Source organism: Endozoicomonas sp. SCSIO W0465 (assembly GCF_023716865.1).
Classification (GTDB): domain Bacteria; phylum Pseudomonadota; class Gammaproteobacteria; order Pseudomonadales; family Endozoicomonadaceae; genus Endozoicomonas.
In genome coordinates this window covers 1,769,742-2,231,114 of sequence record NZ_CP092417.1, presented here as the reverse complement: position 1 = coordinate 2,231,114, position 461,373 = coordinate 1,769,742, and the positions used below count along the sequence as shown (strand labels likewise).

At 48.8% G+C, this 461,373-nt stretch carries 416 protein-coding genes, 6 tRNA genes and 12 pseudogenes (2 of these 434 running past the window's edge); 195 read left to right on the top strand and 239 right to left on the bottom strand.

The genetic code is table 11. The annotated features are described in order from the left end of the window. The 3 genes from tdh to MJO57_RS09675 all read right to left on the bottom strand — a co-directional run. On the bottom strand, positions 1-910 hold the 5' portion of the coding sequence (gene tdh / locus MJO57_RS09685) for an L-threonine 3-dehydrogenase (RefSeq protein ID WP_252026998.1). The gene continues 116 nt to the left of window position 1, outside the view; 910 of the gene's 1,026 nt are visible here — the first part of the coding sequence; it begins with the start codon at positions 908-910; the stop codon falls past the left edge of the window. A gap of 70 nt (positions 911-980) precedes the next feature. Then, a complete protein-coding gene (locus tag MJO57_RS09680; RefSeq protein WP_252024902.1) occupies positions 981-2,189 on the bottom strand; it encodes a glycine C-acetyltransferase in 1,209 nt (402 codons plus the stop codon). A 504-nt stretch (positions 2,190-2,693) separates the two neighbouring features. Next, entirely contained in the window at positions 2,694-3,590 is an 897-nt protein-coding gene (locus MJO57_RS09675) for a transposase (RefSeq protein WP_252024890.1), read from the bottom strand. Positions 3,591-3,843: 253 nt separating this feature from the next. Between MJO57_RS09675 and MJO57_RS33205 the strand changes: the two are divergent. From MJO57_RS33205 to MJO57_RS09660, 4 genes and pseudogenes are all read left to right on the top strand, one after another. Further along, positions 3,844-4,056 (top strand): annotated as a pseudogene (locus MJO57_RS33205) (RING finger domain-containing protein); the annotation flags it as partial. Positions 4,057-4,077: 21 nt separating this feature from the next. After that, a complete protein-coding gene (locus tag MJO57_RS09670) occupies positions 4,078-5,982 on the top strand; it encodes an ankyrin repeat domain-containing protein (protein WP_252024888.1) in 1,905 nt (634 codons plus the stop codon). 95 nt (positions 5,983-6,077) lie between these two features. Further along, positions 6,078-6,722 (top strand): hypothetical protein, encoded by a 645-nt coding sequence (locus MJO57_RS09665; RefSeq protein ID WP_252024887.1) that lies wholly within the window; start codon positions 6,078-6,080, stop codon positions 6,720-6,722. Continuing rightward, on the top strand, positions 6,676-7,002 hold the full coding sequence (locus MJO57_RS09660) for a transposase (protein ID WP_252024885.1): 327 nt from the start codon (positions 6,676-6,678) through the stop codon (positions 7,000-7,002). Before MJO57_RS09665 ends, MJO57_RS09660 begins: the two co-directional genes overlap by 47 nt. 90 nt (positions 7,003-7,092) lie before the next feature. On the opposite strand, the gene MJO57_RS09655 is transcribed toward MJO57_RS09660, so the two are convergent. The 4 genes from MJO57_RS09655 to MJO57_RS09640 all read right to left on the bottom strand — a co-directional run bounded on the left by MJO57_RS09655 (position 7,093) and on the right by MJO57_RS09640 (position 11,285). After that, positions 7,093-8,133, bottom strand: coding sequence for an IS1595 family transposase (locus MJO57_RS09655; protein ID WP_252017335.1), 1,041 nt, complete (start codon positions 8,131-8,133; stop codon positions 7,093-7,095). Positions 8,134-8,518: 385 nt separating this feature from the next. After that, positions 8,519-9,301: a hypothetical protein gene (locus tag MJO57_RS09650; protein ID WP_252024882.1), complete on the bottom strand. Its 783-nt coding sequence runs from the start codon at positions 9,299-9,301 to the stop codon at positions 8,519-8,521. Positions 9,302-9,520: 219 nt separating this feature from the next. After that, on the bottom strand, positions 9,521-10,531 hold the full coding sequence (locus MJO57_RS09645; RefSeq protein ID WP_252024880.1) for a nucleoid-associated protein: 1,011 nt from the start codon (positions 10,529-10,531) through the stop codon (positions 9,521-9,523). A 115-nt stretch (positions 10,532-10,646) separates the two neighbouring features. Further along, positions 10,647-11,285 carry a TetR/AcrR family transcriptional regulator gene (locus MJO57_RS09640; protein WP_252024878.1) on the bottom strand — a complete coding sequence of 213 codons (639 nt, stop codon included), beginning with the start codon at positions 11,283-11,285 and terminating at the stop codon, positions 10,647-10,649. Between the two features lie 131 nt (positions 11,286-11,416). Here MJO57_RS09640 and MJO57_RS09635 point away from each other — a divergent pair, with 131 nt between their 5' ends. Then, positions 11,417-11,962 (top strand): thioredoxin family protein, encoded by a 546-nt coding sequence (locus MJO57_RS09635; RefSeq protein ID WP_252024876.1) that lies wholly within the window; start codon positions 11,417-11,419, stop codon positions 11,960-11,962. A 4-nt stretch (positions 11,963-11,966) separates the two neighbouring features. Here MJO57_RS09635 and MJO57_RS09630 read toward each other — a convergent pair whose 3' ends face one another. The 3 genes from MJO57_RS09630 to MJO57_RS09620 all read right to left on the bottom strand — a co-directional run bounded on the left by MJO57_RS09630 (position 11,967) and on the right by MJO57_RS09620 (position 14,611). Further along, on the bottom strand, positions 11,967-12,575 hold the full coding sequence (locus MJO57_RS09630; RefSeq protein ID WP_252024874.1) for a tRNA-uridine aminocarboxypropyltransferase: 609 nt from the start codon (positions 12,573-12,575) through the stop codon (positions 11,967-11,969). 137 nt (positions 12,576-12,712) lie between these two features. After that, a complete protein-coding gene (locus MJO57_RS09625) occupies positions 12,713-12,988 on the bottom strand; it encodes a DUF406 family protein (protein WP_252024872.1) in 276 nt (91 codons plus the stop codon). A 108-nt stretch (positions 12,989-13,096) separates the two neighbouring features. After that, positions 13,097-14,611: an IS66 family transposase gene (locus tag MJO57_RS09620; RefSeq protein ID WP_252017330.1), complete on the bottom strand. Its 1,515-nt coding sequence runs from the start codon at positions 14,609-14,611 to the stop codon at positions 13,097-13,099. Between MJO57_RS09620 and MJO57_RS09615 the strand changes: the two genes are divergently transcribed. Then, the gene (locus MJO57_RS09615; RefSeq protein WP_252024870.1) at positions 14,610-14,783 is read left to right on the top strand and encodes a hypothetical protein; all 174 of its coding nucleotides are present in this window, start codon (positions 14,610-14,612) and stop codon (positions 14,781-14,783) included. The two genes, MJO57_RS09620 and MJO57_RS09615, sit on opposite strands and share 2 nt — an antisense overlap. Here MJO57_RS09615 and MJO57_RS09610 read toward each other — a convergent pair. Both MJO57_RS09610 and MJO57_RS09605 read right to left on the bottom strand, forming a co-directional pair. Continuing rightward, positions 14,711-15,178: a YjiG family protein gene (locus MJO57_RS09610; protein WP_252024868.1), complete on the bottom strand. Its 468-nt coding sequence runs from the start codon at positions 15,176-15,178 to the stop codon at positions 14,711-14,713. The two genes, MJO57_RS09615 and MJO57_RS09610, sit on opposite strands and share 73 nt — an antisense overlap. A gap of 2 nt (positions 15,179-15,180) precedes the next feature. Beyond that, positions 15,181-15,879 (bottom strand): nucleoside recognition domain-containing protein, encoded by a 699-nt coding sequence (locus tag MJO57_RS09605; RefSeq protein WP_252024866.1) that lies wholly within the window; start codon positions 15,877-15,879, stop codon positions 15,181-15,183. Positions 15,880-16,321: 442 nt separating this feature from the next. Between MJO57_RS09605 and ppc the strand changes: the two genes are divergently transcribed. After that, a complete protein-coding gene (gene ppc, locus MJO57_RS09600) occupies positions 16,322-19,072 on the top strand; it encodes a phosphoenolpyruvate carboxylase (protein WP_252026997.1) in 2,751 nt (916 codons plus the stop codon). 184 nt (positions 19,073-19,256) lie between these two features. Continuing rightward, on the top strand, positions 19,257-22,481 hold the full coding sequence (locus MJO57_RS09595) for a lipopolysaccharide assembly protein LapB (RefSeq protein ID WP_252024864.1): 3,225 nt from the start codon (positions 19,257-19,259) through the stop codon (positions 22,479-22,481). 188 nt (positions 22,482-22,669) lie between these two features. Here the strand turns inward: MJO57_RS09595 and MJO57_RS09590 are convergent, their stop codons facing one another. Next, positions 22,670-25,891 carry a hypothetical protein gene (locus tag MJO57_RS09590; protein WP_252024862.1) on the bottom strand — a complete coding sequence of 1,074 codons (3,222 nt, stop codon included), beginning with the start codon at positions 25,889-25,891 and terminating at the stop codon, positions 22,670-22,672. Between the two features lie 107 nt (positions 25,892-25,998). Beyond that, positions 25,999-27,348, bottom strand: coding sequence for a hypothetical protein (locus tag MJO57_RS09585; RefSeq protein ID WP_252024860.1), 1,350 nt, complete (start codon positions 27,346-27,348; stop codon positions 25,999-26,001). 583 nt (positions 27,349-27,931) lie between these two features. On the opposite strand from MJO57_RS09585, the gene MJO57_RS09580 reads away from it, so the two are divergent. Next, entirely contained in the window at positions 27,932-28,972 is a 1,041-nt protein-coding gene (locus tag MJO57_RS09580; protein WP_252018759.1) for an IS1595 family transposase, read from the top strand. Positions 28,973-29,246: 274 nt separating this feature from the next. Beyond that, complete coding sequence (locus tag MJO57_RS09575; RefSeq protein ID WP_252024858.1) at positions 29,247-29,897, top strand: DUF6444 domain-containing protein; 651 nt, start codon at positions 29,247-29,249, stop codon at positions 29,895-29,897. 8 nt (positions 29,898-29,905) lie between these two features. On the opposite strand, the gene MJO57_RS09570 is transcribed toward MJO57_RS09575, so the two are convergent. Continuing rightward, positions 29,906-31,183 carry an IS4 family transposase gene (locus MJO57_RS09570; protein WP_256491761.1) on the bottom strand — a complete coding sequence of 426 codons (1,278 nt, stop codon included), beginning with the start codon at positions 31,181-31,183 and terminating at the stop codon, positions 29,906-29,908. A gap of 75 nt (positions 31,184-31,258) precedes the next feature. Here MJO57_RS09570 and MJO57_RS09565 point away from each other — a divergent pair, with 75 nt between their 5' ends. From MJO57_RS09565 to MJO57_RS09530, 8 genes are all read left to right on the top strand, one after another. Further along, positions 31,259-32,203 (top strand): IS66 family transposase, encoded by a 945-nt coding sequence (locus tag MJO57_RS09565; protein ID WP_252024856.1) that lies wholly within the window; start codon positions 31,259-31,261, stop codon positions 32,201-32,203. A gap of 123 nt (positions 32,204-32,326) precedes the next feature. After that, positions 32,327-33,775 (top strand): oligopeptide:H+ symporter, encoded by a 1,449-nt coding sequence (locus tag MJO57_RS09560; protein WP_252024854.1) that lies wholly within the window; start codon positions 32,327-32,329, stop codon positions 33,773-33,775. Between the two features lie 81 nt (positions 33,776-33,856). Beyond that, positions 33,857-34,090 (top strand): tautomerase family protein, encoded by a 234-nt coding sequence (locus MJO57_RS09555; protein ID WP_252024852.1) that lies wholly within the window; start codon positions 33,857-33,859, stop codon positions 34,088-34,090. A gap of 189 nt (positions 34,091-34,279) precedes the next feature. Then, positions 34,280-35,401, top strand: coding sequence for a beta-ketoacyl-ACP synthase III (locus tag MJO57_RS09550; protein ID WP_252026996.1), 1,122 nt, complete (start codon positions 34,280-34,282; stop codon positions 35,399-35,401). Positions 35,402-35,587: 186 nt separating this feature from the next. Beyond that, complete coding sequence (adk, locus tag MJO57_RS09545) at positions 35,588-36,238, top strand: adenylate kinase (RefSeq protein ID WP_252024850.1); 651 nt, start codon at positions 35,588-35,590, stop codon at positions 36,236-36,238. 172 nt (positions 36,239-36,410) lie between these two features. Next, positions 36,411-37,082, top strand: a complete 672-nt coding sequence (tsaB, locus tag MJO57_RS09540) for a tRNA (adenosine(37)-N6)-threonylcarbamoyltransferase complex dimerization subunit type 1 TsaB (RefSeq protein ID WP_252024848.1) — start codon at positions 36,411-36,413, stop codon at positions 37,080-37,082. A gap of 10 nt (positions 37,083-37,092) precedes the next feature. Next, positions 37,093-37,896 carry an undecaprenyl-diphosphate phosphatase gene (locus MJO57_RS09535; protein ID WP_252024846.1) on the top strand — a complete coding sequence of 268 codons (804 nt, stop codon included), beginning with the start codon at positions 37,093-37,095 and terminating at the stop codon, positions 37,894-37,896. Between the two features lie 271 nt (positions 37,897-38,167). Then, positions 38,168-40,741 (top strand): ZmpA/ZmpB/ZmpC family metallo-endopeptidase-related protein, encoded by a 2,574-nt coding sequence (locus tag MJO57_RS09530; protein ID WP_252024844.1) that lies wholly within the window; start codon positions 38,168-38,170, stop codon positions 40,739-40,741. A gap of 116 nt (positions 40,742-40,857) precedes the next feature. Here the strand turns inward: MJO57_RS09530 and MJO57_RS32705 are convergent, their stop codons facing one another. The 3 genes from MJO57_RS32705 to MJO57_RS09515 form a co-directional block, all read right to left on the bottom strand. Further along, the gene (locus MJO57_RS32705; protein ID WP_256493264.1) at positions 40,858-41,733 is read right to left on the bottom strand and encodes an SPRY domain-containing protein; all 876 of its coding nucleotides are present in this window, start codon (positions 41,731-41,733) and stop codon (positions 40,858-40,860) included. A gap of 125 nt (positions 41,734-41,858) precedes the next feature. Further along, positions 41,859-42,266: a hemerythrin domain-containing protein gene (locus tag MJO57_RS09520; protein WP_252024842.1), complete on the bottom strand. Its 408-nt coding sequence runs from the start codon at positions 42,264-42,266 to the stop codon at positions 41,859-41,861. A gap of 77 nt (positions 42,267-42,343) precedes the next feature. After that, complete coding sequence (locus tag MJO57_RS09515) at positions 42,344-43,678, bottom strand: uracil-xanthine permease family protein (protein WP_252024840.1); 1,335 nt, start codon at positions 43,676-43,678, stop codon at positions 42,344-42,346. 389 nt (positions 43,679-44,067) lie between these two features. On the opposite strand from MJO57_RS09515, the gene MJO57_RS09510 reads away from it, so the two are divergent. Together MJO57_RS09510 and MJO57_RS09505 are read left to right on the top strand one after the other, a co-directional pair. Further along, a complete protein-coding gene (locus MJO57_RS09510; protein ID WP_252024838.1) occupies positions 44,068-44,544 on the top strand; it encodes a hypothetical protein in 477 nt (158 codons plus the stop codon). Between the two features lie 264 nt (positions 44,545-44,808). Next, positions 44,809-46,035, top strand: a complete 1,227-nt coding sequence (locus MJO57_RS09505; RefSeq protein WP_252024836.1) for an FAD-binding oxidoreductase — start codon at positions 44,809-44,811, stop codon at positions 46,033-46,035. 351 nt (positions 46,036-46,386) lie between these two features. Here the strand turns inward: MJO57_RS09505 and MJO57_RS09500 are convergent, their stop codons facing one another. Further along, a complete protein-coding gene (locus MJO57_RS09500; RefSeq protein ID WP_252024834.1) occupies positions 46,387-47,529 on the bottom strand; it encodes a polyamine ABC transporter substrate-binding protein in 1,143 nt (380 codons plus the stop codon). Between the two features lie 349 nt (positions 47,530-47,878). Here MJO57_RS09500 and MJO57_RS09495 point away from each other — a divergent pair, with 349 nt between their 5' ends. Both MJO57_RS09495 and MJO57_RS09490 read left to right on the top strand, forming a co-directional pair. Then, positions 47,879-48,688, top strand: coding sequence for a class I SAM-dependent methyltransferase (locus tag MJO57_RS09495; protein WP_252024832.1), 810 nt, complete (start codon positions 47,879-47,881; stop codon positions 48,686-48,688). Positions 48,689-48,922: 234 nt separating this feature from the next. Then, positions 48,923-49,702, top strand: coding sequence for a hypothetical protein (locus tag MJO57_RS09490; protein WP_252024830.1), 780 nt, complete (start codon positions 48,923-48,925; stop codon positions 49,700-49,702). Positions 49,703-49,788: 86 nt separating this feature from the next. On the opposite strand, the gene plsB is transcribed toward MJO57_RS09490, so the two are convergent. After that, positions 49,789-52,284, bottom strand: a complete 2,496-nt coding sequence (gene plsB / locus MJO57_RS09485; protein ID WP_252024828.1) for a glycerol-3-phosphate 1-O-acyltransferase PlsB — start codon at positions 52,282-52,284, stop codon at positions 49,789-49,791. Positions 52,285-52,670: 386 nt separating this feature from the next. Here plsB and MJO57_RS09480 point away from each other — a divergent pair, with 386 nt between their 5' ends. Continuing rightward, positions 52,671-53,375, top strand: coding sequence for a YdcF family protein (locus tag MJO57_RS09480; protein WP_252026994.1), 705 nt, complete (start codon positions 52,671-52,673; stop codon positions 53,373-53,375). Between the two features lie 141 nt (positions 53,376-53,516). On the opposite strand, the gene lnt is transcribed toward MJO57_RS09480, so the two are convergent. The 5 genes and pseudogenes from lnt to miaB all read right to left on the bottom strand — a co-directional run bounded on the left by lnt (position 53,517) and on the right by miaB (position 59,835). Beyond that, on the bottom strand, positions 53,517-55,193 hold the full coding sequence (gene lnt, locus MJO57_RS09475; RefSeq protein WP_256493263.1) for an apolipoprotein N-acyltransferase: 1,677 nt from the start codon (positions 55,191-55,193) through the stop codon (positions 53,517-53,519). After that, positions 55,193-56,047 (bottom strand): HlyC/CorC family transporter, encoded by an 855-nt coding sequence (locus MJO57_RS09470; RefSeq protein WP_252024824.1) that lies wholly within the window; start codon positions 56,045-56,047, stop codon positions 55,193-55,195. The genes lnt and MJO57_RS09470 overlap by 1 nt, the downstream gene beginning before the upstream one ends. Positions 56,048-56,137: 90 nt before the next feature. After that, complete coding sequence (ybeY, locus tag MJO57_RS09465; protein ID WP_252024823.1) at positions 56,138-56,611, bottom strand: rRNA maturation RNase YbeY; 474 nt, start codon at positions 56,609-56,611, stop codon at positions 56,138-56,140. Positions 56,612-57,309: 698 nt separating this feature from the next. After that, positions 57,310-58,365 (bottom strand): annotated as a pseudogene (locus tag MJO57_RS09460) (PhoH family protein); the annotation flags it as partial. A 120-nt stretch (positions 58,366-58,485) separates the two neighbouring features. After that, on the bottom strand, positions 58,486-59,835 hold the full coding sequence (gene miaB, locus MJO57_RS09455) for a tRNA (N6-isopentenyl adenosine(37)-C2)-methylthiotransferase MiaB (protein ID WP_252024821.1): 1,350 nt from the start codon (positions 59,833-59,835) through the stop codon (positions 58,486-58,488). A 503-nt stretch (positions 59,836-60,338) separates the two neighbouring features. Between miaB and MJO57_RS09450 the strand changes: the two genes are divergently transcribed. Next, positions 60,339-60,665 carry a DUF1820 family protein gene (locus tag MJO57_RS09450; RefSeq protein ID WP_252024819.1) on the top strand — a complete coding sequence of 109 codons (327 nt, stop codon included), beginning with the start codon at positions 60,339-60,341 and terminating at the stop codon, positions 60,663-60,665. Positions 60,666-61,098: 433 nt separating this feature from the next. On the opposite strand, the gene MJO57_RS09445 is transcribed toward MJO57_RS09450, so the two are convergent. From MJO57_RS09445 to MJO57_RS09415, 7 genes are all read right to left on the bottom strand, one after another. Further along, a complete protein-coding gene (locus tag MJO57_RS09445) occupies positions 61,099-61,737 on the bottom strand; it encodes a hypothetical protein (RefSeq protein ID WP_252024817.1) in 639 nt (212 codons plus the stop codon). Positions 61,738-61,868: 131 nt separating this feature from the next. After that, complete coding sequence (hemL, locus tag MJO57_RS09440; RefSeq protein ID WP_252024815.1) at positions 61,869-63,164, bottom strand: glutamate-1-semialdehyde 2,1-aminomutase; 1,296 nt, start codon at positions 63,162-63,164, stop codon at positions 61,869-61,871. 80 nt (positions 63,165-63,244) lie between these two features. Beyond that, positions 63,245-63,889: a thiamine phosphate synthase gene (gene thiE, locus MJO57_RS09435; protein WP_252024813.1), complete on the bottom strand. Its 645-nt coding sequence runs from the start codon at positions 63,887-63,889 to the stop codon at positions 63,245-63,247. A 117-nt stretch (positions 63,890-64,006) separates the two neighbouring features. Beyond that, positions 64,007-65,320 carry a dicarboxylate/amino acid:cation symporter gene (locus tag MJO57_RS09430; protein WP_252024811.1) on the bottom strand — a complete coding sequence of 438 codons (1,314 nt, stop codon included), beginning with the start codon at positions 65,318-65,320 and terminating at the stop codon, positions 64,007-64,009. Positions 65,321-65,738: 418 nt separating this feature from the next. Next, positions 65,739-66,290, bottom strand: a complete 552-nt coding sequence (locus tag MJO57_RS09425; RefSeq protein ID WP_252024809.1) for a GNAT family N-acetyltransferase — start codon at positions 66,288-66,290, stop codon at positions 65,739-65,741. Between the two features lie 108 nt (positions 66,291-66,398). Further along, positions 66,399-66,965: a LysE/ArgO family amino acid transporter gene (locus MJO57_RS09420; protein ID WP_252024807.1), complete on the bottom strand. Its 567-nt coding sequence runs from the start codon at positions 66,963-66,965 to the stop codon at positions 66,399-66,401. Positions 66,966-67,147: 182 nt separating this feature from the next. After that, positions 67,148-68,188 (bottom strand): IS1595 family transposase, encoded by a 1,041-nt coding sequence (locus MJO57_RS09415; RefSeq protein ID WP_252017335.1) that lies wholly within the window; start codon positions 68,186-68,188, stop codon positions 67,148-67,150. 221 nt (positions 68,189-68,409) lie between these two features. Here MJO57_RS09415 and MJO57_RS09410 point away from each other — a divergent pair, with 221 nt between their 5' ends. The 3 genes from MJO57_RS09410 (at position 68,410) to MJO57_RS09400 (ending at position 71,419) form a co-directional block, all read left to right on the top strand. After that, positions 68,410-69,924 (top strand): IS66 family transposase, encoded by a 1,515-nt coding sequence (locus MJO57_RS09410; RefSeq protein ID WP_252017330.1) that lies wholly within the window; start codon positions 68,410-68,412, stop codon positions 69,922-69,924. Positions 69,925-69,994: 70 nt separating this feature from the next. Further along, positions 69,995-70,777: an SDR family NAD(P)-dependent oxidoreductase gene (locus MJO57_RS09405; RefSeq protein ID WP_252024806.1), complete on the top strand. Its 783-nt coding sequence runs from the start codon at positions 69,995-69,997 to the stop codon at positions 70,775-70,777. A gap of 147 nt (positions 70,778-70,924) precedes the next feature. Then, positions 70,925-71,419: a DUF2937 family protein gene (locus MJO57_RS09400; RefSeq protein ID WP_252024804.1), complete on the top strand. Its 495-nt coding sequence runs from the start codon at positions 70,925-70,927 to the stop codon at positions 71,417-71,419. Between the two features lie 201 nt (positions 71,420-71,620). Here the strand turns inward: MJO57_RS09400 and MJO57_RS09395 are convergent, their stop codons facing one another. Beyond that, positions 71,621-73,135 carry an IS66 family transposase gene (locus MJO57_RS09395; protein WP_252017330.1) on the bottom strand — a complete coding sequence of 505 codons (1,515 nt, stop codon included), beginning with the start codon at positions 73,133-73,135 and terminating at the stop codon, positions 71,621-71,623. Between MJO57_RS09395 and MJO57_RS09390 the strand changes: the two genes are divergently transcribed. Further along, positions 73,134-73,289: a hypothetical protein gene (locus MJO57_RS09390; protein WP_252024802.1), complete on the top strand. Its 156-nt coding sequence runs from the start codon at positions 73,134-73,136 to the stop codon at positions 73,287-73,289. The genes MJO57_RS09395 and MJO57_RS09390 overlap by 2 nt on opposite strands. On the opposite strand, the gene MJO57_RS09385 is transcribed toward MJO57_RS09390, so the two are convergent. Genes MJO57_RS09385 through MJO57_RS32700 form a run of 4 tightly spaced genes read right to left on the bottom strand, consistent with a single transcriptional unit; the run spans position 73,240 to position 76,635 of the window. Further along, positions 73,240-74,982 carry a hypothetical protein gene (locus MJO57_RS09385; protein ID WP_252024800.1) on the bottom strand — a complete coding sequence of 581 codons (1,743 nt, stop codon included), beginning with the start codon at positions 74,980-74,982 and terminating at the stop codon, positions 73,240-73,242. The genes MJO57_RS09390 and MJO57_RS09385 overlap by 50 nt on opposite strands. A gap of 48 nt (positions 74,983-75,030) precedes the next feature. Beyond that, positions 75,031-76,071, bottom strand: coding sequence for an IS1595 family transposase (locus MJO57_RS09380; protein WP_252017335.1), 1,041 nt, complete (start codon positions 76,069-76,071; stop codon positions 75,031-75,033). 23 nt (positions 76,072-76,094) lie between these two features. Next, complete coding sequence (locus tag MJO57_RS09375; RefSeq protein ID WP_252024798.1) at positions 76,095-76,559, bottom strand: hypothetical protein; 465 nt, start codon at positions 76,557-76,559, stop codon at positions 76,095-76,097. Next, the gene (locus MJO57_RS32700; protein ID WP_256493261.1) at positions 76,510-76,635 is read right to left on the bottom strand and encodes a hypothetical protein; all 126 of its coding nucleotides are present in this window, start codon (positions 76,633-76,635) and stop codon (positions 76,510-76,512) included. The genes MJO57_RS09375 and MJO57_RS32700 overlap by 50 nt, the downstream gene beginning before the upstream one ends. Here MJO57_RS32700 and MJO57_RS09370 point away from each other — a divergent pair. Continuing rightward, a complete protein-coding gene (locus MJO57_RS09370) occupies positions 76,634-78,148 on the top strand; it encodes an IS66 family transposase (protein ID WP_252017330.1) in 1,515 nt (504 codons plus the stop codon). The genes MJO57_RS32700 and MJO57_RS09370 overlap by 2 nt on opposite strands. A 398-nt stretch (positions 78,149-78,546) precedes the next feature. Beyond that, complete coding sequence (locus MJO57_RS09365; protein ID WP_252024796.1) at positions 78,547-78,945, top strand: hypothetical protein; 399 nt, start codon at positions 78,547-78,549, stop codon at positions 78,943-78,945. Positions 78,946-79,015: 70 nt separating this feature from the next. Here the strand turns inward: MJO57_RS09365 and MJO57_RS09360 are convergent, their stop codons facing one another. After that, on the bottom strand, positions 79,016-80,791 hold the full coding sequence (locus MJO57_RS09360) for a hypothetical protein (protein WP_252024794.1): 1,776 nt from the start codon (positions 80,789-80,791) through the stop codon (positions 79,016-79,018). Between the two features lie 773 nt (positions 80,792-81,564). Here MJO57_RS09360 and MJO57_RS09355 point away from each other — a divergent pair. Next, entirely contained in the window at positions 81,565-81,726 is a 162-nt protein-coding gene (locus tag MJO57_RS09355; protein ID WP_252024790.1) for a hypothetical protein, read from the top strand. A 158-nt stretch (positions 81,727-81,884) separates the two neighbouring features. Here MJO57_RS09355 and MJO57_RS09350 read toward each other — a convergent pair whose 3' ends face one another. After that, positions 81,885-83,498, bottom strand: coding sequence for a hypothetical protein (locus MJO57_RS09350; protein WP_252024792.1), 1,614 nt, complete (start codon positions 83,496-83,498; stop codon positions 81,885-81,887). A gap of 590 nt (positions 83,499-84,088) precedes the next feature. Here MJO57_RS09350 and MJO57_RS09345 point away from each other — a divergent pair. Further along, positions 84,089-84,250: a hypothetical protein gene (locus tag MJO57_RS09345; protein WP_252024790.1), complete on the top strand. Its 162-nt coding sequence runs from the start codon at positions 84,089-84,091 to the stop codon at positions 84,248-84,250. A 158-nt stretch (positions 84,251-84,408) separates the two neighbouring features. Here the strand turns inward: MJO57_RS09345 and MJO57_RS09340 are convergent, their stop codons facing one another. The 3 genes from MJO57_RS09340 to MJO57_RS09330 all read right to left on the bottom strand — a co-directional run bounded on the left by MJO57_RS09340 (position 84,409) and on the right by MJO57_RS09330 (position 87,866). Next, positions 84,409-85,989: a hypothetical protein gene (locus tag MJO57_RS09340; protein ID WP_252024788.1), complete on the bottom strand. Its 1,581-nt coding sequence runs from the start codon at positions 85,987-85,989 to the stop codon at positions 84,409-84,411. Between the two features lie 11 nt (positions 85,990-86,000). Next, the gene (locus tag MJO57_RS09335) at positions 86,001-87,434 is read right to left on the bottom strand and encodes a hypothetical protein (protein ID WP_252017872.1); all 1,434 of its coding nucleotides are present in this window, start codon (positions 87,432-87,434) and stop codon (positions 86,001-86,003) included. 69 nt (positions 87,435-87,503) lie between these two features. Then, on the bottom strand, positions 87,504-87,866 hold the full coding sequence (locus MJO57_RS09330) for a hypothetical protein (RefSeq protein WP_252024786.1): 363 nt from the start codon (positions 87,864-87,866) through the stop codon (positions 87,504-87,506). A gap of 121 nt (positions 87,867-87,987) precedes the next feature. Here MJO57_RS09330 and MJO57_RS09325 point away from each other — a divergent pair, with 121 nt between their 5' ends. From MJO57_RS09325 to MJO57_RS09305, 5 genes are all read left to right on the top strand, one after another. Further along, the gene (locus MJO57_RS09325; RefSeq protein WP_252018524.1) at positions 87,988-88,476 is read left to right on the top strand and encodes a transposase; all 489 of its coding nucleotides are present in this window, start codon (positions 87,988-87,990) and stop codon (positions 88,474-88,476) included. Next, complete coding sequence (locus MJO57_RS09320; protein ID WP_252026893.1) at positions 88,445-88,927, top strand: IS1595 family transposase; 483 nt, start codon at positions 88,445-88,447, stop codon at positions 88,925-88,927. The genes MJO57_RS09325 and MJO57_RS09320 overlap by 32 nt, the downstream gene beginning before the upstream one ends. Positions 88,928-89,433: 506 nt before the next feature. Continuing rightward, complete coding sequence (gene istA / locus MJO57_RS09315) at positions 89,434-90,987, top strand: IS21 family transposase (protein WP_252017310.1); 1,554 nt, start codon at positions 89,434-89,436, stop codon at positions 90,985-90,987. A gap of 12 nt (positions 90,988-90,999) precedes the next feature. Further along, on the top strand, positions 91,000-91,755 hold the full coding sequence (gene istB / locus MJO57_RS09310) for an IS21-like element helper ATPase IstB (protein ID WP_252017309.1): 756 nt from the start codon (positions 91,000-91,002) through the stop codon (positions 91,753-91,755). Positions 91,756-92,140: 385 nt separating this feature from the next. Further along, the gene (locus MJO57_RS09305; protein WP_252024784.1) at positions 92,141-92,560 is read left to right on the top strand and encodes a hypothetical protein; all 420 of its coding nucleotides are present in this window, start codon (positions 92,141-92,143) and stop codon (positions 92,558-92,560) included. Positions 92,561-92,566: 6 nt separating this feature from the next. Here MJO57_RS09305 and MJO57_RS09300 read toward each other — a convergent pair whose 3' ends face one another. Then, positions 92,567-94,762: a hypothetical protein gene (locus MJO57_RS09300; protein WP_252024782.1), complete on the bottom strand. Its 2,196-nt coding sequence runs from the start codon at positions 94,760-94,762 to the stop codon at positions 92,567-92,569. 491 nt (positions 94,763-95,253) lie between these two features. On the opposite strand from MJO57_RS09300, the gene MJO57_RS09295 reads away from it, so the two are divergent. Continuing rightward, on the top strand, positions 95,254-95,514 hold the full coding sequence (locus MJO57_RS09295) for a hypothetical protein (RefSeq protein ID WP_252024780.1): 261 nt from the start codon (positions 95,254-95,256) through the stop codon (positions 95,512-95,514). Position 95,515: 1 nt separating this feature from the next. On the opposite strand, the gene MJO57_RS09290 is transcribed toward MJO57_RS09295, so the two are convergent. From MJO57_RS09290 to MJO57_RS09280, 3 genes are all read right to left on the bottom strand, one after another. Then, the gene (locus tag MJO57_RS09290; protein ID WP_252024778.1) at positions 95,516-95,698 is read right to left on the bottom strand and encodes a hypothetical protein; all 183 of its coding nucleotides are present in this window, start codon (positions 95,696-95,698) and stop codon (positions 95,516-95,518) included. A 75-nt stretch (positions 95,699-95,773) separates the two neighbouring features. Beyond that, positions 95,774-97,507, bottom strand: coding sequence for a hypothetical protein (locus MJO57_RS09285; protein WP_252024776.1), 1,734 nt, complete (start codon positions 97,505-97,507; stop codon positions 95,774-95,776). Between the two features lie 910 nt (positions 97,508-98,417). Then, complete coding sequence (locus MJO57_RS09280; protein WP_252024774.1) at positions 98,418-100,943, bottom strand: hypothetical protein; 2,526 nt, start codon at positions 100,941-100,943, stop codon at positions 98,418-98,420. Between the two features lie 491 nt (positions 100,944-101,434). Here MJO57_RS09280 and MJO57_RS09275 point away from each other — a divergent pair, with 491 nt between their 5' ends. Further along, positions 101,435-101,695, top strand: coding sequence for a hypothetical protein (locus tag MJO57_RS09275; protein WP_252024772.1), 261 nt, complete (start codon positions 101,435-101,437; stop codon positions 101,693-101,695). Between the two features lies 1 nt (position 101,696). On the opposite strand, the gene MJO57_RS09270 is transcribed toward MJO57_RS09275, so the two are convergent. Beyond that, a complete protein-coding gene (locus MJO57_RS09270) occupies positions 101,697-101,879 on the bottom strand; it encodes a hypothetical protein (RefSeq protein ID WP_252024770.1) in 183 nt (60 codons plus the stop codon). Positions 101,880-102,074: 195 nt separating this feature from the next. Here MJO57_RS09270 and MJO57_RS09265 point away from each other — a divergent pair, with 195 nt between their 5' ends. Next, a complete protein-coding gene (locus MJO57_RS09265) occupies positions 102,075-103,031 on the top strand; it encodes an IS1595 family transposase (RefSeq protein ID WP_252017306.1) in 957 nt (318 codons plus the stop codon). A 251-nt stretch (positions 103,032-103,282) separates the two neighbouring features. On the opposite strand, the gene MJO57_RS09260 is transcribed toward MJO57_RS09265, so the two are convergent. Beyond that, the gene (locus MJO57_RS09260) at positions 103,283-104,437 is read right to left on the bottom strand and encodes a hypothetical protein (protein WP_252024768.1); all 1,155 of its coding nucleotides are present in this window, start codon (positions 104,435-104,437) and stop codon (positions 103,283-103,285) included. Positions 104,438-104,539: 102 nt separating this feature from the next. Here MJO57_RS09260 and MJO57_RS09255 point away from each other — a divergent pair, with 102 nt between their 5' ends. Beyond that, the gene (locus MJO57_RS09255) at positions 104,540-105,580 is read left to right on the top strand and encodes an IS1595 family transposase (RefSeq protein WP_252017335.1); all 1,041 of its coding nucleotides are present in this window, start codon (positions 104,540-104,542) and stop codon (positions 105,578-105,580) included. On the opposite strand, the gene MJO57_RS09250 is transcribed toward MJO57_RS09255, so the two are convergent. The 5 genes from MJO57_RS09250 to cbpA all read right to left on the bottom strand — a co-directional run bounded on the left by MJO57_RS09250 (position 105,577) and on the right by cbpA (position 111,127). Next, a complete protein-coding gene (locus MJO57_RS09250) occupies positions 105,577-106,350 on the bottom strand; it encodes a hypothetical protein (RefSeq protein WP_252024766.1) in 774 nt (257 codons plus the stop codon). The two genes, MJO57_RS09255 and MJO57_RS09250, sit on opposite strands and share 4 nt — an antisense overlap. Before the next feature lie 512 nt (positions 106,351-106,862). Then, entirely contained in the window at positions 106,863-107,045 is a 183-nt protein-coding gene (locus MJO57_RS09245) for a hypothetical protein (protein WP_252024764.1), read from the bottom strand. A gap of 75 nt (positions 107,046-107,120) precedes the next feature. After that, complete coding sequence (locus tag MJO57_RS09240) at positions 107,121-109,304, bottom strand: hypothetical protein (protein WP_252024762.1); 2,184 nt, start codon at positions 109,302-109,304, stop codon at positions 107,121-107,123. Positions 109,305-109,871: 567 nt separating this feature from the next. Continuing rightward, positions 109,872-110,177, bottom strand: a complete 306-nt coding sequence (locus MJO57_RS09235; RefSeq protein ID WP_252024760.1) for a chaperone modulator CbpM — start codon at positions 110,175-110,177, stop codon at positions 109,872-109,874. Continuing rightward, the gene (cbpA, locus tag MJO57_RS09230; RefSeq protein ID WP_252024758.1) at positions 110,174-111,127 is read right to left on the bottom strand and encodes a curved DNA-binding protein; all 954 of its coding nucleotides are present in this window, start codon (positions 111,125-111,127) and stop codon (positions 110,174-110,176) included. Before cbpA ends, MJO57_RS09235 begins: the two co-directional genes overlap by 4 nt. A 585-nt stretch (positions 111,128-111,712) precedes the next feature. Between cbpA and MJO57_RS09225 the strand changes: the two genes are divergently transcribed. Further along, the gene (locus MJO57_RS09225) at positions 111,713-112,774 is read left to right on the top strand and encodes a hypothetical protein (protein ID WP_252024756.1); all 1,062 of its coding nucleotides are present in this window, start codon (positions 111,713-111,715) and stop codon (positions 112,772-112,774) included. Positions 112,775-112,842: 68 nt separating this feature from the next. Here the strand turns inward: MJO57_RS09225 and radA are convergent, their stop codons facing one another. Further along, on the bottom strand, positions 112,843-114,216 hold the full coding sequence (radA, locus tag MJO57_RS09220) for a DNA repair protein RadA (protein WP_252024754.1): 1,374 nt from the start codon (positions 114,214-114,216) through the stop codon (positions 112,843-112,845). 83 nt (positions 114,217-114,299) lie between these two features. After that, entirely contained in the window at positions 114,300-115,028 is a 729-nt protein-coding gene (locus MJO57_RS09215) for a hypothetical protein (protein ID WP_252024752.1), read from the bottom strand. 121 nt (positions 115,029-115,149) lie between these two features. Here MJO57_RS09215 and MJO57_RS09210 point away from each other — a divergent pair, with 121 nt between their 5' ends. The 4 genes from MJO57_RS09210 (at position 115,150) to MJO57_RS09195 (ending at position 119,905) form a co-directional block, all read left to right on the top strand. Further along, on the top strand, positions 115,150-115,899 hold the full coding sequence (locus tag MJO57_RS09210; RefSeq protein WP_252024750.1) for a class I SAM-dependent methyltransferase: 750 nt from the start codon (positions 115,150-115,152) through the stop codon (positions 115,897-115,899). Between the two features lie 104 nt (positions 115,900-116,003). Next, positions 116,004-116,615 (top strand): Tat proofreading chaperone DmsD, encoded by a 612-nt coding sequence (dmsD, locus tag MJO57_RS09205; protein WP_252024748.1) that lies wholly within the window; start codon positions 116,004-116,006, stop codon positions 116,613-116,615. Between the two features lie 388 nt (positions 116,616-117,003). Continuing rightward, positions 117,004-118,574, top strand: a protein-coding gene (locus MJO57_RS09200; protein WP_252017319.1) for an IS3 family transposase whose coding sequence is annotated in 2 segments (ribosomal slippage) — positions 117,004-117,478 and positions 117,478-118,574 — 1,572 coding nt in all. Because the reading frame shifts where the segments join, the coding sequence is not laid out codon by codon here. A 35-nt stretch (positions 118,575-118,609) separates the two neighbouring features. Further along, positions 118,610-119,905, top strand: a complete 1,296-nt coding sequence (locus MJO57_RS09195; RefSeq protein WP_252024746.1) for a hypothetical protein — start codon at positions 118,610-118,612, stop codon at positions 119,903-119,905. On the opposite strand, the gene MJO57_RS09190 is transcribed toward MJO57_RS09195, so the two are convergent. Continuing rightward, positions 119,902-123,078 carry an FAD-binding and (Fe-S)-binding domain-containing protein gene (locus MJO57_RS09190; protein ID WP_252024744.1) on the bottom strand — a complete coding sequence of 1,059 codons (3,177 nt, stop codon included), beginning with the start codon at positions 123,076-123,078 and terminating at the stop codon, positions 119,902-119,904. The genes MJO57_RS09195 and MJO57_RS09190 overlap by 4 nt on opposite strands. Positions 123,079-123,288: 210 nt before the next feature. Here MJO57_RS09190 and MJO57_RS09185 point away from each other — a divergent pair, with 210 nt between their 5' ends. Further along, entirely contained in the window at positions 123,289-123,480 is a 192-nt protein-coding gene (locus MJO57_RS09185; protein WP_371924672.1) for a DUF6444 domain-containing protein, read from the top strand. On the opposite strand, the gene MJO57_RS09180 is transcribed toward MJO57_RS09185, so the two are convergent. Continuing rightward, on the bottom strand, positions 123,481-123,882 hold the full coding sequence (locus MJO57_RS09180) for a transposase (protein ID WP_252019942.1): 402 nt from the start codon (positions 123,880-123,882) through the stop codon (positions 123,481-123,483). On the opposite strand from MJO57_RS09180, the gene MJO57_RS09175 reads away from it, so the two are divergent. From MJO57_RS09175 to MJO57_RS09155, 5 genes are all read left to right on the top strand, one after another. After that, complete coding sequence (locus tag MJO57_RS09175) at positions 123,881-125,185, top strand: IS66 family transposase (RefSeq protein ID WP_252024742.1); 1,305 nt, start codon at positions 123,881-123,883, stop codon at positions 125,183-125,185. The genes MJO57_RS09180 and MJO57_RS09175 overlap by 2 nt on opposite strands. Continuing rightward, positions 125,182-126,696, top strand: coding sequence for an IS66 family transposase (locus MJO57_RS09170; RefSeq protein WP_252017330.1), 1,515 nt, complete (start codon positions 125,182-125,184; stop codon positions 126,694-126,696). The genes MJO57_RS09175 and MJO57_RS09170 overlap by 4 nt, the downstream gene beginning before the upstream one ends. Then, on the top strand, positions 126,686-126,919 hold the full coding sequence (locus MJO57_RS09165) for a hypothetical protein (protein WP_252024740.1): 234 nt from the start codon (positions 126,686-126,688) through the stop codon (positions 126,917-126,919). Before MJO57_RS09170 ends, MJO57_RS09165 begins: the two co-directional genes overlap by 11 nt. 128 nt (positions 126,920-127,047) lie before the next feature. After that, complete coding sequence (locus MJO57_RS09160) at positions 127,048-128,199, top strand: efflux RND transporter periplasmic adaptor subunit (protein WP_252024738.1); 1,152 nt, start codon at positions 127,048-127,050, stop codon at positions 128,197-128,199. A 12-nt stretch (positions 128,200-128,211) separates the two neighbouring features. Beyond that, a complete protein-coding gene (locus MJO57_RS09155; protein ID WP_252024736.1) occupies positions 128,212-131,268 on the top strand; it encodes an efflux RND transporter permease subunit in 3,057 nt (1,018 codons plus the stop codon). Here MJO57_RS09155 and MJO57_RS09150 read toward each other — a convergent pair. Continuing rightward, entirely contained in the window at positions 131,263-131,715 is a 453-nt protein-coding gene (locus MJO57_RS09150; protein ID WP_252024734.1) for an ImmA/IrrE family metallo-endopeptidase, read from the bottom strand. The genes MJO57_RS09155 and MJO57_RS09150 overlap by 6 nt on opposite strands. Positions 131,716-131,864: 149 nt before the next feature. Here MJO57_RS09150 and MJO57_RS09145 point away from each other — a divergent pair, with 149 nt between their 5' ends. From MJO57_RS09145 to ltrA, 3 genes are all read left to right on the top strand, one after another. Beyond that, positions 131,865-132,338, top strand: coding sequence for a secondary thiamine-phosphate synthase enzyme YjbQ (locus MJO57_RS09145; RefSeq protein ID WP_371924808.1), 474 nt, complete (start codon positions 131,865-131,867; stop codon positions 132,336-132,338). 160 nt (positions 132,339-132,498) lie between these two features. Further along, positions 132,499-132,744, top strand: coding sequence for a hypothetical protein (locus tag MJO57_RS09140; protein ID WP_252024732.1), 246 nt, complete (start codon positions 132,499-132,501; stop codon positions 132,742-132,744). Between the two features lie 844 nt (positions 132,745-133,588). Next, positions 133,589-134,983 carry a group II intron reverse transcriptase/maturase gene (ltrA, locus tag MJO57_RS09135; RefSeq protein WP_252024730.1) on the top strand — a complete coding sequence of 465 codons (1,395 nt, stop codon included), beginning with the start codon at positions 133,589-133,591 and terminating at the stop codon, positions 134,981-134,983. A 410-nt stretch (positions 134,984-135,393) separates the two neighbouring features. On the opposite strand, the gene selD is transcribed toward ltrA, so the two are convergent. Continuing rightward, complete coding sequence (gene selD, locus MJO57_RS09130) at positions 135,394-136,428, bottom strand: selenide, water dikinase SelD (RefSeq protein ID WP_252024728.1); 1,035 nt, start codon at positions 136,426-136,428, stop codon at positions 135,394-135,396. A 309-nt stretch (positions 136,429-136,737) separates the two neighbouring features. Here selD and MJO57_RS09125 point away from each other — a divergent pair, with 309 nt between their 5' ends. Continuing rightward, positions 136,738-137,223 carry a hypothetical protein gene (locus MJO57_RS09125; RefSeq protein WP_252024726.1) on the top strand — a complete coding sequence of 162 codons (486 nt, stop codon included), beginning with the start codon at positions 136,738-136,740 and terminating at the stop codon, positions 137,221-137,223. A 63-nt stretch (positions 137,224-137,286) separates the two neighbouring features. Here MJO57_RS09125 and MJO57_RS09120 read toward each other — a convergent pair whose 3' ends face one another. The 3 genes from MJO57_RS09120 to MJO57_RS09110 all read right to left on the bottom strand — a co-directional run bounded on the left by MJO57_RS09120 (position 137,287) and on the right by MJO57_RS09110 (position 140,750). Then, on the bottom strand, positions 137,287-137,784 hold the full coding sequence (locus MJO57_RS09120) for a DUF2878 domain-containing protein (RefSeq protein WP_252024724.1): 498 nt from the start codon (positions 137,782-137,784) through the stop codon (positions 137,287-137,289). Between the two features lie 45 nt (positions 137,785-137,829). Then, positions 137,830-139,152 carry an ankyrin repeat domain-containing protein gene (locus MJO57_RS09115; RefSeq protein WP_252024722.1) on the bottom strand — a complete coding sequence of 441 codons (1,323 nt, stop codon included), beginning with the start codon at positions 139,150-139,152 and terminating at the stop codon, positions 137,830-137,832. Between the two features lie 83 nt (positions 139,153-139,235). Next, positions 139,236-140,750, bottom strand: a complete 1,515-nt coding sequence (locus MJO57_RS09110) for an IS66 family transposase (protein WP_252024720.1) — start codon at positions 140,748-140,750, stop codon at positions 139,236-139,238. Here MJO57_RS09110 and MJO57_RS32695 point away from each other — a divergent pair. Then, entirely contained in the window at positions 140,749-140,871 is a 123-nt protein-coding gene (locus MJO57_RS32695) for a hypothetical protein (protein ID WP_256493260.1), read from the top strand. The genes MJO57_RS09110 and MJO57_RS32695 overlap by 2 nt on opposite strands. A gap of 21 nt (positions 140,872-140,892) precedes the next feature. Beyond that, positions 140,893-141,950: pseudogene (locus MJO57_RS09105) on the top strand (transposase). Positions 141,951-142,669: 719 nt separating this feature from the next. On the opposite strand, the gene ilvA reads toward MJO57_RS09105, so the two are convergent. Continuing rightward, the gene (gene ilvA, locus MJO57_RS09100) at positions 142,670-144,208 is read right to left on the bottom strand and encodes a threonine ammonia-lyase, biosynthetic (RefSeq protein WP_256493338.1); all 1,539 of its coding nucleotides are present in this window, start codon (positions 144,206-144,208) and stop codon (positions 142,670-142,672) included. An 808-nt stretch (positions 144,209-145,016) separates the two neighbouring features. Between ilvA and rpiA the strand changes: the two genes are divergently transcribed. From rpiA to MJO57_RS09085, 3 genes are all read left to right on the top strand, one after another. Then, entirely contained in the window at positions 145,017-145,691 is a 675-nt protein-coding gene (gene rpiA, locus MJO57_RS09095; RefSeq protein WP_252024715.1) for a ribose-5-phosphate isomerase RpiA, read from the top strand. Between the two features lie 246 nt (positions 145,692-145,937). After that, the gene (locus tag MJO57_RS09090; protein ID WP_252024713.1) at positions 145,938-147,050 is read left to right on the top strand and encodes a branched-chain amino acid ABC transporter substrate-binding protein; all 1,113 of its coding nucleotides are present in this window, start codon (positions 145,938-145,940) and stop codon (positions 147,048-147,050) included. An 815-nt stretch (positions 147,051-147,865) separates the two neighbouring features. Further along, positions 147,866-148,237, top strand: coding sequence for a YgiW/YdeI family stress tolerance OB fold protein (locus MJO57_RS09085; protein ID WP_252024711.1), 372 nt, complete (start codon positions 147,866-147,868; stop codon positions 148,235-148,237). Between the two features lie 41 nt (positions 148,238-148,278). Here MJO57_RS09085 and MJO57_RS09080 read toward each other — a convergent pair whose 3' ends face one another. After that, positions 148,279-148,590, bottom strand: a complete 312-nt coding sequence (locus tag MJO57_RS09080) for a PepSY domain-containing protein (protein WP_252024709.1) — start codon at positions 148,588-148,590, stop codon at positions 148,279-148,281. Positions 148,591-148,650: 60 nt separating this feature from the next. On the opposite strand from MJO57_RS09080, the gene MJO57_RS09075 reads away from it, so the two are divergent. From MJO57_RS09075 to MJO57_RS09065, 3 genes are all read left to right on the top strand, one after another. Continuing rightward, complete coding sequence (locus MJO57_RS09075; protein ID WP_252024707.1) at positions 148,651-148,968, top strand: PepSY domain-containing protein; 318 nt, start codon at positions 148,651-148,653, stop codon at positions 148,966-148,968. Next, on the top strand, positions 148,965-149,627 hold the full coding sequence (locus MJO57_RS09070; protein ID WP_252024705.1) for a response regulator transcription factor: 663 nt from the start codon (positions 148,965-148,967) through the stop codon (positions 149,625-149,627). Before MJO57_RS09075 ends, MJO57_RS09070 begins: the two co-directional genes overlap by 4 nt. Before the next feature lie 97 nt (positions 149,628-149,724). Continuing rightward, on the top strand, positions 149,725-150,936 hold the full coding sequence (locus MJO57_RS09065) for a sensor histidine kinase (RefSeq protein ID WP_252024703.1): 1,212 nt from the start codon (positions 149,725-149,727) through the stop codon (positions 150,934-150,936). A 20-nt stretch (positions 150,937-150,956) separates the two neighbouring features. Here the strand turns inward: MJO57_RS09065 and MJO57_RS09060 are convergent, their stop codons facing one another. The 22 genes and pseudogenes from MJO57_RS09060 to MJO57_RS08950 form a co-directional block, all read right to left on the bottom strand. After that, the gene (locus tag MJO57_RS09060) at positions 150,957-151,901 is read right to left on the bottom strand and encodes a flagellar motor protein MotB (RefSeq protein WP_252024701.1); all 945 of its coding nucleotides are present in this window, start codon (positions 151,899-151,901) and stop codon (positions 150,957-150,959) included. Then, a complete protein-coding gene (gene motA, locus MJO57_RS09055) occupies positions 151,901-152,770 on the bottom strand; it encodes a flagellar motor stator protein MotA (RefSeq protein ID WP_252024699.1) in 870 nt (289 codons plus the stop codon). The genes MJO57_RS09060 and motA overlap by 1 nt, the downstream gene beginning before the upstream one ends. A 50-nt stretch (positions 152,771-152,820) precedes the next feature. After that, positions 152,821-153,348 carry a flagellar basal body-associated protein FliL gene (gene fliL, locus MJO57_RS09050; protein ID WP_252024697.1) on the bottom strand — a complete coding sequence of 176 codons (528 nt, stop codon included), beginning with the start codon at positions 153,346-153,348 and terminating at the stop codon, positions 152,821-152,823. Positions 153,349-153,385: 37 nt separating this feature from the next. Next, the gene (locus MJO57_RS09045; RefSeq protein WP_252024695.1) at positions 153,386-154,594 is read right to left on the bottom strand and encodes a hypothetical protein; all 1,209 of its coding nucleotides are present in this window, start codon (positions 154,592-154,594) and stop codon (positions 153,386-153,388) included. A gap of 118 nt (positions 154,595-154,712) precedes the next feature. Beyond that, entirely contained in the window at positions 154,713-155,144 is a 432-nt protein-coding gene (fliS, locus tag MJO57_RS09040; protein ID WP_252024693.1) for a flagellar export chaperone FliS, read from the bottom strand. Positions 155,145-155,559: 415 nt separating this feature from the next. Beyond that, on the bottom strand, positions 155,560-156,519 hold the full coding sequence (locus tag MJO57_RS09035) for a transposase (protein WP_252020861.1): 960 nt from the start codon (positions 156,517-156,519) through the stop codon (positions 155,560-155,562). A 336-nt stretch (positions 156,520-156,855) separates the two neighbouring features. After that, complete coding sequence (gene fliD, locus MJO57_RS09030; RefSeq protein WP_252024691.1) at positions 156,856-158,208, bottom strand: flagellar filament capping protein FliD; 1,353 nt, start codon at positions 158,206-158,208, stop codon at positions 156,856-156,858. A 23-nt stretch (positions 158,209-158,231) separates the two neighbouring features. Then, on the bottom strand, positions 158,232-159,833 hold the full coding sequence (locus MJO57_RS09025; protein WP_252024689.1) for a flagellin: 1,602 nt from the start codon (positions 159,831-159,833) through the stop codon (positions 158,232-158,234). Positions 159,834-159,842: 9 nt separating this feature from the next. After that, positions 159,843-160,769, bottom strand: a complete 927-nt coding sequence (locus MJO57_RS09020) for a flagellin (RefSeq protein WP_252024687.1) — start codon at positions 160,767-160,769, stop codon at positions 159,843-159,845. Between the two features lie 1,089 nt (positions 160,770-161,858). Then, on the bottom strand, positions 161,859-163,286 hold the full coding sequence (locus tag MJO57_RS09015) for an IS4 family transposase (RefSeq protein WP_252017676.1): 1,428 nt from the start codon (positions 163,284-163,286) through the stop codon (positions 161,859-161,861). 81 nt (positions 163,287-163,367) lie between these two features. Continuing rightward, a pseudogene (locus tag MJO57_RS33200) lies at positions 163,368-164,376 on the bottom strand (reverse transcriptase domain-containing protein). Between the two features lie 698 nt (positions 164,377-165,074). Further along, a complete protein-coding gene (flgK, locus tag MJO57_RS09000) occupies positions 165,075-166,766 on the bottom strand; it encodes a flagellar hook-associated protein FlgK (RefSeq protein ID WP_252024681.1) in 1,692 nt (563 codons plus the stop codon). Further along, positions 166,763-167,074, bottom strand: a complete 312-nt coding sequence (locus MJO57_RS08995; protein WP_252024679.1) for a hypothetical protein — start codon at positions 167,072-167,074, stop codon at positions 166,763-166,765. Before MJO57_RS08995 ends, flgK begins: the two co-directional genes overlap by 4 nt. Before the next feature lie 13 nt (positions 167,075-167,087). Beyond that, complete coding sequence (locus tag MJO57_RS08990) at positions 167,088-167,798, bottom strand: flagellar basal body P-ring protein FlgI (protein ID WP_252024677.1); 711 nt, start codon at positions 167,796-167,798, stop codon at positions 167,088-167,090. Then, on the bottom strand, positions 167,716-168,369 hold the full coding sequence (locus MJO57_RS08985; protein ID WP_252024675.1) for a flagellar basal body P-ring protein FlgI: 654 nt from the start codon (positions 168,367-168,369) through the stop codon (positions 167,716-167,718). The genes MJO57_RS08990 and MJO57_RS08985 overlap by 83 nt, the downstream gene beginning before the upstream one ends. Then, positions 168,366-169,070: a flagellar basal body L-ring protein FlgH gene (gene flgH, locus MJO57_RS08980; RefSeq protein ID WP_252024673.1), complete on the bottom strand. Its 705-nt coding sequence runs from the start codon at positions 169,068-169,070 to the stop codon at positions 168,366-168,368. Before flgH ends, MJO57_RS08985 begins: the two co-directional genes overlap by 4 nt. 12 nt (positions 169,071-169,082) lie before the next feature. Then, positions 169,083-169,865, bottom strand: coding sequence for a flagellar basal-body rod protein FlgG (gene flgG / locus MJO57_RS08975; RefSeq protein ID WP_252024671.1), 783 nt, complete (start codon positions 169,863-169,865; stop codon positions 169,083-169,085). Between the two features lie 355 nt (positions 169,866-170,220). Then, the gene (locus MJO57_RS08970) at positions 170,221-170,943 is read right to left on the bottom strand and encodes a flagellar basal body rod C-terminal domain-containing protein (RefSeq protein ID WP_252024669.1); all 723 of its coding nucleotides are present in this window, start codon (positions 170,941-170,943) and stop codon (positions 170,221-170,223) included. A gap of 31 nt (positions 170,944-170,974) precedes the next feature. Beyond that, positions 170,975-172,180, bottom strand: a complete 1,206-nt coding sequence (locus MJO57_RS08965) for a flagellar hook protein FlgE (RefSeq protein WP_252024667.1) — start codon at positions 172,178-172,180, stop codon at positions 170,975-170,977. 32 nt (positions 172,181-172,212) lie between these two features. Beyond that, complete coding sequence (locus MJO57_RS08960; RefSeq protein WP_256493259.1) at positions 172,213-172,908, bottom strand: flagellar hook assembly protein FlgD; 696 nt, start codon at positions 172,906-172,908, stop codon at positions 172,213-172,215. A gap of 289 nt (positions 172,909-173,197) precedes the next feature. Next, on the bottom strand, positions 173,198-173,632 hold the full coding sequence (locus tag MJO57_RS08955; protein ID WP_252024663.1) for a flagellar basal body rod protein FlgC: 435 nt from the start codon (positions 173,630-173,632) through the stop codon (positions 173,198-173,200). A gap of 51 nt (positions 173,633-173,683) precedes the next feature. Next, positions 173,684-173,908 (bottom strand): hypothetical protein, encoded by a 225-nt coding sequence (locus MJO57_RS08950; protein ID WP_252024661.1) that lies wholly within the window; start codon positions 173,906-173,908, stop codon positions 173,684-173,686. Between the two features lie 315 nt (positions 173,909-174,223). Between MJO57_RS08950 and flgA the strand changes: the two genes are divergently transcribed. Together flgA and MJO57_RS08940 are read left to right on the top strand one after the other, a co-directional pair. Further along, positions 174,224-174,991, top strand: coding sequence for a flagellar basal body P-ring formation chaperone FlgA (gene flgA, locus MJO57_RS08945; protein ID WP_252024659.1), 768 nt, complete (start codon positions 174,224-174,226; stop codon positions 174,989-174,991). Further along, entirely contained in the window at positions 174,988-175,434 is a 447-nt protein-coding gene (locus MJO57_RS08940) for a hypothetical protein (RefSeq protein ID WP_252024657.1), read from the top strand. Before flgA ends, MJO57_RS08940 begins: the two co-directional genes overlap by 4 nt. Positions 175,435-175,604: 170 nt before the next feature. Here MJO57_RS08940 and MJO57_RS08935 read toward each other — a convergent pair whose 3' ends face one another. The 7 genes from MJO57_RS08935 to MJO57_RS08905 all read right to left on the bottom strand — a co-directional run bounded on the left by MJO57_RS08935 (position 175,605) and on the right by MJO57_RS08905 (position 182,661). Then, positions 175,605-175,964 (bottom strand): hypothetical protein, encoded by a 360-nt coding sequence (locus MJO57_RS08935; protein WP_252024655.1) that lies wholly within the window; start codon positions 175,962-175,964, stop codon positions 175,605-175,607. Continuing rightward, positions 175,951-177,246, bottom strand: coding sequence for a FliI/YscN family ATPase (locus MJO57_RS08930; RefSeq protein ID WP_252024653.1), 1,296 nt, complete (start codon positions 177,244-177,246; stop codon positions 175,951-175,953). Before MJO57_RS08930 ends, MJO57_RS08935 begins: the two co-directional genes overlap by 14 nt. A 107-nt stretch (positions 177,247-177,353) precedes the next feature. Beyond that, entirely contained in the window at positions 177,354-178,196 is an 843-nt protein-coding gene (locus tag MJO57_RS08925; RefSeq protein ID WP_252024651.1) for a FliH/SctL family protein, read from the bottom strand. 4 nt (positions 178,197-178,200) lie between these two features. After that, on the bottom strand, positions 178,201-179,241 hold the full coding sequence (locus MJO57_RS08920) for a flagellar motor switch protein FliG (RefSeq protein WP_252024649.1): 1,041 nt from the start codon (positions 179,239-179,241) through the stop codon (positions 178,201-178,203). Continuing rightward, positions 179,234-180,967 carry a flagellar basal-body MS-ring/collar protein FliF gene (gene fliF / locus MJO57_RS08915; RefSeq protein ID WP_252024647.1) on the bottom strand — a complete coding sequence of 578 codons (1,734 nt, stop codon included), beginning with the start codon at positions 180,965-180,967 and terminating at the stop codon, positions 179,234-179,236. Before fliF ends, MJO57_RS08920 begins: the two co-directional genes overlap by 8 nt. A gap of 75 nt (positions 180,968-181,042) precedes the next feature. Further along, the gene (locus MJO57_RS08910) at positions 181,043-181,378 is read right to left on the bottom strand and encodes a flagellar hook-basal body complex protein FliE (RefSeq protein ID WP_252024645.1); all 336 of its coding nucleotides are present in this window, start codon (positions 181,376-181,378) and stop codon (positions 181,043-181,045) included. Between the two features lie 200 nt (positions 181,379-181,578). Beyond that, a complete protein-coding gene (locus tag MJO57_RS08905) occupies positions 181,579-182,661 on the bottom strand; it encodes an OmpA family protein (RefSeq protein WP_252024643.1) in 1,083 nt (360 codons plus the stop codon). Between the two features lie 190 nt (positions 182,662-182,851). Here MJO57_RS08905 and MJO57_RS08900 point away from each other — a divergent pair, with 190 nt between their 5' ends. The 8 genes from MJO57_RS08900 (at position 182,852) to MJO57_RS08865 (ending at position 189,903) form a co-directional block, all read left to right on the top strand. Beyond that, on the top strand, positions 182,852-183,370 hold the full coding sequence (locus MJO57_RS08900) for a hypothetical protein (protein ID WP_252024641.1): 519 nt from the start codon (positions 182,852-182,854) through the stop codon (positions 183,368-183,370). Positions 183,371-183,524: 154 nt separating this feature from the next. After that, on the top strand, positions 183,525-183,986 hold the full coding sequence (locus tag MJO57_RS08895) for a FliM/FliN family flagellar motor switch protein (protein WP_252024639.1): 462 nt from the start codon (positions 183,525-183,527) through the stop codon (positions 183,984-183,986). Next, positions 183,983-184,705: a FliM/FliN family flagellar motor switch protein gene (locus tag MJO57_RS08890; RefSeq protein WP_252024637.1), complete on the top strand. Its 723-nt coding sequence runs from the start codon at positions 183,983-183,985 to the stop codon at positions 184,703-184,705. The genes MJO57_RS08895 and MJO57_RS08890 overlap by 4 nt, the downstream gene beginning before the upstream one ends. Next, the gene (fliP, locus tag MJO57_RS08885; protein WP_252024635.1) at positions 184,677-185,510 is read left to right on the top strand and encodes a flagellar type III secretion system pore protein FliP; all 834 of its coding nucleotides are present in this window, start codon (positions 184,677-184,679) and stop codon (positions 185,508-185,510) included. The genes MJO57_RS08890 and fliP overlap by 29 nt, the downstream gene beginning before the upstream one ends. Before the next feature lie 40 nt (positions 185,511-185,550). Next, positions 185,551-185,817, top strand: coding sequence for a flagellar biosynthetic protein FliQ (locus MJO57_RS08880; RefSeq protein ID WP_252024633.1), 267 nt, complete (start codon positions 185,551-185,553; stop codon positions 185,815-185,817). A 5-nt stretch (positions 185,818-185,822) separates the two neighbouring features. Beyond that, positions 185,823-186,596, top strand: a complete 774-nt coding sequence (gene fliR / locus MJO57_RS08875; protein WP_252024631.1) for a flagellar biosynthetic protein FliR — start codon at positions 185,823-185,825, stop codon at positions 186,594-186,596. A gap of 17 nt (positions 186,597-186,613) precedes the next feature. Further along, a complete protein-coding gene (locus tag MJO57_RS08870) occupies positions 186,614-187,786 on the top strand; it encodes a flagellar biosynthesis protein FlhB (protein WP_252024629.1) in 1,173 nt (390 codons plus the stop codon). Beyond that, on the top strand, positions 187,783-189,903 hold the full coding sequence (locus MJO57_RS08865) for a flagellar biosynthesis protein FlhA (RefSeq protein WP_252024626.1): 2,121 nt from the start codon (positions 187,783-187,785) through the stop codon (positions 189,901-189,903). The genes MJO57_RS08870 and MJO57_RS08865 overlap by 4 nt, the downstream gene beginning before the upstream one ends. A 142-nt stretch (positions 189,904-190,045) precedes the next feature. On the opposite strand, the gene MJO57_RS08860 is transcribed toward MJO57_RS08865, so the two are convergent. Continuing rightward, positions 190,046-190,429, bottom strand: coding sequence for a LysR substrate-binding domain-containing protein (locus tag MJO57_RS08860; protein WP_256493337.1), 384 nt, complete (start codon positions 190,427-190,429; stop codon positions 190,046-190,048). Positions 190,430-190,586: 157 nt separating this feature from the next. Between MJO57_RS08860 and MJO57_RS08855 the strand changes: the two genes are divergently transcribed. Continuing rightward, the gene (locus MJO57_RS08855; RefSeq protein ID WP_252017318.1) at positions 190,587-191,948 is read left to right on the top strand and encodes an ISNCY family transposase; all 1,362 of its coding nucleotides are present in this window, start codon (positions 190,587-190,589) and stop codon (positions 191,946-191,948) included. A gap of 137 nt (positions 191,949-192,085) precedes the next feature. On the opposite strand, the gene MJO57_RS08850 is transcribed toward MJO57_RS08855, so the two are convergent. Then, complete coding sequence (locus MJO57_RS08850) at positions 192,086-192,802, bottom strand: LysR family transcriptional regulator (protein WP_252024624.1); 717 nt, start codon at positions 192,800-192,802, stop codon at positions 192,086-192,088. 46 nt (positions 192,803-192,848) lie between these two features. Here MJO57_RS08850 and MJO57_RS08845 point away from each other — a divergent pair, with 46 nt between their 5' ends. The 4 genes from MJO57_RS08845 (at position 192,849) to MJO57_RS08830 (ending at position 196,596) form a co-directional block, all read left to right on the top strand. After that, positions 192,849-193,808 carry a DMT family transporter gene (locus tag MJO57_RS08845; protein ID WP_256493258.1) on the top strand — a complete coding sequence of 320 codons (960 nt, stop codon included), beginning with the start codon at positions 192,849-192,851 and terminating at the stop codon, positions 193,806-193,808. A 255-nt stretch (positions 193,809-194,063) separates the two neighbouring features. After that, positions 194,064-194,139: transfer RNA gene (locus MJO57_RS08840), tRNA-His, on the top strand. A 236-nt stretch (positions 194,140-194,375) separates the two neighbouring features. Continuing rightward, positions 194,376-195,080, top strand: a complete 705-nt coding sequence (locus MJO57_RS08835) for a glycerophosphoryl diester phosphodiesterase (protein WP_252024620.1) — start codon at positions 194,376-194,378, stop codon at positions 195,078-195,080. 211 nt (positions 195,081-195,291) lie between these two features. Beyond that, positions 195,292-196,596, top strand: a complete 1,305-nt coding sequence (locus MJO57_RS08830; protein WP_252024618.1) for a hypothetical protein — start codon at positions 195,292-195,294, stop codon at positions 196,594-196,596. A 76-nt stretch (positions 196,597-196,672) separates the two neighbouring features. Here MJO57_RS08830 and yjgA read toward each other — a convergent pair whose 3' ends face one another. Continuing rightward, positions 196,673-197,215, bottom strand: a complete 543-nt coding sequence (gene yjgA / locus MJO57_RS08825) for a ribosome biogenesis factor YjgA (protein ID WP_252024616.1) — start codon at positions 197,213-197,215, stop codon at positions 196,673-196,675. Between the two features lie 256 nt (positions 197,216-197,471). On the opposite strand from yjgA, the gene pmbA reads away from it, so the two are divergent. Further along, positions 197,472-198,833: a metalloprotease PmbA gene (gene pmbA, locus MJO57_RS08820; RefSeq protein ID WP_252024614.1), complete on the top strand. Its 1,362-nt coding sequence runs from the start codon at positions 197,472-197,474 to the stop codon at positions 198,831-198,833. A 99-nt stretch (positions 198,834-198,932) separates the two neighbouring features. Here the strand turns inward: pmbA and mgtE are convergent, their stop codons facing one another. From mgtE to rapZ, 3 genes are all read right to left on the bottom strand, one after another. After that, the gene (mgtE, locus tag MJO57_RS08815; protein ID WP_252024612.1) at positions 198,933-200,291 is read right to left on the bottom strand and encodes a magnesium transporter; all 1,359 of its coding nucleotides are present in this window, start codon (positions 200,289-200,291) and stop codon (positions 198,933-198,935) included. Between the two features lie 115 nt (positions 200,292-200,406). Continuing rightward, positions 200,407-200,676: an HPr family phosphocarrier protein gene (locus tag MJO57_RS08810; RefSeq protein WP_252024610.1), complete on the bottom strand. Its 270-nt coding sequence runs from the start codon at positions 200,674-200,676 to the stop codon at positions 200,407-200,409. Continuing rightward, positions 200,676-201,533, bottom strand: coding sequence for an RNase adapter RapZ (rapZ, locus tag MJO57_RS08805; RefSeq protein ID WP_252024608.1), 858 nt, complete (start codon positions 201,531-201,533; stop codon positions 200,676-200,678). The genes MJO57_RS08810 and rapZ overlap by 1 nt, the downstream gene beginning before the upstream one ends. Positions 201,534-202,046: 513 nt before the next feature. Between rapZ and MJO57_RS08800 the strand changes: the two genes are divergently transcribed. Beyond that, on the top strand, positions 202,047-203,060 hold the full coding sequence (locus tag MJO57_RS08800; RefSeq protein WP_252024606.1) for a hypothetical protein: 1,014 nt from the start codon (positions 202,047-202,049) through the stop codon (positions 203,058-203,060). A gap of 187 nt (positions 203,061-203,247) precedes the next feature. Here MJO57_RS08800 and MJO57_RS08795 read toward each other — a convergent pair whose 3' ends face one another. From MJO57_RS08795 to MJO57_RS08775, 5 genes are all read right to left on the bottom strand, one after another. After that, positions 203,248-203,694, bottom strand: a complete 447-nt coding sequence (locus MJO57_RS08795; protein WP_252024604.1) for a PTS sugar transporter subunit IIA — start codon at positions 203,692-203,694, stop codon at positions 203,248-203,250. A gap of 27 nt (positions 203,695-203,721) precedes the next feature. Next, positions 203,722-204,036 (bottom strand): ribosome hibernation-promoting factor, HPF/YfiA family, encoded by a 315-nt coding sequence (gene hpf, locus MJO57_RS08790; protein WP_252026991.1) that lies wholly within the window; start codon positions 204,034-204,036, stop codon positions 203,722-203,724. Positions 204,037-204,224: 188 nt separating this feature from the next. Further along, positions 204,225-205,688, bottom strand: a complete 1,464-nt coding sequence (locus tag MJO57_RS08785) for an RNA polymerase factor sigma-54 (RefSeq protein ID WP_252024602.1) — start codon at positions 205,686-205,688, stop codon at positions 204,225-204,227. Between the two features lie 457 nt (positions 205,689-206,145). Beyond that, positions 206,146-206,556, bottom strand: a complete 411-nt coding sequence (locus MJO57_RS08780; RefSeq protein ID WP_252024600.1) for a hypothetical protein — start codon at positions 206,554-206,556, stop codon at positions 206,146-206,148. Positions 206,557-206,732: 176 nt separating this feature from the next. After that, positions 206,733-207,746, bottom strand: a complete 1,014-nt coding sequence (locus tag MJO57_RS08775; RefSeq protein WP_252024598.1) for a hypothetical protein — start codon at positions 207,744-207,746, stop codon at positions 206,733-206,735. Between the two features lie 407 nt (positions 207,747-208,153). On the opposite strand from MJO57_RS08775, the gene MJO57_RS08770 reads away from it, so the two are divergent. Then, positions 208,154-209,155 (top strand): TIGR02452 family protein, encoded by a 1,002-nt coding sequence (locus MJO57_RS08770; protein WP_252024595.1) that lies wholly within the window; start codon positions 208,154-208,156, stop codon positions 209,153-209,155. 18 nt (positions 209,156-209,173) lie between these two features. On the opposite strand, the gene lptB is transcribed toward MJO57_RS08770, so the two are convergent. The 5 genes from lptB to MJO57_RS08745 form a co-directional block, all read right to left on the bottom strand. Beyond that, on the bottom strand, positions 209,174-209,899 hold the full coding sequence (lptB, locus tag MJO57_RS08765; RefSeq protein ID WP_252024593.1) for an LPS export ABC transporter ATP-binding protein: 726 nt from the start codon (positions 209,897-209,899) through the stop codon (positions 209,174-209,176). A 39-nt stretch (positions 209,900-209,938) separates the two neighbouring features. Further along, the gene (lptA, locus tag MJO57_RS08760; RefSeq protein ID WP_252024591.1) at positions 209,939-210,490 is read right to left on the bottom strand and encodes a lipopolysaccharide transport periplasmic protein LptA; all 552 of its coding nucleotides are present in this window, start codon (positions 210,488-210,490) and stop codon (positions 209,939-209,941) included. 52 nt (positions 210,491-210,542) lie between these two features. Continuing rightward, positions 210,543-211,127 carry an LPS export ABC transporter periplasmic protein LptC gene (gene lptC, locus MJO57_RS08755; RefSeq protein WP_252024589.1) on the bottom strand — a complete coding sequence of 195 codons (585 nt, stop codon included), beginning with the start codon at positions 211,125-211,127 and terminating at the stop codon, positions 210,543-210,545. A 113-nt stretch (positions 211,128-211,240) separates the two neighbouring features. Further along, a complete protein-coding gene (locus MJO57_RS08750; RefSeq protein ID WP_252026990.1) occupies positions 211,241-212,215 on the bottom strand; it encodes a KpsF/GutQ family sugar-phosphate isomerase in 975 nt (324 codons plus the stop codon). A 148-nt stretch (positions 212,216-212,363) separates the two neighbouring features. Beyond that, positions 212,364-213,317, bottom strand: coding sequence for a calcium/sodium antiporter (locus MJO57_RS08745; protein ID WP_252024587.1), 954 nt, complete (start codon positions 213,315-213,317; stop codon positions 212,364-212,366). A 240-nt stretch (positions 213,318-213,557) separates the two neighbouring features. Between MJO57_RS08745 and MJO57_RS08740 the strand changes: the two genes are divergently transcribed. The 5 genes from MJO57_RS08740 (at position 213,558) to MJO57_RS08720 (ending at position 216,790) form a co-directional block, all read left to right on the top strand. Continuing rightward, complete coding sequence (locus MJO57_RS08740; RefSeq protein ID WP_252024585.1) at positions 213,558-214,424, top strand: ATP-binding cassette domain-containing protein; 867 nt, start codon at positions 213,558-213,560, stop codon at positions 214,422-214,424. Beyond that, positions 214,421-215,215, top strand: a complete 795-nt coding sequence (gene mlaE / locus MJO57_RS08735) for a lipid asymmetry maintenance ABC transporter permease subunit MlaE (protein ID WP_252024583.1) — start codon at positions 214,421-214,423, stop codon at positions 215,213-215,215. The genes MJO57_RS08740 and mlaE overlap by 4 nt, the downstream gene beginning before the upstream one ends. Positions 215,216-215,289: 74 nt before the next feature. Continuing rightward, positions 215,290-215,754: an outer membrane lipid asymmetry maintenance protein MlaD gene (gene mlaD / locus MJO57_RS08730; protein ID WP_252026989.1), complete on the top strand. Its 465-nt coding sequence runs from the start codon at positions 215,290-215,292 to the stop codon at positions 215,752-215,754. Positions 215,755-215,783: 29 nt separating this feature from the next. Continuing rightward, a complete protein-coding gene (locus MJO57_RS08725) occupies positions 215,784-216,482 on the top strand; it encodes a phospholipid-binding protein MlaC (RefSeq protein ID WP_252024581.1) in 699 nt (232 codons plus the stop codon). Then, entirely contained in the window at positions 216,479-216,790 is a 312-nt protein-coding gene (locus MJO57_RS08720; protein WP_252024579.1) for a lipid asymmetry maintenance protein MlaB, read from the top strand. Before MJO57_RS08725 ends, MJO57_RS08720 begins: the two co-directional genes overlap by 4 nt. A gap of 6 nt (positions 216,791-216,796) precedes the next feature. Here the strand turns inward: MJO57_RS08720 and MJO57_RS08715 are convergent, their stop codons facing one another. From MJO57_RS08715 to MJO57_RS32690, 4 genes are all read right to left on the bottom strand, one after another. After that, positions 216,797-217,075, bottom strand: coding sequence for a hypothetical protein (locus MJO57_RS08715; protein ID WP_252024577.1), 279 nt, complete (start codon positions 217,073-217,075; stop codon positions 216,797-216,799). 297 nt (positions 217,076-217,372) lie between these two features. Then, positions 217,373-219,031, bottom strand: coding sequence for a transposase (locus tag MJO57_RS08710; protein ID WP_252017470.1), 1,659 nt, complete (start codon positions 219,029-219,031; stop codon positions 217,373-217,375). Continuing rightward, the gene (locus MJO57_RS08705) at positions 218,997-219,236 is read right to left on the bottom strand and encodes a hypothetical protein (RefSeq protein ID WP_252024575.1); all 240 of its coding nucleotides are present in this window, start codon (positions 219,234-219,236) and stop codon (positions 218,997-218,999) included. Before MJO57_RS08705 ends, MJO57_RS08710 begins: the two co-directional genes overlap by 35 nt. A 335-nt stretch (positions 219,237-219,571) precedes the next feature. Beyond that, positions 219,572-219,703: a hypothetical protein gene (locus tag MJO57_RS32690; RefSeq protein ID WP_256493257.1), complete on the bottom strand. Its 132-nt coding sequence runs from the start codon at positions 219,701-219,703 to the stop codon at positions 219,572-219,574. On the opposite strand from MJO57_RS32690, the gene MJO57_RS08700 reads away from it, so the two are divergent. After that, positions 219,702-221,216: an IS66 family transposase gene (locus MJO57_RS08700; RefSeq protein WP_252017330.1), complete on the top strand. Its 1,515-nt coding sequence runs from the start codon at positions 219,702-219,704 to the stop codon at positions 221,214-221,216. The two genes, MJO57_RS32690 and MJO57_RS08700, sit on opposite strands and share 2 nt — an antisense overlap. A 316-nt stretch (positions 221,217-221,532) precedes the next feature. Then, positions 221,533-224,400, top strand: coding sequence for a hypothetical protein (locus MJO57_RS08695; protein ID WP_252024573.1), 2,868 nt, complete (start codon positions 221,533-221,535; stop codon positions 224,398-224,400). A 107-nt stretch (positions 224,401-224,507) separates the two neighbouring features. Here the strand turns inward: MJO57_RS08695 and MJO57_RS08690 are convergent, their stop codons facing one another. The 3 genes from MJO57_RS08690 to MJO57_RS08680 are packed head-to-tail and all read right to left on the bottom strand — an operon-like array spanning position 224,508 to position 225,750. Next, positions 224,508-225,074 carry a transposase gene (locus tag MJO57_RS08690; RefSeq protein ID WP_371924873.1) on the bottom strand — a complete coding sequence of 189 codons (567 nt, stop codon included), beginning with the start codon at positions 225,072-225,074 and terminating at the stop codon, positions 224,508-224,510. 8 nt (positions 225,075-225,082) lie between these two features. Continuing rightward, positions 225,083-225,259 (bottom strand): hypothetical protein, encoded by a 177-nt coding sequence (locus tag MJO57_RS08685; protein WP_252024569.1) that lies wholly within the window; start codon positions 225,257-225,259, stop codon positions 225,083-225,085. Further along, the gene (locus MJO57_RS08680; protein WP_252024567.1) at positions 225,244-225,750 is read right to left on the bottom strand and encodes a hypothetical protein; all 507 of its coding nucleotides are present in this window, start codon (positions 225,748-225,750) and stop codon (positions 225,244-225,246) included. Before MJO57_RS08680 ends, MJO57_RS08685 begins: the two co-directional genes overlap by 16 nt. Positions 225,751-226,173: 423 nt before the next feature. Between MJO57_RS08680 and MJO57_RS08675 the strand changes: the two genes are divergently transcribed. The 3 genes from MJO57_RS08675 to MJO57_RS08665 all read left to right on the top strand — a co-directional run bounded on the left by MJO57_RS08675 (position 226,174) and on the right by MJO57_RS08665 (position 237,841). Beyond that, positions 226,174-226,425, top strand: a complete 252-nt coding sequence (locus MJO57_RS08675; protein ID WP_252024565.1) for a BolA family protein — start codon at positions 226,174-226,176, stop codon at positions 226,423-226,425. A gap of 171 nt (positions 226,426-226,596) precedes the next feature. Then, on the top strand, positions 226,597-227,859 hold the full coding sequence (murA, locus tag MJO57_RS08670; RefSeq protein ID WP_252024563.1) for a UDP-N-acetylglucosamine 1-carboxyvinyltransferase: 1,263 nt from the start codon (positions 226,597-226,599) through the stop codon (positions 227,857-227,859). Between the two features lie 673 nt (positions 227,860-228,532). Further along, complete coding sequence (locus MJO57_RS08665) at positions 228,533-237,841, top strand: hypothetical protein (protein ID WP_252024561.1); 9,309 nt, start codon at positions 228,533-228,535, stop codon at positions 237,839-237,841. Between the two features lie 194 nt (positions 237,842-238,035). On the opposite strand, the gene MJO57_RS08660 is transcribed toward MJO57_RS08665, so the two are convergent. The 8 genes from MJO57_RS08660 to MJO57_RS08625 form a co-directional block, all read right to left on the bottom strand. Then, on the bottom strand, positions 238,036-238,947 hold the full coding sequence (locus MJO57_RS08660; RefSeq protein ID WP_252024559.1) for a BadF/BadG/BcrA/BcrD ATPase family protein: 912 nt from the start codon (positions 238,945-238,947) through the stop codon (positions 238,036-238,038). Between the two features lie 6 nt (positions 238,948-238,953). Beyond that, on the bottom strand, positions 238,954-239,691 hold the full coding sequence (gene chbG, locus MJO57_RS08655; RefSeq protein ID WP_252024557.1) for a chitin disaccharide deacetylase: 738 nt from the start codon (positions 239,689-239,691) through the stop codon (positions 238,954-238,956). Between the two features lie 165 nt (positions 239,692-239,856). After that, complete coding sequence (locus MJO57_RS08650; protein WP_252024555.1) at positions 239,857-241,170, bottom strand: 6-phospho-beta-glucosidase; 1,314 nt, start codon at positions 241,168-241,170, stop codon at positions 239,857-239,859. Between the two features lie 33 nt (positions 241,171-241,203). Then, positions 241,204-242,202, bottom strand: a complete 999-nt coding sequence (locus MJO57_RS08645) for a LacI family DNA-binding transcriptional regulator (protein WP_252024553.1) — start codon at positions 242,200-242,202, stop codon at positions 241,204-241,206. A gap of 136 nt (positions 242,203-242,338) precedes the next feature. Then, on the bottom strand, positions 242,339-242,650 hold the full coding sequence (locus MJO57_RS08640; protein ID WP_252024550.1) for a PTS lactose/cellobiose transporter subunit IIA: 312 nt from the start codon (positions 242,648-242,650) through the stop codon (positions 242,339-242,341). A gap of 64 nt (positions 242,651-242,714) precedes the next feature. After that, positions 242,715-244,046, bottom strand: coding sequence for a PTS sugar transporter subunit IIC (locus tag MJO57_RS08635; protein ID WP_252024548.1), 1,332 nt, complete (start codon positions 244,044-244,046; stop codon positions 242,715-242,717). A gap of 94 nt (positions 244,047-244,140) precedes the next feature. Next, a complete protein-coding gene (locus MJO57_RS08630) occupies positions 244,141-244,446 on the bottom strand; it encodes a PTS sugar transporter subunit IIB (RefSeq protein ID WP_256493335.1) in 306 nt (101 codons plus the stop codon). A gap of 5 nt (positions 244,447-244,451) precedes the next feature. Continuing rightward, positions 244,452-245,639 carry an IS66 family transposase gene (locus MJO57_RS08625; protein WP_252018605.1) on the bottom strand — a complete coding sequence of 396 codons (1,188 nt, stop codon included), beginning with the start codon at positions 245,637-245,639 and terminating at the stop codon, positions 244,452-244,454. Positions 245,640-245,683: 44 nt separating this feature from the next. Between MJO57_RS08625 and MJO57_RS08620 the strand changes: the two genes are divergently transcribed. Beyond that, positions 245,684-247,111, top strand: a complete 1,428-nt coding sequence (locus MJO57_RS08620) for an IS4 family transposase (protein ID WP_252017676.1) — start codon at positions 245,684-245,686, stop codon at positions 247,109-247,111. Positions 247,112-247,251: 140 nt separating this feature from the next. On the opposite strand, the pseudogene MJO57_RS32685 reads toward MJO57_RS08620, so the two are convergent. Next, positions 247,252-247,449: pseudogene (locus MJO57_RS32685) on the bottom strand (DUF6444 domain-containing protein); the annotation flags it as partial. 22 nt (positions 247,450-247,471) lie between these two features. Between MJO57_RS32685 and MJO57_RS08610 the strand changes: the two are divergent. Both MJO57_RS08610 and MJO57_RS08605 read left to right on the top strand, forming a co-directional pair. Then, the gene (locus MJO57_RS08610) at positions 247,472-248,890 is read left to right on the top strand and encodes an IS66 family transposase (RefSeq protein ID WP_252024543.1); all 1,419 of its coding nucleotides are present in this window, start codon (positions 247,472-247,474) and stop codon (positions 248,888-248,890) included. Positions 248,891-248,898: 8 nt separating this feature from the next. Beyond that, the gene (locus tag MJO57_RS08605; protein ID WP_252024541.1) at positions 248,899-249,159 is read left to right on the top strand and encodes a porin; all 261 of its coding nucleotides are present in this window, start codon (positions 248,899-248,901) and stop codon (positions 249,157-249,159) included. Between the two features lie 251 nt (positions 249,160-249,410). Here MJO57_RS08605 and MJO57_RS08600 read toward each other — a convergent pair whose 3' ends face one another. Next, the gene (locus tag MJO57_RS08600) at positions 249,411-250,367 is read right to left on the bottom strand and encodes an IS1595 family transposase (RefSeq protein ID WP_252017306.1); all 957 of its coding nucleotides are present in this window, start codon (positions 250,365-250,367) and stop codon (positions 249,411-249,413) included. 330 nt (positions 250,368-250,697) lie between these two features. On the opposite strand from MJO57_RS08600, the gene MJO57_RS08595 reads away from it, so the two are divergent. From MJO57_RS08595 to hisD (MJO57_RS08585), 3 genes are all read left to right on the top strand, one after another. Next, on the top strand, positions 250,698-251,315 hold the full coding sequence (locus MJO57_RS08595) for a hypothetical protein (protein WP_252024539.1): 618 nt from the start codon (positions 250,698-250,700) through the stop codon (positions 251,313-251,315). Positions 251,316-251,898: 583 nt separating this feature from the next. Continuing rightward, positions 251,899-252,555, top strand: coding sequence for an ATP phosphoribosyltransferase (gene hisG / locus MJO57_RS08590; RefSeq protein ID WP_252024537.1), 657 nt, complete (start codon positions 251,899-251,901; stop codon positions 252,553-252,555). Further along, positions 252,555-253,322 carry a histidinol dehydrogenase gene (gene hisD, locus MJO57_RS08585; protein WP_371924805.1) on the top strand — a complete coding sequence of 256 codons (768 nt, stop codon included), beginning with the start codon at positions 252,555-252,557 and terminating at the stop codon, positions 253,320-253,322. Before hisG ends, hisD (MJO57_RS08585) begins: the two co-directional genes overlap by 1 nt. On the opposite strand, the gene MJO57_RS08580 is transcribed toward hisD (MJO57_RS08585), so the two are convergent. Beyond that, on the bottom strand, positions 253,283-254,317 hold the full coding sequence (locus MJO57_RS08580; protein WP_252026884.1) for a transposase: 1,035 nt from the start codon (positions 254,315-254,317) through the stop codon (positions 253,283-253,285). The two genes, hisD (MJO57_RS08585) and MJO57_RS08580, sit on opposite strands and share 40 nt — an antisense overlap. Positions 254,318-254,385: 68 nt before the next feature. Between MJO57_RS08580 and hisD (MJO57_RS08575) the strand changes: the two are divergent. After that, a pseudogene (gene hisD, locus MJO57_RS08575) lies at positions 254,386-254,991 on the top strand (histidinol dehydrogenase); the annotation flags it as partial. A 38-nt stretch (positions 254,992-255,029) separates the two neighbouring features. Here hisD (MJO57_RS08575) and MJO57_RS08570 read toward each other — a convergent pair. After that, positions 255,030-256,139 (bottom strand): S1C family serine protease, encoded by a 1,110-nt coding sequence (locus MJO57_RS08570; RefSeq protein WP_252024535.1) that lies wholly within the window; start codon positions 256,137-256,139, stop codon positions 255,030-255,032. Between the two features lie 105 nt (positions 256,140-256,244). Here MJO57_RS08570 and MJO57_RS08565 point away from each other — a divergent pair, with 105 nt between their 5' ends. Next, on the top strand, positions 256,245-257,012 hold the full coding sequence (locus MJO57_RS08565) for a Nif3-like dinuclear metal center hexameric protein (RefSeq protein WP_252024532.1): 768 nt from the start codon (positions 256,245-256,247) through the stop codon (positions 257,010-257,012). A gap of 91 nt (positions 257,013-257,103) precedes the next feature. On the opposite strand, the gene MJO57_RS08560 is transcribed toward MJO57_RS08565, so the two are convergent. From MJO57_RS08560 to MJO57_RS08520, 9 genes are all read right to left on the bottom strand, one after another. Continuing rightward, positions 257,104-258,492 (bottom strand): agmatine deiminase family protein, encoded by a 1,389-nt coding sequence (locus tag MJO57_RS08560; RefSeq protein WP_252024521.1) that lies wholly within the window; start codon positions 258,490-258,492, stop codon positions 257,104-257,106. A gap of 264 nt (positions 258,493-258,756) precedes the next feature. Then, a complete protein-coding gene (locus tag MJO57_RS08555; protein ID WP_252026988.1) occupies positions 258,757-259,362 on the bottom strand; it encodes a transposase in 606 nt (201 codons plus the stop codon). Next, positions 259,352-259,648, bottom strand: a complete 297-nt coding sequence (locus MJO57_RS08550) for a transposase (protein ID WP_252024507.1) — start codon at positions 259,646-259,648, stop codon at positions 259,352-259,354. The genes MJO57_RS08555 and MJO57_RS08550 overlap by 11 nt, the downstream gene beginning before the upstream one ends. Positions 259,649-259,998: 350 nt before the next feature. After that, on the bottom strand, positions 259,999-260,265 hold the full coding sequence (locus MJO57_RS08545; protein WP_252019928.1) for a DUF6444 domain-containing protein: 267 nt from the start codon (positions 260,263-260,265) through the stop codon (positions 259,999-260,001). A gap of 50 nt (positions 260,266-260,315) precedes the next feature. Then, a complete protein-coding gene (locus MJO57_RS08540; RefSeq protein ID WP_252024505.1) occupies positions 260,316-260,915 on the bottom strand; it encodes a transposase in 600 nt (199 codons plus the stop codon). A gap of 92 nt (positions 260,916-261,007) precedes the next feature. After that, positions 261,008-261,253 carry a hypothetical protein gene (locus tag MJO57_RS08535; RefSeq protein WP_252024503.1) on the bottom strand — a complete coding sequence of 82 codons (246 nt, stop codon included), beginning with the start codon at positions 261,251-261,253 and terminating at the stop codon, positions 261,008-261,010. Further along, positions 261,237-261,479, bottom strand: a complete 243-nt coding sequence (locus MJO57_RS08530; protein ID WP_252024501.1) for a hypothetical protein — start codon at positions 261,477-261,479, stop codon at positions 261,237-261,239. Before MJO57_RS08530 ends, MJO57_RS08535 begins: the two co-directional genes overlap by 17 nt. Further along, positions 261,427-261,828 carry a DUF6444 domain-containing protein gene (locus MJO57_RS08525; RefSeq protein ID WP_252024499.1) on the bottom strand — a complete coding sequence of 134 codons (402 nt, stop codon included), beginning with the start codon at positions 261,826-261,828 and terminating at the stop codon, positions 261,427-261,429. The genes MJO57_RS08530 and MJO57_RS08525 overlap by 53 nt, the downstream gene beginning before the upstream one ends. Positions 261,829-262,077: 249 nt before the next feature. Continuing rightward, positions 262,078-263,076, bottom strand: coding sequence for a transposase (locus MJO57_RS08520; protein WP_252024497.1), 999 nt, complete (start codon positions 263,074-263,076; stop codon positions 262,078-262,080). Positions 263,077-263,201: 125 nt separating this feature from the next. Between MJO57_RS08520 and MJO57_RS08515 the strand changes: the two genes are divergently transcribed. Continuing rightward, positions 263,202-264,563, top strand: a complete 1,362-nt coding sequence (locus MJO57_RS08515) for an ISNCY family transposase (protein ID WP_252017318.1) — start codon at positions 263,202-263,204, stop codon at positions 264,561-264,563. A gap of 169 nt (positions 264,564-264,732) precedes the next feature. Here MJO57_RS08515 and MJO57_RS08510 read toward each other — a convergent pair whose 3' ends face one another. Further along, entirely contained in the window at positions 264,733-265,146 is a 414-nt protein-coding gene (locus tag MJO57_RS08510; RefSeq protein ID WP_252024495.1) for a transposase, read from the bottom strand. 365 nt (positions 265,147-265,511) lie between these two features. Between MJO57_RS08510 and MJO57_RS08505 the strand changes: the two genes are divergently transcribed. Then, positions 265,512-267,170: a transposase gene (locus tag MJO57_RS08505; RefSeq protein WP_252017470.1), complete on the top strand. Its 1,659-nt coding sequence runs from the start codon at positions 265,512-265,514 to the stop codon at positions 267,168-267,170. 257 nt (positions 267,171-267,427) lie between these two features. After that, positions 267,428-268,342, top strand: a complete 915-nt coding sequence (locus MJO57_RS08500) for an anaerobic C4-dicarboxylate transporter family protein (RefSeq protein ID WP_252024493.1) — start codon at positions 267,428-267,430, stop codon at positions 268,340-268,342. A 99-nt stretch (positions 268,343-268,441) separates the two neighbouring features. On the opposite strand, the gene MJO57_RS08495 is transcribed toward MJO57_RS08500, so the two are convergent. Then, on the bottom strand, positions 268,442-269,959 hold the full coding sequence (locus MJO57_RS08495; protein ID WP_252017502.1) for an IS1182 family transposase: 1,518 nt from the start codon (positions 269,957-269,959) through the stop codon (positions 268,442-268,444). Between the two features lie 80 nt (positions 269,960-270,039). On the opposite strand from MJO57_RS08495, the gene MJO57_RS08490 reads away from it, so the two are divergent. Beyond that, positions 270,040-270,462 carry an anaerobic C4-dicarboxylate transporter family protein gene (locus MJO57_RS08490; RefSeq protein WP_252024491.1) on the top strand — a complete coding sequence of 141 codons (423 nt, stop codon included), beginning with the start codon at positions 270,040-270,042 and terminating at the stop codon, positions 270,460-270,462. An 83-nt stretch (positions 270,463-270,545) separates the two neighbouring features. On the opposite strand, the gene MJO57_RS08485 is transcribed toward MJO57_RS08490, so the two are convergent. The 3 genes from MJO57_RS08485 to MJO57_RS08475 form a co-directional block, all read right to left on the bottom strand. Beyond that, positions 270,546-271,679, bottom strand: coding sequence for an IS66 family transposase (locus MJO57_RS08485; protein ID WP_252024489.1), 1,134 nt, complete (start codon positions 271,677-271,679; stop codon positions 270,546-270,548). Between the two features lie 182 nt (positions 271,680-271,861). After that, positions 271,862-273,223, bottom strand: a complete 1,362-nt coding sequence (locus MJO57_RS08480) for an ISNCY family transposase (RefSeq protein WP_252017318.1) — start codon at positions 273,221-273,223, stop codon at positions 271,862-271,864. 109 nt (positions 273,224-273,332) lie between these two features. Then, positions 273,333-273,767 carry a DUF6444 domain-containing protein gene (locus tag MJO57_RS08475; RefSeq protein ID WP_252024487.1) on the bottom strand — a complete coding sequence of 145 codons (435 nt, stop codon included), beginning with the start codon at positions 273,765-273,767 and terminating at the stop codon, positions 273,333-273,335. On the opposite strand from MJO57_RS08475, the gene MJO57_RS08470 reads away from it, so the two are divergent. From MJO57_RS08470 to cysN, 3 genes are all read left to right on the top strand, one after another. Further along, entirely contained in the window at positions 273,766-273,960 is a 195-nt protein-coding gene (locus tag MJO57_RS08470; RefSeq protein ID WP_252024485.1) for a hypothetical protein, read from the top strand. The genes MJO57_RS08475 and MJO57_RS08470 overlap by 2 nt on opposite strands. Positions 273,961-274,218: 258 nt before the next feature. Continuing rightward, positions 274,219-275,127 (top strand): sulfate adenylyltransferase subunit CysD, encoded by a 909-nt coding sequence (gene cysD, locus MJO57_RS08465; protein WP_252024483.1) that lies wholly within the window; start codon positions 274,219-274,221, stop codon positions 275,125-275,127. Then, on the top strand, positions 275,127-276,719 hold the full coding sequence (cysN, locus tag MJO57_RS08460; RefSeq protein WP_252024481.1) for a sulfate adenylyltransferase subunit CysN: 1,593 nt from the start codon (positions 275,127-275,129) through the stop codon (positions 276,717-276,719). Before cysD ends, cysN begins: the two co-directional genes overlap by 1 nt. 33 nt (positions 276,720-276,752) lie before the next feature. On the opposite strand, the gene MJO57_RS08455 is transcribed toward cysN, so the two are convergent. After that, on the bottom strand, positions 276,753-277,466 hold the full coding sequence (locus MJO57_RS08455; protein ID WP_252024479.1) for a hypothetical protein: 714 nt from the start codon (positions 277,464-277,466) through the stop codon (positions 276,753-276,755). A gap of 69 nt (positions 277,467-277,535) precedes the next feature. Here MJO57_RS08455 and MJO57_RS08450 point away from each other — a divergent pair. The 6 genes and pseudogenes from MJO57_RS08450 to MJO57_RS08425 all read left to right on the top strand — a co-directional run. Continuing rightward, positions 277,536-278,036 (top strand): annotated as a pseudogene (locus MJO57_RS08450) (aspartyl/asparaginyl beta-hydroxylase domain-containing protein); the annotation flags it as partial. A 146-nt stretch (positions 278,037-278,182) separates the two neighbouring features. Next, complete coding sequence (locus MJO57_RS08445) at positions 278,183-279,697, top strand: IS66 family transposase (protein ID WP_252017330.1); 1,515 nt, start codon at positions 278,183-278,185, stop codon at positions 279,695-279,697. A 57-nt stretch (positions 279,698-279,754) separates the two neighbouring features. Continuing rightward, positions 279,755-279,868, top strand: a complete 114-nt coding sequence (locus tag MJO57_RS08440; protein WP_252024477.1) for an aspartyl/asparaginyl beta-hydroxylase domain-containing protein — start codon at positions 279,755-279,757, stop codon at positions 279,866-279,868. A gap of 22 nt (positions 279,869-279,890) precedes the next feature. Continuing rightward, a complete protein-coding gene (locus tag MJO57_RS08435) occupies positions 279,891-280,070 on the top strand; it encodes an aspartyl/asparaginyl beta-hydroxylase domain-containing protein (protein WP_252024475.1) in 180 nt (59 codons plus the stop codon). Between the two features lie 87 nt (positions 280,071-280,157). Further along, positions 280,158-281,816 carry a transposase gene (locus MJO57_RS08430; RefSeq protein ID WP_252017470.1) on the top strand — a complete coding sequence of 553 codons (1,659 nt, stop codon included), beginning with the start codon at positions 280,158-280,160 and terminating at the stop codon, positions 281,814-281,816. Positions 281,817-281,907: 91 nt separating this feature from the next. Beyond that, positions 281,908-282,147 carry a DUF3094 family protein gene (locus MJO57_RS08425; RefSeq protein WP_252024473.1) on the top strand — a complete coding sequence of 80 codons (240 nt, stop codon included), beginning with the start codon at positions 281,908-281,910 and terminating at the stop codon, positions 282,145-282,147. 62 nt (positions 282,148-282,209) lie between these two features. Here the strand turns inward: MJO57_RS08425 and MJO57_RS32680 are convergent, their stop codons facing one another. After that, the gene (locus tag MJO57_RS32680; RefSeq protein ID WP_256493255.1) at positions 282,210-282,338 is read right to left on the bottom strand and encodes a hypothetical protein; all 129 of its coding nucleotides are present in this window, start codon (positions 282,336-282,338) and stop codon (positions 282,210-282,212) included. Between MJO57_RS32680 and MJO57_RS08420 the strand changes: the two genes are divergently transcribed. Together MJO57_RS08420 and MJO57_RS08415 are read left to right on the top strand one after the other, a co-directional pair. Then, entirely contained in the window at positions 282,337-283,851 is a 1,515-nt protein-coding gene (locus MJO57_RS08420) for an IS66 family transposase (protein ID WP_252017330.1), read from the top strand. The two genes, MJO57_RS32680 and MJO57_RS08420, sit on opposite strands and share 2 nt — an antisense overlap. Positions 283,852-283,922: 71 nt before the next feature. After that, positions 283,923-285,236: an NAD(P)/FAD-dependent oxidoreductase gene (locus MJO57_RS08415; protein WP_252024471.1), complete on the top strand. Its 1,314-nt coding sequence runs from the start codon at positions 283,923-283,925 to the stop codon at positions 285,234-285,236. 58 nt (positions 285,237-285,294) lie between these two features. On the opposite strand, the gene MJO57_RS08410 is transcribed toward MJO57_RS08415, so the two are convergent. The 5 genes from MJO57_RS08410 to MJO57_RS08390 all read right to left on the bottom strand — a co-directional run bounded on the left by MJO57_RS08410 (position 285,295) and on the right by MJO57_RS08390 (position 286,494). Beyond that, positions 285,295-285,370, bottom strand: a tRNA-Lys gene (locus MJO57_RS08410). Positions 285,371-285,443: 73 nt separating this feature from the next. Next, positions 285,444-285,519, bottom strand: a tRNA-Asn gene (locus MJO57_RS08405). A 45-nt stretch (positions 285,520-285,564) separates the two neighbouring features. Then, positions 285,565-285,640 (bottom strand) — tRNA-Lys (locus MJO57_RS08400). A gap of 35 nt (positions 285,641-285,675) precedes the next feature. Then, positions 285,676-285,751: transfer RNA gene (locus tag MJO57_RS08395), tRNA-Asn, on the bottom strand. Between the two features lie 140 nt (positions 285,752-285,891). Next, entirely contained in the window at positions 285,892-286,494 is a 603-nt protein-coding gene (locus MJO57_RS08390) for a peroxiredoxin (protein ID WP_252024469.1), read from the bottom strand. Between the two features lie 448 nt (positions 286,495-286,942). Between MJO57_RS08390 and MJO57_RS08385 the strand changes: the two genes are divergently transcribed. Next, entirely contained in the window at positions 286,943-287,551 is a 609-nt protein-coding gene (locus tag MJO57_RS08385) for a hypothetical protein (protein WP_252024467.1), read from the top strand. A gap of 129 nt (positions 287,552-287,680) precedes the next feature. On the opposite strand, the gene grxD is transcribed toward MJO57_RS08385, so the two are convergent. Together grxD and MJO57_RS08375 are read right to left on the bottom strand one after the other, a co-directional pair. Continuing rightward, complete coding sequence (gene grxD, locus MJO57_RS08380) at positions 287,681-288,025, bottom strand: Grx4 family monothiol glutaredoxin (RefSeq protein ID WP_252024465.1); 345 nt, start codon at positions 288,023-288,025, stop codon at positions 287,681-287,683. A gap of 124 nt (positions 288,026-288,149) precedes the next feature. Continuing rightward, positions 288,150-288,479 (bottom strand): gamma-glutamylcyclotransferase, encoded by a 330-nt coding sequence (locus tag MJO57_RS08375; protein ID WP_252024463.1) that lies wholly within the window; start codon positions 288,477-288,479, stop codon positions 288,150-288,152. Positions 288,480-289,306: 827 nt separating this feature from the next. Between MJO57_RS08375 and MJO57_RS08370 the strand changes: the two genes are divergently transcribed. Together MJO57_RS08370 and MJO57_RS08365 are read left to right on the top strand one after the other, a co-directional pair. Beyond that, a complete protein-coding gene (locus MJO57_RS08370) occupies positions 289,307-290,293 on the top strand; it encodes a hypothetical protein (RefSeq protein ID WP_252024461.1) in 987 nt (328 codons plus the stop codon). After that, complete coding sequence (locus MJO57_RS08365) at positions 290,286-290,525, top strand: carboxymuconolactone decarboxylase family protein (protein ID WP_252024459.1); 240 nt, start codon at positions 290,286-290,288, stop codon at positions 290,523-290,525. The genes MJO57_RS08370 and MJO57_RS08365 overlap by 8 nt, the downstream gene beginning before the upstream one ends. Positions 290,526-290,608: 83 nt before the next feature. Here the strand turns inward: MJO57_RS08365 and MJO57_RS08360 are convergent, their stop codons facing one another. Genes MJO57_RS08360 through MJO57_RS08350 form a run of 3 tightly spaced genes read right to left on the bottom strand, consistent with a single transcriptional unit; the run spans position 290,609 to position 293,369 of the window. Next, positions 290,609-291,193, bottom strand: coding sequence for a DUF84 family protein (locus MJO57_RS08360; RefSeq protein ID WP_252024457.1), 585 nt, complete (start codon positions 291,191-291,193; stop codon positions 290,609-290,611). Positions 291,194-291,232: 39 nt separating this feature from the next. Further along, positions 291,233-292,054, bottom strand: a complete 822-nt coding sequence (locus tag MJO57_RS08355; protein WP_252024456.1) for a M48 family metallopeptidase — start codon at positions 292,052-292,054, stop codon at positions 291,233-291,235. A 25-nt stretch (positions 292,055-292,079) separates the two neighbouring features. Then, a complete protein-coding gene (locus MJO57_RS08350) occupies positions 292,080-293,369 on the bottom strand; it encodes a pyridoxal phosphate-dependent aminotransferase (RefSeq protein WP_252024454.1) in 1,290 nt (429 codons plus the stop codon). A gap of 253 nt (positions 293,370-293,622) precedes the next feature. Between MJO57_RS08350 and MJO57_RS08345 the strand changes: the two genes are divergently transcribed. Further along, on the top strand, positions 293,623-295,749 hold the full coding sequence (locus MJO57_RS08345; protein WP_252024452.1) for a hypothetical protein: 2,127 nt from the start codon (positions 293,623-293,625) through the stop codon (positions 295,747-295,749). A 99-nt stretch (positions 295,750-295,848) separates the two neighbouring features. On the opposite strand, the gene MJO57_RS08340 is transcribed toward MJO57_RS08345, so the two are convergent. The 3 genes from MJO57_RS08340 to MJO57_RS08330 all read right to left on the bottom strand — a co-directional run bounded on the left by MJO57_RS08340 (position 295,849) and on the right by MJO57_RS08330 (position 298,581). Further along, positions 295,849-296,496 (bottom strand): 5-formyltetrahydrofolate cyclo-ligase, encoded by a 648-nt coding sequence (locus MJO57_RS08340; protein WP_252024450.1) that lies wholly within the window; start codon positions 296,494-296,496, stop codon positions 295,849-295,851. Positions 296,497-296,518: 22 nt separating this feature from the next. Continuing rightward, positions 296,519-297,781, bottom strand: a complete 1,263-nt coding sequence (locus MJO57_RS08335) for an FAD-binding oxidoreductase (protein WP_252024448.1) — start codon at positions 297,779-297,781, stop codon at positions 296,519-296,521. Between the two features lie 77 nt (positions 297,782-297,858). Further along, positions 297,859-298,581 (bottom strand): SDR family oxidoreductase, encoded by a 723-nt coding sequence (locus MJO57_RS08330; protein WP_252024446.1) that lies wholly within the window; start codon positions 298,579-298,581, stop codon positions 297,859-297,861. 431 nt (positions 298,582-299,012) lie between these two features. Here MJO57_RS08330 and rsxA point away from each other — a divergent pair, with 431 nt between their 5' ends. From rsxA to MJO57_RS08290, 8 genes are all read left to right on the top strand, one after another. Beyond that, on the top strand, positions 299,013-299,597 hold the full coding sequence (gene rsxA / locus MJO57_RS08325) for an electron transport complex subunit RsxA (RefSeq protein ID WP_252024444.1): 585 nt from the start codon (positions 299,013-299,015) through the stop codon (positions 299,595-299,597). A gap of 71 nt (positions 299,598-299,668) precedes the next feature. Then, on the top strand, positions 299,669-300,331 hold the full coding sequence (gene rsxB, locus MJO57_RS08320) for an electron transport complex subunit RsxB (protein ID WP_252024442.1): 663 nt from the start codon (positions 299,669-299,671) through the stop codon (positions 300,329-300,331). Beyond that, on the top strand, positions 300,315-300,707 hold the full coding sequence (locus MJO57_RS08315) for a hypothetical protein (protein WP_252024440.1): 393 nt from the start codon (positions 300,315-300,317) through the stop codon (positions 300,705-300,707). The genes rsxB and MJO57_RS08315 overlap by 17 nt, the downstream gene beginning before the upstream one ends. 13 nt (positions 300,708-300,720) lie before the next feature. Further along, on the top strand, positions 300,721-302,367 hold the full coding sequence (gene rsxC, locus MJO57_RS08310) for an electron transport complex subunit RsxC (RefSeq protein WP_252024438.1): 1,647 nt from the start codon (positions 300,721-300,723) through the stop codon (positions 302,365-302,367). A gap of 101 nt (positions 302,368-302,468) precedes the next feature. Beyond that, positions 302,469-303,551 (top strand): electron transport complex subunit RsxD, encoded by a 1,083-nt coding sequence (gene rsxD, locus MJO57_RS08305; RefSeq protein WP_256493254.1) that lies wholly within the window; start codon positions 302,469-302,471, stop codon positions 303,549-303,551. A 3-nt stretch (positions 303,552-303,554) separates the two neighbouring features. Further along, complete coding sequence (gene rsxG / locus MJO57_RS08300) at positions 303,555-304,271, top strand: electron transport complex subunit RsxG (protein WP_252024436.1); 717 nt, start codon at positions 303,555-303,557, stop codon at positions 304,269-304,271. Continuing rightward, complete coding sequence (locus tag MJO57_RS08295; RefSeq protein ID WP_252024434.1) at positions 304,261-305,001, top strand: electron transport complex subunit E; 741 nt, start codon at positions 304,261-304,263, stop codon at positions 304,999-305,001. Before rsxG ends, MJO57_RS08295 begins: the two co-directional genes overlap by 11 nt. Positions 305,002-305,121: 120 nt before the next feature. Next, positions 305,122-306,411, top strand: coding sequence for a hypothetical protein (locus tag MJO57_RS08290; RefSeq protein ID WP_252024432.1), 1,290 nt, complete (start codon positions 305,122-305,124; stop codon positions 306,409-306,411). 165 nt (positions 306,412-306,576) lie between these two features. Here MJO57_RS08290 and MJO57_RS08285 read toward each other — a convergent pair whose 3' ends face one another. Further along, positions 306,577-307,314, bottom strand: coding sequence for a hypothetical protein (locus MJO57_RS08285; RefSeq protein ID WP_252024430.1), 738 nt, complete (start codon positions 307,312-307,314; stop codon positions 306,577-306,579). 364 nt (positions 307,315-307,678) lie between these two features. Between MJO57_RS08285 and MJO57_RS08280 the strand changes: the two genes are divergently transcribed. After that, a complete protein-coding gene (locus MJO57_RS08280; RefSeq protein ID WP_252024428.1) occupies positions 307,679-308,455 on the top strand; it encodes a DUF3943 domain-containing protein in 777 nt (258 codons plus the stop codon). Positions 308,456-308,548: 93 nt separating this feature from the next. Here MJO57_RS08280 and MJO57_RS08275 read toward each other — a convergent pair whose 3' ends face one another. Both MJO57_RS08275 and MJO57_RS08270 read right to left on the bottom strand, forming a co-directional pair. Beyond that, entirely contained in the window at positions 308,549-309,886 is a 1,338-nt protein-coding gene (locus MJO57_RS08275; protein WP_252017304.1) for a transposase, read from the bottom strand. A 255-nt stretch (positions 309,887-310,141) separates the two neighbouring features. Then, on the bottom strand, positions 310,142-311,599 hold the full coding sequence (locus MJO57_RS08270; protein ID WP_252024426.1) for a di-heme oxidoredictase family protein: 1,458 nt from the start codon (positions 311,597-311,599) through the stop codon (positions 310,142-310,144). 146 nt (positions 311,600-311,745) lie between these two features. Between MJO57_RS08270 and nth the strand changes: the two genes are divergently transcribed. The 7 genes from nth (at position 311,746) to MJO57_RS08235 (ending at position 317,230) form a co-directional block, all read left to right on the top strand. Further along, positions 311,746-312,378: an endonuclease III gene (gene nth / locus MJO57_RS08265; protein ID WP_252024424.1), complete on the top strand. Its 633-nt coding sequence runs from the start codon at positions 311,746-311,748 to the stop codon at positions 312,376-312,378. Between the two features lie 50 nt (positions 312,379-312,428). Beyond that, entirely contained in the window at positions 312,429-313,481 is a 1,053-nt protein-coding gene (locus MJO57_RS08260) for a beta-N-acetylglucosaminidase domain-containing protein (protein ID WP_252024422.1), read from the top strand. 52 nt (positions 313,482-313,533) lie between these two features. Further along, positions 313,534-314,688 carry a succinyl-diaminopimelate desuccinylase gene (gene dapE, locus MJO57_RS08255; RefSeq protein WP_252024420.1) on the top strand — a complete coding sequence of 385 codons (1,155 nt, stop codon included), beginning with the start codon at positions 313,534-313,536 and terminating at the stop codon, positions 314,686-314,688. Between the two features lie 10 nt (positions 314,689-314,698). Then, the gene (locus MJO57_RS08250) at positions 314,699-315,100 is read left to right on the top strand and encodes a hypothetical protein (protein WP_252024418.1); all 402 of its coding nucleotides are present in this window, start codon (positions 314,699-314,701) and stop codon (positions 315,098-315,100) included. Between the two features lie 343 nt (positions 315,101-315,443). After that, positions 315,444-316,619, top strand: coding sequence for a cation:proton antiporter (locus MJO57_RS08245; protein ID WP_252024416.1), 1,176 nt, complete (start codon positions 315,444-315,446; stop codon positions 316,617-316,619). Between the two features lie 40 nt (positions 316,620-316,659). Then, the gene (locus MJO57_RS08240) at positions 316,660-316,854 is read left to right on the top strand and encodes a hypothetical protein (RefSeq protein WP_252024414.1); all 195 of its coding nucleotides are present in this window, start codon (positions 316,660-316,662) and stop codon (positions 316,852-316,854) included. Beyond that, positions 316,847-317,230: a RidA family protein gene (locus MJO57_RS08235; RefSeq protein WP_252024399.1), complete on the top strand. Its 384-nt coding sequence runs from the start codon at positions 316,847-316,849 to the stop codon at positions 317,228-317,230. Before MJO57_RS08240 ends, MJO57_RS08235 begins: the two co-directional genes overlap by 8 nt. 211 nt (positions 317,231-317,441) lie before the next feature. Here the strand turns inward: MJO57_RS08235 and MJO57_RS08230 are convergent, their stop codons facing one another. Together MJO57_RS08230 and MJO57_RS08225 are read right to left on the bottom strand one after the other, a co-directional pair. After that, a complete protein-coding gene (locus tag MJO57_RS08230; protein WP_252024397.1) occupies positions 317,442-318,104 on the bottom strand; it encodes a response regulator transcription factor in 663 nt (220 codons plus the stop codon). After that, positions 318,070-319,440 (bottom strand): cache domain-containing protein, encoded by a 1,371-nt coding sequence (locus MJO57_RS08225; RefSeq protein ID WP_252024395.1) that lies wholly within the window; start codon positions 319,438-319,440, stop codon positions 318,070-318,072. Before MJO57_RS08225 ends, MJO57_RS08230 begins: the two co-directional genes overlap by 35 nt. 129 nt (positions 319,441-319,569) lie before the next feature. Here MJO57_RS08225 and MJO57_RS33195 point away from each other — a divergent pair, with 129 nt between their 5' ends. After that, positions 319,570-319,815, top strand: coding sequence for a DUF6444 domain-containing protein (locus MJO57_RS33195; protein ID WP_371924804.1), 246 nt, complete (start codon positions 319,570-319,572; stop codon positions 319,813-319,815). Next, entirely contained in the window at positions 319,790-319,918 is a 129-nt protein-coding gene (locus tag MJO57_RS33190; protein WP_371924803.1) for a hypothetical protein, read from the top strand. Before MJO57_RS33195 ends, MJO57_RS33190 begins: the two co-directional genes overlap by 26 nt. On the opposite strand, the gene MJO57_RS08215 is transcribed toward MJO57_RS33190, so the two are convergent. Beyond that, positions 319,907-320,965 (bottom strand): transposase, encoded by a 1,059-nt coding sequence (locus MJO57_RS08215; protein WP_252017920.1) that lies wholly within the window; start codon positions 320,963-320,965, stop codon positions 319,907-319,909. The genes MJO57_RS33190 and MJO57_RS08215 overlap by 12 nt on opposite strands. 57 nt (positions 320,966-321,022) lie before the next feature. Here MJO57_RS08215 and MJO57_RS08210 point away from each other — a divergent pair, with 57 nt between their 5' ends. Beyond that, positions 321,023-322,201 (top strand): IS66 family transposase, encoded by a 1,179-nt coding sequence (locus tag MJO57_RS08210; protein WP_371924872.1) that lies wholly within the window; start codon positions 321,023-321,025, stop codon positions 322,199-322,201. On the opposite strand, the gene MJO57_RS08205 is transcribed toward MJO57_RS08210, so the two are convergent. From MJO57_RS08205 to nrdA, 7 genes are all read right to left on the bottom strand, one after another. After that, complete coding sequence (locus tag MJO57_RS08205; protein WP_252024393.1) at positions 322,188-323,276, bottom strand: hypothetical protein; 1,089 nt, start codon at positions 323,274-323,276, stop codon at positions 322,188-322,190. The two genes, MJO57_RS08210 and MJO57_RS08205, sit on opposite strands and share 14 nt — an antisense overlap. Positions 323,277-323,404: 128 nt before the next feature. Next, positions 323,405-324,577, bottom strand: coding sequence for a TRAP transporter large permease subunit (locus tag MJO57_RS08200; protein ID WP_252024391.1), 1,173 nt, complete (start codon positions 324,575-324,577; stop codon positions 323,405-323,407). Positions 324,578-324,594: 17 nt separating this feature from the next. Continuing rightward, positions 324,595-325,140 carry a TRAP transporter small permease subunit gene (locus MJO57_RS08195; RefSeq protein ID WP_252024389.1) on the bottom strand — a complete coding sequence of 182 codons (546 nt, stop codon included), beginning with the start codon at positions 325,138-325,140 and terminating at the stop codon, positions 324,595-324,597. Between the two features lie 490 nt (positions 325,141-325,630). Then, positions 325,631-326,707 (bottom strand): TRAP transporter substrate-binding protein, encoded by a 1,077-nt coding sequence (locus MJO57_RS08190; RefSeq protein WP_252026986.1) that lies wholly within the window; start codon positions 326,705-326,707, stop codon positions 325,631-325,633. Positions 326,708-326,941: 234 nt separating this feature from the next. Next, positions 326,942-327,232: a class I ribonucleotide reductase maintenance protein YfaE gene (gene yfaE, locus MJO57_RS08185; RefSeq protein ID WP_252024387.1), complete on the bottom strand. Its 291-nt coding sequence runs from the start codon at positions 327,230-327,232 to the stop codon at positions 326,942-326,944. Positions 327,233-327,323: 91 nt separating this feature from the next. Then, positions 327,324-328,454: a class Ia ribonucleoside-diphosphate reductase subunit beta gene (gene nrdB / locus MJO57_RS08180; protein WP_252024385.1), complete on the bottom strand. Its 1,131-nt coding sequence runs from the start codon at positions 328,452-328,454 to the stop codon at positions 327,324-327,326. Positions 328,455-328,646: 192 nt separating this feature from the next. Then, positions 328,647-330,917 (bottom strand): class 1a ribonucleoside-diphosphate reductase subunit alpha, encoded by a 2,271-nt coding sequence (nrdA, locus tag MJO57_RS08175; protein WP_252024382.1) that lies wholly within the window; start codon positions 330,915-330,917, stop codon positions 328,647-328,649. Between the two features lie 893 nt (positions 330,918-331,810). Between nrdA and MJO57_RS08170 the strand changes: the two genes are divergently transcribed. The 3 genes from MJO57_RS08170 to MJO57_RS08160 all read left to right on the top strand — a co-directional run bounded on the left by MJO57_RS08170 (position 331,811) and on the right by MJO57_RS08160 (position 335,285). Next, positions 331,811-332,851: an IS1595 family transposase gene (locus tag MJO57_RS08170; protein WP_252017335.1), complete on the top strand. Its 1,041-nt coding sequence runs from the start codon at positions 331,811-331,813 to the stop codon at positions 332,849-332,851. A 99-nt stretch (positions 332,852-332,950) separates the two neighbouring features. Continuing rightward, complete coding sequence (locus MJO57_RS08165; RefSeq protein ID WP_252024379.1) at positions 332,951-333,667, top strand: winged helix-turn-helix domain-containing protein; 717 nt, start codon at positions 332,951-332,953, stop codon at positions 333,665-333,667. 28 nt (positions 333,668-333,695) lie between these two features. After that, a complete protein-coding gene (locus tag MJO57_RS08160; RefSeq protein WP_252024376.1) occupies positions 333,696-335,285 on the top strand; it encodes an ATP-binding protein in 1,590 nt (529 codons plus the stop codon). A 4-nt stretch (positions 335,286-335,289) separates the two neighbouring features. Here the strand turns inward: MJO57_RS08160 and MJO57_RS08155 are convergent, their stop codons facing one another. From MJO57_RS08155 to MJO57_RS08140, 4 genes are all read right to left on the bottom strand, one after another. Further along, a complete protein-coding gene (locus tag MJO57_RS08155) occupies positions 335,290-335,889 on the bottom strand; it encodes a hypothetical protein (protein ID WP_256493334.1) in 600 nt (199 codons plus the stop codon). 60 nt (positions 335,890-335,949) lie between these two features. Then, positions 335,950-337,014, bottom strand: coding sequence for an IS630 family transposase (locus MJO57_RS08150; RefSeq protein WP_252018707.1), 1,065 nt, complete (start codon positions 337,012-337,014; stop codon positions 335,950-335,952). A 69-nt stretch (positions 337,015-337,083) separates the two neighbouring features. Beyond that, the gene (locus tag MJO57_RS08145) at positions 337,084-338,325 is read right to left on the bottom strand and encodes a hypothetical protein (RefSeq protein WP_252024370.1); all 1,242 of its coding nucleotides are present in this window, start codon (positions 338,323-338,325) and stop codon (positions 337,084-337,086) included. A 60-nt stretch (positions 338,326-338,385) separates the two neighbouring features. Further along, positions 338,386-339,426 (bottom strand): IS1595 family transposase, encoded by a 1,041-nt coding sequence (locus MJO57_RS08140; protein ID WP_252024367.1) that lies wholly within the window; start codon positions 339,424-339,426, stop codon positions 338,386-338,388. A 674-nt stretch (positions 339,427-340,100) separates the two neighbouring features. Here MJO57_RS08140 and MJO57_RS08135 point away from each other — a divergent pair. After that, positions 340,101-342,371, top strand: coding sequence for a hypothetical protein (locus tag MJO57_RS08135; RefSeq protein ID WP_252024364.1), 2,271 nt, complete (start codon positions 340,101-340,103; stop codon positions 342,369-342,371). Positions 342,372-342,563: 192 nt separating this feature from the next. On the opposite strand, the gene MJO57_RS08130 is transcribed toward MJO57_RS08135, so the two are convergent. The 3 genes from MJO57_RS08130 to MJO57_RS08120 form a co-directional block, all read right to left on the bottom strand. Further along, on the bottom strand, positions 342,564-344,087 hold the full coding sequence (locus MJO57_RS08130; protein ID WP_252024362.1) for a YifB family Mg chelatase-like AAA ATPase: 1,524 nt from the start codon (positions 344,085-344,087) through the stop codon (positions 342,564-342,566). Positions 344,088-344,200: 113 nt separating this feature from the next. Beyond that, on the bottom strand, positions 344,201-344,497 hold the full coding sequence (locus MJO57_RS08125) for an accessory factor UbiK family protein (protein ID WP_252024359.1): 297 nt from the start codon (positions 344,495-344,497) through the stop codon (positions 344,201-344,203). 149 nt (positions 344,498-344,646) lie between these two features. After that, complete coding sequence (locus MJO57_RS08120) at positions 344,647-345,759, bottom strand: MBL fold metallo-hydrolase (RefSeq protein ID WP_252024356.1); 1,113 nt, start codon at positions 345,757-345,759, stop codon at positions 344,647-344,649. 496 nt (positions 345,760-346,255) lie between these two features. Between MJO57_RS08120 and glnK the strand changes: the two genes are divergently transcribed. The 3 genes from glnK to MJO57_RS08105 all read left to right on the top strand — a co-directional run bounded on the left by glnK (position 346,256) and on the right by MJO57_RS08105 (position 349,152). Beyond that, positions 346,256-346,594, top strand: a complete 339-nt coding sequence (gene glnK, locus MJO57_RS08115; RefSeq protein ID WP_252024354.1) for a P-II family nitrogen regulator — start codon at positions 346,256-346,258, stop codon at positions 346,592-346,594. A gap of 173 nt (positions 346,595-346,767) precedes the next feature. Then, positions 346,768-348,018 carry an ammonium transporter gene (locus MJO57_RS08110; RefSeq protein ID WP_252024341.1) on the top strand — a complete coding sequence of 417 codons (1,251 nt, stop codon included), beginning with the start codon at positions 346,768-346,770 and terminating at the stop codon, positions 348,016-348,018. A gap of 93 nt (positions 348,019-348,111) precedes the next feature. Further along, on the top strand, positions 348,112-349,152 hold the full coding sequence (locus MJO57_RS08105; protein ID WP_252017335.1) for an IS1595 family transposase: 1,041 nt from the start codon (positions 348,112-348,114) through the stop codon (positions 349,150-349,152). A gap of 193 nt (positions 349,153-349,345) precedes the next feature. Here MJO57_RS08105 and MJO57_RS08100 read toward each other — a convergent pair whose 3' ends face one another. The 3 genes from MJO57_RS08100 to MJO57_RS08090 form a co-directional block, all read right to left on the bottom strand. After that, positions 349,346-349,537 carry a hypothetical protein gene (locus tag MJO57_RS08100; protein ID WP_252024340.1) on the bottom strand — a complete coding sequence of 64 codons (192 nt, stop codon included), beginning with the start codon at positions 349,535-349,537 and terminating at the stop codon, positions 349,346-349,348. A gap of 309 nt (positions 349,538-349,846) precedes the next feature. Next, on the bottom strand, positions 349,847-350,992 hold the full coding sequence (locus tag MJO57_RS08095; protein WP_252024339.1) for a hypothetical protein: 1,146 nt from the start codon (positions 350,990-350,992) through the stop codon (positions 349,847-349,849). 302 nt (positions 350,993-351,294) lie between these two features. After that, the gene (locus MJO57_RS08090) at positions 351,295-352,134 is read right to left on the bottom strand and encodes a hypothetical protein (RefSeq protein ID WP_252024337.1); all 840 of its coding nucleotides are present in this window, start codon (positions 352,132-352,134) and stop codon (positions 351,295-351,297) included. Positions 352,135-352,509: 375 nt separating this feature from the next. Between MJO57_RS08090 and MJO57_RS08085 the strand changes: the two genes are divergently transcribed. The 3 genes from MJO57_RS08085 to MJO57_RS08075 all read left to right on the top strand — a co-directional run bounded on the left by MJO57_RS08085 (position 352,510) and on the right by MJO57_RS08075 (position 355,813). Continuing rightward, positions 352,510-354,027, top strand: a complete 1,518-nt coding sequence (locus MJO57_RS08085) for an IS1182 family transposase (RefSeq protein WP_252024336.1) — start codon at positions 352,510-352,512, stop codon at positions 354,025-354,027. A 246-nt stretch (positions 354,028-354,273) separates the two neighbouring features. Then, complete coding sequence (locus MJO57_RS08080) at positions 354,274-354,819, top strand: hypothetical protein (protein ID WP_252024335.1); 546 nt, start codon at positions 354,274-354,276, stop codon at positions 354,817-354,819. 37 nt (positions 354,820-354,856) lie between these two features. Then, entirely contained in the window at positions 354,857-355,813 is a 957-nt protein-coding gene (locus MJO57_RS08075) for an IS1595 family transposase (RefSeq protein ID WP_252017306.1), read from the top strand. Between the two features lie 460 nt (positions 355,814-356,273). On the opposite strand, the gene MJO57_RS08070 is transcribed toward MJO57_RS08075, so the two are convergent. Beyond that, positions 356,274-357,788 (bottom strand): IS66 family transposase, encoded by a 1,515-nt coding sequence (locus MJO57_RS08070; protein ID WP_252017330.1) that lies wholly within the window; start codon positions 357,786-357,788, stop codon positions 356,274-356,276. Between MJO57_RS08070 and MJO57_RS08065 the strand changes: the two genes are divergently transcribed. The 4 genes from MJO57_RS08065 (at position 357,787) to MJO57_RS08055 (ending at position 360,474) form a co-directional block, all read left to right on the top strand. Continuing rightward, positions 357,787-357,936 (top strand): hypothetical protein, encoded by a 150-nt coding sequence (locus tag MJO57_RS08065; protein ID WP_252024334.1) that lies wholly within the window; start codon positions 357,787-357,789, stop codon positions 357,934-357,936. The two genes, MJO57_RS08070 and MJO57_RS08065, sit on opposite strands and share 2 nt — an antisense overlap. Next, positions 357,866-358,561, top strand: a complete 696-nt coding sequence (locus MJO57_RS08060) for a transposase (protein ID WP_371924871.1) — start codon at positions 357,866-357,868, stop codon at positions 358,559-358,561. The genes MJO57_RS08065 and MJO57_RS08060 overlap by 71 nt, the downstream gene beginning before the upstream one ends. 334 nt (positions 358,562-358,895) lie before the next feature. Continuing rightward, entirely contained in the window at positions 358,896-359,027 is a 132-nt protein-coding gene (locus MJO57_RS32675) for a hypothetical protein (RefSeq protein ID WP_256493253.1), read from the top strand. 109 nt (positions 359,028-359,136) lie between these two features. After that, positions 359,137-360,474, top strand: coding sequence for a transposase (locus MJO57_RS08055; protein WP_252017304.1), 1,338 nt, complete (start codon positions 359,137-359,139; stop codon positions 360,472-360,474). 346 nt (positions 360,475-360,820) lie between these two features. Here the strand turns inward: MJO57_RS08055 and MJO57_RS08050 are convergent. Continuing rightward, a tRNA-Arg gene (locus tag MJO57_RS08050) sits at positions 360,821-360,895 on the bottom strand. Between the two features lie 750 nt (positions 360,896-361,645). Here MJO57_RS08050 and MJO57_RS08045 point away from each other — a divergent pair. Together MJO57_RS08045 and MJO57_RS08040 are read left to right on the top strand one after the other, a co-directional pair. Further along, positions 361,646-362,542: an integrase arm-type DNA-binding domain-containing protein gene (locus tag MJO57_RS08045; RefSeq protein WP_252024333.1), complete on the top strand. Its 897-nt coding sequence runs from the start codon at positions 361,646-361,648 to the stop codon at positions 362,540-362,542. Further along, the gene (locus tag MJO57_RS08040) at positions 362,539-362,943 is read left to right on the top strand and encodes a DUF6444 domain-containing protein (protein ID WP_252024316.1); all 405 of its coding nucleotides are present in this window, start codon (positions 362,539-362,541) and stop codon (positions 362,941-362,943) included. Before MJO57_RS08045 ends, MJO57_RS08040 begins: the two co-directional genes overlap by 4 nt. Here the strand turns inward: MJO57_RS08040 and MJO57_RS08035 are convergent. Further along, complete coding sequence (locus tag MJO57_RS08035) at positions 362,929-363,969, bottom strand: IS1595 family transposase (RefSeq protein ID WP_252017335.1); 1,041 nt, start codon at positions 363,967-363,969, stop codon at positions 362,929-362,931. The genes MJO57_RS08040 and MJO57_RS08035 overlap by 15 nt on opposite strands. Before the next feature lie 77 nt (positions 363,970-364,046). Between MJO57_RS08035 and MJO57_RS08030 the strand changes: the two are divergent. After that, positions 364,047-365,174: pseudogene (locus MJO57_RS08030) on the top strand (IS66 family transposase); the annotation flags it as partial. Here MJO57_RS08030 and MJO57_RS08025 read toward each other — a convergent pair. Beyond that, positions 365,161-365,811, bottom strand: coding sequence for an IS1634 family transposase (locus MJO57_RS08025; protein WP_252026985.1), 651 nt, complete (start codon positions 365,809-365,811; stop codon positions 365,161-365,163). The pseudogene MJO57_RS08030 and the gene MJO57_RS08025 sit on opposite strands and share 14 nt — an antisense overlap. A gap of 24 nt (positions 365,812-365,835) precedes the next feature. On the opposite strand from MJO57_RS08025, the gene MJO57_RS08020 reads away from it, so the two are divergent. Next, positions 365,836-366,324, top strand: a complete 489-nt coding sequence (locus MJO57_RS08020; protein WP_252018121.1) for a transposase — start codon at positions 365,836-365,838, stop codon at positions 366,322-366,324. Continuing rightward, entirely contained in the window at positions 366,293-366,775 is a 483-nt protein-coding gene (locus MJO57_RS08015) for an IS1595 family transposase (RefSeq protein WP_252026893.1), read from the top strand. Before MJO57_RS08020 ends, MJO57_RS08015 begins: the two co-directional genes overlap by 32 nt. A 22-nt stretch (positions 366,776-366,797) precedes the next feature. Here the strand turns inward: MJO57_RS08015 and MJO57_RS08010 are convergent, their stop codons facing one another. Then, entirely contained in the window at positions 366,798-367,847 is a 1,050-nt protein-coding gene (locus MJO57_RS08010; RefSeq protein ID WP_252024314.1) for an IS1634 family transposase, read from the bottom strand. Positions 367,848-367,932: 85 nt separating this feature from the next. On the opposite strand from MJO57_RS08010, the pseudogene MJO57_RS08005 reads away from it, so the two are divergent. Together MJO57_RS08005 and MJO57_RS08000 are read left to right on the top strand one after the other, a co-directional pair. Continuing rightward, a pseudogene (locus tag MJO57_RS08005) lies at positions 367,933-368,376 on the top strand (tyrosine-type recombinase/integrase); the annotation flags it as partial. Positions 368,377-368,541: 165 nt separating this feature from the next. Continuing rightward, positions 368,542-368,763 carry a hypothetical protein gene (locus MJO57_RS08000; protein ID WP_252024313.1) on the top strand — a complete coding sequence of 74 codons (222 nt, stop codon included), beginning with the start codon at positions 368,542-368,544 and terminating at the stop codon, positions 368,761-368,763. Between the two features lie 184 nt (positions 368,764-368,947). Here the strand turns inward: MJO57_RS08000 and MJO57_RS07995 are convergent, their stop codons facing one another. From MJO57_RS07995 to MJO57_RS07985, 3 genes are read right to left on the bottom strand one after another with little or no spacing between them, the layout of a single operon-like run. Next, positions 368,948-369,793, bottom strand: coding sequence for a VUT family protein (locus MJO57_RS07995; protein ID WP_252024308.1), 846 nt, complete (start codon positions 369,791-369,793; stop codon positions 368,948-368,950). 18 nt (positions 369,794-369,811) lie between these two features. Next, complete coding sequence (locus MJO57_RS07990; RefSeq protein ID WP_252026983.1) at positions 369,812-370,399, bottom strand: helix-turn-helix domain-containing protein; 588 nt, start codon at positions 370,397-370,399, stop codon at positions 369,812-369,814. Beyond that, positions 370,356-370,523 (bottom strand): hypothetical protein, encoded by a 168-nt coding sequence (locus tag MJO57_RS07985; protein WP_252024306.1) that lies wholly within the window; start codon positions 370,521-370,523, stop codon positions 370,356-370,358. The genes MJO57_RS07990 and MJO57_RS07985 overlap by 44 nt, the downstream gene beginning before the upstream one ends. On the opposite strand from MJO57_RS07985, the gene MJO57_RS07980 reads away from it, so the two are divergent. Continuing rightward, entirely contained in the window at positions 370,522-372,036 is a 1,515-nt protein-coding gene (locus tag MJO57_RS07980) for an IS66 family transposase (protein ID WP_252017330.1), read from the top strand. The genes MJO57_RS07985 and MJO57_RS07980 overlap by 2 nt on opposite strands. On the opposite strand, the gene MJO57_RS07975 is transcribed toward MJO57_RS07980, so the two are convergent. Next, on the bottom strand, positions 372,023-372,220 hold the full coding sequence (locus MJO57_RS07975) for a hypothetical protein (protein WP_252024304.1): 198 nt from the start codon (positions 372,218-372,220) through the stop codon (positions 372,023-372,025). The two genes, MJO57_RS07980 and MJO57_RS07975, sit on opposite strands and share 14 nt — an antisense overlap. A gap of 352 nt (positions 372,221-372,572) precedes the next feature. After that, positions 372,573-373,079: a transposase gene (locus MJO57_RS07970; protein WP_371924802.1), complete on the bottom strand. Its 507-nt coding sequence runs from the start codon at positions 373,077-373,079 to the stop codon at positions 372,573-372,575. A gap of 484 nt (positions 373,080-373,563) precedes the next feature. Between MJO57_RS07970 and MJO57_RS07965 the strand changes: the two genes are divergently transcribed. Further along, on the top strand, positions 373,564-373,941 hold the full coding sequence (locus tag MJO57_RS07965) for a hypothetical protein (RefSeq protein WP_252024303.1): 378 nt from the start codon (positions 373,564-373,566) through the stop codon (positions 373,939-373,941). A 238-nt stretch (positions 373,942-374,179) separates the two neighbouring features. Here the strand turns inward: MJO57_RS07965 and MJO57_RS07960 are convergent, their stop codons facing one another. From MJO57_RS07960 to MJO57_RS07905, 10 genes and pseudogenes are all read right to left on the bottom strand, one after another. Continuing rightward, on the bottom strand, positions 374,180-375,136 hold the full coding sequence (locus MJO57_RS07960) for an IS1595 family transposase (RefSeq protein WP_252017306.1): 957 nt from the start codon (positions 375,134-375,136) through the stop codon (positions 374,180-374,182). A 961-nt stretch (positions 375,137-376,097) separates the two neighbouring features. Further along, positions 376,098-377,457 (bottom strand): annotated as a pseudogene (locus MJO57_RS33185) (ISNCY family transposase). A 252-nt stretch (positions 377,458-377,709) separates the two neighbouring features. Further along, a complete protein-coding gene (locus MJO57_RS07940; protein ID WP_252024298.1) occupies positions 377,710-378,024 on the bottom strand; it encodes a nuclear transport factor 2 family protein in 315 nt (104 codons plus the stop codon). Positions 378,025-378,120: 96 nt separating this feature from the next. Continuing rightward, complete coding sequence (locus tag MJO57_RS07935) at positions 378,121-379,299, bottom strand: hypothetical protein (protein ID WP_252024296.1); 1,179 nt, start codon at positions 379,297-379,299, stop codon at positions 378,121-378,123. A gap of 388 nt (positions 379,300-379,687) precedes the next feature. Beyond that, positions 379,688-380,092 (bottom strand): RICIN domain-containing protein, encoded by a 405-nt coding sequence (locus MJO57_RS07930; RefSeq protein WP_256493333.1) that lies wholly within the window; start codon positions 380,090-380,092, stop codon positions 379,688-379,690. 234 nt (positions 380,093-380,326) lie between these two features. Then, complete coding sequence (locus tag MJO57_RS07925) at positions 380,327-380,842, bottom strand: hypothetical protein (protein ID WP_252024295.1); 516 nt, start codon at positions 380,840-380,842, stop codon at positions 380,327-380,329. A 139-nt stretch (positions 380,843-380,981) separates the two neighbouring features. Beyond that, a complete protein-coding gene (locus MJO57_RS07920) occupies positions 380,982-382,115 on the bottom strand; it encodes a hypothetical protein (RefSeq protein ID WP_252024294.1) in 1,134 nt (377 codons plus the stop codon). 382 nt (positions 382,116-382,497) lie between these two features. Continuing rightward, positions 382,498-382,911, bottom strand: a complete 414-nt coding sequence (locus MJO57_RS07915; RefSeq protein WP_252024293.1) for a mannan-binding lectin — start codon at positions 382,909-382,911, stop codon at positions 382,498-382,500. A gap of 163 nt (positions 382,912-383,074) precedes the next feature. Further along, on the bottom strand, positions 383,075-383,605 hold the full coding sequence (locus MJO57_RS07910; protein ID WP_066017860.1) for a hypothetical protein: 531 nt from the start codon (positions 383,603-383,605) through the stop codon (positions 383,075-383,077). A gap of 333 nt (positions 383,606-383,938) precedes the next feature. Beyond that, a complete protein-coding gene (locus MJO57_RS07905; RefSeq protein WP_252024292.1) occupies positions 383,939-384,442 on the bottom strand; it encodes a regulatory protein RecX in 504 nt (167 codons plus the stop codon). Positions 384,443-384,617: 175 nt separating this feature from the next. Here MJO57_RS07905 and istA (MJO57_RS07900) point away from each other — a divergent pair, with 175 nt between their 5' ends. Both istA (MJO57_RS07900) and istB (MJO57_RS07895) read left to right on the top strand, forming a co-directional pair. Beyond that, positions 384,618-386,171 (top strand): IS21 family transposase, encoded by a 1,554-nt coding sequence (gene istA / locus MJO57_RS07900; protein WP_252017310.1) that lies wholly within the window; start codon positions 384,618-384,620, stop codon positions 386,169-386,171. Positions 386,172-386,183: 12 nt separating this feature from the next. Then, positions 386,184-386,939, top strand: a complete 756-nt coding sequence (istB, locus tag MJO57_RS07895) for an IS21-like element helper ATPase IstB (RefSeq protein ID WP_252017309.1) — start codon at positions 386,184-386,186, stop codon at positions 386,937-386,939. A gap of 301 nt (positions 386,940-387,240) precedes the next feature. Here the strand turns inward: istB (MJO57_RS07895) and MJO57_RS07890 are convergent, their stop codons facing one another. The 9 genes from MJO57_RS07890 to MJO57_RS07850 form a co-directional block, all read right to left on the bottom strand. Continuing rightward, positions 387,241-388,821, bottom strand: a complete 1,581-nt coding sequence (locus MJO57_RS07890; protein ID WP_252024291.1) for a SpoVR family protein — start codon at positions 388,819-388,821, stop codon at positions 387,241-387,243. After that, a complete protein-coding gene (locus tag MJO57_RS07885) occupies positions 388,808-390,097 on the bottom strand; it encodes a YeaH/YhbH family protein (RefSeq protein WP_252020654.1) in 1,290 nt (429 codons plus the stop codon). The genes MJO57_RS07890 and MJO57_RS07885 overlap by 14 nt, the downstream gene beginning before the upstream one ends. 97 nt (positions 390,098-390,194) lie before the next feature. Further along, positions 390,195-392,117 (bottom strand): PrkA family serine protein kinase, encoded by a 1,923-nt coding sequence (locus MJO57_RS07880; RefSeq protein ID WP_066017856.1) that lies wholly within the window; start codon positions 392,115-392,117, stop codon positions 390,195-390,197. 256 nt (positions 392,118-392,373) lie between these two features. Next, a complete protein-coding gene (locus tag MJO57_RS07875) occupies positions 392,374-392,631 on the bottom strand; it encodes a hypothetical protein (RefSeq protein WP_252020653.1) in 258 nt (85 codons plus the stop codon). 110 nt (positions 392,632-392,741) lie between these two features. Next, positions 392,742-394,127: a TolC family outer membrane protein gene (locus tag MJO57_RS07870; RefSeq protein ID WP_252024290.1), complete on the bottom strand. Its 1,386-nt coding sequence runs from the start codon at positions 394,125-394,127 to the stop codon at positions 392,742-392,744. Between the two features lie 142 nt (positions 394,128-394,269). Next, a complete protein-coding gene (locus MJO57_RS07865; protein WP_252024288.1) occupies positions 394,270-402,399 on the bottom strand; it encodes an Ig-like domain-containing protein in 8,130 nt (2,709 codons plus the stop codon). Between the two features lie 97 nt (positions 402,400-402,496). Next, the gene (locus tag MJO57_RS07860) at positions 402,497-403,861 is read right to left on the bottom strand and encodes an HlyD family type I secretion periplasmic adaptor subunit (RefSeq protein WP_252024286.1); all 1,365 of its coding nucleotides are present in this window, start codon (positions 403,859-403,861) and stop codon (positions 402,497-402,499) included. Between the two features lies 1 nt (position 403,862). Continuing rightward, positions 403,863-405,614 (bottom strand): ATP-binding cassette domain-containing protein, encoded by a 1,752-nt coding sequence (locus MJO57_RS07855; RefSeq protein WP_252024284.1) that lies wholly within the window; start codon positions 405,612-405,614, stop codon positions 403,863-403,865. A 600-nt stretch (positions 405,615-406,214) separates the two neighbouring features. Then, positions 406,215-407,273 (bottom strand): transposase, encoded by a 1,059-nt coding sequence (locus tag MJO57_RS07850; RefSeq protein ID WP_252017920.1) that lies wholly within the window; start codon positions 407,271-407,273, stop codon positions 406,215-406,217. Positions 407,274-407,642: 369 nt separating this feature from the next. Between MJO57_RS07850 and MJO57_RS07845 the strand changes: the two genes are divergently transcribed. Continuing rightward, a complete protein-coding gene (locus MJO57_RS07845; protein ID WP_252024281.1) occupies positions 407,643-407,873 on the top strand; it encodes an SDR family NAD(P)-dependent oxidoreductase in 231 nt (76 codons plus the stop codon). Positions 407,874-407,886: 13 nt separating this feature from the next. Here MJO57_RS07845 and MJO57_RS07840 read toward each other — a convergent pair. Beyond that, positions 407,887-409,457, bottom strand: a protein-coding gene (locus tag MJO57_RS07840) for an IS3 family transposase (RefSeq protein ID WP_252017319.1) whose coding sequence is annotated in 2 segments (ribosomal slippage) — positions 407,887-408,983 and positions 408,983-409,457 — 1,572 coding nt in all. Because the reading frame shifts where the segments join, the coding sequence is not laid out codon by codon here. Between MJO57_RS07840 and MJO57_RS07835 the strand changes: the two genes are divergently transcribed. The 5 genes from MJO57_RS07835 (at position 409,457) to MJO57_RS07815 (ending at position 415,693) form a co-directional block, all read left to right on the top strand. Then, a complete protein-coding gene (locus tag MJO57_RS07835; protein WP_252024278.1) occupies positions 409,457-410,044 on the top strand; it encodes an SDR family oxidoreductase in 588 nt (195 codons plus the stop codon). The genes MJO57_RS07840 and MJO57_RS07835 overlap by 1 nt on opposite strands. Before the next feature lie 127 nt (positions 410,045-410,171). Continuing rightward, on the top strand, positions 410,172-411,956 hold the full coding sequence (gene phaC / locus MJO57_RS07830; RefSeq protein WP_252020647.1) for a class I poly(R)-hydroxyalkanoic acid synthase: 1,785 nt from the start codon (positions 410,172-410,174) through the stop codon (positions 411,954-411,956). A 357-nt stretch (positions 411,957-412,313) separates the two neighbouring features. Beyond that, positions 412,314-412,655: a polyhydroxyalkanoate synthesis repressor PhaR gene (gene phaR / locus MJO57_RS07825; RefSeq protein WP_252024275.1), complete on the top strand. Its 342-nt coding sequence runs from the start codon at positions 412,314-412,316 to the stop codon at positions 412,653-412,655. A gap of 27 nt (positions 412,656-412,682) precedes the next feature. Continuing rightward, a complete protein-coding gene (locus MJO57_RS07820) occupies positions 412,683-414,341 on the top strand; it encodes a transposase (RefSeq protein ID WP_252017470.1) in 1,659 nt (552 codons plus the stop codon). A 287-nt stretch (positions 414,342-414,628) separates the two neighbouring features. Beyond that, positions 414,629-415,693 carry an IS630 family transposase gene (locus MJO57_RS07815; protein ID WP_252018707.1) on the top strand — a complete coding sequence of 355 codons (1,065 nt, stop codon included), beginning with the start codon at positions 414,629-414,631 and terminating at the stop codon, positions 415,691-415,693. Between the two features lie 161 nt (positions 415,694-415,854). Here the strand turns inward: MJO57_RS07815 and MJO57_RS07810 are convergent, their stop codons facing one another. Both MJO57_RS07810 and MJO57_RS07805 read right to left on the bottom strand, forming a co-directional pair. After that, positions 415,855-417,219, bottom strand: a complete 1,365-nt coding sequence (locus tag MJO57_RS07810; protein ID WP_252024272.1) for a hypothetical protein — start codon at positions 417,217-417,219, stop codon at positions 415,855-415,857. Further along, a complete protein-coding gene (locus tag MJO57_RS07805) occupies positions 417,194-419,119 on the bottom strand; it encodes a hypothetical protein (protein WP_252024270.1) in 1,926 nt (641 codons plus the stop codon). Before MJO57_RS07805 ends, MJO57_RS07810 begins: the two co-directional genes overlap by 26 nt. Positions 419,120-419,662: 543 nt before the next feature. On the opposite strand from MJO57_RS07805, the gene MJO57_RS07800 reads away from it, so the two are divergent. Continuing rightward, positions 419,663-420,682 carry a hypothetical protein gene (locus MJO57_RS07800; protein ID WP_252024268.1) on the top strand — a complete coding sequence of 340 codons (1,020 nt, stop codon included), beginning with the start codon at positions 419,663-419,665 and terminating at the stop codon, positions 420,680-420,682. A 36-nt stretch (positions 420,683-420,718) separates the two neighbouring features. Here MJO57_RS07800 and MJO57_RS07795 read toward each other — a convergent pair whose 3' ends face one another. Together MJO57_RS07795 and MJO57_RS07790 are read right to left on the bottom strand one after the other, a co-directional pair. Further along, complete coding sequence (locus tag MJO57_RS07795; RefSeq protein WP_252024266.1) at positions 420,719-421,102, bottom strand: hypothetical protein; 384 nt, start codon at positions 421,100-421,102, stop codon at positions 420,719-420,721. Then, positions 421,102-422,106, bottom strand: coding sequence for a hypothetical protein (locus MJO57_RS07790; protein ID WP_252024264.1), 1,005 nt, complete (start codon positions 422,104-422,106; stop codon positions 421,102-421,104). Before MJO57_RS07790 ends, MJO57_RS07795 begins: the two co-directional genes overlap by 1 nt. A 219-nt stretch (positions 422,107-422,325) precedes the next feature. Here MJO57_RS07790 and MJO57_RS07785 point away from each other — a divergent pair, with 219 nt between their 5' ends. After that, complete coding sequence (locus MJO57_RS07785; protein ID WP_252017330.1) at positions 422,326-423,840, top strand: IS66 family transposase; 1,515 nt, start codon at positions 422,326-422,328, stop codon at positions 423,838-423,840. On the opposite strand, the gene MJO57_RS07780 is transcribed toward MJO57_RS07785, so the two are convergent. Both MJO57_RS07780 and MJO57_RS07775 read right to left on the bottom strand, forming a co-directional pair. Further along, entirely contained in the window at positions 423,841-424,032 is a 192-nt protein-coding gene (locus MJO57_RS07780) for a DUF6444 domain-containing protein (protein ID WP_371924672.1), read from the bottom strand. Positions 424,033-424,080: 48 nt separating this feature from the next. After that, entirely contained in the window at positions 424,081-424,539 is a 459-nt protein-coding gene (locus MJO57_RS07775; protein ID WP_252024262.1) for a hypothetical protein, read from the bottom strand. 214 nt (positions 424,540-424,753) lie between these two features. Between MJO57_RS07775 and MJO57_RS07770 the strand changes: the two genes are divergently transcribed. The 5 genes from MJO57_RS07770 to MJO57_RS07750 all read left to right on the top strand — a co-directional run bounded on the left by MJO57_RS07770 (position 424,754) and on the right by MJO57_RS07750 (position 428,932). Beyond that, entirely contained in the window at positions 424,754-425,161 is a 408-nt protein-coding gene (locus MJO57_RS07770) for a transposase (RefSeq protein WP_252024260.1), read from the top strand. A gap of 48 nt (positions 425,162-425,209) precedes the next feature. Beyond that, on the top strand, positions 425,210-426,325 hold the full coding sequence (locus MJO57_RS07765; protein ID WP_252024258.1) for an IS4 family transposase: 1,116 nt from the start codon (positions 425,210-425,212) through the stop codon (positions 426,323-426,325). 51 nt (positions 426,326-426,376) lie between these two features. After that, positions 426,377-427,333: an IS1595 family transposase gene (locus tag MJO57_RS07760; protein ID WP_252017306.1), complete on the top strand. Its 957-nt coding sequence runs from the start codon at positions 426,377-426,379 to the stop codon at positions 427,331-427,333. A gap of 254 nt (positions 427,334-427,587) precedes the next feature. Then, complete coding sequence (locus MJO57_RS07755) at positions 427,588-427,947, top strand: IS4 family transposase (RefSeq protein WP_252023104.1); 360 nt, start codon at positions 427,588-427,590, stop codon at positions 427,945-427,947. A 43-nt stretch (positions 427,948-427,990) separates the two neighbouring features. Beyond that, positions 427,991-428,932, top strand: coding sequence for a transposase (locus MJO57_RS07750; protein ID WP_252021295.1), 942 nt, complete (start codon positions 427,991-427,993; stop codon positions 428,930-428,932). Positions 428,933-429,069: 137 nt separating this feature from the next. Here MJO57_RS07750 and MJO57_RS07745 read toward each other — a convergent pair whose 3' ends face one another. The 16 genes and pseudogenes from MJO57_RS07745 to MJO57_RS07670 all read right to left on the bottom strand — a co-directional run bounded on the left by MJO57_RS07745 (position 429,070) and on the right by MJO57_RS07670 (position 443,025). Further along, positions 429,070-430,731, bottom strand: a complete 1,662-nt coding sequence (locus MJO57_RS07745; protein ID WP_252024256.1) for a tape measure protein — start codon at positions 430,729-430,731, stop codon at positions 429,070-429,072. Between the two features lie 61 nt (positions 430,732-430,792). Then, positions 430,793-431,536 (bottom strand): hypothetical protein, encoded by a 744-nt coding sequence (locus MJO57_RS07740; protein WP_252024254.1) that lies wholly within the window; start codon positions 431,534-431,536, stop codon positions 430,793-430,795. 108 nt (positions 431,537-431,644) lie between these two features. After that, positions 431,645-432,686: pseudogene (locus MJO57_RS07735) on the bottom strand (IS1595 family transposase). Positions 432,687-432,746: 60 nt separating this feature from the next. Beyond that, complete coding sequence (locus MJO57_RS07730; protein WP_252024252.1) at positions 432,747-433,088, bottom strand: hypothetical protein; 342 nt, start codon at positions 433,086-433,088, stop codon at positions 432,747-432,749. Then, complete coding sequence (locus MJO57_RS07725) at positions 433,060-433,665, bottom strand: hypothetical protein (RefSeq protein WP_252024250.1); 606 nt, start codon at positions 433,663-433,665, stop codon at positions 433,060-433,062. The genes MJO57_RS07730 and MJO57_RS07725 overlap by 29 nt, the downstream gene beginning before the upstream one ends. Then, positions 433,655-433,963 (bottom strand): head-tail joining protein, encoded by a 309-nt coding sequence (locus MJO57_RS07720; protein WP_252024248.1) that lies wholly within the window; start codon positions 433,961-433,963, stop codon positions 433,655-433,657. The genes MJO57_RS07725 and MJO57_RS07720 overlap by 11 nt, the downstream gene beginning before the upstream one ends. A gap of 42 nt (positions 433,964-434,005) precedes the next feature. Continuing rightward, the gene (locus MJO57_RS07715; RefSeq protein ID WP_252024246.1) at positions 434,006-435,001 is read right to left on the bottom strand and encodes a major capsid protein; all 996 of its coding nucleotides are present in this window, start codon (positions 434,999-435,001) and stop codon (positions 434,006-434,008) included. Between the two features lie 57 nt (positions 435,002-435,058). Next, positions 435,059-435,430, bottom strand: a complete 372-nt coding sequence (locus MJO57_RS07710) for a head decoration protein (RefSeq protein ID WP_252024244.1) — start codon at positions 435,428-435,430, stop codon at positions 435,059-435,061. A 204-nt stretch (positions 435,431-435,634) separates the two neighbouring features. Beyond that, positions 435,635-436,663 carry a head maturation protease, ClpP-related gene (locus tag MJO57_RS07705; RefSeq protein WP_252024242.1) on the bottom strand — a complete coding sequence of 343 codons (1,029 nt, stop codon included), beginning with the start codon at positions 436,661-436,663 and terminating at the stop codon, positions 435,635-435,637. Continuing rightward, positions 436,653-437,303 (bottom strand): phosphoadenosine phosphosulfate reductase family protein, encoded by a 651-nt coding sequence (locus MJO57_RS07700; RefSeq protein WP_252024240.1) that lies wholly within the window; start codon positions 437,301-437,303, stop codon positions 436,653-436,655. The genes MJO57_RS07705 and MJO57_RS07700 overlap by 11 nt, the downstream gene beginning before the upstream one ends. Next, complete coding sequence (locus MJO57_RS07695) at positions 437,275-438,750, bottom strand: phage portal protein (protein WP_252024238.1); 1,476 nt, start codon at positions 438,748-438,750, stop codon at positions 437,275-437,277. The genes MJO57_RS07700 and MJO57_RS07695 overlap by 29 nt, the downstream gene beginning before the upstream one ends. Positions 438,751-438,752: 2 nt before the next feature. Further along, positions 438,753-438,953: a phage head-tail joining protein gene (locus MJO57_RS07690; protein WP_066017944.1), complete on the bottom strand. Its 201-nt coding sequence runs from the start codon at positions 438,951-438,953 to the stop codon at positions 438,753-438,755. Positions 438,954-439,191: 238 nt separating this feature from the next. After that, positions 439,192-439,956: a transposase gene (locus MJO57_RS07685; protein WP_252024236.1), complete on the bottom strand. Its 765-nt coding sequence runs from the start codon at positions 439,954-439,956 to the stop codon at positions 439,192-439,194. Continuing rightward, the gene (locus MJO57_RS07680) at positions 439,899-440,552 is read right to left on the bottom strand and encodes a hypothetical protein (protein WP_252024234.1); all 654 of its coding nucleotides are present in this window, start codon (positions 440,550-440,552) and stop codon (positions 439,899-439,901) included. Before MJO57_RS07680 ends, MJO57_RS07685 begins: the two co-directional genes overlap by 58 nt. Positions 440,553-440,632: 80 nt before the next feature. Continuing rightward, the gene (locus tag MJO57_RS07675; RefSeq protein ID WP_252024232.1) at positions 440,633-442,540 is read right to left on the bottom strand and encodes a phage terminase large subunit family protein; all 1,908 of its coding nucleotides are present in this window, start codon (positions 442,538-442,540) and stop codon (positions 440,633-440,635) included. Continuing rightward, complete coding sequence (locus MJO57_RS07670; RefSeq protein WP_252024230.1) at positions 442,531-443,025, bottom strand: hypothetical protein; 495 nt, start codon at positions 443,023-443,025, stop codon at positions 442,531-442,533. Before MJO57_RS07670 ends, MJO57_RS07675 begins: the two co-directional genes overlap by 10 nt. Positions 443,026-443,151: 126 nt before the next feature. On the opposite strand from MJO57_RS07670, the gene MJO57_RS07665 reads away from it, so the two are divergent. The 16 genes from MJO57_RS07665 to MJO57_RS07590 all read left to right on the top strand — a co-directional run bounded on the left by MJO57_RS07665 (position 443,152) and on the right by MJO57_RS07590 (position 454,063). After that, the gene (locus MJO57_RS07665) at positions 443,152-443,505 is read left to right on the top strand and encodes a DUF3768 domain-containing protein (protein WP_252024228.1); all 354 of its coding nucleotides are present in this window, start codon (positions 443,152-443,154) and stop codon (positions 443,503-443,505) included. A gap of 373 nt (positions 443,506-443,878) precedes the next feature. Next, positions 443,879-444,175 carry a hypothetical protein gene (locus tag MJO57_RS07660; RefSeq protein WP_252024226.1) on the top strand — a complete coding sequence of 99 codons (297 nt, stop codon included), beginning with the start codon at positions 443,879-443,881 and terminating at the stop codon, positions 444,173-444,175. Between the two features lie 61 nt (positions 444,176-444,236). Then, entirely contained in the window at positions 444,237-444,461 is a 225-nt protein-coding gene (locus MJO57_RS07655) for a hypothetical protein (protein ID WP_252024224.1), read from the top strand. A gap of 113 nt (positions 444,462-444,574) precedes the next feature. After that, entirely contained in the window at positions 444,575-444,796 is a 222-nt protein-coding gene (locus tag MJO57_RS07650) for a hypothetical protein (protein ID WP_252024223.1), read from the top strand. After that, on the top strand, positions 444,796-445,059 hold the full coding sequence (locus MJO57_RS07645) for a hypothetical protein (protein ID WP_252024221.1): 264 nt from the start codon (positions 444,796-444,798) through the stop codon (positions 445,057-445,059). Before MJO57_RS07650 ends, MJO57_RS07645 begins: the two co-directional genes overlap by 1 nt. Positions 445,060-445,257: 198 nt before the next feature. Then, entirely contained in the window at positions 445,258-445,455 is a 198-nt protein-coding gene (locus MJO57_RS07640; protein ID WP_252024219.1) for a hypothetical protein, read from the top strand. A gap of 71 nt (positions 445,456-445,526) precedes the next feature. Continuing rightward, entirely contained in the window at positions 445,527-445,742 is a 216-nt protein-coding gene (locus MJO57_RS07635; protein WP_252024217.1) for a hypothetical protein, read from the top strand. Positions 445,743-445,780: 38 nt separating this feature from the next. Continuing rightward, complete coding sequence (locus MJO57_RS07630) at positions 445,781-445,987, top strand: hypothetical protein (protein ID WP_252024215.1); 207 nt, start codon at positions 445,781-445,783, stop codon at positions 445,985-445,987. Between the two features lie 114 nt (positions 445,988-446,101). Then, complete coding sequence (locus MJO57_RS07625) at positions 446,102-446,314, top strand: hypothetical protein (RefSeq protein WP_252024213.1); 213 nt, start codon at positions 446,102-446,104, stop codon at positions 446,312-446,314. Positions 446,315-446,498: 184 nt separating this feature from the next. Further along, positions 446,499-446,687: a hypothetical protein gene (locus tag MJO57_RS07620; protein ID WP_252024211.1), complete on the top strand. Its 189-nt coding sequence runs from the start codon at positions 446,499-446,501 to the stop codon at positions 446,685-446,687. 359 nt (positions 446,688-447,046) lie between these two features. Continuing rightward, the gene (locus tag MJO57_RS07615) at positions 447,047-448,705 is read left to right on the top strand and encodes a transposase (protein ID WP_252017470.1); all 1,659 of its coding nucleotides are present in this window, start codon (positions 447,047-447,049) and stop codon (positions 448,703-448,705) included. A gap of 3 nt (positions 448,706-448,708) precedes the next feature. Beyond that, positions 448,709-449,884 (top strand): sodium-dependent transporter, encoded by a 1,176-nt coding sequence (locus MJO57_RS07610; RefSeq protein ID WP_371924870.1) that lies wholly within the window; start codon positions 448,709-448,711, stop codon positions 449,882-449,884. A 99-nt stretch (positions 449,885-449,983) separates the two neighbouring features. Next, positions 449,984-450,295: a hypothetical protein gene (locus MJO57_RS07605; RefSeq protein ID WP_252024207.1), complete on the top strand. Its 312-nt coding sequence runs from the start codon at positions 449,984-449,986 to the stop codon at positions 450,293-450,295. A gap of 1 nt (position 450,296) precedes the next feature. After that, on the top strand, positions 450,297-450,410 hold the full coding sequence (locus MJO57_RS07600; RefSeq protein ID WP_252024206.1) for a MetS family NSS transporter small subunit: 114 nt from the start codon (positions 450,297-450,299) through the stop codon (positions 450,408-450,410). Positions 450,411-450,624: 214 nt separating this feature from the next. Continuing rightward, positions 450,625-451,596, top strand: coding sequence for an aldo/keto reductase family oxidoreductase (locus tag MJO57_RS07595; RefSeq protein WP_256493250.1), 972 nt, complete (start codon positions 450,625-450,627; stop codon positions 451,594-451,596). 646 nt (positions 451,597-452,242) lie between these two features. After that, entirely contained in the window at positions 452,243-454,063 is a 1,821-nt protein-coding gene (locus MJO57_RS07590; protein ID WP_252024202.1) for a DEAD/DEAH box helicase, read from the top strand. Here the strand turns inward: MJO57_RS07590 and MJO57_RS07585 are convergent, their stop codons facing one another. After that, positions 454,064-455,491 carry an IS4 family transposase gene (locus tag MJO57_RS07585; RefSeq protein ID WP_252017676.1) on the bottom strand — a complete coding sequence of 476 codons (1,428 nt, stop codon included), beginning with the start codon at positions 455,489-455,491 and terminating at the stop codon, positions 454,064-454,066. It abuts the gene before it with no gap. Between the two features lie 62 nt (positions 455,492-455,553). On the opposite strand from MJO57_RS07585, the gene MJO57_RS07580 reads away from it, so the two are divergent. Beyond that, the gene (locus MJO57_RS07580; protein ID WP_252024200.1) at positions 455,554-455,706 is read left to right on the top strand and encodes a hypothetical protein; all 153 of its coding nucleotides are present in this window, start codon (positions 455,554-455,556) and stop codon (positions 455,704-455,706) included. A 41-nt stretch (positions 455,707-455,747) separates the two neighbouring features. Here MJO57_RS07580 and MJO57_RS07575 read toward each other — a convergent pair whose 3' ends face one another. The 5 genes from MJO57_RS07575 to istA (MJO57_RS07555) are packed head-to-tail and all read right to left on the bottom strand — an operon-like array spanning position 455,748 to position 458,530. Continuing rightward, positions 455,748-456,134, bottom strand: coding sequence for a cysteine peptidase family C39 domain-containing protein (locus tag MJO57_RS07575; protein ID WP_256493330.1), 387 nt, complete (start codon positions 456,132-456,134; stop codon positions 455,748-455,750). Positions 456,135-456,169: 35 nt separating this feature from the next. Continuing rightward, complete coding sequence (locus MJO57_RS07570) at positions 456,170-456,469, bottom strand: hypothetical protein (protein WP_371924800.1); 300 nt, start codon at positions 456,467-456,469, stop codon at positions 456,170-456,172. 55 nt (positions 456,470-456,524) lie between these two features. Beyond that, positions 456,525-457,280, bottom strand: a complete 756-nt coding sequence (gene istB / locus MJO57_RS07565) for an IS21-like element helper ATPase IstB (protein WP_252017309.1) — start codon at positions 457,278-457,280, stop codon at positions 456,525-456,527. 12 nt (positions 457,281-457,292) lie between these two features. After that, on the bottom strand, positions 457,293-457,508 hold the full coding sequence (locus tag MJO57_RS07560; protein WP_252024196.1) for a hypothetical protein: 216 nt from the start codon (positions 457,506-457,508) through the stop codon (positions 457,293-457,295). Continuing rightward, a complete protein-coding gene (istA, locus tag MJO57_RS07555) occupies positions 457,496-458,530 on the bottom strand; it encodes an IS21 family transposase (RefSeq protein WP_252024194.1) in 1,035 nt (344 codons plus the stop codon). The genes MJO57_RS07560 and istA (MJO57_RS07555) overlap by 13 nt, the downstream gene beginning before the upstream one ends. Before the next feature lie 44 nt (positions 458,531-458,574). Between istA (MJO57_RS07555) and MJO57_RS07550 the strand changes: the two are divergent. Together MJO57_RS07550 and MJO57_RS07545 are read left to right on the top strand one after the other, a co-directional pair. After that, positions 458,575-460,001 (top strand): annotated as a pseudogene (locus tag MJO57_RS07550) (IS4 family transposase). Then, entirely contained in the window at positions 459,998-460,201 is a 204-nt protein-coding gene (locus MJO57_RS07545; RefSeq protein WP_252024192.1) for a hypothetical protein, read from the top strand. Before MJO57_RS07550 ends, MJO57_RS07545 begins: the two are co-directional and overlap by 4 nt. A 382-nt stretch (positions 460,202-460,583) precedes the next feature. Here MJO57_RS07545 and MJO57_RS07540 read toward each other — a convergent pair whose 3' ends face one another. Beyond that, positions 460,584-461,373, bottom strand: the 3' portion of a protein-coding gene (locus MJO57_RS07540) for a transposase (protein WP_252024190.1). Its footprint extends 14 nt past the window's final position; 790 of the gene's 804 nt are visible here — the last part of the coding sequence; its start codon lies beyond the right edge, outside the window; the stop codon is at positions 460,584-460,586.

The following is a 461,373-nucleotide window of genomic DNA, read 5'->3' as shown; positions in this document are numbered from 1 at the left end:
ACTGCAGCATACTGGTCATCTTGTACCAGGTCTCAAACATTTCCCGACCATAGATACCTTTGATCACCAGACCTTTGAAGATAACCTGGTTCCAGTCAATCACCGTGTCACTGGCTGGAATTCCCAACAGTGCTACCTTGCCTCCATGGTTCATATTTTCCAGCATCTGTTCAAATGCACGACCATTGCCGGACATTTCAAGGCCAACGTCAAAGCCTTCGACCATGCCCAGCTCTGTCATCACTTCTTTCAGGTCGGTATTGGCCACATTAACGGCCCGGGTTGCACCCATTTTTCGAGCCAGATCCAGACGGTATTCGTTCACATCGGTGATTACCACATTACGGGCACCGACGTGCTTACAGATGGCAACTGCCATAATGCCGATAGGGCCAGCGCCGGTAATCAGCACGTCTTCTCCGACCAGATCAAAGGAAAGCGCTGTATGAACCGCATTTCCAAACGGGTCAAAAATGGCGGCCAGGTCATCACTGATATCATCAGGAATCGGGAAGGCATTAACCGCCGGAATCACCAGGTATTCTGCAAAAGCACCATCACGATTAACGCCAACCCCGACCGTAAAGTTACAAAGATGACGCCGACCAGCGCGGCAGTTACGGCAATGACCACAGGTAATATGGCCTTCACCGGAAACCCGCTGCCCAACCTCAAAACCTCGAACACCCTCGCCCATGCCAACGATTTCGCCAACAAATTCATGGCCGACATGCATACCAACCGGGATGGTTTTCTGCGACCATTCATCCCAGTGATAGATATGCATATCAGTACCACAGATGGCCGTTTTACGGATTGTGATCAGTACATCGTTGTAACCCACTTCTGGTTTGGGGTGGTCTTCCATCCAGATACCGGGTTCTGCTTTGCTTTTGGCTAATGTCTTCACAGTTTCAGTTTTCTCAATGGGCTTGCTATTGAGCATAACAAGCCAGCTGTCATGTAAATCAGCAGGGATATCAGCTGATAACTCCCAACTCCCGGCCAACCCTGGCGAAAGCGGCAATGGCTTTGTCCAGATGTTCTCTACTGTGGGCTGCAGACATCTGGGTACGAATTCTCGCCTGCCCTTTTGGTACTACCGGGAAGGAGAAGCCAACCACGTAAATGCCTTCTTCCAGCATACGGTCCGCAAATTTCCCGGCAAGGGATGCATCGCCCAGCATGACCGGAACAATCGGATGGTCGGCACCGGCCAGGGTAAAGCCCAGTCTGGTCATTTCAGAGCGGAAATATTCTGCATTATCACGCACTTTCCGCCGCAGCTCGGCACCTGAAGCCAGCATGTCAAATACTTTAACAGAAGCCGCCGCAATACTGGGAGCCAGTGTATTGGAAAACAGGTAAGGGCGTGAACGGTTACGCAACCAGTCAATCACCTCTTTTTTGCCCGAGGTGTAACCACCAGAAGCCCCCCCCAGAGCTTTGCCCAGTGTACCGGTAAGAATATCCACACGTCCCATAACCCCACAGAACTCCGGAGTACCAGCACCTTTTTCACCAATAAATCCGGTGGCATGGCAATCATCCACCATCACCAGTGCACCGTATTTATCAGCCAGATCGCACACGCCTTTCAGGTTGGCAATCACCCCATCCATCGAGAACACGCCATCGGTAGCAATCAGTTTAGTTCTGGCACCCGCAGCTTCTGCTGCCTGCAGCTGAGCTTCCAGATCAGCCATATCGTTATTGGCGTATCGAAAGCGCTTGGCTTTAGACAGGCGAACGCCATCAATGATACTGGCATGATTCAGCGCATCACTGATAATGGCGTCATCCGGACCCAGAATCGTTTCAAAAAGGCCGCCATTGGCATCAAAGCAAGAGGGGTAAAGAATGGTATCTTCCATTCCCAGAAACCCGGAAATGCGCGCCTCCAGATCTTTATGAACCGTCTGGGTACCACAGATAAAGCGCACGGATGCCATACCGTAACCGTACTGGTCCAGCCCCTGCTTGCCCGCTTCGATCAGTTCCGGTGCATTGGCCAGTCCCAGATAGTTATTGGCACAAAAATTAAGTACCTCTTCGCCGCTCTCACCATTCGAGAGCACCTTGATTTCAGCCTGCTGCTGGGAGCTGATCACCCGCTCACTTTTATAAAGCCCTTCCTGCTTCAGCTCATCCAGCTGCTTGCTCAGCCCTGCATAAAAATCGGCCTTCATTTCGACTCCTGTTCTCTGTAATTTCCAACGCCCCGCCTTTGATCATCCACCAGACGCACCGTCGCCAATACACCTGTCTACCCCGATAACACGGGCATGATTGCAGTTAAATCAACAGTTTCAGAGCATTAGATTGGCTACTGCCATCAACCAGATCATTGTAGATAACTGAAGTTACGCAGCTAACAGCTCTCTCAGCTGCCCCAACGAAGCTTTCAGCCCTGCCATATAGATTTTGGCTCTGAGCTGAAAGTGATTCAGATTTACTTTCAATGACAATACTTCCAACCTGAAGGCTGAGTAAATTGAAAGAAAGATATGATTACTCTGTGTTCTCACAGTATGCGCCGGTGACTTGGCCATTGACGCATTCGATTTCAGCGTTGGCTCTTGTAGGATTTCAGACTGCTACTGGGTTGAACATTGCTGAAGCCCTTTATCTACAAAGGTTGTCAGCATATTGTCCGGTAATGTTGCCCAATCCTTGTTTTTCGTGACCTACAGTCAGTTTTCACTGTAGAGCAGTTCGTAATCAAAATAGAGCCTCAGCGTTTTATGGAAGACCTCGACTTTCCACCGTTTCTCGTAGATTGCCTTGAGAGTCTCGGCATCACAGTCAAGATCGCTGCAAACCAGATAGAGAATGCCTGTGCTTCCGTCTTTGTTTTTAAAGACCTGACGGTATAGCAGAACAGGGAAATCGACACCTGCTATCCACCCTTGTACAGGCTTATCTTCTGAAAAATCAACAGTATCTATACGCTGTGAACGGCCTTGTAATTTGTCGTCCAGACTGAGGGATACCTTGCGGTTTGACTTCATCGCCATCAGGAAATGTTTATTACAGTCGTGTCGAATAAACATCATATTGTCGTTTGAGCAAAACCAGCTATCTGCAAGGACATAGCGGAACATAAGCTGGTTATGGCAGCAAATCATCAGCATCTCCCGCATCATTTCATTTTTGGTTTGCTCTGCATATCGTCTTACCTTTTTTGTCTTCAAGTCGGTGTACAGGATGGTTTTCTCGATCAATTTATAGGCGACAGGAATCGACGCATCTCCGGCATGGTAGTGTGCATTGAGCAGATTTATACCTTTCACGGTGCGATTTTTTGTATGATCAAAATGCCAGGTGTTCAGGGCATTCTCTTTGCTGAACTGCTTTTCCTGAATCGTATCGTCAAAGATCAAAACCCCATCACTGCACTCAACCTGTCGCACGACGGGTTTAACGTAAAGCCATAAGTCACGACTGGTAAACTCATTGTTTGAAAGCAATCGGGTGAATTGGTCATGACTGTAGACATTATCCAAAAGCTCTGACACTCCCGTTGCAGTGGTCTTCCCAGACGACGACAACAGGTAGTCAGAATAAAGTTCTATGAGATCATTTTTCATGCCACCAATAATGGCTGATTTTCAGCAAGGTGCGTAACTTGAGTAGATAACTAATAGTGGATCAGTAAGGCGCACCATTGAACAGGCATTTGTACGTATTATCACCACGTTGCGGTCAATGCCTTGCAGGCATTGCCGGTGAACGCGAATAGGTTTTCCATTGCCAACAGGAAGGTGGTCAGTTTTATTGAACTACCGTATTTTTTTTCAGTCCTATCGGTATTACTAATTTATTAATACTGTTTTTTTGTGTATGGATGTTGTCGGATCGCCTTTTCATATTCCTACAGAAGATAGGAATGCGCCTACAGATCATAATATCTGTGTTATTTGTTTTGAGGCTTTTCATGATCGTATTGTGGCGCCCACGGTTGTCAAAACCCACTGCGGCCATCGCTACGACCTTAGCTGCGTTTCCAGGTGGTTCGACGAACAGCAAAAGAAGGGTGTCGCCACACGGAGTTGTGCGTTCTGTCGGCAAGAGGCGTTGCCTCTGGTACGTGAGACGGGTGCCCGCCTCTATGAAGATTCCCCTTACTGTGAGTCCTTGCCTTTGCAGGCCGCCCGTACAGGTGATCTCAAGACATTGCAGAGATTGTTGGTACTTGATTCAGAGATTGTCCGGCAGACGTTCTGGTCTGTTGTGTCCGGCGAGCATATTCATCTTTTGTTCATCGCTGCCCTGAAGGGTGACACTGAGTGCCTGAAAACCCTGATCGACGCCGGGGCGGACCCCAACACCACTCTGACTTCTGACGGCGCTACCCCGGCGTACATCGCTGCCCAGATGGGTCACACTGAGTGCCTGAGAGCCCTGATCAACGCCGGGGCGGACCCCAACGTCGCCCGGACTTCCGACGGCGCCACCCCGGCGTTCATCGCTGCCCAAAAGGGTCACACTCTGTGCCTGGAAGCCCTGATCGACGCCAGGGCGGCCCCCAACGCCGCCCGGACTTCCGACGGTGCCACCCCGGCGTACATCGCTGCCCAGAACGGTCACACTGAGTGCCTGAGAGCCCTGATCGACGCCGGGGCAGACCCCAACGCCACCCGGACTTCCGACGGCGCCACCCCGGTGTACATCGCTGCCCAGGAGGGTCGCACTGAGTGCCTGAGAGCCCTGATCGACGCCGGGGCGGACCCCAACGCCGCCCGGACTTCCGACGGCACCACCCCGGCGTACATCGCAGCCCAGAACGGTCACACTGAGTGCCTGAAAGCCCTGATCGACGCCGGGGCGGACCCCAACGCCGCCCGGACTTTCGACGGCGCCACCCCGGCGTACATCGCTGCCCAGAACGGTCTCACTGAGTGCCTGAAAGCCCTGATCGACGCCAGGGCGGACCCCAACGCCGCCCGGACTTCCGACGGCACCACCCCGGCGTACGTCGCTGCCTGTAACGGTCACACTGAGTGCCTGAAAGCCCTGATCGACGCCAGGGCGGACCTCAACGCCGCCCGGACTTCCGACGGCACGACCCCGGCGTACATCGCTGCCTGTAACGGTCACACTGAGTGCCTGAAAACCCTGATCGACGCCGGGGCGGACCCCAACGCCACTCTGACTTCCGACGGTGCCACCCCGGCGTACATCGCTGCCCAGAACGGTCACACTGAGTGCCTGAAAGCCCTGATCGACGCCAGGGCGGACCTCAACGCCGCCCGGACTTCCGATGGCACCACCCCGGCGTACATCGCTGCCTGTTACGGTCAAACTGAGTGCCTGAAAGCCCTGGTCGACGCCAGGGCGGACCCCAACGCCGCCCGGACTACCGACGGCACCACCCCGGCGTACATCGCTGCCCAGGAGGGTCGCACTGAGTGCCTGAAAGCCCTGATCGACGCCGGGGCAGACCCCAACGTCGCCCGGACTTCCGACGGTACCACCCCGGCGTACATCGCTGCCCAGAACGGTCACACTGAGTGCCTGAAAGCCCTGATCGACGCCGGGGCGGACCCCAACGCCCCCCTGACTTCCGACGGTGCCACCCCGGCGTACATCGCTGCCCAGAACGGTCACACTGAGTGCCTGAAAGCCCTGCTCGACGCCGGGGCAGACCCCAACGCCGCCCGGACTTCCGGCGTCACCCCGGTGTACATCGCTGCCCAGAACGGCCACACTGAGTGCCTGAAAGCCCTGATCGACGCCAGGGCGGACCCCAACGCCGCCCGGACTTCCGACGGCACCACCCCGGCGTACATCGCTGCCCAGAACGGTCACACTGAGTGCCTGAAAGCCCTGATCGACGCCAGGGCGGACCCCAACGCCGCCCGGACTTCCGACGGCGCTACCCCGGCGGACATCGCTGCCCGGAACGGTCACACTGAGTGCCTGAAAGCCCTGATTGACGCCAAAGCGGACCTCACCTACGTTACCGTCCCCAGGTCATAGCGTGGTAATATTGCCTCGTTCCCACGCTCCGGAGGCTGTCGCGAAACCCTCAAGCAGGTACGATACAGAAATTGCCTGCTTGTACCTCTGAAACAATGACGACAAAACAAAAAGTACACATTGATCGAACGCCCCAATTCGATATTTTTGCGCCCATCACCCAGAGTGAAGTGGAAAGTGAACCGGTAAAGCCTTCGCATTCATCGCAAAGGTGCTTTATTTCTCCTGATGCTGAAACTATTTACCTGGGTAATACATCGCTCAAAAACTATCTGTGGGTCAGCGGTGGAATATTCCCCGACCATGCTAATATTGGCCGCTTTATTAACCGCCACGCCGAGCAACTGACCGGCTCTTTCTTTGAGTCCATAGTAAAAACAGTACTCAGGAGAACGCATTCAAAAGGTGATCGTCTTGCCGGTGATGGTACTTTAGTTCATGCTGCTTGCTCCCATTACCACCTGATCAGGGAAGAAGCAGTAAAAACCGCTCTGGAAGAAGCTCAACAGCAGTTAGAAAAAAAACCGGAAGACCCCATCAAAAAGGCCGATGTCGAAAAAAAGACAGATGTCTTTAACAAGTTACAGGAACGTCAAGCACTACGAAAGCGGGCAGGTAGCAAGCCAGAAGACTTCCGTATTTGCCCCGTTGAGTCCGAGGCTGTCGTTCAGAAAATGAAGCGGGGACGGGGGCATGCCGCATCGTATAAGCCATCTTCGAAGCCAATGCACAACCAGTAAGACTGGCCGTCGAATCAGGCGTTTCAAAGTAGACGACGCAAGGGATGCGTTGAAAACAGTCATGGAACATCCGGCAGCAAAGGTGGTGTTTAAAAAACGACAGGCAATGGTTGAGCCGGTGTTTGGTTATCTGAGAACGGTGCAGGGCTTAAATCGGTTTCGTCGTCGGGGACTAAAGGCTGTCAGATTGGAGTTTAGTCTCCACTTGCTGGCTTATAACCTGAGTCGGGTTAATGCAGCGACGTTACAGATATACAATGATGGCAGTATAACCAAATAAAGGTACTCATAGCCTGCCAGATGGCAGGCTATGCTCCTGATAATGAGGCTTTAGCGACAACCTCTCCCCCGTGGGAATGCAGACCGGGGGCTAAGTTACCGTTAATGGTTGGAAGCACCAATGTTCAGTAATTCTGCTGATCAACCGGCCAACAGTTAATTTTTTTGCTGCCGTCAGTTCTCGCCTCCAGGCCAGATAATGGGGAAGGTAACGAGTTGCAACCCCTTGGAATACGCCGCCAATCCAGCGTTTTAAATGACTGTGATAAGAATTTACAGTCTGGATGTGGTAGATGCCTTCAACAACATGTTGACCTGCTGATGTCACCAGCTCCTTGAAGACAAATCCAAGCTTGTCAGCAAGTTTTTCGTGAGCGAGGTGTGCATCCGCACAGACCGTGGCCTGTATCGATATGCGGCCATTTAAATGCCTGCACAATTCATTAGCACTTTCGTTTTCTAATACACCGTCAACGGTATTTCGATTACGGTCCCGAGCCACCATTACCGGGACTTTTCGGGCTTTGTTGGGATCATTACCCCGCTTTCGGGTTGGCCGTGGAAGGCCTTCTCTTTGCCCTTTGAAGGATTCACGGAAAAATGTTTCATCAAGCTCAGTAATGCCACAAAGCTCTTCTGCTTGATCATTATTAATCACTTCAAGAAAGCGGTGACGCCAGCGGAACGCAGTTTTCAAGTCAATGGCATTCTCAGCAGCAGCTGGTCGCAAGACCATAGAGTGAGTCATACCTGCGAGGTACTTGTTCCATTTTTCAGGGTGCCTGAGCCTTGCCAAAGGCGTTCCACTAAAGGCGTTAAACGTTGAGTCGCAAGTCTTGCAGTGGTAGCGCTGTCGGCCATTTCGTATGCCCCAGCGACCAACGCTATGGCTTTTGCATTTGGGGCACCTGGGGTTTTCGGCAAATTGGGCAAGTATGCTCTTTTCTACGTCAGGTGTTGCATTATCGTTATTGGGTATAGATTCACTGTAAACAGGTTCAGAGTCAGTGGTTTCTACTACCTCGGTAACCTCTATTTGAGTACTAAGGAGCGAGTTGTTAAGAATGTCTCGCTGTTCACTGGTTAATGTTGAAATGGAATCAATAAAATTCTGGAAGAGTTCAGATTGCATATCACTCCCCTACAACGTAGATTTTATGGGAGTTTAGCTGATTCAACCATTAACGGTAACTTAGCCCAGACCGGGCCTCTGTGGAACTGTGGGTCTCCATTAAACTCTCATGATTCCGGGCATAAATAGATTGTTTTGCATCTGGCAGGCTCCGGTATGCATTCTCACGCAGAACATGGGAACGAGGAGTCTGGCTGTATGGGTATTAGCGCTTTTCTGCACTAGGAGCCTGTCGGACTTAAGGCTGTCCTACTGCGGTTGCGATAAATTGGTCTAAAAATTCCTGCTTCTTCGTCAAATAGCCCTGCTATTCTCCTCAGAATCAGAAATTTTTATCCTCAATTTCTCGCAATCCTCGCTACGGACGCTTAAGTCCGACAGGCTCCTAGAACATGCGATGTACTGAAGAGAGTTTTCTGACAATTCTATTCCCGTAGCGTACCACCAGATCAGGGGTCTGTTGTTCTGGAAACTTCTCGAAACGACTGTGAATGAATGACCAGGCTGCGTGTGCCTGCTGAACAGGCACCATGGCATGAGGATGATCACTCAACTCGTTATTAAATGCTGTCATGCGCCTGCCAAACCGATCGGCCAGTGCTTTGAGTTGCTTCTGGCTGACCATCGTTAGCTCGGTGCTTTGCTCCGCAATCATTAAACTCAGATAGTCTCTGGTTATGTGCTGCATTAATAGCGCTTGCTCAAGAAAGCGAAGTTCCTGAGACGCTTCTGATTGCGCGCTGGCCGCTTTTTGCCTCAACAGAATCAGTTGGCGATCCATTTTGGCCAGAGCGCGCAACAACGAGTTTGCTGGAGGAGCCTCTGCACCGACTGGAATCGTACTCAGCCAGGTAATATGTTTGTTGATAACGGGCCACAGAGCAATGAACGTGGTCAGAAGTTCATCGGTTTCAAGGTCAGTGGTTTGCTTTGGCATGGAATGAACGCTGATGTTCAATGCCTGCTGCGCCTCTTGAAGTGCTTCCCGCGCCGCTTGATCGAGAAAATCCAGCTGTAATCGGTGAATATTGATCAGCATTTCATTGAGATCAATTTCCTGCTGAATAATGTTCTCCAGTGATAATGCAGCATTTGTCTTACTGGCCTTTGCACTGGTTACCAGAAAGAAAGTGGTAAAAGCAATAAAGATTACAGCTCGAAACGTCATGATAGCTTCCGGGTTGGTCTTTAAGCAGAATGTTATCGGCAATCCGGTTGCTGGCTGTAGGCGGTTGACCCCGGTGGTCCTGAGATCAACGCTTCACCAGTATGTGGATATCCGTCCATGGATGCCAGGTTTGTATGGAGGCTGGTTTGCCAGCCTTCTGCGCCATTATTATTTGTAGCAAAATTGCTCTGAAATAGACAGTGCAGGCACTTGTTCTTTTTAAGCTTGCTTAAGCTGGGCTTTCAGCTTGTCTGGAACTCCTGTAATGATTAGCTGGTCATTGACTTCATCATAGCGAATCTGCCCGCCAAGCAGCTCTGCATCAAAAGAGAGGCTGAGTCCCTTGCTTCGCCCGGTATAGCGTACCAGCTGCGTCAACTTGCGGCGTTCAGGGGACATCGGGGTGCTCATGTCATAATCCTGAGTGTTGACAAAGCGGGCAAAGTCGTCCGGGCCGGCTTCACTCAGGTGGCCGGTCAGCTCCTGCATGGAGAGGCTTTCGCCTTCGTCCAGTTTGTTCTGGCAATAATCATAAACCTGTCGTTTAACAATGGTTCGGTTCTCTTCCACCGGCTCCTCCTGACAATAGGCCTCCACTGCCTTGAGCAGGGTATCGGCTTCTTCTTTGCTGCTGCTGGTTTCGCTGCAGCCAATCACCTCCTGGAATACGCTACTGAGACATTTGCCTCCCTTTGGACGAAGAAACGATAAATAGCGCCCCGCTTCCGGGTTTTTCTGCCAGTCGGTGATATTGATACGACAGGCCAGTGACATCCGGGCGGTGTCCAGGTAAGACGTGTCCTGAATGGTCAGCTCATCCGTAATGGTGACACTGTTCTGGCTGCTGAGCATGCAAAGCAGTAGATACCGGGTCAGGCCCTGTTGATAGTCGGCGAACATCACGTAGCCACCATTGATGGCTCCGGCCTCACTGAGGTTTTGCCCAAGGCTGGTCAGTGTGTCAGTGGTGAGCCGGGTAAAACCGGCAGCCTGCTCATCGGAACTCTGATCCATATATTGCTTCAGGCGCTCAGGAAAACTGTCCTCTGCCAGGTCGGAAAACTGGCCATAGCACTTGTCCGGTTTTTTATTATAGGTTTGCAGCAAGTCGTCCAGAACCAGCTCCAGAGAGGGGGAGGAGACCAGACTTTGGGAAGCTGGAATGGCTTGTAACTGCTCTGAACCGTGGGCAAGGTCCAGTTTGTGAACAATAATCTGTTTGATGGTCATGACTTGATGCTGAAAAGTCCGAATTGATACTCAATATGGTACAGGGATTCTGTGTGTTTTGCTTTATTCGGCAAACTTCCGGAACTGCCGTTGGCGATGGGTTGGGCTGAGTCCATCATGGCGGGCTTTGCCGGGGCAGGAGAGGAGTAAAGAGGTTATCCAGGCTCTGCCTGACCTGTTTGTCCAGGGCATGCTGGTTCGGATTTATTTTGGCCATTAGCTGGATGCTCATGTACAGGTTCAATAGCTCACTGGCGATGACCTCACGGTCAATAGCAGCACTGCCGTTTTTGTCCGGTTCCGTATATTTCCCAATAAAGTCAATAAAGCCATGTCGTAGCATCTGGATGCCTTTCTGCACCAGTTCTGATGCTTCGGATGGCAGTAGATGGAGTTCGTTGCTGGTATTGATCAGGAAACAACAGTTTCGATAGCTGGCATCCTGACCATGACGATAACCGGAAGTAAAGAAGCGGCGGAGATCCAGTAGCGATGGATTGTAGGCCAGGTATTTATCGATTCTTGGTTGCAGCTGCCATTCAAGATAGTGCTCAAGAATGCAGAGAAATAATCGCTCTTTATTCCGGAAGTGATAATAAAGGCTACCCGGGTGCATTTCAGTGGCTTCTTCCAGTTGCTTCAATGAGCAGGCATAAAACCCCCTGGACCAGAAAAGCTCAAGAGCGTCGCTTAACACCTGTTGCCGGTTGAATAAGGATGATCTTCCCATAGGCTCACTATTGATTATTGTCATTCTAAGTTAGCAGAGTTTTGAGTTCTGTTAACAGCCCTGTGGTGCCGGGGCATTGCTTATGCCATGATTCCGGTGCATTGCAGAAACATTCCGGACTAAACAACAGACCAAAAAAACAGAGGTGACAAATCATGGCACTCACACCGTCTTCTATGGTTGAACTGGGTTTTCAGGCTCCGGATTTCAGTTTGCCGGATGTTTTCACAGGAACAGAAAAAACAGTGGCTGATGTGGCAGGAAGTAAAGGGCTTCTGGTGATGTTTATCTGTAACCATTGTCCTTACGTTGTTCATATTGAAGAGGCGCTGGTGGCATTGGGTAAGGAGTTTCATGGCACAGATCTGGGGATTGTCGCGATCAGTGCCAATGATGTGGCAGACTATCCCCAGGATAGCCCTGAGTTGATGGCTCAAAAGCGTTATGGATTTCCATACCTTTATGATGAGACGCAACAGGTGGCTAAAGCCTATCAAGCGGAATGTACGCCGGACTTTTTTCTGTTTGATGGTGGTTTGACCTGCGTTTATCGCGGCCAGTTTGACAACTCAAGGCCCGGGAATGGCAAGCCGGTGACCGGTAACGATCTCCGCAGTGCAATGACTGCTCTACTGAAAGGCCTGCCTGTCAGTGAAGACCAAAAGCCCAGTATCGGCTGTAATATCAAGTGGCGAAAGTAGTTGGTCAGCCATTGCCCTGTGGATAGTTTTTCCTGAAAACCTCCTGTCCCATGGCATTGATCTGCTGGTCAATCATAAGACTGAATGTGTCCAGAAGCTGCTGATGTGCTTTGCTGTCCCGGCTGGCCTGACGCAGCAGGTTAACCGCAGCTTCTACCGTTGATAAGGCGCCTGCTCCGGGTGCTTTTCGAATGCGATAATCGGATAGGGAAAGATCAGTCAGTTCAATACCGGGCAACTGTTGCAGCAGTGGGTTGCAGTAATAAATCTTTTTGGCTTTTCGCCAGGTTCCATCCAGGATAATCAGTACTTCCGGCGTCTCAGTTCGCAGGACATCCTGGCTGGCCCTGGCATTCGCTCCGGGAAATAGCAGGTAGCAGTTCTTTTCTGCCAGCGTTTTCAGAAGTTGTGAATGATTGGAAAAATCTTCACCCACCCATACCTCGCAATTACCGATACCCAGCTCCAGAATGCGCGCCGTATTCAATGGGTGTCTGGACTCTCTGGGGTGCTGCAGGATAATAATATCCATGCAGGCAGCCTCTTCCTTGAGCGCTTTACAGTAACACTGCTTTTGTGGGCGTTGGCATCCGCGGCACAGGGGTCTTGGCATGATTATGAATAGTGTATGTGGTATTGCTCTTCTGTCTTGATGACCCTGAGAGGTTTCAGCCAATGATGATAACAGGGTTGCCAGAAGGTTTGATAGCCAGCGAATAGCATTGTGATACCATTCGCCAGGCGGGATAATCAGGCGTTCTTCATCTGAAAAATCAGCTTTTCAGCGGTGCAATCAAACTCAAACATGGCACGAATCACTGTCTGGCCGTTTTCATCAACAGTTTCAGCAGAGATCTTGCAGTTACCGGAACCGATTTTTACCGCTTCTTCTTTCAGCGCATCAAATCGAGATTCCGCATTGACGCCGGACAGGTCGATGGTCAGAACGGTATCGTCTTCTTTTATGATGGTACCAACTTCCACGCAGTTACAGGCCAGGCTTTCGTAAGGATCTTTCTCATTCATGGCGGCTACCTACTTTCAATATTTTTACTGTCGTCCAAACGAAAAAAGCCGGGGAAATACCCAGCTTTTTTATTATCGAACCCGGATCATAGCGTTGAATAAAGGTAACTATTCAGCACTGAGCAAAGGCATATTACAGTAATTCCGAACAGCTCTATGAAGTGATTGATATATGTCCATTCCCTGTTTTCTGGCAGACGACAAATAGCTGCGAATCCGTGCAAACATAGAACCACCGTCTGCACTCCTGAAGCAGCCTGAGATTTTCTGCTTTAACTTGGCCATTCGAACATCCCGCTCACTGCCATTGTTATCGAAGGGAATGGTAAAATCTGACATGAAGCGCAGTGTCTCAGCCTTGAACTCAGTGAGTCGTTTGAAGAGATTGTAAGCTTTAGTATTCTTGACTTTCTTGCGCTTAAGCTCCTCTCGTTGCTTCTCCATATAGACGACTTCTTTCATTAGAGCCCGCTGAAGCAACCGGTCATAAATCTTCTCGATTCGTTCACAGACAACACTTGGCATCTGTAGCATACCTATGGTCTTAAAGCCCTTGCAGTAATGCCAGGAAAGCCTCAGTAGCTTCATCAATCGCAACGCCAGTTGATTGCTGTCCCTATCAACAACACCCAAAAGCTCCCTCAGGTGATGGGCATTGCAAAGTACGTGAGTTGCCGCATATGCAAAATAGGATTTCCAATGATCATGAACCAGAACGCCTGCAAATGTTAGCAGTATGCCCATCGTGTCCATGGCCTCACGACCTCGCTTTTCAGACAAGTAGTAGAGCGTCCATTGTTCATCCCGCATAACGTGTAGCCAGTGCAAAGAGCCCTCGGCCCGCATACCCGTTTCATCGGCTCCGGCAACAGACGATTCCCGCAAGGCGTCACGAATAACCTCTTCAGTAGAAGCCAGATTTTCATAGGTTCTGGCCACAAAATTGGCGACAGTGCCTGCACTTACACTCATTTTATAGAGAGTATTAAAATACTCTGACACGCGCTTAAAAGGCAGGAAATGGTATTGGTTAAGATAGACGGCCATAGCCTGTGTGGCTGAGCCATATTGTGCGGCAGCGGTAACACCTTCCGGGAATTCAGCCTGATTCCGACAACCACAAGTGCAGATTTTTACTTCAGCTCTATGGGCCGTTACTTCAAATTCACCCGGTCTCCCTGGTTCAAACACCTGTCGTTCAATATATTTGACCGGCTCACTATCAAGAAGAGACGCCTGACATTTATTGCATTCTTTAACCGGAAGGTACTCAATATAGTCAGGGATATCGACCTGTTTAAGACAAGTGCCCTGATGCCCTTTCTTTCCACCGGCTTTATTACCAGAAGACTGTCTCAGACTTTTAGGATTGGGTTTTTCATCCGATGGATCGGTACCTTTATCTGCGGAAAGGTCGTCAGAATGATCTGGAGAATTACTGTTTTTACAAGGTTTTTGATAACCATCAGACGATGGCGGCTTGCTGCTGTTTTGACTGTTCTTGCCAACCTTTTCTTCCAATTCTCGACATCGCTCTTCCAGACAGGCAACTCTCATCCGCAGCTCTGCATTCTCTTTCAAGAGAATCTCAGCCGACATAGTTGCGGGTAGTTCTGGAATCATGCTGGCGAATATTGTGGAAAAATGGTGCTTAAGAGGATGGTATAAAAATCAGAAAATTCCAGATTTATGTGGGGGTGCTGAACAGTTACGAATAAAGATTCACACCAGCAGATTCATGACAAACATGGCCATCAGAGAGTTCAGGATACAGATCCCGAACATGACCGGGTAACGGCGACCATCGGTACCGACAACGCCAAGAATACGGCCAGCGTATTGAATGGTGGAACCCATCAGGTAAATAGCAGGGGCCAGAATGGCAATGTCGCGGGCGTGCAGGGCACCTTCATTTAACAGGCCGACGGCAACACCGACCGCGCCACCCATGGACATCACGGCCGCCATCAGTACGGCAGCCCCTTCACCGGGTACGCCAAACAGCGCCATTACCGGGCCAAAGACGGTGGCCAGAACATTCAGAAAACCGGTCAGGGACAGAATCTTGATGATCACGAAGGCCATCATGATGTTCGGGATAATGCTCCCGATGCCAATGCCCCAGCCTTTACGGGCGCCTTCCACAAAGACGTCAGTGATCATCTTTTTACTGTCAGGTGCTGCACTCATGATCAGTTAGCCTCCGCAATCTTGGCAGTGATTTCTTTTTCGCCGGATTTTTTGTCAATGGCCTTAAGGTAGAAACGCATAATGTTGGCACCGACGATTTTGAAGACAAACATGACCGCCAGAGCAAGGCCAATAGAACCGGGAACCGTAGTACCCGCCGTATCAGACAGGGTGAACAAAATGGCGCCGGAACCGAAGAAGTTGACGATCAGTGCACCGCCAGAAAACTGAAAGGCGGTAAAGACATCCTTCTCTTTGTCAGTCAGTTCGCCCTCATCTGCCAGGGATTTGGTAAGGCCCGCACCAACGTCGGTGGACTGCAGACTGCCGATAATCGCCAGCCCGGTAGAGCCGGGAATACCCATCAGGGGGCGAAGCAGAGGCGTCAGCATTTTACGGGCGGCTTTCAGCGCACCGTAATGCTCAAGCACAGCGATCATACCCAGGGCAAACATGGCCGTAGGTACCAGACCCAGGGCAAACAAAAAGCCGTCGGCTGCACCACTGCCACCCACGCCACGGAAAGCGGACATGCCACCAGTGGCGTCTTTCATCAGCTTACCAAAGCTGCCATTAAGGGTGGTGAAGTCAAAGACACCGTACCACTCATTGGACTTAAGCAGTCCGGAAAAGAACACGACAGCAAATGCCAGTGCTAAATAGGCGCCAATGGAGACCTTCTCATGATCATCAGTTTTCACGGTTTCCTCCCGGGATATTTACAAGAGATGGTAGAAATCTGATTAAAAAATATACATTGAAGGAGAGTTTATAAGTCGGTTGCTCAAAATAAAATCAGGATTAAACGCTGTATTTATCTCCGTGGTTTCGGTTCTTACCAGATAGCCTTCTTATTTCAACCAGCTATCAGTTTTGCTGATAAAGACCACTGTGCTTTGTTGTGAAGTGTTGAATATTGAAGAAGTTAAAAGGGAATGGGGTGTTTTTCTGTGATGATGTGGTTTTTTCCGTGGGTAGGTGATTTCCCTTTTTTCTTACGTGTTTCTGGTATAGGCTGCGCTTTGTTGTGCTCATTTAAACAGTAAATTGTCATGGGGTAATACCTGCGCTCAATGGGCCGGGCTGACCATGACAACTTATGAAGGCAAAGTGGGTCGGAATACCATCGAAAGGCAGATAGCCATGTCCGAAAAGCCAATAGAGAACCCGTCGTCGCTGCGTCGCAATGTCAATATGCTGGGTACCTTGCTGGGTGACGTCATCCGGGATCACAAGGGCGAAGACTTTTTCAATAAAATTGAGTCTATTCGCAAATTGTCCAAAGCTGCCCGCAATGATGCAGTGGGTGAGGATGGTGAAAATGAACAGCAGGCACTATTGAACCTTCTGCACAGCCTGCCTGATGATGAGCTGGTACCTGTCGTAAGGTCTTTCAGCCATTTCCTGAATCTCACTAATATTGCCGAGCAGTTTCACCTGGTATCCAGGGACTGTGAAACCAGCTACTGTGTTCCTGACCATTTTCGTGAACTGCTCAACACATTGAAACAGAAAGGTTTCAGTGATCAGCAGATTGCAGAGAAAGCCTCTGAACTCGATATTGAGGTGGTACTTACTGCCCACCCGACTGAAGTAACCCGCCGTACATTAATTCAGAAATATGAGCAGGTATTTCAGTGTCTCAATGATCTGGAAAACCAGTCGCTCAGTGAGCATGAAAAACAGCGCATTGAACAGCGCATTCGCCAGCTGATCACTCAGGCCTGGCATACCTATGAGTTTCGCAGTAAGCGACCCACACCGGTTGATGAAGCAAAAGGTGGCTTTGCCACCATTGAAAACTCGTTGTGGAATGCGGTGCCACAGTTTGTCCGTCAGATGGATGAGCGCCTTCAGGCGTTTACCGGTCATCGGCTGGCGATTGACGCAGTACCCGTTCACTTTTCTTCCTGGATGGGCGGCGACCGGGATGGTAACCCGTTTGTAACGTCTGAAGTGACTCGTGAAGTGTTGCTGCTCAGTCGCTGGATGGCAGCAGACCTGTTTCTAAGAGATCTGAAACCATTGATCAGCGAGCTTTCCATGAACGACTGCAGTGATGAACTGCGAGCGCTTGTGGGTGACTCCCGGGAGCCTTACTGGTCTGTGTTAAAAGAGTTGCGGGAAAAACTGAAGCATACACGGCAATGGTGCGAACGGGGTCTGGCCAGACCCGGGGATGTCTATTTAACGCCGACAGCGGGGGTCATTCTTGATAATGAAGACCTGATCAGGCCGCTAAGATTGTGTTACCAGTCGCTCCATGATTGTGGCCTGGGTGTTATTGCCGATGGTCCTTTGCTGGATACCCTGAGAAGGGCTTACTGCTTTGGCCTGACCCTGATTAAATTGGATATCCGTCAGGAGTCCGGCCGTCATACCCAGGTATTCAGTGAACTGACCAAGGCCCTAGGTATGGGCGATTATGAGCACTGGGAAGAACTGGAAAGACAGAGTTTCCTGCTGAAAGAGCTGCAGAACCCAAGACCGCTTTTGCCAAACACCAAAGGGCCAAACACCAAAGGGCCAAACACCAAAGGGCCAAACACCAAAGGGCCAAATAAGTGGTCACCATCCCCTGAAGTTCAGGAAGTTTTAAACACTTGTCGTGTAGTGGCTGCCGAGGGTTCCAGGGCCTTGAACTGCTACGTGATTTCCATGGCTACTCAGCCATCGGACGTACTGGCAGTGGCTCTGCTGCTGAAAGAGTGTGGCGTGGATTTCGATATGCCCATCGCGCCACTGTTTGAAACACTGGACGACCTAGACAATGCGGCAGAGTGTATCCGTCACCTGCTTTCATTGCCCTGGTACCGCGGCTATTGCCACGGTGGCCAGATGGTCATGATCGGTTATTCCGATTCTGCCAAGGACGCTGGCTGGATGGCGGCCGGCTGGGCACAGTATCGTGCCATGGAAGAGGTCACGGCGGTATGCGCTGAGGCTGATGTCAGGCTGACCTTGTTCCATGGCCGTGGTGGTACCATTGGCCGTGGTGGTGGCCCGGCTCATAAGGCTATTCTTTCCCAGCCTCCGGGTTCGGTCAATAATCGCCTGCGGGTGACCGAACAGGGTGAAATGATCCGCTTCAAGTTTGGTTTTCCACAAGTGGCGGTACAGAGTCTGATGCTTTATGCCAGCGCCACACTGGAAGCAACCCTGTTACCGCCACCGGTGCCAAAGCAGGAGTGGCGTGAGGTGATGGACCAGTTGTCAGCGGATTCCGTCAGGGTTTACCGGGGCATTGTTCGTGACGAACCTGATTTTGTGCCCTACTTCCGGGCAGTAACGCCAGAAATGGAGTTGGGTAAATTGCCTCTTGGGTCCCGTCCTGCCAAGAGGAAACCCAATGGTGGCGTGGAAAGCCTGCGTGCGATTCCCTGGATTTTTGCCTGGACGCAGATTCGCCTCATGTTGCCAACCTGGCTGGGCTGTGGCGAAGCGCTGGAGAATGCGGTCAACAACGGCAACCGGGATGTGCTGGAAACGATGATGACCGACTGGCCTTTCTTTAAGGCACGCCTGGAAATGCTGGAGATGGTCTTCATGAAGACCGATGCTCAACTGGCCAAGTATTATGAAGACCAGCTGGTACCCGGGCATCTGTGCTACCTGGGTGAAAAACTCAGACGTATGCTGTCGTCTGCCATTGAAGTGCTGCTGGATCTCAAGGAAGGGGATGAGCTGATGTCATCACAACCGCAGAGCAGAGAGGCCATCGGTTTGCGTAACCCTTACACGGATCCGCTGAACTTCCTGCAGGCTGAGCTGTTGCAACGGGTTCGCTCCCACGAACAAGCGACCGGTGAGGATGCTGAAGTGAGTGAAGAGCTTGAACAGGCACTGATGATCACCATTGCCGGTATTGCCGCTGGTATGCGAAATACTGGTTAATTGAGCGTGTGCCGCAAGCAGACAATCAGCAGCGTAGGAGGCGCTGCTGAATGATGGAGTGCTTTCAGCCGGATCGGAAGGCGCATATTGTTAATCCGTTGTCAGTTCGCAATAAACACATGATGACAGCGGTTCCATTATCTGATTAATGGAACCAAATCCACTACGGATTGTCATTTCATGCATGAATACAGCTGCTCCCCCTATCCCCCATAAAAACTCATCCGGGCCAATCCATAGCTCACCTCCCGCTGGCAGCAGCGGAAGAGGAAGAGGAAGAGGAAGAGGAAGAGGAAGAGGAAGAGGAAGAGGCTTCGCAGGCAGGTCTGCTGTTGTGTCAGCCCGGCCGGGAGCGACGGTGAGGCCGGCAACCCCGGCTGGCACCTCGGTGTTAAGACAAAGTCCTGCCCGGGGTTCCTATCAATCCGCCTTATCAAGGGAGGTAAAAAAGACTGGAAATACAGAGGAACTGCTTTCTCAAGGTTTTGAATTACTCAGAAAGAAGCAGTGGCACTCAGCGGTTAACGTATTTCAGGCTATCAAAGCGGTGACTCAGAAACAGAATGAATACAAAGTCAATGGTCTTGCCCGGGCACTTTATCCTCAGCCCGGAAAGGCTCAAGAGGCACTGGATTTATTAAACCAATTACCGGCTTTTACCCAGATCAGTACCTTGCTGACAAAGTCCAGGGTTCTGCAAACCCTGAAGCGTTATCAAGAGGCAGAAAATCTGCTAAAGCAGATTGTTGAGAAGGAAGCGGGCAACCCGGAAGCAGGGAGGGCCTGCAAGCACCGTGATACGAATCTCTCGCTGGCCCGTCTTTGGCAGATAACGGGGAAGCTTGATAAAGCCGAGCGCCTGCTGATCGATACGTTCAGACAGGAATCGGTGAAGGGGGGTGACCCGGGAGCAGGCAGGGCCTGCAAGCATCATGATACCAATCTCACGCTGGCCCGTCACTGGCAGATAATGGGTAAGCACGATAAAGCTGAACGCCTGCTGATTGCCACGTTCAGGCAGGAATCGGTTAAGCCGGGTGACCTGGAAGAAGGCAAGGTCTGCCGAAACCATGAGACGAATCTGGCGCTGGCCCGCCATTGGCAGATGATGGGTAAGCTCGATAAAGCCGAACACCTGCTGATCGCCACGTTCAGGCGGGAATCGGTGCAGGCGGACGACCTGGAAGCTGGCAGGGTCTGCAAAAACCATGATACGAATCTGGGGCTGGCCCGTCTCTGGCAGTTGATGGGCAAGCTCGATAAAGCAGAATGCTTGCTGATCGCCATGTTCAGGCAGCAATCGGCGAAGATCGACGACCCGACAGCAGGCGGTGCCTGCAAGGACCATAATACGAATCTCACGCTGGCCCGTCTCTGGCAGATAATGGATAAGCACGATCAAGCCGAACGCCTGCTGATCGCCATGTTCAGGCAGGAATCGGTGAAGGCGGACGACCTGGAAGCAGGCAGGGCCTGCAAGAATAATGAAACGAATCTGGGGCTGGTCCGCTTCTGGGAGATGAATGGTAGGCTCGATAAAGCTGAACACCTGCTGATTGCCACCTTCAGGCAGGAATCAGCAAAGGCAGGCGACCTGGAATCAGGCAAGGCTTGTAGCCACCATGAAACAAATGTCACGCTGGCTCGTCACTGGCAGCTGGTGGGTAGGTTCGATAAAGCCGAACGCCTGCTGATCGCCACGTTCAGGCAGGAATCGATTAATGCGACCGACCTGGAAGAAGGCAGGGCCTGCAAAAATCATGAGACGAATCTGGGGCTGGTCCGTCTTTGGGAGGTGATGGGTAAGCTGGATAAAGCTGAACGCCTGCTAATCGCCATGTTCAGGCAGGAATCGACAAAGACCAACGACCTGGAAGAAGGCAAGGCCTGCAACAACCATGAAACCAATCTTACGCTGGCCCGTTACTGGGAGATGTTGGGTAAGCTCGATCAAGCCGAAGGCCTGCTGACTGCCTCTTTCAGGCGGGAATCGGCAAAGGCAGGCGACCTGGAAGCAGGCAGGCCCTGCAAGCACCATGAGACCAATCTCTCGCTGGTCCGATTCTTGTTGATGGTGGGTGAGCTGGATAAAGCCGAACAGCTACTGATCGCCACGTTCAGACAGGAATCAGAGAAGGCAGGTGACCTGGAAGCTGGCAGGGCCTGCAAAAACCATGATACGAATCTCACCCTGGCCCGTTACTGGGAGATGATCGGTAAGTTCGACAAAGCTGAACGCCTGCTGATCGCCACGTTCAGGCAGGAATCGGTGCAAGCGGACGACCTGGAAGCAGGCAGGGCCTGCAAGCATCATGAGACAAATCTCACGCTGGCCCGTCACTGGCAAATGATGGGTAAGCTCGTTGAAGCCGAACGTCTGCTGATCATCATGTTCAGGCAGGAATCGGCGAAGGCTGGCGACCTGGAAGAGGGCGGAGCCTGCAAGTACCATGATACAAATCTTACGCTGGCCCGCCACTGGCAGATGATGGGTAAGCTCGATCAAGCCGAACGTTTGCTGATCGCGATGTTCAGGCAGGAATCGGCGAAGGCGGGTGACCTGGAAGCAGGCAGAACCTGTAAGCACCATGATACAAATCTGGGACTGGCCCGTCACTGGCAGATAATGGGCAAGTTCGATCAAGCAGAACGTCTGCTGATCGCCACGTTCAGGCAGGAATCGGCGCAGGCAGTCGATCCGAAAGCAGGCCGGGCCTGCAAAAACCATGAAACCAATCTTACGCTGGCCCGTCACTGGGAGATGATGGGTAAATTCGATCAAGCTGAACGTCTACTGATCGCTACCTTCAGGCAGGAATCGGTGCAAGCGGACGACCTGGAAGCCGGCAGGGCCTGCAAGAACCACGATACGAATCTGACGCTGACTCGTCACTGGCAGATAACGGGTAAGGTCGATAAAGCCCATCGTCTGCTCCAGCAATGCCTGTCCAATAATACGTTGGTTGATGTGCAAAGAGACCGTTACAGGCTGGCATTAAGCATCCTGCATTGCGGGGCCAATGAATTTGATACTCACATTGGTGATATTACCAACGGTGTCGATAAGGCACTTGCCCAATCAATCCATCGATTCATGATTTATTGTGCACATGTCGACGAAAACGGTTCACAAGAGCCTATATTTCTCGACCAGGCCTTCAACTATGTTCAGGAGGCCATTCAACTCTCTTCCTCCTGTGCAAAGCCTTCCTCCAGTGAAAAGCGGGCGCGTTTGTTGTCCCATAAAGCTCACATCATGAGAATGCAGAGAAAGGCTGAAAGCGAATGGAAACCTCTTTTTCAGCAAGCATCCTGTCTGGACCCATCAAGAGAATTAAAAGAGAAAGCAGAGCCCTGGAGGAAAACAGAGCAGCGAGCGCTGGAAAAATTAAACATGGCTCTATTTTGATTACGAACTGCTCTACAGTGAAAACTGACTGTAGGTCACGAAAAACAAGGATTGAGCAACATTACCGGACAATATGCTGACAACCTTTGTAGATAAAGGGCTTCAGCAATGTTCAACCCAGTAGCAGTCTGAAATCCTACAAGAGCCTTAAACATTATGAACTGATACGCATCCTGAAATGGTCAGTCTCAGTGTTCTTTGTACTTTGGCTGCATTCGATAAACGAATCTCCCTTCATGTTCAGCAGGCACCACCGCAAGCCCCCGTTCACTGAGTATCCGGGCACCTGCACAGTCTGGTTGCCGGAATATTCGCTCAAGTTCAGATTGTGGCGGCGTACCTATAGCCGGCAGAATGCCGTCTTGCTGCAACCGCGCAATCTCTGACTGCATACCGTTGCGGGTGGCTGGCGATAGCCATGATGCTAATTTCAGTTCATCGTTCAGTTCATCTGCGGCAACGACAATTTTTTCTGTCAGGGTCATATTTTGCGGTAATGCAATCTGTCGCAGTTCCTGTTCATTGTGCAGCTTTCGGTAAGCACCGACTGAGCCGGTTTGCGTTTGCGGGTCCCAGCAATCGGGCAGAGGCAAATTTTCCGAGCGTTTGGGGTGATCGGTTAAGCAGGGTTTAATGCCGGCTTTTTCTGCCATCACCAACCGGACCAGATCATCCAGATTTTCACCCATGCACAGCTGCGGATCAGACGCCTGTTCGATGAGCAATCGCCGTTGATCGTTATCCACCGACAGCTGGTATTTCGTTGTAATCGGATTGACATCCCTGTGATGCCACCCCCCGGTAATACAGGCCAGGTTCCTGAAGCTCAGCAGTGCTGCCTGAACCAACAAGGTAAAATGGGGATCATTGACCACCCGGAGTAACTCAATGGCTTCCGGATTAAAGCAATCGTCCCCTTCGGGCTCTGCATAATCCGGCGTCAGTCGGATGGCGGGAAAATCGGCCCGGCAGGGTATGACCCGGAGGATATCGACGATATCACCGAAGCGCAGCACCTGACGAAGCAGTAATTCGTCTGCCGGGCACTGCTGGTCACTGGTGAAAGGAGCAGTAACCGGTTGCATTTTATTACTGTTTTTATTTTTCAGTGCCCTGGCCACTAATTCAATCAATTCATCCGGGTATCGATGCAAACTCTGCATATCACGCTGGAACAGTTCAGCGGCACGCCGCTCTTCCACATCTTTATGCTCATCTTCTGCAACCGCATCGTGATAAAGCTCGGCAAGGGGCAGTAATTCACTCAGCAGGGGCCGGGTTTTCAGTAATTCCTCAAACGGTTTATGACAGCGAGGCAATACCTCCAAAATAAATTCGGTCGCCAGCTGGGTACGCAGGGCGTGATCCAGACCGTGAAATCTTCGGAAACCGGGTTTGATGGCTGTACCCCCTGCCAATAGGACACTTGCCCTGGTGGGATGGATATTCTGGTAATAATGCCGACCTGCTAACCGGGTGATTGCAGAATAGTGACCCACACGGTTAAGCTCACTTTGTAAGAAATTCGGTGAGGCAGTAAGCAATTCATTAAGCCATTCGCCCTGGTCAGTTTCCTTACCCGGCAACCGGATAATACAGTAATTATTTACCCTATAATCCCGGTGAGAAAACGTTACAATACTGTGGAGATTATCGTTAGTCACCGGGATAGTGGTCATGTAGCGGAAATGCTCGAGTAACTGCTCATTATTAAATCGCTGCGGCGAAAAACCATTTTGCAGATAATCCAGCAATTGTTGCCCGTCAGCCGATTTGTCCTGATAAAATTGGCTATATATCTCTTCGCCGATCAGTTCCCTGCACTGATCTTGAACCCAGTCGGCACCGGTCGATACCGATTGTCTGGCCAACCCTGTTTTCATGTCGTCTATAAGCCGAGCCAGATTATTCGGGACTTCCTGATAGGGAGTAATTTGCCCCGGCTTTACCTTTGAAATGAAGCCCTGCGAATAAATTACCTTGTTGCCACTGAGCTGCCACAGAATCTCGTGACGGATGATCCTGAGTTCCTCCCGGGTCAATAAATTCTCCTTGCAGAAATACCTTGCTGCCAGTAATAACCAGAGGGCTGTGGTTGTGCCGAAAGCGCGTTCATCAAAATCTACCCTGGTACCATGGGCAATCAGAAGACAGACAACTAATGGATTGGTCTTGGAGTAAGTATCAAAATGATTTTGCAATAATAATGGGACGAATAATCCGTTAGACAAAGCCTTTCTGCAAATCTGTGCTTGATTGCCAAGCGTCGATTTTATCTTCTGGAAACGATCACTGGATAAATCCGTATCCAGAAAAATACAACTACCCTCGCGGGTGAAGTCCCTGAAATCACTAAAAGAGAGAATGTCTATATCAATCAAATCTGACAAAAATCGTACAGGTAAATTAACATTTAGTAGCTGGGCGTGCTCTATTGCTGCCAGTAAATCGGGTAAGCAGCATGACTTCAATAGGTTTTGGGTTGTTAATATTTTTGCCAGCTCCAGATTTTCTTCTGACTCTGCCAGAGATTTGACACTTTCCGGGATATTGATCAGCAACTGCAGAAAACGATCACCACCGGATTGCACCAGTACGTTGAACAGCGTGATATCCTGGCCCAGGGCTTGAGCATATTTCGACAATGTTATGGCATTTGCCGAAATTGCCTCTACTTCATGGCGCTGCAGTTTAAGCGGCGGGAATAGCTCACCTCGCTCGCTATCGAATACCGACAGTTGTACAGGTTGGCGAAATTCCTCAGCGGTACTGGCACCCTCTCCCAGTTCGAGAAGCAAAATGTTTTGCATCATCCCGGCTATCCGGTCAAACGTTGCTTCTCTGTTAAAATCGAGAATATATCCGCAGTGCATCAGGCCGAAATTAATGCCACATATAACTTCCGGGTAATTTTTTTCGGTCTTATTCCTGCTGGATAACTGATGCAACAGATAACCGGTACTGTCAATACGTCCGGAGGTAGTGGCCGGAAAGATCGATTTGCTTCTGCAATGTATTTCTGCCAGCTTGGTCTCAAGCGTTCCGTAATCAGTAATTTTTTTTATCTTCTTGGTGCGTATTTCTGAAGGTTGAGAGTTTCCGTCATCATCGGTACAGGCATCATATTTATAGGCCCACGCAAACTTAACACTTTCCATCTCCATCGGCCGCAACATGGTCACTACCCATGAGTCCCCCCTGAACACCTCTAATGCACCAATTTCAGATATGGGGTTGTTGCCTTGAGGACTCAATAACGTGACCGGTTTTGTTTCCCATCCTTGCCATTTGCCCTTATGTGCATCAACAACACGTACCATTAATCCGCCATTATTAAACAATCTGACGGGATCAGGGCTGGGTGCTGTAAGGCTGGGTGCTGGATGGTAATCTGCTGAAAGTTTGTCCATAACTTATTTTGATTCCCTGTTTATTCCCTGTTTATACGATCCATCTTCTCCTTTAATTTGATTTAATAAATCTCAATAAGTTCCCCTGCGCCCCATGATGTGAATCATCACCCCTGCTTACCATCATACAGTGTGTACTGTTCAGAAAGGATGGTGGCCTCCTTAACCATTGCGTAGCCGTGTAACTTTATTGCAGATTCTTTCAGGTGTGGATCTTCAAGTACGGCGTTGACTGTTTTTTGGAGTACTTTGAACTCTTTGAAGTTAATGCGAGCAGAACTCAACTTATAGCAAGCTTTTTCAAATGCCACGATCTTTTCAGCTCTCTGTTGCAAAGACACAGGTTTCTGAGCCGCTTTTACGATTCCCCCATGCTCATCAGCAAGCCCGGGTAGTAAAGGGCTCAGGTCACTCTGTGACGTCAGTCGTTTTGATGCTTGCATTGACAGATAGCTGGTGATTTTGGCTTCATACTTAAAGAATTGCTCTTTTGTCACTTTCTTAAGTTGAATGTCGGCGTTTGTTTTTATCGACTGGATAATTGTATCCCGGTTTTCACCGTAAACTTTGCGAATAAAAAAGTACTGATAATTTGCCAGAGCCTCCAGGCTTATTTTTTCGCGCTTGATAGCATTAACAAATCCAGTTTTTGATTTACCAGGAAGGTTGTCTACAAAATCAAGGTAATAATGTCCACCAGGTGGTTGGTATAGTGCAAGAAAAGCACTTTCTATTTTCTTAAATGCTCGCTGAAACCGTTCACCTTTAAACTCGTTTGCTACCCGCTCCTGGCAAGATTCATTAATTTCCTGCAAAACTTTATAGTTGACAGATGTTCCGTCCTCAGAATTGAGGCGTTCATTTAACGGTGTAAAGGACTTTCTTGTAACCGATAGGATGGCATCTCTAAACAATTCATTGAGATTTTTCCTAAGGAAGTTTTCAACAAGTTTTTTTATGCCTCTTAATTCTACTTTGATCGTATGGGGAGGATTCGTATACCTCCACTCAGTGCAGTGGGTTGCATAATCACTGAGTGCGTGTGATGTTTCCTGCAGGCTTTTCCCTAAACGAGATGAAAGAGAAAGCCCGGCCATGAACGCCCCTCCAAGCACGATGTGGGCGCAATTATAATCCATAACTGAAGGCGCAGGCACATTACCTGCCTGTTCATCAAACAGAATGGAGTGGGCAATCGACATGGTTAAGGCCGGCGTGATCACGCTGATAGCACGACCCAACAGATCGGTAGCCCGGGATCCTAGCCTGGCGCAAGGAACCAGAATACTACTCAGCCTTGGAGCATCATCGTACAGACTTACTTCCCCGCGGGCCCTGAAGGATGTAGAAGAGCCTTTAACAGTGGGTAAACTTTTTCCAGCTTTTTTTCTGGAGCGTGCGTTTTTACTAACATCCGGTGATTTTTGCTGTGGTATTCTTCTTTGTAAGCTCTCCATTGGCATCTCCTAAAGTCCATTTTGCGTTAGCACATTCATCTGAATATTGTTTTGTTGAAATCGTTCTTCCAATCCTTGACCGACCCGGTTTCCCTGCTGTACTACTGACTTTTATGTGCTTCATCAACTCGAACCGTTAATCTGCGATTGCTAGACAATCTGGCAGGATGGTTGCCGCATGTTGAATGGCAATCGGCTGAAAGGAGGGATTTAAGGGTAATGTTAATTACCTGACTATGTAGTCCATTTCTTAACTTTATGATTCGATAAATCTCAAAAAGTTCCCCTTCGCACCGTGATTTGCAACATCACCCTTCTTTTTTTGCCGTGTTTTGTCATGTTCTCGTGGTTTAGCCAGAAAGCGCATTGCGCAAGGAAACGACAATGCTTGTCAGCAGCCAGCTCAGAAGCAGAGCCGGTATGTGCAGCCAGGCGTAATGATCAGGCTCATCTCAGTGCCTCCTGCCTTGTTACCTTATTGCATTTTGACCCCAATCAATAAATGACCCTCCCTTCAGGCTAAGTTACCGTTAATGGTTGAATCAGCTAAACTCCCATAAAATCTACGTTGTAGGGGAGTGATATGCAATCTGAACTCTTCAAGAATTTTATTGATTCCATTTCAACATTAACCAGTGAACAGCGAGACATTCTTAACAACTCGCTCCTTAGTACTCAAATAGAGGTTACCGAGGTAGTAGAAACCACTGACTCTGAACCTGTTTACAGTGAATCTATACCCAATAACGATAATGCAACACCTGACGTAGAAAAGAGCATACTTGCCCAATTTGCCGAAAACCCCAGGTGCCCCAAATGCAAAAGCCATAGCGTTGGTCGCTGGGGCATACGAAATGGCCGACAGCGCTACCACTGCAAGACTTGCGACTCAACGTTTAACGCCTTTAGTGGAACGCCTTTGGCAAGGCTCAGGCACCCTGAAAAATGGAACAAGTACCTCGCAGGTATGACTCACTCTATGGTCTTGCGACCAGCTGCTGCTGAGAATGCCATTGACTTGAAAACTGCGTTCCGCTGGCGTCACCGCTTTCTTGAAGTGATTAATAATGATCAAGCAGAAGAGCTTTGTGGCATTACTGAGCTTGATGAAACATTTTTCCGTGAATCCTTCAAAGGGCAAAGAGAAGGCCTTCCACGGCCAACCCGAAAGCGGGGTAATGATCCCAACAAAGCCCGAAAAGTCCCGGTAATGGTGGCTCGGGACCGTAATCGAAATACCGTTGACGGTGTATTAGAAAACGAAAGTGCTAATGAATTGTGCAGGCATTTAAATGGCCGCATATCGATACAGGCCACGGTCTGTGCGGATGCACACCTCGCTCACGAAAAACTTGCTGACAAGCTTGGATTTGTCTTCAAGGAGCTGGTGACATCAGCAGGTCAACATGTTGTTGAAGGCATCTACCACATCCAGACTGTAAATTCTTATCACAGTCATTTAAAACGCTGGATTGGCGGCGTATTCCAAGGGGTTGCAACTCGTTACCTTCCCCATTATCTGGCCTGGAGGCGAGAACTGACGGCAGCAAAAAAATTAACTGTTGGCCGGTTGATCAGCAGAATTACTGAACATTGGTGCTTCCAACCATTAACGGTAACTTAGCCCTCCCTTCATGTTCAGCAGGCACCATCGCAAAAGTACGGCAGAAAAGATCACCAGTCACCATGTTGCAAAGGAGTACGATGAGTAAACAGCATTCAGATCAATCGTCTGGGTGTTTTTTATTGTTATCACAGGTGATTTAAAACGTATCGAACTATAATGATCCGGTATTCAATTAATTTGAGGTAACTGTTCAGCACCCCCACATAAATCTGGAATTTTCTGATTTTTATACCATCCTCTTAAGCACCATTTTTCCACAATATTCGCCAGCATGATTCCAGAACTACCCGCAACTATGTCGGCTGAGATTCTCTTGAAAGAGAATGCAGAGCTGCGGATGAGAGTTGCCTGTCTGGAAGAGCGATGTCGAGAATTGGAAGAAAAGGTTGGCAAGAACAGTCAAAACAGCAGCAAGCCGCCATCGTCTGATGGTTATCAAAAACCTTGTAAAAACAGTAATTCTCCAGATCATTCTGACGACCTTTCCGCAGATAAAGGTACCGATCCATCGGATGAAAAACCCAATCCTAAAAGTCTGAGACAGTCTTCTGGTAATAAAGCCGGTGGAAAGAAAGGGCATCAGGGCACTTGTCTTAAACAGGTCGATATCCCTGACTATATTGAGTACCTTCCGGTTAAAGAATGCAATAAATGTCAGGCGTCTCTTCTTGATAGTGAGCCGGTCAAATATATTGAACGACAGGTGTTTGAACCAGGGAGACCGGGTGAATTTGAAGTAACGGCCCATAGAGCTGAAGTAAAAATCTGCACTTGTGGTTGTCGGAATCAGGCTGAATTCCCGGAAGGTGTTACCGCTGCCGCACAATATGGCTCAGCCACACAGGCTATGGCCGTCTATCTTAACCAATACCATTTCCTGCCTTTTAAGCGCGTGTCAGAGTATTTTAATACTCTCTCTTAAGGTAGACATTAAGCTCCACCCACTGCACAGAAGCCTAATCTTGTACGCCCTGAACAACCATCCCGTGCAGGGTGTTCTCGTTTCGCATTATTTCCCCAGAAGTCCAGTAGCTTTTTAATGCATGAGACCAATGACTTTCCTGCATTCATCAACGATGAAATCACATTACCAAACAGGTGAGTCCCACTTTTCATCACCTTGTGCGTCGAGATTTCCTCAATGCTCCCACTTTCACAGAGGTTCGCCTGTGCAGCATGGGCAAGGTACCTTTTCAACGTCACAACCACAAAGGACATCAGAATCAGGCTAAACACCAGTGTCGCTGATTTGGTGTTAAAACGATGCCACCCTGAATAGGATTTGATCTCTTTGAAAATCAGCTCTATCTGCCACCGTAGACGATAGGCCTGGAGCACATCACTCAAGGTGAACTCCACCCGGTTCAGGTTGGTCACAACGAAAACCCACTTCTGTTTTTTGTCATTCCAGCGGACAACCAAGCGGAATGGCCAGGCTTTGAATCCCGGCCATTCTACATCCAGGTCGAGGCACTGGTCTTTGGGGAAGCCAGACAGTACATCCTTCAGTTTTTGTCCTTTGTAGCGATTGAGATTCTTGCCATCCTCCCGTACCGCGCTGAGTATCGTCGGGTTGATACTCTGAGGTGCCTTGCAGATAAAAGAACCCTCCCTGTCATCAATAGCGGCAAAGAGTTCCAGCTCAAAATAACCGGCATCCATTAGCATCAGGATATAGGCCATGGATGTTGGCAGTGGTGGCAGACAGTCTCTTTCTGAACGGGTATCTTCAGTCAGCTGCACCCGCACCAGGTTGTTGGTGAGAAGATCCATTGTCGTATGAAGCTCGACGGCAGCAGGACTGACCGTTGAGAACCTGCCGGGAAATGCTTCTTTCAGGGCATCATAGACAGCTTGTGACGAACCGTCCTGAATCAGAATGTGCTCAAACTCTGAAAATGGACTGTCTTCATCAAACGCCATGACTTTGCGGGAAAATATTTCCAGACACTGCACCCATAGCCACAGGATAAGAGTAGGCAGCGCGTCCTTTTTAGCTTGATTTGCCCAAGAACGATAAGAGACATTCAGCCCCGTCAACTCGTTAAATTTACGGTGTAGATCCGCCTGGGTATCGCAGTTTCCATCACCAGCGAGGGCATCGATCAGTGAGAGGATAAAATCCAAAGGACGGATATCTCGCTGTCGTATAGTAAAACCAAGCTGTTCCGCCATACTTAGGAGTTCTGACCGGTCGAAACAGGTCAACAGTTTTTTTCAACTAATCTACTATTTGCAGTACTCATCTTGTTCAGCCATTGATAATGGTTTCGAAGCTTTATTGTGGCTGTTCAAGGTGGGTTCTGCCGCCGGAAACGAACCTTTTTTGAGCTTAATGTCTACCCTAAGAATACTCTCTATAAAATGAGTGTAAGTGCAGGCACTGTCGCCAATTTTGTGGCCAGAACCTATGAAAATCTGGCTTCTACTGAAGAGGTTATTCGTGACGCCTTGCGGGAATCGTCTGTTGCCGGAGCCGATGAAACGGGTATGCGGGCCGAGGGCTCTTTGCACTGGCTACACGTTATGCGGGATGAACAATGGACGCTCTACTACTTGTCTGAAAAGCGAGGTCGTGAGGCCATGGACACGATGGGCATACTGCTAACATTTGCAGGCGTTCTGGTTCATGATCATTGGAAATCCTATTTTGCATATGCGGCAACTCACGTACTTTGCAATGCCCATCACCTGAGGGAGCTTTTGGGTGTTGTTGATAGGGACAGCAATCAACTGGCGTTGCGATTGATGAAGCTACTGAGGCTTTCCTGGCATTACTGCAAGGGCTTTAAGACCATAGGTATGCTACAGATGCCAAGTGTTGTCTGTGAACGAATCGAGAAGATTTATGACCGGTTGCTTCAGCGGGCTCTAATGAAAGAAGTCGTCTATATGGAGAAGCAACGAGAGGAGCTTAAGCGCAAGAAAGTCAAGAATACTAAAGCTTACAATCTCTTCAAACGACTCACTGAGTTCAAGGCTGAGACACTGCGCTTCATGTCAGATTTTACCATTCCCTTCGATAACAATGGCAGTGAGCGGGATGTTCGAATGGCCAAGTTAAAGCAGAAAATCTCAGGCTGCTTCAGGAGTGCAGACGGTGGTTCTATGTTTGCACGGATTCGCAGCTATTTGTCGTCTGCCAGAAAACAGGGAATGGACATATATCAATCACTTCATAGAGCTGTTCGGAATTACTGTAATATGCCTTTGCTCAGTGCTGAATAGTTACAATTTGAGTATTCTTTTTAACGCTTTTCAATAGGCTCTAAAGCCCTTTTCTTTTTCATCCTATCCCTTCCACCCGTGCATTTAGCGAAGTGTGCTTCCTAAAACTGATCCGGAGCTGTCATGTCGCAATTCAGTATCCTGAACCAACCCAGACCTTTTTATCTGATCTTTTTTATCGAGTTATGGGAGCGCTTTGGTTATTACGGCCTTCAGGCGCTGCTGACACTTTACCTTGTTCGTCAGCTGGGCATGGAGGAAGACCACGCATTCATTACCTTTGGTGCTTTCAGTGCATTGGTCTTCGGGTTTGTCTGTATCGGCGGATTTGTCGGGGATAACATTTTTGGTACCAAGCGTACTATGGTACTTGGTGCTTTGGTGATGATGACCGGCTACCTGATCATGGCCCTGGCTGGTCACCAGCAGACGATCGTTTATGTCGCCCTGGGTTGTATTGCCGTTGGCAATGGGCTATTCAAGGCCAACCCATCCAGCCTGCTGGCAAAATGCTATGGCGATGAGGATAACCGTTTGGACGGTGCTTTCACGCTCTATTACATGTCCATCAATATTGGCTCTTTTTTCTCCATGACACTGGTACCCTATATTGCCGAATACCTGGGCTGGGGATCAGGCTTTATGGCCAGTGCCATAGGGCTGTTTGTGGCCGTGAGTAATTATTTCTTTATGCGCCACTGGATTGGTGATATCGGTTCAGAGCCGGACTTTCGACCCGTACCCTGGAAGACCCGGCTGGTGCTTTATTCGGGCATTATTGTTGCCTGCGGCATCAGTGCGTGGATTTTGCATTACCTGTTAATGGCCAATATTTTACTGGCACTGGTGAGTACTGCCGCGTTGCTGATGTTTCTGAAAGAGATTATTTCTGCCCGGGGCCGGGAACAGCGAAGAATGCTGGTGGCTCTGATTCTGATGCTCCAGGCGGTTGTGTTCTTTGTGATGTATATGCAGATGCCCACGTCACTCAATTTTTTTGCCATCAACAATGTTGAGCCGGTGATTCTGGGCATCACCATTAACCCTGTGACCTTTCAGTCATTGAATCCGTTCTGGATTATGGTGGCCAGTCCGTTCATGGCCTGGATTTATAATCGTACTGAACGCCATGGTGGTGGTCCCAGCATGCCCCTCAAGTTTGCCCTGGGGATGATGTTGACATCCGTCAGCTTTCTGGTGTTTCCATTAGCGGCCAATTTTGCCAATCAACAGGGGATGGTCTCCTCTGGCTGGATGGTGTTGAGTTATTTCTTTCAGTCCATGGGTGAGCTGCTGATCAGTGGTCTGGGGCTGGCCATGGTGGCACAACTGGTACCGGAGCATCTGCACGGCTTCATTATGGGTATCTGGTTTTTAACCAGCTCTGCTGCATCGGTCATTGCCGGTTATGTGGCCAGCCTGACCGCGCTGGAAATTGATGATTTTTCTTCCGCCGTTGACACGTTGCCAATCTATAGCGAGTTCTTTACTGATATGGGGCTGTTGTCCCTGGCGGTATCGATCGCCATGCTGCTTTCCGCACACTGGTTAAACCGAATGATAACGGATTAACAGTGTCTATCACCCTCAACGCGACTGTGGGGAAAATGAGCTACCCTATGAGGGTCAAAATTTATTGTGAGGTAAGTGCTTATGCCGTTTGTTTCTGTGAAAACGGTCAAAGGGCTGTTTAATGAAATCCAGAAACAGGAAGTAATGGATGGCATTTCTGATCTGCTGGTACAGGTTGCTGCAGGTGGTGAAGATCGTTTTCAGCAGGCGGTCTGGGTGGTGATTGAAGAGCAGGAACCCGGAAACTGGAGTCTGGGGGATAATAGTCCGGAGCTGGAGGCATCAAGACAAAAGCGGGGAACCGGTAAGTCCTGAGGCCATTAACAACATTGCTGTCGATGACAGAGCGTGGTCGACAGCCGGTCTGGCTGTTATTAACGGCACTGGCCAGTCTGCAAACCGGATAAGGTTTACCCATTATCATTTGACATAGTAGTTCCCTTGGCAATTACCCTGCTATAAGATGCAAAAAACAAAAGATAACAAGCATGTGATGGAGTGATTGTGCCGGAAGTAGTGATCAGTGGTACCGGGTTATATACCCCGCCGGGGGCCATCAGTAATGATGAGCTGGTCAATACATTCAATGCCTGGGTCGACCGGGAGAATGAAAAGAATAAAGAAGCCATCGTAGCCGGTGAGTTGGAGCCGCTGGCCAGAAGTAGCAGTGAATTTATTGAAAAAGCTTCCGGCATTGTTAACCGGTACGTGGTTAACCGGCAAGGCGTTCTTGATCCTCAGAGAATGGTTCCACACATTCCGGAACGTGCCAATGAGGAAATATCTGTCCAGTGTGAAATGGCACTCCATGCCGCCAGAGGAGCACTTGCCCAGGCTCATGTAGCCCCGTCTGAAGTGGATATGATCATAGTCGCATGCTCCAATATGCAGCGCCCGTACCCGGCCATTGCCGTTGAGATCCAACAGTTCCTCGGTGGTGGCGGTTACGGCTACGACATGAATGTCGCCTGTTCTTCAGCTACCTTTGGCATCAACTCTGCCGTCGATGCCATCCGCAGTGGGTCGGCAAACCGGGTATTGATGGTGAATCCGGAAATTTGTTCAGGTCATTTAAACTTCCGGGATCGGGACAGCCACTTTATTTTTGGCGATGCCTGCACCGCTGTATTGCTTGAGAATGAAAACATTGCCAAGCGTAAAGATGGCTATCGAGTGCTTGGCTGTCACCTATGGACTCAATTTTCAAATAACATTCGCAACAACTTTGGCTTTTTAAATCGTGCGGATGAAGCGGGTGCAAGTGAGCCAGATAAACTGTTTGTCCAGAACGGCCGTAAGGTCTTTAAAGAAGTTTGTCCCCGGGTGGTGACGCATATTTCTGAACACCTTGAGTCTCTGGCGCTTACCCCCGGTGATTTGAGTCGTTTATGGCTGCATCAGGCAAACTTGAATATGAATCAATTGGTGGCGCGCAGACTCCTGGGGCGAGAACCTGAACCTCAGGAAGCGCCAGTGATTCTAAATGAGTACGCTAATACCAGCTCAGCCGGTTCGATCATTGCGTTCCATAAACACTCGCTGGATCTTGAACCAGGAGATAAAGGTGTCATTTGCTCTTTCGGAGCCGGTTACTCCATCGGTAGTGTGGTGGTTGAAAAACAGTAAGCCTACAATGGCGTCGGAATATTCTCTAAGTGATAAGTCCAGGCTTGTCACCGCGCTTCTGGCTGTATATCCTTATCCGCTTTTTATTAAATACGTCAATATATTTGCCAATTTTCAGGCCAGACGATGTCTCTATAATACGATCTCTTTCAGCAGAGAACGGATGGCTGGCAACAGGAGCTTTTCATGCGCGTTATTCTGCTGGGTGCACCGGGCGCCGGTAAAGGGACTCAGGCCCAATTTATTATGGAAGCGTACGGTATCCCCCAGATATCTACCGGTGACATGCTGCGGGCTGCCATTAAAAATGGTACAGCGCTGGGCATAAAGGTTAAGGCCGTCATGGATTCCGGTGCCCTGGTTTCTGATGACATCATCATAGCCCTGGTAAAAGAGCGTATTGCCGAGGGTGATTGCGCCAACGGTTTCCTGTTTGATGGGTTCCCACGCACGATTCCCCAGGCCGAAGCCCTGCGTGATGCAGGTGTTGTCATTGACCATGTTATTGAAATTGCCGTTGAAGATGACGAGATCGTCAAGCGCATGAGTGGCCGTCGCGTCCACCCGGAAAGTGGTCGTACTTATCACGTGGTATTTAATCCGCCCAAAGAAGACGGTAAGGATGACGTGACGGGTGAAGCCCTGGTTCAGCGTGTAGATGATGAGGAAAAAACCGTACGCAATCGTCTGAGTGTCTATCATGACCAGACAGCACCATTGGTTGAGTTTTACCAGCAGATGGATGGCGATACCCGTTACAACCGTATCGAAGGTGTCGGCTCTGTTAATGAGATCAAACAACAGGTACTGGATGCATTGAAGCCGGTTACTGCCTGAGCATTGCTAGAAGATCAAAGCAAGAGTCGGTGGTGTGAAGGCACCACCGGCTTTTTTGTTATAAATGAAAATACGGTTGAAATACCCTGCCTGTCTTTTCAAAATAGCGTCCATTGACAGAGCGGCAGCCCTTCCCTATTGCTGAAGCTCACCTTAACAGTAATGATTCCCCATGAAACTGCTTGCTCTTGATACCTCAACAGAAGCCTGTTCTGTTGCCCTTAACCTGGATGGCGAAGTGATCGAACGCTTTGAGCTGACTCCCCGTCGACACAGCCGTGATCTACTGCCAATGGTTGAGGACATTCTGGCTCAGGCCGGTTTAAGCCTTAAACAGCTCGATGCTGTAGCTTTTGGTCGGGGGCCGGGGGCATTTACCGGGCTCAGGGTGGCTACCGCCATGGTTCAGGGGTTGGCGTTTGCGGTTGATCTTCCGGTAATTCCGATCTCGACGCTGGCTGCTTTGGCTCAGCAGGGACTCAGGAAGCACAAGGCAGCAAAAGTGTTGAGCGCTATCGACGCCAGAATGGATGAGGTCTACTGGGGGGCATTTTCCGAGTCGGATGGCCTAATGGTGCCAGTTGCTTCGGAAATAGTGACTGTGCCAGAAAATGTTGTGGTACCGGAGATGGAAGGATACTGGTTTGGTATGGGTACTGGCTGGGCTTTCAGAGACCGGCTGTCTGCCACCGTGGTTGATTGTCAGATTGACGCCTGGCCCCATGCCCGGGATATAGCCCTGCTGGCTGCTGCCGACGTTAAACAGGGTAAAGTGCTGCCTGCGGAACAGGCCATGCCGGTTTATCTCCGGGATAAGGTGGCGCTGAAAAAATCAGAACGTTAAAAGGATCATCATGGATACCCTACAGACCGTTATCCTCGCGCTCATTCAGGGCATTACCGAATTTCTTCCCATCTCCAGTTCGGGGCATTTGATTCTCCCTGCCCAGCTGCTTGGCTGGACGGACCAGGGGTTGGCATTTGATGTCGCGGTGCATATTGGTACGCTGGCTGCAGTCATTGCTTATTTCTGGAAAGACCTCTTTGCCATTGCCAGAGACTGGTTGGGTTCCCTGGTTGGAAAAGGCTCGACCTTTAACAGTCGGCTTGGCTGGTATCTGATTTTTGCCACACTGCCAGCGGTGGTGTTTGGTCTGGCCCTGAAAAAAATGGGGCTGGATGAAGCCATGCGCACCGTTGCCATTATTGCCGGTACCACCCTGATTTTTGGTGCCTTACTGGGGTGGGCAGACCTTAAAGGCAAGCGCATTCAACCCCTGGAGCAGATGTCTTTCAAGCAGGCGATATTGATTGGCTTGGCCCAGGCACTGGCACTGATACCAGGCACATCTCGCTCAGGCATTACCATGACTGCCGCCCTGATGATGGGCTTTACCCGTGATGCCGCTGCCCGGTTTTCCTTCCTGCTCTCGATTCCGGTGATTCTGGGCGCTGGCAGTCTGTTGATGCTGGATCTGGCAAAAAGTACTGTCCCTGTGAACTGGCAGACACTATCGCTTGGTACTTTAGTTTCTGCTGTCAGTGCCTGGTTCTGTGTACATTACTTCCTGGCATTTATCAACCGTATCGGGCTTATGCCATTCGTCATCTACCGGATGATTCTGGGTGTGGTACTGCTTGGATTGGTTCTGGTATGACAGCAATGAGTACGCCATCGTCCTGCTCTACTTGCCTGACGACAGGCTTTAGCTATTGCCAGAGTGTTCTGCTGTCGAAGTGGTTACGGGACAACAGCCGGGTTACCTGATCATGACTGTATGCGCCATCCACCAATGACGACAACTGGATGCCCATGGGCTATCTCATCCCACAGGTATTCATCAAAAATTTCAGCCATCACTCAAATTTCCTGCCAAACCCCGAAGGGTTGACTATAACCCTATCAACGACTCTATCGGGATTAAATCCATGCAGAACTCGGTAAACACCGCCAGGGAGCCATTGACAGAGATCCCACCAACATCATCGAAGCAACCATTTGCCAGCACTGTCACATCGACAAACTATCGTGGTCATATAATAACCCTGGCAAATATCATCAAAACGTATTGTCTGACACTGCCACCCATCTGTGATGTTGATGAACGGGGCAAACTGATTATTGACACTAATTGGCCTGTGACACTGACCAAGCCTGACTGGTGGGAAATAGCCGATACGGCAATGTGCCTGGCCAAGTCAGTGATCCCGGCAGGTGAGTGCCTGTGGGCACTGCGGCACGTTGCCCCCTATCTATCCGGTCCTCTTGCCCTGGCTGGTACTTCACTATTACCGGGTGCCACCGCCAAAAAAATTGATGTGCCTGACTTTGAGACACTTGCGCAGATTGGTAAAAATGATTCCTTAAGGCTCGATGGCAATTATCAACAAACGGCCCGGATCAGTGCTGCGGGCAGAAAACTGACACCCATAGGCAACGACGATCGTCCATTTACCGGCACATACGATGGCAATAACAAAATAATTACTGGCTTGAGTGACTGTTTATTCGGTACGGTCAACGATGGTACGGTGGCCAATCTGAAATTGAAAAAAGCCAATATCACCAAAACACATCATGACGAATTAGCCGCAGTGGTTGCCTGTAACTTAAAGAATCATGGTCGTATTGCCAATATCACGGTAAAAGACAGCGTAATCCACACCAGTGGCAGCATAAGCCATGCAGCCATTGGTGCAGGCAAAGTAACGGAATTCAGTAAAATAGAGAATCTGGATGTCACTGGATGCAACGTTTCCACCACAGGTAATAGCACCTATGCGGCCATTGGTGTTGCTGACATAGTTCAAAGCAGCATCAGCAATCTGTATGCCGGGAAATGCCAGGTTTCATCATCAGGCAGTCGGTCACCTGCGGCCATTGGTGTTGGATATATGGAGAAAGACAGCAAAATACTGGGTTTGACCGCAAGGGCGAGCAACGTCTCAACAACAGGCTTTCACTCCAAGGCTGCGATTGGTTCAGCACAAATGCACCATCAAAGCACCATTCGCAACCTGGACGCCAGAAAGTGTGCAGTCTCAACCAGCGGTGAGAGTTCTCATGGCGCTATCGGGGCAGGAATCATGGAGTCCGGCAGCAGCATCTATAACCAGGTCAGCGTAAAGTGCAATGTTACAACCGGCAATGATGTCAATGTTGACGTTAGCAAGGACGGAATGGACGCGTTTGCTGGCATTGGTGTCGGTCAAATGGGGAGTGGCACCAGGCTGGAGAACCTGAAAGCAACAAGATGTTTTATCCATACCCATGGTGACAGGAGTTACGCAGGTGTCGGTGCCGGTGATGCATCACATGGTGCCATATTATCGGATACCAAGGTCAATCAGTGCAGTATCACCACCGAGCGCTGGAGGGCCCATGTGGGATTTGGTGCAGGGTTCACCACAGGTGCAGCGGTTATCGATACGACCGTGTTCAACAGCACTGCACAGGTTAAAGGTGACGCCTATGCCTGTATCGACACCAGTGCAGGCATAGCCGGTTGTGCAGGGGCCAATGTAAAAGGGACTATTGCCTGTAACGTCACCATTAATGACCGGTTATTCACACCTTCCCATTGTGATTGCATTGATCTGGAAGGCTTTAAAAATGGCTCATCACTGCGTCATGACCCATGTCCGCAGGACACTACTTCTTCACTCCCACCAGCCATCAACACCTCGACACCCCCGGTAGCCTTAACCACATTACCCACAACAGTGACCACACTTACCACTGTGCCAGCAGGCACCACTGTTGACCGTCAGGTGACCGCCGGGTCATCAGAAATAATACCATCGTCGTCTAATGCCTTCAGTTCTGCCATTGTGTCAAACAGTACCACGGCAATAGCCCCCTACAGCACTGCCGGTGTTCATACCCCGCCCTCCCCCCGGGCCACCACCAGTATTGTTTCCACGCTCCCTGCCCGCAACGGGATTACCCCTTCGGCCACAGCAGCAACAGTCCCGGATTCCACCAACGGAATCTTTAAATCAACCAATATTTCCCTATACCTGATACCAACCCTGACAGTTGCTGTGGCTGCTATGGCGATCACCGTACTGGCAGTCTTCTGCCTGAGAAGAAAACGACAAAATCAGCATGAACGGCCCGCTGAAATGATCGAATTGAACAACCTGCGGCCAATACCTGTCCAGGAGCCAACTGAGCCTTCAAGAAGCAATGTGCGTTATGGCTTTAACCTGCTATTTACAGGAGAGACACCTGCCCATGAGGAGCATAGACGACCAATTACTTTCCCGGAGGATGGGCGGCCAGAGAATAACAGTAACGAATTTGCAGAAAAAGTAGCCGACGCCAAGTGGCAACTGCGGGTATCACTCCCCTCGCGCGATAGTGAGGACGATGAAAAGGCCTATGGCAAGAGTAGTGATGGTGAAGCCAACGAAAAGAGCTGTGATGAAACTGAATGGTCACCACTGTCTATTGCTCTACCTCCAAAAACCCTTAACGTACACAAACAGCACAGGAAGTAGTCTTTTCAATTAAGTCAGAAGAAGAAATGAGACACCCATATATTTCCTGCTCATCCGACCTGAAAATAAGGGTGTCCCTGGACACTAAACTTCGTAAAAACGACAGTGGCATTGGACTACTCATTCAATAGGAAAGCCCTTAATGATCTTGGCAAAGGGAGCTGGCTAACCTGTTTAACATCATGAAGCGTGTCTCTGATGGCCCGCTTGGTTATTTTTTGCAGCGCCAATGGCTCAGGCCTGTCAATACCAGAAATATACTGAATGCCGATTTGTGCCCTCCCGAAAACGGTAGAAACCGCGATATGCAATTGTTTTCCCTTCAGGTCGGTAAACGCGTCGCCAAGGTAGTTTCCCTCTGTCTCAAATCCCAGGACTCCCGTATCCATATTCAGGATGCAGCGTATTCTATCCGGAGCTATGTAGTCTATTGAGCCTTTTGGATACGTCACTGCCAATGAATTATTATGAAGTAATTTGTTTCTGGTTATATCCCAGCCCCATGATTTATGGTCCATTCCAAGAAGACTGACATACCCAACAGACTGTTTCATAGTATCTGTCATTGCCACTCCAAGCACTGCGTGGGTACCTCGCATGTGTTTAGGCCATAGGATTTCGAAGATATGAATACCCTGGGCAATATGGAGTTCTGAAAGTGCAAGATCGGTCAGTTGTAAGGTTGGACGCCTGAATAAACTTCTGGCGTCTTGATTAATTATTATGTTAGGGCTGTGATGTACTTGGGACCACAAGGCTTTCCTTGAGTCGGGTTCTTGTTCGTAACGAAGTTCGCGCGACCTTAAGCAGGTGTATGACCTCGGTAATTGCTGTTGTGCTGATTCATCGACAACCCTGATCGAACGACCGAAACAAGGCACGAATGAGGCCAAATATCTTGCGATACGAGAGCACAAAGAGTTATCAGATCGCCTTGTGCTGACATGGCTGATGGACTGTGAGCCGCTAGCGTTAAGTACAGGATCAGACATAACGGACCAGACAATGCCACTCTTTTATAAAACTGACAGATATGACAATTATGCAGTGATTGAGTTCCGACAGGCTGAAAAAAAATCAGCCCTGACGGTTTTCAGAAGGGATCGGAGTGGCCAGATCAGTTGCCGGTGATCTGATCGTAGGTCTTGTAGAGAACTGCCTCTTCCCTGGTAATCCGTTTACTAAGCGCCTTGATGATGTTATTGCAATCCTGTTGAAAGTGTTCAACGGTATTATCACCATTTTCATACAGGGTGAAAAAGGCCATCACATCAGCAGAAATCTTATCCATATCCAGCGCATAGTCAGTCAGGGTGGACCTCAAACTTTCATCGTTCTCAGCGGCTTCTCTCAATACAGGATAAAGGTACTTGTCTTCTTTGTTTAAATGGGCCAGTAACATTTTTTTGGCAGAAAATATCAAATCCCGACCCTGTTGGTTACCAACCCCCATTTCGCGAGCTCGTAAAAGCAAGTCACTGATTTGCAAGTGTTCGCTTTTGAATTCCTGAATCAACTGAGACATACGTGTTCACTCCCTGAACAGAACGATTTCTAAAAGTTTAGGACGTGATTCTTACATATGTCTCAAATTACTAATAATTAACCATTTTGAGTAGCTGGCTCACCCTCCGGCTCTTCTTCTACTTCCATGCGCTGTCCGGGCAGAATAAGGTTGGCCAGTACGGTGACAATGGCACCCAGGGCAATGCCGTTGCCCACGACTGTCTTAAGTGCGGCTGGCAGCTGACCCACGATTTCCGGACGATAAGTAACTGCCAGACCGGCAGCAACCCCGAGGGTAAGCACCATGGTGTTTCGGCGGGAGAAATCAATGGTTTTAATGATGCCGATACCACCAGCCAGAATCATGCCGAACATGATGAGTCCGGCTCCACCAATGACCGGTTGGGGAACGCTGGCAATCAATGCACCCAGTTTGGGCAGAAGCCCTGCAGCCACCAGAATGCCCCCGGCAGCCATGACCACATAACGGCTGGCGACACCGGTAACGCCTACCACACCAATATTTTGGCTGAATGATGTTGTTGCGGTGCAATTGAATAAGCCGGCCATAATACTGTTCAGTCCTTCCCAGCGGATACCCGCGCTCAGCCTTTTACTGTCAAGGCGGGTATCGCAATAATTGGCGAGGGCGAGATAGTCACCGGTAGACTCAACCATAGAGACGATATAGGCAACACACATGGCAATGATAGCCCCGGCATGAAACTCAACGCCAAAGTGCAGCGGATTGGGAATGGCGATCATCGCGGCCCCGGCAACACTGGTCAGATCCAGCCGCCCCAGGGCAAACCAAAGTACATAACCAACGGTTAAACCGATGATAATGGCGGCGGCAGAAATAAAGCCCTTGAACCACTGGTTGAGCACCACCACCACCGCAAAAACTGCCATACCCACACCGAGGTTCAGCAGGCTGCCATAATCGTCAGCACCCTGGCCACCACCCAGCCAATCCACCGCAACCGGGAATATGGTCATACCGATCAGACAGACAACCGTACCCGTCACGACGGGAGGAAACAGCTTTCTCACCTGGGGCATGATAAAACTGAGCAGGATTTCGAAAAGACCACCGGCAATGGTTGCGCCAATCACTGCCGCAAACCCGTACTGGAAACCGATGGAGATGGCGACACCAACAAAGGCAAAGCTGGTGCCCTGAACCACAGGAAGCTTCGCCCCCAGGTTGTATTTACCCATACCTGTTGCCTGAACAATACTGCCCAGGCCGGACATCAGTAGAGAAGCGTTCACCAGAATGATGGTTTCCTGAACAGAGAAGCCCAGCACAGAAGCAATAACCAATGGAGCACCAATGATTCCCGGAAGCGCTGATAGCAAGTGCTGCAGCCCCAGTATCAGACACTTGGCCAGTGGGGGGCGGTCATCAAGTTTGTAGTAAAGCTCCATCGTTTCCTCCGTTAAAGCATTGCTGATGCTTATAACTGCAGTGTGTAATTATTAATCGTGAAACTGAATTTTCTGAAAACGGGTTGAACGGGCTAAACAAGATCGAATACGGTAAAAAGCAGCACTGTAATGGTTGTAATCAAAGTTGTTGTATCTATCAGATTGTGACTATTTAAAGTCCGGGTTGGATTTGTTGTCTTGATTTAAATCACAGAAGCAAAACTTAATGATTAGATTTTGATGTTGTGATGTCTTTTTATCCATAATCCATAATCCATAATCCATAATCCATAATCCATAAACAGCATGTAAATCATCAGCGACTAAAAAACAGACAACCGTTGTACATCTATACTAAATTGAATAGTAATTGTCGTCAGGAGCTTGTCATGAAGAAGCTGAATTTGACTACTTTACTAGTGTTTTTGCTGATTACTCTGGGGGGATGTAGCTCTCCAAATCCCTATGGGGACAACTACGGTGCAGGTGATGTGCAAACCATACAACAGGTGTATTACGGCACCGTACTCAAGGTAGAGCCTGTCACTATTGATGCCTCAACCCAGACGAATACGATTGGTACTATCGCAGGTGTAGCCATCGGGGGCATTCTCGGCTCCGAGATTGGCCATGGCGGTGGTTCGGCGCTTGGGGCGATTGGCGGCACCTTGTTAGGCGGCTATGTCGGTAGTAAAGCTTCAGAGGATCTTGGCCAGCGCAATGGCGTTAACCTGACCATTCGTCTTGAAGATGGCCAGGTGATTTCCATTGTTCAGGCAGCCGATCCCGATATGATGTTCGGCCCCGGAGAGCAGGTGCAAATCAATGTCAGCGGTAATCATGCCAATGTGGTTCCTCGCTACTGACAGCGAGGCGATTACCATATGGTTGGGTACTTATTGCCTGCCCCCGATATCCACCGGATAATCCACGCCGTTTATGGCTGATGATATGAGAAGCCATAGTGCAGGATCAGAGACTGGCAGTGATTGGTGATTTATGATGGCTGGTTGCATCGCTCAGGGACTCTGCATTAATTGATTGACAGCTGTTGTGAAATAAGCGAGCAATTTGGAATGAGCCAAGTAGGCGAGTATATCAATTCTTATTATCAGGAAACCGGGCATTCATTGCCATTGCAGCCGACCCTGACCGGAGACATTACGGCGGATGTCTGCATCATCGGTGGCGGCATGACTGGTTTTAATGCTGCCATTGAACTGCGCAAGTGTGGCTTTGACGTGGTGTTGCTGGAATCCGCCCGTATATCCTGGGCCGCTTCCGGGCGAAATGGTGGACAGTGTCTGGCAGGTTTCTGTCTGGGGCTACGTGAGGTGGATGAAACCTTTGGCCCGCAATGGGGCAAACAGCTGTGGGATCTCTCCTGTGAATCTCTGGATATTGTTCGTGAGCGTATCCATGAATTCAATATCGACTGTGATTTCCAGCAGAACTATATCGAGCTGGCCATCAAGCCAAGCCAGGAGAAAGAGCTGAAATCCTGGCTGGAGCTGAAACAGACCCGCTATGACTACCCCAGCGTCACCTGGTGGGATCGTGACCAGATCAGGAAAGTGACCTCAACCGAAAAATACCTGGGTGGGCTGTTCGACACCAACAGCGGCCATATGCATCCCCTCAACTACACCCTGGGTCTGGCCCGCGCAGCAATTGATCTGGGTGCACGCGTATTCGAACAGAGCAAGGCGATCAAACTGGTCAAAGGCAGTCCGAACCGGATAATGACAGAGCAAGGGAGTGTGAAAGCAAAGCAGGTGCTTCTGGCCTGTAATGCTTACATCGACGGCCTTAACCGGAAAGCAGAAAGCAAAGTATTGCCGGTGGCCTCATACATTGCTGTTACCGAGCAACTGGGAGACCGACAGCCCATTACCAATAAAATGGCCATGTCAGACTTAAACAACAGTCTCGACTATTTCCGGCCTACCGCCGATGGCCGAATTCTGTTTGGTGGCGTTAATCACCCGTTCAATGGTGAATACAGTGACTCCAAAGAGCGCCTGCGCCAGCGGATGCTGAAGGTATTTCCACAGCTCAATGATATCAAAATGGAGTACCACTGGGGTGGTTTGTTTGCCGTTACCCGGGAATACATGCCGCATATTGAGCACCTGGGTCACGATATTTATACGGCACATGGCTACACGGGGCATGGTGTCGCACTGACCAATATTGCTGGTCGAGTGGTTGCTGAAGCGATGGCGGGCATGTCTGAGCGGTTTGACGTGTTCTCCCGTATTCGCCACAAGTGGATACCGACCCCGAAAGTCCTTCGTGTGCCGGCACTGGCCATGGCCATATGGAAAGCAGAGCTTGAAGACTCCCTCGGTGCCTGAGCGGGCCTGAAAGTGTGAGAACGAAGAGTGTCTGCATGGGTATTAGCGATTTTCTGCACTATTTATACGTCAACTTATACGTCAATCATCGTTTTTTTGTTAGCTAATGCGAAATAATTGTGATGTTTAAGTGAACATAATGGATGTTCTTTTGTCTACTTGCGGGTAAAGCCATTTTTTATTGGTTCTCATCAACTGGAGGTTTTCCGTGAGCGCAATTATTAACTGGGGCTTTGGCTTCTTTCTAACAGACTATGCAGGCATCTCAGGATCAGTGTTCAGGTCCATCATATCAATGCTCTGATATTTCAGGGATAAGGAAGAGTACACTTGCCCTTATCCCTGAATCCTTTACTGACCCGATGTCAGTTTGGTAAACAGTCGGTTAACCTGACGGTTAATTTTGGCAGGTAAAACCTCAAAGACGAACAGTCTTTCTCTGGCTTCATCGGTTGGATAGATGCCCGGATTGTCACTGATCTCTTTATCTACCAGCGTTGTGGCGGATTTATTCGGGTTGGCATAAGCTACATAGTCAGTGATGTTGGCAATGACGTCCGGACGCAGCAGGTAGTTCAGAAACATGTGGGCTTCCTCAGGGCTTTTAGCATCCTTGGGAATGGCTACCGTATCAAACCACAGTCCAGCCCCTTCGTCAGGGATCACATACTTCACAGTGACCCCATTGTCAGCTTCAGCAGCACGATCTGCAGCCTGAAGAACATCACCGGACCAGCCCATGGCAACACAGATATCACCATTCGCCAGGTCGGAAGTTGAGCGTGAAGAGTGGAAGTATGTGACATAGGGGCGAACTTTCATCAGCAACGCTTCGGCTTTGGCATAATCGGCTCTATTGGTTGAGTTTGGATCAAGGCCAAGATAGCTCAGGGCTGCAGGAATCACTTCGGTAGGCGCACTCAGGAAAGCTACACCACACTGACTGAGCTTGCTGATATTCTTCTCATCAAAGATCAGACTCCAGCTATTGACGGGGGCATCTTCCCCCAGGTGTTTTTTGACCAGATCGGGGTTATAGCCTATGCCAGTGGTCCCCCACAGATAGGAAAATGAGAACTGGTTATTCGGATCGTAGGTTTCCATCAATGTCATCAACTCAGTGTCCAGGTGCTTCCAGTTGGACAGCTTCTTTTTATCCAGCGGCTGGTATACACCGGCTTTGATCTGGTGAAGCAGAAAGTCTGCTGAAGGCGCCACAATATCGTAGCCTGTTTTTCCTGACAGCAATTTAGCTTCCAGCACTTCATTACTGTCAAAAACATCGTAATTCACCTTGATGCCCGTCTCTTTCTCAAAGTTGGCTATGGTGTCTTCGGCGATATAATCCGACCAATTATAGATATTGAGCGTCCTTTGCGTTTCATTGGCCGTTTTGGCAAATGCAGGCGCGGTGGCGAGCGAAGAGGCGGTAACCGCTGCCATTACCAGCGTGGCGGCATGAGTGGAAACAGATTTCCCCAGACGTCTGATCATGGTGAATCCTTACAGCAAACCATTGGTGAGAAGCCTGATGCTCATATCCGTTGGAGCCAGGTACTCGTCGATGGCATTTTTTCAATAATCAGTAGTGACTCAACGGAGTCGCTACACCCCCAGTCATCAGGTTGATGAAAACGAAGCCGCGGAGAATAGCAACATGGCTATACGAAATCCATTGTTGCCTTTCACAATAGTGGTAAAAACCAATGGGCGTAAGCCTGAACCTGATTCAGGGATATTCCGGGGTTTTCATGGGTATATAATCGTTGATGGGCAAACGTTGCAACTGCAGCTTTGGGGATGGTAGATTCTGCCACCCTCATGGCTCATTTTCTATGCACTGATGTCTATCCAGCTATTTGTTCTTGCTTCAGATCACCCCGCGATTCAGCCTTTGCTCGAAAGCCTTGCGATTCAACTGCATACCGATTTTAGTCAGAGCCTTCAAAACGTAAATGAAGGGGCTTTGGTGGCTTTTGATGCATCCGGAGAACTGGCCGTTCAGCGTGCAGGATCCAAAGAGAAACCGATTGTTGTTGATTTTGTTGGCGGAAAGGCGGGGCATCGACGCAAATTTGGTGGTGGAAAGGGACAGGATATTGCCCGGGCAGTCGGACTGAACAAAGGTGTCAAACCATCGGTGCTCGATGCAACCGGTGGGCTGGGACGGGATGCGTTTGTTCTGGCCAGCCTGGGATGCAATGTCACGATGATTGAACGGTCGCCTGTTGTGGCTGCCCTTCTGGAAGATGGTTTGCGCCGGGCGCTTGAAGACAGTGATGTTTCTGCCATCGCAGAACAGATGTCTCTTTTGCAGGGTAATGCCATTGAGCTGATGAAGGCATCGGACAATAAATACGACGTTGTTTATCTGGACCCAATGTTTCCCCACCGGGAAAAATCAGCCTTGGTCAAAAAAGAGATGCGGCTGTTTCAGGATCTACTGGGCAATGACCCGGATGCGGATCAGCTACTGGAACCGGCCCTGGCTATTGCCAGATACCGTGTTGTGGTGAAAAGGCCAAGATTGGCACCCGATCTGAATGGCCAGACACCCACTTACCGACTGGAAGGCAAGTCCTGTCGTTATGATATCCATACCATCAAGGCCTTTGATGCCACTTCCCGATGCTGTTCGGGTCAGCTGGGGTGATCATTATCAAGAGCAAATCGATGACTGTATCACATTGATTGCCTGTCAGTTTCGTCCATTAATCATTGACTCTCTGAATAAATCAAATAGCTGGTCGATATAACAGGTCAATTATCGGATAATCTGATGGATGCTCAATCGATGCCTGTGGAACATTCAATCAGGATAATCATGGCGTTATATCACTATTGATCTCGTAAAAAGAGGTAGAAATAAATACCGGGGGAGTGACATATGGATGGTTTGAACAGGGAAAGTGGTCAGATTGGTTTTCATTCAGAGGACGCTGATGTTATTCCTGATCAACGGCATGAGCAGAGCCTGTGGGGTTCACGCTCGGTATTGCCTGTCTCCATCGATCCCTATCTGCAAAAAACACACCCCATGGATTCCGGCTGCGAATCAAGCAGAGAGGATTCTGTCATTCAGGGCGCAATTGTTGATAAAAGGACAGAGCGGTTTCTCAGCCCCCGGGATGAAGCCGGACAAAAAACAAAAAATAGAAAAAAGAGAAAGCACATCCCATCCAAGACAAAAAGTGAGAGTTTAGAGCTTCGAAATAAGAAGCATGAAAACAGTTCGCGTACTGCTCCGTTCAGTTCATATCAGTTAATATTTTCCACTATGAACTCTGCTGATTGCCAGGCTCACCTTGATATTATCATTGCTATTGAACAGGTTTTAATTGATGCCCTCCATTCGGCACGTTCAATAAAAAACGCGGATGGGCATCGCTCAAGGTATTTGAATCTTGAACAACACCGGAAACTCCACCAATATTTGACTGACTGGCAGCAGCTTGCACCTGCCGGTGCCAGCCTCTCCATCAGAAATCAGCTGGAAAAAGCACTGAACGAGAACGACCTGGGTCAATTGCGCCAGCTGTTTCCTATCCATGAGTCCGGCAGTTTACCAAGGGCTGGCGGGCAAAACCACGGTGTGTCCCATTACAAAGGCCTGCGTTCAAAGCAAGTTGCCAGTGTTCTTGATATCCTGAAAGACATGAACAGATAATAAGCCTGCTCAAACTGAACTTCACGAGGATACAAATCCGGATCCTGATGTCCTTTTCAGCATACGCTCAGAGCGGTGTCTCGGGCTTATGGCTGTTTCCCGCTGACAATGGTACCCGTGTTATAATGAGCCGTCTGATCAATACTGTGCCGGATTTCGGTGGTCAATAGAGAGTGGGCCTGGTCTGCCACCTTCTGAATGTTATCACCAAACACCAGTTTATTGGTTTGAGTAATCTCCAGTACACCGTGATAGCGCATCTGGGCAATAAAGCCCCGGAACAGTGATTTATCAAAAAACTCCGGCGCGTTAAGGCCGTGAATAATCGACAGGCGCTGTGCCAGTACCTCACTCTGATGCTCCAGGGCTTCTGCTTCAATATTACCACTGCCATTTCGAAGGAGCAGGCTGATAACCATGTAGAAGCGTTCCAGTGTCTGGACAATTGAGCGCGAAAAAACATTTAGCATAATGTATTCATAGGTGGATGGGTCCGGCTGGAAATAACACGCTTCGCCATCATTATCCCTGCCCTGTGTGATCAGCCCTTCTGCAACCAGACAGTCCAGCCATTTCTGCACCACAGCCAGTGCTTCATGCTGAGTCCACTGCAGGAACAGCTCGGCCTGAAGGTAAGGGTAGAGAACCGCACTGATACGCAAAATCTCTTTCCTGGTAATGCTGCCGCTGTTCACAAAAAAGCAGCTGATCAGGGACGGGATAGCAAAAGTATGCAGCACATTATTGCGATAGTAGGTCATGGAAATGGCTGTTTTCTCATCCATGCTGATGATATCGCCCAGCGCATCGGTTTTTCTCTGGCACAGCTGCAGGTTTTCCACATAGTGGATCATGCTACGAGCATCCAGATCGGTCATCACAGTCCGGTCACTGTAGGGAACCATGAACAGAAGACGAGTATAACCGTCCAGTTGTCGAATCAGCTCCTCCTCACCCAGCGCATGCCTCGGAGAAGAGAGAAGGGCAATGGCAACCAGATTTACCGGATTGATGACCGCAGCAGAGTTGATTCTGCCTGCCAGCATATCACCCAGGCTCAACGTCGTTTTTACCAGCCACTCCGGTTTATCGTCGGTACCAGAACTCTCTTTCCAGTTGGGCACCTGCAAACTCAGGAACGGGGCCAAGTCTACAGGCTCACCGAAGGTGATCCATGCCTTGCCAAACTCATTCCTCAGAGCCGCCAGTGTGCGAACGATATCCAGGGGCGATTCACTTTTCTTGGTTTCACCTCTGAGCTCGCCCAGATAACTGGCCATTTCCAGCAGCTTTTCATAACCGATATAGACCGGTACAAAGGCCAGAGGCTTGCGATTATTACGCAGGAAACTGCGGACGGTGATGGAGAGCATGCCGGTTTTCGGTGTCAGGGTGCGACCGGTTCTGGAGCGTCCGCCTTCGATAAAATACTCGGTCGCGAACCCTTTGCTGGTCAGTGTGTACATATATTCGTGGAATACCACGCTGTAGAGCGGGTTGCCACGGAACGTTCTGCGCATGAAGAAGGCACCACTTTTGCGCAGAATGGTTCCAACAACCGGCATATTCAGGTTAATGCCTGCGGCAATATGGGGAGGCGGCAAACCTTCATAGTACAGAACATACGACAACAGCAGGTAATCGATATGGCTTCGGTGGCAGGGCACATAAACAATCGTATGGCTCTGCGCCAGCTCCTTCAGTGGCTCGATATGATTGACCTTTACGCCGCTGTATAGCTTGTTCCAGAACCAGGTCAGGATAATATCCAGGAAACGGATGACGGGCATGGAGAAGTCAGAAGCGATCTCATTGGCATACTTCCGGGCTTTTGCCTCGGCTTCTACCAGCGTAATTTCCTGAGCCGCAGCCTCCGCAGCGATGGCTTTCTGAATTCTGGGCGTATGAATCAGGCTGTTGACCAGCATGCGACGGTGAGACAGATCCGGTCCCAAAACCGACGCTTTTTTCTGGCGGAAATGGACGCGGAGAATACGGTTTACCTTGCGTACACTGCGGGCATGGTTGTTACTGTCACTGATGATTTCCTGCAATGACAAGGCAGGGCTGAAATACACCATGGTCTGTCGACCGTGAAGCAGCGTTGCCAGAAACTTCCGGAAACGACCACCCAGGCTGAAGTTCCAGTCAAACAGCAGCTTAAAAGCCGACTTTTCCTTTTCAGGAGAGCGTCCCCAGAGAATGGTAACGGGAACCAGCTGGACATCCTGATGCTTTTCTTCAACCTGTCTGACCAGTTCTTCAAGCAGCTCTGGTGGTTCTGGCCGCTCTCGCTGGAGAATCAGGCCTTCGTACTGGCTAAGAAAGAAGTGCGCTTTACTTTGCGGGTGATCAGCGTCAATGGGCTGGTAAGGCCGGGGCAGGCCTGCTTTTATACACTCACTCTCCAGAACCATCAAATCGGTCAGAGAGCGTTGATGCATAACATAGACAACAGGCTTTCCGGTCTGCAGATGCAACGCTTCCGGGTTATTGTTTTCAACCGTGGTACGGACCCACGTAGAAAGGAGTTTTCTCAGGCTATGAAAAACATAGCGATTCAGGGTAATGGGCTTCAGCATGGAACTGGCTCTTGGCCTGCATCCGTTAGTAAAGGAGACAAGAAATGTACAGAAGACTGACTCCGATGAACCGGCAGCAGGCCTCTGGCTTGAGATTATATCGTAGCTCTCAAGTTGATAGTGACTTGAGCCGGGCATTCTAGCCTGATTACGTAGTGTTACGCAAAAGTTACTGAGATTGGTTACTGAGATTGTTGGCCTATTTTTCAGGGTTCCTGATGGTTATTACTTTTAGGCATTGGATTTTGTTACGATGACGATTGGTGAACGTAGACCATTCACTATCATGGTGTTAATAAAATACACCCAAATGCTCATCTTCTGGTTAGAATTGCTGACAGTAGCAGGTCGAAAAACTGTATATCAGGGATGTTCTGTTGCTTGTCGTGTTAATTGTCATGTTAATTCTCATGTTACTTATCTGGTTGATCATAACGGGATTGATTGTCAAGCCGTCGGCTGCCTGGCTGGCACTGATTATTCTTTATTTATTCTCTACCCAGCCGGTTGCATCGCTTCTTATTCGAAGCCTTGATAAGCGCTATCCAGCCTTTCATCCGGAACAAATCCAACCCGTTGAGCCCCAGGCAATTGTGATTCTCGGTGGTGGTTTACCACGCCTAAGCCCCGAGATGTCAGGGCATCGCCCTTCCATGTATACCCTTGAGCGGCTTCGTTATGGCGCCTGGCTGAGTCGCCAGACTGGCCTGCCGGTTCTGGTCAGTGGCGGAGGGAAGCGGCCTGAGGCTGGCGTGATGGCGACAAGCCTGAAAAATGACTTCGGTATCACCACCCGGTGGCAGGAAGAACAGAGCACAACGACATGGGAAAACGCAGTTTATGTTCGCGATACGCTGCCTGAGGCTATTCAATCGGTTTTACTGGTGACTCATGGCTGGCATATGGCCAGGGCGGCTCTCAGCTTTGAAAAGGCCGGTTTTTATGTAATTCCGGCACCGGGTATGCTGACTGATGCATCAAACGACTCTTTTCGTATCAGCCGGTGGTTACCCAGCGCTCGCCACCTCAGTGATAGTGAGCGTGCTCTGCGGGAATACGCTGGTTATATCTGGTATTGGCTGGTTTATTGATTGGCGCCCATAATGCCCGAATCTTTGTATCCGGGCACAGGTGATATCTCAACCCCGAATCATCCCAAGATGTTATCCGGTCGTTTCTGAAGTGACCAGTTTCTGAAGTGGCCACTCTCTGAAGTGATCATAGACTTCAGGTCAGTATCTTCGTATGCACAATGGCACAACGACCATCAGCAGACAAAGAAGAAGCGTTGGCCAGGAGCCAAAAGTCATAAATGGTGTCTGGCCTTCCCGAACCTGGGCTGACGATGACAACACGCCGCTGGTAAAACGTGGGATGGTTTCAACAACCGCTCCTTTTTCATCAATCAGAGCAGTAATGCCATCATTGGTGGCACGAATCATATAACGCCCGGTCTCCAGTGCGCGCATTCGGGCGATCTGGAAGTGCTGAACAGGACCAATGGATTTGCCAAACCAGGTGTCATTGCTGATAGTGATCAGCAGTCCACTCTCTCGAGCCATTTGCGCGGCAAAATCCGGGTAGACCACCTCATAACAGATATAAGGGGCAATGTTTACCTTACCAGCCTTGAGCAAGGGCTGTTCTGAGTCTCCACGGGAGAATTCAGACATGGGTAGGTTAAAGAAATCAATTAACCCTCGCAGCATGGACTCCATGGGCACATACTCACCAAATGGCACCAGCTTCTGCTTGTCATAGCGACCCGGGTGTCTGTTGGGTGAAGAGCCCTCAGCATGTAAAGAGCCCTCAGCATGTAAAGAGCCCTCAGCGGATAAAGAGCCCTCAGCGGATAAAGAGCCCTCAGCGGATAAAGAGCCCTCAGCGGATAAAGAGCCCTCAGCGGGTAAAGAACCCTCCCCCAAAGACAGAATACTGTTGAAGTAACGGGTTTCACTGCCTGAGTTATCATCCACTGGCATGCCCAGAATCAGAGTGCTGTTATTCTGACGAGCCAGTCTCTCCAGGTGGGCCATCAGGCCCGGCACAAGGTGATAAAACAGTGGAATGGCATTTTCCGGCCAGATGATCAGCTCCCGTTCCCACTGGTCTTCACTCAGGCCAATGTAAGTACTGATTGTTGAGTGAATATAGTCAGGGTCCCACTTCAGGTTCTGGGGAATATTTCCCTGTACAGCGCTAAAGGAGAGTTCACCGGTTTTTTGCGTCCATTGAATGTTGGCCAGCGGCCATGCCAGTCCCCAGCATCCAAGTACGATGAGTAACGCAATAATATTGGGTATTCTCTGTCGCTTTACTGGAATAACCAACGCCAACAGCAGGCAGGCTGTGGTGACCATCAGCAGACTTAAGCCGTAAGTTCCGACTACCGGCGCCAGGGCAGCCAATGGAGTATCCAGAAGCGCATAGCCTGACAACAGCCATGGGAAGCCAGTCAGCAGCCAGCTGCGGACCCACTCAAACAGCACCCAGAGACCGGCAAACATCAATGCCTGCTGCCAGGGATAGAGTCCACTGCGGCTACCCGATTCACTCTTTCGTTGATTAAGCCAGCTATACAACAGAAAGACCGGCATGATCATCAGGGCTGAAATACCCAGCACGAATAGTCCGGTCAGTAACCCTGCCAGCATCGGAGAAGCTGCACCAAACTCATGGATACTGACGTATATCCACGATGTACCAGCGCCAAACATACCGACACCAAAAAGAAAGCCGCAACGGGTTGCCGTCTTGATGGGCAGTGTTCGGGTCAGGAGAAAGATAATACCAATGGCCAGCATGGGAGCCGGCCAGACGTCAAAAGGACTGAAACCCAGTGGCACGATTGCACCCGCTGCCAGTGACAGCAGGTATCGCACAACCGGTAGAGATGAACGGACAGGCATCAGCAGGGAGTTACCCGCAGCAGTCGAATCCGACGACCATCGGCGTTCAGCACATCAAAACGAAAGCCGGAAATCTCCACGGACTCATTACGGGTTGGCATATGACCAAACTCCTGCATCACGATACCACCAATGGTATCGAACTCATCATCCGGAAATTGGGTCGCAAACTGTTCATTAAAGTCTTCAATGGGCGTCAACGCTTTAACAATAAAGGCGTGTTCAAGATCATCCGCCGGTTTGATAAAGGTATCTTCATCAACATCGGTTTCATCCTCGATATCACCAACAATCTGTTCAAGTACGTCCTCAATGGTGACCAGTCCGGCAACGCCACCAAACTCATCAATAACAATGGCCATATGGTTGCGGTTGGTGCGGAACTCCCTGAGCAGAACATTGAGCCGTTTGCTTTCCGGAATAAACGTCGCTGGGCGTAAATGGTTCTTGATGTTGAATTTACTGCCCGTATTGGGCGCTTTATTAAGCAGGAGGGGGAGCAGATCCTTGGCAAGCAGGATGCCAATCACTTCATCCTTGGTGTCGCCAATAACCGGAAAGCGGGAGTGGGCAGACTCAATAACCTGGGGCAGGAACGCTTCGGGGCTCTGGTCTTCATCAACACAGACCATCTGGGAGCGGGGAATCATGATTTCACGGACCTGCATATCCGCAACCTGCACAGCGCCTTCAATGATACTCAGCGCTTCATCATCCAGCATGCCCCGGCTTCCGGCGTCTCTTAGCATTCCCAGGAGCGCATGGCGGTCCTTAGGGTCCTGGTGAAAGATACTGGTCAGTTTGTCCATCCATGATGGTGACGGATGATCTTCCGTCGAATGGTCGTCGCTCATTGCCCTCTGTCTTCACGGCTGTGCCCACTGAATGTAAGTGGACGGTTGACTGAATGTGACACGTTCCTGGTGACCCGGAGCCTTACCGGTTTACTCGCTATCCCGATAGGGATCAGGATAGCCAAGCTGAGCCAGAATTTCTGTCTCCAGAGACTCCATTTCTTCGGCTTCCTGATCGTCAATGTGATCATAGCCAAGCAAGTGAAGTGTGCCATGAACCATCATATGAGCCCAGTGGGAACTGAGACTTTTTTTCTGCTCAATAGCTTCTTGTTCAACGACCGGGACGCAGATAATCAAATCACCCAGTAATGGCAATTCCAGTTCGGCAGGAAGATCGGCAGGAAAGGACAGTACATTGGTTGGCCCTTCCTTACCCCGCCATTGCCGGTTAAGTTCAGCCCCCTCTTCTTCATCGACGATCAGGAGGCTGATTTCAGCTTCCTGGCGCTGTTCCTGAAAGTGCTGGCCAACCGCTGCAGCGGCCCACTGTTCCAACTCATTTTGAGCAGGAAGCTGTGAGCTGGTGCTGTTAATCATCACATCAATATGAACAGTGGCCATTACTGCACGCCTTTGGGGGATGGGGAGCCTTTAGCCGGTAGAGAGCCTTTAGCCGGTAGAGAGCCTTTAGCCGGTAGAGAGCCTTTAGCCGGTAGAGAGCCTTTAGCCGGTAGAGAGCCTTTAGCCGGTAGAGAGCCTTTAGCCGGTAGAGAGCCTTTAGCCGGTAGAGAGCCTTTAGCCGGTAGAGAGCCTTTAGCCGGTAGAGAGCCTTTAGCCGGTAGAGAGCCTTTAGCCGGTAGAGAGCCTTTAGCCGGTAGAGAGCCTTTAGCCGGTAGAGAGCCTTTAGCCGGTAGAGAGCCTTTAGCCGGTAGAGAGCCTTTAGCCGGTAGAGAGCCTTTAGCCGGTAGAGAGCCTTTAGCCGGTAGAGAGCCTTTAGCCGGTAGAGAGCCTTTAGCCGGTAGAGAGCCTTTAGCCGGTAGAGAGCCTTTAGCCGGTAGAGAGCCTTTAGCCGGTAGAGAGCCTTTAGCCGGTAGAGAGCCTTTAGCCGGTAGAGAGCCTTTAGCCGGTAGAGAGCCTTTAGCCGGTAGAGAGCCTTTAGCCGGTAGAGAGCCTTTAGCCGGTAGAGAGCCTTTAGCCGGTAGAGAGCCTTTAGCCGGTAGAGAGCCTTTAGCCGGTAGAGAGCCTTTAGCCGGTAGAGAGCCTTTAGCCGGTAGAGAGCCTTCAGTGGGTAAAGAGCCTTCAGCTTTGGGCGTAGAAGGTTTCCTGGCAGGTCGTGTACCTTTGCCTGTTGACTGCTCCTGGGTCAGTTTATCGAAACGGTCATAGGCCTGAACGATCCTTTGCACCAGGGGATGGCGAACCACGTCCTTGGCCGTAAACCAGATAAAGCCAATGCCTTCTACCCCCTTGAGAACGTCAATAGCGCTGGCCAGACCGGAGCGGGTGCCTCTTGGTAAATCAACCTGGGTAATATCACCGGTAATCACGGCAGTAGAGCCAAAGCCGATACGGGTCAGGAACATCTTCATCTGCTCCTGAGTGGTGTTCTGGGACTCATCAAGAATAATAAATGAATTATTGAGTGTACGACCACGCATATAGGCCAGTGGGGCAACTTCAATCACATTTTTCTCTATCAGGCGGTCAACACGCTCAAAACCCAGCATTTCATAAAGGGCATCGTAGAGTGGCCTTAGATAAGGATCGATTTTCTGGGACAGGTCTCCTGGCAAGAAGCCCAGTTTTTCTCCAGCTTCAACGGCAGGGCGAACAAGGAGGATACGCCTGATCTGTTCTTCTTCCAGCGCCTGCACTGCAGCGGCAACGGCCAGATAGGTTTTGCCGGTGCCTGCAGGGCCGATGCCGAAATTGATGTCGTGCTGCAGAATCGACTTTACATAGCTCTGCTGGTTAGGCCCCCGGGGCGTAATCAGGCCTTTACGGGTGCGCAGTGAGATCAGCTTGTCTTCGGGCTCTTCATGTATCCACTCAATGGCGGATTCCTGCAGGAACAGATGAACCGTGTTCGGGCTGAGTGGTTCGTCCTTACCGGTTTCTCTGAACAGTCGCTTTAATACCTCACCAGCTACATCAGCGCGGCCATTGTCGCCACTGATGGCAAAGGCATTACCCCGGTGGCGGATGGTGACGCCGAGCCGCTCTTCGATCTGTTTCAGATGCTGATTGAATTGTCCGCAGAGTTCCGCGAATCTCGACGGCTCATCAGGCTCAAGAGAAAAGCGGCAGACGTTTTGATCAGTGGCGTGATGGCCAGAGGCGTGGGAAAAGTCCTGTCCTTGTGTTTTGGTATTCAAAGTCAGTGTTCAGCCTTTACTGCAAGTGGATTCAGGTAAGATATTACGATGGTCTCTGAGTGTAAGCCAGTCAGGATTTCCATTGGAAAAAAAGAGGCGTTAAGCCTCTTTTCCGGTTAATCAGGCAACACTGTCCAGCTCAGAACTGATCAGCGTACCACGCAGAGAGTGCGGCAACGCTTCAACAATCTCAATATCCGCAAAATGGCCAATCAGGTGAGGATCACTACACTGGAAGTTCACTACCCGGTTGCACTCGGTACGTCCTGATAATTGCCCCGGATCTTTCCTGGAGTAACCGGTCACCAGGATCTTCTGGGTGCTGCCTACCAGACGGCGGCTGATCTGAATAACCTGCTGGTTAATGCGGTTCTGAAGAATTTGCAAACGCTGTTTTTTCACTTCCTCGGGAACATTATCTTCCATATCAGAAGCCGGAGTGCCAGGACGCTTACTGAAGATGAAGCTGAAAGAGGCATCAAAGCCCACTTCAGCAATCAGGTTCATAGTGTCTTCAAAGTCCTGATCGGTTTCTCCCGGGAAGCCGACAATAAAGTCTGAAGAGAGCTTCAGGTCAGGACGGATCGCCAGCAGCTGGCGGATTTTTTTCAGGTAATCTTCCGCCGTGTGATCCCGCTTCATCAATTGCAGGACCCGGTCAGAACCGCTCTGTACCGGCAGGTGCAGATGGCTGACCAGCTCGGGAACGTCGGCGTAGACATTCACCAGACTGTCGGAAAACTCCAGTGGGTGAGAGGTGGTAAAACGGATACGGTCAATCCCGTCAATAGCGGCCACCAGGGTAATCAGTTCTGCCAGGTCACAGACGGTGCCATCGTGTTTTTCACCCCGATAGGCGTTGACGTTTTGCCCCAGCAGGTTGATTTCCCGGACGCCTTTTTCGGCCAGGCCATAACATTCAGCAATAACGTCATCCATGGGACGGCTGATTTCCGCACCACGGGTATAGGGAACGATGCAGTAAGTGCAGTACTTGTCGCAACCTTCCATAATGGAAACAAAGGCCGTTGGACCATCCACACTGGGTTCTGGCAGACGGTCAAACTTTTCAATTTCCGGGAAGGTGACGTCCACCACAGGAATGTGGTTGGCCTTGCTGGCATCAATCATTTCCGGCAAACGGTGCAGGGTCTGCGGGCCAAACACCACATCAACCTGGGGCGCACGTTTACGGATCTCATCGCCTTCCTGGCTGGCAACGCAGCCGCCTACGCCGATGATCAGGTCCGGGTTCTTTTCTTTGAGTTTGCGCCAGCGACCTAGCTGGTGAAAGAGCTTTTCCTGGGCCTTTTCCCGAACGGAACAAGTATTCACCAGCAGGACATCCGCCTCTTCCGGGTTGTCCGTCAGCTCCAGGGTATGGGTCTCTCCGAGCAGATCGGCCATGCGGGCGGAATCGTACTCGTTCATCTGGCAACCATGGGTCTTGATATACAGTTTTTTGCTCATTTCACACTTTACTGGCTTGTGCCGGGAGGCTGTCCGAGAATAGCGCCCGTAGCGAGGATGGCAGAAAATTGAGGATAAAAATTTCGTTTTGTGAGGTGAATAGCGGGGCTATTTGCCGAACAAAACGGAATTTTTAGACCAATTTGCTGCCACCACAGTAGGGCAGTCTATTCTCGGACAGCCTCCTGGAGGGCTCAAACCTGCCGCGAGGTTAAGCCTGTTGTTCATAAACGTTGTTTATAAATCGGGCATTATAGCTACCCTGCACCATGGAGGATAGTCAATGATGTGCCGGGTTAAACCGTGATTACAAAGGCTGGATTGTGGTCATTGCAGAGTCTGGCCGTGGGATGACGAATAATAGATCTTGTCAGGTTTGTACATTTCCAGTATTTAGGCAAACCATTGCGGTCAGGCTTTGTGTTATGATCTGCGCCCAGAAATCCTATGGTCAGCTTAAGCCGTAAAACGCTTGGGCAGAATTAACGTGGTATTAGAACCTAATGGCGAAAACCCCCATTTTCCGTGTAATTTTTCAAAATCAGGGCGAAGTGTTTGAAATCTATGCCCGGCAGATCTTCCAGAGCGAACTCTGGGGCTTTATTGAGGTTGAGGAGTTTGTCTTCGGTGAGCGCAGTCAGCTGCTGGTTGACCCGGGTGAGGAGAAACTGAAGGCAGCCTTTGAAGGGGTAAAGCGCAGTTACATTCCACTGAATACCATTATTCGTATTGATGAGGTGGAAAAAGAGGGGACTGGCAAGGTCTCCGAAGCAAAAGGTGATAATGTCCGACCTTTTCCCGTGATGCCCCATTTGCCTTGCAGGGATTGAAGCCGCTGGATTCCCACGCAGCGAGGTTGTAGAAAAACCCTCCGGACACCTCGTTCCCACGCTCTGGAGGTTGTCGCAAAACCCTCCGAACACTCCGGACATCTCGTTCCCACGCTCTGCGTGGGAATGCATACCGATCCCGCCACAAATACCATACTCGCATGGAGCCCCCGAAAACCCTACCAGGCAGTGGCTCTTTCTCATGCTGCCAGATCCGTATGCGTTCCCACGCGGGACCTACAGGGCCTAAAAGCGTGGGAACGAGGGTTTTGCGACACCCTCCAGCGCGTGGGAATCCGTGGCCGTCTTTTCGTTTTAACCGGCTTTTCGTTTTAGCCGGCTTCTCATTCTAAATGGCTGGTCCGTTAACCAAAGGCGGGCGGATAAAAGCGGGGTTTACAACAGTGGGTGTTTTTCTAGTGCAATCGGATGGTCAGGCAGATACCTGCTGATCATTTGGATAACGGTTTTTAAAGTGTAGATAGAGTCCGCTGCTCAGAAGAAGATTACCAAGACCAACCAGGTACCGGAACAAATCCAGCCTCAGATAGCCGGCCAGTGTGCCTTCGGTACCGATGACCAGTGCACCGGTAAAATAGCTGGAAGCAGCAGCGATGATCAGCCACTTGGGACCTGACTCCACCGATGAGCGGAATAGCAGATATAACGCGAAAAGCAGCAATACAGCCATTTGCAGGTCACGGTAAATGATGTCCACCCCAAACCATCGACAGACTTCGTAAACAATGCACACGCCCAATATCAGCCTGCCCCAGGCAGCCCGACTCCAGCTGCTGACGGTAACGCCAAGACAGGTAGCAATGCCTGTCAGTGGCGGGGCAAGAAACATGGCGGCATTCACCAGCATATCGTGGGGGCCTGACCATGCACTGGAGATACCATAACGCACGCTGCCAGTAATGGATGCCAGTGCCATTAGCAGGAATCCAAACAGGGCTGCAGTGGCAGAAATGCGATGCACTTCAGCAAAAACCTTTTGCTGTGCCATCAGGAAAACAGCAAAAAGGCAGGCAAAAGCCAGCACTGCATCGGAAATGGCCAGAGAACTCATAGTTTGCAAAACGGTGTAACCATTGAATTATTTTCTATCTGGAAATAAGTAGCCAGAAATATTCGATTCCATATGGCCAGCTACTTAACAGACGAGGCAGGATAGTAATACCTCGTTCTCTATCTGCTGAATCAGTTCAGTCGGGCAAATGCTTTCTCTGCCGCCTTCAAGGTGGCATCCAGTTCTGCCTGGCCGTGGGCAATGGATATGAATCCGGCCTCAAATGCTGAGGGTGCCAAGTATACGCCATTATCCAGCATGCCATGGAAGAATTTGCCGTAACGCTCGGTATTACACGACATTACTTTGGTAAAGCTGTCTATGCTGTTGCCGGCACTATGCTGACCTGTGAAAAATAGACCAAACATGCCGCCTGCCTGGGATGTGGTGAAAGGAATACCAGCGACTTCTGCTTTTTCCCTGAGACCTGTCAAAAGTGCAGCAGTTTTCTCCGTCAGGGTTTCATGAAAGCCATGGGTGGAGAGATTTTCCAGTGTGGCCAGACCGGCAGCCATAGCCAGAGGGTTACCAGAAAGTGTTCCGGCCTGGTACACAGGCCCCAGCGGTGCCAGGTGCTCCATAATGTCCCTTCGACCGCCAAAAGCACCCACTGGCAGGCCACCACCAATAATTTTTCCCAGCGTTGTGAGATCGGGTTTTACGCCGTAATAGGCCTGGGCACCACCCAGGGCAACACGGAAACCCGTCATAACTTCATCGAATATAAGAACAGTGTCGTATTCATCACACAGCTTACGCAATCCTTCCAGAAAGCCCGGGACTGGTGGAATGCAGTTCATGTTGCCAGCCACCGGTTCAATGATGATGCAGGCAATGTCATGGCCTACCTGCCTGAAGGTTTCTTCAACCTCTGCAAGGTTGTTGTAGGTCAGGGTAATGGTTTTTTCGGCCAGTGCAGCGGGTACGCCCGGTGAATTGGGCACACCCAGCGTCAGTGCACCAGAACCAGCTTTTACCAGCAGGGAGTCGGAGTGGCCGTGGTAGCAACCTTCAAACTTGACGATTCGATCACGGCCAGTAAAACCGCGAGCCAGACGAATAGCACTCATGGTCGCTTCAGTACCGGAGTTGACCATGCGCAGAAGCTCCATGGAAGGAACCATCTCCCGCACCCTCTTGGCCAGCCGGGTTTCCAGCTCGGTTGGTGCACCAAAGCTCAGCCCGGCCAGTGCCTGATCACGTACCGCAGCGATGACATCCGGGTGATTGTGACCCAGGATCATAGGACCCCAGGAGCCGATGTAGTCAATATATTCCCTGCCATCCACATCATAGAGATGCGCACCACGGGCTTTCTTAAAAAAGATGGGCTTACCGCCAACGCCTTTAAAGGCTCTGACCGGTGAGTTTACCCCCCCGGGGATGACCGTCAGGGCATCTTCAAATAGTTCTTCAGAACGAGACATGGTGGCAATTCCTTACTATACGCTGTGCAGCCTAAACTCGATGTTGTAGCAGCTATTCTTTATTTGGCGATTGCGGGAGATTAAACAGCTTTACGCTGAGTATCGTTAAACAAAGTAATAAAACTCTGGGACCGGTCCCGGATATTCTGCGCCGCAAACAGATTATTAACAACGGCAACCATATCAGCACCGGCAGAAATGACCTCAGCGGCATTTTCCAGCGTGATACCCCCAATGGCAACGATGGGCAGTTCGAACATTTGTCGGGCTTCTGTAAGAATGGAGAGCTCAGCATTTTTTGCATCGGGCTTGGTTCGGGAAGGGAAGAAATTACCAAAAGCAATATAGTTGGCACCCTGCTCAACGGCTGCTTTTGCTTTTTCCAGAGAGTTCTCGCAGCTGATACCGATCATAGCGTAATCACCCAACCGCTCCCTGGCATAGGCAAGACTTTCATCCTGTTGGCCAAGGTGAACCCCGTCTGCCTCTACATCAAGAGCTAACTCAATGTCATCATTGATGATCAGCAAGGCCTGGTATTGATGGCAGAGAACCTTCAATGCTCCGGCCTGTCGCAGTCTTTTACCGGAATCAAGGCTTTTATCGCGGTATTGAAGAACTTTCATTCCACCCATCAGGGCCTGTTCTACTGTCTCAATCAGTATTCTGTCATCGGGCTGCAGTTGACTATCAGTAACACCGTACAGGCCGTGAAATCTATGCATGGTCCATACCCAATTGCTAAATAACCGGCAGAGTATACCAGTTTGCTGCCCTTGTCTTTAAGGGCGTTCATTATTAGTCATGAGGTCAGCATTTTATCCGGTTCAGTTTAAGGTGTTCTAACAAAGGTCTGGCTTTCCGGATAACGCATCAGAATCGATAGCAACGCACTTATTGGCTGATGAGTTTTCTTCGCTGGTTTTGGGATCGGCTTCACCCACTGAACAGAGAATGCCTGCAACCGTATTGCCGACGACGTTGGTGACAGTGCAGCCAGCATCAGTAATCCGGTCAGTCGCAAGAATAATCGCCATGGATTCAACCGGAAGCCCCATGGTGTGAAGCAGGACACCGGTAGAGACAGCCGCTCCGCCGGGTATACCGCCCGTAGCGACGGCCAGAAGAAAGGTGGTAAATCCCATGGTGCCCATTTCCAGCAGGGTCAGGTCAACATGCCAGGCATTGGCCACAAACAGGGCTGCAACGCTCATGTAAATAGCAGAACCAGACATATTAATGGTTGCTCCCAAAGGAACCGTGAAGCCGGCGATATGCTCCGGAACCTTGAACTTTTCGATCAGTGTCTGGTAAGTAATGGGGATTGAAGCGTTGGAGCTGGCGGTAGAGAGGGCAAAAATTACTTGTTCACGGGTGTTGCGGATAAACACCATCGGAGAGCGTTTAATGACCAACCCTATCAGTACCGGATAAATGACAAACAGCCAGAGGCTCATTATCAACAGACAGGTCACCACATAGGAAAGCACACTTAAAATGCTACTGCCGTTCAGTGTAGCGGCCAGTTTGGCGGTCAGAAAGAAAACGCCATAGGGCGCCAAACTCATGACCATGCCAATCAGTTTCATCATGACGCTGTTAGCCAGGGAAATAGCGTTGCTGACACTGTGAGTTTCGTGATTTTCCAGCTTCTTGATGGCAACACCGGTAATAATCGCCATAAAGAGAATTTGCAGAATATTGCCTTCTACCACCGCCTGAAAAGGGTTTACTGGCACTACATTGATAATCATATTCAGTAGCGATGGGAGTTCAGACTGGCCAGAGCGAACCAGTTGATCCACATGGCCAAGATTGGCTCCAGTGCCCGGAGCAATAATCAATGTGATAACAATGGCTGACAGAAGGGCAAAGAAAGTGTTGCCCAGATAGATGCCAAAGGTCTTGGCACCCAGTCGACCCACCTGAGTAATGTCATTAAGGCTGCACACAGCGTGGACAATGGAGACAAAAACCAGGGGGACAACCAGCATTTTTATCATTGCCACGAACATCACACCAACGGCGTGAAAGAGGCCTCTGACCAGGTATTCCTGAATCATACCTTCTGTGGAGGCAGTCAACTGGATTATGATGCCAGTGACCACTCCCAATATCAGGGCAATCAGTATCTGAGGGGCTAGATTTTTCTGCATCGTACATTCTCCACTCAAAATAACAGTGAAACGGCTCTGCTGACTAATGCCCCCAATACTTATTTGGAACGTTTTTTCAGTAACAAGTTCCCATCAAAGATTAAAATTTGATGTTTTTTTTGGGTAAATCCTCATTTTAGATGAAATTTGTCGAGTTTCTTAACGGTGTTCCCACGGCAGGTTTTTGCTGAGATTCGAAGGGTTGACCTCCATTCTGAGTCATTATATGCCATAGCTTGAAAGCGTTGTAACTGCTCATGCGGTGGAAAAAATCATCCGTGAAACTGGTGCGATACCTGCCACCAGGGTCATTTGGGGTTGTTGTTGAACAAATTGTTGAACAAATTTGTTGAACGCAATTGTTGAACGCAATTATTGAACAAAACAGGGCAGGCCAGCTGACTGTCCTTTTCCCTGATTACCAGATTTCAGGTTTATTCATCGCCTCGACACATTGTGGTTTACCATCGATTGGCTCAATCTCCCTACTGAGCAGCGACTGCCCTAACCAGCCTTCCGGGTGGGACAAAGGTAGTGGTGCCTTGATCACGGTTTCGCTAACCGGCGCAAACCCTGTACGGCAATAATAGTTGGGATCACCGTAAGTTAGCACCAACACAACACCATGATCTTTTAATGTGTTCAGACCAAAGTTAATTAATGCCTGACCAGTGCCTTTTCCCTGATAATCGGTGCTGACGGCCACTGGAGACAACAGAAAGGCATTGATACCACTGGCAAAGGTTAGCCGGGAAAAGATAATGCAACCTGCAACCCGTTCCCCATGGTTCCGATCAATGTCCCGGGCAACAAACACAAACAGGTCATGGTTGTCCGTTGTAGTCAGTAGCTCATAGGCAAGATTGCTGACCATGGCTCCTTCTGCTTCACTTTCCGAGTCAGTAAAGGTCTTGGTAAAAAGCTGTCTGATCTCGTCAATTTCGTCTGGGTTGTAAACTGAAAACTCCACGTTTCTACGCCTCCTGAAAAATCACATTGCATCTGGCTGTTTCCGGACAGGTGGCACGATAAACCATGAAGCAATAGCCAGGTCAAGTGACGTTTCGAAAAAAACAGTTCAGATGAGTACGAGAGAACTGGCAATGGTCAGCATGGTCAGGCCCACAACAAATTCCAGTACTTGCCAGGATTTCGGGTTTTCAAACAGCGGACTTAGCAGTCGGGCACCATAGCCCAGGCTGAAAAAGAACGTGAAAGAGGCAGTGATGGCCCCCAGCAAAAACTCCAGCTGCTGCCCTTCATACTGGGTTGAGATGGAACCCAGAAGCACGACAGTATCCAAATACACATGCGGGTTCAGCCAGGTAAAAGCCAGGCAGAGGGCTATGGTCTTCCATTTGGATTGTGGAATACTGGCATTTTCATCAAGGGCATGGGTTTCGGTGAAAGCAGAGCGGAAACTCAACAGGGCATAGCCAAAAAGAAAAGCCGCTCCCCCGTAGCGGGCAAATACCTCAATTTCCGGGAACTGTTCAACCACCACGCCAAAGCCAGCAACGCCCAGAGAAATCAGCAGCGCATCGGAAAATGCACAGAGCAGACAGACCAGAAACACACAATGCTTCCTGATTCCCTGTTTTAATATAAAGGCATTTTGAGAACCAATGGCCAGGATTAATGACAAGCTGAGAGAGAAACCGGAAAGATATGCAGACAACGTAACGACCTTGAGTTAGTAGAGTAAGTAGCTAACCATATGAAATCATATATTTCTGACTCCTTGTGCCGGCACTCTGCTTCGTTACAACTCCGGTCACATAGCTACGGCTATGCTTCCTCCGTTGCGCCTCACATAGTACCAGCCGGCTAAGTTACCGTTAATGGTTGGAAGCACCAATGTTCAGTAATTCTGCTGATCAACCGGCCAACAGTTAATTTTTTTGCTGCCGTCAGTTCTCGCCTCCAGGCCAGATAATGGGGAAGGTAACGAGTTGCAACCCCTTGGAATACGCCGCCAATCCAGCGTTTTAAATGACTGTGATAAGAATTTACAGTCTGGATGTGGTAGATGCCTTCAACAACATGTTGACCTGCTGATGTCACCAGCTCCTTGAAGACAAATCCAAGCTTGTCAGCAAGTTTTTCGTGAGCGAGGTGTGCATCCGCACAGACCGTGGCCTGTATCGATATGCGGCCATTTAAATGCCTGCACAATTCATTAGCACTTTCGTTTTCTAATACACCGTCAACGGTATTTCGATTACGGTCCCGAGCCACCATTACCGGGACTTTTCGGGCTTTGTTGGGATCATTACCCCGCTTTCGGGTTGGCCGTGGAAGGCCTTCTCTTTGCCCTTTGAAGGATTCACGGAAAAATGTTTCATCAAGCTCAGTAATGCCACAAAGCTCTTCTGCTTGATCATTATTAATCACTTCAAGAAAGCGGTGACGCCAGCGGAACGCAGTTTTCAAGTCAATGGCATTCTCAGCAGCAGCTGGTCGCAAGACCATAGAGTGAGTCATACCTGCGAGGTACTTGTTCCATTTTTCAGGGTGCCTGAGCCTTGCCAAAGGCGTTCCACTAAAGGCGTTAAACGTTGAGTCGCAAGTCTTGCAGTGGTAGCGCTGTCGGCCATTTCGTATGCCCCAGCGACCAACGCTATGGCTTTTGCATTTGGGGCACCTGGGGTTTTCGGCAAATTGGGCAAGTATGCTCTTTTCTACGTCAGGTGTTGCATTATCGTTATTGGGTATAGATTCACTGTAAACAGGTTCAGAGTCAGTGGTTTCTACTACCTCGGTAACCTCTATTTGAGTACTAAGGAGCGAGTTGTTAAGAATGTCTCGCTGTTCACTGGTTAATGTTGAAATGGAATCAATAAAATTCTGGAAGAGTTCAGATTGCATATCACTCCCCTACAACGTAGATTTTATGGGAGTTTAGCTGATTCAACCATTAACGGTAACTTAGCCGTACCAGCCCAAGAAGCCAGAAATATTCGATTCCATATGGCCAGCTACTTATTGATTAAATCAGCGGTAACTGTTCAGCACCCCCACATAAATCTGGAATTTTCTGATTTTTATACCATCCTCTTAAGCACCATTTTTCCACAATATTCGCCAGCATGATTCCAGAACTACCCGCAACTATGTCGGCTGAGATTCTCTTGAAAGAGAATGCAGAGCTGCGGATGAGAGTTGCCTGTCTGGAAGAGCGATGTCGAGAATTGGAAGAAAAGGTTGGCAAGAACAGTCAAAACAGCAGCAAGCCGCCATCGTCTGATGGTTATCAAAAACCTTGTAAAAACAGTAATTCTCCAGATCATTCTGACGACCTTTCCGCAGATAAAGGTACCGATCCATCGGATGAAAAACCCAATCCTAAAAGTCTGAGACAGTCTTCTGGTAATAAAGCCGGTGGAAAGAAAGGGCATCAGGGCACTTGTCTTAAACAGGTCGATATCCCTGACTATATTGAGTACCTTCCGGTTAAAGAATGCAATAAATGTCAGGCGTCTCTTCTTGATAGTGAGCCGGTCAAATATATTGAACGACAGGTGTTTGAACCAGGGAGACCGGGTGAATTTGAAGTAACGGCCCATAGAGCTGAAGTAAAAATCTGCACTTGTGGTTGTCGGAATCAGGCTGAATTCCCGGAAGGTGTTACCGCTGCCGCACAATATGGCTCAGCCACACAGGCTATGGCCGTCTATCTTAACCAATACCATTTCCTGCCTTTTAAGCGCGTGTCAGAGTATTTTAATACTCTCTATAAAATGAGTGTAAGTGCAGGCACTGTCGCCAATTTTGTGGCCAGAACCTATGAAAATCTGGCTTCTACTGAAGAGGTTATTCGTGACGCCTTGCGGGAATCGTCTGTTGCCGGAGCCGATGAAACGGGTATGCGGGCCGAGGGCTCTTTGCACTGGCTACACGTTATGCGGGATGAACAATGGACGCTCTACTACTTGTCTGAAAAGCGAGGTCGTGAGGCCATGGACACGATGGGCATACTGCTAACATTTGCAGGCGTTCTGGTTCATGATCATTGGAAATCCTATTTTGCATATGCGGCAACTCACGTACTTTGCAATGCCCATCACCTGAGGGAGCTTTTGGGTGTTGTTGATAGGGACAGCAATCAACTGGCGTTGCGATTGATGAAGCTACTGAGGCTTTCCTGGCATTACTGCAAGGGCTTTAAGACCATAGGTATGCTACAGATGCCAAGTGTTGTCTGTGAACGAATCGAGAAGATTTATGACCGGTTGCTTCAGCGGGCTCTAATGAAAGAAGTCGTCTATATGGAGAAGCAACGAGAGGAGCTTAAGCGCAAGAAAGTCAAGAATACTAAAGCTTACAATCTCTTCAAACGACTCACTGAGTTCAAGGCTGAGACACTGCGCTTCATGTCAGATTTTACCATTCCCTTCGATAACAATGGCAGTGAGCGGGATGTTCGAATGGCCAAGTTAAAGCAGAAAATCTCAGGCTGCTTCAGGAGTGCAGACGGTGGTTCTATGTTTGCACGGATTCGCAGCTATTTGTCGTCTGCCAGAAAACAGGGAATGGACATATATCAATCACTTCATAGAGCTGTTCGGAATTACTGTAATATGCCTTTGCTCAGTGCTGAATAGTTACAATCAGCGAATGTATTTCCACCGGGAAGCATAACAGACAAAAAGCGGATGGCTGAAATGTCAGGCTGTGACTATTCTTGAGCCTTTCCCGATGGGATGGGTAGTGATGCGATTTCAACATAAAGTAGTGATAGTCAGTGGTGGCACTTCGGGGATTGGTTTGGCAACAGGTCAAAGGCTTTCCGGGGAAGGAGCCAGAGTGTATAACCTCGATATCGTTGACTCGGAAGCCGTAGGTTCCAGGTTTATTCACTGTGATGTGTCCAGTTTTGACCAGGTTCAGAATGCTGTCCAAAGTATCACTGCCGCTGAAGGGAAAATCGATGCTCTCTTTGCCAATGCCGGTATTCATAAGGTTGGAACGATTGAAGACACGACGGTTGAAGAGATGCAGAGAGTCATCGGTGTTAATTGTTTCGGTATTTTCTACCTCTTAAAAACAGTGCTTCCCGTGATGAGAAAACAGCAATGTGGATCAGTTCTGCTCATGGGGTCTGACCAATCGTTTGTTGGCAAAGGTAGCAGTGCGGTCTATGGCATGAGTAAAGGCGCCGTTGCTCAGCTGGCAAAAAGCACAGCTATTGATTACGCACCCTTTAACATCCGGGTGAACTGTATCTGCCCGGGAACCTGTGAAACCGGTATTCTGAAAAATGCGGTTGGCGAATTAAACCAGCTGAGTGGTGTCAGTGAGACAGAAACGCTTAACCGGTTGAAAACGGCCCAACCAATGAAACGAATTGCCAAACCCGCCGAAATTGCCAGTCTGGCCTGTTACCTGTTGTCTTCTGAAAACAGCTTTATGACCGGTGCGCTGGTGCCGGTTGATGGCGGCTATACCTGTCAGTAGGGTCTTTTGATCGGGCACTGACCCGATCAGGTATCCCGGTAGAAAACGTGAACTGCATTGCCTCCTGATCCCTTGCTACAGCGGGTGGATATAATAAGATAAAAGGAATGGGGTGAATCGTTATCCAATGGATAAACAGGAGCAAACTTGATTGTTAACTTACTCGATAAACTACTGTTTGGCGGCTTAATGTTGATCGCAATGCAGGTTCCTGTGGTGTCTGACCACTATGTGCAATACCTGAGTGGCTACTACGAAGCGACAAGACACCAGGTTGAAGGTTTCCGCAACACGGCAGCCAGGCATGGATACCCTGATGAATTCGGGATGATTAATGATCTGTTACAGAATCCTAATGCCTTGATAAAAGACGATGCCCGACAAAAGCAGCAGACATTGCAGGACTATAAAGAACTGACCCAATCACTGGCTACTTTAATTAACGGCAACTACTTTGAGCGGGCCTGGTTTATCAGTTCACCCAAACAGTGGAGAACGCTGGAAAAAGTACTGGAAAACTTTAAGCCGGGCATTCCACTGTCAATAAATGATCTGGTTTACAGTGTGCTGACTGCACTGCTACTGAGTACTTTGTTGACCCTGCCTTTGAAAATGAGGGCATTCAGCAGCGCCAGAGCCTGAGTCAGACTACCTCTCAGCATGGCTTTATGGACATCATTACGGGCCAATGCTGCAGGCCTGCGTTCTGCACCAATATCACGTTACTGCAACATCATCAATAACGGATCCTTTGCCTGGTTCGAGAGCACAGACAGCAAAAGTCGGGAAAACTTCGTAAGTTTACTCCACCACCCATGGACCTCGATAAATGATTTTTGGTAACTATTCAGCACTGAGCAAAGGCATATTACAGTAATTCCGAACAGCTCTATGAAGTGATTGATATATGTCCATTCCCTGTTTTCTGGCAGACGACAAATAGCTGCGAATCCGTGCAAACATAGAACCACCGTCTGCACTCCTGAAGCAGCCTGAGATTTTCTGCTTTAACTTGGCCATTCGAACATCCCGCTCACTGCCATTGTTATCGAAGGGAATGGTAAAATCTGACATGAAGCGCAGTGTCTCAGCCTTGAACTCAGTGAGTCGTTTGAAGAGATTGTAAGCTTTAGTATTCTTGACTTTCTTGCGCTTAAGCTCCTCTCGTTGCTTCTCCATATAGACGACTTCTTTCATTAGAGCCCGCTGAAGCAACCGGTCATAAATCTTCTCGATTCGTTCACAGACAACACTTGGCATCTGTAGCATACCTATGGTCTTAAAGCCCTTGCAGTAATGCCAGGAAAGCCTCAGTAGCTTCATCAATCGCAACGCCAGTTGATTGCTGTCCCTATCAACAACACCCAAAAGCTCCCTCAGGTGATGGGCATTGCAAAGTACGTGAGTTGCCGCATATGCAAAATAGGATTTCCAATGATCATGAACCAGAACGCCTGCAAATGTTAGCAGTATGCCCATCGTGTCCATGGCCTCACGACCTCGCTTTTCAGACAAGTAGTAGAGCGTCCATTGTTCATCCCGCATAACGTGTAGCCAGTGCAAAGAGCCCTCGGCCCGCATACCCGTTTCATCGGCTCCGGCAACAGACGATTCCCGCAAGGCGTCACGAATAACCTCTTCAGTAGAAGCCAGATTTTCATAGGTTCTGGCCACAAAATTGGCGACAGTGCCTGCACTTACACTCATTTTATAGAGAGTATTAAAATACTCTGACACGCGCTTAAAAGGCAGGAAATGGTATTGGTTAAGATAGACGGCCATAGCCTGTGTGGCTGAGCCATATTGTGCGGCAGCGGTAACACCTTCCGGGAATTCAGCCTGATTCCGACAACCACAAGTGCAGATTTTTACTTCAGCTCTATGGGCCGTTACTTCAAATTCACCCGGTCTCCCTGGTTCAAACACCTGTCGTTCAATATATTTGACCGGCTCACTATCAAGAAGAGACGCCTGACATTTATTGCATTCTTTAACCGGAAGGTACTCAATATAGTCAGGGATATCGACCTGTTTAAGACAAGTGCCCTGATGCCCTTTCTTTCCACCGGCTTTATTACCAGAAGACTGTCTCAGACTTTTAGGATTGGGTTTTTCATCCGATGGATCGGTACCTTTATCTGCGGAAAGGTCGTCAGAATGATCTGGAGAATTACTGTTTTTACAAGGTTTTTGATAACCATCAGACGATGGCGGCTTGCTGCTGTTTTGACTGTTCTTGCCAACCTTTTCTTCCAATTCTCGACATCGCTCTTCCAGACAGGCAACTCTCATCCGCAGCTCTGCATTCTCTTTCAAGAGAATCTCAGCCGACATAGTTGCGGGTAGTTCTGGAATCATGCTGGCGAATATTGTGGAAAAATGGTGCTTAAGAGGATGGTATAAAAATCAGAAAATTCCAGATTTATGTGGGGGTGCTGAACAGTTACGATTTTTGATAAGAGTCAGAGTATTTCATCTATTGAAAGTGAATCCCAAAAGTTTTCATCGATAACAAAATTCTCTGATGAAAGGAGTTCATCAATATATTCTGGTAGTTCCAGATTCTTGAGACCTATAGATTCTATAATTCGTGAAACAAAATTCTCGTTCGGAAAGCCTTTACCATGACAGATGGAAGAAATGGATCTCAGCAGTTGCCGGTCAAGCTGGCCATCCTTCTGGAGGCTCGGTAGCTTCAGCAGCGTATCCACGTCCCCGGCTTTGGGAAAGCCCCGGCTACTCATCATGGAAGAAATGGAGCTCAGCAGTTGCCGGTCAAGCTGGCCATCCTTCTGGAGGTCTGGTAGCTTCAGCAGCGTGTTTATATCCCCGGTTTTGGGAAAGCCCCGGCTTATCATCATGGAAGAAATGCAGCTCAGCAGTTGCCGGTCAAGCTGGCCATTCTTGTGGAGGCTCGGTAGCTTCAGCAGCGTGTCCACATCCCCGGCTTTGGGAAAGCCCCGGCTACTCATCATGGAAGAAATGGAACTCAGCAGTTGCCGGTCAAGCTGGCCATCCTTCCGGAGGCTCGGTAGCTTCAGCAGCATGTCCAGCAGCATGTCCACTTCCCCGGCTTTGGGAAAGCCCCGGCTACTCATCATGGAAGAAATGGAGTTCAACAATTGCCGGTCAAGCTGGCCATCCCTCCGGAGGCTCGGTAGCTTAAGCAGCGTGTCAACGTCCCCGGCTTTGGGAAAGCCCCGGCTACTCATCATGGAAGAAATGGAGCTCAGCAGTTGCCGGTCAAGCTGGCCATCCTTTTGGAGGCTCGGTAGCTTCAGAAGCGTGTCCACGTCCGCGGCTTTGGGAAAGCCTTTACCATTACAGATAGAAGAAATGGAACTCAGCAGTTGCCGGTCAAGCTGGCCATCCTTCTGGAGGCTCGGTAGCTTCAGCAGCGTGTCCACTTCCCCGGCTTTGGGAAAGCCTTTACCATGACAGATGGAAGAAATGGAGCTCAGCAGTTGCCGGTCAAGCCGGCCATCCTTCTGGAGGCTCGGTAGCTTCAGCAGCGTGTCCACGTCCCCGGCTTTGGGAAAGCCTTTACCATTACAGATGGAAGAAATGGAGCTCAGCAGTTGACGGTCAAGTTGGCCATCCTTCTGGAGGCTCGGTAGCTTCAGCAGCGTGTCCACGTCCCCGGCTTTGGGAAAGCCTTTACCATTACAGATAGAAGAAATGGAACTCAGCAGTTGCCGGTCAAGCTGGCCCTCCTTCTGGAGGCTCGGTAGCTTCAACAGCGTGTCCACGTCCCCGGCTTTGGGAAAGCCTTTACCATTACAGATAGAAGAAATGGAACTCAGCAGTTGCCGGTCAAGCTGGCCATCCTTCTGGAGGCTCGGTAGCTTCAGCAGCGAGTCCACGTCCCCGGCTTCGGGACAGCCTTTACCATGACAGATGGAAGAAATGGAGCTCAGCAGTTGCTGGTCAGGCTGGCCATTATTCTGGAGGCTCGGTAGCTTCAGCAGCGTGTCCACGTCCCCGGCTTTGGGAAAGCCCCGGCTACTCATCATGGAAGAAATGGAGCTCAGCAGTTGCCGGTCAAGCTGGCCATCCTTCTGGAGGCTCGGTAGCTTCAGCAGCGTGTCCACGTCCCCGGCTTTGGGAAAGCCCCGGCTACTCATCATGGAAGAAATGGAACTCAGCAGTTGCCGGTCAAGCTGGCCATTCTTCTGGAGGCTCGGTAGCTTCAGCAGCGTGTCCACGTCCCCGGCTTTGGGAAAGCCTTTACCATTACAGATGGAAGAAATGGGCTAAGTTACCGTTAATGGTTGGAAGCACCAATGTTCAGTAATTCTGCTGATCAACCGGCCAACAGTTAATTTTTTTGCTGCCGTCAGTTCTCGCCTCCAGGCCAGATAATGGGGAAGGTAACGAGTTGCAACCCCTTGGAATACGCCACCAATCCAGCGTTTTAAATGACTGTGATAAGAATTTACAGTCTGGATGTGGTAGATGCCTTCAACAACATGTTGACCTGCTGATGTCACCAGCTCCTTGAAGACAAATCCAAGCTTGTCAGCAAGTTTTTCGTGAGCGAGGTGTGCATCCGCACAGACCGTGGCCTGTATCGATATGCGGCCATTTAAATGCCTGCACAATTCATTAGCACTTTCGTTTTCTAATACACCGTCAACGGTATTTCGATTACGGTCCCGAGCCACCATTACCGGGACTTTTCGGGCTTTGTTGGGATCATTACCCCGCTTTCGGGTTGGCCGTGGAAGGCCTTCTCTTTGCCCTTTGAAGGATTCACGGAAAAATGTTTCATCAAGCTCAGTAATGCCACAAAGCTCTTCTGCTTGATCATTATTAATCACTTCAAGAAAGCGGTGACGCCAGCGGAACGCAGTTTTCAAGTCAATGGCATTCTCAGCAGCAGCTGGTCGCAAGACCATAGAGTGAGTCATACCTGCGAGGTACTTGTTCCATTTTTCAGGGTGCCTGAGCCTTGCCAAAGGCGTTCCACTAAAGGCGTTAAACGTTGAGTCGCAAGTCTTGCAGTGGTAGCGCTGTCGGCCATTTCGTATGCCCCAGCGACCAACGCTATGGCTTTTGCATTTGGGGCACCTGGGGTTTTCGGCGAATTGGGCAAGTATGCTCTTTTCTACGTCAGGTGTTGCATTATCGTTATTGGGTATAGATTCACTGTAAACAGGTTCAGAGTCAGTGGTTTCTACTACCTCGGTAACCTCTATTTGAGTACTAAGGAGCGAGTTGTTAAGAATGTCTCGCTGTTCACTGGTTAATGTTGAAATGGAATCAATAAAATTCTGGAAGAGTTCAGATTGCATATCACTCCCCTACAACGTAGATTTTATGGGAGTTTAGCTGATTCAACCATTAACGGTAACTTAGCCGAAGAAATGGATGTAATAAATGGATAACATGCTATTGCTTGTACATCAGGGTTTTCAATAATCAAAAAGTCGTTAATGTTTTTCTTTGTTCTTGAGCTACCTTCACCCTTCAAGAGCATGCTGGTAATCGTACCCGTGTTTTTAACTGTGCTTTCCACACTACTAAAATAAATGCCAAGCTTGGATATCAGTTGGACTTTCGACTCATTCGGGCAAGAATTAACCAGCTTATCCAGCGTTGGTTTGACGGTGATTTTGCGTTCCTGGCAAAGGCCCTTTAATTGATCTAGAGTCGCTATCAATGAATCTTGTTGATACTCATTTTCACGATCCGGTCGTTTTCTTTTTAATTTTTCATCCTGTACTGCATCTTCAATGTGAGAAACATTTCTCTTTAAAGATACTTTGTAACTGTTCAGCACCCCCACATAAATCTGGAATTTTCTGATTTTTATACCATCCTCTTAAGCACCATTTTTCCACAATATTCGCCAGCATGATTCCAGAACTACCCGCAACTATGTCGGCTGAGATTCTCTTGAAAGAGAATGCAGAGCTGCGGATGAGAGTTGCCTGTCTGGAAGAGCGATGTCGAGAATTGGAAGAAAAGGTTGGCAAGAACAGTCAAAACAGCAGCAAGCCGCCATCGTCTGATGGTTATCAAAAACCTTGTAAAAACAGTAATTCTCCAGATCATTCTGACGACCTTTCCGCAGATAAAGGTACCGATCCATCGGATGAAAAACCCAATCCTAAAAGTCTGAGACAGTCTTCTGGTAATAAAGCCGGTGGAAAGAAAGGGCATCAGGGCACTTGTCTTAAACAGGTCGATATCCCTGACTATATTGAGTACCTTCCGGTTAAAGAATGCAATAAATGTCAGGCGTCTCTTCTTGATAGTGAGCCGGTCAAATATATTGAACGACAGGTGTTTGAACCAGGGAGACCGGGTGAATTTGAAGTAACGGCCCATAGAGCTGAAGTAAAAATCTGCACTTGTGGTTGTCGGAATCAGGCTGAATTCCCGGAAGGTGTTACCGCTGCCGCACAATATGGCTCAGCCACACAGGCTATGGCCGTCTATCTTAACCAATACCATTTCCTGCCTTTTAAGCGCGTGTCAGAGTATTTTAATACTCTCTATAAAATGAGTGTAAGTGCAGGCACTGTCGCCAATTTTGTGGCCAGAACCTATGAAAATCTGGCTTCTACTGAAGAGGTTATTCGTGACGCCTTGCGGGAATCGTCTGTTGCCGGAGCCGATGAAACGGGTATGCGGGCCGAGGGCTCTTTGCACTGGCTACACGTTATGCGGGATGAACAATGGACGCTCTACTACTTGTCTGAAAAGCGAGGTCGTGAGGCCATGGACACGATGGGCATACTGCTAACATTTGCAGGCGTTCTGGTTCATGATCATTGGAAATCCTATTTTGCATATGCGGCAACTCACGTACTTTGCAATGCCCATCACCTGAGGGAGCTTTTGGGTGTTGTTGATAGGGACAGCAATCAACTGGCGTTGCGATTGATGAAGCTACTGAGGCTTTCCTGGCATTACTGCAAGGGCTTTAAGACCATAGGTATGCTACAGATGCCAAGTGTTGTCTGTGAACGAATCGAGAAGATTTATGACCGGTTGCTTCAGCGGGCTCTAATGAAAGAAGTCGTCTATATGGAGAAGCAACGAGAGGAGCTTAAGCGCAAGAAAGTCAAGAATACTAAAGCTTACAATCTCTTCAAACGACTCACTGAGTTCAAGGCTGAGACACTGCGCTTCATGTCAGATTTTACCATTCCCTTCGATAACAATGGCAGTGAGCGGGATGTTCGAATGGCCAAGTTAAAGCAGAAAATCTCAGGCTGCTTCAGGAGTGCAGACGGTGGTTCTATGTTTGCACGGATTCGCAGCTATTTGTCGTCTGCCAGAAAACAGGGAATGGACATATATCAATCACTTCATAGAGCTGTTCGGAATTACTGTAATATGCCTTTGCTCAGTGCTGAATAGTTACGATACTTTTTCTTTAGGGGGCTCATAATTATCGATGGTTGGAAGGCTGTTCCCAATGGGTTCTTGTCTTGATACGTGCCGACCTGAATAGAAAGAGCTTGACGGTATTGATGGTGTTGTGTGATCACTACCAGAAGGTAATCCTGTGGAATTCGCACTCCCCGTCGCCAGACTTGATTCATTATAGAGTGGGATCATTATTTATAAACTTTATTTATTAAACCGTGCCAGCTCAGACACAGGAAACAGCCTTTTAGTTCATTAATTATCGAATTACCGTCACAACTCAGGCTATGACGGCAGCGATGGTCAGATTTTATCCGGTGTTTTTACCAGTAAGTTCTCAAAAAACGCTGGAAGCAGGATAACTTCGGTCAGTCGTATATCCTCTCAGCATGGCTTTTTCAGAACACCAGCAGCTACAACCTGAAGATCTACTGAGATTCATCACTCAGCAGCAAGAGCAGATCATTCAGCTCAAAGAACAGGTAGAATTGCTTGAAGCCGAGATTCGTCGTCTAAAAAAACTGCCAACAAAGCCTGACATCAAACCGAGCACCAAACCTCCCGATGGGACCAGTTCAGACACCTTGCTAAAGCAGGAGGTTAAAAAACCCAACGAGAAACCAGAAAGCGGCGAAAACAGCCCCGAAAGTCATTGGCGGAAAAATCCATACCCATTGCTGCCACCGGTGTTCCGCAGGGATCAGTCAGGAATGGAACCTCGGAATCTCTATTTCCAGTGGGAAATTCAGCCAGCTTCTTACGAAAGGATACAAGCAGTTCCATACTGAAAAAGATGAGCTGTTGACTACAGGTATTCGCTGTTCAGGTTATATCCAGACAGATGATTTTTGATAAGAGTCAGAGTATTTCATCTATTGAAAGGGAATCCCAAAAGTTTTCATCGAAATCAAAATTCTCTGATGAAAGGAATTCATCAATATATTCTGGTAGTTCCAGATTCTTGAGACCTATAGATTCTATAATTCGTGAAACTAATTTCTCGTTCGGAAAGCCTTTACCATGACAGATGGAAGAAATGGAGCTCAGCAGTTGCCGGTCAAGCCGACCATCCTTCTGGAGGCTCGGTAGCTTCAGCAGCGTATCCACGTCCCCGGCTTTGGGAAAGCCCCGGCTACTCATCATGGAAGAAATGGAGCTCAACAGTTTCCGGTCAAGCTGGCCATCCTTCTGGAGGCTCGGTAGCTTCAGCAGCGTATCCACGTCCCCGGCTTTGGGAAAGCCCCGGCTTTTCATCATGGAAGAAATGGAGCTCAGCAGTTGCCGGTCAAGCTGGCCATCCTTCTGGAGGCCCGGTAGCTTCAGCAGCGTGTTCACGTCCCCGGCTTTGGGAAGGCCCTGGCTACTCATCATGGAAGAAATGGAGCTCAGCAGTTGCCGATCAAGCTGGCCATCCTTCTGGAGGCTCGGTAGCTTCAGCAGCGTGTCCACGTCCCCGGCTTTGGGAAAGCCTTTACCATTACAGATGGAAGAAATGGAGCTCAGCAGTTGCCGATCAAGCTGGCCATCCTTCTGGAGGCTCGGTAGCTTCAGCAGCGTGTCCACGTCCCCAGCCTTGGGAAAGCCTTTACCATTACAGATGGAAGAAATGGAGCTCAGCAGTTGCCGGTCAAGCTGGCCATCCTTCTGGAGGCTCGGTAGCTTCAGCAGCGTGTTCACGTCTCCGGCTTTGGGAAAGCCTTTACCATGACAGATGGAAGAAATGGATCTCAGTAGTAGCCGGTCAAGCTGGCCATCCTTCTGGAGGCTCGTTAGCTTCAGCAGCGTGTCCACGTCCCCGGCTTTGGGAAAGCCTTTACCATGACAGACGGAGGAAATTAACCTTAGCAGTTGCCGGTCAAGCTGGCCATTCTTCTGGAGGCTCGGTAGCTTCAGCAGCGTGTCCACGTCCCCGACTTTGGGAAAGCCCCGGCTACTCATCATGGAAGAAATGGAGCTCAGCAGTTTCCGGTCAAGCTGGCCATCCTTCTGGAGGATCGGTAGCTTCAGCAGCGTGTCCACGTCCCCGGCTTTGGGAAAGCCTTTTCCATTACAGATGGAAGAAATGGAGCTCAGCAGCTGCCGGTCAAGCTGGCCATCCTTCTGGAGGAGGCCCGGTAACTTCAGTAGCGTGTCCACGTCCCCGGCTTTGGGAAAGCCTTTACTATTACAGATGGAAGAAATAGAGCTCAGCAGTTGCCGGTCAAGCTGGCCATCCTTCTGGAGGCTCGGTAGCTTCAGCAGCCTGTCCACGTCCCCGGCTTTGGGAAAGCCTTTTCCATTACAGATGGAAGAAATGGAGCTCAGCAGTTGCCGGTCAAGCTGGCCATCCTTCTGGAGGCTCGGTAGCTTCAGCAGCGTGTCCACGTCCCCGGCTTTGGGAAAGCCTTTACCATTACAGATGGAAGAAATGGAGCTCAGCAGTTGACGGTCAAGTTGGCCATCCTTCTGGAGACTCGGTAGCTTCAGCAGCGCGTCCACGTCCGCGGCTTTGGGAAAGCCTTTACCATTACAGATGGAAGAAATGGATGTAATAAATGGATAACATGCTGTTGCTTGTACATCAGGGTCTTCAATATTAAGGAACTCGTTAATGTTTTTCTTTGTTATAGAGCTTCCTTCGCCCTTCAAGAGCATGCTGGTAATCGTACCCGTGTTTTTAACGGTTCTTTCCACACTACTAAAATAAATGCCAAGCTTGGATACCAGTTGGACTTTCGACTCATTCGGACAAGAATTAACCAGCTTATCTAACGTTGGTTTGACGGTGATTTTGCGTTCCTGGCAAAGGCCCTTTAATTGATCTAGAGTCGCTATCAGTGAATCTTGTTGATACTCATTTTCACGATCCAGTCGTTTTCTTTTTAATTTTTCATCCTGTACTGCATCTTCAATGTGAGAAACATTTCTCTTTAAAGATACTTTTTCTTTAGGGGGCTCATAATTATCGATGGTTGGGAGGCTGTTCCCAATGGGTTCTTGTCTTGATACGTGCCGACCTGAATAGAAAGAGCTTGACGGTATTGATGGTGTTGTGTGATCACTACCAGAAGGTAATCCTGTGGAATTCGCACTCCCCGTCGCCAGACTTGATTCATTATAGAGTGGGATCATTATTTATAAACTTTATTTATTAAACCGTGCCAGCTCAGACACAGGAAACAGCCTTTTAGTTCATTAATTATCGAATTACCGTCACAACTCAGGCTATGACGGCAGCGATGGTCAGATTTTATCCGGTGTTTTTACCAGTAAGTTCTCAAAAAACGCTGGAAGCAGGATAACTTCGGTCAGTCGTCTATCCTCTCAGCATGGCTTTTTCAGAACACCAGCAGCTACAACCTGAAGATCTATGAAGATTCATCACTCAGCAGCAAGAGCCGATCACTCAGCTTAAAGAACAGGTAGAATTGCTTGAAGCCGAGATTCGTCATCTAAAAAAACTGCCAGCAAAGCCTGACATCAAACCGAGCACCAAACCTCCCGATGATGACACCGGCAGCTCTGATGGAGATCTATCCGCTCCTGAGGGTAACGATGGGGCCAGTTCAGACACCTTGCTAAAGCAGTAGGTTAAAAAACCCAACGAGAAACCAGAAAGCGGCGAAAACAGCCTCGAAAGTCATCGGCGGAAAAATCCATACCCATTGCTGCCACCGATGTTCCGCAGGGATCAACTACAGGTATTCGCTGTTCAAGTTATATCCAGACAGATGATTTTTGATAAGAGTCAGAGTATTTCATCTATTGAAAGTGAATCCCAAAAGTTTTCATCGAAATCAAAATTCTCTGATGAAAGGAGTTCATCAATATATTCTGGTAGTTCCAGATTCTTGAGACCTATAGATTCTATAATTTGTGAAACTAAATTCTCGTTCGGAAAGCCTTTACCATTACAGATGGAAGAAATGGATCTCAGCAGTTGCCGGTCAAGCTGGCCATCCTTCTGGAGACTTGGTAGCTTCAGCAGCGTGTCCACGTCCCCGGCTTTGGGAAAGCCTTTACCATGACAGATGGAAGAAATGCAGCTCAGCAGTTGCCGGTCAAGCTGGCCATCCTTCTGGAGGCTCGGTAGCTTCAGCAGCGTATCCACGTCCCCGGCTTTGGGAAAGCCCCGGCTTTTCATCATGGAAGAAATGCAGCTCAGCAGTTGCCGGTCAAACTGGCCATTCTTCTGAAGGCTCGGTAGCTTCAGCAGCGTGTCCACGTCCCCGGCTTTGGGAAAGCCCCGGCTACTCATCATGGAAGAAATGGAGCTCAGCAGTTGCCGGTCAAGCTGGCCATCCTTCTGGAGGCTTGGTAGCTTCAGCAGCGTGTCCACGTCCCCAGCTTTGGGAAAGCCTTTACCATTACAGATGGAAGAAATGGAGCTCAGCAGATGCCGGTCAAGCTGGCCATCCTTCTGGAGGCTTGGTAGCTTCAGCAGCGTGTCCACGTCCTCGGCTTTGGGAAAGCCTTTACCATTACAGATGGAAGAAATAGAGCTCAGCAGTTGCCGGTCAAGCTGGCCATCCTTCTGGAGGCCAGGTAACCTCAGCAGCATGTCCACATCCCCGGCTTTGGGAATGCCTTTACCATTACAGATAGAAGAAATGGAACTCAGCAGTTGCCGGTCAAGCTGGCCATCCTTCTGGAGGCTCGGTAGCTTCAGCAGCGTTTCCACGTCCCCGGCTTTGGGAAAGCCCCGGCTTTTCATCATGGAAGAAATGGAGCTCAGCAGTTGCCGGTCCAGCTGGTCATCCTTCTGGAGGCTCGGTAGCTTCAGCAGCGTGTCCACGTCCCCGGCTTTGGGAAAGCCTTTACCATTACAGATGGAAGAAATGGAACTCAGCAGTTGCCGGTCAAGCTGGCCATCCTTTTGGAGGCTCGGTAGCTTCAGCAGCGTGTCCACGTCCCCGGCTTTGGGAAAGCCCCGGCCACTCATCATGGAAGAAATGGAGCTCAGCAGTTGCCGGTCAAGCTGGCCATCCTTCTGGAGGCTCGGTAGCTTTAGCAGCATGTCCAAGTCCCCGGCTTTGGGAAAGCCTTTACCATTACAGATGGAAGAAATGGATGTAATAAATGGATAACATGCTATTGTTTGTACATCACGGTCTTCAATACTCAGAAACTCGTTAATGTTTTTCTTTGTTCTTGGGCTTCCTTCGCACTTCAAGAGCATGCTGGTAATCGTGCCCGTGTTTTTAACTGTTCTTTCCACACTACTAAAATAGATGCCAAGCTTGGATACCAGTTGGACTTTCGACTCATTCGGGCAAGAATTAACCAGCTTGTCCAGCGTTGGTTTGACGGTGATTTTGCGTTCCTGGCAAAGGCTCTTTAATTGATCTAAAGTCGTTATCAATGAATCTTGTTGATACTCATTTTCACAATCCGGTCGTTTTCTTTTTAATTTTTCATCCTGTACTGCATCTTCAATGTGAGAAACATTTCTCTTTAAAGATACTTTTTCTTTAGGGGGCTCATAATTATCGATGGTTGGGAGGCTGTTCCCAATGGGTTCTTGTCTTGATACGTGCCGACCTGAATAGAAAGAGCTTGACGGTATTGATGGTGTTGTGTGATCACTACCAGAAGGTAATCCTGTGGAATTCGCACTCCCCGTCGCCAGACTTGATTCATTATAGAGTGGGATCATTATTTATAAACTTTATTTATTAAACCGTGCCAGCTCAGACACAGGAAACAGCCTTTTAGTTCATTAATTATCGAATTACCGTCACAACTCAGGCTATGACGGCAGCGATGGTCAGATTTTATCCGGTGTTTTTACCAGTAAGTTCTCAAAAAACGCTGGAAGCAGGATAACTTCGGTCAGTCGTCTATCCTCTCAGCATGGCTTTTTCAGAACACCAGCAGCTACAACCTGAAGATCTATGAAGATTCATCACTCAGCAGCAAGAGCCGATCACTCAGCTTAAAGAACAGGTAGAATTGCTTGAAGCCGAGATTCGTCATCTAAAAAAACTGCCAGCAAAGCCTGACATCAAACCGAGCACCAAACCTCCCGATGATGACACCGGCAGCTCTGATGGAGATCTATCCGCTCCTGAGGGTAACGATGGGGCCAGTTCAGACACCTTGCTAAAGCAGTAGGTTAAAAAACCCAACGAGAAACCAGAAAGCGGCGAAAACAGCCTCGAAAGTCATCGGCGGAAAAATCCATACCCATTGCTGCCACCGATGTTCCGCAGGGATCAACTACAGGTATTCGCTGTTCAAGTTATATCCAGACAGATGATTTTTGATAAGAGTCAGAGTATTTCATCTATTGAAAGTGAATCCCAAAAGTTTTCATCGAAATCAAAATTCTCTGATGAAAGGAGTTCATCAATATATTCTGGTAGTTCCAGATTCTTGAGACCTATAGATTCTATAATTTGTGAAACTAAATTCTCGTTCGGAAAGCCTTTACCATTACAGATGGAAGAAATGGATCTCAGCAGTTGCCGGTCAAGCTGGCCATCCTTCTGGAGACTTGGTAGCTTCAGCAGCGTGTCCACGTCCCCGGCTTTGGGAAAGCCTTTACCATGACAGATGGAAGAAATGCAGCTCAGCAGTTGCCGGTCAAGCTGGCCATCCTTCTGAAGGCTCGGTAGCTTCAGCAGCGTGTCCACGTCCCCGGCCTTGGGAAAGCCCCGGCTACGCATCATGGAAGAAATGCAGCTCAGCAGTTGCCGGTCAAACTGGCCATTCTTCTGAAGGCTCGGTAGCTTCAGCAGCGTGTCCACGTCCCCGGCTTTGGGAAAGCCCCGGCTACTCATCATGGAAGAAATGGAGCTCAGCAGTTGCCGGTCAAGCTGGCCATCCTTCTGGAGGCTTGGTAGCTTCAGCAGCGTGTCCACGTCCCCAGCTTTGGGAAAGCCTTTACCATTACAGATGGAAGAAATGGAGCTCAGCAGATGCCGGTCAAGCTGGCCATCCTTCTGGAGGCTTGGTAGCTTCAGCAGCGTGTCCACGTCCCCGGCTTTGGGAAAGCCCCGGCGACCCATCATGGAAGAAATGGAGCCCAGCAGTTGCCGGTCAAGCTGGCCATCCTTCTGGAGGCTCGGTAGCTTCAGCAGCGTGTCAACGTCCCCGGCTTTGGGAAAGCCCCGGCGACCCATCATGGAAGAAATGGAGCCCAGCAGTTGCCGGTCAAACTGGCCATCCTTCTGGAGGCTCGGTAGCTTCAGCAGCGTGTCCACGTCCCCGGCTTTGGGAAAGCCTTTACCATTACAGATGGAAGAAATGGAGCTCAGCAGTTGCCGGTCAGGCTGGCCATCCTTCTGGAGGCTCGGTAGCTTCAGCAGCGTGTCCAAGTCCCCGGCGTTGGGAAAGCCTTTACCATTACAGATGGAAGAAATGGAGCTCAGCAGTTGCCGGTCAAGCTGGCCATTCTTCTGGAGGCTCGGTAGCTTCAGCAGCGTATCCACGTCCCCGGCTTTGGGAAAGCCCCGGCTTTTCATCATGGAAGAAATGGCGCTCAGCAGTTGCCGGTCAAGCTGGCCATCCTTCTGGAGGCTTGGTAGCTTCAGCAGCGTGTCCACGTCCCCGACTTTGGGAAAACCTTTACCATTACAGATGGAAGAAATGGAGCTCAGCAGTTGCCGGTCAAGCTGGCCATCCTTCTGGAGGCTCGGTAACTTCAGCAGCGTGTCCACATCCTCGGCTTTGGGAAAGCCTTTACCATGACAGATGGAAGAAATGGAGCTCAGCAGTTGCCGGTCAAGCTGGCCATCCTTCTGGAGGCTCGGTAGCTTCAGCAGCCTGTCCAAGTCTCCGGCTTTGGGAAAGCCTTTACCATTACAGATGGAAGAAATGGATTTAATAAATGGATAGGGTGAAAGTCTCATATTGATGAGTACTAACGTTCAATATCACCCTTCCCTGATGAAAATGGAATCACATTATCACTGACCATATTTACCTTGGCCCGGTACGTTACCGACAGCAGCATCCAGCCACAGTCGAACCAACCACTTTGAATTAGTGACCTGAGTGTCAGAATGCCTTGCCCCCCGGGACACCGCCAACGCATTCCCGAACACTTCATTCGCTGTGTAACCAGCGTTTTACAGGACGCCTCAATGACCCCTGAGCCTATGGGCAGGTTGCGCGACAGGTGTTCTGCATAATTCATCCGTAACCGGTTTTTTCTGAAGTACTTTAACTCTGTCTTTAATTTCGATCGGCGGGGATGCTTGCTATGCTGGTAAGCCAGTGCCTTGATTATTTTTTCAACCCCACCCGGCTCCTCCTTCAGGATATGTCGGTAGGTGCTGAATTTCTCTTTGGACTTCGCGCTATTTTCACCGTAAGCCAGGTCAAATGCCTTCTTCAGGTGTTCTGCCGCATGGTAATAATCAACAATTTCTTCTCCCTCCGGTAGCTCTTTGGTGAAGTATGTCCAATTGTCCCGGGCTCCATCTGCCACTTTGACCAGAGTCAGATTTGGCTTTTGCTGAAGCACCTTATCCAGAAGGTTTGAAAGGGATTTTTTCAATGTCGCTTTCTTGCTTTCAGGCATTCGTCCCATCCTGATCGTAGAGAGGCGATCTCCCTGGTCATCGTAAAACGACAGTGTTCCACAACTGGCCTCCTGACAACCTGCTGGCCCTCGGGTACGTTTGCCATCAGCAACACTCTTTTCACGTTTCTCCTGACGCTTGCCGTCTTTCATTGGTAGCATCACACCGTCAAGGGAAGCAGCTACCGTCACCGCGTCAGGCGGTACTGTGAGATTCTCCGCGAGAAGGGTCTCGAAAGGGTCAAGGTGCTGCTCCCATTGTTCGTTGAGTTTTTTGGGAAGACGTGCCAGAGAGCTGGTTGAGGGTGACATATTCCCCATTAGATCGAGTAAGCTTTTTACGTCCGCGGGCGGCAACTGGGCAACCATCCATGCTGCTTGCTTCGCAGCCTTTGGTAACCAGTAGCCTTCTACAACGCCAGCCTTGAGCTCTAAAGGGACAATGCACTTATCCCCGGCATTGCGGTAGAGGCTGCGCAATACCCGGACAGGTCCTGCTGCTGACTGGTAGGTTTGATAGCTGCGTAATGCCTGGTGATACACGACCCCATTCACTTCGACAGAGGCTTTATTGATGTCTAATTTTTGCAGTTCTTCTGCCAGTATTTCTCGCTCCGCCTGAATAAAGAGGGAGTGAATCTCGTTTTCATGATCCTCAAAATGCTGGATTGGATTATTGGACTGACGAAGGAGGGTCAGTTTTTGCTGCAGTTGGTCAATAGCAGGACAGGAATCATTGGCGACTTTGGTTAGTGGCTGACATACTTCCATCGGAGCGGCCTCTCACAGTTGACTCTTTGTTTGCTGTTAGAATCATAGCTGTGTTTGGCTGCTCTCCATTCAGTTTGAAAAATTTGGTGTTACGTCTGTTTGCTGTAGCTCAAGGCCTGTGGGTGTGATCAATATGAGACTTTCACCCAATGGATAACATGCTATTGCTTGTACATCACGGTCTTCAATACTTAGAAAGTCGTCAATGTTTTTCTTTGTTCTTGTGATTCCTTTGTCCTTCAAGAGCATGCTGGTAATCGTACACGTGTTTTTAACTGTGCTTTCCACACTACTAAAATAAAGACCAAGCTTGGATATCAGTTGGACTTTCGACTCTTTCGGGCAAGAATTAACCAGCTTATCCAGCGTTGGTTTGACGGTGATTTTGCGTTCCTGGCAAAGGCCCTTTAATTGATCTAAAGTCGCTACCAATGAATCTTGTTGGTATTCATTTTCACGATCTGGTCGTATTCTTTTTAATTTTGGCTCTTTTCGAATTCCGAACTGCTGAACTATCCTTGGTGGATATAATTAGCCATCGCCAGCATTGACCATGAATATAGGCCGAATCTCAGATATCATCAGTAATGACACCTGCTTTGAGATGATCCGTGAGAACCGCTGGCCAGATGGCACTGTTCTCTGTCCGCACTGTGATTCTGAGAATGTCAAAAAGAATGGACACGACAATGTGCAGGTAGAGTGCCAGCACTATTACTGTAAGTCCTGTAAGCGCTACTTCGATGACCTGACAAATACGGTTTTCGCAGGACACCACCGACCACTCAAAGTCTGGATTGCCTGTCTCTATTTAATGGGGCTGAACGTCTCCAACAGCCAGATAGCTCAGGAACTTGATCTGTGTGTCAGTGATGCACACCATATGACCACAGTCTTACGAAATGGTGTTGTTGACCGAAAGCCTGAAGTGATTCTTGATGGCGAAGTTGAATTCGACGAGGTCTACATTGTAGCTGGTCACAAGGGACACCCTGAAGCATTAAAAAAATCTGGATCGTCCACCGAGAAAAAGAAGGCTTAAAGGCGCTCCGGGCCGTGGGACTCTTGAAAAAGACAAACCGCCGGTATTGGGAATGATTCAAAGGGGAGGTCAGGTCATTATCAACATGCTGTCGAACGTTAAGAAGGCGACAATCGAACCATTTATCAAGAAACACGTAGCCCCACAGAGCCAGATTTATACCGATGAATACAACATCTATGATGACCTTGAAAGCTGGGGCTTCAGACATAAAACGGTCTGTCACGGCAAAGGTGAGTATGCTCGTGATGATGACAAAGACGGTATTTACGAGGTGCATGTTAATACTATGGAGGGGTTTTGGTCACTTCTACGCTCGTGGCTAAGGCCTCACAGGGGAATATCCCAAGAGGCTTTACCCCTTTACCTTGGCTTTTTTGAGTTTTTGCATAATATTGGCCGAAGAGGCAAAAGTCTTCTTCAGCCCTTAGTCAACTTGCTGGTTACATAGCAGTCTGGAATTGGAAAAGAGCCTTAATTTTTTATCCTGTACTGCATCTTCAATGTGAGAAACATTTCTCTTTAAAGATACTTTTTCTTTAGGGGGCTCATAATTATCGATGGTTGGGAGGCTGTTCCCAATGGATTCCTGTCTTGATACGTGCCGACCTGAATAGAAAGAGCTTGATGGTGTTGTGTGATCACTACCAGAAGGTAACCCTGTGGAATTCGCACTCCCCTTCGCCAGACTTGATTCATTATAGAGTGGGTGCATATTCTGGTAACTCTTGAACACTCATTCTGGTAACACTTGAACACCCATTCTGGTAACACTTGAACACCTATTCTGGTTTCTTTTGAACACTTTTTGATGATTTCCAGAATCACCGTTCAAGCTTCCAGAAACGCTGTTCAACAGACCATAAACCGGTCTAATACAGCTAACAAATATCTTCTTATGCATTGATTTTCCATAACTTTGGCCGTTCTTATCTGTACCAAGAGAGGGAACCGGCCATGACAGAAAACAGGATTACCATGCGTAAGCTACTAGAAATACTCCGGATGCGGTTTGGCAGCCAACTCAGCTTCCGACAAATTTCCCGCAGTGTACGGGTCAGTGTGGGGACGGTATCCAACTACGTTAAGGCCTTTCAGGAATCGGAATTAAGCTGGCCCCTGGCAGAGGATATATCTGAGCCTGAGCTTATTCAGGCGCTGTTTCCCGATGCCTCGATAGCCAATCGAAAAGGGTTGATTGATCCTGACTGGGCTGAGGTGCATCAGGAACTGAAGCGCAAGGAAGTGACCAAACAACGACTCTGGGAAGAATACTGTCAGGCCCACCCCCTCAATGCCTACAGCTATGCCCAGTACTGTCACCGTTACAATCAGTGGCGTGGTTGTCAAAAGCGATCTATGCGACAGCTGCACAATGCAGGTGAAAAGTTATTTGTTGATTATGCCGGGCCAACCATGCCAATCATCAACCCGGACACCGGCGAAATTGCCCACAATGCCCAGATATTTGTGGCAGTGCTGGGAGCGTCCAACTATACCTACGCTGAAGCGACTCTGTCACAAAAAACAGAGGACTGGCTGGGGTCTCATGAACGGGCCTTTGAGTTCTTTGGTGGGGTGCCAGAAATTGTTGTGCCAGACAACCCAAAGTGCGCAGTTATCAAAGCCTGTCGGTACGAGCCGGATCTCAACCCATCATACCAGCACCTGGCTTGTCACTACCAGGTGGCAGTCATTCCGGCACGCCCCTACAAACCCAAAGACAAGGCCAAAGCAGAAGTCGGTGTACAGGTAGTGGAGCGGTGGATACTGGCCAGGCTTCGTCATGAAATGTTCTTTACCCTGGCAGAGCTGAACCTGCGGATACGTGAGCTGTTAATCGAACTGAACCTGAAGCCCTTTAAGCAGTTGCCAGGAACGCGACGTAGTGCGTTTGAACAACTGGATGAACCAGCCCTCAAGCCACTGCCGAAGCAATCTTTTGTGTTCGCTGAGTTTATCAAGGCCCGGGTGAATGTGGATTATCATATTATCTGCAAGGGGCACGCCTACTCGGTTCCCCATCAGCTTGCCAGGCAGGAAGTAGAAGTACAGGCGACTGAGCACTGCGTCACGATCTACGCTAACGGTAAAGTGGTGGCCAGCCACGCTCGCAAGCACACACGTGGATTTACGACGTTAGCAGTTCATATGCCGGAACGACATCGTCACCATCAGGATTGGACGCCTGAGCGTTTACTTAACTGGGCTAACGACATTGGTCAGGAAGTCTATTGTTTTATTCAATCACTGCTGGATAGCAAGGAGCATCCTGAACAAGCCTATCGAGCTTCATTGGGGCTGCTAAACCTGCAGCGGGAATATGGAACTGAACGACTCAACAACGCCTGCGCCCATGCCAGGAACATCGGGGGTTATCGGTTAAAAAATGTCCGATCAATCCTCCAGTCAGGCAAAGACCTGATGCCATTGGAGCCACAGTTAAAACAAACGACAGGTCCCTTGCATGATGATCACGAAAATATTCGTGGCGCTATTTGCTATCAATAACCGGAGGCGAACATGATCAATGAAACACTGGCTCGCCTTAGGTCACTGCGACTGACCGGAATGGCAGATGCCCTCAATCAACAGCTGGACCAGCCGGGCACCTACAGTAGCCTTAGCTTTGAAGAACGACTGTCGTTGCTTACTGAGCAGGAAGAAACAGAGCGAAACAATAAACGTCTGGCTCGGCTGCTCAGAAGCGCCCGGTTTAAACTGGCTGCCCGGATACACGACATTGACTATGAACACCCCAGAGGTCTCAAACAGAACCAGATGGCCAGCCTGTCTGGAGGAGGCTGGCTTGACCGGTACAGGAACCTGTTGATCACCGGACCTTGTGGTTCCGGTAAGAGCTACCTGGCCTGCGCCCTTGGGCACATGGCTTGTCTGAAAGGCTACAGTGTCCGGTACTATCGGATGTCCAGGCTACTGGATGAACTGATCCTTGCCCACGGTGATGGCAGCTACAGCAGGCAGTTGAAACAACTGGCAAAAGTAGACTTGCTGATTCTGGACGACTGGGGCCTGGAACCACTGACGCAGCAACAAAGGAACGATCTGCTGGAAGTCATGGATGACAGGCACGAGCAAGGTTCCACGTTGGTTACCAGTCAATTGCCCACCCGGAAGTGGCATGCCAGCATTGGTGATGAAACTCTGGCCGACGCCATTCTTGACCGGCTTATGCACAATGCCCACCGGATTGAACTCAAAGGCGAATCCATGCGCAAAAAGCTTGGAAAATTGGACGCAGTTGAACACCTGGTCTAAAAATCACACTGGGCAATGTGTAAGGAGTTCAGGGTGTTCAAATGAAACAGAATAGGTGTTCAAGTTAACCAGAATACGCAGTGGGATCATAATTTATAGATTTTACTCATTAAATCGTGTTAGCTCAGACACAGGAAACAGACTTTTAGTTCATTAATTATCGAATTACCGTCACAACTCAGGCCATGTCGGCAGCGACGGTCAGATTTTATCAGGTATTTTTACCAGTAAGTTCTCAAAAAACGCTGGAAGCAGGATAACTTCGGTCAGTCGTCTATCCTCTCAGCATGGCTTTTTCAGAACACCAGCAGCCACACCTGAAGATCTACGAAGATTCATCACTCAGCAGCAAGAGCCGATCATTCAGCTCAAAGAACAGGTAGAATTGCTTGAAGCCGAGATGTGTCGTCTAAAAAAACTGCCAGCAAAGCCTGACATCAAACCGAGCACCAAACCTCCCGATGATGACACCGGCAGCTCTGATGGAGATCTATCCGCTCCTGAGGGTAACGATGGGGCCAGTTCAGACAACTTGCTAAAGCAGGAGGTTAAAAAACCCAACGAGAAACCAGAAAGCGGCGAAAACAGCCCCGAAAGTCATCGGCGGAAAAATCCATACCCATTGCTGCCACGGATGTTCCGCAGGGATCAGTCAGGAATGGAACCTCGGAATCTCTATTTCCAGTGGGAAATTCAGCCAGCTTCTTACGAAAGGAAAGGATACAAGCAGTTCCATGCTGAGAAAGATGAGCTGTTAACTACAGGTATTCGCTGTTCAAGTTATATCCAGACAGATGATTTTTGATAAGAGTCAGAGTATTTCATCTATTGAAAGTGAATCCCAAAAGTTTTCATCGATAACAAAATTCTCTGATGAAAGGAGTTCATCAATATATTCTGGTAGTTCCAGATTCTTGAGACCTATAGATTCTATAATTCGTGAAACAAAATTCTCGTTCGGAAAGCCTTTACTATGACAGATGGAAGAAATGGATCTCAGCAGTTGCCGGTCAAGCTGGCCATCCTTATGGAGGCTCGGTAGCTTCAGCAGCGTATCCACGTCCCCGGCTTTGGGAAAGCCCCGGCTACTCATCATGGAAGAAATGGAGCTCAGCAGTTGCCGGTCAAGCTGGCCATCCTTCTGGAGGCTCGGTAGCTTCAGCAGCGTGTTTATATCCCCGGTTTTGGGAAAGCCCCGGCTTATCATCATGGAAGAAATGGAGCTCAGCAGTTGCCGGTCAAGCTGGCCATTCTTCTGGAGGCTCGGTAGCTTCAGCAGCGTGTCCACTTCCCCGGCTTTGGGAAAGCCCCGGCTACTCATCATGGAAGAAATGGAACTCAGCAGTTGCCGGTCAAGCTGGCCATCCTTCCGGAGGCTCGGTAGCTTCAGCAGCATGTCCAGCAGCATGTCCACTTCCCCGGCTTTGGGAAAGCCCCGGCTACTCATCATGGAAGAAATGGAGTTCAACAATTGCCGGTCAAGCTGGCCATCCTTCCGGAGGCTCGGTAGCTTAAGCAGCGTGTCAACGTCCCCGGCTTTGGGAAAGCCCCGGCCACTCATCATGGAAGAAATGGAGCTCAGCAGTTGCCGGTCAAGCTGGCCATCCTTTTGGAGGCTCGGTAGCTTCAGAAGCGTGTCCACGTCCGCGGCTTTGGGAAAGCCTTTACCATTACAGATAGAAGAAATGGAACTCAGCAGTTGCCGGTCAAGCTGGCCATCCTTCTGGAGGCTCGGTAGCTTCAGCAGCGTGTCCACTTCCCCGGCTTTGGGAAAGCCTTTACCATGACAGATGGAAGAAATGGAGCTCAGCAGTTGCCGGTCAAGCCGGCCATCCTTCTGGAGGCTCGGTAGCTTCAGCAGCGTGTCCATGTCCCCGGCTTTAGGAAAGCCTTTACCATTACAGATGGAAGAAATGGAGCTCAGCAGTTGCCGGTCAGGCTGGCCATCCTTCTGGAGGCTCGGTAGCTTCAGCAGCGTGTCCACGTCCCCGGCTTTGGGAAAGCCTTTTCCATGACAGATGGAAGAAATGGAGCTCAACAGTTGCCGGTCAAGCTGGCCATCCTTCTGGAGGATCGGTAGCTTCAGCAGCGTGTCCACGTCCCCGGCTTTGGGAAAGCCCCGGCTTTTCATCATGGAAGAAATCGAACTCAGCAGTTGACGGTCAAGCTGGCCATCCTTCTGGAGGCTCGGTAGCTTCAGCAGCGTGTCCACGTCCCCGGCTTTGGGAAAGCCTTTACCATGACAGATGGAAGAAATGGAGCTCAGCAGTTGCCGGTCAAGCTGGCCATCCTTCCGGAGGCTCGGTAGCTTCAGTAGCGTGTCCACGTCCCCGGCTTTGGGAAAGCCTTTACCATGACAGATGGAAGAAATGGAGCTCAGCAGTTGCCGGTCAAGCTGGCCACCCTTCTGGAGGCTCGGTAGCTTGAGCAGTGTGTCCACGTCCCCGGCTTTGGGAAAGCCCCGGCCACTCATCATGGAAGAAATGGAGCTCAGCAGTTGCCGGTCAAGTTGGCCATCCTTCTGGAGACTCGGTAACTTCAGCAGCGTGTCCACGTCCCCGGCTTTGGGAAAGCCCCGGCCACTCATCATGGAAGAAATGGAGCTCAGCAGTTGCCGGTCAAATTGGCCATCCTTCTGGAGGCTCGGTAGCTTCAGCAGCGTGTCCACGTCCCCGGCTTTGGGAAAGCCTTTACCATTACAGATGGAAGAAATGGATGTAATAAATGGATAACATGCTATTGCTTGTACATCACGGTCTTCAATACTCAGAAACTCGTTAATGTTTTTCTTTGTTCCTGGGCTTCCTTCGCACTTCAAGAGCATGCTGGTAATCGTGCCCGTGTTTTTAACTGTTCTTTCCACACTACTAAAAAAGATGCCAAGCTTGGATACCAGTTGGACTTTCGACTCATTCGGGCAAGAATTAACCAGCTTGTCCAGCGTTGGTTTGACGGTGATTTTGCGTTCCTGGCAAAGGCTCTTTAATTGATCTAAAGTCGTTATCAATGAATCTTGTTGATACTCATTTTCACAATTCGGTCGTTTTCTTTTTAATTTTTCATCCTCTACTGCATCTTCAATGTGAGAAACATTTCTCTTTAAAGATACTTTTTCTTTAGGGGGCTCATAATTATCGATGGTTGGGAGGCTGTTCCCAATGGGTTCTTGTCTTGATACGTGCCGACCTGAATAGAAAGAGCTTGAGGGTCTTGATGATATTGTGTGATCACTACCAGAAGGTAACCCTCTGGAATTCGCACTCCCCATCACCAGACTTGATTCATTATAGAGTGGGATCATAGTTTATTAATTTTATTCATTAAATCGTGTCAGCTCAGACACAGGAAACAGCCTTTTAGTTCATTGATGATCGAATTACCGTCACAACTCAGGCCATGACGGCAGCGATGGTCAGATTTTATCCGGTGTTTTTACCAGTAAGTTCTCAAAAAACGCTGGAAGCAGGATAACTTCGGTCAGTCGTCTATCCTCTCAGCATGGCTTTTTCAGAACACCAGCAGCTACAACCTGAAGATCTACTGAGATTCATCACTCAGCAGCAAGAGCAGATCATTCAGCTCAAAGAACAGGTAGAATTGCTTGAAGCCGAGATTCGTCGTCTAAAAAAACTGCCAGCAAAGCCTGACATCAAACCGAGCACCAAACCTCCCGATGATGACACCGGCAGCTCTGATGGCGATCTATCCGCTCCTGAGGGTAACGATGGAGCCAGTTCAGACACCTTGCTAAAGCAGTAGGTTAAAAAACCCAACGAGAAACCAGAAAGCGGCGAAAACAGCCCCGAAAGTCATCGGCGGAAAAATCCATACCCATTGCTGCCACCGGTGTTCCGCAGGGATCAGTCAGGAATGGAACCTCGGAATCTCTATTTCCAGTGGGAAATTCAGCCAGCTTCTTACGAAAGGATACAAGCAGTTCCATGCTGAGAAAGATGAGCTGTTAACTACAGGTACTCGCTGTTCAAGTTATATCCAGACAGATGATTTTTGATAAGAGTCAGAGTATTTCATCTATTGAAAGTGACTCCCAAAAGTTTTCATCGATAACAAAATTCTCTGATGAAAGGAGTTCATCAATATATTCTGGTAGTTCCAGATTCTTGAGACCTATAGATTCTATAATTCGTGAAACAAAATTCTCGTTCGGAAAGCCTTTACCATGACAGATGGAAGAAATGGAGCTCAGCAGTTGCCGGTCAAGCTGGCCATCCTTCTGGAGGCTCGGTAGTTTCAGCAGCGTGTCCACGCCCCCGGCTTTGGGAAAGCCCCGTCTACTCATCATGCAAGAAATGGAGCTCAGCAGTTGCCGGTCAAGCTGGCCATCCTTCTGGAGGCTCGGTAGCTTCAGCAGCGTGTCCACGTCCCCGGCTTTGGGAAAGCCTTTACCATTACAGATGGAAGAAATGGAGCTCAGCAGTTGCCGGTCAAGCTGGCCATCCTTCTGGAGGCTCGGTAGCTCCAGCAGTGTGTCCACGTCCCCAGCTTTGGGAAAGCCCCGGCTACCCATCATGGAAGAAATGGAGCTCAGCAGTTGCCGGTCAAGCTGGCCATCCTTCTGGAGGCTTGGTAGCTTCAGCAGCGTGTCCACGTCTCCGGCTTTGGGAAAGCCTTTACCATGACAGATGGAAGAAATGGAGCTCAGCAGTTGCCGGTCAAGCTGGCCATCCTTCTGAAGGCTCGGTAGCTTCAGCAGCGTGTCCACGTCCCCGGCTTTGGGAAAGCCTTTACCATTACAGATGGAAGAAATGGAGCTCAGCAGTTGCCGGTCAAGCTGGCCATCCTTCTGGAGGCTCGGCAGCTTCAGCAGCATGTCCACGTCCCCGGCTTTGGGAAAGCCTTTACCATTACAGATGGAAGAGATGGAGCTCAGCAGTTGCCGATCAAGCTGGCCATCCTTCTGGAGGCTCGGTAGCTTCAGCAGCGTGTCCACGTCCCCGGCCCCGGCTTTGGGAAAGCCTTTACCATTACAGATGGAAGAGATGGAGCTCAGCAGTTGCCGATCAAGCTGGCCATCCTTCTGGAGGCTCGGTAGCTTCAGCAGCGTGTCCACGTCCCCGGCTTTGGGAAAGCCTTTAGTATGACAGATGGAAGAAATGGAGCTCAGCAGTTGCCGGTCAAGCTGGCCATCCTTCTGGAGGCTCGGTAGCTTCAGCAGCCTGTCCACGTCCCCGGCTTTGGGAAAGCCCCGGCTACTCATCATGGAAGAAATGGAGCTCAGCAGTTGCCGGTCCAGCTGGCCATCCTTCTGGAGGCTTGGTAGCTTCAGCAGCGTGTCCACGTCTCCGGCTTTGGGAAAGCCTTTACCATTACAGATGGAAGAAATGGAGCTCAGCAGTTGCCGGTCAAGCTGGCCACCCTTCTGGAGGCTCGGCAGCTTCAGCAGCGCGTCCACGTCCGCGGCTTTGGGAAAGCCTTTACCATTACAGATGGAAGAAATGGATTTAATAAATGGATAACATGCTGTTGCTTGTACATCAGGGTCTTCAATATTAAGGAACTCGTTAATGTTTTTCTTTGTTATAGAGCTTCCTTCGCCCTTCAAGAGCATGCTGGTAATCGTACCCGTGTTTTTAACGGTTCTTTCCACACTACTAAAATAAATGCCAAGCTTGGATACCAGTTGGACTTTCGACTCATTCGGGCAAGAATTAACCAGCTTATCCAGCGTTGGTTTGACGGTGATTTTGCGTTCCCGGCAAAGACCCTTTAATTGATCTAGAGTCACTATCAATGAATCTTTTTGATACTCACTTTCACGATCCGGTCGTTTTCTTTTTAATTTTTCATCCTGTACTGCATCTTCAATGTGAGAAACATTTCTCTTTAAAGATACTTTTTCTTTAGGGGGCTCATAATTATCGATGGTTGGGAGGCTGTTCCCAATGGGTTCTTGTCTTGATACGTGCCGGCCTGAATAGAAAGAGCTTGATGATCTTGATGGTGTTGTGTGATCACTACCAGAAGGTAACCCTGTGGAATTCGCACTCCCCGTTGTCAGACTTGATTCATTATAGAGTGGGATCATAGTTTATTAATTTTATTCATTAAATCGTGTCAGCTCAGACACAGGAAACAGCCTTTTAGTTCATTAATGATCGAATTACCGTCACAACTCAGGCCATGACGGCAGCGATGGTCTGGTTTTATCAGGTGTTTTTACCAGTAAGTTCTCAAAAAACGCTGGAAGCAGGATAACTTCGGTCAGTCGTCTATCCTCTCAGCATGGCTTTTTCAGAACACCAGCAGCTACAACCTGAAGATCTACTGAGATTCATCACTCAGCAGCAAGAGCAGATCATTCAGCTCAAAGAACAGGTAGAATTGCTTGAAGCCGAGATGCGTCGTCTAAAAAAACTGCCAGCAAAACCTGACATCAAACCGAGCACCAAACCTCCCGATGATGACACCGGCAGCTCTGATGGAGATCTATCCGCTCCTGAGGGTAACGATGGGGCCAGTTCAGACACCTTGCTAAAGCAGGAGGTTAAAAAAACCAACGAGAAACCAGAAAGCGGCGAAAACAGCCCCGAAAGTCATCGGTGGAATAATCCATACCCATTGCTGCCACCGATGTTCCGCAGGGATCAACTACAGGTATTCGCTGTTCAGGTTATATCCAGACAGATGATTTTTGATAAGAGTCAGAGTATTTCATCTATTGAAAGGGAATCCCAAAAGTTTTCATCGAAATCAAAATTCTCTGATGAAAGGAATTCATCAATATATTCTGGTAGTTCCAGATTCTTGAGACCTATAGATTCTATAATTCGTGAAACTAAATTCTCGTTCGGAAAGCCTTTACCATGACAGATGGAAGAAATGGATCTCAGCAGTTGCCGGTCAAGCCGACCATCCTTCTGGAGGCTCGGTAGCTTCAGTAGCGTGTCCACGTCCCCGGCTTTGGGAAAGCCCCGGCGCCCCATCATGGAAGAAATGGAGTTCAGCAGTTGCCGGTCAAGCTGGCCATCCTTCTGGAGGCCCGGTAGCTTCAGCAGCGTGTCCACGTCCCCGGCTTTGGGAAAGCCCCGGCACCCCATCATGGAAGAAATGGAGCTCAGCAGTTGCCGGTCAAGCTGGCCATCCTTCTGGAGGCCCGGTAGCTTCAGCAGCGTGTTCACGTCCCCGGCTTTGGGAAGGCCCTGGCTACTCATCATGGAAGAAATGGATCTCAGCAGTTGCCGATCAAGCTGGCCATCCTTCCGGAGGCTCGGTAGCTTCAGCAGCGTGTCCACGTCCCCGGCTTTGGGAAAGCCTTTACCATTACAGATGGAAGAAATAGAGCTCAGTAGTTGCCGGTCAAGCTGGCCATCCTTCTGGAGGCTCGGTAGCTTCAGCAGCGTGTCCACGTCCCCGGCTTTGGGAAAGCCCCGGCTACTCATCATGGAAGAAATAGAACTCAGCAGTTGCCGGTCAAGCTGGCCATCCTTCCGGAGGCTCGGTAGCTTCAGCAGCGTGTCCACGTCCCCGGCTTTGGGAAAGCCCCGGCTACTCATCATGGAAGAAATGGAACTCAGCAGTTGCCGGTCAAGCTGGCCATCCTTCTGGAGGCTTGGTAGCTTCAGCAGCCTGTCCACGTCCCCGGTTTTGGGAAAGCCTTTACCATTACAGATAGAAGAAATGGAGCTCAGCAGTTGCCGGTCAAGCTGGCCATCCTTCCGGAGACTCGGTAGCTTCAGCAGCGTGTCCACGTCCCCGGCTTTGGGAAAGCCCCGGCTACTCATCATGGAAGAAATAGAGCTCAGCAGTTGCCGGTCAAGCTGGCCATCCTTCTGGAGGCTCGGTAGCTTCAGCAGCGTGTCCACGTCCCCGGTTTTGGGAAAGCCCCGGCCACTCATCATGGAAGAAATGGAGCTCAGCAGTTGCCGGTCAAGCTGGCCATCCTTCCGGAGGCTCGGTAGCTTGAGCAGCGTGTTCATGTCCCCGGCTTTGGGAAAGCCCCGGCTACTCATCATGGAAGAAATGGAACTCAGCAGTTGCCGGTCAAGCTGGCCATCCTTCTGGAGGCTCGGTAGCTTCAGCAGCCTGTCCACGTCCCCGGCTTTGGGAAAGCCCCGGCTACTCATCATGGAAGAAATAGAACTCAGCAGTTGCCGGTCAAGCTGGCCATCCTTCCGGAGGCTCGGTAGCTTCAGCAGCGTGTCCACGTCCCCGGCTTTGGGAAAGCCTTTACCATTACAGATGGAAGAAATGGAACTCAGCAGTTGCCGGTCAAGCTGGCCATCCTTCTGGAGGCTCGGTAGCTTCAGCAGCGTTTCCACGTCCCCGGCTTTGGGAAAGCCTTTACCATGACAGATGGAAGAAATGGAGCTCAGCAGTTGCCGGTCGAGCTGGCCATCCTTCTGGAGGCCCGGTAGCTTCAGCAGCGTGTCCACGTCCCCGGCTTTGGGAAAGCCTTTACCATGACAGATGGAAGAAATGGAACTCAGCAGTTGCCGGTCAAGCTGGCCGTCCTTCCGGAGGCTCGGTAGCTCCAGCAGTGTGTCCACGTCCCCAGCTTTGGGAAAGCCCTGGCTACCCATCATGGAAGAAATGGATCTCAGCAGTTGCTGGTCAGGCTGGCCATCCTCCTGGAGGCTTGGTAGCTTCAGAAGCGTGTCCACGTCCCCAGCTTTGGGAAAGCCTTTACCATGACAGATGGAAGCAATGGATCTTAGCAGTTTCCGGTTAAGCTGGCCATCCTTCTGGAGGCTCGGTAGCTTCAGCAGCGTGTCCACGTCCCCGGCTTTGGGAAAGCCTTTACCATTACAGATGGAAGAAATGGAGCTCAGCAGTTGCCGGTCAAGTTGGCCATCCTTCTGGAGGCTCGGTAGCTTCAGCAGCGTGTCCACGTCCCCGGCTTTGGGAAAGCCTTTACCATTACAGATGGAAGAAATGGATGTAATAAATGGATAACATGCTATTGCTTGTACATCACGGTCTTCAATACTCAGAAACTCGTTAATGTTTTTCTTTGTTCTTGAGTTTCCTTCGCCCTTGCAGAGCATGCTGGTAATCGTACCCGTGTTTTTAACAGTTCTTTCCACACTACTAAAATAAATACCAAGCTTGGATACCAGTTGGACTCTCGACTCTTTCGGGCAAGAATTAACCAGCTTATCCAGCGTTGGTTTGACGGTGATTTTGCGTTCCTGGCAAAGGCCCTTTAATTGATCTAAAGTCGCTACCAATGAATCTTGTTGGTACTCATTTTCACGATCTGGTCGTATTCTTTTTAATTTTTTATCCTGTACTGTATCTTCAATGTGAGAAACATTTCTCTTTAAAGATACTTTTTCTTTAGGGGGCTCACAATTATCGATGGTTGGGAGGCTGTTCCCAATGGGTTCTTGTCTTGATACGTGCCGACCTGAATAGAAAGAGCTTGACGGTATTAATGGTGTTGTGTGATCACTACCAGAAGGTAATCCTGTGGAATTCGCACTCCCCGTCGCCAGACTTGATTCATTACAGAGTGGGATCATTATTTATAAACTTTATTTATTAAACCGTGCCAGCTCAGACACAGGAAACAGCCTTTTAGTTCATTAATGATCGAATTACCGTCACAACTCAGGCTATGACGGCAGCGATGGTCAGATTTTATCCGGTGTTTTTACCAGTAAGTTCTCAAAAAACGCTGGAAGCAGGATAACTTCGGTCAGTCGTCTATCCTCTCAGCATGGCTTTTTCAGAACACCAGCAGCCACAACCTGAAGATCTACGAAGATTCATCACTCAGCAGCAAGAGCCGATCATTCAGCTCAAAGAACAGGTAAAATTGCTTGAAGCCGAGATGCGTCGTCTAAAAAAACTGCCAGCAAAACCTGACATCAAACCGAGCACCAAACCTCCCGATGATGACACCGGCAGCTCTGATGGAGATCTATCCGCTCCTGAGGGTAACGATGGGGCCAGTTCAGACACCTTGCTAAAGCAGTAGGTTAAAAAACCCAACGAGAAACCAGAAAGCGGCGAAAACAGCCCCGAAAGTCATCGGCGGAAAAATCCATACCCATTGCTGCCACCGATGTTCCGCAGGGATCAGTCAGGAATGGAACCTCGGAATCTCTATTTCCAGTGGGAAATTCAGCCAGCTTCTTACGAAAGGATACAAGCAGTTCCATGATGAGAAAGATGAGCTGTTGACTACAGGTATTCGCTGTTCAAGTTATATCCAGACAGATGATTTTTGATAAGAGTCAGAGTATTTCATCTATTGAAAGTGAATCCCAAAAGTTTTCCTGATTACCACCGACCCTACGTCGTGAGCCAGCTGCTATAATAAACGTCGATAGTCATGTGTTTTGGAGGTAAAACTGATGTGTAAAAACACCATTCAGTTCCAAAAAGGCCTTGGCATTATGCAATTTCTGGCTAATTACGGCAGTGAAGAGCAGTGTGAGAACGCGCTGTCCTCTTGGCGCTGGCCAGATGGCTTCCAATGCCCGAAGTGTGGCTCCCGCAGTTTCTGCAAGCTTCACCGGAAAGCTGAATTCCAGTGCAATTGCTGCCGTTGCCAAACCTCGCTTACCAGTAACACTATCTTTGACTCAACAAAGCTGCCTCTAGCTACCTGGTTTCTGGGTATCTATCTCGTCACCCAGAATAAAGCGGGGATTTCTTGCCTGACGCTTCATCGACAACTTGGCATTTCCTACAATGCCGCATTGCGCATGAAACACAAACTCATGCAGGTCATGATGGAAAGAGATAACAGCTGGCAGTTGAGTGGTTTTGTTCAGATTGATGACGCCTATTGGGGCGGAGAGCGCCACGGAGGCCGCCGGGGCAGAGGCTCAGAGAACAAAGCCCCCTTCGTGGCCGCAGTTCAGACAGATGCTGATAACCACCCTATCTACATGAAGTTCAATGCCGTTGATAACTTCCGGCGAAAAACCATTCAGGAGTGGGCAGAACATGCCCTGAAAAAGGGTGTCCGGGCCGTCAGCGATGGCTTGTCCTGTTTCCGGGGTATTGAAGATGCCGGATGCCAGCACACAGCCATCATTACCGGTGGTGGGCATGCATCCATGGAGAATGAGTTGTTCACCTGGGTAAATACCATGCTGGGAAACGTGAAAACAGCGATTACCGGTACTTACCATAAGCTCGACCCCAAGCATCTGGGCCGTTATCTATCAGAGTTCAACTATCGGTTTAACCGGCGTTTTGATATGCCTTCAATGATCTCAAGGCTAGGTCGGGCTGCAGTCAATACAGCACCGATGCCGGATCGACTTCTCAAACTGCCAGACGTCCAGTGGAAACCGGGTTAGCCATCAACCGATAATTGAAAGTCAGTTGACGTATTAATATCATTATTTCGAATGATGATGTGGGTCTTTGCTTGTTCGGAGCGGTTATGAAACCGAATTTAGTTGATAATCTGGAGAACAAGCCGTCATGATGCCTGCTCCACCGGTAATACTGGAGAGGTTCTATTATTTCTTTACCGGGTTATAGACATAAAGAATGAAAAGCTGCACGTATATTCTTAAATTATCTTTCCCTGTGTCATGACGTACGATCAGTGGTAATCAGGAAAGTTTTCATCGAAATCAAAATTCTCTGATGAAAGTAGTTCATCAGTATATTCTGGTAGTTCCAGATTCTTGAGACCTATAGATTCTATAATTAGTGAAACTAAATTCTCGTTCGGAATGCCTTTACCGTGACAGATGGAAGAAATGGATCTCAGTAGTAGCCGGTCAAGCTGGCCATCCTTCTGGAGGCTCGGTAGCTTCAGTAGCGTGTCCACGTCCCCGGCTTTGGGAAAGCCCCGGCTACTCATCATGGAAGAAATGGAGCTCAGCAGTTGCCGGTCAAGCTGGCCATCCTTCTGGAGGTCTGGTAGCTTCAGCAGCGTGTTTATATCCCCGGTTTTGGGAAAGCCCCGGCTTCTCATCATGGAAGAAATGGAGCTAAGCAGTTGCCGGTCAAGCTGGCCATTCTTGTGGAGGCTCGGTAGCTTCAGCAGCGTGTCCACGTCCCCGGCTTTGGGAAAGCCCCGGCCACTCATCATGCAAGAAATGGAGCTAAGCAGTTGCCGGTCAAGCTGGCCATCCTTCCGGAGGCTCGGTAGCTTCAGCAGCATGTCCAGCAGCATGTCCACTTCCCCGGCTTTGGGAAAGCCCCGGCTACTCATCATGGAAGAAATGGAGTTCAACAATTGCCGGTCAAGCTGGCCATCCTTCCGGAGGCTCGGTAGCTTCAGCAGCGTGTCCACGTCCGCGGCTTTGGGAAAGCCTTTACCATTACAGATAGAAGAAATGGAACTCAGCAGTTGCCGGTCAAGCTGGCCATCCTTCTGAAGGCTCGGTAGCTTCAGCAGCGTGTCCACGTCCCCGGCTTTGGGAAAGCCTTTATCATGACAGATGGAAGAAATGGAGCTCAGCAGTTGCCGGTCAAGCCGGCCATCCTTCTGGAGGCTCGGTAGCTTCAGCAGCGTGTCCACGTCTCCGGCTTTAGGAAAGCCTTTACCATGACAGATGGAAGAAATGGAGCTCAGCAGTTGCCGGTCAAGCTGGCCATCCTTCTGGAGGCTCGGTAGCTTCAACAGCGTGTCCACGTCCCTGGCTTTGGGAAAGCCTTTTCCATTACAGATGGAAGAAATAGAACTCAGCAGTTGCCGGTCGAGCTGGCCATCCTTCTGGAGGCTCGGTAGCTTCAGCAGCGTGTTCACGTCCTCGGCTTTGGGAAAGCCTTTACCATGACATATGGCTAAGTTACCGTTAATGGTTGAATCAGCTAAACTCCCATAAAATCTACGTTGTAGGGGAGTGATATGCAATCTGAACTCTTCCAGAATTTTATTGATTCCATTTCAACATTAACCAGTGAACAGCGAGACATTCTTAACAACTCGCTCCTTAGTACTCAAATAGAGGTTACCGAGGTAGTAGAAACCACTGACTCTGAACCTGTTTACAGTGAATCTATACCCAATAACGATAATGCAACACCTGACGTAGAAAAGAGCATACTTGCCCAATTTGCCGAAAACCCCAGGTGCCCCAAATGCAAAAGCCATAGCGTTGGTCGCTGGGGCATACGAAATGGCCGACAGCGCTACCACTGCAAGACTTGCGACTCAACGTTTAACGCCTTTAGTGGAACGCCTTTGGCAAGGCTCAGGCACCCTGAAAAATGGAACAAGTACCTCGCAGGTATGACTCACTCTATGGTCTTGCGACCAGCTGCTGCTGAGAATGCCATTGACTTGAAAACTGCGTTCCGCTGGCGTCACCGCTTTCTTGAAGTGATTAATAATGATCAAGCAGAAGAGCTTTGTGGCATTACTGAGCTTGATGAAACATTTTTCCGTGAATCCTTCAAAGGGCAAAGAGAAGGCCTTCCACGGCCAACCCGAAAGCGGGGTAATGATCCCAACAAAGCCCGAAAAGTCCCGGTAATGGTGGCTCGGGACCGTAATCGAAATACCGTTGACGGTGTATTAGAAAACGAAAGTGCTAATGAATTGTGCAGGCATTTAAATGGCCGCATATCGATACAGGCCACGGTCTGTGCGGATGCACACCTCGCTCACGAAAAACTTGCTGACAAGCTTGGATTTGTCTTCAAGGAGCTGGTGACATCAGCAGGTCAACATGTTGTTGAAGGCATCTACCACATCCAGACTGTAAATTCTTATCACAGTCATTTAAAACGCTGGATTGGCGGCGTATTCCAAGGGGTTGCAACTCGTTACCTTCCCCATTATCTGGCCTGGAGGCGAGAACTGACGGCAGCAAAAAAATTAACTGTTGGCCGGTTGATCAGCAGAATTACTGAACATTGGTGCTTCCAACCATTAACGGTAACTTAGCCATGACATATGGAAGAAATGGAGCTCAGCAGTTGCCGGTCAAGCTGGCCATCCTTCCGGAGGCTCGGTAGCTTCAGCAGCGTGTCCACGTCCCCGGCTTTGGGAAAGCCCCAGCCACTCATCATGGAAGAAATGGAGCTCAGCAGTTGCCGGTCAAGCTGGCCATCCTTCTGGAGGCTCGGTAGCTTCAGCAGCGTGTCCACGTCCCCGGCCTTGGGAAAGCCCCGGCTTCTCATCATGGAAGAAATGGAGCTCAGCAGTTGCCGGTCAAGCTGGCCATTCTTGTGGAGGCTCGGTAGCTTCAGCAGCGTGTCCACGTCCCCGGCTTTGGGAAAGCCCCGGCTACTCATCATGGAAGAAATGGAACTCAGCAGTTGCCGGTCAAGCTGGCCATTCTTCTGGAGGCTCGGTAGCTTCAGCAGCGTGTCCACGTCCCCGGCTTTGGGAAAGCCTTTACCATTACAGATGGAAGAAATGGATGTAATAAATGGATAACATGCTATTGCTTGTACATCAGGGTTTTCAATAATCAAAAAGTCGTTAATGTTTTTCTTTGTTCTTGAGCTACCTTCACCCTTCAAGAGCATGCTGGTAATCGTACCCGTGTTTTTAACTGTGCTTTCCACACTACTAAAATAAATGCCAAGCTTGGATATCAGTTGGACTTTCGACTCATTCGGGCAAGAATTAACCAGCTTATCCAGCGTTGGTTTGACGGTGATTTTGCGTTCCTGGCAAAGGCCCTTTAATTGATCTAAAGTCGCTATCAATGAATCTTTTTGATACTCACTTTCACGACCCGGTCGTTTTCTTTTTAATTTTTCATCCTGTACTGCATCTTCAATGTGAGAAACATTTCTCTTTAAAGATACTTTTTTTTAGGGGGCTCATAATTATCGATGGTTGGGAGGCTGTTCCCAATGGGTTCCTGTCTTGATACGTGCCGACCTGAATAGAAAGAGCTTGATGGTCTTGATGGTGTTGTGTGATCACTACCAGAAGGTAACCCTGTGGAATTCGCACTCCCCTTCGCCAGACTTGATTCATTATAGAATGGGATCATAATTTATAGATTTTACTCATTAAATCGTGTTAGCTCAGACACAGGAAACAGCCTTTTAGTTCATTAATTATCGAATTACCGTCACAACTCAGGCCATGTCGGCAGCGATGGTCAGATTTTATCAGGTGTTTTTACCAGTAAGTTCTCAAAAAACGCTGGAAGCAGGATAACTTCAGTCAGTCGTCTATCCTCTCAGCATGGCTTTTTCAGAACAGTAGTTTAAAAAACCCAACGAGAAACCAGAAAGCGGCGAAAACAGCCCCGAAAGTCATCGGCGTAAAAATCCATACCCATTGCTGCCACCGATGTTCCGCAGGGATCAGTCAGGAATGGAACCTCGGAATCTCTATTTCCAGTGGGAAATTCAGCCAGCTTTTTACGAAAGGATACAAGCAGTTCCATGCTGAGAAAGATGAGCTGTTAACTACAGGTACTCGCTGTTCAAGTTATATCCAGACAGATGATTTTTGATAAGAGTCAGAGTATTTCATCTATTGAAAGTGAATCCCAAAAGTTTTCATCGATAACAAAATTCTCTGATGAAAGGAGTTCATCAATATATTCTGGTAGTTCCAGATTCTTGAGACCTATAGATTCTATAATTAGTGAAACTAAATTCTCGTTCGGAAAGCCTTTACCATGACAGATGGAAGAAATGGATCTCAGTAGTAGCCGATCAAGCTGGCCATCCTTCTGGAGGCTCGGTAGCTTCAGTAGCGTGTCCACGTCCCCGGCTTTGGGAAAGCCTTTACCATGACAGACGGAAGAAATGAAGCTCAGCAGTTGCCGGTCAAGCTGGCCATCCTTCTGGAGGCTCGGTAGCCTCAGCAGCGTGTCCACGTCCCCGGCTTTGGGAAAGCCCCGGCTACTCATCATGGAAGAAATAGAACTCAGCAGTTGCCGGTCAAGCTGGCCATCCTTCTGGAGGCTTGGTAGCTTCAGCAGCGTGTCTACGTCCCCGGTTTTGGGAAAGCCTTTACCATGACGGATGGAAGAAATGGAGCTCAGCAGTTGCCGGTCAAGTTGGCCATCCTTCTGGAGGCTCGGTAGCTTTAGCAACGTGTCCACGTCCCCGGCTTTGGGAAAGCCTTTACCATTACAGATGGAAGAGATGGAGCTCAGCAGTTGCCGGTCAAGCTGGCCATCCTTCTGGAGGATCGGTAGCTTCAGCAGCGTGTTCACGTCTCCGGCTTTGGAAAAGCCTTTACCATGACAGATGGAAGAAATGGAGCTCAGCAGCTGCCGGTCAAGCTGGCCATCCTTCTGGAGGCTCGGTAGCTTCAGCAGCGTGTCCACGTCCCCGGCTTTGGGAAAGCCTTTACCATGACAGATGGAAGAAATCGAGCTCAGCAGTTGGCGGTCAAGCTGGCCATCCTTCTGGAGACTCGGTAGCTTCAGCAGCGTGTCCACGTCCCCGGCTTTGGGAAAGCCCCAGCTACCCATCATGGAAGAAATGGAGCTGAGCAGTTGCCGGTCAAGCTGGCCATCCTTCTGGAGGCTCGGTAGCTTCAGCAGCGTCTCCACGTCCCCGGCTTTGGGAAAACCCCGGCAACTCATCATGGAAGAAATGGAGTTCAGCAGTTGCCGGTCAAGCTGGCCATCCTTCTGGAGGCTCGGTAGCTTCAGCAGCGTGTCCACGTCCCCGGCTTTGGGAAAGCCCCGGCTACTCATCATGGAAGAAATGGAACTCAGCAGTTGCCGGTCAAGCTGGCCATCCTTCTGGAGGCTTGGTAGCTTCAGCAGCGTGTCTACGTCCCCGGTTTTGGGAAAGCCCCGGCCACTCATCATGGAAGAAATGGAGCTCAGCAGTTGCCGGTCAAGCTGGCCATCCTTCCAGAGGCCCGATAGCTTCAGCAGCGTGTCCACGTCCCCGGCTTTGGGAAAGCCTTTACCATGACAGATGGAAGAAATGGAGCTTAGCAGTTGCCGGTCAAGCTGGCCATCCTTCTGGAGGCTCGGTAGCTTCAGCAGCGTTTCTACGTCCCCGGCTTTGGGAATGCCTTTTCCATTACAGATGGAAGAAATAGAGCTCAGCAGCTGCCGGTCAAGCTGGCCATCCTTCTGGAGGCTCGGTAGCTTCAGCAGCGTGTCCACGTCCCCGGCTTTGGGAAAGCCTTTACCATGACAGATGGAAGAAATGGAGCTCAGCAGTTGCCGGTCAATCTGGCCATCCTTCTGGAGGCTCGGTAGCTTCAGCAGCGTATCCACGTCCCCGGCTTTGGGAAAGCCCCGGCTACTCATTATGGAAGAAATGGAACTCAGCAGTTGCCGGTCAAGCTGGCCATCCTTCTGGAGGCTCGGTAGCTTCAGCAGCGTGTCCACGTCCCCGACTTTGGGAAAGCCTTTACCATTACAGATGGAAGAAATGGATTTAATAAATGGATAACATGCTATTGCTTGTACATCACGGTCTTCAATACTCAGAAAGTCGTCAATGTTTTTCTTTGTTCTTGAGATTCCCTGGCTCTTCAAGAGCATGCTGGTAATCGTACACGTGTTTTTAACTGTGCTTTCCACACTACTAAAATAAATGCCAAGCTTGGATACCAGTTGGACTTTCGACTCTTTCGGGCAAGAATTAACCAGCTTATCCAGCGTTGGTTTGACGGTGATTTTGCGTTCCTGGCAAAGGCCCTTTAATTGATCTAAAGTCGCTACCAATGAATCTTGTTGGTACTCATTTTCACGATCCGGTCGTTTTCTTTTTAATTTTTCATCCTGTACTGCATCTTCAATGTGAGAAACATTTCTCTTTAAAGATATTTTTTCTTTAGGGGACTCATAATTATCTATGGTTGGGAGGCTGTTCCCAATGGGTTCTTGTCTTGATACGTGCCGACCTGAATAGAAAGAGCTTGACGGTCTTGATGGTGTTGTGTGATCACTACCAGAAGGTAACCCTGTGGAATTCGCACACCCCGCCGCCAGACTTGATTCATTACAGAGTGGGATCATTATTTATAAACTTTATTCATCAAATCATGTCAGCTCAGACACAGGCAACAGCCTTTTAGTTCATTAATGATCGAATTACCGTCACAACTCAGGCCATGACGGCAGCGATGGTCAGGTTTTATCAGGTGTTTTTACCAGGAGTCCCGACTTCTTTTTATCTATTCAGCCATAAGTTGTTACAGTAAAGCTTGATGGATAAAAAGCACTGCTGGCCGCTATCCCCGGGCGGGAAACCAGCCCAAACGAGTGTTTGTGTCAAAGCTTTTGGAGGCACTAACCACTCATAAAGCGACTCAAACGCCGTTTGAGGTGGCGGTTTTCTTCCCGAAGCTGATCCAGTTTTCCCAATAACTCGATAGCCAAGGCTATACCCGGCCAGTCTACATCAAGATCATCGTGCAGGCGCACCGCTTTTCTGGTCAGTAGCACCATGGCCGGGCTGAATCGCCATTCGCCGGGTGAAGCACCGAGGGGGTCTACAATTCCCTGCTCGATAATTTCGATGACCGTCTCTTCTGCTACACCGGTCTGCAGACAAACTTCGGTGAAACTCAGGTAGGTGGTTTGTGTATCGCTCATGGGACTTCACTCCACTCAGCTCGCGGTTCGAAGGGGGCCTGTTCTGCCAGCAGCTGCCAATGCTCCTTAATGCTGTCGTTGCTTTTGGGCATAACAATTTTTAGCACTGCATAAAGATCCCCCTGTACCTGTTTACCGGGCAGGCCTTTGCCTTTTACCCGCAAGCGCTGACCACTCTGACTATTGGCCGGAATGGTAAGATTAATCTTGCCTGACAGCGTCGGCAGTGTCACCTTGGCACCGAGGGCGGCCTCCCAGGGAGCAAGGGGAAGGGTAATAATCAGGTTATGCCCTTCCACATCAAACAGTGGATGTGGTACCAGCCTGATGCGCAAATACAGATCGCCGCTACTACCATCACCGATACCCGGAGCCCCCTGACCTTTCAACCGGATCAGCTCACCATCGGTAACGCCGGAGGGGATTTTTACCTTAAGAGTTTTATTCACCTCGGTAACCTGTCCGTGCTCATCATAATGGGGCAGACTGTAGGAGATGGTTTTGGACTCTTCGGATAGTGTGTCTTCAAGAAAAACAGGCATCTCGGTCTCTATATCCTGCCCTCTCTGGTTATAAGTTCTGCGTCGTCCAAAATCACTGGAGCCGGCTTCTGTGCCACCGCCAAAAACAGACGAAAAAAAGTCCGAAAAATCCCCCTGGAAATGACTTCCCCCACCGCCCCGGAAATCGGAGGGTTCCCAGCCGGGTGGCGGGCGAAACCCCTGATGAGCTCCTCCATACTGACGAATCTCATCGTACTCTGCACGTTTCCCGTCGTCTTTCAGTACTTCATAGGCTTCCGCAACCTCCTTGAACTGATTTTCAGCATCGCGGTGGTCACTAACATCCGGGTGATACTTCCTGGCCAGCTTTCGGTAGGCGTTCTTTATCGTCTTCTTATCAGCATCAGGCGCTACGCCCAGAATCTTGTAGTAGTCTTTGAATTCCATAATGCATCCAGTATCGCTATACCCGTTGCCTTTGAGTCAACTATAGACCAAAGCAGGGGTTACCAAGCCAGAATGCCGGGGTAATGATAAACGATCTATTGTGTCTGAAATGTTCACTGTTCACTAGTACATGGTTTCAATGAGTTTGACGGGTTGTCGTTACCATAAGCCTCTGCACTCCGTTCGTCCTGAAGCCTGTCGAAGGGCGCAAACTCCGGCCCATGATAGATCGTGCCAAACACTCTTCGACTCCGCTCAGGATGAACGGAGATGGTACACGTCAATCTCATTGAAATGATGTACCAGGCAATAATCTTATTTTCACTTCCCTCTTACAACCCGCATTGAAATGGGAGCGCCGACGAAAGCAGTTCTGGTTAACCGTGATGTCAGAAAACAACTCCACTGTCTTCAGTCATCCGTTAGGTGTGGGCTTTAGAAGTGTTTTACATCGCTATTATCAATAGCCATAACAAATATATATGCTCGGTTGGCATAAATAACGAATGGGTTAGGTTAGGGATGAACTTTCATAAAAAATAGTGGTCTCAAGCTTGGTTTCAGATTCAGTGATTCAATGATTCAATGTATAGACCTATTTTTTTTGCTCGGTCAAATGCAAAGACTGATCACATTTCCATTTTTCAATATATTAATTTTTCGGATGGTGCATCCGGTCAGGTCTTCTCCCGTAAGGTTGCACAAGCAGCTACTGTTCCATGTGCTATCCCAGCTGAAAAGACGACTCGAAACTACCTTCAGCAACCGCTGATGTCTTTTCAGACAGTGGCGCCTTTTCAAACAGTGGAACCTTTTCAAACAGCTGTACCTTTTCAAACAGCGGTGCCTTTTCAAACAGCTGTACCTTTTCAAACAGCGGTGCCTTTTCAAACAGCTGTACCTTTTCAGAATCCATTCAATGCTCCCCGCTTAGAAAGAAGGTCGATAGTAGCCGTTGACAGCCACACTAAAGAAGACCAGGTATATTACCCGCCGGTTAGAATAGAACTGCAGAAGAGTGATTATGTCCCCACCTATGTTCCTGCTAATGAATGTTTTTCGATTCAGTCCATTTTAGGTTTAGGCCAATCAGCCTCGCAAAGCTCATCGGTTGTTGATAACAGCCCTCACCAACCGGTAGAAACTTCTCATCAATATCGTATTGATACTTTTCCGGAGCCTGGGAAGAAGGCCAGTGTCGAATGTAAAGCATCCGATAAACTGAGGAAGGCCAGAGCCAAATACAAAGCATCCGATAAACTAAAGAAGGCCAGAGCCAAATACAAAGCATCCGATAAAGGCAAGCAGACCAGTGCCAGATACGAAGCCTCCGCTAAAGGCAAAGAGGCCAGGGCCAGGGCCATAGCCAAATACAAAGCATCTGATAAAGGCAAGCAAAGAATAGCCATAAATAATGCAAAATCGAAAGCCTATCGGTCAGCTATAAAAAAAGGCTTAAGTGTAGAAGTAGCCAAGAAACAAGGAGAATTAGCAGCTAATGCAAAAAAAGCTGAATTATCAACACCCTCCATCACAACCGCTTTTCAGTCGACCAACCAGACAGCAATTTACTCTCCCGATCGAGCCCATTTCACGGTGGCTAACCAGAAAAAGCATGACTACACCAGATTTGATTCGGTCTTATGAAAAGGATGCCTTTTACTGGTACTACTGTTATAGCCAGTAAAATAACTGTCCTGTGGAAGGCTGTTGGATCAAATAGCTTCCAGCGCTTCCGATAATTTTTTCACAGCAATCACCGTCAAACCGGGAATCGGCTTCCTTGGCTGATTGGCCACAGGAACAATGGCCCGGCTGAAACCGTGCTTGGCAGCTTCGGTCAGACGTTCCTGTCCATTGGCCACCGGACGGATTTCTCCGGCCAGCCCAACCTCACCAAACGCCACCAGATCCTGCGGCAGTGGCGTATCTCGCAGGCTGGAAACGACAGCCAGCAGGCTGGCCAGGTCAGCACTGGTTTCAGTGATCTTTACGCCGCCAACCACGTTCAGAAATACATCCTGGTCACTGGTAAAAATGCCACCATGTCGGGTCAGAATCGCCAGTAGCATGGCCAGACGATTCTGCTCCACACCGACAGTTACACGACGCGGGTTGCCCAATTGAGATTCCACCACCAGCCCCTGTATCTCAACCAACAGGGGACGAGTACCTTCCCACAGCACAGAAATAATACTGCCAGAAGTCGCTTCCTGGGTTCGTGACAGGAAAATGGCCGACGGATTTTTCACTTCTTTCATGCCCGTTTCGGTCATGGCGAAAATACCCAGCTCATTCACCTGGCCAAAGCGGTTTTTGGTAGCCCGCATCATGCGAAAACGGGAATCATCGGTATTGCCCAGCATGATCTGGGTATCGATGATATGGGACAGGGTCATGGGACCGGCCAGCGAGTTGTCTTTGGTGACGTGGCCAACAATCAACAATACGGTACCGCTCTGTTTGGCGTACCGGGTCAGAAAGGCTGCGGATTCTTTTACCTGGCCAACACCTCCGGGCACCGAGTCTACCCCGTTCATATACATCACCTGGATAGAGTCAATCACGATGATGCCGGGCTTTTCCTGCTCCGCTACTGCTACGATATTTTCTGCCGAAGTTTCCGCCAGCATTTTCAGGTTATCGGTGGGCAACCCTAACCGCTGGGCACGGGCGGCAATCTGCTGCAGTGACTCTTCACCGGATACGTAGAGCGCATTCATTGATTGGGCAACGTGACAGAGCACCTGCAACAGGATGGTACTTTTACCGGCACCGGGATGGCCACCAATCAACACAGCACTGCCCTTGACAAAACCGCCACCGAGCACCCGGTCGAACTCCGTCATACCGCTGGAAAAACGTGGGGCTTCTTCAACATCGACTTCGCTGAGGGTTTTCAGCCCGGAGAGGGTACCGGCAAACCCGGCCTTGTTACTGGCGGCAATGGCTGGGGAGGCTGCCGGACCGAGGTTAACTTCTTTGTAAGAGTTCCACGACTTGCAGTCCGGGCACTGCCCCTGCCATTTGGCGGCTTCGCTGCCGCATTCGATACAGACGTACGCCTTTCGGGATTTTGCTTTTGCCATTGAAGAGTCTTTGTGTAAATAGCGCCAGTCTAACGGGTTCGTGAGCTCTCTGACAAATAGCACATGTATCCCAACCATATTTTTTATAAGCTGCCGGTACTATAAAGTGTTTCAATGTCTTCTAATGGCAGATAACCCAATTCAATGGCTGCTTTGATCATCCCTGTGGGCTTAAGATAACCTCTTGTCTCGTAAGCGAGGAACAATTGATCGAACGCTTGTACACCATCGCGTGCTTTTTGCATAAGGACTTTGACATCGAGAGGCCTCACTGTGTCAGCCGGAATCCTGGCTTCCTGCAATGATTCCAGAAATAGCGGGTGCCGTAAAATACTGAGAATCTTTCCTTGATCAAGCCCGATATTAGCGCCAAGCGTTTTACAAATCGCTTGGCGTTTTTGGCAGTTCAGATCTGCAGTACCGTATTTATTAGAGCCTTCTGGTAAGGACTTAATTATGTATCTGAAAAATGCCTTCTCCCAGGCTCCCCAGTCCTTCAGGTCAGGGTTCGTCGGGTTATTGCTGACCGGGTTATTTGCTGCAGCGCCAGCAACAACTGAAGGTAAAACGCCGGTTTGCTGTTCAATATACTTGATCGTCATGTCCAGAAGACGGGATAACTGACCTGAATTGAGCCTGCCCTGAGGGTCTGAGCAGTGTTGGATCATCTTTTTAGCGGATTCAACCGCTTTAAGGCCATCAGGATTGTTGGTGTCCACTACGCTATAAGCAGGGGGAGGTGGACAGGCACCTGCACTGTGAGGGGGAAGTTGAGAAGCATTTGCTCCGCCAGCCAAAACCGGATTACTCATAAGATAAGTCCTGTGATTATAAAATTTATATGATTTTCCTATCTCATATAGACAACTGATCACAAAAAAGTTCCATATTTCTGCAATACTTTACGGTCAGGTAGTCAAAGGATTCGCAAACATGAGTCATTTTTTCACGCCAGATGACTACGCCATTGCCGTGGCGGAGTCACCCGTTGCCAGATACGTTTGTACCCCTTTTGTACAAAGTGTGCTTAAAACACACCAGGTGGACTCCGTGCTGGATCTGCGTTGCAGCGAAGGCTTCTTTTCCCGCCTTGCCCTGACGGCAGGGGCTCATTATGTGGTGGGAGTGGATCAGTGTCCGGCCATGCTGGAGCGGGCGATACAGTTGAATGAGTCGGCTGGCTCCGGCATTGAGTATAAACAGGCTGATCCCACTTCATTGCGACTGGACGGATCATTTTCTCTGGTGTTTGCCTTCTGGCTTACCTGTCGACTGGCCAGTCTCAGCCACTTGAAAGAACTTGCAGATACCCTCTCGTATCATACGTCACCAGGCAGTTATAGTTATCTTCTGGCCATGGATTCTGAGAGCCACGCCCGAGTGCAGGCTAATCCACTGGCACCGGATGACTGCTACGGCAAAAAGGTGCAGTCTGTGGAAAGCCTTCAAGATGGCGATCCCTTTGAGTTGACCATTCAAGTCGCTGAAACAAAGGTACACTTCACCGATTATTGCTGGTCTACCAGTACGATTGTCCAGTGCCTTGAAGAGGCAGGTTTTACCCGCGTGAATGTGCTCTATCCGCCGGTGACGGAAGAAGGGCTTAAGGCAAAGGGTGACGATTACTGGGCAGCGTATCTGGCTGAACCATTTGTTGTGGCGATAGAGGCATTCAGGGCGTGAGTCTACAGCCAAGCTTCCGGGGCAAGCTTTTCGGTATTACTCCATATACTCAAGAAAATCGCTCAACATTATAGTTGTCTCCACAAGTAGTCTCCATACGTTTGATGTCAGGAAGTGCCGCGTTGTCTGCTGTTGCCGTTCTGCCCAGAATGCTGGGAACCCTGTTTTATTATTCGCCAACCTCCGAAGAAGCCAGTAATGTCATTACCGAACTGGCTGAACTGCCCGCTCTGCTGGACTGGCAAAATTCATCCCGGATAGAGGAAGCTGCAGCCCGTCTGTGCTCTGTGGAGATAGCGAAATTACCCTATCAGTTTTCCCTGCTGTTTGAAGGACAGGGGGTCATGTCGGCGCCACCCTGGGGATCGGTCTATCTCGACAGGGAAAACCTGCTGCTGGGTGAAACGGCACAGGCTTATCGTCAGTTTCTGCGGGCCAACGAGGTAGAGCTGGATACGGAGTTGAATGAGCCGGAAGATCAGTTTGGCCTGATGATTCTGGCCATGGCTTACTTTATGGAGACTGAGAATGATGATGCGGTAGTGGAGCTGCTCGGCACTCATCTGCTGCCATGGTCTGGTCGTTATCTGGCACTGTTGGCTGAGGCAGATGAGAGCGGCTTTTACCGTGCGCTGGCGCTGGTGGCTGAGGAATTCCTGAAGGAAGTCTCCGAAGCATACGAAGTGACGGCAGAAACCCGACAATTATATCGATAAGACCTTTTGACCAGCAATGTTCATGACCGAAAGTTCGGTCGCTCCGCACAATGAAAAATCAGGCTCTGCCACAATCATCGTGATGCAGGGTCTGACTGTAGTCGTTATCTTTTTAGTGGCGCCATAGAAGGATAGAGCCATGCTGACTTCAGTATTACTTACTGTCATAGCGCTGGCTATTGCCATTCGGTATGCAACTAACAAAAGGGTTAGCGCTTCTAACTAAAAATAGAACCAAATTATAAATAGCTGCTCTTAAAAATAAACATACTATAAAAGGAGTTAATAAACATGTTCTCTTCGTTATCTACCTCGCCCCCTGTGTCAGCATAGTTGTCGCCTCTCCTGAAATTAGAAATCTCAACAGGGGGCGGTCTATGAGTAATCAATGGCCCGCTATTCAGAAGAGTTCAAAGAGTCCATCATTCAGAAGATGATGCCACCCAATAATGTGCCAGTTTCGCAGTTGGTACGTGAGACTGGTATCTCTGATGTGACCCTGTACACTTGGCGAAAGAAAGCAGTATCTAAAGGAGTGCCTGTGCCGGGCGACGGAAAGAATCCAGATCAATGGACAACTGAAAACAAGTTAGCCGTAATCATTGAAACGGCTGCGTTAAATGAAGCAGAAATGGCTGAATACTGTCGTAAAAAAGGTCTGTTTGCTGAACAAATTCAGCAGTGGAAGGCTGCCTTTATTAACAGTGTTTCTGTCCAGCCTGAAAGTCAGTCAAAACAGCGTAAGGCGCTGTCTGACGAACACAAAAAAGATAAGAAAACCATCAAAAAGCTTGAGCGTGAACTCAATCGCAAGGACAAGGCGTTAGCAGAAACTGCTGCCTTGCTGGTACTCACAAAAAAGGCCCAAGAGATCTGGGGGGCGCCAGAGGACGATTAGTCTCTCTCCCGGATCGACAAAATGCTGTTAGCCTGATTAAACAGGCAGTTAAAGATGGGGCTCGTCAGTCAAAAGCCTGCAAAGCCCTTGGTCTTACAGAAAGAACTGTACAACGCTGGATGCAGGGTGATGACGTGCGCGCAGATAATCGCAAAAATGCTGACAGGCCAGAACCGGTTAACAAGTTTTCTGAAGCTGAGCGACAGGCGATTGTTGACGTCTGTAACAGCGAGCGGTTCAAAAGCCTTCCGCCCAGCCAGATTGTGCCCACATTGTTAGATGAAGGTCTCTATATGGGGTCTGAAAGGACATTTTACCGGGTGTTGGAGGAAACAGGGCAACAGCATCATCGGGGCAGTGCTGCCAAGCCAAACAGGTATAAGCCAACGTCCTGGTGTGCTACCGGACCCAACCAGGTCTGGTCCTGGGATATTACCTATCTGCGCTCTCCGATACGGGGGCAGTTTTATTACCTGTACCTGGTGATAGACATCTTTAGTCGTATGATTGTTACATGGGAAATTCATGAAACCGAATCAGCTGAGCATGCATCAGAAATGATCACTAAAGCCTGTATCAAACAGGGAATTGCAGCCTTGGAGTGGCCACTGGTTCTGCACTCAGATAATGGTAGTCCCATGAAGGGTGGCACTATGCTGTCAACACTGCAGCGTCTTGGGGTCGTGAGCTCATTCAGTCGTCCCCGGGTCAGTGATGATAACCCCTTTTCCGAGGCCATATTCAGAACCCTGAAATACCGCCCTGGTTATCCGCGCACGCCATTTGCTGATCTTGAAGCAGCACGTAGCTGGGTGCATGGTTTTGCCCAATGGTACAACGAAGAGCACAAGCACAGTGGGCTGAAATTTCTGACACCCGGGCAAAGGCATCGTGGTGAAACCAAGGTGCTTATGGCTAACCGCAGAAAGGTTTATGAACAAGCCAAAGAACGTCACCCAGAGCGCTGGGGAAAGAGGTCAACAAGGAACTGGGATCTGGCTGATGAAGTCTGGTTGAATCCCGACAGACCTGCTGATGATCAACTAAGCAAAGCCGCTTAAGTTGAGGCGACAACTATGTTGACAAACACCGCTCGTTGAATGTACCCCACGGCTCAAGTACATCTGAAAGTACACAAAAAAAGACCCAATCCGATACCGCATCACCCACAAAATCATCATGGAATGGTTACGATATTTTCACAACACCTCCTGTAAGTTCTGTAACGGTTTATAGCAGGAAGGAAGAAAGTTTACATTTTAATGAAAACCTCAAGTTCACGACATTGCATCAAAGAGAACAATCAGCCATTACCCGGAGTGACGGTAATCCATTTATCCAATTCTTTGGATTCAAAAACGAAGAGCACCTGACTAAGGCCATAGCCATCATAGATTTGTCAGAGATATCTGATTCGTCACAGCAAATCCAATCTACAGAAAATCCATTCTTTCGTTTTATCTCTAAACAAGCTTGTTATAAAGCTTGTTATAAAGCTTGGTTTCCTCCCGAACTATTAAAGGATTTTCGTCCCACAAAGGAACTTGACCCTTTAGCAGCCAAAATCAACCCAGAGGTAATTCTGGGTCTTGACAGACATTTTCACCTCGGACCTATCAAAACTAACCTCGTGCCCCATGAAGACCCTGTCGCATGCGATTTCAAAGACTTACCAAAGACCGACGGTAACCAGCAGAATGAAATGGCCTACAATTGCGATTACCTGTTTACTAATGTGAGACACGTTCGCGACCCAGCGCTTGAGGAGGATCATCTTTGCCTTTATCTTGCTGCCAGGGGTCTTGGTAACACGAATGCACAACATAGTGTTTGTGCGAACCCGGAATTGACGAATGAACTTGTTCGTTTCTTTGATTCTATCAATAATAAAACGCCTATAGCCCTGAGATTATGCAAAATTGACAACAAGCCCGGTGCAGGTTATGCCATTAATCAAAATTCGGAATACACCTTTGATATTGAGCAAGATTCCGCAGCTTTCCAGGTAATGTGCCGTAACAACAACAGACCACAGCGATTACTCTTCCAAAGAAAATTAGAAAGCCTCTCTCCTGAATGTGCTCGAATGGTAGTAAAATTTAAAGATGGTAATAAAACCAATCCAATCGTATTTAAAGTTCTACATGGATATGAAATTGCGTCAACAAGAGGTTCTGCCAGCCAGGCAGTTACCAGCCAGCCAGGCAATTGTCACGCTGATAACGGGGTAAAACCGTCCATTTCACGGGAGATAATGATCGGGCGATTAACGGTCATACCTCGCAAGGAAGAGTTACCCTTATTTAGTGAAACAAAAACTACTACCTACGAACTTGGTCCAAAGATTCTTCCTGAGGGTGAGATCATAACGAACAGGCCAGAAAACTGCTAATGCAAAGACTGCTGCTTCATCACCCGCAGCAGTGCCTGAACCGGGTGCGGAATCTTACCATCGCCATAACGTTTCACCTGGCTGCGGCAGGAATAACCGGTGGCAACTAACCTGCCACTGTTTTCCGGATTCTGCACAACATCTTTCCAGCTCATGTCGTAGAGCTTTCTTGAGGTCTCCTGATGACGGGTTTCATGGCCATAGATGCCGGCCATGCCACAACAGCCGGTAGCCTTGTAGGTGAGTTTAAGGCCCAGGTCACGGTATAGCTGTTGCCATTGAGCAGGGGCTGCCGGGACATTGGACGTCTCGGTGCAGTGGCCCAACAGGATAAACTCGTCGTCGGCTGAACCGGAAAGATCGATTGATAACTGTCTTAGTGTTGCTGACTGCTGGGCAAACCATTCAGAGAGTAGCAGTACTTTCGGGGAGCCGTCAGCCTTAAGGGAGCCGTCAGCCTTAAGGGAGCCGTCAGCCTTAAGGGAGCCGTCAGCCTTAAGGGAGCCTTCAGCCATAAGGGAGCCTTCAGCCTTAAGAAAACCTTCGCCCATCACTTCCTGGTATTCATCCCGGTACGTCAGGGTAACCGCTGCATCAATCCCCACCAGGCTGATGCCACTGTCGGCCAGAGCTATCAGCTCTTCTGCATTGGTTTTGGCGATTTTTTCAAAACGGCCCAGGAAACCATAGATGTGGAGTACCTTACCATTGGGTTTGTAGGGTGCAATCAATGGGCGATAGCCGAGACGAATCAGTAGCTCAACCAGATCGGTCAGCAGCGGTGTTTCAAAGAAGCTGGTGAAGGCATCCTGAATAATAATGACGGTTTTATCCCGTTCGCTGTCGGGAATGGCATCCAGCAACGTACGGTTGGCAATAGCAGCACCAGCACGACAGCAGTCGTTAACGGGTGATGAGCTGGTAATGGCCGGAATATCCTGCAGGCCAATGGTTTTACTCGCCAGCGTATTGGCCACTGACCAGCCCATAACCAGGTTGTAAGCCGGTTTGAACCTGGCCAGCACCGGGAGTATTGATTCCAGCATACCGGCCACGTGATGTTTGACCGGTCTTGGGTAACGGCCGTGGTACAGCTCGAAGTAACGGGAACGCAAGTCGGGCACATTGACCTGAATGGGACACTGCCCTGCGCAGGATTTACAGCTCATGCAGTTATCCAGAGCCCCGTATACCTGATGGCTGAAGTCCTCTTCACCGCGCCATTTGTTCACCAGGTTTATCAGCTTCCGGCCACCGTTATAGAATGGACCTGCCTGACGTATCTTGTGGCTTTCACCGGCAACATCCGCGCCAGCAGCCGTTTGCAACCGCAGCCATTCCCGTACCAGGCCAGAGCGGCCTTTCGGGGATTGCATCCGGTCATAAGTGGCCTTCCAGGTGGGGCACATGGCGCTGTTGGGATTGTAGTTGAAGCAGGCACCGTTGCCGTTGCAGTACAGGCTTCTGGTGAATGCGGCAAAGGCATTGCGCTCAATGTCCCGATCCTGCTGGCCACGGGTGGGGACTTCATCGATTTTCAGCAGCTGAACGGGTTCTGCCAGGGTGGCGGGGGTCGCAATCTTGCCGGGGTTTAACTGGTTGTAGGGATCAAACACGCCTTTAATCGCTTGCAGCACCGGGTAGAGATCGGCAAAGAAGTCCGGGGCGTATTCGGAACGGACGCCTTTGCCGTGCTCGCCCCAGAGCACACCACCATGACTTCGGGCCAGTGCAGCGACGTCATCACTGATTAAACGCACCAGTTTTTCCTGTTCCGGATCTTTCATATCGATGGCCGGGCGAACATGGAGAACGCCGGCATCCACATGACCAAACATGCCATAAGAAAGCTGGTGACTGTCCAGTAGCGCTCGAAACGCCTGAATAAACTCAGCGAGATTTTCCGGAGGAACGGCCACATCCTCGACAAAAGGTATGGGTCTTGCGTCGCCTTTCATATTGCCGAGCAAGCCGACCGCCTGCTTGCGCATATTCCAGATCTTTTTAACATTGCCGGTCCCCATCACCACGCTGTGGCCGGCTCGCCAGATACTGACCGGTTTTTCCAGCGCTGCTGTCAGGCGATCAATTCCCTGCTGAATCTCCGCTTCATCGTCACCGGTAAACTCAACAAAGTTAATGCCGTCAATATCCCCATTCTGTTTGGGGAAGAAGCCTTTGACGCTTTCCCAGACACTGTCGGACTTTGCCAGCCCAAGCACACGGGAATCGATGGTTTCAATCGAGCCCGGCTGTGCCGCCATGAGTGCCCGGGCATCCTGCAGTGAATCCTGGAAACTTTTGTAGAAAATCAGCACCAAGGCAGACTGCTTCGGGACAGGCAGCAGGTTGACTTTAATCTCACTGATGATGGCCAGCGTACCTTCGGAACCACAGAGGATAGCATTCAGGTCGTGCTGGTTATCCTGATTAACAATATTGGCCAGATCGTAGCCAGTCAGGTTTCTGTTCAAGCGCGGGAATACTTCTGACACCCGTTGTTTATACTGGCTGTGTGTCTTTTTCAGGGTGTTATAAATCTTGCCAATGCGGTCCGGTCGCTGACACAGTTGCTCCAGCTGATCGTCATCGACGGGGGAGGATTTCCACACCGTGCCATCAGCAAGCACGGATGTCAGTTCCAGCACATGATGGCGGGTTTTGCCATACACCACAGAGCCCTGGCCGCTGGCATCCGTATTGACCATACCGCCCACCGTTGCCCGGTTGCTGGTGGAGAGCTCCGGAGCAAAGAAGAGACCCTCTTTAGCCGCCAGCTCGTTGAGGTAGTCCTTGACCACTCCGGATTGAACCCTGGCCCAGCGTTCCCTGGTATTGATCTCCAGGACCCGGTTCATATAGCGGCTGGTGTCAATCATAAAGCCCGACGTGAGCGACTGGCCATTAGTGCCGGTCCCACCACCCCGGGGAGATACAACGATGGAGTGAAACTCCGGCTTATTGGCAAGGGTGAGAATTTTGCTGATGTCCTCTGTTGAGCGAGGGTAGAACACCCCCTCAGGAAGGACCTGATAAATGGAGTTATCCGTTGCCAGAACAGTCCGTTCGGCATAACCCAGCTCAATATCCCCATTAAAGCCTGCAGAGGCCAGTTCACGGGCAAATTGGCTATATAAGGTATTGGTTGTTTTCTGATCCAGCCTGCTGATCACCGCTGTACTCCCCATCAATCCCGTGGGGTATTGTACGTAAAGCAGGGCAAGTAGGGAAAGTATTCGCTTGAAATGGCTGTATTTGCTCGACAGCGGCTTGCCGAGAAGGCTTAAGTAATTTGTAACTGTTCAGCACCCCCACATAAATCTGGAATTTTCTGATTTTTATACCATCCTCTTAAGCACCATTTTTCCACAATATTCGCCAGCATGATTCCAGAACTACCCGCAACTATGTCGGCTGAGATTCTCTTGAAAGAGAATGCAGAGCTGCGGATGAGAGTTGCCTGTCTGGAAGAGCGATGTCGAGAATTGGAAGAAAAGGTTGGCAAGAACAGTCAAAACAGCAGCAAGCCGCCATCGTCTGATGGTTATCAAAAACCTTGTAAAAACAGTAAGTAACTATTCAGCACTGAGCAAAGGCATATTACAGTAATTCCGAACAGCTCTATGAAGTGATTGATATATGTCCATTCCCTGTTTTCTGGCAGACGACAAATAGCTGCGAATCCGTGCAAACATAGAACCACCGTCTGCACTCCTGAAGCAGCCTGAGATTTTCTGCTTTAACTTGGCCATTCGAACATCCCGCTCACTGCCATTGTTATCGAAGGGAATGGTAAAATCTGACATGAAGCGCAGTGTCTCAGCCTTGAACTCAGTGAGTCGTTTGAAGAGATTGTAAGCTTTAGTATTCTTGACTTTCTTGCGCTGTAACTGTTCAGCACCCCCACATAAATCTGGAATTTTCTGATTTTTATACCATCCTCTTAAGCACCATTTTTCCACAATATTCGCCAGCATGATTCCAGAACTACCCGCAACTATGTCGGCTGAGATTCTCTTGAAAGAGAATGCAGAGCTGCGGATGAGAGTTGCCTGTCTGGAAGAGCGATGTCGAGAATTGGAAGAAAAGGTTGGCAAGAACAGTCAAAACAGCAGCAAGCCGCCATCGTCTGATGGTTATCAAAAACCTTGTAAAAACAGTAATTCTCCAGATCATTCTGACGACCTTTCCGCAGATAAAGGTACCGATCCATCGGATGAAAAACCCAATCCTAAAAGTCTGAGACAGTCTTCTGGTAATAAAGCCGGTGGAAAGAAAGGGCATCAGGGCACTTGTCTTAAACAGGTCGATATCCCTGACTATATTGAGTACCTTCCGGTTAAAGAATGCAATAAATGTCAGGCGTCTCTTCTTGATAGTGAGCCGGTCAAATATATTGAACGACAGGTGTTTGAACCAGGGAGACCGGGTGAATTTGAAGTAACGGCCCATAGAGCTGAAGTAAAAATCTGCACTTGTGGTTGTCGGAATCAGGCTGAATTCCCGGAAGGTGTTACCGCTGCCGCACAATATGGCTCAGCCACACAGGCTATGGCCGTCTATCTTAACCAATACCATTTCCTGCCTTTTAAGCGCGTGTCAGAGTATTTTAATACTCTCTATAAAATGAGTGTAAGTGCAGGCACTGTCGCCAATTTTGTGGCCAGAACCTATGAAAATCTGGCTTCTACTGAAGAGGTTATTCGTGACGCCTTGCGGGAATCGTCTGTTGCCGGAGCCGATGAAACGGGTATGCGGGCCGAGGGCTCTTTGCACTGGCTACACGTTATGCGGGATGAACAATGGACGCTCTACTACTTGTCTGAAAAGCGAGGTCGTGAGGCCATGGACACGATGGGCATACTGCTAACATTTGCAGGCGTTCTGGTTCATGATCATTGGAAATCCTATTTTGCATATGCGGCAACTCACGTACTTTGCAATGCCCATCACCTGAGGGAGCTTTTGGGTGTTGTTGATAGGGACAGCAATCAACTGGCGTTGCGATTGATGAAGCTACTGAGGCTTTCCTGGCATTACTGCAAGGGCTTTAAGACCATAGGTATGCTACAGATGCCAAGTGTTGTCTGTGAACGAATCGAGAAGATTTATGACCGGTTGCTTCAGCGGGCTCTAATGAAAGAAGTCGTCTATATGGAGAAGCAACGAGAGGAGCTTAAGCGCAAGGTAACTGTTCAGCACCCCCACATAAATCTGGAATTTTCTGATTTTTATACCATCCTCTTAAGCACCATTTTTCCACAATATTCGCCAGCATGATTCCAGAACTACCCGCAACTATGTCGGCTGAGATTCTCTTGAAAGAGAATGCAGAGCTGCGGATGAGAGTTGCCTGTCTGGAAGAGCGATGTCGAGAATTGGAAGAAAAGGTTGGCAAGAACAGTCAAAACAGCAGCAAGCCGCCATCGTCTGATGGTTATCAAAAACCTTGTAAAAACAGTAATTCTCCAGATCATTCTGACGACCTTTCCGCAGATAAAGGTACCGATCCATCGGATGAAAAACCCAATCCTAAAAGTCTGAGACAGTCTTCTGGTAATAAAGCCGGTGGAAAGAAAGGGCATCAGGGCACTTGTCTTAAACAGGTCGATATCCCTGACTATATTGAGTACCTTCCAGTTAAAGAATGCAATAAATGTCAGGCGTCTCTTCTTGATAGTGAGCCGGTCAAATATATTGAACGACAGGTGTTTGAACCAGGGAGACCGGGTGAATTTGAAGTAACGGCCCATAGAGCTGAAGTAAAAATCTGCACTTGTGGTTGTCGGAATCAGGCTGAATTCCCGGAAGGTGTTACCGCTGCCGCACAATATGGCTCAGCCACACAGGCTATGGCCGTCTATCTTAACCAATACCATTTCCTGCCTTTTAAGCGCGTGTCAGAGTATTTTAATACTCTCTATAAAATGAGTGTAAGTGCAGGCACTGTCGCCAATTTTGTGGCCAGAACCTATGAAAATCTGGCTTCTACTGAAGAGGTTATTCGTGACGCCTTGCGGGAATCGTCTGTTGCCGGAGCCGATGAAACGGGTATGCGGGCCGAGGGCTCTTTGCACTGGCTACACGTTATGCGGGATGAACAATGGACGCTCTACTACTTGTCTGAAAAGCGAGGTCGTGAGGCCATGGACACGATGGGCATACTGCTAACATTTGCAGGCGTTCTGGTTCATGATCATTGGAAATCCTATTTTGCATATGCGGCAACTCACGTACTTTGCAATGCCCATCACCTGAGGGAGCTTTTGGGTGTTGTTGATAGGGACAGCAATCAACTGGCGTTGCGATTGATGAAGCTACTGAGGCTTTCCTGGCATTACTGCAAGGGCTTTAAGACCATAGGTATGCTACAGATGCCAAGTGTTGTCTGTGAACGAATCGAGAAGATTTATGACCGGTTGCTTCAGCGGGCTCTAATGAAAGAAGTCGTCTATATGGAGAAGCAACGAGAGGAGCTTAAGCGCAAGAAAGTCAAGAATACTAAAGCTTACAATCTCTTCAAACGACTCACTGAGTTCAAGGCTGAGACACTGCGCTTCATGTCAGATTTTACCATTCCCTTCGATAACAATGGCAGTGAGCGGGATGTTCGAATGGCCAAGTTAAAGCAGAAAATCTCAGGCTGCTTCAGGAGTGCAGACGGTGGTTCTATGTTTGCACGGATTCGCAGCTATTTGTCGTCTGCCAGAAAACAGGGAATGGACATATATCAATCACTTCATAGAGCTGTTCGGAATTACTGTAATATGCCTTTGCTCAGTGCTGAATAGTTACGATACGCCTTATTTCATGTCACACGTGATTGATGATGATTGGATGGATAACCCCGGAGATGCCCAGGAAACATTTAATCTGATCAGCTCTGCAAAGAAAGAACTGTTCTGGATTGAGGGTACTAACCGTCGTTTTGATGGTGATAACTATAAGAGCATATTATCACCAGGTTTGTTCAGTACAGGCCTTGAGCATTCAAAAAAATTTCCACAGTGTTGATAGCAAATACATGTTGCAGTGTAAACTAAGTCGACTGTCCTGCTTTATATAGGTAATTGAGCCAGAAGCTGTTCTAATCACCATCCGGTTTAACAATAAGAAAGTGCTTTGGAGCCGTCATGATATCTATGAATTTTCGCCGCTGGTGTATTACCCTCGTTGTTTCTCTTTCGATTGTTGCCGGGCTCGCCTGCTTTAAGGTATTGCAGATTCGTAGCGCGCTGGCTTTCGCCGAATCATTTCCTGAGCACTCAGAAACCGTTGACTATCAGGAAGTGGCTCTTGTTGAGTATACGCCTGAAGTGCATGTGCTTGGTGAAGTTGTGTCCCCCCAGCGTGTTGAACTGATGAATGAGTTGCCCGGGCGTATTGTCAAGGTAGGCTTTGCCTCTGACAGTGAAGTTCAGCAAGGCCAGCTGCTGCTTCAGCTGGATACCAGTGAAGAAAGGGCTCAGCTTAAGTCCGCGGTTGCCAGGGCTGAACTGGCAAGTCTGGCTTTCCAGCGGATTGTCAATTTGCGCAACACCAATGCCGCCAGTCAGTCCCAGCTGGATGAGGCGAAATCGGAACTGAGTATTGCCAATGCGGATATTGATGCACTAAAAAGCACCATTCAAAAGAAAAACATCCTGGCGCCGTTCAGTGGCCGGGTGGGAATCCATCAGCTGGAAGTGGGCAACTTTCTTCAGGGAAGTACTGCCATTACCACACTGGTGGGCAATCCGGGGTTTATCTGGGTGGATTTTAACCTGCCTCAGTTTTACCGTGATGTAGTGGTTGGCTCTCCCGTCAGAATAAGGCTGCTTCACAATACTGCCAATGGAGCGGATGCTGGCGCTGGTGTTGGTGCTGGAGTTAGAGAGCTCAATGGTAAGGTTGTTGCCCTGGACACAACCCTTTCAGCAAGCTCCAGAAGTCGCCACTATCGAGCCAGGTTTGACAGTGATTCAATGTCGTTTATGCATAATGCGCTGGTTGACGTCCATGTGCCAGTCGGTGCTGATGAAATGATAGAGGCTGTGCCGACGGTGGCCATTCAGCAGGACACCCTTGGGCAGTACGTCTACCGACTGGAGACAGACCCTGAAGCCGACGGGTTTCGGGCTTATCGCCAGGATGTTACTACCGGCGACCGTTTGGGGGACAAGGTGGTAGTAAAGTCAGGCCTCGATCAAGGTGTTCGAATTGCCACCGTTGGAGCTTTTAAACTGAAGCCCGGTGTTCTGGTTTATGGCAGTCAGCGTGGTTCTGATAACTCACCAACTCCATCAGTGCCGTAAGTGGGGTGAACGATGGATATATTTGTCAGACGCCCTGTATTGTCACTGGTTATTTCTCTGGTTCTCCTGATTGCTGGTGCGGTAGCAGTACAAAAAATTCCGGTATTGCAGTTTCCCGAGATTGAGAGCTCATCCCTGGTCATTACCACAGATTATCGTGGCGCTTCTGTTGATGTGGTCCAGGGATTTGTCACTGAACCTGTTGAGCGAATAGCCATGACCATTCCGGGAGTGGACTATGTGGACTCCGATACCACCGCAGGCATCAGCCGGGTGACTGCCTGGTTGAAACTGAATGAGAACAGTACGTTAGCCCTTGCTGAGCTGACGGCCCGCCTGAATCAGATCCGTTATGAACTGCCTGATGAAGCGGATGATCCATCCATTGCCGTGGAAAGAACGGATCGCCCGGCAGCTGTCTTTTATCTCAATGTTCGAAATGAGCACTGGAGTCGTGCACAGTTAACCGATTACCTGGAGCAGTATGTAACCCCTTTGTTGACGTCTATCAGCGGTGTTCAGCGAGTTGGGCTTGAAGGCGGCCGTAACCCTGCCATGCGTATCTGGCTGGACCCGGTCAGAATGTCGGCAATGAACCTGGGAGCAAGCGAGGTTCTGGCAGCGTTGCGTGCCAACAATATTATTGCCTCCCTTGGCAAGACAGAAAATGACCGTCAGCAGGTGAGCCTTCAGAGTAATGCAACCCTGCGAGAGGCCAGTAATTTTCAGCAATTGGTTCTTGCCAGGCGTGATGGCGTCATTATCCGCCTGGGGGACATTGCTGAGGTTGCCATGGGCGAAGACCGGGGTACAGTCTCCGCCCGAATTAATAAAACCACGACGGTTTTTATCTCAATATGGCCAATGCCGGGTGCGAATGAGATTGCGATTGGTGATGAGGTCTATCATCGGCTGAACAAGATCAATTCCACCCTACCCCGGGGGATGGAGATTGAGATCAGCTATGATGGTACCGCATATATGCGCAAGGCCCTCAGGGAGATTGTGGTTACTCTGGTTGAAACCATCATCATTGTCGGGCTGGTTGTGCTGGCGTTGATGGGAGCTTTTCGTACCGCGTTAGTGCCGCTGGTGACCATTCCTATTTCGATTCTCGGCTGTATTGCCATCATGTGGCTGGTGGGCTTTTCCCTGAATCTTTTGACCATTCTGGCGATCGTGTTATCGGTGGGTTTGGTGGTAGACGACGCCATTGTCGTGGTTGAGAACGTTGCCCGGCATATGCGGATGGGGAAATCGCGATTAGCGTCAGCATTACTGAGTTCAAGAGAGCTGCTGAAACCGGTTATCGGAATGACGCTGACACTGGCAGCCGTTTATGCGCCCATCGGTTTTGTTTCCGGGTTAACCGGCAGCTTGTTCAGAGAGTTTGCTTTTACGCTTTCTGTTGCGGTGTTGATTTCAGGCGTGGTTGCTATCACGCTGTCACCGGTGATGAGCAGTTGGGTGTGTCCGGAAAAAGGGCGAGAAAATCGTTATACGATGAAAGTAAACCAGTGCTTTGACCACTTGCGGAAGGTATACGGGGATGTTTTGAACAGGGTGTTTCAGTGGCGCCGCCAGGTTTTGTTTCTGGCGGTTTTTCTCTCACTATTGATAGTCCCGCTCTATCTATTTTCTGCCAGGGAGCTGGCGCCTGTGGAGGATCAGGGCAGTATTAATATTATTGTTGAGTCTCCTCCGGGCGCTTCCATTGCCTATACCGATCAGCATATGAATGGGGTTATTGATTCATTAGGCTTTTTAACCGGTGTAGAACTGATTTGGCAGGTCATCACTTCCGACGGTGGTTTTGGTGGCGTTGAGTTTGTTGATTACGCTCAACGTTCCCGTAGTGTCCATGAGATGCTGCCTTCGGTATTTGGCGCGTTGTCAGGAGAGCCGGGCCTGAGGATCTATCCAATACTGTTCTCATCGTTGCCGACGGCTGGTCAGTTTGATGTGGAACTCGTGGTGCAGGCCCCTGATGATTATCCTGAAATGGAAAGGTACGCAGGTCAGCTGATACAGGCTGCTTATCAGAGTGGCCAGTTTATGTTTGTGAATACCGATTTGCAGATTAATCTGCCGGAAGCCCGTCTGGTATTTGACCATAATCGTATTGCTGACCTGGGTATGACGGTTGCTGAGGTGACTGAACAACTCGGAGCATTACTGTCGGAACAGGATGTGAACCGCTTTAATGCTTCGGGCAAGGCTTACCGGGTGATACCCATGGCCTTGCCAGAGGTGCGGAATAACCCCGGCCAGCTATTGGACTTAACGCTGCGAACACCGGCTGGGGAGCTTGTTCCCTTGAGAGCGGTGGCAAGTGTCGACAATATCACCAGCCCGAGAGTTATGGGTAAATTCAACCAACAGCGCTCATTCCGGATTCTGGGTGGCGTCTTGCCGGGTACGACCAATGATCAAGCGTTAGCAACCCTTGAAAAAGCGGCGCTGGATATTTTACCAGAGACGTACAATATTGATTATGCCGGTGTTTCCAGGCAGCTCCGCCAGGAAGGCAACAGTATGTTTTCTGTTCTGGTAATGGCCCTGGTGATTGTTTATCTATTGCTGGCAATACAGTTTAACAGCTTCCGTTCTCCCCTGGTGGTACTGCTGGGTTCTGTACCGCTGGCACTTTTTGGTGGGCTATTATTCAGCTTTACGGGGCTGACTACGGTGAATATTTATGCCCAGATTGGCTTTATTACACTGGTTGCGCTGGTTGCCAAAAACGGGATTTTAATTACTGAGTTTGCTAATGAGCTTCAGTCTCAGGGGTACCAGAAGGTCGAGGCCATTCGGGAAGCTGCCGGGATTCGACTGAGGCCGGTGTTGATGACCACTGCCGCAACCGTTCTGGGGCATTTTCCCCTGGTATTGGTTACCGGTGCTGGTGCTGAAGCGCGAAACAGTATCGGTATTATTCTGGTGGCCGGTATGTTGATTGGTACGTTCTTCACTTTGTTTGTTTTACCCTGTGTTTATCTCTGGCTGGGAGAGCGTTATAAAGAGGATATGGGTGACCGGGAGGCACAACAGCTGTCACATAAACTATAAGGCTTCAGCTGTTGGTTTCTGGCAGGTATGACCGGTGTAGAATTTGATGGCGAGGGGAATGCTCAGTCTGAACGCCTCGTCTTCAAAACTCCTTTCCATGTAGTGCTTCTGGAACTCTGAAACCCTGATCTGTTTGTTTTCAAGTTGTCGTACATGCACTAATTCATGAGCCATAGTGATGCGGACTTCGCTGGGCTCCAGTCCTTTGGCAAGGGCAATCTGGTAATTCCCATTCTTCAGTGGGCGTGTATACCCCAGCATATTGGGTTCTGGCATTCTCAAGTACACATACTCAATACTAACGTCAGGCTCAATAGCTAACTCTGCCATGTAAAAAGCCTGCATATCGCGGAATTTGCAGCCTGAAGGGTTAAGGTCGTCGCTGTATATTGCTTTGGCCGGGAGTGGTGCAATGACCCACAGGAACACAGGAATAATCAGGATCATCTTCACGGTAATCTGTCTTATATTGCTACATAGCCACAAGCGGAAAGTGTGGCTCACCCTAAACGACAAAAATCACTGCGGATCTTGACTGCCGCTCTTTCATAGTAAACACAGTAATAGTAACAGAGCCATCATGGCTATTTTCTTTGATGGCTGACGGGTTGTTATCGGCACCTTTGAATGAGGGTTTAATGATGTGGTTCCAGAAACAGGTTCAGCTTCGTCCCTACCACAGGGGGTTTCATCTGGTTACGACAGAAATTACTGAGAAATTGCCAGAGCTGAAAAACTATAAGACAGGGCTTTGTCATATCTTTTTACCGCATACCTCTGCCTCACTGACGCTCAACGAGAATGCCGACCCCAATGTTCGTCATGATATGGAAGCATTCAGTAATCATTATATTCCTGAAAATGAAGAGTATTTTCTCCATGTGATAGAGGGCAGTGATGATATGCCAGCTCATATTAAATCCAGCCTGTTTGGTGCCGATGTAATGATTCCAATCGCTGATGGCTGGCTGGTTCTTGCCATTTGGCAGGGAATATGGCTGGGAGAGCACAGGGACTGTGGAGGAAGTCGCCACCTAATCATCACTTTACAAGGCGAAGGTTATACGTAATGATAAAAATCAGGTATTAACAATATGTTTTATATAAGGGAGGTTTAGACCGAACTGGCATTTTAACAATGCTGGACTATAACTATAAAAATCGGACAAAAAGTTAATTTCAATGTTTCGGAATGGATGTTCCGACCACCAGTACCTAGAGGATATAGCTATGGCACGGAAAAAGCCGACTAAAGCTGCTGCTGGTTTTGATGGCGCTGATATAGGGTTTCTGGGGAGTCGCGATGAGCCTGCTGAAGAAAGGACCGTCGAGTCTCGTAAAAAACTCAGGGCAAGTCTGGATGCCCAGATCGAGGAGTTTTTGAAGAAAGGAGGCCAGATAGAGGAGGTTCCATCGAACATTACCGCAGATCCACCGAAAAAGCCCTCCGGTGAATACGGTAACAGACCAATCTGACGTAACTTTTCCAACCCGGCATTCGCCGGGTTTTTTATGCAAAAGCGCTGTATCCCCAAAGCGTACGACTGCATAAATGCCAGGAGGCTGACCAAGCATAGCGCCCGTCTAGGCGACCCCGTAGCGAGGATGACAGAAAATTGAGGATAAAAAGCCGGAAATTTTTAGTGAATAGTGGTTCTATTTGCTAAAAAATTCCGTCTTTTTAGACTAATTTGCTGCCACCGCAGTAGGGCAGACTATTCTCGGTCAGCCTCCTAGTGCAGCCAAGCGTTGTTATACATACACAAGCACCTCGTTCCCACGGTCCAGGGCGTCGCAAAACTCTCCGGACACCTCGTTCCCATGCTCCGCGTGGGAATGCATAGTGCGCTGGGATAAGCGGCGTATATCTTGCGGGTGAAAGTCCCGTTGCGGAAGGAGAACCAGCTCCACCGTATAGCGAGTCTTGCGTTGCTGAAGGTAACGAAAGTGATGAAGCGTAGACAGCGAAATATCCGAGCCGAAACCAAATGGTGAACGTGACAGCTCCGAAATACCACTTGTTGTGGGTGCCGATGCTCTTATGCAGGCAGCAGGCCCAAGAGTGCTGTGTAAGGTCAATCTGGGAATCCGAACAGCACTACCCTCCGGAGTCGCAGGCGTCGGCGAGTTTATAGAGATATACGACTGAACCCAGGAGATCCATAGGGCTCTCAAAGGATTGAGTATGTTAAGTACAAGTGCAAAACACGAGGCTTTACAGATGGCTCTATGGAAGTCGGAGTCAGTCATAGTAGTGATGAAGCGGGTAACGACCGTGGAGCGAAGGGCTGGCAGTTAGATCGAGCGTGAGAGAGAAACAATGACCGTACTCAGCAACGACGGACAATCATGGTTAACGAAACTTGAGCGCATAGGTGAGAAATCGGCATACGACAGACAAATGGTGTTCAATAACCTTGGTCACCTGCTAAATGTTGACATGCTGAAGGAGCAATTCCATCGGTTGAACGGGAATAAAGCCGTAGGTATTGACCGTGAGACAAAGGAGACTTACGGCGTAAAACTGGATGAAAATCTGAAACACCTTCTCCAGCGCATTCGCCGTGGGACTTACAGGCCAAAACCCGCGAGGGTCACTGAAATCCCGAAAGAGGATGGGAGCAAACGGCCACTGGTCATATCCTGCTTTGAAGACAAACTGGTGCAACTTGCAGCCAGTCAAATCCTTGGCAAGATATACGAACCGCTGTTTCTACCGTGCTCATACGGATTCAGGCCCGGCTTGAGTTGTCACGATGCTTTGAGGACTTTGCTGCAGTCCAGTTCCCGAATTCGGGATGGTGCTGTGGTAGAAATTGATATCTGCAAGTACTTCAACAGAATTCCTCACAGGGAGCTGATGAAGATTTTGCGAATGAAGATATCAGACCAGCGTTTTCTCAGGCTGATAGAAGTCCTGATTACAGCACCTGTGATGGAACACAAGCAAGTATCCGACAATCGGGAAGGATGTCCGCAAGGGGCTATCCTGTCGCCAGTGCTGGCCAATATCTATCTGCACTACGTGATAGATGAATGGTTTGCCGAGGTAAGCCGTTCTCACATCAAAGGGCGGGCGGAAATGGTGAGGTACGCTGACGATATGGTATTCCTTTTTGGGGATGCCAGTGAAGCAGAGCGCTTTTATAAAGTGTTGCCAAAACGGTTAGAGAAGTTTGGTCTGGAGTTGCATAGAGAGAAATCGCAGATAATTCCTGCAGGATGGATTGCAGCTCAGAGGGCCAATCAATCAGGTAAGCGTCTTTCGACGTTTAACTTCCTGGGGTTCACCTGTTACTGGGGTAAGATGCGAAAAGGTGGTTGGCGACTGAAGTTCACCAGCCGTAAAGATCGTTTTGCATCGAAGCTCAAAGGGTTAAGGGAGTTCCTCTGGAAGCGCCTGAGTTCTGACCGTGTGCAAACGCTGAAGAGAGCGATTCGGGGGATCAAGGGATGGATCAACTATCATGGGATCACAGACAATCAAGGACGGGTCAGGCAGTTCATTCTGCAAGGCAAACGAACGATCCACAGATGGCTTAATCGTCAGGGAGGAAAAGGATACTTGAGCTGGGGAAAGCTGGTGAAAATTCTTAAAGTGTTGGCGTATCCAGAGAGCTGGAAAACGGTGTCAATGTTCCGGTCTCACCGAACATGTGTGGGGACACGGGTCTATCGGGAGCCGGATGCGGTAATTCCGCAAGTCCGGTTCTGAGGAGGGGCTTGCCCGGGTGACCGGGCAGGTCTACTCACCCGGATCTGGCAGCATAAGAAAGAACCACTGCCTGGTAGGGTTTTCGGGGGCTCCAGCGAGTAGGGTATTTGTGGCGAGATCGGTATGCATTCCCACGCGGAGCGTGGGAACGAGATGTCCAGAGTGTCCGCAGGGTTTTGCGACAACCTCTCCCCCGTGGGAATGCATACCGGGCCTCTGTGGAACTGTGGGTCTCCACTAAACTCTCATGATTCCGGGCATAAATAGATTGTTTTTCATCTGGCAGGCTCCGGCATGCATTCCCACGCAGAGCATGGGAACGAGGGGTCTGGCTGTATGGGTATTAGCGCTTTTCTACACTAGAGGCAGGATAACGCAGGAACAGCCACAGCAGAACGCTTCCGGAAAATTTAAACGATCTCTACCCAGTGACCACCGTCGTAAGGTGATAGTTCTCCAATTGGTTCCAGAGACAACTCAAACCGGGCCGCAATATTATGAAAGGCTTGTTCTGCTGCCGGGTCTACTGCAACCAGCAAGCCACCACTGGTTTGAGGATCACAGAGAATGTGTTTCTGTTGCTCTGTGATACTGGCTGCCTTGTGGCCATAACTGGCATAGTTCCTTTCAGTTCCACCAGGAACACAGCCCTGCTGCCGATAGGCTTCGACATGGGGGAGCAGTGGCAGCTTGTCAGTATACAGAGTGGCCCTGACCTTGCTGCCTTCACAAACCTCCAGAAGGTGGCCAAGCAGACCGAAGCCGGTAACGTCGGTGATTGCACTGATGCCATTGAGCAGGGACAGGTCGGCACCCATGCTGTTCATTGTGCACATGGCGTCACGGGCAATATGCTGGTGCTCATCCTGCAGCAGCTTTTTCTTTTGGGCAGTAGTGAGAATACCAACGCCAAGAGGCTTGGTCAGATACAGTTTGTGGCCAGCCTGAGCCTGATCATTTCTTTTCAGGTGCTCCAGAGATACACGACCAGTGACTGCAAGACCAAAGATGGGCTCAGGCGCGTCGATACTATGGCCTCCAGCCAGAGGTATACCTGCATCCGCACAGGCCTGACGACCCCCGTCTACTACTTGAGCGGCAACTTCGGGAGGCAGCTTGTTAACAGGCCAGCCAAGAATAGCAATGGCCATTAAGGGAGTGCCGCCCATGGCATAAATATCACTGATGGCATTGGTGGCAGCAATGCGGCCGAAATCGAATGGGTCGTCGACAATCGGCATAAAGAAATCGGTAGTACTGATGATCCCTTCCCCGTTACCTAAATCAACAACGGCCGCATCATCATTGCTGGAATGACCGACCACCAGATTAGGAAACTCTGGAAGAGAGAGGTTGCTTTTCAAAATACCATCAAGCATCTGTGGTGAAATTTTGCAGCCACATCCCGCGCCATGACTGTACTCTGTAAGCTTCAGATCCTTCATCGGTACTACCCCTGAGCTAACGCTTGAAACGCCGATACTTTAGCATCGGGAACCGCTTCATTAAATGCCTCGATGCCTCGAAGTACTTAAGGACGAAAGAGTACGAAAAGATTGAATACATTGACGGGGCATAAACAGAAAACAGAAAACAGAGGTTTCTAATGTCACATCTCTGTGATAAAAGGTAATTCTGGGCGTCAGCGATAAGTAGCAAACATATTGTCGTCACCCTATGTGCAGCTACTTATCCGACCGGATTGACCCGAAGCGAAAGAAGAATAGCGATAATTGATGGATTAGGAGAATCGGATGGGAGCACTCACTTTGCCTTGTTCTTCTATCGATGATTTGCTGCAGCAACACTCGGCAGCGTTACAACAGTGGTTTGCCAGTGGTGATCGAAAGATCGAAGGTCTGGTTATCCGTAAATTTCCCTCCTGGCTTGAGTCTGAACAGTTTATTAAAGCAGGTTCAGGGGCCCAGTTTGATACGGCGCGCTTTCGCCTGATGATGTCTAATCAACGTGATATCTGGCGCGTTACTATCGATATGATCTTTCATCCCAAGGCGCGGCTTCTGGATGACGGCTCTACCGCCGGTCCCGGGATACTGTTTAATGTGCTGGATGATGAGGATCAGGGTATTCCGATTGATTATTTTGCGGCGAGTACTCCCTTCTCAGCAGACTCAATAACCCCTGAGCAATGGTGCACATACTGGTTTAAAAAGCTGGCCAAGAGTCATCACATCAACCGAATTTTTGCTTATAAAGAGTTCGAGGCAGAAGTTGATTGACTTTTTATTGTTTGACTTCTTAAGGCAGTTGCAGCCTTGTGAAACTGAAAAGCCTAGCCCGGATCAGTTTTTCGCTTTATTCAGCCATGCCTGCGAAAAGAGCTGAAGTATTGGAATAACAAGTGCCCAGATAATGGCAAGGATCATCAGTGTCTGCCATAACGGCTGGGCAAGCGTTACATCACTCATTTTTGATCCTGCCAAATAACTTAATGGCCCGCCAAAGAAACCGAGTATGGCTCCATAGAGTTTATGGGTTCGAGACCAGTCAAGGCTGTGCCGGAGAGTGGTGGCGAATATCAGCCACAGACAGGCCAGCCAGAGTGGTAAAATCCGTCCACCGTCATCCGTGTGAAACTGGAGGATTTCCATATTGCCAAGAAAGCTATCGATCGCACACCCCAGCAGAAAGGTAAGAGCCAGTATTTGTTTTTCCTGATGCCAGCTACCTATCCAGAGTAAATGAATGAACAGAATGATCACTGCTGTTGCCATGGCAATTTGATTGCCTCCAAGCACACAGGCAAACCAGCCTGCCTGAAACAGTAAGTAATTTATCATCAGTTTTATCTGGTCTGTCGTCATCATTCATCTTGCCATTGACTATCATGTTGGAGGGTTTGGTAAGCTTCCCGGCTGGTCTGTTGTAATAGTCCGGCTTATCATTCGTTCCTGCAACCCTTCATCGGCCAGTTCCAGCGGCGACAAACTGCAGTGGGCAGGGCAGCATGACTGGGCATATCTACTGACCTCACGTTCATGGATGGGTTTGTCCTGCAAAACCCGATCACGATATTCACCCCATAACAACCAGGTCATAGGGCAAAATATCACACCGCAAAACACCAACGTGGTGATCTTGCAGGTTTCGGCCGGAGAGTAAGCAGTAACGGGCGCTTTAGTGGATATGTCTGCACCATGATCCAGCAAAGCGTATATCGTCGATTCGTGTTTTCCCATTACGGCCAGGTGCAAGGGAGTGACTCCTTTGTGGTTTTCTGCATTGGCATCCGCTCTTTTATCTAACAGCATATTGATTACTGTTTCATGGCCCGATTGGGCGGCGTAGTGAATTGCCTGCCAGCCACGGGAATCGGCCATATTAACATCAACGCAACCGCCCGAGATCAGATGACTGGCCAGCCAGGCGTTGTTTTGACTGGCAAGCATCAGGGGAGTGACTCCCTTTGGTGTCATAGCGTTGACGTCTGCTCCCTTGGCCAACAGAGCATCCAATACCTGCTGATTGCACTGTTTACCGCTACACAGTGTGTGCAAGGCAGTTGATCCACGGTAACGGCTATTAACGGGGGCTTTTGCCACAAGCCGACTTATGATGTCTGTGTCAACAATATCGGTATCACAGAGCAAGTGCAGCGGGGGTACCTTCCAACCGGGTGCTACCTGTTTCGGGTCAGCCTGGTTGTTCAACAGCGTGTTGATGGCATGAGCATTTCCTGAACGACAGGCCAACTGAAGGAGAGTAAAGTCACCTGGATAGTCCGGTGAGGTGACGCAGCGGATGGTATTAACGTCCAACCGGTGTGGAAACAGATAATTCGCCAGCAACGAAATTATCTCCTGATGCAACTGCTTGTCAGCACAGGCTACGTCGATAGGCGTAAGACCTGACTTGGGTAACTTTATGTCTGGGTTTGCACCCGATTCAAGCAACAGTTTCACAACCTCAGGGTGGTTTTCGTAACAGGCAATATGCAGTAGGCTGACCGACTGTTCGACTTGAGAGAGCTCTTTTTTATTCTCATAAAGGTAGTTGATGCCGGCACGGAGTTGCTCTGAGGCAGTCAGAAATTCCAGGTCATTGTTGCGACAGGCCGTCACTAAAGCATGTTCGCCGTAATCAACCCCGGAGGCGGGAGCAGGCAACGGGTCAGCACTGGCAACCTGGTTTTTTTCGCAGGCTAGCATTACTTGCTGGTAAGAAGGTGGTGGTGGTGATGATAATAACCGGGTATACATATTCAAAGTTCTCTGAGAAACATTTATTGTAACTATTCAGCACTGAGCAAAGGCATATTACAGTAATTCCGAACAGCTCTATGAAGTGATTGATATATGTCCATTCCCTGTTTTCTGGCAGACGACAAATAGCTGCGAATCCGTGCAAACATAGAACCACCGTCTGCACTCCTGAAGCAGCCTGAGATTTTCTGCTTTAACTTGGCCATTCGAACATCCCGCTCACTGCCATTGTTATCGAAGGGAATGGTAAAATCTGACATGAAGCGCAGTGTCTCAGCCTTGAACTCAGTGAGTCGTTTGAAGAGATTGTAAGCTTTAGTATTCTTGACTTTCTTGCGCTTAAGCTCCTCTCGTTGCTTCTCCATATAGACGACTTCTTTCATTAGAGCCCGCTGAAGCAACCGGTCATAAATCTTCTCGATTCGTTCACAGACAACACTTGGCATCTGTAGCATACCTATGGTCTTAAAGCCCTTGCAGTAATGCCAGGAAAGCCTCAGTAGCTTCATCAATCGCAACGCCAGTTGATTGCTGTCCCTATCAACAACACCCAAAAGCTCCCTCAGGTGATGGGCATTGCAAAGTACGTGAGTTGCCGCATATGCAAAATAGGATTTCCAATGATCATGAACCAGAACGCCTGCAAATGTTAGCAGTATGCCCATCGTGTCCATGGCCTCACGACCTCGCTTTTCAGACAAGTAGTAGAGCGTCCATTGTTCATCCCGCATAACGTGTAGCCAGTGCAAAGAGCCCTCGGCCCGCATACCCGTTTCATCGGCTCCGGCAACAGACGATTCCCGCAAGGCGTCACGAATAACCTCTTCAGTAGAAGCCAGATTTTCATAGGTTCTGGCCACAAAATTGGCGACAGTGCCTGCACTTACACTCATTTTATAGAGAGTATTAAAATACTCTGACACGCGCTTAAAAGGCAGGAAATGGTATTGGTTAAGATAGACGGCCATAGCCTGTGTGGCTGAGCCATATTGTGCGGCAGCGGTAACACCTTCCGGGAATTCAGCCTGATTCCGACAACCACAAGTGCAGATTTTTACTTCAGCTCTATGGGCCGTTACTTCAAATTCACCCGGTCTCCCTGGTTCAAACACCTGTCGTTCAATATATTTGACCGGCTCACTATCAAGAAGAGACGACTGACATTTATTGCATTCTTTAACCGGAAGGTACTCAATATAGTCAGGGATATCGACCTGTTTAAGACAAGTGCCCTGATGCCCTTTCTTTCCACCGGCTTTATTACCAGAAGACTGTCTCAGACTTTTAGGATTGGGTTTTTCATCCGATGGATCGGTACCTTTATCTGCGGAAAGGTCGTCAGAATGATCTGGAGAATTACTGTTTTTACAAGGTTTTTGATAACCATCAGACGATGGCGGCTTGCTGCTGTTTTGACTGTTCTTGCCAACCTTTTCTTCCAATTCTCGACATCGCTCTTCCAGACAGGCAACTCTCATCCGCAGCTCTGCATTCTCTTTCAAGAGAATCTCAGCCGACATAGTTGCGGGTAGTTCTGGAATCATGCTGGCGAATATTGTGGAAAAATGGTGCTTAAGAGGATGGTATAAAAATCAGAAAATTCCAGATTTATGTGGGGGTGCTGAACAGTTACCATTTATTAACTCAAGTTACGCACCTTGCTGAAAATCAGCCATTATTGGTGGCATGAAAAATGATCTCATAGAACTTTATTCTGACTACCTGTTGTCGTCGTCTGGGAAGACCACTGCAACGGGAGTGTCAGAGCTTTTGGATAATGTCTACAGTCATGACCAATTCACCCGATTGCTTTCAAACAATGAGTTTACCAGTCGTGACTTATGGCTTTACGTTAAACCCGTCGTGCGACAGGTTGAGTGCAGTGATGGGGTTTTGATCTTTGACGATACGATTCAGGAAAAGCAGTTCAGCAAAGAGAATGCCCTGAACACCTGGCATTTTGATCATACAAAAAATCGCACCGTGAAAGGTATAAATCTGCTCAATGCACACTACCAGCCGGAGATGCGTCGATTCCTGTCGCCTATAAATTGATCGAGAAAACCATCCTGTACACCGACTTGAAGACAAAAAAGGTAAGACGATATGCAGAGCAAACCAAAAATGAAATGATGCGGGAGATGCTGATGATTTGCTGCCATAACCAGCTTATGTTCCGCTATGTCCTTGCAGATAGCTGGTTTTGCTCAAACGACAATATGATGTTTATTCGACACGACTGTAATAAACATTTCCTGATGGCGATGAAGTCAAACCGCAAGGTATCCCTCAGTCTGGACGACAAATTACAAGGCCGTTCACAGCGTATAGATACTGTTGATTTTTCAGAAGATAAGCCTGTACAAGGGTGGATAGCAGGTGTCGATTTCCCTGTTCTGCTATACCGTCAGGTCTTTAAAAACAAAGACGGAAGCACAGGCATTCTCTATCTGGTTTGCAGCGATCTTGACTGTGATGCCGAGACTCTCAAGGCAATCTACGAGAAACGGTGGAAAGTCGAGGTCTTCCATAAAACGCTGAAATCGAATGCGTCAATGGCCAAGTCACCGGCGCATACTGTGAGAACACAGAGTAATCATATCTTTCTTTCAATTTACTCAGCCTTCAGGTTGGAAGTATTGTCATTGAAAGTAAATCTGAATCACTTTCAGCTCAGAGCCAAAATCTATATGGCAGGGCTGAAAGCTTCGTTGGGGCAGCTGAGAGAGCTGTTAGCTGCGTAACTTCAGTTATTAAAGAAAAAGCCGTTATCCAGCAGTGAGAATCGTTGAACTTTCTGGTTTATGAGGGCAAGCGATTGTTAACGCCAGTGAATCAATCTGGCTTTCTTTTGAGTGTCACCTGGAAAAAAAGTTTCGCATTGATTCCTTGCCGCTGATTACGTGGCAAGCTGTGACTGAAGAGTTCCTTTCCCACCTCTCTATCTGGTCTGCACTGATAAGGCTAGTACATCATTTCAATGAGATTGACGTGTACCATCTCCGTTCATCCTGAGCGGAGTCGAAGGGTGTTTGGCACGATCTATCATGGGCCGTAGTTTGCGCCCTTCGACAGGCTCAGGACGAACGGAGTGCGGAGGCTTATGATAACGACAACCCGTCAAACGCATTGAAACCATGTACTAGGAGGCTGACCGAGAATAGACTGCCCTACTGCGGTGGCAGCAAATTGGTCTAAAAAGCCGGAAATTTTTAGCAAATAAAACCACTATTCACGAAAAATTTCCGGCTTTTTATCCTCAATTTTCTGCCATCCTCGCTACGGGCGCTATTCTCGGTCAGCCTCCTAGTGGCAGCAGAATCATTGCAGCATCATTGCAACATTGCCTGAAACACAAAACGACCAATGACGTTAATCACAGTGATGCCAATATTGACGTCGATTGATCTGCCTGAGAAACGGATTCATTTGCTTCAGGCAGACCAGCCAGTCTTTATGTCACTTAATCGCCCAGAAATGCTTTATAAGCTTCATTATTATTTTCAGACCAGTAGCGATAGCCAATGGCATCGAGGTATTCCGGGATTTGCTGGTGCTCCTCTTTGGGGACATCCAGACCTACTGCAACTCGCCCATAGGCAGCGCCATGATTACGATAGTGGAACATGGTAATATTCCAGCGCTGACCCAGTTTGCTCAGGAAGTTCAATAAGGCACCCGGGCGCTCCGGAAATTCAAACCGGTAAACCTGCTCATTATTTACCGCTTCGCTATGCCCACCCACCATGTGTCGTACATGGAGTTTGGCCATTTCGTTATCGGTCAGGTCAATCACAGGATAACCGTGTTGCTGGAGTTCATTAATCAGCTGGTCGATGGGCATCTGATCCGGGTGAACCTGAACACCCACAAAGATTCTGGCCTTGTCCGGGTTATGGTAGCGATAGTTAAACTCGGTAATATTCCTTCGACCCAGCAGTTGGCAGAATTGTTTAAAGCTGCCGGGCTGCTCCGGGATCGTCACCGCGATGATTGCTTCACGCTTTTCACCCAGCTCTGTTCGTTCCGAGACATAGCGCAAACGGTCAAAATTAATGTTTGCACCACTATCGACTGCCAGCAGGGTTTGACCCCGGACCTTTTCCCGGCTCACGTACTTCTTCATGCCGGCGATGCCAAGTGCGCCAGCAGGCTCACAGACAGAACGGGTATCATCAAAGATATCCTTGATTGCGGCACAGATTTCGTCCGCAGTGACGGTGATGACTTCGTCAATGCACTGCTGGCAGATCCGGAATGTCTCTGCACCGATCTGGGCCACCGCTACGCCATCGGCGAAGATACCAACATAAGGCAGGACAACCCGCTCACCGGCTTCAAGAGCAGCCTTCAGGCAAGCCGACTCTTCAAACTCTACACCGATCACTTTGACGTCGGGTCGCAGATACTTGATGTAGGCGCTGATACCCGCTGCCAGACCGCCGCCGCCAACAGGGATAAATACAGCGTGCAGGGGGCCGGTATGCTGGCGCAGAATCTCCATGCCAATCGTGCCCTGGCCGGCGATGGTATCCATATCATCATAAGGGTGAATAAAGGTGTAGCCGTGCTTTTTGACCAGCTCAAAAGAGTGGGCCAGTGCCTGGTCAAAAGCGTCACCCTGCAGAACAACCTCCGCGCCGTAGGCTCGTACAGACTTCACCTTGATCTCGGGAGTGGTGACCGGCATGACGATGGTGGCCCTGATGCCCATCTCCCGGGAGGCCAGGGCTACGCCCTGGGCATGATTTCCGGCAGAAGCCGCAATGACGCCACGCTCTTTCTCTTCCGTCGTGAGCTGGGCCAGCTTGTTATAAGCGCCCCTGATTTTGAAGGAGAACACCGGCTGCAGGTCTTCCCGCTTCAGGAGAATCCGGTTATTCAGGCGCTGGCTAAGGAAGCGAGCCTCATCAACCGGTGTTTCTATGGCGACATCATAGACCCTGGCTTCCAGTATTTTTCGTATATAGCGGTGTGGCATGCTGTCCTGCTGGTATTTAATGGTTGCGTTATTTTGAGTTCAGCCAATGCATAAGGGGTAATGTTAAACGAGTGTATCTTACCGTGCTGTGCGACAGTACCCAACCCAATGAACGCAGAATCCCCCTTGTAAACATGCAATAGTCATCTACATTCCGTCATTGGCCCGTTGAGGCTCACGCTTTGACCAGATAAGAGGCAATAATGATGGATGGTTTATCGGATAATGGCTCACCAGACAGAACACCTGCTGATTCAGCAGGTACCAGGAGGCTGACCGAGAATAGCGCCCGTTGCGAGGATGGCAGAAAATGCACCTCGTTCCTACGGTCCCCCGTGGGAATGCATACCGGGCCTCTGTGGAACTGTGGGTCTCCATTAAACTCTCATGATTCCGGGCATAAATAGATTGTTTTGCATCTGGCAGGCTCCGGTATGCATTCCCACACAGAGCATGGGAACGAGGGGTCTGGCTGTATAGGTATTAGCGCTTTTCTGCACTAGGAGCCTGTCGGACTTAAGCGTCCGTAGCGAGGATTGCGAGAAATTGAGGATAAAAATTTCTGATTCTGAGGAGAATAGCAGGGCTATTTGACGAAGAAGCAGGAATTTTTAGACCAATTTATCGCAACCGCAGTAGGACAGCCTTAAGTCCGACAGGCTCCTAGGGCTCACGGAATACACAGGCCCATCAGGACATTTCATACATAGTGTCGATCAGGTGGTAATGTTCACTCCGAAAAAGAAATAGTGGGATTTACATTCCGGAAAAGCCATTTTATTTTATCTGTCTTCCGAAATATTATGCTTGGCAGTCTATAGGTAAACTTATGAATCAGGATCAGCTCAAGAAGGCCACGGCTGAAGCCGCACTGCAATATATCCTGCCACATCTTGAAAAAGATATGGTGATTGGTATTGGCACCGGCTCTACTGCACGCTTTTTTATTGATGCGCTGGCTGAGTACAAGGATGATTTTGATGGCTGTGTATCCAGCTCTGAGGCATCTACCAGGCAACTGAAGGCCCACGGTATTCCCGTCTATGATCTGAATACGGTGTCTGACCTGCGTTTTTACGTTGATGGTGCTGATGAAACCAACGAGCATCTTCACCTGATTAAAGGTGGTGGTGCCGCACTGACCCGTGAGAAAATTATTGCGGCGGTCGCCAGAGAGTTCATCTGCATTGCCGATGAAAGCAAGGCTGTTGGTGTGCTGGGTGAATTCCCATTGCCCGTGGAAGTTATTCCCATGGCGCGCAGCCATGTTGGCCGGGAGCTGGTGAAACTGGGAGGTGATCCCGCCTATCGCGAAGGCGTTGTGACCGATAATGGTAATGTGATTCTGGATGTCTGGAATATGAAGATTCTGAACCCGGTTGAACTGGAACAACAGATAAACGGGATTGTTGGCGTGGTGACCAATGGTCTGTTTGCCTGTCGACCCGCTGATGTGCTGCTGTTGGGCACCAACGATGGGGTCAAAACAATGACAGCCAGGTGATGAGAATAAAACACCAAACGCCGGATTTTCACAAAAAACCGTAGCATGGGGCTGGAATGAATAGAAAAAAACCTTAATATAGCTATTGCTAATAATAAAAAAGCTTCGCGGCCTTCGCTTTGCCAAGTCTCTGGCTCAGGTTTGAGTGTTGGGGGGAGTACTCCTCCCGGACGAACGCTCTGTGAATTCAGGCTGGAAAAATAACAATAAAGAGTGACTGACATGCTGAAATCATTTAACAGGAAAATGGCTGTCTTAACGGCTGTTTTAGCGGGTACCGCAGCTCTGGGCAGTGCATCAATCGCCTCTGCAGACGATAGCATTAAAATTGCCCTGGCCGGCCCGGTCACCGGACCGGTTGCCCAGTACGGCGATATGCAGTTCATTGGCGCCAAAATGGCCATTGAGCAGATCAACAAGGCTGGTGGTGTCAACGGCAAGGAACTGGAAGCGGTTGTCTATGATGACGCCTGTGATCCCAAGCAAGCCGTAGCGGTAGCCAATAGAATTGTAAACGACGATATTCGTTTTGTTGTCGGCCATCTCTGTTCCTCATCTACTCAGCCAGCTTCTGATATTTATGAAGATGAAGGTGTCTTGATGATCACCGCCGCCTCAACCAGTCCGGACATCACTACCCGTGGCTATGAGCTGATTTTCCGAACCATTGGCCTGGACAGTATGCAGGGACCAACGGCTGCCAGATACATCATTAACGCCGTGAAGCCAAAGAAAATGGCCGTAATTCACGATAAGCAGCAGTACGGTGAAGGCCTGGCTTCCAGCGTTCGTGACGAAGTTAAGAAAGCGGGCATTAACGTTGCCTTGTATGAAGGTGTGACTGCTGGCGATAAGGACTTCTCAGCCCTGATTGCCAAGCTCAAGAAAGAAAATGTTGACTTCGTCTATTACGGTGGTTATCACCCTGAGTTGGGTCTGATTTTGCGTCAGAGTGCTGAAAAAGGTCTGGACGTTAAGTTCATGGGGCCTGAAGGTGTTGGCAACAAGGATATTTCTGCCATTGCCGGCGCCGCTTCAGAAGGCCTGCTGGTGACTCTGCCCAAGAGCTTTGACCAGGATCCGGCCAATGCCAGGCTGGTCGAAGCATTCAAGGCCAAAAGTGAAGATCCTTCCGGCCCATTTGTCTTCCCTGCTTACTCTGCGGTGAAGGTCATGGCGGATGGCATGAAGCTGACGGCCAGTGAAGATCCTGAGAAAGTTGCTAGTAGCCTGCGTGCTAATAACTTCAAAACACCAACAGGTGATCTTGGTTTTGATGGCAAAGGTGACCTGAAGGACTTCAGCTTTGTTGTTTATCAGTGGCATGCTGATGGTAGCAAAACTGCGCTGACCAGGTAATCAGAATAGTGCTGGTAAGCGCTAATACCCATATATCCCCCCTCGTTCCCACGGTCTGGAGAGTGTCGCAAATCCTCGTTCCCAGGCTCCGCGTGGGAATGCATACGGATCTGGCAGCATGAGAAAGAGCCACTGCCTGGTAGGGTTTTCGGGGGCTCCATGCGAGTATGGTATTTGTGGCAGGATCGGTATGCATTCCCACGCACAGCGTGGGAACGAGGTGTCCGGAGGGTTTTGCGACAACCTCTCCTCCGTGGGAATGCATACCGAGCCTCTGTGCAACTGTGGCCCTCCCATTAAACTCTCATGATTCCGGACACAAGCAAATTGTTTCCCATCCGTCAGGCTCCGGTATGCATTCCCACGCAGAGCATGGGAACGAGGGGGTTGGCTGTATGGATTTTAGCGCTTTCCTGCAATAGTGCCCTGCCTGAAAGGGCAGGATTTCTATAAGCCACAAATGGTAATTAAAGTGAACGTGGAAAATGGTATCGCTGATACCGGTTTTTTTATTCTATTTGAAATTGCCCAGATATTCGCTTCATACAAAGTCTAAGGCTGTGCACAAAAAAAGTTGAGGTTTTCTGAAAAGAAAGAAAAAGGCAAAGTGTATGGGGAAGCACTTTCCTGGATAACCAGGTATCTTCGTTAATGCAGGGGGACAAGAAGATAGCCTTATAAAAAAAGCATTAACGCTTGGTAATTATGTTAACAACACCATGATGAACGGCAGATGAACGGGGTTTTCATGAATCATTAAGCCCCGGGCGGTTGTAATAGCTTCCATCAAAACGAACATAGATGGAGTGTTCATTATGCGTAAGACAATTATTGCCCTTGCTACTTCTGTTATCCTGCTGCCTTCTCTGGCTCTGGCTGATGGTTATAATGACGGGCATGGTCAACCACATCCTATGCATTTTAACGGTCCGGTGGATCTGACCCCCCTGGTAACGCTGCAGAAGATGACCATCGGTGAACAGAATGCCATCATCGAAGGTAAAATCGTACGACAACTGGCTAATGGTAAATTTCTGTTATCAGATGGTCAGTCTGAAATAGTGATTGATTTGGATGATGATATCTATCTGGGTCAAAGCATCAATGAACAGACTCGCCTGCGCCTGTTCGGTGAATACGAAGCCTGGAAGGAAGAATTCGAGGTTGACCGGGTTCAGGTACTGTAATGATCACCAATCGGGCATTTTACAATGCCCGATATCTCTGATTATTCGTTCTCTTTTTCCACCTTGAGAATAACGCCGGTTGTCGCATCAATTGTTATTTCCACTTCCTGTCCGTGGCGGTCATGTGCCTCCAGTTCATACACCTTGCCACCGCTTGAAAGCTCTATCTCACGAATATCGCTATACCCGTTTTCAGTAGCCCGATTGACCACTTCCAGAATGGATATGGGGGATTTTTCTTCCAGTGCAATGGCCTGCGATGGTTGGATGACCACAAGGGCGATGGAGGCAAAGGTGCTACTGGCCAGTAATAACGATCTAATGCTTTTCCATCGGCATACCAGGGAATACACTATGCCACTCTCCTGTTCAGAATTCGTCAGGATTCTAATTTCTATGAGCCGCATGTTCAAATGAAAATGCTCACCTTCTTGCTGGTCATAGCCACCGGTTTCTTGCCACTGTGGGGCCAAGCTGACAGCAAGCCTCTCAGTGTCGTTAAGCGCGGTGATGCGGTCAGTTATCAGCAACTGGTCGATGCGATCAGCAGGCAGTTTCATGGCCGGATTGTTCGGGTAGAGCTGGAGCAGGACTGGCTGAACTGGTATTACGAGTTGCGCCTATTACAGGATGATGGTCGTATTATCGAAGTTGAGCTGGAGGCTAAAACCCTGAGGATTATTGAGGTGGAAGGGGCAAATCTGGAAACCGTCGTCAGGCAGAACCCATGAAAATTCTGATTGTTGAAGATGAGCCGGTTCTTAACCAGCAGATCGTTGAGGCCATTGAGCACGCTGGATGGCTGGCGGAATCATCCTGCGATGGTATTGACGCTCTGTATCAGGTGACAGAAGAGAGTTTTGATGCCGTCGTGCTTGATCTTGGCCTGCCAAAGCTGGATGGCCTCAGTATTCTTCGGGCAATGAGGGAGCAAAACAGCTGCCTGCCAGTGATTATTCTCAGTGCGAGGGACTCCCTTCATGACCGTATTGAAGGGTTGAATGCCGGTGCGGATGATTATCTTTGCAAGCCCTTCCAAATGGCCGAACTGGTGGCCCGGCTCAGGGTTCAGATTCGCCGGAGCAATGGTCAGGCTTCTCCCGTTCTGACTTCCGGTGACCTGATGTTCGACACAAGGACATCGTCTGTTTATTGGCAGGGGCAGCCGGTGAAGCTCACCGCACTGGAGCTGAAAATGCTGGGCTATATGATGCATAACCAGGGACGGGTGATTTCCCGTTCGGAGTTGGTTGAGCATATTTACCGGCAGGACTTTGATCGGGACTCCAATACCATAGAGGTGTTTATCCGGCGGATTCGCAGCAAAATAAGCCCGGACGTCATTAGAACGGTTCGTGGACTGGGGTATCGGCTTGGTCAGCTTACGTAACTTTGTTCTTCAGCACTCCCTTCGCTACCGTTTATTACTGGGCGCATTTATCTGGCTCTCAATGGTTTTGATTGCCGCCGGGCTGTTCATACCACGGGTGGTACACAACTATCTTTATGCCCAGCTGACGGAGCAGACCGAACTCTATCTGGACGAAATTACCGCTTTTGTTGGTCTGAAAGCGGATGGTCAACTGTCTATGAAGGGACTGCTCTCTAATCCCCGCTTTCGTAAGCCATACAGTGGCTGGTACTGGCAGGTAGAAACAGAGAACAGTGTGCTACGCTCCCGATCCTTGTGGGATGCCCGGTTTGATATTGGTCAGGGGGAAGAGCCCGACTATCAGGCGCTGATATTCAATGAGCGTCAATTATCGTTGGGTGCTGGCGGGGCAATGATCAAGGCAACGGTGGCCGTTGACAGTCAGCCGACCGACGAAACTTACGACGTGTTAACCGGAGGCATGTTGATTGCCCTGGCAGTGGTTGCTTTCAGCTCCCTGCTGTTTATTGCGTTGCAAACCCGCTGGTCCCTGCGGCCTATGGCGATGCTTAAAGAGGATTTGCAATCGGTCCATGATGGCCGGATTGACCGCCTGCTGGGGCAGTACCCCAAAGAGGTTCAGCCGGTGGTGGATGACCTCAACCGGCTGCTGTTTCATTATGCCGAGTTGCTGGAGCGGTCCCGTCATCACACCGGAAACCTGGCTCACGCGCTGAAAACGCCAGTGGCCATTCTGGTTAATGAGGTTGCGACGTTGCCCGATTCATACCGGCCGGCATTCCTGACGGCCATTGAACAGCTGGAGAACCGAATCAATTACCATCTTGGGCGGGCCAGAATGGCTGGCTCTGCCCGAATTCTGGCGGCCCGCTCCTGCCCGGCTGCCGTGGTGGACGCTATTACCCTGGCGTTTGACAAGGTATACGCCCATCGTCATGTGGTGCTGGTGAATGAGCTGGATGATCATGTCTGGGTTACGGTCGAAGAGCGTGACCTGGAAGAGATTCTTGGTAATGTGATTGAAAATGCCTTTAAGTGGTCTGCAGGCCTGATCAGGGTTCACGGGGTTAAGCAGGAGCATCAGTTGTCTATTTATATTGACGACAATGGTCAGGGGCTGACACCGCAAGAAATGGACAAGGTTATGAAGCGCGGGGTTCGTATGGATGAACAGGTCCCGGGTTCAGGCCTTGGGCTGGATATTGTTCAGGAGATTGCCCATAGCTATCAGGGCTCTCTTGCCCTTGCTTCCAGTGCCATGGGGGGGCTGCAGGTACAGTTAGTGCTGCCCCGGTCACCGGGATAATACCATGTACTAACGGCAGTTCACTTCGAAGGCTGCGGGTAACGGTTATCCCAGGCCTGCTGGATGGCTTTTTTCATGTCTGATGAAGGAACCGGAGATGAGGTCTTTTCTTTATGCCGGAACTCCTGACGCAAGGCTTTGGCATCTTGTCGGGGAACCAGCATAAAGTCGACCCGGCGGTTTAATCCTGAATCCGGATTCAACCCCCGGATAGGCTGGTTAGCCCCCATGGCGACTAATAGCATCACCTGATCTTCCGGCACGCCGGTGAAAACAATGACTTCCCTCACCGTTTCCGCCCGTTGTCCGGAAAGTTCCCAGTTTATCCGGTTGGGTTCTATGCTGGTGTTAAGATCGGAACCAATCACGCCATCGGAGTGCCCGGTAATAATGATTTTGAAGGGCAGCTTGGCCAGAACCGGAGCCAGGGCAATCAACAAATCTTCATAAAATGGTACCAGCTGGCTGCTGCCCGATGGAAACATGGGGCCGGCCTTATCCTGAACCAGGCTCATAAGAATCATTCTGGGCCAGATCCGCAGCTGAATTTCTTTTGCCGCATCGGCCTGTTCTTTTGGCAGTTTCGATAATGCCAGCACAATGGCAGCGATTCCGTCGGCGGTGTTAGCGTTCTGACCGGCCATCTCCATACCCGTCATTCCGGAGGGCGTAGGCCGTATCTGCACGGGCAGTCCCCGTAATATTGAGTAGTCGCCCTGCATCTCCACCGGTGTGTTACTGCTAACCCGGTTGAAAAATCCCGGATCAGAAAAATAGGTGGCAATGGCTTCCTTTTGCACAGGTGTGGTGGCAGCTACCAGCCAGAGCACCAGGAACAGCGCCATCATGGCCATGGCAAAATCGGCAAAAGCCACTTTCCAGCTACCACCGTGGTGCCCATCGCCGTCTGAACCACGCCCCCGACGAACAACTATCAGATGTTCATTATCCGGTGACTTGGCCATTACTGCGCCGTCCTCAGGGATTGCAGCATATCTTCCATTTCCTGGAAGGTAGGGCGTAACTCTTTATAAAGCAGGCGTCGCCCGGAATCCACGGCGGTAATCGGTGCCAGCCCTGAGTGGCTGGCAAGCAACGCCATTTTGACGCATTCAAACGCCAGCATTTCATTCTGCTCAGTACTTTCCAGCGCTGCCGCCAGAGGACCAAAAACACCGTAGCACAGCAATACCCCCAGAAAAGTACCCACCAGTGCCGCAGCTATCTTGATGCCGATCAGTTCTACCGGTCCATCCATAGCACTCATCGTCACCACAATGCCCATTACAGCAGCCACAATACCAAAGCCCGGGCAGGCATCAGCAATACTGTGCAGCGCTTTTCCCGGACGTTTCAGATCATCGCCAAGGGTTTCTATCTCGCTTTCCATCAAACCCTCAAAAGCATGTCCGGGCATACTGCCCATCCCGGTAATCCGCAGGTTATCGGTGATAAAGTAGAGCAGTCGTGGGTGTGAGGTGATGCGCTGATAACTTTGAAACAGTTCACTGCTTTCCGGTGTTTCGATATCGTCTTCAATGGCGTTCACCCCCTTGCGGTGTCGGGTTTCAATCAGGCGGAACATCAGGGCCAGCAAATCCATAAAGAAGGTTTTGTCGAACTCTTTATTTTTGATCAGCACGTACTTCAGGTGAGTGAGGGTCATTCTCAGAACGTTGGCCGGATTGGATATCACAAAAGCACCGATGGCGGCACCGAGGATGATAAGGATCTCAGGAGGTTGCCACAATGCCAGCAACTTGCCACCGGCCAGGACAAACCCACCAAAAACACTCAGAATTAGGATGGCAAAGCCAGCGATTCTCAATAGCATGGGAAACCCGGTACGTTGACATTAAGTGGTAATAGCACAGGTTGATGTGATTACTGAATCACCATATTGGTGATAAAGACATCCTCCACCCCCTTAATCAGCGATAGCCCTGTGGTTTGATGAACCGTTTCCAGCAGCTTTTTGCGCAATACCTCCCGTTTTTCCGGAATCATTACCTCCTGGAATTTCCAGGATGACAGCTGTTCAAGCAGGGCATTGAGAATGACCGGTTGATTGTTTTTTATTTGTTCAAGGCACTTGATTTTTCGGGTCATGACCGAAACGGATAACTGCATATAATGGAGCTCATAGGTTTCATCGTTAACCAGGTTGACCACCATATCTTTAAACGACAGATAGTGTGCAGGTAAGGGTAAAGCAGCGGTGGACCCTGACGATAGCGGGTCGTCATCCTCCCTGAACAAAAACCAATAGGCAGCACCGGCAATGGCCAGTATGACAACACCCGCCAGGATAAGAGCAATGAGATTAACCTTGCCGCACTGCACTGCTGGCCACTGAGTGCTGACACTGTTCTTTATGATGATACGATCATCGTCGTCAATCTTCATATTCATAGGAAAGCGCTGTTAAACCATCTCCGGAAAAGAAGGGCTAAATAAGCAAATCAATAAGTGCCGTACCCGGATAACGGGACAGCGCACTGGATGACCGGTATTCTTGTGAGGTTTGGGCAGCCAGAGCCGCAATACTCCCGTCTGTGTCAGAGAAGTCTGACGTTCCCGGCAACCCGCCGGCAAAAGGGTACTGCCTTCCCCTGTCTGCCCCGGAATGATCAGGCGTGGTTAATGAGAGGGCTATTTTCAGTCCGGACTCCGCTGCTGAAGAACCAACGGGCGCTTCTTTAAGCACTGAATTACCGTGAATGTGCAGCTGCTGAATGCTGTCGCTGACCAGTTGGTGCAACACAGAGGAACAGCTTTCCAGGGTTGGCATAGACTGTTTACTGGCCTGAAGATTCACCGTGACCTCACTGTTATTGCGGGTCATAACCACCTGCACTGCACCCAGTCCGGGAAACTCGGCAACGGCCCGGGCATGACGATCTCCGCCAAACATCAAACAGTTTTTCACCGGGTCAGCTGCGGTCAATCCGTTGGGTTGACTCACGGATGATGGTTGACGGGCTATGGCCGGTTCCAATCGGTTGAAAGATGTATCCGATACATCGGTTGTTGCTGGCGGGGTCGGTGTCTGGCTTTCCTGGTGAGCAGGTGGTGGCAACTCTACCGTTGACTCTGGGGCAACAGTCTCCTGATTCGGTAGTATCCCCTTTGGTAAGGGTTGCAGAGAACCCTGTGTAGACTGCTGAAGTGATCCAGGCTCCATGGCTTGCTGAACGCCAGGTAACACCACCTGACCGGTATGGGTTGCCTCTGCCCCCACAGGGGCAGGCTTGATCGTCAGCGATACGGGCGACGCTTGCCGTTGGTCCGGTTGTTCAGGCAGAACCTGTTGTAAACCTGAATTCCATCCGGGTTGGGAGTAAGCCGCCGGAATCGCTGCCCCGGCGGACGTAAGCCACTCTATTGTCGGAATGTCTTGCTGTCCCCCGGTGACCGCAAAAGCCGTTGTGCTGCTATTGATCGTCGATGGCAAGTCAGCAGCGGAAGACGAATCCGAAGCAAACTGAGGATTGATCAGACCAGAGAGCTCGATCATCTGCTGCACAATGGCCTGAAACTCATCCTCCGGGCGTTCACCCTGTACCGGCAGTTGCCCGGTTATCCCCTCCCGGATAAACGAGACCGGAAGTGCATTGATCACACTGTCCGCCTCTGTGCCAACTGTCTCAATAGTCATAAGAGATAGCTCTCAGTTCAGGATGAACATTCAGCGACATTCATCGCACTATTCATAATTCACATGATTCGAAGTACTGTAAAATTTCAGTTGATCGCTGTTTGAGTAGTACCAATGATTACCCTTGACTGATATCCCCCTGCCCCTGCTGTATGGCCAACTCATCCCAGGCACCTTTGACGGTATCAATCATCGATCTGGCGGTGTTCAGGGGAGCAAGATCATTATCAACAATGACCGCTGTCAGGCATGCAAGGCAGTGGTCATACAATTCAAGCAATCGGGCTGGCAGTTCATTGGTAGATGAGGATTGCCCCTGCTGATCATCGAACATGGCAAGGGCCTGGTTTCTTAATACCATCAAAATAGACAGGGCGTGATGAATCCGCTCGCCCCGGGCAGCACTGTCATTATTGTGGATATGGCAGTGGCAGCGGTCCAGGTCATCCAGGAATAATTGGTACAACAACGCCGTCTGTTGAAAAGCACTGTCTTTCCGGGCGATATGCCCGTACTGACGCCGGGTGTACTCAGTGGCTGGAGACTTCATAAACGCTCTCTGTTGTCTATAGTGTTGCAGCCTTTAGGAATTGTTCTGAAATAATTTCCACATTTTGAACTCGATTTCCGTTCATCCTGAGCTTGTCGAAGGGTGATTGGCACAATACATGAGGCCGGAGTTCACGCCTTTAGGCCCTATGGGTCCTTCGACAGGCTCAGGACGAACGTAGTTTTGATATTCAGAAATGTGAAAATCATTTCAGGACTGCTCCTGACTTCCCTGTGTTCATCCGTCCCGAGGCTCTATGTTTCTTGTCAACATAATTTTCAACAATTATCAGTGGAAATTTTAGAGCCTTGTTGAAACTTTAAACAAAACGAAACCACTGCCAAGAACCCTAGCCGTTAGCAGTTTCAAGGTCCTCCCTGCATTATCTCAGGTCCTTGATGGCCCAGTGATAAGCCTATAAAGCACTTTGCATTACAGGGGAACGATACATAGCCATATCAAATGCTTTCTTACTACGCCATACGCTGAACGCAATTCGCAGCAGTTTGCGCATCACCGCCACCAAAGCCTGAGTACAACTCATTCTGGACGTGTAGTGCTCATACATTGGTTTAAATGCGCCACGGCAAGCTGACATCGCTACGTTGTACAACAAACGGCGACCTTCGCTTGAACCTTGCTTGCTCAGTCTGCGGCGACCGCGTTTCGTGCCAGAGTCTTTAAACTGCAGATCAAGTCCAAAAAAGGCAATGAATTGATCTCCAGATTTGAAGTCTCCTCTGGCCATTTCGTTGGAAAAAAAGGCCGAACTCAATGCACCAAAGCCCGGAATACTCTTCATCGCCTTAAAGCCTTCCTGTTGCTCCGGATCTTCGTTTTTCATGGTTTCCATGATCTTTTTTTCCAGCTCATCGATCAATTTTTTCAGGGCCTCCAGGGCATCATTGAGCATTGTTAGCTCAACAGGCATTGACTTACACGTCATTGAAATAGCCTGACGATGCCTGACTACTGACGCACGATGGTTCGTTAGCATTTTAATCAGTTCCTGGTTGGCTGTGGCTGGCCTCCAGGGCTTTAGACTGTCATGTTCATTGCTCAGATAACGTCGAATAATTGCAGCATCTGCCTTATCGCTCTTTTGCCGACGACCTATTCCGGCTGCGTAATGATACACAGCCCTTGGGTTAAGTACATAAACGGTATGACCATGCTGGAATGCAACAGAAGCCAGTAATGAGTGGTAACGACCCGTTGCTTCCATGGCAATAGCTGTTGCCCGAGGCAAAGAAGCGACCCACTCTGTAATTGCGGTGAGTGAGTTGTCAATGCGTTCAACAGAACCATTGTGCAGACAAATGTCTAACCATCGAGAAGCCACATCCACACCAACGAAGTTAGTTACCATTTCCATAGTACAGTCCCTGATGTAATCTTTATGCGGATGGGGTGACCACAGGCTGGCGTTAGCTTGCGAAAATTGTCTGCTGCAGGGCAGTAACGCTCCTAATCGTCGCTCATGCTTGTGGGTGGGGACTTCTCAGTCAGTCTGTCCTGAAGGCAGTAAGCAGTCGATGCCCCTCACCCCGTCTCTGTACTTATACAAGTAATCAGAGACAGGTTAAACATACAAGCTTGTCGAAGCCGCTGGCACCACCCTTCGACAAGCTCAGGGTGAACGGAAACAGGGAAATAATTCAGGGACAATTCCTTAGTCTTGTTGCCTGTAATGAACGTCAAATCGCAAAGGTTACATAGTGTCAACATAGGTCCGGTTCCGGTTCATACGCTGTACCGTTTGCTCCATGGTTAAAAACTGTTGATTGGTGCGCTGGTGGAGCAATTGTCGTTTTCTCTCCAGTGCATACTGGTCTGAAGCCAGCCGCTGCAAGTCATGGGACAGATAACTGATTCTCGATAGTAACGGGCCATTGCCAGACAACAGGGTGTCCATTTTCTGGGCCAGCGCCAGCACCGGCTTTTCCCGGTCCGACAGAAACTGCAGCACCTGGTAGGGCATGGCAGTGAGCTGATGGCGAAACCAGGTTTCATCCAGCGACCATAAACCGTTGCGCTCAGTACTGACCCCAAGATCCAGCAAACTGGTGATCTGCTCTGAATGGCTTAATCCGGCATCTGTGGGCGTGGCGTTGACCAGTTTTCGTAACTGGCCGGAGATTCCCCTGAGGGAGGCGGGTGATCCGGCATCGATCTGCAGACCTTTGCTGTCCCTGGGATCACTGGTTTGCAACAGGCTATTGCAGTTATTGATAAAAGCTGACATGGCACTGACCAGTGCCTCAACATCCTGGCTGACCTCAATGTATAACTGCCGGTCAGGATCGGCCTGCTTCAGGGTCAGGCTGAGCCCGTTAATGGCCTGCTGGTTGACGTTGCCGGGCAAATAGAGGGTGACACCGTTGATAGTAATCAATGCATCAGACGGAGCCACCTGCTCTGACATAACCTCTGCCAGCCAGGCTCCGCTGCCGGTGCCATTGAGCGCCATACGCAGGTCCGCCCCTTTTTCTGCGCCGGTCAGCAGCAGCTGTTGCCCCTCTTTGCCATTAATGACCGTTGCCCGGATTTTCCCCTGGGTGCTCAGCTGAATGGATCGGGCGAGGGTTGCCAGGGTACTGTTGGCAACAATATTAACCTTCCAGCGACCACCATTCAGCGCCATATCCAGCGTACCGGCTTCTTTCAGGGTAGTGTCTCTGGCAAACGGCGGGCTGACCAGAATTTGCGGTGAGGCCAGCTGGTGGACCGACAGCTGATAACTGCCGGGATCAGGGCGACCTCTGACGCTGACGCCAACCCGGTCGGACTCACTGGAAACCGCAACCCAGCGGCCAAGCGTGTGTCCATTGCCGTTACCGTTACCATTGCTGCTGTTAAGGCTGGCTTCCTGAACCAGTGCCCGGGCGGAGTGCTGCAGATTATTGACGGCCTGATAGACCGATACCATCAAATCCTGCTCCCGGGACAGCTGATCTTCCCGCCGTTTCAGGGCATTTTCCGAGGGACTCATTTCAGCATTGACAACGGCATCCACCACCGTGCCGATATCAAAACTGCCCTGGAGCGGCGCTACAGTGTTCATTCAATGAACCATTAGTTCAACCATTAGTTCAATAGTGTCAGGACATCCTGCTGCATAATGTTGGCCCGGTTCAGGCTGGAGATGCTGGCCTGTTTCAGCACTTGCTCACGGGTCAGTTGGGCCATTTCCGAGGCGTAGTCGGTATCTTCAATCCGGCTGCGGGAGGCCATCATATTCTCCCGGACATTCTGCAGGTTGTATATGGTGTGCTGGAAGCGGTTCTGAACGGCACCCAGTGTGGCCCGGTTGGCATCAATATTAGCGATAGCCTCGTCAATAATCTGGATGCCCTGCTGGGCTCCGTTGTAGGTACTAATATCCAGCGTATCAACGGACATATCCACAGCGCTTCCCTGTTGTGCGGAAACAGGCGTACTGGATGCTGGCGTTATCAGGTTGCCAGTACTGTTGAGGGTGTACGAAGCGGAGGAGTCTATCCCGATCCACTGAATGGCGCCGGTTGCTGTCAGCGGGGTGTTCACCGTCATGGTGACAGGGTCACCGGGTACCGGTGTAGTGCCGTCGTATTGTTGAGTCATTACCGTTGCAGCTACTGTAAAATTGCACCCACTTTTGGCGGTTGGGGTCGAGGACGGTGTTTCAGAGGCTGTGCCAGCCGTAGATGGAGAAGATGTAGACGATGCAACCGCTAAGAATCCTTGCTCCCCATCTGCCGGTGGGGCACCAGCAAATACAGTAAGCACCATGTTGGCCCCACTGGGATCAGTCACGGTAATACTGGAGCCTGAGGCGGTGGCTTCGATATTGTTCGCCTGCAATTGTGTGGCGAGACTAGTCACTGCGTCTGCAATCTCTGCTGCAGTGTTAACCGAAGTCACTGTCGTGTCGTTTACCGTCAGGCTGATGGTGTCCCCTGCTTCAACTTTAGTGTCGGTAAAATCGACAACCGCTGTTGTTTTTGACAGACCGGAAAGTTCGGGTACATCTTCTGATACGGCAGTAACAATATCGCTGGCGCTGGCCCCGGCCAGAATAGGTACGATTGTCTCCTTGCCATTAACGCCGACAGTCAGGTTTTGTGCAGCAACCCCTGCATCTGCAGCAGCCGGTACGCCAAGGGAGAAACCAGTGAAGGTCAGCTCAGTGCCTACCAGCCCCAGATCGCTGCCAATAGCGCTGTTAACTGAAACGGGGATTACTTCATTGGCATAGGCACCCACCTGAATATTTTTGGTCACGAAGGTTCCGTTCAGCAGGCTTTGCCCGGCAAACGTGGTGGTCTGGGCTATACGATTCAGCTCGGCAACCAGCTGCACCACCTCTTCATTAAGCGAAAGCCGGTCTTCGGGACTATTACTGTCGCTGGCGGACTGCACTGCCAGATCCCGCATGCGCTGAAGCAGCGAGGTGGTTTCACTCATGGCGCCTTCGGCGGTCTGGGCGATGGAAATGCCGTCGTTGGCGTTGCGTGCCGCCACCGTCAGGCCGTTGATCTGGGAGGTCATCCGGTTGCTGATTTGTAAGCCGGCAGCGTCATCAGCGGCACTGTTGATGCGATAACCGGTCGAGAGCCTTTGCATCGCCGTATCAAGACCGTTTTGAGCCCGCTCCAGGCTCATCTGGGCTTGCAGTGATGGAATATTGGTGTTGATAGTGATGGCCATAAAACGCTCCTAGAGATATTTAAACAACGACAGATTCTCTACCTCAGAAAGCCCTTTGAGGGCGGCCTCATACTGTACTTTCTGCCGGGTCAGATTGCTGATCGCGTTGGCGTAATCCAGATCGTCCAACTGAGCCACCTGTTCCTGAAAGTACAACCCGGCCTCTTGATGATCACTGCGAATGCCTTCCAGTGCTTTCATCCGGGTTCCCAGCGCGGCATGAACGCTGTCAGCCTGATTTTGTGCCTGGTCAAGCTGTTCCAGGTAACCGGCAATCAGCGTTGACAGGTTGGTGGGTGGAGCCTGAAGTGTCTGCTCTATCTGACTCAGCATGAGGATTGCATTAAAACCTGATTCACCGTCGTTCACAGTAAAGCACAAAGCATCCGCACTGTCCGTAGACGACATTGTTATATCAGAGGCAACTGTTATTTGCCGAATGTCGTTATTGGTATTAAAAACAAACGATTCACTGCCATCACTGGCGGTAGTGACCGTCACCGGCGGCGTGCTGGTCTGGGAACCGGCAAACAGGTAATAACCTTCGGCATCACGGGTGTTTAACAGCCCGATTATGGCGTTGCGCCACTGCATCACCTCCTGCCCGAGGGTAGCGAGGTCCACCGCAGCCAGCGCGGGGTTGTTGGCCTGCAGCACCAGTGAGCGGATATCCTGCAGATAGCCGGTGTAACTCTGCAACAGGGTATCTTCCAGTTGCAACTGGGACGTCAGGGCAGTAATGGTATTCAGATAGTGGTTCGTCTGGCTGATCTCCCTGTTGACACTCTGCAGTTGCGTCCAGTTGCCCGGTGCCTGTGCCGGTTGGGTAATCTGTTTGCCGGTAGCGACCTGGTTCCAGCCTTCCAGCTGGCGCTGACTGATGTTCTGCACATCCTGCAAAATCATGGCCTGCTGTTGTGCTGTACTTACCCGCATGTTGATGTTCTCCCGGGGCAGTCAACCCGATGGCCTCGTTCCCACGGTCCCCCGTGGGAATGCATACCGATCCCGCCACACATACCCTACTCGCATGGAGCCCCCGAAAACCCTACCAGGCAGTGGCTCTTTTCGCATGCTGCCAGATCCGGTATGCATTCCCACGCGGAGCGTGGGAACGAGGTGTCCGGAGGGTTTTCGCTCCCCTCCGGAGCGTGGGAACAAGTGGTGTCTGGACTCGTTCCCACGGTCCCCCGTGGGAATGCATACCGATCCCGCCACACATACCCTACTCGTATGGAGCCCCCGAAAACCCTAACAGGTAGTGGCTCTTTCTCATGCTGCCAGATCCGGTATGCATTCCCACGCGGAGCGTGGGAACGAGGTGTCCGGAGGGTTTTCGCTCCCCTCCAGAGCGTGGGAACAAGTGGTGTCTGGACTCGTTCCCACGGTCCCCCGTGGGAATGCATACCGATCCCGCCACACATACCCTACTCGCATGGAGCCCCCGAAAACCCTACCAGGCAGTGGCTCTTTCTCATGCTGCCAGATCCGGTATGCATTCCCACGCGGAGCGTGGGAACGAGGTGTGTTCTCCCGGGGCAGTCAACCCGATGGCCTCGTTCCCACGGTCCCCCGTGGGAATGCATACCGATCCCGCCACACATAACCTACTCGCATGGAGCCCCCGAAAACCCTACCAGGCAGTGGCTCTTTCTCATGCTGCCAGATCCGGGGTGAGTAGACCTGCCCGGTCACCCGGGCAAGCCCCTCCTCAGAACCGGACTTGCGGAATTACCGCATCCGGCTCCCGATAGACCCGTGTCCCCACACATGTTCGGTGAGACCGGAACATTGACACCGTTTTCCAGCTCTCTGGATACGCCAACACTTTAAGAATTTTCACCAGCTTTCCCCAGCTCAAGTATCCTTTTCCTCCCTGACGATTAAGCCATCTGTGGATCGTTCGTTTGCCTTGCAGAATGAACTGCCTGACCCGTCCTTGATTGTCTGTGATCCCATGATAGTTGATCCATCCCTTGATCCCCCGGTAACTGTTCAGCACCCCCACATAAATCTGACTCTTGATCACATCTCTCCAGCGCTGAACTGCCGGGCTATCTGCCAGGTTTTTACCCGATCCTGCAATTTCGCCCAGCCTTCCCATACCACTAACCAGCCGGGCTGCCCTGTATGCTTTGAATCACCCCAACCACCAAGCCGAGCAATCGTTTGAAGCAGCCAAGTGACTGTTGGCGGCTTATCGGGCAACGCTTTTTTTTCATAGGTTAGCCAGAGAACCTGCCATTCATCATCACTGACCACCTCATTCGCGAGTGTTTTTTCACTCCAAAGCTTTCTGTCTTTGTGCTGCCTGTCATTCGGTAACATTAATGCTTCACGGATTTGCATTAGTCTGACAGCGACAAACATTAATATGACCGCAAGTCGTTCAATGTTATCCGGAGATTGCAGACGAAGCCTTTCTACTCCTGCTCCCGATTTCCAAGCCTTATGGAACTCTTCTATTCGCCATCGGAGCTCGTAAAATCGAATGATAGAGCGACAGTCTTCGAATGTTTCAATATCTTCAGTTGTCAATAGTACCCAGTGCAAACGGTCTTCGGAGTCATTGCCAATCTCTTCAGCCGACACAATATTCATAGTTACCGGTTCCGGCCTGCCGCCTGGCCTTTGCGGCGCCTGTATTGTCATCTTCTTTCTTTTGACCTGCAGCGTTGCCTTTCGCTTCTTTCTACCTCCTTTTTGAGGAACCACTATCGTATATTTCCCCAACACTTCAGTCTGAGCTAAGGAATCAAATAATAAGAGTTCGCCATCCACCAGGATTCTGTTTTGTGTAGCTCTTACAACAAACCGCTGTCGGTTATCCAGTTTGTAGTGCATATATTCGTATATATCCGCCTCCCGGTCGCAAACACTGATGATGTCAGGCATTTTACCCCCCATCCTTTGTTCTGTGTTTTCAGAGGCTCTTTGCCACTTAAAGCTTTCCTTTCCCTCGTAAGGTAGCTGACGACGTTGGTTCTTTTTCCCCCGCTGAACGTCCTCTCTAACCCATCGTTCTTGATCAATAAGCCCAATGCTTCGCTCTGTATCCGCATCAACCAAGAAGACAGAGTGGACGTGGAATCCTCTGGTTTTAGAGCCTTCAGGACCTCCAAGATCACCAAGCTCGGATCTGACAGCATGTTTATAACCCAGGGTTGTTGTATCTTCGAGAGCCAGAAGTAGGCGAGACTGTCTCGCTATTTTGGCAGTTGCCTGAAAGCCTGCCTCAGCTATTGCTTCAGGCTTTACGGCCTCATTCTCAATCAGCCGGTAAGCTCCAGTTACCAGTGCGGTATAACCTTCGCATGAAGATGACAAAGAATTACCGGTATGAGCTGAAAGCTCGGCAGCAACTTTGACAAGTCGTTTTGTACGTCGAGTATCACCCAAATCAGCACATCCAAAAGTTAGTTCTGACCATGGTTTAGGAGAAAGTGGAAGCATGACCTGTTTTATCAGTGAGAAATGATAGAACAAGGTAGCTATTTGTGATCAAGAGACAGGCCTTTGCTCAGTGCTGAATAGTTACATCCCCCGAATCGCTCTCTTCAGCGTTTGCACACGGTCAGAACTCAGGCGCTTCCAGAGGAACTCCCTTAACCCTTTGAGCTTCGATGCAAAACGATCTTTACGGCTGGTGAACTTCAGTCGCCAACCACCTTTTCGCATCTTACCCCAGTAACAGGTGAACCCCAGGAAGTTAAACGTCGAAAGACGCTTACCTGATTGATTGGCCCTCTGAGCTGCAATCCATCCTGCAGGAATTATCTGCGATTTCTCTCTATGCAACTCCAGACCAAACTTCTCTAACCGTTTTGGCAACACTTTATAAAAGCGCTCTGCTTCACTGGCATCCCCAAAAAGGAATACCATATCGTCAGCGTACCTCACCATTTCCGCCCGCCCTTTGATGTGAGAACGGCTTACCTCGGCAAACCATTCATCTATCACGTAGTGCAGATAGATATTGGCCAGCACTGGCGACAGGATAGCCCCTTGCGGACATCCTTCCCGATTGTCGGATACTTGCTTGTTCCATCACAGGTGCTGTAATCAGGACTTCTATCAGCCTGAGAAAACGCTGGTCTGATATCTTCATTCGCAAAATCTTCATCAGCTCCCTGTGAGGAATTCTGTTGAAGTACTTGCAGATATCAATTTCTACCACAGCACCATCCCGAATTCGGGAACTGGACTGCAGCAAAGTCCTCAAAGCATCGTGACAACTCAAGCCGGGCCTGAATCCGTATGAGCACGGTAGAAACAGCGGTTCGTATATCTTGCCAAGGATTTGACTGGCTGCAAGTTGCACCAGTTTGTCTTCAAAGCAGGATATGACCAGTGGCCGTTTGCTCCCATCCTCTTTCGGGATTTCAGTGACCCTCGCGGGTTTTGGCCTGTAAGTCCCACGGCGAATGCGCTGGAGAAGGTGTTTCAGATTTTCATCCAGTTTTACGCCGTAAGTCTCCTTTGTCTCACGGTCAATACCTACGGCTTTATTCCCGTTCAACCGATGGAATTGCTCCTTCAGCATGTCAACATTTAGCAGGTGACCAAGGTTATTGAACACCATTTGTCTGTCGTATGCCGATTTCTCACCTATGCGCTCAAGTTTCGTTAACCATGATTGTCCGTCGTTGCTGAGTACGGTCATTGTTTCTCTCTCACGCTCGATCTATCTGCCAGCCCTTCGCTCCACGGTCGTTACCCGCTTCATCACTACTATGACTGACTCCGACTTCCATAGAGCCATCTGTAAAGCCTCGTGTTTTGCACTTGTACTTAACATACTCAATCCTTTGAGAGCCCTATGGATCTCCTGGGTTCAGTCGTATATCTCTATAAACTCGCCGACGCCTGCGACTCCGGAGGGTAGTGCTGTTCGGATTCCCAGATTGACCTTACACAGCACTCTTGGGCCTGCTGCCTGCATAAGAGCATCGGCACCCACAACAAGTGGTATTTCGGAGCTGTCACGTTCACCATTTGGTTTCGGCTCGGATATTTCGCTGTCTACGCTTCATCACTTTCGTTACCTTCAGCAACGCAAGACTCGCTATACGGTGGAGCTGGTTCTCCTTCCGCAACGGGACTTTCACCCGCAAGATATACGCCGCTTATCCCAGCGCACTATGCATTCCCACGCGGAGCGTGGGAACGAGGTGTCCGGAGGGTTTTCGCTCCCCTCCGGAGCGTGGGAACGAGGGGTGGCTGAAGGTAGGCGCATCGGTCTCACCGATAGGCGGCCAGCAATTCATCAATAATCATCTGGCTGGTTCGTAACAGCCGGGCATTGGCCTGGTAGAACTGCTGGAAGCGCAGCAGATTAGCCGCTTCTTCATCCAGATTGACCCCACTGAGATTCTCCCTTTCGGCAACAGCCGCCTCAAATAAACTCTGGCTGGTTTTCTGTTGTCGTGTAGCGGCAGCCGTCTGGTTGGCAACAGACGACTGAAGCAATATATTAGCCTGCAGTAGGTCGGGACAATTGGTAGAGTCACCGTTCAAACAGTCCAGCAGTGCCAGCAGATTCCGGTTGTCGCCGGGGCCTGAGCCCTGTGCCGCCAACGCCAGCTGATCCGGGGCGTCAAGGACAATACTCAGTTGTGTGGCTTCATTACGCCAGGGGGTCAGCAGGAACTGATCATTAATGGCTGGTGTTCCGGTCAGGTGAATGGTCAGGCCATCAATGGCAAAAGGTGTTTCTGCCGTCAGGTCACCGCTGAATGATTGTCCGTCTGACAGTCGGGTTACCCGACATTGATCAGCAGCAGTGAAAACCAGTTGGTATTCTGTTGGGATCAGCTGTGCAAGATCACTGATTGCAACGGTCAATGCCTCGGTCCCGGCAACCGTTTCCGGCAGGACCCGCTGCTGCATGGCCGATGTCGAGTTGACCTCCTGAAACAGCGGCGTGCCTTGATTACCGGCCGGGTCAACACCCAGCTCCAGCTGTGAGTTCACTTCCGAGGCCAGCACCACCGCCATCAGCCCCAGCTGATTGATCACCGGCATCAGCCCATCCCGCTGGAGCGTTTGCAACCCGGCCAACTGGCCCTGCTGTGGTGTTACCGGCACAGAGACGCCGGGGGTATTGACCATGACACCGGGTATCATCGGGTCGGTAGCTTTCGGGTTGATGCTGAGATCAAAATACTGCTGGCCCATGATCAGAGGAATATCCCCCTGGCTGGAGGGAATCACCAGGTTGACAGTGTTATTGCTGTTGCGATAAACCTCCACCGATACCTGGGCCGACAGCTGATTAATCAGGTCGTCCCGCTGGTCCATAAGGTCGGCACAGTTGCTATTGCTGCTTTGATTATTGGTATTGGTCCCGGTATTGGTGTTACTGACTTGCAGGCCGGACAGTTCGATGATCTGTTTATTCAGCTCGGCAATGGCGGCACCCAGTCGATTGGCCTCGGTAATGACATTGCTGATCTGACTGGTCTGTTGTTGCGAGATAACCTGCAGCTGCTGGCCCAGGGTATTAAACCGGTCCACCAGTTGTCCGGCACTGCCCAGCCATTGCTGTCTGAGGGGCAGCGACTCCGGGCGCGTTTCCAGCCGTTGCAGGTTACCGATAAAGCCATTGAGCACATTGGTTAACCCGGTATCATCCCCGCCGAGCAATTGATCCAGCTGAACCATGGGTATTGAGAAGCTGTCTGCCATTGCCTGGCTGGCACTGGCGCGAAACACCTGGTCATTAAGATAGTCATTCGAGACCCGCATCAGATAGAGTACCCTGACGCCACCCAGCTGGTTCTGTAAACCGCTCCAGTGGCTCTGTTGGGCAATCAATACGGGCAGGCGTCGACTGAACCAGGGGGTTTCGGCATTGGCGATGTTATGGGCGGTATTATTTAACAGAATATCCGCTGCATTCACCCCGCTCAGCCCGATATGGTTGACGGTCATGATGGGTCACCGGACAGTTTTTCTGCCAGCCGCTCTGCCAGGCACTGGGCCAGCAACGCCCCGGCCAGTTCGTTGTGAAACAGCGATGCTGTGCCGTTCTCCTTGCTTGAGAACTGCCCTGAGCCCGATAACAGCCCTGAGCCCGTGAAAAGCCCTGAGTTTTTCTGGATATGACGGGTCACTTCCCCCAGCAACACCCGCATAACGTCGCTGGATGAGGTTTCGGCATTACTGTTGCTGCCGTTGACCGGCCTGCTGTCTCCCACATCAGGGATCAGTGAGGGAGCAGTGAGTGGCGTGATAAGCATGGACAATCTCCGGTTACATGATGACCAACTCTCCCTCCATGGCCCCGGCTTCATGGATAGCCTGAAGAATTGAGATCAGTTCATTGGGCGTCAATCCGGCACTGTTCACCACATTAACAATATCGGACAGGCTGGTGGTGGCAGGGATAATAAACATGCCACCGGTTTTTTGCGTGATGTCGACGGTGCTTTGCTCCTCGATTTGCGGGGACCCAAGGGTAAACGGGTTGGGCTGGATGACGCTGGGACGTTCCAGAACCTTCACCGTGGTGGAACCATTGCTCACGGCCACCGGCCGAATGCGCACATCGGCCCCGATAACGATGGTTCCGGTACGGGAATTGATCACTACGCGGGCCGGCATGACGCCCTGCGGGACATCCAGAGTCTCCAGCATGGACAGAAACGTCACCCGGTTATTGCGCCCCCCGGGGACCGTGACTTCAATCTGGCTGCCATCCACTCCCCGGGCAATATCACTGCCAAAGCGATCATTGATGGCCTTGACCAGCAAGCGGCTTTGGCTGTAATTCTGTTCCCTGAGATTCAGTCGTACCACACCCGGTGTGACTTCTGGAGGAATGATCGACTGCTCAATGGTGGCACCTCCGGGAATACGTCCGACCGTCGTTGTATTGATATTAACCTGTGTCCCGGTGGCACCCTGGGCAGAAATGCCGCCGACAATCACTGAACCCTGGGCCAGGGGCATACACCTGGCCATCAATACCCCGTAACGGGGATGCCAGCAGCACACCACCACGGAGACTTTTTGCGTCACCAATGGAGGAAACGACCACATCGAGGGTGGTTCCCGCCCGGGCAAAGGTGGGCAGGTTGGCACTGACACTCACAGCCGCGACATTTTTCATCCGTGGATCACTTCCCTGGGGTAGCTGAATACCAAACTGGCGCAGCATATTGATCATGGACTGACTGGTGAAAATGGTTTGCCGGGTCTGATCGCCGGTACCCTGCAAACCAACCACCAGACCATAGCCAATCAGCTGGTTCTTGCGTACACCTTCTATATCCACCAGGTCTACCAAACGGACGGCCTGAGTGGGTGCAGGCAATACCAACGCCGCCAGTAACAACCAGATCGGGAGTCTGTCCGAGCGTAGCGCCTGTAACGTGGACGACAGAACATTGAGGATCAATAACCGGTTTTGTAAGGTCAACCGTAACGGGATTTGCCAGACAAAACCGATTTTTTCAGACCCGTTGGCGCCCACCCCATTGGCAACCACACCAGTGGCGCAGTGCATTCCCGGACAGCCCCCTGACCTGCTCAAAATGGAAACCAGCTGCTGTTCAGAATACGGGAGAACCAGCCCTGGGTGTTGGTTTCCGCCAGATCACCCCGGCCGGTATAACTGATTTTTGCCTGGGCCAGACGCAGCGAGGAGACCTGGTTATCCTGGGAAATGTCTTCAGGACGAACCACACCACTGACAAAGACGACTTCGTCCCCCTGATTAAGCCGGAGCATTTTACTGCCCTTGACCACCAATGCGCCGCTGGGCAGCACTTTTTGCACGACCACGGTCACCGAGCCGGTTAACTGATTTTGCTGGGAAGTGGACCCTTTACCGTCAAAGCTTCGGTTGCCGCTGATTTGCATGTCCAGTTTCGAGTAAGTTTTCCCGAAGACCGTGGGCGGCGCGATGTTAGCAGCGCTATCTTTGCCCAGACTGGTATTGGCTTTTTTACTGGAGCTGGTCATCTCCTGCAGGACAACGGTCAGAATATCCCCCGGGCGATAGGCTTTCAGATCATCAAAAAGGCGCATACTGCTGGCATAGGTATAAAGACTGCCCGGTGCCGGGGCCGGGGGAGCCTCCAGGGCACGGGTAAGCAATGGTTCATTGTCATCACCGGAATCGGTCAGGGGCTGGTTCTGTGGCAATACCACCTGACAGCCCGGCAACCCGACCACCAGCACGGCAGCCAGTCCGTAAAACGTCAATGTGGTCAAGGTGACAGTTTTACTCATGGGTCAGTCCGGTTAACTGCTTTTCACCAGATATTCCTGGGAATTACTGGCCACATCGATGGCCCTGGCCTGCATTTCATAAGCCCGCTGAATCATGATCAGATTGACCAGCTCCTCCACCACATCCACGTTAGAGGCTTCCAGGGAAAACTGGCGGATTTCGCCCAGGCCATCGGTACCGGGAATGCCCTCCACGGGGGTGCCGCTGGCAGCGGTTTCCACATAGAAGTTATCGCCTATGGCCTGCAGCCCCATGGGATTAATGAAGTTAACCAGGGAAATCTGTCCCAGCACCTGGGGGTCCGGGGTACCGGGCATGGCCACGGATACCGTACCATCCTGGCCGATAGTGATGTTCTGGGCTTCCATCGGGATGGCGATTACCGGCTCTATCGGCTGGCCGGTGGTCGTGACGATAGAGCCGTCGGCGTTGAGCTGCAACTGTCCGTTGCGAGTATAAGCCGCCTCTCCGGAAGCTAATTGCACCTGCAGGAAACCATCGCCCACAATAGCCATATCCAGCGCATTCCCGGTATTCTGAATATTGCCAGTGGTGAATATTTTCTGGGTGGCGGTGATTCTGGCGCCAGTACCCACCTGCAAGCCGCTGGGTAGCTCATCCACACTGTTGGCCATCGCTCCGGCCTGCTTCAGGGTGGTATAAAACTGATCCGCAGCCACCACCCGTTCTTTTTTATAGCCATAGGTGCTGATATTGCTGAGGTTCTGGGAAGCGGCCATCATTCTGGCATCCTGCAGGGTCAGGCCGCCCTGGTTTATCCACAGACTGTTCATGGGGACTCTCTTACTTAACTGATAAAGCCTTGAACCACAAAGGCACGAAGACACAACGTTTTTTCAGTTGTCCGGGCTACGTTCTGCAAAGAAAAGGCTTCCTTTGTGCCTTCGTGTCTTTGTGGTTCCCTTCTTCTCAAGGCCCAGGAGGCCTCCTGGTACATGGTTTCAATGAGTTTGACGTGTACAATCTCCGTTCACCCTGAGCGCCCTTCGGCTTGGCTCAGGATGCACGGACGAAGGGTGCTTGGCACGATCTATCAGAGTCCGGAGTTTCCGCCCTTCGTCAGGCTCAGGACGAACGGAGTGCGGAGGCACGTCAACCCGTCAAACTCATTGAAACCATGTACTGGCGCTACCGCCTCGCGGACAGGTTCAACAATTCATTACCGCGTCCTGCCATCTGATCAAAAGCCGATAACATCCGGACATGGAGATCCATGGTTTTTCCAGATTCCACTACATTCAGGTACTCTGTCATCAGGTCAACATTGCTCTCTTCAAGCGCCCCGCTGACCATCTGAACCTGTTGATCCGGTACTGGTGCCCTGCCATCCGCCAGCCTGAACAGGCCATCAGGACCCCGAACCAGGTTTTTCACGGGAGGATTGGCAAAGCGGATACGCCCTACCTCTTCAACCTCCTGACCACCAGCAGGGATGATACTGACAGAACCGTCATTGCCAATGGTCAGCTGACTGAAGGCAGGAATCGTCAACGGCCCCGCCTGTCCCATGACGCGGGCACCATTGCCGGTCAACACCTCACCGGTTGCGGTCAGACTGAGTAAACCGTTGCGGGTCAGCCCTGCCTGCCCCCTGGCATCTTCCACCACCAACCATCCGGCACCGTCAATGGCTATATCCAGCTGGCGTCCGGTGGGTTTCAGAAAGCCGCTGGTAAAATTAGTGGCAGCCTGAAGGGAAAAGGCGGGAACCCGATGTTCGGCCATGGCAGTCTGTTTCAGTTTCTGGGCAAATACCGAGTCGCCGCGATAGCCGGGTACCGACTGGCCGGATAAATTACCGGCAAATACCGACAGGCTTTGCCAGATTCGTTCGGCACTGGCGGTGGTCATCTGCATTCCGGAAAACATGGACAGGTTCCCGTCAGGTGAGATTGATCAGCGTTTGTGTCAGGACATCTTCTGCCTGGAATGCCTTGGCACTTACCTGAAAGTTGCGCTGGGCAAGAATGACATCCGACAACCCGGTGGCCAGATCCACATTGGACTGTTCAACGAATCCCGCATTAACAGCGCCCGTACCATTAAGGCCCGGTGTACTGAACAGCGGAGTACCGGAAACCATAGACGACATCCAGGTATTATTCCCTTGCACCACTAACCCGTTGTCATTTGGAAAGGTAGCCAGTGCTACCTGTCCAAGAACGTATTGCTCACCATTGCTGTAGCTACCCTGTAGAAAGCCGTTTTCGCCAAAACTGACCTGGTTAAGACTGCCCGCCATTTGCCCGTCAACCACCAGGGGACGAAATGACGAGTCAATGGCAAACTGGGTGATACCGGAAAAGTCCATGGCTACGGGCTGGAAAACGGCACTTGAGGTCAGTGCTGGTGGTGTCAGTGAGAACAGTGCATCGGCAGGTGTCGTCAACAGGCCTGAGCTGTTGAATGTCATCTCTTCTGTTTGTTTGAGGGACTGCCCATCCACTTGAAATTCAAGCAGCCACTGACTGGTTGCGGTTTTGGTGAAATAGGTGCCCAGGGTATGTTGTCCGCCCAGGCTATCGAAAATATTCAGTGCTCCGTACCAGCTGAAGGTATTCGTGTCGGAGGGGTTAAGGGCAATCGTTGTACGGTTAATCACCGGTTCACTGGCATCGAGGTTAATGGTCGCTGAGGCATTGGTGGTCGCCTGGCCCGGCCGATCGGCCTGACTGATCTGCAAGTCAACCAGTTTGGAGGTATCAACCGTACCCTCACTGTTTACCCCATAGCCCCGGAGACGATAACCGCTGGGGTTCACCAGATAATACTCCTGATCCTGATTAAACATACCTGCCCGGCTGTAGAGCTGCTCACCATTATTACTGAGAATAAAAAAGCCTTTACCATCAATACCCAGATCATAAGCATTACCCGATTGGGTCAACTGTCCCTGGGCAAACTGCTGCTGGGTCGCCAGCAGCCTGACCCCGGCCATATCCACCGATGAAGTTCCCGCCTGGGCATAGACATCACCAAGAACCGCCCGGAACGACTTATAACCATTGGTTTCCGAATTAGTCAGGTTCTGGCTGGCTATCTCCAGCTGACTCTGGGCTGTATTCATGCCCGTAATACTGATTGACATCGACGTTTACCTCAGCGATTAGGCAAAAACAATCAACCTTCTGGTCGGGTCACGGAACGAATTCTGGACAGTGCGACTGGCTCCATGGCCTCAAGCCTGATCTGTGGTGTCTGATCAGTGCTGTTGAAAACAATACTGTTGGCTTTACTGATCAGTTGTACAGGAAGTACACCGGATTCACTGTCATCACGACCATCGATGATACTTTTCAGCCAGTAATGGCCATGGGGCAGTGAGCCAAACAGTTGATCCAGTTTTTTCCTGATCGGGGTACCCGGTGGCTCATTGCGACGCCCCTGGTAATGGGCTTCTTTTACCGCGACGCCATTGTGATCCGTGAGCAAAAAGCGCAGCACGTGCCCGGCACCGGGCGAAGGAAACGACAGGGATAATTTATTGCCATCCCCATTGAATGAAAATTGCCCGGCATCAATAGCGACATCCTGCCCCAGCAGTGCCGTAGCATTGGACAGATGGGCGGCATTGAACTGATCGCTCAGCTGGCTGATACCGACGTTGATATCCCTTAATTCTGAGACAGATGTCATGGCCGCCAGCTGATTCAGCAGTTCACCACTTTCCATCGGTTCCAGTGGGTTCTGGTTTTTGAGCTGGGTAATCAATAACGTCATGAAGTTTTTGCTTAAGGCACTGGTAATACCAGAAGAAGGCGACGATGAAATATTGCCTCCGTTGACAGGTGTTTCATGTTGAATGGATGAAATCATAGTGATGACCAAATGTTACAGGACTTGTTCCCACGGTCCCGAGGTTGTCGCAAAACCCTGCGGACACTCTGGACATCTCGTTCCCATGCTCTGCGTGGGAATGCATACCGATCCCGCCACAAATACCATACTCGCATGGAGCCCCCGAAAACCCAACCAGACAGTGGCTCTTTCTCATGCTGCCAGATCCGTATGCATTCCCACGCGGAGCGTGGGAACGAGGTGTCCGGAAGGTTTTGCGACACCCTCTGTGCGTGGGAACGAGTAATAAACTCATTGAAACCACGTACTAGTTATGAACACTAATCAGTTCCAGTGCCTGACCCTGCATTTGACGGGCACTGGTAAACACCGAAACCGCCGCTTCAAAAGACCGGGCGGCTGAAATCATGGTCGACATCTCTTCCACTGTACTGATATCCGGGTAAAACACCTCACCGCTTGTGTTGGCCAGGGGGTGGCCCGGCTGATAACGCACCTGGGGCGGGGATTTATCGTTGATGATACTGGCTACCTCAACGGTAAACGCCGGAATATTCGCTCTGGCAGCGGAGCCCGCATCCACGGTTCTGGCCTGAAGCAGCACTCGCCCGGGCTGCAAGACCTCTGCCGCCGAAGCGGCTGGTATCTCACTGTAAGAGAGTGCCTCGGCCACCATCGTCATTCGGGTTGCCTGGGCGACCATGGCATAACCAGACATAGCCTGAACCAGTTGCAGACTCATGGGGTACTTGCTCGCTTCATCAAATTAACAGTTATGACGCCTGGCCCCGAACTAACGGCCGCTAATCACCTTATCCAGCATGCTCAACCGCTCCCGCATTAACGACAGGCTGATATGGTAACCGGCCATCGACTGTGCGAGTCTTGCCTGCTCCAGTGCCAGGGATACATCGTTGCCATTTTCCGAGGCAATATCCCCTGAATTTTTAAAGGCAATGGACAACTCAACATCAGTTGTTCGATTCGGAGTGATATGTCGTTTATCTGAGACAGACATATCCTGAGATAAACCATACTTCGAAGAGTAGAAGTTCAGGCTAGCTTCGAGTGTCCGGTATTGCGGTGTTTCAATATTGAAAATATTGCCTGACTGAATAGCAATCTGGGAACTTCTGAGTTGCGCTACTCTCGGGTGTATACCCATGGCAGACTCAAATGAAATCAACATACGTGCTATCTATTCGTCTATATTAAGTCGTGTATAAAGCATAGTCCGTTGTCGTAGAAAATGTATTTATCAGTAAAATATTTTATTCCCGGCAGAAAACTATCAATAAGGCGCTTAATCAGGCTTTTAATCAGGGATTGCTTCGTGCTTTCCCTGTTACTCGGCTTACTCAACATTGAGTGTATTGCTGACGACTATTCAGTGACATGCACACAGACCAGTCCGCCATCTGATCAGCGCGTTCAAGGGGAGATCCTCGATCAGCTTTGCCAACATTCGATCTCATTGGCCAAACGTTTTAAAGGCAGTAATCCCCGGGTGGTTTTGCGGCATAAAGAGCGCTGGCAGCAACTGCCATACTGTCCGGTAGCACTCGATATTCGCTTCTCTGCCATGGCCCAGAACGGCAAGGTGCCATTACTGATCAGTTGTTCTGAACATGACGGCACCCCGGAACAACGCTGGAAACAACGGCTGGCAATCGGTGTTGATTTTGATGTAGCGGTACTGCTTGCCGACAGGGATATCAGCCGGGGTGAGGCGTTGTCGGGAACAGGACTGCCGGGGCCAACAAAATCGCCGGGGCTGAAAAAATCAAAAGTTCCTTTCAGTGCCATGAAACCCAATGTTTTTCAGGATAATGTTTCCGGATACATCACTACCCGAAAAATCAGCGCTGGATCTGTCATTACCACGGATATGGTAAAAAAAGCCAGTGCTATCCGTCGCGGACAACAGGTAACTATTGCCGTGCAATTAAAAAATATCGAATTAACCACCACTGGTGTCGCAATGGAAAACGGATATGTGGGCGATATTATTCTGGTTCAGAAAGAAAATGGCAGACCGGTCAAATGCCGGGTAATCAATGAAGATGAGGTACGTCCTGTTGGGGGTGAGAGGCGGTCATGATGCTCGATGATAAGTCACAAGATGAGTCACAAAAGGAGTCACAAAATGATGGCACAAAGCAAAAAGAGCGCTCACAACTTCAGCGGTTACTGCACAATCTGGAGAGGCTGTTGAGTCTTCAGGCTCAGGAAATAGCCAGAAAGAATATTGAGTCTGTCGTTCAATTATCAAGCGAATGTGTTGATATTTGCCGACAGTTGAACCCCATCTTAACCACTTCTCGTCAGGATGAAATAACAAGTGATGTTACTATTGAGGCGATTGAAATAGATCGATTAATCCGGTCCTGCCAGGCGCTGCAACAGCACAATAGCCATGCACTGGCAAGACTCGCCAGTTATTGCAATACATTTATCGAGTTGCTTCGTGGACCGCCCTTGTCCTACGGTAAAAATGCCACTGTCACCTACCCGTCCAGTGGTAAAACATTGTGTAAACTGTAAAGCATAAACTGTAAAACAGGAACCACTGACGTTCCTTCCTGGCTCAATAAAATTGATGTTTCAAACCCCGTTCGCACAAGCAGAGTCGATGTAAGATGTCTCCATCCTTCGACTTCGCCAGGATGAACGGAGCCTGTCAAAAGCATGAAAAAATTCTGCAGACTCCGGGGTTATTGATATTGTTTGTACCGCTGGCGCAATCGTTCAAGTCGATGCAATTTCACGGTTGTTTCTTGCGAAATAGCCCTAATTGAGTCGATCTGTTGTGCACGCGCCTGGATGCACAGCTGCCAGCTATTCAACAATTGCCAGTGAAACATCGCCCGGTTGATGACTTGTATGCCGGTACAGTGTGACCCGGTTTGAGTAGGATAAGCCACTGTTGAACTGCCTGCAGCATCGAGTGTTTCGATTAATCGGTTATGTTTTTCCAACACTTTGAGCTGGCGACTGATATCACTCAGTCGCTGTTGATGTTGCAGTGATTCAAGATTGATTAAACGTTTAACCAGCTTTTTACTGATGGCCATGATGAAGTCCCGAAATCAGCACTTTTAGCTGCTGAACACTGTCTTCCAGCGTCTCTCTTTCTTCGATACTTTGCTGCAAATAGCCAAGCATGCCCGACTCTGCTGCCATGGCCATATCCATATCCTCGTCATTACCCGGTTGATAGACCCCCAGTAATTTTAATTCATTCCCTTCCCGGGCTTTTTCTAATAGACGTCGGAAGGTTAACGACATCTTGAGATGTTCATCGGGTACTGATTGCGGCATGGTCCGGCTAACAGAGGTTACCACGTCAATGGCGGGATAGTGTCCGGAGATGGCCAACTCATGGCTGAGTACCAGATGGCCGTCCAGAATCGCCCGGGCGGACTCACCGATGGGATCGGTATTTTGGTCCCCCTCCGTCAGAACAGTGTAACAAGCGGTTAATGAGCCACTTGCTTCATAGCCATTACCGGCCCTCTCAACTAACCGGGCAATCATATTAAAAACGGAAGGTGGGTATCCTCTGGCTGCAGGTGGTTCACCCGTAGCCAGACCGACTTCCCGCCGTGCCTGGGCGTAGCGGGTCAGGGAGTCCATTAACAACAGGGTATGATGCCCGGTATCCCGATAGTACTCCGCAATACGGTGTGCCACGAGCGCCGCTCGCAACCGCATGACCGGTGAATGATCGGCAGGGGCGGCAACAATCACTGAGCGCTGAAGACAATGGTCATTGATATTCTGCCGGATAAAATCACCAACTTCCCGCCCCCTTTCACCAATGATGGCCAGCACCACAATATCGGCACTGGTATTTCTGGCAATCATACCGAGCAGGGTACTTTTGCCTGAGCCACTCCCGGCAAACAGACCAATACGTTGACCTCTGCCAATGGTCAGTAATCCATTAACAGAACGTATACCGACGTCTAATGGTGTACAAACCGGGCATCGTTGCAGTGGGTTAATAGGATGGCTATGAAGACGGATAGTCGTGCTGCCTTTAATCTTTGCCTTGCTATCCAGTGGCCGGCCTGCGCCATCAATCACCCGTCCCAGCAAGGCGTCACCCACAGAAACGGATGAGTTATCCCCCATGGCTGTCACTCTGGCACCAGGGGATAATCCGTCATGGTATTCCATCGGCATCAGGAGCAGCGTGTTTCTGTTAAAGCCAACAACTTCTGCTTCTACCGTAAGCCCATCGCTTCCCTGAACCAGGCAACGTTGACCGGTCTGCATTCTGCAGCCCGCCACCTCCATAATCAGCCCTGATGCCTTGATCAGTTGACCGGACGATCGCTGAGGTGTGAGCATGGTGACCTGTTCTCCGGCAGACATCAATTGTCGGATTAACCTGTTCCAGAGATCGGTTCTGGTACTGTCGGTTATTGCAACCGGAGGGAAAGGAAGTGTGGAATGGGTCACGCTGGCATCAACTGTTCATTAATTAACTGTTCATGCACGGTATCAATGCAGGCCATCACACGACTTTCCACCGTTGCATCAACTTCGCCATGCTCGGTAATCAGACGACATCCGCCCGCTGTCAGACGATTATCCTCCCGAATAGACCAGCCTTCGGGTAGCTGTTTGACAATGGGATCTATCAGGTGACGATCCACCGGATTGATCAGCAGATGCACCTCTTTAATATCCGGAAGCATGGACAGAGAATCGGTAACCAGTTGTTGTAATGACTCTCGCGAAATCGCAAGTTCATGGTTGACTACCTGCCTGACCACCTTGCTGATCAGTTCGATCAGCGGCTGGCCTAAATGCAGCAAGGTCGATTGATGCAGGTTGGACAGTTCATTCCAGAGATTGTTCATCAGAGCCAGCCACTGCTCCGAGCGCTCTTTCTGCTGTTGCTGTGACTCATTCAATCCCGCCAGCTGTCCGGCCTGAAAACCATCTTGATAACCATCTTGATAACCATCCTGATAACCACGCTGACGGCCTTCAGCATACCCTGCGTCTTCTGCCCTGCGACGGTGGTCAAGGTGTCGTTTTCGGACTCGGCGAATGACCTCCCGCAACATGTGAAAATTAATTTGAGCAGAGGCTCCGTGACCAATGGACTGCTCCTGGCCATCATTCGACGGAGGGAACTGGTAGCGGAGGACGAAGGGCTGCTCAGGCTCCGGGGGCTCATCTCCCGGCAGCCCGGAGCCTGATAGCGCTGGCACGGCACCAGCGTCACGGGTACCATTCGGGTCAGCGTTATTGATTCCGGTGACCGGGCATAATCCTGCAGTTTTTATCATCGGGTTACTCCAGCATGACTTCATTACCACGGGGCATGTCAATCTCTCCACTTTTCAACAGGTCGTCCATCACCTTGACGATTTTTTGCCTCGCCTCTTTCACTTTACTCTGTGGAACGGCACCCAATGCCTCCATTTCTTCCCGCAGGTAGTTAGCCGCTCTTTTACTCATGGCCTGGTAAATGTGCTGGCGGACATTCTCCGCTTCCCCTTTAAGCGCCATGGTTAAATCCGATGATTCAACACTGGCAAGCAGTTTGGCCACGTTATCCACTGAAAGGTTGATGACCTGGGTAAATACCAGCATTTTTTCTTCTATTCGCCCGGCCATGGCACTGTCCGATTGCTTCAGGTTCAGGAGAGTCTGGTCTCTTAACTCAGTGTCAGAAAGATTCAGAATATTAGCAACATGTTGTTCACCGTTGACAGGCAAAAAGTGATCAATTGCCTGTTCATCAAGAAATGACTGCAAAAAGGTCACAATGGCCTGCAGGGATGCCTGGGACAAGCTACCAAGCTGGGCAATTCTTTCCAGAATGCCCTGCACCCGCTCCGGGGGAAGCAGGTTGATGACATCTGATGCCTGGTCCGATTGCAGACAGGCCAGCACCGCCGCCTGAAACTGCTCCGGCTCATCCCGGATCATGGTCGCCAGAAGCTCTGGCTTCATTAATTGCAGGCCGGTCAGTGGTTCCCGGTGACTGCCCGGCGGGTTTACCAGACAGCGAGCCTGTTCTTTACCCAATGCTTTTTGCAGGACCTGCCGCATCTGGACCTGATAATCACCCAGCAATAAACTGACATTGGCAAATGACAGCTCAAACTGACTCAGTATCATCACCAGCTGGTCACGATCCTTTACCTGCATTTTTTCCGAGTACTGGCTGATGACTCTTATTTCACCAGCTGTGAAGTGTTTTATTACGTTGGCAGCTGCCTGCTCACCGAGCAACAACAGAAAGATTGCCGCTTCCTCCTCAGAGCAGTTGGCTGCAGACAGGCTCTGTGTGGAGCGGACAGGCTGTCCGGTTGGCGCCTCAACCATCTGAATGATTCCTGTTGATCCACTCTTTTAACACTGCGGCAACTTTTTCCGGCTCATTCCGGGCCAGCCTCTGGTAGTGAGCGACCTGATCCTCCAGAGTGACGGGAGTCATCTTATCAGGAGGGATTTCACCATCAGCCACTGCTGACCTGAAAGGACCTGTTGTACCGTAGGCAGTTGCACTGTTACTTCCTGCTGGTCTCGATGACATCTCTGATGAATACCCCGATGTCAAGAAGGTGCTCCCCCGTAAAACTCGTCGACAGCCCAACACAATGAGCAAAAGGAGTGCGATCAGTAACAGCAATTGAATCACTTTGATACCGAGGTCAAGCCAGCGATAGAAACTTTTCTGGTCAGTAGTGGGCAGTGGCGGCGGGACGCTGGCAAAAGGCAGAATGGCGAGGCTCACAACGTCGCCCCTGGAAGCATCAAACCCTGCCGCCTGTTTGATCAGTGCTGTTAACCTTGCCTCGCTGTCTTGCAATGTTGTGTCAGATGTTGTGCTACCAGATGTTGTGCCGGATATTGAGTCAGGTATTTTTTCTGCTTTCAGGCTGCCATAGTCAATGACTACGGCAATGGTTAATCGCTTTAGTTGACCGGGATAACGGGTTTCATTGCTGATCTGCCGGCTCACCTCATAATTACGAATCACTTTCTGCTCACCGACGTCTTCTTGTCCGGATTCAGGTGCTTTTGTTCCGGGGGCAGGAACCTGCGGTGCCTTGGTAATGGGAGCAGGCTTATCCATCAAAAAAGGTGTACCGGACTCAATCGACTCGCTTCTTAAGACAATATTGGGGTCAAACTGCTCGGAATTTTGTTCTATTTTGTCGTAGGTCAGATCAACAGCGACATCGACCCGATAGTAGCCAGGGCCGACCACCGCATCGAGAATTTTTGCTATCTGCAGTTCAAGATGGCTTTCAATACGGGTTCTGGCGGTGAGATAACTATTTCCCATGCCGTCACTGCCGGTGATCAGCGCAGTGGCAATGGCCTGGCTGAGCAGATTGCCATATTGATCGACGACAGTAACCTCCTGTTCATTGAGCGTGGCCACACTGCCACTGACCAGACGCATGATACCTTCCACCTGATCCGGCTGAAGCCGCATGCCACTGTAGAGTTCCAGGTACACCGATGCTTTGGCGGGTGGGCTGCTCCTGAAAAAGACGCTCTGCTCAGGTATTGATAAATGGACACGGGCATAGCGAACGGCATCGATACCGCTGATTGTTTCTGATAACGACGTTTCCAGCGCACCCAGATACTGCATTTGCTCGACAAAGTGACTGCTGCCAAGGCCTGATTGCTCCGGCATCCACGGCTTTGAGCCAGTGGCAATGATGCCGCCGGCGGCCATGGCCATGCGAGCCCCTGAAAGCTGGTTGGCACGGACCATCAGTTGCCCATCATCCGGATTGATTCGGTAGCCAATCCCCTGTTTATCCAGAATATCGATGATCACTGCCATATTGTAATGCTCGCCATAGCCATACAAAGGGCGGAAATCACGATCATACCACCAGAGGGTAATATTAATCAGTGCCGCTATCAGCAAGGCACTGACCAGCATCAGTATCAGCAGCCTCTGATTGGTTCCAGAGCTTCCGGGCGTTCCTTTTAATACTGCAACAAGCCAGCCCTGCAGCTGGTGCCAGTATTTTTGCAACGCCGCACTGACACCGACTGACGATTGCAGGGAGGTGTTTTTATCCACCGTTTTTGCCCACCGTTTTTGTCCACCATTTCAGGTTTTTTGGTTCAGAGCTTTTGGATATAAACGACTACTTTGTTAAACCTGCTGATTAAATGTTTCATGATACCCCTCAACAATACGATTTCTGACCTGTATCAGCATATTCATGGTCTGACTTGCCTTCTGAACCGACATCACGGTTTCAATCAAATTATCCTGTCCCGCTTCCAGCTCAGTCATGTGTTGTTCAGCTTGCAGTAGAGTATGGTTGGTATGGTTCAGCAGGGTTGCAAAGACACGATGAAAAGGGTCTGGTTGCTCAGTGCCAGCCATAACGGGATTAATGGGAGTGAAGGGGTTTGGCAAGAACTCTGTCTGAAATGCACTGTTAGCAGGCAATATTGCGGGAATGGGCATTGATAACTTACTCACATACTTAAATAGTCGTTTATTACTTTAAACACCAAGCGAAATATTTTGATGGCCAGATTTTGATTACGGAAAATAGATCACGACAGATTGATTACGACAAATTGATTAATAAGATAGATAGTTTGATGGACGGTGCAGTTTAGAACCCTCTTAAAGATAGATTGTTTACAGGTACTTGCCATGATTAATGATGCAAAGACTCAATAAGATGAAGAACCTTCAGGTTCCTCTGCCTGGCTGCTGGTGACATCTCTCAGCAACGTAACCTCAACCCGCCTGTTTTCATAACGTCCGGCAGCCGTTGCATTACTGGCAATAGGATAACGTTCACCATGATAGCGGGTAACGATGTTAACCGGTCGGGCAATACTGGCTTCCTTCAGGTATTGTTGCAACTGGTTGCGCACAACATCAGCCCGTTTTTTTGACAGTTCCAGATTTTGTAACCGGTCAATGGTCTCATCGCTGTCCCTGAAGGGGGTATTATCACTATTACCGTCGATGGTGATTTCGTTGATGCTTTTATCAACCGCTACATAGCGTGCAGTGTCTAATAACCACTGTCGCTGGTTATTATTTAATAAATATTTTCCCAGGGCATAATGAAGATTGTATTGATGCAATTGCTGAAAGTTTCTGGGCAGGAGACTGATGATGCAGTCTGACATTTTTTCCATTGCTGGTAGCATACCCACCGTTGGAATTCTGACCTCGATATCATTACTGGCAAGACGGTTAACAATATAAACAGACAAATAACTGCGACTATCAAGCCGATCAAGCAACAGCCTGACGGGCAGCTTCAGTTTTAGTTCAAGTCCTTCCACCTGAAAATTATCGGACAATTGATAATATATGACCTGGAGTTGTTGACCGGATAGGTCGGAGGCGGTTTTGGCAGCATTTTCGTCAGATGAGCCCGGGGATTCTGAAATATAAGCTTGCCCCCATGGCTGAGGTTTGATCCAGACCTGTACGGATTCCGGGCGTGTCGGGAAGAGTGAGGATTCCAATTCAATAAACTGCTGGTGCCCTGCTTCAGCAACAATGGCAACACCGCCAAATAAAGGTACCTTCTGATATAAACGGCATTTGAAGTATTTGTCTTCATGTAGCTGCCAGTCAACATCATCCATAGCGACGTCATAGTTATAGAGGCTGGCAGAGACTGGTGAATAAACTGGTGAATAAAACAGTATTAATAATATCTGAGTTATCAGGATAACAGGATTAGCAAGCAGTTCTGACAGTAAAAACCCGATCTGTTTCATAGCGATATTCATTATGCACGCATTCTGTCCGGCAGAATGGAAAAAAAAATTGTATGGGCTACCTTTTTCAGGAGTCTGTTCATGGGAAGTATCGAATGCTTTCTACAGAGTTTAGCTCTTCGAATCGCGGTGCGAAGCACAATGTCATTCGGAGTGCAATGTCGTTCGAAGTACAGTGTCGTTCGAAGTACAGTGTCGTTCGATGCATAATGTGGTTAATGTGGTGAATATCAGTACTGACAGTGATTCAGGGCCTTTACCGCGTGGCTATCTGCATCAGATGTCCCCTTCGGTATTACAAATGACAAAGCAGTTGGAGATCCTCTCTTTGTCATTTCCTGATCAGATGTTGAAGACTCTGGCGAAAATCATTGAGAGCCCGATGGTTGGTGCCCGTTATCATTTCAATAACGATATTTACACGACGATTAATCAATTACAGAAGCTGCCCAGACAGACGCTCTACCGTTTTCAGCTCCCGTTTAGCCATCAGCATTTTTCCTCAGCAATCTGCAGTGAAATCAGCTTTGCATTTTTACTGTTAGATCAACGACTACCTGACATTCTGACGGCACTCTGTTTTGGTGGTCGCTTGTCTTCGTCTTTATCGGCTATAGGAGCTAGCGCTTCTGCGGCTGATAGCCCTGAAGACTCTGCAAAAGAAGACTCTGCAAAAAAAAAAACCTGCAAAAGACTCATCAGCCAAAGACCCGTCAACTAAAGACTCTACCCCGAACTTTACCGGAGAAACCACAAGAGGTGAGTTTACAAGAATTGGCAAACAGCTTCTGGACCAGGTTGCCAATGCGCTGGCAAAGGCCTGGCAGGAACTGTGTACGTCCTATTGCACCGTATCGGGCACCGGCATCTCTGCTTTGGCTCAATGGATGGGAGGCCCACTGTTAACGGCTGCTTCGTTCACGGACGACTGCCTGCTTAATCAGTTTGATCTTGAATTTCATGATCCGGCATTTGCCGATTCGCCGTGGTTAATCCCTGTGCTCTTCTTCACACCGGTCAATGCTTTTACCAGTGCCATGATTGAGCAAGGGGCATTGATGGGCAGGGAAACGTACCCGAGGCAGTCATGCAGAGATCATATAGCGCGGTTCCTTGCTAACATCGAAGTTGACATTACCGTTGATCTTGAGCCTCTGACTTTGCCAATGAGCCAATTATCTGGGCTGAAAGCAGGTGACGTTTTACCAATACCTCATCCGGGGAGATCACAGATGAGTGTGGAGAACGCCCTCTTGTTTCAAGGCGTTACAGGTCAGCACGGAGGTCACCTTACCGTGCGAATCAATAAGTGTTTAAAACAAGGGGAGAGCCAGTGATCAACTCCGGAGCACCCGCTGATCATGAACCATCGGCTGAGAAAGCATCGTCTACTGATAAAGAGCCTCTATCCAGTGATGACCCTTCGGTTGATAATGAGTCTTCAACGGTTATTAATCCGGATTCATCGGATGTTACCGATGTTACCAAGGGAGACACTGAGCCTGGCGCCTCCGGGCAATCCGAATTGAAGGGCTCCGATGTTCAGTCTGCTGCACAGCCTGTCAATGGTCAGGAGAGCGACCAGTCAGCAGACGTTCCTGAGGAACCTGTTAATAATGATGCAAACCAAAAGACCTCAGAATCTATAGACGATGGAAGTTCGGGATCGTTGGAATCAGCGGCTGCAGACGATGCAGAGTCCGGTTCGTATGAGAAGCCCTCAGCAGAGAAAGAGCCCTCAGCTGATAAAAAGCCCTCAGCGGATTCAGCGGATTCAGCGGATAAAGAGCCTTCAGCTGATAAAGAGCCTTCAGCTGGATTTACTTCACCAAACCTGGGGCTTGTCGGATCAGTAGAAGTCACTATGACGCTGAATGTCGGCAGCAAACGCATGGCCATTGCCGATATTCTCAACCTGCGCGAAGGGGCTGTCGTCAGTCTGAACCGTCGGGAACATGACCCACTGGATGTGATGATTAATGGGGTATTATTTGCTCGTGGCGAAGTGGTTCGGACAGGGGAATATTATGGCCTGCGTATTCTGGAAATCCTCTGATATTGATCTCTTGCCAGGTACTTCATATATCCCCGTTTATGTCCGTCGTTTCGGAATAATTGCAGGCTTGATGCTGATCGTGTCCCCGCTCTCTGAGGCATCACTTCAGCTGCCTCTGTTATCCGTCACGTCCGGTGATAACCAGCAGGATTACACCGTTAACCTGCAAATATTTTTACTATTAACGGCACTGGCCTTTCTTCCCGGCCTGCTGATGGTAACCACCAGTTTTACCCGGGTATTGATCGTGCTGGCCATACTTCGCCAGGGGCTTGGATTGCAACAGACACCGCCTACCCGGGTTCTGATTGCCTCGGCATTGATTCTGACCGGATTCATTATGAAGCCGGTATTTGACGAGATCCGGGAGCAGGCTGTCGAACCTTATCTGGAAGAGCGAATGCCATTCAGGGAAGCGATAGACGTTGCGAGCCTGCCACTGCGTCAGTTTATGCTGAAGCAAACCCGAAAGGCCGAGATGGAGCAATTTTTAGTGTTGTCTGGTGAAATTCCTGTGGTCGACGACAGTGGCGATAAGTTGGATGTGCTACCAGAGAATATTCCGTTTTCGGTACTGATGCCTGCTTTTTTGAGCAGTGAAATTAAAACCAGTCTGCAGATGGGGCTGATGATACTGATGCCATTTCTGGTCATTGATCTGCTGGTCGCCAGTATTCTTATGGCGCTTGGCATGATTATGCTCTCACCCATGCTGATCTCTCTGCCCTTTAAACTGTTGCTGTTCGTTCTGGTGGATGGCTGGAGCCTGATTATGGCGGGTACCATCAGGAGCTTTGCAATATAGTTCCACTTAACAACACAGCCTTTCGATGTGAGATACATCAATGTCACCTGACGATGCGGTCTACATGTTTGCCAATGCATTGCAGAGCGTTTCCTGGATGGCCCTGGTGCTGATTGCTCCCGGTCTTCTGGTAGGGTTGATAATCAGCATTATCCAGGCGGCAACCCAGGTCACTGAACAAACTCTGAGCTTTCTGCCCCGGCTACTCATCACTTTATTAATGCTGTCACTGTTACTGCACTGGCTGGTTCAGGAGTTGAGTGTCATCTTTATTGACTTTTTTGTTGCCATTGTGAATAGCCAGTAATTCCTATGGCTCACTCACTGGCCTCTTCTGAGCTGTCTCACCACACCATACTTTGTTTTCTGGTATTCTGTCGTGTTTCCGGGTTCATCATGACCTGTCCACTGACCCGTGACTGGTTGCCACTCACCGCACGCTTCCTGCTTGCTTTGTCACTGTCCGTGGCTGCCATGTTTCAACTGTCAACTGAAATCACCACGGACCTGTCGCTGAGCCTTGTCTTTATCGCCTGTTCCGAGTTTTTTATCGGGCTGTTATTTGGTGCGGTATTACTGATTTATTTCGGCGTGTTTACCCTGGCAGGCCATTTGACCGGCCTGCAGATGGCCCTTGGTTTTGCCGAACTGAGTGATCCTGCCAATGGCATCAGTGTCACTGTGGTTGCCCGTATCTACCAGGTGATGGCCCAGCTGCTTTTTGTTCTGATTAATGGCCATCTGCTGTTCTTTGTGGTGGTCATTGAAAGCTTCCATGCCCTACCCATCGGGCATTTTCTGACGGTGATTGATAGAACGACTGTGCTGCTCACAATGACTGGCTGGATGTTCGGGGCCGGTTTGCTCATTGCGCTGCCCGCTATTGTCTGTCTACTGATTGTCAACCTCACCTTTGGTTTCATGACACGATCTGCCCCCCAAATGAATCTGTTAACCCTCGGCTTTCCCATGATCGTGCTGGTCGGAATAGCACTGTTGAGCCTTAATATTCTGCAGGTGCCTTATGTTGTCGAACAACATATCCACTATGCACTGAAGACTCTTGGGTATCTCTTGTCTGATTAGTGCCATAAGGGGCAGTGATGAATACTGAACAGCAAGAGCAGAGCAGTGAACCCACCGAACAACCCAGTGAACGGCAGAAACAGAAAGCTCTGCAAGAAGGACAGGTCTCCCGGTCAAGGGATCTGATGATCGCCATGCAAACTGTGGCTGTTTTTTCACTGCTGGGTTTTTCCCGTTACTTTGATCAGGTCGAAACCGTTGTATCCATGCTGACTCAGGTGAATACACCATTAAACGATACTGCTGGTGCTAACGCATCGATCATGGACAGTCTGCAGGTGGCGTTTGCCCTATTTCCGGGTGTCATGATCCCTCTGTTTCTGGTTATTGCACTCAGTGTCATCGCTGGCGCCCTGATTTCCGGCCCCTTTATCTTCAGCGTCAAGGTTCTGGCCCCCAGGGCCCGGCGGATAAATCCGGTATCAGGATTGCAACGGATTTGTTCTGCTCAGGGGCTGGCAGAGGTGATACGGGCATTATTAAAAACCCTGTTATTGGCGGTGGCGCTTTTTTTGATTCTTCGCTACCAACAGCCAGAAATCATGGCACTGCGTAGCTACTATCTGCCGATAGCTGCAACCCGGGCATTACAGTTGCTATTATCCACCGGGCTGGCGCTCTCTGGTGTGCTGATGATCATTGCCGCTGTTGATGTTGTGTGGCAAAAACACCGCTTTCGCAAACAGCAGCTGCTGACACGACAGCAGGTCAAAGACAATCTAAAGAACGAAGATGGATCGCCACAAACCCGGCAGCGGATTCAACAGACCCGGCAAAAACTGGCTTCAGTGGTTCGCAAGAAGATGCTGGATGCCATTCCCGATGCCGATGTTGTTCTGACCAACCCCAGCCATTTTGCCGTGGTATTGAAATACCAGCCGGGCAGCCATCAGGCACCAGTGGTGGTGGCCCGGGGTATTGATCATATGGCAGAACTGATTATCAGTATCGGGCGTTCGGCGGGCAAGCCGGTATTAATTCAGCCCATGTTGACCCGGGCCCTGTATTACCATACGGAAATTGATCAGGAAATTGCCCCGGATTTGTATCAGGCGGTGGCAAAAATCATGGTCTACCTTTATCAACTTGACCGTTATCGCACTCATCAAAGTACCTTCTGCCCCAGCTCACCCAATATACAGATACCTGAAAAATATCAGCATTCATCCAGCACAGGAACTCATTCATGAGCAGCAATACCGGCTTGCTCCTGCCGACCTCTCCCAAACCTTCCTTATTGGCGACACCGCTATTATTGCTGGTGGTTCTGGCCATGCTAATGTTGCCCATTCCCCCATTTCTACTGGACTTCCTGTTCAGTTTTAATATTACCTTGTCGTTGATTCTGCTGATCCTTACCATTTACATAAATCGCCCTCTGGACTTTTCACTGTTCCCGACATTGTTGTTGGTCGCAACTCTGTTGCGGCTGGCCCTGAATATTGCTTCGACACGCGTGGTGCTGATCTATGGGCATGATGGCCCTTACGCTGCCGGCAAGGTTATTGAAGCATTTGGCAATGTGGTGATTGCCGGTAATTATTTTGTTGGTTTGCTGGTTTTCCTGATTCTGGTGATCGTCAACTTTGTGGTGATTACCAAAGGTGGCAGTCGCATATCGGAAGTCACTGCCCGCTTTGTTCTGGATTCGATGCCGGGCAAGCAGATGGCCATTGATGCTGATCTGAACTCCGGCGTGATTGATCACAATGAGGCCAGGTTGAAACGGGAAGATATTACCCGTGAAGCTGATTTTTATGGCGCCATGGACGGTGCCAGCAAATTTGTCCGTGGTGATGCCATTGCCGGGTTGATGATTTTACTGATCAATATTCTGGGGGGAGTGACCATTGGCATCTGGCAATATGACATGAGCCTTACCGAAGCCACACAGCTTTATGGGTTGATGACCATTGGTGATGGGCTGGTCGCCCAGATTCCTTCCCTGCTGCTGTCCACGGCGGCTGCCATTATGGTTACCCGGATATCCGGGGCGGTGGACATGAATCAGCAGGTTCGACAGGAAATCATAGGACAACCCAAGGCGTTGATGGTCGCTGCCGCTGTACTGGTGGTTATTGGTTTGGTACCGGGAATGCCTCATGTAGCCTTTGTCATACCCGGCTTATTGATGGTGTTGTTTATCTATCGACGTATATCTGTTGAAAGAAGGATTGAACGGGATAAGGTACTTGATAGCAAAGACGATGAGAGCAGTATCACTTCAAGGGAACGGCTTACCTGGCAAGATATATCAGTCATTGATCCCATTGGTCTGAATATTGGCTATCGGGTGATCTCACTGTTGAGCCCGGACAACCCCGGGGCGAATGGTGAATTAGCTATGCAGATCAGGCACCTGCGACGGGAAGTGTCAGAACAATACGGTTTTCTGATCCCGATGATCCATCTACGTGACAACCTGAACCTCGACCCTGACAGTTATTCTATTCAGCTTCATAATGTTGCCGTCGATCATTTTACACTGCACATAGACCATCTACTGGCCATTGCTATGGAGAATGCCCGGCCCCTGCCGTTTGGTCCTCCGGTCAAAGACCCCAGTTATGGCCTGACAGCTTACTGGATTCCACTGACAGAACGGGAGGCATCAATACAGGCAGGCTATACCGTGGTTGATTGCTCCACCGTGATTACCACCCATGTTGGCAAGGTGATAGAAAATCATGTTGATGAACTGTTCGGGTTCGAAGAGACTCAAGGGTGGCTGGCTCATCTCCGACAAATCTCACCGAAGTTATGCGACGAACTGGTTCCCGATAAACTCCCTCCGGGAATGCTGATGCAGGTTCTGAAACGACTACTGACTGATAATATCTCGATTGCTGACAGTCCGCGTATTGCTGCCACCTTACTGGCGACGACAGAGCCACAACAGGATATTCTGGCGCTGGTGCGCCAGGTTCGTATCACGTTACGACGACAAATTATCGAACCACTGATCAATCATCAGTCCATACCGGAACAGCTTGCGGTGTTTACCCTGTCCCACGAACTGGAAAAAATGCTGTTGCTGGCCAGGGAACAGGCCAAACGGGATCCGCAGTTTTCAGAAGCATCTTTCGTTATCGAGCCCAGCCTGTCGATGCAACTGCAAAACAATATTCCAGAGTTGATTCGACAGGCTCATAACAAACAGGTGGAACCAGTGTTGCTGGTCGCACCGCAACTCTGGCCTCTGCTCTCCCGGTATCGTCGGATTGCACAACACCGCTCATTAACCATACTGACCTTTCAGGAGATCCCTGATGACCTCCAGGTGGAAATCATCGGGCAACTGGGGTGAGTTGATTTCTGCTGTAACCTGGCACCACCTGGCTCCATCATCATGGCGCTGTCCGGGACAGCCTCTGCTTTATTCAGGTTCTTCTATTACCGTCTCTTTTCTTTCTTGAGCAGCCCATTGCGTGAATACACGTCAACAGGATCTATAACGCTGCCGGTGATATGGCATCATGAGATTCGATGCTTTCAACTGCTTTCATTATCTGCTGCTTTAGCCATGCCAGACCGGGGTCTTTATCCCTGAGTGGATGCCAGGCCAGCAGGTGGCGATACGTCAGTTCATTGCTGGCGATCGGGTAGTAAATAAAGCCGAATTGTTGTTGATAATATCGGGCAATGGCGGAAGGCAAGGCGGTTACCAGGCCAAGCTTTTTCATCAGCACAGGAACCGCAACAAAACCGGATGTTCTAATAGCAATATTTCGTTCAATTCCCTGCCGCAGACACCACGCATCCAAAAGCGCCTGTGAATGTCCCCAACTGGATGGGTAGATAAACTTTAAGGATTCAATCGAATCAACAGTGATGACACCCTGACTATTATCTAGTTCTCGTCCAAAAACACAACCAATTGAAAACTGTAGATTTTATCCTGAAAAATTAAGTGGAGCCCTACTGCTATCTGGCGACTAAACTTCCCAAGAGCAAGAAACATAAGGGATTGCCAAAAACAGAGGACTCCAAATGCGCAAAAAACGCAACCCGCAGTGTAGTATGGAACTCCATTACGTACCTCATGAAATCTGCTCCCAGCTTTCCGGTATCTCGCAATGGCTTGACGCCCATCCACAGTTCAATGACTGGATTTATGAGGACTTAAGTTCTGGTGATAAACAGAACACTGGGCGGAACGGACTATCAGCAGAATCCGTTCTTCGTGCGGCACTCCTGAAACAGTATTTGAATTGTGATTATGACTACTTGTCGTTTGTTTTGATGGACTCCATGCTCTTTCGAGACTTTTGTCGCCTCGAACCAAACCAGCGCCCCAGTCGCTCCAGTTTGCATGGGCTCATCAGCCTTCTTACTGCATCTACATGGGAACGGATTAATAACTGTCAGCTAATGACCGCTAAAGATCAGGGTATTGAAAAAGGGCGCACTGTGGCTATTGACAGCACAGTCACCGAATCGGATATCAAACCTCCTTGCGACAGTGATCTTTTAGCCAGTTCCGTTAAAGAAATTTGTCGGCTGCTGGAACGGGGACAAACACTGACAGCGACACCGCTTTATGAATATACCCATCACAACCGAGCCGTAAAAGATGCGGCCAGAAAATGCATCTACGCTGGCAAAGAAGAGCGGCATCAGCATTATAAAAAACTGCTGCAGTTGACCCGAAAATCCCGGAAGGTACTTATCGAAGCTACTGTCACGCTAGCAAACGCCCGTCAGCAGGGGCAGTGTCTCCTGGCTGATGATGCCGACAAGTGGCAGGCCGATGTGGATCACCTGTTACCCCTGGTGGATGCAATAGTCTCCCAGACAGAGCGCAGGGTCTTTAAGGGTGAAAAGGTGCCAGCCCAGGAAAAAGTGGTTAGCCTGTATGAACCCCATACGGATATCATCGTAAAAGACAGGCGGCAAGTACAGTATGGCCATAAACTGAACCTGGTTCAGGGAAAAAGTCGATTGATCCTGGACCTGGTTATTGAGGAAGGTAACCCAGCGGATTCGGACCAATTCATTCCGATGATGGAAAGACAAAAAGAAATTTATGGTCGTGTACCTCGCCAGACAAGCGGTGACGGCGGATACGCGTGTCGCGCTAATTTGGAAAAAGCCAAGGCCATGGGAATCAGCGATGTAGCTTTTAATAAGAAGCGCGGACTTGAAGTCGAAGAGATGACTAAAAGTCAGTATGTGTATAAAACGCTCTTTCGCTTCCGGGCAGGTATTGAAGCGGGAATTTCGTGGCTAAAGAGATGTTTTGGGCTATCACGTTGCCACTGCAAGGGTTCTGAGCGTTTTGATTCTCATTGCTGGTTATCGGTGGTCTGTTACAACCTGGTGATTCTGGCCAGACACCCGGCACCATCCTGATAGCCACCTCCACGCTACATGAAAGTACCTTTCCAGCATGGTGGGAGGATGTTTTCTGCCTGCTTTTCGCGTTTTTCTCCAATATCCGTCCCAGATTAGAGAAAAAAAGGGAAGAGTTTTTGCGGCTCTCTGGAATTTCAGGAAATATCAAAACGAACGTACAATCTAATTATGATTGCCTGATGCGTTTTTGGACGAGAACTATCTATGGGCTCAGGCGCAATCACCACCAGCTGTTCGGTCATGATACTGGCGGTTTTTAATGATTTTGCCAGTCGCCCCAATGTTTCAAAACCAATAACCAGATCAATCGTGCCAGAATCCAGCTCCCTTGCGTAATCCGTTGCTTTAAGGCCTTCTATCTCAATGGTAATCTCAGGGGCCAGCCGGGCTATTCGCTCCATGAGAACCGGCAACAAGACCAGTTCGACATAGTCGCCACCGGCAAGGCGAAACCTGGCTTTGCTCCGGGCCGGTTCGAACACCGGCTTGCTGTTAATACTTTGTTCCAGCAGGAGCATTGCCTGTCGAACCAGTGGCGAGATCAGTTTGGCTTGCTCAGTTGGCGCCATGCCCCCATAAACCGGCACGAAAAGATCATCATTAAATTGTCGTCTAAGTCGGGAAAGGGCATGACTGATCGTCGACTGTGAGAGATGCAGCTTCTGTGCAACCCGGCTGACACTGCCTTCTATCATCAACAGGTCGAAAACTCTCAATAAATTCAGATCAATGCGGTTCAGGTCACTCATGGCAGGTACAAAATGGATGGAAGAATTGGCTTGGCATAAAGTATCGATACAGTGCATGGCCGGATGATGAGGTTTCATTGTATCAATAGATTGTCGTTGCATAAAATCCGCGCAATTTTGGTTTCAGGCGCTTGTGCGAGATATTCGGATGTTAAGAAATTATCTCTTTCTCCTCGGTATCGGGGTTATCTGGGGATCCCAGTTTATTTTTCAGCAAATGGCAGTCGCTGACCTTTCTCCGGTGTGGGTCGGTGCCGGTCGTTCACTGATTGGCTTCCTGTCTCTGGTCATCATTTGCCAGTTGATGAAGGTCAAAAGCAACGGTGGCCAATGGTTTAAGTTCAGCCTGATTGGCCTGCTGGAAGCGACGATTCCTTTTATTTTGGTGGCCTGGGGGCAGCAATACCTCGATACAGCCATTGCTGCCATTTTGATGGGCACTATACCCTTCTTTACGGTCATTCTGGCTCCTCTGCTTATCAAAGGGGAACGGATCACTTTTGCCGGTATTGGCAGTGTACTGTTAGGTTTTTCCGGCCTGGTAATGCTGTTTTATCCTGAGTTGATGTCTGGCAGCAGTACGACCAATCTGATGGCGGCGGGCGCTATTATCCTTGCTTCAGCCTGTTTTGCCGTTGCGCTTTTGTTACTGAAGGGGGTGGAGAACGAGCATCCACTGATCGTTGCCAGAAATATTCTCGGTAGTGCTTCAGTACAAATCATTCTCTTTGCCATGATTGTGGCCCCGGTAACCGAAATGACACCAACCGCCTCCAGCCTGATGGCCGTCACTTATCTGGGTACGCTGTGCGCTGGTCTGGTGTATTTCCTGTATATGTTGCTGATTCGTGATGCCGGGCCGGTGTTTGCTTCACTGAATAACTACCTGGTCCCCATGATTGGCGTTTTACTGGGCGCGACCATCAATGGTGAAGCCTTGTCAGTTCATATCTGGGCAGCCCTTGCCACCATTATGATGGCTGTGGCCTTTAATCAGATATTTTCCGGCAAGTCTGCCACCGGCAGTGCATCAGAAAGGGTGTCAGAAAGGGTGTCAGAAAGGGTGTCAGAAAGGGTGTCCGCAGAGGGCATGTTACCCGCCAAATAGGTTCCGGCTTTTATCTGTCCAAACGAAAGAAAACACTGCATGTTGATTCAGATTGTATTGAATCCCGGCATGCAGTTTCTGGTCATGAACCCGGGCCAGAACATTTCTGGTCCGTAATATTGCTGGCATAGTGTCTGATATAGTGGTAACCCGCAGACAAAAACATCGGATCATGCTTGCATGCTGAACTGCTTTCCTTATAATCAGCGCGTCTGGTGAGGGATGAAGCTCTTCTTCCTTATCACGATTTTGATGGTGGGCGTAGCTCAGTTGGCAGAGCTCCGGATTGTGATTCCGGCGGTCGAGGGTTCGAGCCCCTTCGCCCACCCCATCTTTTTCCTTTCTTGCTATATTTTCAGATTTTAACATTCCCACAACTATCGTCACACCTGCACACTTCGTAAGTGTGTCGTATTCTGCCTGATAAAAATCATACCCTCTCTGCCAAACAGGTGGCCAGGTCGCATCTGTGTTAATGTCCTTACAACAGGGTCTTGGATAAGAATAACCCTGTTCCTGCATTTGGTCGGGTTCTGGTTCATTAGTAAGGTGGGATAATTCATGCGCATGAGCAGGATAATCGGACATCGAGGTCTGGCAGGAAAAGCCCCGGAAAATACCGAGGCTGGCATTAGGCTGGCTGCTGAGCAGGGGCTGAAATGGATAGAGGTGGATGTCACTCTGCTTGGTGATGGAACCCCTGTACTTTTTCATGACCGTCGACTGAACCGTACAACCAATAAAAAAGGTCGGGTGACGTCGTTAACCTGCTCCGAGCTGGAAACAATAGATGTGGGCAGCTGGTTTTCTGAGCAATTTTCGGGTGAGCGGATTCCTCAACTTGGAGCGGCTCTTAAGCTCATAAAAAAACTTGGGCTTGGTCTGAACCTTGAGCTGAAAACCAATGGCTGTTCAGAGCCGAGGCTGGTAGAAGCGGTATTAAAGACCGTTGCTGAGGTTGAATTTCCAACGGATCGGCTTCTGGTTTCCAGCTTTAATTACCGGGCACTTGTTCATTTTTCAGATCGTTCCGATATTCAGGTTGGCTGTTTATTTGAACGGTTGCCACTGAACTGGCACAAAAAAGCACTGCGGGTCAATGCCGTATCCATTCACCTCCATGGTAAGAGGACTACCAAGAGACAGATTTCACAAGTGAAGTCCCGGGGTTATGAGCTTTATTGTTATACAGTTAATTCTCTGACGTTTGCCAGGCAGCTTACCGGCTATGGTGTTGATGGTGTCTTTTCGGATTTCCCTTTACTGCACTGAAGAATTTTACTCACAACCTGATGATTACGAGGGATTTCTGAAACGCAATAACATATTGGTTAGTGATTCTGGACATGACCTGTCGAATGATTCAGGGCGCTATGTTACTTCGTCCGGCCTGTAATTCCGAATTAATGATCCGTGTTACAGATGCTTTAACTAAAACGAAGGTACATATCAGTCCTGTAAAATTTTATATGAGGAAATAAATGTGGAACCCGTATCTCGAGATCAGGTTAATCCATATGGAGTTGTTGCCACTGCCAATAAAAGTTCTGAGAAAATTGAGAAGAATGACAATAGGGGTATTTGGCGAAGCAATCCTGGCGGTAATCGATTGGTTTGCGAAAAATCATCATCTACCGCAAATGATCCGAATCGTGCCGGATTGAGTGGTGATGCCAGTGAGTCAGGTGACAGGTGGACAGAAGTCAATAAGCACACGGATCGGGCGGGGCTACTGACTTCACAACCCGGTACATCAGGAGGACAGTCCGGGTTGGAGGGGAAACGTGTTGTTGCCTGTGATCCACCCAATCATCTTGCCAGAAGGCCTCAGAGTGAGTGGATACAATATTCTGAAGATGTTGAAAAGGGAGAAAAAATCTGGAATCAATGTTTTGAAGAACAGGTTGCACGCATCCCTGAGTTAATAAACTCAGGCAGCGATATGGCAACAATTTTTGAAGATACGGTACGTTTTCGAAAAAAGATCGAAGATCAAAGAAACCCGCACGATAACGGAAATTTCAGGTTTGGGTACAATCGAAGTGCAGGTCCAATAGAAATACAAACCGAGATTTGGGGGCGAAAATGGAAGCGGAAAATTTGGCCGATTGCCTTCACCGGCGTATCAGATCAAACGGCCTATGCCTACAAGCAAGACCAGGTTGTATCACTTTGCCGGGATCGGCAGTGCCATAAGCATAACCAAAAAGATTTGGCTCAAATCACCACGATGTGTAAAGACGTTTTTGGTGATCATCATCATGAAACTATTGTTGAACATTCAAGTTTTCGTCTCGTCAAAGGGAAAAATAATGATGGCCAGATGATTCCGCTCACCCTGTTTGTCTGCGCTGACCTAAGCTCGGAAGCAACACATCGCTTTGAGATTGACGGTATTTTTCCTAAAAGTAAAAAAAAGCCAAACGGTACCCTCATGATCCATACCGATTTCAAAAAGTTACCGGTATGGATGGAACACTGTATGCAGCTGGGGACAAAAATTATCGCCGGTGAGCTTAATCTGATACCTCATCTGCATTGGGCATTGGTGCATTCATCGGTAACAGGCAGAGGCTCTGGCGGGATTGCCGAGATGTTGGTTCATGGGTTATGCCGCTATCATGGTATATCCCTGCCCGGCTGGAAAGAAGGTGTTGCACCATCACTGGAGGCGTTGTGTGAACCAGAGGTCGAGGCCTTTGCCGAACACTACCTTGACCTTTTTGAGTCAGTGACCCCTGAAATGCAGGAGAAGCTGGGTTCTGCGTCTTCCGGTGGGCGGAAGTAATCAATTTTGGTCATTTGACGGGTGAAAAAAGCAGATAAATGAACAGGTCAGAGCGTATGGCCTGTTCAGGTAACCGCTATAGCTCGTCCACTTCCCTCAGGTATTTGAACAGTTTCCTTGCCGCTGCTGGTAGCTTGTCCTGAGCGGCTTCTTTCTGGGCATTGCGAACCAGTTGGCGGATATGCTGGTGGTCCGCTTCCGGGTAATGCTCCAGGTATTCAGTTAATGTGCTGTGGCCATCATCGTCCCGGATAAGCTGATCACGCCATCTTTCCAATTGATGGAACCGGCGGTTGTACTCCTCACTGGAAGAGTCCAACTGGTTCAGAAGCTCCATTATTGGCTCAATGTCCTGATCCGCCATCAGCTTACCAATAAAGCCCAGATGGCGCTTTCTGGCATTGTTGCTTTTGATGCGCTTGCTCTCATTCAATGCTTCACGCAGGCGATCGTTCAGAGGCAACTTATCCAGCAATGCCGGTTTAAGTTCCATCAGACGGGCACCCATATGCTTCAGTTCTTCCATGTCCCGCTTCAGCTCAGATTTGCTGACATAGATGATTTCTTCGGTTTCTTCATCGTCCCAGGCTTCCTGGATACGACGGTTCTTTTTACTCATAGAGAATGGCCATAGATGGGAATCTGCAGATTACATGACGTTGCTGATAAAGCAGTTCCATGGATGGAAAAATAGACACAGTTTTTACTATCTTACTTCAGAATGCAGCTCAATTGGGATGTTTTTCCCCGGCAAATCAAAGTGTGTTTAATTAAGCATCTAACTGATGCATTCTTAACTTTACAGCGGCACAATAGTCATAAAACCTTACAGTCATAAACCCCTACAGCCATAACAAAACAGATCAGGTGGAATCATGGGCGAATCTTCCAATGCAGTACTGGACCCACACAGTGAAGAGACCAGACTGAAAACACTGGCCAGTGATATTCTGGCTGAGGCCGCCAGACAGGGAGCGGATGCCTGTGAAGTCGGCATCAGTATGGATGCCGGCCTGTCGGCCAGCGTTCGCATGGGCGATGTTGAAACAGTTGAGTTTAACCGTGACCAGGGGCTGGGTATCACCGTCTATCTGGGCAAGCGAAAAGGCTCTGCCACTACCTCTGACAGCAGCGCAAAGGCAATCCGTGAAACGGTAAAAGCCGCCTGCGATATTGCCCGCTACGCTTCCGAAGACCCTTATGCAGGGCTGGCTGATAAAGCGTTAATGGCTGATGGTGATGCGTTGCCTGATCTTGACCTGTACCACCCATGGGGAATTGATGCCCAGCAGGCGATTGATCTGGCCATGCAATGTGAAGATGCCGGCCGCGCTTTCAGTCCTAAAATTGTGAATTCCGATGGTGCCAGTGTCTCTAGCCATCAGGGTTGTCGTGTGTATGGCAACAGCAACGGGTTTATTGGCAGTTATGTTTCCAGTCGCCACAGTCTGAGCGCGGTGTTGATTGGCGCGCAGGGTGACGAGATGCAGCGGGATTACTGGTACACAGTAAACCGTAATGCCAACGAGCTGGAAAAAGCCGTTGCTGTTGGCAAGAAAGCCGCCGAGCGCACGGTCTGCAGACTGGGAGCCCGGAAAGTAGGCACTGCCGAAGTACCCGTACTGTTTGCACCGGAGGTGGCTGCCGGTCTTATTGCTCATTTCCTGGGGGCGATCAGTGGTGGCAGCCTTTATCGCCAGGCTTCTTTCCTGCTGGATCACCTGGGTAAACCGGTGTTCCCTGAATGGATGCGTATTTATGAACAACCGTTGTTGAAAAGCAGGATGGGTTCCGCCAGTTTTGACAATGATGGTCTGGCGACCTACGCCAAGGACTTTATTACTGACGGCGTGCTGCAGCATTATATTTTAAGTACCTACTCTGCACGAAAGCTGGGGATGGACAGTACTGCCAACGCCGGGGGTGTTAACAACCTGTTTGTGCAAAGCAATGCAGGAGACTTTGATGCGTTGCTGAAACAGATGGGCACCGGGTTACTGGTTACTGAGCTTATGGGACAAGGGGTTAATACGGTGACCGGAGACTATTCCCGGGGTGCTGGTGGCTTCTGGGTAGAAAATGGTCACATTCAGTTTCCGGTTTCAGAAGTGACCGTTGCCGGGAATCTGAAGGACATCTACCGGAACATTGTTGCCGTGGGTAATGATGTGGATACCCGTGGGAATATCCAGACCGGTTCAGTTCTGATCAGCCGTATGAAACTGGCTGGCGAATAATCAAACAACAAAGGCACGAGATCACACTATTGATGAAACATTGTGCCCTCGTGTCTTTGTGACAATGAAGCAATTTCAGCCATAGAATCAGTCATAGAATCAGCCATAGAAAATAGTTGCCAGACCAAGGAATGATAAGAATCCCACCACATCGGAAATGGTGGTCAGAATAATACTGCCGGCCAGAGCCGGATCAATATGCAATGATTTCAGCAATACCGGCAACATTGCGCCGGTGATAACAGCGACGCTTAAATTGATCACCATGGCACAGGCAATCACCAGCGAGATAATCGGGTCATCAAACCAGAGCCAGGCAATAATGGCCACCAGGGTTGCCCATAACAGCCCGTTCAGAAAACCGGCGACCAGCTCACGGCTTAATAGCCACTTGAGATTGGTCTTGCTTATTTGTCCCAGGGCCATCCCCCGAATCACCAGGGTCAGGGCCTGACTGCCAGCATTGCCTCCCATCCCCGCGACAATTGGCATCAATACTGCCAGAGCCACCACTTTATCGATAGTGTGCTGGAAAAGACCAATCACCGATGCGGCAATAAATGCCGTAATCAGGTTAAAACCCAGCCAGACAGCCCGGCGCCGGGCTGTTCGCAATGCCGGGGCAAACGTATCTTCGTCATCATCCAGGCCGGCCATGCTCATCATCGAGTGCTCGGCCTCTTCGCGGATAACGTCAACCACATCATCAATGGTGATCCGTCCGAGCAGTTTGCCATTTTCATTGACCACGGGAGCAGAAATAAGGTCCTGTCGCTCAAATAGCTGGGCAACCTGTGTGTCTTCCATATTGGCAGGAATGGGGGACAGGTCCGTTAGCATAACCTCTCTGACGGTGGCACCCGGCTCGGTTGTCAGCAGTAAGGTCAGGGGCAGGCGACCAATGTATTCATCGCGGCGGTTAACGACCAACAGACTATCAGTGGTATCCGGAATACCTTCGTGGCGGCGAAGGTAGCGAAGCACAACATCCACGGTGTTGTTGGGGCGCACGGTAATCGTGTCGGTGTTCATCAAGCCACCGGCGGAGTCTTCCGGGTAAGCCAGAACCGCTTCCACCCGTTGCCGGTCCTGACTGTTCATGGAGTCCAGAACCTGTCGGGTGATGGTATCCGGCAGTTGCTGCAGAAGGTCTGCGATATCATCCACATCCTGACCTTCAGTAATCGCTTTCAGTTCGGCAATGTTCATTCGGTCAAGAAAGAACTGGCGGACGTCTTCGCTCAGCTCCTGAAGAACATCACCCTCCTGTTCACGGTCAATCAAGCGCCACAAAAGGCTGCGTAATTTCGGTGGGGAGGACTCCAGTAAGTGTGCTGTGTCAGCAGGTGGCAAGGTGTTCAACATGGTGCGCAATTCTGCAGAAACACCGTGTTCAAGCGCATCATTAAGTTTTTTCAGCTCGGCTTCACCGATGCTCAATTGCAGCTGCTGCGCCATGATGATCTGCCTGGATAGATTTCAGGTATCCGGCATAATGCCAGATGACCAGAGAAAATGGAGAATAGTCTCTTATTGTAAATGCAGTGGCTACTCCCCGGTAAGGGGGAGCCAGTTACTCTTCTTCGCCAAAGCGGTCATCAATCAATTCGCACAGGGCAAGACAAGCGGCCTCTTCATCGTGACCATCACAATGAAGCTCAAGCTCCGAGCCCTGTCCTGCAGCGAGCATCATGACCGCCATGATACTCTTGCCATCGACCTTGCGCCCATTGAACCCGATTTCAATCTCACTGGCAAAAGCCGATGATGTGGAAACAAACCTGGATGCCGCCCGGGCGTGCAAGCCCAGCTTGTTAATAATTTTTTTCCGATAGGTAATCATTATTCGTGAAGCTCTCTGTGTCTGACCTGAACCCGTTCCAGTTTACTGGTAAACAGTGTGCCCAGTGTCTTACCAATATAGACTGAGCGGTGCTGCCCTCCAGTACAACCAATGGCAATCGTCATATAACTGCGTTGGGCTGACTCAAAGCGTGGGAGCCATTTTTCGATAAAGACACGGATATCCTCAATCATTTCGATAACCTGAGGCTCATCTTTCAGAAAATCGATAACCGGCTGCTCCAGGCCTGTGTATCCTCTCAGGGATTCATCCCAGAAAGGGTTGGGCAGGCAGCGAACATCAAAGATAAAGTCGGCGTCTGAAGGGATGCCGTTCTTAAAGCCGAAGGATTGAAAAAGAACGGTCATCTCACGTTTTTGATCATCGCAGAACGCCTGCCTGATCATGTCCCTCATCTGATGGACGGAGAGCGAGGTGGTATCGATTTTCAGGTCTGCCTCGATCACCACAGGTATGAGCAGATTTTTTTCCAGCGCTATGGCTTCCCTGAGCGATGTCTGCTCATTACTGAGCGGATGCTTTCTGCGGGTAGCACTGTATCGGCTGACCAGTTTTTCACTGTCGGTGTCCAGGTACAGAACCTGACAATCGATACCTTTTTGCCTGAGGGATGCCAACAGGTCAGGAAAGTTATTCAGGGCTCCGGGCAGGTTTCGGACATCAATACTGACGGCCATCCTCGGAGGCTTTGAATGATGGCCTTTTAACGTATCGGGTAATTGGCTCAGCATGCTGGCCGGAAGGTTGTCGACGCAATAAAAACCCTCATCTTCAAGGGTGTGCAGGGCTGAACTTTTTCCAGAACCGGATCGCCCGCTAATGATGATAAGTTTCATAACTGTTCCTTTGTGCTTCCCGGGCTTCGCCTTAGTTAGGTGCTATTGGGTGGTCTACTGGTGCTCTGCAAGCCTTCTAAGTTGACCCTCATCCTATTAAAGCAACTTTTTATCAGGAAGCCTACCAGGTAATGTTGACATCCGATTTAAACAGCAAACTGATGCTAAAGGAATCTGGAAAATCTGGCATGGATAGAAAATGAGCCAGAAATCTTGTGATTCAAAGCGTGTTTAAGGACTGGAAGTATTCGATTGTGGAGTCCTGCCACATTATGAAAAGCTTAGTGAGGTGTTGTTTCTGGCTATTTATTTTTATTTGATATTAATGAACGTTTTTGGCTGAGCAAATCAGTGTAGGCTGTTTTGTCAGCTTTACTGACAACGATGTCATACATTAAATGGGAATGTAATCCTACTATTGGTGTCGGATAGTAAGGAAAGAGCTTGATTGGAAAGACTAATCAGACGCCTCACTTACATGAAATGACTTCGACCAGTTAAAGGAGTAACTCCATGCAACCACTACCACAAACAATAGACTCTATGCTTTACGGCCATTACTTTGATCAAAGACTTAGTTATTATCGCCATGTAGCAGAGTCTGATGCGCGAGCCCATGCTGCTAAAGTGTCGCCCATAGGTGGCCCTACAGAAATTGGAGATGATCACGGCCTGGTATTTGGACGTATGACCAGAGCTGCTGCGATTCATCCTGATGTAAATGTTTCAGAAGAAGCAATTGCCCAAGGAGAAGAAAACCCAGAGTACAAATTAGCACTCAGTCAGACCGGTTATTTGAATCGCAAGAAGTTTAATACAGAAACAGTATCCCATTGGGATCAGTTTAAAGCCGGTTGTAAGAGCCTGACGGCGCGCGCAGTGTCAACATTTAAGAGGGTATTTGTTAAAGTTACACCTCTCAGAACCGGCATAGCATTCAGAAAATTCGCTGATAAAATTACCGCATCGGATCACAACCTGATTAAAAACAGAGCCGCTGCAAATGATTTGAAAGCTGCAAAGAAAGCTCTGGAAGATCGAACCCCTTTTATGGAGGAGCTTTACAGCAAGATTTGTGAGCGGGCAGCAAAGCTTCATGCTTCAGAAGGCGTGGAAGGCAGAACTCCCTACGAGCGAGCTGAAAACAGACCTTTAACTGGAGCAGCCTTTAGTTTTGGTGATGACGCTGCTCTTGATGCGGCTATTGCCGCTCAAGCTACGCCACCGAAAATGACGGCTATTGAAGAGCTGGAGGCTAAGCTGGCACTGAAGAATAATCAACAGCTTAAAGCTTTGGTAGAAGAAGGAACCGGGGAAGATAAAGAACGTTACAAAGCGAATCAAGAGAATAACCAGAGGGTTGTCGTTAAGCTGCAGGGTAAGACTAAATACCTCCTTGGTGCAGATCCTGTAAAAAATCGTAAGGATATTGCTGCTAATAAAGCTGCTATGGACGCCAGAATGGCAGCCAGAATGGCAGCCAGAATGGCAGCCAGAATGGCAGCCAGAATGGCAGCCAGAGCATAACGTCGTAAACCTTGGATTCTCAAAGCCTTGAATTCAAAACTCAGAGTTTTACATCACATGTTACATAAGCAGCTTCGTACGAAATTTCGGATGTAACTGATCAAGGCCTTGAGACTGAGAGCTATAAGTTGAAAATTTTTTGGCCATCGTTGTATATGATGGCCTTTTTTTATTGTGACCTTATTCTCTATTCGCTCATAGTACGATAGAGCATTGTCGTATTAGTAGCCGAACGTATTTTCTGAAGAGTCAAGGCTGAATGAAACCTTTCCGCCAGTGCTCTTAAAATTTCCAGATGCTCCTGGTTTTCACCTTCAGGCACGATCAACGCAAATATCAGATCAACGGGCTTTCGGTCTACAGAATCAAAATCAACAGGCTCCGCCAGTCGTATAAAGAGACCGATGGGGGCTGGGCAGGCTTTACAGCGACAGTGAGGAATAGCCACGCCTTCACCCAGTCCGGTTGTGCCGAGACGCTCCCGGGCAACCAGGGCTTCAAAGAGTTCATTGGTATTGATTTCGGGAACGTCGCTACTGATACGTTCAGCGATAAATTCCAGAATTTTCTTTTTGCTGACCCCGTGCACACCGTCCAGGGTGCGCTCGGGGGTTAGGATGCGATGAATTATCATGCTAAACAAGAATGGCCGCCGGAAAAATCAAAGGGCATGGCCACTGGCGCCCTGTTGCCTGTTTAAGGCTTTCTCTTTTTGTTTAACCAGCTGCCGATCCAACTTGTCCGAGAGCAGGTCAATGGCTGCGTACATGTCTTCGTGCTCGGCGGTCGCATTAATCTCGGCTCCGCGGGTATGCAGAATAGCTTCTACTTTCTGCACCAGCTTTTCTACACTCAGGGTCACCTGTACATTGGTGATATGATCAAAATGTGAAGCAAGACGTTCCAGTTTCTTGATCACATAGTCGTGCAGAGCTTCTGTTACCTCGACATGATGTCCACTGATGTTGACTTGCATGTAACGCTCTCCTGATCCCATTATCCAGATAATTACCAGTACGCGGGATTTTTCGTACCGGCTGACTTCGATTCTAACACTGTCGATGCAGCTTGGAATGCCCTGAAGCAAAAAAAACTGTTTTTTGCCCGGCTCATAACTCGGCTTTTTATATCAACTTATATCAGCTTACATCAGCTTGATATTCATCAGGGTACTAACTGCTTCCGCTCATTGGACGGGGGAATATTCATGGACTCCCGGTATTTGGCAATGGTTCGCCGGGCAACCTTGATGCCCTGTTCTGCCAATATGGCCGCAATTTTATTATCACTGAGCGGTTTGCGTGGTGTCTCTTGTGCAATGAGCTTGCGAATATGGGCTCTAATCGCCGTGGATGAACATTCGCCACCTTCTGCTGTGCTGACATGGCTGGAGAAAAAGTACTTGAGTTCATAGACGCCACGAGGGGTATGCATATACTTCTGGGTGGTTACCCGGGAAATAGTCGATTCATGCATACCAACAGCCTCGGCAATATCCGCCAGCACCAGGGGCTTCATGGCTTCATCGCCTTTTTCAAAAAAATCCTGCTGATAAGCAATAATCTGACTCGCGACTTTCATCAGTGTTTCATTTCGACTTTGCAGGTTTTTCAAAAACCAGCGGGCTTCCTGCAGATGATTTTTCATGAACACATTGTCGCGGCTGTTGTTGGCCCTCTGGACCATCGACGCATAATTATTGTTGATGCGCAGTTTGGGCAGCGCATCGGAATTCAGTTCGACAGACCATCGCTCCTTGATTTTTCGGACCGATATATCTGGAACCACGTATTCAGCTTCTGTCTGGTCAATGGTGCTGCCGGGTTTTGGATGGAAACTTTGAATGAGGCTGAGGGCTTTTCGCAACTGATCTTCCTTCAGTTTGGCCCTGCGCATGATGCGTGCGTAATCACGGGTGCCAAGTAAATCCAGGTAAAGGGTGATCAGTTTTTCCGCATTGTTGAAATGAGGTGTTGATGGGGGAAGCTGACGCAGCTGGACCAGCAGGCACTCTTTCAGGTCTATACTGCCACAACCGACAGGGTCGAATTGTTGAACCCGGTGCTGCAGCACTTTTATCTCGTCGATCTCCAGCTCTTCCAGCTGGGATTGCAGTGAAACATAAAGATCATCCAGTGAGCAGGTCAAATAACCATTCGGATTAACCGCTTCAATAATTGCAAGGCCAATCAGCCGGTCCCGATCGCTCATGGGCACCATATCCAGTTGCCACTCCAGATGATCCTGAAGCGACTCTACTGAAGATGACTTCGCCAGGGGGTCGTAATCCTCATCACTACCGTTGGCGGGCAGGCTGGAATACACATCGTCCCATGCTGAGTCGACGGGCAGTTCATTCGGGATACTGTCTGCCCATTCCGCCATCTCCTGTGGCTCAGGTTCCGGTATCGCCTCACTCAGATCAACGAGTTCTTCCTTGCCTTCACTGCTGGTGGCTGTGTCCTCTGTCTCGCTATCTTCGGACTCAAGCATGGGGTTGGATTCGAGAGCCTCCTGAATCTCTTGCTGAAGATCCAGTGTCGATAACTGTAGCAGCCGGATGGCTTGCTGCAGCTGAGGCGTCATGGTCAACTGCTGGCCCATCTTGAGCTGTAAGGAAGGCTTCATAGGCGACCGTATACCTTTACTTCGTTGTCCGTTGAGACTGCAGGTGAAACTCATGAGTGTCTACAGAGGGATCAACCGCAGGCGGTTCAGTGTTGGCACGGATGTTGTTACGACTTCTCTCCATGTGCGGCTGATTATAAACCCATAGTCATTTATGAAACCATAGCTTCAGTAAAAAATGTGCAGAGATTACTCAGAATGAGTTTAGTTGTGTTTTTTTGTTGGCTGTCTTGCTGCAGAGCAGGTCAGTGATGAAACCGACGTTCTGACGAAAATAAGAAAGAGCCTGCCCCTGCGTTTTTGTGCGCTGCTGCCTGTGATTGGGGTATCTATTTATTGCTGGTATGGCTCGGCACTGGATTCTGTTTGTCTGATTGTTTTCTCCTCTGCAAGCCGGAGACGTTTGCTCAATAGAACAATGCTTGCGCCTCCGGACCAGAAATCAGGTTCACGACATCTAATTAATAAACTTGTGTTGCAGCTCCTTTCCCCTTTTAGCAGTAATCTCCAGTTGTCGACCAGTAGGCAGTTTCAAAGTGACTGTTTGGTCATAGGTTAACGGGCGAACACTCTCAGTAGTAACCAGAAAAGGACTCTTCTGCTTTGAAACAACATAATTAAAGCCTTTGGCATCTTTTTTATATTCTACAGCCTGGTCTTCCCCGCCTAGTTTAAAGAGCCTGGCATCTTTACTGGAAGCGGTTGTCAACTCACATGCCCTGGAAATATAGAAGGCAGGCTTGATTCCCTGAGCCGGATAAAGCGAACCCGGCTTTAAAGGCGTCGCGCCTGAAGAAGTGACACAGTATGGACGCCCACTCTGTGAAATCTTAACATTAAAGTTTGATAAGTTTGGTTCATATTCCACGGCCTCATCTTCATCACATAATTTAACTAGTTCCCATCCAAAAACTATAGCCCTTGGGCCACGTAGCCTACAGAGATTTGACGTGCTCTGAATTTACAGGAAAATCACATCAACTCCGCTGTAGCCCCCGAAAACTGGTTGAAAAAGGCGTCAAAACAAAACTTGATTTTTTCCCTCTAAGCCTTGGCACGCATAGGCTGCAGAGTTTTTGGACGAGAACTAACTAATCGGGATGTAGTGTCTGAAGCTCTTGTCAGTACGCAATCTGCAGAAATATACATATCAGGCCTGCCATCCTGAGCCCTGTAAAATGATTCTGGCTTTAAGGTACAGACGCCTTTAGACGTAATAAGAAAAGGAGTCTGTCGCTTTGATACTACATATTTAAAGGCCGCTTCACTTGAATTGAACTCTACCGCCTCATCTTCAGCGCCCAACTTGAACAGTCGGGAACGGATGTCAGAAGCAACCGTCAGCTCTCCGTTTTCTGATAGGTACACGGCAGGGCTGTTCACTGCACCCGGCTGAACAGTACCTGGTTTCAGAGGGAACGCACCTTTTGGAGTCACAATAAAATGTTCTTTCTTTTTTGAAATAATATGCTGATAGCCTTTTGAGTCGGGCTTATACTCTATAAGCTCCTTTTCTGCCCCTATTTGAAATAACCTGGCACCAGTGCCTGCTTTAATTAATTTACCTTGTGGAGAAACATAACAGTCCGGAATACTACCTGCAGCCCCATAAACCTTGCCTCTCTGCAACAGCTTGCTTTGTCCCTTACTGAGGTAATAAAACTCTTTATCAACTTCACTCCTCTCGATTCTATCCTCCCCGGGCTTGAGCTCTTTGATTTCATCGCCGGTTCCATAATGCACCAATCTGTTTCCGGGTGATGAGTGATGCACCTTGCCACTTTGCGTAACATAGATATCAATACTTCTATCGCCGAGTTTAGATAAACCGGCAACTGTATATACCTTTCCTCCATCAATCTGCCTCTCTGTAACCTTTTCCGGCCGGGACAGTGACTCCTTTCCATTATCACCACCCCACACAGAAAATGAGCCAAATGACGATTTTGGTCTTGGAGCACACCTTGCAGCTGCAGGTTTACTACTGGAACGGGGCTGAACAGTGATTTTGGTTGATTCAGTATATCGGTACGACGAAGAAAATCTTCCAGGTTCCATGATAGTGACCCTATTATTGTGAGCGCGTTATAAGACAGGCAGGGAAACCTCATTTCACTCCATCAATCATTTGAATATTTTGAAGAGAACTGAGGACTAATAAGATCTAACTGGTTCCGTGCCCATTAAAAGTGTACTTTGTGATCGGGCTGTTGACTGTATAACCCTTGCATCAAAATGGCATAGTCAGCCCACCTGTAATGCCATAGACCTCAATTAAAAAATAAACAGTCACGATTGCGAGCGTATTAGATTAGCCTGCACTTATATCTGCTTACCGATTTGAAATCGGTCAACAGCTGTTGATATCGATTATTTTTATTCATCAAATCTACCTGGCCGAAAACATAGGCCATACTGACATGCCAGTACCTGCACCAATAGCAAAACGATTGAGGGCATAGATAATGGATCCGGTGGCCAGACAACCTGCGGTAAAAGTGCCTCAAACCTACAGCAAGAAGAAGCAGAAAGTCAGGGCTGCCGGTTTGTCGGCAGTCAGCCATGAGCTTTCAGATCGTTCAGGAAAATCCATTAGTACCAGAACAGTGGCATCATCGGCTAAACGACTCGGTATGAGTCCGGGGCAGGCAAAGTTCAGAGCCATCGCACTGGACACTGTGGAGATTCTGAACAACAAAGCATTCAGCTTCAATGGCACAACAATAGACCTGAAAGCAACGATTGAACGGTGTATTGCCAATACCCTGTTTTATGCTGCAAACGACACCATTTCTCTTCAGCCCCCTTCAGATTACTTCTACCCACTTACTGATATTCAGATTATGCAGGAGACCTCTCTGGAAGCCTGTCACCGGATTGCCAGAGTGAATGGCAAGGAACACGTGGCCTGCCTGAATTTTGCCTCTGCAGTTGATCCCGGCGGGATGTTCCGGGATGGCACCAACACCCAGGAAGACAGCCTGGCAAGGGCCTCTGCACTTTTTGCTTCGCTGAACAGTGATACCGGAAAGCAGATGTACGTTTATAACCGGCAACATCACGCAACCCATCGGGGGCTTTACTCGGACACGATCCTGTATTCGCCTGACGTGCCTGTTTTTAAAGACGATAACGGCAATCCGGAAACACCTTACCTGGTCTCTTTCATCACTGCTGCGGCAGTGGACAGACCGTTCTGCAATGGCATACCCCAAGAGACCATCCAGCAGACAATGTATGTTCGTGCCAGAAAGATCCTGTCTGTCGCTGCCAACAATGGCGTGAAACATTTGATCCTGGGGGCCTGGGGCTGTGGTATTTTCGCCCATGACGCAGCTGATATTGCCAGGCTGTTTGCTGATCTTTTGGCTGAGGATGACTTTAAAGAGAGGTTTGTGTCCGTCACATTTCCTGTTACTGATCCGGCAATGTTGCGGGTGTTTAAAGACCATTTTCCCGGAGCATAGTGTTGATGGTCTCATAGGTCACAGGCTGAACTGATGCCCAAGATAAACGTCACGGACCTTCTGATTTGACAGTACCGTATGGCTGTCGCCTTCAGCAATGATATGCCCTTCACTGACAATGTAAGCCTTCTCACAGATATCCAGCGTTTCACGGACATTATGGTCGGTGATCAACACACCGATGCCGCGATTCTGCAGATGCCGGATAATGGACTTGATATCACCAACGGATATCGGGTCAACGCCGGCAAAGGGTTCGTCCAGAAGGATAAAGGTCGGATCGGTGGCCAGTGCCCTGGCAATTTCTGCCCGCCGTCTTTCCCCGCCGGACAGAGCCATGCCGGCACTGTCCCGAATATGGCCTATATTGAATTCATTGAGCAGCGACTCCATTTTCTCAATTCGCTGCTTTTTATTAAGGTCTTTCCTGGTTTCCAGAATGGCCAGAATATTGTCTCGCACGGTGAGGCGGCGGAATATAGAGGCTTCCTGGGGGAGGTAACCGATACCGGCACGGGCCCGGTGGTGCATTGCCCGAAAAGTCAGGTCCTGCTGGTCAATGCTGACTTGACCGCCATCCGCTTTAACCAGCCCGACAATCATGTAAAAACAGGTGGTCTTTCCTGCGCCATTGGGACCGAGAAGACCAACGATCTGGCCACTGTTAACCTGCAGAGAGACATCTTTAACCACCTCTCTGCCTTTGTAGCTTTTGCTAAGATGTTCTGCCTTGAGGATTGCCATCCGGTTGTCTGTTAACCTGAATAAAAAACAAAGGGACTGTCAGGGTTTGTTGCTGGCCGCTTTTTCCTGACGGGGCTGAATAACCATCTGTACCCGGCCACTTTCTCCCTGGCTGGGCGTGCCCTTGGCATTGACGGTCTGCAATGTAACGTTGTAGTGAATCTTTTCACCCTTAAAGGTGTCCCCCTTTTGGGAGAGCTGAGCATTGTTGATCAGTTCAATCTGGTCACTGTTGACATCATAACGAATTGTGTTGCCCCAGGCCTGAACGGTTCCCTGCCCAGCAGGTTGCAGCTCTTCATAATAAGCTCTGGTCTTGTCGCCCCGGGCAATGACTTTGGTCACCTCACGATCGCTGGTGTAGATGGTGATAGTGTCACCGGTGATGCGGGTAGTCCCCTGGGTCATCACGACATCCCCACGATAAACAGAGACCCCTTTGCGGTTATCTATGTCAGCAGAGTCGGAATTGATGTTGATCGGCTGTTGCCGATCGTCAGGCAACGCCATGGCCACCATGGGAACCAACAGCAGTCCAGTGAGCCACTTTCTGGTCAGGAGAGCGGTTAACCGGGCCAACTGACGCTTCATAGACTGTCGCTTCCCTGACAGGTATCTATCGTTGATTCTGACAACAAGTGGCTTACTCAGGTTCATAGACTCCCCGTACTCTGGACTTCAATTGAATCTTTCCCTGCTGGTACCAAGCGGTCATCCCAAGGGCTCGTGTTTCACCGGTATCACTGGTAATAAGAACCGGCCGGTTGGTATCGGCAATTTCCTCATCCGGTGATATGGTGAGGAAGTCCGTTTCCATTGTGAGCTTTTGCTCATAGGCCTGTTGCTGAACTGACGGGCTGCTTTGGACGACCACGACATTATCCCACAGTTCAATATCTTTGCCACCGGACAGCAACTTTCCGTTCTCTGACCTGGAGACCGTGAGTTGCCCATTATCACTGAAGTTAGTCAATATGGGGTACTGGAGGAGAGTGTTGTCATTATGGGGGTAATGGGAAATGCTCTCAGACTCTAGCTGATATTGCAGCTTTCCGTAAACGTCATATTCCTTAATCCGGGCATCGACCAGAAAGTAGTCAGCATCCTGGCGGATGATTTCCGATCGGCTGGCACTGACCGTCACTATTGAGCCATCATAGGCCCAATAGCCGACAACCAGCATTAGCGTAAGGATTGCAGAGATAATCAGATGGTTGCGGTAGGTCATCCGGGTTCCGTAACTATCAGCCTTGAGCGGGTAAACAGCCTTGAGCGGGTAAACAGCCTTGAGCCAGTGAACAGCCTTGAGCCAGTAAACAGCCTTGGGCTAATACAAAGTGTTTAAACCACACCCGCTTTCAGCAAGTCATGCATATTGATGGCACCGACAGCACGCCGGTCATGGTCAACACAGATGAGTGCATTGATTTTGCGGTCATCCATGATTCTCAGCGCTTCAGCAGCAAGAATGTCCGGTGTAATGGTGGTGCACTTGATGGTCATGACATCGTCAATGGTAGTGTTGTGCGGGTCAACCCCGTGATCCAGGGCGCGACGAAGATCGCCGTCGGTAAAGATACCCACAACGACATTGTTCTCATCAATAATGGATGTCATGCCGAGACCTTTCCGGGTCATTTCCAGCAGCGCTTCGCCCAGGCGTGTGCCTTTTTTTACAGCAGGGATTCGATTGCCGTCATGCATGATGTCCTGTACTTTCAACAGCAGTCTGCGACCCAACGCACCGCCAGGGTGTGAAAACGCAAAGTCTTCCGCAGTGAAGCCCCGAGCTTCCAATAGCGCAATAGCCAGAGCGTCACCCATAACCAGCTGAGTGGTGGTACTGGAGGTTGGTGCCAGATCAAGCGGGCAGGCTTCTTTATCAACCCCGGTGTTCAGGTTAACTTCAGCGGCCTGGGCCAGCGTGGAAGCAGGTTTGCCGGTCATACTGATCACAGCCGCTCCCATACGCTTAAACAGGGGGAGCAGGGTAATCACTTCGGCCGTTTCACCCGAGTTGGATATAGCCAGCACCACATCGTCTGCGGTGATCATGCCCATGTCACCATGGCTGGCTTCACCGGGATGTACATAAAATGCCGGTGTACCGGTACTGGCCAGAGTTGCACTGATTTTACGGGCAATATGTCCTGACTTCCCCATACCCACCACGACAACCCGGCCACGGCACTCCAACATTAACCGGCAGGCATTGCTGAAGTCTTCACCAACACGTGGCAGCAACGCGTCAATGGCATCCTTTTCGATCTGGATGGTACGACGACCAATTTCAATAAAATTCTGGTCAAGGGTCATTTCAGTCAAGCCTGTTTGTGAGGTAACGCCTTTCATGGAGCTGACAGGGATTTTATGGCCAAGCATAGCCTTTAAGACTCCGGTATAAAATAGTTCAGTGCAGTGGAAGGGGGGAGTATTCAGCCCCGCTGCCAGTTTTGATCAATGCCTAAACCGTTTGCACGTATAACCATGTTCCATAACAGGCATACCCTGCCAAAAGGATAATACCTGCAAAACGTCCAAGCGTTTTGGGTTTTTTACCGAGCATGGCCATGGCCGCCAGAAGCACAGTAAATGCCAGCATGACGGTGTAATCTCTGGAGAAAACCGATTCCTTCAGCGGGCCGGGGGCAACCAGGCCGGGCATGGACAGTACCGCCAGCAAATTGAAGATGTTTGAGCCGACAACGTTGCCAAGGGCAATATCATGGTGACCCCGTATGGCGCTGGCAACCGATGCAGCAAGCTCAGGCAGGCTGGTACCAATGGCGACAACGGTCAAACCAACGATCAGCTCACTGACCCCCAGCAGCGTGGCAATTTTAGTGGCACCCCACACCAGGATCTGGGCACTGATCAGCAGCAGTATCAACCCGCCAAACAATTCAAGGTAAGCTTTGCCGGAAGGCAGCGCTTCAATTTCTTCAACCTCTGCCAGCGGTTCTTCAGGGTGCGCTTTTTGCCAGGTCACCATCAGATAGAGCGTAATGAAAAGTCCACTGAGCAGCACCAGGCTTTCTATCAGCCCGAGGTAGTTATTGGCAAGGCAGGCACCGGCAATCACGGTGACGAATAACAGCCAGGGTATTTCCCGTTTGGCTAGTGCCGTTTTTACCGGTAGTGGCGCAATCAGCGCAGTTATACCCAGAACCAGTCCAATATTGGCAATATTGGAACCAATGGCATTGCCAACAGCGATATCTGTGTGCCCCTGGATAGCCGACATCAGTGACACCAGAATTTCTGGTGCAGACGTACCTATGGATACCACCGTCAAGCCGATAAGCATGGGGGATATCCCCCAGTTTCTTGCGGTAGCGGCAGCTCCGCCGACAAAACGGTCTGCACTCCAGGTAAGGAGGATGAAGCCAACAATAATGGCGGCTATGGCATAAATCATTCCGGGAGGGTTCTCAAGGTTTCGTATATAAAGATAGGGAGTTTATGGAAAAGCAGGCGGGCAATGCAACTGCATTACAGCCTGAATTGGCTACATGCAGGTAAGCACTATCCGAAAGAATTTAAGCGTTGCTATCGATCAAGTTGTTATCGATAGGGTGCAATAACCGCATGAAACAGGTCATAATGTCTTATCTGGGAGACTGCTAAATTCTGTCTATTGCAGGGATCTGCGAGCTTAATGATGAATTCCGTATCTGCTGTTGAAAAAAACAGCGAAGAACACAGCAACGAAAGCCGCACCAATAATTTTGTTGAAATTCGTGGTTTGACCTTTTATCGAGGTGCCCGGGCTATCTTCAAGAATATCGATATGGATATACCCCGTGGAAAAGTGGTGGGTATCATGGGGCCTTCAGGAACCGGAAAGACCACACTGCTTCGGCTGATTGGCCGTCAGCTTCGCCCCGATCAGGGTTCTATCCTGGTTGATGGGCAGGATCTGGCTGATCTGTCAAGGGACCAGTTATTTGTTCAGCGTCGTAAAATGGGCATGCTTTTCCAGAGCGGGGCACTGTTTACTGATTTGACCGTATTTGAGAACGTCGCCTTTCCCCTGCGCATTCATAGTCAGCTCTGTGACAGAATGATACGTGATATCGTGCTGATGAAGCTGCACGCTGTCGGGCTTCGCGGCGCCTGGTCACTGATGCCCGGTGAACTGTCCGGAGGGATGAGCCGACGCGTCGCCCTGGCAAGAGCGATTGCACTTGACCCTGAAATGGTAATGTATGATGAACCCTTTGTCGGGCAGGATCCGATTGCCATGGGGGTGCTGGTGGAGCTGATTCGAAAGCTGAATCAAGCGCTGGGCATCACCAGTATCATTGTGTCCCACGATCTTCATGAGACGGCCAGTATTGCTGATTTGCTGTATCTGATGGCTGATGGAGAAGTGATTGGCTCAGGAACACCGGATGAAATGTTGAACTCAAGTGATGCCAGGGTACGCCAGTTTATGCAGGGATTGCCAGATGGTCCGGTTCCCTTTCACTATCCGGCAGATGATTATCAAAACGACTTACTGGCTCCGGGAGAGGCAACATGAAGCTTGACGTTCTGGGTCGTTTGTCCCGACTCGGCCAGTTTGGACTTGGTCATATCCAGTCCCTGGGACGGTCAGGGATTTTTCTGTTTCAATCAATTTTTTCCAAAACTGGCTTTAGTGGGGGCGGCGCTCTGCTGATTCAGCAACTCTATAATGTAGGTGTTCTGTCGTTAATAATTGTCACGGTTTCCGGCCTTTTTATTGGTATGGTCCTGGGGTTGCAGGGCTACAGTATTCTGGTGCGCTACGGCTCAGAAGGTTCTGTTGGACAGCTGGTAGCGCTAAGTCTGGTTCGTGAACTGGGGCCGGTGGTGACAGCTCTGTTATTTGCCGGGCGTGCAGGCTCTGCCCTGACCGCCGAGATTGGGCTGATGAAAGCCACCGAACAGCTATCCAGTATGGAAATGATTGGTGTCGACCCTTTGAAACGGGTGATTGCGCCTCGTTTCTGGGCGGGTGTCATCTCCATGCCCCTGCTGACCGCCATCTTCAACCTGGTGGGGATTCTTGGTGGTGTCATGGTGGGTGTTGACTGGCTGGGCATTTATGAAGGTTCGTTCTGGAGTGGCATGCAGCAGTCGGTTGATTTTGTGCAAGATGTTGGCAATGGCATGGTGAAAAGCCTGGTGTTTGGTGTCGTGGTGACCTGGATCGCCGTCTTTCAGGGGTATGACGCAGTCCCGACATCAGAAGGCATTAGTCGTGCAACAACAAGGACAGTCGTTTATTCTTCCCTTGCTGTCCTTGGATTGGATTTCATTCTGACCGCAGTAATGTTTGGTGAACTGTAGGTTCCGGTTTGACCCGGGCCAGTAAACTTGTGTCAACAGAACCTATGGCTATGGAGAGAGGGAGAGCGCATAGAATGCGGATGCGAACGGTAGAAATCAGTGTTGGCGCCTTTATGCTGATGGGAATGCTGGCCCTGGTCGCTATGGCGGTTAAGGTCAGTGGGCTTTCCCTCCAGAGCAGCGGTGAAACTTATGAACTCCATGCTTATTTTGATAACGCAGGCGCACTGAAGCCTCGATCAAAAATATCGATGGCAGGCGTGACGGTTGGCAAGGTCAAAAAAATCGAGCTGGATAAAACGATTTACATGGCCAAAGTAGTGATGGATATTGATCAGCGGATCGATAATATACCCATCGACAGTACAGCATCGATTGTGACGGCAGGATTACTGGGAGAACAATATATCAGCATCAGCATTGGTGGTGATGAGTCATTTTTGCGCCATGGCGAGCGCTTTGAAGACACCCAGTCAGCGCTTATTCTCGAGGAGTTGATCGGGAAATTTCTTCTGGGTACGGTAAATAAAAGCGAGTAATTCCTAGCTCTGGCTAATGGATGGAATGGATGATGAAAGGCAATAACAATGTGGCGGCTTTCCTGGTGTTTTTCCTGATGGCACTGTTTTTCCGATGGCCCTCAGCCGTCATAGCCGCAGAGCAGGCCATTGAATCACCTCAGGGAGAAGTCGAGAAGATTACCCGGGAGCTTCTCACCACCTTTGAAAAAAACATTAACCACTATAAAAACAATAATGCAGCCTTTATTGCCGAGGTTGATCGCCAGTTGTCCCCTGCCGTTGCCTTTGACTCCATTGCCCGGGGAGTGATGGGTAAATACTCCCGCCGTGCTAAAGCCGGACAAATTGAACAGTTTTCGAAGACATTTAAAGACAGTTTGCTCAGCTTCTACGGCAAGGCCTTGCTGAAACTCGATGACACCCGATTGATTATCGAAAAAGTCGATGCGGTGCCTGATACCGTATTAAATGACTACCGGTCAGGCAAAGCACGGCTGGTTCCGGTGAATATGACGGTCAAAACGTCTTCAGGCACAGTGGCTATCTCTTATTCCATGGTTCACCAGGATGGGCACTGGAAGCTCAGAAATATCATTGTTGATGGCATCAACATTGGCATTCAGTTCCGTAACCAGTTTGCAGAAGCCATGAGTAAGTATAACGACATCCAGTATGTTGTGGATCACTGGCCGGAAATCATGAAGGGTGTGGCGGCAGAGAAAAATGCTGTGAGCAACAAGTCATGACATTGCAAGCTGTGGCAGCTGGCCGGTTTAAACTCGATGGCCTGGTTAATTTCGCAACCTCAGCAGCGATTGAAGAGCAGGGTGCCAGTTTGCTACTGAATGCCGGGGATAACTGTTGGGAAATTGACCTGAGCGGTATTTCCCATGCCGACAGTTCTGCCTTATCCGTCTTCCTCTCCTGGATCCGGTTGGCGGAAAAAAATCAAAAATCCATAGGTTTTACCGGTATGCCTGATGAGCTGGAAGCACTGGCTCAGGTTTGTGGCATTCAGCCATTGCTGGAGAGTGTCAGCTGCCGGCAGAGCTGATTTTGCTTAAGCTGCCCTTTTTTGAAACATATTTTTCAATGTGCTTCTTAAAACTTCTTCTTCAGCAAGTAACTTTTTTGTCAACTCAGTTAAATTATCTTTATTCATATTATTAACAAAATCTCTCAACTCGCAATCACTTGAATGATCAAATAAATTTCCCCAGTTCGGAGCGACCATCATCATACCTCCTCCTTCATATTCAAAGCCTGTATAGCTGCAACCTCCTGAAAAGCTGAATACACTACCATCATTTAATTCTCCAAACATAATCCAGTCCTTCACTTGATTCTTACCCTCCTGGTATGAGAAAACCTTAACAATGTCTCGACAATCAGTTGAGTATTCTTTCATTCCGGGCTGTGGAGTACCTCTTGTCTCCCAATCACCGAAATTTTGAAGATATGAAGTATAGGCGGCATCATACTCCCATTGTTCACTATCAATTTCTTCTGGTGTTATATTTTGAAAGTATCTCGTTTTTGCTTTATCGATTATGTAGTCGTTAATAGAATTATCTGTATGCTTACAAACTTGCTTTAAGCGAATAACATCTGGCAGAGTAAGTCTCTTTGTAATTTCTCAAAAACTGCTGGCAGCACCACACGGAAGATGACGTGAAGCCTCCTCAATCAGGTTACTCAATCTCGGAAATAACCCATCGCCCATTAGTCGGCTTTTCAGATAATCCCAAAAAGAGAGACCATACAGGCGACACGTTTTTTTCAGGCTGGCAAAGGTGTCGCGACATTGCCGCCCCAAATCGCTTCGCGTCCCACTACTGATCTTTCGTCGTTTAACATATTCTCGTATCTGACTCTCGCTCAGGTTGTTGTGCAGCGGTAAGCTCGGGTCATCCAGAACCAGTAATAGCTCTTCCTTGATTACAGCCAACCCTGACAGAGCATCCTGAAGAAGCCCACTGCACGTTTGGGTTTGGATCAGCGCCTGGAACCCCTGTCGTACTTTTATTGCCTTTTTTTCAGTTGGCTCTGTCTTGAAGTCTTTAAGGTCATCGTAAATGGCCCAGAACCATGTCCGAAGCCATTTCTGAGCCATGGCCTGCTGATCATTGACCGGATGAACTTTTGCCAGCCCTCGCTCTGCATGTATCCAGCACTGGCTGTGTTTGAAAACGTCGAACTGCCTTGCCCCATCACTGAAGGTGGTAAGATGTCCTGCTCCATGCTGTATCAGGCTGCCATAAATCATGGCTTCACTGGCCTGCTGGCGCCGTCTACCAGTTAGTCTCAGGTCTTTCATACATTCTTCCCAGGCTTCATGGCTCAGGAAGGTGACGCCTCTGTATGGATTAAGAACGCGTAGCCACTTTTTGGGGTAATCCAGTTTTTCCAGATAGATCAAGGCATCGTCGGTGAACGTGTAAGTTGACCATGGGCGGTGCAGTAGGCTTACGAAATTTTCCCGGCTTTTGCTGTCTGTGCTCTCGAACCAGGCAAAGGACTCGTTATTGATGATGGTGCAGTAACCGTTCTTCCCCTTATGCCTTGTTCCCGTGTCGTCTGTCTGGATATAACTTGAACAGCGAATACCTGTAGTCAACAGCTCATCTTTCTCAGCATGGAACTGCTCGTGTCCTTTCGTCAGAAGCTGGCTGAGTTCCCCGCTGGAAATAGAGATTCCAATGTCCCATAGCCAGTCCAGCAGTTCTGGCTGGGTAACGGAGCAACCATGATACTGGTGCAGAACGTAGGCCTGCAGCATTGGCCCGTAATGATGTCCATGAAGGCTGGCTGGCGGTTTGGCCGTAATGGTTTGTCCATCGGGTGTCACCCATTGCTCTAAAAGATATTCAATACTGGATGTTTGTATTGTCAGTTCCTGAACATGAAAAGGGGTGGTTCCATTCCTGATTGATCCCTCCGGAACATCAGTGGCAGCAATGGGTATGGATTTTTCCGCCGATGGCTTTCGGGGCTGTTTACGCTGCTTTCTGGTTTTCTCGTTGGGCTTCTTAACCTTCTGCTTTGACGAGGTGTCTGGGCTGGCTCCATCGTTACCCTCAGGAGCGGATGGATCTCCATCAGGGCTGCCGGTGTCATCATCGGGAGGTTTGGTGTTTGGTTTGATGTCAGGCTTTGCGGGCAGTTTTTTTAGACGACGAATCTCTGCTTCAAGCAATTCTATCTGCTCTTTGAGCTGAATGATCTGCTCTTGCTGCTGAGTGATGAATCTCAGTAGATCTTCAGGTTGTAACTGCTGGTGTTCTAGAAAAGCCATGGTGAGAGGATAGACGACTGACCGAAATTATCCTGCTTCCAGCACTTTTTGAGAAATTACGTCTCTTTGCGATTTCTTCAATCACTACAACCGGTAAATAGTTGAAATAGCCAGGTTCTAGCTGTTGGCTTGGTAGTGATTCTACAGATTGCGGTTGAACTCTGGGCAATATTGATGTTTGATTAATTGCAGTATTGGGCAGCATAAATTAGTCCTTTTATTTTCTTTAATTTGTCCTTTCTCTTTTCTTTTGAACCATAGCTTGGGAAAAAGTTCCCTCTTCGGAATTTTCCTGCCTGCTTCAAATCAAAAAAAATCATCATGCTGACCGGGTGCCCATAAAGGAACCCACACCATGACCAGCAATAACAGTGTACCCAATATCGTTATCCGGGCTCGGATTTAGCCAAAGGCGCCCTGACCAAAGTCACTGCCCGGTTACGCTCCATGGGCAGAGCCAGCCAGCAGACCGAACACCGCTTTGCCAATCACTCGGAGATTGAGAAGTGACGGCAATTCGATCATTAATGAACTAAAAGGCTATTTCCTGTGTCTGAGCTGGCACGACTTAATGAATAAAAGTAACTGTTCAGCACCCCCACATAAATCTGGAATTTTCTGATTTTTATACCATCCTCTTAAGCACCATTTTTCCACAATATTCGCCAGCATGATTCCAGAACTACCCGCAACTATGTCGGCTGAGATTCTCTTGAAAGAGAATGCAGAGCTGCGGATGAGAGTTGCCTGTCTGGAAGAGCGATGTCGAGAATTGGAAGAAAAGGTTGGCAAGAACAGTCAAAACAGCAGCAAGCCGCCATCGTCTGATGGTTATCAAAAACCTTGTAAAAACAGTAATTCTCCAGATCATTCTGACGACCTTTCCGCAGATAAAGGTACCGATCCATCGGATGAAAAACCCAATCCTAAAAGTCTGAGACAGTCTTCTGGTAATAAAGCCGGTGGAAAGAAAGGGCATCAGGGCACTTGTCTTAAACAGGTCGATATCCCTGACTATATTGAGTACCTTCCGGTTAAAGAATGCAATAAATGTCAGGCGTCTCTTCTTGATAGTGAGCCGGTCAAATATATTGAACGACAGGTGTTTGAACCAGGGAGACCGGGTGAATTTGAAGTAACGGCCCATAGAGCTGAAGTAAAAATCTGCACTTGTGGTTGTCGGAATCAGGCTGAATTCCCGGAAGGTGTTACCGCTGCCGCACAATATGGCTCAGCCACACAGGCTATGGCCGTCTATCTTAACCAATACCATTTCCTGCCTTTTAAGCGCGTGTCAGAGTATTTTAATACTCTCTATAAAATGAGTGTAAGTGCAGGCACTGTCGCCAATTTTGTGGCCAGAACCTATGAAAATCTGGCTTCTACTGAAGAGGTTATTCGTGACGCCTTGCGGGAATCGTCTGTTGCCGGAGCCGATGAAACGGGTATGCGGGCCGAGGGCTCTTTGCACTGGCTACACGTTATGCGGGATGAACAATGGACGCTCTACTACTTGTCTGAAAAGCGAGGTCGTGAGGCCATGGACACGATGGGCATACTGCTAACATTTGCAGGCGTTCTGGTTCATGATCATTGGAAATCCTATTTTGCATATGCGGCAACTCACGTACTTTGCAATGCCCATCACCTGAGGGAGCTTTTGGGTGTTGTTGATAGGGACAGCAATCAACTGGCGTTGCGATTGATGAAGCTACTGAGGCTTTCCTGGCATTACTGCAAGGGCTTTAAGACCATAGGTATGCTACAGATGCCAAGTGTTGTCTGTGAACGAATCGAGAAGATTTATGACCGGTTGCTTCAGCGGGCTCTAATGAAAGAAGTCGTCTATATGGAGAAGCAACGAGAGGAGCTTAAGCGCAAGAAAGTCAAGAATACTAAAGCTTACAATCTCTTCAAACGACTCACTGAGTTCAAGGCTGAGACACTGCGCTTCATGTCAGATTTTACCATTCCCTTCGATAACAATGGCAGTGAGCGGGATGTTCGAATGGCCAAGTTAAAGCAGAAAATCTCAGGCTGCTTCAGGAGTGCAGACGGTGGTTCTATGTTTGCACGGATTCGCAGCTATTTGTCGTCTGCCAGAAAACAGGGAATGGACATATATCAATCACTTCATAGAGCTGTTCGGAATTACTGTAATATGCCTTTGCTCAGTGCTGAATAGTTACGAATAAAATTCATAAATTATGATCCCACTCTATAATGAATCAAATCTGGCGATGGGGAGTGAAAATTCCACAGTGTTACCTTCTGGTAGTGATCACACAACACCATCAAGACCCTCAAGCTCTTTCTATTCAGGTCGGCACGTTTCAAGACAAGAACCCATTGGAAACAGCCTCCCAACCATCGATAATGGTGAGCCCCCTAAGAAAAAAGTTTCTTTAAAGAGAAATGTTTCTCACATTGAAGATGCAGTACAGGATGAAAAATTAAAAAGAAAACGACCGGCTCACGAAAATGAGTATCAACAAGATTCATTGATAGCGACTTTAGATCAATTAAAGGGCCTTTGCCAGGAACGTAAAATCACCGTTAAACCGACGTTAGATAAGCTGATTAATTCTTGCCCGAATGAGTCGAAAGTCCAACTGCTATCCAAGCTTGGCATTTATTTTAGTAGTGTGGAAAGAACTGTTAAAAACACGGGTACGATTACCAGCATGCTCTGCAAGGGCGAAAGAAACTCAAGAACAAAGAAAAACATTAATGAGTTTCTGAGTATTGAAGACCGTGATGTACAAGCAATAGCATGTTATCCATGTATTACATCCATTTCTTCCATCTGTAATGGTATAGGCTTTCCCAAAGCCGGGGACGTGGACACGCTGCTGAAGCTACCGAGCCTCCAGAAGGATGGCCAACTTGACCGGCAACTGCTGAGCTCCATTTCTTCCATCTGTAATGGTAAAGGCTTTCCCAAAGCCGGGGACGTGGACACGCTGCTGAAGCTACCGAGCCTCCAGAAGGATGGCCAACTTGACCGGCAACTGCTGAGCTCCATTTCTTCCATCTGTAATGGTAAAGGCTTTCCCAAAGCCGGGGACGTGGACACGCTGCTGAAGTTACCGAGTCTCCAGAAGGATGGCCAACTTGACCGGCAACTGCTGAGCTCCATTTCTTCCATGATGAGTAGCCGGGGCTTTCCCAAAGCCGGGGACGTGGACACACTGCTCAAGCTACCGAGCCTCCAGAAGGATGGCCAGCTTGACCGGCAACTGCTGAGCTCCATTTCTTCCATCTGTCATGGTAAAGGCTTTCCCAAAGCCGGGGACGTGGACGCGCTGCTGAAGCTACCGAGCCTCCAGAAGGATGGCCAGCCTGACCGGCAACTGCTGAGCTCCATTTCTTCCATGATGGGTGGCCGGGGCTTTCCCAAAGCCGGGGACGTGGACACGCTGCTGAAGCTACCAATCCTCCAGAAGGATGGCCAGCTTGACCGGCAACTGCTGAGCTCCATTTCTTCCATCTGTAATGGTAAAGGCTTTCCCAAAGCCGGGGACGTGAACACGCTGCTGAAGCTATCGAGCCTCCGGAAGGATGGCCAGCCTGACCGGCAACTGCTGAGATCCATTTCTTCCATGATGGGTGGCCGCGGCTTTCCCAAAGCCGGGGACGTGGACACGCTGCTGAAGCTACCGTGCCTCCAGAAGGATGGCCAGCTTGACCGGCAATTGCTGAGCTCCATTTCTTCCATCTGTAATAGAAAAGGCTTTCCCAAAGCCGGGGACGTGAACACGCTGCTAAAGCTACCGAGCCTCCAGAAGGATGACCAGCCTGACCGGCAACTGCTGAGCTCCATTTCTGCCATCTGTAATGGTAAAGGCTTTCCCAAAGTCGGGGACGTGGACACGCTGCTGAAGCTACCAAGCCTCCAGAAGGATGGCCAGCTTGACCGGCAACTGCTGAGCTCCATTTCTTCCATGATGAAAAGCCGGGGCTTTCCCAAAGCCGGGGACGTGGACACGCTGCTGAAGCTACCGAGCCTCCAGAAGGATGGCCAGCTTGACCGGCAACTGCTGAGTTCCATTTCTTCTATCTGTAATGGTAAAGGCTTTCCCAAAGCCGGGGACGTGGACACGCTGCTGAAGCTACCAAGCCTCCAGAAGGATGGCCAGCTTGACCGGCAACTGCTGAGCTCCATTTCTTCCATGATGAAAAGCCTGGGCTTTCCCAAAGCCGGGGACGTGGAAACGCTGCTGAAGCTACCTGGCCTCCAGAAGGATGGCCAGCTTGACCGGCAACTGCTGAGTTCCATTTCTTCTATCTGTAATGGTAAAGGCTTTCCCAAAGCCGGGGACGTGGACACGCTGCTGAAGTTACCTGGCCTCCAGAAGGATGGCCAGCTTGACCGGCAACTGCTGAGCTCCATTTCTTCCATCTGTCATGGTAAAGGCTTTCCCAACGCCGGGGACGTGGGCACGCTGCTGAAGGTACCGAGCCTCCAGAAGGATGGCCAGCTTGACCGGCAACTGCTGAGTTCCATTTCTGCCATCTGTAATGGTAAAGGGTTTCCCAAAGCCGGGGGCGTGGACACGCTGCTGAAGCTACCGAGCCTCCAGAAGGATGGCCAGCTTGACCGGCAACTGCTGAGTTCCATTTCTTCCATCTGTCATGGTAAAGGCTTTCCCAAAGCCAGGGACGTAGACACGCTGCTCAAGCTACCGAGCCTCCAGAAGGATGGCCAGCTTGACCAGCTACTGCTGAGCTCCATTTCTTCTATCTGTAATGGTAAAGGCTTTCCCAAAGCCGGGGACGTGGACACGCTGCTCAAGCTACCGAGCCTCCAGAAGGGTGGTCTGCTTGACCAGCAACTGCTGAGCTCCATTTCTTCCATCTGTCACGGCAAAGGCTTTCCCAAAGCCGGGGACGTGGACACGCTGCTGAAGCTACCGAGCCTCCAGAAGGATGGCCAGCTTGACCGGCAACTGCTGAGCTCCATTTCTTCCATGATGAGTAGCCGGGGCTTTCCCAAAGCCGGGGACGTGGACACGCTGCTGAAGCTACCGAGCCTCCAGAAGGATGGCCAGCTTGACCGACAATTGCTGAGCTCCATTTCTTCCATGATGAGTAGCCGGGGCTTTCCCACAGTCGGGGACGTGGACACGCTGCTGAAGCTACCGAGCCTCCAGAAAGATAGTCAGCTTGACCGGCAACTGCTGAGGTCCATTGCTTCCATCTGTCATGGTAAAGGCTTTCCGAACGAGATTTTAGTTTCACGAATTATAGAATCTATAGGTCTCAAGAATCTGGAACTACCAGAATATATTGATGAACGACTGTCATCAGAGAATTTTGATTTCGATGAAAACTTTTGGGAGTCACTTGCAATAGACAAAATACCCTGACTCTTATCAAAAATCATCTATTGAGAGTGCATTTAAAATTCTTCCAAAATCGGCAGGATTGCTTTCTACCATTTGTGGGCGGTATGTGATTATTCTTAAGGTAGACATTAAGCCCCACCCACCGCACAAAGGCCTAATCTTGTACGCCCTGAACAACCATCCCGTGCAGGGTGTTCTCGTTTCGCATTATTTCCCCAGAAGTCCAGTAGCTTTTTAATGCATGAGACCAATGACTTTCCTGCATTCATCAACGATGAAATCACATTACCAAACAGGTGAGTCCCACTTTTCATCACCTTGTGCGTCGAGATTTCCTCAATGCTCCCACTTTCACAGAGGTTCGCCTGTGCAGCATGGGCAAGGTACCTTTTCAACGTCACAACCACAAAGGACATCAGAATCAGGCTAAACACCAGTGTCGCTGATTTGGTGTTAAAACGATGCCACCCTGAATAGGATTTGATCTCTTTGAAAATCAGCTCTATCTGCCACCGTAGACGATAGGCCTGGAGCACATCACTCAAGGTGAACTCCACCCGGTTCAGGTTGGTCACAACGAAAACCCACTTCTGTTTTTTGTCATTCCAGCGGACAACCAAGCGGAATGGCCAGGCTTTGAATCCCGGCCATTCTACATCCAGGTCGAGGCACTGGTCTTTGGGGAAGCCAGACAGTACATCCTTCAGTTTTTGTCCTTTGTAGCGATTGAGATTCTTGCCATCCTCCCGTACCGCGCTGAGTATCGTCGGTTGATACTCTGAGGTGCCTTGCAGATAAAAGAACCCTCCCTGTCATCAATAGCGGCAAAGAGTTCCAGCTCAAAATAACCGGCATCCATTAGCATCAGGATATAGGCCATGGATGTTGGCAGTGTGGCAGACAGTCTCTTTCTGAACGGGTATCTTCAGTCAGCTGCACCCGCACCAGGTTGTTGGTGAGAAGATCCATTGTCGTATGAAGCTCGACGGCAGCAGGACTGACCGTTGAGAACCTGCCGGGAAATGCTTCTTTCAGGGCATCATAGACAGCTTGTGACGAACCGTCCTGAATCAGAATGTGCTCAAACTCTGAAAATGGACTGTCTTCATCAAACGCCATGACTTTGCGGGAAAATATTTCCAGACACTGCACCCATAGCCACAGGATAAGAGTAGGCAGCGCGTCCTTTTTAGCTTGATTTGCCCAAGAACGATAAGAGACATTCAGCCCCGTCAACTCGTTAAATTTACGGTGTAGATCCGCCTGGGTATCGCAGTTTCCATCACCAGCGAGGGCATCGATCAGTGAGAGGATAAAATCCAAAGGACGGATATCTCGCTGTCGTATAGTAAAACCAAGCTGTTCCGCCATACTTAGGAGTTCTGACCGGTCGAAACAGGTCAACAGTTTTTTTCAACTAATCTACTATTTGCAGTACTCATCTTGTTCAGCCATTGATAATGGTTTCGAAGCTTTATTGTGGCTGTTCAAGGTGGGTTCTGCCGCCGGAAACGAACCTTTTTTGAGCTTAATGTCTACCCTAAGTGTGATTATTACCCGAACAAAAAACCCTTTTTTCCTTCGGGTCCCGGTTTTATTTTGAACGACGGATTCATACTGGCCTGTATCGCTAAAAATTACCCGCTTGAAAAAGGAATGAACCTGAATATTCAATATCAATTGGTGAGCGACTTAACGTTTTGGGGCTATTCATGGAACCCTCTCTCAGATATCATTGACCGGTTTTACTGTTCCCTTTAAATTCCTGATTGTTATTCCCTGAGAGGTTGGATCATGCAAGCCGACGAGGTCAAGGCGCTTCTGGAAACGGAGATTGCGGGCTCACAAGTGATTGTTGAGGGCGAGGGGTGTGACTTTCGTCTGACCGTAATCAGTGACCAGTTCGAAGCAAAGCGACCGGTTCAGCGTCAGCAGATGATCTATTCTCACCTGAATCCATTCATTACCAGTGGTGCAATTCACGCTGTAACGATAGTAGCTTTGACTACCGCCGAGCGTGCCAGGCAACTGGATAATCAGGACTGACAGGACCCTTGAAAGGTTTAATCCGGCAATGATCTATTGGCTCAGGGTGGATACTGGTTTATAGCTGCACTGTATACAGCTGCAATGCTATAGAAAATTGCACGTCTCCCCGGGCGTCCTCCGATGAACGCATCTTGTTCGATTTCCTTTCCGGTCATTAAGTGAGAAACCATGGATAAACTGATTATCACCGGCGGTGTGCGTCTTGATGGAGAGATTCGGGTCTCCGGCGCCAAAAACTCTGCCCTGCCGATCCTGGCAGCTACCCTGCTGGCAGACTCTCCGGTAACGGTATGTAATCTGCCGCATTTGCATGACATCACCACCATGTGTGAGCTGTTTGGCTGCATGGGAGTTGAGTTGCTGGTGGATGAAAAGATGAACGTTGAAGTTCATGCCAGCACGATAAAGCAGCTCGTAGCGCCCTATGAGCTGGTGAAGACCATGCGCGCCTCTATTCTTGTGCTGGGTCCTCTGCTGGCCAGATTTGGTTATGCTGAAGTTTCCCTGCCCGGTGGCTGCGCTATTGGTAGCCGCCCGGTTGACCTGCACATCCGTGGCTTGCAGGCCATGGGTGCGGATATTGTGGTTGAAGACGGTTATATCAAAGCCAGTGTCAAAGATCGCCTGAAAGGTGCGCACATATTGATGGACACCGTAACGGTAACCGGTACGGAAAATATCCTGATGGCGGCGGCACTGGCCAACGGTGAAACCATTATTGAAAATGCAGCCCGTGAGCCTGAAGTGGTCGATCTGGCTGAGTGTCTTATTACCATGGGGGCGAAGATCGAAGGCCACGGTACCGATGTGATCCGTGTGCAGGGGGTGGAGCGTCTTAATGGCTGCACCTACTCGGTATTGCCAGACCGTATTGAAACCGGCACTTACCTGATTGCTGCTGCGGCAACCGGTGGTCGGGTTCGCCTGAAAGACACCCAACCTGACATTCTTGATACGATTTTGCTCAAGCTCCTGGAAACCGGTGCTGCGGTAGAATGGTGTGATGACTGGATTGAACTGGATATGAAGGGCAAGCGTCCCAAGGCAATTGACCTGAAAACGGCACCTTATCCAGCGATGCCGACCGATATTCAGGCTCAGTTCACCGCACTGAATGCCATTGCTGAAGGCACGGGTCGGATCACCGAAACCGTGTTTGAAAATCGCTTCATGCATGTTCAGGAAATGAAGCGCATGGGCGCAGACGTTGATGTAGAAGGTAACACGGTAATCATCAAAGGGGTTGATCAGCTCAAGGCAGCTCCTGTTATGGCAACCGACCTGCGGGCTTCAGCCAGTCTGGTGATAGCCGGTCTGGTCGCTGAAGGTGATACCGTTGTAGAGCGTATCTACCATATTGACCGCGGCTACGAGTGTATTGAAGAAAAGCTTCAGCAACTGGGTGCCAAAATTCGTCGTGTTCCTGCCTGATTGACACTTCCTTTCTCCTTCTTGCCCTGATTTTCGGCTCTCGGGTCAAAAATCAGGGAACTTTTCTCTTTTTTACCATTCTAATAAAACGATCGTTTCAATTTTATGATTGATGATCTGAATATTTCTGAAGCCTTTAAATCCATTAGAGAATAAAGCCTTGTCAATACATTTGTTTTGCTGGCTCACCAGGTGTGATGAAGGCTGCCACAAACACCAGAATGTGTCAGGCAATAGAATGGAGTCTTAACGAATGGACTTAACGAGACTTATTAATAACCCCACCAGCATAGTGAATGTATCCGGATCTCCATCGGTTAGAGCGAGCGGTGGCCTGGTTTCTGGTCAACCTGATTCTGGCACAGCAAATCAGGTTAATATAAATCAACGTCAGGATGGCGCTTCACCCGATGTTCCTGAGCTGACGCCCGTTGAACAGAAACCTGTGGTTGACAGGAGCCCAATCAGTCAAACTCCGGGGCAACCTTTACTGACATCCAGCACCCTTAAAAACAAGCCGAGGGCTAATACATGCCAAGCTGAAACTCCACAGGAATCTTCTTCAAGAGAAGCGCTGCAAGGGCCCCCTGAGTTTACCCATATCTACCATGAAATATATTTTCAACTACAGAAAAGACTTCATGAGGCTTTTCGCCAGGGCGTTCATTTAAGCGTGAGAGCGGTTAGAGTTAGCCGGGAAGCGCGGGCAACAACGGGTATCAGCAATGAATGCACTGCTACTGGAGCCCGTAAAGTCAGTGCTGCTAAAAAACTCAAAAAAGAGCTTGGTGACAGGGTTGTCGGGCAGGTTCTGGGTCTAAAGCCAGAAATGCTCAAAAATGCCAGGGCAATGACAGCACTGAGTGGAAAAATAACAGAACTTATCCTGGCAGAACTTAAAGAGGCAACCTCTCGACCGGTCAGTGCTGCTGATCAAATAGATGAATGCAGTTCAGGCTTTGAAGGTGAGGATGCCTGGGTCAACGGCTTTTCACGATCAATCTCCACAGTCCTGGTGCACCTGACCCATCAGGCTTTTCTCAATAAAATAACCTGGGCAGACACCGGTGAAGGGAAAGAGAAAGTATCGGAGGTGTTAGCCGTTATCCTATCGGACATATTGAGCTTACCGTCCCCATCAGCACAAAAGAATACGGAAAATGTTGATGGTGCTTTAAACGACAGTATTGCTGCTGTACTACAGGCAGGGAGTAAATTGGTTAATGAAAAATTGGAAAACAGCGTTAAGTCAGAATCGTTAAAGAAAATCATCAACAACGTATTGTTCAGTATGATGGCTGAAGGTATTGAGTTGACTGAAAATAATGTTGATGAGCTGCTATCCGGGGTTTGGGCAATTATCATTAATACCCTGATGAGTATTCGCAGCGACACCGTTCGTCTGTTTAGCGAAAGAAACCGACAGAACCCTGATGAAATCCATGTTCTTCGAGACAGAATGGTCAGTAGTGTAGCGGAATTGATTAAACAATTTGTGAAAGATCATGGTAACTGGGCTGCAAAAGGTGTGTTTCGATTAGCCGACTGGATTGCACCTGAGAAATTTACTGAAGGGGTAATTAAAAAAGAGATCAATAAAAAGCTGGATGAGTACCTTGGTTTTTTTCAAAACGAAGCCCTGTTTGAAAAAGAAATTACTAAAATCATTAAAGAAAAAGAGAAGACACTCAAACCAATAATTATAAGAAACCTTGAAAAGCTAAAGCAGGAGATAAATGACGGTAAGGCCAATAAGAAAAATATTCAGGATGACTGCCAAACTCTGGTTAATCAGATAACCGCCCATTATAGAAAAAATAACCAGCAGCCCGCTGGTCAGAAAACGTCACCGGAAGCGGTTGCAAGTTTGCGTGATTCAAACGACATCAGTTCAACAGCACCCGCCGTAACCAGTGATCAATCAACCAGCTCTACTCACTTAAATGCTTCTGGTTTAACGACAGAGCCACGCACAAAACAAATGCGGGTAATTGATCAGGTGATTGCTCAGGAAAGTAGCAAGATGGCAGATGAGGCGATCGGCCTGCTGATCGGAGAACTCAGAAAACATCTTGACACAGTCATCCATAAGGTAGAGCCGGGTATTGGGAAAGTATTGGGAACGGCGGTCAGTAAAGGCGCCGCTTTCATCACCGGGCAAAACAAAGAAGAGCACTCGGTGAATCAGGAACCAGCAGAGACAACCCCCGGATTAACCCCCGAATTCACCGCAGCAATATCGCCGGTTTTAACGAAACTGGTTGTTGATATATTCATTGGCAAGCTTGAGTCGACGGAGTGGGAAAGAACGACTCGAACGAAGATACGTGAAGCGGTTGTTAATTTGAGCACCCCAGCTGACCCGCAAGGAACATTGCAGTCGGCAAACTGCTTCGATGAGCCATTGAAGTCTGCGCAGGCTGATCTTCTTCGGCAAATGGCCGGACCGTTACAGTCTGCGCTCAATAAGCTGCCCTCTCCGGCTCTACAGCAACTTTCCTCTGATTTTATCCTCCACAGTACGCGGGACGGTACGGTCTGGCTTGATGAATTGGTGACCGATCTGTTTAACGAGAAAATTGACGATGAATCGATTGTCTTGACGATCACCGATACGGTTTCTGAAGAGGTGGTCAAGCTACAGCACCTGCTGGTCAGTAGTGCTATCAACTGGTTAAAGCAACGAACAAAGGAGTGGGCGACTACGTCACAAGTCACCCAAGGTGTGGACTGGTTGGCAAGATGGATAACGGATAATAAACAGCAGATAGACCTGGATGCCAAAGCCTATGTGAAAGCATTGCTGGTTCAAATGATCCCGGATCTGGAAGCCGCTATTCACCAACGATTGAAGACCCTGCGTGCCGCAGTGGAAAATAGCCAGCAAGACAACACCGATGTGGTCACCACCCTGGCAGGGGTGGTCGATGAACTGAATAAGACGCCGAAGGGCAGTCCCGGGCAAACCGATGCAGTAGCGGACAGCAAAAAGCAAACACCGGAGCACTGGCACCAACTCTGCCGGGCCGTTGTTGAGCAGTTAGGCGATGGTACCGGTGAGGTAATGGACCTGATGGTCAACGACGCTGACGACCTGGTGGAACAGAAATCGCCGGAACTGGCGGCAGGTAGATTTCTTTTGACCCGGCACATTGGTGCGGTCATGGGTGAAGTGATCAAAGAAGGTGCTGGATTCATTGCCCAACGGAATGCCGCCCAACGGAGTGCCGCCCAACGGAGTGCCGCCCAACGGAGTGCCCCTCCTCACAATGGCAATGATCAGTCCGTGGCGGGGCTCGCCCAGCTGACCGATCACGTGCCGTCCTTCCTGACGACCACCGTCGTTAATAATCTGAGTGAAACCCTGCTGTCCACAGCCTGGAAAGAGCAGATGGTTGGCAAGGTGAAGAAATCTGTCAGGCAGGTACTGTTACCAAACGACAACAACACAGTATCGGCAGACGCGCCAACAGAAGGCCAGACATCCGAACCACCAGCGGTGAAGCTCTCGGTGGCAGGATCGGCTGCCGACAAACTGCTGAGAAAAGAACTGGCCGACATGCTCCGTACCGGGGCCAGCCAGCTGGCTGCAGTCCTGAAAACCCAGCCTTATGAAACCGTGAAAGGGATGGCCAGAGAGCTGCCGCTGAAGGGGATGGCTGATGGGATTGAGTGGCTGAACGTACTGATCACCGACCTCTTTAACGACGATGAGGACGCAACCCTGGCCAGGATCACAGAGGCGCTGACTGAGCAGGCGGTAGCAGCCCAGACGGAGGCAATTGACGAAGTGCTGGGCTGGCTGGATAGCGAAGCGGAGAATCCCGATGCAGGGGGGACAACGCAGAAAACCAACCGGGAGACGCTGTTGAAAATCCTGGTTTCCCGGCTGGATAATCTGCTGGAGCCTGCTGTGGCGGGTGCATCGGCTGAACTGTTCCAGCGTACACAGCCAGCAGCTGGGTTGACCGAGGTGGAGCAGCTCCGAAACGCCATACAGCCGTTCCTGCGTGGGCAGCTGGACCAGAGCCAGGTCATTAAACGGCTGGCCGCTTACGGAGTGGACCAGCTGACGGCATGGGTCAGGGCGCATCGGGAGGATATCCGACAGGATGTGGCAACACAGGTCAGGGCCCTGATGAAAGCGGCGACAAAGGATCTGGAAACAATCCTTAAGGAGCATCTGGCAACCCTGCGCACGGCGGTGGCAAACGGCCAGCAACACCGGGTAGATGCGGATAAGATCCTGGCTCGGGCAGCAAAGCGGCTGCACCCGGAGTCAGATGATGACTCCGGACTGATCGGCCTGGCTGCCCTGGATGCCATGGCAGAATGGAGTGAAGACCATGAAGAGCCACAGACACCGGAGCACTGGCGTGAACTCTGTCAGGCCATCGCTGAACAGCTGGGTAATGGGGTTGATGACGCTATTGAGCTGACCAAACAGGAATCGCGGGATCTGGTGGCAACCCGGTCACTGCTGACTGCACACATTGGTGCGGTCATGGGGAGCGTGGTTGAAGCCAGTGCCGAATTTATTGTTCAACGGAATGCTGTCCAACGGAGTGCCCCTCAATACAACGGCAACGATCAGTCTGCTGAGGGACTCGCCCGGCTGACCGGTTACGTACCGTCCTTTCTGACGACCAACGTCGTTAATAACCTGAGTGAAATCCTGTTGTCTGCTGCATGGAAAGCGCAGGCGGTCGGCAAAGTAAAACAGTCTGTCAGTCAAGCACTGTTACCGAACGACAAAGGTGTAGTAGCGGTAGACGAGCCGATAGAAGGCCAGTCAGCCGAACCACCAGCGCTGAAGCACTCGGTGGTAGGATCAGCTGCTGACTCATTGCTGAGAAAAGAACTGGCCGGCATGCTCCGTACCGGTGCCGACCAGCTGGCTGCACTCCTGAAAGCCCAGCCTTATGAGACCCTGAAAGGGATGGCCAGGGAGCTACCGCTGAAGGGGATGGCTGATGGCATTGAGTGGCTGGATGTGCTGGTCACCGATCTCTTTAATGAGGATGAGGACGCGACCCTGGCCCGGGTCACAAGGGTGCTGACAGAGCAGGCGGTTGCGGCACAGATGGCAGCGATTGACGCAGTGTTGGGCTGGCTGGATGCCGAAGCACATGATCCCGATACCGAAGAGAAAGCGCAGAAAACCAACCGGGAGAAACTGTTACGGCTCCTGGCATCCCAAATGGAGAACCTGGTGGAACCAGTCGTAGCAGGAGCATCAGTGGAACTGGTTCAGCGTACGCAGCCGGCAGCGGGATTGACGGAGGCAAAAGCGCTCAGGAATGCCATACAGCCGTTCCTGCGTGGGCAGCTGGACCAGAGCCGGGTCATTGACCAGCTGGCCACCTACAGCGTGGACCAGCTGACGGCATGGGTCAGGGCACATCGGGAGGACATCCGGCAGGATGTTGAAACCCTGGTCCGGTCCCTGATGAAGGCGGCAACAAAGGATCTGGAAACCATCCTTAAAGAGCATCTGGCAACCTTGCGTGCCGCAGTGACAAAAGCCCGACAAGACAAGGCCGATGCAGTGACCACATTACAGCTGGCAGCTGAGCAATTGGAGCCAGAAGAAACCCCAGGTGATGCAGCCATCAAGGATGTGAAGAAAACGACAGCGAACAGTAAAAAGCACCAGGATCACTGGCGTGGTGCCCGTAAAGCCGTTGCCAGCCAGCTGGGTAACTTGGCCGGCGATGCCATCAGGTTGACAATCGATGAAACAAAACAGCTGGAAGTGGCCAGGTCAATTCTGTCTGATGGTTTTGGCAAGGTCATGGAGGTTGCTGTCAAAGAAGGTGCTGAGTTTGTTGCCAGATACAACGATTCACAGAACGATGCACAGAACGATGCACAGAATGGCTGCACACAGAGTCATGCTGTAGTACTGCCCGGAGAGGCCATATCTCAACTGACCGGTGTCGTATCACCATTTCTCACGACAACCGTTGTTGAAAATATCAGTAACAAGCTGTTGTCTGATGCCTGGCAAAAACAAACCGTTGGTGAAGTGAAGAAGGCCGCAGAAAAAGTAATGGCCCCGGTAAACCAGGGTAAAGAGAATGTGGTCACTTCTGCTGGAAATCAGCAAGCTGTACAGCCTGTGGCTGCGGACCAACGTACGGCTATTGCGCGAGAAGCTGATGAAATGCTGAAACAAGGCTTGGCCAGAATGCTTGGTACTGGCGCAGACCAGCTGGAAGCAGTCCTGCAAGGCTTGCCTTATGACAGTGTGAAAGAGATGGTCAGTGACCTGACCCGGCAAGGAATCGCTGATGGCACCAGGTGGCTGGACGTACTGGCAACCGGCCTCTTTTGTGAGAATGAGGTGGTAGTACCCAGAGTAATTGATGCCATTACCCAACAGGCGGTGGTGACCCTGCAGGCGGTAGTTGACGGTGTGTTTGACTGGCTTGGCTCAGAAGATAAAGAGACAAAACAGCAGCCAAACCGGCAGAAACTGCTTGATATCCTGGTGCATAGGATGAATACCCTGGTTGAACCGGTTGTGACTGATTCATCCCGCCAGATAGTACAAAGCGTGACGCCGGGGTCAGAGTCCCGGGCACTCAGGGATGCAGTGCTTCCGTTCCTGCAGGATCAACTCAATAGGGGGCAGGTACTGGAACGGCTGGCCGGTTACAGTGTGGATCAACTGTCAGACTGGATCCGTCAGAATAGAGAGGTCATCAAGGAAGATATGGCCGTCAATGTTCGAGCCATGATGCAAAAAGCAGCACCGGAGCTGGAATTGATCCTCCACAACCGACTGGCACTTCTGCGTTCTGCGCTGAAGCAGAGTCCACAGAATAAAGGGGATGTAGTCACTACCCTGCGAAGGGCAGCTGAAGAAATCGCCCCCCCCCCAGTGATCAACACAACGATTAAGAAAAGCAGAAACGTTAACCAGCCTGAAGCGACGGGAATGTGGTCATCCCTGATACCGGGCTTGAGCAAAGGCATTGCGGAAGTTATCAGGCAAGGTACTGATATTATTCGTCGTAAAGTATGGGCAGATAACCTGCGGTCAAAACTGGGGAGAGATGAAGATCACGCCCGGATGTCTATTTTCCCGGTCGTTATACCCCATGTTCAGCGAATGGTTAAGGAGGCGGTGAGTGCCGGGGCTGGATACGCTATCCATCAGTTCAAAGGACGATCAGATGGCAATATGGCAGGCATGACTGAAGCAGTAACCATACATTTGCAAGCCCTTACTGCCGACTATTTAGGCCATATGGTTGCCGATGCCATTGAAGGTATGGCGAATGCTGTTAATAAGAATGCCGGTGACATCCAGAACGCTATTGAGCAGGCTTTGAACAATAGCGGACCACCAATGGACGTTGCCACATTATTAACTCCGCATATTAATGGTGCTATTGATCAGGCTCTGCATCAAAGTAAGCAGATTATTCTGGAAAGAACTGCAAAATGGATTGAAGCCAGCTCGTCAACAGCGACACCCGAGCTGCACAAAGCCATTGATAAAATATTGACGCATATTATGGCTAAGGGTGGTGAATGGATTATTGGTCATCAAAAAGGGATTGAAATAGCGGTTATAGAACCTATTCAGAAGGAACTGACCGAAACACTCAAGAGAGCCCAGGCTGACATTATTGAAAATGTCGCGCTATGGTTGGGTAATGAAGCGAATGTAAATAGCATCGTTGCAACTTTTACAGGGCAGATACGTGTTGCTGTGACCCAGGTGGTTGTTGCTACTGTGGCAAAGCAAATTTCCGGAAAAGATAGCGGGTCAGAATTTGCACGCGCAGTTGATAATATTACCCCTTATATAACCCCCATCGTTGATCAGGCTTTGACGCAAGCTATCACTTACACGGTTAAATGGCTTTCTGGCTGGGTCCGGGATCACGGTGCCGACATATCATCGTTGCTGAATCCCTTGATCGATAAAAAGGTGCAAGAGGTTATGCCTTCCGTACGTCAGGCGGTTCAGGATAAAGCCTTACTGCAGGCACGAAATAAAGCACAGGCTATCGATTTTAATAAGCTGGCCGCAGAACTGGCTGTGGCTTTTGTGGATCGCTTTGACCCTGATACGCTGACGTCCGGTGTCCTGAAGGTTGAACCGAAACACAGCGTGGCAAAGGAACTTCCCAAAATTTTATGTTTCCTGATGCAGGCGGCTGAAACCTATGAGTGTTTGAGCGGAAATCTGAATGAACCGATCCAATTTGATCGTGTCGTAATCAATGGCCGTGTGTTTAAAAATATCAAGGCCCATCTGATAAAAATGAAGGACGGCTCTATTCAGGTTCGGAAAATGGATCTGGTATTCGAGGATGCGGATAAGATCGATATTGATATTGAAATGACCGGAATATCCATATCATATCAATTGCCGGAAAAGAGTCAGTTGTACAAAGCCTCTTTATTATCTGCAGCCCCAATGATGCGCCCTGCTGATTTAGCCCGAAACCTTTTTAACACATTTATACCAGAACATATTGATTTCAATATTGATCAAATTTCGGGTGAATTTCATAGTAATGTTCTGGATGGTTCTGGTGAAGATACTGTCGGCTTTGGCCTTAGCAGGTTGAAATTCTCTCTTAACTTACATAAATACTATCCAAAACCATACATGGATATCAGCGTCGGGCCTCAGGATAGAGACAAAACCATTGAGTCAATAAAGGTCAATGTGGCCGGTCGAGGCGTAGTTGATTATGTAGAGGCTGATATTAACGTTGACCGTCATCGCAATGGTTATGCGGATGTAACGGCACTGTTAGAGCCTGCCCGGTTGCATCGTTTTGCGGGATGGCTGGCTGGCGGACCGGTTAAAGTCAATGCAAAATTTTCTATCAACAATGCCATAGGAAGGCTTGATGATATTGAGTCAATCCGTGTTAACGCTGCTCGCTTCGGTTGGATATATAATGCCCTGTTAAAGAATACGGTCAAGGCCAATAATCCCGGTTTTACCCTGTTGAATGATGGTAAGGCTGTCATTAAGTTAAAGTTATCGCTCTTCTGTGAAGAGCGATCAAACCCAATGCGCTGGTTAGCGAAAGCGGCCAATCGCTTCTTACAATTTTTCACCAGACCTATTGAAATACCTTTGTCGTTCAGCGGTGCTCCATATGAGCCTGCATCAAAAGGTGAAAAGGGGCTTGGTTCATTCAATATCATACGGTTTATTGATGGGTTATTTAATCCCTGTCCTTTGTCCATGCACAGTGATACCCATGAAGCCCTGCTGAGGAAGCTTGGTGAGATTTCAATAGATGAGCATCCACAAGAGCATCTTGACCGGCTTGACAACATCATTGATCAAGTGATAGCAGAATTCCGGATGGGTAACGCGCCGTCAGACCTCACTCTGATAAGGGAGATCCCATTAGAAAGTCTGCATTTACTGGTTAATCGGGTGAAGAGCAATGAAGGTGGGCAGAATGATCTGTCTCGTCTGTTATTCCTGGTTGCCCACCTGGTTGAAGCGCTGCCAGAAAAAGCGGTACAACTGGTGAACCGGTCCGGATATACGCCTGAATCAGGGGGGCAGCCCTATCTGTTGCACCTGATCGCTACCACACCCAACACCTCCTGGCTGACTAACCCTGAGAATGGAAAAGTGATGGAGCCGGTTTACCAGAATCATCAATTCAAGCGCTTACAGGAATTCTGGAAGAATAGCCAGAGTAATCCTGATGGCAGTATATACAATCCCGATAGTGAAAAAGAGCCCGCTCAAAGGTTTACTGAAAAAGTGGTAGAGAAGGTGCGCACACTGGCCCGCGAACTGAATATTCCAGATGATATCAAGTTGATGATGGCCCGGGACTTTGATTTTGCCAATAAGATGTTCGGTATAGAGGCAGCAAAAAAGCAAGGTTTGCCAGTGAATTCTCCGGCAAATCAGCTGCCTTATCATTCGCAGGGTTTACCGCCTGTAAAGCGTGTAAAGGATATTGGTCGGGCAACAGCATGAGCTCGCCAATATTAAACGACAATGGTTAAATTCCTGTTAACCTTGCTGTCCCCCTAAGCACATCTCCCTATAAAATATGTTCGCCATTGTTTAAAACGCATTATAAGCAAGGAAGCCTGAGAGAAGTTTTTTTCAGGCTTTCCCGACAGCCCCGGGACCGTGGGAACGAGGGGGCTGTATGGGTATTAGCGTTGTCAGATGAGTTTCATTGCCATCAATAGTGCACCGTGCATGGCATCACCCTGTGGCAGGGTGGCAATGGCTTTAACATCTTCTGGCAGCCAGGGCATAACGAACTCACTCAGCCCGCCCACCAATGCACACTGGTTAGCGCCGCGCTGATGAAGTATCCGGATCATCATGGCTGCATCGTCAGCGCACTCACGAATTAACTGTTCTGCCAGCTTATCGCCCTTACTTAAATACTCAACCACCATCGGTCCATAAGAACCGTAGTCTCTCGGCAGAGCACTGTCCTGCCAGGCAACGGCATTTTCAGGACGGTTGTCAAACGTTGCCATGATTGCCTGGCTTAAAGGGGTTTCTTCTTTCATACCTTCCCGGGCCAGCAGGGCATAACGGACTGCGGCGAGACCCAGAATGGCTCCACTGCCATGATCCGAGATCGGGAAACCCCAGCCGCCCAGTGTTTTCATGTCACCATCAATCAGGCTGGCACCACAGGAGCCGGTGCCCAGTATCAGGATTGCTCCGTCCCTGCCACTAAAGGCGCCCATACAGGCGGCGTAGGCATCGGTTTCCAGGAAGATACCGGCAAACGGAAAGCCCCAGCCAAGGACAAGATCCTGTTCTTTCTGCTGATTGACACCGGCCAGACCAAGACCGGCATAAATCCGTCCAAAGTCGTTTTCTTCCAGACCGGCTTTATCCATCGCTTCACGGGTGGCCTGCATGATGGCGTTACAGGCTGGATCAAGCCCGGTGCGGGGGTTTGCGCTTCCGGCAAAACCTTCTCCCAGAATATGACCGTCAAGATCGGTGATACGCGCCCGGCATGAAGTACCACCGCCGTCTACCCCCAGAAGGAGCGGCTGTTTGTGGTCAGTTTTTTTTACCGGGCTTTTCATTAAGAGTGCGGATGGCATATTTGCTTAATCCTGCAGGCAACTGTAATCGGAGATGGTAACACCCATACCACCCAGGGCTTCAGGCAATGATGGATTGGTCAGAATGGCCAGTTCACGGGCTCTGGCGGTTGCATAACCGCTGGCTTCCCACAGAGGTTCATCGATCAGTGCCGGATGTGCCATCAGCTCCAGCACCTGTACTCTGCCCAGGTATTGGCGAACGATCTTGAGGAGATGTTCACCGGTCAGGCTGTCACCGTAAAACTTGTCTGAAAAGCCCAGGCTTTTGCCCCGGTATTGGGTCATTTCATTTTCAGGGCGAAGTGCAACCTTGTACTCTGCAGCCAGCTTTCTGGCGATAGGGGCGACCAGTGCATGGCGATGGCAGTGGTGGTGACCATCCATATGGCTGAGTTCAATACCAAGGCTCAGGAAATGTTCAATCTGTGCGCGCAGTTCATGTTCGATGTCTTCCGGGCTCATTAACTGATTGTCCCAGAACTGGCTCTGATTTTGTAACTGCCCAGCCTGATCAAGCAGGGTAGGAACATGGTCAGCCATGGGTGTACCAGCGGTCAGACGCAGATGGATACCCACTTTCAATCCCGGATTGAGTCTGGCCAGTTCAGCCCCATGGCGCTCTGCAGGCATGCCCACCATTAAAGTGGTGGAGCGGACAATACCTTGTTGAAAAGCTTCGATGATGCCCAGGTTGACACCCCGGGTCAGGCCGAAATCATCGGCATTGACGATCAGTTTCATAGGGCGTTGAAGATAAATCTCCCTCTCACAGTGGTGCAGGATGTTTTGAACCACAAAGGCAAAAGAAGCGCTGCCCGCTTTCCGCCGCCCGCTCCCCGAAAAAGCACACAAGCCTGGCTATTTCGGATGACGGAAAGCGTTTTTTCTTTGCGGTTCCCAAACAGATTAAACGAGGTCGGCAAATTGTGGCAGGAAATCGCGATTCTCGGCGATGATATCATCAAGAATCTTCTTACCAGTGGCCAGATCCGGAACCAGCGGGTTCAGTGCCATGGCCATCAGGGCCTTGTCGTAATCACCGTAAACAGCGGCATCAATAGCCAGAGTCTCGTAAGCCTTGACCTGCTGGAGCAGGCCGTTCAGATGGGTAGGCATAGTACCAAAAGAGATGGCATGAGCACCGTCGGCGTCCACCATGGCATTGATTTCCACCACAGCATCCTCTGGCAAGCCATTAATGGCGCCATTGTTACGGGTATTAACGACATTCATCGTTTTTTTGTTGTTCCAGATAGCATCCACCAGATCCAGGGAAACTTCTGAATAGTAAGCGCCGCCACGCTTTTCAAGCTGGCTTGGTTTATGGTCCAGATCAGGATCAGCGTACAGTTCAAACAGCTCTTCTTCGATTTTCATCACCTGTTCTGCTCGGGTACCACCAGACTCTGCTGCTTTGAGTTCATCAGCCAGCATCGCCTCTTTCAGATAGAAGTAGCGGTGATAAGGGCAGGGAACCACACCAAGGGCCTTCAGGAACGACTGATCCCATGGCTCTTCGGTAATGTTGTTCATGTTCAGGCTGGCGCCATCACCCAGCAGTTTGAGGACTTCCCGGGTTTTGTCTGCACCGGCAACGGAAACCTTGTGAACCCACACCATATGGTTCAGGCCGGCAAAATCCAGGGAAGCTTCTTCCGGCTTAACACCCAGCATGCGGGCAATGGAATAGTGCATATTGATGGGGACGTTACACAGACCCATCACTTTTACCCTGGTGTGCTTGATAACGGCTTCAGTTACCATGCCGGCCGGGTTGGTAAAGTTGATCAGCCAGGCGTTTGGGGCAACTTCTTCAATATCACGACAGATCTCGAGAATAACAGGGATAGTACGCAGCGCTTTGGCAAAACCACCAGGCCCGGTGGTTTCCTGGCCGATGACATTGTATCGCAGGGGGATACGCTCATCGCGGGCACGGGCTGCCAGACCACCCACACGGAACTGGGACATAACGAACTGGGCATCCTTGATACCGTCGCGACGGTTCAGCGTTGCCCACACGTGAATATCAAGACCTGCTTTTTCAATCATGCGTCTGGTCAGATCAGCGATGATGTTCACTTTGCGTTCGCCGTCTTCAATGTCAACCAGGCAGATTTCGGTAACGGGCAGCTCACGGATACGGCGGATAATGCCATCAACCAGCTCCGGTGTGTAGCTACTGCCACCGCCAATAATCGTCAGCTTAAGATTTTTCATGATATTTTCCTGAGAACCGTTGCTCTTGAATCGCTACGTAAGCGTGCGGACGGACTCTCGCTGTTGTAATTCCGGTTTAAATGTTTCCAGTGCGGACAACGGTTGATGATTCATCAGGCCTGAAAGTGCTTCTGATGCCCGGGCCGCCATCTCTTTGATGGGAAAGTGCACGGTGGTTACTGCAGGCGTTAACATGGTGCAGATGCTGACACTGTCAAAGCTGACCATGGATATATCGCCGGGAACGGTTATTTTGCGTTCTCTGAACAGGTCAAAGGCACCGACACACATCTCTTCACTACAGGAATACACGGCAGTGATATCCGGATGTTTTGCCAGAATTTCAGCCATGGCGCGATAACCCCCTGCCCGGTCATAATCCGCTTCAGCCACCAGTGCTTCATCCAGTTCGATGTGGTGTTCACGCAGTGCCTGCTCATAGCCCCGGAAGCGCAACTGTGCAGTCAGGCGCTCCCGCGGGCCTGCCAGACAGGCAATTTTGCGATGGCCATGCTCTATCAGATGATTAACGGCGAGCTTGCCGGCTTCTGCGTGTTCAAAGGCAACGCAGCGGTCTTCCAGACCCTCAACCTGACGGTCCAGGATGATGAACGGTGTTGCTTCCCCGGCCAGCTCAATTAGTTCTTCGTCGTATAGATTACGGGCATGGAGAATCAGGCCATCACAGCGCATATCCTTCAATCGCTGGAGTGCCAGTTGCTCACTTTCCCGTGAGCGTTTACCGCGGCTGACCAGCAGGAATTTTTCCTGCTGGTCCATCGCTTCCTGAACTTCAGCCATCAGCTCGGAGAAAAAGGAGCCCCGGTAGGAGGTAACGACCAGTCCAACGGTGTTGGAGGAAGAGGTTGCCAATGAGCGAGCCAGCGGGTTCGGGCGGTAATTCAGCTTTTTCATCGCCTTATGTACGCGCTCTCTGGTCGCTTCCCTAATCTGGCCTGTCTCGTTGAGAACACGGGATACCGTTGCCCTGGAAACCCCTGCCAGTTCAGCTACGTCCTTTATGCTCGCCATTGTTGTCTCCTGATTCCGATCTGATGACGCCGGTCTTTTTCCAGAAAATACGCTGAAGCGTGTTTTTCATTCGCTATGGGCATTCTGGATGCAGAAGATCGATTTAGAAAAATGGTGGCGTTCAGTCGTTGAAAAATTATTGGTTGTCCAGTCGCTGATACAGACGAATCATCTCTTCTACCATATCCTGTGCCAGCATGGAGTTCATCAGGTGATCCTGGGCATGAACCAGCAGCAGGTTAACGGGTACTTTGCCTTCGCCATTGTCGGCAGCGATCAGGGCAGTCTGCATTTTATGGGCCAGTCTGCCAGCTTCGCGGGAATCGGCAAGTGATTTTTCAGCTTTGTCATATTCACCACAGCGCGCGTGTGCCAGGGCTTCGAGTGCCTGGCTTTTGGCCAGGCCAGATTTAACAATCAGTTCCATTACAACGTTATCGACGTTCATGGGAGTCTCCAGAAAACAATGGACTATTACACCCACCGGGCTCAGCCGGTGAGGAGGGAAGGTGTTACGCGATGGCAGGGTTACCGGCAGTTTCAGTCTTGGTGGCACCGGTGGCTGTGGCCTGTTCCTGGGCCATCACCTGCTTCTCGTAAGCCTTGAAGAACGGGTAGTAGATCATGAGGTCAATCACCATCAGTACCACAGTCAGGATAGAAGCCTTGAAGGCCCAGCCAGCACCCCAGGCGGCACCGATCAGGGCCGGAGCAGTCCATGGCGTTACCGCGATGGCTTTGTCAACAATGCCCGTGTTAACGGCAACGTAAGCGATGATGGCGTTCACTACCGGAGCCAGGACAAATGGAATGAACAGGGTTGGGTTCATTACCACCGGGGCACCGAACATAACCGGTTCGTTAATCTGGAATGCTCCAGGCAGGAAGCTCATGCGGCCAACGCTGCGCAGGTGAGCGGTTTTACTAAAGCTCATCAGGATAACCAGAGACAGGGTTGCACCGGCACCACCGATAAAGATGTAGAAATCCCAGAAAGGCTGAGTGAACAGGTTAGGTACGGTTTCACCCGCAGCATAGGCAGCAGCATTGGCGCTAATGTTAGCCAGGAATATAGGCGACAGAATGCCTACAACAATGTTGGCACCGTGAATACCCGCGAACCACAGCAGCTGGCAGAGCAGCAGTGCACCAATGATGGCTGGCAGACTGTTGGAGGCGCTGACCAGTGGCTTGAAGATGGTCATTACCGCATCGGGAATCTGCATATCAAAGCCAGACTGTACGAACAGGCTCAGTGGGTACAGTGTTACGAAAATTGCCAGCACCGGAACCAGCAGAGCGAAGGACGCAGCAATGGCTGGCGGTACCTGCTCAGGCATGCGAATAGTAACGTTGTACTTCTTCAGAATGCGGGTCAGTTCTACGGAGAAGTAGGCAACCAGCAGTGCGGTAAAGATACCGGTACCGGCAAAGTGGTTCAGTGGCAGAGCCCAGCCTTTTTCAGGGGCAGCCACCAGCAGGAATGACATGGCCGACAGGGCGGCGGCACCAATGGCATCCATCTGATAGGATTTTGCCAGGGAGTAAGCGACACCCATGGTAATGAACAGGGACATGATGCCCATGCTCATGGTCCAGGGCATGACGATGGTCGGGCGGTGGGCAGCGACGAAGTCCAGCCAGGCACGGCCAAAAGCGTTGGTAGTATCGGCAGCAAACGGAGGGTTGGCAAAAATCAGGATGAAACTGCCCACAATAATGAAGGGCATGGCCACCAGAAAGCCATCACGCAGTGCAGTAATATGACGCTGAGCACCCAGCTTGCCGGCTATTGGCCCCAGCTTCTGCTCTACAAATTGTATAAGTTGGTCGTACAATTTCATGGTTAATCCCCATTCTCTTAAAAAAAGCCCTGAATGAGCGCTTTCTGTGTTGCAACCGTCGTTGTTGTTGTTGTTGTTGTTGTTGTGATTGCTGTTATGCAGTTTCTTCCAGCAGGGCAAGCGCCTGATCGAGAACCTGTTCACCCTTCATCATGCCGTAGGCCATTGGGTCAATAGCTTCTACACGCTTGTTCAGTTTTGCCGCATGAGCCTGAAAGTCGGCCAGCTTGAACTTTATCTGTGGGCCAAGAAGACAAACGTCGTAAGACTCGATGGCTTCTTCAAAATTGGCCATGCCAACGGCATCAATCTTTACTTCAAGGCCACGATCTACTGCGGCCTGTTCCATTTTCTTAACCAGCATGCTGGTCGACATACCTGCGCTGCAGCATAGAAAAATCGTAACTATTCAGCACTGAGCAAAGGCATATTACAGTAATTCCGAACAGCTCTATGAAGTGATTGATATATGTCCATTCCCTGTTTTCTGGCAGACGACAAATAGCTGCGAATCCGTGCAAACATAGAACCACCGTCTGCACTCCTGAAGCAGCCTGAGATTTTCTGCTTTAACTTGGCCATTCGAACATCCCGCTCACTGCCATTGTTATCGAAGGGAATGGTAAAATCTGACATGAAGCGCAGTGTCTCAGCCTTGAACTCAGTGAGTCGTTTGAAGAGATTGTAAGCTTTAGTATTCTTGACTTTCTTGCGCTTAAGCTCCTCTCGTTGCTTCTCCATATAGACGACTTCTTTCATTAGAGCCCGCTGAAGCAACCGGTCATAAATCTTCTCGATTCGTTCACAGACAACACTTGGCATCTGTAGCATACCTATGGTCTTAAAGCCCTTGCAGTAATGCCAGGAAAGCCTCAGTAGCTTCATCAATCGCAACGCCAGTTGATTGCTGTCCCTATCAACAACACCCAAAAGCTCCCTCAGGTGATGGGCATTGCAAAGTACGTGAGTTGCCGCATATGCAAAATAGGATTTCCAATGATCATGAACCAGAACGCCTGCAAATGTTAGCAGTATGCCCATCGTGTCCATGGCCTCACGACCTCGCTTTTCAGACAAGTAGTAGAGCGTCCATTGTTCATCCCGCATAACGTGTAGCCAGTGCAAAGAGCCCTCGGCCCGCATACCCGTTTCATCGGCTCCGGCAACAGACGATTCCCGCAAGGCGTCACGAATAACCTCTTCAGTAGAAGCCAGATTTTCATAGGTTCTGGCCACAAAATTGGCGACAGTGCCTGCACTTACACTCATTTTATAGAGAGTATTAAAATACTCTGACACGCGCTTAAAAGGCAGGAAATGGTATTGGTTAAGATAGACGGCCATAGCCTGTGTGGCTGAGCCATATTGTGCGGCAGCGGTAACACCTTCCGGGAATTCAGCCTGATTCCGACAACCACAAGTGCAGATTTTTACTTCAGCTCTATGGGCCGTTACTTCAAATTCACCCGGTCTCCCTGGTTCAAACACCTGTCGTTCAATATATTTGACCGGCTCACTATCAAGAAGAGACGCCTGACATTTATTGCATTCTTTAACCGGAAGGTACTCAATATAGTCCTGTCTCTTGATCACAAATAGCTACCTTGTTCTATCATTTCTCACTGATAAAACAGGTCATGCTTCCACTTTCTCCTAAACCATGGTCAGAACTAACTTTTGGATGTGCTGATTTGGGCGATACTCGACGTACAAAACGACTTGTCAAAGTTGCTGCCGAGCTTTCAGCTCATACCGGTAATTCTTTGTCATCTTCATGCGAAGGTTATACCGCACTGGTAACTGGAGCTTACCGGCTGATTGAGAATGAGGCCGTAAAGCCTGAAGCAATAGCTGAGGCAGGCTTTCAGGCAACTGCCAAAATAGCGAGACAGTCTCGCCTACTTCTGGCTCTCGAAGATACAACAACCCTGGGTTATAAACATGCTGTCAGATCCGAGCTTGGTGATCTTGGAGGTCCTGAAGGCTCTAAAACCAGAGGATTCCACGTCCACTCTGTCTTCTTGGTTGATGCGGATACAGAGCGAAGCATTGGGCTTATTGATCAAGAACGATGGGTTAGAGAGGACGTTCAGCGGGGGAAAAAGAACCAACGTCGTCAGCTACCTTACGAGGGAAAGGAAAGCTTTAAGTGGCAAAGAGCCTCTGAAAACACAGAACAAAGGATGGGGGGTAAAATGCCTGACATCATCAGTGTTTGCGACCGGGAGGCGGATATATACGAATATATGCACTACAAACTGGATAACCGACAGCGGTTTGTTGTAAGAGCTACACAAAACAGAATCCTGGTGGATGGCGAACTCTTATTATTTGATTCCTTAGCTCAGACTGAAGTGTTGGGGAAATATACGATAGTGGTTCCTCAAAAAGGAGGTAGAAAGAAGCGAAAGGCAACGCTGCAGGTCAAAAGAAAGAAGATGACAATACAGGCGCCGCAAAGGCCAGGCGGCAGGCCGGAACCGGTAACTATGAATATTGTGTCGGCTGAAGAGATTGGCAATGACTCCGAAGACCGTTTGCACTGGGTACTATTGACAACTGAAGATATTGAAACATTCGAAGACTGTCGCTCTATCATTCGATTTTACGAGCTCCGATGGCGAATAGAAGAGTTCCATAAGGCTTGGAAATCGGGAGCAGGAGTAGAAAGGCTTCGTCTGCAATCTCCGGATAACATTGAACGACTTGCGGTCATATTAATGTTTGTCGCTGTCAGACTAATGCAAATCCGTGAAGCATTAATGTTACCGAATGACAGGCAGCACAAAGACAGAAAGCTTTGGAGTGAAAAAACACTCGCGAATGAGGTGGTCAGTGATGATGAATGGCAGGTTCTCTGGCTAACCTATGAAAAAAAAGCGTTGCCCGATAAACCGCCAACAGTCACTTGGCTGCTTCAAACGATTGCTCGGCTTGGTGGTTGGGGTGATTCAAAGCATACAGGGCAGCCCGGCTGGTTAGTGGTATGGGAAGGCTGGGCGAAATTGCAGGATCGGGTAAAAACCTGGCAGATAGCCCGGCAGTTCAGCGCTGGAGAGATGTGATCAAGAGTCAGAATATAGTCAGGGATATCGACCTGTTTAAGACAAGTGCCCTGATGCCCTTTCTTTCCACCGGCTTTATTACCAGAAGACTGTCTCAGACTTTTAGGATTGGGTTTTTCATCCGATGGATCGGTACCTTTATCTGCGGAAAGGTCGTCAGAATGATCTGGAGAATTACTGTTTTTACAAGGTTTTTGATAACCATCAGACGATGGCGGCTTGCTGCTGTTTTGACTGTTCTTGCCAACCTTTTCTTCCAATTCTCGACATCGCTCTTCCAGACAGGCAACTCTCATCCGCAGCTCTGCATTCTCTTTCAAGAGAATCTCAGCCGACATAGTTGCGGGTAGTTCTGGAATCATGCTGGCGAATATTGTGGAAAAATGGTGCTTAAGAGGATGGTATAAAAATCAGAAAATTCCAGATTTATGTGGGGGTGCTGAACAGTTACATTCTCCAGATCATTCTGACGACCTTTCCGCAGATAAAGGTACCGATCCATCGGATGAAAAACCCAATCCTAAAAGTCTGAGACAGTCTTCTGGTAATAAAGCCGGTGGAAAGAAAGGGCATCAGGGCACTTGTCTTAAACAGGTCGATATCCCTGACTATATTGAGTACCTTCCGGTTAAAGAATGCAATAAATGTCAGGCGTCTCTTCTTGATAGTGAGCCGGTCAAATATATTGAACGACAGGTGTTTGAACCAGGGAGACCGGGTGAATTTGAAGTAACGGCCCATAGAGCTGAAGTAAAAATCTGCACTTGTGGTTGTCGGAATCAGGCTGAATTCCCGGAAGGTGTTACCGCTGCCGCACAATATGGCTCAGCCACACAGGCTATGGCCGTCTATCTTAACCAATACCATTTCCTGCCTTTTAAGCGCGTGTCAGAGTATTTTAATACTCTCTATAAAATGAGTGTAAGTGCAGGCACTGTCGCCAATTTTGTGGCCAGAACCTATGAAAATCTGGCTTCTACTGAAGAGGTTATTCGTGACGCCTTGCGGGAATCGTCTGTTGCCGGAGCCGATGAAACGGGTATGCGGGCCGAGGGCTCTTTGCACTGGCTACACGTTATGCGGGATGAACAATGGACGCTCTACTACTTGTCTGAAAAGCGAGGTCGTGAGGCCATGGACACGATGGGCATACTGCTAACATTTGCAGGCGTTCTGGTTCATGATCATTGGAAATCCTATTTTGCATATGCGGCAACTCACGTACTTTGCAATGCCCATCACCTGAGGGAGCTTTTGGGTGTTGTTGATAGGGACAGCAATCAACTGGCGTTGCGATTGATGAAGCTACTGAGGCTTTCCTGGCATTACTGCAAGGGCTTTAAGACCATAGGTATGCTACAGATGCCAAGTGTTGTCTGTGAACGAATCGAGAAGATTTATGACCGGTTGCTTCAGCGGGCTCTAATGAAAGAAGTCGTCTATATGGAGAAGCAACGAGAGGAGCTTAAGCGCAAGAAAGTCAAGAATACTAAAGCTTACAATCTCTTCAAACGACTCACTGAGTTCAAGGCTGAGACACTGCGCTTCATGTCAGATTTTACCATTCCCTTCGATAACAATGGCAGTGAGCGGGATGTTCGAATGGCCAAGTTAAAGCAGAAAATCTCAGGCTGCTTCAGGAGTGCAGACGGTGGTTCTATGTTTGCACGGATTCGCAGCTATTTGTCGTCTGCCAGAAAACAGGGAATGGACATATATCAATCACTTCATAGAGCTGTTCGGAATTACTGTAATATGCCTTTGCTCAGTGCTGAATAGTTACGGCGATGTTTAAGAAAACAATCATTGCAAGCTCAGTACTTGCTGCACTGGCTTCCACAACTGCAGTTGCGGAAGAAGCTAAGGCCGATAAGTATGGCCACGATTTCTATGGTGTTATTGCTGTTCAAGTTGCTCATCGCAGTTATGAGAACATGGCGAATGACGATGGTGTTCAGGTAAATAACGAGACTCGCCTGGGCTGGCGTGGCTATGCCAACTTTGATGGCCTGCCAGAAGGCACCAAATTTGTACCTGATTACCACTGATCGTACGTCATGACACAGGGAAAGATAATTTAAGAATATACGTGCAGCTTTTCATTCTTTATGTCTATAACCCGGTAAAGAAATAATAGAACCTCTCCAGTATTACCGGTGGAGCAGGCATCATGACGGCTTGTTCTCCAGATTATCAACTAAATTCGGTTTCATAACCGCTCCGAACAAGCAAAGACCCACATCATCATTCGAAATAATGATATTAATACGTCAACTGACTTTCAATTATCGGTTGATGGCTAACCCGGTTTCCACTGGACGTCTGGCAGTTTGAGAAGTCGATCCGGCATCGGTGCTGTATTGACTGCAGCCCGACCTAGCCTTGAGATCATTGAAGGCATATCAAAACGCCGGTTAAACCGATAGTTGAACTCTGATAGATAACGGCCCAGATGCTTGGGGTCGAGCTTATGGTAAGTACCGGTAATCGCTGTTTTCACGTTTCCCAGCATGGTATTTACCCAGGTGAACAACTCATTCTCCATGGATGCATGCCCACCACCGGTAATGATGGCTGTGTGCTGGCATCCGGCATCTTCAATACCCCGGAAACAGGACAAGCCATCGCTGACGGCCCGGACACCCTTTTTCAGGGCATGTTCTGCCCACTCCTGAATGGTTTTTCGCCGGAAGTTATCAACGGCATTGAACTTCATGTAGATAGGGTGGTTATCAGCATCTGTCTGAACTGCGGCCACGAAGGGGGCTTTGTTCTCTGAGCCTCTGCCCCGGCGGCCTCCGTGGCGCTCTCCGCCCCAATAGGCGTCATCAATCTGAACAAAACCACTCAACTGCCAGCTGTTATCTCTTTCCATCATGACCTGCATGAGTTTGTGTTTCATGCGCAATGCGGCATTGTAGGAAATGCCAAGTTGTCGATGAAGCGTCAGGCAAGAAATCCCCGCTTTATTCTGGGTGACGAGATAGATACCCAGAAACCAGGTAGCTAGAGGCAGCTTTGTTGAGTCAAAGATAGTGTTACTGGTAAGCGAGGTTTGGCAACGGCAGCAATTGCACTGGAATTCAGCTTTCCGGTGAAGCTTGCAGAAACTGCGGGAGCCACACTTCGGGCATTGGAAGCCATCTGGCCAGCGCCAAGAGGACAGCGCGTTCTCACACTGCTCTTCACTGCCGTAATTAGCCAGAAATTGCATAATGCCAAGGCCTTTTTGGAACTGAATGGTGTTTTTACACATCAGTTTTACCTCCAAAACACATGACTATCGACGTTTATTATAGCAGCTGGCTCACGACGTAGGGTCGGTGGTAATCAGGAATTTGTATGGCAGGTAGAAGGTGGTTATGTAGATCCATCGTTCTCCAATCAGAATGGTGGCTTCCTCGGTAATCGTGATACCTTCGTTGGTATTGACAGTGAGCAGTTTGGTCTGGTTCGTGTAGGTCGTGTTCTGAGCCCAATTTATGAGCTTGTTGACTGGCCAGCTTCTAATCCGGGTCTGGGTGATGTCTGGGACTGGGGTAGTGCAACTTCAGGCCGTGATTTCAATGACCGTCAGTCAGATACTGTGCGTTGGGATACTAAAGAGTTCTGGTCAGGCTTTACTCTTGATCTGGCGTTTGGTGCCGGTGGTGACCGTGACGGCGATACCGAAAGTGAAGAAGCATCTTCTAACTACTATCACGGCATTGCAGCACATCAGCAATTCAAATATGACGGTGGCTGGGTTCAGTTAGACATCGCTTATGAAATGAACTACGACACTGCTCAATTGAATGAAGATGGCAATGATACTGGTGAATATTGGGACAACACCACTTATCTCATCGGTGTTCAGGGTGGTCATGGTGCGGTAGGTTACTTCGGCCAGTACCGTGTGGCTGAAGCCGAAAGCACTAAAGCTGGTGTGGCTGATCAGGAAGAAACCGGATACTCCGTTGGCATGACTTATAACTTTGGTGCTGATAACAAGTGGCAGGCCAAGGTTGCTCACGCCAAGCTTGATGATCTGGAAAAGGGCAATATGACTGCAGATACCGGCAGAGAAGTATGGTCCACTCAGCTTCTCTACAGCATCGACACCAACGCAGTTGTATATGCCCGTTATCGTGATATCGAGCGTTCCGAGACCGACAAGGATGACAGTTTTAACGAAGCATCCGTTGGTGTTGAATACTGGTTCTAATCCAAATCATCCGGCTCTTACCTGATGGAGCCTAAGCTTGCTTTATTAAACATTTAAAGGAGTAAGACCTCTCTGTAATCGTTGTTCTGTGCGTTCTTTCCGGGCTTTATCGGCCCGGTTTTTTTTACCCCCTACCAAGCCCCCTATCCTCCTCACCTTGAATGAACAACCTTACCTTGCAGTGCTTAAATATCGGGTAAACACAAGCTCTTTCAGATTTGGCGAGTTCCGGTACGCATTCCCACGCGGAGCATGGAAACGGGGAAAGGTACTGTTGGCTTTGGCCTTAAAGGATATTGGTCGGGCGACAGCATGAGCTCGCCAATATTAAACGACACAAGTTAAATTTCTATTAACATTGCTGCCCCTCCTAAGCACATCTCCCTGTATCTATGTTATTATCCCGTCTTGTTCGCCAAGAGCATCCTGACTGGTGATACTCTTTGGCGGCAGGATGCGTTATCGGTAAATACCAATAACTGGACAAACGATAAATAACGACTCATAGATTCTTGATTGTACAGTTCTTCGACCTTCGCCATTGTTTAAAAACGCATTATAAGTAAGGAAGCCTGAGAGAAGTATGTCGAGCCAGATCACCATTGCGCTGTCCAAGGGGCGCATCCTGAAAGAAACTCTTCCGCTGTTGCAAGCTGCAGGTATTGAGCCTGCTGAAAACCCGGATAAAAGTCGCAAACTGGTGATTGGCACCACCCATCCCCATGTAAATCTGTTGATCGTCCGGGCCAGCGATGTGCCAACCTATGTGGAGTACGGCGCTGCTGATATGGGCGTTGCCGGTAAGGATGTACTGATGGAATATGGCTCCTCGGAACTGTATGAGCCTCTGGATCTGAACATTGCCCGGTGCAAATTGATGACGGCGGGAAAAGTTGGGGCACCAAAACCCTGCGGCCGACTTAAGGTAGCCACGAAATTTGTCAATATTGCCAAGCAGTACTACGCCTCCCGGGGTATTCAGGCTGATATCATTAAACTCTATGGCTCCATGGAGCTGGCGCCACTGGTTGGTCTGGCAGACATCATTATTGATGTGGTGGATACTGGCAACACCCTGCGGGCAAATGGTCTGGAGCCTCAGGAGCTGATTGCGCAGATCAGTTCCAGAATGGTGGTCAACAAGGCATCCATGAAAGTGAAGTACAGGCTGATTGGTCAGTTACTGGCTCAGCTGTCCAGAACCATAGAAGAAGCCAGTGCTGTTGAGGAAATGGTGTAATGTCGGCAATATCAGAAATAGCAACCCCCATTCAGCTGGACTTCAGCAGTCCGGAGTTTTCATCTCAGCTGGACGCCCTACTGGCCTGGGATTCAGTGTCAAACAACAGCATCCAAGAGCAGGTCAAAGCCATTATTGATCAGGTGCGCAAGCAGAAAGATCAGGCCGTCATGGAATATACCCGTCGTTTTGATAAACGCCATGTGACCAGTGTGGATGAACTGACTCTTGATGCTGATCGCCTGCAACAGGCGCTCAATTGTATTCAGCCTGAGCAGCGGGCAGCGCTGGAAACCGCCGCTAACCGAATTCGTGATTATCATCAGCATCAGCAGCAGAACTCCTGGAATTACCGGGAGAGTGATGGCACGTTGCTTGGCCAGCAGGTTATGCCGATGGATCGGGTTGGTCTGTACGTTCCCGGTGGCCGTGCATCCTATCCATCATCAGTATTAATGAACGCCATACCCGCTGCAGTTGCCGGTGTGCCAGAAGTGGTGATGGTGGTTCCCGCGCCAGAAGGAGAGCTGAATGAGCTGGTACTGGCAGCGGCAGCAATTGCCGGAGTCAGCCGGGTGTTTACCATTGGTGGTGCACAGGCAGTGGCCGCTTTGGCTTATGGTACGGAAACGATCCCACAGGTGGATAAAATTGTCGGTCCCGGCAATATTTATGTCGCTACCGCCAAGCGGGAAGTTTTTGGCCAGGTTGGCATCGATATTAGGACTTACGCATTGATGACACCGATAAATTTTGGTAGGAGGTGATCCTTCCCCTTTGCAAAACTCTCAATGAAAGCGCCTATTGTCTCTTTAAACAGCCCCCGTTGGTGCTGATAAATATTCGTAAACTCCTGCTCTATCTGCATTTTCTGGAGATAAACAAAAGCTAAAATTGCAGCAAATATATGGTTTCTGACGGGTCGTTCGCTGCGAACCTGAAAGTGCTCAATATGGCAAACCTGCTTGATCGCCCTGTGAAACTGTTCGATCTGCCAGTGCTGGTCATGGATCTGCTTGAAGTCATTGCGTTCAAAAGGGACTTCCTCTGGCAAGTAAACCACGTAGTGGCGACGCTGGTCTTTTAGCATCGTCCTGAACAACCGGATCTTACCGAAGTCTTTGAGCCATACATCCAGACCATTGTCGGGGATGTCGAGGTGTTGAACCTGCTGCCATTTACCTTTTTCCAGTGATACTGTCCTGTTTTTCTCAACGGCAAACATAAACCCAGTCTGATGGTTTTTAATCGTCTTCAGGTTAGTCGTGCAGCTGTACCAGGAGTCACCGGTAACGAACGCTGGCTTCAGCCCCCATACCAGCACTTCAATCAACATTTCACGGAAGTAGTCGTTTTTTGTCTTGTCTTCCGATTTGTCGTATATCCTGTAATTCACCGGCATATGGCGCCCGGATACGTCGGTGTAATAAAGGGTGATGAGGTTAACTCCCTTAACCACTCGGTGATGTTTACCCGACCAAAAGTGGCCAACCAGTGCCACGGAGTAGCTATAAGGTTTGTCGAGCACGCTGTCATCAACGCTCAGGGTGCCGCCAATAGGGTTTAAACTTTTGACTGCTTCATCGTACATATCTTTGGGCTGATAGTTTTCACGCTTAAGAAAGCGGTTTGCGCTATCGTGAGAAAAGTCGGTAACCTCGGCCAGTCTTGTGCATGTTGATGATTTTGGCTCACTAATCAAAAAGCCAATGTATTTTGCAAGAGTGCATCGTGCAGTGGTCGGTCGAGTGGTAGTTCTCACTTTCATCCCTGAAGACATCTGTTTTTTGGCATTATCAAATTTTAGAGCCTGTTGTCAATGCGTAAGTCCTAGATATGATTGCCGGCCCGTCAGAAATACTGGTGGTTTGTGATGGTCAAAGCAACCCTGACTGGATCGCCATGGACCTTTTCTCCCAGGCGGAGCATGATGAAGATGCCCAGGCGATTCTGATTTCACCGGACCGGGGCTTTCTGGAGCAGGTTCAGGAGAGTATCAATCGACTGCTGCCAACCATGGAGCGGCGGGATATTATCAAAACATCGCTTAATAAGCGGGGCGCTTTGATTGCCGTTCCTGACCTGCAATCCGCCTGCGAGCTGGTGAACCGTATTGCACCGGAACATCTTGAGTTGTCTGTCGCAGAACCTGAGCATTGGTTACCAAAAATACGCCATGCCGGTGCTATTTTTATGGGCAGATACACGGCAGAAGCCCTGGGAGATTACTGTGCCGGTCCGAACCATGTGCTACCCACATCAGGAACCGCTCGATTCTCTTCGCCATTAGGTGTTTATGACTTCCAGAAGCGCTCTTCAGTGATTCAGTTTTCTGCAAAAGGGGCATCAAAAATGGGGAAAGTGGCTTCTGTTCTGGCCAGAGGTGAGTCACTGACCGCCCATGCACGTTCAGCAGAATATCGAATTAACGATTAGATACTGATATTAGGTTTCCAAGCTGGTTTTCTATATTTTCAGTTAACAATCTTCGGTCGTGTGGTTGCCTGTGCTGTTAACTCAATTGCTTCTCCATTTCTTAACACCTGCATGGTCATCTGCTGCCCCGGTGGAATACGGGCTACCATATTCATTACCTTGCGGCCATCCCGTGTGCTCTGGCCATTAATACCGGTGAGAATATCGCCGCGTTTCAAACCAGCTTTGTCCGCCGGGCCATCTTCATAAACCCCGGTAATTAAAATGCCAATTTTTGTGCTGACACCATAGGCCTCTGCCAGTGTCGAGCTGAGTGGCTGCGATTCAATACCCAGCCAACCCCGAATCACACGACCGTATTTGATAATGGAATCCATAACAAAGCGGGCCATATTAGAGGGAATAACAAAGCCAACCCCTTCACTGCCACCACCACGGGAAAATAACAACGTGCTGATGCCAATCAGATCACCATAGGCATTCACCAGGGCACCACCGGAGTTGCCGATATTGATGGCAGCATCGGTCTGAATAAAATCTTCATAGGTATTCAGTTGCAGGTCATTCCGGCCAGTAGCACTGATGATGCCCATGGTCACGGTCTGTCCCAGTCCGAACGGGTTGCCAATGGCCAGAACCACATCGCCAATTTCTGCGCTGCCAGAGTCCACCAGGTCCAGATAGGGCAAATCTTTCAGGTCGATTTTTAACACAGCAAGATCGCTTTCCGGGTCAGTGCCAATAATAGTGGCTTTGACCTCCCGGCCATCGCGCAAGGTAATCATCAGCCTGGCTGCATTCTGAATCACATGGTGGTTGGTCAGGATATAACCTTCCGGGTCGACAATAACGCCGGAGCCTTCGGGGGTGTTACGGGTATGGGTTCTCTGGGGCAGCGGCAGATTGCTGTCACCGCGCTGTGACAGGCTGCTGGTAGAGATACTGACCACAGCAGGCGCTGCCTTTTTTACCGCATCGCTGTAGGAAACCTGACCGGTAAAATTGAAAATTCTGGATGACTGCTCAATAAGTCGGTTGCGGGATTTTTCTGAAAGACCACCTAACTCTGGCTTGATCAGGAGAACCGTGAACGCAGTGAACAGTCCGATAAGGATGGGTAAGCCAACCGACTTAAGCAGTTTTTTCATTCGGAGCCCATGGGAAATGCAGTTATGTGATTATAATGAGTCAACAGAATCTAATATACAGCGATGCATAAGGGGAGAGAACCGATGGCGCCAACATCACAGGATATGACATTAAAAGAAATGGTGGCATTACTGGATCAGGAATTACAGCCCGGTCTTTTCAAAGACTACTGCCCTAACGGCATTCAAGTCGATGCCAGCCGGGCCGCAGACTCCCCGATAAAGAAGATAGTCACGGGGGTTACCGCCTGTCAGGCGCTGATTGATCGTGCGGTTGAGCTGCAGGCAGATGCCATTCTGGTTCATCATGGCTATTTCTGGCGTGGTGAAGAGGCCGTGATTACGGGTATTAAACGTCGGCGCATTGAAACCCTGCTGGCTAACAATATCAGTCTGGTCGCCTATCACTTGCCATTGGATGCCCACCCGGTCTTTGGCAATAACGCCGAACTTGCCCGCCTGATGGATTGGGATGCAGTGGGCGGAATGGAACCGGGCGCCAAATTGTCTGTTGGTAATTGGGGTACCACAGGGCGAAAGCTGTCTCTGGATGAACTGCGTCAGGACATTTCCAGCAAGCTGGGAAGAGATCCACTGGTCATTGCCGGAGGGGACCATCCCATCAAAACCATCGCCTGGTGCACCGGCGCTGCCCAAAACATGATTGATAAGGCGCTGAACCTGGGGGTAGATGCTTACGTCAGTGGTGAGATTTCAGAGTCAACGGTGCATTTTGCCAGGGAAAATGGCATTCATTATATTAGCGCTGGCCACCATGCTACCGAGCGTTATGGCGTTCAGGCACTGGCTCGCTGGCTGCATGATGAAACGGGCATTGTGCATGAGTTTGTTGATATAGATTCTCCGGTGTAATTACCGTGAGTTGTTTCCGGTGAGTTGTTTCCGGCAAGCTCCCGGAAGGTAACGTGAAAGTTGCTGTTCGGCATTTTTTTACCACAGCCTTTCACGACATACCGGAAGTTTCTGGCTTGTTGTTGCCGATTTTAGGGTACGTCACCATCGAACAATGAATGGACCCCATCAAGGAATGAGAGAGCGTATTGCTCCTGAACTTATAAGCCCTCAAGCCAAAACTCCGGTAGATGTCCATTGCCCTTTTGTCTGCCTTTTTATCCCCATACACGGGGACAAATACCTTGCCATTAATGATCACACTGTTGAGGTAACTGGCATGTCTACCTTTTGCCCTGGGCATCATGGTAACCTTATAACCGAGCCTGCGAAGGATTGGCCGATAAGGTGGCCGGTCGGTGATGATATTCTGGTCATCAATGATTTTTATTACTTCATCTACATGACCCACCTTTGTCTTGTTTCTCAGTCGGGTGAGCCGTTTACAGCCATAGTATTTTCTGAATACTGCATCATTGAAGCCTGACTGCTTTAACATTAATTTGTTGTTAACGGTAAAACAATTGCCCTTACTGTCAGCAAGCAAGTTGCCACCTTCAAATAGATATGGATGAGACAACAGGGTAGCGTTGAAAAAGTTGGCAACTGCCTGATCAGGCTCAAAACGTTTATAGTATTTCGCGTCAACCAAGACAAGACTCCCATTTTCGCCATAAACCGGTATGGGAAGGCCGTCCCGAGCCCAGTATCTGGTCACCGAATTGCCGGATACTTTTAAAATATGAAGACGCGTTGTGTCGTTAAGAGCAGGTTGGAATATTTCACGGGTTCGTTCAGGGTTGCCGGAGGTATAAGCAATCAGATGAACATCCTGTGGAAGATTGCGCGCAATCTTTCTCTTGATTGCCCTGGATTCGCCATAAGCCCTGCCTATGAAGTCGGTGTCGCTAAATGCCAGATAGCCCGCTGGTTCAAATTCTGCATAAGGTCGCTCTACGATCGGTTCTACTGCTTTCTTTTCAGGCGTGGCTACCGTGGATTTTTGATGGTTGTTCATTACTGTCGATGGGGTGATCGTTGACGGAGTTGGCCGCTCAGTGGGTAACTGGCTGTCAGGTGCCATTGCCATTGTAATGCTCTGTGATGGCAGGGCAGGCAGGCTGGTGGAAGAATCATGAGTTAACGGTTGCAGACTGTCTGAAGAAGGTTGCGCTGTTGACGTTAATGCCTTATACCAGTCCGGCGTAGTCGGGGGGGGCTCTGTCACCGATGTCGGCAATTCTGAGACTGATTTTGCCATCAACTCAATAGTTGTGGGGCTTAAGCTCTGGCTGGGTAACAGGCTGAACGCTGGATTGATTGGGGAAATATTGCTATTGGCTATTGCTGAACTGCCTGCATTTGGGGAGAGCATGAGTTCTCTTGTCAGGAAATAGCCTCCAACACCCGCAGCCGCCAGACCAAGGGTAGATGCCAGCACTTTTTTTGGATTGCTGACAACCCAGTTTGAAAACCGGGACCGTGAACTCTGATGGTCGCTATTTATCTGGGCATCCGCATTGGTTGTGCCTTGTCTGATGATTGCCTGATTGGTTGCCGGGATGAAGCTGACATGGGTTGCTTGCATTGCTTTACTACCTAGTTCTCGTCCAAAAACGCATCAGGCAATCATAATTAGATTGTACGTGCGTTTTGATATTTCCTGAAATTCCAGAGAGCCGCAAAAACTCTTCCCTTTTTGTAACTATTCAGCACTGAGCAAAGGCATATTACAGTAATTCCGAACAGCTCTATGAAGTGATTGATATATGTCCATTCCCTGTTTTCTGGCAGACGACAAATAGCTGCGAATCCGTGCAAACATAGAACCACCGTCTGCACTCCTGAAGCAGCCTGAGATTTTCTGCTTTAACTTGGCCATTCGAACATCCCGCTCACTGCCATTGTTATCGAAGGGAATGGTAAAATCTGACATGAAGCGCAGTGTCTCAGCCTTGAACTCAGTGAGTCGTTTGAAGAGATTGTAAGCTTTAGTATTCTTGACTTTCTTGCGCTTAAGCTCCTCTCGTTGCTTCTCCATATAGACGACTTCTTTCATTAGAGCCCGCTGAAGCAACCGGTCATAAATCTTCTCGATTCGTTCACAGACAACACTTGGCATCTGTAGCATACCTATGGTCTTAAAGCCCTTGCAGTAATGCCAGGAAAGCCTCAGTAGCTTCATCAATCGCAACGCCAGTTGATTGCTGTCCCTATCAACAACACCCAAAAGCTCCCTCAGGTGATGGGCATTGCAAAGTACGTGAGTTGCCGCATATGCAAAATAGGATTTCCAATGATCATGAACCAGAACGCCTGCAAATGTTAGCAGTATGCCATCGTGTCCATGGCCTCACGACCTCGCTTTTCAGACAGTAGTAGAGCGTCCATTGTTCATCCCGCATAACGTGTAGCCAGTGCAAAGAGCCCTCGGCCCGCATACCCGTTTCATCGGCTCCGGCAACAGACGATTCCCGCAAGGCGTCACGAATAACCTCTTCAGTAGAAGCCAGATTTTCATAGGTTCTGGCCACAAAATTGGCGACAGTGCCTGCACTTACACTCATTTTATAGAGAGTATTAAAATACTCTGACACGCGCTTAAAAGCAGGAAATGGTATTGGTTAAGATAGACGGCCATAGCCTGTGTGGCTGAGCCATATTGTGCGGCGCGGTAACACCTTCCGGGAATTCAGCCTGATTCCGACAACCACAAGTGCAGATTTTTACTTCAGCTCTATGGGCCGTTACTTCAAATTCACCGGTCTCCCTGGTTCAAACACCTGTCGTTCAATATATTTGACCGGCTCACTATCAAGAAGAGACGCCTGACATTTATTGCATTCTTTAACCGGAAAGGTACTCAATATAGTCAGGGATATCGACCTGTTTAAGACAAGTGCCCTGATGCCTTTCTTTCCACCGGCTTTATTACCAGAAGACTGTCTCAGACTTTTAGGATTGGGTTTTCATCCGATGGATCGGTACCTTTATCTGCGGAAAGGTCGTCAGAATGATCTGGAGAATTACTGTTTTTACAAGGTTTTTGATAACCATCAGACGATGGCGGCTTGCTGCTGTTTTGACTGTTCTTGCCAACCTTTTCTTCCAATTCTCGACATCGCTCTTCCAGACAGGCAACTCTCATCCGCAGCTCTGCATTCTCTTTCAAGAGAATCTCAGCCGACATAGTTGCGGGTAGTTCTGGAATCATGCTGGCGATATTGTGGAAAAATGGTGCTTAAGAGGATGGTATAAAAGTAACTATTCAGCACTGAGCAAAGGCATATTACAGTAATTCCGAACAGCTCTATGAAGTGATTGATATATGTCCATTCCCTGTTTTCTGGCAGACGACAAATAGCTGCGAATCCGTGCAAACATAGAACCACCGTCTGCACTCCTGAAGCAGCCTGAGATTTTCTGCTTTAAACTTGGCCATTCGAACATCCGCTCACTGCCATTGTTATCGAAGGGAATGGTAAAATCTGACATGAAGCGCAGTGTCTCAGCCTTGAACTCAGTGAGTCGTTTGAAGAGATTGTAAGCTTTAGTATTCTTGACTTTCTTGCGCTTAAGCTCCTCTCGTTGCTTCTCCATATAGACGACTTCTTTCATTAGAGCCCGCTGAAGCAACCGGTCATAAATCTTCTCGATTCGTTCACAGACAACACTTGGCATCTGTAGCATACCTATGGTCTTAAAGCCCTTGCAGTAATGCCAGGAAAGCCTCAGTAGCTTCATCAATCGCAACGCCAGTTGATTGCTGTCCCTATCAACAACACCCAAAAGCTCCCTCAGGTGATGGGCATTGCAAAGTACGTGAGTTGCCGCATATGCAAAATTAGGATTTCCAATGATCATGAACCAGAACGCCTGCAAATGTTAGCAGTATGCCCATCGTGTCCATGGCCTCACGACCTCGCTTTTCAGACAAGTAGTAGAGCGTCCATTGTTCATCCGCATAACGTGTAGCCAGTGCAAAGAGCCCTCGGCCCGCATACCCGTTTCATCGGCTCCGCAACAGACGATTCCCCGCAAGGCGTCACGAATAACCTCTTCAGTAGAAGCCAGATTTTCATAGGTTCTGGCCACAAATTGGCGACAGTGCCTGCACTTACACTCATTTTATAGAGAGTATTAAAATACTCTGACACGCGCTTAAAAGGCAGGAAATGGTATTGGTTAAGATAGACGGCCATAGCCTGTGTGGCTGAGCCAATTGTGCGGCAGCGGTAACACCTTCCGGAATTCAGCCTGATTCCGACAACCACAAGTGCAGATTTTTACTTCAGCTCTATGGGCCGTTACTTCAAATTCACCCGGTCTCCCTGGTTCAAACACCTGTCGTTCAATATATTTGACCGGCTCACTATCAAGAAGAGACGCCTGAACATTTATTGCATTCTTTAACCGGAAGGTACTCAATATAGTCAGGGATATCGACCTGTTTAAGACAAGTGCCCTGATGCCCTTTCTTTCCACCGGCTTTATTACCAGAAGACTGTCTCAGACTTTTAGGATTGGGTTTTTCATCCGATGGATCGGTACCTTTATCTGCGGAAAGGTCGTCAGAATGATCTGGAGAATTACTGTTTTTACAAGGTTTTTGATAACCATCAGACGATGGCGGCTTGCTGCTGTTTTGACTGTTCTTGCCAACCTTTTCTTCCAATTCTCGACATCGCTCTTCCAGACAGGCAACTCTCATCCGCAGCTCTGCATTCTCTTTCAAGAGAATCTCAGCCGACATAGTTGCGGGTAGTTCTGGAATCATGCTGGCGAATATTGTGGAAAAATGGTGCTTAAGAGGATGGTATAAAAATCAGAAAATTCCAGATTTATGTGGGGGTGCTGAACAGTTACTATAAAAATCAGAAAATTCCAGATTTATGTGGGGGTGCTGAACAGTTACCCCTTTTTTTCTCTAATCTGGGACGGATATTGGAGAAAAACGCGAAAAGCAGGCAGAAAACATCCTCCCACCATGCTGGAAAGGTACTTTCATGTAGCGTGGAGGTGGCTATCAGGATGGTGCCGGGTGTCTGGCCAGAATCACCAGGTTGTAACAGACCACCGATAACCAGCAATGAGAATCAAAACGCTCAGAACTCTTGCAGTGGCAACGTGATAGCCCAAAACATCTCTTTAGCCACGAAATTCCCGCTTCAATACCTGCCCGGAAGCGAAAGAGCGTTTTATACACATACTGACTTTTAGTCATCTCTTCGACTTCAAGTCCGCGCTTCTTATTAAAAGCTACATCGCTGATTCCCATGGCCTTGGCTTTTTCCAAATTAGCGCGACACGCGTATCCGCCGTCACCGCTTGTCTGGCGAGGTACACGACCATAAATTTCTTTTTGTCTTTCCATCATCGGAATGAATTGGTCCGAATCCGCTGGGTTACCTTCCTCAATAACCAGGTCCAGGATCAATCGACTTTTTCCCTGAACCAGGTTCAGTTTATGGCCATACTGTACTTGCCGCCTGTCTTTTACGATGATATCCGTATGGGGTTCATACAGGCTAACCACTTTTTCCTGGGCTGGCACCTTTTCACCCTTAAAGACCCTGCGCTCTGTCTGGGAGACTATTGCATCCACCAGGGGTAACAGGTGATCCACATCGGCCTGCCACTTGTCGGCATCATCAGCCAGGAGACACTGCCCCTGCTGACGGGCGTTTGCTAGCGTGACAGTAGCTTCGATAAGTACCTTCCGGGATTTTCGGGTCAACTGCAGCAGTTTTTTATAATGCTGATGCCGCTCTTCTTTGCCAGCGTAGATGCATTTTCTGGCCGCATCTTTTACGGCTCGGTTGTGATGGGTATATTCATAAAGCGGTGTCGCTGTCAGTGTTTGTCCCCGTTCCAGCAGCCGACAAATTTCTTTAACGGAACTGGCTAAAAGATCACTGTCGCAAGGAGGTTTGATATCCGATTCGGTGACTGTGCTGTCAATAGCCACAGTGCGCCCTTTTTCAATACCCTGATCTTTAGCGGTCATTAGCTGGTTCTCGTCCAAAAACACAACCAATTGAAAACTGTAGATTTTATCCTGAAAAATTAAGTGGAGCCCTACTGCTATCTGGCGACTAAACTTCCCAAGAGCAAGAAACATAAGGGATTGCCAAAAACAGAGGACTCCAAATGCGCAAAAAACGCAACCCGCAGTGTAGTATGGAACTCCATTACGTACCTCATGAAATCTGCTCCCAGCTTTCCGGTATCTCGCAATGGCTTGACGCCCATCCACAGTTCAATGACTGGATTTATGAGGACTTAAGTTCTGGTGATAAACAGAACACTGGGCGGAACGGACTATCAGCAGAATCCGTTCTTCGTGCGGCACTCCTGAAACAGTATTTGAATTGTGATTATGACTACTTGTCGTTTGTTTTGATGGACTCCATGCTCTTTCGAGACTTTTGTCGCCTCGAACCAAACCAGCGCCCCAGTCGCTCCAGTTTGCATGGGCTCATCAGCCTTCTTACTGCATCTACATGGGAACGGATTAATAACTGTCAGCTAATGACCGCTAAAGATCAGGGTATTGAAAAAGGGCGCACTGTGGCTATTGACAGCACAGTCACCGAATCGGATATCAAACCTCCTTGCGACAGTGATCTTTTAGCCAGTTCCGTTAAAGAAATTTGTCGGCTGCTGGAACGGGGACAAACACTGACAGCGACACCGCTTTATGAATATACCCATCACAACCGAGCCGTAAAAGATGCGGCCAGAAAATGCATCTACGCTGGCAAAGAAGAGCGGCATCAGCATTATAAAAAACTGCTGCAGTTGACCCGAAAATCCCGGAAGGTACTTATCGAAGCTACTGTCACGCTAGCAAACGCCCGTCAGCAGGGGCAGTGTCTCCTGGCTGATGATGCCGACAAGTGGCAGGCCGATGTGGATCACCTGTTACCCCTGGTGGATGCAATAGTCTCCCAGACAGAGCGCAGGGTCTTTAAGGGTGAAAAGGTGCCAGCCCAGGAAAAAGTGGTTAGCCTGTATGAACCCCATACGGATATCATCGTAAAAGACAGGCGGCAAGTACAGTATGGCCATAAACTGAACCTGGTTCAGGGAAAAAGTCGATTGATCCTGGACCTGGTTATTGAGGAAGGTAACCCAGCGGATTCGGACCAATTCATTCCGATGATGGAAAGACAAAAAGAAATTTATGGTCGTGTACCTCGCCAGACAAGCGGTGACGGCGGATACGCGTGTCGCGCTAATTTGGAAAAAGCCAAGGCCATGGGAATCAGCGATGTAGCTTTTAATAAGAAGCGCGGACTTGAAGTCGAAGAGATGACTAAAAGTCAGTATGTGTATAAAACGCTCTTTCGCTTCCGGGCAGGTATTGAAGCGGGAATTTCGTGGCTAAAGAGATGTTTTGGGCTATCACGTTGCCACTGCAAGGGTTCTGAGCGTTTTGATTCTCATTGCTGGTTATCGGTGGTCTGTTACAACCTGGTGATTCTGGCCAGACACCCGGCACCATCCTGATAGCCACCTCCACGCTACATGAAAGTACCTTTCCAGCATGGTGGGAGGATGTTTTCTGCCTGCTTTTCGCGTTTTTCTCCAATATCCGTCCCAGATTAGAGAAAAAAAGGGAAGAGTTTTTGCGGCTCTCTGGAATTTCAGGAAATATCAAAACGAACGTACAATCTAATTATGATTGCCTGATGCGTTTTTGGACGAGAACTAGCTGACAGTTATTAATCCGTTCCCATGTAGATGCAGTAAGAAGGCTGATGAGCCCATGCAAACTGGAGCGACTGGGGCGCTGGTTTGGTTCGAGGCGACAAAAGTCTCGAAAGAGCATGGAGTCCATCAAAACAAACGACAAGTAGTCATAATCACAATTCAAATACTGTTTCAGGAGTGCCGCACGAAGAACGGATTCTGCTGATAGTCCGTTCCGCCCAGTGTTCTGTTTATCACCAGAACTTAAGTCCTCATAAATCCAGTCATTGAACTGTGGATGGGCGTCAAGCCATTGCGAGATACCGGAAAGCTGGGAGCAGATTTCATGAGGTACGTAATGGAGTTCCATACTACACTGCGGGTTGCGTTTTTTGCGCATTTGGAGTCCTCTGTTTTTGGCAATCCCTTATGTTTCTTGCTCTTGGGAAGTTTAGTCGCCAGATAGCAGTAGGGCTCCACTTAATTTTTCAGGATAAAATCTACAGTTTTCAATTGGTTGTGTTTTTGGACGAGAACTACCTATTGAACTGCTGTGGATTAAAAACTGCTTATTTATAATTCAGCACTGTTTCAAGCATTTTTCTTTGAGAGGGGTATAGACGTTCTTATACTAATTTCAATATTGGCATCTATATAAACGTCTATGGTTTATTTGCGTTATTAAGAGAATGATGCACAAAACATGTAATTTCTCAAAAAGTGCTGGAAGCAGGATAATTTCGGTCAGTCGTCTATCCTCTCACCATGGCTTTTCTAGAACACCAGCAGTTACAACCTGAAGATCTACTGAGATTCATCACTCAGCAGCAAGAGCAGATCATTCAGCTCAAAGAGCAGATAGAATTGCTTGAAGCAGAGATTCGTCGTCTAAAAAAACTGCCCGCAAAGCCTGACATCAAACCAAACACCAAACCTCCCGATGATGACACCGGCAGCCCTGATGGAGATCCATCCGCTCCTGAGGGTAACGATGGAGCCAGCCCAGACACCTCGTCAAAGCAGAAGGTTAAGAAGCCCAACGAGAAAACCAGAAAGCAGCGTAAACAGCCCCGAAAGCCATCGGCGGAAAAATCCATACCCATTGCTGCCACTGATGTTCCGGAGGGATCAATCAGGAATGGAACCACCCCTTTTCATGTTCAGGAACTGACAATACAAACATCCAGTATTGAATATCTTTTAGAGCAATGGGTGACACCCGATGGACAAACCATTACGGCCAAACCGCCAGCCAGCCTTCATGGACATCATTACGGGCCAATGCTGCAGGCCTACGTTCTGCACCAGTATCATGGTTGCTCCGTTACCCAGCCAGAACTGCTGGACTGGCTATGGGACATTGGAATCTCTATTTCCAGCGGGGAACTCAGCCAGCTTCTGACGAAAGGACACGAGCAGTTCCATGCTGAGAAAGATGAGCTGTTGACTACAGGTATTCGCTGTTCAAGTTATATCCAGACAGACGACACGGGAACAAGGCATAAGGGGAAGAACGGTTACTGCACCATCATCAATAACGAGTCCTTTGCCTGGTTCGAGAGCACAGACAGCAAAAGCCGGGAAAATTTCGTAAGCCTACTGCACCGCCCATGGTCAACTTACACGTTCACCGACGATGCCTTGATCTATCTGGAAAAACTGGATTACCCCAAAAAGTGGCTACGCGTTCTTAATCCATACAGAGGCGTCACCTTCCTGAGCCATGAAGCCTGGGAAGAATGTATGAAAGACCTGAGACTAACTGGTAGACGGCGCCAGCAGGCCAGTGAAGCCATGATTTATGGCAGCCTGATACAGCATGGAGCAGGACATCTTACCACCTTCAGTGATGGGGCAAGGCAGTTCGACGTTTTCAAACACAGCCAGTGCTGGATACATGCAGAGCGAGGGCTGGCAAAAGTTCATCCGGTCAATGATCAGCAGGCCATGGCTCAGAAATGGCTTCGGACATGGTTCTGGGCCATTTACGATGACCTTAAAGACTTCAAGACAGAGCCAACTGAAAAAAAGGCAATAAAAGTACGACAGGGGTTCCAGGCGCTGATCCAAACCCAAACGTGCAGTGGGCTTCTTCAGGATGCTCTGTCAGGGTTGGCTGTAATCAAGGAAGAGCTATTACTGGTTCTGGATGACCCGAGCTTACCGCTGCACAACAACCTGAGCGAGAGTCAGATACGAGAATATGTTAAACGACGAAAGATCAGTAGTGGGACGCGAAGCGATTTGGGGCGGCAATGTCGCGACACCTTTGCCAGCCTGAAAAAAACGTGTCGCCTGTATGGTCTCTCTTTTTGGGATTATCTGAAAAGCCGACTAATGGGCGATGGGTTATTTCCGAGATTGAGTAACCTGATTGAGGAGGCTTCACGTCATCTTCCGTGTGGTGCTGCCAGCAGTTTTTGAGAAATTACCAAAACATTGCTTGATGCTCTGCCCGGATTTCAGTTTTGACAGGTTACTTGTCGCTTATTGTTAAAGAAAAAGAATGTCTGATAATTTTTGCTATTTTTTGGAAATGATATTTATAAATCATTGATGTTTAATGAAGTGTTGCTGCAAGTCAATTGGTATAAAAATTATCTGCTGTAGACTGAGCCCCTACTTATTTTTCTTATTTTTAAATTTTTTAAACTGTTCGACAGAACGGTTTGGGGGTAATTATGATCTGGCTGCAGTTGGCCGTCGTGATTCTGTGCATCCTGGTGGGTGCACGTATCGGGGGTATCGGTCTTGGTTTGATGGGTGGTGTTGGTCTTGCCATTCTCTCTTTTGTTTTCGGTATTCAGCCGACGTCTCCGCCGATTGACGTTATGTTGATGATTCTGGCAGTGGTCTCAGCTGCCGCCTGTATGCAGGCTGCCGGTGGTATGGACTACCTGGTACAAATGGCTGAACGTATTCTCAGAAGAAATCCAAAGCGTATTACTTTTATTGCGCCGGCGGTCACTTACTTCTTCACCATGTTTGCCGGTACGGGTCACGTCGCTTACTCTGTACTTCCGGTTATTGCAGAAGTTGCCCGCCGTACTGGTGTTCGCCCGGAGCGCCCTATGTCCATGGCGGTAATCGCCTCTCAGGTAGGTATTGTTGCCAGCCCGATTGCAGCGGCCACCGTTGCCATGCTGACTATTATGTCCACAAAGTATGACATTACCCTGGGACAGATTTTGGGAATAACGATTCCTGCAACGATTGTTGGCTTGTTCCTGGCTGCCCTGGTGAGCAATAAGCTGGGTAAAGAGCTGAAGGATGACCCTGAATTTCAGCGCCGCATGGAAGACCCGGAGTTTCGACGCAAGATGGAAGAGACGACCACGGTTTCTGTTGCTGAACTGAAGCCGGGCGCGAAAATCTCCGTTCTGCTGTTCCTGTTAGGCGCCGTTATGGTCGTTGTAATGGGGGCTATTCCTGCTTTACGTCCTCAGTTCAATGGCTCAGCCATGTCCATGGCTCACACCATTGAAATCATCATGCTGGCGGTATCTGCACTGATTGTATGGCTGGGTAAAGCTGATGTTGGTGAAGCAAGCCGTGGTGATGTATTCCTAGGAGGCTGTCCGAGAACTAGCTATTGAAAAAACGAAAGCTTCAGCATTTTCTTGGCTGATCAAATATTGACCTAAATTTAGCCTGTTTTGGGGTAAAAATTGCGTTTTTTACCCTTTTGCTTGCCTTTATGCTGCCATTTTAAGCCTTTTTGCTTCTTCAAGACGGATTGATCCCGTTGAAACCGATTTGACAATTTTTTTGAAATTATAAGCACTGCAGACCAGTGAAAATTCTCCAGCCACTTTTTCCTTACCCCGGACACTGAACCCTCTGAATCCTGAGTTCTTGATTTGGCCAAAAGGCGGTTCCGCAATCACCTTGCGACGCTCATAAACCGCTTTGGCCTCTTTGGTTTCCATTTTGCGGTTCATCGCCTGGCGTATGGCTTCGTGGCGGTCTGTGCGAATCACTTTCCCCGGGTCTTTGTTGTCACCACTGCACCTTTTACGTAACGGGCAATCCCGGCAGATATCTTTACTGACGCGGTAGCTTTTGTGTTTTGCTTTGCTAGCCGTGTTATAAATCAGCTTCTCACCGGCAGGGCAGGTAAAGCTGTCGTCTGCTTCATGGTAAATAAAATCCGCTTTGACAAACTTTCTGTCAGAGTCTTCCAGTCCCTCTGTTGCAGGCTTCTCCTGTCGATCCGTAGCCATGTAAGCGTCAATGTTCGCATCATCAAACGCTTGCAGGTTGGGCCCTGAGTAATAGCCATTATCCTCACTCATTTTGCCAATGGACGCGTTATCTGTTGCTTCTGCAATGGCTTCAAGTGCAGGCTTTACTTCCTGCTTGTCATTGGCATGCTGGCTGATGTGCTGGCCAACAATGATACCATTATCGCTGTCGACGCTGATCTGGGCGTTATAACTGTACTGATAGCCACTGCCTTTTTTACCCATGATCCTGGCATCATGATCAGCAAAGCTGATTTGCTTTTTGTCGTCTATCGGCTTATCGGGATTCAGGGCCTGTTCCCGTTCTTCAAGCGCTTTTTTGGCCTCCTGGATTTTCTCTAACCGTTCCTGCTTGAATTGCAAGTCTTCAGGAATGCTGTAGCCAGTCTCCTGCTGATAAGCATCGTCCTCTTCACTGTCACTGGTTTCGGCTTTTTTAATCAGGGCCTCAACTTCAGCCATTAATTCAGCTTCTTTGGCCTTAAGTCGTGCGTAGCTCATGGCCTTATGCTTTGATGAGTCGGCTTTGAATTTGGAACCATCAAGAGCGATGTGGCCCAGCGAGGCCATCTGTAGTTCCCGGGCGAGCAGCACGCTCTGTTTGAAACTGCTTTTAAAAAAGGTGGCCTGGTTTTTACGAAAGTCACTGAGCACCCGGAAATTTGGGCAGTGCTGTTTGGCGATATACATGAAAGCCAAGTCCTGATTGCAGCGCCGTTCAATCTCCCTGGAGCTGAACACACCATGGCTATAGGCATAGATCAGGATCGATATAATCAGTCGTGGGTGGTAGGCATTCTGGCCAAGATGGTGATACTGCTTTTCCACTTCAGAGGTGTCGATATGCTTGAAGATATCTTCAAAAACGAAGCAATCATGATCTGGTGGCAGCAGGTCGAAGATGTTCGATGGGAACATCAGGTGCTGGTCAAAATCAGCAGGGTTATCTTTGAATTTGATTGATGACATCCGTTTCGGCAACAACAAAGTGGGCAGAAGATGCCTGATTATACTTAATCAGGCTATTCTCGGACAGCCTCCTAGCGGGTATGCGGGCAATCATTGCTATCTTCGGTATTGCCTGGCTGGGCGACAGCTTTTTCGGTGCTCACGATGCGCTGCTGAAAGGCAGTATCTCTGACCTGGTTCAAAGTGCTCCATGGGCATTTGCCATCGCACTGTTTGTTCTGTCTGTGATGGTTAACAGCCAGGGTGCAACCACGTCGACACTGATGCCCCTGGGTGTGGCTCTCGGTTTGCCAGTAGCGTCCCTGGTTGCCATGTTCCCGGCGGTTAACGGTTACTTCTTTGTACCTAACTACGGTCCGATCATTGCAGCTATCGACTTTGACAGCACTGGCACGACTCGTATTGGCAAATACGTGTTTAACCACAGCTTTATGCTGCCGGGTCTGATGTCGGTTGTGTTCTCGGTGATTGCCGGTTTTGTTTTCAGCAGCATTGTGCTCTAAAAAAGCCTTGAACCACAAAGACACGAAGACACAAAGTTTTATATGGGCTTGTCTAAGCTAAGCTTGGCAAACAAAAAAGGTAACTATTCAGCACTGAGCAAAGGCATATTACAGTAATTCCGAACAGCTCTATGAAGTGATTGATATATGTCCATTCCCTGTTTTCTGGCAGACGACAAATAGCTGCGAATCCGTGCAAACATAGAACCACCGTCTGCACTCCTGAAGCAGCCTGAGATTTTCTGCTTTAACTTGGCCATTCGAACATCCCGCTCACTGCCATTGTTATCGAAGGGAATGGTAAAATCTGACATGAAGCGCAGTGTCTCAGCCTTGAACTCAGTGAGTCGTTTGAAGAGATTGTAAGCTTTAGTATTCTTGACTTTCTTGCGCTTAAGCTCCTCTCGTTGCTTCTCCATATAGACGACTTCTTTCATTAGAGCCCGCTGAAGCAACCGGTCATAAATCTTCTCGATTCGTTCACAGACAACACTTGGCATCTGTAGCATACCTATGGTCTTAAAGCCCTTGCAGTAATGCCAGGAAAGCCTCAGTAGCTTCATCAATCGCAACGCCAGTTGATTGCTGTCCCTATCAACAACACCCAAAAGCTCCCTCAGGTGATGGGCATTGCAAAGTACGTGAGTTGCCGCATATGCAAAATAGGATTTCCAATGATCATGAACCAGAACGCCTGCAAATGTTAGCAGTATGCCCATCGTGTCCATGGCCTCACGACCTCGCTTTTCAGACAAGTAGTAGAGCGTCCATTGTTCATCCCGCATAACGTGTAGCCAGTGCAAAGAGCCCTCGGCCTGCATACCCGTTTCATCGGCTCCGGCAACAGACGATTCCCGCAAGGCGTCACGAATAACCTCTTCAGTAGAAGCCAGATTTTCATAGGTTCTGGCCACAAAATTGGCGACAGTGCCTGCACTTACACTCATTTTATAGAGAGTATTAAAATACTCTGACACGCGCTTAAAAGGCAGGAAATGGTATTGGTTAAGATAGACGGCCATAGCCTGTGTGGCTGAGCCATATTGTGCGGCAGCGGTAACACCTTCCGGGAATTCAGCCTGATTCCGACAACCACAAGTGCAGATTTTTACTTCAGCTCTATGGGCCGTTACTTCAAATTCACCCGGTCTCCCTGGTTCAAACACCTGTCGTTCAATATATTTGACCGGCTCACTAGTTCTCGTCCAAAAACGCATCAGGCAATCATAATTAGATTGTACGTGCGTTTTGATATTTCCTGAAATTCCAGAGAGCCGCAAAAACTCTTCCCTTTTTTTCTCTAATCTGGGACGGATATTGGAGAAAAACGCGAAAAGCAGGCAGAAAACATCCTCCCACCATGCTGGAAAGGTACTTTCATGTAGCGTGGAGGTGGCTATCAGGATGGTGCCGGGTGTCTGGCCAGAATCACCAGGTTGTAACAGACCACCGATAACCAGCAATGAGAATCAAAACGCTCAGAACCCTTGCAGTGGCAACGTGATAGCCCAAAACATCTCTTTAGCCACGAAATTCCCGCTTCAATACCTGCCCGGAAGCGAAAGAGCGTTTTATACACATACTGACTTTTAGTCATCTCTTCGACTTCAAGTCCGCGCTTCTTATTAAAAGCTACATCGCTGATTCCCATGGCCTTGGCTTTTTCCAAATTAGCGCGACACGCGTATCCGCCGTCACCGCTTGTCTGGCGAGGTACACGACCATAAATTTCTTTTTGTCTTTCCATCATCGGAATGAATTGGTCCGAATCCGCTGGGTTACCTTCCTCAATAACCAGGTCCAGGATCAATCGACTTTTTCCCTGAACCAGGTTCAGTTTATGGCCATACTGTACTTGCCGCCTGTCTTTTACGATGATATCCGTATGGGGTTCATACAGGCTAACCACTTTTTCCTGGGCTGGCACCTTTTCACCCTTAAAGACCCTGCGCTCTGTCTGGGAGACTATTGCATCCACCAGGGGTAACAGGTGATCCACATCGGCCTGCCACTTGTCGGCATCATCAGCCAGGAGACACTGCCCCTGCTGACGGGCGTTTGCTAGCGTGACAGTAGCTTCGATAAGTACCTTCCGGGATTTTCGGGTCAACTGCAGCAGTTTTTTATAATGCTGATGCCGCTCTTCTTTGCCAGCGTAGATGCATTTTCTGGCCGCATCTTTTACGGCTCGGTTGTGATGGGTATATTCATAAAGCGGTGTCGCTGTCAGTGTTTGTCCCCGTTCCAGCAGCCGACAAATTTCTTTAACGGAACTGGCTAAAAGATCACTGTCGCAAGGAGGTTTGATATCCGATTCGGTGACTGTGCTGTCAATAGCCACAGTGCGCCCTTTTTCAATACCCTGATCTTTAGCGGTCATTAGCTGACAGTTATTAATCCGTTCCCATGTAGATGCAGTAAGAAGGCTGATGAGCCCATGCAAACTGGAGCGACTGGGGCGCTGGTTTGGTTCGAGGCGACAAAAGTCTCGAAAGAGCATGGAGTCCATCAAAACAAACGACAAGTAGTCATAATCACAATTCAAATACTGTTTCAGGAGTGCCGCACGAAGAACGGATTCTGCTGATAGTCCGTTCCGCCCAGTGTTCTGTTTATCACCAGAACTTAAGTCCTCATAAATCCAGTCATTGAACTGTGGATGGGCGTCAAGCCATTGCGAGATACCGGAAAGCTGGGAGCAGATTTCATGAGGTACGTAATGGAGTTCCATACTACACTGCGGGTTGCGTTTTTTGCGCATTTGGAGTCCTCTGTTTTTGGCAATCCCTTATGTTTCTTGCTCTTGGGAAGTTTAGTCGCCAGATAGCAGTAGGGCTCCACTTAATTTTTCAGGATAAAATCTACAGTTTTCAATTGGTTGTGTTTTTGGACGAGAACTCACTATCAAGAAGAGACGCCTGACATTTATTGCATTCTTTAACCGGAAGGTACTCAATATAGTCAGGGATATCGACCTGTTTAAGACAAGTGCCCTGATGCCCTTTCTTTCCACCGGCTTTATTACCAGAAGACTGTCTCAGACTTTTAGGATTGGGTTTTTCATCCGATGGATCGGTACCTTTATCTGCGGAAAGGCCGTCAGAATGATCTGGAGAATTACTGTTTTTACAAGGTTTTTGATAACCATCAGACGATGGCGGCTTGCTGCTGTTTTGACTGTTCTTGCCAACCTTTTCTTCCAATTCTCGACATCGCTCTTCCAGACAGGCAACTCTCATCCGCAGCTCTGCATTCTCTTTCAAGAGAATCTCAGCCGACATAGTTGCGGGTAGTTCTGGAATCATGCTGGCGAATATTGTGGAAAAATGGTGCTTAAGAGGATGGTATAAAAATCAGAAAATTCCAGATTTATGTGGGGGTGCTGAACAGTTACCAAAAAAGGCTTCCTTTGTGTCTTCGTTCCACCATGGACGGTGGAAGCGTGGATCATGCAGGAGCAATTATCGACTCTTCAGTAAGCGATATATTTATATATAAAAACAATATAGATATTGAATTTATTATTCTATTTTCACTGAGGCTCTTGTAGGATTTCAGACTGCTACTGGGTTGAACATTGCTGAAGCCCTTTATCTACAAAGGTTGTCAGCATATTGTCCGGTAATGTTGCTCAATCCTTGTTTTTCGTGACCTACAGTCAGTTTTCACTGTAGAGCAGTTCGTAATCAAAATAGAGCCTTCACTGATAGTATTTCACCTGGCGCATAACAATAACTTCGCTTTGGGTCGAAATGCATGTCGGATCAAGACTTCAACCATCTGAAACAGCTGGAAGCGGAAAGCATCCATATCATCCGGGAAGTGGCTGCTGAGTTTGAAAATCCTGTCATGCTTTACTCAATTGGCAAAGATTCTGCCGTGATGCTGCATCTGGCCATGAAAGCTTTTTACCCGGGTAAGCCTCCCTTTCCTTTATTGCATGTGGATACTACCTGGAAGTTCCGGGAAATGATTAAGTTTCGTGACCAGCTGGTAGAAAGACTGGGTCTTGAGCTGCTGGTGCATACCAATCCGGAAGGTCTGGAGCAGGGCGTCGGACCATTTACCCATGGCAGTGCAAAGCATACCGATGTCATGAAAACCCAGGCACTCAAGCAGGCACTGGATAAATACGGTTTTGATGCGGCGTTTGGTGGTGCCCGCCGGGATGAAGAAAAATCCAGGGCTAAAGAGCGGGTTTACTCTTTTCGGGATAAAAACCATCGCTGGGATCCTAAAAACCAGAGGCCAGAGCTTTGGAATATCTATAACAGCGAGGTTGAGAAGGGCGAAAGTATTCGCGTGTTCCCGCTGTCAAACTGGACGGAACTCGATATCTGGCAGTATATCCACCTGGAACAGATCCCTATTGTGCCGCTGTATCTTGCCAAAGAACGCCCGGTGGTGGAGCGTGATGGCAACCTGATTATGGTGGATGATGAGCGGATGCCGCTGCAGCGGGGAGAAGAACCCCAGATGAGAAAAGTTCGCTTCAGGACCCTGGGGTGTTACCCGCTCACCGGCGCCGTAGCATCTGAAGCCGATACACTGACCGACGTGATTCAGGAGATGCTCCTGACCAGAACCTCTGAGCGACAGGGCCGGGTAATAGATCATGACAGTGCCGGCTCCATGGAAAAGAAAAAGCAGGAAGGGTATTTCTGATGTCACACCAATCTGAACTTATTGCCACCGATATCGAAGAGTACCTGAATCGTCATGAACAGAAAGAGATGCTGCGATTTCTCACCTGTGGCAGTGTTGATGATGGTAAAAGCACCCTGATTGGTCGCCTTTTGCACGACACCAGCATGATTTATGAAGATCAGCTAGCTGCCGTAGAAAACGACAGTAAGCGTGTAGGCACCCAGGGGGAAAAACTGGATCTGGCGCTGCTGGTGGACGGTCTGCAGGCAGAGCGTGAGCAGGGCATTACCATTGATGTGGCCTACCGTTATTTTTCCACCGAAAAACGTAAGTACATTATTGCCGATACGCCCGGGCATGAGCAGTACACACGAAATATGGCAACCGGCGCTTCCACCTGCGATCTGGCGATTATTCTGATTGATGCCCGCCAGGGCGTGCTGACCCAGACGCGGCGGCATACCTACATAGCCAGCCTGCTGGGCATAAAGCATATTGTCGTGGCCATAAACAAGATGGATCTGGTGGATTTCAGCAAGGCACGGTTTGAAGCGATTCGTAACCAGTACCTCGACTTTTCAGAACCGCTGCAACTGGGTGATATTCAGTTTGTTCCGATGTCGGCACTGGAAGGCGACAATGTGGTTCACCGCAGCGAACGGATGTCCTGGTATCGTGACAGCACATTGATGGACGTGTTGGAAAATGTCGAGATTGCCCGGGACCGTAACCTGGATGACTTCCGTTTCCCGGTGCAATATGTCAATCGTCCCAACCTGAATTTTCGAGGGTTCTCAGGAACACTGGCCTCTGGCAAAGTCAAACCAGGCGATCAGGTCAAGGTATTACCATCGGGTCAGGTGAGCAGTGTTGAACGCATTGTGACCTGGGATGGGGATTTGTCTGAAGCCCATGCTGGCCAGGCGGTTACCCTGACCCTGACGGATGAAATTGATATCAGCCGTGGTGATATGCTGGTGCTCAGGGACAGCCCTGTTCAGGTGGCTACTGATCTGGATGTGGATCTGGTCTGGATGGCGGAACAGCCCATGAGCCCCGGCAGGCAATACCAGGTCAAGTTTTCGGCCGGCAAGGTGTCGGGCAGCTTTGTCGGGGTTGATCACCGGATTGATGTGAACTCCCTGGCCCATCACCCGGCAGAGCAGCTGGCACTCAATGAAATTGGCCTGTGTCATCTCCGGCTGACCAGACCCGTTCCTGTGGACAATTACCGGCGTAATCGCCAGACCGGTGCCTTTATTGTCATTGACCGACTCAGCAATACGACGGTTGCCGCCGGTATGGTGCGGGGAGCCAGTGAGCGTACCCATGACCGGGATTCGCTGTCGAGAGTCCATCGTCAGCAGCGCTTGGGCCAGAAAGGCGGTATTTTCAGAGTTGCCCGGCAACATGCTGACGTTATTGAACGACAACTGTTTGATCGTGGGTTTTATCCATTAGTGGTTAGCAGTGATGATGTACAGTGGTCTGCCAAGGCGGCTGCCCTGGTCGAGGCTGAAGTTGTGGTTATTGTCTCTACAGATGAGAAAGTTAGTCATTCAACAGAAGAAGTTATCAGCTTAATCATAAAGAAAATTTCGTTAGCATGACCAACGCCTGCATCAGGAGGAGAAATACTTCCGTCACGGCGCCACCATGGCTTTCAGGACTTCAGTAGCAGACATCCTCTGTTGCAGGTAAACCTCCGCCTCTCCCCACTCAAAAGGGACAGTGAACCGGTCAGTAACTTTAAATGCCTGCTGATGAAGAAATGGCTGCAGCGCATAACTGACCGTAATAATCTTGATGCCGGCAGGGAGTTCCGCCAATCGCTCGGCCAACCCGGTAATCACATGATCCTCAAGGTTTGAGCCATACAGGTAGATAATTGATGCATCTTCCAGAGAAGATTCCATATAGTCTTCACAACGAACAGTAATGCCATCCAGTCGCATACGCTGGCTGGTACGCTGTAAGCGCCAGCAGAATAGTGGAATCTGCTCAATAGCTGTCACCTGACACCTTTTAACTCCCTGCAGCCAGACACTGGTAAAACCACTCCCGGCCCCAAGCTCAAACACATGGTCCTCAGCGGTCACACCCGATCTTTCAGCAATTAACGCCAAACTGGTCAGGGGTGTTTCACCGTATACGTGAATGTTATCTGCCTTGATACGTCGCTGGTAACGACGACTGACCGCGTAAGGGCTATCCAGAAGATAACTGAGCTTCAGCCATATCCACGGAAACACAAAGCGCAGATATCGGCCATAGCATTTCAGTTCGCGGACATTCTGTCGCCATTGATAAAGCCACTGCCTGAAAGCCAGTACTAACAATTCCCTGTTAAACGCCATACCTTTGCCTCTTGTTAAAAGTGAGGGCGGACTATAGTTGTAGCCATTCCACTTAAATGGATAGTAACCATGATTGCTGATTTACTGGCCCCAAAGCTCCTGTTCATTTACTACTGCATTGGTGCAGCACTCTATACCCACCATAGGGGAAACGTTCGCCACCGACCTTTTCGCCAACTCAGCGATCACTCTACCTTTATGGCTCCCGTAAATGCCATTATGTACCTGTTCTCGAAAGTACCCCTTACCCCATATATTAATACCAGCCACTTTCCGGAACTCAAAGTACTTGATGCCAACTGGCAAGCCATTCGCGATGAAGCTCTGACGCTGTACAGGCAACGCCACATCAAATCCTCTGACCAACTGAACGACATTGGCTTTAACTCGTTTTTCAAATCTGGCTGGAAGCGCTTTTACCTGAAATGGTATGGCGATGAACTCCCCTCTGCTGCAGCCCTTTGCCCCAGAACCGTTGAGTTCCTCAGGCGTATTCCTGACATCAAAGCCGCCATGTTTGCCATGCTTCCTCCCGGCAGTCGGCTGGTCAAGCATCGCGACCCCTATGCCGGATCACTCCGCTATCATCTTGGGTTGGTTACCCCCAATCACGAGCAATGTTTTATCGTAACTGTTCAGCACCCCCACATAAATCTGGAATTTTCTGATTTTTATACCATCCTCTTAAGCACCATTTTTCCACAATATTCGCCAGCATGATTCCAGAACTACCCGCAACTATGTCGGCTGAGATTCTCTTGAAAGAGAATGCAGAGCTGCGGATGAGAGTTGCCTGTCTGGAAGAGCGATGTCGAGAATTGGAAGAAAAGGTTGGCAAGAACAGTCAAAACAGCAGCAAGCCGCCATCGTCTGATGGTTATCAAAAACCTTGTAAAAACAGTAATTCTCCAGATCATTCTGACGACCTTTCCGCAGATAAAGGTACCGATCCATCGGATGAAAAACCCAATCCTAAAAGTCTGAGACAGTCTTCTGGTAATAAAGCCGGTGGAAAGAAAGGGCATCAGGGCACTTGTCTTAAACAGGTCGATATCCCTGACTATATTGAGTACCTTCCGGTTAAAGAATGCAATAAATGTCAGGCGTCTCTTCTTGATAGTGAGCCGGTCAAATATATTGAACGACAGGTGTTTGAACCAGGGAGACCGGGTGAATTTGAAGTAACGGCCCATAGAGCTGAAGTAAAAATCTGCACTTGTGGTTGTCGGAATCAGGCTGAATTCCCGGAAGGTGTTACCGCTGCCGCACAATATGGCTCAGCCACACAGGCTATGGCCGTCTATCTTAACCAATACCATTTCCTGCCTTTTAAGCGCGTGTCAGAGTATTTTAATACTCTCTATAAAATGAGTGTAAGTGCAGGCACTGTCGCCAATTTTGTGGCCAGAACCTATGAAAATCTGGCTTCTACTGAAGAGGTTATTCGTGACGCCTTGCGGGAATCGTCTGTTGCCGGAGCCGATGAAACGGGTATGCGGGCCGAGGGCTCTTTGCACTGGCTACACGTTATGCGGGATGAACAATGGACGCTCTACTACTTGTCTGAAAAGCGAGGTCGTGAGGCCATGGACACGATGGGCATACTGCTAACATTTGCAGGCGTTCTGGTTCATGATCATTGGAAATCCTATTTTGCATATGCGGCAACTCACGTACTTTGCAATGCCCATCACCTGAGGGAGCTTTTGGGTGTTGTTGATAGGGACAGCAATCAACTGGCGTTGCGATTGATGAAGCTACTGAGGCTTTCCTGGCATTACTGCAAGGGCTTTAAGACCATAGGTATGCTACAGATGCCAAGTGTTGTCTGTGAACGAATCGAGAAGATTTATGACCGGTTGCTTCAGCGGGCTCTAATGAAAGAAGTCGTCTATATGGAGAAGCAACGAGAGGAGCTTAAGCGCAAGAAAGTCAAGAATACTAAAGCTTACAATCTCTTCAAACGACTCACTGAGTTCAAGGCTGAGACACTGCGCTTCATGTCAGATTTTACCATTCCCTTCGATAACAATGGCAGTGAGCGGGATGTTCGAATGGCCAAGTTAAAGCAGAAAATCTCAGGCTGCTTCAGGAGTGCAGACGGTGGTTCTATGTTTGCACGGATTCGCAGCTATTTGTCGTCTGCCAGAAAACAGGGAATGGACATATATCAATCACTTCATAGAGCTGTTCGGAATTACTGTAATATGCCTTTGCTCAGTGCTGAATAGTTACGTTTTATCAATGTTGATGGCGAAACGTATTACTGGAAAGATGGAGAATCGGTCATGTTTGATGAAACCTACATCCACTTTGCCGAGAACAGCACCGACACCGATCGCATTAATTTGTTCTGTGACGTAGAGCGCCCCATGAGCAATCCGCTGGGCCAGGGCCTTTAATCGTACGTTCTCACACCTGGTAATGGCAGCCAGTGCCACCAAAAACCTTGATGGCGACAGGGTCGGTGGGCTGAACAGAGCCTTCCAATACCTCTATCAGATTCGCCTGCTGGGCAAACGGATTAAAAATTACAACAGAACGCTTTACTACACGGTGAAATGGATACTTTTTCTTGGCCTCCTCTACGCTATTTTCGGTTGAGGGCTGGTAAAGAGAGATTGATAAATTGTAATTTCTCAAAAAGTGCTGGAAGCAGGATAATTTCGGTCAGTCGTCTATCCTCTCACCATGGCTTTTCTAGAACACCAGCAGTTACAACCTGAAGATCTACTGAGATTCATCACTCAGCAGCAAGAGCAGATCATTCAGCTCAAAGAGCAGATAGAATTGCTTGAAGCAGAGATTCGTCGTCTAAAAAAACTGCCCGCAAAGCCTGACATCAAACCAAACACCAAACCTCCCGATGATGACACCGGCAGCCCTGATGGAGATCCATCCGCTCCTGAGGGTAACGATGGAGCCAGCCCAGACACCTCGTCAAAGCAGAAGGTTAAGAAGCCCAACGAGAAAACCAGAAAGCAGCGTAAACAGCCCCGAAAGCCATCGGCGGAAAAATCCATACCCATTGCTGCCACTGATGTTCCGGAGGGATCAATCAGGAATGGAACCACCCCTTTTCATGTTCAGGAACTGACAATACAAACATCCAGTATTGAATATCTTTTAGAGCAATGGGTGACACCCGATGGACAAACCATTACGGCCAAACCGCCAGCCAGCCTTCATGGACATCATTACGGGCCAATGCTGCAGGCCTACGTTCTGCACCAGTATCATGGTTGCTCCGTTACCCAGCCAGAACTGCTGGACTGGCTATGGGACATTGGAATCTCTATTTCCAGCGGGGAACTCAGCCAGCTTCTGACGAAAGGACACGAGCAGTTCCATGCTGAGAAAGATGAGCTGTTGACTACAGGTATTCGCTGTTCAAGTTATATCCAGACAGACGACACGGGAACAAGGCATAAGGGGAAGAACGGTTACTGCACCATCATCAATAACGAGTCCTTTGCCTGGTTCGAGAGCACAGACAGCAAAAGCCGGGAAAATTTCGTAAGCCTACTGCACCGCCCATGGTCAACTTACACGTTCACCGACGATGCCTTGATCTATCTGGAAAAACTGGATTACCCCAAAAAGTGGCTACGCGTTCTTAATCCATACAGAGGCGTCACCTTCCTGAGCCATGAAGCCTGGGAAGAATGTATGAAAGACCTGAGACTAACTGGTAGACGGCGCCAGCAGGCCAGTGAAGCCATGATTTATGGCAGCCTGATACAGCATGGAGCAGGACATCTTACCACCTTCAGTGATGGGGCAAGGCAGTTCGACGTTTTCAAACACAGCCAGTGCTGGATACATGCAGAGCGAGGGCTGGCAAAAGTTCATCCGGTCAATGATCAGCAGGCCATGGCTCAGAAATGGCTTCGGACATGGTTCTGGGCCATTTACGATGACCTTAAAGACTTCAAGACAGAGCCAACTGAAAAAAAGGCAATAAAAGTACGACAGGGGTTCCAGGCGCTGATCCAAACCCAAACGTGCAGTGGGCTTCTTCAGGATGCTCTGTCAGGGTTGGCTGTAATCAAGGAAGAGCTATTACTGGTTCTGGATGACCCGAGCTTACCGCTGCACAACAACCTGAGCGAGAGTCAGATACGAGAATATGTTAAACGACGAAAGATCAGTAGTGGGACGCGAAGCGATTTGGGGCGGCAATGTCGCGACACCTTTGCCAGCCTGAAAAAAACGTGTCGCCTGTATGGTCTCTCTTTTTGGGATTATCTGAAAAGCCGACTAATGGGCGATGGGTTATTTCCGAGATTGAGTAACCTGATTGAGGAGGCTTCACGTCATCTTCCGTGTGGTGCTGCCAGCAGTTTTTGAGAAATTACGATAAATTGAACAAAACGATGCTATCGCTTTCCGCGGATCGCAGAATGTACTATGTTTTGCTTGAAGAAAGGGAGTTATCACCATGAGCCAAGACACTACAGCACCTGTCGACGATAAAAAGCACTTTGCCAATTCCGATCAACAATCCAGTCGGCTTTATCCCGAAGATCAGGAACGGGTGGATCAATATTTAAAGAAAGGGGTTAATGAGGTCGAACGCTCGCCATTCAGGCCACTGCGTTTGATGGCCTGGCTAACTGTTGTCATTGTTGTTCTGGGTGTTTTAAGCCGTATCATCGGCTATCTGGTTTTGCCTTCCTGAGGAGATGACATACGCAACCGGAAAACAGGCTGCAAATAGCCATGAACAAAAAGTTCATATCTTCAGTGAAATAGCTTGTGAAAAAAGCCTGTAAAAAATTGTAACTGTTCAGCACCCCCACATAAATCTGGAATTTTCTGATTTTTATACCATCCTCTTAAGCACCATTTTTCCACAATATTCGCCAGCATGATTCCAGAACTACCCGCAACTATGTCGGCTGAGATTCTCTTGAAAGAGAATGCAGAGCTGCGGATGAGAGTTGCCTGTCTGGAAGAGCGATGTCGAGAATTGGAAGAAAAGGTTGGCAAGAACAGTCAAAACAGCAGCAAGCCGCCATCGTCTGATGGTTATCAAAAACCTTGTAAAAACAGTAATTCTCCAGATCATTCTGACGACCTTTCCGCAGATAAAGGTACCGATCCATCGGATGAAAAACCCAATCCTAAAAGTCTGAGACAGTCTTCTGGTAATAAAGCCGGTGGAAAGAAAGGGCATCAGGGCACTTGTCTTAAACAGGTCGATATCCCTGACTATATTGAGTACCTTCCGGTTAAAGAATGCAATAAATGTCAGGCGTCTCTTCTTGATAGTGAGCCGGTCAAATATATTGAACGACAGGTGTTTGAACCAGGGAGACCGGGTGAATTTGAAGTAACGGCCCATAGAGCTGAAGTAAAAATCTGCACTTGTGGTTGTCGGAATCAGGCTGAATTCCCGGAAGGTGTTACCGCTGCCGCACAATATGGCTCAGCCACACAGGCTATGGCCGTCTATCTTAACCAATACCATTTCCTGCCTTTTAAGCGCGTGTCAGAGTATTTTAATACTCTCTATAAAATGAGTGTAAGTGCAGGCACTGTCGCCAATTTTGTGGCCAGAACCTATGAAAATCTGGCTTCTACTGAAGAGGTTATTCGTGACGCCTTGCGGGAATCGTCTGTTGCCGGAGCCGATGAAACGGGTATGCGGGCCGAGGGCTCTTTGCACTGGCTACACGTTATGCGGGATGAACAATGGACGCTCTACTACTTGTCTGAAAAGCGAGGTCGTGAGGCCATGGACACGATGGGCATACTGCTAACATTTGCAGGCGTTCTGGTTCATGATCATTGGAAATCCTATTTTGCATATGCGGCAACTCACGTACTTTGCAATGCCCATCACCTGAGGGAGCTTTTGGGTGTTGTTGATAGGGACAGCAATCAACTGGCGTTGCGATTGATGAAGCTACTGAGGCTTTCCTGGCATTACTGCAAGGGCTTTAAGACCATAGGTATGCTACAGATGCCAAGTGTTGTCTGTGAACGAATCGAGAAGATTTATGACCGGTTGCTTCAGCGGGCTCTAATGAAAGAAGTCGTCTATATGGAGAAGCAACGAGAGGAGCTTAAGCGCAAGAAAGTCAAGAATACTAAAGCTTACAATCTCTTCAAACGACTCACTGAGTTCAAGGCTGAGACACTGCGCTTCATGTCAGATTTTACCATTCCCTTCGATAACAATGGCAGTGAGCGGGATGTTCGAATGGCCAAGTTAAAGCAGAAAATCTCAGGCTGCTTCAGGAGTGCAGACGGTGGTTCTATGTTTGCACGGATTCGCAGCTATTTGTCGTCTGCCAGAAAACAGGGAATGGACATATATCAATCACTTCATAGAGCTGTTCGGAATTACTGTAATATGCCTTTGCTCAGTGCTGAATAGTTACAAAAAATTAACAGCACGCTTTGCAGCCCTATTTTTATAATTAATAGAAAAGAAAAACTGGAATCAATGTGACTAACGAACTCCATAGAATTGTGATTGTCGGTGGTGGTGCCGGAGGCCTAGAGCTGGCCACTCGTCTGGGCAGAAAACTTGGAAAAAAACAGCGTGCTGAAATTACGCTGGTTGATGCGAATAATACCCATTTCTGGAAACCTCTCCTGCACGAAGTGGCCGCTGGATCACTGAACGCCTTTGAAGATGAATTAAGTTATCTGGCGCAAGCCAAGTGGAACCACTTCAAATTTATTCCCGGCAAGATGGAAAGCCTGAATCGTGCCGAAAAATCCATCGGACTCAGTCCCATTACTGATGCCAGCGGTCAGCAGGTCGTGCCAGGGCGCACCCTGAAATACGATCAGCTGGTTATTGCGGTAGGTAGTAGAGCAAATGACTTCAACACAGCCGGTGCCAGAGAGCACTGTCTGTTCCTTGATAACCGTCAGCAAGCCGAAAAAATCCACACCACGCTGATTAACCACTACCTTCGCGCCCAGGCAAGCGGCAACGGAACCACTTCACTTCGAATTGCCATTATTGGCGCGGGTGCAACCGGCGTGGAGTTGGCAGCAGAACTGCATTTTGCTGCCATTGAACTGGCTCACTATGGACTGGATGCCATCAAGCCAGACAACCTGGAAGTTACTCTCATTGAGGGGGGAGAGAGGATTCTCCCTGCACTGCCTGTTCGAATCAGCAGCAGTGTTCATAAGCAACTCAGCAAAATGGGAATTCGGGTGATGACCCGGCAGCTGGTGAGCGAAATCAAGGCTGACGGGGTAATCACTCGCGGTGGTGAATTCATTGCATCAGACCTGAGAATCTGGGCCGCAGGCATCAAGGCACCCGGGTTTCTGTCTCATCTGGATGGTCTGGAAACCAACCGGATCAACCAGCTGGTCGTTCGACCAACACTACAAACGACGCTTGACGATCAAATCTACTCAATGGGCGACTGCGCAAGCTGCACCCTGATCGATAGTAAAAGTGCAAGTCTTACCATCCCACCCCGTGCGCAGGCTGCTCACCAACAGGCATCCCTGCTGGCCAAAAGCCTGATAGTACAAGTCAATGGTGCCACACCGCTGGAATTCAATTACAAGGATTACGGCTCCCTGATTTCCCTGAGTCGCTTCAGTGCTGTAGGGAACCTGATGGGAGCGATTACCGGCGATATGATGATTGAGGGGACACTGGCCAAATGGTTTTACATCAGCCTGTACCGGATACACCAGATGACACTGTTCGGCAAACTGAGAACCGGGACACTGATTTTGAAGGACCTGATCAGCAGAACAACCCGACCACAGCTTAAGCTCCATTAATAAAAAAACCGCTGGTAAAAAGGTCACCAACGGCTATGAAAACGAAATAACTTTTACATGGTGGGTCGTGTAGGATTCGAACCTACGACCAATTGGTTAAAAGCCAACTGCTCTACCGACTGAGCTAACGACCCATTTCTGCACCAGCATCAAGCTGTTACACAGAACATTTCTGGTAAGCTTTTCGTAAAAGCTTTTCCTGGAAAATGGCTCCCCGAGCTGGACTCGAACCAGCGACCCAATGATTAACAGTCATTTGCTCTACCAACTGAGCTATCAGGGAACTAACCGACAGTTTTACTGTGCTGCCAACATTTTTTAACGAAGATGGTGGGTCGTGTAGGATTCGAACCTACGACCAATTGGTTAAAAGCCAACTGCTCTACCGACTGAGCTAACGACCCATTATCACACCAGCTACAAGCTGACATAAAGAAATTGGCTCCCCGAGCTGGACTCGAACCAGCGACCCAATGATTAACAGTCATTTGCTCTACCAACTGAGCTATCAGGGAACTGCGTCTGTCAGCGACATCCCGTCACTGACCAACGGCAGCGAATGATAAGGTTATTTTGCTGTGAGTCAAGTATTCCACTGCAAAAAACTTTTTAAAAAAAGCAGCGCAAGCAGCTTTTTGCCGCTCGCTATACGGTCTCAAAGGCCGTCAGCACTCTCGGAAAGGTATTTCGCAACACCATCCGGAGAAGCTGTCATCCCTTTATCGCCTTTGTTCCAGCCAGCTGGACAAACCTCGCCGTGCTCTTCGTGGAATTGCAGAGCGTCAACCAGACGAATCAGCTCATCCATATTACGGCCCAATGGCAGGTCATTCACGATCTGGGAACGAACCATGCCTGCCTTGTCAATCAGGAAGGCACCACGGAAAGCCACACCGCCTTCAGACTCAACGTCATAAGTCTTACAGATATCATGTGTCATATCGGCAGCCAGGGTGTATTTAACCGGGCCGATACCGCCCTGATCAACAGGGGTATTGCGCCATGCATTGTGAGTAAAGTGGGAGTCAATGGAGACACCAATCACTTCAACGCCACGCTCCCTGAAAGCGCTTATACGATGATCCAGGGCAATCAGTTCAGAGGGACATACGAAAGTGAAGTCCAGCGGGTAGAAAAACAGCAGACCGTACTTACCACGAATAGCTTCGGACAGTGTAAAAGCATCAACAATAGAGCCATCACCCAGTACAGCGGGAACAGTGAAGTCAGGAGCCTTCTTGCCTACTAAAACGCCCATAAGTGTTTCTCCAATGATTTACGAAGTCAGGATTTACTAAGTCAGGGTTTACGAAGCCAGGATTGACGACGTTGTGCGGTTTAACACGAGAGTGCAATAATTGTGCAAGCCCGCACCGAACCACGCACCACAAAAACTGTGCATTTAATGATACACAGGACTACGGTTTTCGCACACCACAGCAGCGGCAAACAACTGGTTTTTTTTTAGAATAAACCGCAAACAGGCCAGACATAAAAGGAACAAATCCTAATACAGCCCCCTGCCTGCTGACGCTTTACCTTTGCTGAATACTGACCACCATCTTCCGGAAGTAGAGCTTTATTTAGCAAGCAAATCCTGTACGGAGACAAAGATTGGCAGGTCGATACCATTTTACGTACAAAGAAAATGAACCAATTGGAGATAACAATATCAAACTGTGTTTAAAAATAACTTATGTTGGCGTATGGCTATGCAACGTACTGGTATCTCCTCCACAAAGCCGGTGCAATTCTGGAATACAGCACCTGATGCAGATATCAAAAAGCCAGATCCCATCAGACAACCAAATCATGGACAAACCAGTAGAGGCCTGAAAGTTACCACAAACTTTCCATCAAATTACGTCCTGTTTGGCAAAGACTCCGCCTTTTCACCCCCTCCCGGAAAATTTGAAAAGCTAATAACAACTTGGCAAAATCAATCAGATAGCGATGCGGAGTGTGATCAGGAAATACAAAAGGCATTTGCCGGCTTATCATTCTCAAGCCACTCTAATGTCAATAATGTCAAGAAAGATCAACAGTCTGAGCCGGCACCTGAAGACGTCAGCAAAAGGGTCATTTTAAAAGCCAAAACAAAGCGCTCATGCAAAAATAAAAGTGCTCGCCCAAAACCAGAAAGACTTCTCTCTTATCCCAATACTTCACAGCAGCCGGTAAAGCCCCGGGCAACTTTACCCGTGGCCGTTTCGACACCGGTTACAGCAACGCTCAAATCCGGCTATATAGTCACGGAACCTCCTCACAAAAGACCATGCAACTCAACGTTTCCAGTCAACGTTTCCGGTCAATGATTCCATAACCTGGCATGAGACCGCAGCCTTGATAGCTGCACAGGCAGACTTATTTGAATTTTAGCTCTGAAGAAAGAAAGATAGCCTTCCGGAATAATCACATCGGAAGGCCATACAACGGTTGCCGGATCAGCCTTCTGCCTTTTCAGCAGAACCAGCAGAACCGGCAGCCTCAGCAATCAACTGCTGCAGCTCACCGCTGTTAAACATATCTATGATGATGTCACTGCCACCAATCAGCTCACCCTTAATCCACAGCTGTGGGAATGTCGGCCAGTTAGCATACTTGGGCAGATTGGCACGAATCTCAGGGTGCGCCAGGACATCAACAAAAGCGAACTGTTCACCACAGGCCATCAGGGCCTGAACCGCCTTGGATGAAAAACCACACTGCGGTAACTTGGGAGAGCCCTTCATGTACAGCAGGATAGCATGGGATTCAACCTGTTCTTTTATTTGCTCCATTACGTCCATGAGACGACCTCTTCTTCATTGGAATCATAAAGCAGGACATTTTAAAGAAAATACCCGACTGTCACCATATGTTATTACCTACAATAGAATAGAAAAAACCAATACAACAGACGTATTCTTTAACTCAAACACGAATTGCATAAACATATGCCATTGATTTACTGCCGTTCTCAAAAATCACTTCTGCGGAAATACGCTTATATCCATCACCTTCAAAAGTATCAATGCGCTTCCAGCAATCAGCTAATTCAGTGGATGTGAGCACCCACCCCTTAACCACGCCCCCTTCATCGGAGGGCATAATGCCAGGATAGCCCATGGCAGCTCCCCACCCCTTATCCAGCAAAAAACCTCTTAATGTTGCGGGTTCCCAGACTCCCGGGACCTTCTCCAGTACATAATGATTTTCTCGCCCGGGAGCCAATGTGCCATAAACAAATAGACGTTGAATCACCTATTAATCCTCCTGTTAAGCGCAAAAAATAACTTTAGATATACACCGGCTCAACCCGCTGGATAATAGCGGAACTTATATTTTTCTTTTTTATCTACTAATGGGGTGTCGAATAGCCAGACTGGGGAGTCACAGGAATATCGATTGCGATAGCCCTCTCAGAGGCACTAAAACACCGATGTATCCTGGAATGTATCCTGGAATCGTCCAATTGAAAGTAGAGTATTAATCATTTTATGTTTCCCACAGACAACTCTGCTAACAGCTATCGTAACTCAGCCAATGCACCAGCGTATTGCTACAATCAACCCCGGGACCAAACGGAAGATTACCATCCCTCTCACCCTGCGCCTTCAGGGCAAAACGTATTCGCTGGATACAATATTGCTCAGTACCAACCCCAACCAGCGAACAGTACGCCGGTTCATTTATACAATGAGTCCCCGATTCCAACGAAAGAGTATCCCTCTTCATATAATCTTCCGTCGGGGCAAAACGTATTCGCTGGACATAGGGTTGCTTCTTACCAACCCCAATCAGAAGGCAGTACGTCCGTTTATATATACGGTCAGTTCCCGGTTTCAACGGCATGTTACTACCCCTCACAAACTCTGCCAGCAGAGCGGGATGCATTTTCTGGTAATTCTGCTGTGCCACCACACTATGACTCTTACCAACCACTCCCTGACCTTGTTACTGCTCAGTCACAGCATTTTTCTATTCAAAACCAACACCGATTTCCCGGTGCCTTAAGACAAACGGCTACGGATGTTGAATTTGCTGAATCGATCCAGGAAATAGGCAGAGCATATAACTTACTTAAAAAATTGCCTTATCAAGCTGAAATCAAGTTCAGAAATATATATGAAAGCGGCCTTGAACAACTGCCTGAGAATATACAGGTCAATGTTGTCGCCGGGTTGACAAGAGCGATTAAAGATCAACAGGATGTTCGTAAATACAAGGATGCAGAAATCATCATATTGTCCTTTAGAGGAAACCCTGTTGCTCCAACAATACCTTCAGGATATGACCACCTTGATAACACGCTAGCCATACTCTGGCAGGCTATGGATAAACATCAGTCGGCTGAAAAACTGCTACTGGCCATGATCAATAAGATTCCGGGCATGCCCGAGACCGAGCTGAGCACCCCCTCTGGCAAGCACTATGTTGATTTGGCACTGGTAAGACTCTGGGAGGTCATGGGCAACAATGAGCGGTCTGAAAAACTGCTGCTGGCCTTGAGCAAGAAGACCCCGGGGATGCCCGAGTCCGAGCTGTGCAAACCCTCCGGAAAGTACGATATCGATCTGTCCAGGCACTGGCAGCTCATGGGTAAACATAAGCTGTCGGAAAAACTGCTGCTGGCCATGAGCAGGAAGATACCAGAAATGCCCGAAGCCGAGCTGTGCAAACCCTCCGGCAAGCACAGTATCGATCTGACACTGGTAAGGCTCTGGCAGCTCACGGGCAAACATGAGCGGGCTGAAAAGCTGCTGCTGGCCATGTGCAAGAAGACACCAGAGATGCCCGAGGCCAAGCTGTGCAAACTCTTCGGCAAGTTCGATCTCGATCTGGCAAGGCACTGGCAGGTCATGGGCAAACATGAGCGGGCCGAAAAACTGCTGCTGGCCATGATCAATAAAACACCAGAAATGCCCGTGGCTTATCTGTGCAAACCCAGCGGCAAGCACTATATCGATCTGGCACTGGTAAAACTCTGGGAGGTCATGGGCAAAAATGAGCAAGCCAAAATGCTATGGATCCAGGAAAGCACCCAACATTGCAAGCCTGAAAAAACAAATGTTTAAGGATTGCGAACAGGAGCGCATCGCCCTGGCATATACAGAAGCAGTGACGTACAGCGACCGACAGGTCACTCCTGAGCTGATGAAGCGGGTAAAAGAGTATTTTGATCATGACTCAATTATTGAACTGACAGGGCTGATTGCTTTCCAGAACATGTCCAGCAAATTCAATGCAGCCCTGGATGTTCCTGCAGAAGGTTTCTGCAACCTCCCGAAAAAAGCCTCTGATGTTTAGGAGATCACAACTTTCCGGTCAATATAGACAAGTGCATCTTTTCACGGGATAGTGGCTATTCAGTGACTTTGTAGCGATAGATTTTACTCAGCCTTTTCTATTACTTTTTCCTGTTCCAGGGCATTCACAATATCAATCAAGGTTTCTTCTAAATATTCTTGACGGGATTTAAAAGGCGGTAAACTTGAGTGGGGATCATCATGTTGAACAGTGCTGTCTATTTCGGCCATCACCTGCCCTACCGTTGTACTGTCAAACCCCCTTTGCCTGGCGATAGCGACACATTCAGCGGGCAATAGCACCGGTGATGTTTCCTTAACGTACCGTTTTCCATCGGATGTCTCGACAATAACCACCGCTTTATCCAGCCAAACTGCCTGACCGTTTATTTCCTGATTAAAAATACCATTTTCGATGGCTACCACCAAAAAGTCAGCATTATGGTCTGTTGACAGGTGTTTTTTCCTGGCATCTTCAATTCTGTTGCTGGCTCCGGCAAATGTCTCATTATCAACTGGCTGGCTACTGATTCCGGACCGGGCGTTGATCGCAAGCAGATTAACCTTGTAGTTTGCAAACGCTGTTTCTACTGCGCAAACTTTTGTTTTTGACTTAGAGCCAACAACAACATCAAAGGCTGGATTAAGGCCAGTGGCCGACAGATTCATATCAATGACTCCGCTTTTTATTCAAGTTTCACTCAAGGGTTAATTGGTTTTGCTGATTGCCTGCTGGTAAAGGTGATCCACTTTCGCAATATTGGCTTTCAGCCCATTAATACGGGTATTGTGGGACGGGTGTGTGCTCATAAATTCCGGCACGCTGCCGTCACTTTGCGCCGACATCTTTTTCCACAAGCTGACCGCCGCCCTCGGGTTGTATCCAGCCCTGGCCATCAGCTCCAGACCGATAAGGTCAGCCTCGGCCTCATTGGTACGGCTATTAGGCAAGGTAAGCGCATAATTTACTACGGTACTGCCCACACTTATGATCTCAGGGCTGACACCCAGAAGAATCCCCAGGGTATCCTGTCCCAATTGCACGGCATACGCCTGAGACATAGCCTCCCGGCCATGCTCCCTGAGCGCATGGGCCATTTCGTGTCCCATAATGGCGGCGATCTCATCATCAGTCAGCTTCAGGGTGTCAATAATGCCGGTATAAAACATAATCTTGCCCCCGGGCATACAGTAGGCATTGAGTTGTTTATCCGTCATCAGGTTAACTTCCCAGTTCCAGCTCCGGGCATCCGGCCTGAACACACCCACATGGGACACCAGACGGTCAGCAATGGTACGCAGGCGTTTAACGTCGGCAGGTTTCCGGTTCAACACTTCTTTTTTCCGGGCGATATTCAGTGCTTCCCGATAAGCCTCCGCAGACATGGCATTCACCTGGCTTTCCGAGAGCAAAGAGAACATCTTCTGCTCACGCTGGACACCAATAGTCCCTGAGTTGGTTGTTGATACCGTCTGACACCCTGCCAGAAAAATACACAGGCTAATGCCCAGAGCTTTTAACCGCTTCATCCCTATTACCTGTTTCTTCAGTACGTCATTCTTTATTGTCTTTGCCCGACCGCATCAGCCATTGCTTTATGCGCTGGCATGCTTGATACAGCTTGGGGCAATACTGCCGGACAAAAACGTCTGGTTCATACCGCCCTTCTGCCATCGCACCAAGCGCCTTACCCCCATCAAAGTCGACAAACGCCATCCTGACAAATAGTTGATCTGCCATTAAACCGAAATCACTACCGGGAAGCATGGCTATACCGGTATCTGATAGCAAGTTATTGCACAAATCATCCGAGGTTTTGATGCCACGGGCCATCAATTGCTCTCTGAAACCCTCAAAGCTGACAAACAGATAAAAACCACCCACCGGATCAGCCATTTGTAAGCCCATGCCTCTCAGGGAGTCCACCATAAAACGGGCAATCAGTGACAGAACCTGTCGGCTTTGCTCAAGATAACGATTGATCTCTGAACTTTCTGAAAAAGCGGTACAGGCAGCATACTGGATGGGAGCGCAGGTTGAAGTAAACGTTTCACTGGCAATCACCGCCATGGCATCCTGCACGGCGCGCAGCGCCTTTGGGAAAATCATCGTGCCCAGACGCCACCCTCCGGCTCCACACCATTTACTGAGCCCACTACTGATAATGGTTCCCTCAGGATAGAAGCCAGCCATTGAATGATGTTGCCCGGAAAAACGGGTTTCACCGTAGATTTCATCCGCAATAATGATCACTTTCTGTCGTCTGGCAACATCAGCCAGGGCCTTCAGGTTCTCCGGATCGTAGCTTGAACCTGTCGGGTTTGACGGGTAATTGAGTAACAGCAATCGCGCCTCATCCCCGGGCGGTGGCAACTGTTCCAGCTGCTGCGGAGAAATTTGCCACTGATTCTCCATCGCAGTTGCCAGGTAGCGGACATTGCGCCCAAGCATCAGTGCCTGAGGAGCGTAAGACACCCAGCTGGGGGCAGGTATTATCAGCTCGGCCTGACAGGCCATCTGGATATTAAACAATAACTCTTTGGAACCGGGGCCTATCAGCACTGAATCGGCATCAATCTCAAGGCCATCCCTGCGCTGATAATAATCCGCCACAGATTGGCGCAACGCCTGAAGCCCCCGAACGGGCAAATAGTCTTTTTCATTGGCGTGATTCTGCAGACTGTTGACAACACTATCCGGGACTGGAAAAGGCGACTGACCGAGCCCAAGGCGGATAATATCCCGCCCTTCTTTAATCAGCTGCTGGCTATGCTCATTGATTTTCAGCGTCGCAGATGGTTCAAGAGACTTTACTCTGGGGTTAAGCTGGTTTTCGTGAATCATGGTTCTGGCATCCCTGCGCTGGCTGGCGCATAACTCACTCTGTTGATAAGGGCATAAAAAGAATAATTAAAAATTACCCTTTAATACAATTTCAGACTACTTTCATTCGTGATCGTTTCAAAGAGACAAGACTAAATTTTTTAATCTATGTAAAGTTATTTCCAAGACGCATATACACTAAATACCGGCTGATTTGACCACCCCCGATTTTCCTACGTACAACAGGCTATGAAAAGCTGATAAGGGTTATTAAATGGATGGCATTTTCTCTAAAACCTATCCCCCTCCGGTGCTAGAGCAGTTACCAATATCCCCTCAGGAAGCGGGACCGCCAGCGTGTATTGTCACCAGCATTCCCCCAACCAGGTATATTTCAGAAACACAGCGTAACAACCCTTTTTCGGGGACCTGCGTTCAGCAATCGGTTGGTAAAGTATTACAGGAAATGAAACCCTCAACCATTCATACTGCCCCCAACCACAATGATGCATCCCGCCATACTGCAGATAGTCAACAGCAGGCCCAGTGGCTCATAGCAGATGATACGACTCAATCTGTTGGCATAAAGCAGAAAAAAACAGACGCTACCCATTCAGAAAATATACCCAACAGGGTAGATAATCACCTTACTGGGCTGGCATCAAAACCTGCCAATAAAACAACACCTCAACAAACAAAACGACAAGACAAAGGCAAACCGGGCAAAAAAAAATCAACCCATCGGCACCATACTATAAACAGAAATAATAAAAATCGTGCACCAGCCAATCAAATAAAAAACAAAAAATCAAAAAAACAAATAAAGGCTTTCCAAGAACAGAGAAGAAGGCAAGTTATAACAGAACTGTATAGCAACATTGAAAATGTTATCAGAGACATAACATCAATAGGCAACAAACCTTCTAAAAAATTACTATTATCGGCTTGTATTAGAATTGTCAAAAAAAACACCCAGAAAAACCATACTTCCTCAAACGCAGAAAAGACAAATAGATCAAAAAACACACCCATAACTGGAATTGATGATAATCATTTAAGAAGAAATCATTATGAACGCGGCCGTCGTCGTGAAATTCGCCAGTTGATTCTTGATCTAAGAAAGGCTATTCATGGATCGACCGATCAAAAAAGGAATGAGCGTGCCACGCTTCAGGATTTTTTATTATTTGTCACAAAAAAACAGGGATTAAAAAAAACAAAAAGTCGGTCAAACTGTAATTCAGCGACAGGAGTGAAAACAACAGATCCTTTATCTAATCAAACCAACACCATACCCAATGGTAAAGAATCTGTAAGCAGCGATAAACGGGATACCTCTCCAATGTCTCGGAAAATGTGGCAACACCCACAAGACATGTGTTCAACACTCAACCATTCCCAACCGAGCTGGTTTGCAGAGTCTATTTCACAACTTCTTGAAGATGAGTATCAATACCATGAAAGCCAGCGGCTCAAAAACACTGGCGCACACCCATTGGACGAGCTGGAATCAACTATAGATACCCATTCCCCTATTACACCATGCCCGTCCTTCCTTGTGCCAGGTCCTCCGGAGCAGAATAAACAGGAAAAAACCTATCCCCTGCTGCCAGATTCCCCCTCTCCTCCCGCTACTTGCATGTACCAACCACAAACTTTCAAACAAGAAGAACGGTATCCGGCAGAGTACTTACCTATGATGATGGCCGTACCGCCCCGGGAAATTTTTCAATGGACACCATGTCAACATCTACAGGCACAGGTACAGAATAACGCGGTTTCTTCTGCTTCAGGCGACACTATAGAACCTAAAATAGAACCTAAAATCGAAGATGTTTCATCTTCAGACGATGACACACTCTTTAACTTGCAACAACTGAGCCTCGGAGAGATAGCGTCTGTAGTGGATGAGATGTCAGATCCTTCACCACTGGGATCAACACAGGGTATTTTGCCAATAGGTGACCAATATCAACCACTAATAACTGACTTGAAGATTCAGGTTAGTGACCTAAAGAGGAGTCGTACAGACTTGAGACTTCAACTAATACAGAATAAAACCTTATTAGATGGAGAACTAAACAAAAATTTTAATCTGTCGAGAAAAGCATTTAATCTTGAACAAGAGGTTGAGATGCTTCGAAAAGAAAATGCACAATGTCGTCAAACAGAACAACTGGTAGAGAACCTGATAAGATTTACTTTTCAAGACGAACAAAGAAAGATTGCTGATCTGTACAGGAGCCAGACAAACCTGGAACATCAACAAAGACAAACTGAAACCCTTTTACATGGAGTGCTAAATGACAATCTGCAACTATTAAGAAAAGCATTTAATCTTGAGCAGGAGCTTGAAATGCTTAGAAAAGAGAATGCACGACTCCAGCAAAAAGATCGATAGTCAGAAACTGTGCCAGAAGTAATTCAGAGATTTTCACAGCAAACAGTGTAAGGGCCTGTGCCATCTTTTACAGCCTGATTGAAATCATGGCAGATCTCTTCAAGTGCTTAACATGAGTGAGTAATAGCGACTATCCGTTGCAATGCCCGACATGGCTATATCCCAGTGCTCCACAGGTATCGATGCAACTTTCTGGCACTCATGGGCAAGTCCAATCAGTATTGGCTTGTCTGCTGTTCTGGTAAAGGCAAATGTTCTGTCATAGAACCCTCCTCCCATGCCAAGTCTTCTACCAGTTTCATCAAAACCGGTTAAAGGTACAAAAACAATGTCAAGTTTTTCCAGCGAAATGGGGCTTGCTTCCTGCAAAGAAGGCTCAGGGATGCCAAAACGATTCAAAACCAGTGGAGTGTCAGGCAGGTATTCAATAAACAGAAGGTCTATACTGCCCCCTTGCGCAACCACCGGCAGATAACATTGTTTACCCGAATTCCAGAGGAAATCACGGAGAGCTTCTGGATTTATTTCGCCATCATTAGCTATATAAACAGCAATGTGCTGACTGTCTGTAAGCTCTGGCCGCCTGCTAAGAATATTACAAAGCCTCTCACCAGCGCTGACTTGCTGGTCAGCGCTCAATGCCCGGCGACGTTTGCGAAGAGCCGTTCTTAAATCAGAACGGTTGCATGCACTTGATTTCAGAACGGTATGAGTGAATGAATCGGCTTTATGTTGTTTATCAGTCATTCAAGTCACCAAATATATCAGCTTAACCAACAAACCTTACCGGACTGAAAGGAGATACATCAATAACAGGTCTGGCTTTACTGATAAGTTCGCTAATCACTCGCCCGGTAACAGCCCCCGTACCCACACCGGCATGACCATGCCCAAATGCAAACCAGAGCCCCGGGTGCCTCGGAGCTTCGCCAATAACCGGCAGCCCATCAGGCATGGAAGGCCGACTGCCAACCCAAACCGCCCCCACGGGATTGCCAAGCGAAAAAACCTCACGGGCATTACGGCTGGCTTGATAAAGCTGCTTTGAAACCGGCGGCGCGTCGCGGGCTGACAACTCAATACCTGTCGTCAGTCTCAACCCATTGTTCATCGGTGACATAACATAGCCACCGTCCACATCATGAATTGGTCTGCTCAGCTGAAAGGCGTCCGAGGGTTGAAATTGCTGATGATACCCCCGCTCAGCAGCCATGGGAAAAGAATAGCCCAGCTTTTCACAGAGTTCGCCACTCCATGAGCCCAGTGCAAGTACTACTATATGACCTCTGATATGACCTCTAATATTTTCTCCATGGGTCTCAATCAGGAAACCGTCACTATCACGGGTGATATTTTCAGCAGATACCTGGCAAAACTGACCACCTGAGGATTGAAAAGTGTTTACATAGCCATTAATGACCCCGGAAGGATCAACGAGCGAGGCCGTATCCCGGATCAAAACTCCTTTACAGAAACCAGAGGTAATCGCCGGTTCCAGCTCTGAAATACCCTCCGGATCGAAAATATCATATCGAATGCCTAACCGGTCATAGTAATCTCTCTGATATTGGACGGCCCGAAAGGAAGCCTCTTGCCGGTAAAGCCGAAGCCAGCCTTTTTCCATCAACTGTTGTTTACCGCCAGACATCGCCAGCAACGTCTTGTGCTCGGCAACAGCGTGCCGGAAAAGACTGTCCAGCCCTTTTACAGAGGCTTCATAGCGGGATCGGCTGTTTCCAATCAACAGATAATAGAGCCAGTGCCAGTAATGTGGCAATTGACTCAAATGAACATGCACATTGGGGTGATTTTTTAACAGGGCACCGGACAGATGATGGGTGATATCCGATAAACTCAGAGGGAATACAGAGCCACGGTTTATTAACCCGGCATTGCCATAAGAGGCTTCCATCCCGGGCGTTTTACGGTCAACCAGTGTCACCCGGTAGCCACTTTTCTGCAGATGGAGCGCTACACAAACCCCCACCATTCCAGCTCCCAGAACCACTGCACTTTTCCCCACCACGGCCACATACCTCAAACACTGGATCAGTGGGATTAACTTACCATAATGAGATCAAAGTACGATGTTTTCGATCTGAAAATCCCCTACGCGGTTTGCCGGGTAGCCGTCACTACCAGTTCACGGATACAGACATTCTGCGGCTGCTGGTATACAAAGGTAATACAACGGGCAATATCCTCTGCCGTAATAACACCGCCCATGCCGTCTTTCCACTGTTCATAGCCATCGATGATGTCGCTGGACGTGGTATGACTCAGCAGCTCGGTTTCTACCGCTCCCGGGGCGATGGTTACTACCCTTACACTGTCGTCAGCCAGCTCTTCTCTCAGCGTTTCAGACAAACCATGCACGGCAAACTTGGTGCCACAATAGGCCATATGATTTGGAAAACCCTTGATACCCGCCACTGAGCTGATATTGATGATGGTTCCCCCTTTTCGGGCTTTCATCTGACGGGCAACGGCATAAATGCCATTCAGAACCCCTTTGATATTCACATCAACCATGGTATCCCACTCGGCGGGATCCTGTTCGTCGGCACGCCCCAGCTGCATTAGCCCGGCATTGTTGATAAGACAGTCCGTATCTCCGTAGCGGGACTCGGCTTCTTCGATGGCCAGCTTCAGGGCATCACGATCCGTCACATCCACTCGCCGGCACAGTGCGTCAGGAAGATCCAGAGCCTCCAGCCGCTCAACCCTTCTGGCCAGTAATAACAGAGGATAGCCAAGTTGACTCATGGCCCTGGCAACAGCTTCACCAATACCAGAGCTGGCTCCGGTAATAACAACCAATGGCTTTTTCATGGCAGAACTCCTGAAGGAACAAATACTGGGAATTTCAGTTCACCGATGTACTGCGAACCCAAGTGTGTATGAATTACAAAAGCAGATAATTAAGATAGTTGATCTGAAAGAGCTTATTTATGAGAAAACAGCATACGTTGTTTCTTATTCGGTATCCTTCAGCGTCATTAGAGGCATCACTACATGCATCCTGCCTGTTGTGGCGTTATAATCCCCACCTCCTGAGTCAGGGCTGTTCAATGATGACTCAATGAGTCTTTAGGAAAAAGCACCCAAACCGGCTTATCGTTATTCGATTTGTATCTTTAAATGTCATTTATCTGCTTTTTTCAGAAATATATACTTGACGCCTTCCATCAGGTATCCAACACCATTTTTGATCGTCCGGCTAATTAATCTTTAATTAGCCAGGTACTGCAGCAGGGAAACCAATGAGCGAACTGATACTGATTCTGGTCAGCGCCATACTGGTCAACAACTTTGTACTGGTCCAATTCCTTGGGTTGTGTCCATTTATGGGCGTTTCCAACAAGCTGGAGTCGGCCATGGGTATGTCAATGGCGACCACTTTTGTGCTGACACTGGCCTCTATCTGCAGCTATTTAACGTATAAATACATTCTGTTGCCACTGAACCTGGAGTTTCTGAAAACCATCTCGTTCATTCTGGTGATTGCCGTAGTGGTGCAATTCAACGAAATGGTGGTGCGCAAAACCAGCCCGCTGCTGCACAAGGTGCTGGGCGTATTTCTGCCACTGATCACCACAAACTGTGCGGTACTTGGGGTTGCCCTGCTGAACACCAACCGGATGGACAGTTCACTGGTGGATTCAGCCACTTATGGTTTTGGTGCTGCAGCCGGTTTTTCCCTGGTGCTGGTGTTGTTCTCTGCCATGCGTGAGCGCATCGCCGCTGCCGATGTACCAACACCTTTCAGAGGCGCCGCCATTGGCATGATCAGCGCAGGGCTGATGTCGATGGCGTTTATGGGGTTTACCGGACTGATTAAACTGTGAACGCAGGATTTCCAACAATGATGACAAATGCCAGACGTGATAAAAAGCTGAAGGAGCGGTTGCGCTAGTCCATGGACATTGTTCTTTACGCGATTGGAGCCCTGCTGGCTCTCGCCCTTATTTTCGGGGCCATTCTCGGTTTTGCCGCTATCCGCTTCAAGGTGGAAGGCAACCCGATTGTTGACCAGATTAATGAAATCCTGCCTCAGACCCAGTGCGGTCAGTGCGGTTACCCGGGCTGTCGTCCTTACGCTGAAGCCATTGCCAATGGTGATGCCATCAATAAATGTCCACCCGGTGGCCAGGCGACCATCAACACGCTGGCTGACCTGCTGGATGTTGAGGCAGAGCCGCTGGATGCAGAGCATGGACAGGAGTCCGTCACGAAAGTGGCCTTTATCCGGGAAGCGGAATGCATCGGCTGTACCAAGTGCATTCAGGCCTGCCCTGTGGACGCCATCCTGGGTGCTGCCAAACAGATGCATACGGTGATTGCCGATGAGTGTACCGGCTGCGATCTCTGTATTGAGCCCTGCCCCGTTGATTGTATTGAAATGCGTCCTGTGGATATCACGGCCAGGACGTGGAGCTGGGACTTGCCCCGGCCAAATCATGGACAGGCTGGTTTGATTGCCACTGCCTCAGAGGGCAGACCGTATGAACGCCATGGCAAAAAGCCCAACCCCAGACCTCCGGAATCATGCTTCCGGGAGTCAGGTGATCGCCAGTTCTGAACGCAAAATATGGCCATTAGTCGGCGGGGTTCATCCGGAAGAAAACAAGCATCAGTCAACCGGCTGCCCGATCAGTGTTCTGCCACTGCCGGCAACACTGGTTCTGCCATTGTTGCAGCACGCAGGTACACCTGCTGACCCGGTTATCAGCGTTGGGGACAAAGTACTCAAAGGGCAGATGATTGCCAAAGCTTCCGGCTTTGTCAGCGCCGCCCTGCATGCGCCCACCTCGGGTATTATTACCGCCATCGAGAACCGGCCGATTCCCCACGCTTCCGGCTTTTATGACCTGTGCATCGTGATGGAAGCCGATGGCCTGGAGCAATGGTGTGAACTGGCTCCCGTCGCGGATTATCGTCAACTGTCGCCCTGCTGACCTGGTCGGGAAAGTGCGCGATGCCGGTATCAGTGGTCTGGGTGGTGCTGGCTTTCCTACGGCCATCAAACTCGCTCCCGTCAATGCCATCAATACTCTGATTCTCAATGGAACCGAGTGTGAGCCCTATATTACCGCCGACGATATGCTCATGCGGGAAAAGGCGGAAGCGGTTATTCAAGGCGCTGAAATTCTCCAATACATGTTGGGGGCCGGAGAGTGCCTGGTCGGTATTGAAGACAATAAACCCGAAGCCATAGCTGCCATGCGAGAGGCCGCTGCAGGCAAAAACATAGACATTGTCGTTTTTCCGACCATCTACCCTTCCGGTGGCGAAAAACAACTGATCCTGATTCTTACCGGTCAGGAGGTATCCTCTGGCAAACTGCCTGCGGATCTGGGCATGGTGGTTCAGAACGTGGGGACCGCCGTGGCGGTCAAAGAAGCCATTATTGACGGCAAACCGCTGATCTCCCGCATCACCACTCTGACTGGTGATGCACTTTCAGCGCCACAAAATGTCGAAGTATTGATCGGTACACTGGCACAGGACCTGCTGCAATACGCTGCGCTCAGAGAGTCCGAATTATCAACGCTGGTACTTGGTGGCCCGATGATGGGCTTCACTGTGGACCGCATGGATATCCCGGTGATCAAAACCTCAAACTGTCTGATTGCCGCGACTGAGGATGAATTTCCGGCAGCACCGGATGCCCAGGCCTGTATCCGTTGTGGGCACTGTGCCGAGGCGTGTCCATCGTCGTTGCTGCCTCAGCAGCTTTACTGGCATGCCAGGGCTGAGAACCACGAGCAGCTGATGCACCACAATCTGTTTGACTGTATTGAGTGTGGTGCCTGCTCTTTTGTCTGCCCGTCGTCCATTCCGCTGGTTCAGTATTACCGGGCATCCAAAGGCGCTATTCGCACCCAGGAAGCCAGACACGCCAAGTCCGAGCGCTCCAAACAGCGCTATGAAGGCCGTCTGGCCAGACTGGAACAGGAAAAAGTAGAGAAAGAGGCCAAACGCAAAGCCAATGCCGAGCGGGCAGCAAAACTGAAGGCTGCCCAGGCAGTGGAAAACACCGGGAGTGACGTCAAAGCAGAAGAAGACCCAATCCAGGCCGCCATCGCCCGGGCCAAAGCTCGAAAAGCAGCGGCCGCTGCCGGGACTTCTGAGCCTGCATCAGCCAGGCAAGCGCCTGGTGGACAGCTTTCTGCCAAACAGAAAGAACTGAAAGTTCAGCTGTCCATGGCCAAAGCCCAGGCCAAAAAGACGGAAAGAGCGCTGGCTGCCGCAGAAGCTTCCGCTGATCTTAACGGCGACCGGGGTGCTATTGAACAGCTGAAGTCTAATCTGGCGATGTTACATCAGCAGGTTACCCAGCTTCAGCAGGCATTTGATGAAAATACCCGGGAATCTGCCAGCAAAGATCATACGGAAACAACCGCTGAAAAACCTGACAAAGCCACCAAACCGGCACTCACTGACAATGAGAAAAAACGCAAGGTTGAGCTGGCCATGGCCAATGCTGCGGTCAAAAAGCTTCAGCGGGCGATTGCCAGTGCCGGTGAAGACGAACTGGATGCGCTGAAACAACAGCTGAAGGCAGCGGAACAAAAGGCAGCTGAGATGAAAAAGGCTCTGGAGGGTCTCTCGTGACTTGCATTTACAACCGCCTTATTCCCACGCTCTGCGGAGGACCGTGGGAACGGGAAACCCCGGAAAGCATGATGAAAGACGCAACAGAGCGGAATCGTTGAATGGCTTTGATTAACAGCAGATCATCCATCAGCCAGAGGGGTAGAGAGACCTCCCCCCATACGCTGGGGCAAAACAGCACCCAGCGGGTCATGAGTCTGGTAATCATGGCCACTTTCCCCGGTCTGATCGCACAAACCATCTTTTTTGGCTGGGGTACACTGATCAATGTTGTCTGGTGCTCCCTGATTGCCATGGGCTGCGAAGCGGCGGTTTTATCGCTGCGCCAACGGTCCGTCAGCTTCTATCTGAATGATTGCAGTGCCCTGGTGGCCGGTTTACTGCTGGGGCTGGCATTGCCGCCTTTTGCCCCCTGGTGGCTATCACTGGTAGCCGTGTCCTTCGCGTTGATCATTGGCAAGCATCTTTATGGAGGCCTGGGCCAGAACCCCTTTAACCCGGCCATGCTGGGCTATGTTCTGGTACTGATTTCGTTTCCCCAGGAAATGACCACCTGGCTGCCACCTTTAGGACTGGAAGGCCATAACAACAGCCTGACCGATGCGCTGTTCACCATTTTCCCCCTGGGTCAGGGCGTCAGTGTAGATGCCATCAGTATGGCCACCCCACTGGATGTGTTGCGGGAAAACAAAAGCCTGACTATCAACGAGCTGTGGGAAAGCAACCCGGTATTTGATGGCATGGCCGGTCGTGGCTGGATGTGGGTTAACCTGGCTTATCTGGCTGGTGGTGTCTCTCTGATCTGGCGAAAAGTATTTACCTGGCATGCCCCTGTGGGGATGCTCGGTGCCATTGCGGTGATGGCGACCCTCTTCTGGAGTGGTAACGGGTCAGACAGCCATGGTTCCCCGCTGTTCCATCTTCTCAGTGGCGCCACCATGCTGGGGGCATTTTTTATCATTACCGACCCGGTCAGTGGTGCCACCAGCAACCGTGGACGTCTGATTTTTGGTGCCGGGGTTGGCGTAATGGTCTATGTCATCCGAGCCTGGGGTGGATATCCGGACGGTGTCGCCTTTGCCACGCTGCTGATGAACATGGCGGCTCCTACCATCGACTATTACACCCAGCCACGGACTTATGGCCATCACAAGGCCAATAAAGGCCTGCCAAAGAAGGACTGAATCATGAGTGACGGCCAGATTCCTTTAAAAGACACCACCGACAGCAAGGCCCCCGACGGGAGTGGCCTGCTTCAGAGCATTTTCCGTAATAGCCTGGGACTTGGTCTGTTTGCCGTATTTACCGTAGGCCTGATTTCCGTTACCTGGACCATGACTCAGGAAAGAATAGAGAGACAGGTTCGTGCCTATGAAGCGAAAGCACTGATGGAGATTTTACCGGCAGATACTCACGACAATGTGCTTGTAGACTCCAAAGTTGTTCTGGAGCCATCCCGCTTACTGTCCAGCCAGGAGCAACGCGAAGCCTATATTGCACTGAATGATGGAGAGGTCTCTGCCGTCATTCTGCCGGTAACCGCACCTGACGGGTATAGTGGCCGAATTGAGCTGCTGGTTGGCATCAACCGCAATGGCACGCTGGCCGGCGTCAGGGCCATCACCCATAAAGAGACGCCGGGGCTGGGTGACAAGATCAACACCAATGTCACCGACTGGATTCTCGGGTTTGCCGGAAAATCTCTTGGCAACCCGGTCACAGAAGGCTGGGGGGTAAAAAAAGACGGTGGTGAGTTTGACCAGTTTACCGGTGCCACGATAACGCCAAGAGCCGTTGTCGCCGCCGTTTACCGCGCACTGCAATACTTTGAGGCAAACCGTAATCTATTGCTGGACCCGCTCAGGATGACCGGAGTCCGCCAGGAGATTCAACATGACAAATGACGCTGTGACAAAAAAGAGTACAGCTGGCAGCCAGGCTGCAAAGATTGCCCTGGATGGCCTCTGGAAAAACAACCCGGCGCTGGTCCAGCTACTGGGCCTGTGCCCTCTGCTGGGCGTTTCCAGCAGTGTGGTGAATGCACTGGGTCTGGGTATAGCCACCATGCTGGTGGTGATGGGTTCCAATGTTGCCGTTTCTCTTATACGACACCAGGTAACCGATGCCATTCGCCTGCCAGTGTTTGTGATGATTATTGCCTCCTTCACCACCTGTATCGAGCTGCTGATGCAGGCCTATACCTATGAACTTTATCGGATACTGGGTATTTTTATTCCGCTGATTGTCACCAACTGCATTATCCTGGGCCGGGCCGATGCCTTTGCCTCCAGAAATCCGGTACTGCCTGCTGCTTTTGATGGTTTGATGATGGGTACGGGCTTTGCCGTCATTCTGGTATTGCTCGGTGCACTGCGGGAACTGATTGGCCAGGGCACACTGTTCTCCGGCATGGACCTGCTGCTGGGCCCCATTGCAGCGGACTGGACCCTTACGGTGATTCCAGACTACAAGCAGTTCCTGTTTGCCATTCTCCCTCCCGGCGCCTTTGTCTTTATGGGCTTTATGATTGCCATTAAAAATATTATTGATCGTCGCCTGGAAGAAAAAAGGAAAAGCCTGGAACCGATAAGACCAAAAGGCAATAAGCGGGTCAGGGTTACCGGTAATGTTTGATTATTCTTAACCCCTTAATATCGGAACTTATTCTCTGATTTCCTGTCTGTTAAATCATAAACAATAAAACTTCTCTGATTTACAGACAGATAATCGCTAAACAAGAGGAAAAGTTCAGCAATGTTACCTGCTCAAGTTTCAGCATCACCCTTACCATCAGCTATATCACTAACAGGTACAGAGAAAGCAGTTGAAGACGCTCAGGCAAGTGCACCAACCCAATCTCACGTACTGACACAATTCCAGACACGTGTACTGAACAGCCAGGGCTTCATCGGCGATACAGTTCAGCTGGTTGAAGTTATTAACGATGTTTTTGGCAAAGCGTTGCCTCAAGCCTTACCCAGGCTTCCGGACAATCTTGATACCTTGACGGCGCCAGAAAAGTACGAGAGTTTAACCGAGGTTATCAAGCAACTTGATGTCTATTTCCATAAAAGCCCCATTCATCGAGTAGGCCAAGGAAAAATAGTAGAACGCTGGAACGCCAGAGAGCAAATTTCGGCCATTGAAAACCTTGATGATATTTCCAGAACGCGACTGCGATCAGCACTTGCGCCCTTAAAACTCTCTGATATAGAGCCCCTGGACTTTTCTGATCAAATACCACTTGTTGTTCCGGGAGCGGCCATTCCCCGAATGCACCTTCGCACTGAGTTCGCCATTACCCAAAACAGTGAAAATAAATCCCCCAGGCTACTGCTTTTCACGGGTTCTTCAAGAACCTTGAGTGATATTGACAAGCTTTTGGATGCTAGAAGCAATCGGAAACTGCATTTCTATATGCAGTGCATTATTGAAGCATTTAATGATTTTTGGTCCTGTCCAACAGAATTTCACGCTTTACTGGCTCTTATGGACATGCTCCGTAATGATAATCCGGACTGTTTTTTAAACCAACAAACCGTTTATATTTCTTACACCGGAGACGTTCACTATTATCAGCAGTCTCTCCAGGAAAATGGCGAATACACGATCAACCTTGATGAGAAAAGTATTTGCACTGGCAGACCCAATACCGAAGCAACGATGGTGTCCGCCTTAAATGCGGTAGAACAACTACTTGGAACTACTCCTGAAGGCATTGCTCTCGTCAGCAATCAGCCTCATTTACGTGCTCAGCAGCTGGCAACAGAACGTGTTGTTGCCAATTTTGCCAATAGCAAAGATGCTCCGATTCCCATTCATGCTTGTGGTGACAAGGCTGCGCTTGAAAGCCCAGAAGATTTATTCATGGCAATCGACTCGGTCAGAAAGACAGTTCAGTTGCTAAATCCGACGTATCATGTGACAACCAACTGGGTACGAAACCCTGAATGTAAACTGTTTAAATCTGAGCGCCCGGGTGAATGGGAAGAAATGGTTAAGCCTGAGTCAGAGCCTGCTCCACCGCTAGAGCAGCTGGCTTAAGACCCTTTCTCAGATAGCTGTCAGTTTTCTTACGCCAGTTTGAGATAACAGAGGATATCTCATTAATCTCCAGCTACGATGATTTGAAAATGCTATTCCCGACCAGAGAAAATATTAAAATTTCTGTCAAAGAAAGGAGCGTTGTTTAAATACTCTGTTCGTCATCTAAAAATTTATATCAAATAGATAACTATCAACCAGCGGCTGGATATGATTATCCAGTCTTTTCTGATAGTTCAAAAATGCGCTCTGTTGATTCTGCAGCTCCATAAACAGAGCATCAACATCAGCATCACCATCTTCTGCATCTTCTGCCTTGGAGATTCGCTTCTGCAGAGGTTTTTTTTCACGCCTTGCCTGTTCAGCAGAAAAATAGAAGGCATAACTTTGTGCTGCGAGAATCAAGCCTCTTTCCAAAATTCTGGCAGTTATAATCACTTCCGTATCAGCACCTGAAAGTGGATTAATGGTTACAGGCCGTTTCATTGTCAGTGGGGTCATTTCATAACGTGTGAACTGATCTGAATAAACAGGTTTAATTTCCTTTATCTCCCAAAACTCGTCAATATCCCCTCCCTCAACATACAGGGTACCCACTCCATTTGATAGCTCTCTAATCACAACATCAAGCTCTATCACATAACGGGCATTGATTGGAGAAGTCACCTCAACATAGGATTTTCTCAATGAAACTGACAGCTGTTGCTCAAGATACTGGGCAACATCCAAAGCGGTATGTTTTTTATCAATATAAACAGTACTCGTCCCGAAGCGCCCAATGGAGATGAGACTTTCGGCCAGGTGATCGGTAATTTTATGCCAATATTGAGCCAGTGGAAAAGAGTCAGGATCCGAAGAGGATGCAGCCAGTATTCTGCCTGAAGGAAATAGTCCGCCAATCATTAACAAACCTGTGACAACTATCGGGTAAAACTGTTTATTCAACACAATACATCCCTGTACGGCTTTTAAGTTTCAATGTAGCATGCACAGACTTATAACCTGATTTGTGTTCATGTGCTCTGAACTCCTGAGTTGAACACAGTCAGAAATCCGGCACGACAGAATAAGAGGCTGATTTATCGGACCGGTAAATGCATAGCCGAAATAATGATAAACCCCAATCGATTATTGGCTGAAGACACTATAGAATCTCTCCTTTTGTCCAGAACAGGCATGGTAGCCTGAATGGATAATCTGTTTTTTGGGGGGTGCCTGTACCTCCCGCCAGCCATCTCATGAATAAAAGACGATGCTTAACCAGATATTGCCAGTTTTTCTATCTGGCCTGATCATGCTTTCCGGCTTTGCTCAGGCCAACGCAGCGGCTCCTGCAGTAACGACGGAGGCTGAGCCAGACGCTGAGTTCACACTCGCTTTACAGGAAGAGCGCTCTCCGTGGGCGATCACCCTGTTCGATGACAATCCCCGGGAGAATCAGGCGCGCCTCTGGTCTCAGACCAAATTAATGTTCGGTCTGGGCGTTGGTGTGATTGGTGCTCTGGCCATCATGCCTGAGTCCTTTACCAACTGGGATAAGTCTGAGATCAAGCAGTTTCACAAGAAGTGGTGGGACAATGTCAGCTCAGGCCCGGTTATGGATGAAGATGATTTTTTCCTTAACTATGTAACCCACCCTTACTTCGGAGGGGTTTACTATATCGTTGCCCGAGAATCCGGGTATAACCAGTGGAACTCATTTGTTTACTCCTTCCTGATGTCTACCTTCTACTGGGAGTATGGTATTGAGGCCATCGCTGAGGTGCCATCCATTCAGGATATTATCGTAACACCCGTTGGTGGCTGGCTTTATGGCGAGTGGGCTTACCAGCGGAAACGTTCGATTGTTGAGAATGATGGTCTGGTATGGGGGTCTTCTGGCCTGGGCTCCACTGCTTTGTTCTTCCTTGATCCGGTAGACAGCATTGACCAGTGGATCAATGGTGACCGTGAACAACCAGTGGTGGAAGACTTTAATATCCGTCTGGCCTTTACTCCAACCTTTTATCAGGTACTCGACTTTAGAGTCTGTATAAAACGATAATTCGGTCAGCTTTTTATAGTGAAGCAAGCCGAAATCAGTGAACTGTTTTTCCAAGTTCGTTATTACTTCCGTTTTTTGCCTAAAAGCCTTTAGTTATGCTGCTTCTGAATTATCCGGTATTAACTGGTCGATCAGATCGCGAAAATTGAACTCATATTTTTGCTTATATCTGTTCCAGCCCTTGCGAATAGAGAACCTCGGAATAATTCCTGAAAGAGCAATTTTCATCATGCCTGCAGTGGTTGTATCCGGGCTTCTCCAGGGTATCCGAGAAATATTCAGACATGCCTGATTTTTACAAACGGTTAATAACTGCAATAATGCATAGCCTGCCATTTTCAAATGCATCCATCGAAGCAGTGTTCGCAATTTCTGCTGCCATAAATGGCAACAGCCAAAAGCATGTTTGAGTTGGTGAAACATTGGCTCTACCGGCCATCTCCGGGAATAGGCACGAAGCACCTCCAGTCCCTCAAGTTCCGGATTGGTCGAGATGAATATTCTGCTTTCGGTCAGACCTTTGTCATTTTCAAAGCGACTCCAGACGACGCGTACTTCACGACCTTTAAGGAATCTGGCGCGACAGATCAGGGTACGATAACGTATTTTGCGAAATTTGCCGTACATCCATACTGTTGCTTTTTCTTCCGGCAGTTTCTTAACCTGTTCTGTCGTCATCTTGATGCCGTACTTTTTTGGGCGCCCTCGCTTCTTTACGGTGGGTGCTGGCGGCAAAGCATAGAGGGCCCGATTTGAAGGTATCTGACCAACAACTTCTATGTTCATTTCCAGAGCTGGCTTTATCAGTGTCCAGTTCATATACCAGCAATCGGTTAGCAGGCGTAGCACTCGATCCTTCACTTCATTGCGTACCACCCTGAGCATGGCCACGGCAATTTTCAGTTTGCTGGTGTTACCTGAAGCTGGTGTCGGAAATGAGATCACCGGTATGGCGGTAAATACTTCATCTGCAGCCCGCTCAAATATGATGGCCAGGGAAACCCAACACTGCCCCCAGATGTACGTCGGCCGATTGCGTTTCTTGCTGTGTTGATGATGTGTACGACAAGCAGGGGCTTTGTCGGAAAACCGTTCGATTACCCAGTCATCAAGCCCCAGGACCACAGGTTGATTCTCAGGAGCTTTGGAGCAGACCAGACGGATCAAGTGGCGTGCCAAGTTCTTCCATTGCCACTTGCCCTGAGATAGCCAGTGGTGGTAGCTGCTCCACACACAATGAAAATCAATTGTTAACAACGCCTGTGTAACAAAGCCGTCGGCTGAAAGCATGCAACCGAACAGCAGTTCGCAGAACGTTGGTACTGCAGTTGATGATAGCGCTCCAGCAAGAAAGGTTGTATATGAAGCGAGCTCCCTGAGGATTACTTGATGATCTGAAGTGAGCATGGCAACCATCTCGAATTTCGTCATTGGGGATGGTTGCTTTTAGCAGATTATGCGCCGGAACTATTGTGCTCTTAAAACTCTAAAGTCGAGATCAGGTACAGGATCAGGATGAAGACCGGGACTACCTTGGTCTGGTCATGACCTTTCGGATGTAACCCGCTAATATCCTGACAGGTTCCGCTCTCAAACCAGGGCGGAAGCGCCCTGGTTTGAGAGCGGAAATAACCGAACGATTAAAATTACACCACCAGAACACCCGGCTGATGGCATCTGACTTGGTTAAAGAGACTCAATAAATGTCACCAGAGCCTTACGCTCATCAGCACTCATCTTTAGTACCTTGCTCCGGGATTGTTGTGCTTCTCCTCCGTGCCAGAGAATCGCTTCCATCAGGCTTCTGGCGCGACCATCATGCAAAAAACCCGTTCTTCTATCCAACAGCTGGGTATGACCGATACCCCAAAGCGCTGGCGTTCGCCATTCGCTACCGGTGGCCAGAAACTCCGGGCGTCCATCCGCCAGTCCTTCCCCCATATCATGGAGAAGAAAATCACTGTAAGGCCAGATCAGTTGATTAGCCTGCTCTTTCTCAATAACGGTCATGGCGGTTTCAGACTGAACATCCAAGGAGGCCGTTCTGAAACTGGGTTGATGGCAGCCCGCGCAACCCGCTTCATTAAATAATGTCTTACCTTTCAGTACTTCCGGCCTTTTGGCATTGGTTCGAACCGGAACACCCACGTTACGGCTGTAAAATACGATTTTATCCAGAACAAGGTCGGATACATCAGACTCTTCACCGCTGGGAGCTGCCAGGCAATCCTTCTGAATTTTCGTACAGGATTCATCAGGGAACAAGCTCGTGGTCAACCCCATATCCCCGCTGAATGCGGCAGCCGACTGCTGTCGCAACGTCGGAACCCCTGCTTTCCAGCCAAAGCGACCAATGGACGTTCTCTGTTTCTGGATATCCCAGACCCGGTTGACTCTCCCTGAAATACCGTCGCCATTGCTATCTTCCGGGTCTTCGTTAGCCAGCAGGCTTTTCTCGGAGATGGCTTCCAGCAGACCGATGCCAATCATCGACGGAGTAATTCGCATCGATAACATGGTGTTTTCAGCCATGGGGCCATACCCCAGGTTTTCCACGGTGAAAAGGGGTTTGCGCAGCTCAACCTGATGACCATCCGCAAAGGTTACCTGAAAATATTCAAAGGTAACCCTGACCTGCCCTTCAGGCTTCACACCCTCAAGGGCATTAACCTGAAGCTGTCCACCATAAGTAGGCTCAGGAATCACCCCTGACTTTTTCAAGCGTTTCTTCTGATCATCGCTTATTGCGGGAATGCTCAGCCGGACCAACACCGACTCATCGGTAATCTCCCCATCCTCTGGCGCATGCCCTCGGCGATCATGGATATGACAACTGCTGCAGCTGGTGGTATGAAACATAGGCCCTAACCCATCCACGGCCAGATCAGCACCCGACTCGGGTTGCCAGATCTGGCGGAAAAGCGCATTGCCTTTATGAAAATTTAAACGATTAAATACCGGCATATTGGCGGAAGGCTTGGCAATAGTATTGAATCCCGTAACATTGACCGAGGCATCACCACCTGGCCTGTCTTCTCCTACCTGAAATTTTTCATAGGCAGGCTGCTGATGTTCTTTGGGAACATCACAGCCTGCCAGTAAAAAAATCAAGTTAAAGGCCAAGAGAAAGAGAATTTTTTGCATGCATCCCCCCTTGCAATAAATCATTACTGAAAATGGTCGGCTACACAGGCAGAACCATAAGAATTACCTTACCGGGGGACTCTTCACCTTGTTTGGCATTAAAATAATCTCACTCTGATTTTTATACTTTTCTAACAGGCCAAAGGATGAACAAGGAAAAACGAACGCAGATTTTCACCCGACTGCGGGATGCCAACCCCAACCCAACGACTGAGTTAAACTACAGTACGCCTTTTGAACTGCTTGTGGCGGTTATCCTGTCGGCACAGGCTACCGATGTGGGGGTCAACAAAGCCACTGATAAGCTGTATCCGGTTGCCAATACGCCTGAAGCAATCCTTGCTCTGGGCGTTGACGGCCTGAAGGAGTACATCAAAACCATTGGGTTATTTAATGCCAAGGCAGAAAATGTCATCAAAACCTGTCAGATTCTGATTGATAAGCACAATAGCGTGGTACCAGATAACCGGAAAGCACTCGAAGCGCTTCCCGGCGTCGGACGAAAAACAGCGAACGTCGTTTTAAATACCGCGTTTAATCAACCCACCATGGCCGTGGATACCCATATTTTCCGGGTATCGAACAGGACCGGTATTGCCCCTGGCAAGGACGTACTGGAAGTTGAAAAGCGGCTGGTAAGACTGGTTCCCAAAGAGTTCCTGATGGACGCGCATCACTGGCTGATCCTGCACGGTCGTTACGTCTGTAAGGCAAGAAAACCACAGTGTGGTAGCTGCATCATTGAAGATCTTTGTGAGTATCAACAGAAAACGTCTTAAGCTAAGGTCTGCATTTCATCAAAACGGTTTAGACAAGGAGATATCTGCTGATGACGTTCCGCTATGGCATCATCGAAGGGCTTTACGATAAAGAAAACCAGTGGTCCTGGGCATCCAGAAATGCCTATGCCCGTTTCTGTGCCGGAAAAGGCTTCGATTTCTATATTTATGCACCAAAAAAGGATCCTTATCTTCGCGAGCAATGGGATCAGCCCTGGCCAGAAAATCAATTGAATCAACTGAAAAAACTGGGTTCTGAGCTTCAACAACAGGGGGTTCGGTTCGGCATCGGGCTCACCCCCTTTCATGTGCGGGAGCTCGGTCAGAAAAACCGTGAAGCGTTAAAAAAGAAAATTACCAGCATCAATCAGCTGAACCCGGAGATACTGTGCATTCTCTTTGATGATTTCAGTAACGATATTGATGATCTGGCAAAAAAACAGGCTGAAATTGCCGAATTTATTGCCGGAGAAAGCACGGCGACCCAGTTTATTGTAGTGGGCACATACTACTCCAAAGACCCTTTACTTCAGCGAATTTATGGTGCGATGCCTGAGCGCTACTGGTCCGATCTCGGCCAATACCTGGACCCACAGTTTGAGATTTTCTGGACCGGAGACCACGTAATCTCCCTGGGCTATGACCAGTCAGGCTTGCAGGAGATAACGGATCACTTTCAACGCAAGCCCTTTCTGTGGGACAACTATCCGGTGAATGATCCCGACTGGCTGAAGCACCGGCTCAGACTTTACACCTTCTCAGGCCGCCCATGGCAAATCAGTGAATGGTGCAGTGGCCATGCCGCCAACCCGATGATCCAGCCCTGGTTATCGATGATACCTCTGGCCACGCTTTCTGACCTTTACCAGCAAAAAGACCGGTTTGATGGCCATGCCAGCTTCAAAAAGGCAGTGAACGATCTTTGTGGTATAGCGCTGGCATCTGCCATCGAAGATAACCTGATCTATCTTACCGAGGAAGGCACACATAATTTTTCCGGTTTTACCCGTCAACGACTGGAAAACGTCTTTGCACAGTTTCAGTCTGACCAGGAACAGCCTTTTACTGGTGAAATACTCAATTGGTTGCAGTCCGGTGAATAATGCTAGACTGCATCACAATTTCACTCGAATATCGTTTATACCAGAATAATTAATGACCAACTCCCTGAATATGACCTCCAAAACCCTCCAACTGGCAATAGACTTGATCAGCCGTGCATCCGTCACGCCTGAAGATAAGGGTTGCCAGGAGCTAATGATCAGCCGACTGGAACCATTGGGCTTCAAGGTTGAGCGGCTCCGTTTTGGTGAGGTTGAAAATATCTGGCTGCGCCGGGGGGATCAGAGCCCGGTTCTGGCCTTTGCCGGACATACCGATGTGGTACCCACCGGCCCGGAAGAGAAATGGGATAATCCACCGTTTCGGCCGGCTATCATCGACGGCATGCTGCACGGCCGGGGAGCCGCCGATATGAAAGGCAGCCTTGCTGCCATGGTAACCGCCTGCGAAGACTTTCTGGCAGAACACCCTGACCACAAGGGATCAATCGCCTTTCTGATTACCAGTGATGAAGAAGGTCCCGCCAAAAACGGTACGGTAAAAGTTATTGAGCACCTCGAAGCCCGCAACGAAAAAATCGACTGGTGCCTGATTGGTGAGCCATCCAGCACCGATAGGGTCGGCGATATGGTGAAAAATGGCCGTCGTGGATCACTCCATGGCCACCTGACCATCAAAGGCATTCAGGGGCATGTAGCCTATCCACACCTGGCCAGAAACCCGGTTCATGAAGTGGCCCTTGCCATTACAGACCTCACGGGCGAAGTCTGGGATGAAGGCAATGAATTCTTTCCTCCCACCAGCTTCCAGATCTGGCAGATTCATGCCGGCACCGGGGCCAGCAATGTCATCCCGGGAGAGTGCCAGGTTAATTTCAACTTCCGGTTTTCTTCAGAAGTGACTGCCGAACAACTTCAGCAACGCGTTACCGCCATCCTCAACAGCCATCAGCTGGAGTACGATATTGACTGGCACCTGAGTGGCCAGCCGTTTTTAACCCGCCCCGGGGCTCTGGTCAGTGCAACCGAAAAAGCCATTCTGGAGGTTACCGGAAGGGCAACGGAGTTATCGACATCCGGTGGTACATCCGATGGTCGCTTCATCGCTCCTACGGGTGCACAGGTAGTAGAGCTGGGTCCGGTCAATGCCACCATCCATAAAGTCAATGAATGCGTTAAAGCTGAAGATCTTGATACCCTGCAGGAAATTTATACAGGTATACTTAAGCATTTGTTAGCTGACAAGTGACGTTTCTCAAATGAGCAGTCTTGATCCATCAAAAGTCGACGATATTGAAGTTTATGCCAAGGACCTCTCGCTTGAGGCTATTATTGATTGGTTGAATGACACCTTTGATAGCGTTGTGCCAGTGAACAGCGGCAAGGTGGTGCATGACATGGAAGTAACCCGGCAGGACAAAACGATTCCTGTCATGATTGTTGAAAGCGCTGTTGGCAAGGCCTGGACCAGCATCTGGTTTAAAACCACAGGCACCCCCTGGCAGGATGACACCCAGTGTGCCCGGAGTCTTCAGGCTTATGGCCAATGCCGGGTTCGCTGTAACTCTGGCCCCTGGCAGGAAGGCGCTGATATGGATGAATGGTGGCAGCTGGATGAACGCGGGCAGGAAAAGCTGATCAAGTGGCCTAATAATTTATAACTGGAAAGCAGCAGTGTCTGCTTTCTTCAAGGTGTTACTCTGATTCATCGTCCCTTTCTCAGTTAATTAACCTGCCTTCTGGACAACTTAAAAAAAACTGGCTCTTTTCGTATTGCAGACTGCTGATTTCATAAATCAGGCTGGAATCCTCCTGTGGCAGGGCTTGGCAATATTTAGCCAGCAGTTTCCTGAAGGCATTGTATATCAAGGCCTTTGGCCAATTTTCATTGCAGAGCAGTCTGTAACCCGAAAAGAGCCAAAAAACTTATAGCGCTACACAACCCTTCCCCTGAAGCCAACTATTCTCAAGTGGATTTTTATTTTCCAACTCAAGGTTACTGTTGTGCAAGGATCGTTTGAACATCTCGTTCTGGAAATGGCCGTCATATTTGGTGGTGCATCCTTACTGGGCACTCTGTTTGTCTGGCTGAAGCAGCCCATTATTCTCGCTTATATAGGTCTTGGTATGCTGATTGGCCCTCATGGCCTGAATGTCGTCATAGATGATGGACATATTGAAGCAGTCTCCACGATGGGGATTATTCTGCTGATGTTTCTGCTAGGGTTACACCTTCATCCCAGAAACCTGCTAAAACAGCTCAAACAAACGGCCCTGGTCACCTTTCTCTGCCTGAGCGCTGTTGGTGTCATGATCTGTGCCGCTCTTGTCCTTCTCTTTGGTTTTCCATTGATGGAAGCATTAATCGCTGGTCTGGCCCTTGCCTTTTCCAGTACCGTGCTCAGTTTAAAGCTGATCCCGACCACCACGCTGCACCACAAAAGAACCGGCGAAGTCATGATCAGCATCCTGCTGTTCGAGGATATTCTGGCCATTCTGACTATTCTGATTCTATACAGCAGCAACGATGGCGCTCATATCGATGCACTGTTACTGCCGTTGAAAACCTGTGCCTTTGCCCTGGGTGCCTGGTGTTTTGTCCGTTATGTGCTGCTACCGCTCATGGGGCGTTTTGACATTATTTCTGAGTATATCTTCCTGGTTTCTCTGGGCTGGTGTCTTACTGCAGCGCAGCTTGCTGAGTCCTTTGGACTATCCCATGAGATCGGTGCCTTTATTGCCGGAGTCAGTATTGCCACCTCCCCGATCTCACTGTTTATTGCTGAGGGCTTAAAGCCGTTGCGGGAGTTCTTTCTGATTCTGTTCTTCTTTTCGGTAGGCGCCCAGTTCGATCCAATACTAAAAAGCCATTTGCTGGTGGCCATACTATTAACATCAGCGATCGTCTTAATCACCAAACCAGTACTGTTCAAATACCTGTTGCAGCATTTGACAGGAGAGCGAAACGATAATGCGGGAGAGATGGGATTGCGCCTTGGCCAGAGCAGTGAGTTCTCACTTCTCTTGGCCTATGGAGCCATGACGGCAGGAAAAATTCAGCAGGAAACCGCATTACTTATCGAAGGGGCTGCCATTCTCACCTTTATCGTGTCTACCTATCTGGTGGTGTTCAGGCTGCCAACACCGATATCACCCAGTAATGAGTTAAGAAGTGATTGAGACATGACCGGGTTCTTTAATATCACAAAACAAGGCGGTCATGATGGACATCAAAAAACAGTCTCTCCTGTTTCTATATAATCAGAACGACTTTTCCCGGATCGCCTCATCTCTGCGGAATAACAACATCTTCACCCGCCACAAAATGGGTGTCTTGTTGCCGTGCAGGAAGGCGATATTGCCGGTTGCGTTGAAAAAACCATCGATCATCAAGAAGGAAGAAGTGAATGGCTGAAGTCATCAATACCGAAAAAGCACCTGCAGCTATCGGTCCCTATGTACAGGCAGTAGACACTGGCTCTCTGGTATTTACCTCTGGTCAGCTGCCCATTGATCCGGTGACCGGGGAAATGCCAGAAGACGTGGCTGCACAGGCTCTGCAGTCTTTGAAAAATGTCCAGGCAATTATTGAAGCTTCCGGCCTGACCATGAACGCCGTGTTTAAAATGACGGTATTTGTGAAAGACCTGAATACCTTTGCCACGGTTAATGAGGTCTACCAACAGTTCTTTGATGGGCTGGGCGCTGGTTATCCTGCCCGGTCCTGCGTAGAAGTTGCCCGTCTGCCGAAAGATGCACTGGTAGAAATTGAGGCTATTGCGCAACATTAATATTGTGCTTCAAGCCGGTAATCGAAGGGATCGTTGACGTTTCAAACCTGTATTGAAATCAGTCTGAAAAACTCTGATTAATACTCACTGATGAGTGCTGATCGAAGCTGACGACTGGTTTCAGACGGATCAAGATCAATAACCAGCCTAATCTGCAGTTATAACGGGTTACCAAAGTGAAAGATCAACAGGCCCTCCGAATAATAGGTGTTCACTGTTTATTACAATCGCCCTTTATAATGCACTTTGCTTCCTCAAGCGCGTAGCGCACTAATCCCGCCGCTGTTTTGATATTAAGTTTTTTCCGGATATTTTGCCGGTGAACCTCGGCAGTTCTGACGGAAATAGACAGCTGTTCCGCTATCTCTTTGTTGCATAATCCCTCGGCAACCAGGGCCAGGACAGACTCTTCTCGCTGGGTCAGAGTCGTATGTTTACTCCCCGAAGCATCATTGTTGGTGCCAATGAGGTATTTGGACGTACCGGAACTGAAAAAGGTGCCGCCTCTGTGCACCGTTTGAATCGCCAGAATAATTTCTTCCGCATCAACGTTTTTCAGAACGTAACCACAGGCACCCAATTGCACCAGTTTATGAATATACTCCCTCTCTTCATGCATGGTCAGTGGCAACACTTTGATATCCGGCATTTCCCGGGATAACATCGAAATTACTTCGATGCCTCCCATAACCGGCATGGAAATATCCATAAGCATCACGTCCGGTGAAAGGGCTTTAGCAGCTTGAATGGCGTCTTCACCATTATCGACACTGGCAATAATATGGATGCCACTTTCTCCATCAAGGCTGGCTTTCAGCCCCTCACGAACCATCGGGTGATCATCTGCCAGCAAGACTCGAATTTCTGTTTCCATAAGATTCCGGAACCTTTCCTTTATAAACCGCTGTCAGGTAAAAAATGGCGCTGATGCTGGTGCCCGGCAGTGGTTTTTTTTTGCCATTTTCACGAGTTGCATTCCGATAATTGATCTGAAGCGTTCCTCCCAGAAGCTCCGCTCTCTCTTTCATATTATTCAGGCCAAGCCCGGTTTTTTTTCGTTTGGGAATACCAACCCCATTGTCTTCTATAGTCAGCGTCACGACATCGCTATGCATCTGCACGCTCACTGAAATTTCAGTGGCTTCTGAGTGTTTTTCGATATTTGTCAGGGCTTCCTGGATAATACGGTAGATGGTGATTTCAAGAATATCAGGCAGTGATTGCTGCAGATGAATGCGGGTAATCACTCGAATCTGCTGACGTTCAGACAGGCCTTTCAGCATTTCCTTTAAGGCGGCCTCAAGGCCGAGATCGTCCATCAATACCGGACGCAGATCATGGGATACACGACGAACTTCAACCATAGCCTGATCAATCGTGCCCATGGCTTTTTGAAGGTGCTGCCTGGCGACGTCCTGCCCCCACTTTTTATCCACCAGGTTGATCCATAACCGGGTGGAAACCAGAAGCTGATTTATGCCGTCGTGCAACTCCCGGGAGAATGCCCGACGCTGGTTAACCTGGAGTTTTAATGAGTTTTGCGCAATTTCCTGCAGTCGCCGGTTGGCCAGTTGTGTTTCACGGATGTTGATAATCAATCCCGTCAGGATAATCACAATAACCGAAATCGCTACAATGCCACTGACAGTGAGCAGTGTGTTCTGGATATTATTTTCAACATCTTCCCTGATACCTGACACTTCCAGCATGACATCATCCAGATATATCCCGGTGCCCAGCATCCAGCCCAATTCCGGAATGTTGACAACATAGGCTAATTTATCCTCTGTCCCATTTTTCGAAGGCTTTCTCCATTTATAACGTTCATAACCCCCTCCCTGGCTGGCATGGTGCAACAGATTCCGTATCAGGTGCTTACCATCACTGTCCTGTATATCCAGCAAATTCTGGCCAATTAAATAGGGCTGAACCGGATGCACATGGTTGACACCATCCATTGAGTACGCGAAAAAATAACCATCCTCACCATAATGCAGGGCTGATAATATCTCCTTGACTTCCTGCTCTACAGTGGAACGGGATGCACCTTGCGTCAGCCGACTGAGAGGGTCTCCGATGGTTGCCAGCGCCAGTTCCACATAATGTTTCAGCTCGGTCCGCTTGGAGGCCAGAAGATTACGTTCAAATGTGGCAATTTCCTGTTCAGACAATATTTTTGTCTGACGTTGGTAGATGGTAGTGATCGCCACTGAAATCACGATCAGCGGCAACAGTGTGAGTAAAATTATTGTAACTGTTCAGCACCCCCACATAAATCTGGAATTTTCTGATTTTTATACCATCCTCTTAAGCACCATTTTTCCACAATATTCGCCAGCATGATTCCAGAACTACCCGCAACTATGTCGGCTGAGATTCTCTTGAAAGAGAATGCAGAGCTGCGGATGAGAGTTGCCTGTCTGGAAGAGCGATGTCGAGAATTGGAAGAAAAGGTTGGCAAGAACAGTCAAAACAGCAGCAAGCCGCCATCGTCTGATGGTTATCAAAAACCTTGTAAAAACAGTAATTCTCCAGATCATTCTGACGACCTTTCCGCAGATGAAAGGTACCGATCCATCGGATGAAAAACCCAATCCTAAAAGTCTGAGACAGTCTTCTGGTAATAAAGCCGGTGGAAAGAAAGGGCATCAGGGCACTTGTCTTAAACAGCTGAAGTTACGCAGCTAACAGCTCTCTCAGCTGCCCCAACGAAGCTTTCAGCCCTGCCATATAGATTTTGGCTCTGAGCTGAAAGTGATTCAGATTTACTTTCAATGACAATACTTCCAACCTGAAGGCTGAGTAAATTGAAAGAAAGATATGATTACTCTGTGTTCTCACAGTATGCGCCGGTGACTTGGCCATTGACGCATTCGATTTCAGCGTTTTATGGAAGACCTCGACTTTCCACCGTTTCTCGTAGATTGCCTTGAGAGTCTCGGCATCACAGTCAAGATCGCTGCAAACCAGATAGAGAATGCCTGTGCTTCCGTCTTTGTTTTTAAAGACCTGACGGTATAGCAGAACAGGGAAATCGACACCTGCTATCCACCCTTGTACAGGCTTATCTTCTGAAAAATCAACAGTATCTATACGCTGTGAACGGCCTTGTAATTTGTCGTCCAGACTGAGGGATACCTTGCGGTTTGACTTCATCGCCATCAGGAAATGTTTATTACAGTCGTGTCGAATAAACATCATATTGTCGTTTGAGCAAAACCAGCTATCTGCAAGGACATAGCGGAACATAAGCTGGTTATGGCAGCAAATCATCAGCATCTCCCGCATCATTTCATTTTTGGTTTGCTCTGCATATCGTCTTACCTTTTTTGTCTTCAAGTCGGTGTACAGGATGGTTTTCTCGATCAATTTATAGGCGACAGGAATCGACGCATCTCCGGCATGGTAGTGTGCATTGAGCAGATTTATACCTTTCACGGTGCGATTTTTTGTATGATCAAAATGCCAGGTGTTCAGGGCATTCTCTTTGCTGAACTGCTTTTCCTGAATCGTATCGTCAAAGATCAAAACCCCATCACTGCACTCAACCTGTCGCACGACGGGTTTAACGTAAAGCCATAAGTCACGACTGGTAAACTCATTGTTTGAAAGCAATCGGGTGAATTGGTCATGACTGTAGACATTATCCAAAAGCTCTGACACTCCCGTTGCAGTGGTCTTCCCAGACGACGACAACAGGTAGTCAGAATAAAGTTCTATGAGATCATTTTTCATGCCACCAATAATGGCTGATTTTCAGCAAGGTGCGTAACTTGAGTTAAACAGGTCGATATCCCTGACTATATTGAGTACCTTCCGGTTAAAGAATGCAATAAATGTCAGGCGTCTCTTCTTGATAGTGAGCCGGTCAAATATATTGAACGACAGGTGTTTGAACCAGGGAGACCGGGTGAATTTGAAGTAACGGCCCATAGAGCTGAAGTAAAAATCTGCACTTGTGGTTGTCGGAATCAGGCTGAATTCCCGGAAGGTGTTACCGCTGCCGCACAATATGGCTCAGCCACACAGGCTATGGCCGTCTATCTTAACCAATACCATTTCCTGCCTTTTAAGCGCGTGTCAGAGTATTTTAATACTCTCTATAAAATGAGTGTAAGTGCAGGCACTGTCGCCAATTTTGTGGCCAGAACCTATGAAAATCTGGCTTCTACTGAAGAGGTTATTCGTGACGCCTTGCGGGAATCGTCTGTTGCCGGAGCCGATGAAACGGGTATGCGGGCCGAGGGCTCTTTGCACTGGCTACACGTTATGCGGGATGAACAATGGACGCTCTACTACTTGTCTGAAAAGCGAGGTCGTGAGGCCATGGACACGATGGGCATACTGCTAACATTTGCAGGCGTTCTGGTTCATGATCATTGGAAATCCTATTTTGCATATGCGGCAACTCACGTACTTTGCAATGCCCATCACCTGAGGGAGCTTTTGGGTGTTGTTGATAGGGACAGCAATCAACTGGCGTTGCGATTGATGAAGCTACTGAGGCTTTCCTGGCATTACTGCAAGGGCTTTAAGACCATAGGTATGCTACAGATGCCAAGTGTTGTCTGTGAACGAATCGAGAAGATTTATGACCGGTTGCTTCAGCGGGCTCTAATGAAAGAAGTCGTCTATATGGAGAAGCAACGAGAGGAGCTTAAGCGCAAGAAAGTCAAGAATACTAAAGCTTACAATCTCTTCAAACGACTCACTGAGTTCAAGGCTGAGACACTGCGCTTCATGTCAGATTTTACCATTCCCTTCGATAACAATGGCAGTGAGCGGGATGTTCGAATGGCCAAGTTAAAGCAGAAAATCTCAGGCTGCTTCAGGAGTGCAGACGGTGGTTCTATGTTTGCACGGATTCGCAGCTATTTGTCGTCTGCCAGAAAACAGGGAATGGACATATATCAATCACTTCATAGAGCTGTTCGGAATTACTGTAATATGCCTTTGCTCAGTGCTGAATAGTTACGATTATTTTTTCAACCCCACCCGGCTCCTCCTTCAGGATATGTCGGTAGGTGCTGAATTTCTCTTTGGACTTCGCGCTATTTTCACCGTAAGCCAGGTCAAATGCCTTCTTCAGGTGTTCTGCCGCATGGTAATAATCAACAATTTCTTCTCCCTCCGGTAGCTCTTTGGTGAAGTATGTCCAATTGTCCCGGGCTCCATCTGCCACTTTGACCAGAGTCAGATTTGGCTTTTGCTGAAGCACCTTATCCAGAAGGTTTGAAAGGGATTTTTTCAATGTCGCTTTCTTGCTTTCAGGCATTCGTCCCATCCTGATCGTAGAGAGGCGATCTCCCTGGTCATCGTAAAACGACAGTGTTCCACAACTGGCCTCCTGACAACCTGCTGGCCCTCGGGTACGTTTGCCTTCAGCAACACTCTTTTCACGTTTCTCCTGACGCTTGCCGTCTTTCATTGGTAGCATCACACCGTCAAGGGAAGCAGCTACCGTCACCGCGTCAGGCGGTACTGTGAGATTCTCCGCGAGAAGGGTCTCGAAAGGGTCAAGGTGCTGCTCCCATTGTTCGTTGAGTTTTTTGGGAAGACGTGCCAGAGAGCTGGTTGAGGGTGACATATTCCCCATTAGATCGAGTAAGCTTTTTACGTCCGCGGGCGGCAACTGGGCAACCATCCATGCTGCTTGCTTCGCAGCCTTTGGTAACCAGTAGCCTTCTACAACGCCAGCCTTGAGCTCTAAAGGGACAATGCACTTATCCCCTGCATTGCGGTAGAGGCTGCGCAATACCCGGACAGGTCCTGCTGCTGACTGGTAGGTTTGATAGCTGCGTAATGCCTGGTGATACACGACCCCATTCACTTCGATAGAAGCTTTATTGATGTCTAATTTTTGCAGTTCTTCTGCCAGTATTTCTCGCTCCGCCTGAATAAAGAGGGAGTGAATCTCGTTTTCATGATCCTCAAAATGCTGGATTGGATTATTGGACTGACGAAGTAGGGTCAGTTTTTGCTGCAGTTGGTCAATAGCAGGACAGGAATCATTGGCGACTTTGGTTAGTGGCTGACATACTTCCATCGGAGCGGCCTCTCACAGTTGACTCTTTGTTTGCTGTTAGAATCATAGCTGTGTTTGGCTGCTCTCCATTCAGTTTGAAAAATTTGGTGTTACGTCTGTTTGCTGTAGCTCAAGGCCTGTGGGTGTGATCAATATGAGACTTTCACCCGACTGAATCCGAAAGGTGGGGTCAGGAAGGATGTCTGCAGATTCATGGCAATCAAAATGGCGAACCACAACGGTGCAATGCCAAGGGCATCAGCAACCGGGGCCAGAATAGGCACAATAATGAAGCTGATTTCAACAAAGTCGATAAAGAAGCCCAAAACCAGAATGGCCACCATGGAGAGCAACAGGAATCCCGTTGCCCCACCGGGCATATTGGTCAGTACTTCTTCAACAATGTAATCACCGCCGGTGTAAGTGAAGGCCATGGAGAAGGCTGTGGCACCCAGAAGAATAGCAAATACCATTGCGGTCACCTTGACCGTTTCCAGGGAGGACTCGTAAACCATTTTCCAACTGAACTGCCGATAGACCAACGACAGTAACAGAGCACCCACACACCCGAGAGCGGCAGATTCAGTGGGTGTGGCAATACCGACAAAAATAGAGCCCAGGACAATAAGTATCAAAGCCAGTGGAGGAATAATTGCTTTCACTGCCTTGAAGTATTGTTCACGACGACTGTTCACATCCTCATCCAGTGGCAGGGCTGGTGCCAGTTCTGGGCGAATCCAGGAATAGACGACGATATACAGAACATAAACACCGATCAGAACAAAACCGGGGCCAACTGCCGCTTTAAACAGATCACCTACCGGTATTCCCATCACATCACCCAGAATAATGAGAATGATGGACGGTGGTATAATTTGCCCAAGGGTACCGGAGGCGCAGATGGTTCCGCAGGCCAGTGACTTATCGTAGTTGTACTTCAGCATAACCGGGAGTGAAATCAACCCCATGGCAACAACCGAAGCACCGACGACACCGGTGGATGCTGCCAGCAACGCGCCTACCAGCACCGTCGAGATTGCCAGACCGCCTTTGATACCACCGAATAGCTTGCCCATGGACTCGAGCAATTGTTCTGCCAGCTTGGTCTTTTGCAGAATAATGCCCATAAACACAAACAGCGGTACAGCCATCAAAACGACATTCTGCATAATGCTCTGGATGCGAAATGGCATGAAGGCAAACATCTCCATCCCTTCAGCCCAGACACCGAAAATCAGGGCGATCCCGCCAAAGGTAAAGGCAACCGGAAAACCGACAAGCAGCATCAACAGCGCCACGAAAAACATCACAATACCAGTCATTGTTATGTTACCTGTTATCAGTGTTGTGGTGAGTGTTGTGGTGGGACGTAACAGCTATCAGACCGTCTTCCGGTCAGAACATTAATGCTGTGCAGGAACATTGCCAGACCACTGATGGCAATGGAAAAAAATGTGAAGGGTATGACCGATTTAATAATCCACCGGTATGGCAGGCCTCCGGGGTCTCCGGACGTTTCCCCCAGCTCATAGGCTTCCCGGGCAAAACCAATACCGTAATAGCCAACCAGCAAGGCAAACGGCATTAGCAGTATGATTGCACCCAGCAGGTCAATCCATGCCCTGTGCCTGATGGACAGCCGCTCGTAAATCAGGTCTACACGAACATGACCATTAGTTCGCAGGGCATAAGGAACACCCAGCATAAAGACTGTAGCAAACAGGTGCCATTCCAGCTCCTGCAGGCCAATAGAGACATTATTGAAAAGATATCGGGCAACCACATCCCAGAAAACATTAAACACTAATAAGATAAACAGCAGCGCGGCTATTTTTCCCAATACGTCCGAGAACCGGTTGAGCAGATTTTCAAGCCGCACCAGCATAACGCTTCTCCGCCATTAACAGGTAAGTAAAGGAGCCTGGGAGCCTGTCCGAGAATAGACTGCCCTACGCGGCAACTGCTCCTGCGTTGCCCTAGCTCCTGCATCCATGCAGTCGTGCGGTGGCAGCAAATTGGTCTAAAAATTCCGTTTTGTTCGGCAAATAGCCCCACTATTCGCCTCACAAAACGTAATTTTTATCCTCAATTTGCTGCCATCCTCGCTACGGGCGCTATTCTCGGACAGGCTCCTAGTGCAGAAAAGCGCTAATACACATACAGCCAGACCCCTCGTTCCCATGCTCTGCGTGGGAATGCATACCGGAGCCTGCCAGATGCAAAACAATCTATTTATGCCCGGAATCATGAGAGTTTAATGGAGACCCACAGTTCCACAGAGGCCCGGTATGCATTCCCACGGGGGACCGTGGGAACGAGGTCTTGTGTATGTATAATAACGCTTGGCTGCACTAGAACCAGGCTCCCCAGGGGGGTTATTTTGTGTCGAAATTATTCAGGTAGGCCTGGTCTGAAATGTTCGTCCAGCGACGTACTTTTTTCAGGTAGTCCGCCTGTGAGTCAAGGATTTCCTTGGCGAGTGGGTCTTCTCCGGCTTTTTGTGCCAACAGCTTGGTGTTCGCCGCCTGCATGGCCTGGATGACCTCGGCCGGGAAATCCCGGATCTGGATATTAGGGTATTCACTCTTCATTTTATCCAGGTTCACGGCAGACTCATGATAGGACTGAATGTACATATCATAAGCAGCGGTACGCATGGCGACTCTCAGGATTTCCTGCAGATCAGCCGGGAGTCGATCCCAGGTACGCTTATTGACCAGGAACTGTAATTCAGTACCAGGCTCATGCCAGCCGGTGTAGTAATAAGGGGCGATCTGGTGGAAGCCCATACGCATGTCCAGTGACGGGCCAACCCATTCCAGGGCGTCAATGGTCTTACGTTCGAGGGCAGTGTAAAGCTCGCCGGATGGAATGTTTGTGGGTTTTGCGCCCAGCTCCGCCATAACCTCACCGGCAAAACCCGGGATGCGCATTTTCAGACCTTTCAGGTCTTCGAGAGAGTTGATCTCTTTCTGGAACCAGCCACCCATTTGATTGCCGGTATTGCCGCCAGGAAAGCTCTTCAGGTTGAACTTGTCGTACACCTTATCCATCAGCTCCTGACCACCACCCTGATAGAACCAGGCGTACTGCTCTGATGCGGTCATACCAAACGGCATGGTGGTGAAGTACAGTGTGTTGGGTACCTTGCCCTTCCAGTAGTAGGATGCAGAGTGACCCATGTCGTATTGTCCACTGCGCACCATATCAAAGACACCGAAAGCGGCCTTGTGCTTATTGGCACTGTCGATGGTGATTTTCAGTCGACCATTGGACATCTTCTCAGCCATAGCGGCCATATTGCGGGGAGTATCACCGAAAATCGGGAAGTTGCTCTGCCAGGTCTCGGCCATTTTCAGGCGATAAACTTTTTCGGCTGCCTGTGCTGAACCGGCAAAAGCCGCCACGCACAGTGCTGTCGCCATTATTTTTTTGCTAAAGGAGAGTTTCATAGCCACCTGCTGATGGAAGTTTATTATTCGAATTATTGCAATGGTAATCCTGACGCAAACACGACGATATTTATATAAGCGTTACCGCTAAACTCTGTCTACGTATTATTACGTAGATAAGGTGTGAACAGTGTTTGGTTGATTCCCGAGGAGTAGCGATCAAGCAGATAAGCAACTGAATGATATGGCACTTCGGAGCCGACCATCAGGTGACTGAGGCTATCGACAGGATCATTATGACTTGAATTCATTTTTTTTCATTTTGCACCCTCCCGGGATCTCAATGGTTAGGTCACTTTTCAGCTGGCAGCAGCATGCCAGTATTTTTCCCTCTGGAATGAAGGCAATAGGGTCAGTGGTATAGGCGACCTCTCCATCAATAAGGGTTACCTGACAGCTGCCGCAAAACCCCTCGCGGCATTGATAGTCAACCTCGACGTTTTCCTGCTCAAGCGCTTCGAGAAGTGTCAGCTCCTTACGGGGGATAAAGCTGAAACCTTCAAGAATTTTAACAATATGAGCCATGGTATTTCGCCTGTATTAGCCAGACCTGAAACAAGGCTGGCTATGGGACGTTTTGAATTGAAGCTGCCTACAACATTGTTTAGCGAAGATCTTATAACGAAAAATTACTGAAGTCCTCAGACTGTACTTCACTGTCAATTTGCCCAACCAGATAGGAGCTGACTTCCACCTCTTGAGGTGCAACCTGCACGTTGTCGCTGTTCAGCCAGCTGTTCATCCAGGGCAGAGGGTTCTGTTTGATCGCAAACGCTGGTTCAAAGCCAACGGCAACCATCCGCTGGTTAGTGATGTATTCAACGTACTGGCCCAGAATGTCCCGGTTCAGGCCGATCATGGAGCCATCACGGAACAGGTAGTCTGCCCAGTCTTTTTCCTGTTCTGCCGCGTCAATAAAGATCTGTCTGGCCTGCTCTTTCAGCTCGCGGGCAATTACTGCCATTTCCGGGTCATCTTTGCCGTCAGCCATTAATTGCAGGATATGCTGGGTGCCGGTCAGGTGGAGAGCTTCATCCCGGGCGATCAATTTGATAATTTTGGCGTTGCCCTCCATGGTGGAGCGCTCGGCAAAGGCAAAGCTGCAAGCAAAGCTGACGTAAAAACGGATCGCCTCCAGTACATTCACCGAAACCACCGTCAGGTAGAGCTTGCGCTTCAGGTCCGCAATGCTGATGTTGATCTCTGCCCCGTTAACGGTGTGTTTACCTTCGCCCAGCTGATGGTAAAGGCTGACGCCTTCGATCAAGGCATCATAGTAGCGGGTGATGTCCGTGGCGCGCCTGGTAATCGCCTCATTCGTCACAATATCGTCGAAGATACGGGCCGGCTCGGTAACGATATTACGGATAATATGGGTATAGGAGCGGGAGTGAATGGTTTCACTGAAGGCCCAAGTTTCGATCCAGGTTTCCAGTTCCGGCAGGGAAACAATGGGTAACAGGGCAACGTTGGGTGAACGACCCTGAACTGAGTCCAGAAGGGTCTGGTATTTCAGGTTGCTGAGAAAGATGTGCCTTTCATGATCAGGTAGCGCAGCAAAGTCGCGACGGTCAGTGGAGAGGTCCACCTCCTCGGGGCGCCAGAAAAAGGACAGCTGTTTCTCGATCAGCTTCTCAAAGATAGGGTATTTCTGCACGTCATAACGGGATACATTGACATTACGACCAAAGAACATGGGCTCCTTAGTGGCATTGAAGTGTTCCTGGTTAAATGTGGTGTATGTCATTGTTTGATTTGCCCCAATTCAGTGGTTTCCGCGCCTGGTTTTCTGGCCGGCTTTTCAGCACATGCAAGCGTGAAGCGAACAGTGTTTTTTATCTATAAGCATTTTTGCTACAGGCGGTCCGGTTATAAAAAACGGCTGTTCGCTTTGATTAACATTGCCAGTACCTCTATAAGTCAAGTACCGGGATGTTCATCAGATTTTGCAGGCACCCCCTGCACAGCCATCATCCATATCATTTTGAGCATCAGCGGCACCATCACGGGTATTGTGGTAGTACAGGGTTTTTACGCCCAGTTTGTAAGCGGTCAGCAAATCCTTCAGCAGCAGTTTCATCGGTACTTTGCCGCCTTCAAAGAGACCCGGGTCATAGTTGGTGTTGGCAGAAATCGTCTGGTCGACAAATTTCTGCATGATGGCAACCAGCTGAAGGTATCCATCATTGTTCGGAATGTTCCAGAGCAGCTCATACCGATCCTGAAGTTCGACAAAATCAGGAACGACCTGCTTGAGAATGCCATCTTTACTGGCTTTAACGCTGACAAAGCCCCTGGGCGGTTCAATACCATTGGTGGCATTACTGATCTGGGATGAAGTCTCCGATGGCATCAATGCGGTCAGGGTTGAGTTGCGCAGGCCAAAGGATTTAATCGCCTCACGCAGACCTTCCCAGTCAAGGTGCAGGGACTCGTCACAAACTGAATCGAGATCACGCTTGTAGGTATCGATAGGCAAGATACCGTTAGCATACGTGGTCTCGTTGAACTTGGAGCAGCTTCCTTTCTCTCTGGCCAGCTTGTTTGAGGCTTTCAACAGGTAGTATTGTATGGCCTCAAAAGTGCGGTGGGTCAGGCCGTTGGCAGAACCATCTGAGTACCGGACGTTGTTTTTGGCCAGGTAGTTGGCGAAGTTGATGACGCCAACTCCCAGGGGACGTCGCCCCATGGTCGAATTGTAGGCGGCAGGAACCGGGTAGTCCTGGTAGTCCAGCAGGCTGTCAAGCGCACGAACAATCAGTTCAGACAACTCTTCCAGTTCATCAAGATCCTTCAGGGTACCCAGGTTGAATGCGGCCAGCGTGCAAAGGGCAATCTCGCCCTCTTCATCATGGATATGGGTCAGGGGCCTGGTTGGCAGGGCAATCTCCAGGCACAGGTTACTCTGGCGAACCGGGGCTACTGCAGGGTCAAATGGGCTGTGGGTATTACAGTGATCGACGTTTTGCAGATAGATTCGCCCGGTGCTGGCCCGCTCGGAAGCGAACAGTGAAAAAAGTTCAATCGCCTTCAGCGTCGTCTTGCGGATGCTACTGTCCTGCTCATATTGCTTATAAAGTCTTTCAAACGTTTCCTGATCGGCAAAGAACGCATCATAAAGCCCCGGAACATCACTGGGAGAAAAGAGGGTGATATTGCCGCCTTCGATCAGGCGCTGGTACATCAGCTTGTTAAACTGCACGCCATAGTCCAGGTGTCGAACGCGGTTATCATCAACCCCCCGGTTGTTTTTCAGCACCAGCAGGTTTTCAACTTCAAGATGCCAGATCGGGTAGAAGAGGGTAGCAGCCCCCCCGCGCACACCCCCTTGAGAGCATGACTTGACTGCTGTCTGGAAGTGCTTGTAGAAAGGGATACAGCCGGTATGAAAGGCTTCTCCTCCCCGGATTGGACTGCCCAGGGCGCGAATAGTGCCGGCATTGATACCGATACCTGCACGCTGGCTGACGTATTTAACGATAGCGCTGGAGGTGGCATTAATGGAGTCCAGTGAGTCCCCGCATTCAATCAGCACACAAGAGCTGAACTGACGCGTAGGTGTGCGTACCCCGGACATAATGGGCGTTGGCAGGGATAGTCTGAATGTGGACACCGCATGGTAGAACCGCTCAATGAAATCCAGGCGGGTTTCCTTCGGGTATTCAGCAAAGAGACAGGCACCAATGAGCATGTATAATATTTGCGGGCTTTCATAGTACTCGCCGGTTACCCGGTTCTGTACCAGATATTTGCCCTCAAGTTGCTTGACCGCCGCATAGCTGAAGTTCATATCACGGCTGTGATCAATGAAGCTTTCCATCTGATCGAACTCAGCTTCGCTGTAGTCCGTCAGGAGGTGCCGATCATACTTGTTCATCTCCACCAGTTTGGCCACATGACTAAACAGCCTGGGCGGTTCAAACTGACTGTACGCCTTTTTACGCAGGTGGAAGATCGCCAGACGGGCAGCCAGATACTGATAGTCCGGTGCCTGGGCTGAAATCAGGTCGGCAGCGGATTTGATCAGTGTTTCATGGATATCCGTGGTCTTGATGCCGTCGTAAAACTGTATGTGAGATTTAAGCTCTACTTCGGAAACGGAGACGTTATCCAGACCTTCTGCAGCCCAGGTAATCACTTTATGGATCTTCTCAAGATCCAGCTGTTCCTTGTCTCCGTCACGTTTGGTGACCAGGATGTTTTTGTTCATTCAGCCCTTACCTGTGTATTCGATGAAAGCTCTCTAAAATCAGAGCTCGCTATGATGAAAGCGCTGCTATCAATAACGTTGCAGCACACTTCCATGATCCGCTTGGTCTGTCAGCAGGCGGTATTTACTTCGCGTGCTGGCAAACAACCGCAACGTCTACCCATCACTGCCTTATAGTCAACCGCTTTGCACTGCAGTGGTCGTGATGAATGTCAGTCTGTCCGGGATAATGCCGGGAATGCCTGGTGAATCAGATCTTCGTTGTTCTCTGCAAGACAGGCTACCGTGCGAAAACCGCAAGAAAACCACCAGATTGTAAGCTGAAAACCTGCATGTGCATGCTTCCCTGAGCACCGTCCGCTTTTCCTTTGTGTACTGCCGTTAACAGCAAATCCGCTGTTTTGCTTAATGTTGTCTGAGGCATTTTCAGTATGCTGTCTTTCCCGGACATGTTCATACAAAAAATGCGGCTCAGTAACGATGGGTACCATATATTGTGTAGCGACCGTTTATATACACAAGATAATGCGCAGCCGGGAGAAATTCAAGCCGATAAAAACGGGGGATTACTGTGGATAAGCTGTGGATTTCTTCTGGTGTTAATGTCCGCTAACTCCCGGATAACTTTTTCAGACAGATAGAAAAATTTGCAAGCTCAGCCTGAGGTTTTCTCAAAATAAAAAAATATTCTGAGTCCGACGCTGGTAAGAAAAAATAATGAATAATATGGCATCCGAACGTTGACTCAGAAATGTGTGGGGCTGCTCCTGTTCCGGGGAGGACGTTGAAACGTTGGTAGTGTAACATCTACGGCCACACAAGATTGGGGCTAAGTTACCGTTAATGGTTGAATCAGCTAAACTCCCATAAAATCTACGTTGTAGGGGAGTGATATGCAATCTGAACTCTTCCAGAATTTTATTGATTCCATTTCAACATTAACCAGTGAACAGCGAGACATTCTTAACAACTCGCTCCTTAGTACTCAAATAGAGGTTACCGAGGTAGTAGAAACCACTGACTCTGAACCTGTTTACAGTGAATCTATACCCAATAACGATAATGCAACACCTGACGTAGAAAAGAGCATACTTGCCCAATTTGCCGAAAACCCCAGGTGCCCCAAATGCAAAAGCCATAGCGTTGGTCGCTGGGGCATACGAAATGGCCGACAGCGCTACCACTGCAAGACTTGCGACTCAACGTTTAACGCCTTTAGTGGAACGCCTTTGGCAAGGCTCAGGCACCCTGAAAAATGGAACAAGTACCTCGCAGGTATGACTCACTCTATGGTCTTGCGACCAGCTGCTGCTGAGAATGCCATTGACTTGAAAACTGCGTTCCGCTGGCGTCACCGCTTTCTTGAAGTGATTAATAATGATCAAGCAGAAGAGCTTTGTGGCATTACTGAGCTTGATGAAACATTTTTCCGTGAATCCTTCAAAGGGCAAAGAGAAGGCCTTCCACGGCCAACCCGAAAGCGGGGTAATGATCCCAACAAAGCCCGAAAAGTCCCGGTAATGGTGGCTCGGGACCGTAATCGAAATACCGTTGACGGTGTATTAGAAAACGAAAGTGCTAATGAATTGTGCAGGCATTTAAATGGCCGCATATCGATACAGGCCACGGTCTGTGCGGATGCACACCTCGCTCACGAAAAACTTGCTGACAAGCTTGGATTTGTCTTCAAGGAGCTGGTGACATCAGCAGGTCAACATGTTGTTGAAGGCATCTACCACATCCAGACTGTAAATTCTTATCACAGTCATTTAAAACGCTGGATTGGCGGCGTATTCCAAGGGGTTGCAACTCGTTACCTTCCCCATTATCTGGCCTGGAGGCGAGAACTGACGGCAGCAAAAAAATTAACTGTTGGCCGGTTGATCAGCAGAATTACTGAACATTGGTGCTTCCAACCATTAACGGTAACTTAGCCCAAGATTGGATTGCCAGCGAAGTGCCGGATTTTAGCCGCTTTGAATAGACAGCAACGGCTTCAGTGCTTCGCTTCTTTAACCCTGGGGTGTAAAACAATGGCTTTGGATAATGCAGAAACGGGTCGCATCCTGATTGTTGAGGATGATGAGCGTCTGGCGACCCTGACCCGTGAGTATCTTGAAAATAATGGCCTTCAGGTGTCGGTTGAAGGGGATGGTGGTAAGGCCGTTGAGCGTATTTTGAGTGAACGCCCCGACCTGGTGGTACTGGATCTGATGTTGCCGGGAGAAGATGGGGTTTCCATCTGTCGCCGGGTGCGTAGTCAGTATCATGGCCAGATACTGATGTTGACCGCCAGAACCGATGACCTTGATGAAGTACTGGGACTGGAAATGGGAGCTGATGACTATGTTGCCAAACCGGTTCGCCCAAGAGTATTACTTGCCCGTATACGAGCCCTGCTGAGACGGGGCGCGGCACCAGCAGAAGAGGAGCCGCAAGTGCAGAATAGCCTTCGCTTTGGTGCGCTGGTTGTGGATAACTCCATGCGGGAGGCCTGGTTGGATGACAAGAGTGTCGACCTCACCAGCGCTGAGTTTGATCTGCTCTGGTTGCTTTGTTCGAACGCTGGCCGGGTGTTGAGCCGGGAAGAAATCTTTGCCCAGTTAAGAGGGATTGAATACGATGGTCAGGATCGTTCCATTGACGTCAGGGTTTCACGAATTCGTCCCAAAATTGGTGATGACCCAATGCATCCACGTCTGATCAAGACCGTGCGCAGTAAAGGTTATCTCTTTGTGAAGAGCATGTGAAACATGAATAAGCTGCTTGCACAACGTCATGAGTAGTATTTTTCTTCGAATCTATGGCGGCCTGCTGTTTTCTCTGGTTCTGGTCTCAGTGCTTTCCGGCATCGTTGTCACTATTGTTAATGGTGTTCGACTGGCTGAGTACAGAGAAGATATGGCCCGGGGTACTTTTCGCCTGGTCTCTGAAGTACTGGCATCAATGCCAGAAGCGCAACGACCGAAATGGCTGGGGGAGTGGGGACAAAAGCTGTCGATTCCTTTTTCCATGTTGCCGTTGGAGCGATCCGACTTTACGCCCAAAGAAATTGAGCTGCTCTCTCAAGGGGGTATTGATGTTCAGATGCTGACCGAAAAGGCAGCAGTTATTACCTCGTTAATTGATGATCGGTGGTTGTTGCAGGGACGTGTGGCTGAGATATCAGAACAAATGGCCAATGGTACCATTGTTTTTCTCAGACACCTGCTTGGCCACTATACTCCGGATGAGCGAGTTACCGTATTGGCCCAACGATCCACAGAGTCGCTGGGTTTCCCAGTGTCCATTGCCCAGTCTTCAGATATTTCATTACCCCCCCTGCAAAACACCCAGTTGCAGCAGGGCAGTATTGTGACGGTGTTGAACATAAGAGATGAGTCGCTCCAGCTCTATGCCCGAATGCAGGATAGTGATCAGATACTCCATCTTGGTCCATTGAAATTGCTTAACCCCTATCCCTTTAAACTGATCCTGACCCTGAGTCTTTTCGTCCTGGTTTCCCTGAGTCTGGCCATTTATATCCTGGTCAGGGGCATGGAGAAGCGGTTGCGGAAACTGGAAAGAGCGGCTACACGCTTTAGTCGGGGAGACTTTGAGGTACGGGTTAATGTCGGGGGGGCTGACTCGATCGGTCGCCTCGCCATGGCATTTAATGCCATGGCTGACCATATTCAACGCCTGCTGAGCCTGCAGAAAGAGATGATTCGTGGCGTGTCTCATGAATTAAGGACTCCTGTAGCACGGTTGCGTTTCGGCCTCGATCTGATTGCTGACGCCAGAACACAAGAAGAACGGGAAGCCCAGCTAGAGGGAATGGATCAGGATATCCAGGAGCTGGATCATCTGGTTGATGAGTTTCTGACCTATGCGAACCTGGAACAAGGTACTCCAACCATCAGTTTGAAACGTCATGATGTTGATAAAGTAGTGGCCCAGGTGGTTGGCGAACATCTCAGATCACAGAATCGGGTTGAAATAGAGCATATTCCCTGCAATGTTCTGAACCCCAGACGTTTTGTAGAAATTGATCGTCGCTATATTCATCGGGCAATACAGAACCTGGTCGGCAATGCCTGCCGCTATGCTGACAGTAAAGTTCAGGTGCGTTTTTCTTCCACTCAGGACACCTGTCGTATTGATGTCGATGATGATGGGGCAGGGATTCCTGAAGAGCAGTGGGAAAGGGTTTTTTCGGCTTTTTCCAGGCTGGATGACAGTAGAACACGTAAGTCAGGAGGCTATGGTCTGGGGCTCTCAATCGTCAGACGCATTATGTACTGGCATGGGGGCCGGGCGCTGGTTAGCCACAGCCCTCTGGGAGGAGCCCGGTTCAGTCTGGTCTGGCCCAGAAAACAGCGGCATTAAGTCATCAGAGGGGGGAGGACACCTCCCCGGAAGCATCAAGAAAGCCCTGGAGAATATCAAGAACGTCCTCCGGGATTCCTTCCTCTTTGAGAATATGGAAGGCAACATTCTGTGTTGAGAAGCCGGGTTTCAGGACATAATCATAGTGCAGGCGACCTTCACTGTTGATGTCAGCGCTGACATGAAGATTTTGAAACGTATCCGGGAACTGATCGGCCAGTAATGTCAGCCTGGCGTAGTGAGTAGAAGAAATACCAATCGTCCCGGGTAAATCGCCAATAGCTTTTATATAGGCAAGTGCACCAATCTCCCCTTCCTTTGGGCTGGTATTGCTGAAAATTTCATCCAGCAAGACAATGCTGAACTGGTCCGTCTTCAATGTGCGTAATTTTTCCAGCAGCTTGATCGCTCGTTTTGACTCTGCGCTGAAACTGGAAACGCCAGTAATCATTTCCGGTTCAATGACGGTGTGGGTATGGATAAAGGAAAATGGTGTTAATTTAAACGTGTCAGCCGGGGATATTCCCAGTGTTTGCGCCATGATGACATTAAGCGCTGCGGCATCCATAGCATTGGACTTTCCCGCCGCGTTCGGGCCAGTGATAATGATGCTGGCTGGTGCTAAGTAGTTGATAATTTGCTTTCGGATAAATTGACTGAACGATTATTTAGTATTTGCAAACGAAATCATATGACTCTCTCCAAATGAAGCGAACACTCGTTCAACTTCCTTTTCAAATTCCGTGAAACTCTTGATTGACAATAGATTGAGCCATTCATACTTTACTTTCCTCCACAGGATCTCAATCAGATTGAGTTCAGGTGAATATGTTGGAAGAAAGCAGATCAGTAACTTTTTCTCAAGAGTCCAGTCAGCGATTCTGTCACGAAACTTTTTGCTGGTATGAATACTGGCATTGTCCACCATAACTACGGTGTAGCGGTCATTTGAACTGTATTTTTCATCCTCCATTTTCTCTGCGAAGTCGTCAAAGGCTGCAATCACTGTATCACTATTCACAGAGCCCACAACAGGGTAATGAAACAGCTCACAGCTCCGATTCATAAAGCCCAGCACGTTGATGCGCTTACTTTTGACTGATGGAATTCTGAGCTGCTTTCCTTTTTCCTGCCAGCCATATGGCACACAAGGTTCTTGAGTAAATCCGGACTCATCAAAATAAAACAAGTTTATTAACCCTTTGCGCTCAGCTTCCTGGGCGTCTTTCAGTGCAGTTTTACAACGCTGGAAATGCTCTTCGTCCCGTTTATGTTTGCACGATTTACGGAGTCTTTTGTAAACCAGTCCTAACTTTTTTACGATGTTGGCCAGAGTAAGTTTTGATGAGGATTTACCGGTCTCATCCTCAATTTTGGATTTTACATACGATAAACGACGAGGCTCTTCTGCTACTAACTCTTTTATGCGTTGCACTTCAGATTCATCATATATGCAAGATCTTCCACCACCATGTTTCTTATACAATGCACGAATACCATAGTCCTCCCAATCATCAATCCATTGGGAAACGGTCTGATATTTAATCTCAAGGATTTCTGCAATTTGCTCAAGGGTAAAGCCTCGATTACTCAATAGAAGACCATGAGCTCTTTCCCTGATACACCTCAGAGGGCCGTAGTGCTTGGCGTATTTCAAAGTTAATACAACAGCTTCATCAGTGATATTGACATACTTCATAGGTTGGGGACGTTTTAGTTCAAGACCCACTTATAATAGATTAAGGATCTCTTTCTTTGTCTGCCTGATAGTACGATCAAAATATCCATAAGCAAACTTTTAACTACTTATAGCGTGGCTGGCAGTAAGGTCACTGGAAATAGCAGCGGCAGGGTGTAGCAGAGGGTTCCAGAAGCCCCGGAGTTCAAGATTCGGTAGCGCTGATACTTCAAACTGTGCAAAGCATAATGGATTATTTTTCCGGTAAGACGATGACCTCAGTAGCTTGGCAACGGTCAGCCAGGCATCAATTTCACCTGCGGCCTGCATGATCCTGATTAATGGGATGTGGTTGCGCCGAAGCAGCATAAGGCTTCTCTTGTAGCGTCCAATATTGGTAGATAGATAGGAGAGTGCGTCGGGTGTTTTCTCAGGAGCATCCTTTAGCAGTGTGACTATTTCCTGAATCTGGGTGGAATTTCGAAACTTCAGAAAGCCGCTGTAATGGTCCAGAATATCTTCGAGAACCGGGTGATACTGGGCCAGTCGTTTAAGCTCTCTGGCACTTTCCAGCGCTCGTCCGGGTCTGCGACTACGTTCCATGACAAAAGTATAGGCGGCCCGATTATCCTGAAAGAGTCGATAGGATTGATAAATAGCGATCATTTGCAGTACCACAAAGCTTCCGAGGGTAAAAATTTTGACCGGTGGTGGAAGCCCCTGAAAGTGATGGTGCATTTCGGAAATGACCCTATTCATGTTGGTTGGCAGGTTGATTGCTGAATTGAGAAGCCCCTGAATAATTCCGTATTGTGAGTCAAATTTTCCAAGAAGCGTGGATGCGATCAGGCCAATAGGAACATTCAATGTGCTCATAATGCTAATAGTGTCGTTTAATCGACGAGCAATCTCTTCATAGAATGCATCTGAGGTGAGCCCGGGGATGTAAGTCTGGTAATCGATCTCATCAAAATGGGGGCTGTTAACTGCATCGGAAGGGTCAAGCAGGGCAATCAGTCCATCTTCATCTGCAGCATAACGGATGAGTTGCTCCTCTATCTGAAAGATGACTTTTGGGTGATCCAACAAATATTGAAGCGCTCTCTGGCGTTGTTGGAGGATTTCTACTTCAGTAATGGGAGATATCAGCAGGTTTGCCAACATTATCTCTCCAGTGACCGTTATTGGTGGGCCTAAATTGCTGAGAAGGCTATGTCCGGGATTTTGCGTGGTCCCACTGAGAATATGCAGATCCTTGACGGCATGAGGCGTTATTATCTCGCTGCCTTTTTTATGAACTCGGGAGAAATTTTGCAAAAGAATGCTTCGTCTTTCTCCCGGAGACAGGAGAATTTCGGGCAACTCCTGCTTCTGGTTACGAGAGTTCAGTGCATTCTTGTACTTATCTACGGAGTGGATTGGCTAAGTTACCGTTAATGGTTGGAAGCACCAATGTTCAGTAATTCTGCTGATCAACCGGCCAACAGTTAATTTTTTTGCTGCCGTCAGTTCTCGCCTCCAGGCCAGATAATGGGGAAGGTAACGAGTTGCAACCCCTTGGAATACGCCGCCAATCCAGCGTTTTAAATGACTGTGATAAGAATTTACAGTCTGGATGTGGTAGATGCCTTCAACAACATGTTGACCTGCTGATGTCACCAGCTCCTTGAAGACAAATCCAAGCTTGTCAGCAAGTTTTTCGTGAGCGAGGTGTGCATCCGCACAGACCGTGGCCTGTATCGATATGCGGCCATTTAAATGCCTGCACAATTCATTAGCACTTTCGTTTTCTAATACACCGTCAACGGTATTTCGATTACGGTCCCGAGCCACCATTACCGGGACTTTTCGGGCTTTGTTGGGATCATTACCCCGCTTTCGGGTTGGCCGTGTAAGGCCTTCTCTTTGCCCTTTGAAGGATTCACGGAAAAATGTTTCATCAAGCTCAGTAATGCCACAAAGCTCTTCTGCTTGATCATTATTAATCACTTCAAGAAAGCGGTGACGCCAGCGGAACGCAGTTTTCAAGTCAATGGCATTCTCAGCAGCAGCTGGTCGCAAGACCATAGAGTGAGTCATACCTGCGAGGTACTTGTTCCATTTTTCAGGGTGCCTGAGCCTTGCCAAAGGCGTTCCACTAAAGGCGTTAAACGTTGAGTCGCAAGTCTTGCAGTGGTAGCGCTGTCGGCCATTTCGTATGCCCCAGCGACCAACGCTATGGCTTTTGCATTTGGGGCACCTGGGGTTTTCGGCAAATTGGGCAAGTATGCTCTTTTCTACGTCAGGTGTTGCATTATCGTTATTGGGTATAGATTCACTGTAAACAGGTTCAGAGTCAGTGGTTTCTACTACCTCGGTAACCTCTATTTGAGTACTAAGGAGCGAGTTGTTAAGAATGTCTCGCTGTTCACTGGTTAATGTTGAAATGGAATCAATAAAATTCTGGAAGAGTTCAGATTGCATATCACTCCCCTACAACGTAGATTTTATGGGAGTTTAGCTGATTCAACCATTAACGGTAACTTAGCCGAGTGGATTTTTGATAAGTGATCATGTATCAGCTGATAAGTATTGGTGACTTCCATTCCTTCAATAGCGTAAAGACTTGCTGTAATCGTGGTAATTAATAGGAATGTTAAATAATGACTGGCTCTTGATTTTTTTTGGCGTTTTCGAGAAAACAGTATTATTTTCTTACTGTTAATATGGTCATCAGGGTATAAAAGCTTCATGAGACACTCTTGACGAAATAACCACTTCAGCGTCGTGACTGAAGATGGTCCAACCTTTTCTCCGAAGTCTGACAGCCTGCTGCCGTGGTGATAGTGGAAGTTCCTGTGGTCTCTTGATTTTTCTGGCTTAGAAGAGTGTACCAATACTTAACCCGGATATTTCATAAACCTTCTCCCGCTCTCGCTTGTCCTTTGCCGCTCTAAGGGAGTTTTACTCAGTCGACCGTACTCCCCGGTAAGGCGCTCCTTCGCAAAATCCCTTAGAGCGACAAAGTCCTCGGCTTTGGCATCCTGCGTCGCCCTACCTCCCACATCCATGTGGTCGTGCGCGAGATTCGGGGCAGTTTATGAAATATCCGGGTTAACCTGAACTGAGCTTATTTTAATTATTGTGATCATTTTTATTTGAAAAAAATCCAATATATCCACGCCATAAATGAACTATATAAATTTTTCACAACGAAACAAGGCGATAAAACACTTGCTAAAAGCACTCGAGGCGAGCAGTTCATGCATGTAATGACTATTCATTCCGTTAACCATCCGGATCTGGTGTCTGCAGAACATTCAGTGAACGAATATCAGGAGCCGAACGGTCGTTGGCAAAGGTTTTCGTCTGTGCAGTATGTTGAACTGGCCAAATTATTTTGTACTTCGCTTTCTCCGTTTCACACTTATGGTTCTTCTGAAGGTTCTTTACCGGTGAAGTCTGAGCCATTGTTTGGACTGACCATGCCCGTTGCTGCAGACTTTCCGGGTATGATCCGCTTTGGCGGTCACCTTGTGGCGCAGGCTCTTCCGGGCAGTTCGATGGCAAGTACACTGGCAGCCGCAGTGGGTACTTTATGTTCATCTATTGAGGTCGTTTCTGCTGTCTCGAATGCGGTGATTTCCGTTGCCGATGCTGAAACGCTGGGGAAAATCGGAAAAGATCCAAACTTCCCATTGGACGGCCATTACCGACAAACCAGCGACATAAATATGAATGACGCTCAACATCTCCACCCCATCGGCTGTCGTTTGGATCCGTTTCAAGGGGACTATGACGGTGGTGGACATAAGATCAGCGGTACAAAACACTGCCTGTTTGAAAAGATGCGTGGTAATAGTACGGTCAGAAATATCCGGGTTAGCCACGCTGACATTACCTCAGAAGATCCACACCGGTCCGTTGGTGTTATTGCCTGCAGGATGGGAGAAAACGCACAAATAATGAATGCTCTGGTCGAAAATAGCACAGCCAAAACGGTGAATAATCATGCCGATGTTGCTATCGGAACAGGTCGCATGGAGGACAAAGCCAAAATCATTTCGCTTAATGTAGTTAATTCCAAGGTCTCCAGTTACGGTCGTAAATCAAGAGCAGCTATCGGATCAGGATTAATGACAAATGATGCGAGTATCGAGAATTTAAAAGCGTTAAAGTGTAAGGTATCTTCAACTGAATGGCATTCCAGTATCGGCATTGGAACGGGATATGCCATGGGGCGTGCGGTCCTTAACGGAGTAAGCGCAGTGGGCTGCCAATTGCATTCAACCGGTAGTGCAGTGGCCTCTGCCATCGGGGCTGGAGAGGCAGGGAGCGAGGCTCGAATTGAAAACACCCTGGCTGTGATGTGTGACAATTCGGTAGAAAAAAGTACCGTCCGTGGTGATGATTCTACTCAGGCGTGGGCTGCCGCTGGTGTTGGTGTAGCCTGGGGCAAAAGCAAGATCAGTAATACCACTGCACTGGATAGCAGGTTCCATGCTGAAGCTTCCTTAACCGGTTGTGCTGCCGTTGGCGTTGGCGAAGCTCGCCCCGGCGTCACCGTGGAAAACACTGAAGCGGTCAATTGTCGAATAACTACCGATGCCTCCCTGGCAGAGTATGCAGGCATTGGCGCTGGAAATGTCTGGGACGGGGATGGCCCGAAAAATACCCTGTCAAGGAACTGCTCAGTGAGTACTAAAAGGAATAATGGTGCTGCTGCCATAGGAGGGCTGTTTATTGGGGGGTTTGGGGGGCCTCCAAGTGAGCGTATTCCCGGTGTTGCCTGCGGCTCCTCCCGTGCAGATCGCTTTGGATTTTACCACTACCCTGATTCACCGGAATGTTCGAGTATTTGTTGGACATCTGTCAGTAATATCGGGAGTAACGCTACAGGTATCCACTTCGAACAGGCATGTGATTATGGGGCTTTTAATAGCTCTTCAGTTGCCTCTTCCACTCCGGACACCTCTGCTTCAATGATCTTCTCTACAAATACCCAGCCTACCACTCTTGATAACGGGTATATCCGTCCATCCACTGCTCACCTGCCTCCAACAACAGCTCCCTCTGTTGATGTTGTTGAATTTACTGACGCTTTTATCAACAACCCAATTGCAGTAAATCCTGTTGCCTCCTCCACTTCAGTTATCTTCTCTACAGATACCTCGTCTACCACGCTTGGTAATGAAAATATCCAGCCACAAGCTGCTCACCTGCCTCCGGCAGGAGTTCCCTCCGTTGAGGTCGTCGATGTTGTTGACGCCAATCCTTTTACCATTGCCCCAATATCCATAAGGTTCCTGCTTGGTGGAGTGCTAGTAGCTGGTGCGGCTGCACTGTATTCCATCTACTCGAAACCCAGTGATAATGCCGAGAATAAAAAAACAAGGCTCTTTTCGTATTGCAGACTGCTGATTTCATAAATCAGGCTGGAATCCTCCTGTGGCAGGGCTTGGCAATATTTAGCCAGCAGTTTCCTGAAGGCATTGTATATCAAGGCCTTTGGCCAATTTTCATTGCAGAGCAGTCTGTAACCCGAAAAGAGCCAAAAACAAAAGTGGTTAATACGGTGTAGGTTTTTAAACCTCCGATCAATCTAAAATTCAGAAGCCAGTTTATGCAACAGACTGTCGATCCAGTTGCCGATATTGCAGGGCTTCTCCCAAGTGCGGGCTCAGCACCGAGGTGCTGTCTGCCAGGTCGGCAATGGTTCTGGCCACCCGTAAAACCCGATGCAGCCCACGAGTTGAGATGTGCAGTTGCTCCGACGCTCTGGCGATCAGCCCTTTCTCCTTTTCACCCAGTGCGCATACTTCAAACAACTCTCTGGATGACAGTTGGCAATTGATTTTTCCCTGTCTTGCCTGCTGTATTCTTCGGGCTTTGATGACCATGTCTCTGAGCTTTTCAGAACCGGTTTCTTTGGAATGGTTGTTCTGAACAGCAGGCTCCAGAATGGTTTGGATAGTCTGCGATGGCACTTCAATCTGAAGATCAATACGATCCAGTAATGGCCCGGATAGCTTGTTTCGGTAGCGTCTGATCTGGTCAGGTGAACATCGGCAGGTTCGCTGGCTGTCTCCCAGGTAACCACAGGGACAGGGATTCATTGCGCCTACCAGTTGGAACCGGGCAGGAAAACATTCCTGACCTTTAGCCCGGGTGATGACCACCTCGCCATTTTCCAGGGGTTCCCTGAGTATTTCCAGGGCAGCGCGGGCAAATTCTGGCATCTCATCCAGGAAGAGCACGCCGTGGTGTGCAAAAGAGACCTCCCCCGGTTGAGGTATGCTGCCACCTCCCACCAGGGAAACGGATGAAGAGGAGTGGTGAGGTGTGCGAAAAGGGCGTTGCCAGATAGTGTCCATGGAGCTGGATGTGAGTGAGTGTATAGCGGCAACATCAAGAGCTTCAGTCTCTGTCAGCGGAGGCAGCAAGCCGGGAAGACGGCTGGCCAACATGGTTTTTCCGGTACCGGGTGGACCAAAAAGCAGCAGATGGTGACAACCGGTAGCTGCAATCAGCAACGCTCGTTTGGCTTGCTCCTGCCCTCGTACATCGGACAGATCTGGATAATTTGTCCTGCCAACATGCGGGTCTGGTTTTGCCGGTTCAATATCAGTCTTTTCCTGCAGGTAAGCGCAAACTTCTGCAAGACTTCGTGTGCCGATAATAGTGACCTTGCTGACCATGGCAGCAACAGACGCATTTTGTTCAGGAAGAATCAACGTCCTGTTCATGGCTTTGCAGGCTAACGAGGCAGGAAGAATCGCCCTGACTGGACGAAGGTGACCAGAAAGCGCCAGCTCACCAAGGAACTCTTTACTTTCCAGAGTCTTGCCCGGCAGCTGCCCTGACGCCACCAGAATGCCCAGCGCAATCGGCAGATCAAAACGTCCACCTTCTTTTGGCAGGTCTGCCGGGGCAAGGTTGACCGTAATTCTGCCATCAGGAAATTCATAACCACTGTTAATAAGGGCACTGCGAACACGATCCTTGCTTTCCCGGACAGCGGCTTCTGGTAAACCGACAATATTTAAACAGGGCAGTCCCTGGGAAAGATGAACTTCCACTGAAACCGATGGGGCACGTATGCCCTGATTTGCCCGAGTGTAAACCTGGGCCAGCGTTGAAGGCATTTTTTATTGACCGATTAATCAACCTCAAACGATCAAAGATAGCAGCTTATGAGAGAGTTGCCGGTTCAGTTTGCACCTGCCTTAAGCTTCAGGCACAGCGTATGAACCGGTGATTAATTGTCAGCGTTTTGCTGGTCGTCGTTGTTGCTGCTGTCTTGCAGCAATGTTTGTTCTGACCTCAGGGCTTCCACTGCTTTTTCCAACGCTTCAAGACGCTCGCGGGTGTGTCTCAGAACCGCAACCTGAGTATCAAACTCATCACGGGTGACCAGCTCCAGTTTTGACAGCGCACTGTCGACCAGTGCTTTGATATTTTTTTCGATATCTTCCCGGGTCTGGCTTTTGTCACCATTAAAGAGGTCAGCGGCTTTACTGGCGATCGTATTAATTAAGGCGGCTTTATCGATCATGGTTATCGCTTGGCGGGTAGTCAGAGATAGGGGAAGGATACCTCAATAGCAGTAAGTCCTGATAGAACCCGTACAGAAAAACGCTCAATCCCGGGTTATCATTATCAGAGCCAAAACCATCTGAGCCGAAGGACAAAGTCCTGCTTATTTCACAATCCATCATCGAATAAAGCCATAATCTTTCCGGGTTTGATCACAATAAAGTCGTTATCAGCAACACCCTGTTGCCGTTTGGCGACCTGCAGATCTTCCGGCGGTTGCAACATCGGCTCATTGGTCAGCATAAAACTGCCCCAGTGCATCGCCAGCGATAAGCGGGAGCCAACGTCGTTGTGGATATGCACGGCTTCTGCCGGATTGACATGGATTTCTTTCATAAACCAGCGGGGCTCATAGGCTCCAATCGGCAACATGGCCATATCCATATAGCCGAAGTGCTCACCAATGGCTTTAAAATCCGAGCTGTAGCCCGTATCCCCGGCAAAATAAAAGCGTTTGCCCGGTTCAGATGACTCAGCAGTTGCTTCAAATACCCAGCCGCACCAGAGCGTTCGGTCCGGAAATATTGAACGGCCACTGAAGTGCTGACAAGGTACTGCCGTATAAGTCCAGCCACGGTGAGTATGGGATTCCCACCAGTCCAGCTCGACCCAATTATCGATAGCCTGTTTGCTGAACCACTGGCCTAAACCCAGGGGCAACATAAACAGGGGAGGATTGTCTTTTTGCCTGTTCTGAATCGCCAATACCGAGTTACGGTCCAGGTGGTCGTAATGATCGTGAGAAATCACCACCACATCCACATGGGGTAAGGCATCAATAGCGATTGCCGGCGGAGAATAACGCTTGGGACCAGCCCACTGTACGGGAGACGCTCGTTCAGAAAAATGCGGGTCGGTAATAATATTCATGCCCTGGTGGCGAATCAAAAAGGTGGCATGACCAATCCAGCTCGTCAGGGATTTATCGGAATGCTCAAATACCGAATAATCATCGTCCACCACCGGAATAGAGACTGTCTCCGGCAGGGTCTCAGTAATTTTCCATTTCAAGATGTTCCGCAACGAACGATGATGCATTTGCATCGCCTCGTTATTGCGAAAACCACCGCTTGGTAGGTGATGCTTTTTAGAACGATTCATGGCAGCTACCTGTTTATATTCTTCGATCAAGTGAGCGCGTAGCAACACCGCAATAAAATTCAGGTATTGCCACACGGCCATAACTTTTTTGCTGACGACTTTTAAATCGCCAGCAAACACAAAAAAATAACCAGATAAACAGGGAAAATACCATGAAAAATGTGATTATCATGGGCGATTATAGCCGCTATGGCCTAGCTGCGGTTCAACTCTTTTGCAAAGAAGTTTGCAACGAAGGCTATGAGGCCTGGTGATTGCGCACTGTTATGGTGCACCTGTTGGGCGAGACAATCGGTTTTAGTGCATCAATTTAGTGCGTCAAAGGGGTGCGTATGCTGGTTTCGGGACTCGTTTGAATCCGTGTAACCGTCGATCATGTCCATTTATGGGGATAGGTAAAAACTGGCACAATACCTGCTTAGACAGGTTGACCATTTAATCAGTGCCGGGCGGGATCGCCTGAAACCAATACTGGCGGGGTCCGTTCTTCCTTTTGTTAGCCCTTGAAATAAACAGGCAGTTGTAACACGAGGGGAAATGCGTAGACTTTGGAAGCAGTATCGCATCCAGGTCACCCCTCCGGGATGAATAGTAAGTAAAGCCAGGAGAATAATGCATGAAGTTAGTATCAGCCATTATCAAGCCATTCAAACTTGATGACGTGCGGGAAGCGCTTTCTGATATCGGCGTTCAGGGTATTACTGTAACTGAGGTCAAGGGTTTTGGTCGCCAGAAAGGTCATACCGAGCTGTATCGCGGTGCAGAGTATGTTGTGGACTTTCTGCCCAAGGTCAAGATTGAAGTGGCTATCTCAGATGACCAGCTCGATCAGGTGATTGAAGCCATTTCCAAGGCAGCCAATACCGGCAAAATCGGTGACGGCAAGATTTTTGTCACCGCTCTGGAACAGGCCATTCGGATCCGCACCGGAGAGACAGGCGTCGACGCTATCTAAAGCCAGTCAATGGCATTACTCATCAGCAGCCACTGATGACATCGCCCTGCAGTAATAGGGATATGCAGCCGTGAGCTAAGAACAGCCATGAGCTAAGAACAGCCATGAGCTAAGAACAGCCATGAGCTGAGAAAAAAAGATAAGAAGATGTAAATTATACTGGGAGGGGTCCCGTGGACGATATAAATCAGCTGTCGTATGCGCTCGATACTTTTTATTTTCTGATGTGTGGTGCACTGGTCATGTGGATGGCCGCAGGCTTTGCCATGCTTGAAGCCGGTTTGGTGCGCTCAAAGAACACCGTGGAAATTCTGACCAAAAATATTTCCCTGTTTGCCATTGCCTGCACCATGTACCTGCTGTGCGGTTACCAGATCATGTATCCGGGTGCCAATGAAGGAGGCATTATGCCCCTGTTCGGCACATTGCTGGGTACCGAGAACAGCGTCGAGTCGGTGGTTGCCGGTGGAGATGACGCACCGTACTACTCTCTGCGCTCTGACTTCTTCTTCCAGGTGGTCTTCGTGGCGACCGCCATGTCCATCGTTTCCGGTGCGGTTGCTGAGCGTATGAAATTGTGGGCCTTCCTGCTGTTTGCGGTCTTTATGACTGGCTTCATCTACCCCGTACAGGGCTTCTGGAAGTGGGGTGGAGGCTTCCTGAACGAGGCTGGCTTCCAGGACTTTGCCGGTTCCGGTGTGGTTCACATGGCCGGGGCTTCTGCCGCCCTGGCTGGTGTCCTGCTGCTGGGTGCCCGTAAAGGCAAGTATGCCTCGAACGGCGCTGTTAATGCCATTCCCGGTGCTAACCTGCCTCTGGCCACTCTGGGTACCTTTATCCTCTGGCTGGGCTGGTTCGGCTTTAACGGTGGTTCTCAGCTAAAGATTGCCGATGTTGAAAATGCCAACGCGGTTGCCCAGATCTTTGTCAACACCAATGCTGGCGCAGCCGGTGGTGTCATTGCCGCCCTGATCGTTGCCAGACTGCTGTTTGGCAAGGCTGACCTGACCATGGCCCTGAACGGTGCTCTGGCTGGTCTGGTTGCTATTACCGCTGAACCTCTGACACCAACTGCCCAAGGTGCAACGCTGATTGGTGCCATCGGTGGAGCCCTGGTTGTCTTCTCTATCGTTGCACTCGACAAACTGCGCATTGATGATCCAGTAGGTGCTATCTCTGTTCACGGTGTTGTGGGTGTCTGGGGTCTGCTGGCTGTCCCTCTGACCAATGAAGCGGCCAGGTTCGAGATACAGCTGCTGGGTATTGCCAGTATCTTCGCCTGGGTGTTTGGTACCTCTCTGGTCGTCTGGGGTGTGATCAAGGTGATCATGGGTCTGCGTATCTCTGAAGAGGAAGAGTACGAAGGGGCTGACCTTACTGAATGCGGTATGGAGGCATACCCGGAGTTCACCGGCAACTCTTAAACGCCCGGAGTGATAACGTTACTTGCTGGCTAAGTTACCGTTAATGGTTGAATCAGCTAAACTCCCATAAAATCTACGTTGTAGGGGAGTGATATGCAATCTGAACTCTTCCAGAATTTTATTGATTCCATTTCAACATTAACCAGTGAACAGCGAGACATTCTTAACAACTCGCTCCTTAGTACTCAAATAGAGGTTACCGAGGTAGTAGAAACCACTGACTCTGAACCTGTTTACAGTGAATCTATACCCAATAACGATAATGCAACACCTGACGTAGAAAAGAGCATACTTGCCCAATTTGCCGAAAACCCCAGGTGCCCCAAATGCAAAAGCCATAGCGTTGGTCGCTGGGGCATACGAAATGGCCGACAGCGCTACCACTGCAAGACTTGCGACTCAACGTTTAACGCCTTTAGTGGAACGCCTTTGGCAAGGCTCAGGCACCCTGAAAAATGGAACAAGTACCTCGCAGGTATGACTCACTCTATGGTCTTGCGACCAGCTGCTGCTGAGAATGCCATTGACTTGAAAACTGCGTTCCGCTGGCGTCACCGCTTTCTTGAAGTGATTAATAATGATCAAGCAGAAGAGCTTTGTGGCATTACTGAGCTTGATGAAACATTTTTCCGTGAATCCTTCAAAGGGCAAAGAGAAGGCCTTCCACGGCCAACCCGAAAGCGGGGTAATGATCCCAACAAAGCCCGAAAAGTCCCGGTAATGGTGGCTCGGGACCGTAATCGAAATACCGTTGACGGTGTATTAGAAAACGAAAGTGCTAATGAATTGTGCAGGCATTTAAATGGCCGCATATCGATACAGGCCACGGTCTGTGCGGATGCACACCTCGCTCACGAAAAACTTGCTGACAAGCTTGGATTTGTCTTCAAGGAGCTGGTGACATCAGCAGGTCAACATGTTGTTGAAGGCATCTACCACATCCAGACTGTAAATTCTTATCACAGTCATTTAAAACGCTGGATTGGCGGCGTATTCCAAGGGGTTGCAACTCGTTACCTTCCCCATTATCTGGCCTGGAGGCGAGAACTGACGGCAGCAAAAAAATTAACTGTTGGCCGGTTGATCAGCAGAATTACTGAACATTGGTGCTTCCAACCATTAACGGTAACTTAGCCTTACTTGCTTATATTGATGTCGATGCAACCAAATCGTGGTAGTAGCGACAATTGATTTGTCGGTTGATGAATAAGTTGTAAATCCACCGCATATAGTGAAAATCAAAAGAGCGTAAAATGAAAAGGTTTTTTCACCATAACTTGTAAACCCACGGCTCTGGTTTAGCCTGATATCAGGTTACCAGAGTCGTTCAGTTATGAAACCACGCAAGCTTGGAAAGTCTACCAAAAAACACATCGATGGCTTCAGTAGCATAAAGTCGGGAAAGCACTTCAGAGTCGAGTCGGGCAACGAGTTTAGTGCTTGTTACCACCTCGAAAAGGGAAAAGGCAATTTCTTCTTTATACTCTTTGTGACCTTTGTGGTTCCATTCAAAACCCATTATCAATGGGGAGGTAAGGCTAAGTTCCCTTTAATGGTTGGTGGTAGTTTTAATAGCTGTAGATATTCAGGTATTAAACAGAAATACTGAAACGCTATTAAAATTAAATATCAGCCATTGCCAGCTAAGAAATCCACTGAGCAAGGTCTTTCACTGCTCTTCCCAAGCCCTATGCTCTGTTGGTTTTTCTCAAGTACCTATAATAAATCTAAGTACTTATTACTCCAAGGTATGAAGAAAAAAACAACGCCAACCACTAAAGGGAACATAGCCGGGAGGTAAGCTTAATGTCCACCCTAAGTGCAATGCTTAAGTCTCAGGCATCTCTGCTGATACTTTATTCAGAAAACTATGATAGTCATCGGGATTCAATCCCAGTTTGTGCAAGTATTGAGCGGTTTGATGACGAACTTCTTTAGCTGTATAATCTTTGCTGTCTTTAACATCGTCAGGTACATACTGAATCGGCTCACCTTTTATTCGACGGTTATGGATATATTCGAACCAGGCTTTTAAAAACTGATTAATCAGTTTCAACTCTTGTATACTTTCAGGACAACGGAAAAAGCGAAACTCTATTGTGGAATAAGGTTCGACTGCCTCAGTTCCCAGAATATGCAATAAACCTATAGCCATAAATTTATTTGTAAACACATCACCCACACGACCATAAATTTGTTGCAAGGGAGACATCTGCACATAATGGCTATATATTTCTGAAAACTGTTTAAGCTTGTCCAGTTTTTCTGAATCTGTGAGCCGATAGCTATTCACTTCTTCATGATGGGAATCAGCTAATTTTTCATTATACGAAGTAATCATCAAATTTATCCGTTCAATGGCTAATTCTTTCATATCAGAATTATCAGAAAACAACTTATACCACTGACTCTCATTATTTTTGATAATTTTGTCATTATTACCAAATGCCCTGCTTAGGTAGGGATTGCTCTCAATCTCCCTTTGTAATTCCAGTAGAACGGCGGGATTACCACGCGTAGCAGATAGTGCATCCACATGCTTGTGACCGGAGGAATAATCTATAAGCCCAAGGTGAATCATTGCATTAACCGATTCAAAGACTTTTTCCAGACAATAGTCTGCACCAGACTCACCATCATGGTATGGTGTACAATTCATCTCAAGCCATCGATTAGAATCTATAAAAGGGATTACATGGAAATGGCCATCAAAAGTAAGGCCACGAAGACAAGGTGTCTGATTAGCGCCTAATTTTCTCATATGACCTTCAAATTTCTGAACATAAGCATGCGCCCCACCCCATAATTTTTTTTTGAAATCATATTCCAACTCTTCACCAAATTTTAGATCAACGAAGTGGTCAAGTGCTGTAACCTGTCCAACTGAATCTGATTTTTCTACAAACATATCATTGAGGGTCTCAAACCAGTGTTTATAGAATTCCGGCTCCATGACACTCTGATTAAAAGCCATTCTAAGTTTCTTGTTACTTCTCAGGATGGCCATAATTAAACTTCTGCATTTGTAGCCATCACCAAATTCGAGTTCTTCAATCGTATCAATATATCTTGTGGCTATCAAAAAAAGTCATAAAATGATCAAATTCTGAAAAAAGGCCATTCCCAAAAAGAATCTTTCCAAAAAATTCAAATGCTTCACGCCCGATTATTTTATAACGTCTATCATCTAAATCCGTATAATTCTTAAAAAGGTAATCAGATAATAATTCTCCAAGATAATAATATGGATTGTCTAAATCTCGTTCTTTTGAAAGCTTAGTTTTTTTGAAGAGCAAACATCTCTGATAGTAATGTATCTATTTCATTGACCCGTTTATCAGTAATTGTTTGTTCATGACGATATTTACCGACATCATCTCTAAAATTGAATCGCTGATCTTTTAACATACCTTCCATAAACAATATAAAATCCACAAATATTTCTTTAATGTTTTGCTTGGTGGTAATGGGGGTACATGAAATATATAAATTCCCGGGACTCTTTATTTTTTTATAATCGATTACTCTTTCGATGGATAAACTATGGTTCTTGGCTAGATTATTAATGGTATTCAGGAAATGCTTGGCTGCCTCCTGAGGTGACAACTCCAGAGCATCAGAGCCAAGCATTGTTTCTTCAATTTTATGCTGCTTGCACGATTTCACTTGTGGTGATACCGATTGGTTATGACGCTTGATTTGCTCACCAAATTTCTCAAATGACCGATCACCTTTGTTACTCACTGTTCCTGATTTAATTGAACTACCCAAGCCGGTTATTCCGTGTATGCCGCCTTTAATAGACGGAACACCATCTGGTTTAAAGGCTGACTCATCATTATTTTTGGCAGTGATTGAGCCTCCATGGCTAAATTTAGCAGCTTTGATTTTTCTTCCGAACCGAGTCTTTTTTGGACCTGTAAAGTCTGACTGCCTTTGCGAAGTATGATCGGCAGGTGGAATAAACGTCGGAACCTCGGAGTTTGAAGTACACAGCGTTCTGCTATTGGTTGCACCAGTAAAGGTGACGGGCTCACAAGTCTCTGTTTGAGATGTTGCATTGGTCGAAATGCTCGCAGTGAATGCGGGTCCGTTTATTATTGTTAATTCGTGCATAGTGTTTATTCTCATTAATAATTTATGGATTTGAACAATCAACGAAACTAGAAGTGCGCTCTTTTGACTCTGTACATCTCCGGACAGAATTTCCTACCTAACAACATAGGCAGGTGGAACTTTACTTTCGCGCACTCTTTGACCATCTAGTCAATAAATAGTTCCGTCGTTCTGTTTCTTGGTATCCAAGGCTTAGGACTGACTACTTCCTCATGATTTGTTGGAGAAAACTATGGGCTCTCTGCCAGATTAATGTGTGAATAAAACAGAGTTGCCATGCTGTATATCATGCCTTGGTCTCTAGGAGGCTGTCCGAGAATAGCCTGATTAAGTATAATCAGGCATCTTCTGCCCACTTTATTGTTGCCGAAACGGATGTCATCAATCAAATTCAAAGATAACCCTGCTGATTTTGACCAGCACCTGATGTTCCCATCGAACATCTGCGACCTGCTGCCACCAGATCATGATTGCTTCGTTTTTGAAGATATCTTCAAGCATATCGACACCTCTGAAGTGGAAAAGCAGTATCACCATCTTGGCCAGAATGCCTACCACCCACGACTGATTATATCGATCCTGATCTATGCCTATAGCCATGGTGTGTTCAGCTCCAGGGAGATTGAACGGCGCTGCAATCAGGACTTGGCTTTCATGTATATCGCCAAACAGCACTGCCCAAATTTCCGGGTGCTCAGTGACTTTCGTAAAAACCAGGCCACCTTTTTTAAAAGCAGTTTCAAACAGAGCGTGCTGCTCGCCCGGGAACTACAGATGGCCTCGCTGGGCCACATCGCTCTTGATGGTTCCAAATTCAAAGCCGACTCATCAAAGCATAAGGCCATGAGCTACGCACGACTTAAGGCCAAAGAAGCTGAATTAATGGCTGAAGTTGAGGCCCTGATTAAAAAAGCCGAAACCAGTGACAGTGAAGAGGACGATGCTTATCAGCAGGAGACTGGCTACAGCATTCCTGAAGACTTGCAATTCAAGCAGGAACGGTTAGAGAAAATCCAGGAGGCCAAAAAAGCGCTTGAAGAACGGGAACAGGCCCTGAATCCCGATAAGCCGATAGACGACAAAAAGCAAATCAGCTTTGCTGATCATGATGCCAGGATCATGGGTAAAAAAGGCAGTGGCTATCAGTACAGTTATAACGCCCAGATCAGCGTCGACAGCGATAATGGTATCATTGTTGGCCAGCACATCAGCCAGCATGCCAATGACAAGCAGGAAGTAAAGCCTGCACTTGAAGCCATTGCAGAAGCAACAGATAACGCGTCCATTGGCAAAATGAGTGAGGATAATGGCTATTACTCAGGGCCCAACCTGCAAGCGTTTGATGATGCGAACATTGACGCTTACATGGCTACGGATCGACAGGAGAAGCCTGCAACAGAGGGACTGGAAGACTCTGACAGAAAGTTTGTCAAAGCGGATTTTATTTACCATGAAGCAGACGACAGCTTTACCTGCCCTGCCGGTGAGAAGCTGATTTATAACACGGCTAGCAAAGCAAAACACAAAAGCTACCGCGTCAGTAAAGATATCTGCCGGGATTGCCCGTTACGTAAAAGGTGCAGTGGTGACAACAAAGACCCGGGGAAAGTGATTCGCACAGACCGCCACGAAGCCATACGCCAGGCGATGAACCGCAAAATGGAAACCAAAGAGGCCAAAGCGGTTTATGAGCGTCGCAAGGTGATTGCGGAACCGCCTTTTGGCCAAATCAAGAACTCAGGATTCAGAGGGTTCAGTGTCCGGGGTAAGGAAAAAGTGGCTGGAGAATTTTCACTGGTCTGCAGTGCTTATAATTTCAAAAAAATTGTCAAATCGGTTTCAACGGGATCAATCCGTCTTGAAGAAGCAAAAAGGCTTAAAATGGCAGCATAAAGGCAAGCAAAAGGGTAAAAAACGCAATTTTTACCCCAAAACAGGCTAAATTTAGGTCAATATTTGATCAGCCAAGAAAATGCTGAAGCTTTCGTTTTTTCAATAGCTAGTTCTCGTCCAAAAACACAACCAATTGAAAACTGTAGATTTTATCCTGAAAAATTAAGTGGAGCCCTACTGCTATCTGGCGACTAAACTTCCCAAGAGCAAGAAACATAAGGGATTGCCAAAAACAGAGGACTCCAAATGCGCAAAAAACGCAACCCGCAGTGTAGTATGGAACTCCATTACGTACCTCATGAAATCTGCTCCCAGCTTTCCGGTATCTCGCAATGGCTTGACGCCCATCCACAGTTCAATGACTGGATTTATGAGGACTTAAGTTCTGGTGATAAACAGAACACTGGGCGGAACGGACTATCAGCAGAATCCGTTCTTCGTGCGGCACTCCTGAAACAGTATTTGAATTGTGATTATGACTACTTGTCGTTTGTTTTGATGGACTCCATGCTCTTTCGAGACTTTTGTCGCCTCGAACCAAACCAGCGCCCCAGTCGCTCCAGTTTGCATGGGCTCATCAGCCTTCTTACTGCATCTACATGGGAACGGATTAATAACTGTCAGCTAATGACCGCTAAAGATCAGGGTATTGAAAAAGGGCGCACTGTGGCTATTGACAGCACAGTCACCGAATCGGATATCAAACCTCCTTGCGACAGTGATCTTTTAGCCAGTTCCGTTAAAGAAATTCCTGATTACCACCGACCCTACGTCGTGAGCCAGCTGCTATAATAAACGTCGATAGTCATGTGTTTTGGAGGTAAAACTGATGTGTAAAAACACCATTCAGTTCCAAAAAGGCCTTGGCATTATGCAATTTCTGGCTAATTACGGCAGTGAAGAGCAGTGTGAGAACGCGCTGTCCTCTTGGCGCTGGCCAGATGGCTTCCAATGCCCGAAGTGTGGCTCCCGCAGTTTCTGCAAGCTTCACCGGAAAGCTGAATTCCAGTGCAATTGCTGCCGTTGCCAAACCTCGCTTACCAGTAACACTATCTTTGACTCAACAAAGCTGCCTCTAGCTACCTGGTTTCTGGGTATCTATCTCGTCACCCAGAATAAAGCGGGGATTTCTTGCCTGACGCTTCATCGACAACTTGGCATTTCCTACAATGCCGCATTGCGCATGAAACACAAACTCATGCAGGTCATGATGGAAAGAGATAACAGCTGGCAGTTGAGTGGTTTTGTTCAGATTGATGACGCCTATTGGGGCGGAGAGCGCCACGGAGGCCGCCGGGGCAGAGGCTCAGAGAACAAAGCCCCCTTCGTGGCCGCAGTTCAGACAGATGCTGATAACCACCCTATCTACATGAAGTTCAATGCCGTTGATAACTTCCGGCGAAAAACCATTCAGGAGTGGGCAGAACATGCCCTGAAAAAGGGTGTCCGGGCCGTCAGCGATGGCTTGTCCTGTTTCCGGGGTATTGAAGATGCCGGATGCCAGCACACAGCCATCATTACCGGTGGTGGGCATGCATCCATGGAGAATGAGTTGTTCACCTGGGTAAATACCATGCTGGGAAACGTGAAAACAGCGATTACCGGTACTTACCATAAGCTCGACCCCAAGCATCTGGGCCGTTATCTATCAGAGTTCAACTATCGGTTTAACCGGCGTTTTGATATGCCTTCAATGATCTCAAGGCTAGGTCGGGCTGCAGTCAATACAGCACCGATGCCGGATCGACTTCTCAAACTGCCAGACGTCCAGTGGAAACCGGGTTAGCCATCAACCGATAATTGAAAGTCAGTTGACGTATTAATATCATTATTTCGAATGATGATGTGGGTCTTTGCTTGTTCGGAGCGGTTATGAAACCGAATTTAGTTGATAATCTGGAGAACAAGCCGTCATGATGCCTGCTCCACCGGTAATACTGGAGAGGTTCTATTATTTCTTTACCGGGTTATAGACATAAAGAATGAAAAGCTGCACGTATATTCTTAAATTATCTTTCCCTGTGTCATGACGTACGATCAGTGGTAATCAGGAAGAAATTTGTCGGCTGCTGGAACGGGGACAAACACTGACAGCGACACCGCTTTATGAATATACCCATCACAACCGAGCCGTAAAAGATGCGGCCAGAAAATGCATCTACGCTGGCAAAGAAGAGCGGCATCAGCATTATAAAAAACTGCTGCAGTTGACCCGAAAATCCCGGAAGGTACTTATCGAAGCGTAACTATTCAGCACTGAGCAAAGGCATATTACAGTAATTCCGAACAGCTCTATGAAGTGATTGATATATGTCCATTCCCTGTTTTCTGGCAGACGACAAATAGCTGCGAATCCGTGCAAACATAGAACCACCGTCTGCACTCCTGAAGCAGCCTGAGATTTTCTGCTTTAACTTGGCCATTCGAACATCCCGCTCACTGCCATTGTTATCGAAGGGAATGGTAAAATCTGACATGAAGCGCAGTGTCTCAGCCTTGAACTCAGTGAGTCGTTTGAAGAGATTGTAAGCTTTAGTATTCTTGACTTTCTTGCGCTTAAGCTCCTCTCGTTGCTTCTCCATATAGACGACTTCTTTCATTAGAGCCCGCTGAAGCAACCGGTCATAAATCTTCTCGATTCGTTCACAGACAACACTTGGCATCTGTAGCATACCTATGGTCTTAAAGCCCTTGCAGTAATGCCAGGAAAGCCTCAGTAGCTTCATCAATCGCAACGCCAGTTGATTGCTGTCCCTATCAACAACACCCAAAAGCTCCCTCAGGTGATGGGCATTGCAAAGTACGTGAGTTGCCGCATATGCAAAATAGGATTTCCAATGATCATGAACCAGAACGCCTGCAAATGTTAGCAGTATGCCCATCGTGTCCATGGCCTCACGACCTCGCTTTTCAGACAAGTAGTAGAGCGTCCATTGTTCATCCCGCATAACGTGTAGCCAGTGCAAAGAGCCCTCGGCCCGCATACCCGTTTCATCGGCTCCGGCAACAGACGATTCCCGCAAGGCGTCACGAATAACCTCTTCAGTAGAAGCCAGATTTTCATAGGTTCTGGCCACAAAATTGGCGACAGTGCCTGCACTTACACTCATTTTATAGAGAGTATTAAAATACTCTGACACGCGCTTAAAAGGCAGGAAATGGTATTGGTTAAGATAGACGGCCATAGCCTGTGTGGCTGAGCCATATTGTGCGGCAGCGGTAACACCTTCCGGGAATTCAGCCTGATTCCGACAACCACAAGTGCAGATTTTTACTTCAGCTCTATGGGCCGTTACTTCAAATTCACCCGGTCTCCCTGGTTCAAACACCTGTCGTTCAATATATTTGACCGGCTCACTATCAAGAAGAGACGCCTGACATTTATTGCATTCTTTAACCGGAAGGTACTCAATATAGTCAGGGATATCGACCTGTTTAAGACAAGTGCCCTGATGCCCTTTCTTTCCACCGGCTTTATTACCAGAAGACTGTCTCAGACTTTTAGGATTGGGTTTTTCATCCGATGGATCGGTACCTTTATCTGCGGAAAGGTCGTCAGAATGATCTGGAGAATTACTGTTTTTACAAGGTTTTTGATAACCATCAGACGATGGCGGCTTGCTGCTGTTTTGACTGTTCTTGCCAACCTTTTCTTCCAATTCTCGACATCGCTCTTCCAGACAGGCAACTCTCATCCGCAGCTCTGCATTCTCTTTCAAGAGAATCTCAGCCGACATAGTTGCGGGTAGTTCTGGAATCATGCTGGCGAATATTGTGGAAAAATGGTGCTTAAGAGGATGGTATAAAAATCAGAAAATTCCAGATTTATGTGGGGGTGCTGAACAGTTACATCGAAGCTACTGTCACGCTAGCAAACGCCCGTCAGCAGGGGCAGTGTCTCCTGGCTGATGATGCCGACAAGTGGCAGGCCGATGTGGATCACCTGTTACCCCTGGTGGATGCAATAGTCTCCCAGACAGAGCGCAGGGTCTTTAAGGGTGAAAAGGTGCCAGCCCAGGAAAAAGTGGTTAGCCTGTATGAACCCCATACGGATATCATCGTAAAAGACAGGCGGCAAGTACAGTATGGCCATAAACTGAACCTGGTTCAGGGAAAAAGTCGATTGATCCTGGACCTGGTTATTGAGGAAGGTAACCCAGCGGATTCGGACCAATTCATTCCGATGATGGAAAGACAAAAAGAAATTTATGGTCGTGTACCTCGCCAGACAAGCGGTGACGGCGGATACGCGTGTCGCGCTAATTTGGAAAAAGCCAAGGCCATGGGAATCAGCGATGTAGCTTTTAATAAGAAGCGCGGACTTGAAGTCGAAGAGATGACTAAAAGTCAGTATGTGTATAAAACGCTCTTTCGCTTCCGGGCAGGTATTGAAGCGGGAATTTCGTGGCTAAAGAGATGTTTTGGGCTATCACGTTGCCACTGCAAGGGTTCTGAGCGTTTTGATTCTCATTGCTGGTTATCGGTGGTCTGTTACAACCTGGTGATTCTGGCCAGACACCCGGCACCATCCTGATAGCCACCTCCACGCTACATGAAAGTACCTTTCCAGCATGGTGGGAGGATGTTTTCTGCCTGCTTTTCGCGTTTTTCTCCAATATCCGTCCCAGATTAGAGAAAAAAAGGGAAGAGTTTTTGCGGCTCTCTGGAATTTCAGGAAATATCAAAACGCACGTACAATCTAATTATGATTGCCTGATGCGTTTTTGGACGAGAACTAGCTAGTTCTCGGACAGCCTCCTAGGCTGGGCCGGATAGCCCAGAAGAAGCATACTGGCTTTCCTGGCCTGAATGGTGCTAAAGCACCATTGAATCAGGATTACGGCACCACCACGCCATTCTCAAGGCTTATGACGAGCTCTTCGGTATGGGTATGCGCTGCCTGCAACTATGAGTTCCCGGAGAAAGAAAAGCACAATGCCGAAGTATTCGGGGCAGCACTATTGGCTAACCAGATAGAGCCGGAAGGTTGGACGTTATGAAAGGACAAACCACTCAGGAATATTTTGCAGAACAATATAAGAACTCGACTTTAGAGTTTTAAGAGCACAATAGTTCCGGCGCATAATCTGCTAAAAGCAACCATCCCCAATGACGAAATTCGAGATGGTTGCCATGCTCACTTCAGATCATCAAGTAATCCTCAGGGAGCTCGCTTCATATACAACCTTTCTTGCTGGAGCGCTATCATCAACTGCAGTACCAACGTTCTGCGAACTGCTGTTCGGTTGCATGCTTTCAGCCGACGGCTTTGTTACACAGGCGTTGTTAACAATTGATTTTCATTGTGTGTGGAGCAGCTACCACCACTGGCTATCTCAGGGCAAGTGGCAATGGAAGAACTTGGCACGCCACTTGATCCGTCTGGTCTGCTCCAAAGCTCCTGAGAATCAACCTGTGGTCCTGGGGCTTGATGACTGGGTAATCGAACGGTTTTCCGACAAAGCCCCTGCTTGTCGTACACATCATCAACACAGCAAGAAACGCAATCGGCCGACGTACATCTGGGGGCAGTGTTGGGTTTCCCTGGCCATCATATTTGAGCGGGCTGCAGATGAAGTATTTACCGCCATACCGGTGATCTCATTTCCGACACCAGCTTCAGGTAACACCAGCAAACTGAAAATTGCCGTGGCCATGCTCAGGGTGGTACGCAATGAAGTGAAGGATCGAGTGCTACGCCTGCTAACCGATTGCTGGTATATGAACTGGACACTGATAAAGCCAGCTCTGGAAATGAACATAGAAGTTGTTGGTCAGATACCTTCAAATCGGGCCCTCTATGCTTTGCCGCCAGCACCCACCGTAAAGAAGCGAGGGCGCCCAAAAAAGTACGGCATCAAGATGACGACAGAACAGGTTAAGAAACTGCCGGAAGAAAAAGCAACAGTATGGATGTACGGCAAATTTCGCAAAATACGTTATCGTACCCTGATCTGTCGCGCCAGATTCCTTAAAGGTCGTGAAGTACGCGTCGTCTGGAGTCGCTTTGAAAATGACAAAGGTCTGACCGAAAGCAGAATATTCATCTCGACCAATCCGGAACTTGAGGGACTGGAGGTGCTTCGTGCCTATTCCCGGAGATGGCCGGTAGAGCCAATGTTTCACCAACTCAAACATGCTTTTGGCTGTTGCCATTTATGGCAGCAGAAATTGCGAACACTGCTTCGATGGATGCATTTGAAAATGGCAGGCTATGCATTATTGCAGTTATTAACCGTTTGTAAAAATCAGGCATGTCTGAATATTTCTCGGATACCCTGGAGAAGCCCGGATACAACCACTGCAGGCATGATGAAAATTGCTCTTTCAGGAATTATTCCGAGGTTCTCTATTCGCAAGGGCTGGAACAGATATAAGCAAAAATATGAGTTCAATTTTCGCGATCTGATCGACCAGTTAATACCGGATAATTCAGAAGCAGCATAACTAAAGGCTTTTAGGCAAAAAACGGAAGTAATAACGAACTTGGAAAAACAGTTCACTGATTTCGGCTTGCTTCACTATAAAAAGCTGACCGAATTATCGTTTTATACAGACTCTAAAGTCGAGTATAAGAATAAGTGTTTTCTTAATATTAAAGAGTTATCGATTGAATGAGGAATGGCAGACCAGAGAATAAAAACACTATTACAATCGGAAATTTTCCAATACCAACCATAAAAAACAGGAAATTCAAATTGTCAGATATTCCAGCAGTTGTTAATTATCTGCTTGAACGATAAGAAAAGAGAGAAAAGAAATTAATGAATGGCAAAAATCGGATGAATGATAGTGGCGCTTCTGATAGGAATCGAACCTATATTTCAGCCTCCGGAGGGCTGCGTGTTATCCATTACACTACAGAAGCATAACATCCCCTTGAAGCGGTCTTGATACTACTTCAGACTTGTTTATTTTTCAACACTTTTGCGTCTATAACGTCCTGCGTGTTTTTTGTATGTATCTTTGTAGTGAGGCAAGGTCTGCATAACCTGTAGACAGCTGCACTTCTTCGATCCCCTGGCCAAGTTTAAAGTACCTCTTAGTGCCTTCATACCTGAGATCGTGCTTTTAAACAGAGATTTACCATCTTTGAGTATATTGAAGTGATTTATAACCATCAGAGAAAGCACACGACTAATGGCTAACTGGGATCGTTCAGGTGCGATCAAAAACTTGTCAAGGCAGCGAAAAAAGTATCCGGAAAAGGCTTGCCATATCAGTTTTTCTGAAGGGCAGTTATCTGACACGGAGTAAAGGGCATTGTGAACTGCTTTAAACTAACTTAAGGACGGGTAAAATTTTAATTAACTGATTAGACAACTATCAAATCAAGAGTATATGTTCTTTTTATTCGAAAAAATTAATAAAAAATAGCATGGCTATCCTGTTTTCGTATTGTGTGCCTGAAGATGACCTACTCTCACATGGAGAGGGAAAATCGTAGAAACCCTGCTATTAGGTACCATATTACCAATAACGAACAACCCTATACCCCTTGATATATATGGCACTCTGAGCTAATTAGTAAGATCATACCAGAAAGTTGCAATACCGTTTCGGCAGACTGAGTCCGAATCTATTCCGAATCAATGAGCAATGATTGGGGTTGATGGAGATGATCAAGAAAATCACTGAAAGCAGTGTATCAAAAATGGGGGAGAAAGCCCTCAGGGACAATGAGATCCGAGGGTTCTCCTGCCAGTTAAAGAAAACCGGCAAATACTTCTACTACGAATACAAATCCCCCGTTACCGGAACCAACCGAAAACACCCCCTTGGCAAGCATGGGGAGATTACCGTCGAACAGGCCCGGACAATGGCAAGAGCAGCTTCTGGGGATGTAGCAACGGGGAACGACCCGCAGGAACAAAAGCGAGAGCGTCGCAAGGCGATTGAAAAAAACCGACAAAATACCCTGCGGGCTTTTATTGAAGGCGACTTCAGAAGCGTCACCCCTGAGGTAACGGCGGACGAAGCCGAGAAAAACATCAAACGTCATTTCGCAAAGTGGCTTGATAAGCCCATGTCCCAGATTACCGCCTTTGATATGAGCAAGTGGCTCAACAATTACCCCGGCGCCCCCACGGGTGGCAACCGGATTATGAACGATCTTCGGGGCATTCTGACCAAAGCCGTCGCGGCTGGCTATCTGGAGAAAACCCCGATGTCCGAAGTCAAACGGCTCAAAGAGGACAAGAGCAAAAAGATCAAATACCTGACCCGTGACTATGAGAAAAAACTCATGGCCGGTCTGGATCAATACGACGAGTACCGTCGGGAACTGGATAACCAGTACGAAGGCAAGTTTGCCGATATGCTCCGGCCATTAGTCATGGTGGCCATCCACACCGGCATGCGCAAAGGTGAATTGCTCAACCTTAAACCGTCATTCAGCACCCGTATCAGGAATAAATTTCCTGTAACTGTTCAGCACCCCCACATAAATCTGGAATTTTCTGATTTTTATACCATCCTCTTAAGCACCATTTTTCCACAATATTCGCCAGCATGATTCCAGAACTACCCGCAACTATGTCGGCTGAGATTCTCTTGAAAGAGAATGCAGAGCTGCGGATGAGAGTTGCCTGTCTGGAAGAGCGATGTCGAGAATTGGAAGAAAAGGTTGGCAAGAACAGTCAAAACAGCAGCAAGCCGCCATCGTCTGATGGTTATCAAAAACCTTGTAAAAACAGTAATTCTCCAGATCATTCTGACGACCTTTCCGCAGATAAAGGTACCGATCCATCGGATGAAAAACCCAATCCTAAAAGTCTGAGACAGTCTTCTGGTAATAAAGCCGGTGGAAAGAAAGGGCATCAGGGCACTTGTCTTAAACAGGTCGATATCCCTGACTATATTGAGTACCTTCCGGTTAAAGAATGCAATAAATGTCAGGGGCTAAGTTACCGTTAATGGTTGGAAGCACCAATGTTCAGTAATTCTGCTGATCAACCGGCCAACAGTTAATTTTTTTGCTGCCGTCAGTTCTCGCCTCCAGGCCAGATAATGGGGAAGGTAACGAGTTGCAACCCCTTGGAATACGCCGCCAATCCAGCGTTTTAAATGACTGTGATAAGAATTTACAGTCTGGATGTGGTAGATGCCTTCAACAACATGTTGACCTGCTGATGTCACCAGCTCCTTGAAGACAAATCCAAGCTTGTCAGCAAGTTTTTCGTGAGCGAGGTGTGCATCCGCACAGACCGTGGCCTGTATCGATATGCGGCCATTTAAATGCCTGCACAATTCATTAGCACTTTCGTTTTCTAATACACCGTCAACGGTATTTCGATTACGGTCCCGAGCCACCATTACCGGGACTTTTCGGGCTTTGTTGGGATCATTACCCCGCTTTCGGGTTGGCCGTGGAAGGCCTTCTCTTTGCCCTTTGAAGGATTCACGGAAAAATGTTTCATCAAGCTCAGTAATGCCACAAAGCTCTTCTGCTTGATCATTATTAATCACTTCAAGAAAGCGGTGACGCCAGCGGAACGCAGTTTTCAAGTCAATGGCATTCTCAGCAGCAGCTGGTCGCAAGACCATAGAGTGAGTCATACCTGCGAGGTACTTGTTCCATTTTTCAGGGTGCCTGAGCCTTGCCAAAGGCGTTCCACTAAAGGCGTTAAACGTTGAGTCGCAAGTCTTGCAGTGGTAGCGCTGTCGGCCATTTCGTATGCCCCAGCGACCAACGCTATGGCTTTTGCATTTGGGGCACCTGGGGTTTTCGGCAAATTGGGCAAGTATGCTCTTTTCTACGTCAGGTGTTGCATTATCGTTATTGGGTATAGATTCACTGTAAACAGGTTCAGAGTCAGTGGTTTCTACTACCTCGGTAACCTCTATTTGAGTACTAAGGAGCGAGTTGTTAAGAATGTCTCGCTGTTCACTGGTTAATGTTGAAATGGAATCAATAAAATTCTGGAAGAGTTCAGATTGCATATCACTCCCCTACAACGTAGATTTTATGGGAGTTTAGCTGATTCAACCATTAACGGTAACTTAGCCAATGTCAGGCGTCTCTTCTTGATAGTGAGCCGGTCAAATATATTGAACGACAGGTGTTTGAACCAGGGAGACCGGGTGAATTTGAAGTAACGGCCCATAGAGCTGAAGTAAAAATCTGCACTTGTGGTTGTCGGAATCAGGCTGAATTCCCGGAAGGTGTTACCGCTGCCGCACAATATGGCTCAGCCACACAGGCTATGGCCGTCTATCTTAACCAATACCATTTCCTGCCTTTTAAGCGCGTGTCAGAGTATTTTAATACTCTCTATAAAATGAGTGTAAGTGCAGGCACTGTCGCCAATTTTGTGGCCAGAACCTATGAAAATCTGGCTTCTACTGAAGAGGTTATTCGTGACGCCTTGCGGGAATCGTCTGTTGCCGGAGCCGATGAAACGGGTATGCGGGCCGAGGGCTCTTTGCACTGGCTACACGTTATTATGCGGGATGAACAATGGACGCTCTACTACTTGTCTGAAAAGCGAGGTCGTGAGGCCATGGACACGATGGGCATACTGCTAACATTTGCAGGCGTTCTGGTTCATGATCATTGGAAATCCTATTTTGCATATGCGGCAACTCACGTACTTTGCAATGCCCATCACCTGAGGGAGCTTTTGGGTGTTGTTGATAGGGACAGCAATCAACTGGCGTTGCGATTGATGAAGCTACTGAGGCTTTCCTGGCATTACTGCAAGGGCTTTAAGACCATAGGTATGCTACAGATGCCAAGTGTTGTCTGTGAACGAATCGAGAAGATTTATGACCGGTTGCTTCAGCGGGCTCTAATGAAAGAAGTCGTCTATATGGAGAAGCAACGAGAGGAGCTTAAGCGCAAGAAAGTCAAGAATACTAAAGCTTACAATCTCTTCAAACGACTCACTGAGTTCAAGGCTGAGACACTGCGCTTCATGTCAGATTTTACCATTCCCTTCGATAACAATGGCAGTGAGCGGGATGTTCGAATGGCCAAGTTAAAGCAGAAAATCTCAGGCTGCTTCAGGAGTGCAGACGGTGGTTCTATGTTTGCACGGATTCGCAGCTATTTGTCGTCTGCCAGAAAACAGGGAATGGACATATATCAATCACTTCATAGAGCTGTTCGGAATTACTGTAATATGCCTTTGCTCAGTGCTGAATAGTTACAATTTCCTGATACGGTCGCCCAAGAATTGAAATAATAGTCAACTGCCTTTCTTGTAATCCAACCACATGCTTTTCATGTCCATCGACCAATAGCACGTTGATACCCTGAAAGCAGAAAAACACCCAACGCGCTGTCGGGTTTTGGCAGGGTTTCCGCTTCATGTCCGGGAAAAACCGACTCTGTCGTTTTAGCTCATGCCTAATTCGATGCTGAATCGCCGCATACACTAACAGACACAGCGTCATCACCATCAGCAAGGCTTCTATTCGTTCCGGTTTCTTTAAAAACAGCGAAGAAACCAGAAACTCCGGGCTCTTCAAAAACCGAAAGCCACGCTCTACTGACTGTTGTGATTTGTAAGTACTTAGCACTTCTGCTGTACTCAGCCGACTGTCGTCCAGATCATTCGTCGCCAGCACAAAGCAACCCAGAGAACACTCTGCATCTTTGCGACAGTCAACGGATACCCAAGGATATCCGCTCACATAATATTCAATACTGTCCGGTTTAGAGCCTTTCTCCGGACGACCTACCTTGGTATAGCAGGGTTTCTCAGTAATGACAGGTTCCGCCTGACAATAAATAGTGGCTCTTTTCGAATTCCGAACTGCTGAACTATCCTTGGTGGATATAATTAGCCATCGCCAGCATTGACCATGAATATAGGCCGAATCTCAGATCTCATCAGTAATGACACCTGCTTTGAGATGATCCGTGAGAACCGCTGGCCAGATGGCACTGTTCTCTGTCCGCACTGTGATTCTGAGAATGTCAAAAAGAATGGACACGACAATGTGCAGGTAGAGTGCCAGCACTATTACTGTAAGTCCTGTAAGCGCTACTTCGATGACCTGACAAATACGGTTTTCGCAGGACACCACCGACCACTCAAAGTCTGGATTGCCTGTCTCTATTTAATGGGGCTGAACGTCTCCAACAGCCAGATAGCTCAGGAACTTGATCTGTGTGTCAGTGATGCACACCATATGACCACAGTCTTACGAAATGGTGTTGTTGACCGAAAGCCTGAAGTGATTCTTGATGGCGAAGTTGAATTCGACGAGGTCTACATTGTAGCTGGTCACAAGGGACACCCTGAAGCATTAAAAAAATCTGGATCGTCCACCGAGAAAAAGAAGGCTTAAAGGCGCTCCGGGCCGTGGGACTCTTGAAAAAGACAAACCGCCGGTATTGGGAATGATTCAAAGGGGAGGTCAGGTCATTATCAACATGCTGTCGAACGTTAAGAAGGCGACAATCGAACCATTTATCAAGAAACACGTAGCCCCACAGAGCCAGATTTATACCGATGAATACAACATCTATGATGACCTTGAAAGCTGGGGCTTCAGACATAAAACGGTCTGTCACGGCAAAGGTGAGTATGCTCGTGATGATGACAAAGACGGTATTTACGAGGTGCATGTTAATACTATGGAGGGGTTTTGGTCACTTCTACGCTCGTGGCTAAGGCCTCACAGGGGAATATCCCAAGAGGCTTTACCCCTTTACCTTGGCTTTTTTGAGTTTTTGCATAATATTGGCCGAAGAGGCAAAAGTCTTCTTCAGCCCTTAGTCAACTTGCTGGTTACATAGCAGTCTGGAATTGGAAAAGAGCCTAAATAGTTTTTGACTGCCATTCATCGAACGCACGCAATGCGTCGGTTTCACACTTGAAGGCTTTTTTGGCCAGTTTACTGGTCAGCGCTTCTGCTTCTTTCTCAGACTTCTTTAGCATTTTTTTCAGCAGTGTTTTTTGTTCGCTCTTTCGAGCCTGCTCGCTGCGGACCAGAATCCAGCGCTGGGAGACACCCGCATGATCTGACAGCATTTCATGACTCTCATAGCCCTCAGCACCCTCCACTGGTGTCATTTCACAAGAAGCGACACTGTCAATCAGTTCTCTGGCTTCTTTGATTTTTGACGGAACCCGGGTGATAAATTGCTGGCCCTGCTGATGAAGTATCTGTACGTTATCTGTTGTATAAAGTGCTGCATCACCAATCAGGTAGCGATTATTCAGGGCTTCCCGGTAGGATTTCAAATGGCTGCTGATGACTTTTTTAAAGTTTTTATTGTCGTTTACGTTGCCACTGGACGCTTTCATAAAAACGGGAATACCGGCCTGATTTTCCGTCATCATCAGCAGTATTGCCTGGTTGAGCTCGGGTCGATGATCCCTGCTGTATCCACGACAGAGTTTGATACAGTGCATATCTTCTTCGTCGACGTCAGATTCGCTGTTATAAACGCCGTCCACATGCAAGCTTGTTGAGTCAAGGTTCAGAGCCTTGCACGGCAGTTTTAAGACATTCACTGCCTTGACAGCCAGCGATAAATAGACCTCACTTACATCCAGTTCAAAAAGCTGATCCAGGGCTCTGCCGAGTACACTGTCGTTAATGTGTTCGGGTTTAATACCGGGCCTGATGAGTTTATCCAGCGGTTTATCAGCATGAAACTCCGGGAACATATGAAGCGTGCGGGCAGTGAACCCAAGGCCGTTAAGCAGCATTGATACTACGGTTTCGCCAAAGGAAATATTCCGGTGTTCAGATTGGTTAGGAACCAGGGAATCCAGATGATTAGAGATACCGAGTTCTTTGCACATACCGGCAACCAAACCCATATGATCGATACGTTGAATGTGGAACTGATGAGGATGCATTGGACATGTTCATTCTGAGAATTTTTTACATTTTAGCCGGTGTAGGGAAATTCTCAGATTGAGTGCTGAATGACGGCTTAAAGTAAACGACATTGATTTCTCGTCCGGGGTCATTACCGTGGTGGGTATGGGGGATCATTCCGACAGCCACCCAAAAAAGAAAGCACGCACCAAATCACTACAAACCCGCTACATTCCCCTAAACGCCGTATCAGCCACCATTCTCAAAGACTGGCTCGACCAAACAGGCCACACCGACCTGGTCTTCCCAAATAGCTCTGGCCAGAGAGCCAGTCACAAGTACATTGACCGCCGTTGGTATAAAGCCAGGGAAGCGGCTGGACTGACCGGCAAAATCGATTTCCATGGGTTGCGGCATACCTTCGGCACCCGCCTTGCAGAGCTTCGAGTGGATCTTGTCACCATCCAGGAGCTCATGGGCCATGAGTCATTGGATGTCACCGCAAAATACCTCCACACCAGCCCGGAACGGAAACAGATGGCCATATCAGAGTTGGAAAGCTATTAATCTGCAACACGATTCAACCATGGACTCCCCTGTCAAAACCTGGCAACAATAAGTATTGATACGTATCAATACTTACACCTTCCAAGTGGTTAATAATCGCGCACCTTCAGGAGGACGGGCTGACGCCAGACCTGCAACCCACAACACAGGGAATCATCACCAGTCATGATAAAAATCGAAAAATACACACTGCGGGATGGGCAAACCGGTTGGCAGGCACGGTTTCAGCTTGAGGAAGGCGACACATCGGAGACCGTTCACACCCGTCGTTTCAGCTGTGCCAAATACGGTGAACGGGCTTTTCAGAAGGCGCTGGAATGGATCGAACGACAATACTATCAGCCACAAATCGAAGCGTTCGATGAAGTGCCCGGTCAGGTTGATTAACCAAGTCTCAGCGGGTCAGTGTGTCCGACATTGAGTAGCCACTGACGATAACCAGATCACCAGGGCCGGATTGCCTATTGCAAAAGGATGGACTGACCCGACTCTGGCTTGCGGCGACTATTTAGCCCCACTTTACCGCTCGGGTCTCTGCCTGTTGAGTACACGACCAGTGAATAATGAAGCCCTACTTCACGTATTCACGACGCCACTGCCGGGTTCCATACACAATCACCGTGCCGATAACCAGAAAACAGAACGACAGGATGATCTTTGACAACGTGGTGTCCTTGATCAATTCGCTCACTGCATCATTATGCCAAAATTCACCAAAGCGAATAAAACCGCCTACGGGCGCAAAAACCAGCATGGCAATCACAGACGATAAAGCCGAGCGAATCACAAAGCCTCGGTTCTGCATCTTTTTGCGAAGCTTATGGAAAATCCCGATATTGATCATATCGGTCACAAACAGGGCACATCCCAGGGCCATAAAATTACCGGTCAGTTCCCTGATCAGCGGGTCCAACCCCATCCATTCAGCCCACCACTGTCCCAGCAGACCGACCACCATCAGCACAGCAGAGACATCGATTACCAAGCCTCTGGCCCGGCGATACCCATAGAGTTCTGAAATACAATCCAGAAACGTAAAGGACAGCGAAAAAAACAGTGATCCGCCAGTCAGGATAACACCCAGCAACTCAGTCTGCCCGAGAAACGCCAGGGGGCAGAGAATGACCACCGCCATATACGCCAGGCGCAATACCCGCAGCAGGGTATGTTGTGAGGAGACTGAGAAGGAGTGTCCACCGAAGGTGCAATGATCGGTGAACACAAACGGATGGCCTTGCAACATCTTGTGGAGCCTGGCCCGATCCTGTCGGTTCAATTCATCCACCTGACCGGTTTCTATGAAGGTTCGGATTTTGCGGTGTGTGGTCAGACCGGCCTTGACGACCAGCACCTCATCCTTTTCCGGGTCGTAATCGATTAATCGCATAGTGTTAACAGCCCTGTTGTTATTGTTCATGGTCCATCATCACCCCTTTTACTTTCTGATCACCTCCTCACTGGGTTCTGCCTGCCAGTAGTCCATGTTTCTCACTCTGCCGATCACCTCCATATCGGGATCTTTGCTATACACGCAATCCATTCCCTGGTAATGGGCAACAAAACTGCCCAGTCGCTTTCGCCCCTCCCCGTTGATCCAGGCAACAAAAAAACCTGGGCCCGGGCGCGATTCCTGCTCTACCGTCAGCAGCGTGTAGGCCGGAAAATAGTCATTGGTCTCCGGAACATAGAGGTACCGATACCGCTCCTCCTCCACCGGTATATGCCGGTGGCTGCTGAAAATATTCGGTACTTCCGCCTCGATATCGTAACTGTCGCCTTCGTTTGGTACGACCGTTACCGTTCTGAAGTAGCGGCGATGCCGGGGAACCGTGCGTTCATGGTCGTACGGTTCACCAATTCCGGCGCCCAGCCAGTGAGGGCTTACCCCCATGGCTTCCGCCAGGGTATCGAGGTACTTATGAGGGGTACGAATTTCGCCCTGGGATAACCGGTAAAGATACCCCCGGTCAATGCCCGTTTTACGGGCCAGTTTGGGTACGCTGGAAATGGCTGCCAACTCCATGGCCTGTTGCAGCCGTCTGGCCATCTCCGGGTGGTAACTGTTCAGCACCCCCACATAAATCTGGAATTTTCTGATTTTTATACCATCCTCTTAAGCACCATTTTTCCACAATATTCGCCAGCATGATTCCAGAACTACCCGCAACTATGTCGGCTGAGATTCTCTTGAAAGAGAATGCAGAGCTGCGGATGAGAGTTGCCTGTCTGGAAGAGCGATGTCGAGAATTGGAAGAAAAGGTTGGCAAGAACAGTCAAAACAGCAGCAAGCCGCCATCGTCTGATGGTTATCAAAAACCTTGTAAAAACAGTAATTCTCCAGATCATTCTGACGACCTTTCCGCAGATAAAGGTACCGATCCATCGGATGAAAAACCCAATCCTAAAAGTCTGAGACAGTCTTCTGGTAATAAAGCCGGTGGAAAGAAAGGGCATCAGGGCACTTGTCTTAAACAGGTCGATATCCCTGACTATATTGAGTACCTTCCGGTTAAAGAATGCAATAAATGTCAGGCGTCTCTTCTTGATAGTGAGCCGGTCAAATATATTGAACGACAGGTGTTTGAACCAGGGAGACCGGGTGAATTTGAAGTAACGGCCCATAGAGCTGAAGTAAAAATCTGCACTTGTGGTTGTCGGAATCAGGCTGAATTCCCGGAAGGTGTTACCGCTGCCGCACAATATGGCTCAGCCACACAGGCTATGGCCGTCTATCTTAACCAATACCATTTCCTGCCTTTTAAGCGCGTGTCAGAGTATTTTAATACTCTCTATAAAATGAGTGTAAGTGCAGGCACTGTCGCCAATTTTGTGGCCAGAACCTATGAAAATCTGGCTTCTACTGAAGAGGTTATTCGTGACGCCTTGCGGGAATCGTCTGTTGCCGGAGCCGATGAAACGGGTATGCGGGCCGAGGGCTCTTTGCACTGGCTACACGTTATGCGGGATGAACAATGGACGCTCTACTACTTGTCTGAAAAGCGAGGTCGTGAGGCCATGGACACGATGGGCATACTGCTAACATTTGCAGGCGTTCTGGTTCATGATCATTGGAAATCCTATTTTGCATATGCGGCAACTCACGTACTTTGCAATGCCCATCACCTGAGGGAGCTTTTGGGTGTTGTTGATAGGGACAGCAATCAACTGGCGTTGCGATTGATGAAGCTACTGAGGCTTTCCTGGCATTACTGCAAGGGCTTTAAGACCATAGGTATGCTACAGATGCCAAGTGTTGTCTGTGAACGAATCGAGAAGATTTATGACCGGTTGCTTCAGCGGGCTCTAATGAAAGAAGTCGTCTATATGGAGAAGCAACGAGAGGAGCTTAAGCGCAAGAAAGTCAAGAATACTAAAGCTTACAATCTCTTCAAACGACTCACTGAGTTCAAGGCTGAGACACTGCGCTTCATGTCAGATTTTACCATTCCCTTCGATAACAATGGCAGTGAGCGGGATGTTCGAATGGCCAAGTTAAAGCAGAAAATCTCAGGCTGCTTCAGGAGTGCAGACGGTGGTTCTATGTTTGCACGGATTCGCAGCTATTTGTCGTCTGCCAGAAAACAGGGAATGGACATATATCAATCACTTCATAGAGCTGTTCGGAATTACTGTAATATGCCTTTGCTCAGTGCTGAATAGTTACTCCGGGTGATTCATGGTGCCTGCCCTCCTGCCCATAACGGCAGCGAATAACATCCAGTGCGATGACCAGCCATTTTTCGCCACGGCGGTCCAGTTTATCCAGCTCCGTAACGATGATGGTCAGCGACTGATTCATCTCGTTGAGATCCGGAGGAAGGTTCGGTGTGCCATCTACGTCCATGTAGAAAGTCCTGCAGTTCGTTTATGAAAACTACCTACCGAATGTTTATCGTATTAACTCACCCTGAAGATTTCAACACTGTTTGCTGAATTTTGTACAACTTTTTAAACAGACCGGAGACATGATAAACATTCACAGACAATGGAGCCGCCAACCGGGATGCATTTGACCTGCCCGCATCACTGCAAAAAACTATTCAAAAATAGGAGAAAACCGTATGAAAGGAGCACTCAAGCTTGAGGAGGGAAATAGGGGGAAGGAAGAGAGTCCTGTGCAACCGACACAAAACCACGGGCATGGGTCAGACAAATTTCCGTCAAGAAGTAACGGCCACGGCTAGTGCAGCCAAGCGCTAACCCCCATACAGTATTATATCTGTAATGGCCGACCTTTTATGAGTCCACTTAAAAGGCTTGGGCATTTTCTCATTGAAGAAGTCCACAAACTGCTGGAGACGAGCCTTCAGGTCTGCGGTCGATGTAAAACTGTTTCGTTTCAGAAAGCGCCTCACCAGAATCGAAAACCATATCTCTATCTGGTTCAGCCATGATGCGTGCTTCGGGGTATAGTGGAACACCACCTTGTGGGACACATCGCTCAAGTAAGCAGCCCGTGTTTTCATGTTCTTGAGAATGCCGGATTTCTTTTTAACTCCCAGCTCTTTTTCTGCTGTACCTTCAATTCTGGCGACCGCCCTGAACGCAGCCTCTGACATATGGGTATTCAGACGATCCATGACAAAATGCCAACCTGTAGCAGTTGGATCACTCATCAGCATGCTATCAAGCCAGCCTGCAAAATCTTGTTCCGTCCAGGTGTCTCTTACCAAAGTAATAATCTTGCCCGTTACCACATCCATTCCTGCCAGCAGGGCCTAAGTCCCGTGACGCTTATATTCAAACTCACGCTTTTCAATATGTCCGGACACTGTACACGACAAAAATCAGAAGTGTGTCAGCGGGATCCTCTATCTTGAGGTTTTTACCACAAAACTCCTCTCGACAATGGAACCTGCCGACTTACTCATCACGCAGTTTAGAACCTATCTGAACTGGAACAAGTGCCGACTGAGCGTCCTCGCCTATCTTGTGCTGGGCCTGCTGCAAAAGCAGACCGTAAACTTCACACACCTTGTAACCACCTTTCCCGGAAAGTCACAGACTGCATCCTGTTACCGCCGCATTCAGCGATTCTTTCTCGAAGTGGTTTTTGAGGACGCTGTTACAGCCAGGATGATCGCTGGCCTGCTTGCACCTGAGTGCAAATGGCAACTCAGCATGGATCGAACTAACTGGATGTTTGGGATTTTCAAAATCAAGTTTCTGGCTATTAACTACAAGGGCATGGCTATCCCGATTTTATGGACGCTCCTGCCCAAGAAGGGGTGCTCGAATACGGCGGAGCGCATTGAGCTGCTACAGAAATTTCAAAAGATATTTCCTGAACAAGCGATACAGCGTTTACTCATGGACAGGGAGTTTAAGGGCAAGCGCTGGTTGAAATTTCTGGTTCATAGGAACTGGCCTTTTTGCATCAGGGTTCCCAGCAACACATTGGCCCCCAATAAACACCAAAACCGGTTATTACCGGTGACCAGAATATTTTTACTGACAACCGGTGAAACCATGGCCATCAGACAGCCAATAAAAGTGTGGGGGCAAATGGTCTATCTTGCGGCCTCTAAAAAAGGTAACCTGATTACCACTGATCGTACGTCATGACACAGGGAAAGATAATTTAAGAATATACGTGCAGCTTTTCATTCTTTATGTCTATAACCCGGTAAAGAAATAATAGAACCTCTCCAGTATTACCGGTGGAGCAGGCATCATGACGGCTTGTTCTCCAGATTATCAACTAAATTCGGTTTCATAACCGCTCCGAACAAGCAAAGACCCACATCATCATTCGAAATAATGATATTAATACGTCAACTGACTTTCAATTATCGGTTGATGGCTAACCCGGTTTCCACTGGACGTCTGGCAGTTTGAGAAGTCGATCCGGCATCGGTGCTGTATTGACTGCAGCCCGACCTAGCCTTGAGATCATTGAAGGCATATCAAAACGCCGGTTAAACCGATAGTTGAACTCTGATAGATAACGGCCCAGATGCTTGGGGTCGAGCTTATGGTAAGTACCGGTAATCGCTGTTTTCACGTTTCCCAGCATGGTATTTACCCAGGTGAACAACTCATTCTCCATGGATGCATGCCCACCACCGGTAATGATGGCTGTGTGCTGGCATCCGGCATCTTCAATACCCCGGAAACAGGACAAGCCATCGCTGACGGCCCGGACACCCTTTTTCAGGGCATGTTCTGCCCACTCCTGAATGGTTTTTCGCCGGAAGTTATCAACGGCATTGAACTTCATGTAGATAGGGTGGTTATCAGCATCTGTCTGAACTGCGGCCACGAAGGGGGCTTTGTTCTCTGAGCCTCTGCCCCGGCGGCCTCCGTGGCGCTCTCCGCCCCAATAGGCGTCATCAATCTGAACAAAACCACTCAACTGCCAGCTGTTATCTCTTTCCATCATGACCTGCATGAGTTTGTGTTTCATGCGCAATGCGGCATTGTAGGAAATGCCAAGTTGTCGATGAAGCGTCAGGCAAGAAATCCCCGCTTTATTCTGGGTGACGAGATAGATACCCAGAAACCAGGTAGCTAGAGGCAGCTTTGTTGAGTCAAAGATAGTGTTACTGGTAAGCGAGGTTTGGCAACGGCAGCAATTGCACTGGAATTCAGCTTTCCGGTGAAGCTTGCAGAAACTGCGGGAGCCACACTTCGGGCATTGGAAGCCATCTGGCCAGCGCCAAGAGGACAGCGCGTTCTCACACTGCTCTTCACTGCCGTAATTAGCCAGAAATTGCATAATGCCAAGGCCTTTTTGGAACTGAATGGTGTTTTTACACATCAGTTTTACCTCCAAAACACATGACTATCGACGTTTATTATAGCAGCTGGCTCACGACGTAGGGTCGGTGGTAATCAGGAAAGGTAATGATCCAATGGTGATCATTTGCAATACTGAATCTTGGCGTGCCATTGAAGATTATCTCCAAAGATTGCAAATAGAAACCATGTTTCAAGCTATGAAAGGCAGAGGTTTTAACCTTGAGGAAACTCACCTGAAGGATCGGGATAAAATATCAAAGTTGCTCTGTGCCTTGGCATTAGCCTTCTGCTGAGCATATAAGACGGGAGATTGGATAAACGATGCAACCCCGGTCAAGCTAAAAAGTCATGGCCGAAAAGCGCAATCCATCTTCCGTACAGGACTGGATTATCTTGCCAGAATTCTCCATCACGTTGATAAATGGCTGGAAGAAATATGTGGAGCAGTGGAGCTGCTATTTGAAGTCAGGTGGGAGAAGGCTTCATGAAAATTGTTGTGTACAGTGAGCCATGATATTTATAAACTGTAAAAATATCAGGCTTAGTGAATAATGGCTAAACCGGTTATTTCTGTTTTCGTGGAATATAATCGGTCTTAATACTCGAATTCCCATAATGGGGCGCAGTGAATAAAAGATTACGAATATCTCAACCACTAACGACAACATAGCCATCTTCAAGATTCAGCATGTTCCCTTAATCTATAGAAACTTCAATTTGCAGAACGATTCTTTTGGTAGAGCTGGAAATAGCAGAAGCGGGCATGACAGTTAACTAGTTCTCGTCCAAAAACGCATCAGGCAATCATAATTAGATTGTACGTTCGTTTTGATATTTCCTGAAATTCCAGAGAGCCGCAAAAACTCTTCCCCTTTTTTTCTCTAATCTGGGACGGATATTGGAGAAAAACGCGAAAAGCAGGCAGAAAACATCCTCCCACCATGCTGGAAAGGTACTTTCATGTAGCGTGGAGGTGGCTATCAGGATGGTGCCGGGTGTCTGGCCAGAATCACCAGGTTGTAACAGACCACCGATAACCAGCAATGAGAATCAAAACGCTCAGAACCCTTGCAGTGGCAACGTGATAGCCCAAAACATCTCTTTAGCCACGAAATTCCCGCTTCAATACCTGCCCGGAAGCGAAAGAGCGTTTTATACACATACTGACTTTTAGTCATCTCTTCGACTTCAAGTCCGCGCTTCTTATTAAAAGCTACATCGCTGATTCCCATGGCCTTGGCTTTTTCCAAATTAGCGCGACACGCGTATCCGCCGTCACCGCTTGTCTGGCGAGGTACACGACCATAAATTTCTTTTTGTCTTTCCATCATCGGAATGAATTGGTCCGAATCCGCTGGGTTACCTTCCTCAATAACCAGGTCCAGGATCAATCGACTTTTTCCCTGAACCAGGTTCAGTTTATGGCCATACTGTACTTGCCGCCTGTCTTTTACGATGATATCCGTATGGGGTTCATACAGGCTAACCACTTTTTCCTGGGCTGGCACCTTTTCACCCTTAAAGACCCTGCGCTCTGTCTGGGAGACTATTGCATCCACCAGGGGTAACAGGTGATCCACATCGGCCTGCCACTTGTCGGCATCATCAGCCAGGAGACACTGCCCTGCTGACGGGCGTTTGCTAGCGTGACAGTAGCTTCGATAAGTACCTTCCGGGATTTTCGGGTCAACTGCAGCAGTTTTTTATAATGCTGATGCCGCTCTTCTTTGCCAGCGTAGATGCATTTTCTGGCCGCATCTTTTACGGCTCGGTTGTGATGGGTATATCATAAAGCGGTGTCGCTGTCAGTGTTTGTCCCCGTTCCAGCAGCCGACAAATTTCTTTAACGGAACTGGCTAAAAGATCACTGTCGCAAGGAGGTTTGATATCCGATTCGGTGACTGTGCTGTCAATAGCCACAGTGCGCCCTTTTTCAATACCCTGATCTTTAGCGGTCATTAGCTGACAGTTATTAATCCGTTCCCATGTAGATGCAGTAAGAAGGCTGATGAGCCCATGCAAACTGGAGCGACTGGGGCGCTGGTTTGGTTCGAGGCGACAAAAGTCTCGAAAGAGCATGGAGTCCATCAAAACAAACGACAAGTAGTCATAATCACAATTCAAATACTGTTTCAGGAGTGCCGCACGAAGAACGGATTCTGCTGATAGTCCGTTCCGCCCAGTGTTCTGTTTATCACCAGAACTTAAGTCCTCATAAATCCAGTCATTGAACTGTGGATGGGCGTCAAGCCATTGCGAGATACCGGAAAGCTGGGAGCAGATTTCATGAGGTACGTAATGGAGTTCCATACTACACTGCGGGTTGCGTTTTTTGCGCATTTGGAGTCCTCTGTTTTTGGCAATCCCTTATGTTTCTTGCTCTTGGGAAGTTTAGTCGCCAGATAGCAGTAGGGCTCCACTTAATTTTTCAGGATAAAATCTACAGTTTTCAATTGGTTGTGTTTTTGGACGAGAACTAACTATTATAAGAGGTGTTCCTATAGTAGCTGTGAAAATAGAGTTCTATTATTTCAATCATTCAGAGAGAGTCCACATCGATACTCATTACCAACTAGCCAAATCTATAACGCATTAGACGACCGCTTCTAATTCGGCTTCACGCATTAAAACATAACCATTATCCTGTAAAGCCCACAACTCTTTATGGATTAAACCACTTGCTTTATTCATCGTCCAGCTACCTCGCAATATGATTTGGTCATCAGCTACCCTCGTCATCTGAATACCAAAATACTCCAGTACTTTGAAATCTTGGTCAATCAAACTTTGCCAAAACGCCTTGATTTCATCGACACCTGAATAAGAACCAAAAGGTGAAATATGTAATACTGCATTTTTTTCATAAAAAGCGGAAAATCCGATAAGATCACCAGAATTAAAGGCCATTCGCCACGCTCTGCTGGCTGATTCCACCGCAGGAAATATTTCATTGATAAGCATCATACATCACGACTAAAGTAATTTTTCACTAATTGAATATATTTAAACTTCTTCTAAACCATCTCTTGGGTAATCTCTACCCGAATGACGATCTCTAGATAAGCACTTTGAGTTACAACACCTTTCTATAATAACAATTAGAACAGTAAAGCCAAGGAGTAGAAGAGGACCATACAGCAGGGCATATTCATTTTCGCAACCTCGCTTACTCTGATCCAAACATTTAGAAAGGCTGTCGGCGAGCCCTTTATAATTTGCAGCAATGGCAGTACTCATAGTAGTCAACACGCCTGCTTCTATTAGAGGTGTCTTATATGGCTCCAAAGCGAAAGCAATTCTCCTTATTCTTCCATCCTTATATTGCCTGGATAAAGAATCAAGTTTAAAACTCTCTAATTTACCAATTAGCAAATCAACCTCAGCTTTTTCAACAAGAGAAATGTCTTCATCTAGAGATTTCAATTTAACCAGAACAACTACAGCATCACTTAAAACTGTATTGTAAATACGCTCAAGAGAGTCAATCATCGATTCCGTAAATTTTATATTTTCTTTATTACTATCCTTACTATCAATAGAGCTTATTATTAAATTGAAATTATCCAAGGTGGACGCAGTCGATTTTGCCAAATCAATAACCCCTTCCACATAACTCGCTTTATGCTCACCCTCCGATGTGCATAATCGTGTAAATGAATTCTTCAATTCATCCAAATCTCCTTCCATTCTGGTAAATAACCGTTCTATTTCACTGCCGAAACCAGCACTATTTTCTGCTTTATATTCAGCTGGTCTTCCAGTAGCAACGACACCATCAAGTCCACCTTCTTGCTGTATAGTGGATTCTGTCAAACCAATGACCACACCCACATCACTCGGCCTATGTACACTCTCCGATGCGAGTAATCGTGTAAATAAATTCTTCAATTCACCCAGTTCTCTTTCCATTCTGGGAAATAACGATTCTCTTTCATTTCCGAAACCAGCACTATTTTCTGCTTTATATTCAGCTGGTCTTCCAGCAGCATCGACACAATCAAGTTCATCAACTCCATCTTCTTTCTGTATTTTTAGTTTTCTGTCGAATATGCCTTGCCCCTGTACACTGGTGACAACATCTCCCAATTTCAAACCTTTGTTTCTAGAATCACTAATAAATCGAAAAAAATCACCTCTAGTACTTAAACTCTTACCAAGAAAGCGGCGATCCTCAGTCTTCATAAGGCGAGCGGTTTCGCATTGCCCATCTATAAACGATGACATACCAGCGCGACTATAACTATGAAGCTGCATTATTCCCACCAAAAGTTAACTTATATTCATTACCGTTTAATTCGCTGTTTTGACAGTTGCCTCTAATTTTTTATCCCCTAACTTCCATAATTAATGAACACACGAACGAGCCAAAAAATTAGACAGAGTTATTCTTTTGGTCATTCACCCCAAAAAACAATACCATATCAAATAACCAGAAATATTCGATGCCATATGCCCAGCTACTTGTTAAGGAAGGTGCGAATAAGTCCGCTCTCACCTTCGGTAACCCCTGGTATTACTGACACTGCCTTTGGAAAAAGGGACTTATTCGCAGTTTCCTTAAAGGCCACAGTCACATCAACACACTTAATTCATTTCGCCATGACGAATCCAGGCCATCTGACAAAGGTTCAGAAATGACTTCGATCTGATCGCTTTCTTCACCGTGCCATTGCAAAACCAGATTATGCCCATGATCGTCTATTTTACGAGAGACCAGTTTTTCATCTTCCCAATACCACTTCTGACTCAGATTTTCATTACAGGTGTCGACATAAAGGCCGTTATTATCATCTATACCCAAACACTGGTTGTTGCCACTTCGGCTTTTATAACGTTCTTTAGCATCAAGCCCCCAGGTTTGATGGCGATTATTGGGTACGCACGCCTTACCGATAATCCGTCCATTCTGGTTTGTCAGGCAAAGGTTATCAGCATACAGTGACCGAAGTTTTACATGTGCTTCAGGCTCAAATATGGGGTGAGACCAATCAACGGCTACAAACGCCAGGGTGGGCTGGGTCAGGCTAGAAGCACCTTTGATAAGCAGTGTCAGAAAACATGCGATATTTTTTGGAATCAGCCATGTAACTCCCTATTTCACGATCGAGATAAAGTGAGAAGGCGAGTTTAAGAAGACAAGGCTAATCATTCACTCGCCTACCCAGCTCAAGAAAATTCTATGACAAAGAAGAGATAACTATTTTCTGACTTAGATTCCCGCAGTAGCGTCAATCCAGAGAGAAACATTCAAATCATTGTAATCATTATCCCTCCAGTCTTCACCCTTATAAAGGTGAACAGTTCCTCTCAATCCATATTTTCCTTCAGGAACAAAGTTAGCGGTACTTTTCATATAACGATTAAGAGTACCACCATAGGGATGCAAAAATTCAATAGTGAAAAAACCACCACTGGACACTGTAAATGCACCTACTTTGCCAGTAACATGATGCCCTTTATCATTGTATACAGTGTCAGTACCGGAATAGCGAGAAATCTGCTCATCATACACCACAGCACCTGACGAATCTTTGATCCTAACCTGTTGAGCTCCGGCACTCTTGGAATGAATGGACACTTGAACATTAGAGCCTTTAGGTATATAGACAGAATCATTATTTTTTTCCAGAACGCTATTACCCGGTGTGCCGGCCTGAGCTAGCGAAAGAATCGCACCAAATAGGTAAACGAAAATTGTGTTTCTAAAAAAACTTAATGAATACATAACAAATCACCTTTATTTCATAAACTTATTTCAAGAGTTATTCAAGGACGCTTGGATCTCTTCAAATATTGATAAGTACTCTGCCTAATGGCTGAGGTTAAGTGGTAATCAGGTTCTCATTTTCCTTGTGTAATTCCAATCACATACTCATCTTCTCCTCTTTTACCGTAACAACTGGGGATTTTGGCCAAAACCCACTAATACCAATATGCCTCCACCCTGTTGCCCAACTACCCAAGGGTGATCTCCAACGAAAGTGACGCTCTGTATTGCTAAAAATCTCAACAAAATCCAGTTTGAGATTCAAATCCGTAGCATCAAGTGGTATGTCATCAAAATGGATACTGGATAATGCTGTCAGTGTATCATCTCGTGATACTTTTCCCTGTGGAGTTCGATAATCCAGCTCAACGTTAACAATGTATGAGCCATGGTTACTTAAGTTCAATTTGAAGTTATTGATGGGCTGAGTCCAGTTTGGAATAACTCTTTCTCCATCCAATGATGCAAAAGTAAAAGCAATTGGAACAGGATCTACGCTTGTTCCAGGTTCAGAGGGCCAAATAGCACTGGCGATTTGGCCACTGCTTTTAACACTATAATAACCTTGCCGAACTCGCTGACGGCTGAATAAACTATTTAAGACATTTACATCACCACTAATTTGAAAATCTGAATGCTTTGATCGAGAGCCGATCGACAAGCCACTCTTAGCATAGATGACCGAGGTGATGACACCAAAACGCTGTGCTATGCCATCCGGCGATAGCATATTTTGATTTTCTGCCACCAACTTCAACGTATCCAGTGACTCTTTCAGGGTTTCAACCGGATAATTCATAAAACGATGCTCAGTGAGCTGCCATTTAGCGATCATGGCCCCTGCACGACTGAATTGCCAACTTATTTCTCCGGAACCAGAAGAACCAGCAGCGTCAACAACACCCAATAAGTCACCTCCAGACTGCCGAACATTGCCGTTGGATAAATCCATAGATTCTGATAGCTGTGTACAAGACATTGTAATATTATCCAGTTCAACACCGGCACTTCGAAATGTTCCTGTGTTGGTATCAATAATACCAATTGCTCCAATTGTTATGCTTGGGCTTAAATTCCAATTTCCCCACCAGTGAGGGTGAGTCTGCCGAATCAGAGCATTAAACTGCTTATTAAAAAAACCTGCTGGCAGCGACTCTAACTCTGCTCCATGAAGGGGAATGATAAAAATAAAAGGAGCTATAAACCGAATGAATCTCCAGTAAGACATCATAGAGGCCCCATAAAGACGAATTTAGATAAGGCGAAGCTTAGAACGTAGCCTTTTTGTGCCAAGCAATACGAAGTAGACGCGTTTTATAAACTACTCACAAACTTTGAAATGATAACTTCGGAGGAAATTTTACCAACTAAGCACCCTGCTATATGAAATTAAATATTCTGACCCAATGATCAGCCGTTCTACTGCTTTACAGCTAAGATCACACAGGTACGGCTATGTTCGCTCTGCTTAGCCATGCAGGGTCACAAGCCACTAAGCCAGAAATATTCGATTTCATATGACCAAGTACTTAATACACATGATTAATATGAATATTCAATCACTTTTACTCATCGCATTAGATCCAATAAACTCAAAGACAACTAAAAAAAATCTAATTTCCATTCTCATCACAAACTACGGATATTGATTTTTTGGTACATTCACAAACAGAATTTTTTCCCCATGCTGTTGTCCACCAACCTCCGGTCCAAGAACCCTCTTCATTACTACAGCGTTCAGGACACTTATTATTGGCGTCATCGTTATTCCAGATCGGATCATCATTTAAGGTTGAAAATTTTTGCAACTTGAAACACTGGCAAACAGAGTTACCATCACCTTTACTATTCCAGTAACCACTCCATACACCGCCTTCTTCACTACATCGTACTTTACACTCACTCTCAACCAACTCTTGCTGGGAAATAGGGCCATCATTTTTAGTAGTAAAAGATTCCATATACAAACAAGATCCAAAGACTTGTGTTGCAATTAATGACGTGGCTAATAAAGTATTACGAATCATATATTTATCCTAAATTGAAAGACCAGCGTTTCACGGAACGCATTAAAAACAGGTAGCATTCAATGCCAATTCGCCTTGGTGGAAAAAAAACCGGTGCGGACTGCAGACCAACACCGGAATCCCTTATGAACCTACATTGACCCCTAATCTGTCTTACCCGTCATTACTCAAATCGTCTCAATTGCGTCGCCAGCTGCTCGGCCGTTTGCAGTTGCGCCGTCATGACTTGCGCTGTGACCGGGTCGTCTGCCTGCTGGGCCAGCTTGATGGTATGCCGGGCGGTCTGAGCGAACGTTTCACAGGCTTTCGCTATCGCTTCAGCGTTCTGATACGTCTCCTGGGTTTGAGGGTCTTCAATACGGGAGTACTCAAACAATTCGTTGTAGTCCGACGGCACACGACGCCCGAACACGCTGATACGCTCAGCAATCTGATACGATGGTGGGAAGGGTTGTACCGTCTGGTTTTGTCGAGCCTGGTATTGGGAGGGCTGGCAGGCCGCTTCCGGAGCCGCAGCCGCCAGCAGCTGCGCAAACTCAGCAGCACGAGCTCCCTGATTGTTCCACCGGGCCGCTTTGATCTGGTTCACAATAGCCTGCTGCTCACTGTAGGCAGCCACCAGTTTCTGGGCCAATTCGTTTTTTTCGGCAGGTTTGATGCCGGTTGCCGCTTCTTTCAATGTTGAGGCCGTCATGTCGATACTCTCAAATGGCAAGCGTTAGGTACCGGAATCCGATGGACAGGTCATTATTTCTGATCTCACCGATGGTCTCGCTGGCCCTCGCCAAGTGGGTCATCGCCGATAAATCGCAGGTTGACCAACGGAGGTATCAGAATAACACCACGATTCCATCGTAATTCCAGTGAATTTAACTATAGCAATGTCGTTTATTATTTTTTTTTTTTTTTGAGATTATTGCTTTACTAAAACATGGCCTGTCATAACCGGAAGTATTAAGTCAGTTTCTGCGCATCATGCCCGGTGTTCGTCGACGGACAAGACAAAACGACACTGCTCATTTGATCATCAAAACAGAGTGGCCAGCAGTTCGGGTGGGAAGCCCCGGCTGTGCAAAAATTCTCTTTGCTCATTGATCTCCCGGGAGGATACCGGGTGTTTGTGACCAAACTTCTGTTCACGAGCCCATTTTGCCAGGTCCTGCCAGTTAATTCCGGACGCTTTCAGGGCATCGACAATCATCTCCGGCTCAATGCCTTTTTTTTCCAGATCCTGGGCAATGCGCGAAGGGCCTTGCCCTTTGGCCGCTCTGTGCTGAATGAAGCCTTCCACGTAGCGCTCATTACTCAACAGCCGCTCTTTTTCCAGCCGGTCAAGCACATCAAGGATGAGTTCATCGTTATCAGAGAGATAAGACAGTTTTTGCGCCAGCTCGTCGTGAGTGTAATTTTTCTGCACCATCAGGTTCATGGCGGCATGTCTCAGCATGTTGGCGGTAACTGCATATTCTGGTAACTCTTGAACACTCATTCTGGTAACACTTGAACACCCATTCTGGTAACACTTGAACACCTATTCTGGTTTCTTTTGAACACTTTTTGATGATTTCCAGAATCACCGTTCAAGCTTCCAGAAACGCTGTTCAACAGACCATAAACCGGTCTAATACAGCTAACAAATATCTTCTTATGCATTGATTTTCCATAACTTTGGCCGTTCTTATCTGTACCAAGAGAGGGAACCGGCCATGACAGAAAACAGGATTACCATGCGTAAGCTACTAGAAATACTCCGGATGCGGTTTGGCAGCCAACTCAGCTTCCGACAAATTTCCCGCAGTGTACGGGTCAGTGTGGGGACGGTATCCAACTACGTTAAGGCCTTTCAGGAATCGGAATTAAGCTGGCCCCTGGCAGAGGATATATCTGAGCCTGAGCTTATTCAGGCGCTGTTTCCCGATGCCTCGATAGCCAATCGAAAAGGGTTGATTGATCCTGACTGGGCTGAGGTGCATCAGGAACTGAAGCGCAAGGAAGTGACCAAACAACGACTCTGGGAAGAATACTGTCAGGCCCACCCCCTCAATGCCTACAGCTATGCCCAGTACTGTCACCGTTACAATCAGTGGCGTGGTTGTCAAAAGCGATCTATGCGACAGCTGCACAATGCAGGTGAAAAGTTATTTGTTGATTATGCCGGGCCAACCATGCCAATCATCAACCCGGACACCGGCGAAATTGCCCACAATGCCCAGATATTTGTGGCAGTGCTGGGAGCGTCCAACTATACCTACGCTGAAGCGACTCTGTCACAAAAAACAGAGGACTGGCTGGGGTCTCATGAACGGGCCTTTGAGTTCTTTGGTGGGGTGCCAGAAATTGTTGTGCCAGACAACCCAAAGTGCGCAGTTATCAAAGCCTGTCGGTACGAGCCGGATCTCAACCCATCATACCAGCACCTGGCTTGTCACTACCAGGTGGCAGTCATTCCGGCACGCCCCTACAAACCCAAAGACAAGGCCAAAGCAGAAGTCGGTGTACAGGTAGTGGAGCGGTGGATACTGGCCAGGCTTCGTCATGAAATGTTCTTTACCCTGGCAGAGCTGAACCTGCGGATACGTGAGCTGTTAATCGAACTGAACCTGAAGCCCTTTAAGCAGTTGCCAGGAACGCGACGTAGTGCGTTTGAACAACTGGATGAACCAGCCCTCAAGCCACTGCCGAAGCAATCTTTTGTGTTCGCTGAGTTTATCAAGGCCCGGGTGAATGTGGATTATCATATTATCTGCAAGGGGCACGCCTACTCGGTTCCCCATCAGCTTGCCAGGCAGGAAGTAGAAGTACAGGCGACTGAGCACTGCGTCACGATCTACGCTAACGGTAAAGTGGTGGCCAGCCACGCTCGCAAGCACACACGTGGATTTACGACGTTAGCAGTTCATATGCCGGAACGACATCGTCACCATCAGGATTGGACGCCTGAGCGTTTACTTAACTGGGCTAACGACATTGGTCAGGAAGTCTATTGTTTTATTCAATCACTGCTGGATAGCAAGGAGCATCCTGAACAAGCCTATCGAGCTTCATTGGGGCTGCTAAACCTGCAGCGGGAATATGGAACTGAACGACTCAACAACGCCTGCGCCCATGCCAGGAACATCGGGGGTTATCGGTTAAAAAATGTCCGATCAATCCTCCAGTCAGGCAAAGACCTGATGCCATTGGAGCCACAGTTAAAACAAACGACAGGTCCCTTGCATGATGATCACGAAAATATTCGTGGCGCTATTTGCTATCAATAACCGGAGGCGAACATGATCAATGAAACACTGGCTCGCCTTAGGTCACTGCGACTGACCGGAATGGCAGATGCCCTCAATCAACAGCTGGACCAGCCGGGCACCTACAGTAGCCTTAGCTTTGAAGAACGACTGTCGTTGCTTACTGAGCAGGAAGAAACAGAGCGAAACAATAAACGTCTGGCTCGGCTGCTCAGAAGCGCCCGGTTTAAACTGGCTGCCCGGATACACGACATTGACTATGAACACCCCAGAGGTCTCAAACAGAACCAGATGGCCAGCCTGTCTGGAGGAGGCTGGCTTGACCGGTACAGGAACCTGTTGATCACCGGACCTTGTGGTTCCGGTAAGAGCTACCTGGCCTGCGCCCTTGGGCACATGGCTTGTCTGAAAGGCTACAGTGTCCGGTACTATCGGATGTCCAGGCTACTGGATGAACTGATCCTTGCCCACGGTGATGGCAGCTACAGCAGGCAGTTGAAACAACTGGCAAAAGTAGACTTGCTGATTCTGGACGACTGGGGCCTGGAACCACTGACGCAGCAACAAAGGAACGATCTGCTGGAAGTCATGGATGACAGGCACGAGCAAGGTTCCACGTTGGTTACCAGTCAATTGCCCACCCGGAAGTGGCATGCCAGCATTGGTGATGAAACTCTGGCCGACGCCATTCTTGACCGGCTTATGCACAATGCCCACCGGATTGAACTCAAAGGCGAATCCATGCGCAAAAAGCTTGGAAAATTGGACGCAGTTGAACACCTGGTCTAAAAATCACACTGGGCAATGTGTAAGGAGTTCAGGGTGTTCAAATGAAACAGAATAGGTGTTCAAGTTAACCAGAATACGCAGTAACTTCAGGCATCGCTACGCTCCTGTGAACTGGTCTGCCCGGTGCCAACTACGGTCAATCTCGGAAGTTGCACGGTGTATGAGAACCGGGGTTGCGATTATTGGTCGATGAACTATGATTCTACCGTCGTTCATCGACATACCTTTGCGTTGGAGCACCAAGTCCCGGTGTAACCTGCACCGGGCACCCCCCCACTATGACGCATCCTGCCTGTGAGCTCTAGCGGTTGATCCGCTTCTTTGACGTCACCTTAACCTGTTCTTTGCTGCCGGTGTTTTTCGTAATAAAGATGTACTGGACGATGTTATCCTGGTCTACCGAGTCCAGTTTGACATCAAACCCCCACAGGCGGTGCAGATGTTTCAGCAGTTCATGGGTACTGTCCCTGTCCAGCGGGCGATTCTGGTGCAGGTAATGGCGCAGGGTCAATGAACGGTCACCCCGGACATCCACGTCGTACACCTGTATATTGGGCTCCCGGTTGCCCAGGTTGTATAGGGCGGCCAGGTTTTCCCGCAACTGCCGATAACCCTGCTCGTCATGGATGGCATCCACTTCCAGATAGGGGTTGATGTCGTTGTCATCGATGCTGAACAGGCGCATGTCCCGCATAACCCGGGGGGAGAGGTATTGAAGAATGAATCCCTCGTCCTTGAAGTTCTTCATGGCAAAGTGCACGGCGTCCAGCCAGTCACTGCCCGCCAGATCGGGGAACCATTCACGGTCCTCTTCCGTGGGCTGTTCGCAGATCCTGCGGATGTCCCGAAAGATATTGAACCCCAGAGCATAGGGGTTTATCCCGCTGTACCGCGGATCATCAAAGGCCGGCTGGAACACGACACTGGAGTGTGAATGCAGAAATTCCAGGATAAAGCCTTCGGTGATCAACCCTTCATCGTACATTTCATGCATCAGGTGGTAGTGCCAGAACGTTGCCCAGCCCTCGTTCATCACCTGGGTTTGCCGTTGCGGGTAGAAATACTGCGCCACTTTACGCACGATGCGGATGATCTCCCGCTGCCAGGTCTCCAGCAACGGCGCGTTTTTTTCGATGAAATAGAGCAGGTTCTCTTCCGGGTCTTTCGGAAACCGTTCATCCTGATGCGACTGTGATTGCTCGCTGACCGGGATGGTGCGCCAGAGATCGTTCAGGTTGCGCTGGATGTACGCTTCACGCTCTCGCAAGCGTGCCTGTTCCTGTTCTGCAGAGACCGGGGCGGGGCGAACATAGCGGTTGACCCCCTGGTTCATCAGCGCATGGCAGGCGTCCAGCATCTCCTCTACCGCTGAAACGCCATGTTTCTCCTCGCACTGGGCGATGTAGTGCTTGGCAAACAGCAGGTAATCAATGATGGCGCTGGCGTCCGTCCACTGCCTGAACAGGTAGTTGCCTTTAAAAAAGGAGTTGTGGCCGTAGCAGGCGTGGGCGATCACCAGGGCCTGCATGGGCATGGTGTTCTCTTCCATCAGGTAGGCAATGCAGGGGTTGGAGTTGATCACGATTTCGTAAGCCAGCCCCATCCGCCCCCGCTGATAGTTCTGTTGGTTATTGAGAAAGGTTTTCCCATAACTCCAGTGATTGTACATCAGGGGCATCCCCACCGATGAGTAGGCATCCAGCATCTGTTCAGAGCTGATCACTTCAATCTGGTTGGGGTAGGTGTCCAGCCGGAATTTATCCGCCAACCGGGCAAACTCGCGGTCGTATAGGTCCAGCAGTTCGAACGTCCATTCTGACCCGGTGGACAGCGGTTGTTTTCGCCGGATGGTGTGCTTTTCTGGTGCTTCAGCGACCAACATGAGAGCCCTCCTTTTTTTCAAACAGACGCCGGAAGGTCGGGTAGATATCTGAATAGCTGTGGATGTGCTGCATGGCGAAGTGATCCGGGTAAGATTCGGCTATGGTAGCGTACTCGTACCAGAGGTTCTGGTGGTGCTGGTCGGTTATCTCTACGTAGGCGAAGTACTGGCATACCGGCAGCAGCTTATCCAGGATGACGTCATAACATTTTGTCGAGTCTTCGCCCCAGTTATCCCCATCCGAGGCCTGGGCGATGTAGATGTTCCACTGGCTGGGCGGGTACCGCCGTTCAATGATGTCATGGGTGAGCAGCAGGGCTTTTGAGACAATGGTGCCCCCGGTTTCCCGGGCGTAGAAGAAGTCGTGCTCATCACACTCCCTCGCCTCACTGTGGTGCCGGATAAAGACCACTTCCACGGCTTCGTAGTTGCGTTCCAGGAACAGGTAGAGCAGCAGGAAAAAGCGCTTAGCCATGTCCTTGATCTCCTGCGTCATGGACCCGGAAACATCCATGACACAAAACATCACCGCCTTGCTGGAGGGCCGGGGTACCTTGGTCATGTTGTTAAAGCGCAGGTCAAAATCGTCAATAAACGGCAGTCGTTTGAGCTTCTTGTTGAGCGACTTGATCTCTTCCCGAAGAGCGGTGGCCTGCTGCTGATCGGCAGGGTCCGGACTCACTTCCATGGCCCTGAGTTGTCGCTTCAGGGTTCGGATCACTTTCCGGTCTTTACCGGACAGGGCGATGCGACGGGCATGGGCAGCCCGCAGTGAGCGCACAATATTCAGCCGGTCCGGGGAACCAGCGGTGGTAAACCCGGCCCGTTTGAGTTGATAGTCGGTGCTGTCTTTCAGTTCTTTTCTCAGCAGGTTGGGCAGCTCCAGGTCATCAAACAGATATTCCAGGAACTCGTCCCGGTTGATCTGGAAGACGAACTCATCTGCCCCTTCGCCACCATCACTGGCCTGCCCCGCACCACTGCCCTGTCCATCGCCACCCGGTGGCCGCTGAATGCGGTCTCCACGGTGGAACTCGTGGTTGCCAGGATGCACGTGGCCGCAGTGTCCCCCCTGTGCGTGGTGAAAAAACGGCTCACTGAGGTCTTTCCTGGGAATAGTGACGTCACTGCCACTGTCAACGTCGGTGATGGAACGCTGGTCAATGGCATCCTGGACGGCGGCTTTGACATGATGCCGGTAGCGCTTCAAAAACCGCTGCCGGTTCACGGTGCTCTTCTTTTTTCCATTGAGGCGCCGGTCGATGATGAGGCTCATGATGAACGCTCTCCCGATAGCTGCAGTGCTCGGTGGATCAGCCCCGCTGAAGGGGCTGGCGATGGGTCCGCGACAGGGCGGGTCAGTCAGTGCGGAATCATTGAGACTTCCGGACCCGGATGTACCATTCTGACAACAGCCGTACCTGTTTCTCGGTATAACCGTGGACCACCATACGGGAAACGAAGTCCGCGTGTTTTCGCTGGTCTTCCTGCGACCCTTTGGCATTGAAAGAGATGACCGGCAACAGGTCTTCGGTATTGGAAAACATTTTCTTCTCAATGACGGTACGCATCTTCTCGTAGCTTAACCAGCTGGGGTTTTTGCCGTCGTGGTTGGCCCGGGCCCGCAGTACAAAGTTGACCACTTCGTTGCGGAAATCCTTGGGATTGGCGATGCCCGCCGGTTTTTCGATTTTTTCCAGCTCTTCGCTCAAGGCGCCCCGATCCAGAATATGTCCGGTATCCGGGTCCCGGAATTCCTGATCCTGAATCCAGAAGTCAGCGTAGGTAATGTAGCGGTCAAAGATGTTCTGACCGTATTCGGAGTATGACTCAAGGTACGCGGTCTGGATCTCCTTGCCAAGAAACTCAATGTATTTGGGGGTCAGATACTCTTTGAGAAAGGCGAGGTAACGGTCCTGGATTTCTTCCGGAAACTGGTGCTGCTCAATCTGCTGTTCCAGCACATAAAGCAGGTGTACCGGGTTGGCCGCCACTTCAGTCGGATCGAAGTTGAATACTTTGGACAGGATCTTGAAAGCAAACCGGGTAGAGAGCCCGTTCATGCCTTCATCCACCCCGGCCATATCCCGGTATTCCTGCAATGGCTTGGCATTGGGGTCGGTGTCCTTCAGGTTATCACCGTCGTACACTTTCATCTTGGAGTAGATGGAAGAGTTCTCCGGCTCCTTGATCCGTGACAGCACGGTAAACTGGGCCAGCATCTTGAGGGTATCCGGGGCACAGGGCGCGGCCTTCAGCGAGCTGTGTTCCAGCAACTTCTGGTAAATGTGCACCTCTTCACTGACCCGGACACAGTACGGCACCTTCACGATGTTGACCCGGTCGATGAAGGCTTCATTGGTCTTGTTGTTCCGGAAGGACTGCCATTCGGACTCATTGGAGTGCGCCAGCAGAATCCCCTCGTAGGGAATCGCCCCCAACCCTTCGGTGCTGTTGTAGTTGCCTTCCTGGGTGGCGGTCAGCAGCGGGTGCAGCACTTTGATGGGCGCCTTGAACATCTCCACGAATTCCATGATGCCCTGGTTGGCCCGGCACAACGCCCCCGAAAAACTGTAGGCGTCGGGATCGTCCTGGGAATACTCTTCCAGCTGGCGAATATCCACCTTGCCCACCAGGCTGGAAATATCCTGGTTGTTTTCATCACCGGGTTCGGTTTTGGCAATAGCGATTTGATTCAGCCGGCTTGGGTAGAGCTTAACCACCCGGAACTGGGTGAGGTCGCCCCCAAATTCGTTCAGGCGTTTGACCGCCCAGGGAGACATGATGTAATTGAGGTAGCGACCGGGAATGCCGTATTCCTCCTTGAGAATAACCCCATCCTCATCAGGATTGAACAGCCCCAGCGGGGATTCAAACACCGGCGAGCCTTTGATGGCGTAAAACGGCACCCGTTCCATTAACTGCTTCAATTTTTCGGCCAGAGAAGACTTGCCGCCTCCCACCGGGCCAAGCAGGTAAAGTATCTGTTTTTTCTCTTCCAGCCCCTGAGCCGCGTGTTTGAAATAAGAGACCATCTGCTCAATGGCCTCTTCCATACCGTAAAACTCTTTGAACGCCGGGTAGCGTTTGATTAACTTGTTGGAGAAGATGCGGCTCAGTCGCGGATCACGGGCGGTATCAATTACTTCTGGCTCACCAATGGCTTTCAGCATGCGCTCGGCCGCATTGGCATAGACCGACGGGTCCTCTTTACAGAGTTTGAGATAATCCAGCAGACTCAGCTCTTCCTGTTGAACCGCTTCATACCGTTGCTGGTATTGCGCAAAAATGGACATAGTAGACATCCCACCGTTATGGATAGAGAGGAAGAAAGAAGACATCGGATCGGATCAGACAGCAGAGCAACACAGCTGCCTCCCTGGTCCCATGAATACAAATGCACGCCTCCCATGAGGCCTGTAGCCTGACAGGCAATCAACGAGTCTCTCCGTGAAATGATCAACGAATCAAACCTGGGTATCACTTGAAGCAAAAAAGACCGGTACAGCACGCATACCGTGACTGAATGAGGCGCAGGCTATGTTGATGAAGTTACCGGCTCTTTCGGTAACAGTCCCTGATGCCGACCTCTTTCAGGGGGTAACTGTCAATCAAATGATGATAAATCTGACTGCTCTGCTGTTCACAGGCAAGGGCGATCTGTCGTTCAATGTCGGAAAGGTTCGCTTGCGCTGCCACCGCTCGTTGAATCACGGCATGGACATCCACATGCAGCGCTCTGGCTTTGCTGAGCAAATCGGCAGAGAGGTCGGTTTCAAATGCAACAGGGCTTTCATAAGTAGTTTTCATAGCCATAATTACTCTATTTACTCATTATCTATCGCTTAATTATAGCTGCCGGAACATTTATGTTCTGTAAGGGAGCTTATTTGAACAACATTAGGAGCAACTCCCAGCAACTACATTACATGGACTACCGCCAAGCCACACTGATTCTCAAACTGGAGTTTTGCATTAAGTGCTGTCAACAAAGAACCAGTGCTATGTAACAAACGAAATTGATTAAACACCAAGTCGAACTGAGCATTGATTTCACTCTGCCTTGCCGAGGTAAATTCGCTTTGGCTGTCCAGAACATCCAATAGCGTCCGGCTACCGACTAAAAACTGCTTATCATAAAGTTTTCTCGACTTTCCCGACTGACGAACATACTCAGCCAATGGAGATAAGCGCTGAGCTCCAAAATCCACGGCAATCCACGCCAATCGAACCTCTTCTTCTACCTGCCTCCTGGCTCGGTTACGAACCTCTATCGCTTCATTGACCAATTTACTCGTCTGGCTCAGGCGCGCTTTATCCCCACCGCCATTGTACAAGTTATACGTTACATTTAATTTCGCTACGTGAGTGTATGTATCCCCCTTGCCCCCATTAGCATCCTTATCCCAATTAGCCCCTACCTCCAAATCAAGCTGAGGCAGAAATGTGCTTTTACTGGCTTCATATTGAGCCTCTGCTGCTTTAACATCTTCACTGGCGAGTTTCATAACCGGGTGATCCATAACAGCCTGCTGTATCGCCAACTCCAAGGACACCGGTATATATGGGGGTACCTGGGGTAATGAATACGACAACGGTAAATTTCCGACCAACCGCTGATATTGCGTTTTAACATCCTTAAGTACAGACTCTGCACTGATTTCATTAGTCTTCGCCAGAACCAGACGGCTTTCAGCCTGTGCCACATCAGCCTCATTACTACGCCCTTTCTTTCCCTGTATTTGAATCAACTCAACAATACGGGCATGCTCCAGTGTGTTTTCCTGCATCAATTCCAGAATGTCCTGCTGGCGCATAATATTGATATAAGCTTGCGCAACACTCAAAGCAATATCCGATGCCTGAGAACACAATTCTTGAGAGGCTGATGCCTGACGAGCCGATTGACGCAGGACTTCACTTCGAACCCCGAAGCCATCAAATAGCATTTGCCTGGCACGCACTGCAGCTTCACGATGCGTTCTTTTCTGGTCTTTACTGTCAGCACTACCGGCATCATATGCGCCAATGGTGGTACTGTTTCGACTGTTTTCATAACCAATAGCCGCTGAAAAATCGACAACCGGCAAATAACCTGCACGCGCCTGTCGAATTTCATCAACCCTGGCGCCAGCCTCAATGGCTTTAACGAGAATCTCAGGACTTGTCGCCAGAGTTTGATTAATGGCCTCAACCAGTGTATCTGATTGACTGGAAGACGACATGACGATTGTAGAAAGAACCATCAGACAGCCAAACGACTGTCGACACCGAGTTTTTACATTTTTAGAGTAAAACAAAGCCATACTCCTGTGATTCAGTTATATCAAAGGGATGTTAAGTTGCTACAAGAATCGAAGTGAACAAAACAACCGTGCTTTGTTCACTTGGTACCCAGCGAGTGAATGCAAACAATCACGTAGCTATAAAAGGCGACGGGTATACCGATCAGACAATCAGTTGCCCATTATTGATAAGTTCCATCAGCACATCCTGCCCAGTCATATCATTGACATCGTGATCCCCCCAACCGCCAACATGATGGAGCTCTATGTGCAGCGTATCCCGACTGCTTTCAGCCGTATTTTTCACAATATTAAGGGTGACATGATCCTCATCGATAATATCCACACTCACGCCGTTTTCATTAAGGGTCGATAGCAGTGCATCAACATCCATGTGCTCATCTTCTTCTACCTCAACCAGTGCACTGATATCCAGAACATCCGCGGTTGGATCAGAGTTCACATCACCAACCACAAAATCGAGAATTTTATCCGTCTGTACCGTTTGATCATCAAGCAAGTCGTCAATATCAAACACAAACGTGTTTGAGCTGCTGCCATCCGTATGCCCTCCCGTTAAGGTATCGTTGCCTTTTCCACCGTAAAGCGTATCGGAACCACCTTCCCCATCGATGGTGTCATTTCCATCACCGCCATACAGCTGATCCTGACCGGTTCCACCCCTAAGAATGTCATCACCCAAGCCTCCACGAATAACATCGTAGCCTGACTGACCGGAAAGTTGATCATCACCGGTTCCACCTGAAATCAGGTCATGACCACTCCCACCGTCAACGGTATCGTTACCAGCCCCTCCCAGCAAAATATCCTGACCGCCTTCACCTCGAATAACGTCGTCGCCCGCAAGGCCGTCAACATAGTCGTTTGCCTCCGTACCCTCCAGTTTACGGCCAGACCCAAGGTCTACGGCGTCACTCAGTTCAGTGCCAGTCATAACATTCTGCACAGTGTTCAACGTTAGAGTTGCCGTATCCGTATTGCCGCTACTGTCACTCAGTGTGTATTCAATGCTGTGCTGATCAACCGCAAGAGCATCCGGAGCCACACCGGGTAGAACCTTGTCAAAGGCAATACCGGTGAAAACGCCGCGGGCATTCGCCGATGTACTACTGCCTGCACTGATCACCATACGACCAATGTTGGTGTATTCTGCAGGAATCGAAAACATTGGCTGATCATCGCCACCGGCATACACCTGCCCCAGTTCTGCCCCGTCGGTGCGAAAGAGCGTAACGGTCATTGCCCGACGATCATGACCTGTCACCAGATCCAGCGTGATGTTGGCAACCCCATCGGGGTACTCACTGGAAGAAAAGTCGATCACCAGGTCTTCATGCCCTTCAATGGTATTGTCGTTATGCCCCTGAACACCGATACGGCCATTAGCAAAAACCACGGAAGTATCCGGCGTACTGAACTCCACGCCATTAATGGTGTAGGAATCCTCAAAATCGACATCTATTCTCTGTGATGGGTCTATATGACTTTCAACTGGCTGAGCAGGGACATAACGATAATAGCCGGTGTCGCTGAATGTTAACTGTCCACCATCACTCAAGGTAATCGCTTCAGAGCTACCCTCGGTAATTTGATGAGTAACACCGTTATATTTGATGGCGATAACCCGCGTATTTTCAGGCGTGCTGTCAACGCCTGAGGCCTCAATCGTAAAGGGTGTCACCCGGTCTCCAGCAGCTACGCCACCGTCGGTACCGGTACCAGTAATGACGTTCCCTTCAATAAACGCCTGCTCCGGCATCAGGGTGTCGATATCATCATTGGCCTCTGGAACGCCCTCAACAATATTAATCGTTGCAGTCCTGACCGGGCTTCTGTCTCCATCGCCATCAACCACCACAAAATCAATATTAAATGAGTCTCCAGACAGGTTGTTCCTGGCAAAATAGGTATATTGGCCCGTCTCAAAGTTCAGAAGCAGTTTGCCCCATTGCTCAAAACCAGTGTCACCATCCAGGGTCAAAATCGAGCCCATGATCACGGGCAAGGCCGGGTTGCCCTGAGCGGCAATGGTTTTGGCTTCCGGATCATAGGTAAAGGTAACCGGTTTGATGCCCGAATCAGTCGCCAACTGAAACTGTACGGAATGAACATTGCCACCATCGGCACCAAAGCCATGCTCGCTGGCAACCAGGCTCCCCCCATAACTGCTGGGCACAGTATCAAGCAGCGCCTGTTCCAGTTTCACGGGGTCAGCAACAATAATCGGAGCCCCAGCCTGGCCACTTTCCAGCGCATCCACAGTGTGAATATTGTCCAGATAGGATAGATCCTTGACACTGGAACCCACTGCCAGTGCATAGGATGAAATATGATTATCTGCAGAAAAGGACTGCCACTCTTGAGATTTCACTGCTGCTTCGGCCCCATCCGTTGGTGCGCCATCCGACAGAAAATAGCTGATGTACTCAACGTTATCAGGAGCCAGCCCTCCATCAGTATCATTTGCAAACATTTCCTGAAACGCTTTTTCACCTTCAGACAGCGCACTGGCATATTCTGTTTTCCTGTGAGTATCAAGATTGGCCAACCGACCTAAGGCTTCTTCCAAACTTGCAGCAGGCCCATTTGCCTCATCAATGATACGGCTCCCCTGGTCAAAGGTGACAAGACTGACCTGAACGTTAGAAGATTGCTGGTAATACTTCTCCAATAATGAAGAGACGCCAGCTACGGCCAAATCCAACCGTGTGGTGATGGTTTCATTATCAGGTAATTCCACTTCACCATTAGCTTTGGCACTAACCATACTCTCCGAAGTATCCAGGATAACCACAATACGATATGCGGGTTCAGCACTGGCGGGCAAATCAACACTCTGGTTACTGGTGATTGCTTCATCATCAATCACCGTCACCTCCAACTGCGAAGCGGTACCCGCACTGGTTGCGTACAAAAAAGTTTCTGCCACCGGGTCTTGATGATCCGCCGCCTGGGTCAAGTGATAGATATAATCGCCGGTTGTTGTATTAATCGTCAGCTCACCGTATTGACCACTTACGGAAACCACACCCACACCGACTGCCTCACCATTGACATGGGTAATCGTCGTCTGCTCAGGAACCTGGTCATTCACCAGCAGGTTTCCGGTGGCTACACTGACACCGGTACCGTCTGCCTGTCCAAGCTCTGGACTGGTATCAAACACCGTTTCTGAACGGCCAGAGCCTCCTGGCAGAACGCTTTCATGAACAACTGCACGATCGACAGCACCATCAACCACCGTGACCCGGAATGTTGAATTTTCTGTGGATGAGTCAGAACTGTCGGCTCGCACAACCAGGTCATAGTCCCCCTCCTCCAACGCCACACCGGGCTTAACCCACACTTCCCCGGTTGATTCGTCTATTTCAAACTGATCAGTCGCTGTAACCAGTGAGTAGGTAATGACATCTTCCGGATCAGGATCTTCAGCATGGGCGGTAATGCCGGTATAAGCACCACCAGTCTCCCCTGCTACCAGACGGTTGGGCTGTTCATCACTATCAACAGGAGGGGTTATCGATCCATCCTGATGGGCTGCAACCGAAATAGACACTTCAGCCGGTGAAGGGTCAACACTATGCAGGTTGTCTTTGGCACGATAGAGAAATGAGGTATCTCCATTCCAGTTTTCATCCGGAATAAAATAGAGATCCAACCGTTCTGTGCTGGCAGGATATTCAACACCAGCAATGACCCGGGCAGCTCCTTCACGATCCAAAAACAAAGCACCATGTTCAGGCAATGTATCAATAATAAAATGGTCAACACGGCCATCGATATCACTGCCGGATAATATGATGGGAATAAAGCCATCGTCTTCCTGACCGTTCGCATGAAGTGCATCGGTTCGAGGGGCATCGTTGACCGGGTTAACCGCGATGGTCGAAGTTATCACCGTGCTGGTAGCCTCTCCATCACTGACACTCCAGCTTATCACTCGATCATCAGTATTCGGGTCATCGCTGTTATTGGCATAGGTTACCTTTTCCAGCAGTGCCTCAAACTGCGCCCTGGTAATCGTTTCCGGCTGCCTCGCCAGCAACGTCAAAGCGCCGCTCTCCTGATCAAAACTTACGTCAACACCATCGGGAATATCCTCACCAGTCAGGCCCAACACATCTTCACCTGGCTGATAGTTACCCGTAATCTCAACAACCGCACCCTCCAGATACGTATCATCCACATCAATCAGAGTCAGGTTACTATCTATAATCACCGCACCATCATTCTCATTGTATTGTAGATTTCCGGACTGATCCCGTAAAACCGGTGCGTCGTTGATAGCTGTTACCTGAATGATGGAGGTGGTTTCTGAGCTGTAGGACTCACCATCACCAACGGACCAGCTCACTGTTCTTTGCGTGGTCGCCGGATTGTCGCTGATGTTGGTATAAGTGACCTTTTCCAACATTGCCTGAAACTGCTCTTTAGTGATGGTACCTGGCTGTTCAGCAGTAATATTCAATTTACCGGCCAGCCCATCAAAGCTCACCCGGACTCCCGGTGGAGTATCTGAAGAAGTCAGACTCAACAGATCCTCTCCCCGTTGGTAATTACCGCTGATCTGGACCTCAGCACTATCGATGAAAAGATCATCCACATCATTCAGGCTAAGTTGATCATTGATGGCAACCGCTCCATCATTTTCGGTATATTGCAAAACAGCAGACTGAATATGTAGCTCCGGAGCATCATTACTGCCAGTCAGACTAACAACAACGTTTTGTGTAACAGTCCCGCCATTATTATCATTCACAGTGATCGTATATGTCTGGGTTAATGTCTGGCCTGTAGCCAGGTCACCAAGATCCGCATCCGGTACTGAGTAAACCCACTCAACCTCTCCAAGTCCATCACCTGTGGTATTGTCAATGATCAGTGGTGTAAGTGTTCCGCGGTAGTTATCATCAGCTGGCGTGACTGTCACCGACTGCACATCACTAAGGTCCACATCAGTAACGGTAAAACGGCCGCCATCGGAAAGCACCAAATTACCCGATGAATCATCACTTTCATTAATCTCATGAACACTTGCTGTGGATTGACTGACAGATTCGATAATGGGGTCATCGTTGGTACCGGTAACGGTAATCGTTGCCGTGGAGGTCGATTCTGCCCCTTCGTCATCGGACATCACATAGCGCACGGTCACTGTCGCGCTTTCACCGTTGGCCAGGCTGTCGAAGTCACTGCCGGGGACGAACTGCAGCTGGTTGTTCACCACGCTGACGATCCCCTGGTCGTTTAACGGATTCCCCTCGCCATCGACGATCTCCACGCTGTCGAGACTGAAGCTGGCCGGGTTGTCGCTGCTGTCAATATCCGTGTCGTTGGCCAGTACATCAATGGTCAGTGGTTCATTTTCGTGACCGGTGGCGGTATCGGCACTCGCCATCGGAGCGTCATTGGTACCGGTAACGGTAATCGTTGCCGTGGAGGTCGATTCTGCCCCTTCGTCATCTGACATCACATAGCGCACGGTCACTGTCGCGCTTTCACCGTTGGCCAGGCTGTCGAAGTCACTGCCGGGGACGAACTGCAGCTGGTTGTTCACCACGCTGACGGTCCCCTGGCCGTTTAACGGATTCCCCTCGCCATCGACGATCTCCACGCTGTCGAGACTCAAGTTGCCCGGGTTGTCGCTGCTGTCAATATCCGTGTCGTTGGCCAGTACATCAATGGTCAACGTCTGGTTCTCGTGACCGGTGGCGGTATCCGCACTGGCCACCGGAGCGTCATTGGTACCGGTGACGGTAATCGTTGCTGTGGAGGTCGATTCTGCCCCTTCGTCATCGGACATCACATAGCGCACGGTCACTGTCGCGCTTTCACCGTTGGCCAGGCTGTCGAAGTCACTGCCGGGGACGAACTGCAGCTGGTTGTTCACCACGCTGACGGTCCCCTGGTCGTTTAACGGATTCCCCTCGCCATCGACGATCTCCACGCTGTCGAGACTGAAGTTGCCCGGGTTGTCGCTGCTGTCAATATCCGTGTCGTTGGCCAGTACATCAATGGTCAACGTCTGGTTCTCGTGACCGGTGGCGGTATCGGCACTGGCCACCGGAGCGTCATTGGTACCGGTAACGGTAATCGTTGCCGTGGAGGTCGATTCTGCCCCTTCGTCATCGGACATTACATAGCGCACGGTCACTGTCGCGCTTTCACCGTTGGCCAGGCTGTCGAAGTCACTGCCGGGGACGAACTGCAGCTGGTTGTTCACCACGCTGACGATCCCCTGGTCGTTTAACGGATTCCCCTCGCCATCGACGATCTCCACGCTGTCGAGACTGAAGCTGGCGGGGTTGTCGCTGCTGTCAATATCCGTGTCGTTGGCCAGTACATCAATGGTCAGTGGTTCATTTTCGTGACCGGTGGCGGTATCGGCACTCGCCATCGGAGCGTCATTGGTACCGGTAACGGTAATCGTTGTCGTTGCCGTGGAGGTCGATTCTGCCCCTTCGTCATCAGACATCACATAGCGCACGGTCACTGTCGCGCTTTCACCGTTGGCCAGGCTGTCGAAGTCACTGCCGGGGACGAACTGCAGCTGGTTGTTCACCACGCTGACGGCCCCCTGGTCGTTTAACGGATTCCCCTCGCCATCGACAATCTCCACGCTGTCGAGACTGAAGTTGCCCGGGTTGTCGCTGCTGTCAATATCCGTGTCGTTGGCCAGTACATCAATGGTCAGTGGTTCATTTTCGTGACCGGTGGCGGTATCGGCACTCGCCACCGGAGCGTCATTGGTACCGGTGACGGTAATCGTTGCTGTGGAGGTCGATTCTGCCCCTTCGTCATCGGACATCACATAGCGCACGGTCACTGTCGCGCTTTCACCGTTGGCCAGGCTGTCGAAGTCACTGCCGGGGACGAACTGCAGCTGGTTGTTCACCACGCTGACGGTCCCCTGGCCGTTTAACGGATTCCCCTCGCCATCGACGATCTCCACGCTGTCGAGACTGAAGTTGGCCGGGTTGTCGCTGCTGTCAATATCCGTGTCGTTGGCCAGTACATCAATGGTCAACGTCTGGTTCTCGTGACCGGTGGCGGTATCCGCACTGGCCACCGGAGCGTCATTGGTACCGGTAACGGTAATCGTTGCTGTGGAGGTCGATTCTGCCCCTTCGTCATCGGACATCACATAGCGCACGGTCACTGTCGCGCTTTCACCGTTGGCCAGGCTGTCGAAGTCACTGCCGGGGACGAACTGCAGCTGGTTGTTCACCACGCTGACGGTCCCCTGGCCGTTTAACGGATTCCCCTCGCCATCGACGATCTCCACGCTGTCGAGACTGAAGTTGGCCGGGTTGTCGCTGCTGTCAATATCCGTGTCGTTGGCCAGTACATCAATGGTCAGTGGTTCATTTTCGTGACCGGTGGCGGTATCGGCACTGGCCACCGGAGCGTCATTGGTACCGGTAACGGTAATCGTTGCCGTGGAGGTCGATTCTGCCCCTTCGTCATCGGACATTACATAGCGCACGGTCACTGTCGCGCTTTCACCGTTGGCCAGGCTGTCGAAGTCACTGCCGGGGACGAACTGCAGCTGGTTGTTCACCACGCTGACGGTCCCCTGGTCGTTTAACGGATTCCCCTCGCCATCGACGATCTCCACGCTGTCGAGACTGAAGTTGGCCGGGTTGTCGCTGCTGTCAATATCCGTGTCGTTGGCCAGTACATCAATGGTCAGTGGTTCATTTTCGTGACCGGTGGCGGTATCGGCAATCGCCACAGGGTTATCGTTTATATCTACACCCAGTGGGTTCTCATCAAGCGTATTACTTATGTTATTTGTTTCTACATTAATAAGTGTTGCAAAGTTTGAAGTTTCAAAACCAGCCTCAGGCTGGACACTGATACCACTTAAATCAAAAATTTCCTGGGTACGAGACCCAGAATTACTCGTGGTATCTACTTGATTCGTTTCGCCAGCCTGTGGAGAAGGCAGTAGCTCTGAAGGGTCACCACCAGCCAGAATAGTTTGTGGTATTTCGTACTGTTCTGCTTCAATTTCCAGCTTCAGCTCTTCTATTTCCGGTGAAAGCCTGAAAACAGCATTATCATTAAACACAACGGACTGACCTGAATCCAGCTTAATATTTATTGTGCCATCATAAGTCATAATGATGTCGTCCTTATAAACAATACCTCCTTTATTCAGAACACGACCTTCTTCTTGCGAATTGACAGCTTCAACCCTCCCTGTTACAGACTCAACAGTTCCAACCGATTCCTTCTGCTTTGTTTCAACTTCTGAAAGATCGTTCATATTCACCTCCCGAATATAAACTGTTAATAATCAAACCATAAATCTCAATTTATTTCTGGCATAGAAAATGCATAAACACTATATCAACAATTCACAACTACCTTTCACTAAAAGCCAGTTGTTTAGCTCTAAGCACCGGTTTTAAAAGGTAATCAAGCAATGTTTTTTTTCCTGTCAATATATCAACCATTGCCACCATACCCGGAATTATAGGGCGAGCATTGTCGTTTTCATTTCCCAGATTATTAGCTTTCGTTACAACTCTAGCAAGATAAAAGCTATCTCCTTTTTCGTCTTCAATGGTATCTGCACTGATGCTTGTCAATGTACCCTCTATGCCACCGTAAATAGTGAAATCGTACGCGGTAAATCTGACGGTAGCTTGTTGACCAGGATGAAGGAAGGCTATATCTCTAGGATGTATCTTCACTTCAACTTCCAGTGAATCATCAATCGGCGTCAGTTCTATGATGGTCATCCCTGGCTGAACAACCCCGCCCTCCGTATTAACAAATATTTGGTTGACAACTCCCCGCATCGGCGCTCGGACAAGCGTTCTGTCAACTTGATCACTCACCAGTGCTTCCTTTGCCGACAGTTCGTGCAACACACCGATGGTTTCATTCAGCTCCAGTCTTGATTTATTTACAAAACTTAACTGGACTTCTTTCAACCTTTGAAGAGCCTCTTGCTGCTGCGCTTCAACTTGCTCAAGTTTTTTTTCATAAACTTTCATCTCTCCTTGAGAATCACTCACTTGCCGCTCAAGCCTGAGCACTTCAACTTTAGAAACAGCACCTTCCCTGGCTAACTCCCTGGCCAGTTTTAATTCTTCAAACAAAAAACTATACCGTCGCCCCAACATCTGTCGGCTGGCTTTCAACTCAGAAAGTTGTTTTTCCATCTGGGCTATTTGATGCTGAACAATCCCTTGACTGCTTTCAAACTCTTTTTGGCGGTTCAGAAAAAGCTCTGTTTCTTTTATAACAAGATCTGGAACTTCATTTATCAGGTCTTCTGAGAACAGTGGTTCCCCACCTTCGACCTCTGCTATCAGGCGAGCTTTCTTAGCCTCCAACGTATGCTTGTTTACAACTTGCCCTTTTTTTAATGACGAAAAACGTGTGTCATCCATAACTATTAATACTTGATCTTTATCAACAACATCGCCCTCAGCAACCAATATATCCTCAACAATCCCACCTTCAAGATTCTGTATATTTTGAACTTGGCTTGATGGAGTTACTCTCCCATCCCCCCGAGCAACTTCATCAAGGGAGCACCAGTTAGCCCAAACAAGAAATGTTATTAAAAAAATACTGGTAAGAATCAATAAAGGCCGACTTCCCTTCGTTATAATGTTTATGTCGTCTTCAATGGATGCCTTAGTACAAACATCTTCACTATTATCAACAGAGCTACTTTCTGAAATACGCCTTATGCTGACCTTTTTCTCGTCCATGTCAGACCACAGCCTCTTCATTATTCGAAACTTTTCTTTTAACATTGCCTTTAGCTGCATCTCCTGCGACATGGATCCTTCCTTTATCGAGTACAACGATGCGATCCATCGTGTCCAATAAACTTTTCTTATGGGTTATCATAATGATTGAAACGCCACTCATATTCTTTAACAGTTCACAGAATTGAGCTTCAGCCTGTGAATCCATTGCATTCGTAGGTTCATCCAGCATTAAAACTTTTGGTCGATTTATCAATGCACGAGCCACACCTACTGCTTGCGCCTGCCCCCCAGAAAGGTACCGCCCACCTTCTCCAACATGAAAGTCCAGCCCTGCACTGCCAAACTTTACAAAGCTCTCCAATCCTGTTTTTTTAAGTACTGCCAAAATATCCTCATCCTGAACTTCCGGATGATGCATAGTGATATTGCTCCGAAGTGTGCCGTTAAACAGTTCTGTTCTCTGAGCAACATACCCCACATGACACCGAAACCAACCAGGATCAAGCTGACGTAAATCAATATTATCCACTCTTACACTGCCGGATTTTGGCCTCCAGAGCCCAAGAAGTATCTGCAATAACGTGCTTTTACCAGACCCCATACGGCCAAGTATGGCCATTTTACAACCTGATGGAATATCCAGGTTAATATCCTGCAATAAATCACACTCCTCTTTGTATGCGAAGGACAGACTCTGAACCGTAAAATGTCCTGCGAATCCCCCCGGCTTTAATAATGTGGATGTCAACGGCTTTTCCTGGGGAAGGTTTATGATTTGCTCTGTATGATTAAGAGCTTGCACCGCTTTTTCGTACTGATTAAGCAACCCAATAACCTGAGAGACCGGAGAGGCACACCGACCTGCAATCATCATAATGGCAATCAGCCCACCCATGGATAACGATCCAGAACCGATAAGGTAAACACCGCAGGCGACCAGTGCGACAGTATTAAGTTGCAACATCAACATCGTAGTTTGACTGGTCAATGTCTGCAGTTGACGAATTTTAAGGCTACTATCAGCAACACTGCGATTCAACGCATTCCATTCCATCTGATTCTGGGGTTCTGCGTTACTGGTTTTTATTGATACCAGTCCAAGCAACAGCTCCAATAGAAAATTCTGCCTCTGGGCTGAAGCAGACTGTTGTTTTGTTATCAATAATTGAAGCTTACGATTCAAAACCCAGGCAAGCATCAAAGCGATACCGATACAAATCACTGGAATAAGAACAATCGCCCCACCCAACCAGTATACTAAAGCAAGAAAAAGAATCACAAAGGGCAGATCAATAAAAACCATAATTGTGGTAGATGTGATAAACGATCGAACGCTGTCAAACTCTGCTAATTGATTCATCAAATTACCCGCACTTTCTGGTCGATCAGCAAGACTTAAACCAAGCAATCGTGAAACCAGACGTGATGACAGTGATATATCAATCTGCCGACCAGCAAGATCTATATATCTTGTTCGAATAAACCGAATCATTGCTTCAAAAAAAAAGGCTATTACCACTCCAGTCACCAACATCCATAATGTTTCAACTGCTTGATTGGGGACAACCCGGTCATACACATTCATCACAAATAGAGGCGTGACTAAAGCAAATAGATTGACCAATAAACTGGCTACAAGAACATCTCTATACACTTTCCAGTATGGAGCTAATGCCTTCCAAAACCACGAATAGCTATTTCGGTTTTTAGTTTGTTTTTGTTTATCAGAAAAATTCATATAGTCTTCCAAATAAAAAATACACTTATCTAACTTGGAAATTTCATAAATTAACGTGAGGTAGGCGCATCGATACTGCTGATAACCTATGTAATACAGCCAATCCTCAGACAAACGACAGATTGATTATCAAAAATCTGTCAGAATCCTCCAATTTTGCGATTAGATCTTGTTATTGCCATGACAAGTGCGAATAGAAGGCATAACTATTAGCATTATGTAGTGGTCAAGTAATAAAGCAGTTCAACTATGTTAGGTGCTAACCAGTAACCTCTATCAGAGAGACATGATTTTGCCCCCCTATTGAAAGGAATCTGTAAAGACTTTAACGCAGAGATATCACTTTCAGATTAGATGATAAAGGACGTCTATACTATAGTTTTTATGAGTTCATTGATCGTGGCGTTTTAGATTTAGAAGTTATGAAAGCTCTTGCTAACTGAAGTGGCTCTTTTCGTATTGCAGACTGCTGATTTCATAAATCAGGCTGGAATCCTCCTGTGGCAGGGCTTGGCAATATTTAGCCAGCAGTTTCCTGAAGGCATTGTATATCAAGGCCTTTGGCCAATTTTCATTGCAGAGCAGTCTGTAACCCGAAAAGAGCCACTGAAGTTACGCAGCTAACAGCTCTCTCAGCTGCCCCAACGAAGCTTTCAGCCCTGCCATATAGATTTTGGCTCTGAGCTGAAAGTGATTCAGATTTACTTTCAATGACAATACTTCCAACCTGAAGGCTGAGTAAATTGAAAGAAAGATATGATTACTCTGTGTTCTCACAGTATGCGCCGGTGACTTGGCCATTGACGCATTCGATTTCAGCGTTTTATGGAAGACCTCGACTTTCCACCGTTTCTCGTAGATTGCCTTGAGAGTCTCGGCATCACAGTCAAGATCGCTGCAAACCAGATAGAGAATGCCTGTGCTTCCGTCTTTGTTTTTAAAGACCTGACGGTATAGCAGAACAGGGAAATCGACACCTGCTATCCACCCTTGTACAGGCTTATCTTCTGAAAAATCAACAGTATCTATACGCTGTGAACGGCCTTGTAATTTGTCGTCCAGACTGAGGGATACCTTGCGGTTTGACTTCATCGCCATCAGGAAATGTTTATTACAGTCGTGTCGAATAAACATCATATTGTCGTTTGAGCAAAACCAGCTATCTGCAAGGACATAGCGGAACATAAGCTGGTTATGGCAGCAAATCATCAGCATCTCCCGCATCATTTCATTTTTGGTTTGCTCTGCATATCGTCTTACCTTTTTTGTCTTCAAGTCGGTGTACAGGATGGTTTTCTCGATCAATTTATAGGCGACAGGAATCGACGCATCTCCGGCATGGTAGTGTGCATTGAGCAGATTTATACCTTTCACGGTGCGATTTTTTGTATGATCAAAATGCCAGGTGTTCAGGGCATTCTCTTTGCTGAACTGCTTTTCCTGAATCGTATCGTCAAAGATCAAAACCCCATCACTGCACTCAACCTGTCGCACGACGGGTTTAACGTAAAGCCATAAGTCACGACTGGTAAACTCATTGTTTGAAAGCAATCGGGTGAATTGGTCATGACTGTAGACATTATCCAAAAGCTCTGACACTCCCGTTGCAGTGGTCTTCCCAGACGACGACAACAGGTAGTCAGAATAAAGTTCTATGAGATCATTTTTCATGCCACCAATAATGGCTGATTTTCAGCAAGGTGCGTAACTTGAGTTGCTAAGATATCTTGCATCTACAGGCTTTGTTTCGATCTGGATCAAGGAGCCTCTCGTACTTCGTACTTATCGCTGACGCTATTTCGAAACAGCCAAATTAGGCTATTCTATACTGTTTTTCGTTGAATTTATTAGAGGAGTAGCTGACATTAAGTCAATATAAAAACTGACTCTAGCTGGGTTTGCGCTCACTACGGTCGGGTAAGTCCGACAAACTCCTATCGCTATCAAAACACAGCATCTGAGAAGTATTCATTCGCAGCAATTCAAAATGTAAGAAAGATTGTTTTTTTAATACTTGTTCGTAGTAACAAGGGGGTTAGTGTGACTAAAGTAGCAGTAGTGACGGGTGGTACGCGAGGAATTGGTGAAACAATCAGTACTCACCTCAAAGACCTAGGTTACACCGTTATTGCAAATTACGTAAGCAATGATCAAGCAGCACAAGCATTTATGGATCGTACCGGTATCCCTGTTATTAAGTTTGATGTAAGTAACTTTGCAGCCACCCAAAAGGGTATCTCGCAGATCGAAGTACGGTGTTTGTCAACATAGTTGTCGCCTCAACTTAAGCGGCTTTGCTTAGTTGATCATCAGCAGGTCTGTCGGGATTCAACCAGACTTCATCAGCCAGATCCCAGTTCCTTGTTGACCTCTTTCCCCAGCGCTCTGGGTGACGTTCTTTGGCTTGTTCATAAACCTTTCTGCGGTTAGCCATAAGCACCTTGGTTTCACCACGATGCCTTTGCCCGGGTGTCAGAAATTTCAGCCCACTGTGCTTGTGCTCTTCGTTGTACCATTGGGCAAAACCATGCACCCAGCTACGTGCTGCTTCAAGATCAGCAAATGGCGTGCGCGGATAACCAGGGCGGTATTTCAGGGTTCTGAATATGGCCTCGGAAAAGGGGTTATCATCACTGACCCGGGGACGACTGAATGAGCTCACGACCCCAAGACGCTGCAGTGTTGACAGCATAGTGCCACCCTTCATGGGACTACCATTATCTGAGTGCAGAACCAGTGGCCACTCCAAGGCTGCAATTCCCTGTTTGATACAGGCTTTAGTGATCATTTCTGATGCATGCTCAGCTGATTCGGTTTCATGAATTTCCCATGTAACAATCATACGACTAAAGATGTCTATCACCAGGTACAGGTAATAAAACTGCCCCCGTATCGGAGAGCGCAGATAGGTAATATCCCAGGACCAGACCTGGTTGGGTCCGGTAGCACACCAGGACGTTGGCTTATACCTGTTTGGCTTGGCAGCACTGCCCCGATGATGCTGTTGCCCTGTTTCCTCCAACACCCGGTAAAATGTCCTTTCAGACCCCATATAGAGACCTTCATCTAACAATGTGGGCACAATCTGGCTGGGCGGAAGGCTTTTGAACCGCTCGCTGTTACAGACGTCAACAATCGCCTGTCGCTCAGCTTCAGAAAACTTGTTAACCGGTTCTGGCCTGTCAGCATTTTTGCGATTATCTGCGCGCACGTCATCACCCTGCATCCAGCGTTGTACAGTTCTTTCTGTAAGACCAAGGGCTTTGCAGGCTTTTGACTGACGAGCCCCATCTTTAACTGCCTGTTTAATCAGGCTAACAGCATTTTGTCGATCCGGGAGAGAGACTAATCGTCCTCTGGCGCCCCCCAGATCTCTTGGGCCTTTTTTGTGAGTACCAGCAAGGCAGCAGTTTCTGCTAACGCCTTGTCCTTGCGATTGAGTTCACGCTCAAGCTTTTTGATGGTTTTCTTATCTTTTTTGTGTTCGTCAGACAGCGCCTTACGCTGTTTTGACTGACTTTCAGGCTGGACAGAAACACTGTTAATAAAGGCAGCCTTCCACTGCTGAATTTGTTCAGCAAACAGACCTTTTTTACGACAGTATTCAGCCATTTCTGCTTCATTTAACGCAGCCGTTTCAATGATTACGGCTAACTTGTTTTCAGTTGTCCATTGATCTGGATTCTTTCCGTCGCCCGGCACAGGCACTCCTTTAGATACTGCTTTCTTTCGCCAAGTGTACAGGGTCACATCAGAGATACCAGTCTCACGTACCAACTGCGAAACTGGCACATTATTGGGTGGCATCATCTTCTGAATGATGGACTCTTTGAACTCTTCTGAATAGCGGGCCATTGATTACTCATAGACCGCCCCCTGTTGAGATTTCTAATTTCAGGAGAGGCGACAACTATGCTGACACAGGGGGAGTAGACTTCGGCCCTACTGATATCCTTATCAACAACGCAGGCATTACACGCGATAAAACCATGCACCGAATGGACGTCGAACAGTGGGACGCCGTCATTCAAACCAACCTTGCCTCTTGCTTCAATACCTGTAAGGCCGTGATCGAAAATATGCGTTCCAGGAATTTTGGTCGTATTGTCAATATTGGTTCAGTCAATGGGCAGTCAGGCCAATACGGCCAAGTCAATTACGCCGCTGCAAAATCCGGTATACAGGGCTTCACCAAAGCACTGGCGCTTGAAAGTGCGGCCAAAGGCATCACCGTCAACGCCATCACCCCGGGTTATGTTGACACCGATATGGTTCGCGCGTTACCTGAAGCCATCTTGGAAAAAATCACCGATAGTATTCCCGTTGGTCGACTGGGTACACCTAAAGATATTGCCCGAGCAGCGGCCTTCTTAGTCAGCGATGACGCTGGTTTTATCACCGGTTCTACACTCTCTGTTAACGGCGGCCAACACATGTACTAATCGACAGTCGATACTTATTGATTCGCTGACACCTAAGTACCTCAATACTTTGGGGGGCATTAATTGGGAGGAGGTAAGGTTGGTAAACCAGAGTGATCACTTCGAGCAGCTATTCAGCAGCCCCCTAGTGAAAGAAGTAGCTGAAGGGTTCTTAAACCTTCTGGATAATAGTCTCTCCCATGCCATGCGAAACCGGCACGACCGGTTAACCCCCAAGGCTATCCTCGAAAATCTGATTAAACAGTGGCGAGAGCAACCCGTACAAATGGACGCAGCTCAACTGATTAAGCTTCAGATGGATTTTATGGAAAATCAGCGGCAGCTTTGGCAACAAGTTGGCCAGGCTTTTTTTAAAAAACAGACCCTGTCTCAATTTACTGACGAGGGCGAGCGCGACCCTCGTTTTCAGGATAGTGACTGGAACACAGAGCCTGTGTTTTACTTCTTAAAACAAGCCTATCTGTTAAACGCAAAAATGCTGGAAGATCTCGTCGAGCAGTTTGAATTTAAAGATCCCCAATTCAAGCAACAAACGAAGTTCTTCACCCGTCAGTTTGTCAGTGCTCTTTCACCTGCGAACTTCGCATACAGTAACCCGGAAGTTTGCCGCGAAATCCTTAAAAGCAAGGGCTCCAACTTACTAAAAGGCATGGAAAATCTAGTTCGTGACCTCAAACAAAGCCCAGCCGATGCTTTGAATATTTTGCAAACGGATCTTGAGGCTTTTGAACTCGGTACAAATCTTGCCGCCACACCAGGTGAAGTGATCTACCAAAACGACCTGATGCAGTTAATTCAATACACTCCGGATACCAAAAAATGCTTACAGCGACCACTGTTGTTTGTGCCACCGTTTATCAACAAGTACTACATTCTTGACCTCGATCATAAAAAATCGATGGTGCACTGGCTCGTTAAACAGGGTTTCACCGTCTTTATGATTTCCTGGGTCAATCCATCGGCGCAAATGGCTGATAAGCAGTTTGACGATTACATGCTTCAAGGTCCGGTGGCAGCTCTTGATGCAGTGGAAGCTATCACGGGAGAGAATAAGATCAACACCGCTGGTTATTGCGTTGGTGGTATGCTGCTGGCCACTACGCAATCATACCTGCAAAATATTGGCGACGAACGTATCAACAGCATGACATTTTTCACGACCCTTCTCGACTACGATGAGCCAGGAGAAATAGGTAATTTTATCTCCGAACAAATATTATCCCATTTAGAAAAAGAGACTGGCACTCATGGTGTGCTGGATGGTCGTATTCTGGGTATGAGCTTTAGTCTTTTGCGAGAAAATAACCTCTACTGGCCATTTTATATTAACAACTATCTCAAAGGGGAAACACCCTCCGCATTTGACATCTTATACTGGAACAGCGATGCAACCAACCTGCCCGCCAATACCTTTAACTTCTACATTCGCAACGCCTATCTCAACAACTGCTTTGTTGAGGCCGGTAGCGTGATCCTCAATGAGGTACCCATCAATCTGTCTACGATAAATCTACCCACTTACTTTGTAGCCCCTAAAGCTGATCACATTGTTCTTTGGGAAAGCGCCTACCAAAGTGCTCGCCGTCTTGGCGACGGAATCAGCCGACAGGCAGCCATGAAGCGCTTTATCTTAGCTGGCTCCGGCCATATTGCTGGCATTATCAACCCCGCTGAATCGGGTAAATACCCTTACTGGGCCTGCGACAGCAGTGTCGGCAATGAAAGTTTACCGGAAGATCCCCACGCTTGGCTGAACGAGGCCACCAAGGTGGAGGGCTCCTGGTGGTGCGACTGGTATCGTTGGCTGGCAGGCCTTTCAGGTGACAAAGTCGATGCTCAGAAAGTTGGGATACATCCAGATTTTCCAGCGCTGGAACCCGCTCCTGGTAGCTATGTAAAAGTGCGAATTTAAAACAAGGCTCTATTTGATTTCCGAACTGCTCTGCAGTGAAAATTGGATGTGGACCACGCAATGTAAGGCTTGAGGGCAAATTGCCGAGCAAAGCTCTGAGAGCCTTTAATGATAAGTGCTTCAGCCAGGTTCAATCTGGGAACAGTCTGTAATCCAATAAGAGCCTAAAACAATATCAAGATTGATATCGCCTGTAATTATTGACCAATCAGTATTCTCATTAATGCCACGATCCATCATAATCGTGGTTTTTTATGCTGTGAATTTATCCTCCAACGGGATATTGAGGGAACCGCTACTTTGAAGTTACCTGCTCCCTTAATGTTTTCTTCAACCTTCACCATGTAGGAGCTGGCTTTGATCACAATCAAAAAGTATCCCAACCGACGATTGTACGACACATCTCAGAGTCAGTACGTTAATCTTGACTATGTAAAATTATTAACTCTGGAGCATATTGACTTTGCAGTAGTTGATTCTAAAACTGGCGATGACATCACCAAGAGCATTCTCCTGCAGATCATCAGTGAACAGGAGAGTAGTAACGAGCAATCATTGCTTACAGATACGTTGCTGAAACAACTGATTCGTTTTTACGGCGATGATATGCAAGTTTTTTTACGTCAATACCTGGAGCAGAGTCTGAACCACTTCCTCAAGCAACAGGTAATTTCTCAAAAAGTGCTGGAAGCAGGATAATTTCGGTCAGTCGTCTATCCTCTCACCATGGCTTTTCTAGAACACCAGCAGTTACAACCTGAAGATCTACTGAGATTCATCACTCAGCAGCAAGAGCAGATCATTCAGCTCAAAGAGCAGATAGAATTGCTTGAAGCAGAGATTCGTCGTCTAAAAAAACTGCCCGCAAAGCCTGACATCAAACCAAACACCAAACCTCCCGATGATGACACCGGCAGCCCTGATGGAGATCCATCCGCTCCTGAGGGTAACGATGGAGCCAGCCCAGACACCTCGTCAAAGCAGAAGGTTAAGAAGCCCAACGAGAAAACCAGAAAGCAGCGTAAACAGCCCCGAAAGCCATCGGCGGAAAAATCCATACCCATTGCTGCCACTGATGTTCCGGAGGGATCAATCAGGAATGGAACCACCCCTTTTCATGTTCAGGAACTGACAATACAAACATCCAGTATTGAATATCTTTTAGAGCAATGGGTGACACCCGATGGACAAACCATTACGGCCAAACCGCCAGCCAGCCTTCATGGACATCATTACGGGCCAATGCTGCAGGCCTACGTTCTGCACCAGTATCATGGTTGCTCCGTTACCCAGCCAGAACTGCTGGACTGGCTATGGGACATTGGAATCTCTATTTCCAGCGGGGAACTCAGCCAGCTTCTGACGAAAGGACACGAGCAGTTCCATGCTGAGAAAGATGAGCTGTTGACTACAGGTATTCGCTGTTCAAGTTATATCCAGACAGACGACACGGGAACAAGGCATAAGGGGAAGAACGGTTACTGCACCATCATCAATAACGAGTCCTTTGCCTGGTTCGAGAGCACAGACAGCAAAAGCCGGGAAAATTTCGTAAGCCTACTGCACCGCCCATGGTCAACTTACACGTTCACCGACGATGCCTTGATCTATCTGGAAAAACTGGATTACCCCAAAAAGTGGCTACGCGTTCTTAATCCATACAGAGGCGTCACCTTCCTGAGCCATGAAGCCTGGGAAGAATGTATGAAAGACCTGAGACTAACTGGTAGACGGCGCCAGCAGGCCAGTGAAGCCATGATTTATGGCAGCCTGATACAGCATGGAGCAGGACATCTTACCACCTTCAGTGATGGGGCAAGGCAGTTCGACGTTTTCAAACACAGCCAGTGCTGGATACATGCAGAGCGAGGGCTGGCAAAAGTTCATCCGGTCAATGATCAGCAGGCCATGGCTCAGAAATGGCTTCGGACATGGTTCTGGGCCATTTACGATGACCTTAAAGACTTCAAGACAGAGCCAACTGAAAAAAAGGCAATAAAAGTACGACAGGGGTTCCAGGCGCTGATCCAAACCCAAACGTGCAGTGGGCTTCTTCAGGATGCTCTGTCAGGGTTGGCTGTAATCAAGGAAGAGCTATTACTGGTTCTGGATGACCCGAGCTTACCGCTGCACAACAACCTGAGCGAGAGTCAGATACGAGAATATGTTAAACGACGAAAGATCAGTAGTGGGACGCGAAGCGATTTGGGGCGGCAATGTCGCGACACCTTTGCCAGCCTGAAAAAAACGTGTCGCCTGTATGGTCTCTCTTTTTGGGATTATCTGAAAAGCCGACTAATGGGCGATGGGTTATTTCCGAGATTGAGTAACCTGATTGAGGAGGCTTCACGTCATCTTCCGTGTGGTGCTGCCAGCAGTTTTTGAGAAATTACGAAACAACTATATCCTGAAAAAGTTTCGGCGGATTCAACAGTGTCTACCGCTTGAAGCTGTAGACCATATTGTCTGGTTACGGCTTGCTGCACTATCAAAAACATATTATCAGTATGCGCCGAATTATTTTCATAAACCTTCCTGTTATTGGTTTCTGATGTATAGAGTCTTTTCCAGCCTAAACCGGCTTTAGAGCCATAAGTAGTTAAAAGTTTGCTTATGGATATTTTGATCGTACTATCAGGCAGACAAAGAAAGAGATCCTTAATCTATTATAAGTGGGTCTTGAACTAAAACGTCCCCAACCTATGAAGTATGTCAATATCACTGATGAAGCTGTTGTATTAACTTTGAAATACGCCAAGCACTACGGCCCTCTGAGGTGTATCAGGGAAAGAGCTCATGGTCTTCTATTGAGTAATCGAGGCTTTACCCTTGAGCAAATTGCAGAAATCCTTGAGATTAAATATCAGACCGTTTCCCAATGGATTGATGATTGGGAGGACTATGGTATTCGTGCATTGTATAAGAAACATGGTGGTGGAAGATCTTGCATATATGATGAATCTGAAGTGCAACGCATAAAAGAGTTAGTAGCAGAAGAGCCTCGTCGTTTATCGTATGTAAAATCCAAAATTGAGGATGAGACCGGTAAATCCTCATCAAAACTTACTCTGGCCAACATCGTAAAAAAGTTAGGACTGGTTTACAAAAGACTCCGTAAATCGTGCAAACATAAACGGGACGAAGAGCATTTCCAGCGTTGTAAAACTGCACTGAAAGACGCCCAGGAAGCTGAGCGCAAAGGGTTAATAAACTTGTTTTATTTTGATGAGTCCGGATTTACTCAAGAACCTTGTGTGCCATATGGCTGGCAGGAAAAAGGAAAGCAGCTCAGAATTCCATCAGTCAAAAGTAAGCGCATCAACGTGCTGGGCTTTATGAATCGGAGCTGTGAGCTGTTTCATTACCCTGTTGTGGGCTCTGTGAATAGTGATACAGTGATTGCAGCCTTTGACGACTTCGCAGAGAAAATGGAGGATGAAAAATACAGTTCAAATGACCGCTACACCGTAGTTATGGTGGACAATGCCAGTATTCATACCAGCAAAAAGTTTCGTGACAGAATCGCTGACTGGACTCTTGAGAAAAAGTTACTGATCTGCTTTCTTCCAACATATTCACCTGAACTCAATCTGATTGAGATCCTGTGGAGGAAAGTAAAGTATGAATGGCTCAATCTATTGTCAATCAAGAGTTTCACGGAATTTGAAAAGGAAGTTGAACGAGTGTTCGCTTCATTTGGAGAGAGTCATATGATTTCGTTTGCAAATACTAAATAATCGTTCAGTCAATTTATCCGAAAGCAAATTATCAACTACTTAACCTGTCACCAGAATAGTGTCGATAATATCCACTATATTGCTCATGAATGGATACGAACTCTTCACCGCTGTTAATTGCGGTGCTCCTGCCTCTTCCGATGAATAAAATGTAACGGCCATCAGTCCGCATCCCCCCGAATCTGTAGTGTAAAATCGTCGTTTGTTTCCGTACCTTGCCCTGACAGCACCGTCCGGCAAATCCACACCGGCGCAAGGCATCCATCCGTGTTAAAGCGGATAGCATTACCTGTTGCCCAACCGCTGCCCCAACCATCGGCTTTCAGGGTGAAATAAGGCACTCCCGCCTCCGGGTTAATGGGAGCGGTGTCTGTTGTTGTACTGCCGGTTGCTATGATCCCGAGCTTTTCCTCAACAATCTGAAAAGCGGTGCTGCTGGTAAAAATGATCGCCCACTTGCCATAGATAGCGCCCTTGTTGGTCACTTCCACCGGGTAGTTGATGGTGTTGTATTGGGCAGTTGTCTGGTCGCCTTCCCGGTAATCCGTCCAGTTTGGATCGCCGTTGTCCCATACCTTCTGGCTGAAAAAGTTTTTTACTCTCGCCTGAAGATCGCCATAGACCACCGCACTGCTAACCGAGGTTTCGGAGGCCGGTAAATCCCAAGGCACCGGGGAGATAATGGACAGGTCCCCATTAATCTGAACGTCGCTTAAAACGCTCATGTGCTCCACCCGATCTTTGATGGTATAGGGAGCCGATAGCGGATTGCTTTCCGCATCAATCAGGCTCAATGGATCGGCAAAGGTAACGGTGCCTGCCTCTCTATCGACGGTGTATTGATCGCTGGCCAGCAGAGCCCCGGCGCTATCTTCCACCACAATCTCAGCTTGATGATCCCTGTCCAGCGCAACAATTAAACCGGCATAAGGAGTACCAATATCGGTGCTATCGGTATGAGTAATAACCACAATATCCCCGGCTCGATAGATAGGCACTTTGCCATCGGGAGGCAGACGCACCGGATCGAGGCCGATCAATTCAGCATCCAACGGCAGACTGGTTTCCACCACGCAGTTGTAACGGACACTTTGCGGGATCACGTAAATCGGATCAGTACCATCGGTAAACTGAATCTCGCACCAGCCAGTAGTCACGTCGATGCTCCCGACCACTTCTGCGGTATCAAACTCGCCATTAAAGTCAGCTGTCGCCGTAATAATATCCCCGTTATCCACCCGCACCGCCGTTAGCTGCAAGCTGCCCTGACGGATTGGAGCGCCGGGAGTACGGAAGGCCACTGCATCGATCTTGAAGCCAACGCCAATGGTCGCCGCTGCCTGAATGGTGGCCGTGTTGACGGTGCCATCGGGATAGCTGGCCAGTGTCGCCATTCCCCCGCTGTAATCCACTCTGCCGACCTGAACACCGGCATTGGTTTCAGTACTCAGGTTTTTATAGAGGGAACCATCCCGGTCATAGTAGGTTTCACCATTCCATTCAAAGACCACGCTGCCGGGAAGCAAAACGACATTGTTTCATCAAGGGCAACAGATCAATAGTCAGCTCTGGCGAGGTAATGCTTTCGTTATACGGCGCATGACTCAAGTTGCTCGCCTGTGCAATGGCGGTAATAGTGCTGCCATTGAAGGTTTGGGTCTTGGTGGTATTGGTGGCCTCGACCTCTCTGACGTAACCGCTATCCGTTGCTCTCGAAACCCGCCATTCCGGATAGGTGTAATCCTGCAACGCCAGAATGGTAAAGGCACCTGTCTGGTAATCAATGGTCCCGGTCACCCCCCGCCAGCCTCCCGCTGTATCATCACTGACCTGCTTGGCGACGTTTCTGGTGGTTTCATAAGTTGTCCAGTCATCCTCCTGCCTTGCACCATTGGGAACGTTGGACAGCTGCTCGACCAGAAACTGCAGCTGGATAGAACCGGGCAGCAGGGGAGCCCCCGGAATAGTGCCGCTCATAACGCCCTGACCATCCACAGCCACAATGACCTCGCCACCGGCACTGGTGCCTTCCTCATAAGTCAGCTGTATTTCGGTGTCGCTATCGGGCAGGTTATCCAGCTTAAAGCTCAACTCGCCGGGAGCGTAATGGATCGCACCGCTACCATCCCCCGTCAGCAAGCCGTTGGCCTGATCGGTCAGGGTTTTATTCTCCCCGGAGGAAACATACGTCACTGTCATTGAGCCGGGTTTAATACCGGGCTTCTCAACGGTATGCCGGAAGGTCATATCATCCACCGGCACCGAGCCTGTGCGAATGGTTACCTCATCATCATTTTGCGCCACATAGCTGAATACAATGGCACTGTCCGGATCGGGCAGCGCATCGAGGGTAATTGCTGCCGAGCCGGTAGCAAAGAGAATGGTGCCGGTTCCAGAACCCGTCATCTGCCCATTACCGGGATCACGAATATCCTGCCATTTGCCAAGGGCGATATAGCTGACCACCAGTGTTCCCGGCCTTGGTTTGGCCTCGGCCATGTTCAGAGTGTAATTAAAGCCCCGGTTCTGACCTGTGACCGGGATAGCGCCACTGATCGCTGCTCCGGTAATCGCCACCGCTGGCTGATAGGAGGCATTGGCGGTTGCTGTGGTATAGCTGCTTGCTCGCCAGACGTTAATCTCCCCGAGCTCATAATCCACGGTCAGCTTGCTGTAATTATTGGTGCCGCTTTTATGGAGCAGACTGCCTGCGCCGTTATCTTCAAAAGTGCCGCCATCAAGCGACAGGGTCAGGGTTCCGGGCAAAACACCCCGCTGCAGGTAGGTGCGGCTCTGGTTACCGCTGATATGAACAAAGCGACAGCTAATGGATCGGTTACTGGCCGAGGTCGCCACCATCGTTTTGCCGGTATAGCCACCGTATTGATCCAACAACGGGCTTTCTACCTTGGCGCTCGGCACCAGTGGCGCATAAACGCTCTCGGCCTTAATCGTCAGATCGCCTGCGGTAATGTTGGTGCTCATTGACTGAATGCCATAGTAACGGCTGGTGTCGGCTATCTGTGTACGATGAATCGAACTGGTTTCTTCCTCCGGCTCACCTGGCACTGGTGGCGCTCCGACAAAGGTCGTCTCCAAGGGAGCACTGATCTCCATTTCCACCTTGCGCCGGTTAAAATCCACATACTCCTGCCCGTTGCTATAGGTAAAAGTCACAATGGAATGGTCAACAGCTGTGATGCGAATAAACTGGGTTGTTAAACCATCTGGTGTCGTGAGCTTATAGACTTCACCAATTTCAGGGATCGCCAATTCCTCCCGCTGATAGCCGACAATAGCTCGCTGTCCTTCCAGCTGATCGCCTACCAGTTCCCATGATGCCTTAATGCCGGGAACCACATAGCTCTCAATCCGGTCTCTGGCATCGAGGCGTTCATCGGTTTGACTGTCGGTATTGAACAGCAAAACACTGACATTTTTATCCTTGGGAGGTTCGGTCAGGATCAAATGGCTACCAAGATAAATATCATTGTTATCGGTGCTTATCCCGATAAACGCCTTCCGTAAAGCTACATCACCAATGGTGCGGTCGATCCGGGAAATATCCTGAAATAGATTATGGCTCTATTTTGATTACGAACTGCTCTACAGTGAAAACTGACTGTAGGTCACGAAAAACAAGGATTGGGCAACATTACCGGACAATATGCTGACAACCTTTGTAGATAAAGGGCTTCAGCAATGTTCAACCCAGTAGCAGTCTGAAATCCTACAAGAGCCTAGATTATTAACGTTGCCATCGATGACCTCGCTGCCAGTCACCCGACCGCCACCGTCTTCCTCATCCGTGAGGCGCTGGCTTTCGAAGAGTTTTACGTCGCTATTAGTAATAGCCATAGCAATTCCTTATAATTGGTTGACATAAATAAATGGTGAATGAGTGGCCAAAGGGGGAACTTTTATAAGAAAGCGTGGCCTAAATCTGTAATTTGATAGTTCAATAATTCAATGGATCAAATCAATCAACTTCCTTCATTCGATGCTTCTTTTTCTTATCTTTGTTCCAGCGCATTAGGTTTAGTAGATCAAGAACAGCAATTTGGTACCACCGAACAGCAGCCTATTTATCAAGGCATGCCAGTTCAAGTGCTGAACCCTATTTCTATTTACAATAGCGGACCAGGTACATATCAAAATGAAGCTAATCATTCTAATTCATTGAATAAATATAATATTGAATCTCTAACAAATTTCGATTTAGAAAACGCTCCTGGAACAAGTATTCAAGAGATACCACAATCCATCCTTGATGAATATGTTCCTTACCAGCCTGATTATGAACCCGTTAATGATGCATTATTACTAACACCAGATACTCCCTTTCAGCAGCTAATATCGTGGGACGAGCTTGAAATTAGAGAGCAAACAACAGCGAATCATACAAGCTCAGGTTTACAGTTAACTAATCTTTCTGCCGGAATTCATAGTTCACAAGATTTACGGCCAGTTGCTGTCGTTAGTCCGTTATATATGCATCAAGCTACAAGTGATAACCAAACAACCCAGGCAGAAGTTAATGTTGAGGGCAGTTCTTTACTTGCCGAGGGCAAAAGGGAGCGCGGCAGGTTGCGCCAAAGGGAGCTTCGCAAAGATCCCGCTTACGTCGAGCGAAAAAGGGAGCGCGACAGGTTGCGCCAAAGGGAGCTTCGCAAAGATCCCGCTTACGCCGAGCGCATAAGAGAGCGCGAAAGGTTGCGCAAAAGGGAGCTTCGCAAAGATCCCGCTTACGTTGAGCGAAAAAGGGAGCGCGAACGCGAAAGGGAGCGCGAAAGGGAGCGCCAAAGGAAGCTCCGTAAAGATCCCGCTTACCGTAAGCGCGAAAGAGAGCGCCAAAAGCAGTATCGTCAGTCAGTCAATTTAGCTAAAAACTCAGGTGATTTACCACTGACTTCTAATTTAGCTGAAACGACCCAGAGTTCAGGTAAAAATTCAGAAGGTACTGTCCCCGCTTTTCAGTCCTCAAGCTGAAGGAATATTTACAGTCCCGATCGCCCCCTCTCAGCCTTAGTGAACGGTTAGCAATCGAAGGGTAAGAAGGTATTGGTCGCTATCGTCCGGGTAGGCAAACGGCATAAGCTGTTGTGCCTCTACGGGAGCTCCATTAGAGCGATCAAAGATAACGGAAAACTGCCGGTTATCCGGGAGCGTCAACGTCATGGTTTTACTAACCGTCTCGGAGAGAGCAAACAGGCTCTTTACCGTCAGCCGGGAAACCCAACCGGCCTCGCCATTGCCAGAAAGAACGATTGGCCTTCCATAATTGAATTGCCCTTCCTGAACTAGTAAAGCCCCGGTCAGGCTGCGCTCGGTGGTTTGCTCTACCGGGTTCCATTCAAATTCATTAATCCAGAGCAGATCGTCCGGGAGGGTAATAGTATCCAGTTGCATCAGACCGTCCTCATGCCTGCATTTTTCAGGGCATCCAGCAGTTTGGTTTCATCCGATGAATCAATGCCTACATTGACTGCACCGCCGGGATATTCGAGCCGGATAACTTTCTGTGGAGTCGGCTGTGTGGTTCGGTTGATTGGAGCTGATGTACTCACCTGGCTTTCTTTAAGGGATTCTGCTTTCTCGTTATTAGCCTGCCGCCGACGCTCATTGTAAATCTGCTCACTGATCCGCAGGGCAGAGGTAATATTTTTGATCGCTTCCTGATCCCCTTTGGCAATGGCCTCGGCTTGCTGTGACTTCAGATCATCACGCTGACTTTGATAACGGCGCTTCTCAATATCGGATTGCCTGCCCTGCAATTCATCCAGCTCATCTTTCAGACTGTTCAGAGTATTTCGAGAGCTATCTCCCAAACTGGCCATATTTTGCTCTGCCGAGCGAATGGCATTATTGAGGCGGTCTAAATCCTGTTTGTTCAGGAGATTCATCGTATCAGCGGCTCGCTCGCCCTGACGGATAAAGCTTCTCGCTGTAGAGCCGCCGAGTTCATAACTCTCTAATAGTTCTTCGAGAGCGATCTTTTGCTCCAAGTACTGGCTTTTGACATAAGCAGCATTTTTCGCAGTCTCATTCATCCAGCTACTTATGCCAGTTACATCGAAGGTATAAGAGTGCTGTAGTTTATTGAGCTCTTCTCTGGTTTCTTCGAGTTGATTTTTAAGTTCAGCAATGCTGCTGATCGCCTGCTCGGTGTTGACATTGCCAACGCCATTCATGGCTACAAAGGCATCGTGCGCTGCACCACTCATGCCCTGTAATTCTGCTGTCAGGGTGTTGTAATGACCGGCCATGACTCCGGCAATAGAGGTCGCATCGGTCAGCGCTTCGGCCTGTTGCTCCCCAGCTTCCTCGGCGGTGTCGCCAACATTCTTTACGGCATCCTTGGTATCTTCCGCTTCCTCTTTAAATGACTTGAGCTTTTCCCGGCTCGCATCCATCGCCTCTGTGTATTCTTCGAGCGATAGCGTCCCCTGTGAAAAGGCTTCGGCAATAGTGACTCCGAGGCTGGCCAGTTCTACACGACTTTCAGCATCATTGACCTGTTCAATAGCATCATTTACATCTTTGGTAACTGTTCAGCACCCCCACATAAATCTGGAATTTTCTGATTTTTATACCATCCTCTTAAGCACCATTTTTCCACAATATTCGCCAGCATGATTCCAGAACTACCCGCAACTATGTCGGCTGAGATTCTCTTGAAAGAGAATGCAGAGCTGCGGATGAGAGTTGCCTGTCTGGAAGAGCGATGTCGAGAATTGGAAGAAAAGGTTGGCAAGAACAGTCAAAACAGCAGCAAGCCGCCATCGTCTGATGGTTATCAAAAACCTTGTAAAAACAGTAATTCTCCAGATCATTCTGACGACCTTTCCGCAGATAAAGGTACCGATCCATCGGATGAAAAACCCAATCCTAAAAGTCTGAGACAGTCTTCTGGTAATAAAGCCGGTGGAAAGAAAGGGCATCAGGGCACTTGTCTTAAACAGGTCGATATCCCTGACTATATTGAGTACCTTCCGGTTAAAGAATGCAATAAATGTCAGGCGTCTCTTCTTGATAGTGAGCCGGTCAAATATATTGAACGACAGGTGTTTGAACCAGGGAGACCGGGTGAATTTGAAGTAACGGCCCATAGAGCTGAAGTAAAAATCTGCACTTGTGGTTGTCGGAATCAGGCTGAATTCCCGGAAGGTGTTACCGCTGCCGCACAATATGGCTCAGCCACACAGGCTATGGCCGTCTATCTTAACCAATACCATTTCCTGCCTTTTAAGCGCGTGTCAGAGTATTTTAATACTCTCTATAAAATGAGTGTAAGTGCAGGCACTGTCGCCAATTTTGTGGCCAGAACCTATGAAAATCTGGCTTCTACTGAAGAGGTTATTCGTGACGCCTTGCGGGAATCGTCTGTTGCCGGAGCCGATGAAACGGGTATGCGGGCCGAGGGCTCTTTGCACTGGCTACACGTTATGCGGGATGAACAATGGACGCTCTACTACTTGTCTGAAAAGCGAGGTCGTGAGGCCATGGACACGATGGGCATACTGCTAACATTTGCAGGCGTTCTGGTTCATGATCATTGGAAATCCTATTTTGCATATGCGGCAACTCACGTACTTTGCAATGCCCATCACCTGAGGGAGCTTTTGGGTGTTGTTGATAGGGACAGCAATCAACTGGCGTTGCGATTGATGAAGCTACTGAGGCTTTCCTGGCATTACTGCAAGGGCTTTAAGACCATAGGTATGCTACAGATGCCAAGTGTTGTCTGTGAACGAATCGAGAAGATTTATGACCGGTTGCTTCAGCGGGCTCTAATGAAAGAAGTCGTCTATATGGAGAAGCAACGAGAGGAGCTTAAGCGCAAGAAAGTCAAGAATACTAAAGCTTACAATCTCTTCAAACGACTCACTGAGTTCAAGGCTGAGACACTGCGCTTCATGTCAGATTTTACCATTCCCTTCGATAACAATGGCAGTGAGCGGGATGTTCGAATGGCCAAGTTAAAGCAGAAAATCTCAGGCTGCTTCAGGAGTGCAGACGGTGGTTCTATGTTTGCACGGATTCGCAGCTATTTGTCGTCTGCCAGAAAACAGGGAATGGACATATATCAATCACTTCATAGAGCTGTTCGGAATTACTGTAATATGCCTTTGCTCAGTGCTGAATAGTTACTTACTGTTTTTACAAGGTTTTTGATAACCATCAGACGATGGCGGCTTGCTGCTGTTTTGACTGTTCTTGCCAACCTTTTCTTCCAATTCTCGACATCGCTCTTCCAGACAGGCAACTCTCATCCGCAGCTCTGCATTCTCTTTCAAGAGAATCTCAGCCGACATAGTTGCGGGTAGTTCTGGAATCATGCTGGCGAATATTGTGGAAAAATGGTGCTTAAGAGGATGGTATAAAAATCAGAAAATTCCAGATTTATGTGGGGGTGCTGAACAGTTACCATCTTTGAATGCAGCAACCATCGTATCGGCTGCATTCTCTGTCTCGACTTTGTAACGATTCTGTTCCTCACGAACCATATCCCAAGTGACTTTGCTCTCTTTACGGATTTTTACCTGTGATTTTTTATGCTCCGCTGCAAATGACTCATACATACCTACTAAAGCGTCTTTTGCGTCTTTAGCATCCTCGACAACTTCCTTGGTAAAGGCCGCTGCTTGATCACGCATTAAGTTTGCAGTTTCGGCAAACTTCTTTTCTAGCGTTTCCAGCCCGGTTACTTCAAAGATTTTCTGCCAGCCATAAGTAATGGTTGCTAGTACATTGAGAATACCTGCTGCAAAGCCTTTTACTGCGCCAGTGAAGGTATTGAAAAATAGCTTGGCTGCATTGCTAGTAAACTCGAAAGCGGAACGCATTGCTCCGAGAGTATTACTGATGTTAATGAAGGCATTTTGAACACCAGTTATAAACTCATCAAAAGTAATGCTAGATAGTTCTCGTCCAAAAACACAACCAATTGAAAACTGTAGATTTTATCCTGAAAAATTAAGTGGAGCCCTACTGCTATCTGGCGACTAAACTTCCCAAGAGCAAGAAACATAAGGGATTGCCAAAAACAGAGGACTCCAAATGCGCAAAAAACGCAACCCGCAGTGTAGTATGGAACTCCATTACGTACCTCATGAAATCTGCTCCCAGCTTTCCGGTATCTCGCAATGGCTTGACGCCCATCCACAGTTCAATGACTGGATTTATGAGGACTTAAGTTCTGGTGATAAACAGAACACTGGGCGGAACGGACTATCAGCAGAATCCGTTCTTCGTGCGGCACTCCTGAAACAGTATTTGAATTGTGATTATGACTACTTGTCGTTTGTTTTGATGGACTCCATGCTCTTTCGAGACTTTTGTCGCCTCGAACCAAACCAGCGCCCCAGTCGCTCCAGTTTGCATGGGCTCATCAGCCTTCTTACTGCATCTACATGGGAACGGATTAATAACTGTCAGCTAATGACCGCTAAAGATCCTGTCTCTTGATCACAAATAGCTACCTTGTTCTATCATTTCTCACTGATAAAACAGGTCATGCTTCCACTTTCTCCTAAACCATGGTCAGAACTAACTTTTGGATGTGCTGATTTGGGTGATACTCGACGTACAAAACGACTTGTCAAAGTTGCTGCCGAGCTTTCAGCTCATACCGGTAATTCTTTGTCATCTTCATGCGAAGGTTATACCGCACTGGTAACTGGAGCTTACCGGCTGATTGAGAATGAGGCCGTAAAGCCTGAAGCAATAGCTGAGGCAGGCTTTCAGGCAACTGCCAAAATAGCGAGACAGTCTCGCCTACTTCTGGCTCTCGAAGATACAACAACCCTGGGTTATAAACATGCTGTCAGATCCGAGCTTGGTGATCTTGGAGGTCCTGAAGGCTCTAAAACCAGAGGATTCCACGTCCACTCTGTCTTCTTGGTTGATGCGGATACAGAGCGAAGCATTGGGCTTATTGATCAAGAACGATGGGTTAGAGAGGACGTTCAGCGGGGGAAAAAGAACCAACGTCGTCAGCTACCTTACGAGGGAAAGGAAAGCTTTAAGTGGCAAAGAGCCTCTGAAAACACAGAACAAAGGATGGGGGGTAAAATGCCTGACATCATCAGTGTTTGCGACCGGGAGGCGGATATATACGAATATATGCACTACAAACTGGATAACCGACAGCGGTTTGTTGTAAGAGCTACACAAAACAGAATCCTGGTGGATGGCGAACTCTTATTATTTGATTCCTTAGCTCAGACTGAAGTGTTGGGGAAATATACGATAGTGGTTCCTCAAAAAGGAGGTAGAAAGAAGCGAAAGGCAACGCTGCAGGTCAAAAGAAAGAAGATGACAATACAGGCGCCGCAAAGGCCAGGCGGCAGGCCGGAACCGGTAACTATGAATATTGTGTCGGCTGAAGAGATTGGCAATGACTCCGAAGACCGTTTGCACTGGGTACTATTGACAACTGAAGATATTGAAACATTCGAAGACTGTCGCTCTATCATTCGATTTTACGAGCTCCGATGGCGAATAGAAGAGTTCCATAAGGCTTGGAAATCGGGAGCAGGAGTAGAAAGGCTTCGTCTGCAATCTCCGGATAACATTGAACGACTTGCGGTCATATTAATGTTCCTGATTACCACCGACCCTACGTCGTGAGCCAACTGCTATAATAAACGTCGATAGTCATGTGTTTTGGAGGTAAAACTGATGTGTAAAAACACCATTCAGTTCCAAAAAGGCCTTGGCATTATGCAATTTCTGGCTAATTACGGCAGTGAAGAGCAGTGTGAGAACGCGCTGTCCTCTTGGCGCTGGCCAGATGGCTTCCAATGCCCGAAGTGTGGCTCCCGCAGTTTCTGCAAGCTTCACCGGAAAGCTGAATTCCAGTGCAATTGCTGCCGTTGCCAAACCTCGCTTACCAGTAACACTATCTTTGACTCAACAAAGCTGCCTCTAGCTACCTGGTTTCTGGGTATCTATCTCGTCACCCAGAATAAAGCGGGGATTTCTTGCCTGACGCTTCATCGACAACTTGGCATTTCCTACAATGCCGCATTGCGCATGAAACACAAACTCATGCAGGTCATGATGGAAAGAGATAACAGCTGGCAGTTGAGTGGTTTTGTTCAGATTGATGACGCCTATTGGGGCGGAGAGCGCCACGGAGGCCGCCGGGGCAGAGGCTCAGAGAACAAAGCCCCCTTCGTGGCCGCAGTTCAGACAGATGCTGATAACCACCCTATCTACATGAAGTTCAATGCCGTTGATAACTTCCGGCGAAAAACCATTCAGGAGTGGGCAGAACATGCCCTGAAAAAGGGTGTCCGGGCCGTCAGCGATGGCTTGTCCTGTTTCCGGGGTATTGAAGATGCCGGATGCCAGCACACAGCCATCATTACCGGTGGTGGGCATGCATCCATGGAGAATGAGTTGTTCACCTGGGTAAATACCATGCTGGGAAACGTGAAAACAGCGATTACCGGTACTTACCATAAGCTCGACCCCAAGCATCTGGGCCGTTATCTATCAGAGTTCAACTATCGGTTTAACCGGCGTTTTGATATGCCTTCAATGATCTCAAGGCTAGGTCGGGCTGCAGTCAATACAGCACCGATGCCGGATCGACTTCTCAAACTGCCAGACGTCCAGTGGAAACCGGGTTAGCCATCAACCGATAATTGAAAGTCAGTTGACGTATTAATATCATTATTTCGAATGATGATGTGGGTCTTTGCTTGTTCGGAGCGGTTATGAAACCGAATTTAGTTGATAATCTGGAGAACAAGCCGTCATGATGCCTGCTCCACCGGTAATACTGGAGAGGTTCTATTATTTCTTTACCGGGTTATAGACATAAAGAATGAAAAGCTGCACGTATATTCTTAAATTATCTTTCCCTGTGTCATGACGTACGATCAGTGGTAATCAGGTTAATGTTTGTCGCTGTCAGACTAATGCAAATCCGTGAAGCATTAATGTTACCGAATGACAGGCAGCACAAAGACAGAAAGCTTTGGAGTGAAAAAACACTCGCGAATGAGGTGGTCAGTGATGATGAATGGCAGGTTCTCTGGCTAACCTATGAAAAAAAAGCGTTGCCCGATAAGCCGCCAACAGTCACTTGGCTGCTTCAAACGATTGCTCGGCTTGGTGGTTGGGGTGATTCAAAGCATACAGGGCAGCCCGGCTGGTTAGTGGTATGGGAAGGCTGGGCGAAATTGCAGGATCGGGTAAAAACCTGGCAGATAGCCCGGCAGTTCAGCGCTGGAGAGATGTGATCAAGAGTCAGCTAAAGATCAGGGTATTGAAAAAGGGCGCACTGTGGCTATTGACAGCACAGTCACCGAATCGGATATCAAACCTCCTTGCGACAGTGATCTTTTAGCCAGTTCCGTTAAAGAAATTTGTCGGCTGCTGGAACGGGGACAAACACTGACAGCGACACCGCTTTATGAATATACCCATCACAACCGAGCCGTAAAAGATGCGGCCAGAAAATGCATCTACGCTGGCAAAGAAGAGCGGCATCAGCATTATAAAAAACTGCTGCAGTTGACCCGAAAATCCCGGAAGGTACTTATCGAAGCTACTGTCACGCTAGCAAACGCCCGTCAGCAGGGGCAGTGTCTCCTGGCTGATGATGCCGACAAGTGGCAGGCCGATGTGGATCACCTGTTACCCCTGGTGGATGCAATAGTCTCCCAGACAGAGCGCAGGGTCTTTAAGGGTGAAAAGGTGCCAGCCCAGGAAAAAGTGGTTAGCCTGTATGAACCCCATACGGATATCATCGTAAAAGACAGGCGGCAAGTACAGTATGGCCATAAACTGAACCTGGTTCAGGGAAAAAGTCGATTGATCCTGGACCTGGTTATTGAGGAAGGTAACCCAGCGGATTCGGACCAATTCATTCCGATGATGGAAAGACAAAAAGAAATTTATGGTCGTGTACCTCGCCAGACAAGCGGTGACGGCGGATACGCGTGTCGCGCTAATTTGGAAAAAGCCAAGGCCATGGGAATCAGCGATGTAGCTTTTAATAAGAAGCGCGGACTTGAAGTCGAAGAGATGACTAAAAGTCAGTATGTGTATAAAACGCTCTTTCGCTTCCGGGCAGGTATTGAAGCGGGAATTTCGTGGCTAAAGAGATGTTTTGGGCTATCACGTTGCCACTGCAAGGGTTCTGAGCGTTTTGATTCTCATTGCTGGTTATCGGTGGTCTGTTACAACCTGGTGATTCTGGCCAGACACCCGGCACCATCCTGATAGCCACCTCCACGCTACATGAAAGTACCTTTCCAGCATGGTGGGAGGATGTTTTCTGCCTGCTTTTCGCGTTTTTCTCCAATATCCGTCCCAGATTAGAGAAAAAAAGGGAAGAGTTTTTGCGGCTCTCTGGAATTTCAGGAAATATCAAAACGAACGTACAATCTAATTATGATTGCCTGATGCGTTTTTGGACGAGAACTAGATAATGAAGCCCGAACCGACCCTGCCATGCTGATAAAGCCATTACTGATCGTTTTCGCAAACTTCGCCAAACGACCATCTTCAACCATTTTGTCCCACTGCTCACTGAAATCCTTCATCAACTGGCGTACATAGGATGACCAGCCAGCATCGGCAATCGCCTTTTTAAACAGAGTCCAGCGGTCAATCAGGTTTGATAACAGACCTGAATAAAGTTTCATATTGTCGGCGGCTGCACCAATCGCCCGACTGCCCATTTCCTCCATGAGCTTTTTGATAACATCGGTGCCGAGTTTGCCTTGTTCTGTTAACTTTCGGAGAACGGTTACATTCTCACCCGTTACCTTAGCGAGTATTTCCCATACGGGAACACCAGCCTCAATTAACTGACGGAGTTCTTCGGCCTGAAGTTTCTGTTTGCCCCAAGCCTGACCGAGTGCGAGGCTTATCCTGCGGAGTTTTTCAAAGTCACCCCCGAGCATACTGTTGGTGTCAACAATCGCTTGGAGTGATCCGTCCATCGGATCGAGGCCGAAGTTCTTCAACATCGTAAAGGCTTCAGTCACCTGGGCGATTTGCAACGGTGTATCACGGGTAAACTGCTTGATCCATTCAACTGCCCGTTCGCCTTCAGAGGCACTGCCCATAATGGCGTTTAACTGGATTTGCAGGCGGTCAAACTGATCCCCGGTTTCGAGAACGCCCTGCATGGATTTTTTCAGGCCAATAAACGCAGCCGTTGCCGTAACCAATCCGGCAAGACGACCGGTGAGCCGGTTAATGCCATCGGATGCTTTATTCGCATTTCTGGCAACGCCGCTTAATCCGGCTGAACGCATAGCCCGAGCGGTTTCTTTTACTTTGGCCGCTGCCTTCTGGTAAGCGGCCGCTGTCTGGCTGATAGCAGCCGTAATATTTTTCTGTTGGCCAGCGAGATTCTTTGTGGATAAACCGGCTTGCTTGAGACTTTGCCGGAGATCATAGAGCTTTTCCCGCTGATCCTGATAAGCTTTGCTCGCACGAGTGACAGCTGTCCGGGCAGTAAGGAGGCTGCTCGACAGTGACAGGGTGTTTTTCTGTGCCTTGTTATAATTACGGGTTAGCTGATCCAACTCTTTCTGCTGGCGCTGGTATTCCCGGTTGGACTCTTTGACTGCTTTCTTTGCCGCTGATACGGCCTGTATTAGCGTCTGCGTCGGTTTTTTTGTCTTGGCTAGTTGAGTACTTAGACGCTCTAAATCCTTCTCTTGTCGTTGATAAGTCCGGCTCGCTTCGGCTACAGACTTTTTGGCGGACGTAACCGCCTCTTTTAATTCTCTCGTCGGCTTGGAGGCCTGTTTGTACTCTTTTGCCAGCCGATCTACTTTCGCCTCGGCTTCCCGGAAGGCATTGCCAGCATTACGAACAGCTTTTGTCTGCTTCTGAAAAGCAGTCAGCAGCGCACTCTGGTTTTCTAGCGTCGAGAGCTTGTCCTTGAGCTCTTTGGCTTCCGCTTTCAGAACATCAAGGGAGTCAGCGGATTTTTTTACGTCCTTGGAGAGCAAATCCTTTGCTTTCAGGACTAAGCGAATAGCTGATTCTTTGATATTGGCCATAGTGCTTTAATTCAAAAAAAGCCCCTCGAAAGGGGCAAAATTGCAGGAAACAAACAGTGGATTACTGCGCCAGATCAATCTGCATAAAGGTACTGAGGCCGGAACCCTCAATGGTACTGTCTGCGAGTACATCAAGATCGAGGGCGATAGCGGCAAAGTCGTCCGAGATAAAATCAAGGTTCTGGACCGGCGAGAACTTCACCCGATGAACCCGGATATTAAACGGCTTGCCATCCTGTGCATCGTTGAGGCCTTCCATAAACAGGACAAACTCTTTACCCGATTCAATCAAGGCCTGAACCATATTGGTCGCCAGTGGTGTATAGCTGGCCTTGATTCCCTGATTATCAACGCCGCCACCTGAAAGAACCTTGATACCGGATTTAGTCAGTTCATAGTCATCCCCGGCAGTCAGTTCGGTATTCAAACTGTCTTTGATCGTAACCGGCTGTGACATATCGGGAAGCTTATCGAACGGGATAAGCTCATCAGCAACACCAAAGCTGGTGTGAGGCTCATCAGTAACCGCAGTGGTTGAACCGGCAGCGACCGAACCACGGAGCGCCATCGACAAGTTATTAGCGGTAAAGTCATGTGCCGTGAGGCTCGCCGAGATAGAGGAAATCCGGCTGATGGTGTTGCGATTACCACCGCCACCGAGATAATTTTTCAGTTCCTTTTTATCTTCCTCGAAACTGAATTGAAACTGGCTGACGTTACCCACCGGCAAAAGGGGAGCGGAACCATCGGCAGGCTTGAGGTAAATGGCACCTGCGCCGATAAAACTGCGATCTACACTAGACATGCTGAGTCTCCTTGTTGGCAAGTCTTAGGGGTTAAAGAACAACATCAATTTGCAGCGACATATCCGCAAAGGACAGATGAGCATTGCTCGGTGCAATATCGAAGTTGGCTAAGTTACCGTTAATGGTTGGAAGCACCAATGTTCAGTAATTCTGCTGATCAACCGGCCAACAGTTAATTTTTTTGCTGCCGTCAGTTCTCGCCTCCAGGCCAGATAATGGGGAAGGTAACGAGTTGCAACCCCTTGGAATACGCCGCCAATCCAGCGTTTTAAATGACTGTGATAAGAATTTACAGTCTGGATGTGGTAGATGCCTTCAACAACATGTTGACCTGCTGATGTCACCAGCTCCTTGAAGACAAATCCAAGCTTGTCAGCAAGTTTTTCGTGAGCGAGGTGTGCATCCGCACAGACCGTGGCCTGTATCGATATGCGGCCATTTAAATGCCTGCACAATTCATTAGCACTTTCGTTTTCTAATACACCGTCAACGGTATTTCGATTACGGTCCCGAGCCACCATTACCGGGACTTTTCGGGCTTTGTTGGGATCATTACCCCGCTTCGGGTTGGCCGTGGAAGGCCTTCTCTTTGCCCTTTGAAGGATTCACGGAAAAATGTTTCATCAAGCTCAGTAATGCCACAAAGCTCTTCTGCTTGATCATTATTAATCACTTCAAGAAAGCGGTGACGCCAGCGGAACGCAGTTTTCAAGTCAATGGCATTCTCAGCAGCAGCTGGTCGCAAGACCATAGAGTGAGTCATACCTGCGAGGTACTTGTTCCATTTTTCAGGGTGCCTGAGCCTTGCCAAAGGCGTTCCACTAAAGGCGTTTTAAACGTTGAGTCGCAAGTCTTGCAGTGGTAGCGCTGTCGGCCATTTCGTATGCCCCAGCGACCAACGCTATGGCTTTTGCATTTGGGGCACCTGGGGTTTTCGGCAAATTGGGCAAGTATGCTCTTTTCTACGTCAGGTGTTGCATTATCGTTATTGGGTATAGATTCACTGTAAACAGGTTCAGAGTCAGTGGTTTCTACTACCTCGGTAACCTCTATTTGAGTACTAAGGAGCGAGTTGTTAAGAATGTCTCGCTGTTCACTGGTTAATGTTGAAATGGAATCAATAAAATTCTGGAAGAGTTCAGATTGCATATCACTCCCCTACAACGTAGATTTTATGGGAGTTTAGCTGATTCAACCATTAACGGTAACTTAGCCATCGAAGTTGGTTTCACTGAAAGTCATGGTTCTCGCTTCAGGCGTAAAGCGTTCCCCGGTTGTGAATAACTCACGAATGGAGCGAGTAAGGTCAATGAGGTTGTAAGTGGTGTCATTGTTTGTTTTGGCGACTGCACTGATATTAAATTCCATGCGGTATTTTGCTTTTGTTCCCTGCCGTTGTTCTTCGTTGATGGATTCTAACTGAACCAATATGGCAGGAAGCTCTAAGTCCTGTTCCTGACCGATAGCGGAATAGCCGAGTTGGGTATTGGGAGCGACTTGTTTTAAATGCTCTATCAGTTTTTCAATTACCAGACTTTCGGGGTTCGACATTGAAGGCATAATTTAATTCCTGATGGAGCAGGGTTGAAAAGCGTTCAAAAATTTTCGGCTGCATCGTATTGAGCGCCGCTTCTGCTGCGGAAAAAATCTTTACGGACTTCTTTTCGATGGGAAGCCCCATCCACATCCAACGGCCTGATCGTTGGGATTGTTGATAACGGTGCGCCCATTCTCTTTTACGGTTGAATACAAACTCTCTCGGTGAATTGACCGGTTGCATCAGGAAGGCACTTTGCCAGAAGGAATGTCTGCCGACCTGAACACCTCTTGGGGTTTGTCGGGCTTTACCGAACTTGTGAGCACCGACCGGGAAAGTTCCTATCCAGACGATAAGATATTGGGAATCACTCTTTGGTCTGCTCAGTGTTGTTTTAACCCGGCCAAACTCTTTAAAAAGTTTCTGTGTAATTTTCAGCTGGCTTGCCAACTCTCTTAATACTTGCCGCTCGACCCATTTGCTTAATTTTCGCATGGTGCGTTGAATGGCTAATTCAGTTTTCTTTGGGGAGTGCTTAAACAGTGTTGTCAGTTCTTCAATATCCCCGCTGACTTCCTGCTCAATTAGCATAGATATTCCATTGGGCTAAATAACCATCGTCTTTTAGTTTCCGATCCACTTCATAAGTGCTGCCATTGGCCAATACCGTATCCCCTCGCTTGAGCCGGATAGCGCTATCGAGTGACAACACGGTAATCTCTCCCGCTACTGCCTCATACTGGCCAATTTCAACCACCTGTTGCTTGATGATCCCGAGGGTTTCCAGCGTTGAGGTATCAGCGAAAGTAATAGAAAGGGACTTCCCAAACGTCGAAAGGATTGAGTGACCCAGTTGCTTGAAAGCTTCGTCCATAAGGGCAGTCTCCATAAACAGGAAAATAGGCTGGCCATAAAGACCAGCCGTTAGCGATTAGCTCATAGTGAGCTTGATAACCGCCCTTGGCTTGAGATTGATCGGCAGTGGGTTTGATTGGGTATGAACAAGCACGCCCTTATCAAAGTCCATGACCTTCTGCTTGGCATAGCGAGGGAGGCCGATGGTGTTTACAGTCTCAATGAAGTCTGCCGGAGCGAACCAGGTTCTAAAGATGTCAGCATCTTCCGGGTAGAGATACGCTTCATTGTCTGCGACAAAGTCCTGACCGCTGACCGATCCACGGTATTCTTCCCAGTTAATGTCTGCGAAGCGGAAAGTACCTTTCGGATCGTTGCGGAGGGCTTCACCATCCTGCCAACGCTGGTAAGCTTCTTTGACCGACTTGTGATTAACAAGGGCATCAAAGAAGTCTTTGCCGACAAATGCCCGGAGGCCGGTATAAGGCTCTGCACCCATGGCATCATCGACCAGCCTGCGAGCCTTGGTAGACTGCAAACGCACATCAGTGGTGGTACTGCCAAAGTTAAAGTTGTGAGTCTGCTGACTCACGCCAAACTCATCAAAGAGGTTGTAAAGTACAGTACTTCCATCACCGTCCAGAATCTCGCCCTTGAGCGCACCCATACGCAGAAATTCAAGCGTCACTTCATGATTGGCATTCATACGAGCGAGGCGTTGGTTGATTACTGCCTGAACCCCCTGCATTGCATCTTCACTGCCAAACTGGCGCACGTTCTGCACTTCAGCCGCCATGATGGTGCTGTCGTGTGGAATGTGCGGGATAACGAAGCTGCGCATCTGGCGCTTGTCACCGACAGCCTGAGTTGCCGGAGCACCACGCTCGGAAGAAGGCAGCAGACGCAGAACGCCATTGACGCTTTCAACCACTGCGGTTGTAGTGTTGATACCACTCTCCCGGAACAGGCCGAGCTCGCCCAAACGACCGGGCTTATAGTCCATCTCATTGATGGTAGCGGTCAGGCTGGTGAGGCTGAACGCATCATCGTTAAAAATATCCATGAAAGCCATGCTATCTCTCCTTAGACAGAGATTGTTTTAAAAGGGAAGTACTGCGAAAGGTTGGGATTAGGAATTGCGGATAATGATATCCAGACCGGCAAGCTCACCGACCGCAGTTGCTTTCTGCTCGTCGGTAATACCGGCAGGCCATACGAGCAGGCTATCCACGACCTCAGCGAGTCGGGCAATAATCACCCCGTTACCACCGGAGGCATCGGTTGTCTTGCCAGCGTAGAGAACACCGGCAGCGGTTTCAGTACCATTGGCTGCGGCAGGATCGAGGGGCTTGTAGTCGCCAGTAGCGGTTTCCTTGCCAACCACGGTCCCGGGTTCGAGAGCCAGGTTAGCAGCAATGGCAACCTGCTCACGGCTGATGCTGTTGTTGCCTTCGGATACCAGAAACTCAGCAGTGTACGCCGATTCAGTTTTTACACTCATCGTAATAGTCCTTGGCTCTATTTTGATTACGAACTGCTCTACAGTGAAAACTGACTGTAGGTCACGAAAAACAAGGATTGAGCAACATTACCGGACAATATGCTGACAACCTTTGTAGATAAAGGGCTTCAGCAATGTTCAACCCAGTAGCAGTCTGAAATCCTACAAGAGCCTAGTCCTTTTATGGGAGGATGAAAGGGAGGGTTATGCCCGGTTACGCTTGCTGTAGATAGCCTGCGTGTCGATAGCGTTGGTGGTCTGCTTCCTGCCCTGCTGTTCGGGAGAGAGTGAATTGTTGATACTCTCATCATTCTCGGTCAGCAGATCAAAAAGCGTGTTTCTCACTTCATCAGCGGATTTGTTTTCCTTGATAAAGCTGGTTGCCATATCCGGCTTGTTTGCCGCCTTGCAGTAATTCTTAATCGTTGCAAAGTCAGCCAGCTTAGCCCGGACTTCATTTTCTGAAAGGCTCTCTTTCAAGAACGCCTCTGTCTTTTCCGGGTAGCCAGCTTGGTTACACAGAGAAGCAATAGCCAGAGCATCAACTTCAGGTTTCTCATCCGTTGAGGCTTCCGGTTCTTTTTGCTCTGGCTCTGGTTTTTCCGACACCTTTTTATTTTCCGGTTCAGGCTGCTTGCCAAACCCGGCAGGTGCATTGGTAAAGCGGGAGAGGTCAAAGCAGGCAGCGGCTTTAACCGGCTCATCAATCTGATCAACCAACCCAATGTCCAGCGCCTCTTTAGCGGTAAACCATGTTTCCGCTTCCATGAGGGCTTTCATTTCGTCGATGGTTTTCCCGGTTCTGGCGGTATAGGAAACGGCGATACTGTCTGCAATTTTGTCCATGACCTCGGCGGTTTTACGCATGGCCTCTGCGTCACCCTGCGCCCAACCATACGGGTTATGAATCATCATCATGGCATTTTCAGCGATAGTGACCGTGTCGCCTGCCATAGCGATAACACTGGCAATGCTCGCCGCCAGTCCCTCGATGCTGATATGAATGCTGGCCTTGTGTAGACGGAGAGCGTTATAGATTGCAATGCCCTCGAATACCATGCCACCCCGGCAGTTGATACGCACATTAATATCAGAGGCTTCGGTATTCCTGATCTGATCGACGATGCTCTGTGCCGAAACGCCCCACCAATCATCAATGTCGTCATAGATGAATAGTTCAGGGGTTTGACCTGCTTCGTTCTTGAAGGCAAACCACTGGCGATTATGAGCCATAGTATTTCTCCTTGTAGTTCATGAGCTCCAAAATATTTGGATACTTGTTTTCATCCGTGGCTTTGATGAAATTGATCGCATCATCAAACTGGGTTTCACCATAAAGGTTGGCAATGTTTATGGTGTGGGTTCCTCTCCGCTTGCCTCTCGGTGTTTCATAAATAGGCGATAGCGGATAAGGGCGAATGTATTGCTCGGTATACCGATTGCTCCATGACCGGATAGGGAACAGCTGCCAGATACCGTTGGCATTCTGGTATCGCTTACTTTTGATGGTGTTCCCATCGTCAAGGCGACGACCATAGGTGACCATTTTCACCCGGTATTTTTCAGCAAACTCTTTGATGCCTTCACGCTGAAAGATTCGGAACCAACGATTTTTCCTTGCTGATGTCACCGGAAAAATGAACTTTGGATTCTTTCTTAAAAAATCCATGCCATGTTTTTTCCGTTCAATAAAAATCAGTGGCAGGTTGAATTGGTTGCAGTAGCTTTCGATAAATGCCAGATGACAGCAGTAATCGAGTTCTCTGTTGATAACCGCCACATGAGGGAAGCGATAGCCATTTTTTAAAAGGTATTGGCTTACGGCCACCGAATCTTTGCCACCGCTAAACGCCAGTATCCTTGTTAAGTCCATCGTTCACTTCCTGACGTTCGGATTCCCTCGCATCGCTGTCGTATTTCAGTTCCAGCCCATCAGAACGCCGGTTATCCGCTGCAATTTCCTCATCAATCTGTTCGCTGTCATAACCGAGTTCACTGACCACTTCAGAACGGGATTTGAAGCCAGACCGAACGGCCATCTTCTGTGCCTGCATATCCTGAACCGGGTGCATGTATGGCCAGCCGTGGGCAATCCACTTAACCCGTCGATAGTCACGTTGTCGGCCTTGGTAGTCAGGGAGGCTGACCGAACCATTCAGCACCGCCATATCGAGCCAACGGTTCCAGACCGGGCGACAGAATTGAAAGATGATCTGGTTATGCTGAATCTGCTGAATGCGTCGGCGGAACTCATTAATGATCAGGCGGAGCGCCCGATCACTCACACCGGCCATATCCCCGGAAAGAATCTCGTAAGGAATACCAATGCCAGCCGCTATCGCCATAAGCTGCTGCTTCATAAAGTTCGGGTAATCCGCAGCGGTTCCCGGAGGGCTGTTGAACTCCACTTCTTCGCCCGGTGCGAGTTCCTGCATGGTGCCAGGTTCCATAGCCACCATCGGGAGGCCATCAGCACCGTACTGGATCGGTTGCCCGGTTAATGGATCAATCGGCTCCTGCTCCGGGGAGGGCTTCTTGATAAAGCCAGTAAACAGGTTGGCTATCTCCTGACGGAGCAAGGTCGCATCATCAAACTTGTCCAGATGAAAGAGCCTGACCAGTACTTGTGACAACAACGGCTGGCCACGGAGTTGCCCCGGCCTCAATGCCTCATAAATATGGAGGACGTTGTCAGCCGGAACTCGGACAAGGTTTTCACTGTTGAAAGAGAACTCTGCGGGATGCTCACGATGGAAGTAATAAGCAACCCGTTTACCAATGCCGTTAAACTCGAGACCGGCTTTAATTTCGTGGCCGTTATCCAGTTTCTTGTTGTGACTGACCGGCACATATTCTGATTCGAGAATTTGCAGCTGTAGTGGCACAGATAAGCCATCTTGTAACCGTCTTGGACGGAGCCGGACAAAACACTCGCCACCCTCGAACATCGAGCGGGTAATCAGGGATTGCTGACCAGTGAAACTTAACAGGCCATCGGCATCGGATTCATCCGACCAATGAAGAAACAGCGTTTGCAGTTCTTCCCGGAGCTTATCGTCATCAACCAATGATTTAGGCGTAATGCCACGGCCAATGACATTACTGACCAGTTTATCTATGCCACTGCTCGCCCACGGATCATTACGGATCGCCGCCCTTGATCGGTTAATGAGCTTGGTCAGATCGCTTGTGAGCGCCGTATTCGGAGAGGACGAAGGCGCATACCAGCTTTTCGTCCGCCGACCACTGCCGGCAGCGGTGTAAGCAAGATTGGAAAACCGCCTTGCTATTTTCGTTAATGAGTTCGACAGAAAGCCCATTCTCAAACTCCTTTTGACGAATAGATGCCGTATTGCTTGGGACGCTTCTGCTGCTTGATCAACTCCCGTTCAATCGCCTGCAAACGACGCTCCATTTCGGCAAAGCTGCTGAACTCGACTCTCCGGCCTTCAAATTCGACGACACGGGTATCACGCAGCAACACCGCACGCTTCAGTGCTCGATATTCTTCTTCCGTGAACATGGCTTTTCTCGCTCAGGGCTGTTATCCGTTTAGGTAGTTCTCGTCCAAAAACGCATCAGGCAATCATAATTAGATTGTACGTTCGTTTTGATATTTCCTGAAATTCCAGAGAGCCGCAAAAACTCTTCCCTTTTTTTCTCTAATCTGGGACGGATATTGGAGAAAAACGCGAAAAGCAGGCAGAAAACATCCTCCCACCATGCTGGAAAGGTACTTTCATGTAGCGTGGAGGTGGCTATCATGATGGTGCCGGGTGTCTGGCCAGAATCACCAGGTTGTAACAGACCACCGATAACCAGCAATGAGAATCAAAACGCTCAGAACCCTTGCAGTGGCAACGTGATAGCCCAAAACATCTCTTTAGCCACGAAATTCCCGCTTCAATACCTGCCCGGAAGCGAAAGAGCGTTTTATACACATACTGACTTTTAGTCATCTCTTCGACTTCAAGTCCGCGCTTCTTATTAAAAGCTACATCGCTGATTCCCATGGCCTTGGCTTTTTCCAAATTAGCGCGACACGCGTATCCGCCGTCACCGCTTGTCTGGCGAGGTACACGACCATAAATTTCTTTTTGTCTTTCCATCATCGGAATGAATTGGTCCGAATCCGCTGGGTTACCTTCCTCAATAACCAGGTCCAGGATCAATCGACTTTTTCCCTGAACCAGGTTCAGTTTATGGCCATACTGTACTTGCCGCCTGTCTTTTACGATGATATCCGTATGGGGTTCATACAGGCTAACCACTTTTTCCTGGGCTGGCACCTTTTCACCCTTAAAGACCCTGCGCTCTGTCTGGGAGACTATTGCATCCACCAGGGGTAACAGGTGATCCACATCGGCCTGCCACTTGTCGGCATCATCAGCCAGGAGACACTGCCCCTGCTGACGGGCGTTTGCTAGCGTGACAGTAGCTTCGATAAGTACCTTCCGGGATTTTCGGGTCAACTGCAGCAGTTTTTTATAATGCTGATGCCGCTCTCTTTGCCAGCGTAGATGCATTTTCTGGCCGCATCTTTTACGGCTCGGTTGTGATGGGTATATTCATAAAGCGGTGTCGCTGTCAGTGTTTGTCCCCGTTCCAGCAGCCGACAAATTTCTTTAACGGAACTGGCTAAAAGATCACTGTCGCAAGGAGGTTTGATATCCGATTCGGTGACTGTGCTGTCAATAGCCACAGTGCGCCCTTTTTCAATACCCTGATCTTTAGCGGTCATTAGCTGACAGTTATTAATCCGTTCCCATGTAGATGCAGTAAGAAGGCTGATGAGCCCATGCAAACTGGAGCGACTGGGGCGCTGGTTTGGTTCGAGGCGACAAAAGTCTCGAAAGAGCATGGAGTCCATCAAAACAAACGACAAGTAGTCATAATCACAATTCAAATACTGTTTCAGGAGTGCCGCACGAAGAACGGATTCTGCTGATAGTCCGTTCCGCCCAGTGTTCTGTTTATCACCAGAACTTAAGTCCTCATAAATCCAGTCATTGAACTGTGGATGGGCGTCAAGCCATTGCGAGATACCGGAAAGCTGGGAGCAGATTTCATGAGGTACGTAATGGAGTTCCATACTACACTGCGGGTTGCGTTTTTTGCGCATTTGGAGTCCTCTGTTTTTGGCAATCCCTTATGTTTCTTGCTCTTGGGAAGTTTAGTCGCCAGATAGCAGTAGGGCTCCACTTAATTTTTCAGGATAAAATCTACAGTTTTCAATTGGTTGTGTTTTTGGACGAGAACTAGGTAGGAACTCTTGGAGGATCGCCGGATCGGTCGGCCTAGCTTCTGCGTTTCTTCTTGGCCTTCTTCATCCAGTGGAGTTTCAGGCGAGGGTCGTGAGGATGCCAGTCGTTCGAGATTGATTCCTCGATGCTGCTGCAAGATGCGAATAGCAGCGAGAGAATAGACACGGCAATCCAGCGCCTCGTTTCTCCGGCTTTTGGCATCCCAAGTAAAATAAGGGACACCAAGCTTGTATTTCTTGATCTTTTCTTCAGCGGTTGCCTGTTTGAAATAGTCTTCATCAAAACAGTCCTTGATCGGCCAATGGCAATAACCCGCTCCCGGCTCCAAGATGCGGTAACGCTGATAGATCAGTTCTTTTGCGGTATCCGTCCCGATAATGGTGAGGTAAACACCCTTTTTATTCCGGGTTTTCGGGAAGGTCGCTATCGGCTTGCCAGCCTGAGAGCTCCCTTTGATCGGGATAACCCAATCCGCTCCCTGCTTTCGACAGAAGGCATAGACTTCATCGGTAAAGTGACCACCGGAGTCGATACAGGCCTGCACTACATTCATCTTGATCCCGTCTTGACGGGTGTAGCTTTTGCGGAACATTTCACCGAGGGCATCCCATATCGGTTGACGGGAAAGGTCACCGTATAAGCGGACGTAGTCGATTGACCAGCTTTCCTCACCCGCACCCCAACCGGTGACTTCAAACTCGATACGATCATCCTGAACGTCACAGCCAATGGTCAGGACTTCAACCCACCAAGGGACTTCTACCGAGTAATGCTCCCTCCGCTGATAAAGCAGTGCATGCTCGACGGTTTCACCCTTTTCAACCCACGTCTCACCAAGCACCGTATTCGTCCAGTCTTTTAACTGGATCGGGTTCTTTTCTGCCGCTAGAAAATCCTCCACGGCATTCTGCCAGCTGTACCAGCCATTCGGGCTATAGAGTGAACTGAGGTGAAAGCCTGCTACCTTTTCGCTCTTTTCCATCTCTGCTTGCCAGTAGCCATTAGCGAGCATGCGAGGCTTGTCTTTCTCAAAATGCTGATGACTGCACCGAATACATTCAAATCTTGTCGTCGAAGAATCCCCGTCATCAAATCGGATTTGTGACCAGACAATCGGCTGGTAATGATCACAGGCATTGCAGGGAACCAAATAGCGACGTTTATCGCTGTCATCATAAGCGGCTTCAATCTTGCTCGTCTCCGCTATGTTCGGAGTACTGACCATCAGGATTTTGCGATTTCGGCTAAAGGTTGCTGTCCGTTTTATAGCGAGATTGATTGGGCTACCTTCGCCATCAACATCATCGTCATAGGCATCAATCTCATCCATAAAGAGGAACCTGGCAGGCATTGAGCGGAGGCCTGCCGCAGAGTTCGCCCCGGTCATAATAAGCACACCGTTCGGGAACTCTTTACTCATTAGGGTATTGCCGCTATCACGGCTTCGAGGGTCTTTTACCTTCTCTTTCAGATCAGGCATTTCCTCGATCATCGGAGCGATACGCTGCTTGGAGGTACGCTTGGCCAGTTCCAGCGTTGGCAATACATACATCATCGGACCCGGTGTATGGTCGATGACATAGCCGAGCCAGTTATTACCGCATTCCGTGCCGCCGACCTGCGCCCCTTTCATAAACACCACTTTCTCTATCGGAGAAGATGGCGAGAGGGCATCCATGATCTCTTTTAAATAAGGCGTTCTGGCAGTCCGCCACCGCCCCGCTTCTTTTGCCGCTTTTGCCGGGAGGACTCTTTTCTTGTCAGCCCACTCGGAAACGGTTAGACGGGTATCCGGTAAGAGTCCTTTAAAGAAGCCTTCAAAGTATGGGGATTGCTCTACTTGCATAGGCGATTTAATACCAGTTCCAGTTCTTCAAAAATAATCTTCCGAACTTCCCCGGCATCGTCCTCTGCGGCGAGTACATCAGCTAAGCGATCCGGTATGGCCAACAGTTCATCCCGGATAATCCGACCGGCTTTGAAGGCATCGTTTTTAACTTTGGTCGCATCAGTGAGCTGGCCGCTCCGTTCTTCAAAATCAAGCTTTGCCAGCTTTGCCCGGAAGGCTTCTCGCATCGTCCGGGCTGTGACGAAATCAACCGCTCCGGGCTGGCCACCTGCCGGGAGAATTTCTGCCGGTTGACTAATTTGCTTTGCTTTTGAGGGACGGTGTTTTGATGGGTCAGTGTTTTTCTCAATGGCTTTTATGGCTGCGGCTGAATCAACCTTTTTATTCACCAATTTGATAATGCCCTTATTAATCAGCTTGGTGACATAGCCTCTGGTAAAGCCCTGTTGTCTGGCAAACTCGGCCTGTGTAAGTAGTGCCATATAGTTGCATCCGAGCGTTATCCCTATTTTTTTGCCGCTATATCAAAAAATAAGCGGGTAGGCGGCTGATGACCTATATAAGCCCCGGAACCATAACAATAGCTAATCAATACGGAGGTACTAATTATGAAATCTATAGCTATTTATAATGACAGGGTTCGGCGCTCGCTAATTGATCCCGAGGAAAAAGAAAAGCTAGAAAGCGAAGGCTGTTTATATATTGTAATGATGACTGCCAATCTAACTCATACCATTAAAGACAAGATTGGTTTAGCAACAGCTATTGCCAACTTTGATAACTTCCATGAAGACAATGATCCATACGGTGAACATGATTGGTTATCACTCGATTTTGATAATGAAAAAATATTTATCAAATTCGATTATTACGACCGTGAGTTAGAGCACGGATCGGAGAATCCAGAGGACTTATCCAAAACAATTAGGGTTTTAACCGTCATGCTCGCCATTGATTATTGATTCAGGCCAGCCCTGATTCTATTCAGGGCTATTTGTATACCAATGAATTGCCTTTCAGCCTGTTTTCATCGTGAAATCCAGCCTTTTCAAAAAAATGTATACCCATTTTTGAGTTCTGGCGCTAACGAAACACCGCGCCCACTAGAACCCGCAACGAAGAAAGAACTCTAGGGACCCCGGCAGTAAGCCAGGTCACCCGCTTATCAGCGAGGTCTAGCGAATGCCAGGTGAGGCAGCTACCAGAAAAAAGGGCGAAAAACCTATATAAAGAGGGACGAAAAAAATTAAAAAATAATTTGAAATACACGACAGGCAACCCATAGTAAAAGTACAAGCAAGGCAAAATCAATAATCAAAAGCAAGGAGCAACACAATGACTACTACAAACAAAACAGCCACTAAAAAAACTACTACTAAAAAGCAACAGGGAGAGAAGCCCATGAAAACCAAAAAATCTAAATCAGAAAAATTCGTTGAGATTGCCAATATCAGAATGGTTAAGACTCTCCGCTTAATTGACCGTGTTGGCGCACTCGCTGATAAGTCTCGCTACGACTATACAGACGAGCAAGCCGATAAGATCAAAGAGGCTCTGCAATCCGCACTCGCTGAATTAGTGAATAAATTTGAACACGGTGAGAAAGAAGAAAAGCCAGTGTTCAGAATCTAATCAGGAGCGAGCAGGCTGGAGAGCCTGCTCAAAACCTTTTACCCTACTGGAGCATACCACCATGAAGAAAGAAAAGCAGACGCTACTGAATCTCCTACACGATGAATTATCACAGTTAGATTTAATTACCAACGAATTAAAGCGAGCCGCCGACCATTATCTATCTACAGATGATGATGATCAGCAATTTGAATTTTCCGAAGATGATCTGTTGAAAGTAATGAAGGCTCGCAGAGTATTAGAAGATGATATAAGTAAAGACTGCTTTTTTATTTATTTAGACTAACACCCGCTTATCCGCACAATTACCGCTTATCACCGAGCGGTAAATTTTAATTGAAATACACGACTGCTAACCCATATTAAAAAATAACAACAACGAAAAACGAGGGACGCAGCATGAACAACCACGTATATACAGCAACAGTTTATTTTGAAATACAAGCTGGCAAGAACCAGAAAAAAGAAATCACTGGCACCCTGACCGCCGTTGATGATTCTGAAGCATATTGTTTAGCCGAGTCTGATATTGCTTTTGATATACAGACTGGAAACATACCAGCGCCGACAATGACTACAGGATTTACCATTACCGATTTAAAGATAGCGAGGGCGCAATAATGAAAACAACAAAGCAATTAAAAGAATCAATCGAAACCAAGATCATGAGAGCAGAGGAAATGAAGCCTGTATTAGACGACCTGAAGTCTACTGTATCTTGGCTGGAAACTATCTCCCGATTTTTCACCGTTGAAGTAGCGGGAGATATGAAAAAATACACCGACGATGAAGAGTGGATGGAGAGCGTAGACGAAGTAAGCATCACCATACCGAAACCCAAAAAACTGAAGGCTCTTTTCGGGTTACAGACTGCTCTGCAATGAAAATTGGCCAAAGGCCTTGATATACAATGCCTTCAGGAAACTGCTGGCTAAATATTGCCAAGCCCTGCCACAGGAGGATTCCAGCCTGATTTATGAAATCAGCAGTCTGCAATACGAAAAGAGCCAAACTGAAAACCCTGACAGACGAACTCAAAAAGCTCGAAAAGAGTATGAAGTTTTAACAGCGAGGCTACGACCATGAACGCACACACTCTACTAGTTACCGACAATGCCGAGCTAGTATGCTCGGCAATGATTGAGGCGAAGCGAGTAGCTCTATTAGCCGAGAAGCTGGCGAGCCTAGCCGAACATATAGCCGAGGCTGGTAAACACGTAAATGGAATAGAGCTTTTCTACACCCGCTTATCAGCTGATTTGCCGCTGGTCAGGGACTAAAAAAATTTATTGAAATACACGTCAGGCGACCCATAGTTAAAATAACAACAACGAAAAATGAGGTGCGAAAAATGGAACTCAAAAAAATAATGAAGCGAGGTAGAGACAAAACATTAGAGACCGGCTCATTTTCTTCTGGAATAACTAAAGACTGTGATACGAATCAATATCAGGTAATGATAGTGATCGGAAATCATAGACTGTACTTGACACCTGACGAAGCCAAAGTTTTTAAAGATAAGTTTGACTGGAGTATCAATAGAGCAGACGAATTAAATCAGGAGTAATCGCTATGAAACATAAATTCGCACTACTACCAGAAATAATGGAACATACTAACAACCGTGGGCGCTGCTTCATTGAGTTTCAATTAGTTGATGAGACAACCGCCGTGGTATTAGTCTATTTAATCAATGACGACTACAGCACCAGCGATACAATTTACGACAGCTATAAAGGCGACGTCATCGGCGCAATGAATAAATACTTCGAGTATGCCAATCTGAAATCAGCTATCTTAGATGCAGAGTAAACGGTAAAGAAATACCGCTTATCACCGAGCGGTATTTTTTAATTGAAATACACGACAGGCAACCCATACTAAAAATACAAACAACGAAAAATGATAAATAAAGGAGTAACAATCATGACTACTACTACTAAAACCACCAGCAAGAAAACTACTACCAACAAAAAAGAGGGTAACACCATGGCTAAGGACAAACTGGAACGTAACGGCAAATCTAAAAAGTCTCCTGAAGAAAGATTTGTAGAGACAGTGAAGGCTATGTTCCCTTTAGTGGTTGGCGTTGTTTTTTTCTTCATACCTTGGAGTAATAAGTACTTAGATTTATTATAGGTACTTGAGAAAAACCAACAGAGCATAGGGCTTGGGAAGAGCAGTGAAAGACCTTGCTCAGTGGATTTCTTAGCTGGCAATGGCTGATATTTAATTTTAATAGCGTTTCAGTATTTCTGTTTAATACCTGAATATCTACAGCTATTAAAACTACCACCAACCATTAAAGGGAACTTAGCCGACAGTGAATATCAGGATGCCGAAGGCTCTGAAATTAATCGAGCGTGTAAGCGAGCTGGCTGATAGGTCAAAATACGAGTACACAGCCGAGCAAGCTGACAAGATCAAAGAGGCACTTAAAAATGCCGTAATTGATCTGGCTGAAAAATTCGATAAGGGTGAGCAAAAAGACGAGCCTGTCTTTAAACTCTAATCACCGAACCGAGCAGGCCAGCGAGCCTGCTCAAATTTCAGGGAGTAACAACAATGAAAACATATAATGTTTGCAATGATTACAGCCTCGAATTGAGCGACCATAGACACTTGCCAAAGGGTTATAAATGGCAGGCTAAAGAAATCACTACAAATAACAAATTAATCAGAGTGTTATTAGGTTTTGATACGGAGCATAACGAGCTGCATTATCTCGCAACAAGCTCAGAAGCAAAACTAGATGGGCAGTATATCTAATCAGCGAGATTACCAGAGACAGGCTATAGAGCCTGTTTTTTTGTAATTTCTCAAAAAGTGCTGGAAGCAGGATAATTTCGGTCAGTCGTCTATCCTCTCACCATGGCTTTTCTAGAACACCAGCAGTTACAACCTGAAGATCTACTGAGATTCATCACTCAGCAGCAAGAGCAGATCATTCAGCTCAAAGAGCAGATAGAATTGCTTGAAGCAGAGATTCGTCGTCTAAAAAAACTGCCCGCAAAGCCTGACATCAAACCAAACACCAAACCTCCCGATGATGACACCGGCAGCCCTGATGGAGATCCATCCGCTCCTGAGGGTAACGATGGAGCCAGCCCAGACACCTCGTCAAAGCAGAAGGTTAAGAAGCCCAACGAGAAAACCAGAAAGCAGCGTAAACAGCCCCGAAAGCCATCGGCGGAAAAATCCATACCCATTGCTGCCACTGATGTTCCGGAGGGATCAATCAGGAATGGAACCACCCCTTTTCATGTTCAGGAACTGACAATACAAACATCCAGTATTGAATATCTTTTAGAGCAATGGGTGACACCCGATGGACAAACCATTACGGCCAAACCGCCAGCCAGCCTTCATGGACATCATTACGGGCCAATGCTGCAGGCCTACGTTCTGCACCAGTATCATGGTTGCTCCGTTACCCAGCCAGAACTGCTGGACTGGCTATGGGACATTGGAATCTCTATTTCCAGCGGGGAACTCAGCCAGCTTCTGACGAAAGGACACGAGCAGTTCCATGCTGAGAAAGATGAGCTGTTGACTACAGGTATTCGCTGTTCAAGTTATATCCAGACAGACGACACGGGAACAAGGCATAAGGGGAAGAACGGTTACTGCACCATCATCAATAACGAGTCCTTTGCCTGGTTCGAGAGCACAGACAGCAAAAGCCGGGAAAATTTCGTAAGCCTACTGCACCGCCCATGGTCAACTTACACGTTCACCGACGATGCCTTGATCTATCTGGAAAAACTGGATTACCCCAAAAAGTGGCTACGCGTTCTTAATCCATACAGAGGCGTCACCTTCCTGAGCCATGAAGCCTGGGAAGAATGTATGAAAGACCTGAGACTAACTGGTAGACGGCGCCAGCAGGCCAGTGAAGCCATGATTTATGGCAGCCTGATACAGCATGGAGCAGGACATCTTACCACCTTCAGTGATGGGGCAAGGCAGTTCGACGTTTTCAAACACAGCCAGTGCTGGATACATGCAGAGCGAGGGCTGGCAAAAGTTCATCCGGTCAATGATCAGCAGGCCATGGCTCAGAAATGGCTTCGGACATGGTTCTGGGCCATTTACGATGACCTTAAAGACTTCAAGACAGAGCCAACTGAAAAAAAGGCAATAAAAGTACGACAGGGGTTCCAGGCGCTGATCCAAACCCAAACGTGCAGTGGGCTTCTTCAGGATGCTCTGTCAGGGTTGGCTGTAATCAAGGAAGAGCTATTACTGGTTCTGGATGACCCGAGCTTACCGCTGCACAACAACCTGAGCGAGAGTCAGATACGAGAATATGTTAAACGACGAAAGATCAGTAGTGGGACGCGAAGCGATTTGGGGCGGCAATGTCGCGACACCTTTGCCAGCCTGAAAAAAACGTGTCGCCTGTATGGTCTCTCTTTTTGGGATTATCTGAAAAGCCGACTAATGGGCGATGGGTTATTTCCGAGATTGAGTAACCTGATTGAGGAGGCTTCACGTCATCTTCCGTGTGGTGCTGCCAGCAGTTTTTGAGAAATTACAAAAAGTAATTATATTGTTTCAACTTTTGAAAATGGCGGGGGCGCTTTTCTGATTCCTTATTTCTTCGCCATGCTGACAGCCGGCATTCCCTTCATGATTCTGGAATTCGGCCTGGGGCAGAAGCTGCGCAGTTCAGCCCCAAGAGCGTTTGCCAAACTGCACAGCAAAATGGAGTACCTGGGGTGGTTTCAGGTCCTGGTGGCGGCAATTATTGCCTGCTACTACGTAGCGGTCATTGGTTGGAGCATCTCCTATCTTGGTTTCTCTTTTACCCAGAGCTGGGGAGCGGATGCCAACGCATTTTTCTTTGGGGACTATTTGCAGCTGGGAGCGGATAACAGTCCTTCTGCCCTCGGTTCGTTGCAGTGGCACATTGTTGTGCCCATCCTTCTGGCCTGGATAGTGAGTTTCTACGCCACCTTTACCGGCGTTCGCACCGGTATTGAACGACTGGGCAAGTTGATGATGCCTTTGTTGTTTATCATGGTGGTGGTACTGACCTTGCGGGTGTTGATGCTGCCCGGTGCTGCTGATGGCGTTAACTGGATGTTCAAGCCTGACTTTTCCGCTTTGCTGAACCCCGGGGTGTGGTCAGCCGCTTATGGGCAGATCTTTTTCACCCTGAGTGTTGGCTTTGCCATTATGATCGCGTATTCCAGTTATCTGCCGGAAAAGTCGGATATCAATAATAATGCGATCATGACCGTCTTTATTAACTGCGGCTTCTCCATGATGGCTGGCGTTATGATTTTTGCTGTGCTGGGGTATATGGCTGCACAACAGGGGGTATCCCTCACTGAAGTAGTTAGCTCCGGTGTTGGGCTTGCCTTTGTGACCATTCCAGCAGCGATCAATCTCTTGCCGATGCCATGGTTGCTGGGTCCCATGTTCTTTATTGCCCTGGTGGTAGCCGGCATGAGTTCTCATATCTCGATTATGGAAGCGATCGTCTCCTCAGCCATGGATAAGCTGGGCTGGACCCGCCGTAGAACGGCAACAGTCATCTGTGGTGCCGGTGCGCTGATCTCGATGGCTTATGCGACGAATGGCGGATTGTTGCTGCTGGATATTGTTGATGGCTCTATTTTGATTACGAACTGCTCTACAGTGAAAACTGACTGTAGGTCACGAAAAACAAGGATTGGGCAACATTACCGGACAATATGCTGACAACCTTTGTAGATAAAGGGCTTCAGCAATGTTCAACCCAGTAGCAGTCTGAAATCCTACAAGAGCCTTGTTGATTATTACATTAATAACATTGCGTTGTTGGGTAGCTGTCTGATTGAGCTGTTCCTGCTGGCCTGGGTATTTAAAAAGCTTCCTGAAATGCGGGGTTACGTGAATAACATCTCAGAGATCGTGGTGGGTTCCTGGTGGGAGTTCTGTATCCGCTATCTCTGCGTAGGTCTGTTGTTAGTAATCGTTGGCACTAACCTGATCACCGCCGCAATGGAAAACTATGGTGGTTATGCCTCTGCGGATCAGATGTTGTTTGGCTGGGGGATGGTGACAGCCATGGTGATTGTCAGCTGCCTGATTGCTACCCGTCGTCCTTTTCCAATGCCTGTGGAGGCCTGATATGACTGTTGCTGCAATTGCTATGATGAGCTTTGGTTTTGGTGTTACCTGGGGTGGGGCTGCTCTTTGTATCCGTAAGGCCATGACCCGTAAAGCTATGACCCCAAAGCCATGAAGAGTCAGGTTGTGGATTGATCATTATCCTCTCAAGGATGGATTTGATTGGGGGAGTGATTGGCTGTGTGATCAACAGGTTTTATGGCCAATGGTAATCCCCTGATCAAATTTTCAGAGACAGCAATGCTTTCTTTGGAATTGTCTCACTGCTTTTCAGGCTGTTACTATGCGCGCATCATAACGTATAAGTAATCTGATTGGGTTGGAGTCTTATGAACCGAATTCCCCTTACTATTTTCTTACCTGACGCCAGCAGGATTGCAGCGGGTTGCATGGGTTTGGGTGGAGGCTGGGACAATAGCCCGGTGTCAAAAGATCATATGATGCAGGCGCACCGGTTTCTGGATAGCGCACTGGAGAGCGGCATCAACTTTTTTGATCATGCCGATATCTATACCCGTGGTAAGGCTGAGCAGGTATTTGGCGGGGTATTGGCTGATCGACCCGGGTTGCGGGAAACACTATTCCTGCAAAGCAAGTGTGGCATTCGCTTTGCCGAAGGCAACGTGCCAAATCGCTACGACTTTTCCAGAGACTGGATTCTTTATAGTGTTGAAAACAGTCTTGCCCGTTTGCATACCGACTATCTGGATCTTCTGCTTCTGCACAGGCCGGACCCGCTTATGCGGCCAGAGGAAGTGGCCGAAGCATTTCATCAACTGCAGAAAGACGGAAAAGTCAGGCATTTTGGCGTATCAAATATGAGTGGCCACCAGATCAAATACCTTCAGTCGTTCCTTGATCAGCCCATCGTGGTCAACCAGTTGCAGATGAGCCTGACTCACCTGGACTGGCTGGAGGAAGGTGTGCTGGTGAATCATGTTGAAGGTCAGTCGGTCAGTTTTACGCCGGGTACCGTTGAATATTGTCGCAGCCACAATATTCAGCTTCAGGCCTGGGGCTGCTTGAGCAAAGGGGTGTTCACCGGCAAGGATGTCCGGGGTGAGTCTGACGCTATTCAGGAAACGGCCCGCGTGGTCAAGGCGTTTTCAGAGCAGCTCGGTGTTTCCAGAGAGGCGATTGTATTGGCCTGGCTAATGCGCCACCCCGCAGGTATCCAACCGGTGATTGGCACGACAAATGCGCAGCGCGTCAGGGCTTGTCGAGAGGCTGAGGATATCGAGCTGAGTAGAGATCAGTGGTATCAATTGTATGTGAGTGCCAGGGGGCGGATGCTTCCGTAGTTAGACCAAAAGTTTGACAAGCAGTTCGACAAAAAGTCTGACAAACGGTTTGGTAACATTAAGGCATTTTCAGGGGAAGTATCCGCCGATGTGATAATCCCCTGGTGATTGAAGGATAAAAACAGTATTCACTGTCTAAAAAACACGCTAAACTAATCGATCTTTTTCTGTCCCGTGCGTAGTCCTTCTGATGGCCGCAGGGATTTTGTTGGGAAGTCCTGGCGCTTCGTTTCCTGCATTTAATCCGGCTGAAAAGTAAACTTCTGCTCTACTGATAGGCTATTGAGTAATTCTCAATAAACTTTCAGGAGCTCGGCCGCTGGAAGATCAATAGATCTTATTTTCCTCTGCCAATGCAGGCCAAGCTTGTTCATCAAGCCTCTTCAAACGCAGTCATGGACCTCACAGGCGATTCGGAACCCGGGATCACAGGCATCGGTTCCGGGTAGTAGCACCAGAAAGTCCATGACCCTCGATGTTTCCGAACACTACTGGCGCATCGCACCGTCTTAACGTTTCTGTCTGTCAAATTTGTTGCAGAGAGTGCTATCGGTCGCCGTTTTTCTGATTATTACCATGCCGCCTGACGTATGCGTGATGTATGCACCCACTCTTGCTGCGGCATTCTTATGTTATGGAGTATCAAATGACTGATACCAACAATGCGATGACTTTTGCGGACCTTCCCCTGTCGGAAGCGGTAATCAAGGCCGTTCAGGATGTCGGCTATGAGAGCCCGTCACCCATTCAGGCACAGAGTATTCCTCACCTGTTGGCAGGTCGTGACCTTCTGGGTCTGGCGCAGACCGGTACCGGTAAAACAGCCGCATTTGCATTGCCATTGCTGTCAGCCATTGATTTGAAGCAGCGTGATCCCCAGGTTCTGGTATTAACACCGACCCGTGAGCTGGCTATTCAGGTGGCGGAAGCATTCCAGCGCTATGCCCGTCACATGAAAGGGTTCCATGTGTTGCCCGTTTATGGTGGTCAGGATATGCGTGGCCAATTACGCAGCCTTCAGCGTGGGGCTCATGTCATTGTCGGCACACCGGGTCGTGTCATGGACCACCTGCGTCGCGAAAGCCTGAAACTGGACACTCTCAAAACGGTTGTTCTGGATGAAGCGGACGAAATGCTGCGCATGGGCTTCGTGGATGATATTGAATGGATCATGGAGCAGACTCCGGCTGATCGCCAGGTGGCGTTGTTCTCTGCCACCATGCCTTACCAGATTCGCAAGATTGCAGATACGCACCTGAAAGAGCCTGCTACGGTTGAGATTAAGGCCAAAACGGCGACTGTTGACACCATTACCCAGAAAGTCTGTATGGTCAGTGGTTTCCACAAGCTGGACGCACTGACCCGTATTCTGGAAGTGGAACCCTTTGATGCCATGATTATTTTCGTGCGCACCAAAACCGCCACCGTTGAGCTGGCGGAAAAGCTGGAAGCCCGTGGTTTTGCCGCAGCGGCACTGAATGGCGATATGAGTCAGGCACTGCGTGAGAAGGTGGTTGATCGCCTCAAGAAAAAATCCCTGGATATTCTGATTGCTACTGACGTAGCCGCCAGAGGCCTTGATGTCGAGCGCATGAGCCACGTAGTGAACTACGACATCCCATACGATACGGAAGCCTACGTTCATCGTATTGGTCGTACGGGACGCGCCGGCCGTGAAGGTACTGCTATCCTGTTTGCTACTCATCGTGAGCGCAGAATGCTTCGTGCCATCGAAAGTGCAACACGACAGCGTATTGATACCATGCGTCTGCCTTCTATGAGTGACGTGCGTGATATCCGCATCCGTCAGTTCAAGGAAGATGTCGTCAAAGCGATGGAAATGGGTGAAGAACTGGATGTCTTCCGCGAGATTGTTGCCGAGCTTGAGCAGGAAAACGCCTTGAGCTATGAAGATATGGCGGCAGCACTCTGCTTTATGGCCCAGAAAGAGCGGCCATTTCCGGATGCCAAAGAGCCCGAGCAGCCCCGTCGGGAAGGTCGTGAGCGTGGTGAAGGCCGTGAGCGTGGTGAGAGAGGAGATCGGGGTGAAAGACGCCGTGATGGCGAAAGGCGCGGTGAGCGTGGCCGTGAACGCAACAATGATGGCATGGTGCGTTACCGCGTAGAGCTCGGTCGTGATCAGGGCATCAACCCGGGTGACCTGGTTGGTGCCATTGCCAATGAAGGCAAAATCTCCGGACAGAGTATTGGCCATATCCGGCTGTTTGATAATTGCTCGTCAGTCTATCTGCCAGAAGGGATGGAGAAGAGCGTAATTGAAGCCCTGAAGGGAGCCAGGATTCGCAACCGGCCAATGGAGTTGAAATTGTGGACGGGTGACGAGCCCCAAACCGAGCGCCGTGGCCGCCGTGATGGTGGTCGTAGTCGCCATGAAGGTGGTCGCCATGAAGGTGGTCGCCATGAAGGTAGTCGTCATGAAGGTAGTCGTCATGAAGCTGACTCTTGATCACATCTCTCCAGCGCTGAACTGCCGGGCTATCTGCCAGGTTTTTACCCGATCCTGCAATTTCGCCCAGCCTTCCCATACCACTAACCAGCCGGGCTGCCCTGTATGCTTTGAATCACCCCAACCACCAAGCCGAGCAATCGTTTGAAGCAGCCAAGTGACTGTTGGCGGCTTATCGGGCAACGCTTTTTTTTCATAGGTTAGCCAGAGAACCTGCCATTCATCATCACTGACCACCTCATTCGCGAGTGTTTTTTCACTCCAAAGCTTTCTGTCTTTGTGCTGCCTGTCATTCGGTAACATTAATGCTTCACGGATTTGCATTAGTCTGACAGCGACAAACATTAATATGACCGCAAGTCGTTCAATGTTATCCGGAGATTGCAGACGAAGCCTTTCTACTCCTGCTCCCGATTTCCAAGCCTTATGGAACTCTTCTATTCGCCATCGGAGCTCGTAAAATCGAATGATAGAGCGACAGTCTTCGAATGTTTCAATATCTTCAGTTGTCAATAGTACCCAGTGCAAACGGTCTTCGGAGTCATTGCCAATCTCTTCAGCCGACACAATATTCATAGTTACCGGTTCCGGCCTGCCGCCTGGCCTTTGCGGCGCCTGTATTGTCATCTTCTTTCTTTTGACCTGCAGCGTTGCCTTTCGCTTCTTTCTACCTCCTTTTTGAGGAACCACTATCGTATATTTCCCCAACACTTCAGTCTGAGCTAAGGAATCAAATAATAAGAGTTCGCCATCCACCAGGATTCTGTTTTGTGTAGCTCTTACAACAAACCGCTGTCGGTTATCCAGTTTGTAGTGCATATATTCGTATATATCCGCCTCCCGGTCGCAAACACTGATGATGTCAGGCATTTTACCCCCCATCCTTTGTTCTGTGTTTTCAGAGGCTCTTTGCCACTTAAAGCTTTCCTTTCCCTCGTAAGGTAGCTGACGACGTTGGTTCTTTTTCCCCCGCTGAACGTCCTCTCTAACCCATCGTTCTTGATCAATAAGCCCAATGCTTCGCTCTGTATCCGCATCAACCAAGAAGACAGAGTGGACGTGGAATCCTCTGGTTTTAGAGCCTTCAGGACCTCCAAGATCACCAAGCTCGGATCTGACAGCATGTTTATAACCCAGGGTTGTTGTATCTTCGAGAGCCAGAAGTAGGCGAGACTGTCTCGCTATTTTGGCAGTTGCCTGAAAGCCTGCCTCAGCTATTGCTTCAGGCTTTACGGCCTCATTCTCAATCAGCCGGTAAGCTCCAGTTACCAGTGCGGTATAACCTTCGCATGAAGATGACAAAGAATTACCGGTATGAGCTGAAAGCTCGGCAGCAACTTTGACAAGTCGTTTTGTACGTCGAGTATCACCCAAATCAGCACATCCAAAAGTTAGTTCTGACCATGGTTTAGGAGAAAGTGGAAGCATGACCTGTTTTATCAGTGAGAAATGATAGAACAAGGTAGCTATTTGTGATCAAGAGACAGGTCATGAAGGTGGTCGTCATGAAGGTGGTCGTCGAGAAGGTGGTCGTCGAGAAGGAGGCGTCCGTCGTGAAGATGGCCGTGGTGGCGATCGTCGTCCACGTCGTGATAATAGCGGAAACCGTTGATTTCACTCCGAGCTACAGGTTTTTCCTGTAGCTCGGGCTTAGGGCATCAGGCATTTATCCGTAATCAGTCAGCTATCTCACCTGAATGGCATTGTCATCAGTATCCCAGGATTTTGCAAATGCGGCCCGGCCGATCTCAACCTCCCAACCGTGGAAGGGGTCTCGGATAAGAACAGATGTGTCTGTAACCGCATCAACAACAATACTATGTAATCCCATTCCATTATTGACTGTGACTATTGCAGGCCCATCCTGTTTAACCGCACTGGTTAGCTCATCAAGATTTGCAAATCGGGTTTGAAACGGAGATAAACCTGCATTGGATAAGGCTTGAAATATGAAACTGTTATCACCAAGGTTTGTTGATTTTAAGTCGCATACCGAAAAGCAGCGATTATGCTGATGTATAAGCATTGCCGCTGCAGCATAACTACAGCCTCTGGTTGCCTGTTGTTGAATGATGGGTTTTTCGTTGTGAGTATATTTAACTGAAGTTACGCAGCTAACAGCTCTCTCAGCTGCCCCAACGAAGCTTTCAGCCCTGCCATATAGATTTTGGCTCTGAGCTGAAAGTGATTCAGATTTACTTTCAATGACAATACTTCCAACCTGAAGGCTGAGTAAATTGAAAGAAAGATATGATTACTCTGTGTTCTCACAGTATGCGCCGGTGACTTGGCCATTGACGCATTCGATTTCAGCGTTTTATGGAAGACCTCGACTTTCCACCGTTTCTCGTAGATTGCCTTGAGAGTCTCGGCATCACAGTTGCGTATTCTGGTTAACTTGAACACCTATTCTGTTTCATTTGAACACCCTGAACTCCTTACACATTGCCCAGTGTGATTTTTAGACCAGGTGTTCAACTGCGTCCAATTTTCCAAGCTTTTTGCGCATGGATTCGCCTTTGAGTTCAATCCGGTGGGCATTGTGCATAAGCCGGTCAAGAATGGCGTCGGCCAGAGTTTCATCACCAATGCTGGCATGCCACTTCCGGGTGGGCAATTGACTGGTAACCAACGTGGAACCTTGCTCGTGCCTGTCATCCATGACTTCCAGCAGATCGTTCCTTTGTTGCTGCGTCAGTGGTTCCAGGCCCCAGTCGTCCAGAATCAGCAAGTCTACTTTTGCCAGTTGTTTCAACTGCCTGCTGTAGCTGCCATCACCGTGGGCAAGGATCAGTTCATCCAGTAGCCTGGACATCCGATAGTACCGGACACTGTAGCCTTTCAGACAAGCCATGTGCCCAAGGGCGCAGGCCAGGTAGCTCTTACCGGAACCACAAGGTCCGGTGATCAACAGGTTCCTGTACCGGTCAAGCCAGCCTCCTCCAGACAGGCTGGCCATCTGGTTCTGTTTGAGACCTCTGGGGTGTTCATAGTCAATGTCGTGTATCCGGGCAGCCAGTTTAAACCGGGCGCTTCTGAGCAGCCGAGCCAGACGTTTATTGTTTCGCTCTGTTTCTTCCTGCTCAGTAAGCAACGACAGTCGTTCTTCAAAGCTAAGGCTACTGTAGGTGCCCGGCTGGTCCAGCTGTTGATTGAGGGCATCTGCCATTCCGGTCAGTCGCAGTGACCTAAGGCGAGCCAGTGTTTCATTGATCATGTTCGCCTCCGGTTATTGATAGCAAATAGCGCCACGAATATTTTCGTGATCATCATGCAAGGGACCTGTCGTTTGTTTTAACTGTGGCTCCAATGGCATCAGGTCTTTGCCTGACTGGAGGATTGATCGGACATTTTTTAACCGATAACCCCCGATGTTCCTGGCATGGGCGCAGGCGTTGTTGAGTCGTTCAGTTCCATATTCCCGCTGCAGGTTTAGCAGCCCCAATGAAGCTCGATAGGCTTGTTCAGGATGCTCCTTGCTATCCAGCAGTGATTGAATAAAACAATAGACTTCCTGACCAATGTCGTTAGCCAGTTAAGTAAACGCTCAGGCGTCCAATCCTGATGGTGACGATGTCGTTCCGGCATATGAACTGCTAACGTCGTAAATCCACGTGTGTGCTTGCGAGCGTGGCTGGCCACCACTTTACCGTTAGCGTAGATCGTGACGCAGTGCTCAGTCGCCTGTACTTCTACTTCCTGCCTGGCAAGCTGATGGGGAACCGAGTAGGCGTGCCCCTTGCAGATAATATGATAATCCACATTCACCCGGGCCTTGATAAACTCAGCGAACACAAAAGATTGCTTCGGCAGTGGCTTGAGGGCTGGTTCATCCAGTTGTTCAAACGCACTACGTCGCGTTCCTGGCAACTGCTTAAAGGGCTTCAGGTTCAGTTCGATTAACAGCTCACGTATCCGCAGGTTCAGCTCTGCCAGGGTAAAGAACATTTCATGACGAAGCCTGGCCAGTATCCACCGCTCCACTACCTGTACACCGACTTCTGCTTTGGCCTTGTCTTTGGGTTTGTAGGGGCGTGCCGGAATGACTGCCACCTGGTAGTGACAAGCCAGGTGCTGGTATGATGGGTTGAGATCCGGCTCGTACCGACAGGCTTTGATAACTGCGCACTTTGGGTTGTCTGGCACAACAATTTCTGGCACCCCACCAAAGAACTCAAAGGCCCGTTCATGAGACCCCAGCCAGTCCTCTGTTTTTTGTGACAGAGTCGCTTCAGCGTAGGTATAGTTGGACGCTCCCAGCACTGCCACAAATATCTGGGCATTGTGGGCAATTTCGCCGGTGTCCGGGTTGATGATTGGCATGGTTGGCCCGGCATAATCAACAAATAACTTTTCACCTGCATTGTGCAGCTGTCGCATAGATCGCTTTTGACAACCACGCCACTGATTGTAACGGTGACAGTACTGGGCATAGCTGTAGGCATTGAGGGGCTGTCTCTTGATCACAAATAGCTACCTTGTTCTATCATTTCTCACTGATAAAACAGGTCATGCTTCCACTTTCTCCTAAACCATGGTCAGAACTAACTTTTGGATGTGCTGATTTGGGTGATACTCGACGTACAAAACGACTTGTCAAAGTTGCTGCCGAGCTTTCAGCTCATACCGGTAATTCTTTGTCATCTTCATGCGAAGGTTATACCGCACTGGTAACTGGAGCTTACCGGCTGATTGAGAATGAGGCCGTAAAGCCTGAAGCAATAGCTGAGGCAGGCTTTCAGGCAACTGCCAAAATAGCGAGACAGTCTCGCCTACTTCTGGCTCTCGAAGATACAACAACCCTGGGTTATAAACATGCTGTCAGATCCGAGCTTGGTGATCTTGGAGGTCCTGAAGGCTCTAAAACCAGAGGATTCCACGTCCACTCTGTCTTCTTGGTTGATGCGGATACAGAGCGAAGCATTGGGCTTATTGATCAAGAACGATGGGTTAGAGAGGACGTTCAGCGGGGGAAAAAGAACCAACGTCGTCAGCTACCTTACGAGGGAAAGGAAAGCTTTAAGTGGCAAAGAGCCTCTGAAAACACAGAACAAAGGATGGGGGGTAAAATGCCTGACATCATCAGTGTTTGCGACCGGGAGGCGGATATATACGAATATATGCACTACAAACTGGATAACCGACAGCGGTTTGTTGTAAGAGCTACACAAAACAGAATCCTGGTGGATGGCGAACTCTTATTATTTGATTCCTTAGCTCAGACTGAAGTGTTGGGGAAATATACGATAGTGGTTCCTCAAAAAGGAGGTAGAAAGAAGCGAAAGGCAACGCTGCAGGTCAAAAGAAAGAAGATGACAATACAGGCGCCGCAAAGGCCAGGCGGCAGGCCGGAACCGGTAACTATGAATATTGTGTCGGCTGAAGAGATTGGCAATGACTCCGAAGACCGTTTGCACTGGGTACTATTGACAACTGAAGATATTGAAACATTCGAAGACTGTCGCTCTATCATTCGATTTTACGAGCTCGATGGCGAATAGAAGAGTTCCATAAGGCTTGGAAATCGGGAGCAGGAGTAGAAAGGCTTCGTCTGCAATCTCCGGATAACATTGAACGACTTGCGGTCATATTAATGTTTGTCGCTGTCAGACTAATGCAAATCCGTGAAGCATTAATGTTACCGAATGACAGGCAGCACAAAGACAGAAAGCTTTGGAGTGAAAAAACACTCGCGAATGAGGTGGTCAGTGATGATGAATGGCAGGTTCTCTGGCTAACCTATGAAAAAAAAGCGTTGCCCGATAAGCCGCCAACAGTCACTTGGCTGCTTCAAACGATTGCTCGGCTTGGTGGTTGGGGTGATTCAAAGCATACAGGGCAGCCCGGCTGGTTAGTGGTATGGGAAGGCTGGGCGAAATTGCAGGATCGGGTAAAAACCTGGCAGATAGCCCGGCAGTTCAGCGCTGGAGAGATGTGATCAAGAGTCAGATTGAGGGGGTGGGCCTGACAGTATTCTTCCCAGAGTCGTTGTTTGGTCACTTCCTTGCGCTTCAGTTCCTGATGCACCTCAGCCCAGTCAGGATCAATCAACCCTTTTCGATTGGCTATCGAGGCATCGGGAAACAGCGCCTGAATAAGCTCAGGCTCAGATATATCCTCTGCCAGGGGCCAGCTTAATTCCGATTCCTGAAAGGCCTTAACGTAGTTGGATACCGTCCCCACACTGACCCGTACACTGCGGGAAATTTGTCGGAAGCTGAGTTGGCTGCCAAACCGCATCCGGAGTATTTCTAGTAGCTTACGCATGGTAATCCTGTTTTCTGTCATGGCCGGTTCCCTCTCTTGGTACAGATAAGAACGGCCAAAGTTATGGAAAATCAATGCATAAGAAGATATTTGTTAGCTGTATTAGACCGGTTTATGGTCTGTTGAACAGCGTTTCTGGAAGCTTGAACGGTGATTCTGGAAATCATCAAAAAGTGTTCAAAAGAAACCAGAATAGGTGTTCAAGTGTTACCAGAATGGGTGTTCAAGTGTTACCAGAATGAGTGTTCAAGAGTTACCAGAATATGCAACAGTCAAGATCGCTGCAAACCAGATAGAGAATGCCTGTGCTTCCGTCTTTGTTTTTAAAGACCTGACGGTATAGCAGAACAGGGAAATCGACACCTGCTATCCACCCTTGTACAGGCTTATCTTCTGAAAAATCAACAGTATCTATACGCTGTGAACGGCCTTGTAATTTGTCGTCCAGACTGAGGGATACCTTGCGGTTTGACTTCATCGCCATCAGGAAATGTTTATTACAGTCGTGTCGAATAAACATCATATTGTCGTTTGAGCAAAACCAGCTATCTGCAAGGACATAGCGGAACATAAGCTGGTTATGGCAGCAAATCATCAGCATCTCCCGCATCATTTCATTTTTGGTTTGCTCTGCATATCGTCTTACCTTTTTTGTCTTCAAGTCGGTGTACAGGATGGTTTTCTCGATCAATTTATAGGCGACAGGAATCGACGCATCTCCGGCATGGTAGTGTGCATTGAGCAGATTTATACCTTTCACGGTGCGATTTTTTGTATGATCAAAATGCCAGGTGTTCAGGGCATTCTCTTTGCTGAACTGCTTTTCCTGAATCGTATCGTCAAAGATCAAAACCCCATCACTGCACTCAACCTGTCGCACGACGGGTTTAACGTAAAGCCATAAGTCACGACTGGTAAACTCATTGTTTGAAAGCAATCGGGTGAATTGGTCATGACTGTAGACATTATCCAAAAGCTCTGACACTCCCGTTGCAGTGGTCTTCCCAGACGACGACAACAGGTAGTCAGAATAAAGTTCTATG

Excerpts from the sequence above, each read along its gene's own strand:
- MJO57_RS09680 (WP_252024902.1), bottom strand. The coding sequence starts at position 2,189 with ATGAAGGCCGATTTTTATGCAGGGCTGAGCAAGCAGCTGGATGAGCTG.
- MJO57_RS09675 (WP_252024890.1), bottom strand. The coding sequence starts at position 3,590 with ATGAAAAATGATCTCATAGAACTTTATTCTGACTACCTGTTGTCGTCG.
- MJO57_RS09665 (WP_252024887.1), top strand. The coding sequence starts at position 6,078 with ATGACGACAAAACAAAAAGTACACATTGATCGAACGCCCCAATTCGAT.
- MJO57_RS09660 (WP_252024885.1), top strand. The coding sequence starts at position 6,676 with ATGCCGCATCGTATAAGCCATCTTCGAAGCCAATGCACAACCAGTAAG.
- MJO57_RS09655 (WP_252017335.1), bottom strand. The coding sequence starts at position 8,133 with ATGCAATCTGAACTCTTCCAGAATTTTATTGATTCCATTTCAACATTA.
- MJO57_RS09650 (WP_252024882.1), bottom strand. The coding sequence starts at position 9,301 with ATGACGTTTCGAGCTGTAATCTTTATTGCTTTTACCACTTTCTTTCTG.
- MJO57_RS09645 (WP_252024880.1), bottom strand. The coding sequence starts at position 10,531 with ATGACCATCAAACAGATTATTGTTCACAAACTGGACCTTGCCCACGGT.
- MJO57_RS09640 (WP_252024878.1), bottom strand. The coding sequence starts at position 11,285 with ATGACAATAATCAATAGTGAGCCTATGGGAAGATCATCCTTATTCAAC.
- MJO57_RS09635 (WP_252024876.1), top strand. The coding sequence starts at position 11,417 with ATGGCACTCACACCGTCTTCTATGGTTGAACTGGGTTTTCAGGCTCCG.
- MJO57_RS09630 (WP_252024874.1), bottom strand. The coding sequence starts at position 12,575 with ATGCCAAGACCCCTGTGCCGCGGATGCCAACGCCCACAAAAGCAGTGT.
- MJO57_RS09625 (WP_252024872.1), bottom strand. The coding sequence starts at position 12,988 with ATGAATGAGAAAGATCCTTACGAAAGCCTGGCCTGTAACTGCGTGGAA.
- MJO57_RS09615 (WP_252024870.1), top strand. The coding sequence starts at position 14,610 with ATGCTGGCGAATATTGTGGAAAAATGGTGCTTAAGAGGATGGTATAAA.
- MJO57_RS09620 (WP_252017330.1), bottom strand. The coding sequence starts at position 14,611 with ATGATTCCAGAACTACCCGCAACTATGTCGGCTGAGATTCTCTTGAAA.
- MJO57_RS09610 (WP_252024868.1), bottom strand. The coding sequence starts at position 15,178 with ATGAGTGCAGCACCTGACAGTAAAAAGATGATCACTGACGTCTTTGTG.
- ppc (WP_252026997.1), top strand. The coding sequence starts at position 16,322 with ATGTCCGAAAAGCCAATAGAGAACCCGTCGTCGCTGCGTCGCAATGTC.
- MJO57_RS09595 (WP_252024864.1), top strand. The coding sequence starts at position 19,257 with ATGAATACAGCTGCTCCCCCTATCCCCCATAAAAACTCATCCGGGCCA.
- MJO57_RS09590 (WP_252024862.1), bottom strand. The coding sequence starts at position 25,891 with ATGGACAAACTTTCAGCAGATTACCATCCAGCACCCAGCCTTACAGCA.
- MJO57_RS09585 (WP_252024860.1), bottom strand. The coding sequence starts at position 27,348 with ATGGAGAGCTTACAAAGAAGAATACCACAGCAAAAATCACCGGATGTT.
- MJO57_RS09580 (WP_252018759.1), top strand. The coding sequence starts at position 27,932 with ATGCAATCTGAACTCTTCAAGAATTTTATTGATTCCATTTCAACATTA.
- MJO57_RS09575 (WP_252024858.1), top strand. The coding sequence starts at position 29,247 with ATGATTCCAGAACTACCCGCAACTATGTCGGCTGAGATTCTCTTGAAA.
- MJO57_RS09560 (WP_252024854.1), top strand. The coding sequence starts at position 32,327 with ATGTCGCAATTCAGTATCCTGAACCAACCCAGACCTTTTTATCTGATC.
- MJO57_RS09555 (WP_252024852.1), top strand. The coding sequence starts at position 33,857 with ATGCCGTTTGTTTCTGTGAAAACGGTCAAAGGGCTGTTTAATGAAATC.
- adk (WP_252024850.1), top strand. The coding sequence starts at position 35,588 with ATGCGCGTTATTCTGCTGGGTGCACCGGGCGCCGGTAAAGGGACTCAG.
- tsaB (WP_252024848.1), top strand. The coding sequence starts at position 36,411 with ATGAAACTGCTTGCTCTTGATACCTCAACAGAAGCCTGTTCTGTTGCC.
- MJO57_RS09535 (WP_252024846.1), top strand. The coding sequence starts at position 37,093 with ATGGATACCCTACAGACCGTTATCCTCGCGCTCATTCAGGGCATTACC.
- MJO57_RS09530 (WP_252024844.1), top strand. The coding sequence starts at position 38,168 with ATGCAGAACTCGGTAAACACCGCCAGGGAGCCATTGACAGAGATCCCA.
- MJO57_RS32705 (WP_256493264.1), bottom strand. The coding sequence starts at position 41,733 with ATGTCTGATCCTGTACTTAACGCTAGCGGCTCACAGTCCATCAGCCAT.
- MJO57_RS09520 (WP_252024842.1), bottom strand. The coding sequence starts at position 42,266 with ATGTCTCAGTTGATTCAGGAATTCAAAAGCGAACACTTGCAAATCAGT.
- MJO57_RS09515 (WP_252024840.1), bottom strand. The coding sequence starts at position 43,678 with ATGGAGCTTTACTACAAACTTGATGACCGCCCCCCACTGGCCAAGTGT.
- MJO57_RS09510 (WP_252024838.1), top strand. The coding sequence starts at position 44,068 with ATGAAGAAGCTGAATTTGACTACTTTACTAGTGTTTTTGCTGATTACT.
- MJO57_RS09500 (WP_252024834.1), bottom strand. The coding sequence starts at position 47,529 with ATGATCAGACGTCTGGGGAAATCTGTTTCCACTCATGCCGCCACGCTG.
- MJO57_RS09495 (WP_252024832.1), top strand. The coding sequence starts at position 47,879 with ATGTCTATCCAGCTATTTGTTCTTGCTTCAGATCACCCCGCGATTCAG.
- MJO57_RS09490 (WP_252024830.1), top strand. The coding sequence starts at position 48,923 with ATGGATGGTTTGAACAGGGAAAGTGGTCAGATTGGTTTTCATTCAGAG.
- plsB (WP_252024828.1), bottom strand. The coding sequence starts at position 52,284 with ATGCTGAAGCCCATTACCCTGAATCGCTATGTTTTTCATAGCCTGAGA.
- lnt (WP_256493263.1), bottom strand. The coding sequence starts at position 55,193 with ATGCCTGTCCGTTCATCTCTACCGGTTGTGCGATACCTGCTGTCACTG.
- MJO57_RS09470 (WP_252024824.1), bottom strand. The coding sequence starts at position 56,047 with ATGAGCGACGACCATTCGACGGAAGATCATCCGTCACCATCATGGATG.
- ybeY (WP_252024823.1), bottom strand. The coding sequence starts at position 56,611 with ATGGCCACTGTTCATATTGATGTGATGATTAACAGCACCAGCTCACAG.
- miaB (WP_252024821.1), bottom strand. The coding sequence starts at position 59,835 with ATGAGCAAAAAACTGTATATCAAGACCCATGGTTGCCAGATGAACGAG.
- MJO57_RS09450 (WP_252024819.1), top strand. The coding sequence starts at position 60,339 with ATGGCGAAAACCCCCATTTTCCGTGTAATTTTTCAAAATCAGGGCGAA.
- MJO57_RS09445 (WP_252024817.1), bottom strand. The coding sequence starts at position 61,737 with ATGAGTTCTCTGGCCATTTCCGATGCAGTGCTGGCTTTTGCCTGCCTT.
- hemL (WP_252024815.1), bottom strand. The coding sequence starts at position 63,164 with ATGTCTCGTTCTGAAGAACTATTTGAAGATGCCCTGACGGTCATCCCC.
- thiE (WP_252024813.1), bottom strand. The coding sequence starts at position 63,889 with ATGCATAGATTTCACGGCCTGTACGGTGTTACTGATAGTCAACTGCAG.
- MJO57_RS09430 (WP_252024811.1), bottom strand. The coding sequence starts at position 65,320 with ATGCAGAAAAATCTAGCCCCTCAGATACTGATTGCCCTGATATTGGGA.
- MJO57_RS09415 (WP_252017335.1), bottom strand. The coding sequence starts at position 68,188 with ATGCAATCTGAACTCTTCCAGAATTTTATTGATTCCATTTCAACATTA.
- MJO57_RS09410 (WP_252017330.1), top strand. The coding sequence starts at position 68,410 with ATGATTCCAGAACTACCCGCAACTATGTCGGCTGAGATTCTCTTGAAA.
- MJO57_RS09390 (WP_252024802.1), top strand. The coding sequence starts at position 73,134 with ATGCTGGCGAATATTGTGGAAAAATGGTGCTTAAGAGGATGGTATAAA.
- MJO57_RS09395 (WP_252017330.1), bottom strand. The coding sequence starts at position 73,135 with ATGATTCCAGAACTACCCGCAACTATGTCGGCTGAGATTCTCTTGAAA.
- MJO57_RS09380 (WP_252017335.1), bottom strand. The coding sequence starts at position 76,071 with ATGCAATCTGAACTCTTCCAGAATTTTATTGATTCCATTTCAACATTA.
- MJO57_RS09370 (WP_252017330.1), top strand. The coding sequence starts at position 76,634 with ATGATTCCAGAACTACCCGCAACTATGTCGGCTGAGATTCTCTTGAAA.
- MJO57_RS32700 (WP_256493261.1), bottom strand. The coding sequence starts at position 76,635 with ATGCTGGCGAATATTGTGGAAAAATGGTGCTTAAGAGGATGGTATAAA.
- MJO57_RS09365 (WP_252024796.1), top strand. The coding sequence starts at position 78,547 with ATGGCTTTTTCAGAACACCAGCAGCTACAACCTGAAGATCTACTGAGA.
- MJO57_RS09360 (WP_252024794.1), bottom strand. The coding sequence starts at position 80,791 with ATGCTCTTGAAGGGCGAAGGAAGCTCTATAACAAAGAAAAACATTAAC.
- MJO57_RS09340 (WP_252024788.1), bottom strand. The coding sequence starts at position 85,989 with ATGAGACTTTCACCCTATCCATTTATTAAATCCATTTCTTCCATCTGT.
- MJO57_RS09335 (WP_252017872.1), bottom strand. The coding sequence starts at position 87,434 with ATGGAAGTATGTCAGCCACTAACCAAAGTCGCCAATGATTCCTGTCCT.
- MJO57_RS09325 (WP_252018524.1), top strand. The coding sequence starts at position 87,988 with ATGAATATAGGCCGAATCTCAGATATCATCAGTAATGACACCTGCTTT.
- istA (WP_252017310.1), top strand. The coding sequence starts at position 89,434 with ATGACAGAAAACAGGATTACCATGCGTAAGCTACTAGAAATACTCCGG.
- istB (WP_252017309.1), top strand. The coding sequence starts at position 91,000 with ATGATCAATGAAACACTGGCTCGCCTTAGGTCACTGCGACTGACCGGA.
- MJO57_RS09295 (WP_252024780.1), top strand. The coding sequence starts at position 95,254 with ATGGCTTTTTCAGAACACCAGCAGCTACAACCTGAAGATCTACTGAGA.
- MJO57_RS09290 (WP_252024778.1), bottom strand. The coding sequence starts at position 95,698 with ATGGAACTGCTTGTATCCTTTCGTAAGAAGCTGGCTGAATTTCCCACT.
- MJO57_RS09275 (WP_252024772.1), top strand. The coding sequence starts at position 101,435 with ATGGCTTTTTCAGAACACCAGCAGCCACAACCTGAAGATCTACGAAGA.
- MJO57_RS09270 (WP_252024770.1), bottom strand. The coding sequence starts at position 101,879 with ATGGAACTGCTTGTATCCTTTCGTAAGAAGCTGGCTGAATTTCCCACT.
- MJO57_RS09265 (WP_252017306.1), top strand. The coding sequence starts at position 102,075 with ATGTGTAAAAACACCATTCAGTTCCAAAAAGGCCTTGGCATTATGCAA.
- MJO57_RS09255 (WP_252017335.1), top strand. The coding sequence starts at position 104,540 with ATGCAATCTGAACTCTTCCAGAATTTTATTGATTCCATTTCAACATTA.
- MJO57_RS09245 (WP_252024764.1), bottom strand. The coding sequence starts at position 107,045 with ATGGAACTGCTTGTATCCTTTCGTAAAAAGCTGGCTGAATTTCCCACT.
- MJO57_RS09235 (WP_252024760.1), bottom strand. The coding sequence starts at position 110,177 with ATGAGCGATACACAAACCACCTACCTGAGTTTCACCGAAGTTTGTCTG.
- cbpA (WP_252024758.1), bottom strand. The coding sequence starts at position 111,127 with ATGGAATTCAAAGACTACTACAAGATTCTGGGCGTAGCGCCTGATGCT.
- MJO57_RS09225 (WP_252024756.1), top strand. The coding sequence starts at position 111,713 with ATGTATAGACCTATTTTTTTTGCTCGGTCAAATGCAAAGACTGATCAC.
- radA (WP_252024754.1), bottom strand. The coding sequence starts at position 114,216 with ATGGCAAAAGCAAAATCCCGAAAGGCGTACGTCTGTATCGAATGCGGC.
- MJO57_RS09215 (WP_252024752.1), bottom strand. The coding sequence starts at position 115,028 with ATGAGTAATCCGGTTTTGGCTGGCGGAGCAAATGCTTCTCAACTTCCC.
- MJO57_RS09210 (WP_252024750.1), top strand. The coding sequence starts at position 115,150 with ATGAGTCATTTTTTCACGCCAGATGACTACGCCATTGCCGTGGCGGAG.
- dmsD (WP_252024748.1), top strand. The coding sequence starts at position 116,004 with ATGTCAGGAAGTGCCGCGTTGTCTGCTGTTGCCGTTCTGCCCAGAATG.
- MJO57_RS09185 (WP_371924672.1), top strand. The coding sequence starts at position 123,289 with ATGATTCCAGAACTACCCGCAACTATGTCGGCTGAGATTCTCTTGAAA.
- MJO57_RS09175 (WP_252024742.1), top strand. The coding sequence starts at position 123,881 with ATGATTCCAGAACTACCCGCAACTATGTCGGCTGAGATTCTCTTGAAA.
- MJO57_RS09180 (WP_252019942.1), bottom strand. The coding sequence starts at position 123,882 with ATGCTGGCGAATATTGTGGAAAAATGGTGCTTAAGAGGATGGTATAAA.
- MJO57_RS09170 (WP_252017330.1), top strand. The coding sequence starts at position 125,182 with ATGATTCCAGAACTACCCGCAACTATGTCGGCTGAGATTCTCTTGAAA.
- MJO57_RS09160 (WP_252024738.1), top strand. The coding sequence starts at position 127,048 with ATGAATTTTCGCCGCTGGTGTATTACCCTCGTTGTTTCTCTTTCGATT.
- MJO57_RS09155 (WP_252024736.1), top strand. The coding sequence starts at position 128,212 with ATGGATATATTTGTCAGACGCCCTGTATTGTCACTGGTTATTTCTCTG.
- MJO57_RS09150 (WP_252024734.1), bottom strand. The coding sequence starts at position 131,715 with ATGATCCTGATTATTCCTGTGTTCCTGTGGGTCATTGCACCACTCCCG.
- MJO57_RS09145 (WP_371924808.1), top strand. The coding sequence starts at position 131,865 with ATGGCTGACGGGTTGTTATCGGCACCTTTGAATGAGGGTTTAATGATG.
- MJO57_RS09140 (WP_252024732.1), top strand. The coding sequence starts at position 132,499 with ATGGCACGGAAAAAGCCGACTAAAGCTGCTGCTGGTTTTGATGGCGCT.
- ltrA (WP_252024730.1), top strand. The coding sequence starts at position 133,589 with ATGACCGTACTCAGCAACGACGGACAATCATGGTTAACGAAACTTGAG.
- selD (WP_252024728.1), bottom strand. The coding sequence starts at position 136,428 with ATGAAGGATCTGAAGCTTACAGAGTACAGTCATGGCGCGGGATGTGGC.
- MJO57_RS09125 (WP_252024726.1), top strand. The coding sequence starts at position 136,738 with ATGGGAGCACTCACTTTGCCTTGTTCTTCTATCGATGATTTGCTGCAG.
- MJO57_RS09120 (WP_252024724.1), bottom strand. The coding sequence starts at position 137,784 with ATGATAAATTACTTACTGTTTCAGGCAGGCTGGTTTGCCTGTGTGCTT.
- MJO57_RS09115 (WP_252024722.1), bottom strand. The coding sequence starts at position 139,152 with ATGCTAGCCTGCGAAAAAAACCAGGTTGCCAGTGCTGACCCGTTGCCT.
- MJO57_RS32695 (WP_256493260.1), top strand. The coding sequence starts at position 140,749 with ATGCTGGCGAATATTGTGGAAAAATGGTGCTTAAGAGGATGGTATAAA.
- MJO57_RS09110 (WP_252024720.1), bottom strand. The coding sequence starts at position 140,750 with ATGATTCCAGAACTACCCGCAACTATGTCGGCTGAGATTCTCTTGAAA.
- rpiA (WP_252024715.1), top strand. The coding sequence starts at position 145,017 with ATGAATCAGGATCAGCTCAAGAAGGCCACGGCTGAAGCCGCACTGCAA.
- MJO57_RS09090 (WP_252024713.1), top strand. The coding sequence starts at position 145,938 with ATGGCTGTCTTAACGGCTGTTTTAGCGGGTACCGCAGCTCTGGGCAGT.
- MJO57_RS09085 (WP_252024711.1), top strand. The coding sequence starts at position 147,866 with ATGCGTAAGACAATTATTGCCCTTGCTACTTCTGTTATCCTGCTGCCT.
- MJO57_RS09075 (WP_252024707.1), top strand. The coding sequence starts at position 148,651 with ATGAAAATGCTCACCTTCTTGCTGGTCATAGCCACCGGTTTCTTGCCA.
- MJO57_RS09070 (WP_252024705.1), top strand. The coding sequence starts at position 148,965 with ATGAAAATTCTGATTGTTGAAGATGAGCCGGTTCTTAACCAGCAGATC.
- MJO57_RS09060 (WP_252024701.1), bottom strand. The coding sequence starts at position 151,901 with ATGGCCAAGTCACCGGATAATGAACATCTGATAGTTGTTCGTCGGGGG.
- motA (WP_252024699.1), bottom strand. The coding sequence starts at position 152,770 with ATGCTATTGAGAATCGCTGGCTTTGCCATCCTAATTCTGAGTGTTTTT.
- fliL (WP_252024697.1), bottom strand. The coding sequence starts at position 153,348 with ATGAATATGAAGATTGACGACGATGATCGTATCATCATAAAGAACAGT.
- MJO57_RS09045 (WP_252024695.1), bottom strand. The coding sequence starts at position 154,594 with ATGACTATTGAGACAGTTGGCACAGAGGCGGACAGTGTGATCAATGCA.
- fliS (WP_252024693.1), bottom strand. The coding sequence starts at position 155,144 with ATGAAGTCTCCAGCCACTGAGTACACCCGGCGTCAGTACGGGCATATC.
- MJO57_RS09035 (WP_252020861.1), bottom strand. The coding sequence starts at position 156,519 with ATGGAAATGGTAACTAACTTCGTTGGTGTGGATGTGGCTTCTCGATGG.
- fliD (WP_252024691.1), bottom strand. The coding sequence starts at position 158,208 with ATGAACACTGTAGCGCCGCTCCAGGGCAGTTTTGATATCGGCACGGTG.
- MJO57_RS09025 (WP_252024689.1), bottom strand. The coding sequence starts at position 159,833 with ATGGCCATCACTATCAACACCAATATTCCATCACTGCAAGCCCAGATG.
- MJO57_RS09020 (WP_252024687.1), bottom strand. The coding sequence starts at position 160,769 with ATGCGGGTAAGTACAGCACAACAGCAGGCCATGATTTTGCAGGATGTG.
- MJO57_RS09015 (WP_252017676.1), bottom strand. The coding sequence starts at position 163,286 with ATGCTTCCACTTTCTCCTAAACCATGGTCAGAACTAACTTTTGGATGT.
- flgK (WP_252024681.1), bottom strand. The coding sequence starts at position 166,766 with ATGACCGTCAACCATATCGGGCTGAGCGGGGTGAATGCAGCGGATATT.
- MJO57_RS08995 (WP_252024679.1), bottom strand. The coding sequence starts at position 167,074 with ATGCTTATCACGCCACTCACTGCTCCCTCACTGATCCCTGATGTGGGA.
- MJO57_RS08990 (WP_252024677.1), bottom strand. The coding sequence starts at position 167,798 with ATGGCCAGGTGTATGCCCCTGGCCCAGGGTTCAGTGATTGTCGGCGGC.
- flgH (WP_252024673.1), bottom strand. The coding sequence starts at position 169,070 with ATGAGTAAAACTGTCACCTTGACCACATTGACGTTTTACGGACTGGCT.
- flgG (WP_252024671.1), bottom strand. The coding sequence starts at position 169,865 with ATGAACAGTCTGTGGATAAACCAGGGCGGCCTGACCCTGCAGGATGCC.
- MJO57_RS08970 (WP_252024669.1), bottom strand. The coding sequence starts at position 170,943 with ATGACCACCGCCAGTGCCGAACGAATCTGGCAAAGCCTGTCGGTATTT.
- MJO57_RS08965 (WP_252024667.1), bottom strand. The coding sequence starts at position 172,180 with ATGTCAATCAGTATTACGGGCATGAATACAGCCCAGAGTCAGCTGGAG.
- MJO57_RS08960 (WP_256493259.1), bottom strand. The coding sequence starts at position 172,908 with ATGATTTCATCCATTCAACATGAAACACCTGTCAACGGAGGCAATATT.
- MJO57_RS08955 (WP_252024663.1), bottom strand. The coding sequence starts at position 173,632 with ATGAGTCTGCAACTGGTTCAGGCTATGTCTGGTTATGCCATGGTCGCC.
- MJO57_RS08950 (WP_252024661.1), bottom strand. The coding sequence starts at position 173,908 with ATGTCTGTCTCAGATAAACGACATATCACTCCGAATCGAACAACTGAT.
- MJO57_RS08940 (WP_252024657.1), top strand. The coding sequence starts at position 174,988 with ATGATGCTCGATGATAAGTCACAAGATGAGTCACAAAAGGAGTCACAA.
- MJO57_RS08935 (WP_252024655.1), bottom strand. The coding sequence starts at position 175,964 with ATGGCCATCAGTAAAAAGCTGGTTAAACGTTTAATCAATCTTGAATCA.
- MJO57_RS08930 (WP_252024653.1), bottom strand. The coding sequence starts at position 177,246 with ATGCTCACACCTCAGCGATCGTCCGGTCAACTGATCAAGGCATCAGGG.
- MJO57_RS08925 (WP_252024651.1), bottom strand. The coding sequence starts at position 178,196 with ATGATAAAAACTGCAGGATTATGCCCGGTCACCGGAATCAATAACGCT.
- MJO57_RS08920 (WP_252024649.1), bottom strand. The coding sequence starts at position 179,241 with ATGGTTGAGGCGCCAACCGGACAGCCTGTCCGCTCCACACAGAGCCTG.
- MJO57_RS08905 (WP_252024643.1), bottom strand. The coding sequence starts at position 182,661 with ATGAATATCGCTATGAAACAGATCGGGTTTTTACTGTCAGAACTGCTT.
- MJO57_RS08900 (WP_252024641.1), top strand. The coding sequence starts at position 182,852 with ATGCATAATGTGGTTAATGTGGTGAATATCAGTACTGACAGTGATTCA.
- fliP (WP_252024635.1), top strand. The coding sequence starts at position 184,677 with ATGGCCTGCGTATTCTGGAAATCCTCTGATATTGATCTCTTGCCAGGT.
- MJO57_RS08880 (WP_252024633.1), top strand. The coding sequence starts at position 185,551 with ATGTCACCTGACGATGCGGTCTACATGTTTGCCAATGCATTGCAGAGC.
- fliR (WP_252024631.1), top strand. The coding sequence starts at position 185,823 with ATGGCTCACTCACTGGCCTCTTCTGAGCTGTCTCACCACACCATACTT.
- MJO57_RS08870 (WP_252024629.1), top strand. The coding sequence starts at position 186,614 with ATGAATACTGAACAGCAAGAGCAGAGCAGTGAACCCACCGAACAACCC.
- MJO57_RS08865 (WP_252024626.1), top strand. The coding sequence starts at position 187,783 with ATGAGCAGCAATACCGGCTTGCTCCTGCCGACCTCTCCCAAACCTTCC.
- MJO57_RS08855 (WP_252017318.1), top strand. The coding sequence starts at position 190,587 with ATGCGCAAAAAACGCAACCCGCAGTGTAGTATGGAACTCCATTACGTA.
- MJO57_RS08850 (WP_252024624.1), bottom strand. The coding sequence starts at position 192,802 with ATGCAACGACAATCTATTGATACAATGAAACCTCATCATCCGGCCATG.
- MJO57_RS08845 (WP_256493258.1), top strand. The coding sequence starts at position 192,849 with ATGTTAAGAAATTATCTCTTTCTCCTCGGTATCGGGGTTATCTGGGGA.
- MJO57_RS08835 (WP_252024620.1), top strand. The coding sequence starts at position 194,376 with ATGAGCAGGATAATCGGACATCGAGGTCTGGCAGGAAAAGCCCCGGAA.
- yjgA (WP_252024616.1), bottom strand. The coding sequence starts at position 197,215 with ATGAGTAAAAAGAACCGTCGTATCCAGGAAGCCTGGGACGATGAAGAA.
- pmbA (WP_252024614.1), top strand. The coding sequence starts at position 197,472 with ATGGGCGAATCTTCCAATGCAGTACTGGACCCACACAGTGAAGAGACC.
- mgtE (WP_252024612.1), bottom strand. The coding sequence starts at position 200,291 with ATGGCGCAGCAGCTGCAATTGAGCATCGGTGAAGCCGAGCTGAAAAAA.
- MJO57_RS08810 (WP_252024610.1), bottom strand. The coding sequence starts at position 200,676 with ATGATTACCTATCGGAAAAAAATTATTAACAAGCTGGGCTTGCACGCC.
- rapZ (WP_252024608.1), bottom strand. The coding sequence starts at position 201,533 with ATGAAACTTATCATCATTAGCGGGCGATCCGGTTCTGGAAAAAGTTCA.
- MJO57_RS08800 (WP_252024606.1), top strand. The coding sequence starts at position 202,047 with ATGCAACCACTACCACAAACAATAGACTCTATGCTTTACGGCCATTAC.
- MJO57_RS08795 (WP_252024604.1), bottom strand. The coding sequence starts at position 203,694 with ATGATAATTCATCGCATCCTAACCCCCGAGCGCACCCTGGACGGTGTG.
- hpf (WP_252026991.1), bottom strand. The coding sequence starts at position 204,036 with ATGCAAGTCAACATCAGTGGACATCATGTCGAGGTAACAGAAGCTCTG.
- MJO57_RS08785 (WP_252024602.1), bottom strand. The coding sequence starts at position 205,688 with ATGAAGCCTTCCTTACAGCTCAAGATGGGCCAGCAGTTGACCATGACG.
- MJO57_RS08775 (WP_252024598.1), bottom strand. The coding sequence starts at position 207,746 with ATGGAACCTGGAAGATTTTCTTCGTCGTACCGATATACTGAATCAACC.
- MJO57_RS08770 (WP_252024595.1), top strand. The coding sequence starts at position 208,154 with ATGGATCCGGTGGCCAGACAACCTGCGGTAAAAGTGCCTCAAACCTAC.
- lptB (WP_252024593.1), bottom strand. The coding sequence starts at position 209,899 with ATGGCAATCCTCAAGGCAGAACATCTTAGCAAAAGCTACAAAGGCAGA.
- lptA (WP_252024591.1), bottom strand. The coding sequence starts at position 210,490 with ATGAAGCGTCAGTTGGCCCGGTTAACCGCTCTCCTGACCAGAAAGTGG.
- lptC (WP_252024589.1), bottom strand. The coding sequence starts at position 211,127 with ATGACCTACCGCAACCATCTGATTATCTCTGCAATCCTTACGCTAATG.
- MJO57_RS08750 (WP_252026990.1), bottom strand. The coding sequence starts at position 212,215 with ATGACCCTTGACCAGAATTTTATTGAAATTGGTCGTCGTACCATCCAG.
- MJO57_RS08745 (WP_252024587.1), bottom strand. The coding sequence starts at position 213,317 with ATGATTTATGCCATAGCCGCCATTATTGTTGGCTTCATCCTCCTTACC.
- MJO57_RS08740 (WP_252024585.1), top strand. The coding sequence starts at position 213,558 with ATGATGAATTCCGTATCTGCTGTTGAAAAAAACAGCGAAGAACACAGC.
- mlaE (WP_252024583.1), top strand. The coding sequence starts at position 214,421 with ATGAAGCTTGACGTTCTGGGTCGTTTGTCCCGACTCGGCCAGTTTGGA.
- mlaD (WP_252026989.1), top strand. The coding sequence starts at position 215,290 with ATGCGGATGCGAACGGTAGAAATCAGTGTTGGCGCCTTTATGCTGATG.
- MJO57_RS08725 (WP_252024581.1), top strand. The coding sequence starts at position 215,784 with ATGATGAAAGGCAATAACAATGTGGCGGCTTTCCTGGTGTTTTTCCTG.
- MJO57_RS08720 (WP_252024579.1), top strand. The coding sequence starts at position 216,479 with ATGACATTGCAAGCTGTGGCAGCTGGCCGGTTTAAACTCGATGGCCTG.
- MJO57_RS08710 (WP_252017470.1), bottom strand. The coding sequence starts at position 219,031 with ATGGCTTTTCTAGAACACCAGCAGTTACAACCTGAAGATCTACTGAGA.
- MJO57_RS08705 (WP_252024575.1), bottom strand. The coding sequence starts at position 219,236 with ATGCTGCCCAATACTGCAATTAATCAAACATCAATATTGCCCAGAGTT.
- MJO57_RS08700 (WP_252017330.1), top strand. The coding sequence starts at position 219,702 with ATGATTCCAGAACTACCCGCAACTATGTCGGCTGAGATTCTCTTGAAA.
- MJO57_RS32690 (WP_256493257.1), bottom strand. The coding sequence starts at position 219,703 with ATGCTGGCGAATATTGTGGAAAAATGGTGCTTAAGAGGATGGTATAAA.
- MJO57_RS08685 (WP_252024569.1), bottom strand. The coding sequence starts at position 225,259 with ATGGCCTATATCCTGATGCTAATGGATGCCGGTTATTTTGAGCTGGAA.
- MJO57_RS08680 (WP_252024567.1), bottom strand. The coding sequence starts at position 225,750 with ATGGCGGAACAGCTTGGTTTTACTATACGACAGCGAGATATCCGTCCT.
- MJO57_RS08675 (WP_252024565.1), top strand. The coding sequence starts at position 226,174 with ATGCAAGCCGACGAGGTCAAGGCGCTTCTGGAAACGGAGATTGCGGGC.
- murA (WP_252024563.1), top strand. The coding sequence starts at position 226,597 with ATGGATAAACTGATTATCACCGGCGGTGTGCGTCTTGATGGAGAGATT.
- MJO57_RS08660 (WP_252024559.1), bottom strand. The coding sequence starts at position 238,947 with ATGCCATCCGCACTCTTAATGAAAAGCCCGGTAAAAAAAACTGACCAC.
- chbG (WP_252024557.1), bottom strand. The coding sequence starts at position 239,691 with ATGAAACTGATCGTCAATGCCGATGATTTCGGCCTGACCCGGGGTGTC.
- MJO57_RS08650 (WP_252024555.1), bottom strand. The coding sequence starts at position 241,170 with ATGAAAAATCTTAAGCTGACGATTATTGGCGGTGGCAGTAGCTACACA.
- MJO57_RS08645 (WP_252024553.1), bottom strand. The coding sequence starts at position 242,202 with ATGGCGAGCATAAAGGACGTAGCTGAACTGGCAGGGGTTTCCAGGGCA.
- MJO57_RS08640 (WP_252024550.1), bottom strand. The coding sequence starts at position 242,650 with ATGAACGTCGATAACGTTGTAATGGAACTGATTGTTAAATCTGGCCTG.
- MJO57_RS08635 (WP_252024548.1), bottom strand. The coding sequence starts at position 244,046 with ATGAAATTGTACGACCAACTTATACAATTTGTAGAGCAGAAGCTGGGG.
- MJO57_RS08620 (WP_252017676.1), top strand. The coding sequence starts at position 245,684 with ATGCTTCCACTTTCTCCTAAACCATGGTCAGAACTAACTTTTGGATGT.
- MJO57_RS08610 (WP_252024543.1), top strand. The coding sequence starts at position 247,472 with ATGCTGGCGAATATTGTGGAAAAATGGTGCTTAAGAGGATGGTATAAA.
- MJO57_RS08605 (WP_252024541.1), top strand. The coding sequence starts at position 248,899 with ATGTTTAAGAAAACAATCATTGCAAGCTCAGTACTTGCTGCACTGGCT.
- MJO57_RS08600 (WP_252017306.1), bottom strand. The coding sequence starts at position 250,367 with ATGTGTAAAAACACCATTCAGTTCCAAAAAGGCCTTGGCATTATGCAA.
- hisG (WP_252024537.1), top strand. The coding sequence starts at position 251,899 with ATGTCGAGCCAGATCACCATTGCGCTGTCCAAGGGGCGCATCCTGAAA.
- hisD (WP_371924805.1), top strand. The coding sequence starts at position 252,555 with ATGTCGGCAATATCAGAAATAGCAACCCCCATTCAGCTGGACTTCAGC.
- MJO57_RS08570 (WP_252024535.1), bottom strand. The coding sequence starts at position 256,139 with ATGAAAAAACTGCTTAAGTCGGTTGGCTTACCCATCCTTATCGGACTG.
- MJO57_RS08565 (WP_252024532.1), top strand. The coding sequence starts at position 256,245 with ATGACATTAAAAGAAATGGTGGCATTACTGGATCAGGAATTACAGCCC.
- MJO57_RS08545 (WP_252019928.1), bottom strand. The coding sequence starts at position 260,265 with ATGATTCCAGAACTACCCGCAACTATGTCGGCTGAGATTCTCTTGAAA.
- MJO57_RS08540 (WP_252024505.1), bottom strand. The coding sequence starts at position 260,915 with ATGATCATTGGAAATCCTAATTTTGCATATGCGGCAACTCACGTACTT.
- MJO57_RS08535 (WP_252024503.1), bottom strand. The coding sequence starts at position 261,253 with ATGGCCGTCTATCTTAACCAATACCATTTCCTGCCTTTTAAGCGCGTG.
- MJO57_RS08525 (WP_252024499.1), bottom strand. The coding sequence starts at position 261,828 with ATGATTCCAGAACTACCCGCAACTATGTCGGCTGAGATTCTCTTGAAA.
- MJO57_RS08515 (WP_252017318.1), top strand. The coding sequence starts at position 263,202 with ATGCGCAAAAAACGCAACCCGCAGTGTAGTATGGAACTCCATTACGTA.
- MJO57_RS08510 (WP_252024495.1), bottom strand. The coding sequence starts at position 265,146 with ATGCGCAAAAAACGCAACCCGCAGTGTAGTATGGAACTCCATTACGTA.
- MJO57_RS08505 (WP_252017470.1), top strand. The coding sequence starts at position 265,512 with ATGGCTTTTCTAGAACACCAGCAGTTACAACCTGAAGATCTACTGAGA.
- MJO57_RS08500 (WP_252024493.1), top strand. The coding sequence starts at position 267,428 with ATGATCTGGCTGCAGTTGGCCGTCGTGATTCTGTGCATCCTGGTGGGT.
- MJO57_RS08495 (WP_252017502.1), bottom strand. The coding sequence starts at position 269,959 with ATGTCATCAATCAAATTCAAAGATAACCCTGCTGATTTTGACCAGCAC.
- MJO57_RS08490 (WP_252024491.1), top strand. The coding sequence starts at position 270,040 with ATGCGGGCAATCATTGCTATCTTCGGTATTGCCTGGCTGGGCGACAGC.
- MJO57_RS08485 (WP_252024489.1), bottom strand. The coding sequence starts at position 271,679 with ATGCGTTTTTGGACGAGAACTAGTGAGCCGGTCAAATATATTGAACGA.
- MJO57_RS08480 (WP_252017318.1), bottom strand. The coding sequence starts at position 273,223 with ATGCGCAAAAAACGCAACCCGCAGTGTAGTATGGAACTCCATTACGTA.
- MJO57_RS08470 (WP_252024485.1), top strand. The coding sequence starts at position 273,766 with ATGCTGGCGAATATTGTGGAAAAATGGTGCTTAAGAGGATGGTATAAA.
- MJO57_RS08475 (WP_252024487.1), bottom strand. The coding sequence starts at position 273,767 with ATGATTCCAGAACTACCCGCAACTATGTCGGCTGAGATTCTCTTGAAA.
- cysD (WP_252024483.1), top strand. The coding sequence starts at position 274,219 with ATGTCGGATCAAGACTTCAACCATCTGAAACAGCTGGAAGCGGAAAGC.
- cysN (WP_252024481.1), top strand. The coding sequence starts at position 275,127 with ATGTCACACCAATCTGAACTTATTGCCACCGATATCGAAGAGTACCTG.
- MJO57_RS08455 (WP_252024479.1), bottom strand. The coding sequence starts at position 277,466 with ATGGCGTTTAACAGGGAATTGTTAGTACTGGCTTTCAGGCAGTGGCTT.
- MJO57_RS08445 (WP_252017330.1), top strand. The coding sequence starts at position 278,183 with ATGATTCCAGAACTACCCGCAACTATGTCGGCTGAGATTCTCTTGAAA.
- MJO57_RS08440 (WP_252024477.1), top strand. The coding sequence starts at position 279,755 with ATGTTTGATGAAACCTACATCCACTTTGCCGAGAACAGCACCGACACC.
- MJO57_RS08435 (WP_252024475.1), top strand. The coding sequence starts at position 279,891 with ATGGCAGCCAGTGCCACCAAAAACCTTGATGGCGACAGGGTCGGTGGG.
- MJO57_RS08430 (WP_252017470.1), top strand. The coding sequence starts at position 280,158 with ATGGCTTTTCTAGAACACCAGCAGTTACAACCTGAAGATCTACTGAGA.
- MJO57_RS08425 (WP_252024473.1), top strand. The coding sequence starts at position 281,908 with ATGAGCCAAGACACTACAGCACCTGTCGACGATAAAAAGCACTTTGCC.
- MJO57_RS08420 (WP_252017330.1), top strand. The coding sequence starts at position 282,337 with ATGATTCCAGAACTACCCGCAACTATGTCGGCTGAGATTCTCTTGAAA.
- MJO57_RS32680 (WP_256493255.1), bottom strand. The coding sequence starts at position 282,338 with ATGCTGGCGAATATTGTGGAAAAATGGTGCTTAAGAGGATGGTATAAA.
- MJO57_RS08390 (WP_252024469.1), bottom strand. The coding sequence starts at position 286,494 with ATGGGCGTTTTAGTAGGCAAGAAGGCTCCTGACTTCACTGTTCCCGCT.
- MJO57_RS08385 (WP_252024467.1), top strand. The coding sequence starts at position 286,943 with ATGGCTATGCAACGTACTGGTATCTCCTCCACAAAGCCGGTGCAATTC.
- grxD (WP_252024465.1), bottom strand. The coding sequence starts at position 288,025 with ATGGACGTAATGGAGCAAATAAAAGAACAGGTTGAATCCCATGCTATC.
- MJO57_RS08365 (WP_252024459.1), top strand. The coding sequence starts at position 290,286 with ATGTTTAAGGATTGCGAACAGGAGCGCATCGCCCTGGCATATACAGAA.
- MJO57_RS08360 (WP_252024457.1), bottom strand. The coding sequence starts at position 291,193 with ATGAATCTGTCGGCCACTGGCCTTAATCCAGCCTTTGATGTTGTTGTT.
- MJO57_RS08355 (WP_252024456.1), bottom strand. The coding sequence starts at position 292,054 with ATGAAGCGGTTAAAAGCTCTGGGCATTAGCCTGTGTATTTTTCTGGCA.
- MJO57_RS08350 (WP_252024454.1), bottom strand. The coding sequence starts at position 293,369 with ATGATTCACGAAAACCAGCTTAACCCCAGAGTAAAGTCTCTTGAACCA.
- MJO57_RS08345 (WP_252024452.1), top strand. The coding sequence starts at position 293,623 with ATGGATGGCATTTTCTCTAAAACCTATCCCCCTCCGGTGCTAGAGCAG.
- MJO57_RS08340 (WP_252024450.1), bottom strand. The coding sequence starts at position 296,496 with ATGACTGATAAACAACATAAAGCCGATTCATTCACTCATACCGTTCTG.
- MJO57_RS08330 (WP_252024446.1), bottom strand. The coding sequence starts at position 298,581 with ATGAAAAAGCCATTGGTTGTTATTACCGGAGCCAGCTCTGGTATTGGT.
- rsxA (WP_252024444.1), top strand. The coding sequence starts at position 299,013 with ATGAGCGAACTGATACTGATTCTGGTCAGCGCCATACTGGTCAACAAC.
- rsxB (WP_252024442.1), top strand. The coding sequence starts at position 299,669 with ATGGACATTGTTCTTTACGCGATTGGAGCCCTGCTGGCTCTCGCCCTT.
- rsxD (WP_256493254.1), top strand. The coding sequence starts at position 302,469 with ATGGCTTTGATTAACAGCAGATCATCCATCAGCCAGAGGGGTAGAGAG.
- rsxG (WP_252024436.1), top strand. The coding sequence starts at position 303,555 with ATGAGTGACGGCCAGATTCCTTTAAAAGACACCACCGACAGCAAGGCC.
- MJO57_RS08295 (WP_252024434.1), top strand. The coding sequence starts at position 304,261 with ATGACAAATGACGCTGTGACAAAAAAGAGTACAGCTGGCAGCCAGGCT.
- MJO57_RS08290 (WP_252024432.1), top strand. The coding sequence starts at position 305,122 with ATGTTACCTGCTCAAGTTTCAGCATCACCCTTACCATCAGCTATATCA.
- MJO57_RS08285 (WP_252024430.1), bottom strand. The coding sequence starts at position 307,314 with ATGATTGGCGGACTATTTCCTTCAGGCAGAATACTGGCTGCATCCTCT.
- MJO57_RS08275 (WP_252017304.1), bottom strand. The coding sequence starts at position 309,886 with ATGACGAAATTCGAGATGGTTGCCATGCTCACTTCAGATCATCAAGTA.
- MJO57_RS08270 (WP_252024426.1), bottom strand. The coding sequence starts at position 311,599 with ATGCAAAAAATTCTCTTTCTCTTGGCCTTTAACTTGATTTTTTTACTG.
- nth (WP_252024424.1), top strand. The coding sequence starts at position 311,746 with ATGAACAAGGAAAAACGAACGCAGATTTTCACCCGACTGCGGGATGCC.
- MJO57_RS08260 (WP_252024422.1), top strand. The coding sequence starts at position 312,429 with ATGACGTTCCGCTATGGCATCATCGAAGGGCTTTACGATAAAGAAAAC.
- dapE (WP_252024420.1), top strand. The coding sequence starts at position 313,534 with ATGACCAACTCCCTGAATATGACCTCCAAAACCCTCCAACTGGCAATA.
- MJO57_RS08250 (WP_252024418.1), top strand. The coding sequence starts at position 314,699 with ATGAGCAGTCTTGATCCATCAAAAGTCGACGATATTGAAGTTTATGCC.
- MJO57_RS08240 (WP_252024414.1), top strand. The coding sequence starts at position 316,660 with ATGATGGACATCAAAAAACAGTCTCTCCTGTTTCTATATAATCAGAAC.
- MJO57_RS08235 (WP_252024399.1), top strand. The coding sequence starts at position 316,847 with ATGGCTGAAGTCATCAATACCGAAAAAGCACCTGCAGCTATCGGTCCC.
- MJO57_RS08230 (WP_252024397.1), bottom strand. The coding sequence starts at position 318,104 with ATGGAAACAGAAATTCGAGTCTTGCTGGCAGATGATCACCCGATGGTT.
- MJO57_RS33195 (WP_371924804.1), top strand. The coding sequence starts at position 319,570 with ATGATTCCAGAACTACCCGCAACTATGTCGGCTGAGATTCTCTTGAAA.
- MJO57_RS33190 (WP_371924803.1), top strand. The coding sequence starts at position 319,790 with ATGAAAGGTACCGATCCATCGGATGAAAAACCCAATCCTAAAAGTCTG.
- MJO57_RS08215 (WP_252017920.1), bottom strand. The coding sequence starts at position 320,965 with ATGAAAAATGATCTCATAGAACTTTATTCTGACTACCTGTTGTCGTCG.
- MJO57_RS08205 (WP_252024393.1), bottom strand. The coding sequence starts at position 323,276 with ATGGAAGTATGTCAGCCACTAACCAAAGTCGCCAATGATTCCTGTCCT.
- MJO57_RS08200 (WP_252024391.1), bottom strand. The coding sequence starts at position 324,577 with ATGACTGGTATTGTGATGTTTTTCGTGGCGCTGTTGATGCTGCTTGTC.
- MJO57_RS08195 (WP_252024389.1), bottom strand. The coding sequence starts at position 325,140 with ATGCTGGTGCGGCTTGAAAATCTGCTCAACCGGTTCTCGGACGTATTG.
- MJO57_RS08190 (WP_252026986.1), bottom strand. The coding sequence starts at position 326,707 with ATGAAACTCTCCTTTAGCAAAAAAATAATGGCGACAGCACTGTGCGTG.
- yfaE (WP_252024387.1), bottom strand. The coding sequence starts at position 327,232 with ATGGCTCATATTGTTAAAATTCTTGAAGGTTTCAGCTTTATCCCCCGT.
- nrdB (WP_252024385.1), bottom strand. The coding sequence starts at position 328,454 with ATGACATACACCACATTTAACCAGGAACACTTCAATGCCACTAAGGAG.
- nrdA (WP_252024382.1), bottom strand. The coding sequence starts at position 330,917 with ATGAACAAAAACATCCTGGTCACCAAACGTGACGGAGACAAGGAACAG.
- MJO57_RS08170 (WP_252017335.1), top strand. The coding sequence starts at position 331,811 with ATGCAATCTGAACTCTTCCAGAATTTTATTGATTCCATTTCAACATTA.
- MJO57_RS08165 (WP_252024379.1), top strand. The coding sequence starts at position 332,951 with ATGGCTTTGGATAATGCAGAAACGGGTCGCATCCTGATTGTTGAGGAT.
- MJO57_RS08160 (WP_252024376.1), top strand. The coding sequence starts at position 333,696 with ATGAGTAGTATTTTTCTTCGAATCTATGGCGGCCTGCTGTTTTCTCTG.
- MJO57_RS08140 (WP_252024367.1), bottom strand. The coding sequence starts at position 339,426 with ATGCAATCTGAACTCTTCCAGAATTTTATTGATTCCATTTCAACATTA.
- MJO57_RS08130 (WP_252024362.1), bottom strand. The coding sequence starts at position 344,087 with ATGCCTTCAACGCTGGCCCAGGTTTACACTCGGGCAAATCAGGGCATA.
- MJO57_RS08125 (WP_252024359.1), bottom strand. The coding sequence starts at position 344,497 with ATGATCGATAAAGCCGCCTTAATTAATACGATCGCCAGTAAAGCCGCT.
- glnK (WP_252024354.1), top strand. The coding sequence starts at position 346,256 with ATGAAGTTAGTATCAGCCATTATCAAGCCATTCAAACTTGATGACGTG.
- MJO57_RS08105 (WP_252017335.1), top strand. The coding sequence starts at position 348,112 with ATGCAATCTGAACTCTTCCAGAATTTTATTGATTCCATTTCAACATTA.
- MJO57_RS08100 (WP_252024340.1), bottom strand. The coding sequence starts at position 349,537 with ATGGGTTTTGAATGGAACCACAAAGGTCACAAAGAGTATAAAGAAGAA.
- MJO57_RS08095 (WP_252024339.1), bottom strand. The coding sequence starts at position 350,992 with ATGGCTTTTAATCAGAGTGTCATGGAGCCGGAATTCTATAAACACTGG.
- MJO57_RS08090 (WP_252024337.1), bottom strand. The coding sequence starts at position 352,134 with ATGCACGAATTAACAATAATAAACGGACCCGCATTCACTGCGAGCATT.
- MJO57_RS08085 (WP_252024336.1), top strand. The coding sequence starts at position 352,510 with ATGTCATCAATCAAATTCAAAGATAACCCTGCTGATTTTGACCAGCAC.
- MJO57_RS08080 (WP_252024335.1), top strand. The coding sequence starts at position 354,274 with ATGCGCAAAAAACGCAACCCGCAGTGTAGTATGGAACTCCATTACGTA.
- MJO57_RS08075 (WP_252017306.1), top strand. The coding sequence starts at position 354,857 with ATGTGTAAAAACACCATTCAGTTCCAAAAAGGCCTTGGCATTATGCAA.
- MJO57_RS08065 (WP_252024334.1), top strand. The coding sequence starts at position 357,787 with ATGCTGGCGAATATTGTGGAAAAATGGTGCTTAAGAGGATGGTATAAA.
- MJO57_RS08070 (WP_252017330.1), bottom strand. The coding sequence starts at position 357,788 with ATGATTCCAGAACTACCCGCAACTATGTCGGCTGAGATTCTCTTGAAA.
- MJO57_RS32675 (WP_256493253.1), top strand. The coding sequence starts at position 358,896 with ATGACGAGCTCTTCGGTATGGGTATGCGCTGCCTGCAACTATGAGTTC.
- MJO57_RS08055 (WP_252017304.1), top strand. The coding sequence starts at position 359,137 with ATGACGAAATTCGAGATGGTTGCCATGCTCACTTCAGATCATCAAGTA.
- MJO57_RS08045 (WP_252024333.1), top strand. The coding sequence starts at position 361,646 with ATGATCAAGAAAATCACTGAAAGCAGTGTATCAAAAATGGGGGAGAAA.
- MJO57_RS08040 (WP_252024316.1), top strand. The coding sequence starts at position 362,539 with ATGATTCCAGAACTACCCGCAACTATGTCGGCTGAGATTCTCTTGAAA.
- MJO57_RS08035 (WP_252017335.1), bottom strand. The coding sequence starts at position 363,969 with ATGCAATCTGAACTCTTCCAGAATTTTATTGATTCCATTTCAACATTA.
- MJO57_RS08020 (WP_252018121.1), top strand. The coding sequence starts at position 365,836 with ATGAATATAGGCCGAATCTCAGATCTCATCAGTAATGACACCTGCTTT.
- MJO57_RS08010 (WP_252024314.1), bottom strand. The coding sequence starts at position 367,847 with ATGCATCCTCATCAGTTCCACATTCAACGTATCGATCATATGGGTTTG.
- MJO57_RS08000 (WP_252024313.1), top strand. The coding sequence starts at position 368,542 with ATGATAAAAATCGAAAAATACACACTGCGGGATGGGCAAACCGGTTGG.
- MJO57_RS07995 (WP_252024308.1), bottom strand. The coding sequence starts at position 369,793 with ATGAACAATAACAACAGGGCTGTTAACACTATGCGATTAATCGATTAC.
- MJO57_RS07990 (WP_252026983.1), bottom strand. The coding sequence starts at position 370,399 with ATGGAGTTGGCAGCCATTTCCAGCGTACCCAAACTGGCCCGTAAAACG.
- MJO57_RS07980 (WP_252017330.1), top strand. The coding sequence starts at position 370,522 with ATGATTCCAGAACTACCCGCAACTATGTCGGCTGAGATTCTCTTGAAA.
- MJO57_RS07985 (WP_252024306.1), bottom strand. The coding sequence starts at position 370,523 with ATGCTGGCGAATATTGTGGAAAAATGGTGCTTAAGAGGATGGTATAAA.
- MJO57_RS07975 (WP_252024304.1), bottom strand. The coding sequence starts at position 372,220 with ATGGACGTAGATGGCACACCGAACCTTCCTCCGGATCTCAACGAGATG.
- MJO57_RS07970 (WP_371924802.1), bottom strand. The coding sequence starts at position 373,079 with ATGGATGTGGTAACGGGCAAGATTATTACTTTGGTAAGAGACACCTGG.
- MJO57_RS07965 (WP_252024303.1), top strand. The coding sequence starts at position 373,564 with ATGGCTATCCCGATTTTATGGACGCTCCTGCCCAAGAAGGGGTGCTCG.
- MJO57_RS07960 (WP_252017306.1), bottom strand. The coding sequence starts at position 375,136 with ATGTGTAAAAACACCATTCAGTTCCAAAAAGGCCTTGGCATTATGCAA.
- MJO57_RS07940 (WP_252024298.1), bottom strand. The coding sequence starts at position 378,024 with ATGGCCTTTAATTCTGGTGATCTTATCGGATTTTCCGCTTTTTATGAA.
- MJO57_RS07935 (WP_252024296.1), bottom strand. The coding sequence starts at position 379,299 with ATGAAGACTGAGGATCGCCGCTTTCTTGGTAAGAGTTTAAGTACTAGA.
- MJO57_RS07925 (WP_252024295.1), bottom strand. The coding sequence starts at position 380,842 with ATGTATTCATTAAGTTTTTTTAGAAACACAATTTTCGTTTACCTATTT.
- MJO57_RS07920 (WP_252024294.1), bottom strand. The coding sequence starts at position 382,115 with ATGATGTCTTACTGGAGATTCATTCGGTTTATAGCTCCTTTTATTTTT.
- MJO57_RS07915 (WP_252024293.1), bottom strand. The coding sequence starts at position 382,911 with ATGATTCGTAATACTTTATTAGCCACGTCATTAATTGCAACACAAGTC.
- MJO57_RS07910 (WP_066017860.1), bottom strand. The coding sequence starts at position 383,605 with ATGACGGCCTCAACATTGAAAGAAGCGGCAACCGGCATCAAACCTGCC.
- istA (WP_252017310.1), top strand. The coding sequence starts at position 384,618 with ATGACAGAAAACAGGATTACCATGCGTAAGCTACTAGAAATACTCCGG.
- istB (WP_252017309.1), top strand. The coding sequence starts at position 386,184 with ATGATCAATGAAACACTGGCTCGCCTTAGGTCACTGCGACTGACCGGA.
- MJO57_RS07890 (WP_252024291.1), bottom strand. The coding sequence starts at position 388,821 with ATGTTGGTCGCTGAAGCACCAGAAAAGCACACCATCCGGCGAAAACAA.
- MJO57_RS07885 (WP_252020654.1), bottom strand. The coding sequence starts at position 390,097 with ATGAGCCTCATCATCGACCGGCGCCTCAATGGAAAAAAGAAGAGCACC.
- MJO57_RS07880 (WP_066017856.1), bottom strand. The coding sequence starts at position 392,117 with ATGTCCATTTTTGCGCAATACCAGCAACGGTATGAAGCGGTTCAACAG.
- MJO57_RS07875 (WP_252020653.1), bottom strand. The coding sequence starts at position 392,631 with ATGAAAACTACTTATGAAAGCCCTGTTGCATTTGAAACCGACCTCTCT.
- MJO57_RS07870 (WP_252024290.1), bottom strand. The coding sequence starts at position 394,127 with ATGGCTTTGTTTTACTCTAAAAATGTAAAAACTCGGTGTCGACAGTCG.
- MJO57_RS07865 (WP_252024288.1), bottom strand. The coding sequence starts at position 402,399 with ATGAACGATCTTTCAGAAGTTGAAACAAAGCAGAAGGAATCGGTTGGA.
- MJO57_RS07860 (WP_252024286.1), bottom strand. The coding sequence starts at position 403,861 with ATGGACGAGAAAAAGGTCAGCATAAGGCGTATTTCAGAAAGTAGCTCT.
- MJO57_RS07850 (WP_252017920.1), bottom strand. The coding sequence starts at position 407,273 with ATGAAAAATGATCTCATAGAACTTTATTCTGACTACCTGTTGTCGTCG.
- MJO57_RS07820 (WP_252017470.1), top strand. The coding sequence starts at position 412,683 with ATGGCTTTTCTAGAACACCAGCAGTTACAACCTGAAGATCTACTGAGA.
- MJO57_RS07800 (WP_252024268.1), top strand. The coding sequence starts at position 419,663 with ATGGATCAAATCAATCAACTTCCTTCATTCGATGCTTCTTTTTCTTAT.
- MJO57_RS07795 (WP_252024266.1), bottom strand. The coding sequence starts at position 421,102 with ATGCAACTGGATACTATTACCCTCCCGGACGATCTGCTCTGGATTAAT.
- MJO57_RS07790 (WP_252024264.1), bottom strand. The coding sequence starts at position 422,106 with ATGGATGCGAGCCGGGAAAAGCTCAAGTCATTTAAAGAGGAAGCGGAA.
- MJO57_RS07785 (WP_252017330.1), top strand. The coding sequence starts at position 422,326 with ATGATTCCAGAACTACCCGCAACTATGTCGGCTGAGATTCTCTTGAAA.
- MJO57_RS07780 (WP_371924672.1), bottom strand. The coding sequence starts at position 424,032 with ATGATTCCAGAACTACCCGCAACTATGTCGGCTGAGATTCTCTTGAAA.
- MJO57_RS07775 (WP_252024262.1), bottom strand. The coding sequence starts at position 424,539 with ATGCGTTCCGCTTTCGAGTTTACTAGCAATGCAGCCAAGCTATTTTTC.
- MJO57_RS07770 (WP_252024260.1), top strand. The coding sequence starts at position 424,754 with ATGCGCAAAAAACGCAACCCGCAGTGTAGTATGGAACTCCATTACGTA.
- MJO57_RS07765 (WP_252024258.1), top strand. The coding sequence starts at position 425,210 with ATGCTTCCACTTTCTCCTAAACCATGGTCAGAACTAACTTTTGGATGT.
- MJO57_RS07760 (WP_252017306.1), top strand. The coding sequence starts at position 426,377 with ATGTGTAAAAACACCATTCAGTTCCAAAAAGGCCTTGGCATTATGCAA.
- MJO57_RS07745 (WP_252024256.1), bottom strand. The coding sequence starts at position 430,731 with ATGGCCAATATCAAAGAATCAGCTATTCGCTTAGTCCTGAAAGCAAAG.
- MJO57_RS07740 (WP_252024254.1), bottom strand. The coding sequence starts at position 431,536 with ATGTCTAGTGTAGATCGCAGTTTTATCGGCGCAGGTGCCATTTACCTC.
- MJO57_RS07730 (WP_252024252.1), bottom strand. The coding sequence starts at position 433,088 with ATGTCGAACCCCGAAAGTCTGGTAATTGAAAAACTGATAGAGCATTTA.
- MJO57_RS07725 (WP_252024250.1), bottom strand. The coding sequence starts at position 433,665 with ATGCTAATTGAGCAGGAAGTCAGCGGGGATATTGAAGAACTGACAACA.
- MJO57_RS07720 (WP_252024248.1), bottom strand. The coding sequence starts at position 433,963 with ATGGAGACTGCCCTTATGGACGAAGCTTTCAAGCAACTGGGTCACTCA.
- MJO57_RS07715 (WP_252024246.1), bottom strand. The coding sequence starts at position 435,001 with ATGGCTTTCATGGATATTTTTAACGATGATGCGTTCAGCCTCACCAGC.
- MJO57_RS07710 (WP_252024244.1), bottom strand. The coding sequence starts at position 435,430 with ATGAGTGTAAAAACTGAATCGGCGTACACTGCTGAGTTTCTGGTATCC.
- MJO57_RS07705 (WP_252024242.1), bottom strand. The coding sequence starts at position 436,663 with ATGGCTCATAATCGCCAGTGGTTTGCCTTCAAGAACGAAGCAGGTCAA.
- MJO57_RS07700 (WP_252024240.1), bottom strand. The coding sequence starts at position 437,303 with ATGGACTTAACAAGGATACTGGCGTTTAGCGGTGGCAAAGATTCGGTG.
- MJO57_RS07695 (WP_252024238.1), bottom strand. The coding sequence starts at position 438,750 with ATGGGCTTTCTGTCGAACTCATTAACGAAAATAGCAAGGCGGTTTTCC.
- MJO57_RS07690 (WP_066017944.1), bottom strand. The coding sequence starts at position 438,953 with ATGTTCACGGAAGAAGAATATCGAGCACTGAAGCGTGCGGTGTTGCTG.
- MJO57_RS07685 (WP_252024236.1), bottom strand. The coding sequence starts at position 439,956 with ATGCATCTACGCTGGCAAAGAGAGCGGCATCAGCATTATAAAAAACTG.
- MJO57_RS07680 (WP_252024234.1), bottom strand. The coding sequence starts at position 440,552 with ATGCGCAAAAAACGCAACCCGCAGTGTAGTATGGAACTCCATTACGTA.
- MJO57_RS07675 (WP_252024232.1), bottom strand. The coding sequence starts at position 442,540 with ATGCAAGTAGAGCAATCCCCATACTTTGAAGGCTTCTTTAAAGGACTC.
- MJO57_RS07670 (WP_252024230.1), bottom strand. The coding sequence starts at position 443,025 with ATGGCACTACTTACACAGGCCGAGTTTGCCAGACAACAGGGCTTTACC.
- MJO57_RS07665 (WP_252024228.1), top strand. The coding sequence starts at position 443,152 with ATGAAATCTATAGCTATTTATAATGACAGGGTTCGGCGCTCGCTAATT.
- MJO57_RS07660 (WP_252024226.1), top strand. The coding sequence starts at position 443,879 with ATGACTACTACAAACAAAACAGCCACTAAAAAAACTACTACTAAAAAG.
- MJO57_RS07655 (WP_252024224.1), top strand. The coding sequence starts at position 444,237 with ATGAAGAAAGAAAAGCAGACGCTACTGAATCTCCTACACGATGAATTA.
- MJO57_RS07650 (WP_252024223.1), top strand. The coding sequence starts at position 444,575 with ATGAACAACCACGTATATACAGCAACAGTTTATTTTGAAATACAAGCT.
- MJO57_RS07645 (WP_252024221.1), top strand. The coding sequence starts at position 444,796 with ATGAAAACAACAAAGCAATTAAAAGAATCAATCGAAACCAAGATCATG.
- MJO57_RS07640 (WP_252024219.1), top strand. The coding sequence starts at position 445,258 with ATGAACGCACACACTCTACTAGTTACCGACAATGCCGAGCTAGTATGC.
- MJO57_RS07635 (WP_252024217.1), top strand. The coding sequence starts at position 445,527 with ATGGAACTCAAAAAAATAATGAAGCGAGGTAGAGACAAAACATTAGAG.
- MJO57_RS07630 (WP_252024215.1), top strand. The coding sequence starts at position 445,781 with ATGGAACATACTAACAACCGTGGGCGCTGCTTCATTGAGTTTCAATTA.
- MJO57_RS07625 (WP_252024213.1), top strand. The coding sequence starts at position 446,102 with ATGACTACTACTACTAAAACCACCAGCAAGAAAACTACTACCAACAAA.
- MJO57_RS07615 (WP_252017470.1), top strand. The coding sequence starts at position 447,047 with ATGGCTTTTCTAGAACACCAGCAGTTACAACCTGAAGATCTACTGAGA.
- MJO57_RS07600 (WP_252024206.1), top strand. The coding sequence starts at position 450,297 with ATGACTGTTGCTGCAATTGCTATGATGAGCTTTGGTTTTGGTGTTACC.
- MJO57_RS07595 (WP_256493250.1), top strand. The coding sequence starts at position 450,625 with ATGAACCGAATTCCCCTTACTATTTTCTTACCTGACGCCAGCAGGATT.
- MJO57_RS07590 (WP_252024202.1), top strand. The coding sequence starts at position 452,243 with ATGACTGATACCAACAATGCGATGACTTTTGCGGACCTTCCCCTGTCG.
- MJO57_RS07585 (WP_252017676.1), bottom strand. The coding sequence starts at position 455,491 with ATGCTTCCACTTTCTCCTAAACCATGGTCAGAACTAACTTTTGGATGT.
- MJO57_RS07580 (WP_252024200.1), top strand. The coding sequence starts at position 455,554 with ATGAAGGTGGTCGTCATGAAGGTGGTCGTCGAGAAGGTGGTCGTCGAG.
- istB (WP_252017309.1), bottom strand. The coding sequence starts at position 457,280 with ATGATCAATGAAACACTGGCTCGCCTTAGGTCACTGCGACTGACCGGA.